Raw genomic sequence first — 456,530 nt, 5'->3', positions numbered from 1 at the left:
TCGTCGAGCTGGCCGCGATAGACCGGCATGCGCGAATGCCCGTGCTCGGAAAAGGTCGCGACGACCTCGTCCCAGGTGGCATCCGCCGACATGGCAATGATCTCACCGCGCGGCACCGCGACATCATCGGCATCATGTTCCGAGAAATGGAGCAGGTTGCGCAGCATCTGCCGCTCGACACCGGAGAGATCGCCCTTGGCGGTATCCGCGGTGTCTTCGGAGCCGTTTTCGCCTTCGTGCTCGTCGATTGCCTCTTCGAGCTGTGCGCGTAGGGACCGCTCGCCACCTTCGGCGTCGAACAATTTGCGGATGGCGGGCCACAGCCCGCTGCTACTCTCCGCGTCTCCGGCGGGGGGGGAAGAATTGGCCATGGGCCGGGTCGTAAACTCCTAAAATTCAGCGGTCCCCATATGGGTCCGCTATACCCAGTTTTGCAAGCGCGTCGATCTCTAGTGTTTCCATCGCCGCCGCCTGCTCGTCGGAATCGACATGGTCATGACCTGCAAGATGCAGGAATCCGTGAATGAGCAGATGCGTCGTATGATCCGCAAGGCTCATGCTCTTCTCCAACGCCTCTCGCTCGCAAGTTTCGAATGCGAGAGCGATATCGCCGAGCATTTCGGGCGGACCGTCCTCGCCCAGTTCGAGCAATTCCCCCCGTTCGAGCATGGGGAAGGAAAGGACGTTGGTCGGCTTGTCCTTGCCGCGCCATTCCTTGTTGAGCTCGTGCACCTGTTCGTCGGACGTGAACAAGACGCTCGTGGTCAGGCGGTCATGGGCCAGCGCCGGCTCGACAGCCGCTATGGCTTCATGGGCCCGCTCGCACAGCGCTTCCCAGTCCGGATCGTCCGGCCAGCCGTCGATTTCAATGTCGAGGTCCACTTACGCAGTCGGCCCTTCGTAGGCCTCCACGATGCGGCCGACGATCGGGTGGCGGACGACGTCTGCGGCTGTGAAGCGGATGGTGCCGAAGCCTTCGACGCCTTCCAGCTTGCCCACCGCATCGGCAAGACCGCTCATGCCGTCGCCGCCGGGAATGTCGACCTGCCGCGGGTCACCGCACACCACCATCCGGCTGTTCTGGCCGAAGCGGGTGAGGAACATCTTCATCTGCTCGCGCGTGGTGTTCTGCGCTTCGTCGAGGATGATGAAGCTGTCCGCCAGCGTACGGCCGCGCATGAAGGCGATAGGCGCGATCTCGATCTCGCCCGAAGCCAGTCGCCGCTCGACCTGTTCGGGCGGCATGCAGTCGTAGAGCGCGTCGTAAAGCGGGCGCAAATAGGGATCGACCTTGTCCTTCATGTCGCCCGGCAGGAAGCCCAGCTTCTCGCCCGCCTCCACCGCAGGTCGCGACAGGATCAGGCGCTGGACGCTGCCACTGATGAGCTGCGCCACGGCCTGTGCCACAGCGAGATAGGTCTTGCCGGTCCCTGCAGGGCCAAGCGCGAAGATGATGTCGTCCCGCACGAGGCTGCGCATATAGGTCGCCTGCATGGCGCTGCGCGGCACAATGGTCTTGCGGCGCGTGCGGATCATGATCGGCGGGCCGTCGGGCTTGCCGTCCATGATGCCGTCGAGCGTTGGCTCGTTCGACATGGCGATCAGCGATTCGATAGCGCCCTGGTCGAGATCCTGCCCCATGGCGAGGCGGTCATACATCTCGTTGAGAACGTCGCGCGCGCGGGCCACGCTGTCCTCTGGCCCCTCGATATGGATGGAATTGCCGCGAGCCGAAATGAACACGCCCAGCCGGTTTTCCACCTGCACGAGATTGGCATCGAACTGTCCGAAAAGCGCGCCAAGCAGGCTCTGGTTTTCGAATTCGAGATCGAGTTGCGCGCGGCGCACTTCGCGCTGCGGTGCGGGCGGTTTGGTCAAGACCGGATCGGCCTGCCGTGCTGGTTTGCGAGCCATCTGCTCCTTTCGCATTAGCTTTCGAGTCGGAAGGTTACTCTTCAACGCGTATCGCGCAAGAAGGGGGCCATGTGATGGCGGTGGAAAGTAACCGGCTTGTCATGCGAAGGGGCTGCGATCACACTCCCGCATCGTTTCGCAGTACCGGGAGAATGCAGATGCTTCGTGTTGCCCTCGCCGCCTCCACGTTGGTTGCCCTTGCAGGATGTTCCTCCGGGACCGAACCCGACGATGCAGCAGAGACCTCCACTCCCGAGACCCAAGCGAGCGAAGCGGCTGCCCCCTCCGGCGAAGACGACATAAGGCACTTCCTGTTGCAGGAGTACCCGGAGGCCGGGGCCATGCGCTACGCGCTGGCATGGAGCGACCTTGACGGCGACGGTGCCGACGAGGCGATCGTTTATCTCGCCGCTCCCTACTTCTGCGGCACGGGCGGATGCCCGACGCTCGTGCTCGCCCCTGCCGGACCGATGTGGCGCAAGGTCGGCGATGTCAGCGTCTCGCGCACGCCGGTGACTGTGATGGAGAGCGAGACGAATGGCTGGAAGGACATTACGGTCGCAGTGTCCGGCGGCGGCGGGCCTTCGGGCAACGCACTGCTGAAGTTCGATGGAGAGGCCTATCCGTCCAATCCCACGGTCGCTCCGGCGGAGATGACAACGGACACCGGAACCGTGGTGATCGCCGAAACGCCCGAATTCATCGACCTCGAGCCAGTGGACACCCCGGAAGGCTGATCAGGCCGCGACAGTCTCGCGCAAACTTCCGGCGAGCGAGTTGGGGCCCGCTTCGACCAGTTCGGCCTGCACCAGATCGCCGATGGCCGCATCGCCTTCGAACCAGACGCTCTGGAGCCACGGCGATTTACCGAGCCACTGGCCCGCGTGCTTGCCCTTGCGTTCGACGAGGACTTCGCAGGTTTTGCCCACGCTTGCCTCGTTGAAGGCCAGCTGGTCGCGGTTGAGCGCGGCTTGGAGACGCTGGAGGCGTTCGTCCATGATTTCTTTCGACACCTGCCCGTCCATCGTGGCGGCGGGAGTGCCGGGGCGTGGGCTATACTTGAAGCTGAAGGCCTGCGCGTATTGGACCTCGTCCACCAGCGCGAGGGTTTCTGCAAACTCGGCCTCGGTCTCGCCGGGGAAGCCGACGATGAAGTCGCCCGACAGCGCGAGGTCGGGCCGCGCGGCGCGGAAGCGCTCGAGCAGCTTGAGATAGCTTTCCGCCGTGTGGCTGCGGTTCATGGCCTTGAGCACGCGGTCGCTGCCCGCCTGCACCGGCAGGTGGAGGAAGGGCATGAGCTTGTCGATCTCGCCATGGGCGGCGATCAGATCATCGTCCATATCGGCGGGGTGGCTGGTGGTGTAGCGAATGCGCGCGAGGCCATCGACCTTGGCAAGGTCGCGGATGAGGCCCGCGAGTCCGACAGCGTGGCCCTTCTCATCCTCGCCCGACCAAGCGCTGACATTCTGGCCGAGCAGCGTGATTTCCTTCGCGCCCGCATCGACCAGTTTCTTCGCTTCGACCACCAAGTCGCTGTACGGACGGCTGATTTCCGCACCGCGCGTATAGGGCACCACGCAATAGGTGCAGAACTTGTCGCATCCTTCCTGCACAGTGAGGAAGCTTGCCGGATTGGTGCGGCGACGTTCGGGCAGCGCGGCGAACTTGGCGATGGCCGGCATGTCGGTGTCGGTCGCGCGCTCGCCCTTCACGGCCTTGTCCAGCATCTCGGGTAAGCGATGATAGGCCTGCGGGCCGACGACCATGCTGACCGCCGGAGAGCGCTTCATGATCTCCTCGCCCTCGGCCTGTGCGACACAGCCCGCGACCGCGATCAGCGGCGTCTTGCCCGCCGCGCGGCCAGCCTTGGTAAGGCGGCCGATGTCGGAATAGACCTTCTCCGCCGCCTTCTCGCGGATGTGGCAGGTGTTGAGCACGACGAGGTCAGCTTCCTCGCCTTCGGGAGCGGGCACGATGCCCTGCTCGCCCAGCATCTCGGCCATGCGCTCGCCGTCATAGACATTCATCTGGCAGCCGAAGCTCTTGACCCTGTAGGTCTTGGGGGAAGTGGTCGTTTTCATGGGAGGAGGCGCTTTAGCGGGGATGTAAAAGCGATTCAATCACCGGATGGCGTCGCAGTGGGCCGAACCACACGTTCAAGAACGCACCCCACTCCCCAGGTAATGAAGAATGGCCAAACGAAGATAAGGCCTGTCCAGAACCATGGCCAATCGTCTTCCTCTGGCCAACCATAGCTCAAGAACCATCCGAAATAGAGCGCAATAGGCACAGAGACGAGGAACAGCGCTCTTCGCCAGCGAGGGCTCGGAAAAAACCGGAAAGCCAAATAAGAAGCGGCGGCCCCTAGAGGAACCGCCGCTATAAGCATCAGGATTGCGATCCCGCTCATTTAGAGCCTTACGACACAGTCGCCTTCACGATCTTGCCCGGGTTTGCCGGCGGCTCGCCCTTGGGCAGCGCGTCGATGTGCTCCATGCCGCTCTCGACCTGGCCCCAGACGGTGTATTGGCCGTCGAGGAATTCGGCGTCGTCGAAGCAAATAAAGAACTGGCTGTTCGCGCTGTCGGGTACCTGGGTGCGGGCCATCGAGCAGGTGCCGCGGGTGTGCGGTTCGCTGTTGAATTCGGCCTTGAGGTCGGGCTTGTCGCTGCCGCCCATGCCGGTGCCGGTCGGATCGCCGCCCTGCGCCATGAAGCCGGGGATCACGCGGTGGAAGACCACGCCATCGTAGAAGCCTTCACCGGCCAGCGTCGTGATACGTTCGACGTGGCCCGGTGCGAGATCGGGGCGCAGCTTGATCACCACGTCCTTGTTGTCGCCATCGCCGGTGTCGAGCGTGAAGGTCAGTTTGTCGGCCATTGTGAGGATTCTCCTGTAATTCGATTGGCGCCTACATAGGGATTGTGGCCGCAGTGTCACCACCTCACTGCCACCATCCGCTTGCTTTATGTGCCTTACTGCCTAGAGCTTTCGCGCCATGGCGCAGGACGATCGCTCCCTCGAAGACGATGTGATGCTGGCGGAAACGCCGGACGAAGGCGGCCGCCCGGACGACCGCATCGACGACGAGCGCATGGACGAGGAGAACACGCTCAAGCGCGAGTTCGTCCGCTCTGTCGAGGACGCCCTCGAAGCAGGCGATACCGGCGAGGTCTACGACCTTGTCGAGCCGCTCCATCCTGCCGACGTCGCCGACCTTCTCGAGCTGTTCGAGAAGGACGAGCGCCACCAGCTTGCCACGGCCATCACTGACCTGATGACCAGTGAAGTCGTTGCCGAACTCAACGACTACGTGCGCGAAGAGATGATGGAGGCGCTGCCCGCCGATGCGGTGGCGGAGATTGCCGAGCAGCTCGAGACGGACGATGCCGTCCAGCTGATCGAAGACCTGGACGAAGATGACCAGAAGGCCATCCTCGCCGAACTCGACCCTGAAGACCGCACCGCGATCGAGACGGCTCTCTCCTATCCGGAGGAGACCGCCGGGCGCCTGATGAGCCGCGATTTCGTGGCTGTACCCGAACATATCACTGTCGGCGACCTGATCGACTTCCTGCGCGACGAGCGCGAACTGCCGGGGGACTTTTTCGAAGTCTTCGTAGTCGACCAGCGCATGCATCCGGTCGGCACCTGCCAGCTCTCGTGGATCCTGCGCACACCGCGTGGCGTCCAGCTGGGCGACGTGATGAAGCGCGACCAGACGCTGATTCCGGCAGAGCTCGACCAGGAAGAGGTCGCGCTGATGTTCCAGAAATACGGCCTGATCAGCGCCGCCGTGATCGACGATGACGGCAGGCTGGTCGGCCAGATGACGGTCGACGACATCGTCCACATCATCGCCGAAGAGGCGGGCGAGGACGCCCTGCTGATGTCGGGTGCCGGCGAAGGCGACATCAACGAACCGATCCGCGAAGCTTACTCCAGCCGCGTGCGCTGGCTGGTGGCGAACCTCGGAACGGCGCTGGTTGCATCGCTTATCATCGCGCTGTTCGGCTCGGCGATCGAGAAACTGGTCGCGCTCGCCGTGCTCATGCCGATCGTCGCCAGTATCGGCGGCAATGCGGGCACGCAGACCATGGCGGTGACCGTGCGCGCTATCGCCATGAACCAGTTGACCAGTTCGAACACACGGCGCATCCTGGGCAAGGAATTGCGCGTGGCCTTCCTCAACGGCGTCACTATCGCCGTGCTGGTCGGGGCGGCGACGGCGTTGATCTTCACACCGCTGCTCGGCCTCGTCATCGCGCTGGCCATGGTAATCAACGTTGTGACCGCGGGCCTTGCGGGCGTGCTGGTTCCGGTAGCTTTCGACCGGCTCGACCAGGACCCTGCAGTAGCCTCCAGCGTCTTCGTGACCATGATCACCGATTCGATGGGCTTCTTCGCCTTCCTCGGCCTTGCCGTGGCGATGCAGGTCGTCTGAAGGGGTTGAGGACCCCGACCGATTGCCTAGATTAAACGCCCATGCCGCTTCACCTGACCAAGATCGCCTTCGGCGCGCAGAGCTTTGCCGATATCAAGAGCTGGTATGCGCAGCGACGCAGCCCTAACCTGACCACGCGCTATCGCCCGACCAAGTGGGAACAGTGCATCGGCGGCTCGCTGTACTGGATCCACCAGCACAGCATCGTTGCGCGCAGTGAAATCCTCGGCTTCAGCGAGACTTCTACGGGCCGCTGGTCGATCGACCTCAAGCCCGAACTCATCCGCGTCCACCCCCGCCCCAAGCGCGCCCACCAGGGCTGGCGCTACCTCAAGGGCGAACCACCGCGCGACCTTGAAGAGGGTGAGGATATCGGCGACGTATTGCCGGGCAAGCTCGCCGGAAAACTGGAGCGGCTGGGACTGATCTGAATCGGGCGGAACCCAAAGCCAAAAACCTGAATTCAAACACAAATGACAACTATGACATTTTGGTCATAGTTTCTAATTCTCGTTAACTGTTAAGTTATTGGGAAGAAAACATTTTTTTGTAAAAAATTGCTTCTAGGCGGATGCCCGAAATCAACTGTGTTGTCCAATCAACGAACACAGACGGGGTCATGGCAGACCGCGCCCTTGCGGCCTCGCAGCTCAACAAGGGAATTGCACAGAGCCGCTACCACGCTTCGCGCCACGCAGTGACCGCCGATCCCGCATCCATCGACGCGGCATTCGCGGCGCTCGAGACGGCCAAGGGAAGGCTCGAGGCGGCGATCGAAAGCGAAACCAACGAAAGCACCTCGCGCGAACGCATCGAATGGCTGCGAGGCCAGGTCGATGCATTCGAGCCGGAGCTAAGGGCCTTGAACCAGTCCGTCGACACCTAAGGACCCACTGAGGCAGCGATGACGCTGTCGGCTGGCATCGACCTGAGCGGTAGCATGTTGTCCGAACAGGTGAGCGAGATCGAAGAGGAACTGACCGCAGCATCGCGAGCGGCGCAGGGCGAGCTGGCCGATCTCAAGCTTTGGATCGTGATCGCGTCGCTTGCGCTGATCGCGGCCTGCATTGCAATCATCCTGCTCGCCGCCCGCGCAATGGCCCGGCAGGTCTCATCCTCACTCGGCAGGATCACCACCGCGATGACCGCCGTGGCCGCAGGCGACAACTCGATCGCGATCCCGGGCGTGAGGCGCGAAGACGAGATCGGCGAAATGGCACGCGCGCTCGTCGTCTTCCGTGAGAGTGCGGAAGCCCTGGCCGACCTCCAGCGGCAGGCTCACGAAGACCACCAGGAGGTCCTGCGTCGTCTCGCCACGAAGTTCGAAGGCGGCATGGGAGAAGTGGTGACCAATGTCGCGGCGGCTTCCGGCCAGCTTGAAGTGACCGCAAGCGGCATGGCCAGCGCTGCGAGTCAGTCGATCGGCTTCGTCGACGATGTTTCGCTCAAGATGGGCGAGACCTCGGTCGGCGTAACCTCGGCTGCGGCTGCGACCGATCAGTTCGCCATGTCGATCAGAGAGATCGGCAAGCAAGCTGGACAGTCTGCGAGCCTTGCGCAGGACGCCCGCGCTTCCGCCGAGCGCCGATGAAATGATGGGCAAGCTCTCAAGCGCCGCCGATGAGGTGGGCGCAGTCGTCGAATTGATCGCCTCGATTGCGGATCGCACCAACCTGCTCGCCCTCAATGCCTCGATCGAGGCTGCCCGCGGCGGCGAGGCCGGCCGCGGGTTCGCGGTCGTCGCGAGCGAGGTCAAGGAACTCGCCTGCCAGACCCGCGAAGCGACCGTGGACATCGCAAGCAAGATCGCCACCATGCAGAGCTCGACCCGCGGAAGTGCCGACGCATTGCTCGCGATCGGCCAGCACATTCGCGAGGTAGAAGTCACGGCCACCGCCATCGCGCAGGCCGTGGACGAGCAATCGCTCTCCAGCCAGGAACTGGCCCGCAACCTCGATCTCGCGGCATCGGGTGTGTACGACATCACCTCCAGCATCGAACAGATCCGCGAGATGGCTCGCAATACTGGCAATTCAGCCGAACAGCTGCTCGAATCGGCGACCGGCCTGAAGGGCGAGGCGAAGAGCCTCGACGGAAGGGCAAAGGAATTCGTCAGAGCGATCATGGCAGCGTAATTCGTGCCGCCGGGTGCAGCGGGGATGATGGTCCGGTCACCGGCCCAACTCCTTGCCGCCCCCCGCTTGGCGCCTTCCCGCCATTCGTGTAGATTGCCACGCAAGGGCCGCTGACCGTCCTGAGGCTACAAAGGCCTCGCGGCAGGAGAGACAGCGTGGCGAAAGTGAAGAGCCCGATCAAGGCAACTGCACTGGCGGCAGCTAGCTTGGCAATGGCCCTACCCGGTATAGCATCAGGCCAAAGCGGTTCCGGCTCCGGACCACATTACCACCTCATCCAATTGTCGGTCGAAAGCTCCAAGGTCTCGCGCGAACGCTTCCGCGAGGAGACACGGGCCATCCGCGATTGCGGCGATGCCCGCGATGTGGCCGAGGCGCTGGGCGCGGACATCAAGAAGAACCGCTGGGTTCCTGCATGGAAGATACCAAAGCGGGTCAGGACCGTGCTGAAGGACGTGAAAACCGGCCACGCGACCGAGGTATTCAGCAATGAGCCGGGCGTAATGCGCGTGCTGGTTATCTGCCACCGTTATTAGCCGCTTGCCCGAACGGGCCATACACGCGACGAATCGCGGATCGTTTTCAGCCGCTTGGCCGTTGATAGGGCAAAGGAGATATTCTCATGCCGGAACGCCAGTCCATGCACCCCGATAACGACCTGATCGACGAACTCACCGAATACCATACGCCCTCGCAGCAAAGCTCGTCGGGCGGCGAAGTGAACCGCCAGGTCGGCTCGCGCGGTGAACTCAATCGCGCCTTCGATCCCGACAACCGAGAGCCCGAAGTGGGTTCTGACAACCCCGCGCAGGACGCGATGAAGGGTCCCAAGACGCGCCAGGCGATGCAGGATAATCGCTCGAGCTAATCTCGCGCCAAGATTCACAGCGAGTGACGCCCCGCCAGCTCATGCCGGTGGGGCGTTTCTGTTGGGACCCAAGCAGGCAGCTTACTTACTCGGCAGCCGCAACGGAGAACCGCTGGAAGAAACCGCTTTCCTTCGCATTCGGAATTTCCGCCGTTATCCCGTAGTCGCCCGGCTCCAGCGTAAGCTTGAAATAGCCGGTGGTGCCTTCCGGCATGTCGTGAATTCCGCCCACGAACCGAGCGGGTGCCGGGGTCTGCTGGCCATCGATAGGGAAGAAATCGGGCCATCTTGCCGCCGCATCGACATCGGTGCCTTCATCGATGCGGAAGACATGGGCATCGTGGCCGACGAAATTGTTGTAGAGTTGCTGCTCTGCAAAATTCACGCGCACCGAGTTTTCGCCGGGGACGAAGGCGCCCTGTGAAATCTCGTAGCCACTGTTCGAGAGCGTCAGCGTCACATTCGCATCGGGCTCGGGCATTCCGCCGTCTTCGGCCACTACCGTGAGCGGGAACACCATGCCGAATTCGCCCGGCTCGGGATTGTAATTATGCTGGACGCCGTTGGTCTTCACATAGCATTCGACGATGTAGTTGCCCGGCTCGAGAAACATGGTCGCTTCGCCGGTAACACCATCCGACATCATGCCGGGGCCGCCAAGCCATGTGAGGTCGCCAACCCATGCCGGCATGGTCGCTGCGATCGCGGCTGCCTTCTCCGTGTCACCGGCGATTGCGGCTGTCAGGCTTTGCTGGATCGGCACGACGACCTGTTCGTCCACCATCTCGGCAGTGATCCCGTCGGGCAATCGATATATGAGCGCGTGGTGCGTCATCCCGCCCTTGTTGATGACGCGAATGGTCGTCCAGCCGGACTTGATCGTATCGGGACCGACAAAGGTAAGGCCCTGCACCTCGAGCTCGAGCACGTTCTCCCGAGGACTATCCACTTGGAGTGTCTCCGGAGAACACCCGGCTAGGGAAAGAGCGAGTACGGCTCCAATTGCGAAATGCTTCATCCTGGTTCCCCTGCATTCTCGACCGCAACAGCTAGAAGAGCAGGAGAACCACGATCTTGCAAATTTGGCTCAGTTCAGGCTCGGGACCAGCTCCCGAACGAAACCACGCCGGACGCAATGAAGCGCCCCAAGACTCGGCAGGCAAAGCTGGACAGTCGCTCGAGCAAACATCTTCCGTAACAACGAGCGACGCCCCGCCGGTTCATGCCGGTGGGGCATTGTTACGTGCCATGCCCCATGCCGATGACCGGCGGCTCGGATTGCGTACCCGGGCGCGTGCCCGATAGCCTGAAGCCAGTACCAAGATTGCCATCGTGACAATCGAGACCGCCCTTGATGCAGGTGTCGAGGATCGCCTGTAGTGCTTCGGGGTGCCAGGCGTTGAACCAGTCACCATGCAACGACATGCCCCCGGGCGTCGCCGTACTTACGTCGTAGCTGTCCGAGGCCATGCGCCAGCCGCGGCTGGTCTCGGTCGCCGGATCGTAAACATCGGGAAGTACGCCCCATGCGTAGTGGAAGCTTACCCGGATAATCGGGACCGGATGGGTCGATGGGCAGACCGTCAGCGCGCCCGTCTCGATCGGGTATGCCAGATGGCTATTGTGATCGGCGGAATCGAGATCGGTTCCGTTCCAGCAACTGGGGAAGAAAATATCCATCCGCAGCCTGTCGGGCGCTGCGCATTCGGGGATCGAGGTGCTCCACTGCGGATTGGTCGCTTCATCGGAAAACCACGATTGGCAGTGCCAGCGAACGATGGACGTGTCCTGCTCCATTCCCGGCTGTCCCATATGGTTGCCGGCAATCATCTTCAGCCCGAGCGGAATGGGCTGGATCGAGCTCAGGTCGGACACGCCAGCGGAATAATAGAAGACCTCGTGCGCGACATCGTCATTCCCGACGACGGCAGGCACCACTTTCCACGCAGGTTCTCCATCGCTGTCCACCAGCCTGCTGCCGGTGCCCGGATCGTATGAGGGAGCGAGCAACGCGGGGATCCAATAGGCAGAGCGGTTCAGGGTATTGCCCTGGCAGCTCGATTCTCCACTGGTGAACAGACTTTCGATCGTGCTGTTCTCGTCCAGCAGGGTGTTGCCATAAAACCGGTGCAGATGCGCCGCTCCGTCCTGTCCGGGAAAGACGATGGGATCGTCATAGTCCGAATGGGCGAAGTCACAGTTGATCCGCAGGATGCCCTTCCAGCTGTTGGGCGCCACCGGTGCTGGATTTACCGTTGTACGGGTGATCTCGGGGTGGAGCGATGCGTCTGCGCTATCGCCGAAGATGCTGCTCACCGTCCAGGATGCGTTGGCGGATGGGCCGGCATTGCCCGCACTGTCATAGGCGGTGACACTGAGGGTGTGCGCTCCTGTCTCGAGTGGAAAGGCAAGGTAGGGACTTTCGCAAGCCTCAGCCGTAGACCCATCGAGGCTGCACTCGTAACGCGCAGCGCCGCTAGCCGAGAAATCGAAAGCCGCGAAGGCTTCCTTGGTCACGGCCTCAGGCTGCGATGAAAAGCTCGTGCCAGGACCGGAAACTGGCGTCGGTGTCGGCGTGCCGCCTCCCGTCGTGGGCGGGGGTGAACCACTATCTCCCCCACCGCAAGCCGACAGAGCAAGCGCAAGCGCCAAGGTACGATATCCCGTTAGGTGGGCAGATTTCGAATATTGCATTTCGACCCCATTGAATGTGACTCCACGACCGTTGGCAGCGGCCGGTAAAGGTCACGTTATGGGAGCGAGGCAAATGCGTCAGGCCTCGATTTGCATCGATTTGTAACGCGGCGATACAGTGATTAAAACACTGTTGAAGCGGTTCTTTTCCGCCCTTCGCTTCAAGCAGCCGCAGTCTTTTCCGCTACCCGCCTGAGCGCGTTCACATAGGCTTCTGGCGGCTGCGCGCCGGGGATCATGAAGCGTCCCTCGACGATCATCGCGGGCACGCCCGTGATGTTCATTTCCATCGCGGCGCGTTCCTCGACGCGGGTCTTGCGGGCGAGTTCTTCGTCGTCGAGCGCGGCGGCGGCGGCAGCGCGGTCGAGCCCGACCTCTTCAGCCACGTCGAGCAGGACGTCGCGTTCGCCGATGCGGCGGCGCTGGTTGAAATGGGCCTTAAAGAGCGCGAGTTTGAGCTCGGTCTGCTTCTCGGCACCATGCTCCTCCAGCGCCCAGGTCAGCAGCCTGTGCGCGGCGAAGGTGTTCCACATCATGGCATCGGGCGCGGGATCTGTATCACCCTCGTAATCGAGGCTGACACCAGCGGCTTCCGCAGCCTGCCGCATCTGGCCCCGGACCTGCTTCGACTGCTCGATAGTACGGCCGTATTTGCGCGCGATGTGCGCGGTGCGCTCCTCGCCTTCCTCGGGCATCTCGGGATTGAGTTCGAAGGCATGCCAGCGGATATCCGCGTCGAGCTCGCCGTCGAGCTGGCCCAGCGCCTGCTTGAGGTTGCCCCAGCCGACAAGGCACCAGGGGCACATGACATCGGACCAGATGTCGATCGTGAGTTTGCGCGGCCCACTCATTTCTCAAATACCTTCATTTGTGGATCCACCAATGCATCAGGTGATGCGCTATAGCATGGGTCGGCGGCGCCCTGAACGGCCCCTCGCCCGCCAGCGAAGCTTTCACCTCGTCGCGCGTGTACCAGTTGATCTCCGCCATTTCGGTTTCATCGATGGTGAGCGCATCATCGTCGGTGTAGCTGTGGCAGCCGATCATCAGCTGGCTGGGGAACGGCCAGGGCTGGCTGGCAATGTAGGACACGTCGCGCACCTTCACGCCGCTTTCCTCCAGCACTTCGCGCGCGACGCCTTCCTCGATGCTTTCGCCCGGCTCGACGAAACCCGCCAGCGCCGAGAATGCGCCTTCCGGCCATCCGAGACCGCGGCCCAGCATCAGCTTGCCATCATATTCGACCAGCATGATCGTGACCGGATCGGTGCGCGGGAAATGGCTCGCGCCGCATACTGTACAATCGCGCTGCCAGCCCCCCTTCGCGAGCCTGGTATCGCCGCCGCACTGCGCGCAGAACCGGTGGCGCGCGTGCCAGTCCACGATACTGCGCGCACCGCCATAAAGCGCAAGGTCATCCGGCTGGAGCGTGGCCATCAGCGACCACAGCTGCGGATTTGCCATGCGCGGGCTGGCGTCACCCTTGGGCGGAACGGCGGCAAAGCAGGCCTTGCCGTCATCGAGCCCGAGGAACACCAGCTCGGCATCCTCGTCCGCATCGGCAAGCGTGCCCCAGGCCAGCCGCCCCTCGTAGTCGAGCGACGGCATCAGTCCGTCCAGCGCGAGCAACCGCGCCTTCCAATTCGTGTAGCCCGCCAGTCGTTCAGGGTCTGCGCGGACGTGGTCGGCGCGGTCCAGTCTCGATCCGGTGAATGCCAGCATCAGGCAGCGGCTTTCGCAGCCATCAGGTCGGTGGCGAGAGCCTCGATGAATTGCTGCCTGATCGGATATTTCTCGGGCGGCATGTACTGGGTGTAGAGGCCGGTGCGCATGTTCATGCGGAAGTCGGCGGCAGCCAGCGTGCCTGCCGCACCGCCCCAGCCGTAGCTGCCGTTGCTCGAACGGCCGCCTGCGCCGAAGCCTTCGCCTTCGATCCACGAACCGGTGGTGTCGACGCCCGCAGGCAGGATGTTGGATACGCCCGTGCGCACCGTGTCGCTTTCCATGACCTGCACTCCGTCGATCTGGCCGTAGCCGAGGAGCATCTGCAGGAAGCGATCATAGTCGCGCGGGCTGGAGACGAGCCCGCCGCCGCCTGCAGGGAAGCTGGGCTTGTCGAGGAAGACGGAGCTCGGTCCCGGATCGATCGGGATCGGCATATCGCCGAGGAAGCCGTAATTCGTGGTCATACGCGACCGTTCGCTCTCGGGGACCGTGAAATAGGTGCTGGTCATGCCGCACGGTTCGAAGATGCGCGAGGTCAGGAATTCCTCGAAGCTCTGGCCCGAAGCGACTTCGATCACGCGCCCGAGCAGGTCGAGGCTGGCCGAGTAAATCCACTTCGTGCCCGGCTGCGCCACCAGCGGCAGCGTCGCCAACCGGTCCGCGAAGACTTCGAGCGAGGGCGCGGCATCGACTTCGGGAAGGCCCGGGATCGGCATGCGGCTGACCCTGCCGCCGACAAGGCCGTTCTCGGCAAAGGCAGCCAGCAGCGGGCCCTTGGCATCGATGATGTAGCTGAGACCGGACGTGTGCGTCAGGAGCTGTCGGATCGTGATCTGCGTTTCGGCCGGAACGGTATCGTCAAGCGCACCGTCGGGCGTCTTGAGGACCTGCATATCCGAGAACGCCGGAAGGATTTCGGCAAGCGGCGTATCGAGGCCGAAGTGGCCGTCCTCGACGCACATCATCGTCGCCATGCCGGTAATCGGCTTGGTCATCGAATAGATGCGGTAGAGCGAATCTTCGCCGACATTGGCATCGCTGCCGAAGGCAAGCTTACCGCCGCCGACGGTGTGCGCCATGTCCTCCTGCCCGCGGCCGAGGTAGACGAGCAGGTTCGCAACCTTGCGCTGCGACACGTAATTGTCCGCCAGCTTGGCGACTTCGGGAAACGCGTGCCCGACATCATGCGCCATGAGCGCCGATGCGCCGGGGACACCTGCCGCAACCGCACCGACCGAAAGCCAGGCACCGGAACGAAACAGCGAACGACGGGAAAGTTGCGGTGCGTCGAATTCACGAAAGGCCATCGGGTATCGTCTCCAAATTTGTTTGCGCGCCTTGATGCGGACGCGAAGCTGAACGGTCAATTGCGAATTGAAACGCTTGCAATCTCACGCTGTGCTACTCATATAAGACACATGCTGAATCTACTCTCTATCCTGTTCGGGATCGTATCGCTCGTCATCGTCATTCCGGCGACCATTCCGTTGCTCGGCTGGGCCAACTGGTTCGCGCTGCCGCTGATCGTTATCGGCATCGTGATCGGCCAGATGTCGTCCAGCAATGGCGGACGCAATTTCTGCCTCGTGGTGCTGCTGATTGCCGCAATCCGCCTGAGCATCGGCGGCGGGATTATCTAAGCCAGAACCAGCCGCGCGGCTTTCGCGAACAAGGTCGGGAGGCCAGCTTCATCGAGCTGGTCTACCGGCCACCATTCGCCCTGGCCCTGCGGCTCTTCACGCGTCGACTGGCATTCCACCGACATTTCCAGCGCGAAATGCGTGAAGGTGTGGCGCACCACGCCTGCACCTTGCCATTCCCCGTCCAGTGGCGGCTCACCCGACCCGTCGCCACCGGCGGACCAGCCATCGTCGGGCAAGGCGCGCATTCCGCCCAGCATTCCCTTCCCTTCGCGGCGGACGAGCCAGACGGCCTCGTCGCGTTCGATCCACCATGCCTTGCCCTGACGTAAGGGCTTGGCCTTCTTCGGCGCCTTGACCGGCAATTGCGCAGGATCGCCCTCTGCCCTGCCCCGGCAAGCAGCCTGAAGGGGACACAGAAGGCATTTGGGGTCGCGTGAGGTGCAGATCGTCGCGCCGAGGTCCATCATCGCTTGCGCAAAGTCGCCGGCACGGCTGTCGGGCGTGATTTCTTCGGCACAGGCGCGAATGGCCTTGCGCGATCCGGGCAGGGGCTCGCGGATGGCGAACAGGCGCGAAACGACGCGTTCGACATTGGCATCGACCACCACCGCCCGCCGGCCAAAGGCAATCGCGGCCACTGCAGCCGCCGTATAGGCGCCCAAGCCAGGCAGTTCGCGCAAGGCCTCTTCCGTATCGGGAAAGCCGCCCTGTCCTGCCACTGCCCGCGCCGCCTTCACGAGGTTTCGGGCGCGCGAATAATATCCCAGCCCCGCCCATGCAGCCATGACGTCTTCCTCTGGCGATGCAGCAAGGTCTTCGACCGTCGGCCAGCGGGTCGTGAACGCTTCGAAATAGGGCTTCACCGCAGCAACCGTGGTCTGCTGAAGCATGACTTCCGACAGCCACACCCGATAGGGATCGGGCGCCGGTTCACCCGGCCGCGCCCGCCACGGCAAGTTGCGGGCATGCGCATCATACCATTCAAGGAGATGTTCGGAGACTATGGCGGCCACGCGAAGCCTATGGCATGAGCGCAACCGAAATGGGAAGCGACAAGCCAACAACTCAGAAAGGTCCGGGGAAGAAATCCACGGCCTCAGCTAGCGCAGCGGCAGGCCGGAAAAAGGCTGCCAAGCCTTACGAGCGCCCACGTGGCGGCGCGGCCAAGCCGATTTCGGATCTCATGCCGCAGATCGGACGCCCTGCATTCCGCCGCTTCGGCTTCGTGCAAAGTTCGATCGTCAGCCGCTGGCCCGAGATCGTCGGTGAGACCCACGCACGCGTCTGCACGCCGGAAATGATCCGCTTCCCCCCGGGCGAGAAGTCGGAAGGCATTCTCGAACTGGTCGTCCTTCCCGCCCATGCGCCGCTGATCCAGCAGGTCCTCCCGGAAATCATCGAGCGCGTGAACCGCTTTTTCGGCTACAAGGCCGTGGCGCGGATCAAGCTGCGGCAAGGCGCGGTTAAGCCTCCGCAAGACAGGAACAGGGCGAAGGCTCCGCCTTCGCTCAAGCCGATCCCGATGGAACTGGGTGACAGCCTGCGCGACATCGGGGACCCCGAACTGCGCACCGTGCTTGAATCGCTGGCGCGCAGCTTTGGCAGTGACGAAGACAGGAAAGACTGAAAGTGGTTGCACTCTCCCGACTGACCCTCCCCCTCCTCGGCGCAGCGGCATCGCTGCTCGCCGTGACCGCCACCGCGCAAAGCAGTGAGCTTCCGTCCTCCCAGCCGAAGGGCAATTGGGCCGCACAAATCGCCGAGACGGATGGCGGTCATGTGATCGGCAATCCCGAGGCCGAAGCGCCCTTAGTGGAATACATGAGCTACACCTGCTCGCACTGCGCGCATTTCGCGCAGACCGGCGAAGGCGCGATCAAGCTGCTTTACGTCCCGACGGGCAAGGTTTCCTACGAAGTCCGTCACCTGATCCGCGACCAGGTCGATCTTACCGCGGCCCTTGCCGTGCGCTGCGGTGCGCCGGACAAGTTCTTCGCCAATCACGAAGCGATGATCTTCAAGTTCGACGAATGGATGGGAACAGCCGACAGGGCGACGCCGGCCCAGAAGGCACGCTGGAATTTCGGCACTTTCCCGTCTCGCGCACAAGCGATCGCGAGCGACCTCGGTTTCTACGAGATCATGGAACGCCGCGGCTATTCTCGCGCCGAACTCGATAGGTGCCTTACCGATTACGACGAGGCCAGGGCTATCGTGGACCGCAGCAACGCCGATGCCGACCGGCTGGGACTTCGTGGCACGCCCACCTTTCTGATGGGCGAAACCCGGCTCGATGCGCATAACTGGGACACGCTCCAGCCGGTACTCGATTCGCTTTTCGAATAGGCATAGAGCGGTCTCCTGGGCGGATTTACGGGGGATAGCCCTGTGGACACGACCCGGGCCGCGCTTCACCTTGCCGCATGCGTGGCATAGTCTTTCCAGTCCACGACAGAGGATTATCGATGACCAAGACCCTTCGTTTCGCCCTTGCCGCTCCGCTGGCGCTCGCACTGGCAGCGTGCGGTGGAAACGCGGAAGAGACCACAGGCGCTATCGAGGGCGATGCCATCGCCGCCATCCCTGCTCCGGAAGGACAGAGCTGGCTCGAAACCGCGAGCAAGTCCGATGACGGCGGTTTCGTGATCGGCAATCCCGATGCCCCGCTCAAGCTCGTCGAATTCGCCAGCCACACCTGCGGTGCCTGCGCCTACTTCGCGACCACCGGCTCGCACGAACTGCAGAACGACTATGTCGAAACCGGCGTGGTCAGCTACGAAATCCGCCCGCTCCTGCGCGATCCTCTCGATGTGACCATTTCGACGCTGGTCCAGTGCGGATCGCCTGAGAGCTTCCATGCCCTTTCGGACCAGGCCTGGGCTTCGCTCGAACAGTTCGGCCAGAACCTCGAGGTGAACGATGCGCGCTATCGTGCCGCCATGGAAGCACCGTATGAAGAACGCTTCCTCGGCCTAGCACAGGCGGCAGGCCTGATCGATTTCTTCGCGGCTCGCGGCCTTTCTGCCGACCAAGCGCGGACTTGCTTGTCCGATAGCGAGAATATTACGCGGATCGCTGAAGTTTCGCGGGACGCTGCCAACGAACTCAACGTGACGGGCACCCCCACCTTCTTCCTCAACGGCCGTCGCCTGCAGGAAAATCAGTGGCAGGCCCTCGAACCGATCTTGCAGAGAGCCGGCGCGCGGTAAGCCGGCGCCAAGAGGGGGACGATAAGACGATGCTCATCAAACAGCTCAGACTGAGCGGTTTCAAGAGCTTCGTCGAGCCGTCCACTCTGCGCATCGAACCCGGGCTGACCGGTGTGGTCGGCCCCAACGGGTGCGGCAAATCCAACCTCCTTGAGGCAATCCGCTGGGTGATGGGCGAAAACTCGCCCAAATCCATGCGCTCAGGCGGGATGGAAGACGTAATCTTCGCCGGAACGGCCACTCGCCCGCCGCGCGATTTTGCCGAAGTCGTGCTCTCCGCGCAGGACGACAATGGCGAAGACCTCGAAGTGGTCCGCCGGATCGAGCGCGGAGCCGGCAGCGCCTATCGCGTGAACGGCAGCGACGTGCGCGCCAAGGATGTCGCGCTGACCTTCGCCGATGCGGCGACCGGCGCGCATAGCCCGGCCCTCGTCAGCCAGGGCAAGATCGCGCAGGTCATCGCGGCCAAGCCGGTCGAACGGCGCATGATGCTGGAAGAAGCTGCGGGTATCGCAGGCCTTCACGTCCGGCGCCGCGATGCGGAAAGCAAACTTCGCTCGACCGAGAAGAACCTCGAACGGCTCGAAGATCTGATGGCGGGTCTCGACAGCCAGATCGCCTCGCTGCGCCGACAGGCCAAGCAGGCAGAGCGGTATCGCAAGCTGTCGGACGAGATAAAGACCGCAGAGGCGCGGCTCGTCTTCGCCCGCTGGCGCGATGCTGCCGCAGCGGCCGAGGAAGCGAAGAAAGCCGCCGCAGATGCGGATGCCCGCGTGGCCGAGGCGCAGAAGGCTGCCAACGAAGCGCAGAAGGCGCAGCGCGAGGCTGCCGAAAAGCTCTCCGAAGCGCGCGAGGAACAGGCCGACCGGCGCGATGATGCCAGCGCGCATGGTCACCGCATGGCTGCGCTCACCAGCCAGCTGGAAGCCGCCGAACAGCGTCTCGCCGATCTTGAACGGCAGAAGGTCCGCCTCGAAGAAGATCGCGGCGATGCAGACCGCATGACCAAGGACGCCGCCGAAGCTTTGGCGCGACTGGAGAAGGATCTGGCCGCGAGCGAGAAGACGCTTGCCGCCGACGAGGAACGCCGCCCGAAGCTGGTCGCGCAGAGCGAAGACGCCGAGCGTGCGAGCCGCACTGCCGAACTCGCGCTAGCCAAGGCCACGGCTGACAATGCCGGTGTCGAGGCCGAATGGCGCGTGGTCGAAGCCGAAGTCCAGCAGGCGAAGGCGAGGCTTGAGCGGGTAGAGGCCGAAGGGCGCAGGATTGCCGGCCAGCGCGAAGCTCTCGCCGCAGAAGACCTGGATGCAGCGGTAGAAGAGGCCCGCAAGGCCGCTCAGGCCGCAACCTCGCAGATTGAGGCCAAGCGATCCGCGATCGAGGAAATGCAGGCGCGCAAGGCCGAGCTGCAGTCGGCCCGCGACGAGGCGGCAAGCGCCTATTCCGCCGCCAAGGCAGAGCTTTCGGGCGTGAGCCGCGAATATGACGCGCTCAAACGCGACCGCGAGGCCCGCGAACGTGCTGCTGCGAAACGCTCGGGACGCCAGCAGGCGCTAGACAGTGTGCGCGCAGAAAAGGGATATGAACGCGCCGTCGCCGCTGCATTGGGCCGGGATGGCAGGGCGCTGCTCGGCGCGCCGGAAGATGGCAGCGATGGTCGCTACTGGACCGGAGCCGATGCCCCGAAGCCGGTTGCCAACAGCCTCGCCGACCACCTCGCGCAATGCCCCGAAGAACTGCGCGCGCGCCTGAGCCTCGTCCACGTGGCCGAGAAGGACGACGGGCGCACCCTTGCGCCGGGCGAGAACCTCGTCACCCTGGACGGGCGGCTGCGGCGCTGGGACGGTCTCGTCGTGCATGGCGAAGGCGCTGCCGAAGCAGCCCGCCTCGAGGCGGAGAACCGTTTCGTCGAGCTCGACGCGCTGGTCCCCGAATTGCAGGCATCGGTCGACACGGCCGAGAAGACGCAGCAGCAGGCAAGCGAGGCCCTGTCCCAGCTCCAGCGCGATCTGGTCGCCGCCGAACGCGAGCTTGCCGGAGCATCCGATACCGAACGTCAGGCCCTGCGCGCGCTCGACCAGGCGGAGGCACAGCGCGAGCGGGTAACCGCACGGCTCGCCGAATTGCAGGAAGCCGAAAACGATCACGCCGATGTGGTCGGACAGGCCAAGGCCGATGTCGCTGCCGCTCAAGGCAAGCGCGATGCCCTGCCCGATCCCGAGGCGGGCCGCGCATCGCTGGAGGCCGCTCGCGCGAAGAACGAGGCCGCCCGCTCGACCCTGCAGGCCCGCGCTGCCGAGCTGGCTGCGCATGACCAGTCGCTCGCCGTGGCCCGCGAACGCACGGCCGCACAGCGCAGCGACATGGCCAACTGGCAGGCCCGTTCGGGCGAAGCGGCACGCCGTCTTTCCGAGATGGCAATGCGCTTCGAGGAGATCGAGGAACAGCGGGCAATCTACGCCGCCAAGCCCGAAGGCCTGATGAAGGAAATCGAGCAGGGCGACACCGTGCGGGAACGCCTCGGCGCGGAACTCGCCGAAGCCGAGAAGGCCGTCGCCGCAGCTGCCGAAGTCGCGCAAGCCGCCGACCGCGCTTTCAACGAGGCGAACGAGGCCCTCGCAAGTGCCCGCGAAAACCGCGCCGGCCTGTCCGAGCGCGCGGAGAACCAGGACGGCCGCCGGATCGAGATGGCCCGCATCTCGGGCGAGCGTTTCCAGTCCCCTCCCCCGCTGCTGCCCGCGAAATTCGAATTCGAGGAAGACAGCGTCAAGGCCGCCGAGGCCGAGACCGAGGAAATGGACCGCCTCACTGCCAGCCGCGAGCGGATCGGGCCGGTCAATCTTGTCGCTGCCGAAGAGCTCGAGAAGATGGAATCCGAGCACGGCACCAATGCTGCCGAGCAGGAAGAACTGCGCGAAGCGGTCAACCGCCTGCGCGGCTCGATCGGCAACCTCAACCGCGAAGGGCGCGAGCGGCTTCGCGAGGCCTTCGAGAAGGTCAACGACCACTTCAAGACGCTGTTCTCGCGCCTGTTCGAAGGCGGCGAGGCGCACCTTGCGCTGATCGACAGCGACGATCCACTGGAAGCCGGTCTTGAGATCTTCGCCCAGCCGCCGGGCAAACGCCTCCAGTCGCTCACCCTGCTGTCGGGCGGCGAGCAGGCACTGACCGCCACCGCGCTGATCTTCGCGCTGTTCCTCACCAATCCCGCGCCGATCTGCGTGTTGGACGAAGTCGATGCGCCGCTCGACGATGCCAATATCGACCGTTTCTGTGACCTGCTCGAAGCGATGGTGAAGGAAACCGACACACGCTACCTTATCGTCACCCACAATGCCGTGACGATGAGCCGCATGCATCGCCTGTTCGGTGTGACCATGATCGAAAAGGGCGTCAGCCGCCTCGTGAGCGTGGACCTCGGTGCCGCAGAAGAATTGCTGGCGGCAGAATAAGTGTCATCGCAGGACATCTACGATCCAGATTTCGTGCGCGACGTCTTCGATCGCTGCTCGGACCGTTACATCGCCTTCAGCAACGCCTGCTCCTTCGGCTTCACGCAGATCTGGCGGCGGCAATGCGTTGAGATGCTCGACCTCCCGCCAGAGGCGCGTCACGGATACGACCTGATGGCGGGTACCGGCGAGGTCTGGCCGCACCTCCTCTCGCACTCGCCACAGGTGGAATCGATTGTCGCAGTCGACATCTCGGCGGGCATGCATCGCCGCGCCATGGATCGCCTCCACACGATGCGCGCCCACAAGATCGAATTCCGCGAGGACGATGTCCTTGCAAGCGCCCTTCCCGATGAAAGCGCGGATTTCGTCGTGTCGACCTTCGGCTTGAAGACCTTCAATCCTGATCAGCACCGGCGCCTCGCGCAGCTCACCGCACGCGTCCTCAAGCCGGGTGGCCGCTTCGCTTTTATCGAGGCATCGGATCCCAAGGACTGGCCGCTGCGCCCGCTCTATCGCCTGCACCTCGACAGGGTACTTCCCATGGTTGAGCGCGTCCTGCTTCGCGGAGCCCACGATTTTGCGATGATCGGACAATATTCAGCCAATTTCGGCGATGCGCGCGAGTTTGCAGGGATGCTGGAGGATGCAGGCCTGAACTCGGGATTCCGCAAGTTCTTCTTCGGCTGCGCAACAGGCGTATGCGGCAGCAAACCGGCCAGTCGAGCAGACAGCGAGGTCACGACACCATGAACCAAGGCAAGCTGGCTTTTGCATGCGTCACTCTCGCAGCACTTTGCGCCCCGCCGGCCATGGCAGGCGACACCGGCCTTTCCGCGGTTGCGATATCGGACACAGAGCTGGCCAATCCCGCCCTGCCCGCGATCCTGCCGCTCAAAGAGCGGGCCGAGGTGGTCGACCGCATCCTCGCAGAGCGTCTCGACACAGTGATCCCCGCGATCATGCGCGAACAGGGCGTGGACATGTGGCTGCTGATGTCGCGCGAGTATTTCGAGGAGCCGGTGCTCGCCACCATGCTCGACGCACAAAGCTTCCATGCCCGCAGGCGGACGATCCTTATCTTTTTCGATCCGGGCGACGGCCAGCCGATCGAACGGCTGACCGTCAGCCGCTATGGCCTTGCCGACCTGTTCGAGCCGTCATGGGCACCCGAGGAAGAGCCCGACCAGTGGAAGGCCGTGGCCGACATAATCGCCGCGCGCGATCCGCAGAAGATCGCGATAAACTATTCCGATGCCACGCGTTTTGGCGACGGGATGACGCTGAGCCAGTACCGGGCCATGACAGAGGCCCTGCCGCAGCAATATGAGAATCGCATTGTCTCGGGAGAGGCGCTTTCGGTGCGCTGGCTCGAAAGCCGCACGCAAACCGAGCTCGACCTCTATCCCGGTATCGTGCGGATCGCGCATGCGCTGATTGCAGAAGCCTTTTCACGCAAGGTCATCACACCGGGCAAGACCACTACGGGCGAAGTGCGCTGGTGGTACCGCGAGAAGCTGGCCTCGCTCGGCATCGCCCCATGGTTCCATCCCTCGGTCGCGGTGCAGCGCGAGGGGACAAAAGGCATCATCTATGACGATACGGTGATCCAGCCGGGCGACCTGTTGTGGACCGATTTCGGGCTGACCTATTTGCGGCTCAATACCGATACGCAGCATCTCGCCTATGTGCTGAAACCCGGCGAGACGCTGGCACCAGAGGGTCTGCGCGAGGGGCTTAGGCGCACCAATCGCGTGGGCGATATCCTGACCGCGTCATTCCGTGCAGGAGACAGCGGCAACACGATCCTTGCCCGGGCGCGCGAGGCGGCGCTGTCCGAAGGCCTCGACCCCTCGATCTACAGCCACCCGATCGGATTTCACGGCCATGGCGCGGGGCCTGCCATCGGCTTCTGGGACAACCAGTCTCCCGACCCGCGCGGCAGCGGCGCGGTCAACGCCGGTACGACGTGGTCGATCGAGTTCACCAATTACTACGAGGTCCCCGAATGGGGCGGCCAGCGCGTCGATTTCCGTAGCGAGGAAGATGCCTGGTTCGACGGCGAAACAGCGCGCTATCTCGACGGGCGACAGACCGAACTGACGCTCATTCCGTCCGATTGAGGCTCAGACAGCCAGAGCGGCTTTCAAATCGTCCCGGATCGCCTTGAGCCGGGGGAGGATGTCGCCCGTATCAGCTGCAGCCATAGGAGCCTGCGCGGCTGCCTGCTGATCAGGCACTTCGCGCAGCGCCGCTTTCGCGCCCTTCAGCGTATATCCGTCGCGATTGACCAGCCGGTCGATCTTTTCGACCAGCGCAACATCTTCCGCGCGGTAATAGCGCCTGCCGCCACTGCGCTTGAGCGGTTTCAGCTGGGGGAATTGCTGTTCCCAATAGCGCAGCACATGCGTCTTGATGCCGGTTGCCGCGGCAACCTCGCCAATGGTGCGCAGGGCACCGGCTTCCTTGTGATCGCTAAACTCGGCCATGAGCGGTCTTAACCGCTAAACTCAGCCCTTTGCAATCCGCTCTTTCAACAGCTGGCTGGCGCGGAAGGTCATCACGCGGCGCGGCGTGATCGGCACTTCGACACCGGTCTTGGGATTGCGGCCGATACGTTCTTTCTTGTCGCGAAGGACGAAGCTGCCGAAGCCGGAAATCTTCACGTTTTCGCCGCGAGCGAGCGCGTCGCACATCTTGGCGAGAATATCTTCGACGAGATCGAGCGATTCCGCACGGCTGAGGCCCATCTTGCGGTTGATCGTTTCTGCTAGGTCTGCGCGGGTCAGCGTCCCCACGGAGCGCATCATATCCATTTACTGTCCTTCCCCAGACGCGACCCTGGGTTATTGCGAGATCAGCAACTTACTGGATTTTTGGGATTTCGGCAATGCGAAGAGCCGAAAAAAACATCATTTGTTACATTCGCGCGAGCGAAGCACCCCAGGTAAAGCCGCCACCCATCGCTTCGAACATGACGAGGTCGCCCTGCTTGATCCGGCCGTCCTTGCGCGCAACGTCGAAGGCGAGCGGAACCGATGCAGCCGAGGTATTGGCGTGCTGGTCGACTGTCACAACGATCTTGTCGGTGGACAGGCCGAGCTTTCGCGCCGTCGCATCGAGGATGCGCGCGTTCGCCTGATGCGGAACCACCCAGTCGACATCGCCCGATTCCACTCCTGCATCCTCAAGGACTTCCTTGAGGACATCGGCAAGATTCACGACCGCATGGCGGAAGACTTCGCGGCCCTTCATGCGCAGCTTGCCGACCTCGCCCGTGGTCGAGGGGCCGCCGTCGACGTAGAGCAGGTCCTTGTGCTCGCCATCGGCATGGAGTTTCGTGGCAAGGATGCCCGGTCCGTCATCGGCCGTATCGCGTACTTCGAGTACCACTGCGCCTGCACCGTCACCGAAAAGCACGCAGGTCGTGCGGTCTTCCCAGTCGAGGATGCGGCTGAAAGTCTCTGCGCCGATGACCAGCGCCTTCTTGGCCATGCCGGTCCGCAGCAGCGAGTCGGCAGTGCCGAGCGCGTAGAGAAAGCCCGAGCAGACGGCCTGCACATCGAAGGCAACACCGCCGCGGCAGCCAAGGTTCGCCTGAACCTGTGTGGCGGTCGCCGGGAAAGTATGATCGGGGGTGGCGGTCGCAAGGATGATCAGGCCGATCTCGCTCGCGTCAACGCCTGCATCTTCGAGCGCCTTGCGCGCAGCTTCGGTGGCGAGGCTGGAGGTGGTCTCACCCTCGGCAGCGATATAGCGCTGGCGGATGCCGGTACGCTCGACGATCCATTCGTCGGTCGTATCTACGCGCTTTGCCATCTCGGCATTGGTGACGCACTGTTCGGGAAGCGCGCTGCCGCTACCGGTGATGACTGCGCGGATCATTTGGCCGAAAGCTCTTCGGAACCCAGTGCGCCAAGATCCTTGGCGATGCGGTTGGTGATGTCGTCTTCGAGCAGGCGCGCGGCAACTTCGACCGCATTGGCCACGCCCTTGGCATTGGCGCTACCGTGGCTCTTCACCACCACGCCATTGAGGCCGAGGAAGACGGCGCCGTTGTGGTTGTTCGGGTCGAGATGGTGGCGCAGCAGCTCCGTCGCGGGGCGCGAGACGAGGAAGCCGACCTTCGACCGGATCGAGGAAGAAAAGGCGCGCTTCAGGAGGTCGGTCACGAAGCGTGCCGCACCTTCGATGGCCTTAAGGGCAATATTGCCGGAGAAACCGTCGCACACGACCACGTCGCATTCGCCGCGGTTGATCTTATCCGCTTCGACATAGCCTTCGAAATCCATCGCGAGGCCCGAGGCAGCACGAAGGCTGTCGGCGGCGGCCTGGATGTCTTCGGTGCCCTTGGTTTCCTCGGTCCCGATGTTCAGCAGGCGAACGCGCGGACGCTCGCGGCCGGTGACGATGCGGGAATAGGCAGCGCCCATGATGGCGAACTGCACGAGGTTGCGCGCATCGCATTCGCGGTTCGCGCCGAGGTCGAGCATGATCACGTCATTGTCGCCAAGCGTCGGCAACAGAGCGGCAAGTGCCGGACGGTCGAGGCCGGGCATGGTGCGCAGCGCGAGCTTGCTCATCGCCATCAGCGCGCCGGTATTACCCGCAGACACGGCTGCGCCCGCTTCGCCGCGCTTCACGGCGTCGACGGCAAGGCCCATGCTGGTGGTCTTGGCACGGCGGAGCGCCCGGCTGGGCTTCTCGTCGCCACCGACCACGTCTTCGCAGTGCAGGATTTCGCTGGCTTCCGCCATGCCGGGGTGATCTTCGAGCGCGGCCTTGATCCGCGTTTCGTCACCGACCAGCAGGAACTTGAATCGATCGTGGCGCCTACGCGCAAGCGCGGCGCCTTCGACCATTACACGAACGCCTTCGTCCCCGCCCATCGCGTCAATGGCGATACGCGGCAAACTCATGACGTCCTCCGAAACAAGTTAGGGTCTTAGAGACCTTCGGGGGCGAGTACTTCGCGCCCGTTGTAGTAGCCACAGTGCGGGCACAGGTTGTGCGGACGCTTCAGCTCGCCACAGTTCGAGCACTCGTGATGAGCTTCGACCTTGAGCGAATCATGCGCACGACGGTTGCCACGACGGTGGGGCGATACTTTTCTCTTGGGGACGGCCATCTCGGCACCTGTTCCTCAAACAATTTCAGTCAATTTCGGTGGCCGCCCTAGGGGACAGTCAGGCATCGCACAAGAGGCGCGATGGCTGGAAAATCCCGACCATGACGGTGAAGGCGCGCGCTATAGCGAATTTTCAGGGTGATGCAAGCGCAGTGGAGGATAATCCTCAAGCCGCGATTGCCGCCCTCCAGCCCAGACCCTAACCAGGAGCGCAAGGGCACGCAAAGGGAGAAATGGGAATGGGTATCGTCCTTCCGGTCACGCTGACCGCCGCTGCGGCTGCGGCAATCATCAATCTCTGGCTCTCGATCCGGGTCGGCCAGATGCGCATCAAGCACAAGGTATCCATCGGTGACGATGGCGCAGGCGGCCCGCTCACAGCACGCATGCGCGCGCAGCTCAACTTCGTCGAGAATACCGCCTTCGTATTGATCCTGATTGCCGCGATCGAGCTTTCGGGCCGCGGCAATCCGTGGCTAGCTTGGATCGCCGGCATCTACATGCTGGGACGCATCGCCCATGGATTCGGCATGGATGGCGGCACGCTCGCCAAGGGCCGCTCGGTCGGCGTCATCATCACCATGCTCACGCAGCTCGGCCTTGCCGCAGTGGCGGTCCTGATCCCGCTCGGCGTGATGTAAGACGCGCTCAGGCCAGCGCCGCGTCGCTGACGAAGGCGTTGGTCTTTCGCTCCTGCCCGAAGGTGCTGGTTGGCCCGTGACCGGGGATGAAGGTCACGTCGTCCCCAAGCGGCCAGAGCTTCTTCGTGATCGCGTCGATCAGGTCCTGGTGATTGCCCATCGGGAAATCGGTGCGCCCGATGCTCCCTTGGAACAGCACATCACCGACGACTGCGAACTTGCTCGGCCGGTGGAAGAAGACCACGTGGCCGGGCGTGTGGCCGGGGCAGTGGATGACCTCCAGCGTGAGTTCGCCCACAGTGACAGTGTCGCCATCCTCCAGCCAGCGGTCGGGCTCGAACACCTGCGAATTCATTCCGTAGCGCGCGCCATCTTCCTCGAGTCGCGCGATCCAGAACCGGTCGGCCTCGTGCGGGCCTTCGATCGGGAGACCGAGTTCCTTTGCAAGGACGCCCGCCTCTCCGCAGTGGTCCATGTGACCATGCGTGATGAGGATTTTTTCCAGCTCGACACCGGTCTGCTTCACTGCCGCCTTCAGCTTGTCGAGATCGCCACCGGGATCGATGAGCGCGCCCTTGTTGGTGGCCGTGCACCAGATCAGCGAACAATTCTGCTGGAGCGGCGTCACCGGCACGATGCCGGCCTTCATGGGCGGGGTCGCAGGAGTATCGGTCATGAAAGGCGAGATGGCCTGCACGCCCTGCGATTGCAAGCATGCACCCGCGCACCGCGCTTCCCGTTTGCCGCCCCTCCGGAAAAATGGCATTATTAGCGCGGTTTGAGGGCGATGGAGGAGAAAGCGCGATGAAGACAATCTTGACGGGAGCCGTCCTGCTGGCGTGCTCTACCAGCCTTTCAGCCGGCCAGGATCCCAAGGTGGACGTGGCCAAACGCTTTGCAGACGCAGTGAAAGGCGAAAGCGCATTCGTCGGTAGCGACTTCGTCCGCGCACCCTCTGTCGAAGAGCAGGAACAGCTCAAGTCGCTCTATGCGAATTGCAGCAACCGCTACCCGCGCCGCGTACTCGACCGGGAGAAGCCCGACACCATCGTCATCCTATGGAAATGCCCCGATGTCGACGGCGATGCGCCGCTCGCGATCTCGCTGGTTTTCGAACAGAACGATATTGCGCAGGTCAGGCTGCACAACACCGACCTCAGGACGCAGGGCGCGAGCTGACTCGGAACGGTCAGGCGCCATCCATTCTTGATCTACATCAATGCGGGGGTGCCTGCTTGTGCTATCCTCGCCCCATAGGAGGATGGATGTGAGGCACTTAAAGGCAATCGTTATTCTCGGCCTGTTCGCCAGTGGGTGCCAGGTCAACGGATCCTCGGTGGAAACGGCAGCGCCCGCCACAACCACTGTAGCTGCGAGCGCGGAGAAGGAGCCGCCGATATTGGTCACCGCGATCTGCGGCGATTGCCACGCGGTGAAGACCAACGAGATTTCGCCCAATCCGCAAGCTCCGGGCTTTGCCGACATCGCTAATTCGCCCGGCGTCACGCGCGAGACGCTGGTCGACTTCCTTTCGGACGCGCACAACTACCCGATGCAGATGGACGTCGATCTGGTCGAGGAAGATATCGAACTGATAGCCGATTACATGCTGACCCTGCAGGACGAGGATTACCACCGACTGCCCAGCTGAATCGTGTCGGCTGCGGAATTACCGCAGGCCCCCTCGTCGCTCAGCGGTCTTCGGCCTTCTCGAAATCCAGTCCGCATCCGTGGCAGATTTTCGGGGCAAAAACTGGTGGCGCTACTGGCGAATATCCAAGCGGCCGGCCGCAGCGCGGGCATTTCACGCTCATCCTTGCCCAGATCGACCAGGCGACCGCCAAAGCGGCCAGGATCAGGAAGATCGGGACATTCGCCTCTGTCCCCAGGCCGATAAGCCAGAGCAGGTACGGAAGAAGGAAGACAACGAAGAGGCACCCACCACAGGAGGCCAGGCTGCGCCGGTTATAGGTCTCACGAAAGTCCCCGGGATCATCTTCAATGGGCGTCACAACCTTCCACCCTTCCAAACGACCCTGCCGATAATCTCGACCTCGCCGCGCTCAAGTTCGATCGGGGCATAGGCATCGTTCGCGCTGATCAGCGCGATCCGGCCCGGTGCGCTGGTCTGGACCTGCTTCACGTGAAGTGCATCGCCGATGCGGACGACGTGGATGCCCTCGCCGCTGCGCTTGTTGCGGTCGACGAATATCTCGTCGCCGCTGCGCAATGTCGGCTCCATGCTGTCACCCTCGACGCGGATTGCGGTGAGGTCGGCTCCTTCGAGCCCCATCTCGCGTAGCCAGCGGCGGCTGAAACGGAAACTGTCGAGGGAAATTTCTTCCGCCGAAAAGGCACCCGGCCCCGCTGAGGCGTCCAGCGCGAGCCTTGGGACGGCCAGGAAATCCCCCGATTCGCGCGCGTGACGAAGATCGGGATCGGCACCGAGTTCGATTTCGTCGACGCCGAAGAATTCCGCCAGTCGTCGGCGGTCGGCCTCTTCCAGCTTGCGCGGGCTGCCCTTGCGAACGAACTGCTGTAAGTAACTGGAATTACGCCCCAACATCGAAGAAAGCGAAGCAAGGCTCGTGCGGCTTTTCTCGGTCAGCTCGACCAGCCTTGCGCGCTCCGGGGTCATGTCTGCCAAGCTATTGCTCCTTCATTGAAGCCCTTCCGGAACGCCGAATTTCGGTATCTGAAGAGGACCCATGCGAGAAAATTCCTATAGCATAGGATTTTTCCTAGACAAGTAGGATTTAGAGTGGAACGAATCAGGAACACGGCGAGCGATTCGCCAGTTGGAACCAGCCATGGGGAGCTTTGCAGATGCTGATCCGCTCAATCGAAAAATTCCTGCGCGCCTACGACATGCCGCCGACCAAGTTCGGCCGTCTTGCCGCACATGATCCGCGCTTCGTACTCGACCTGCGCATGGGCCGCGAACCGCGCAGCGGGACCGAGGCCCGTATTCGCGGCTTCATGATGGGCTTCGAGGCCGCCAGCGGCGCCCCTTCGCAGGAGCCGCTCAATGTCCAGTGAAAGCAAACCACCCCGCCCGCCGCACACCCGCCGCTCGGCCAGCGACCGCCTGCGTACCGCGCTGATGGTCCTTTGCCAGCATCAGGGTCAGGTCATCACCCATACTGAGAAATCCTGGGCGAGCATCACCTTTGCCGGGACGCGGCACAGCCTGTCGCTGCTCTTCGCAGGGGAGAAAGCCGTCGAGGCGGGAGAAAGCTTTGTCGCCTCCCTGCCCGAGCACGAGTTCGCAATCCCAGGCCAGCTGGTCGCAGATGCCGGTATCGTGGAGGTGGAACACCGCCTCTCGCCCAGCCCGCGCATGGTCGTGCAATGTGACCTTCTCCTGCTGGAGGACGCCTGATCAGTAACCCGCGGCGAGGTCCATCTGGGGCTGAACCGCTTCGCCCTTGTGCCAGCGCTCGAGATTTTCGACGAAACGGTCGGCCGAGCGCTGGAACATCTTGGTCTGCGCGCGGCCCGACAGGTGCATGGTGACCTGCGCATTGTCGAGGCTCCATAGCGGATGATCCTCGGGCAGCGGTTCGGGGTCGGTCACATCGAGCAGCGCAGCCTCGATGGTCTTGGCCTCCAGCGCGGCAACGAGATCGTCCTGCTTCACCACATCGCCGCGCGCAATATTCACCAGCACGGCGTTGGGGCGCATGGCGGCAAGTTCGATTTCGCCGATCATGTGGCGGGTTTCGTCGGTGGAGGGCACGGCGAGGATGACCCAGTCGAATTCGCCCAGCTTCTCGCGCCATTCGCCCGGGCGAAGCGCGCCCTCCCCGCCCGAGCGGCGCACCGGAATGACCTTCATGTCGAAGGCCTCGAGCCTTGTCTTGATAAGGCTGCCGATCGCGCCGAGGCCGAGCAGCAGCACGCGCTCGCCTGCCAGTTCGCGCTTGCCCGGACTGTCGAGCAGCCATTCCTGCCGGTCCTGAGCCCGCACGACCTCGCGGTATCCCTTCGCGTGGGCGAGCATCAGCATGACGACATATTCGGCGATAGTCAGCGCGTTGATGCCCACGCCATTGGTCACCGTGACTCCGCGCTCCTGCAGGACGTCGAGCGGCATGAAATCGAGACCGGCGTAGATCGAGTTGAGCCATTTGAGGTTCGTCGCGGCATGCGCGATTTCGACCATCGGCTCTTTTTCGTTGAGGTCGAACCAGCCGATCTCCGCCTCGGGAGCGAACTCCAGCGCCTGCTCCTTGGTCATGAACCATAGGGGCTCGACCCAGTCGGGCAGGCGCGGCTCCACCAGCGGGCGGATCAGGGCGGACATCACGGCTTTGGTCATGGGTGGGACTCTCCTCTTCGGATTAAGTCCCTAACCGCAACTCAGCCGAGCTTCCACTCCCAGCCGAGCGGATCGCCGTCCATCACCTCGACACCCTTGGCGGCAAGGGTCGCGCGGATGGCGTCGCTGGTGGCGAAATCCTTCTCGACCTTGGCTTCCTTGCGGCGGATGAGTTCGGCTTCGATCTCGGCTTCGGTGATCTCGGCTGCCTTGGGACGAATTCGCAGGTCTTTGCGGGTGAGGACCATTAGATCCAGTCCCAAGATCGAGTCGACCGCGGAAACAGCTTTCAGTCGGGCGATCGGACTGACATTTTTTTGGAGGAGGATTGCGTCGAGAGTTACGAGCGCAACAGCCGTGTTGAGATCATTCGATACCGTCGCATCAATTGCATCGATATTTGATACAGGCAGTTGCGAAATATCCTCGTCACCCTGAACTTGTTTCAGGGTCCATCCACCAAGTGGAAAGATGGATGCTGAAACAAGTTCAGGGTGACGGGATTTGAGGTTCTCAACCTGCATCACGATGCGCTTCAACCGCGTGAGCGCCGCCTCGAGTCCCTCCCAGCTAAACTCCAGTTCACTGCGGTAATGCGCCTGCAGGCACATCATGCGGTAGGCCAGCGGGTGGTATCCCTTGTCGATCAGCAGTTGCAGCCGCAGGAACTCGCCGGAGCTCTTCGACATCTTGCCGCTGCGCTCCACGAGGAAGTTGTTGTGCATCCAGATGCGCGCGCCGCTGTTCTCGGCCACGTCGAGGCCATTGGTGCAGCAATGCGCCTGGTTCTGCGCGATTTCATTCGGGTGGTGGATCTCGCGGTGGTCGATCCCGCCGGTGTGGATGTCGAAGGGGAAGCCGAGGAGCTTGCCGCCCATGACCGAGCACTCGAGATGCCAGCCGGGCGCGCCCTTGCCCCATGGCGAATCCCATTCCATCTGGCGCTTCTGGCCTGCGGGTGTTTTGCGCCAGATCGCGAAGTCGGCGGCGTTGCGCTTGCCCTCGACCGTCTCGATGCGGCCCTCGCCCTCTTCGGTAACGGCACGGGCAAGACGCCCGTAATCATCCACCGTCGAGACGTCGAAATAGAGGCCGCTGTCGAGTTCGTAGCAGTGCTTGTCCGCAATGCCCTTCGCGAACTCGATCATCTCGTCGATGTAGTCGGTGGCGACCGACCAATTGGCCGCCTCGGGCTTGCCCGCCTGCATGGGACCGCGGATGTTCAGCGCCTTTACGTCGGCCCAATAAGCCTCGGTATAGTGCTTCGCGATGTCCCAGATCGACTGCGCGCGCTCGGCAGCCATCTTCTCCATCTTGTCCTCACCCTCGTCCGCATCGTCGGTGAGGTGGCCCACATCGGTGATGTTGATGATGTGGGTAAGGTCGTAACCCTTCCAGCTCAGCGTCCGGCCCAGCACATCCGCGAAGACATAGGCGCGCATGTTGCCGATGTGGGGGTAATTGTAGACCGTCGGGCCGCAGGTATAGACGCGCGCCTCGCCCGGATGGACGGGGGTGAAGGTCTCGACCTCGCGTATGAGCGAGTTGAACAGCTGGAGCGGCGTTTCGGTCATGCGCAGGCCATTAGGTCGCGGGACGCTTACTGCCAACCCTCCCAGCGCACGGATTCTTCGAGCGGGGCGCGTTTGACATCGAACTGGTTCACCGGCGCATCCGCATCCCGGTAGCCGATTGCCATGCCGCAGAAAAAGATATGGTCATCGGGAATGTCGACCATCTCGCGCACTTGCGGGCTGTAGGCGGCCCAGGCTTCCTGCGCGCAAGAGTCGAGCCCTTCCTCGCGCAGCAACAGCATGATCGTCTGCAGCCACATGCCGATATCGCTCCACTGCGGCGGGCCCATGTATTTGGGCGTGTGGACCAGCATCAGCACGGGCGCCCCGAAGGCCCGGAAGTTGTTGGCGAACCACATGAGGCGCTTGGCCTTGTCCTCGCGCGTGATGCCGAGCGAGGCGTACATGTCCTCGCCCACTCCGAAACGGCGCTCCTCGTAAACGCCGTCGAGGTCCTTGGGATAGATATCGTATTCGGGCTTGAGCGCCGCGCGCCCCTTGGGAAATTCCAGCGCCACCCGGTCAAACAGCGCCTGCATCGGCTCGCCGGTGAGGATGACGGCATTCCACGGCTGGACATTGCCGCCCGAAGGCGAACGCTGCGCCTTTTCGAGCACGCGGGTGAGGGTGTCGCGGTCGACCGGCTGATCGGTGAAAGCGCGAACGGAGCGGCGGGACTGGACGGCTTTGGTGGGGGTCATCCGATAACTGACCAGATTGAAAGCCCAACTCCGAAGGCAAGCGACAGGTAGCCCAGACCGCGGATGGTCTGTTTGCTGAAGTCCAATTTCGGCGGATAAGCCTCCAATTCGCGACGCTCCTCGAAGTGCCTTTCGGGAGCGCCGGCATCCAGTTCAGCCAAGCGCGCGTTCCTATTGCTCAGTGATTCACGATACTGCCGTTCGGGTCGAAGTATCGCGCCTAGAGACGTGACAATCAAAACCAAACCCAAGGTAAATGTCAGCCAATCCATCTATCCCTCCACTTCGAACAATCCCGCAAGCTGCTCGATAATCGTGCCGCCGAGCTGTTCAACGTCCATGATCGTCACCGAACGCTTGTAATAGCGGGTCACGTCATGGCCGATGCCAATGGCGGCGAGCTGGACGGGGCTTTGCTTTTCGATCCACTCGATCACCTTGCGCAGGTGGCCTTCTAGATAGCCCGCCTGATTTACCGATAGCGTGCTGTCGTCGACCGGCGCGCCGTCGCTGATCACCAGCAGGATGCGGCGGTCTTCGGGTCGGGCGAGCAGGCGGGTGTGCGCCCAGAGCAGCGCCTCGCCGTCGATGTTTTCCTTCAGCAGCCCTTCGCGCATCATCAGGCCGAGATTGCGGCGCGCGCGGCGCCAAGGCTCGTCGGCCTTCTTGTAGATGATGTGGCGCAGATCGTTGAGGCGGCCCGGATCGGCAGGGCGACCATCGGCGAGCCATGCTTCGCGTGACTGCCCGCCCTTCCACGCGCGGGTGGTGAAGCCCAGGATTTCGGTCTTCACGCCGCAGCGTTCGAGCGTGCGCGCCATGATGTCTGCGCTGATCGCGGCGATGGAGATCGGCCGACCGCGCATCGAGCCCGAATTGTCGATCAACAGGGTGACGACCGTGTCCTTGAACTCGGTATCACGCTCCATCTTGTAGGACAGCGCATGGCCGGGGCTGACGACCACGCGGGTCAGGCGCGCGGCATCCAAAAGGCCTTCTTCCTGGTCGAAATCCCAGCTGCGGTTCTGCTGCGCCATGAGGCGGCGCTGGAGGCGGTTGGCGAGCCGCGTGACGATGCCCTGCAGGCCCGCCAGCTGGCTGTCGAGATAGGCGCGCAGACGGTCCAGTTCCTCGTGATCGCACAGCTCGGGAGCCTCGATCACCTCGTCGAACTTGTCGGTATAGGCCTTGTAGTTGAACTCTTCGGGCAGGTCGGTCCACGGGCGGTTCGGGCGGACGGGCTGCATGCCCTCGCCGTCCTCGTCCGAAGGATCGCCATCGGACATTTCCTGCTCGCCCTCGACGTCCTGTTCGGCATCGCCATCGGCCTCGCCGTCCACGACTTCGCCGCGCGCATCGCTTTCCTGCGGCTGGGCGTCGCCCTCGTCTTCCTCGTCGGAATCCTGATCCTCTTCGGGAGCCTCGCCTTCCTCGTCCTCGCCATCCTCGCGGCCCTCATCCTCGGGCGTGTCGGGCAGCGTGAGTTCGAGATGCCGCAGCATGTCGAGCGTCAGGTTCTGGAATGTGCGCTGGTCGTCGAGCGCGCCCGCCAACTCGTCCATGTCGGTGCCGATGCGCGACATGATCTCTTCGCGCACCATGTCGACGCCCGGCTTGGCGCGGTCGGGAATGGGTTCGCCGGTCAGCGCCTCGCGCAGCATGAGCGATAGCGCAGTGGGCAACGGCACGTCCTTGGCAGTCTCTGCCCGCCCGATCGGATCGGTGGCAGTGCGCAGTTCGACGGCTGCGTCGAGATTGCCCTTCATGCCCGAATAATTGTTCGAGCCGAGCGCCTCATACCGCGTGCGCTCGATCACATCATAGCACGCGCGGGCGATAGGTTCGGGCGGCGCGCCCTTGGCGTGCATGCCCTCGTTGTGATGGCGCAGCTTGAGCGCGAAACTGTCCGCAAAACCGCGTGCCTCAGCGGCCTGGTCCTGTGGCAAGGTGCGACCGGGCAGCGGAACGCGGAAGTTCTTGCCCGACTGGGTCGGACTATCCGCGCTCCACGCAACCTCGACCTCCGGCTCACGCGAGATGGCGCGAGCCGTGCCGGTCAGTGCCTGCTTGAATAGGTCGAGGGGGGTCTGGTCTGCCACGTAAGGCTATTTAGGTCGTCGGAATCGTCTGGCCAGTCTTTTCCCAGTCGGCGACGAAGCCTTCGATGCCCTTGTCGGTCAGGACATGCTTGAACAGGCCCTTGATGACGGCCGGCGGCATGGTGGCGACATCCGCACCGATCAGCGCGCTTTCGAGGACGTGCACGGGATTGCGGATGCTGGCGACGAGGATCTCGGTCGTGAAGCCGGGATAGTTGTCATAGACCTGCTTGATGTCGCGGATCAGGTCCATGCCGTTGAAGCCGTTGTCGTCGTGACGGCCCACGAAGGGCGAAACAAAGGTCGCACCGGCCTTCGCAGCCAGCAGCGCCTGGTTGGCCGAGAAGCACAGGGTGACATTCACCTGCGTGCCGTCCGAGGTCAGCTTCTTGCAGGTCTTGAGGCCGTCGATCGTCAGCGGGACCTTGATGCAGACGTTGTCCGCGATCTTCCGCAGGGTCTCGGCCTCTTTCATCATCGTCTCGTGATCGAGCGCGACGACTTCGGCGCTGACCGGGCCGTCGACGATATCGCAGATTTCCTTCGTCACTTCCATGAAGTCACGGCCCGACTTCGCGATCAGCGAGGGGTTGGTGGTGACGCCATCGAGCAGGCCGGTGTCGGCCATTTCCTTGATGTCGGCGATGTCTGCGGTGTCGACGAAGAACTTCATGTGTGCGGCTCCGGGGAAGCGTGTTGCGATTCCCCGAAGGCCTTAGCGATGTGGGTGCCTTGCGGCTAGAGCCGCGCGCCGGTTCCGAACACTCCGATGATCAGCGGATCGCGCGTGGCAGCGGGATCGGCGCGGATTGCGCTCTCCTCGACGCCGATTTCCCGCCAGATCGTGTCGTCGATGCGCGTCGAGACGCGGCTGGCGACCTGAGGGATATCGGTACCCGTCAATGCTGCCAGTGCCTGGCCGACCAGCGGGTCCTGCGCGAGACGCATGGCATCGCCGAGTTCGGGCACCATTGCCTCGATCAGAGAGCCGCCCATCGATCCGCGCAGGAACGCGGTTGCAGCCGTCGGGCCGCCATTCACCAGGTCGATGGCGTTCCGGATGCCGATGGTCCGCACGGCCTCGGTCACCAGCGGAGCGGCACGTTCGGCACCCTCGTAGGCGATGTCGCCGAATGCATCATAGAGCCGGTCCTTGAACAGCGGCGAGGTCAGGATGCTCGACAGCACGCCGCCGCGTGCACCCAGCAGTCCTTCGAGGCCGACGGTCGCGACCTGTTCGTCCCAGAAGCCGTCCGGCTGGAGCATGCGGGTAAAGGCACGTTCGCTCGACAGGAAGAGGATGCGCTGGATCGCATCGACCAGGCTGAAACCGGGTAGGCCCGTGCATCCGGGCAAAGCCAGCGCTGCGCCGCCAAGGCCGATGCCACCGAGAAATGCGCGGCGTCCGGTAGGTCTCACGAGAATATCGGTCATTACTTGTCTCCTCACAAAGTCCCACCCTTGTTTCGTATCGGTTGGACGGCCCATATGAGCCGCCAGATGAACCGCGTCCGTTGCCTCGTCCTCAATGCCGCTCTCGGCCCGCTCGACTACAAGGTGCCCGAAGGCATGACGGTCGAGCTCGGGCAGGTAGTCGAGTGCCCACTGGGTCCGCGCACGGTTGTCGGTATCGTCTGGGAAGCTGAACGGCTTCCGGGTACGGACGTTCCGGCAGAGAAATTGCGCGGCCTCAGGGGCTTGTATCCGATCCCGCCCCTGCCCGCGCCGCTGCGGCGGCTGATCGAGTGGACTGCCGACTATTATGTCGCCTCGCTCGCCAGCGTCGCGCGCATGGCGCTGTCTTCGGGCGGCGCGCTCAAGGGACCGGCCAGCATCACCGAATACCGCCTGACCGGCGGCATGCCCGAGCGCATGACCCCGCAGCGGCTGGCGGCGATGGAGGCTCTCGAAGGCGAGCAGGCAACGATCCGCGAGCTGGCTGGCATTGCAGGTGTGTCCGAGGGTGTGCTTCGCGGGTTGGTAAACCAGGGCGTACTCGAACCGGTCGAGGTCGATTGCGACCGACCTTACGAGGAGGCGCGACCCGATTTCGCGCAGATCGAGCTGAGCGACCAGCAGCGCGAAGCTGCGGAGACATTCTCGGCGGCGGTTCGAGAGAAGAAATTTGCGCCGTTCCTGCTCGATGGCGTGACCGGATCGGGCAAGACCGAGACCTATTTCGAACCCGTGGCAGAGGCGCTGCGCATGGGCCGGCAGGTCCTCGTCCTGCTGCCCGAAATCGCGCTGACCGAGAACTTCCTCCATCGGTTCGAGGAGCGCTTCGGAGTGCTGCCCGTCCTGTGGCACTCATCGCTCAAATCGACCGAGCGCCGCCGTGCATGGCGCGCCGTGGCAAGCGGAGATGCGCAGGTGGTTGTGGGCGCGCGGTCGGCGCTGTTCCTGCCCTTCGCCAAGCTTGGCCTCATAGTGGTCGACGAGGCGCACGAGACCAGCTTCAAGCAGGAAGACGGCGTGCGTTACAATGCGCGCGACGTCGCCGTGATGCGCGCGCATTTCGAAGGCTTCCCGATCATCCTCGCCAGTGCCACACCGGCGCTTGAGAGCCTGCAAATGGCCGAAAGCGGGATCTACGAGAAGGTCGACCTGCCCAGCCGCTTCGGCGGCGCGCAGTTGCCCGATATCGACACGATCGACCTCACGGAGGAAAAGCCACCGCACGGCATGTGGCTCGCGCAGCGGCTGGTGGACGGGATCGCTGAACGGCTTGAGCGCGGCGAGCAATCGCTCCTCTTCCTCAACCGCCGTGGCTATGCGCCGCTGACGCTGTGCCGCAATTGCGGCTTTCGCTACCAATGCCCCAATTGCAGCGCCTGGCTGGTCGAGCATCGCTTCACCCGCCGCCTCGCCTGCCACCATTGCGGGCACGAAGCGCCAAGCCCCGCTGCTTGCCAGGAATGCGGCGAGCCCGATTGCCTCGTCGCCTGCGGTCCGGGCGTCGAGCGGATCGCCGATGAAGTGGCTGAACGGCTGCCCGAAGCGCGCGTCTTCGTGGCAACTTCCGATACGCTCAATTCACCGGGGCGCGCGGCGGAGTTCATCGCTGCAGTCGAGGCAAAAGAAATCGACGTCATCGTGGGCACGCAGCTCGTCACCAAGGGCTTCCACTTCCCCGAACTGACGCTGGTCGGTGTGGTCGATGCGGATCTCGGTCTCGAAGGCGGCGACCTTCGAGCCGGCGAGCGCACCTATCAGCAGGTTGCGCAGGTCGCGGGGCGTGCCGGTCGCGGCTCGAAACCCGGCGAAGTGCTGATCCAGACGCGCCATCCCGAAGCCAGCGTGATCGCCGCACTCGCTGCCGGAGATCGCGACGCCTTCTATAGCGCCGAGACCGAGATGCGCCGCGATGCCGGTGCGCCGCCCTTCGGACGCTGGGCCTCGATCATCGTGTCGAGCGAAGACGAGTCCGAAGCGCGCGAAGCCGCGCGCCGTATCGGCGATACGCGCCCCGATGTACCCGACTGCATGATCCTCGGCCCTGCGCCCGCCCCAATGGCGCAATTGCGGGGGCGATATCGCTATCGCCTGCTGATGAATGCCCGGCGCAGCGTGCAACTGCAGGACGTGATCCGCCACTGGCTCGGCCGTGTGGACCATCCGCCTGGCGTGCGGGTAGCGGTGGACGTGGACCCGTACAGCTTCGTGTGAGGCACACTCGGACGGCTCGCGCATTAAGCGGCTATGTCCGGACCCGTTCTCGTCCCCATCCTCGGCGACCAGCTGACCCGTAATCTCGCCAGCCTGCGCGGAAGGACCAAGGACGACACGATCATCTTGATGATGGAGGTCTGGGACGAGGCGACCTACTCAAAACATCACAAGCAGAAGATCGTGCTGATCTTCTCGGCGATGCGCCATTTCGCAGAGGAACTGCGCGATGCGGGCTGGACGGTCGATTACGTGAAGCTGGACGCCGAGGGCAATTCGGGCAGCTTCACGGGCGAGGTCGCCCGCGCGATCGAGGAGCATTCCCCGCGGCTGGTCAGCGTAGTCGAAGCCGGCGAATGGCGCGTGCGCGAGGCGATGGACCAGTGGGCCGACAAGTTCGCCTGCGAGGTCGAAATCCTGCGCGACGATCGCTTCATCGCCACACAGGCCGAATTCGACGAGTGGGCGGAGGATCGCAAGGAGCTCCGCATGGAGTTCTTCTACCGCGAGATGCGCCGCAAGACAGGCCTTCTCATGGACGGCGACAAGCCGGAGGGTGGCGATTGGAACTACGACAGCGAGAACCGCAAACCGCCCAAGGAAGGCCTCTCTGCACCCGAGCGGCCGAAGTTCGAGCCGGACGACATGACGCAGGAGGTAATCGAACTGGTCGAGGATCGCTTCGGCGACCACTTCGGCTCGATCGAGAATTTCTGCTGGCCCGTCACCCGCGACGAAGCCGAAGAAGCCGCCGATGCATTCTTCGCCGAGCGGATCGAATGCTTCGGCCCCTACCAGGACGCGATGGTCGCGGGCGAGGATGACCTGTTCCATTCGATGCTCTCGACCAGCATCAACCTCGGCCTGCTCGACCCGCTCGAACTGTGCCAGCGCGCAGAGAAAGCCTACAGGGACGGCAATGCCCCGCTGAATTCGGTAGAAGGTTTCATCCGCCAGATCATCGGCTGGCGCGAATATGTGCGCGGTTTCTACTTTAACCAGATGCCGCACTTGCAAAAGGCCAACGCCCTCAACGCCCAGCGCGGCCTGCCCGAGTTCTACTGGACCGGCGAGACCGACATGGCCTGCCTTGCCGATTGCATCCGCTCGACCCGCGACAATGCCCATGCGCACCACATCCAGCGGCTGATGGTGCTGGGCAATTTCGCGCTGATCGCAGGCGTGAACCCGCGCGAAGTGCAGGACTGGTTCCTGGTGGTCTACGCCGATGCCTATGAATGGGTCGAACTGCCCAATGTCGCGGCGATGATCCTCTACGCCGACGGCGGCAAGCTCGCCTCCAAGCCCTATGCGGCCTCCGGCAATTACATAAACAAGATGAGCAATTACTGCTCGGGCTGCAAATACTCACCGAGCAAGAAGACCGGCGAAGGCGCCTGCCCCTTCAACCCGCTCTACTGGCACTTCATGGCCCGCCACCGCGAGCGTCTGGAGAAGAACCCGCGCATCGGGCGGATCTACGCGACCTGGGACCGGATGGGCGAAGAAAAGCAGGCGGAGTATCTCAAGAGCGCCGAGGCATTTCTAGCTACGCTCACGCCGGCGAGCTCTGAGTGGGCGCGACGTTAGGAAAATTTTTCCAGCTTTGCCTCATCAAGCTACTGATTCCTGACGGAGAATGCCCGGTGAGCGTGTTTACGAAGCCCATTTTGCGCGTCGGTGTCGGTTCCAGCGAGACATCATCGCGCATCAAGTTGGCAAGTCTCTCCGACCCAAGAGAAAAGCGGCTCGTCACTGTTCGTGCAGCGCTGCGCGCTTATCCCGGTGTCGGAGATATCGGAAACGGCGCTTGGGGTCTCGGCAGCGATACCGAGCTTCACATCCGCCTCCACAGCCTCAGGGCGATCTTCGTCAGCTGGGCCGAATTCCTGTATGACGGGATCCGGCAGGGTGCGAGGGAGGAAGCCTTTGATGACCTTGCGATACCGCTGGCCCGGCTCGACGAGGGACTGCACGATTTCTACAGCCGCAACATTATGGGCAGCGACGACGCTTGCAACTCTTGGCAGGAAGCAACCCATGCGGCGCGGCGTGCGGTGGCGCTGGTGGAGGCAATTCGGACGCTCGAATTTCGCACCCAACCCTTTCATGAAGATACCGCCTACAGGGATGTTCTCGACACGCTGAGCCTTCAAGGGCCGGCTGGCCATGACAACACGCTGAGGTGGCGCGCAGCCCAGCGATCCGCAATTTCAACCGATTGCGATCTTCTTGCGAGCCAATCGATGACGTTGCCCGATCTGGCGCTGGCGCCATTGTGGCCCAATTTCCGAATGGCTGCGCTGGAAACCAACCTGACCTTAAACGAGACCGCGCGCGATATCCGCCAACTAGGCTCGCGACTTGCGACTTGGCTTCGCGAACGCAAGGATGGGTGTCTGGTTTTAGGCATCGGACCAGAAGAAGCCGCTGAACGACTTTCGCGAACGGCAAACCTTCCGCGATCTTTCTGGACCGCCCGCGAACCCAAACACACGCTGTACGCCTTCGATTACTGCCTGCACGGTGCCCTCGACAATCCCCACTGGGGGAGCGAGACGTCCAATCGCCCAAGCTACCTGCCCGACTGACCGGGGCGGTTCATATCCTTCGAGGCATCACTCGCCCCGCTCGCGTCGCAACAGCTCCGCCTTGATCTCCGTACCATAGGCATAACCGCCCAGCCCGCCGTCTGCCGCGATCACGCGGTGGCAGGGAATGAGGACGGCAATATTGTTTGCGCCATTTGCTCCGCCCACTGCGCGGCTGGCCTTGGGATTGCCGAGCATCGCGGCCTGCTCGCCATAGCTGCGCGTCTCGCCTGCGGGGATCTGGCGTAGCGCTTCCCAGCAGCGCTGCTGGAATGCTGTGCCCTTCACGTCCAGCGGGATGTCGGCAGTCGTGGCCGAGTGCGGCGCTTCGACGGCGTCGGTCACCTTCTCGAACAGTTCGCGGAATTCCTCGCCACCTTCGACCAGTTCGGCCTTGGGGAAGCGGGCGCGCAGGTCTTCCTCACCCTCGTTGAAGCTGAGACAGCACACGCCCTTCTCGGTCGCCGCCACGAGCATGTCTCCGAGCGTCGTCTTGATCACGCTCCAATGGACCGTGCGGCCCTTGCCGCCATCCTTCCAGTCGCTCGCGCTCATGCCGCTGCCCTTCCTGTCCTCGTAAAAGCGCGATGGCGCACCGTAGCCGGCCTCGTAGATCGCATCCGTAACGCTGCTGCCCTCGCCCAGCGCCTGGTCCGCCCGCTCGCGGCGCAGCGCACGCTGGTAGGCAGCGGGCGACAGGCCGACCGCGCGAGTGAAGATGCGCTGGAAATGCGTCGGCGAATAATCGGTGAGCCGGCCCAGCCGCTCGAGCGAAATCGTCTCTTCCGCCTCCCGCAGGACCTTGAGCGCTGCCAGCACCGCCGCCTCTTCGCGGCTCTGCTGGTCGGGAGCGCAGCGCTTGCAGGCCCGCAGGCCCGCCGCTTCTGCAGCATCGCAATCCGAATAGAAGCGCACATTCTCGCGCTTGGGAGCGCGCGCCGGGCAGGACGGGCGACAATAGATGCCGGTCGAGTGCACACCGGTCACGAAGACGCCGTCGAACCGCCGGTCCTTGGCCAGCGCGATGCGCCAGCGGTCGTCGTCGGTCAGGGGTTTCGTTCCGGTCATCGGCCACATCCTTTCATTGCTCGCCGCGGTCTTGCAAGCACACTCCTTGCAAAAGGTGCGCACGCCGGCATCCCGAAGCTTGCGGTCAATGTCGCGCCTTGGCTAAAGGTCGAGCGAATGGGACGGTTTTTCACGATTTTTGCAGCGCTCATGGCGCTCCTCGCCCCTGCCATGGCGCAGGCCGAACCCGCCGATATCGACGCGGCGGCGCGCGGCGTCGTGCGGGTGGTGATCATCGGCAATGACGATGACGAGCTGTTCCCCGTCAGCCACGGCACCGGATTTGCGGTCAACAGCGACCTGATCGTGACGAATGCGCATGTCGTGCGCGATGCGATGGGCGATGACGACCTGCGCGTCGGCATCGTGCCTAGCGGCGGCGGACAGGCGGTCTATGGACGTATCGTATCGGTCAATGCGCGCAATGACCTGGCGCTGGTCAGGCTGACCGGAAACTTGCGCCTCCCGCCGCTTGCGATTTCGGGCCGCCCGATTGCCAGCAGCGGCGAAGTGACCAGCGTCGGCTATCCCATGAATGTCGACCGCGCGCAGGGACTCGACCTTGCCGATATCTTCCGCTCGATGCCGCCGGTGAAAAGCCGCGGGTTCGTTTCGGGCGAACGGCCCAGCCGCCAGTTCGACACGATCCTGCACACTGCACCGATCGCCCGCGGCAATTCGGGCGGACCGCTGCTCGACCCCTGCGGCCGTGTGGTCGGCGTGAACAGCTTCGGCGCGGACAATGAAGGCGGCGATGCCGAGTTCTTCTTCGCCGTCTCGAACCACGAGCTCCTGCCGTTCCTGCGTGCGAACGAGGTCGAGCCGATCATCAACGACACCGTCTGCCGCAGCCTTGCCGACCTTGACGAGGCAGAGCGCCAAAGGATCGAGCGCGAGCAGTTCGAGGCCCGCCAAAGCCTTGCCCAGCGCGCCGAGGAAACGCGTGAACGCCGCGAACGCGCGCTGCTGAAAGCACAGCTCAGCGTGGCCGAGGATCGCGAGGACCGGATGGCCCTCGCCTTCATCCTCATCATGATCGCATTCGGCCTCGCCATGTGGGCGTGGACCGAGCGCGAGAAGATCGCTCCCGAAGGGGAGGATGCCGAACTGCGCCACAAGAAGGTGAAGATCGCTTTCGGCATTGCGGGCTTTCTCGTCATAGTAGCGCTGATCGCCTTCCTGACCCGTCCGGGGCTCGACGAGGTCGACCGCCGGGTGGCGGCAGAGATGCAGTCCGGCGAGAATCCGGACAGCACCGATCCCGTTAATGCGAACAATGGCGGCGATGCGAATCTCGTGTGTCGCCTGCTGCCCGAGCGCAGCCGCTTCAGCGGTGCGAATCCGCCCGATATCGAATTCGACTGGACGACAAGCGGCTGCGTCAACGAACGCACGCAATATGGCTATGCCTCGGGTACATGGTCGCGCGTCTTCGTGCCCAATTCCGAAGATGCGGTTTCGGTGAACAGCTACGATCCCGATCGCATGGTCTTCCGTTCGGAACGCTACCTGCTTTCGCGCAGCGACATGAACGATGCTCGCGAGGCGCGCGGCAAATACACCGCGCCCACCTGCGGCGCGGACCGGGCAGCCAGCCAGCTGGGCGACTTGCAGGGCGAAGTGCTCGGCATGCTCCCGCAGCAGCCGAACGAGCGGCTGGTCTATCGCTGCGAGCCGCGGGAATAGCTCGTGGAGCAGGCGCTTGTTTTCGCTTCAATCGTGCTGGGCGTGGCAGTTGCTTTCGAACTCGGTCACCTGAACACCGTCCTTCGCTCCAAGATGGTGCGCTGGCATTGGGCACAGCCCGCCTTCGCCCTGTTCATCCTCCTGAGCATCATTGCCTATTGGTGGGCTGCTGCGGCCAACAGCGAAGGATCGATAAGCTTCGCGCAGTTCATGCCGGTCATGTTCCAGCTCGTCATGCTGGTCCTCCTTGCAGCAGTCGCCTTGCCCGACAGCATTCCCGAGGATGGCATCGACCTGGCCGAGTATTATCTCGAGAACCGGAAGTACCAGTGGTTGCTCGTCTCGCTATATTTCTGGTCGATCCACCTGGGCTATCTCGGACATGTCTTCACCACCTCCGACACAGCTTTCGACGTATTGCTGCGCGCAGGGCCAGACACCGTCTTCGGACTGCTCTTCATAGTGATGATCTTCGCCAAGCGCTGGTCGGTGATCGGCGCAGGCTTTGCGCTCATATCCCTGTCGCCCCTGATCTGGGCTGCGCGAAGCCTGGGCTAGGCCGCAAGCGCTTCCCCGCTCAGCGTGATGCGATGCATTTCGCGGGCATGGCCCTGATAATCGTTCATCGCATAGTGCCAGGTGGTGCGGTTGTCCCAGATCGCCACTGTGCCCGGTGCCCATTCGACGCGGCACTGATGCTCCGGCTTCATCGCATGGGCGAATAGCTCCTGCAGCAACGGCAGGCTTTCCTCTCGCGTCATGCCGACGAAATTGATCGTGAAACCGGGATTTACGTAAAGCAGCTTCTGCCCGGTGCGGGGATGACGGATGACGACCGGATGCGTCGCTCCGGTCTTCAGGTCCTGACCCCGCAGGGCAGTGCCCTGGTCGGTTTTCGCGTAAACGCCGTCGGGCGCATAGATATGGTCGGCGGTATGGAAGGCCTCCAGCCCTTCGAGGCGCTCTTTCATCTCGTCGGGCAGCGAATCGTAGGCCGCGCCCATATGCGCCCACAGCGTGTCACCGCCTGCAGGAGGCAGCGTTCGCGCGACAAGGATCGACCCCATGGCGGGGATCTGGTCATAGGAATGGTCGGTGTGCCAGCCACCACCGATATTGGTGGTCTGCTCCTCGGTCTTGCGGACCACGGCGATCTCGGGATGCTCGTCGGTGAGCGGGAAGTAATTGTTGATATCGATCCCGCCCCAGCGCTTGGCGAAGGCAATGTGATCGTCGGGCGAGAATTCCTGGTCGCGGAAGACGGCGACGCCGTGCCTATATATAAGGTCGCGGATCGCATCGAGCTGTGCGCCCCCGGCATCGGCAAGCGACACACCCCTCACCTCGACGCCGCAGTGGGCCGATAGCGGCGTAGTCTCCATTGCAGCTCTCCCCTCGCAACAGGTCCCTTTTCCAGACCATCCTACGCCTACAGGGCAAAGAGTCCATCTTTCGAGGCGTGACTCGGGTTGCCTTGCTTCACCCCCTTTGCTAGGCGCGCGCCAATCCTGCCGGAGCGACTCTGTTTCGCTCGCTACAAGGCAGGAAACGACAGACCTTTTTTCCGACCCTTAGAGGACGAGAGACGCGTGGATATTTCCGCCGGTATTCAGGCTAGCCTGGCAGGCCGTTATGCTTCGGCACTGTTCGATCTGGCCAGTGAGGCAGGGACCGTGACAGCGGTCGAATCGGACCTCGACAAGCTCGAGGCCGGCCTGGCCGAATCGCCCGAGCTCAAGATGCTCACCACCAACCCGCGCGTTTCGCGTGGCGAAGCCGAGAAAGCGCTCTGGGGCGTGGCAGCCATCATGGGCCTGTCCGAACTGACCCAGAACTTCCTCGGCACGCTGGCGCAGAACCGTCGGCTTGGCCAGCTTCCGGCCATCATCCGCGCCTTCCGCGCGATTGCCGCTGCGCAACGCGGCGAAGTATCCGCCGAAGTCACCAGCGCCCACGCGCTGACCGACGCGCAGCTCGCCGATCTCAAGGCGAAGCTGACGGCCCGCGAAGGCCGCACCGTCAAACTTTCCACGAAGGTCGACCCCGATTTGCTCGGCGGCCTCGTCGTCACCATCGGATCGAAGCGCATTGATGGCTCGATCCGCACCCGTCTCAATTCGCTCTCCCAGGCCATGAAGGCTTAAAGGAAAACACTCATGGATATCCGCGCCGCAGAAATCTCCAAGGTCATCAAGGACCAGATCGCCAATTTCGGTAGCGAAGCCGAAGTCAGCGAAGTCGGTTCCGTTCTCTCGGTGGGTGACGGCATCGCCCGCATCCACGGCCTCGACAAGGTCCAGGCCGGTGAGATGATCGAATTCGCCAACGGCACGCAGGGCATGGCCCTGAACCTCGAAGCCGACAACGTGGGTGCCGTTATCTTCGGCGCCGACACCGACATCGCCGAAGGCGACACGGTGAAGCGTACCGGCACCATCGTGGACGTTCCCGTCGGCAAGGGCCTGCTGGGCCGCGTGGTTGACGCTCTGGGCAACCCGATCGACGGCAAGGGCCCGATCGTTGCCGACAAGCGCATGCGCGTCGAAGTCAAGGCGCCGGGCATCATCCCGCGTGAATCGGTTAGCGAGCCGGTGCAGTCGGGCCTCAAGGCCATCGACGCCCTCGTTCCCGTCGGCCGCGGCCAGCGCGAACTGATCATCGGTGACCGCCAGACCGGTAAGTCGGCTGTCGCGATCGACACCTTCATCAACCAGAAGGACGCGCACCAGGGCGACGACGAGAAGAAGAAGCTCTACTGCATCTACGTCGCCGTCGGCCAGAAGCGCTCGACCGTCGCCCAGATCGTCAAGAGCCTCGAAGAAAACGGCGCGATGGAATACTCGATCGTCGTCGCCGCAACCGCTTCGGAGCCCGCTCCGCTGCAGTACCTCGCACCCTACACCGGCTGTGCGATGGGCGAATTCTTCCGCGACAACGGCATGCACGCCGTCATTGTTTACGACGACCTTTCGAAGCAGGCCGTTGCCTATCGTCAGATGTCGCTCCTGCTGCGTCGTCCTCCGGGCCGCGAAGCTTACCCGGGTGACGTTTTCTACCTCCACAGCCGCCTCCTCGAGCGCGCTGCAAAGATGAACGGCGACAATGGCGGCGGCTCGCTGACCGCACTGCCGATCATCGAAACGCAGGCAGGCGACGTGTCGGCCTACATTCCGACCAACGTGATCTCGATCACCGACGGCCAGATCTTCCTCGAAACCGACCTGTTCTACCAGGGTATCCGTCCGGCAATTAACGTCGGTCTTTCGGTTAGCCGTGTGGGCGGTGCCGCCCAGACCAAGGCGATGAAGAAGGTCTCGGGCTCGATGAAGCTCGACCTCGCACAGTATCGCGAAATGGCTGCCTTCGCGCAGTTCGGCTCGGACCTCGATGCCGCAACGCAGAAGCTGCTCAACCGCGGTGCGCGCCTGACCGAGCTGCTCAAGCAGCCGCAGTTCTCGCCGATGCCTTTCGAAGAGCAGACCGTGTCGATCTTCGCTGGCACCAACGGTTACCTCGACGATATCGCCGTGGACCGCGTGAACGACTACGAAGAACAGATGCTCAGCTACATGCGCGCAGAGCATGGCGATGTGCTCAAGGAAATCCGCACCAGCGGCAAGTTCGAAGACGACACCAAGAACAAGGTCGTCGACGCACTCAAGACCTTCGCCAAGCAGTTCGCCTGAGACCCACGAGCCTAACAGGGAGCCGTCATGGCCTCGCTTAAAGAACTCAAGGGCCGGATCAACTCGGTCAAGTCGACCCAGAAGATCACCAAGGCCAAGCAGATGGTCGCCGCGGCCAAGCTGCGCCGTGCGCAGGCTGCTGCCGAAGCCGCACGCCCCTATGCCGAAAGGCTGTCGGGCGTGATGGCATCGCTCGCCAGCAAGGTGAGCGGCGACAGCGCGCCCAAGTTGCTGCGCGGTACCGGATCGGACAAGCGCCACCTGCTGGTGGTCGTGAACACCGACAAGGGCCTGTGCGGCGGTCTCAACGCAAACATCGTCAAGGCTGCCAAGGCCAAGGCGCGCGAACTGATCGCCGAAGGCAAGGACGTCACCTTCTACCTCGTCGGCAAGAAGGGCCGCGCTCCGATCAAGCGCGACTATGCCGACAGGATCGAGAAGCACTTCGACACCTCGAACGTCCGCAACCCGGGCTTCGAAGAGGCCGAAGCGATCGCGGACGACCTAATCGAGCGCTTCGAGAAGGGCGAATTCGACGTTGCCCACCTCGTCTACCCGATCTTCAAGTCGGCCCTCGCGCAGGACCCGACCGTCGACCAGCTCATCCCCGTCCCCTCGCCCGAAGGCGAAGGAGACAGCGGTGATGCAGTCGTCGAATACGAACCGGGCGAAGAGGAAATCCTCGAGGAACTCCTGCCGCGCTACGTCAAGACGCAGCTGTTCGGTGCACTGCTCGAGCGTGAAGCGTCCGAGCAGGGCGCTTCGATGACCGCCATGGACAACGCCACGCGCAATGCCGGCGACCTCATCAACAAGCTGACGATCCAGTACAACCGCAGCCGCCAGGCCGCCATCACCACCGAGCTGATCGAAATCATCGCCGGTGCGGAAGCTCTGTAAAGGAAGCCCCGTGAAGAAACTCGCCCTCCTCCTTCCCGTCGCCCTGCTCGCCGCTTGCGGTGAAGAGCCCGCGCCCGAGCCGACCCCGACCGAGGTCGTTACGCCCGAGCCGGTGAACACGCTGCCCGCACCCGATCAGGCGCTGTTCAAGGAAACCTTCGCAGCGACCTGCGAAGGCGCAGAGCCGGTCAACGAAGCAGTCTGCCGCCGCGCGATGGGTGCTGACACCGTCGCCTGCGAATTCAGCCTCGGCGAAGACGAATACCTGCGTCACAAGGCCACCCTCGCCGTCAATGAAGCGAACGACGGCTGGATGCTCGCAGACGCTGAAGCCATTTGTGCCGAACACGGCGCCCACCACACAGAAAACTGAGCCAGTAGGATACCATCATCATGGCCACCGCACCCAAGCTTAACCAGAGCCCCAACGGCACCATCAGCCAGGTCATCGGCGCCGTCGTCGACGTCGCTTTCCCGGGCGAACTGCCGGCAATCCTGACCGCGCTCGAAACGAAGAACGACGACACCACGCTGGTCCTCGAAGTTGCGCAGCATCTTGGTGAGAACACCGTTCGCACCATCGCAATGGACGGCACCGACGGCCTCGTCCGTGGCCAGGAAGTCGTCAACACCGGCGCACAGATCTCGGTCCCCGTTGGTCCGAAGACCCTCGGCCGCATCATGAACGTCGTCGGCGCGCCGATCGACGAGCGCGGCCCGATCGGCGCCGAAACCACCAGCCCGATCCACGCTGAGGCACCGCTCTTTGTCGACCAGTCGACCGAAGCAGCCATCCTCGTCACCGGCATCAAGGTCATCGACCTTCTCGCACCTTACGCAAAGGGCGGTAAGATCGGCCTGTTCGGCGGCGCCGGCGTGGGCAAGACCGTTCTCATCCAGGAACTCATCAACAACATCGCGAAGGGCCACGGTGGTGTGTCCGTCTTCGCAGGTGTCGGTGAGCGTACCCGTGAAGGTAACGACCTTTACCACGAATTCCTCGACGCAGGCGTTATCGCCAAGAACGACGCTGGCGAAGCCATCAGCGAAGGTTCGAAGGTTGCTCTCGTCTTCGGTCAGATGAACGAGCCTCCGGGCGCACGTGCACGCGTCGCTCTCTCGGGCCTGACCATGGCGGAATACTTCCGCGACGTCGAAGGCCAGGACGTTCTGTTCTTCGTCGACAACATTTTCCGCTTCACGCAGGCGGGTTCGGAAGTGTCGGCACTGCTCGGCCGTATTCCTTCGGCAGTGGGCTACCAGCCGACCCTGTCGACCGACATGGGTAACCTGCAGGAACGCATCACCTCGACCACCAAGGGTTCGATTACCTCGGTCCAGGCCATCTACGTTCCCGCCGACGACCTTACCGACCCGGCACCGGCAACCTCGTTCGCCCACCTGGACGCAACGACCACCCTGTCGCGCGCCATCTCGGAGCTGGGCATCTACCCGGCCGTCGACCCGCTCGACTCGACCAGCCGCGTTCTCGAACCGCGCGTTGTCGGCCAGGAGCACTACGAAACGGCTCGCCGCGTTCAGGAAACGCTGCAGAAGTACAAGAGCCTGCAGGACATCATCGCCATCCTCGGCATGGACGAACTGTCGGAAGAAGATAAGCTGACCGTGGCCCGTGCCCGCAAGATCCAGCGCTTCCTCTCGCAGCCGTTCCACGTTGCAGAAGTCTTCACCAACATCCCGGGCGTCTTCGTCCAGCTGGAAGACACGGTGAAGTCGTTCAAGGCAGTCGTCGACGGCGAATACGATCACCTGCCGGAAAGCGCTTTCTACATGGTTGGCGGTATCGACCAGGCGGTCGAGAAGGCCAAGAAGATGGCGGAAGAAGACTAAGCATGGCCCTCCACTTCGAACTCGTCACGCCGGCCAAGCTGGTCCGCTCCGAGGAAGTCCACATGGTGGTCGTCCCCGGCACGGAAGGCGAATTCGGCGTGCTCGAAGGCCACGCGCCCTTCATGTCGACCATCCGCGACGGCGAAGTCCAGGTCTACAAGACCGAAGGCGGCGCGCCCGAGACCATCGAAGTCCGCGGCGGTTTCGCCGAGGTCGGCGATAAGGGTCTGACGGTCCTCGCGGAGCATGTCGAAAGCTGAGCCTTTCGGACAATCGCACAAGATTAAGGGCGGCCCTCGGGTCGCCCTTTTTCTTTGGTCCGTCGCCATACCCCGCTCGTCGAGCAGGACTGTCCTTTCCTTTCCCTATGAGCAGGTTAGAACCGACCCGCTTTATCTGCAGGAGAGGACTGTGAAACGTGTTTCGACGCTGGCATTGGCAGCGACCATGACGATTGCCACCCCCACTTCGCTCGCCGCCCAGAACGGCGTACCGGGCCCCGACGAAGATCCCTATATCTGGCTCGAGGAAGCCCGCAGCGACGAAGCGCTGGAATGGGTCCGCAACGAAAACAACCGCACCATGGCGCATATGGCGCAGGACCCGCGGTTCGACGAACTGACCGCCGAAGCGCTCGCCATTCTCGATGCCGAAGACCGCGTGCCCTATGTCTCGATCCGCAAGGACGGGCTCTACAACTTCTGGCAGGACAAGCAGAACCCCAAGGGTGTGCTGCGCCGGACCACGCTGGAAAGCTACCGGACCGACGAGCCCGAATGGGAAATCATCCTCGATGTCGACGCACTTGCCGAAGCCGAGGGCAAGGAATGGGTCTACAAGGGCAGCAGCTGCCTGCCGCCCGACCAGCGCATGTGCATGATCGCCCTGTCGGATGGCGGTGAAGACGCAACCATCCTGCGCGAATTCGACATGACGACCAAGCAGTTCGTCGAAGGCGGCTTCGTAATCGAGGAAAAGAGCCAGGGCGGCGTGAGCTGGGTCGACGAGAACACGCTGCTCGTGGGCCGCGACTTTGGCGAAGGCACGCTGACGGAAAGCGAATATCCCTTCACCACCCGTATGTGGACGCGCGGCACCGCGCTGGCAGACGCTCCGGAAATATTCCGCGGCGATGCCAAGGACGTGTCGGCAGGCGCCTATCTCCTGCGCACGCCCGACGGCGAGATCCAGGCCCGCATCGCCTATCGCGGCCTCTCCTTCCACGAACGCGCCTACTACCTGTGGAAGGATGACGAGTGGGTCCAGCTCGACCTGCCCAAGAAGGCCGGACCTTATGGCATTCTCGACGGGCACATGCTCTTCTCGACCGATGTCGACTGGGATACGCAGGGCCAGACCTTCCCCGCCGACTCGCTGATTGCGGTCGACCTGGAGGAGTGGAAAGCCGACCCGAACGGTGCGACCAAGACCCTCGTCTGGGCACCCCAAGAACGCCAGACCAAGCGTGGTGGCAACTCGACCGCCAACAGCGCCTATATGTCGATCCTCGACAATGTCGTGGGCAAGGTTCTGAAGATCGATTTCGAAGATGGCGAGTGGGTGAAGCGCGAAGTCGCCCTGCCCGACAATGCGACGCTCGGCGTCTCGACCGCGTCTTCGGAATCCGACGAGATCATGTTCACCTCGACCGATTTCCTCACCCCCAGCACGCTCTGGTACACGGACGGAAGCGGCGATCCCGAAGTGCTCAAGACTTCGCCCAGCTATTTCGATGCGTCGGGCATGGAAGTCGAGCAGTTCGAGGCGACCAGCAAGGACGGGGCGAAAATCCCCTACTTCCTCGTGAAGCCGAAGGGCATGGAAATGGACGGCACCACGCCGACGCTGCTCTATGGCTATGGCGGTTTCCAGGTCTCGCAGCTGCCCAGCTACCGCTCGCTGACCGGCAAGATGTGGCTCGAAAAGGGCGGCGCCTTCATCCTCGCCAACCTTCGCGGCGGCGGTGAGTTCGGCCCCGGCTGGCACCAGAGCGCTATTCGCGAGAACAAGCAGCGCACCTGGGACGATTTCATCGCCGTGGGGCAGGATGCGGTGAAGCGCGGGATCACCAATCCCGGCCAGCTCGGCATCCAGGGCGGCAGCCAAGGCGGCCTGCTGGTCGGCACGGCCTTTACGCAGGCTCCCGAAGCCTTCGATGCAGCAATCGTCGCGATCCCGCTGTTCGACATGCTGCGCTACCACCTGATCGGTCGCGGCGCTTCGTGGATCGGCGAATATGGCGATCCGCGCATTCCCGAGCAGCGTGCATGGATCGAGGGCTATTCGCCCTACCAGAAGATCGTCGAGGGCGTGGATTACCCCGCCCCCTTCCTCTGGGCCTCGACCGCCGATGACCGCACGCATCCGGCCCATGCCCGCAAGGCTGCGGCCAAGCTCAAGGAACTCGGCCAGGATTACTGGTATTTCGAGGACATGACCGGCGGCCACTCGGGCGGTGTCGACAATGAACAGCGCGCCAAGCTGCAGGCCTTGCAGATTTTCTACCTGATGCAGCGGCTGATGGACGACAACGAAGCGGAATAAACCTCGCTAGCGTCAGACATGAGAAAGGGGGCGGATCCAGCGAAGGAACCGCCCCCTTTTTGCGCGCCCGAACAGCTTATTCGACGGGAATCATGACCTCGTTGCGGCGCTTGACGGGAGGCACCATCGGCGCGTCATAGAATGCGTATTCGGGCGGACCGATCGGCGTCAGGTTGTTCTCGGCGATCCATTCGCGCAGGAAGCCTTCCATATCGGCCAGGTCGGCCGACGAACCGCTACCGTTGAACTGGACGCTCGCCATGCGGCGTGCAGGAATCTCGGTCAGCGTGATGTCCGCGGGCGGCTCGGGCAGCGTTTCCATCGTGTATTTCGCCGGCATCACGAACCGCGTGCGCCAGCTGCCGGTCTCGTCGCCCTCACCCACGGTAACGGGAGAGGTCATGGCGATTTTCTCGGGCGGGTCCTGCATGACAGGGCTGGTCATGGCAATCTTGTCGCCCGGCCGGTCCTGCGCGAAGATATAGGCCGCAAGTCGCTGGAATCCGGCACCAAGCGCGCGGCGCCGGTCACCGGTGTGCGTCACCTCGGCGACAATCATGGGCTCGTATTCGCGCAATTCGAATGCGCCTTCGCTCTCGATCGAGGTGTAAGCCGGTTTCTCGATGTCGCGGTACTGCGCATAGGCGACGCCTGCTCCCAGCGTCACCACGCCCGCGCCGAGCGCGATCCATTTGCCGATACCCATTTGCGAACTCCTCAAGCTGTCTTTGCCGATCAACAGTTACGCAGGAGAAAGGTTCACGGATGCACGCCGTTAGCGCCGCGTGGGAGCGTGGAAGTCGGGCGGTTTGTTCGCGATCCAGCGCAGGAATTTTGCAACCGCATCGTTTGCGATCAGTGTCTCGCGATCCTCACCGATCCGGGCCAGCTCGGCATTGGTGAAGTTGGCGTGGATCGCCTGGTGGCAGATCGGGTGGACGGGAACGGTGAACCGCCCCTTCTTCGATTTAGGCACCGGGTGATGACACTGCACCCGCGTGCCGACAGGCCGCTCGCAAAGCCAGCAAATTGTGCGGGCCTCGCTCAGCCCTTCTTCTCCGACGCCTTCTTCTTTTTCATGGTGTCGTGGAAGCGGTCGGCCCAGCCGGGCTTCACCAGCTGCTCGGCGCGAACCATGCGCAACTCGCCGGCGGCAACGTCGCGGCTGACGGCGCTTCCGGCGGCCACGATCGCATCGGCACCGATTTCGACCGGCGCGATCAGCGAGCTGTTGCTGCCGATGAAGGCGCGTTCGCCGATCTTGGTCTGATATTTGAAATAGCCGTCGTAATTGCAGGTGATCGTGCCTGCGCCGATGTTCGCCCCTGCACCGACGGTTGCATCGCCCAGATAGGTCAGGTGATTGGCCTTGGCGCCTTCGCCAAGGGTCGCCTTCTTCATCTCGACGAAGTTGCCGACCTTGCTGCCCTTTTCCATCACGGCGCCCGGACGAAGGCGGGCGTAGGGACCGACTTCGCAATCCTCGCCGACATGCGCGCCTTCAAGATGGCTGAACGCGCGGATGCGCGTGCCGCTTTCCACCTTCACGCCCGGCGCGAAGACGACGTTCGGCTCGACCGTCACATCGGGAGCGAGATCGGTGTCGTAGCTGAAGAAGACGGTCTCGGGCGCCTTGAGCGTAACGCCGTTCTCCAGCGCTTCCTCGCGCTTCAAATCCTGCCACTGGCGCTCTGCCGCGGCGAGCTCCTTGCGCGAGTTGATCCCGACCACCTCATGGGGACGGTCGGTGACCACGGCGGCGCAAGTCCTGCCATCCTTTACCGCGACATTGACGATGTCGGGCAGGTAATATTCGCCCTGCGCATTGTCGTTGTCGACGCGCTCGAGCAGGTCGAACAGGACCTCGGCGCGCGCAGCCATCAGGCCCGAATTGCACAGGCGGCAGGCGCGTTCGGCCTCGTTGGCGTCCTTGAACTCGACCATCTTCTCGATCGTCATGTCGCGATGCGTGATGACGCGGCCATATTGAAGCGCGTCATCCGGCTCGAAGCCCAGCACCACCACGGCAGGCGCATCGGCAGCGCGCAGGCGGGTGAGCATGTCGTTCATGGTCGAGCTCTTGATGAAGGGTGCATCGCCCAGCAGCATCACAACGTCGCCATCGAATCCGGCGAGCGCTTCCTTCGCCTGTGCCACCGCGTGGCCGGTGCCCAGCTGCGGTTCCTGCACTACGCACTCGGCGCGCTCGCCCAGCTGGCCGATGACCTGTTCGCGCTCGTCGCCGACGATCACGATGGTCCGCGCAGGCGAAAGCTCCTCCACCGAGGCCATCAGGTGCTCGATGATCGGGCGGCCCGCGATATTGTGGAGGACCTTGTGCAACCCGCTCTTGAGGCGGGTGCCCTTGCCGGCAGCAAGGATGACGGCGGCGAAATCTCGGCTTTTGCTCATGGAAAGGGGCCATGCCACCAATCGCTTGCAGTTTGAAGAACCATCCTGCACTCGGATGGCGATGACCGGCTTTCCCTTCGATATCGTCGCCTTCGACCTCGACGGCACCCTCCTCGAAACGCACCGCGACCTTGGTACGGCGGTGAACCATGCGCTGGATATCGGAGGCTTCGATCCCGTCCCGATCGACAGCGCGACCGACCTGATCGGTGGCGGCGCAAAGATCATGCTCAAGCAGGCGATCGACATGCAGGGCGGACTGGCGGACGATGAATTCCGCAAGCTCTACAAGGAGATGCTGGGCTATTATTCGCGCAACAACGCGGTCCACACGCGCCCCTATCCCCACGCGGTAGAGACGCTTGAAGCGCTGGGCGGACGCGGCGTGCGCATGGCGGTCGTCACGAACAAGTTCGAAAGCTTCGCCACCGATATCCTCCAGACACTCGGCCTGGCGAGCAGGTTCGAGATCATCATTGGCGGCGACAGCCTCGGCAAGGGGCCTGACGGCAAGCATCGCGCGAAACCGGCCCCGGACCCGATCTGGCACGCCCGCGAGGCCTGCGGCGGCGGGACCATCGCCTTTGTCGGCGACAGCAGTTACGATGTGAAAGCCGCGCGTGCGGCAGGCGTCCCGGTGATCGCGGCCGCCTATGGCTATTGCGATGCCCCTGCTGCGGAACTCGGCGCCGACGCAGCGATTGATTCGCTGGCAGCCCTGATCCCCGCGCTGGAGCGGCTTTAGCAGCCCTCCGCCTGCCCCTACGGCATCGCGGTTCGGCGCGCATACGGTTGCAACGGGCGGTGATAAATGCCAATCCGCGCCCTGAATTGACCTTTACGTAAACGACAAACAACCAAGCAGGAGCCCCCCATGACCATCGACTTCAAGGACAAGGTAGCCATCGTCACCGGCGCAGGCGGCGGTCTGGGCCGCGAATACGCGCTCGAACTCGCCCGCCGCGGCGCGAAGGTCGTCGTCAACGACCTCGGCGGCGCGCGCGACGGCACCGGCCACTCCGACATGGCCCTCCAGGTCGTCGAGGAAATCGAGAAGATGGGCGGCGAGGCGATGTCGAATGGCGGCAGCGTCACCGAATACGACCAGATGGAAAAGATGGTCGCCGATGCCAAGCAGAAGTGGGGCGGCGTGCACATCCTGCTCAACAACGCAGGCGTCCTGCGCGACAAGACCTTCGCCAAGATGAGCCCGGAAGATTTCGAGTTCGTCCTCAAGGTCCACCTGACCGGTTCGGCTTTCGTCACCAAGGCATGCTGGGAAACCTTCCGCGAGCAGGCCTATGGCCGCATCATGATGACCGCGTCCTCGACCGGCCTGTTCGGCAACTTCGGTCAGGCGAACTATGGCGCGGCCAAGCTGGGGCTTGCTGGCCTGACCAAGACGCTCGCGCTCGAAGGTGCAAAGTACAACATCAAGGTCAACACGCTCTCGCCTGTTGCAGGCACGCGCATGACCGAAGACCTCTTCCCTGAAGAAGCTTTCAAGCTGTTCGATCCGGTGAACGTGGTTCCGGCCGCGCTCTTCCTCGTCAGTGAAGACGCGCCGACCAACGCCATCGTCGGCGCTGGTGCCGGTGGCTATCACTCGGCATGGACCGTCATGAACGACGCCGTCTGGCTGCCCGATGGCGAGCGTACCGTCGAAGGCTTTGCTGCCAACTGGGACAAGATCAGCGAGTTCTCGAACCTCAAGGCCCCGCAGTCGGGCAGCGAGCAGTCGGGCGCGATCCTGACCGCAATGCAGAGGGTCACCGGAACCGGCCCGAGCAGCGCCCGCGGCTAATACCGACAACCCCGATTGCTAAAAGCTTCGCCGCATTGCAGTATGCGGCGGGGTTTTTCTTTGGGGGGTTGCCATGGATCTCGACAAGAACTTGCGCATGCTGCGCAAGACGTCGTTCGTTGTTACGATCTTGTCTTTCGTCGTCATAATCGCCGGCCTCGTCCAGCTCGGACTGGGCGGGATTGCGGTGAAGCAGGAATACGAACGGATCGCCGAAGTCGAGGCGATGATCGGCCAGCCCTCGAACTACTACGGATACCAACGTCAGTATCGCGAGCTGCAGGCAAGGTATAACCGCTCGAGCAGCGCCTTCTTCCTCGAGGGACGCTTCCTCCCCTCGGATGAAAGCCTGGAGCCAGATGCGCCCGGGGTGATCACCTTCTTTGTGCTTCTGGCATCGACCCTCGCCTTCCTCATCGCCGCGATGCTGTGGGTGTGGCGCGCACATGCCAATCTGCGCGATGTCGGGATCAAGGCGAAATACGGGCCGGGACGCGCTATCGCCTCCTATCTCATCCCGCTCGCAAACCTCATGCTTCCGTTCGAAGCCATGCGCGAACTCTACAATCGCAGCGAGGGAGAGGGAGACGATTTCGCCCATTCGACCGTAGAAAACGTCACCGCATGGTGGACATCGGTGATCGTCGGATTGCTGATCCTGAGCGCGATGATCGTGAAATTCGCGCTCGATGCGGCGACCAACCTCATCATCATGACGCCGATCTGGATGGAGTTTGTGATCCTGAGCTTTGCAATCGTCCTGCTGCTCGGCTCGGCCTATCTGTTTGCCAATCTGACGCGCAAGATCACGCAGGCGCAGATGGAAATCCTGCCGCAGATCGAGCCACGGGTGATCGAGGCAGAAGCGCCGTCGCGACCGACGGTCAACATCATCGGTCAAAGCTAGGCGTATTGACGTATTAATACAGTAGGCGTATGACCCGCTTATTCTTCAATGGGGAGAGATTGGCATGTATAGCCAGGAAGACCTGAATTCAGCCGTAGCGGCAGGCGTAATCAGCGCCGAAGCTGCGGATGCCCTGCGCGCGCACACTGCCGCGCAGCGCGATGCACTACCCGCCGATGCCGAGCATTTCCGGCTCATCACCGGCTTCAACGACATTTTCGTCTCGATCGGCGTGGTCATCATGCTCGTCGCGATGGGGGCAATCGGACAAGCACTTGCAGGCGCAATCTATCCCGTTCCCCAGTGGACGCCCGATGTGGGCGAAAACTGGTGGATGGAGACTCACACACAGCGCATGATGGCGGAAGGTGTCGCCCTGTCGCTCGCTGCGCTCTTCGTTGCCGGCACGGCATGGTTCCTCGCCGAGTTCTTCACTCGCAAGCGCCGTATGGCACTGCCCAGCATCATCCTCCTGCTCGCCTTCGTCGGCGGGGTCATGGCGACGCTTACCGGCGCGATCATGGGCTGGCTCATCCCCCAGGGTGACGAGCAGGAAGCTCTCGGCTTCTCATTGCTGGCAGTTTCCGCACTGATCACTGCAGGAGCTGCTTGGCTCCACTGGCGCCGCTTCATGGTGCCGATCACCATCGCGGCAGGCACCGGCGCGATCGCCGCAACCGCAGTACTGCTGCTGGTCGCGATTATCGGACCCAATGCCTCGAACATCGAGACCGTGATCCTCAGCCTCGTCTTCGTCGCCGGCCTGGTGATCTTCGCCTTCGCCATGCGCTGGGACATGAGCGACCCGCGCCGCGAGACGCGTCGCAGCGACGTGGCCTTCTGGCTGCACCTGCTCGCTGCCCCGATGATCGCACACCCGATCTTCGCGCTGCTGGGCGTGACCGATGGCGACAATATCGGTGCAGGCGCCGCAGTGGCCGTGCTTGCGGTCTACATCGCATTCGGCCTGATCGCGCTGGCGATCGACCGCCGTGCGCTGCTGGTATCGGCGCTTGCCTACGTGCTGATCGCGCTGGCCTACCTCTTCCGCGAATTCGGCGCGGTCGAGCTGACCTTCGCCCTGACCGCACTGGTCATCGGTTCCGCCCTGCTCTCGCTGAGCGCGCTGTGGACGCCGATCCGCGCCGCAGTGGTGAAGGGGCTGCCGGGTGAGATGCAGGCACGGCTTCCGGCCACCGCCTGACAGATCGCACTATGATAATCGGAGAAGGCTCGCACCGCGGTGCGGGCCTTTTCTTTTGGGCTCAGTCCTCGACAGCCTTCATGAGCCGCCGTTCGATAGGGGCAACCACGCCCGGCAGCTCGTGACCGCGCTTGAGGATCTGGCCGTGCTCTCCGAACAGGGTCCACATGCCCTGCTTTCCGCGTAGCGACGGACGCTTCTCGATCCGCGCCTGCGGGCGTTCTGCATGGCGCACGAAGGCCGCAAAGGTGGCCGCATCCTTGGTGAAATCCATCGCGTAGTCGCGCCATTGCCCGGCAGCGACCATGCGACCGTACACGTCGAGAATGCGGGTAAGTTCCTCGCGCGTGAAACCGATCTGGTCGGGCTTGCGTCCGGGAAAGGATACGACCTTCGCGCTGCCGAAATTCATCAGTCGTCGGTACCGCTTCGTTGGCTGGGTTCGGCGGCGGCGCGCAGTTCGGCGATCTCGTTACGCAGCGACTTCAATTCTCCTTCGAGCTTCTCGATGCAGTCGCGGCCGACCTCGCGCGCTTCCTCGCACGGATCGTCGCAGGGCGTGCCGTAGGGCATGAATTCCTTCATCCACTCTTCCGCCGGCACCAGCGTGCTGCGCGCCTTGAGGCCGATCATCGTCGCGCCTTCCGGCACCTCGTCGGTGACAACGGCATTTGCACCGATACGCGCACGCCTGCCGACCGTGATCGGACCGATGACCTGCGCGCCCGAACCGATGATCACATCGTCTTCGATCGTCGGGTGGCGCTTGCCGCCCTTGCCATTGGTCGGGTTGGTGCCGCCCAGCGTCACGCACTGGTAGATAGTGACGTTATTGCCGATCTCGGCGGTTTCGCCGATGACGGTGAAGCCGTGGTCGATGAAGAAATTGCGGCCGATCTTGGCGCCGGGATGGATATCGATCCCGGTCACCATGCGGCTCCAGTGGTTGATCAGGCGGGCAAGGAAGAACAGTTCGGCTTCGAACAGCCAGTGTGCGGCGCGGTGATAGGCCAGCGCCCAGACACCCGGATAAAGCAGCACTTCCCAGCGGCTGCGCGGTGCAGGATCGCGGGCCTTGATCGAGTCCAGATAGGCGATCAGCCGTTCCAACATGGCCTCAATCCTTCCATTTTAGTGCATTCAAAGCAAGCGGGCCTGCTCCGGCCCCTGAACCGCGTCGAGCGCATCGCGCCAGATCGACATGGTGGCAGGTACCTTTCGTTCAAGGCTGAGCCGGTCGATTTCCGCCACGATCCGCTCGATCGCGGCATAGCTACGCTCCATGCGGGGCACGAGATAGGCGGGCGCCCCTTCACCCAGCGCGAGCCCCCGCTGGGCAGCATGGCTCAGCATGAGCTGTGCCGCCGTATCGTCATCCAGAGGGGCGATTTCGAGCTGGAGAGCAGCTCCCATACGACTGCGCAGGTCGGGCAGTTCGATGTCCCAGCCTTTCGCATCGATCGTCAGCAAGAGCGGATAGCCGTCCTCGCGCGCGCGGTTCCAGGCGTGGAATATCTCGGTTTCGTCCTTGGTATCGGCATCGTCGATCGCCCCGCCCCCGGTGTGCGAGGCAAACCAGCGTGCGAAGAGCGATTTGCCCGAACGCGGCGGTGCCGCGAGGATCGCGGTCCCGAAGGGCCAGTCCTGCGATGCGGCCATCGCCTCTGCCACGGCCCGGTTGCTTTCGCCGATGATGATGCTGTCGGGCCCGTCGGAACCGGAATGCGTAAGCGGAAGCGCGATCTGGCTCATGCAGGCACCGTCTGCGCGATCAGCGGCTGATCAAGAGCGCCGTCGCTCCCTGCTGAACGGTGAAGCCCTGCCCGCGCAATGCCTCAGCGAGCTGGGCGATCGAGCCGGAATAGCTGACCGTCATGACCGAGGTCCCGCCGATCGCGGTGCTGCGCACACCGGTCGAGCGGACGCCGGGCGTGCCCCGGACGGCTGCAAGCACACTACCGAAGCTGGACGCGTCGGGTGTCTGGAACTGGACGGTGTAGAGCGCAACCGAGCCTTCGGGCGGCGGCGTATTGATCGGTGCGGCACTGATTGCTCCACCGCTGGCCTCGGTCGGCTGCGATGCGACCTGCGCCAATGCCTCGTCCTGTGCCTTGAGGCGCCGGCCCAGTTCGACAAGGCGAGCGATCTCGGGATTGAGGTCGCCCGTTTTCACGTTGAGCGTCGGATCGGGTTTGATCGTGCCATCGGCCAGCGCGACCTGGAAGACGGCGTCGAAACGACGGACGGCCTGTTCGAGCATTGCAGGCAACTGCTCGGGGCTTTCCGCGCGCATGGTGAAACTGTCGAGATATGCATTGTCCGGCCCGTGGCGCGCCGTGAAAGTGCCTTCGATCGGCCCGCCGGGATAGGAATAGCGCAGGCTGGCAATCGGGATGAGGACATCGGCGGCACCGAAGGAATCGAGGATGTCACGCCACCACACGCGGCTGCGGCGGTTTGTCTGGCCGTAAGTCAGCAGCAGCGATTCGCCGCCCGCACCGCTGGGGCGCACGTAATTCACGCTGCTCTGCCCGGCCTGGAATTCTGCCCATGCGCGCTGCCACGGATTGCGCTGCTCATAGATGAGCTGCGTCCCGCCCGACATGGTGACCGGCAGCAGCAGCATCGGGGCGCTGCGCCGCGACATGCCGTCGTCGCCGAGATAGGAATTGGCCTTCTGGCGATCGAAAATCACACCCAGCGTCGCGATGTAGCGCTTGGGGCCGAGCCGTTCGCGCTGAACCACGATTGCCGAGACCATGCCGTAGATCTGCGAATCGGAGAGATTCGGGCCGTCCAGCTTCTCCCACGCCTTGACCTGCGCTTCCTTCCAGGCCTTTTCGCGGGCTTCGACGCCGGTGTCGCCGCGCACGTCGACCTCGATGTCGCTGACCTGGATGTCGCGCGAAGCGGCCACTGCGGCGATGCCGCGCTGGCCGCCGACCTGTGCCTGCGCAAGCCAGCCGGCCCCGCCTGCCAGCGCGATGCCGGAAGCGATCAGGGCGTAACGGGCGCGCCGGGGAAGGGAAAAATATGTCCGCATGGGCTATTCAGGCGGGCCTTTTGCCCAATCGGTTCCGGAAATCCAAGCGCATTTGCTGGAAATTCCGGCCGGAATGCGCAAGGGGGCAAACATGAGCAGCGACACGCCTTCCTATACCTACGAACAGGCCGGAGTTTCGATCGACGCGGGCAATGCCCTCGTCAAAGCGATCGGACCGCTGGTAAAGTCCACCATGCGCCCCGGCGCCGACGGCGAAATCGGGGGCTTTGGCGGCTTCTTCGATCCCAAGGCAGCGGGCTACAAGGACCCGCTGCTGGTGGCGGGCAATGACGGCGTGGGCACGAAGCTCAAGCTCGCCATCGACACCGACCGGCACGACCATGTCGGCATCGACCTTGTCGCCATGTGCGTGAACGACCTGATCGTCCAGGGCGCGGAACCGCTGTTCTTCCTCGACTATTTCGCGACCGGAAAATTGGAGAACGGTGTTGCCGAACGCGTGATCGTGGGCATCGCCGAAGGCTGCAAGCAGGCAGGCTGCGCGCTGATCGGCGGCGAGACCGCGGAAATGCCCGGCATGTATGCCAGCGGCGACTACGACCTTGCAGGCTTCTGCGTCGGTGCAGTCGAACGCGGCGAACAGCTGACCGGAGAGCGCGTCGCTCCGGGCCATGTCCTGCTCGGCCTGGCCAGTTCGGGCGTGCATTCGAACGGCTTCTCGCTGGTACGGCGCTTGGCTGAAGACAAGGGCTGGAAGCTCGACCGCCCCGCGCTGTTCGATCAGGACCGCCTGCTGGTGGAGACGCTGCTCGAACCCACCCGCATCTATGTGAAGACGCTGCTGCCGCTCGTTCGCGACGGGCTGATCGACGCGATGGCGCATATTACCGGCGGCGGCTTGCTCGAGAATATCCCGCGTGTCCTTCCGCAGGGCGCGCATGCCGAAGTCGATGCCGACAGCTGGGAGCAGCCCGGGCTGATGGCCTTCCTGCAGGCGCAGGGCAATATCGAGCCGGGCGAAATGGCGCGCACATTCAATTGCGGTGTCGGCATGGTGCTCGCAGTCGAACCGTCCAAGGTCGAACTGGTGCGCAGCCGTCTGGAAGACGCCGGCGAGCAGGTCCTCGCGGTTGGCCAGATCGTCGAGGGCGACAAGGGCTGCACGGTCCGCGGTTCGCAGGGTACCTGGTCGGCCAGGGAAGACTGGGAGGCAGTGCACCTTGGCTAACAAGGCCAAAGTCGCGATTTTCATTTCCGGACGCGGCAGCAACATGGCCGCGTTGCTTTACGCCTCGTTCCTGCCCGGGGCCGCCTATGAAGTGGTGCTGGTGGCCGCCAACGATCCCGAAGCCGAAGGGCTGGCACTGGCGTCTGGCGAGGGCATTTCCACCTTCGCGCTTTCGCACAAGGGCATGCCGCGCGAACAGCATGACGAGGCGATGGAACAGGCCGCGCGCGATGCGGGGGCCGATTACATCGTTCTGGCCGGCTACATGCGGATCCTGACCGATGGGTTTGCGACGCGCTGGGAAGGCCGGATGCTCAACATCCACCCATCCCTGCTGCCGAAATATCCCGGGCTCGACACTCACCAGCGCGCCATCGATGCGGGCGACAGCCATGGCGGCGTATCGGTTCACCTGGTGACGCCGGAACTCGACGCCGGACAAGTCCTTGGCCAGATGAAAGTCTCGATCCGCGAGAGCGAAACCGCGGACACGCTGGCCGAACGCGTAAGATTTGCGGAGCATCAGCTCTATCCGCGCGTTGTCAGCGAGTATGTGGGCCGCGAAAACGATCCAGACTTCCTGCTCGGCAAGGTCCGGGAGCTTGCGCTCGCCCTGCCCCAGACGCATGAACGCGAGAGCCACGGCTCGCCCGGCTGGCGCGCCGGTAGCGAAAAATCGGGCAAGTATTTTGCCTATTTCAACGACCAGCATCATGGCACCGAGCACGTGGCCGTCCTCGTCAAGACGGGCAGCATGGACGAATTGCTCGACCTCGTCGAAGCGCAGCCGCAAGCCTATTTCAAACCCGCCTATTACGGTGCAAGCGGATGGATCGGCGTGATCCTCAACCGGCCGGGCCTCGATTGGGACCACGTTGCCGACTGGCTGGAACGCAGCTGGCGCAGCGTTGCACCCAAGAGCGCGGCCAAGCTGCACGATGCGGCGGACCAGTTCTGATGCGCCGCCTGACACCTTACATCTTCTTCCTGCTGGCGATCATCGCCTTTGCAATGATCGCTTTCGACAAGGATGACAGCTGGCAGACCGAGCAGGTCGACGCGCTCGACGCGGTGCTCATCACAGCCGGGGTACTCATCGGTGCGCATCTCCTGCGCAAGCTCGCCGAAGTGCTCTACGCGCGCTGGAAAACGCCGCGCGAATGAACCCTGCGCGCCCCCACCCATTCACCCGCTCGCGCTTTGCAAGCTGGCTGGACAGCCTGCTCGAGACGGTCTGGGAGAAAGGCTGGCAAGACAAGCCGGAATTCGATCCCGAATACCTCTGGAGCATCGGCAGTCGCGGCTATGAGAGCCAAGACGAGACATCCATCCGCGACGAGGAAGACGTTGCCGACTTCAGGCTGAGGCTCGAGGTGTTGTGCCGGTCGCTTCGCGAAGAGGCCCAGCTCAACGCGCTCGGTCACACGATGGCCTATGGGCAGATCACCTCCGCAATCCGCAAGCGCCATGCGCTCGGCAAGCTGTGGCGCGAGCAGCCTGAACTCGCCCAGACGGAAATCGCGCCGCCCATCGTCGTACTCGGCCAGATGCGAAGCGGGACAACCCGCGTCCAGCGCCTGCTCGCAGCCGACCCGCGCTTTTGCGGCACGCGTTTCTGCAACAGCCAGGACCCGATCCCGGCATCGCCCGATCTCAGGCCGGTAAAGGCCCGGGCAGCCCTTGCCATCGCGCATGCGGTCAATCCGTGGCTCGAAGCGATGCATCCCTTCGGCGCGACCCGAGCCGACGAGGAAATCGGCTGGCTTGCAGCCGCGCTGTCGCCCGCCGCTTTCGAAGCGCAATGGCGCATACCCTCGTTCGTCGCTTTCAGCGAGGCGCGCGATGCGGCGCCCATTTATCGCGAGTTCGCCCGTATCCTGCGCACCGATGCGGCGAGCATGGGCAACGCCGACCGGCCACGGGTGCTCAAATGCCCGCAATTCGCCGAAGACATGCCTGCCCTGACTGCCGCACTGCCCCAAGCCCGCGTGATCGCGTGCGAGCGCGACAGCGAAAGCGTGCTTGCCAGCAGCGTGTCGATGGTTGCGAGCCAGATGGCTTTCCAGAGCGATCTCGCCGATATCGCGGCCCTGGAAGCGGAATGGCGCCGAAAGATGGATTTGCGGGCCTGGCGGATCTCCGCTTTTTCGGCCAATCCCGGAGCCGTTGCGGCGACCGTGCATTTCGAGACGCTCAACGAGGATCCGATTGCAGCCCTGGCAGATGCCTATCGCGCGCTGGGGAAGGAGTTCGCCCCGCAGGCCCGCTCGGCCGCCGAGGACGAATTACAACGGGCGTCACGCGACAGCCACGGCCAGCACAGCCGCCAACTGGAAAATTTCGCATCCTGATTTCGGGAGGTGGCCCTCAGGCCGCAGCAGTCACCGCAAATTGTGGCAGGGTAAGCCGCTGCTGATCGCGCGTTACATCGACACGTGAAATGCGATTGCCATCGAATTCCACCTGCCAGAGCGCCTGACCGGCCACTTCTTCGAAGCGGCTTTCGAAGTGACCGCGAACGAGGACGCTACCGCGATGATTATGCATCTCGTCGACGACCAGCTTACGGTCAGGAAAGCGGCGGGATATCTCCGCCTCAAATTGGAGAAAATTGTCACGGCCGCGGATTTCGCGAAGATTAGCATCGCAAACCTTCACATCTTCGGTGAGGCAAGCTTTGGCCGCATCGAAATTGCGCGCGTTGAAGCTATCCACGCAGTCGCGAATGCACTGCTGGCGGGTCGCCTTTCGCGAGCTGAATCTGAAGACGCTCGAAAACATAATGGGCGCATCCTAACCCAGGATGCGCCCATCACCTAACCCATTAACCTGTCTGCCGAAAAGAACCGGTCAGCGGTAATTTGATTTCAATCAACCGACAATTTCGTTCTCGTCGAAGAAGAAATCGATCTCGATCTTTGCGTTCTCTTCGCTGTCCGAACCGTGGACCGAGTTTGCTTCGATCGATTCGGCATAGGTCTTGCGGATGGTGCCTTCGTCGGCATCGGCCGGGTTGGTGGCGCCCATCACGTCGCGGTTTGCCTTAACAGCGTCTTCGCCTTCGAGGACCTGCACGACGACCGGACCCGAGATCATGAAGTCGACCAGTTCACCGAAGAAGGGGCGTTCCTTGTGAACCGCGTAGAAGCCTTCGGCCTGTTCGCGGGTCATGTGGATGCGCTTCGAAGCGACGACGCGCAGGCCGGCGTCTTCGAGCATCTTGGTGACGGCGCCGGTCAGGTTGCGGCGGGTGGCATCGGGCTTGATGATCGAAAAGGTGCGGGTAACCGCCATGATAGTGTTCCTTGCGAATATCTTTGTAGGGGGAGAATGTTCTCGCGCGCGCCCCTAGCGCCGCGCGCGCGAAGGGGCAAGAATTAGTCGAAACCGCTCGCGATGCTCACCTGCCCTTCGGTCAGCGCGGAGACACGAGTCACCTGCAGGGCGAAACTGGAACGCCGTCCGCGGTTCTCGCCGCCCAGCGTGGTCGTGGCACCGGCCGAAACCTCCACTTCCGGCTCGATCCCTGCATCGCGCGCCTGCTGCCGGTAGAACTCGACCACTTTCTCTCGTTCGTCTGACGTGGTGAATTCGACCGTCACGAAAGCCCCGTCGCCCTGCTCGACACGGGTGGTGTTGGTTACGGACGCACCGGGATAGAGCGTGAAGGGTTCGGGCAGGCGGGCCTCGACCGTCTCGCCGGCCTGCATGGTCGTGGTCACGCCCGCTGCGTCGGTGTGGGTCGCCCGTACTTCGCCGCTTTGCGGATCGATATCGTAGGATCCGAGCGGCTCCTGCGCATCAGCGGCAGCTTCGTTTGCAGCTTCATCGTCCTGTTGCCCGCACGCCGGCAGGGCGAGGATCAGGGCGAGTGAAAATGGGAAAACCTTACGCATAGCCAACCGACGGGTGAAAGCGGCGCAAGTTCCTGAAAGTTCAGCGTCCCTCGCGCCAGCCGCCTTCGGGCGTCTGCTTGAAGATGCGGTTCTCGATATCGTCGCGCGCGGCAAGTTCGCGCCACAGGCCGCGCGCGGCCTCGGTAGCATCGGCATCGAACAGCAGCATGGCCCTGTCGAACCGGGTCGCCTCGTCGCGCCACTGGCCGTCGGCGAGGATGGCCATGCGCGCCTCGTTCGGGGCTGCGCAATCGGCAGAAATCAGGATCGGCTGGCGTGCAGCATGCGGCCCGTCGGCAGGACCATTGGCGAGGAAGCTGCCATTGCCATGCTGCCAAAGGGCCTCGGACAGATGCTCGCGAAGACCTTCATCCGCAGCGACCACCACCAGCCGCTCGCCTGCCTGCATTACTTTGCGGGCAAGCTTGACCACGGTGACGTCGACCGGATCGCTGCTGAGCTGGTAGAAATCGACGAGGATGGCTTGCCCCTTTCCCTACGGCCCTTCAGCCGGCTTCTTCGCCAGCCTGCTTGTTCCTGCGGCAGCGCTCGGAACAATAGCGCACATTATCCCAGTCGCGCGCCCATTTCTTGCGCCAGGCGAAGCTGAGGCCGCATGTCGCGCAGATCTTCGTGGGAAGGTCTGCCTTGCGCCTCATCTTCGCCATGACGCCGCTTTCGTTCAGCCCTCGGCCGTGTCTGCGATGAGACGGTCAATCAGGCGGACGCCGTAACCCGTGGCGCCTTTGCCCCAGGTGCGGCCCGGCTTGTCCGACCACGCCATGCCGGCGATGTCGATATGCGCCCAGGGCGTATCGTCCGCGATGAAGCGCTGGAGGAACTGCGCCGCGGTGATCGAACCTGCGCCCTTGCCGCCAATATTCTTCATGTCGGCGATGGGGCTGTCGATCAGCTTGTCGTAAGCCTTGCCCAGCGGCATGCGCCAGACCTTGTCGCCCACGGCTTCGCCAGCTTCGGACAACTCCTTGGACAGCTGGTCGTCGTTCGAGAAGAGACCGGCGTATTCATTGCCCAGCGAAATGATGATCGCACCAGTCAGGGTGGCAAAGTCGACCACGCGGCTCGGCTGGAATTCTTCCTGCGTCCAGTGCAGCGCATCGGCGAGCACGAGGCGACCTTCCGCGTCGGTGTTGAGGATTTCAATGGTCTGGCCGTTCATCGACTTGACCACGTCACCCGGGCGCTGGGCATTGCCATCGGGCATATTCTCGACGAGGCCCATGACGCCGACCACATTGGCCTTCGCCTTGCGCTTGACGAGAGCCAGCATGCCGCCGGCAACCGCGCCTGCGCCGCCCATGTCCCACTTCATGTCTTCCATGCCGGGTCCCGGCTTGATCGAAATGCCGCCGGTGTCGAAGGTGACGCCCTTGCCGACGAATGCGACGGGAGCTTCGCTGCCACCGCCATTCCAGCGGATGGCGAGAATGCGGCTTTCGCGCGTCGAGCCCTGGCCGACGCCGAGAAGCGAGCCCATGCCCATTTCTTCCATCTGCGCTTCGTCGAGCACGATGAGTTCAGCACCCGTATCCTCGAAACGCTCCATGCAGCGCGCTACGAAGCTTTCGGGATAGATTACATTGGCCGGTTCGGTGACCAGTTCGCGGGTGAATTCCACGCCCTCGGCCAAAGCGGCCGCATGGGCCCAGGCACCTTCGATGCCTTCGGGTGCACCCACGACGGTCACGCTTTCCAGCGTGATCTTCTGCTCGTCCTTCAGCTTGGTGCGATAGATGTCATAGCGCCAGTTGCGCAGGCGCAGGCCGAGCAGCACATGCGCTGCCTCGATCGCGGTCAGGTCGCTTTCCGACAGGTCCAGCACAAGTTGCTTGTCGCCGGTCGACTGGTACTTTCCTGCAAGCGCCGCGCCTGCCTTTTCCAGATTTGCGAGGCGCGCTTCGTCGTTCTTGTCACCTGCGCCAGCCAGCGCCAGCCGCGCCACACCGCCGTCCGTTTCGACGAAACCGTCGAAGGTCTGTCCCGCAGTGCCCTTGAAACGGGCTGCCTCGGCGCCTGCGCGCATTGCGGCATTGGTGGCAGCAGGAAGCTTGCCCTTGTCGACCACATGCGCAATGAGGCGCGCGCCTTGCGGACGGGATTGGCTAAACTGGATGTGCATGGATTCTCCCGAAATATTGTCTGGTCATGGCGGGCCTGTTGCAGCCGGCGCCGTAGGAAACGCGATTGCGATTAGGCGTGGCCGGTGCGATAGGCAAGCCATGGTCCCGAGCCGCGCCAACCGGATTGCAAATGCAACGCACCTTCTCGGGACGGGCGTGGCCGTGCTCGCGCTTGTCGCCGCCGCACCGCTGGCAGCGCAGGAAGGCGCGGCCACCGGAACCGGCACGGTAGAGGAGCCGGACGGCGAAAGCCCGAGCGACCTGCCAGCGCCGCCCGACGCTGTCGTTGTCGCCACTCAGGAAGACGTTCCTCCGCCCCTGCCCGAATTCAACGAGGCGGGCGAGCGGCAGATATCTTTTGCCGCCGATATCCTCAGCTACGATTCCGACGCGGACATCACCACCGCCGAAGGCAATGTGGTCCTGCGTTCGGGCGACCGGTCGCTGCGGGCCGACAGCGTAAGCTGGAGCCAGCGTACCGGCGTGATCGTCGCGAGCGGGAATGTCCGCTTCGTCGACGAGAACGGCAACCAGCTCTACTCCGAACGCGTCGAGCTCACCGACCAATTCGAAGCCGGCGCGATGGACGATTTGCTGCTGGCATTGCGCCAGGGCGGCAGGCTCGCAGCCAATCGCGGCGTACGCGAAAATGACGGCACCATCGCGCTCGAGCAGGCAGCGTACAGCGCCTGCGCGGTGACCGATCCCGAGGGCTGCGACAAGGAACCGAGCTGGCGTATCACGGCCGAGCGCGTCATCTACGATCCGACCGACAGCAAGGTTCGTTTCAAGGGCGCCTATCTCGAACTCTTCGGTGCCCGCATCCTGCCCCTACCGGGCCTTTCCGTGCGGACCGATGGCGGGGCGGTATCGGGCTTCCTCGTCCCGGACCTGCGGATTTCGGAAAGCAACGGCGTCGAGGTTTCGGGCAGCTATTATGTCCGTTTTGCCGACAACCGCGACCTGACCGTATCCGCCTATGCCTTCACCAAGGCGCCGCCGATGGTCTCGGCCCAGTGGCGTCACCTGACCGACAAGGGCGCATACCAGATCACCGGCTACGCAACGCATAGCCGCCGCTTCACCGACGCGACCCGTACCGACACATTCGACAGCGAGCCCCGCGGTTACCTGTTCGCCAACGGCAAGTTCCAGTTCACGCCCGAATGGAGCCTGACGAGCTCGATCCGGCTGGCCAGCGACCGCACCTTCCTGCGACGCTACGATATCAGCCGCGACGATCGCCTGCGGTCGATGGTCGATCTCGAACGGATCGACGAGAAATCCTACTTCTCGATGGCAGGATGGGCGACGCAGACGCTGCGGCTCGGCCAGGACCAGGACAATGTGCCGGTCGCCCTGCCCGTCATGGACTGGCGTTACCGGCTCGACGATCCGATTGCCGGCGGGAATGTCGAGTTGCAGCTCAACAGCCTCGCGATCATTCGCAAGGAAGGACAGGAAACCGAGCGCGCCTTCGCCAAGGCGCAATGGGACCTGAAGCGCATTACCGGCCTCGGACAAGTCGTCACCCTGACCGGCCTGCTGCGTGGCGACATCTACCATTCGGACGGCAACGAGTTCACCGAAACCGCCTCCTATCGCGGCAATCCGGGCTGGGAGACGCGCGGCGTGGCGCTTGGCGCGATCGATGTCGAATGGCCCTTTGTGGGCGAACTTTTCGGCGGCGAGCAGGTGTTCACGCCCCGTGTGCAATTGGTGGCGACTCCCGATATCAAGAACCTCGCCATCCCCAACGAGGATGCGCGCGCGATCGACCTGGAGGATTCGAACCTCTTCGCGCTCAACCGTTTCCCGGGATATGACCGAGTGGAAGACGGTGCGCGCGTCACCTACGGTTTCGACTGGAAGCTACGCCGCCCGGGCTGGGAACTGCTGACGACGCTGGGCCAGTCCTACAGGCTCGATTCGGACCGCGACATCTTTCCCGACGGGACCGGTTTGTCCGAGAAGGTCAGCGATTTCGTCGGGCGCACCCAGATCCGATACCGTGACTTTCTCAAGCTCACCCACCGCTACCGGCTCGACAAGGATAATTTCGCCGTCCGCCGCAACGAATTCGACGCGACCATCGGTTCCAGCCGCACCTATGCCGAGGTCGGCTACCTGCGCCTCAACCGCGACATCACCACCGTGGAAGACTTGCAGGACCGCGAGGAACTGCGCGCAGCGGTGCGCGTGGCCTTCGCCGACTACTGGTCCGCATTCGGGTCGGGCGTGTTCAACCTGACCGATCGCGAGGAAGACCCTACGCTTAGCAGTGATGGTTTCCAGCCGATCCGTACGCGCCTCGGTATTGCCTACCAGGACGACTGCCTCGAAATGGGCGCGACATGGCGACGCGACTATGTTTCGGCGGGGGACGCCCGGCGCGGCGACACCTTCCAGCTCTATTTGAGCCTGAAAAATCTCGGCTTCCGGTAAGAATTGCATCCACAAGCGCCTTGCGCGCGTGTTGGCAGCAGGGGACAAACGCGCTATCCGCGCATCGCTTATCAGCAACGGTTAAGCCGCAGCGCGGCAAGACCGGGGCATTCGGGCGCAACAGAACCGCGCCGCAAGGGAATTTTACAGCGTGAACGCACATTTGGTTTCGAAACTGGCCGGCATGGCAGCGGCAATCGGTATTCTTGCAAGCGCACCGGGCGCAGGCGCACAATCGGCCGTCGGCTCGCAGGATACGTTGAACCTGCCGACCGAGCTGACCATGCTCACCAATCCCGACCCCAATGTCCGCAGGGCAACGGCTGTCGTGAACGGCCACGTCATCACCGGCACCGATCTCGACCATCGCGTCGCGCTGCTCGTCGATGCTAACCAGAGCGAAATCTCGCCCGAGGAAATGCAGCGCGTGCGGGCGCAGGTCCTGCGCAATCTCATCGACGAGACGTTGCAGATCCAGGCTGCGGAAGCCGAAGAAATCGCGATCGATCCTGCAGAGGTCAACCAGACCTATGCGCGCCTCGCTGCACAGTCCAACCGCCGTCTCGAAGAGATGGACGCCTACCTGATCTCGATCGGCTCCTCGCCGGTTTCGCTCAAGCGCCAGATTCAGGGCGAGCTTGCATGGCAGCGCCTGCTGCGCCGCAAGGTTTCGATGTTCGTCAACGTCTCGGCCGAAGAAGTGAACGAGCTCATGGAGCGCCTCAACGCTTCCAAGGGCACCGATGAATACTGGGTCTGGGAAATCTTCCTGTCCTCCACCCCGCAGAATGCCGCGGCGGTCGAAGCGAATGCCCAGAAGATCGTCGAACAGCTTCGGCAGGGCGGCAGCTTCATCGCCTATGCGCGCCAGTTCTCCGAAGCCTCGACCGCAGCAGTGGGCGGCGACCTCGGCTGGATCCACCTGCCGCAGCTCAAGGACCCGCAGCTGGAGACGGTTGTCGGCCAGATGCAGCCCGGCCAGCTGGTGGGCCCGATCGCCATTTCGGGCGGTTACTGGATCGTGTTCCTGCGCGAAAAGCGCCAGGTTCTGACCGCCGACCCGCGCGATGCGACGCTCAGCCTCAAGCAGATCCAGGTCACCTTCGATCCGGCTGCCGATGCGACCGTCAACCAGGCGAAGCTCGATACCTTCATTGCGGGCGTCCAGAACATGCGCGGCTGCGGCAGCGCCGATGAAATTGCCGCGACGCTCGATGCCAATGTCGTCACCAACGACCAGATCAATGCACGCGCGCTTCCCGAACAGCTCCAGAACATGGTGCTGAACATGCAGGTCGGCGAAGTGACGCCGCCCTTCGGTTCGGTCCAGGAAGGCGTCCGAGTGCTGATGCTGTGCGGTCGTGACGATCCGCAGGTCGAATCCGGCCCGAACTTCGACGAGCTCATGGCCGAAATCGAAGACGAACGCGTCAACAAGGCTGCGCAGCGTTACCTGCGCGACCTGCGCAACGACGCATATATCGAGTACAATTGACCCCCGCCTCGCTCCCCCTCGCCGTTTCGCTGGGTGATCCGGCGGGGATAGGACCCGAAATCATTGCCGCCGCATGGTCGCGGCGCGAGAGTGATGCCATACCGCCGTTCTTCGTGACCGGCGGTGCGGGCGTCATCGGCACCGCTGCGCATTCATGCGGCATTCCCCTGCGGATCGAACGCATTTCGAGACCGGAACAGGCACCGCAGGCATTCCAGCGAGCACTCCCCGTGCTGGGCATGGCGGACCATTCCTACGATCCCGGAACGCTGCTCGAAGCAGGAGCCAAGCTGGCCCTCCATTCGCTCGAGACCGCGACGAAACTGGCGATTTCGGGCGAAGCATCCGGTCTGGTGACTGCTCCGATTTCCAAGGCCGAACTGGCCAATGTCGGTTTCAAGCAGCCCGGCCAGACCGAATTCCTTGCCGATGCCTGCGGGCGCGAGCGGCGCGATGCGGTGATGATGCTGGCAGGCCCCAGCCTTCGCGCAGTCCCGCTGACCATTCACCACGCGCTTGCCGATGTGCCGAACCTGCTGACCTCGGAACTGATCCGCCACCGCGCCCGCATCGTCGAGGCTGCGCTGCGCGATGATTTCGGCATCGACGCCCCTCGGCTCGCGGTTTGCGGGCTCAATCCACACGCCGGTGAAGACGGGCGGTTCGGGGACGAGGAAGAGCGGATCATCGCCCCGGCGATTGCGGAACTGCGCGCCGAGGGAATGGGAATTACGGGTCCTTACCCAGCCGACGCCCTGTTCACCCCGCGCGCCCGCAGCGGCTATGACGTGGCGCTCGCCATGTATCACGATCAGGCGCTTATTCCCTTGAAAGCACTGGACTTCGATGAGGGCGTCAACGTTACGCTCGGCCTTCCGATCGTGCGAACCAGCCCCGATCACGGGACGGCTTTCGACATCGCCGGCAAGGGGATCGCCGATCCCGGCGCGATGATCGCCGCGCTGCGCATGGCCGGCGAAATGGCCGCGAGGCGCGCCGCCCGTGACTGACCTGCCACCCTTGCGCGAAGTCATCGCGCGCCATGGCCTCAGCGCGTCGAAGGCGCTCGGGCAGAACTTCCTCTTCGACCAGCAATTGCTCGACCGGATCGCGGCCGTGCCCGGCGATCTTTCGGGCAAGAAGGTGCTCGAGATCGGGCCCGGCCCCGGCGGTCTTACCCGCGCATTGCTGCGCGCAGGCGCCGAAGTGACGGCGATCGAAATGGACACCCGCTGCCTGCCCGCCCTGTCGGAACTGGCGATGGCATTCCCCGACCGGCTCCGCGTGATCGAGGGCGATGCCCTGAAGCTCAACCATGATGCTGTCATGGGGGGCGAGCCATACGCCATCCTGTCGAACCTGCCCTACAATGTCGGCACCGCGCTTTTCACGCGCTGGATGGGCGGCGAAGAATGGCCTCCCTTGTGGACCTCGCTGACGCTGATGTTCCAGCAGGAGGTTGCGCAGCGGATTGTCGCGAAGCCCGGTAGCTCCGCTTACGGACGCCTCGCGGTCCTGGCCCAGTGGCGCGCAGAGGCCAAGATGGCGATGAAAGTCCATCGCAGCGCCTTCACCCCTCCCCCCAAGGTGATGAGCGCAATCGTGCATGTCGAACCTGCGGAAATGCCCGAAGGCGTATCGGCCCGGCTGCTTGAACGGCTGACCGAGGCCGCCTTCGGCCAGCGCCGCAAGATGCTGCGGCAGAGCCTCAAGGGCGTGGCAGGCGCTGTCGAAACGCTTGAAGAGATCGGGATCGACCCGCAGCGCAGGGCCGAAACGCTCGAAGTGGACGATTTCGTCCGGCTGGCACGCGCTCTGGGCTAGTCCTCGCGCAGGGCGAGCTTGCGCAGCAGCTGCGCCGAGATGTCCAGCGACTGCAATTGCGTGGCATAGCGGCTAAAGAGGTCAGGCTCGCCGGCCAGCGCATCGGCCAGCTCTTCCAATGCCGCAGCAGAACGCTCCATATCATCGGCGGTGATCTGCGAGCGATGATGCGGAGCGACCACCGGCTCTCGCTTGTCCTGCCTGTTCAGCTCGCGGGCAATGCGCTGGAACGCCTTGTCGACCGAGCTTTGCGGTTCGGCTTCGGGGAACCAGTGTTCGACTTCGGTGCGATCGGAAAACGAGATGCCCGCCTTGTTGCTGGCCCGCCAGATGATGCGTCCCCGCACGGCATTGGCCCCGCGCTGGAGATCGACGGCACGCCCCGTCTCGGGCAGGTCTTCGCCTTCGACCAGCGCGCCCATTGCCGAGACATTGCACAGTCGCACGACACGGCTCGCACCGTCCGTGTGCAAGGTCACGCGGACGAGCAAATCCACGCGATCCTCGCGGCGCTCCCGGATAGGAATTGCAGACACTGTGGCGACCTTCTCTTCGTTCTGGGAAGGCAGCCTATGCCCAAAGGCTTAGCAATTGCTTGCGGCGTGCACCCGCAGTTCTTCAGGCGGCAGCCTTCTTCTTCAGCCGCCACGCATGAAGCAGCGGCTCGGTATAACCGCTGGGCTGTTCGACCCCTTTGAAAATCAGGTCCTTGGCAGCGCTGAATGCAGGGCTGTCCTCGTTTGCCAGCAGGGGCTCGTAAGTCGGATCGCCGGCGTTCTGTTCGTCCACTTTTGCAGCCATACGGCGCAGCGAATCGATCACCTGTCCCTCGGAAATGACCCCGTGGAGCAGCCAGTTCGCAATATGCTGGCTGGAGATTCGCAAGGTGGCGCGGTCTTCCATCAGTCCCACATCGTTGATGTCGGGCACCTTGGAACAGCCCACGCCCTGGTCGATCCAGCGCACCACATAGCCGAGCAGGCCCTGGCAATTGTTGTCGAGCTCCTCGCCGATCTCGTTTTCGGACCAGTTTGTGCCCTCGGCAAGCGGAATGGTGAGCAAGTCTTCGAGGCCCGGCACCTCGCCCAGACCCTTCTGGATCTCGAAAACGTCCTCGCGGTGATAATGGATCGCGTGGAGCGTCGCAGCAGTCGGGCTCGGCACCCATGCCGTGTTCGCCCCAGCCCTTAGGTGACCGATCTTCTCGATCATCATTTGCCCCATCAGGTCGGGCGCAGCCCACATGCCCTTGCCGATCTGCGCGCGGCCGGACAGGCCATGCTTCAGCCCGATGCCGACATTTCGCGCCTCGTAAGCCTTCAGCCAGGCGGAGTTCTTCATTTCGCCTTTGCGCATCATGGGCCCGGCCTGAATCGAGGTGTGGATCTCGTCGCCCGTCCGGTCGAGGAAACCGGTGTTGATGAAGACGATCCGGTCCATAACCGCATGGATGCAGGCGGCAAGGTTGGCGGAAGTGCGCCGTTCCTCGTCCATCACGCCGACCTTGATCGTGTGGCGCGGCAGATCGAGCAGGTCCTCGACCACATCGAACAAATCATTGGTGAAGGCGCATTCCTCGGGCCCGTGCATCTTGGGCTTCACGATATAGATCGAACCCCGCCGCGAGTTGCCGTATTTGCCAAGCCCCGCGACATCCTGCGCCGAGATCGCGCTGGTCATCACCGCGTCGAGGATGCCCTCGGGAATTTCCTTGCCGTCCCAGCGCATCGCCGGGTTGGTCATCAGGTGGCCCACGTTGCGGACGAACATAAGGGAGCGACCGGGCAAGGCGAACTCGCCGCCTTCGGGCGACGTGTACATACGGTCAGGCGCCAGTTCGCGGGTGACCGTCTTGCCGCCCTTGTCGAAGCTTTCCGACAAGTCGCCGCGGATTACGCCCAGCCAATTGCGATAGGCGAGCAGCTTGTCCTCGGCATCGACCGCCGCGACCGAATCCTCGCAGTCGGCAATTGTCGTGAGCGCCGCCTCGAGATTGATGTCCGCGATATTGGCGGGATCGGTCTTGCCGACCGGGTGCTCCGGATCGAAGGCGACCTCGATGTGCAGGCCGTTGTGCTTGAAGAGGCAGGCCTTGTCGTTCCAGCCGACGCATTGCGCCGGATCAGCGAGCGGAATGCCTCTTTCCTTCACATCGGTGAGGTCGGCCCATTTCCTGCCATCGGCCAGTGGCACGGCCTCGTCCATGAAGCGCTTTGCCTCGGCGATGACCGCCGCGCCGCGATCCTCGTCATAACCACCCGGCCTGGCCGCAGGCGCATCGAGCGCATCGGTCCCGTAGAAGGCATCATAGAGGCTGCCCCAGCGCGCATTCGCCGCGTTCAACAGGAAGCGCGCGTTGAGGATCGGCACGACCAGCTGCGGGCCTGCCATGGTCGCGATCTCGGGATCGACCTTCTCGGTGCCGATAGTGAAATCGCCCGGCTCGGGGACGAGGTAGCCGATCTCTTCGAGAAAGGCGCGATAGGCGCCCGCATCATGCGGCTGACCCTTGCGTTCGATATGCCAGGCATCGATCTTCGCCTGCAGATCCTCACGCTTTTGGAGAAGTGCCGCGTTGCGAGGCGCGAATTCGCCCAGAAGGCTCGCGAACCCTGCCCAGAATGCCTCGCCATCGCGGCAAAGCGGCGCGAGAACTTCGGTTTCGACGAAAGTGGCCAGCGCCTGGTCAACCTCGATACCGGCGCGCGTCACGTAATTTGTCATGGAACTCCTCTGGGTAAGCGAATGGCTTGCGATGTGGACCCGGGGAGGAGTGGGTTTGCTATGCCCAGACCGGTTGACGATTGCAAGCGGCGGGGTGGACTTGATTGTCGGCATGTCTAAGGAAGTTGCCGATGAAACCGGATACGCCTGCGCAAGCCCTCCTCGACGCGATCGATGCAGATACGATGCTGCGCGAAGTGCAGGACTGGGCAGCGATCAATACCGGCACCGCCAATATCGACGGACTCAAGACAATGGCGAGTGTCCTTGCCGATGAATTCTCCGCCCTGCCCGGCGACGTCGAGCTGGTCGACCCGGCCACCGTGACGGCCATTTCGGCAGAGGGACGCGAATTCGAAAAGCCGCACGGCCAGCACATGGTCCTGCGCGTGCGCCCCGAGGCGGAGCGCCGCTTCGTGCTGACCGGCCATATGGATACGGTCTTCCCGGTGGATCATCCCTTCCAGGAGGTGAAGTGGCTCGATGACGAGGTCATCAATGGCCCCGGCACCGCGGACATGAAGGGCGGCCTCGACGTCATCCTCCACGCCCTCAAGCTGTTCGAGACTATCGAGGGTTCTGCCCGCGTCGGTTACGACGTGATGATCAATTCGGACGAGGAAACCGGCAGCCTCGCCAGCCGCGGCCTGATCGAGGAACTGGCGCGCGGCAAATATGCCGCCCTCACCTACGAACCTTCGGCCCTGCCCGACGGCACGCTTGCCCACGCACGCGGGGGGACGGGCAATTACTCGATCACCATCACCGGCCGTAGCGCCCATGCGGGCCGCAATCCGCACGAAGGCCGCAACGCGATCGTCGCAGCCAGCGATCTCGTGCTGCGGATCAAGGCGCTCGAGGCAGACGACATCACGGTGAACCCTGCCAAGATCGAAGGCGGGGCGGCCAACAATGTCGTGCCCGATCTTGCGATCCTGCGCTTCAACATCCGGCCCAAATCGACCGATGCGATGAACCGCTTCGACGGCGAACTCGATGCGATCCTCAAGATGATCGAGAGCGAACACGAAGTCGGCATCCACCGCCACGGCGGCGTCACCCGTCCGCCCAAGCCGGTCGACGACAAGGCCCAGCGCCTGTTCGACCTCGTCAAGGCATGCGGTGCAGAGCTCGGCCAGCAGATCGGCTGGAAATCGACCGGCGGCGTATGTGACGGCAACAACATCGCTGCTACCGGCGTCCCCGTGGTCGACACCATGGGCGTGCGCGGCGGCGCCATCCACTCACCCGACGAATTCATGATTGTCCCTTCGCTGCGGGAACGCGCCGCCTTGAGCGCGCTGGTCCTCACGAAGCTATCCACCGGAGACCATCTGTGACCTTCCGCCTGCGCGCTGCGCATATTTCCGATCTCGAACACCTTTACGAGATGGCCAAGCTGACCGGGGGCGGTTTCACGAACCTGCCGGCAGACAAGAATGCGCTGACCAAGAAGCTCGAACGCGCCGAGGCAGCTTTCTCGCGCACCGAAGACACGCTGGGCGATGATGTCTTCACGCTGGTGCTGGAGAATACCGAGACCGGCCAGGTCCGCGGCACCTGCCAGCTGTTCACCCAGGTCGGCCAGCAGTGGCCGTTCTATAGCTACCGCCTCAACACACTGACGCAACATAGCCAGGAACTTGACCGCACCGTGCGGGCCGAACTGCTCAGCCTCGTCACCGACCTTGAGGGGTCTTCGGAAGTCGGCGGACTCTTCCTCCACCCGGGTGAGCGCGCGGGCGGGCTCGGCCTGTTGCTGGCCCGTAGCCGTTATCTCTTCATCGCCATGCACCGCAGCCGCTTCGCCGACCGCATCCTCGCCGAACTGCGCGGCGTGATCGACGACCGCGGCGGTTCGCCCTTCTGGGACGGTGTCGCGGGTCGGTTCTTCGGCATGACCTTCCAGGAAGCGGACTATTTCAACGCAATCAACGGCAACCAGTTCATTGCCGACCTGATGCCCAAGCACCCGGTCTATGTCGCCATGCTCGACGATGAGGCCAAGAAGGTGATCGGCGTCCCGCACCCGACCGGACGCGCGGCAATGCGGATGCTGGAGAACGAAGGCTTTGCCGCCGAAGGCTATGTCGACATCTTCGACGGCGGCCCGACGATGACCGCGCGCACCGACCAGGTTAAAAGCGTCGCTGAAGCGCGTCCGGCAAGGATTTCCGCCATCGACCTCGATATCGGCGAGCGCGCGCTGATCGCCACGGGTACGCTGGATACATTCAAGTCCGCCTATGGCATGCGCGAATTCGGTGATGACGATACGGTGGCGATCGACGAGATCAGCGCGCAGGCGCTCGAAGTAGGCGTCGGCGATACCGTCTGGAGCGTGGCGCGATGAGTCTCGTCGAGATCAATTTCGACGGAATCGTCGGCCCCAGCCACAATTACGCCGGACTCAGCCTCGGCAATATCGCCAGCGCCAGCCACAAGGGCGACCTTTCCTATCCGCGTGCCGCCGCGCGTCAGGGTATCGCCAAGATGCGTTCGAACATGGCGCTCGGCCTTGCGCAGGGGTTCCTGCTGCCCCTCCCGCGCCCCAACGGCGATCTCATCCGCGGCCTTGCTATCGACGAGACCGCGCCGCGCCAGTTGCTTGCCGCTGCATGGTCGGCATCGAGCATGTGGACCGCCAATGCCGCCACCGTCAGCCCCGCCCCCGATACGGCCGACGGACGCTGCCACCTGACTCCTGCCAATCTCGTCACCATGCCGCACCGCGCGCAGGAATGGCAGGATACGCAGGCACAGCTCGCCATCGCTTTCGGCGACGAAGAGCACTTCACCATCCACGACGCCGTCCTCCCCGCTTTCGGTGACGAGGGCGCTGCAAACCACATGCGGTTCTGCGAAGGCCACGGCGCGCAGGGCGTGGAAGTCTTCGTGTGGGGCCGTCAGGGTGGCAAGTTCCCGGCGCGCCAGCATGAGCAGGCCAGTCGCGCCATCGCGCGCCTCCACGGCCTCGATCCGGCGAAGTGCGTGTTTATCGAACAGAACCCCGAAGCGATCGAGGCAGGCGCGTTCCACAACGACGTCGTTTCGGTGGCAAACGAGCGCGTGCTCTTCACCCACGAACGCGCCTTTGCCGACCAGCAGGGCGCCTACGAGGCGATCCGCGAGGCATTCCCCGCACTCGAAGTCGTCGAGGTGCCGGAAAGCGCGGTAAGCCTGGAAGAAGCGATCCGCACTTATCTGTTCAACGCCCAGCTCCTCACCCTGCCGGGCGGCGAGATGGCGCTGGTGGTGCCGAGCGAATGCCAGGAAAGCGCGAGCGTCTGGGCATATTGCGAGAGCATGCTCGCCAGCAACGGCCCGATCCGCAAGGTCATTCCGGTCGATGTGAAGCAGTCGATGGCCAATGGCGGAGGCCCTGCCTGCCTGCGCCTGCGCGTCGTCGCCGATCCCACAACCGTCGACCAGCGCTTCATGCTGGACGAGGCCAAGGCCGACCGGATCGAAGCGGTCGTTGCCCAGATGTGGCCCGAAACCATCGATCCCAGGGACCTCGGCAGCGAGGAATTGGCCGTCCGCGTGATCGAAGCACGCGAGGCTTTGCTGACTGTCCTATCCTTGGACACCCTCGCCTAAATCGGGTGCTTAAAAGTTAACCAACTCGACTCTTCGTCGAGGGTTTTTACACTCGTCCCTGGATTAACCACGCGACTCGGCAGGAACGTGTCACTGGCACGCTCATTGCAGTTGCAGAGGTTAAGAAAGGAGTTTGCGCCACCCATGTGGAAGAAGGTCAAAAGGCTGTTCGTGATCAAGACGCGCTTCGAAGCGTATCTGATCATCTACGCCCTTGCCCTTGGCGCAATGACTCGCGGCGCGAACTACACGCTCCAGTATCCCGGCTTCGGCGGATATCTCCTGATGGCCGCGACCGCAGGCGCAGTGTTCCTCGGCGGGGCGAAGATCCTCGATGCGATCCGGTACGAGCAGGAGGCCGCGAAGGCCGAAGAGGCCGAGGCTGGAGAAATCGACCGCTAACGTCAGGTAACGACCTGATTTTGGACGTTCAGCTGAGTGCGGTTGCTACGGCGCCAAAGACTGCCGCCAATCCTTCGAGCAAAACCCAAATTACGGCAATTACACCGTATGTGGCACCTAGGGCCCAGCGGGTAGTCGCTGCGGCGTAACCGGCAGCAAGACCAGCTCCGAGTGCGCAAAACCACAAGCTCGCGGTTCCAGCTTCCAAATAAATTGCCAGAAGAACAAAGGTCATCGCAAACGCTCCGGTCGAAGCTGCGGCAGCTGCGATTGCCCTCGTCTTGTATGTAGGATTATCGGCTAGGCCTGTAACCTTCGCATAGCGCTTACTGAGACGACCCATCACTGCTTTTAAGCAGGGTTCCTCGGATAGGACAATGTCCGTCTACCACCCAATCGTGGTCCGAAATGCGGAATATTCGAGAAGGTGGGGGTTTCTGTTGCTAGCTACCCCCGGAGCCCCGGAATCCGCTTCTGTTGCCCGGTGGGTCCAACCGCGCTTTAGCTTTGTAAGATCAGGGCGTTAGCCCGTCAGATTACGCTGCGAGAGCGAGTGCTTCGTTATCGTTGGCACTTGTGTGTTGTGAACAGTTTTACGGGTTACTCAGCCCGGGCGAAAACACTGTCTTTCAGCACACGTCGATCCTAGTTCGGCCCCGTCAAAAACCGCGGCATTACCGCGGGTTATGGTGGAGCCGCCGGGTACTGCCCCCGGGTCCGTTGTACCTATTACACAGCGCAATTTATCGCCATATCCGGTCGAAACCGGCAAGCTCCATATAGCGATCAATCGCTTAATGTGAAGTGTACCCCTCTACCGCTGGTAAGAGGGGCAATCCGTCAGCCCATCGGGCCCTTGTCGGGCGCGTAATCGGGACGCGCGGCGCGAAGTTCGTCGCGGATTTCCTTGAGCAGGTCGAGCTCGGTCGGACCGACCGGTGCCGCTTCCTCTTTCTTCTCCTCGAATTCCGCCATCACTTTCTTGGCGTACCGCACCAGCAGGAAGATGATGAAGGCCAGGATCACGAAATTGACGATCGCGGTGATGAAGGCGCCGTAGCCGATCATCGCAGCGCCCGCTTCCTTGAGCGCGGCATAGTCCGTCAGCGAGCCTTCATAGCCTTCGGGCGTGCTCAAGAGGACGAAATAATTCGAGAAATCGGCGCCGCCGAAGATCGTGCCCACGATCGGCATGATGATCTCGTCGGTCAGCGAGGAAACGATCACCCCGAAGGCACTGGCAATGATCACGGCGACCGCGAGGTCGATGACATTACCCTTGGCGATGAATTCCTTGAAATCTTTCAGCATCAGCAGTCCCTCCAGCAACCCGTTTGTCGGTGATGCATTACTGACATGACAAACCTGTGCCCTCAAGTGCGCCTCGCTTGAAAGCAACAGGCAAGCGTCCTATCTCGCTAAGACAGTTTTCAAGGGGAATGCCGACATGAACCGTATCATCGCCTTTCGCACCGCAATGCTGGGGGCTTTCGCCCTCGCCCTTTCCGCCTGCGGCATCAATTCGGTGCCCGCGGCAGAAGAAACCGCCAAGGCCCGCTGGGCCGATGTCGAGGCCCAGTTCCAGCGCCGTGCGAACCTGATCCCGAACCTCGAACAGATCGTCATGTCCTCTGCCGAACAGGAACGACAGACGCTGAACGAAGTGATCCAGGCGCGCGCTTCGGCAACACGTCCGGAGATCAAGCTTGATGGCGACGACCTGACCGATGCATCCAAGATGCAGGAATACCAGCAGGCGCAGAGCAATCTCGGTGGTGCGCTGAGCCGCCTGCTCGTCTCGGTCGAACGCTATCCCGAACTGCGCAGCCAGGAAAACTTCGGCCGTTTCATGACCCAGCTCGAAGGAACGGAAAACCGCATCGCGGTCGCCATCCGCGACTATAACGAAGCGGTCCGCGACTATAACACCCGCATTCGTACCTTCCCCGAAACGATCGGCGCCAACATCATCCACGGTGCAGAGCCGCTGGTGCCCTACGAAGCGGTGTCGGAAGGTGCGGAAGTGGCTCCCGAACTCGACATGCGTAGCGATGGCAACTGATCTGCGCGGGTAGCGCGTTCATGGATAGACTGAGACACCTCCTGGTGATCGTGGCGGTAGCGTTCGGCCTCGCCGTACCTGCCGCCGCCCAGCCGAGCTTTCCCGAGCGCGGGACCGCGCCGGTGCTCGACCAGGCGAATATCATCGACGATGCCACCGAGGCGGAGCTGACCCGCAAGCTCGACGAGTTCGAGGAGCGTAACCAGCGCCAATTCGTGATTGCGACAGTGGATAGCCTGCAGGGCTATGACATTGCCGAATACGGATACCAGCTGGGCCGCTATTGGCAGCTGGGCGATGCGGAAAACGATGATGGCATCATCCTGCTTGTGGCACCCAACGAGCGGCAGATGCGCGTGGAGGTCGGCTATGGGCTGGAGGGCATCATTCCCGACGGTCTCGCCTTCGAATATGTCGAAGGCATGAAGCCCTATTTCCGCGACGGCGATTTCTCCGGCGGCATCAGCTGGGGCGCGGATGAAATCATCAAGCAGCTCGAACTCCCTCCCGAAGAGGCCGCGCAGATCGCGCAGAATGCCGAGCGCACGACCGAAAAACGCGAAAGCTCGGGTGGCTTCCCGCTTGGCGGCATGATCTGGTTCGCCTTCATATTCTTCTTCTTCATCCTGCCGATCCTGCGCGGCGGCGGACGCCGGCGGCGTCGCTATCGCCGCGGCCCGTGGGGCGATACGGCTCGCGACATCATCCTTTGGGAAGCGGGCAAGGCAATCGCCCGCGGCTTCGACGATCGCGGCGGCGGCTGGGGCGGCGGAGGCGGTTTCGGCGGAGGCGGCTTCGGCGGTGGCGGAGGCTTTTCCGGCGGCGGCGGAAGTTTTGGGGGCGGCGGCGCCTCGGGGGGCTGGTAAATGGGATATCTGGACGAAAAGCAGCACCGGATCGTGACCGAAGCGGTCGCCGCTGCCGAACAGCAGACGAGCGGCGAGATCGTCACCGTGCTAGCCGACAGGTCGGACGGGTATACCGATGTCGCCCTGTGGTGGGCGCTCGGCATCAGCTTTACCGTGATGAGCCTGCTCGCCGCCTTCCCGCAGCCTGTCCTCGACTGGATCGATGGCCTCATGGGCGGATGGTCCAGCGAATGGACGCGCGGGCAGGTACTCACTCTCGTGCTGGGCGCCGGGCTCGGCGCGCTGCTGCTGGCGCTCGCCGTGCAGCTCTGGCAGCCGCTCAAGTTCCGCATGATCCCCTCGCCCGTTACCGCACAGCGCGTGCGCGATGCGGCGATCAGGCATTTCAAGGTCGGCGCGGAACGCCGCACCCACGGGCGCACCGGCGTACTGCTCTACCTTTCCATGCGCGAACACCGCGCCGAAATCGTCGCCGACGATGCCATCGCTACGCAGGTCCCGGCGGAAGTCTGGGGCGAGGCCATGGTCGACATGCTGGCCGAGGTTTCCAAGGGATGCGTAGCGGAAGGCCTCGCTGCGGGCGTGCGCGATGTCGGCATCGTCCTTGCCGAGCATTTCCCGCGCGATGCCGACGACCAGAACGAATTGCCCGACCGACTGATCGAGGTTTGATCCCATGAGTATTGCTGACCACGACGCGCCGGAGGAAATCGTCTGGCAGGGCAAGTTCGTCACAGCCAAGAAACGCGGGCGCTGGGAATATGTCTCGCGCAGCCGCGGCATTCGCGCTGCCGTCATCCTCGCGGTAGATGAGGAGGATCACGTCCTTCTCGTCGAACAATACCGGGTGCCGCTGGAGATCACCTGCCTCGAGCTGCCGGCAGGCCTGATCGGAGATGATGACGGCGCAGAGGACGAGGATCCACTTGCCGCCGCCGGCCGCGAGCTCGAGGAGGAAACGGGCTACCGCGCCTCCACTCTCGAGAACCTTGGCACCTTCTATTCCTCGCCCGGAATGGTCAGCGAAAGCTTCACCTTCGTACGCGCACGCGGTCTGACCAAGGTCGGCGAAGGCGGCGGGGTCGAAGGCGAAAACATCACCGTGCACCGCGTCGCGCGCTCGGACCTGACCGAATTTATCGCCGCCAAGCGCCAAGAAGGTTGCGGCATCGACGTGCGTATGCTCACGCTCCTGGGACAAGGATTTATCGAGGGAGAGTGACGATGGCAGCCAAGGCAAGCGGACGCTGCAAGGGTAAGCTGGCACTGGTTACGGGTGCGGCACAGGGACTGGGCGCGGCCCATGCCCGCAGGCTGGCCGAAGAAGGCGCCAAGGTCCTGTGTACCGATATCAACGGGGACGGCGCCGAGGCGACAGCTGCCCGCATCGTCGAGGAAATGGGTGCCGGTCACGCGGTCGGCGTCCAGCACGACGTGACCGATCCCGATGCATGGGAACGCGTGGTCGATGTCGCCGAAAGGGAATTGGGCGGTCTCAACGTGCTGGTCAACAATGCCGGGATCGGTGTCGGCGGCAATATCGAGACCTGCAAGTTCGAGGACTGGCAACGCTGCTTTTCGGTCAATGTCGATTCAATCTTCCACGGTTGCCAGAAAGCCCTGCCGCTGATGCGCGAACATGCGCCCGGCTCGATCATCAACATCTCGAGCATCGCCGGCCTGATCGCCAGCGACACGATGCCCGCCTATAATGCCAGCAAGGCCGCGGTGTGGATGCTGTCGAAATCGATCGCGCTGCACTGTGCGAAGAACCGCATGGATATCCGCTGCAACTCTGTACACCCGACCTTCGTCGATACGCCGATCCTCGACGGGACGGCGATCAATCACAATATCGACAAGGATGTGCTGATGGAAAAGCTTGCCCGTCAGATCCCGCTCAAGAAGGTCGGCGAACCGGACGATATCGCAAATGCGGTGGTTTATCTCGCCAGTGACGAGAGCAAGTTCATGACCGGTGCGGAGCTGAAGCTCGACGGCGGTATCTCGGCCATGTGAGGATTGGCGGGCTTCGCGCCTGCCAATGCGAGGTCCGACCCTTCTCGCCCGATCCCGGACCGTTTGTCCGGGATGTTGCGGAAGGATCGAACTCAGTCTGCGATCAGTCCGATCGCCAGGTAGATGAGGATGAAGCTGCCGAAGCCGAGCAGCGTACCCAGGACGAAGCCGACGCGAACCAGCGTGGTGTCGATCCCGAAGTAGCGGCCGATGCCGGAGCATACGCCCATCAGCTTGCCGTTGGTGCGGTCGAGCCGGAAAGTCTTGCTCGGGCTGACGGCATTGTCATCGCGGAATTTCAGGTTGGTCATGCCAGCACTCCATTGGGCGATGCGGGGACGATAGCGGCTGCGAAGAAAGCTGCCGAGAGGGTGAGCGAGAAGGCGGCTGCGAAAAGCTTGCTGCCATATTTTTCGAGGTCGAACATAGATCCTTTTCCTATAGTGTTATGAGTGGGTGCTGCAGGCTCAGGCGATGAGGCCGGCCGGGCTGGCGGGGACGATTGCCATTGCCATCATGATGGCCGAGGCAGCGAAGGCGAAGACCGATGCGAGGGCCTTGTTGTTGGAAGCGTCGAAAGCGAACATTTGTCTGTATCCCTGAATTATCTTGGCTGTTCACCGGACCATCCGGTGGACACCCCAAGCATTGCAACCCCCGTGCCAAAATCGAAAAACGTCGGAATTCAGCCATTCTTAACTGAATGGCGAGCCCGCCTTCCGTTAATGAAACCGAAAGGTTGGCGAAAATTCCCAACTTTTGGATTTCGCTTTCCGGTGGCGGGGAGCAGAGCCCCGCGCTAGGGCTTGCAGACCCCATGCTCGACCGCATTTCCCTCACCCGTTTCCGCAATCACGAGGTCACCGAACTGGCGGGCACCTCGCGGTTCAACCTGCTTGTGGGGGAGAACGGCGCGGGAAAGACCAATGTGCTCGAGGCGCTCTCGCTGCTGGCACCCGGGCGCGGACTGAGGCGGGCTGCGCTGGCCGATATGGTCCAGCATGATGCGGACACCGGCTTCGCCATCGGCGCGGACCTCAGGCAGGACGACGGCGAGGCGATCCGGCTCGGCACTTATACCGAAAGCGATCACCCGGCGCGCCGGCGCGTACGCATCAATGGCGCAGAAAACAGCGCGACTGCTCTGGGCGAATGGCTCGCGCTGACATGGCTGACCCCGGCAATGGACGGCCTCTTCACCGGCCCTGCTGCCGACCGGCGCAGGTTCATGGACCGCATGGCGCTGGCGCTCGATCCCGCGCATGCCGCCTATGCGTCACGCTATGAAGCCGCGCTGCGCGAGAGGAACCGCCTGCTGACAGACGACCGCGCGCCCGAAAGCGCCTGGCTCGACGCGATCGAGGCGCAGATGGTCGAGCATGGCGGAAAGCTGATCGCGGGACGCGCGATGCTGGTCGATACTCTGATGAGCCGCATCGCCCATATGCCGAGCGAGCCTTTCGCCCGCCCCGCCCTGACCTATGCGCCGGGAGGAACCGACAGTGCCGAAGCCTTGTCGCAGGCCTTGTTCGACGGGCGCGCGAGGGACCGGGCAGCGCAGCGCACCCTCTCGGGCCCGCACCGCGACGAGCTGGAAGTGGTTCACGCAGCCAAGCGCGTGCCTGCCGCCCAGAGCTCGACCGGTGAACAGAAGGCCATGCTGGTCGCCATCACGCTCGCTCACGCGGCGCTCGCGGCACAGGGGCGCGCCGGCGTCCTGCTGCTCGACGAGGTCGCCGCACATCTCGATCCGGTCCGCCGCGCTGCGCTGTTCGACCAGCTTGCGGCCAGCGGCGCACAGGTCTGGATGACGGGGACCGAGCTGCCCCCCTTCGACAGCATCTCTAGCGAAGCGGCAGTCTGGCGCGTGACGGGCGGAAGCGTCGAGCGGGTCTAGCCTGCGTCCGGCAGGGCCGCCTGCACATCGTCTACCGTATCGGCGACCAAAAGATCGATACCCTCTGCCGTGGGATGGATCCTGTCCGACTGGAACAGCTCGGGCGACTGGTAGATACTTTCCAGCCAGAAGGGCACCAGCTGCGCGCCATATTCGCGCGCGAGATCGCCATAGAGCGCGTCGAACTGCTGCTGGTATTCCGGCCCGTAGTTCGGCGGCGTGCGCATTCCCATCAGCAGGACCGGAATGTCACGGCTCTGCAATTCGGCCAGCATGCCTTCGAAATTCGAACGGGTAGCTGCGGGCTGGATACCGCGCAGCATGTCGTTGCCGCCCAGTTCCAGGATGAACAAGTCCGGCTTTACCGGCTGCTGGTCGAGAAGGAAGCCGATCCGCTCCAGCCCGCCGGAGCTGGTGTCGCCCGAAACGCCGGCATCAACCACGGTGGCATTGATGCCCGCCTGCCTGAGGGCACGCTGCAGCCGCTCGGGATAACCCTCGTGTTCTGCCAGATTATATCCGGCGAAAAGGCTGTCTCCGAAGGCGACAATGCGGCGCTCTTCGCCTTCGACGACGATCTCTTCCGGCGCCTCGCTGGCTGCCGCAGCTTCGGCCTGCGGCGGAGCTTCGTCGACCTCGCTGCCGCAAGCGGCCAGTGTCAGGGCGAAAAGAGGTATCGACAAACTACTAAGGCGCATCGGCGAGCTTCCTTGTGCGGCGGTGGTCCATCTGCCATCGCAGCCGCGTGACGACTTCTCAAGATGCGATTTGCGCGCGCGATCTGCGCCTCACCCTCGGCTCTACCGAAGCACCGGTGGAAATCCTGAAAGGGCTCGACCTCACCATCGGCAAGGGCGAGACCGTCGCCCTGCTCGGCCCGTCCGGATCGGGCAAGAGCTCGCTCATGGCGGTCCTGTCCGGGCTGGAGCGTGCCACTTCCGGTACGCTGAGCGTGGCCGGGGCCAATTTCGCCACGATGGACGAAGACGCCCTTGCCCGTGCGCGCAGGGGCCGGATCGGCATCGTGCTGCAGGCATTCCACCTCCTGCCGACCATGACCGCGCTCGAAAACGTTGCGACACCGATGGAACTGGCGGGCGAAACCGACGCGCAGGAACGGGCGAAGGCCGAACTGGAGGCCGTGGGCCTCGGCCACCGGCTCGACCATTATCCGCAGCAGCTTTCCGGCGGCGAACAGCAGCGCGTCGCAATTGCCCGCGCCATTGCGCCGCGTCCCGACCTGATCTTTGCCGACGAACCGACCGGCAACCTTGATGCCGCGACCGGTCACGAAATCGTCGAGCTGCTGTTCAACCGACGCGCAGAAACCGGCGCCACGCTGCTGGTCATCACCCACGATCCAGAGCTGGCCGACCATTGCGGGCGCGTGCTGACACTGGGTGACGGCAAGATCGCAAGCGACACTGCCAGCGCGACCGCCGCGGCATGAGCTGGGGCACCGCCTGGCGCATCGCGCGGCGCGACCTCAACGCGCGCTTCAAGGGGCTGCGCCTCCTCCTCGTATGCATTTTCCTCGGCACGGCGGCACTGGCTGCCATCGGCTCGCTGACAGCGGCGATCGAGCGTGAGCTTGCCGCCAACGGCCAGGCCTTCCTCGGCGGGGATGTGCAGATCGAGTTGTGGCAGCGCTCGCTGAACGAGGAAGAGCGCGGGGCGCTCGAGGAACTCGGCACGGTTTCGGCCGGCACGCGGATGCAGGCGATGGCGCGCAAGGATGATGTCGCCGCGCCCATCGAACTCAAGGCCGTCGACGCCGCCTACCCGCTCTACGGCACACTGATGCTGGAAGGCCGGGGCGAGGCCCCCGCCCCGAGCGGCAACGAGGCCTATATCGCCCCCGGCGCGGCCGACCGGCTGGACATCGGCACCGGAGACAGCATCGCCATCGGCACCGAAACGCTGACGGTCGCAGGGATCATCGAGGACGAGCCCGACCGGCTTGGCGAAGGCTTCCAGCTGGGCCCGACGATCATCGTTGCCGAAGACTTACCCGAACGTGCGGGCCTGCTTGCTCCGGGCGCAATGTACCAGAGCAAGACCCGCGTCGCGCTTTCCACACCGCGCAACCTCGAAGAGATCGAGGAAGACCTCGAGAACCGCTTCCCCGAAGCCGGTTTCGACATCGACACGGCGCAACGCGCAGCACCGGGCACCGACCGCTTCGTCGAACGGATGAGCGAATTCCTGACCCTCGTGGGTCTCGCAGCACTGGTCATTGCAGGCATCGGTATCGGCGGCGGCGTTTCGTCCTATCTCGATGCGCGGCGACAATCGGTGGCGACACTCAAGATCCTCGGTGCGACCTCCAAGGACATCGCGCGCATCTACGCGTTGCAGATATTCGCTGCAGCGGCGGTCGGCAGTATCGCCGGCCTCGCCGTCGGCGTCGCGGTCGTGCCGATCCTGGCGCAGGCGCTGGAAGGTCTCCTGCCTGTCAATGCGGGCTTCGTGCTCGATCCGGCGGCGCTGCTGCTCGCGGCAGCATATGGCCTGCTGGTCGCGCTCGTTTTCGCCGCGCCACCGCTGATGAGAGCGCGCAATTTCCCCGCCATGGCCCTGATGCGCGCGCGCGTCGCGCCGCTCGTCCGCGACAGGGCCGCCATCGGCGTGGTCCTGCTCGGGCTCTCCGCAATCGTGGGACTTGCGCTGATTACTTCGAGCCGCCCGATGCTGGCTGGGGGCTTCCTCGCCGGTGCCGCCGTCGTTTTCGGTCTGCTCGCGCTGCTCGGCTGGGCCATCCGCAAGACGGCGGCTTCGCTCCCCCGCCCGAAAAGCCCGATCGCACGCGCGGCGATTGCCAATATCCATCGGCCCGGTTCGAGCACGGGCGCGCTGGTGACCGCGCTCGGCTTCGGCCTTGCCGCCTTCGTGTTGCTTGCCGCCATCCAGAGTTCGATCGACGGCAATATCGAGAAGCGCGTTCCTGAACGCGCGCCCGACTATTTCGTGCTCGACGTCCCCCGCGACCGCGAGGGCGAGTTCCGCGATCTCGTGGCGGAAACCGATGCCGGTGCGCAGGTGACCACGGTCGCCGCACTTCGCGGGTCGGTTCTCGCATTCGGCCCCGAAGGCGAGCTGACCCGTACCGCCAGCCTGGAGGAAATCCCCGATGGCGCATGGGCGCTGCGGGGCGAACGCGGCCTGACCTATGCCGACACCCTTCCCGAGGGCGACGAGCTGGTCGACGGCGAATGGTGGGGACCCATGCATGAAGGCGAATACCTCGTCAGCGTGGAGGATGATTTCGCCTCCGCCGCCGGCCTAGAAGTGGGCGACAAGCTGGTCTTCGGCGTCCTTGGCGCAGAGATTGAGGCCCGCATCGCCAGCACGCGCACGATCGACTGGGAAAGCATGGGCTTCAACTACGTCTTCGTGCTCAGCCCCAATGCTCTGCGCGACACGCCGCACAACCTTGCTGCCACGATCGAACTGACGGAAGGCACGCCTACCGGCCCGCTCCTTCAGGCGCTCGTCCGCAATTTCCAGTCGACCTCGGTCATCGAGGTCGGTGGTGTGCTCCAGCAGGCGCGCACGATCATCGAGCAGGTCGGGCTGGCGACGCTCGCTGCGGCCAGCGTCGCGGTCCTTGCAGGACTTGCCGTGTTGCTTGGCGCGATTGCAGCCGCCCGCGCTTCTCGCACCTATGACACGGTGGTGCTGCGCGTCCTCGGCGCTGATCGCGGGCAGGTGCTCAAGATGCAGCTGGCGGAATACGCCCTTCTCGCGGGCTCGCTGGCTATCGTCGCGCTGGGCCTCGGCACGCTCACCGCTTGGCTGGTCGTGACGCAGCTGTTCGAGTTCGACTGGCTGCCCGACTGGATGGAAGTCTTCACCGTGCTCGGCCTCGGCCTGTTCGTGGTCCTTGCCTTCGCCATCGGCGGTTCGCTGCCGCTGCTACGCGCGAAGCCTGCACAGGCCCTGCGCGCGCTTTAGTCTCGCCTGACCGGAGCAGCGGGCAGCGGCACGTAATCGAACTCTCGATCCGGCTTTGGCGGCACTTCGACGCGGCCCTTGGGATCGGGTCCGAAGATCGTGTCGAAGGGCTGGCTGTCCTGAAGGAACCAGACCAGCAACCAGATCGTCCCGAGCCACGGGATGAAGATCACGAGATACCACCAGCCCGAGCGTCCGGTATCATGCAGGCGCCTGATCGACAGGGCGAGATGAGCCCAGCCGAAGAACAGGAACAGCGGCAGTCCGACCCACACCACCATCCTGTTCGCGCCTTCGCTGATCGGTGGAGCATCTTCTATCGGGGTTTCGCCCGGCACCCCTTCGGGCAGCGGAAACAGCGCGTCAGCGGCAAGGAAGAACGCCACCCAGAACGCAATCAGCGCCAGTGAGAAAATCCAGAATTCCCGGCGCCGCGAACGACCCTTGAAATCGGTCATCCGCTTGACTGGGCTGATTAGCCAGTTGGTCAAATCATGCGCTCCTGCTGCCGCACGTTCTTAAACGGTCGGCGGGCACAGAAAAGGGGGCCCGAAAGCCCCCTTCCCCGTTTTTCCGATCAGTTCGCTGTCGCGATCAGAATTTGAACTTGACCGCAGCGCCGTAGGTGCGCGGCTGGTTCGTGTAGCCCGAGATCGAGAAGGTCTGTGCGACCGAGTCGAAGATCGTCGTGATGTAGCGATCGTCGAGCAGGTTGCGGCCCCAGACCGAGACTTCGAGACCCATGTCGAAGGCATAGGTCAGGCTGGCCGAAAGTTCGTTCACTTCGCGGCGGAACGGACGGGCGGCAGCGAAGGCCGTTTCCTGGTTCACACCGTCGAAGAAGCCGGGAAGACCGTCTGCCACCTGCACCGGAGCTTCGTAGTAGAAGTTGGTGTTGAAGATCACGCGGTCGCCAGCGGAATTAACTTCCTTGTTGATCTGGCCGCCGATCGACATCGCGTACTGCGAGATCCCTGCAACCGGACGACCCGAAAGGTCACCGATCGAACTGTTGGGGAACTCGACATATTCGGGGTCGAGGTAGGTGAAGGCAGCGTTCAGGGTCAGCCAGTCGGTCGGGCGGACGTTGCCGTCGAACTCGATACCGAAGGTTTCCTGCAGACCTGCATTGGCCAGCGCGAAGCCGGTGCCGGTGAAGATGTTCGACTGGAAGCCGTCGATCTTTTGGCGGAAGATGGTCAGGTTACCCGCAGCGTAATCCCACTGGCCCTTGAGGCCCAGCTCGATCACTTCGGTTTCTTCCGGACCAGCGAAGCGCGAACCCGTGCTCAGGTTCACCGGCGCAATGCCGGCAGCCTGGATGGCCGCAAGGTCGCTCTGCAGAGGACGGCTGTCGCGCGACAGGTTGAAGCTGCTTGCCTTGAAGCCCGTCGCGTAGCTCGCATAGATGTTGAGCGTCGGCGAAATGTCGTAGGCGAGGCGCGCTGTCCAGCTCCAGTCGTCGTCGTTGGTCTTGCCGTCTTCGACCACGTTGGGAACGTTGAGGAAGGGCGGCAGGAACTGCAGCCCCTGCAGCGGAATGAACGGGTTGCCGCCGACATTGAGCGGGTTCGGATCGATCAGGGCCGCGTCGGGCGACAGCGTCGCGTTATAGGCGGCAATTGCCTGGAACTGCGCGAACAGGGCCGGGTTGGCACCTGCGAAAGCCGCGACCTGTGCGGGGTCCGCCGGGTTGACACCAGCGGTGCCGAGCAGGGTCGAGAAGATCGCCGTCTGGCCCGAGGAAATCAGGTCGATGCCCGAGAACACGTCCGTCGAGTTGACGTTGGTCGTGATTTCCTTGCTGTCGTCGGTGTAGTTTGCACCGAGCGTCAGGACGAGACCGTCGGTGACCTCGAAGTCGAGCTGGCCGAAGATCGAAAGTGCTTCGTTCTTGAGCGTGTAGGCTTCGATCAGGCCCTGTCCCGCAGCGAAGAACTGGCCCGTGTAGTCCTGGCCGTTCAGCGCGGAGAGCGTGCCCTCGATCGACTGCACCGCAAAATCGTTCGGCGGACTGGTGATCGGGCCGCCGATCAGGATGTTGGCATATTCGCGGAAGTCCTGGCCGAAGAGGATCTCGTTCGACTGGTCGATGCTCTCATCGAAGTAGTAACCGCCGAGCAGCACGCTGAGACGGTCGCCGATTTCACCCGAAATGCGGAGTTCCTGCGTGAAGGTGTCGATGCCGACATCGGCGAAGTTGCGGCCGATCAGGTCGGCGGTCGTGAAGTCCGAATCCTGGTCGGTGATCAGGTCGCTTTCGCGATAGGCAGTGATCGAGGTCAGGGTGAAGGCGCCCAGTTCGTAGTCGATCTGGCCCGAGATACCCTTGTTCTCGATGTCGTTCGAGGAATCGAAATTGGTGTAGACTTCGTCTTCGAAACGGTCGGCCGGGTCGTTGACCGCGCCGCCGAGGGCGAAGATTGCACCGGTCGCGGCGCTCTGCTGCAGGTTCACGACGCCGCAGCAATTTTCGTCGACCTTGTCGTAGTCTGCGATGAGGCGAACCGTGAGCGGGCCACCGGCATCGAACAGCAGCTGGCCACGACCGAACCAGCGGTCACGGTTGTTGACGTCGTTGCCCGTGCCCTGGTCTTCAAGGTAGCCGTCGCGCTTGTTGATGCCGCCGGCGAGGCTGAATGCGATCGAATCGCTGATCGGGCCGGTGACGAGACCCTTGCCGACGATCGAGTTGTAATTGCCGTAGGAAACTTCGGCGAGGCCGCCGAATTCGAATTCCGGTTCCTTGGTGACGATCGAGATCACGCCGGCGCTGGCGTTCTTGCCGAACAGGGTCGACTGCGGGCCGCGCAGGACTTCGATGCGCTGGACATCGGGAAGATCGGTGATCTGCGATGCGGTACGGCTGCGATAGACGCCGTCCACGAACACGCCGACCGACGGTTCGATACCGGCGTTATTGGCACCGTTGCCGAAGCCACGGATCAGGAAGTTGGTGTTGGCCGAGCTCTGCAGCTGGTTCACGCGAAGCGAGGGAACCTGCGTCTGTAGGTCCTTGAGGTCGCGGATCTGTGCGCGCTCGATGGTTTCGGCGGTGGTCACGCTGACGGCGACAGGAACTTCTTGGAGCGTCTTGGCACGCTTGGTCGCGGTGACGATGATGACATTGGGATCGGGGCTCTCGGCCTGCTCTTCAGCCGTATCGGCGACAGAGGCCTGAGCCTGGGCCTGAGCCTTGTCCTTGTCCTTGTCCTTGTCTTGGTCCTGTGCATAGGCAGCGGTGGGCAGCGCAAAGGCGGCGGCACCGGTCAGCAGGACAGCACGAAGGCTCGTATTCTTGAAATTCATGTAATGGCTTCCTCTCACAGAAACTTGCGTTGGGGTTGCTGCGCATTCCCCAAAATCACGCAGTGACGGTGAGTTATTCGCCAGCGGGCCGTCCAACAAGGGCGAAGCGGCATACCTATGCAAGACACCATGCAGTGTGCCTTTCGAGTCACACTCCGTGATGCTTGCCGCATTGCACCATTTCGGCTAGGGGCGCGCACGAATTGGCTGCGCCGGAATCACGCGCCGCTACGGCATCCTTACGAAAGCACATATTATGTCCCGCGACCTTCGCAACGTGGCGATCATCGCCCACGTCGACCATGGCAAGACCACCCTCGTCGACCAGCTCTTCCGCCAGTCCGGCACTTTCCGCGAGAATCAGCGCGTCGAAGAACGTGCGATGGATAGCAACGACCTCGAAAAAGAGCGTGGCATCACCATTCTCGCCAAGTGCACCAGCGTCGAAAAGGACGGCGTGCGCATCAACATCGTCGACACCCCGGGCCACGCCGACTTCGGCGCCGAGGTCGAGCGTATCCTGAGCATGGTCGACGGCGTCATCTTGCTGGTCGATTCCGCCGAAGGACCGATGCCGCAGACCAAGTTCGTCACCGGCAAGGCGCTGGGCCTTGGCCTGCGCCCGATCGTTGTCGTCAACAAGATCGACCGCAGCGACGCGCGTCCGCAAGAAGTGCTCGACGAAGTCTTCGATCTCTTCGCATCGCTCGACGCGACCGATGAACAGCTCGACTTCCCGTCGCTCTGGGCCTCGGGCCGCGATGGCTATGCCAGCGAAGACGAAAACGCACGTTCGGGCGACCTCGAACCGCTGTTCAAGCTGATCACCGAGCATGTCCCGGCCCCCGGCCTCGACACCGAAGCACCGTTCAGCTTCCTTGCTACCCTGCTCGACCGCGACAACTTCATGGGCCGCGTGCTCACCGGCCGCGTGCAGTCGGGCAAGATCAACCTCAACGATCCGATCCACGCTCTCGACGCTGATGGCAAGGTCATCGAAGTCGGCCGCGCAACCAAGCTGATGTCGTTCGACGGTCTCGACCGCGTACCGGTAGAAAGCGCTGTAGCAGGCGACATCATCGCGCTTGCAGGCCTTGAAAAGGCGACCGTTTCGAACACCCTCGCCGATCCGAGCGTGAAGACGCCGATCGAAGCGCAGCCGATCGATCCGCCGACGCTCGCCATGCAGTTCTCGGTCAACGACAGCCCGCTGGCCGGCCGCGAAGGCAGCAAGGTCACGAGCCGCATGATCCGCGACCGCCTCTATCGCGAAGCGGAAACCAACGTCGCCATCCGCATCACCGAAAGCTCCGACAAGGACAGCTTCGAGGTTGCAGGCCGCGGCGAACTCCAGCTGGGCGTGCTCATCGAAACGATGCGCCGCGAAGGCTTCGAGCTCGGCATCAGCCGCCCGCGCGTGCTGTTCCGTGAAGAAAACGGCCAGCGCATGGAGCCGTTCGAGACGGTCGTCATCGACGTCGACGACGAACACTCCGGCACGGTCGTAGAGAAGATGCAGCGCCGCAAGGCCGAGCTCACCGAAATGCGCCCCTCGGGCCAGGGCAAGACCCGCATCACTTTCTCCGCTCCGTCGCGCGGCCTGATCGGCTACCACGGCGAATTCCTGTCCGACACGCGCGGCACGGGCATCATGAACCGCCTGTTCGAGAAGTATGACACCTATCGCGGCCCCATCGAAGGCCGCCAGAACGGCGTCCTGATCTCGATGGTCCCGGGTGAAGCTGTCCCCTATGCGCTCAACGCACTGGAAGACCGCGGCGAGCTGTTCATCAGCGGCGGCGCGAAGATCTACGAAGGCATGATCATCGGCGAGAACGCCAAGCCCGACGATCTCGAAGTGAACCCGATGAAGTCGAAGCAGCTGACGAACTTCCGTTCGACCGGCAAGGACGACGCCATCCGCCTCACCCCGCCGCGCGTGATGACGCTGGAACAGGCCATCGCCTATATCGACGATGACGAGATGGTCGAAGTGACGCCGGAAAACATCCGCCTGCGCAAGGCCATCCTCGACCCGCACGAGCGCAAGCGCGCCAAGCGTGCCGCTCAGTCCTGAGGACTATTCCTCGGGGCAGCGCACCACACTGAACCGGTCGTTCTTGTCGTAGCGAAGGCGCATCGCGTCATCGCCTTCGCGCGCCATGTAGAACACGTAGACGGCAGGCGGCGCGTCGCCATATTGTTCGCTCAATGTGGCGGCCGCGTAATTGCCGTCGACGCGCACGCTCTGGACGATGCCGCGCGATTCGAAGAAGCCGACCTCGTCCGCGCCGATGCGATATTGCTGGTGGCCACGGATGGCGCAGGCTTCCGCGTTATCTGCCCATTTGCCGTGGAAGCGCGCAGGGATGGTGTCCTGCGTGGCAGCGTTGGCGACTGCCTGTTCTTCTTCGGAGTTCAAGGCGCTTTCGGGCTGCTGTGACGGCTCTTGAGCAGCGTCAGAAGGCGTGGCTGACGTCGGTTGTGCGTCAGGCTCTTCCAAAGATTCGTCCGCAGCTTGCGAGCAGGCTGAAAGGGCGAGAACGGAAGCGAGAAGGATAGCGTATCTGGTCACGTCATAACCTACGCCGACACAACCTCCACGTTCCGCTCATACTGCGAGATAGGTTTCGCCTAAAACCAGCGCGGCATAGAGAAGGGCACCGGCCAGGAACGGAAAGAAGAAGCTCTTGCGGTCTTCCGGAAGCTCTTCCTTGAGCACCAGCAGGACTATGCCGCCGCCGACGAAAGCGAAGAGGCAGCCGATAACCAGTTCAGGCAGCTCGACCAGGATGCCCAGCAACCAGCCGCCCAGCGTCGCTGCTGCAAGCACCCATCGCCCGCGCGCATCGTAGATCTCCGGATGGTCCGACCTTGTACCGAAATCAGCCGTCACGAAGTGCAGCATCATCGCCGCAAAATAGAGAGCCAGCCCTGCCGGGGTCGGATCCTCGCGGTGGTTCAGCAAGTAAGCGATGAGCAGGACCAGCAGCGCGCTCGCCCCGATATGTAGCCAGAAGACCGGGTGATGCGGGCGGTCTCGGCCCTCGGTCGCCATTCGCCGGTCCCGGGAAATCGCGAGCGAACGCTCCAGGCCATAGAACAAGGCAAGTCCCGCGAGCGCTAGCGCGTAGACCAGCTCTTCCGCCAAGGTTGCATCGAAGCCCGTAGCCTTTTCGAAGGTCTTGGAATGCGCAGCGAGTTCGGGAAGGATATGCAGGAACACGTAACCCACCGCGACACCACCGGCGAAGGACAGCCAGCGGCTTCGCGGATTGCGGTCGAGGAAGCGCAATTGTCCGACGAAAAGATGCACCGCGCAGAATGCGAAGGCCATTAGCAGGGTGATAAGCGTCATAGGCATTACGCCGCCAATACACGAACGCAGCAAAAGGGCAGCCCCCTCGCCTTGCATCGCTCCGGGCATCGCTCCGGGCTCACGGTAGCCAGCACCGGTTGCATTTGTTACCAGCCCGCCCATGCAGACTGGAACACTGATTTCGCTCGGCCTCTATTTCGTGGCCATGATCGCCATCGGCCTCTGGGCCTGGAAACGCTCGACCGATACCAGCGAGGGCTACCTCCTTGCCGGCCGGAACCTGCCACCGGCAGTGGCTGCACTTTCCGCCGGCGCCTCGGACATGAGCGGCTGGCTGCTGCTCGGCCTGCCCGGCGCGCTCTATGCAGCCGGTCTCGTAGAGGCATGGATTGGCATCGGCCTGTTCATTGGCGCCTTCGTCAACTGGGTCGTCGTCGCACCGCGCCTCAGGCAGCAGACCGAGGAGCGCGGCAACTCGCTGACAATTCCCGAATTCCTCGCCAATCGCTTTCCCGACAAGGCTGTCGCGCTGCGCGTCGTCTCGGCACTCATCGTGGTCGTGTTCTTCGCAGTCTATACTGCGGCCGGCCTCGTTGGTGGCGGATTGCTGTTCGAGACCAGCTTTGCCGGAATCCTGCCCGATTGGGGCATGAGCGATTACATGACGGGTATCTGGATCACCGCGCTGGTCGTCCTTGCATACACAATGGTCGGCGGCTTCCTTGCCGTGAGCCTCACGGACTTCGTGCAGGGCTGCATCATGGTCGTCGCGCTCGTCCTGATGCCGCTGGTCGTGATGTTCGGCGCAGGCGGTGAAGGCGGCGGTTCGCTCAGCGATGTGCCGGTCGAGGGCTTCCTGAGCCTGACCCAGGGCCTGACGCTGCTCGGCTTCATCAGTGCCGTTACCTGGGGCTTGGGCTATTTCGGCCAGCCGCACATCATCGTCCGCTTCATGGCCATCGATACGGTCGAGAAGGTCAAGACCGCGCGCAACATCGGCATGACATGGATGGGAGTCGCGCTGATCGGTTCGATCGGTATCGGCATTGCAGGCCGCGCCTATGTCGAGCGCAATGGCCTCGTAATCGACAATCCGGAGACGATCTTCATCGTCCTTGCCAACTTGCTCTTCCACCCGCTCATCACCGGTTTCCTTCTCGCCGCGCTGCTGGCGGCGATCATGTCGACTATCAGTTCGCAGCTGCTGGTCGCAGCCAGCTCGCTGACCGAGGATTTCTACAAGCTGTTCTTCCGTAAGGAAGCGAGCGAGCGCGAGAGCGTGAACATGGGCCGCATCTGCACGGCTCTGGTCGCGCTTGCCGCGATCGCGATTGCAAGCGATCCGGATAGCGAGGTCCTTGGCCTCGTTTCCCACGCATGGGCAGGCTTCGGCGCTGCCTTCGGGCCGCTGATCATCCTCTCGCTGACCTGGGACAAGATGACGGGTGCGGGGGCGGTCGCAGGCCTCGTGACGGGAGCAGGCACCGTCGCTGCATGGATTGCGCTCGGCTGGAACAGCCGGCTTCCTGGAATGGACGCGGGCCTGTATGAAATCGTCCCCGGCTTCATCGCGGCTTGGGTCGCAATCTGGCTGGTCAGCAAGGCGACGGCACCGGCAGGAGTGGCGCAGGAGGCATAGGCATGGCGAAGATTACCGGGCTCGGCGGCGTTTTCTATGTGGCGGAAGATCCCGCCGCCACGCGGGCCTGGTATCGTGACACGTTGGGTATCGACGGGGAATACGGCCCGCAGCTGAACTGGTCGGAGGAGACCGGTGACCAGCCCTATTCGCTGATCAGCCACTTCAAGGATGACGAGTACATCAAGCCCGGCAAGGGCGGCTTCATGATCAACCTGCGGGTCGACGATCTCGATGGGTTCGTCGCGCAGCTCAAGGCCAAAGGCGTGGACGTGCTCGGCAGCGTGGACGAGGGGTATGGCAAGTTTGCCTGGCTGCTCGACCCCAACGGCGTGAAGATCGAGCTGTGGCAGCAAATTGCCGCGCCCGAATAGGCTTTCCCACAAGATTGCCCCTAGCAAGTAGCGCGATATTCAGCAAATCGCTGGTAAGGTCCTGACCATGCGCGGTTCGATTGCCATTAGCTCCGTTATGGCCCTTGCTCTTGCCGGTTGCGTCGGCAGCCCGGAAGAACGGTCTTCGGCCACCACGCGTCCGGTCGAACGGGTGGCCGATCCTTCGTGGGAAAAGCCCGAAGCGCGCACCTGCCTTGCCGAACTGGGATCGAGCGGAGCCTCGTTCGCGCCCCTGCCCGACCGGTTTTACGGCGCAGGCTGCAGCACGGTGAACTCGGTCCAGCTCGACCGCGTCGGCGGGGACCTTGGCGAACTGCAGGTCACCAACCTTGGAGCGGTCGCCTGCCCGCTTGCCAATTCCTTTGCCGGTTGGGCCCGATATGGTGTGGACCGGGCAGCGCGGCAGATATTCGGCAGCCCTCTCGCCCGGATCGAGACCATGGGCAGCTATTCCTGCCGCAATGTTGCAGGAACCGGTCGCCTGTCCGCCCACTCGCGCGCGGAGGCCATCGATGTCGGCGCCTTCGTGCTGGAGGACGGGCGCAGGATCAGCGTGAAAGCAGGTTGGAATGCTTCGCGGGAAGAACGCGAGTTCCTAAGAGTCATCCATCGCAGCGCCTGCAAGCGCTTCGGCACGGTGCTCGGGCCGGATTACAACGCAGCTCACCACGACCACCTGCACCTTGAACTGGGGAGCGGCAGTTTCTGCAGATAGACAGGAAAGGTACTAGCCGGCTTTCAGCAGCTCGGTAGGCCCGAGCCGAGCTTCAAGCCTCAGACGTACGACTTCAGCCGCTCGGTGCGCTCCGAGCTTGCTCATCATGCTAGACCGGTGAACCTCGACCGTGCGCGGGCTGATCTCGAGTTCTTGGGCGATCTCCTTGTTGCTTTCACCAGCAACCACGAGTTCGAGAATTTCTCGTTCCCGCGGAGAGAGGCGTGCAAGGCAAACCCTTGCCTGAGCCATCCTGCGCATGGATTCGCCATAGGCTGCGGCCTCTTGTCGGATTTCCTCGACCATGCGGGTAAGGCGAGACGACTTGAGGGGTAGGCGCAGGAAATCGAGCGCGCCCTTCTTGATTGCGGCCACGACTTGTTTGGGATTTGGATCAGTCCCTGTTGCAACGACAGGTAACCAATACCCGTTCGCGTTCAGCTTTTCGATGACCGCGGCGACCGAACCAAATTCACAGCCATCCCTGGCCAGAACTATGCCCGTTGAAGGAGCGGCATGAACCAACTCATCCGCGTCCGCGTAGACTTCACAATGATAGCCATGGTCGAAACCAAACCTAGCCTGTTCGGCCCGAGAACGACTAGAACCGTCCACGATGTGAAGTTTTTCTTTGTGTTCCATATTGATTCGAATACACTACTCACAATAAATTCTCTAAGTAAAAATACTACGTACAAACACTTAGGTTCCGCATTATTGTCGTTTTTTTACAATCGAGAAGGACATGAGAGTATTCTATAGATTGGTCTCAAATCGAAATTTACTTATGACAATCTATTAGATTATTCTCACATACTCGTAGCAAGCGGCAGGCATTGATACGTCAACGGTGTCGATTTTGGTGCAAAGCAGCTCCGCCAACATTCACCTTCATGTCGTTATACTTGCCTCTATTCGGAGGCGCACGGCCTCGGCAGCGTGAGAAGCGCTAAGTTTGCTCATCATGTTGGCGCGGTGAATCTCGACCGTTCGCGGGCTGATGCACAGCTCGCGCGCGATCATCTTGTTGCTTCGCCCTTCGGCCAGCCAATCGAGCACCTCGCGCTCCCGTGGGGAGAGCGTGGCGATCCGGTTGCGGGCCTCCACGACCCTGCGCCGCGCGGCTGCATAGGCATCGGCCTCGTCACTGATACGCGCCACCATGGTCAGCAGGCGATCATCGCGGAGCGGCAGGCGAAGGTAGTCGAGCGCGCCGGCCTTGATCGCCTCGACTACCTTGCCCGGACGCGGATCGACCGAAGTTGCGACCACCGGGACCCAGGCGGATTTTTCCGAGAGCAGCGAAAGCACTTCGCGCGCGCTGCCCTCGGCATCGTCATCCCTTGCCAGCACGACGCCTCGCTGTGGGGGCGTGGCCATCAGTTCGGCGGCATCGGCATAGACTTCGCAATGGAGGCCGAGGTCGAAGCCTTTGCGGGCCTGTTCGGCCCTCGAGCGGCAGGAATTGTCGACGATATGAAGGACTTGTGTCTGTTCCATGGCCGGAACACTGGCACAATCAGCACGAATACCAATTCCGTACAAATACCGATCCGGCGCTATTTCAAATCATTACCGGGAACCGTCAGAAATATCGGGACTTTTTAGCATCCGAAACGGATTCGATCAGTCCTTCGGATGGTAGAAAGAATAGTCCGGCAACGAATGAAAGGCGTTCTTCAGCGCGTCGCCCCAACTCGACGAGATCGCCTGGAAATACGGGTCCTCATGAGTGATGCGGTGCTCATGGCTGGCCTCGTATGTATCGCGCTTGATCACCTGCAGGTCGAGCGGGAGGCCGACCGACAGATTTGCCTTCAGCGTGGAATCGAAACTGACCATTGTCAGCTTGGCAGCATCTTCGAGGCTCATCGCACTGTCGTAGCCGCGGATGATGATCGGACGACCGTACTTGGTCTCGCCGATCTGGAAAAAGGGGGTGTCGTGGCTCGCTTCGATGAAATTGCCTTCGGGGTAGACCATGAACAGGCGCGGCTCCATGCCCTTGATCTGGCCTGCCACGATGATCGAGGCGGTGAAGCGCCCCCTGCCCTTGGCACCATTGGCGTCCTGCCGACCGGAAATGATATCGCGCATCAGATTGCCGATTTCGGTAGCCACCTGGAACATCGTCGGTGTCTGGAGGAGGATGTTGTCACGCTCGTCCGGAGCTTTCGTGCGCTCTTCCAGCTGGCTGATGACGGCCTGCGTGGTGGCGAGGTTGCCCGCGGTCATCAGCGTGATGATGCGCTCTCCCGGAACCTGCCAGGTGAACATCTTGCGAAACACCGAGATATTGTCGACGCCCGAATTGGTCCGGGTATCGCTCATCAGGACCAGCCCGTCATCGAGCTTCATTCCCACACAATAAGTCATAATGATCTTTCGTTTACTGCTGCACTTGCTGCTGCTCTACCGAGACATCCACCTTGAGCACCTGCGAAGTGTTGCCGAAGCTGATTCCGTTCACCGGCGAGGCATCGCGGTAATCGCGTCCCGTTGCAACGCGGACATAGCGTTCATCGGGGCTGATCCCGTTGGAAATGTCGAAACCGACCCAGCCGAGCCCCTCGACGAAAGCTTCCGCCCAAGCATGGGTCGCTTCCTGGTCGATGCGGTCGTTCATCATCAGGTAGCCGGAAACATAACGTGCCGGGATATCGAGCGCGCGGGCGGCGCCGATGAAGATATGCGCGTGATCCTGGCATACGCCGCTCTTCGCAGCATAGCTTTCCTCTGCCGTGGTTCCTGGATCGGTGGTGCCGATTTCGTACGACACTTGGTCATGCGTCGCGCGCGACAGTTCGTGCAGCTGGTCGAGCCGCCCGCCATCAAAGCCTTTCAGCTCCTTGACCAGCGTTTTCATGCCGGGGCCGGGCTTCGTCAGCTTCGTCTGTGAAAGAAAGCTCCACAGGGGCAGGTGCCCCGCGTGGCGCCCGATCACTCCAGCATGGTCATGCGTATCGACCTTGCCGTGGCAGGTGATCGTGACCTCGGTCGCTTCGGGCTCCACCGCCACCAGAGTGGTCGTGTTGTGGTGCTGGTCTTCGTAGGTGAGTTCTTCGGCCGCATTCTCGTAGTCCATCGACCATTCGAGAATTTCCTGACCCTGCGTTTCCTTGGGAGTCAGGCGCAGCCTCTGCAGGGCATGCACCACGGGCGCATCGAAGTTGTAGCGGGTGGTATGGCGGATCGAGAGGCGCATTAGCTTAAGAACCTGTAATCGCTGGCGATGGCATTGCCGATCGCGGCATTGGAAGACATGAACTCGGTGAGGAATTCGTGCAGGCCCTGCTCGAAGATCTCCTCGATTGTCAGGTCGGTGATCTTCGTATCCGCTTCGCGCATCAGCGCATTGCATTCGCCTTCGGTACCGTGGAGCCGGGCCAGCGCCGCAAGGTTGCTGCGCAGTTCCGAATGGCAGAAGGCGAGACTGCGCGGGAAACGGTCATCGAGGATCAGGAACTCGCAAATACCGCGCGCATCGATGCGCCCCGCGTTGAGCCAACGATAGGCGCGGTCGCCCGAGACCGAGCGCAAGACCGTGTCCCACTGCCCCGTATCGAGGCTCGATCCGACATAGGAGAGCGACGGCAGGAGCAGGTAATACTTGATGTCGAGGATGCGGGCGATGGAATCGGCCCGCTCGATGAACATGCCGGCTTGTGCGAAGTGATAGCCCTCTTCGCGCAACATCGATCCGATCAGTGCGCCGCGGGCCATGGTCCCTGCACGCCGGATGGTCTTGACCGCATCGAGGACCTTGTTCTCGCCAACGGGCTTTGCCAGTTGTTCGTCGATTTCAAGCCAGTTCTCGTTGATCGCTTCCCACAATTCGCCGCTGATCGCATTGCGCGCCAGGCGGGCATTCTGCCGTACCGCGCTGAACATGCAGATGATGCTGGCGGGGTTATCCCTCTCGCGCAGCATGAAGTTCCATGCCTGCATGCCGGTGTAGCTGGAGTGCTTGGCCTCGTAACTCTGGCGCTGGCCGGACGTCTCGATGACCGAGCGCCATTCCTCCTCCGCCGTGACGAGGTCGCGGGTAAGTGCCATGCGCAGGCCCGCATCGAGCAGGCGCGCAGTGTTCTCTGCCCGCTCGAGGTAGCGGAACATCCAGAACAGTCCGTTTGCTGTGCGTCCGAGCATATCAGTCCTTCAGCACCCATGTATCCTTGGTCCCGCCACCCTGGCTCGAATTCACGACCAGCGAGCCTTTTTCCAAGGCGACACGCGTCAGCCCTCCGGGCGTGATGTCGATCTTGTCGGGCGAAACCAGCACGAATGGCCTCAGGTCCACGTGGCGCGGAGCGAGGCCTTTCTTGGTGAAGACCGGGCAGGTCGACAGCGATAGCGTCGGCTGCGCGATGTAATTTTCGGGGTTCTCGACGATCTTGTGGCGGAATTCCTCGATCTGCTTCTTGGTCGAAGCGGGACCCACAAGCATACCGTAACCGCCCGAGCCGTGAACCTCCTTCACGACCAGTTCGGCAAGGTTGTCGAGCACGTATTTGAGGCTGTCTTCTTCCGCGCAGCGCCATGTCTCGACATTGGGCAGCAGCGGTTTCTCGCCCGTATAGAATTCCACGATCTCGGGCATGAAGGAATAGATCGCCTTGTCGTCGCACACTCCGGTGCCCGGCGCATTGGCGATGGTGACGCCGCCCGCGCGGTACACGTCCATGATGCCGGGCACGCCCAGCACGCTGTCGGAGTTGAAGGTCAGCGGATCGAGGAAATCGTCGTCGACCCGGCGATAGATCACGTCGACCGCCTTGTATCCGCGGGTGGTGCGCATGGCGACGCGGCCATTCACGACGCGAAGGTCGCTGCCCTCGACCAGTTCGGCCCCCATCTGGTCGGCGAGGAATGCGTGTTCGAAATAGGCGGAGTTGAAGATGCCCGGCGTTAGCACGGCGACCACCGGCTTATCTCCGGCGCAATCGGGCGCGCAGGCGGCAAGGCTCTTGGCAAGACGGCGCGGATAGTCCGACACGCTCTCCACCTGGCAGCGCAGGAAGAGTTCGGGGAACATCGCCATCATCGTCTCGCGATTTTCGAGCATGTAGCTGACGCCCGATGGCGTACGGGCATTGTCTTCCAGGACGAAGAATTCGTCGGGACCGGTGCGGACAAGGTCGATCCCGACGATGTGGGTGTAGACCCCGCCCGGCGGCGTGAAGCCGACCATGTTCGGCAACCACGCCTCGTTATTGCGCAGCAGGCGTTCGGGAAGCCTGCCGGCTCGCACGATTTCCTGCCGGTGATAGAGATCGTGCATGAAGGCGTTGAGAGCCGACACGCGCTGTTCGATCCCGCGCGTCAGGCGGCGCCACTCGCGCGCATCAATGACGCGCGGCACCATGTCGAAGGGGATGAGGCGCTCTTCGGCCTCGTCCTCGCCGTAGACATTGAAGGTGATGCCCGTCTTGCGAAAATTGGTTTCTGCCTCGGAGTGCTTGCGACGCAGGAGCTTGGGGTCCTGCTCGTCGTACCATTTGCAATAGTTCGAATAGGCAGGTCGCACCGAGCCGTCCGGCTGGCGCATTTCGTCGAAAAATTCGGCGTTGCCGCTCATGTTCCCCCGAGATGGACTGGTCGCGCATGACGCGCGTCGGGCAGCAGGACGCCACCCGTCAGGGAACTAAAGGTTCAGGAGCGGTCCAGTTCCGAAAGAAGCGCGGACATTGCTTCATTGGAGAGCACAAAGCCCATGTGCGAGCAGCGCAGCGCGATCGTACGATCGCGCTCGCCTGCGCGGCCACAGGCGGAACGCGGGTGCACGATGCCGTCACGCGGGCTCCACATGGCTACTGTTTCCACCGGCGGTTTCTCGGCCACGACCGTGTCGATTTCCGGCTCGTCGACGCGATGGCCGGCAATGGCCTGGTAGGCACGCCAGCCATTGTTCGCCCGCGGGCTGCCCGAAAAGGGCGAACCCATGGTGACGACCTTTTCGATCTTGTCGGGATGACGCTTGGCCAGTTCGCGGGCCATCACGCCGCCGAGGCTCCAGCCGACCAGCACGATCTTCTGGCCACGCCTTTCGTATAGCTCTTCCAGCCGTTCCTCGACCTTGGCGAAGCGATCGGCAGTTGCGCCAAGATTGACGCCCATGCCCCAGCTTTTCGCGGTGTGGCCGGCCTTTTCCAGCTGGCGGGCAAGCCACCGCATGCGGACCGGATGCGCCCCGAAGCCCGGCAGCAGCATCACGCGGCGCGGATTGGCGGCGGGCGAAACCTCGACCGGCGAGAAGCGCCGCTTCACAGGCTCCAGCGGCCAGAGAAACTCGCGCAGCAGCAGGAGCGCCCGCGGGCCGCGCGCATCGTCTGGGCAAGGCTCTGCAGCCAGCGCAATGCGCCTGCTCCATTCCTGACGCGTTTCCAAGAAAGGTAGTGTTGCCATCGTCCCGCAATAATGCGCCGGGCCGATTGCGGGTTCCTGAATGTGAGGCGGTGCCCTTAGCTGGCACAGTCCCCGATACGCTCATGCGACGTGCGCACGGTCATCGTTCCCCGTCCCTGTCCGGCCATGTTGCCTTCCATCGTCATGGTCATTTCCGACGCGGTTTCGCTGCCGCTGCCGTCCATGGTCATGCGCATTTCGCCCATGCCGCCATCGGTGCATAGCATGACGGCATCGATATCATTGCCGTCCGCATCGAACTTCTCGAACGAGCAGTCCCCGCTTTGCGAGGTGCGCGCCATCTCCTCGAAGCCTTTCTCGGCGTCTTCGGGCGTCAGGCAGTATTCGAATGTGCGCTCCATCCTGCTGCTGAGCACTTGCTTGGCCTCAGGCGGCGCGCCGGGCGCTTCGAAATCGAGGAGTTCGACCGAGGCGCGGTACTGGCCGGGCTGCGGCTTGACCGCGCCGTTGGCTTCCATGCTCGCCTGCGCCTCCTCCATGCTGATCTTGCCGTCCCCGTCGGTGTCGGGATCGGGGCTGCCGCAAGCTGCAAGAGCCAGGGTGGCAACAAGGGCGGTAAAAGGCGCACGCATAGGAAATCTCCGGTTTTCTTCGTCCCCAAGGCTAGGCAAGCGGCTGGCCTGGCACAAGCCGTCATTGCACCCTCTTGTGGCGTACCCCATATGTGCGCGCATGGCTGAACTCGTAATTCGCAGAGGGCTGGAAGAGCCGGACACAACCGGTGAATTCGTCCCCCACAAGCCCGCGCGTCCTGAAAAGTCCATGGGCGGCCGGCCGTTCAAGCTCGTCAGCGACTATACGCCCAGCGGCGACCAGCCGACCGCGATCGCGGAACTTACTGCCTCGGCGCGCGAGGATGAACAGACGCAGGTCCTGCTTGGCGTCACCGGCTCGGGCAAGACCTTCACCATGGCCAAGGTGATCGAGGAACTGCAGCGCCCTGCCCTGATCCTCGCGCCAAACAAGATCCTCGCCGCGCAGCTTTATGGCGAGTTCAAGAGCTTCTTCCCGGAGAACGCGGTCGAGTATTTCGTCAGCTATTACGACTATTACCAGCCCGAAGCCTACGTGCCCCGGTCGGACACCTACATCGAGAAGGAAAGCTCGGTGAACGAGGCGATCGACCGGATGCGGCACTCGGCCACGCGCGCGCTGCTTGAGCGCGATGACGTGATCATCGTCGCATCGGTCTCCTGCCTCTACGGTATCGGCTCGGTCGAAACCTATTCGGCGATGATCTTCGACATCAAGAAGGACGAGACCGTCGACCAGCGCGAGTTGATCCGCAAGCTCGTCGCCCTGCAATACAAGCGCAACGACGCTGCCTTCGCGCGCGGCAATTTTCGCGTGCGCGGTGACAGTCTCGAAATCTTCCCCTCGCATTACGAGGACATGGCGTGGCGCATCAGCTTTTTCGGTGACGAGATCGAGGAAATCAGCGAATTCGATCCGCTGACCGGCAAGAAGGGCGCCAGCCTCGACAAGGTGCGGATCTACGCGAATTCGCACTACGTCACGCCCGGCCCGACGATGAAACAGGCTAGCGAGGCCATCAAGTTCGAGCTGCAGGAACGGCTCAAGGAACTGCACGAGGAAGGCAAGCTGCTGGAAGCGCAGCGGCTCGAGCAGCGCACCAATTTCGATCTCGAGATGATCGCCGCCACCGGCTCTTGTGCCGGGATCGAGAACTACAGCCGCTTCCTCACCGGCCGCCTCCCCGGCGAACCGCCGCCGACGCTGTTCGAATACCTGCCCGAAAACGCACTGCTGTTCGTCGACGAAAGTCACCAGACCGTGCCGCAGATCGGCGCGATGGCGAAGGGTGACCACCGGCGCAAGATCACGCTGGCCGAGTACGGGTTCCGCCTGCCCAGCTGCATCGACAACCGCCCGCTTCGCTTCAACGAATGGGACGCGATGCGCCCGCAGACCTTCTGCGTTTCGGCCACACCGGGCACGTGGGAGATGGAGCAGACCGGCGGCGTCTTTGCCGAACAGGTCATCCGGCCCACCGGCCTCATCGACCCGCCGGTCGAGATCAAGCCGGTCGAGGACCAGGTCCAGGACTGCATCGAAGAGTGCAAGAAGACCGCTGCCAAGGGCTATCGCACGCTTGTCACCACCCTGACCAAGCGCATGGCGGAAGACCTCACCGAGTTCATGCACGAGGCGGGCGTGAGGGTGCGCTACATGCACTCCGACGTGGAGACGCTGGAGCGTATCGAGCTGATCCGCGACCTGCGCCTCGGCGTCTACGACGTGCTGGTGGGCATCAACCTGCTGCGCGAAGGCCTCGACATTCCCGAATGCGGCCTCGTCTGCATCCTCGACGCGGACAAGGAAGGCTTCCTGCGCAGCGAGACCAGCCTCGTCCAGACCATCGGCCGCGCCGCGCGTAACGTCGAAGGCCGCGTGATCCTCTATGCCGACCGTGTCACCGGTTCGATGGAACGCGCGATGGCGGAAACCGACCGCCGCCGCGAGAAGCAGAAGGCCTATAACGAAGAACACGGCATCACGCCGAAGACGATCAAGCGCAACATCGCCGATATCGTTGCGCATACGGCAGCGCAGGACGGGGTCACCGTCGACACGGGCGATGACGAGCGCAACAACCTCGTCGGCCACAACCTTCGTGCCTATATCGAGGATCTCGAAAAACGCATGCGCGCCGCTGCTGCCGATCTCGAATTCGAGGAAGCAGGCCGCTTGCGCGACGAAATCCGACGCCTCGAGAATGACGAGCTTGGCCTTGGCGACGAGGAGAAGAAGGCTCCGCGCGTCGGCAGGAGCGATGCAGGCCGCCCGGGCACCCGAAAGACCCGCTACGGCAAGACGCGCTACAAACGGATGGGCGGCAAGCCGTAAGACTTCGACCAGCGCCCCCGCGCTCTCGACCAACGTAGGCTGAAGCCCTTCCCACCTCCCTGCGCGAGGTCCAAGCTCCTCCTTGCAATATGCAAGGGGAGAGAACCGTGAAACCGCACCTGATCCTGACCACGGCGCTGGCACTGTCGCTGGCCGCCTGTTCGCAACCGGCAGAAGAGAGCACTGCCCAAGTCGAGGCCGCGCAAACCGTCTCGGCCGATACGCTCGCGGCAGCTGTCGCCAACGAAGCTCGTCCCGAGCAAGCGCGCGCGCTCGACGAGAACCGCAAGCCCGCCGAAGTCCTGGCGTTTCTCGGCATTCAGGAAGGCGATGCGGCTGCCGACCTCATGTCGGGCGGCGGATACTGGGCGGAAATCCTCGCCAAGGCTGTCGGCGAGAATGGCAGTGTGACTGCGCTGGAACCCGACCAGTTCTTCGATGAGGAGGCGTGGACCGCATTGTCGCAACGTGAGCCCGGTATCGTTCTCGAACGCTATCCCTTCGAGGAATTCGCAACGGATGCCGAGCGCTTCGATTTCGCGATCATGAACCTGAATTATCACGACCTTTATTGGGAATCCGAGCAGTACAAGATGTCCCGCACCGATCCCGATGCATACCTTGCCAGCCTGTATAAAGCGATGAAACCCGGCGGCGTTGTGGGTGTGATCGATCATGCCGGCAATCCGGGCGATACCCGCAAGACCGTCGACGATTACCACCGGATCGACCCCGCAGTGGTCCGCGCCGATCTCGAACGGGCCGGCTTCGTCCTCGAGGCTGAAAGCGATATGCTCGCCAATCCCGAAGACGACCGCGAAACCAGCGTCTTCGCGCCGGAAATCCGTGGCAAGACCGATCGGTTCGTGATGAAATTCGTGAAGCCATCTGCGAAGGAATAAGGAATAGCGGCAGAGGGAGCGGACACTTTACCCGCTTCCTTTCCGCCGCCATAGCAGGGCCATGATCACCCGCCTGCTCGCCGCCGCTGCGGTTCTCGCCTTATCCGCCCCTCTCTCTGCGCAGGAGAAGCCCGGCGCTCCCCCGGCCGAACAGATCGAGCCGCAGGTCAAGTCGCGCAGCCTCACCGGCACTTTCGGCGGGCAGCGCATGTCCTATACTGCCACGGTCAGCGAGACGATCCTCGAGGGCGATGACGGCAAGCAGGAAGCGGTCATCGTCACCACGAGCTATGTGAAGAGCCCGCGCGATACCTCGCGCCCCGTTTTCTTCATCTACAACGGCGGGCCGGGTTCGGGTTCGGTCTGGCTGCAGATGGGCGCCTGGGGGCCGAAGAGGGTTGGCATCCCGTCCGATGCGCGCGACGATGGTGCGCCGCCCTACCCGATCCTCGAAAATCCCGAGAGCCTGCTCGACGTTGCCGATCTCGTGTTCATCGATCCGCCGGGCACCGGCTTCAGCTTCCTGACCAAGGGCACCGATCCGGAGAAATACTACGGATTGAGGCAGGACGCGCGCGCCGTGGCGCAGGTCATCAGGCGCTGGATCAACGACAATGGCCGCTGGAACAGCCCCAAATATCTCGGCGGCGAGAGCTACGGCACCACCCGCACGGCGATGGTGGTGGACGAGCTGGAAGGCGGGACCTTCAACGACGTCGCCCTGAACGGCCTGATCCTCGTCTCGACCATCCTCGATCTTGCCGGACGCGAGCCGACGCCGGGCAACGAAATGGCCTATATCGTCACGCTGCCGAACATGGCCGCAGCGGCCTATTATCACGGCAAGGTGCAGGCACCTTCGGTCGAGGCCATTGCCGAGGAAGCGCGCCAGTTCGCCATCGGACCCTTCGCGACTGCACTGCTGAAGGGACAGGATCTGCCCGACGCCGAACGCGCGGCGGTGCGCGCAGAACTCTCGCGCCTGACGGGCCTTTCGGAGGAATATCTCGACCAGGCGAACCTGCGGGTCACAAGCCAGCGTTTCTACAAGGAATTGCTGCGCGACCGAGGGCTGACCATCGGCCGCCTCGATGCGCGCTATACGGGCCGCGACTATGACAATGCAGGCGAGACGCCGGATAACGACCCCAGTTTCTACGGCATCGATGCAGGCTATACGGCGGCGGTGAACAGCTGGCTGCGCGATGGCCTCGGCTTCGAGACCGACCGTGAGTACCAGTCGATCGGTCGCGAGCCGGGTCAGTACTGGGACTGGTCGATGAACAATGGCCGGGGCCGTAATGCCTATCTCAATGTCGCCCCGCTGATCGGCAGGGCCATGCGCGAGAATTCGCAGCTGCGCCTGTTCAACGCGCAAGGTTGGTACGATTTCGCGACGCCGTTTTTCGGCGCGGAATATTCGCTCAATCGCTTCGGCATCCCGCAGGACCGGCTGACGTTCAAATATTACGACGCCGGCCACATGATGTATGTGCGTGACGAGGACCGGGTAAAACTCAGCAACGACCTGCGCGAATTCATCCGGGCGCGTTGACCGCGATGTGTGTGCTGGCATAGCTCGGCACCATGCTTCGCCTCACCGCGCTGTGTGCGCTTACCCTGCTGTCCGCCTGCAAGCCGCCCGCTTCGGACGACTATGTCTCGCGCACGCAGATCACCGACGAGAGGCGCGCACCTGCCACCCCCGTCGCCTCGCCCGATACGCAAGGTGCCGCATGGGTGCGCAGCGAACAGAGCGGGCGCCTGCTCTACGGCAAGCCCGGGGAAATGCCGCTCTTCTCGCTGGCATGCGAAGGAGAGGAACTGGTCTACCGGCGCTATGTCGCGGCAGACGAGGATGCGAAGGCAGTGCTGGCGCTGATCGGCAACGGCCACGTCGAACGCTTCTTTATCGACGCGCATGAGGAAGGCGATGCATGGCTGTGGCGCGGCTCGGTCCGTGCCGACGATCCGAGGCTGGAAGTGCTGACCGGCCCGCGCAGTATCGAGGCGACCATTCCGGGGGCAGGTTCGATGATCCTCAACGCCAGCCGCCAGCCGGCCGAGTTCATCACTCGCTGCGCGGGGACGATGCCTGCCCTGCCAGATCCCGAAGCATCGCCGGAGTAAGCACCTGCGGCAATTGCTGCGCGTCGCCGCCCGGCACGTACCACAGGTAAAGCGGCACGCCCGCCACGCCCTGTTTCGCAAGGAAGCTGGCAATCTCTTCGTCCCGGCGCGTCCAGTCGCCGCGCATCGTGATCACGCCTGCCCTTGCGAAGGCGTCGCGCGTCTCTTCGCGTTCGATGGCGACCTGTTCGTTCACCTTGCAGGTGATGCACCAGTCGGCGGTGAACCAGACGAAAACGGGCTTGCCGCTGGTGCGCGCTTCGGCAAGCGCGCTTTCGGAAAAGGCGAAGGGCTCGTGGATGCTCTGCGAAGGGGATAGCTCGGGAGCTTCCGGTTCCGGCACGATGGACAGCGCGAAGATGGACAGCGCCACGATCCCTGCAAAGAAGATCCGTTCGGCCCCCAGTCCCTTGGCCTGCCGCTGGCCCATCGATGCGAGCAGCGCGAGCATGAGGACACTCACGATCCCGATAATGGTCAGCCAGAAACCGTCGGCAATCCGCCACAAGAGCCATGCGAGCGCCAGGACGGTGAGCCCCATCGGGATCGCCATCCAGCGCCGGAAACGCTCCATCCAAGGACCCGGCTTGGGCAGTTTGCGCCGCCCAGCGGGGATGAAGCCGATGAGCAGGAAGGGGAGCGCCAGTCCCACGCCCAGCGCAGTGAAGATCGCGAACCCCTCTATCGGACGCAGCACCAGCGCCGCGCCCAGCGCCAGCGCCATGAAGGGGCCGGTGCATGGCGTAGCGACGAAGGCAGCGAGCAAGCCGGTCGCGAAGGAACCCCTTGCAGATGGCTTGCCGCCCGCGATCGCCATTCCGGGTACCTGGAACAGCCCGAGGAAGTTGGCGGTGATCGCAATCGCCAGCAGGAATAGCGCGGCCACGATGCGCGGCTCCTGAAGCTGGAAGGCCCAGCCCACCTGCTCGCCCGCCGAACGCAGCAGCAGGATCAGCGCGCCGAGGGCGGCACAGGCCAGCACCACGCCCGCGGTATAGGCCAGCGCATCGCGCCTTGCAGAAACCTCGTCACCGCCCGCCTTGGCGAGCGCGAGCGCCTTGAGGCTGAGGATCGGGAAAACGCAGGGCATGATGTTGAGTAGCAATCCTCCGACCAGCGAGGCTGCCAGCAATATCCAGAGCGGCGGAATATCGACCGGTCCACGGATGGGCTTCACGCCTTCCAGCGGTACGTCGCGCTGTTCGGCCTCGAAGCGAAGCCCCTGTCCGTCACCGAGCGAGAGGATGCCGCCGATCCGCTCTGGCAAGGCGGTGCCTTCCTGTCCGGCGAGCCGGCGAAGCGGGATTTCGGCGACCAGCAAATTGCCTTCGCGAACATAGGTCTGGACCGCGGCATATTGCGGGGCGAACCCGCCGATTTGCGTGTCTGCAAGGAACAGGTGCAGATCACCCAGTTCAAGATCAGCCGGAAGCGGTATGCCAATGCGCAGCCGGTCGCGCTGGATTTCGTATCCTGCAACACTGTCGAGCGGCGGGGCGATGGCTGCCCGCCATGCCCGAAAATCCCCGCCCTCGCTCAACGTAAGACGCGCATCCTGCGGTACGCAAAGCCTGTCGGTACAGGCGAGGTAGGAGACGAAGCCGGTGATCGGCGCGATATTTCCCACTGCCGCATCGGCGGGCACATCGACCGGCACGAGGACCGCATGCTCGCCCTCGTAGATGTGATTCATCAGTTCCGAGATCACGAGGGTTTGCGGCACGGGATACAGCGGCTCACCCGCCACCCATCCCTCGGGCAGGTCGAGGAGAAGCGCCATGCCTTGCCCTGCATCTCCAGGATTCGACCAGTAACCGTGCCATTCCCTGCTGCTGGGCGTAAACTCCAGCGCCAGCATCCAGGTTTCACCAGGGACTGGCGGTCCATCGCTGCGCAATTCGACCGCGATATTCTCATCACCGAAACGTGCTTCCTGCGCGCAGACGACGGCGGGAAATAGCAGCACCAGTGCCGCAACAAATGCAAGCCAGATGCCGCGCGCTGCGTCCAATGTCCTTGCCTCGGTCACACAGAGCGCATTAGGGACTGCCCCCATGACAGACAAGCGCGACTTGCTCATCCTCGGCGGCGGCCTCGTGGGAACCACACTTGCCCTCGCGGCGGCGAAAAAAGGCTTTTCGAGCCACCTCGTCGATCGGGCCGATCCGGCCGACCTGACGGCGGAAGGTTTCGATGGCCGCGCATCGGCCATTTCGACCGCAAGCTGGCGGCTATTCCGCAACATCGGCCTTGCCGAAGCGCTGGAGCCGCATGGCTGCCCGATCGAATCCATCGCCGTACTCGACCAGATGAAACCGGGCCGGATCGACTTTACGCCCGAAGTGCATGAAGGCACGCTTGGGCGCATGTTCGCCAACCGGCAGCTGCGCATCGCCCTGTTCGATGCAGCGAAGAACGAACCGCTGATCACGATGCACGCCCCGGTGGATGTCGTCAGCCGCCACCGCGATGCCTTTTCGGTCAGCGCAACGCTGGGCGACGGAACCGTGCTGGAAGCGGACCTCCTGGTCGGTGCCGAGGGTCGCGGCTCGCCCACCCGCGAGGAAGAAGGGCTGAAAATGGCCAGCTGGGACTATTCGCATCGCGCGATCATCACCGGCCTTGACCATTCGAAGCCGCACGAAGGCGTGGCTTGGGAAATCTTCTACGAGGACGGTCCCTTCGCGCTCCTGCCGCTGCTCGACGGCCCCGAAGGCCAGCACCGCAGCGCCCTTGTCTGGACCGTGGACGAGAAAGACGCCGCCGGCGTGCTCAAGCTCGGCGACCGCGCCTTCCTTGCCGAGGTCGAGAAGCGCATGGGCGATATTCTCGGCACGCTGTCGCTCAACAGTGGCCGCACTTCTTACCCGCTGAGCTTCCAGCACACAGCGCGGATCGTGGGCGAGCGCATGGCGCTGATCGGTGACAGTGCCCACGGCATGCACCCGATTGCCGGACAGGGCCTGAACCTCGGCCTGCGCGATGTCGGGGCGCTGGTGGAGGTGCTCGAAGAAGCCCGCCGCCTCGGCCTCGACCTTGCCGATGCGCAGGTCCTCGAACGTTACGAGAAGTGGCGCGCACTCGACTCCATCATGGTCATGGGCGCAACCGATACGCTTACCCGCATCTTCGGCGTGCCCGGCAAGACCGCCAGTGCGGTGCGCCGTTTCGGCATGGCAGGCGTGCAGCGTTCGGGCTGGCTGAAGAAGTTCTTCATGGACGAAGCGCGCGGCGTATCGGGCGATGTGCCCGAATTGATGAAGGCCTGAGCCGCCTCTTCGTTTTATTCGTCTACGGGGCTTGGCTGCGAAATACGGTTACCCGCACCATCGCGCAGGCGGCGCGGTTCAAGCACGGCTGCGGTTTCGATCAGGTCCAGCGCACGCTGCGTCGAGGCATAGCGTTCCGCATCGCGCAGCCATTGCTCAGCCTGCGAGGCGCCCGGCAGGTTGCGCACCTCGGCCACGGCATCGTCGGGCCGTCCGCTCAGCAGGAACAGGCGCGCCCGCTCGATCCGTTTTTCAGGCTGCGGCGAAGGCGCGCTTTCGCGTCGCACCGTGAACAGGGCGCCAAGTTCCTGTGTGAAGCGTTCGAACCCGCCGCGATCGTCACCCGATTGCAGCTGGGGCGCGAGTCCGTCGAGACGGGCGATGAGCTGGTCGAGTGTGACCGGTTCGCGCGAGAAGGTGATGATCGTGTTGACCGCATTGGGCAGCGCATCGCCGAAGCGCAGACGCAGCTGGTCAGACAAGTAGCCCAATTCCGCACCGCGATCGATGGCGCGGCGGATGGCGAATGCAATCAGCAGGCCTTCGGACCTTGCGGCATTGCCCGCGGCGGCCTGTGCCTGGAGGTCGAGCCGGGTCAGGCGCTGTTCGGCGGCGGCAAGGCGCTGGTCGATGCCGCCCTGCTGTTCGGCCACGCGCTCGACATCCTCGACCGAAACCTCGCTCGGGCTGGCGCTCGGGCTCGGTGTCGGACCGTCGTCGGCGGCTTCCGTCGTCAGCGCGGCCTGCGGCTGCTCGGTCTGCGCGTTACCGGTCTCATCCGCACCGGACGAGCGCCAGGTGAAGTAGCCTGCGACAGCTGCCCCGAGAACAAAAGAGGCCGCCGTGGCAAGCAGCATGGGCCGCATGCTGTTCGGCGAACGCCGATTGCTCGAAAAACTCTCCATTATACTCCGTTCCACGACCCCGCCGCGCCATTGTTTGAAGCGCGTTTCATCCGCTTAGCCTACTGGCACAATCGCTCCGCCAAGGCCAGTAGCTCGGCGTCGAGCGCCTGCGGGGCAATGTGTACACCTTCCCAGCCGTCACCTGCAATTTCCGCGATCCTCGGGCCCAGCGCTGCAATCGTGACCTTCGTCCGGTCGATTTCCAGCCGGTCGCATTCTTCGCGCAGGCGCCTTGCAGCCTCGCCCGAATGCATGAGGGCCACCCCGCCGTTGTTCCGCATTGCTCTGGCCACATCGTCCGCCAGTTCCAGATCCCGCATGCGATAGGTGACACGCGTTTCGATCGAAACGCCTTCAGGCGGATCCAGCTCGACCATTTTTTCGCCGGCCAGCCTGAGGAAGCGGATTTCGCGGCCCTTCACCTTATTGAGCAACGCCTGCAATCCGCCCTTGCCCGTCTGCGAAACGATGAAACCCTTTTCACGGGCGCCCTCGGCTGTGGCCTCGCCGACGGCATGGACCGGCAGGCGTTCGAGCTTTTCCAGATTGTGCCCGCCATGGCGAAACACGTTGCTGCTGCCCACGAGCAGGGCGTCGAAACCGCTTGGGTCGGGGCAATCCCACGCGACCGCCTCGACTTCGAAAAGGGGGCAACCGAGAACCGTCAGCCCGTATGCCTCGGCGGTTTCCATGGTGACGCGAAGCCCGGGCTCGGGCCGCAATATGAAGAGCAGGCGGCTCAAGCCTGTCCTCCGAAAAGGGCCGAGACATGCGTCGGAGCCTTATCGAGAAGCCGGGCGGCCAATTGCCGGGGCGCATCGAGATCACCAGGCTCGAACATCGCCTCGTCGCTGATGCGGATCGCGCCATCGGCGCTGTAGATGGTGGCGGTAAGGCGCAACTTGCCGCCTTCGCGGCGCGTCAGGGCAGCGATGGGACTGTGGCAGGTCCCGCCCAGCCCTTCCAATAGCGCGCGTTCTGCGAGAACTTCCTCATGGCTCGGCTTGTCGTCGATCGCCGCGAGCAGGTCGCACGTACGATCGTCGGCGGCGCGGCATTCGATGCCGATTGCTGCCTGCGCCGGTGCCGGCAACCATTCTTCCGGGTCGAGCCGCGTGCCCACGCCCGTTTCACCCAGCCGTTCGAGACCCGCTGCGGCGAGGAAGGTCGCATCGGCTTCCCCGGCCTGCAGCTTCGCCATGCGGGTGGCGACATTGCCGCGAATGCCGACAACTTCGAGGTCGGGGCGCGCATTGAGCAATTGCGCGGCACGGCGCGGGGCACTGGTCCCGACCCGTGCACCGCGAGGAATTGCCGCGATGGATGCGGCGCCCAGCAGCATATCGGCCTTGTCCGCACGCGGCAGGATGGCGCCAATGGCGAATTCGGCGGGGCGCAGCGTCTCAACATCTTTCATCGAATGGACGGCAGCGTCGATCCGGCCCTCGTCCAGCCAGTTATCGAGTTCGCGCGTCCACAGCGCCTTGCCGCCGATATCGGCAAGCGGGCGATCCTGTATCTTGTCGCCGCTGGCGATGACCGGGACCAGCTCGACCGCGCTTTCATCCCAGCCATGCGCTGCGCAAAGCCGCGAACGGGTCTCCACCGCCTGTGCCATGGCGAGCGGCGAACGACGGGTTCCGAGGCGAATTTGGGTGGTGGAGGTCATGGCGCGCGCTTGCCCTAGCGAGCGATACCGTTAAGGGGAAGCGCACAATGGTTCTGGTCCTCGGCATAGAAAGTTCCTGCGACGAAACGGCGGCCGCGCTGGTCGACGGCGAGCGGCGCATCGTGGCGCAGCGCATCGCCTCGCAGGACGAGGAACACGCGCCCTTCGGCGGCGTGGTGCCGGAGATCGCCGCTCGCGCCCATGCAGAGCGCCTAGCCCCGATGATCGAGGGCGTGCTGGCCGATGCAGGCGTAAAACTTGCCGATCTCGACGCGATTGCTGCCACGGCAGGTCCCGGCCTGATCGGCGGCGTCATGGTCGGCCTCGTCAGCGCCAAGGCGCTTGCGATGGCGAGCGGCGTCCCGCTGATCGCGGTCAACCACCTCGAAGGCCATGCATTGAGCCCGCGCCTTGCGGACGAGCACCTCGAATTTCCCTATGCCCTGCTGCTGGTATCGGGCGGGCATTGCCAGATCCTGCAGGTCGATGGCGTAGGCCAATACCGCCGCCTCGCGACCACGATCGACGATGCGCTGGGCGAAGCATTCGACAAGACAGCCAAGATCCTCGGACTCGGCTTTCCCGGCGGCCCCGCGGTCGAGCGGATCGCGAAGGAAGGCGACGCCAAGGTCGTACCGCTCCCCCGCCCCATGGTCGGAAGCGGCGAGCCGCATTTCTCCTTCGCCGGTTTGAAAAGCGCCGTCCTGCGCGCCCACGAAAGCGGGAAATACGAAGCGCCCGATATCGCCGCGAGTTTCCAGCAGGCAGCGATCGACTGCGTGGTCGACCGGTTGACCATCGCGCTCGCCGAAATGGACGCGGTGAAGACACTGGTCGTGGCAGGCGGCGTCGCGGCGAATGCCTCTGTCCGTGGCGCGCTGGAAGCCGTTGCCGATAAACGCGGCCTGCGGTTCACCGCGCCGCCACCAAAGCTGTGTACCGACAACGCCGCGATGATAGCATGGGCCGGCATCGAACGGCTCGGACTGGACGGGTTCGCGCCCGATCCGCTGGACATATCGGCTCGGCCCCGCTGGCCGCTCGACCCGCAAGCGGAGCCGGTGCGCGGAGCAGGAGTGAAGGCATGAGCGTAGGGGTCCTCGGTGCAGGCGCATGGGGCACCGCCCTTGCGCAGATGGTAGCCAGCGATGGCCACGATGTCCTGCTCTGGGCACGCGAGGCCGAGCTCGTCGAAGAGATCAACACGGCCCACACAAACACCCCCTTCCTGCCGAGCGCCACGCTGTCCGAAAATATCCGCGCCACGAGCGACCTTGCCGAAATGGCTGCGCTCGACGCGATGCTCGTCGTCACGCCCGCACAGCACATGGGCGCGATGCTGGAGGCCATGCCCTCGCACCCGCGCGATCTCATCCTGTGCTCCAAGGGGATCGAGGCAGGCACGGGCCGGCTAATGAACCATGTCGCACGCGATGCTGCGCGGAATAGCGATATCGCCGTGCTGTCCGGCCCGACCTTTGCGCATGAAGTGGCTGCCGGCCTCCCCGCAGCCGTTACGCTCGCCTGCGGTGGGGCAGAGGCGCAATGGGACCGCATCGCGCCGCTTGTCGCCCGCAGCAATTTCCGGCCCTATTACTCTGACGACGTGACCGGCGCGGAAATTGGCGGCGCGGTGAAGAATGTCCTCGCGATCGCCTGCGGCGTGGTCGAAGGCCTGCGCCTGGGCCAGAATGCCCGCGCCGCGCTGATCGCGCGCGGCTATGCGGAGATGATGCGCTTCGGCGAAGCACTGGGCGCCCGCCCGGAAACGCTGACCGGCCTGTGCGGCCTCGGCGATCTCGTGCTGACCTGTTCGTCTACCTCGAGCCGCAACTTCTCGCTCGGCAAGGCGCTGGGTGAAGGCCAGAGCGCGGCCAGCCTCATGTCTGACCGCAAGACCGTTGCCGAAGGCGCGCATACCGCACCTGTGCTGGTCGAACTCGCCGACAAGCACGGCGTGACCATGCCCATCGTCGGCGCGGTGAACGCGCTGCTTTCGGGTGCTGCACCGAAATCGGTGGTGGGCGATATCCTTGCGCGGCCGCTCAAAGCCGAACAGGAATCCGGCGATTGAGCCAGCCCGCTTCGCCAGCGCAGCCCGAACCAGCCAAGGGCGGTGACGACATGGCCACGCTCGCCAAGGGCGGGCGCACCAATACGCTCGGCTTTGTCGTGCGCCTGCTGGGCGGATTGCCATTCCTGTTCGTCGGCTATCGCCTCTACGGTGTAGAGGAAATGGGCCGCTTCGCCATCGCATTCGTGGTGGTGGAGATACTCGCACTGGTCTGCGCGCTCGGAGAAAAGCGCGGTCTTGCGCAGCGCCTCGCCGAAGGAGCCGAAGACGACGGACCCGAAGCTGCACGGCGCAAGGTCAACCTCGTCTTCGACGGGTTGCTTGCCTCGCTGGCGATTTCGCTGGTGGTGTGTGCCGTGCTCCTCGTTTTCCCGGTGATCATCTTTCCCAATGGCGTGAACAGCAATTGGGACATGTGGATGATCGCGGCGATCCCGGCCTTCGCGCTGACCGAAATCCTTCTCGCCGCGCAAGCCTATCGCTACGACATTGCGACGACGGTGCGTGCACGCGCCCTTGTCGAGCCGTGGACGAAATCGATCCTCGTGACAGCGTTGTTCTTCGTCCCCGGGGTGGGCGAAGGCGGTATCGCGCTTGCATTCCTCGGGGCGATCTATGCCGCATTGCTGACCGCAGCATGGTCCTTCTTCCGGACATACGGCAGGCCTGCCGGCTGGCGACCCCGCCCGCGCTATCTCGGCAAGATGAGCCTGCGGGCCCTGCCATTGGTCGGAGCCGACGTGATCGAACGCGGCACACGGCTGCTCGATGTGTGGTTGCTGGGCCAATCTACCTCGGCAGATACCGTCGGCATCTATTGGTTCGCCAAGGAAGTCGTCAGCCTTCCGCAGAAGCTGAAATCCAGTTTCGAGCCGATCCTGTCGCCGGTCATCACCAAGAACCTCAAGATCGGCAACATGACGGCTATCGCCTCGCAGGTACGCCAGGTGGGCTTCTGGATCATCGCGTTGCAGGCCGGTATTGCGCTGGCCCTGGCCATCCCGGGCGAGGCTGTCATGGGCCTTGGCGGCCCCGCTATCGTCGGTGGTACGGGCGCGCTCGCCCTGTTGCTGACGGCAGAGGTCGTCGCATCGATGGCCGTCGTGTCGGAAAGCGTGCTGGTCTATATTGCACGCAAACGGAACCTCGCGATCTCGGTCGGTATCATTACGCTGCAAGGCGCGCTGACGCTCGGCCTGATCGCGCTTGCCGGCCATCTCGGCATGGACGAAGGCTTCAAGGCGGCGGGCGCGGCACTCGCATTGCTGATTGCCCTTGGGACCTCCAGCCTGATCAAGGCGCTGCTCCTTAAACGGCTGCTCAAGGCGCCGGTGAGCAACTGGCGCTGGGCCCTCGTCTGGGCAACAGCACCGGCAGTGGTCGTCGGCTTTCTTGCGACCCTACTTCCGGAATGGGCGGAACTTGCTTTCGGCATTCCCGCAATCCTTGTCACATATGGCTATGTGATCTGGAAACGCGGTTTCGGACCGGAAGATCGGGTCCTTTTCAGCAAGAATGCGACCAAATCGGGCGATACCACGCCTTAATTCGCAAAATTCCTTAAATTACTGTCTTTTCAGAGTATTTCCGCGATCCACGGAATGATTGCGGCCGCATTCGCGCGCCCGAACTTGACTCTGGCCTCATTTTAGCCACATTTTGGACATGATGTTGCCCTTATTTATGAGATAACATTACATAGGAGTAGGGAATCATGGAGAGGAAGAATATGGACAATCGCACCCGTGCAGGAGGAGCCGCATTGTCGCTCCTCGCTACAAGTTCGCTAATTATCGCGATTGCTGGTTGTTCCCAAGACCAGTCGAGCGAAGAGGTCGAATCGATCGCGACCTACGAAATCGCTTCCCCTCCCCCGCCCGTTTCACCAGCACCCCCGGGAGTCGTCGCGGAAATGGCCTCTGTCGATATGGCCATGGCACCGCCGCCCGCGCGCTGGGCAGCGCCTCACATACCGGGTGATGCCTATCCGATGCCGCCGGAAGACCGCGAACGCTATGCGGGCGAGGAAGTCTCGCCGATCAAGCTGGTGGCGGCCGAGCCTGTCTCGACCTTCTCGGTCGATGTCGACACCGGCGCCTATGCCAATGCCCGAAGGTTCCTGACCATGGGCCAGCTCCCGCCGCGCGGCGCCGTGCGGACCGAGGAGATGATCAACTATTTCCGCTATGATTACGCCCTTCCGGAAGATCGCAGCAAGCCGTTCTCGGTGACGCTCGATGCAGCGGAAAGCCCGTGGAACCCGCAAGCCAAGCTGATCCGGGTGGGCCTGCGCGGATACGATTTGCCGCGCGACGAGCGACCGGCGGCGAACCTTGTGTTCCTCGTCGACGTGTCCGGTTCGATGAACAGCCCCGACAAGCTGCCGCTGGTCAAACGGGCACTGTCGGGCCTCGCTTCGGAAATGTCGGGCAAAGACAAGGTTTCAATCGTCGTCTACGCAGGTCGCACGGCAGTCGTGCTCGAACCGACGAGCAATTCTGCCAAGGTCCGTGCCGCCCTTTCGCGGCTCGAGGCGGGCGGATCGACCGCGGGGGCAGCGGGTCTCCAGCTTGCCTATGACATGGCGCGCCAGGGCTTCATCAAGGGCGGCGTCAACCGGGTGATCCTTGCCACCGACGGCGACTTCAATGTCGGCATGTCGGATACCGACCGGCTGATCGAGATGATCGAGAAGCAGCGCGACAGCGGCGTGACGCTGACTACGCTTGGCTTCGGTACGGGTAATTACAACGAGGCGATGATGGAGCAGATCGCCAATCACGGTAACGGCAATTACGCCTATATCGACAGCGCGCTGGAAGCGAAGAAAGTGCTGCACGAAGAAATGAGCAGCACGCTCTTCACCATCGCCAAGGACGTGAAGATCCAGGTCGAATTCAATCCGGCCACGGTTAGCCAGTATCGCCTCATCGGCTATGAAAACCGCGCCCTTCGGGAAGAGGACTTCAACAACGACGCGGTCGATGCGGGCGATATCGGTGCCGGGCACCAGGTCACCGCAATCTACGAGGTAATTCCGGCCGGCAACAAGGGCTGGATCTCGGATCGCCGCTATGGCGCAGAGGCCGGAAGCCCGGCTGCCAGCCGCGCGGACGAAGCGGCCTTCGTCCAGCTGCGTTACAAACTGCCCGACGGGTCGAAATCGAAGCTCATCCAGTATCGCCTGCCCGCAGCCGCGCTCCAGACGCGTCGCCAGCCGCAAGGTGATTTCGCCTTCGCCGCCGCAGTCGCAGCCTACGGCCAGAAGCTGCGCGGAGACGAATTGCTGAAAGGCTTCAGCTGGGAAGACGTCGTGAGCCTCGCCGGTCGCCAGCGCGACTATTACAGGCAGGAATTCGTCGAACTCGCCCGCACCGCAGAGGCACAAATGTAGCCCGCGTCCCCTGCCCTGCGCATCCACCCCTTGAACGCGGCGGATGCGCAGGTAGAAGGCGCGGGAGATGAAACAGCGCCCTTCCCTGACAATTGCGCTCGGTGCCGCCCTCGTGGCGGCGCTTGGCTATGTGGGCAGCCAGGCATCGGGCGCCGCCATGGCCGACCGGCTTGACGCGGCAGCCGGTCCCGCGCTGGCCGAAGCGGGCACGCCCACGGTCGAGGCCCGTTTCGCCAATCGCTTCGGCCACCCCTCGCGCCATCCCGTCCTGAGCGGCGGCGAAACGCTGGAGGATGAAGAACGCACGAAGGCGGCGCACGCCGTTGCCGCCCTGCCGGGTGTCGGCGGCGTCAGCTGGATCGACGGGTCCGTCAACGCGGAGAGCGACGAACCCGATTTCGAACCCCTGCATTGCCAGGAGGATGTCGACGGCCTGCTGCGCACGCGGACCATCCGCTTCGAGGAAGCGAGCACCGCGCTCGTGCCCGCCAGCCGCATCCTGCTCGACGAAGTTGCTGCAGCGCTGCGTCCCTGTCTCGGCTCGATCATTGCAATCACCGGCCACACCGACAGGTCGGGCAACGAGCAGGCCAATCTCGCGCTCAGCATGGACCGCGCGCGCACTGTCCGCGAAGCGCTTGTCCGCCGCGGGATCCCGCGCGACGGGCTGCGCGCACGGGGTGTCGGCTCCAGCGAGCCGGTCGAACGCCTGACGCCCGAAGATCCCGCCAACCGCCGCATCGAGTTTTCGGTCATCCGCAAGGAGCCGCTGACCCCGACGCCCGTCGATACACCGGGACCACGCTGACATGCCGATATGGTTCGAAGTCATCGCACTGATGCTGGTCGCCTACCTGATCGGCCTGACGATCGGCTGGGCCTTGTGGAGCCGCGCACCGGCACCGCCTGCCGATGAAGATTTTGTCCAAGAAGAAAGAGACGACACATGAGCGAATTGCTCGCCGAACACTGGATCCTGCTCGTCATTGCGCTGGTGATCGGGCTTATCGTTGCCTGGTTCCTGCTGCGCACCAATCGCCGCACCCGCGTGACCGGTGCGAGCAAGGACGTGCTCGATGAAGGTGCAGAACGCGCACAGCGCAACTCCGCGCTGGTCGATGCGCCCCCTGCCGCAGCGAAGGACCCCGAGCCCGTGGTCAAGGTGAGCGACGGCAATGGCGACGATCTCACCCGCATCAAGGGCGTCGGCCCCAAGCTCGCCGCATTGCTCGAAAGTCTCGGTGTCACTTCCTTTGCGCAGATCGCCGACTGGGACGATGCCGAAATCGACCGGATCGACGCCCAGCTCGGCCGCTTCGAAGGCCGCATCCGCCGCGACGACTGGGTCGGCCAGGCACGCCTGCTGGCAGACGGCAAGGACGCCGAATTTACAGGCAAGTACGGCGCCGGGGCCTGACCGTGGAACCTTCTCGCGTTTGACCCATTTGAAACAGTTGGGTCGAGCGAACGAGGAGAGGCTGCATGGAACCACAGCTACGCGTACTTGTCGCCGAAGATGAATTGATCGTTGGCTACGATCTTTGCGACACCGTTTCGGAAGCCGGCTATATCGTGGAAGGTCCGTTCGACGACCTGTCCAGCGCCATGCTTGCCTACCAGAAGACCAAACCGGATATCGCCATTCTCGATGTCCAGCTGGGTGACGGCATCGTCTACCCGCTGGCAGAGCAGATGATGGCCGAGAACGTGCCGGTGATCTTCCATTCCGGCCAGCTCACGCCTGAAGAAGTGGCGCACCGTTTCCCGCAGGCCCAGGCGCTCACCAAGCCCTGCCCTCCGGCGGAGGTGATCGAGTCCGTCCAGCGGGCCGCCGCCACCGCCTAGCGCTTTCGAATTTCTGGCTTTTTCGGGAACCGCGCCCCGCGCGGCTCCATTCCTTGCACATACCCCCCCCAAGGAAAGGAATTCCCATGTCGCTCCAGAAAATGATCGATGCCCACCCGCAGGTGGAAGACAAGACCGAAGACCTCGTTCTCGCCGCGCGGCACGCCATGCTGTGCTCGCTGTTCTGCACGAGCTGCGCCGATGCCTGCGTGGCCGAAGACATGGACATGGCCCAGTGCATCCGCAACTGCCTCGACTGTGCCGATGTCTGCGCCGCCACCGCCCGCCTCGCTGTCCGCCGCACGGCCCAGAATATCGATGTCCTGCGTGCCCAGATGGAAGCCTGCATCAAGGCCTGCGAGACCTGCGCCGAAGAATGCGAAAAGCACGACAACGACCACTGCACCTGGTGCGCCAAGATGTGCCGCGAATGTGCAGACGATTGCCGCAAGGCGCTGAGCCAAGTAAAATGAGGCGATCGGGCGGGAGAGTGGTATACTCTCCCGCCTGATGTCCAAGCTTCGCACCTTCCTCGCGCTCGACAGCGTCGACAAGATCGCCACCTTCGAGGCGATCGCCCTGGTGCTCTACGCAAAATTCCTGGTTGCCAGCGTTCCGCCGCGCAGGTGGCGTAACCGCTTCGGCGCCATTGCCACCCACAGCAGGGGCGAGAACGGCGACCTCGCTACCGTCCGCAGGGTCAGGCTGGCGATAGTGCGGGCGCTGAACAACGTCCCCGGCTCACCCAACTGCCTGCCGCGGGCGCTGACCGGACGGTGGATGCTGGAGCGACGCGGCATTGCCTCCAGCCTGTTCATCGGCACCCAGCGCGACGGCGCGGGCAAGCTGCAATTTCATGCCTGGCTGAAAGTCGGCGACGAGTGGGTCACGGGCATTTGCGAGGAGGCCGACTATACGCTCCTTTTGCCGGGCGATGCGGAGACCGCCTGACAGCCCCTTGCGCCTGCATCGGCTGTCTGCCATCGGCAAATTCAAGTTACAAAGGAGACCACATGGCTGGAATGGTGCCATTCGACTGGAACGATCCCTTCAACCTCGACGACCAGCTGACCGAGGAAGAGCGGATGATCCGCGACGCTGCGCATGCATTTGCGCAGGGCGAGCTCCAGCCGCGCGTGATCGAGGGCTTCTCCAAGGAACTCGATGCCCCCGAATTCTTCCCGATGATGGGCGAAGCCGGCCTGCTCGGCGCGACCGTTCCGGACGAATATGGCGGTGCAGGTGCCAGCTATGTCGCATACGGCCTGATCGCGCGCGAGATCGAGCGCGTCGATAGCGGCTACCGCTCGATGGCGTCGGTCCAGTCCAGCCTCGTGATGTACCCGATCCATGCCTATGGCTCGGAAGAGCAGAAGCGCAAATATCTGCCCGGCCTCGCCAGCGGCCAGCTTATCGGCTGCTTCGGCCTGACCGAGCCCGATGCAGGGTCCGATCCTGCCGGGATGAAGACCGTCGCGAAGAAGACCGATGGCGGATATGTCCTCAATGGCTCCAAGACTTGGATTTCCAATTCGCCCTTCGCCGATGTCTTCGTTGTCTGGGCGAAGAGCGAGGCGCATGGAGGCGGCATTCGCGGCTTCGTGCTCGAAAAGGGCATGAAGGGCCTTTCGGCTCCCAAGATCAAAGGCAAGATCTCGCTGCGTGCCAGCACCACCGGCATGATCGTCATGGACGAAGTCGAAGTGGGCGAAGACGCGCTGCTTCCCGAAGTCCAGGGCCTCAAGGGTCCCTTCGGCTGCCTCAACCGTGCGCGCTACGGCATCAGCTGGGGCGCGATGGGCGCGGCGGAATTCTGCATGCATGCTGCGCGCCAGTACGGTCTCGATCGTGAGCAATTCGGCGTTCCGCTTGCCTCCAAGCAGCTTTACCAGCTCAAGCTCGCCGACATGATGACCGAAATCTCGCTCGGCCTGCAGGGTTCGCTTCGCGTTGGCCGCCTGATGGACGAAGGCAAGTTCGCCCCCGACATGATCTCGATCGTGAAGCGCAACAATGTCGGCAAGGCGCTCGATATCGCCCGCAAGTCGCGCGACATGCACGGCGGCAACGGAATCTCGGAAGAATACCAGGTGATCCGTCACATGGTGAACCTCGAGACGGTGAACACCTACGAGGGCACGCATGACGTCCATGCGCTGATCCTCGGCCGCGCCATCACGGGGATCGCCGCGTTTTGATCAGGCTTCACGGATATTATCGCAGCTCGACCAGCTACCGCCTGCGCATCGCGCTGGAGCTGAAGGGGCTCGAGTACGAGTATGTCCCGGTAAACCTGCTCAAGAGCGAACAGAAGGGAGAGGCTTTCACGAGCCGCAACCCGTTCGGTTCGGTCCCTCTGCTCGAGGCTGGCGGCATGGACCGCGTGCAGTCGATGGCGCAGATCGAATGGCTGGACGAGGCCTATCCGGAAAACCCGCTTCTGCCGAAGGACATCGATGACCGCTATGTCGCGCGCGAACTGGCCTATGCCATCGCGACCGAACTGCACGCGCCGCTCAACCTGCCGGTGCTGAAGTATCTCGCGAACGAATACGGCAAGTCACAGGACGAGATCGGCGTCTGGTATCGCCACTGGCTCGCCCGGACGCTCGAGCCGCTGGAGGCTCGCCTCGCGCAGCTCGGCACAGGCGACTTCCTGTTCGACAAGCCCGGCTTCTTCGAAGTCTGCCTGCTCCCGCAGGTCTACAACGCCCGCAGGTTCGACTTCGATTTCAGCGACAAGCCCCATATCGAGCGGATCGAGGCGGCCTGCCTCGCGCTCCCCGAATTCCAGCGCGCCCATCCGAACGCGCAACCCGACAACCCAGAAAACCAATAAGAGAGAGGACCTCCCATGAAACTCGCCACGCTCAAGGACGGAACCCGCGACGGCAAGCTGGTGGTCGTCTCCAAGGACCTCACCCGCTATTGCGCCGCCGATAACATCGCACCCACCATGCAGGCCGCGCTCGACAATTGGGACGAGATCGCGCCCAAGCTCGAAGCGCTCTACACCGATGTCGAGCACCAGGCCGTGCCGTGCGAGCGCTTCCACGAACGCGAGGCGCACTCTCCTCTGCCGCGCGCCTACCAGTGGGCCGACGGCTCGGCCTATATCAACCACGTCGAGCTGGTGCGTAAGGCGCGCGGCGCCGAGGTGCCCGAAAGCTTCTACCACGATCCGCTGATGTACCAGGGCGGCAGCGACAACTTCCTCGCCCCGCGCGACGACATCCCCCTGAAGGACACCAAATGGGGCTGCGACATGGAAGGCGAGATCGCGGTCATCACCGACGACGTGCCGATGGGCGTGTCGAAGGAAGCCGCCGCCGACCACATCAAGCTGGTCATGCTGGTGAACGACGTGTCGCTGCGCGGCCTCATCCCGGGCGAACTGGCCAAGGGCTTCGGCTTCTTCCAGTCCAAACCCGCCAGCGCCTTCAGCCCCGTCGCGGTCACGCCCGACGAGCTGGGCGATGCGTGGAAGGGCAGCGTCATCCACCTGCCGCTGATGGTCGACTATAATGGCGAAGCATTCGGCCGTGCGAACGCAGGTGTCGATGCGACTTTCAGCCTTGCCGACCTTGTCGCCCATGCCGCCAAGACCCGCGATCTGGGAGCAGGCACGATCATCGGTTCGGGCACCGTGTCCAACCAGGGCCCCGATGGCGATCCGGGCAAGCCGGTTGCAAACGGCGGCCTCGGCTACAGCTGCATCGCCGAAATCCGCATGATCGAAACCATCGCCGAGGGCGAGGCCAAGACCCGCTTCATGGAACCGGGCGATACCGTACGCGTCGAGATGAAGGACGCCGAGGGCCACTCGATCTTCGGCGCCATCGAACAGAAGGTCGTCGAGGCCTGAGCATGCCCTCGCCCATTGCAGGAAAGCGGATTGGCCTGCTCTCCTCGTGGGTCTCGCGCCGCAATGGGGGCGTTTTCGAGGCGATCGTCGCGCAGGCCAGGATGCTGGACGCACTCGGCGCGCATCCCGTGATCCTCGGGCTGCGCGAAGAGGATGCGTCGCAGGATGCCTGGCGGTTCGGCGGGATCGAGGCGCATCTTGTCGATCCGTCGGGACCGGCGGCGTTCGGGTTTGCACCGGACCTGCCACAAGTGCTGGACGAGGCGCGGCTGGACCTGCTCCACCTGCACGGCATCTGGCAGTATCCGAGCCATGCCGCCGCAGACTGGACCAACGCCAGCGGCAAGCCGCTGGTCATCAGCCCGCACGGCATGCTGGACCCGTGGATCACGTCGCGCAACGCCTGGAAGAAGCACCTCGCGCGGGCGCTGTGGGAACGGCGGGCATGGCGCTCCGCCGCGGCCTTCCATGCACTCAGCGACGCCGAGGCGCATGACATCGCGCACGAGACGCATGGCGCGAAGATTGCCATCGTGCCCAATCCTGCTCCCGAACTGTCCACCCCCGACGATGAGCCTCGCGGCCCCGTGGTTCTCTACCTCGGCCGTATTCACGAAAAGAAGAACCTTCCTGCGCTCATCGCTGCGTGGATCGCCGCGCGGCCCGATTTGCCGGAAGGGGCCACGCTTACGGTCGCCGGATGGGGCGACGACGCAGGCATCGACATGCTCGAACATGCGATGCGCGATCATCGGGACGTCGGGATCGAATTCGTCGGAACCGCCTTCGGCTCGCAAAAGGCGGCCCTCCTCGACCTTGCCCGGTTCGTGATCCTGCCCAGCCTCAGCGAGGGGCTTCCGATGGCAATCCTCGAGGCATGGGCGGCAGGCGTACCGACCATCATGACCGAGCACTGCCACCTGCCACAGGGCTTCGCCTCCGGCGCTGCAATCAGGTGCGGGACACGACGCGAGGAAATCCGCACCGCGCTGGTCGAAGCGCTCGGCAAATCCGATAACGAGTGGCAGGGCATGTCGCGCGCTGCCCTTGACCTTGCCGGGGAACCGTTCAGCACCGGCACTATTTCGCAGCGCTGGGAAGATCTCTACGGAGTGTTGCTGGAAGACTGAGCGCCCACGCGCTCTATGCGAATATCGTCGAGGCGTACGCTGCCCTCGCCCGGCCTCAGCCAGATGCCCAGCACCTCGTCAGCGCAGCCCGACGAAGCAACGAGTTGGCCGCGGCCGAGCGAACCGCCAAGGCTGTCCGGCCTGCGGGTCGTGCCACAATCGAGCGATGCGAGAACCCTTCCCGGCCCGCTTCCCGAGACGCGCGCAAAGACGCGGTACTCGCCCGCTTCGAGCACCACCGGCTGGGAAAGCACAAGTCGCGTAACTCCCGCCCGGCTTTCCAGTTCGACCGCCTTGTTGCTATCCCCCGTCACCGCGATGCGCACATCCCCGCTGCCGTGGCGCCGCCAGCCGAAGGCGCTTGCACTGCCCAGCTCTTCGAATTGCGGGTCGGCAAGCCAGCCGCCCTTGCCATTGACGCGGCAATGCGCGCTCGCGAGTGCGCGCGCTTCGGCGAGGTAGTTGCGGTCCACCAGCTCTGTGACCATTGGCTCTACCCTTTCGCAGCCGAGCGCGAGATCGCCGGCGGCTTCGGCGAGGAAGCGGGCACGCGCGCGCAATACGTCGTCATCGGACCTGAAAGCTTCGAGATAGGCGGCGGACCAGACCGGATCGCCCGCCAGGCGCGATGCCAGCTGGCGGCGGCCCTCAGGCGTTCGTTCGAGCGAACCAAAGAAATAGTCGATCGAAGCCATGGCAGGATGCGCACGAAGCAGGATGTCGAGACGCCGCGCCGCTTCGGCATGATCATCGGAGGAGAGGGCCTCGTCGAAAAAGAAAGCCTGGACGAGAGGCTCACGCAAACCGAGACTGTCCGCGGCCTCAAACGCGCTTCGGCTCGCACCACGCTCGCCGGCAGCGAGCCTTGCAGCTCCAAGATATGCAGGCCCGCGGCCATCCAGCGGATCGGCGTCGATTGCCTGGACGGCATGCCGGGCCGCTCCGGTCCCTTCCCGAGATAAAGTCTGGGCGGCGCCTGCACGTGCGGCATTCGCCTGGAATGGTTGAGGGACGAGGCGAGCAGCGCCGGGCTGGTGCTCGCTATACCGGTCAAAGCCCGAGAAAAGGACCAGCGCACCGAAGCCCAGCGATGCCAGCGTCACCCACAGACGGGCCGCCGACCTGCTCATGCCTTCTTGCGTCCGCCGTCCTCGGCATAGGCGTAGTAATCGTAGCCGTAATAGGCGGAGTAACGGTTATCCGCCCGCGACGGATCGAATTTCGCAAGCACCGCGCCGAGAATATTGGGCTCCATCGCCCGCAGGCGGCGAAGCGCTGCCTTGAGCGCGCCGCTACGGCCGCGATCGGCCTCGATCACGAAGATCGTGCCATCGGCGATGGCCGAAAGCATGGGCGCATCAGCAAGGCCGAGCACGGGCGAACTGTCGACGATGACCACGTCATATTGCTCCGAATAGGTCTCGAGCAGCTGGGCCATTCGCGGCGAAGCGAGCAATTCGGAAGGCGATGGCGGGATCGGCCCAGCCGGGATCAGGTCGAACTGCGTTTCGCCATTATCGATCCGCAAGGTCGCGCTTCCAGCCGCGTCCTGCGACACCAGCAGGTCGGTAAGTCCGCGCTCGTTGGAGGCGCCAAACATCTTGTGAATCGCCGGACGCCTGAGATCGGCATCGATCAGCAGCGGAGCGACGCCGATGCGCGCAAAACCGTTAGCCAGCGCATAGCTGGTCGTGCTCTTGCCCTCGGACGATTGCGCGCTGGTGACGACCAGCACCTTCGGCAAACCGCGCGGTGTCGAATAGAGCAACGCGCCGCGCATCGAGTTGTAGGCTTCGGTAAGCGAGGATTTCGGATCGGCCAGCACCTCGACTGGCGTCCCGCCTTCTGCACGAGGCACCACACCGAGGAGCGACAGGCCGAGCTTGTCCTCGACATCCTCGGGCGTGTGAACAACGTCGTCGAGCTGGTCGCGCAGGAATATCGCAATGCCGGCGAGCGCCAGGCCCAGCAGGATCCCCAGCGCCAGGTTGCGGGTCAGGCTGGGCGAGGATTGCGCGCTGGGCACTTCGGCGCGGTCGATGATCGTGATGTTGCTCGACGCGATGCCGGCCGATGCATTCAGCTCGCGATAGCGTTGCAGCAGTCCGTCATAGATCGAACGGGCCGTATCGGCCTCGCGGGCGAGCACGTTGTAACGCACCGACTGGTCCTGTTCCGCCAGCGTCGCCCCGCGGGCACGATCGACCTGGTTTTCGAGCCGTTGTTCGGCGGCCTGGGCGGCACGGTACTCGGCGCGGATCGACTGGCGCACGTCATTGGCGGTCCGTTCGAGCTGTACGTTGACGCCAGCGATATCGCCCTCGAGCCGGGCAATGGCCGGGTGGTTCGGCAGATAGCGCTCGCGTGCAGCCTGCAGGTCGCTTTCCAGCTGTGCACGGCGCGTCATAAGTGACTGGACGGTCGGATGCGACAGGACCGGCTGTGAGGACAGGAGCGCGGTTTCACGTACTGCATCCCAGCGCGATTGGGCGGCAATCCTGTTTTCGCGCGCACGGATGGCCGCCTGGTTGTACTGCAAGAGGCTGGAGGAGGTCACCGAGCCTGCCGCGAGGTCAGGGCCGCTCGGCCCGACCGCGTCGCGCGTACGGATCAGTCCGGTCTCGCGCGCATAATCGTTGAGCGCCGCTTCCGATTCCTCGAGATTGCGGCGAGCCTCATCCAGCTGTTCGGCGACGAAATTGCGCGCATAGGAAGAGCTATCGAAGCGCCGCTGGAGGTTTTGCTGGATGAACTCCTCGGCAAAGGCATCCGCGATGCGTGCCGAAAGTTCCGGATCGGTGCTGGTGAAGGTGATCAACGCAATGCGGGTCGAGCGCCGCAGATCGATGTCGAGATTACCCTGCAGCAGCGCGATCGCCCACTTGCGGGTTTCGGCCTCGGATCCCGTCAGCGAGGTCGGCGCGATCTCCATGGAGGCGAAGAAGCGCGGGTCGTTGGCCAGGTCGAGCGCATCGACGACACGCTCTGCCAACGCACGGCTGCGCAGCACATCGAGCTGGGTATTGAGGAAACGCTCCGTATCCCAGTCGGACGGCGGGGCGATCTGGGTTTCGAAATCGGCTCCCAGGACCTCGTCGCTCTGGTCGTTGATCTGGACGGTGGAGCTTGCCGAATAGCGCGGCGTGTCGAGCATGGTGGCAACCAGCGCCAAACCCACGGTTGCCGCCACGATTGCGAGCGCCATCCAGAAATAGCGCCGGACCGCGGACAGCACGCTGCGGATGCTGGCGCTGATCGCGTTCTCGCCAGCGCCGGGATAGGCGAGCGGGTATCCGGGTGCGGTATGGGTCAGCTGGTCCATCAGTTGATCGGCCTGAAAATGCCGAAGATCGGGATGGTGCGAACCAAATCGAGATAGGCGCCGCGCACCGTCGAATAGCCGACCACCACCACGTCACCGGCCATCAGAGGGACATCGGGCGAACGACCGCCGCGAATATCCTGCAGGTCGAAGCGGCCCGCGCTGCGCTGGCCGCCGATGGTGCGGAAGATGATGACCTCGTCCAGCTTGGCCGTTTCGGTCGGGCTGCGCGCAAGGGCCAGCGCCGTCAGCAGCGTCTGGCCTTCGGAATAGGGGAATACGCCGGGCTGCTCGACCTCGCCTTCGATCGCGATGGTGCGCTGCTGGCCTTCGAGCACGACCACGTTCACGCGCGGATCGCGGACGAAATCGGCGGCGTAGGCCGCTTCCACCGTCCGTGCGAGCTCGCTTGAGCTTTGCCCTGCCGCGCGCACCTGTCCGATCAAGGGCAGGCTGACATTTCCAGCATTGTCGATCGCCAGTTCGTTCACCGACAATTCGGGTTCGCCGTAGACTTGCACGGCAATCTTGTCGCCCGGGGCAAGCGCATAGACCTGGGGAGCGGCTTCACCCGGATCGACGGCAACCGCATCATAACCGGCCTGCCCTGCCGGAACGACCGGATCGAGAGGCGGTTGGCATGCAGCAACAAGCCCCACTGCGCCCAGCGCCGCAACCTTCAGGATGTCTGCCGTTGTTCGGCTACGCATCATGTCTTGCTGTCCCGTCTTTCCCGACCCTTCGACCCGCCCGGAGACGGAGCAAGCAAACCTGCCGCAGTCGCTGCAAGACAGGCAATTGCCACGTTTCTGAGCGGATAGTCGACGACAGAGTGCAGCGCAACGATGGCGAGCGTGCCGATGGCAAAGAGCTGCGCATAGTGCTCCGAGGGCGACACGCGCCATGCCCGCCGGACGAGCGCGCCCAAAGTGATGGCCGCAATGGCAAGCAGGACAGGTGCAAGCAGCCCTGCTTCCAGTACGAATTCGAGATAATCGTTATGGGCCCGGTTGGGAAACGCAGGAACGAGGTGTTCGAGGCTTTCGTGCGGGAGGAAAGCCTTGGTGAAGCTGCCCAGCCCGCTACCGGCCCAACCGAAGCTCTCGATTGCGGCAAGCGTATCGGTCCACAGGGGAATGCGCGCATCCGACGTGGCATCGAAACGAGCGGCAACGCCTGCAAGGCGACCTCCTCCGCCGAGCAGGAACGGCAGGGAGAGCAAAGCCCCTGCCAGCAGACCGGCGCCGGCGATCAAAGCCTTGCTACGGCGCGATGCCTCCTCGCCGCGGATCATCACCCAGTGGACCACAAGCGCCACAAGAAGAAGCGCGATTCCGGCGCGCGATCCGGTCAGCAGGACTGCGACGAGGAACACGATCTGCGCGATAAGGATCATGGGTGAGATGCGCTTGCGGCGGCTTTCGTCTCGCTGGCTGGCAAACCACGCGCCCAGCGCAAGCGAAGCGATCAGCAGGACATCGGCTGCAGCATTGCGATTGGCATGAAACGCCGTCAGCCAGCCGCGGTGGCTCTTCTCGTAAAGGCGGAATGCATCGGGTCCGCCGACCAGCTGGAGGGCGCCGAGGAATGCTGAGCACAGACCCATCACGGCTATTACCAGCATGAGGAAATGCCGATCTCGGCGTGACAGGGTCGAAACCGCCCACATCGTCCCGACGGCAGGTACCAGCACCAGGAAGGCTGCCAGCGTCAGCGGCGGGCTGATCGAGAGTGGTCGCCAGCTGTCTTCGGCGCTGATCACTGCCAGAGATGCGATCTCAAGTTCGCGGCCGGGCAAGGCCTGCCAGATTGCCGGTGGCAGCGGGATCAGTTGCAGCAGGGGTAGCGCGAGGAAGGCCAGACCCAGATAGAGCAGCGGGCGCGATATGCGCGGCGCTTCGCCGCTGGCCCACCAGAGCCATGCCAGAAGAGCCGCCACAAACGCCAGCTGGACGAGCATTTCGGCAGCCGGACTGGGCGAACCGCCGCCGCCGAGCACCATTGCGCAGGCAATGAAGCCTGCTGCAATCCGGCCATGACGGCCGATGCCCATTTTGTCGCGCGATTGCAGCGTCCCGCTCCCCGAATGCGTGCCCTCCCGACCCTATACGGACCGGGAGGTCGTGCAAGCTACATCGAGCGGGCAATCACCATCTTCATGACCTCGTTCGACCCGCCGAAGATGCGCGTGATGCGGCTGTCGCGGTACATGCGCGCAATCGGATAGTCATTGATGTAACCAGCGCCGCCGTGGAACTGGAGGCACTTGTCGACCACTTCGCCCTGAAGTTCGGTGACCCAGTATTTCGCCATGCAGGCGGTATCGACGCTGAGTTCGCACTTCAGGTGCTTGGCAATACAATCGTTGACGAATACCCGCGCCGCTGTTGCCCGCGCCTTCAGGTCCGCCATCACGAATTGCGTGTTCTGGAAGTCCCAGATGGTCTGTCCGAATGCCTTGCGACTTTTGACATATTCCATCGTGGTCTCAAGCGCCTTCTCGATGCCGGTCATTGCACCCATGGCGATGATGAGGCGCTCCTGCGGGAGCTCTCCCATCAGCTGGTAGAAGCCCTTGCCTTCCTCGCCGCCCAGCACGTTCTCGGCCGGCACGAAGACGTCGTCGAAGAACAGTTCGGACGTATCCGCCGCGTCCATCCCGATCTTGTCGAGCTTCTTGCCGCGCTGGAAGCCTTCCGCGCCTTCGGTTTCGAGCAGCATGAGCGAAATGCCCTTCGCCCTCTCGTTCGGGTCGGTCTTGGCAACGACGATGATGAAATCGGCGGTCTGGCCGTTCGAGATGTAGGTCTTGGCCCCGTTGATGCGGTAGCCGTTGCCGTCCTTCAGCGCGGTGGTGGTGATGCTCTGGAGGTCGGAGCCGACACCCGGCTCGGTCATGGCGATCGCGCTGACCAGTTCGCCGGTGACGAGCTTGGGCAGGTACTTCTTCTTCTGCTCCTCGGTGCCGTGGCGCACGAGATAGGGCAGGATCACCGTGTTGTGCAGGCTGGCGGCGAAGCCTTCGACGCCGTGCTTCGCCTGCTGGTCGATGACGACCATCTCGTGGCGGAAGTCACCGCCGTGGCCGCCGTATTCCTCTGGAACGGAGGTGCCGAGCAGGCCCGCTTCACCCGCCTCGCGCCAGAAATCGCGCTCTACCTGGCCTTCTTCGCGCCATTTGAGGACGCGCTTTTCCGGTGCGTGCTGCTGGTAGAACTTGCCCACAGCATCGGCGAAGATCGAAATCTCCTCGTCGTCCATGAACTCCGGCTGGGGTACGTCGATGACGGGCATGTTACTTCCCCTTCCAGTTGGGAGCGCGTTTCTCGGCGAAAGCTGCGGCGCCCTCACGGGCGTCCTCGGAGACGAAGACCGGACCGATCAGCTGGGCCTGCTTGCTGTAGCGATCTTCCATCGCCCAGCCGCGCGATTCCTTCATGATCTGCTTCGAGACACGCACCGCGAGCGGGCCGTTGGCGGCGATGCTGGCAGCGAGCGCCTTGGCACCGTCGAGCGCCGAGCCGTCGGTCACGCGATTGATGAGGCCAATCTCGTAGGCGCGGTCTGCGCCGATGAAGTCGCCCGTCAGCGCCAGTTCCATGGCAACGCGTTCGGGGATCTGGTCGGGCAGCATCATGACACCGCCAGCGGCAGCGACGAGACCGCGCTTGGCTTCGGGAATGCCGAATTTCGCATCCTTGTGCGCGACCACGAGGTCGCAGGCGATCATCAGCTCGAGGCCGCCTGCAAGCGCATAGCCCTCTACAGCTGCGATGAGCGGCTTCTTGGGAGGAGCCTGCACCACGCCGCCGAAACCGCGGCCTTCGATGCTGGGCGATTCGCCGCGCAGGAAGCCTTTCAAATCCATGCCAGAACAGAAGGTGCCGCCCGCGCCGGTCAGGATGCCGACGCGCAAATCGTCGTCAGCGTCGAGGCGGTCCATCGCCGCCGCAATCCCCTCGGCAGCGGCCTTGTTCATCGCATTCTTGGCTTCGGGACGGTTGATCGTGACGATCAGCACACCGTCGTCGACTTCGGTCAGGACGTCATCCGTGGCTTGCTCTGACATGGGCTCTCTCTCCAATTGCAAAACGAAACTGTTCTTGCGCCCTTGCTGCGGGAGGTTTACGCAAACGTCAACCGGCAAAAGCCGCAAGATTCGATCAAACGAGAGAGGAACACGCCCATGTCCGAAGCCTATATCATCGATGCCGTCCGTACCCCGCGCGGGATCGGCAAGCAGGGCAAGGGCGCGCTGGCGGCAATGCACCCGCAGCATCTGGCTGCGACCTGTCTCAAGGCGATAAAGGACCGCAACAACCTCGACACTTCGACCGTGGACGACGTCATCTGGTCGGTCAGCACGCAGGACGGCATGCAGGCGGGCGATATGGGCCGCATGGCCGCGCTCGATGCGGGCTACGACATCACTTCTTCGGGCACGACGCTCGACCGCTTCTGTGGCGGCGGCATCACCTCGGTTGCCCTGGCTGCAGCACAGGTCATGAGCGGAATGGAAGATTGCGTGGTCGCAGGCGGTACCGAGATGATGAGCCTCACTGCACAAATGTCGAAGGACAAGATGCAAGCCGGGATCAGGCCACCCATGATGGGCAGCTATAACGAGCGCCTGCAGGCAAGCCATCCGCAGAGCCACCAGGGCGTGTGCGGCGATGCCATCGCCACGATGGAGGGCTTCACTCGCGAGGAGCTGGACGAGGTCGGATACCGCAGCCAGCAGCGCGCGGCGCAGGCGATCGAGGAGGGCCGCTTCGACAAATCGGTCGTCCCGGTCGTCGATGATGAGGGCAATGTGGTGCTCGACCACGAGGAATTCCCGCGTCCGCAGACGACAATGGAAGGCCTCGCCCAGCTGGAACCCGCTTTCACCAAGATCGCCAATGTCCCGCTCGACAAGAACGGCACGACCTTCGCCGGGCTGGTGAATGCGAAGTATCCCGATCTCGAAATCCAGCATTTCCACCATGCGGGCAACAGCTCTGGCGTGGTCGACGGAGCGGCAGCAGTCCTCGTGACGAGCAAGGATTATGCGCAGAAGCACAGCCTCAAACCGCGCGCACGCATCGTGGCGACAGCGAACATGGGCGATGACCCGACGCTGATGCTCAATGCGCCGGTCCCTGCCGCAAAGAAGGTGCTGGAAAAGGCCGGCCTGACCAAGGACGACATCGACCTTTACGAGATCAACGAAGCATTCGCCGTTGTCGCCGCCAAGTTCGTGCGCGACCTCGAACTCGACTGGGACAAGGTCAATGTAAACGGCGGCTCGATCGCGCTCGGCCACCCGATCGGCGCGACCGGTTCGATCCTGATCGGGACGATGGTTGATGAGCTGGAGCGCCAGAACAAGCGCTACGGCCTCGTCACCATGTGTGCCGCAGGCGGCATGGCCCCTGCCATCGTGATCGAGCGCGTCGACGATTTCGTCGACTGATCGCTTCAGGCAGTCAGGCGGCTTTTCCGGCCGCCTGATCGTCCTTCGCAAATCCCCAAGACACGTTCGCCCAGGCGCGTTCGTGGAAATAGTAGAGCACCATCTTCGTCACCACTTCGGTGACCGCAATGGCGCCCGCCGCCTTGGCGCTGCCGGTAAAGAACCAGCTTAGCGCGAAGGTGTCGAGACTGCCGAGAATGCGCCAGCTGACAGCCTTCGCGAAGCTGCGCGAATGGGCTTCGCGCCCGCGAAACAGGATCATGTGTCTGTTCTTACGCCTTACTTGAGCGGCAGGATTTGCTTGATGATGTAGTCCGCAGCTTCCTCGGGGCTCATCGCCACCGTGTTGACGCGGATTTCCGGCTCTTCGGGCTCTTCGTAGGGGCTGTCGATACCGGTGAAGTTCTTCAACTCACCCGCACGCGCCTTCTTGTAAAGGCCCTTCACGTCGCGCGCTTCCGCCACTTCGAGCGGAGTATCGACGTGAATCTCGATGAACTCGCCCTCGCCCATCATGTCGCGGACCAGCTGGCGGTCGGCGCGGAAAGGCGAGATGAAGGCCGTCAACACGATCAGGCCCGCGTCGGTCATCAGCTTGGCGACTTCGCCGATGCGGCGGATATTCTCGATCCGGTCGCTCTCGGTAAAGCCCAAGTCCTTGTTGAGACCGTGGCGGACATTGTCGCCATCGAGCAGGAAGGTGTGGCGGTTCATGATCGCCAGCTTCTTTTCCACCTCGTTGGCGATCGTCGACTTGCCCGAACCGGAAAGGCCGGTGAACCACAGTACTCGCGGCTTCTGGTTCTTCATCGCGGCGTGATCGTCGCGCGTGATGTCGGTGGCCTGCCAGTGCACGTTCTGCGCGCGGCGCAGGCTGAAGTTCAGCATGCCCGCACCGACCGTGTGGTTGCTGATCTTGTCGATCAGGATGAACCCGCCGAGCGCGCGGTTCTCCGTATAGGGATCGAACACGATCCGCCTGTCGGTGGTGATTTCGGCAACGCCGATCTGGTTGAGGTGGAGCGTCTTGGCAGCAAGATGCTCCATCGTGTTGACGTCGACCTCGTACTTCGGTTCGGCGACGGTCACGCTGACCATCTGCGAGCCGAGCTTCATCCAGTAGGCGCGGCCCACGACCAGCGGCTCCTCGTCCATCCAGACGATCGTGCTTTCGAACTGGTCGGCGACTTCGGGCGGACTGTCGGCTGCTGCCAGCACGTCTCCGCGCGAGCAGTCGATTTCGTCTTCGAGCGTGATGGTGACCGACTGGCCTGCAACGCCTTCCTCAAGGTTGCCATCCATCGTGACGACCGACTTGACCGTGCTGGTCTTGCCCGAAGGCAGCGAGCGCACCGTGTCGCCCGGCTTGACCGAACCGGTCGAGATGAGACCGGAGAAACCTCGGAAGTCGAGGTTGGGACGGTTTACCCACTGCACCGGCATGCGGAACGGGTGGGCAAGGTTCTCGTCCGAGCGGACCTCGACTGCCTCGAGATGTTCCATCAGCGTCGGGCCCGTGAACCACGGCGTATTTTCCGAACGCGAGGTGATATTGTCGCCCGCAAGGCCCGAGATCGGGATCGCGGTGAAGTTCTCGATGCCGATGCTCTCGGCGAAATGTTCGTAATCGGCGATGATCGCGTCATACTTTTCCTGGTCGTAGTCGATCAGGTCCATCTTGTTCACGGCGAGCACGAGGTTCTTGATGCCGAGCTGGTGGCACAGGAAGCTGTGGCGCTTGGTCTGGACCAGCACGCCCTTGCGCGCATCGATCAGGATGCAGGCGAGATCGGCGGTCGAGGCGCCGGTCACCATATTGCGCGTATACTGTTCGTGTCCCGGGCAGTCGGCGACGATGAACTTGCGGTTCTCGGTCGAGAAAAAGCGATAGGCGACGTCGATCGTGATGCCTTGCTCGCGCTCGGCTGCAAGCCCGTCGACCAGCAGCGCGAAGTCGATTTCCTGACCCTGCGTACCGACCTTCTTGCTGTCGTTGCTCAGCGCTTCGAGCTGGTCCTCGAAGATCATCTTGGAATCGTAAAGGAGGCGGCCGATCAGGGTCGACTTGCCGTCATCCACGCTGCCGCAGGTGATGAAGCGCAGCATGGTCTTGTGCTGGTGCTTCTCGAGGTAGGCGTCGATGTCCTCGGCGATGAGGGCGTCGGTCTTGTAGATAGGATCGGTCATCAGAAGTAGCCCTCCTGCTTCTTCTTCTCCATCGAAGCGTCACCGGAATCCTTGTCGATCACGCGGCCCTGGCGTTCGGACGTGGTGGTCAGCAGCATTTCCTGGATGATCTCGGGCAGCGTTGCCGCCTCGCTCTCAACCGCACCGGTCAGCGGAAAGCAGCCCAGCGTGCGGAAACGGATCGAGCGTTCGGTGATCTCGGGACGCTTGCCCATGACCTTTTCGAGGCGCTCGATATCGTCGGCCATGAACAGGCCGCCTTCATATTCGAAAGTCGGGCGCTTGGCGGAATAGTAGAGCGGGACGATCTCGATATTCTCGAGGTGGATGTACTGCCAGATGTCGAGCTCGGTCCAGTTCGACAGAGGGAAGACGCGGATGCTCTCGCCCTTCTTCTTCTTGGCGTTGTAGAGGTTCCAGAGCTCGGGACGCTGGCTCTTCGGGTCCCAGCCGTGGCTGGCCGTGCGGAACGAGAAGATGCGCTCTTTCGCGCGGCTCTTTTCCTCGTCGCGGCGCGCGCCGCCGAAGGCTGCGTCGAAACCGTATTTGTCGAGCGCCTGCTTCAATCCTTGCGTCTTCCACATGTCGGTGTGGAGCGGACCGTGGTCGAAGGGGTTGATCCCCATTTCCTGCGCTTCGGGGTTCTGGTGGACGAGCAGTTCCATGCCTGCTTCTTCCGCGCTGCGTTCCCGCAGTTCGTACATGTCCTTGAACTTCCACGTGGTATCGACGTGGAGCAGCGGGAACGGCGGCGGCGAAGGATAGAAGGCCTTCTTCGCCAGGTGCAGCATGACGGCGCTGTCCTTGCCGATGGAGTAGAGCATCACGGGCTTTTCGGCCTCGGACACCACTTCGCGCATGATGTGGATGCTTTCGGCCTCAAGCCGCTGCAAATGTGTGAGGGACATTAGGGTCTCTTTACGGGTTCTAGTCTGGCGTGCCGGAGAGGCGACCTTGTGGCGCGCACTTCGATCACCGGCAAGCAGCGAAAGGTCGCCAGCCCGATAGGAGAAGTTGGCATGCAGCACAATGGCGCAGGCGGAGTACCCCCGCGCCTCTTGTGCCCCTGCAATCGTATGGTCGGCGTTACTGCGCGGTGCTGCTCAGCAGGCGGTAGCCCCAGGCCGGAAGCTCGACGCTGTCGCCGCTTTCGATGGTCACTGCACTGCCATCGGCGAAATCGGTATAGGCACCCACCGGCAAGTCATCGGAAAATGTCGCCTTCAGGGGCCGGTCGCTCATGTTGAACAGGCCGAGCACCTTGTTGCCGTCCTTCTGCCTCACCCATGCGAAGAGCTGTTCGGGGGCAGAGCTTTCGACCTTGTGCATCACTGCGCCCCACTGCCCGTTTTCGAGCGCGGGATTGGCCTTGCGGAAGGCGATCAGGCGGACGAGCAGATCGCCGTACTCGCAATTCTCACCCTGCTGCCAGTCGATCGGGTCGCGCTCGAAGAACTCGAGCCGCTTGGCGTTGCAGGCTTCCATGCCGTTATGGATCAGCGGCAGGCCCTCGCCGGTGAAGGAAAGCGCAGTCATCGCATCGAGCGCTGCGCCGTAATTTTCCTCCATCGTGCCTTCCCACGCATTGCTGTCGTGGTTTTCGATATAGGTCATGCGCATCGCTTCGCGTGGCCAGAGGCTCTCGTTCTCGGCATAATAGCCGTAGAAGCTGGTGGCGTTGCCCTTGCCCTGTGCGACGTTTTTGGTCGTGTTGTGCCAATCCCATGCATAAGTCGCGTCGAAAGCTGCGTGGTGGAAGCCGCTCTGCTGGACTTCACCCAGCAGGAAGACAGGCTTGATCGCCTCGAGCCGTGCGCGCGCCGTTTCCCAGAAATCTAGCGGAACATAACCCGCCACATCCGCGCGGTAGCCATCCACATCAAATTCGCGGACCCAGTATTCCATCGCTCCGCCGACATGCTCGCGCACGCCCTCTTTCGACCAGTCGAGATCGATGATGTCGGACCAGTCCCACCAGGGCGTGGGGCGGAAATCGCCCTTCCAGTCCTTTTCGTACCAGTCGGGATGATCCTTCGCGAGCGCATTGTCCCATGCCGTGTGATTGGCGACGAGGTCGAGGATCACCTTGAAGCCCTGGCGGTGCGCCGCATCGACGAAGGCGCGAAATTCCTCCTCGGTCCCGAACTCAGGGTTCACGCCGTAATAGTCCTGCACCGAATAGGGGCTGCCAAGCGTGCCCTTGCGGTTTTCCTCCCCGATCGGGTGGATCGGCATCAGCCAGAGAATGTCGACGCCCAGTTCCTTGAGACGCGGCAATTCTTCCTGCGCAGCCTTGAAAGTGCCTTCCTCGGTGAAATGGCGGGTGTTGATCTGGTAAAGCACGGCATCGCGCGACCATCCGGGATGTTCGAGCGTAACCTTGCTGTCCGAAGCCCAACCGGTTTCCTGCGGTTCGTCGGCAGTGCCGCTCATGGCATAGGCCCCACCTGCAAGTGCGAGGGCGGCAGTGGCGGCGATCAGCTTATGCATGGGTATTCTCATGCGGAATGGCTGCCTTCACGCGCAGCATGGAAAGCGCGGCGATCAACCATGCGGCTGCGGCGAACAGCATCGTCCAGATGGGCTCGCCCGGGAACAACCAGAGCATGATCTGCCCCATCACCGTCGCCACCAGCAGCTGCGGGACGACGATGAAAACATTGAACAGGCCCATGTAGATGCCGAGCTTCGCCTGCGGCAAGTTCGAGGCGAGGATCGCGTAGGGCATGGCAAGGATGCTGGCCCAGGCTATGCCGATGCCGACCTCTGCCAAGAGCAACGTGTTTGCATCGCGCACGAAGAAGAACATCAGGAAGCCGAGCGCACCCAGCGTCAGGCAGATCGAGTGAGTCATCACCTGCCCGACCTTGCGGCTAAGCACCGGCAGGAGGGCCAGCGCGGCGATAGCGGCCACGCCGTTGTAGACGGTGAAGAGCACGTTCACCCAGTTTGCGCCCTCGTTATAGGCGGCGCTCGCGGTATCGCTGCTGCCGAAGACATATTGGGTGACTACCGGCGTAGTGTTGATCCACATGATGAAGAGTGCGGACCAGCTGAAGAACTGAACCAGTGCGAGGCGCTTCATGACGTCGGGCATGCCAGCGAAATCACCGACGATGCTGGAAAGCATGTTGGCCGCCTGCCCCTTCTTCGCCATCGAGATCGCGATAGCGCTGAGCAGGCCATAGACAGCGAGCAGCGCGCCGAGCAGCAGCATTTCCTTCTGAAGGTCGAGGGACTGCACAAGCAGTACGACCACGAGACCGGCAGCCATCCAGACGGCACTGGAAATATAGGTCTTGGCCGCAAGCGCACGGATCGGCTGGCCCGTGTCGGTCTCAGCCTGCTCGCCGAATGCGGCCATTTCTTCAGGCGAGAACTCCTTGGTGGTCACGATGGTCCACATGACCGCCGCAAACAGCGCGAAGGCGCCGAACCAGAAGCTGTATTTGACCGTATCGGGAATACCGCCATCCACAGCGACATTCGCGACGCCCATCTGCTCGAGGAAATAAGGGAAGATCGATCCCACGACCGCGCCCGCACCGATAAAGGCAGTCTGCACGGCATATCCAGCGCTGTGCTGGTCGGTCCGGAGCATATCGCCAACAAAGGCGCGGAATGGCTCCATCGAAACGTTCAGCGAGGCATCGAGCACCCAGAGCATGGCTGCCGCGAAGAGCAGCGGCGCGCCGAATGCAGGACTAAGCGGCATTACGAACAGCGCCAGGGCAGCGAATATTGCGCCGGTCAGGAAGTACGGGCGCCGGCGACCGAGCCTGTTCCACGTCTTGTCCGACAGGTGGCCGATAATCGGCTGGACGATGAGCCCGGTGAGCGGTGCGGCGACCCACAAGGCGGGCAAGTCGTCCATGCTCGCGCCCAGCGTCTGGAAAACGCGGCTCATATTGGCGTTCTGCAGCGCAAAGCCGATCTGGATGCCGAAAAAGCCGAAACTGATGTTCCACAGTCCGGCCCAACCCTGGCGGGGCTTCTCGCGCAAAGTCGCGTCCATAGTGCTTATCCTCGTCCCGGCCGGGTCTTCATGCCCGGTCCCTCAATCTGGCGAAGCTGGCACGAAGGGGCCTGCGAGGCCACTACGTATACGAATACGCTTACGGGGTGACGCTGCTTCCGCGAACGATCAGCTTGCCGGGCAGCTTGCGGGGCGGCAGGTCGCGACCCTCGATCTGGGCCAGCAGCGCCTCGACCAGCACCTGCCCTGCCCGCTTGATATCCTGCATGACGGTGGTGAGCGGAGGCGTGGTCATGCTGGCTGCGGGAATATCGTCAAAGCCAACGATGGCGACATCTTCCGGCACGCTGCGACCCGCTTCGGCAAGCGCGCGCATGGCGCCGATCGCGATCAGGTCGCTGGCAGCGAAGATCGCGTCGAATTCCTTCCCGCTCTCGAGCAGTGAGCGTGCGGCGGAAAAACCCTCTTCCTCGGTTGTCAGGGCATCGAACTGGAGCCCTTCGTCCGCCTCGATCCCGGCGTCGGCAAGAGCCGACACCATGCCGCGATAGCGCCCGTTGAACTCGGGATAATGTTCGTCGGCATGGCCGAGAAAGGCGATCTTGCGACGCCCCTGCTCGACAAGATGCTCGCCGGCGAGCCGCCCAGCCTGCACATTGTCGGTGCCGACCGTCACCCCGCTGCTGTCGCTCGATACCGATCCCCAGCGCGCGACATGGGTGCCCTGCCGCGAAAGCTGGTCCATCCGCTCGCGATATTGCGTGTAGTCGCCATAGCCCAGCAGGATCAGGCCGTCGGCGCGGTGGCTGTCCTGGTATCTCACGTGCCAATCGTCTTCCATCCGCTGGAAGGAAATGAGCAGGTCGAGCCCTTCGTCCGCCGTAGCCTTGGTTATTGAACCCAGCATCGCGAGGAAGAAGGGGTTGATCATGCTCTCGTCGGGAGTCGGATCCTCGAAGAAAAGCAGTGCGATCGTGTTCGAGCGCTGCGAGCGCAGGGAGGATGCGTTCTTGTCGACGGTGTAATTGAGATCGCGCGCGATTTGCTTGATCTTTTCACGCGTTTTTTCGCTGACAGACCGGTCGCCGCGCAGCGCACGGCTCACCGTGGGCTGCGAAACGCCCGCAGCATAGGCGATGTCGAAACTCGTGGGCCGACCGGTCGGCTTGCGTCCCATGCTTCCTCCCCAGGCAACGCCTCTTCCGCGCTGCCGGTCCGACCCTAGAAAGGGTTTGGCAATGGCGCAAATATTCAGCGCGTTATTCCCCGCTGAAAGGCACAAAACCGCGCGCTTCGCAGGAATTTCAAATTGTGAACGTTCACTGTTGTTTTTGTGCACCAAGCCGCTCCGCCACGCAGCTTGCGTATACGTATGCCGTCTATGCGTATGACAATCCCAAGACATACTTGAAGGCGCAGAGCACCCGGCGACAAGTCCGGACTCGCAAGAGGATTTTCCGGCCCGGGACTGCCGCTACACGGCGAAATTGGGGCCTTTGGGGAGAGGATTACATAATGGCATTCCGCAAGCATCTTACCGGCGTAAGTGCGTCGGCCGTGGCCCTGGCATTGGCTGGCGGCCTTCCGACTGTGGCTTCGGCGCAGACCACCCAGCCCGCGACTCCGGACATACTCGAAGAAGGCCAGCCCGTGGCCGAAGAGGAAGAGGACAACTCGGTTATCGTGGTCAGCGGTTTCCGTGAATCGCTGGCAACCGCAGTCGCCGAAAAGCGCGGCAGCGACCAGATCCTTGAATCGGTCACCGCTGAAGACATCGGCAAGCTGCCCGACGATTCGATCGGTGAATCGATTGCCCGCCTGCCCGGTGTGACGTCGCAGCGCCTCAACGGTCGCGCCAATGTCATCGCCATCCGCGGCCTTGGCCCCGATTTCTCGCAGACGCTGCTCAACGGCCGCGAACAGACCTCGACCGGCGACAACCGCGCTGTCGAATTCGACCAGTATCCGTCGGAAGTCGTGAACCAGGTCGTCGTCTACAAGAGCCCGACGGCCAGCCTGGTCGGGCAGGGCCTCGTCGGTACGATCGACGTGCGTACGATCCGTCCGCTCGAAGCAAGCGAAAGCATTCTCGCGATCGGCGCCAAGGGTAGCTACGCCGACCTTGGTGCGCTGAACGCCGGTTCGAAGGAATTCGGCTATCGCGTCAACGCGACCTTCGTGGACCAGTTCGCCGATGACACTGTCGGCCTCGCGCTTTCGGCTGCCTATACGGACGAGCCCTACCAGCTGCAGGAATTCAATGCCTGGGGCTATGCGGGCAATGGTGAACCTGGCAGCCCCATCGTCATCGGCGGCAACAAGAGCTTCGTCACCTCGACCCAGCTCAAGCGCTTCGGTGTGAACGGCACGTTCCAGTGGGAAGCCAATCCCAACCTGATGGTCACGCTCGACGGCTTCTATTCGAACTTCGACGATGACCAGTCCAAGCGCGGCATCGAGCTTCCGCTCGGCTTTGGCGCATTCGGCACGACCTTCGATCCTTCGACTGCAACGGTCGTCGATGGCCCGTTCGGTGGCTTCGCCGAAGCCGGCACCTTCGAGAACGTCGAAGGCGTCGTACGCAACGACGTGTTCCAGCGCCAGGCAGACCTCTATTCGGGCGGCCTCAACCTCGATTACCAGGGCGATGATGGCTGGAGCGCTTTCCTCGACTTCGGATACTCGCGTACCGATCGTGAAGAACTGAGCATCGAAAGCTATTCGGGCACCGGTTACGGCGCCGGTGTCGGCGCAACCGATACCATCGGCTTCATCTCGAACACGCAGGGCACCAGCTTCAGCCCGACGCTCGATTATTCCGACCCGGACCTGATCGTCCTGACCGACCCGCTCGGATGGGGTGGTAGCCGTGTTCAGGCCGGTTACTACAACAACCGCATCATCGAAGACGAGCTGTTCCAGTATCGCCTCGGCGTCGGCAAGGAGATCGACAGCTTCATCTCCGGCGTCAATTTCGGCCTCGCCTACACCGACCGCTCCAAGAGCCTTACGCCGGACGAGTTTTTCGTTTCGCCCGCTGGCGGCGCGACCGAAGTCGCAATTCCTTCGGGAGCCCTGCTTCGTTCGACCGACCTCGGCTATCTCGGCCTCGGCCCGATCGTCAGCTACGACGTGCGTGAGTTGATCGCCGACGGTACGCTGGTGCTCGATCCCAACACCTCGAACGACATCCCGGCCAAGGCTTATGGCATCACCGAAAAGCTGATGACCGCCTACCTCCAGTTCGACATCCAGCAGGATATCGGCGGTGGCGAAATCACCGGCAACTTCGGCGTGCAGGCCATCAACACCGAGCAGAATTCGACCGGGGTTGCTTTCACCGATGTCGACGGTGACGGAAACCAGGACCGCGTCGACCTGTCGCTGGGCGACAATTACTGGGACGTCCTCCCAAGCGCCAACCTCTCGCTCCGTCTGGACAGCGGCTGGGTGTTCCGTCTGGCTGCCAGCCGCCAGATCCAGCGCCCGCAGCTGGACGATCTTCGCGTTGCGATCAGCTACGGCATCAATAACAACCAGGCTGACAGCCCGACCGGGCTTGTGCCCTTCATCAGCGGCGGCGGCGGTAACCCGCTCCTGCGTCCGTATCGTGCGAATGCAGTCGACTTCAACATCGAGAAGTACTTCGCCGGCGGTGCAGGTGTCGTGGCAGCGCAGGTCTTCTACAAGGATCTCGTGAGCTACATCGACGGATCGCGCGTCGTCTTCGACTATGCTGCCTTCCCGGTTCCGGCTGGCCAGACGCCCGCCACGACGATCGGCTTCCTCGATTCCGAAGTGAATACCGGCGGCGGCGACTTCTACGGCGCCGAGCTTTCGGCAACGATCCCCTTCGACGCTTTCACCGAAGCGCTGGACGGCTTCGGTGTGACCGGCGGTGTCGGCTACACCAAGACCAAGATCGAGAACGCCAATGGCGATATCGACCAGATCCCGGGCTATTCGAAGTGGGTTGCCAACGGCACGCTCTACTACGACCTGAACGGCTTCAGCGCCCGTGGTAGTGTCCGCTATCGTTCGGAATTCCTTGCCGACTTCACCGGCTTCGGTGGTTCGCCCACCCGTCGCCTTGCCCGTGACGAGACCATCGTCGATGCGCAGATCGGCTATGAATTCCAGCCGGGCAGCGCACTCGAAGGCCTGTCGGTCTATGTGCAGGGACAGAACCTCACGAACGCGCCGTTCGTATCGCAGTTCAACGTTCCCGAACCGCGCGCGGTCATCGACTACCAGGAATACGGTCGTCGCTTCCTCGCAGGCTTCACCTACAAGTTCTAAGTTCCTCCCGGCCGGGCGTTCGCGAGATCGCCCGGCCACCCTTGGAACCCCTGAACTTGCAGCTAAACCGGACCGCTCCTGACGCGGTGAGGTGACCATTGTGAGCGAGCAGAAACCCTTCCGAATAGCCATTGCAGGCGGTGGAACCGCAGGATGGATGGCAGCCGCCCTGCTCGCACGCTTTGCTCCGGCTCATTTCGAAATCGAACTGGTCGAGAGCGAAACCATCGGCACCGTGGGTGTCGGTGAAGCGACCATCCCCCAGATCCGCCATTTCAACCAGGCGCTTGGCATCGACGAGGGCGAGTTCCTCCGCGAGACCAAGGGCAGCTTCAAGCTGGGCATCGCCTTCGATGGCTGGATGGGTGACGGACATACATACATGCATGCCTTCGGCCAGGTCGGCCGCGCTGCAGGAGTGCTGCCCTTCCACCAGCACTGGCTCAGAGCAAAGAAGCTCGGCCACGCACGAACGCTCGATCATTATTCGCTCAACGAGATCGCGGCCCGCGCCCTGCGCATGCCCGGACCGGGCGGCCCAGAACTTCCCTATGCCTATCACTTCGATGCGGGTCTCTATGCGGCCTATCTGCGCCGCATGGCCGAGGGACGCGGCGTTACCCGGACCGAGGGCCTGATCCAAAGCGTCGAGCGCGATTCCGAGAGTGGTGACATTGCCGCATTGGCACTCGACGGCGAGCGCCGCATCGAAGCCGATTTCTTCATCGATTGCACCGGTTTCCGTGCCCTGCTGATCGAAGGCGCGATGGAAGCGGGATTCGAAGACTGGTCGGATGTCCTGCCCTGTGACCGCGCGGTTGCCGTGCCCTGCAGCGGCGGCGGCGATTTCACGCCCTATACCCGTTCGATCGCCCGCGAGGCTGGCTGGCAGTGGCGCATCCCGCTCCAGCACCGGATCGGCAATGGCTACGTTTTTTCCAGCGCGCATCTGTCCGAGGACGAAGCAACCATTACGCTGCTCGCCAATCTCGATGGTGATGCTGATGGAAGCCCGCGCGTCCTCACCTTCACCACCGGCAAGCGCCGCCGCCAATGGGTCGGCAACTGCCTCGCACTGGGCCTTGCCGCAGGCTTCATGGAGCCGCTGGAATCGACCAGCATCCATCTCGTACAGAGCGCGCTCGCGCGGCTGCTGAACCTGCTGAGCGAAGGCCGCCCCGCCCCTGCGCTGGTCGACCATTTCAACGCGCAAGCAGACTTCGAGTGGACGCGTATCCGCGATTTCCTTGTGCTGCATTACTGGGCTAATGGCCGTGAGGGACAGCCTTTCTGGAACGCCATGCGCGCGCTCGAATTGCCCGGCACATTGACCGACAAGCTGGAGCAATGGCGCGCGAACGGACACATCCACCGTGAGCACGAAGAGCTGTTCACCGAAGTGGCGTGGTTCCAGGTGCTCGCGGGACAGGGCGTCGAGACCCAAGGCTACAACCCGCTCGCCGATGCCCTGCCGCAAAACGAGCTGGTCGGCCTGCTCGCCAATACAGAAGAACAGATGGTTCGCGCCGCGAACGCCATGCCGCTGCACGTCGAAGTGCTCGGGAAGCTGGTGTCGCAGGTGCGCGCGAAGGAGAGTGTCGCATGAAATTCCGTACTGCTCTACCCCTGCTGGCCCTTGCGACCGCAGCCTGCGCCCACGCGCAAACGCCCGCGCCCGAAGAGACTGCTGGCGAGACCTCCTTCCGCGATCGCGCGCCTTCGGAGGAGATCGTCTATTTCGTACTTCCCGACCGCTTCGAGAATGGCGACACGTCGAACGACCTCGGCGAATTTACCGGCGGCCCGCTCGATCACGGCTTCGATCCGACCCACAAGGGCTTCTTCCACGGCGGCGACCTTGCCGGCCTGACCCAGCGCCTCGACTATCTCGAAGGCCTTGGCATCACGGCGATCTGGTTTGCACCGATCTTCCAGAACAAGCCGGTGCAAGGCGGTCCGGGGCAGGAATCCGCAGGCTATCACGGATATTGGGTCACCGATTTCACCCGCCCCGACAGCCACTTCGGCAGCCGCGAGGAATTCAAGGCGTTCGTCGATGCCGCCCATGCGCGCGGGATGAAAGTCTATATGGACATCATCACAAACCACACCGCCGACGTGATCCGCTACGCTGAGGGCGATGCAACCGAATACGCCTATCGCAGCCTGGCCGACTTCCCTTATTCGCGCCGTGGCGGGCTGGATGGCCAGCCGATCAACGAAGGCTTTTCGGGACACGAAGATTCGAGCGAGGAAAACTTCTCCCGTCTCGTCGATCCGTCCTACGCGTACACGCCTTACATCCCGGAGGCGGAGCGCGACGTGAAAGTGCCTTCGTGGCTCAACGATCCCATCTATTATCACAATCGCGGCGATACGACTTTTGCGGGCGAAAGCAGCCGGCAGGGCGATTTCGTGGGCCTGGACGATCTGTTCACAGAGCACCCAAGGGTGCGGCAGGGCATGATCGACATCTATTGCGGTTGGGTGCAGGACGCCGGCATCGACGGCTTTCGCATCGATACCGCTCGCCATGTCGATCCAGGTTTCTGGCAAACCTTCGTTCCCGCTCTGGAAAAATGCTCCGAAGAGGCGGGTATTCCCAACTTCCACATGTTCGGCGAAGTCGCTTCGGAAATTCCGACGGCTGGCTATTTCGCCGAGTACACCCGCCGCGACAAATTGCCCGCCGTACTGGATTTCGCCTTTGCCGCAGCCATGCGCGAAGTCCTTGGCCGAGGCGAAGGAACGCATGTCCTGAGCACGCTTTTCGAAGGTGACGTCCTCTACGAAGGCGGCGAAGATACCGCGCTTACCCTGCCCACCTTCCTCGGCAATCACGACATGGGGCGCTTCTCTACGCTTGTTAAGTCGGACATGCCCGAGATCACGCAGGACGAGTTGCTCGCCCGGGTGAAGCTGGGCCATGCCATGATGCTGACCCTGCGCGGTTCGCCGGTGATTTATTACGGCGACGAACAGGGCTTCGTCGGCGACGGCAACGATCAGGCCGCGCGCGAGGACATGTTCCCCAGCCTCACCGATAGCTACAACGACAACCTCCTGATCGGCACCGATGCTACGACGGCGGAAGAAAATTTCGACACCGGCCATCCGCTCTACGAACTGATCGCCGAATTCGCACACCTGCGCCGCAGCCACCCGGCCCTTGCCCGCGGGCGGCAGCAGGTCCGGCATTACGGGCAGGAAGCGGGTATCTTCGCCGCCAGCCGCTTCGACCCCGAGGACGGGCGCGAGTACCTGCTGGTTTTCAACACGAGCGACGAGCCCCAAAGCGCCAATGTGACCTTGGGCTACGATGCGCGTGCCTTCGAAACGCTGGCCGGTTCCTGCCCCAGCGCGCCGACCGCGCCCGGAAGCGCCGCCTTCTCCCTCCCTGCGTTCGGCTGGGCCGTGTGCCGCGTGTCGGAGCGCGAGGAATGAGCCCTACCGACACATCCGGCCCGCTGCCCTGGTGGAAGGGCGCGACGATCTACCAGATCTATCCGCGCAGCTTCCGCGATTCCAACGGAGACGGGATCGGCGACCTTCCGGGCATCACCGAGAAGCTGCCGCATGTGGCGGACCTCGGGATAGACGCCATCTGGATCAGTCCCTTCTTCAAGTCGCCGATGAAGGACTTCGGCTACGATGTCTCCGACTATTGCGAAGTCGATCCGATCTTCGGCGACCTGTCGGACTTCGACGATCTCGTCGCCCGCGCGCACGAACTGGGCCTCAAGGTCCTGATCGACCAGGTCTATTCGCACACCTCCGACGAACACCCCTGGTTCGAGGAAAGCCGCTCGAGCAGGGAAAACCCCAAGGCCGACTGGTTTGTCTGGGCAGATGCGAAACCCGACGGCTCGCCACCGTCGAACTGGCAATCGGTGTTTGGCGGTCCCGCGTGGACGTGGGATGCGCGCCGCGGCCAGTATTACATGCACAACTTTCTCAATTCGCAGCCGCAGATGAACCTCCACAACCCGAAAGTGCAGGATGCTGTGCTGGGCGTGATGCGGTTCTGGCTGGAGCGGGGTGTCGACGGCTTCCGCATCGATGCGCTCAATTTCGCCATGCATGATCCGGAGCTGCGCGATAACCCGCCTGCCCCGGCTAGCGACAAGCAGCGCACGCGGCCCTTCGATTTCCAGGTCAAGAAGTTCAACCAGGGCCATGCGGACATTCCCGCCTTCATCGAGCGTATCCGCGCGCTGACCGATGAATACGACGACATCTTCACCGTCGCCGAAGTCGGCGGCGATGACGCCATGCGCGAGATGCGCCTGTTCACCGCCGGCGAAGACCACCTCAATTCGGCCTACAGCTTCAACTTCCTCTACGCCGAGGCGCTCACCGCGCAGCTAGTCTGCGCTTCGCTCGCCGAATGGCCCGACGAATTGGACATCGGATGGCCGAGCTGGGCTTTCGAGAACCACGATGCCCCGCGGGCCCTAAGCCGCTGGTGCGAGCCCGACGACCGCGAGGATTTCGCCCGCCTCAAGACGCTGCTGCTGGTCAGCCTGCGCGGAAACGCGATCTTCTATTACGGCGAGGAACTGGGCCTGACGCAGGTCGATATTCCCTTCGACCAGCTCCACGATCCCGAAGCCATCGCCAACTGGCCGCTGACGCTCAGCCGTGACGGTGCTCGCACCCCGATGCCGTGGGACCAGTCTGGATGCGCAGGTTTCGGCAGCAAGGAACCGTGGCTACCGGTGGGCGATGACAACCGCTCGCGCCCGGTCGAACTGCAGCTGCGAGACAAGGATTCGCTCCTGTCCTTCACACGTTCGGCAATCTCGCTACGCAAGGACAATCCGGCGCTTCGCCACGGCGCGGTCACAACTTGCCGGCACGACGGCGACCTGCTCGTCCTGACCCGCGAGGCCGGAGGCCAGCGCGTCGAGTGCCGCTTCAATCTCGGCAAGGAAACTCTGGCGACAGAGCATTGCCAAGGCGAAGTGCTGATGGCTATCAATGGCGCGAGCCAAAGCGAATTGCCGGCTTTTGCGGCAATCATAACGGAGATTTCCGAATGAACCGCCTTGCTCTGCTTCTTGGTGCTGCCCTCCTCCCGCTGTCCGCCGCGCAGGCGGAAACGGTGGCCTCGCCCGACGGCCGCATAAAGGTGACGCTCGATGCCGATGGCGAAGGCATCCCCTATTACGAAGTCACCCGCGACGGCGTGCCGATCATCGCCAAGTCGAACATCGGCTTCAATTTCACCGATGCCGACCCGATGCGCCGCAATTTCGAAGTCGTGGCCTTCCGCGAACAGGCGCACAGCAGAACCTGGGAACAGCCCTGGGGTGAACAGCAGTGGGTGATCGACAGCCATAACGAGCTGGCCCTCACTTTCCGCCAGAAGGACGAGGCTGCCCGCGAAATTACCGTTCGCCTGCGCGTCTTCGACGACGGGATCGGTTTCCGCACCGAGTTTCCCGACAATCCGCAGCAGCGTTTCTACAACATCGCCGACGAGTTGACCGAGTTCAACATCGCCAGCGACGGTACCGCGTGGTCGATCCCGGCAGGCGACTGGAACCGCTACGAATATCTCTATGAAAAGACGCCGATCAGCGCGCTGTCGACGGTCCACACGCCGGTCACCATGGTGTTGCAGAACGGCACGCACCTTTCTTTCCATGAAGCGGCGCTGGTCGATTATTCGGGCATGTGGCTGAAGCGGATCAATGGCACGCGGCTGCGTGCGCAGCTGGCCCCAAGCCCGCGCGGCGCCAAGGTGGTGCGCGAAGGTGCCTTCACCACACCGTGGCGCACGATTCAGATCAGCTCGAACCCCAAGGGGCTGTTCGAGAGCGACCTCATCCTCAACCTGAACGAGCCCAACAAGCTGGGCGATGTCAGCTGGTTCACCCCACACAAATACATCGGCATCTGGTGGGGAATGCATCTCGATAAAGAGAGCTGGGCGAGCGGCGAGAAGCACGGCGCCACCACCGAAAACGCGAAGAAATACATCGATTTCGCCGCAGAACACGGTTTTCGCGGCGTCCTGATCGAAGGCTGGAACAAGGGCTGGGACGGCAATTGGTTCGGCAATGGCCGCGAGTTCAGCTTCACCGAAGCCTATCCCGATTTCGATATCGCCGAAGTGGCCCGCTACGCCGAGGAAAAGGGCGTCAAGATCATCGGCCACCACGAAACCGGCGGCAACATCAAGGTCTACGAGGAACAGCTCGAAGATGCGATGGCCTTCTACCAGGACCTTGGCATCGACGCGGTGAAGAGCGGATATGTTGCCGACGCGGGCGGTGTGATCGCACCTGCGGGCGAAGGCGGCTGGGGCGAGACTTTCGTCTGGCACGACGGGCAGGAAATGGTCCGCCACCACCTCAAGGTCGTGAAAGAAGCGGCCGAGCACCAGATCGCGATGAACCCGCACGAGCCGATCAAGGATACCGGCCTCAGGCGCACCTATCCCAATTGGGTCAGCCGCGAGGGCGCCCGCGGTGCGGAATACGATGCCTGGGCGGAACCCAAGAACGATCCGGGCCACGTTCCCGAACTCATCTTCACGCGCCTGCTTGCTGGCCCGATGGACTATACGCCGGGTGTCTTCTCGCTCGAGGGACGCGGTGCGACCGCGCCCGACCTGCCGAGCACGCTCGCGCGACAGCTCGCGTTCTATGTGACGATCTATTCGCCGATCCAGATGGTCGCAGACCTGCCCGAAAACCTGGTCAAATATCCGCGCGCGCTCGACTTCGTGAAGCGCGTGCCGGCCGACTGGGCGGAAAGCATGCTGGTCGACGGGGCAGTGGGCGAATTCGCCGTCATTGCCCGCCGCGATCGCAATACGCTGAACTGGTACGTGGGTGCCGTCACCGACGAGGCGGAGCGCAATGTCAGCGTTCCGCTGTCCTTCCTCGATCCGGGCAAGAGCTATGCGGCCACAATCTGGCGTGACGGCGCGACTGCCGACGGCCAGGGCGAAGACCGCCATGCCATGGAAGTCGAAACCCGCAGCGTGACATCGGACCAGACGCTCGACCTGCGCATTGCACCTGCCGGCGGTTTCGCGATCGAATTCGTGCCGCAGGGGTGAGCGAGCGAGCCCCGCCCCATGTCGTCGTCCTGGGTGGCGGAAGCGCCGGGTGGATTACTGCCTGCCTGCTGCACAAGGAATGGGGCCATCGCGGCGGAAAGGTAACGGTCGTCGAAAGCCCGGCGATCGGTATCATCGGCGTCGGCGAAGGTTCGACACCCCAGCTCAAGGCGTTCTTCGATCACCTCGGCATCGAGGAGAGCGATTGGATGGCGGCCTGCGATGCGACATACAAGCTTGGCATCCGGTTTTCCGGGTGGAGCGAGGTCGAAGGTTACGAGAGCTATTTCCATCCCTTCCCCGGTCCGATCGACCTGCATAGCGAACCCGGTTTCGCGCATAATTGTGCGCTGCGCCGGCGCGGGATCGATGTGCCAGCCCATCCCGACGACTGGTTCCTCGCGAGCACCTTGGCCGATGCCTGCAAGGCGCCGCAGCCGAGCGATACATTCCCCTTCGGTCCGAGCTACGGCTATCATTTCGACGCGCACAAGCTGGGCGGTTTCCTGCGCGAATGGGCGACGGCGCGCGGGGTCGAACATCGTCCGGTGAAGGTCGATGATGTCGAACTGAATGGCGACGGAGATATCGCTGCCCTGCTGTGCGAAGGCGGCGAGCGGATCGAGGGGGATTTCTTCGTCGACTGTTCCGGCTTCGCATCGGTGCTCGCGCAGCAGAAGCTCGGCGCCAAATTCCTTTCCTTCGGCGATAACCTGTTCAACGACCGCGCCGTAGTCATGCCGACACCGCATCGCGCGACGCCGCGCCCGCAGACCGATGCCATCGCCATGAAGGCAGGCTGGCGCTGGTCGATCCCGCTGACCACGCGGGTCGGCAACGGTTACGTCTATTCCTCGCGCCATATCTCCGACGAGGAAGCCGAGGCGGAACTGCGCGAGGCCGTAGGCACCGTGGGAGACGATACCGAGGCGCGGTTCCTGAGCATGAAGGTGGGCCGCGTCGAGACCAGCTGGACCCGCAACTGCCTCGCCGCAGGGCTGTCTCAAGGCTTCATCGAACCGCTCGAGGCGACCGCACTGCATATCGTGATCTACACCGCACTCGATTTCGCCAAGGCTTACGAGAGCGGCGGTTTCAGCGCGCAGCACCGCGACATTTTCAACAAGCGCATCGCCTCACGCTACGACGGGATCCGCGACTACATCGTGGCGCATTACCGGATGAACCGGCGCTCAGACACCGACTATTGGCGCGAGAACGCGGCAAACGATGTCCTTCCCGATGGCTTGAAGGCCATGATGACGGGCTGGTTCACGCACAAGGACATGGCCGAGACCAATCGCGCCACGAATGGCGAGAACCCGGCCTATTCGCCGATGAGCTGGCTGTGCCTTTTCGCAGGTTACGGCGCTTTCCCTCCGCGCGAGAAGCTCCAGCCCCTCCCCGCAGGTATCCAGGCGGCCGATGTCGATGCGACCCGCGCCATGCTGACAGCCTGCGCCGGCAATTTCCCGGATTACGCGCCCATCTGACACGCGAAGGGCGGCCGGATCGCTCCAGCCGCCCTCGTTAGCCTTGATACGGATCAGCTCTGCGGATCGGGCGTGTCGTCTGTCGCCTGCTGGCCCTGGACCACCTCACCCGACTGGAAGATCGGACCCTCGGTAGGCAGAGCCACGACAGGGTTACCATCGGCATCCACTTCGTCGGTTGCGACCACTACCGGAGTCTGTTCGGTCGCGGGCGGGATATCGACGGGCGCCTGCGGCTCGCCAGCGGCGCTTACGGGTGCCGTGGCGGGCATGGTGCCGACCAGGGTTTCCCCGGGTGCGACCTCGACCGAAGGATCGAGCGGGTTGGTATAGCCCTGCACCGTCGTCGAGACGGTGGGCGGCCCGTATTGGGAGTCCCACGCGCTCAGGTCGATCCGGTACTTTTCGTAGGCACGAAAGAAATCCTCGAACACAGCCTCGATACGGGGCAGAGCGGTCGCTGCGAAGACTTCAAGGTCGCCGGGTGCGACACCGACCACTTCGGCAGCGATAGCATTTGAAACATCGCAGAACTGCTTCTTCGCAGGCGGGAGCGCGAAGTAGTTGTAGACCTGCGTCATGTAGGAATCCTGCACGTCGCGAAAAGTCGCACCGTAGCGCTGGCGGAATTCGGCCTGCAACGCGCGATTGGTCGCCGACAGCTCGCGTGCATGGATGCGCAGCTTGGCGGAATAATTATCCACCAGCGATGCATATTCGGGCCCTTGGCAATTGAGTGCTGCGACGTTCAGCGCGCTGCGCAGGTTCCAGGTGGTCTGTGCAGGCGTGAGGTTCGCATTCACCGTCTGGCGCACACCGGAAGCGGCAACCATCGGGATCGTCATGCTGGAGGTCGCACCGCTCGGCGGTGTCGGACGCGGCGGAATGACTACGGCCGGAGGCGGCGGAGGCGGCGGCGGAGGTGGCGGCGGGGGCGGCGGAGGCGGAGCACAGGCTGCGAGTGCAGCTAAAGCCGCGGCGATTGCCGCGACGCGGATAGATTGAGTGGCATTTCGGCTCACGGTGCGCTGACCCTCCTGGAGCGATATCAATTCATCTTCTCCCATCACGCATTGACGGGGGATGAAGCTGACCGAACCCTAGCGCCTTGTGGAGGCAAAGAAAATGCCCGAGGCGAAACTTCCGCCCCGGGCACGTTCAAGCGACTCTTAGCTGCGTCAGGCGGTTGCGATTACTCGCGGCTGCCGAGGAACTGTAGCAGGAAGAGGAACAGGTTGATGAAGTCGAGATAGAGGCTCAGCGCGCCCATCACGACAGCCTTGCCCGCGAACTCGGTGCCGCGGAGATAGGCATACTCTTCCTTCAGTCGCTGCGTATCGTAGGCCGTGAAGCCTGCGAAGATCAGCACGCCGAGGATGTTGATGACCAGACCCATCGCGCCCGACTGGAACACGAAAGCATTCAGCAGCATGGCGACGATGATGCCGATCAGGCCCATCATCAGGAAGCTGCCCCAGCCCGACAGGTTCTTCTTGGTCGTGTAACCGAACAGGCTCAGGCCTGCGAAAGCGGCGGCTGCCGAGAAGAACGCGGCGGCGACCGATTCACCGGTGTAGACCGCGAAGATCGTCGAAAGCGACAGGCCCATCAGGACCGCAAAGCCCCAGAACATCGCCTGGAGCGTGGTCTTGCTGAAGCGCTGAATCCCGCCGAACGACAGGACGAGGATGAAGGCGAGCGGTGCCAGCTTGATCACCCATCCGAGGCCGGTCACCTGCAGCGAACGACCGTAGGGCGTCTGCACGATGGTGAAGGCCGCGTCGAACAGAGCGGTGTTCACGAAAAGCAGCGAGACGATGCCCGTAAGCAGCACGCCCGAAGCCATCATGTTGTAGATCGAAAGCATGTGCTGGCGCAGGCCAGCATCGAAGGTGGTGCCACGCGCAACGGCGTCGCCCGCACGCGGCACGGACGTAGCGTGCTGGCTGCGGTCGGTGTCGTTCCAATCGGCCATTTACAATTCTCCCTAGCGCAGGGAGCGGTCGCGACCCTGCTTCTGCTGACAATATCGTGTTTTACACCGGTAATTTCAAGCGAAACCGGAACGCATGTGGCTAACGCGGTTTAACCGTCTTCTTCGGCGGATTTGCGTGCTTCCCGGCCCATCTCAAGGCCGCGATCGCGTGCCGCAGCAAGGCATGCGGTCATCAATTGGCGCAAGGCTGCATTCTCGTCGAGCACATCCAGCCCTTTCTGGGTCATCCCGCCCGGGCTCGCGACACGGCGCGCCAGTTCGTGCGGGGAATGCTCGGAAGCCGCTGCCAGGGCCGATGCGCCCTCCACCATCTGGACGGCCAGCCGCTGTGCCTGGTCGCGCTGGAGGCCAAGATCGCTCGCAGCCTCGGAAAGCGCATCGATGAATCGGTAGACAAAGCCCGGACCCGATCCTGCCAGCGCGGTCACCAGCTCGAACTGGCTTTCGTCGGCTAGCCATTCCGCGCTGCCCAGCTGGCGCGCCAGCTCGGTCACCGCCGTGCGATCGGCCTCGGTCAATCCGCGCTCCACAAGAGCATTAGGGGACTTTCCCAGAGCGACGGCGAGGTTCGGCATGAACCGCACCCAGCCCCGCGCCGTGGGCAGTCGTTCTTCCAGCGTCGCCAGTTCGGCGCCCGCGAGGATCGACAGGACGATCGCTCCGCGCGTCACCTCGGCCATTTCCGGCGCGATATCGGCGAGCATATGGGGCTTGAAGCCCAACACCACCACATCGAAAGCCGTGTCGGGGACCTCGGTTACAAGGGTCACACCCTCGGCGACCAGCTTGGGTCGCGGGTTGTATGCGGTGATGCGCGCAGGATCCATGCCGGCACGCAGCCAGCCCTCGACCATCGCCCCGGCCATGGTGCCGTAACCGTAAACCAGAATATTCATGGAAGGCGCTTGTAGAGCGACGGCGGCGGGCTTCAAGCCTCGCCAGCGGCGTCCACCATGGCCGCTTTGAGCGCCTCGCGCGGTTCCTTGTCGCCCCACAGGACGAACTGGAATGCCGGATAGAAGCGATCGCATTCCTCGACCGCGATCTCGACCAGAGATTGCGCCTGGTCGAGGCTCAGCAAACCGTCATTCCCGAGCAGGGTACCATTGCGGTAGAGCAGGACATTGCCATTGGACCAGATATCGAAATGGCCGAGCCACATCTGCTCGTTCGCCAGCGCCACCAGCTCCTGCGCGGCAGCCTTTTTCTCTGTCGCAATGCGGATGTCGGGCAGGCAGAGCAGCTGCAGGACACGATCCTCGCCGCGCCAGATCGCGCGCAGCTGGTACTTGGCCCAGCTGCCCTGGATCTCGCCGCTGATTTCTTCCGCACTCGCCTCGCAAGGCCAGCCGCGTGCCTCGAACAGCGCGACAAGCATTTCAAGCGGGGCAGCGTCGTCCTCGGTTTCGAATCTGGCTTCCACGGCGCGCATCAGGTGAGGTTTCTCAGGCTCATGGAAACCATGTGCCGAAGCGGCGGGCCGATTGGCAATCGGTCCGGGCAAGGCTCTTGGGGAGAACGAAAGCGGCTTGTGCAAACCCTGTGCACAAGACCCGATTTACGGATAGGCGCGAAAATCAGTCGAGTTCGACGATCCGCTCGCCATCCTCGCTGGAGAAGGTGAAGGTATCGATTCCGCGCTCTTTCAGCCGGTTGACCATCTCGCGCGCCTCTTCGCGGCTCTCGAAGGGGCCAGCCAGCAGGCGGTTGGCCTCGCCCCAGGGGACGGTGAACGGACCGATGCCGTCGAGCGCTCCCTGCGCGCTGCGCGCGATGCGGCGCCAGTCGAAGCCGAGCGCATCGAGATCGCGGCCGGTAGCCACCTGTACCCAGTGGCGGGCCGGATGGCGTTCGACCGCTGGTGCAGGTCGTGCGCCTTCGAGCGGGAAGATCTCCTCACCGGTGGCGCTCGTGAACGGGAAACTGTCGATCCCGTTGGCCTTGAGGCGACTGACCACCTCGCGTGCCTCTGCAGCGCTATCATAGGGCCCGGCGAGGAGGCGATTGGCTTCGCCCCAAGGGGCCGTGAAGCCGCTCTTGCCCGCAAGTTCGCCGTCGGCGTTACGGGTTATGCGCCGCCAGTCGAAGCCGAGGGCGTTGATGTCCCGGCCCGTCGCAACCTGCACCCAGTATCGTGAGGGGTGAGCTGGAGGCGGCGGCGCGGCAGGCCTTGCCTCGACCTCGCGCGGCACCTCGATTGCGGTGATATCGACCGCACCGCTGCGCGGAGACGCAGAAACGCTGTCTCCGAGATCGAAGCTGCTGAATGCGTCTTCCACGCTCTGCGCTGGTGGGGGCGGAGGTGGAGGCGGTGGTGGTGGTGGCGGCGGCGGAGCGAGTGTCGGCGCAGGCGCAGGTGCGGGCACTGCCGCAGGCGCTGGCGTCGGGGCCTGTTCTTCGCGCTCCACACGCCGTGTCCGCGGCCTTGTGCGCTCGAGCGGGTCCGAAGCGGTAAGCGAGGACCTCGAACGAGGAGGGAGCTCTCCCTGCCGTTCCTGTGCTGCCCTGACGCGGCCAAGCGCGGGCCCGGCAGGCGCGAGTGACGCATCCGCCGTGCGCGCGGCCGGCGCAGAAGAGGTCGCATAGGCGGCGATCGAGGCATCGTCGCGCCCGATCGCGGCAGTGCGCGGGAACACGCCGAGCGATCCTGCAGCCGCCTGCTGGGCGGGCGTGAGGCGCGGCATGTAGCGCAGGTATGGCGCGACCCTCGCCGCCATTTGCTGCGGCATCATGTCGTCGGCAATGGTGACGGCAGCCTCGGTATCGCCAAGGATCGCGAGACCGAAGGCGCGCGTCCTGAAGGCGGCGTTGTCCCCTTCCTGCAGCAAGGGCAGCAGCGTCGCCTCGAAGCCTTCGCGGTTGCCCGAGATTGCCTGGCTCAGCGCAAGGTAACGGCGCGTTTCGGAATTGTCGTCTTGTGCGAGCGCAACGCGGTAGAGCTCCTGCGCGCTCGCGGCATCGCCAACGAGGTCGAAGGCCAGCGCGCGATCGGCTGCCATGGTCGCAACCGGAATGCCGCCTTGTTCTGCCATCGCGAAGAGGCGCAGGGCCTCCACCGGGCGCCGCGATCGCGTGTAGGCGCGCGCAAGCCCAAGGGACACGCGGGCATTGGTTGGCGCGAGATCTTCCGCACGACCGAAGAAACCGATCGCCGCGGGAATATCGCCGAGCAGGAGGGCGGCATCGCCCGCATCGATCAGGGCCTCGATATCGCCCGAATTGCGCGCAAGGCGCTGGAGCGCATCACCCAGCTCCTGCGAGCCGGGTGCCGGTAGCGCCTGAACGACTTCCTGTGAGAGGGCTGGTGAGGCACCGGCGACAAGCGCCAGCAGCGCAACACCCGTAGCCCAGCGTCTGCCTTGTTTTATTGCCATATCGCTCGACCAACGCACCAGCAGGCACGAAGGTTCAGGCTAACCTACTGGTTGTTCTGACGTCCGAGGAAACGCGGGATGTTCAGCGCGCCGCTGCCATCCTCGTCGTCGTCATCCTCGTCTTCTTCGGACGTGCTCGATCCGCGCGACAGGTTGGCCATACGCTCGAACAGCGTGCTGCCTTGTGCCGCACCGCCCGGGGCACCGCCAGCCGGCGCGCCACCGGCACCGCCTGCCGTTGCACCAGCACCAGCACCAGCTGCACCGGCACCGGCACCAGCTGCACCTGCCGCACCGGCAAAGCCGCTACCGGCGTCACCGCCCGCCGCAGGGCCGCGTGCAGGCTTGGTCGCAAGCGGGCTTTCGCCTTCTGCCACCTGGTCCGCGCCGAGCTGCAGTTCATCGCCTGCGGCTTCGTCGACCGGTTCGGAAAGGTCGAGCGGCGGCGGGCCGCCGTCACTATCGTCGGTCCAGCCTTCCTGCTCGGCCGCTTCGCCGAAGCCGCTATCGTCTGCAGGCGGAGGGACCGCGCCGTCGTCCTCGTAATTGTCGAAACGCTCGGTTTCCTCGCTGCGCATGCCGGCCAGCGGATCGACGATACCGTCGACATCGTCGCTGTCATCGCCGAAGTCGTCGGCTCCGGCGGGCGAAAGACCTTCTTCGCGGAAGGGCGGTTCGTCATCGAAGGAATCTTCAACGGCCGCTTCAACCGGCTCGGGCTGCGGTTCGTAAGTCTGTACGGGTTCCGGCTCGGGATCGGCGGAAAGGCCTTCGCTCAGTTCAAACGGCTCTTCTTCACCGGCATCTTCCTGGAGGTCGAGGACCGGACGCTGCGGTGCGCGCTGCGGAGCCATGGAGAAATTGCGCGTCGGCTTTACTGCGGACGAGCCGTCCTGCTCGATACCGGTCGCAACGACCGAGACGCGGATCTTGCCATCAAGCTCGGGATTGAATGCCGAACCCCAGATGATGTTGGCGTCTTCGTCGACCAGTTCACGGATGTGGTTGGCCGCTTCGTCGACTTCGAGAAGCTTCATGTCTTCGCCGCCGATGATCGAGATGATCACGCCCTTGGCGCCGGCCATGCTGACACCGTCGAGCAGCGGGTTCGCGATAGCGCGTTCGGCTGCTTCGAGAGCGCGGTTGTCACCCTCGCCTTCGCCCGTGCCCATCATCGCCTTGCCCATTTCGCTCATCACGCTGCGCACGTCGGCGAAGTCGAGGTTGATGAGGCCCGGCATGACCATGAGGTCGGTGATCGAACGCACGCCCTGCTGCAGGACTTCGTCGGCCAGCGCAAAGGCTTCCTTGAAGGTGGTGTCCGACTTGGCGACGAGGAACAGGTTCTGGTTCGGAATGACGATCAGCGTGTCGACGTGCTTCTGCAGCTCGTCGATACCCGATTCAGCGGCACGCATGCGGCGCGTGCCTTCGAACAGGAACGGCTTGGTCACGACACCGACGGTCAGCACGCCCTTCTTGCGCGCGGCTTCCGCGATCACGGGTGCAGCGCCAGTGCCCGTGCCGCCGCCCATGCCGGCAGCGATGAAGCACATGTTCACGCCGTCGAGCGCGTCTTCGATGTCTTCGAAGGTTTCTTCGGCCGCAGCCTTGCCCACTTCGGGGCGGGCACCGGCACCCAGACCGCCGGTGATGTCGGGGCCGAGTTGGATGCGCTTTTCAGCTGGACTGCTTGCGAGAGCCTGCGCATCGGTGTTGGCGACGATGAAATCCACGCCTTCGATTTCGGAGTCCATCATGTTGGCGATGGCGTTTCCGCCCGCACCGCCGACGCCCACAACCATGATCTTGGGGCGCATGTCGTCGCTTGAGGCGGGTCCGATGTTGATGCTCATTTACTGGTCCCTTTGGGAATAGAATTCGGCCGAAGCCTGTCACTTCGCCTTGTGGCACAAAGCGATTCTCGCATGCAAAGGTTAAATGCCTTTATCCACAATGCCCAAGCCTGCTTTTCGGCAGGTTCTCGCCGATATCAGAAATACTCGCGAACCGCCTGCACGACCCTGTTAACCAGCCCGAGCCCCGAATACCGCCGCGTGGGCTGGTAACTCGGTCCGACCGAGCGGATATCTACCGGATCTTCAACGGCATAAAGGCACAGGCCAGCCAGCGTCGCAAAACCGGGCGTCGCATGGGCTTCGGGCAGGCCGCGCAAAGCGGGCGGCTTGCCGATGCGGACCGGGAGGCCAAGCGCCCCTTGCATGAATTCGGCGATTCCGTGCAATTCCGCGCCGCCACCGGTCAGGACGACCTGGCCACCGTTCGCACCGGAAAAGCCCATCGCCTTCAAGCCCTTGCCGATCTCGCTGGTCATAGTCCCCAGACGGTCTGTGACGATCGAGACCAGTTCGGCGCGGGGAATACGGTTCTGTTCGTCCGCGCCGCGGGCAAGCTGGCCGCCCGGCTCGTCGCCCGGCGCGTTGACCGGGATCATTTCGCGGTGGTCGCTGGGCGTGGCAATGGCTGAACCCGCGACACACTTCAGCCGCTCGGCCTGACCGCGGCGAATGCCGAGCGAGGAAGCGATGGCATCGGTGATATCGTTCGATCCGACGGGGATCGACCTCAGGCCTAGCAGCATTCCGCCCGCATGGACCGAGACATTGGTGACCTGCGCGCCGATCTCGACCAGTGCGACACCCAGATCGCGCTCTTCGTAGGACAGGCAGGCATGCGCTGCGGCAAGCGGGCTCGCGACGACACCTTCGACGTCGAGATGCGCGCTCTGGACCGCTTCGATAAGGTTCCGGACCGGCGCACCTTCGGCCAGCGTGACATGGATATCGACGCCGAGCGCCTCTGCATGGAGACCGGTCGGGTCGGCAATGCCGTGCGCGCCATCGAGCGTGTAGTGAGCAGGCTGCGCATGCAGGACCATGCGGCCATCGGGCTGGATATGGTCGCGCGCGGCAAACAGCAGGTGTTCGACATCGTCTTCATCGATCCTGCGCCCGCCGATAGCGATCTCGACGCTGGAGATCTTGCTGGTCAGGCCGGCACCCGCACAGGCAATCCAGACGCCGTTGACGCTGGTGTTGGCATTGGCTTCCGCCAGCTCGATCGCGCTGCGGATCGCGTGTGTCGCAGCGCGCATGTCGGTGACATAGCCACGCTTGATACCCTCGGCCCGGCGGTGCGAGGAGCCGAGGACGATCATCTCCTCGTCTTCAGCCTGCCCCATGATCATCGCGGATATACGGAACGAGCCGATATTCACCGCAGCAAAGACGCGGGTGACGCGCGGGAGCGGGGCGCTTGAGGGAGTAGCCATTATTCAGCCTCCGCCTGTGCGCTCATGCCCTGCGGACAAGGTCCGTCGGCGCAGCGAAGATAGGCGCGGTCGGGCACACGCATGTCGATGGCGATCGCCTTGCCACCGATCAACCGGTTGCGCCCGTCCATCTCGGCAAACTTGACCAGCGCTGCAGGTCCCTTGTCGCCTTCGGGCAGGGCAAGCAGCTGGTCGGACTTGAAGGTGAGGTTCCAGCGCCTGTTGCCGACCCATTCCGCCCCGGCGATCTGCGGCCTGAGAGCAGGTGCGGCATCGAGCAGGCGGTTCAGTTCCGCAACCTGCTTCTGCGCGCCGGGGCCGGAGATAAGCAGCATTCCCTGCGCTTGTTCGCTCGAGACCGGTTCGAGCTCATGTCCGGTCGCATCGACAAGGATCAGCCGGTCGGGCTTGCGAACCACGGCATGCGGTTCACGCTCGACGATATCGATGCGCAGGAGATCGGGCAGCTGCCGCGAAACCCGCGCATCCTTGACCCACGAAAGTTCCAGCAGGCGATCGCGGATTTCGTCGACTTCGACCAGCGGCATAGGGCGATCCTGTTCGCCGAGCACGCGTTCGTAGACGGCCTGCCGGTTCAGCCGTTCCACTCCGGTAATGCGGACCCTATCGACTTCGAAACCCGCACGGCTCGCTGATTTTGCAATCTCCGTGCGCGCCATGTCCGGAACGCCTGCATAGCTTGCGACCGTCCAGGCAATGCCGAGACCGGCGGCGACGATCAGGAACAGGAAGAACTTGTGCCACTGCTCTTCGGTGAACGGCAATGCGGCCATCGCGCGGTCGAGCAGGCCGGAAGTATGCTTCTTGGCCGCCCGCGCTTTCTGAGTACGGCTGCGCGCCGCGGCAGAGCGCCGCACGCCTGTCGGTTTGCGCTTGACCTTAGCCATCGCGCCCCGCGTCCCGTTTCCTGGCTGCATGGTCGCGCAACGCGGCCGCGATGACCGTCTCGACCAGCTCTGCATATTCGATACCGGCGTGCTTGGCCTGTTCGGGTACGAGGCTGAGCGGCGTCATGCCCGGCTGCGTGTTGGTCTCGAGCACGAAAAGGCCGTCCTCGCCCTGCTCCTCGTCCCAGCGGAAATCGGTCCGACTGGTGCCCTTGCACCCCAGAAGCTTGTGCGCCTTCAAGGCGATCTCGAGGCAAAGGTCGCGGATGTGTTCCGGGATATCGGCAGGACAGATATGGTCGGTCATGCCGTCGGTATATTTGGCGTCGAAATCGTAGAAGCCGCTCTTGGGCTTGAGTTCGGTCACGGCAAGCGCGCGCGGGCCGTCCTCGAAATCGACGACTGCCGACGTCATTTCGCGGCCCTTGATGTAAGGCTCGGCGAGCAATTCGTCGAAATCCTGCCACGGGCCCTTGGCATCACGCGCAATCGGATTGCCGTAATTGCCTTCGTCGGTGACGATGGCGACGCCCACCGAGCTTCCCTCGTTGACGGGCTTCAGGACATAGGGTCGCGGCAACGGATCGCGCTCGAACACATCCACGCTCTTCACGATGCGCCCGCCGGGCATGGGGATGCCATGCGGGACCAGCGCCTGCTTGGTCAGCTGCTTGTCGATCGCGATGACCGATGTGGCGAGGCCCGAATGCGTATAGGGTACGCCCATCAGGTCGAGCATGCCCTGCACGCTGCCATCTTCGCCCGGCACGCCGTGGAGCGCATTGAAAACGACATCTGGCGCCGCCTCGGCAATGCGGGCCGCCACTGAACGGTCCATGTCGATCCGCGTTACCTTGTGGCCGCGGCCTTCAAGCGCCTTTGCAACGCCCTCGCCCGACATCAGGCTTACGGGCCGCTCATTGGCCCAGCCACCCATCAGGACGGCGACATGCAGTTTGGGAAGATCGGTCATGCTGTGTTCCTACGGCCGCCCCACGCGCTGGATTTCCCATTCGAGCTCGATGCCCGAATTCTCGTAGACGCGGCGCTTAACTTCCTCGCCCAGCCCTTCGATGTCGGCACTGGTCGCATTATCGACATTGAGCAGGAAGTTGGTGTGCTTCTCGCTCACCTGGGCCCCGCCCATCTTCAGGCCGCGGCAACCAGCAGCATCGACCAGCTGCCAGGCTTTCTCGCCCGGCGGATTCTTGAAGGTCGAGCCGCCTGTCTTGGTGCGCAGCGGCTGCGAATTCTCGCGTGCCTCGGCGATCTCGTCCATCTTCGCGCCGATGACTTCGGGGTCGCCCGGCTCACCCTTGAAACGGGCGGACACGACCACGGCGCCTTCGGGCAGCGCAGAATGGCGGTAGGAATACTGGAGGTCCGATGCCGGCAGCGTATGGCACTCGCCATTGGGCATGATCAGGGTGCAATCCACCAGCACGTCCGCGACTTCGGTGCCGTAGGCCCCGCCGTTCATGCGGACGAAGCCGCCGACCGTGCCGGGAATGCCGCGCATGAATTCGAGTCCTGCGACACCGGCGTCGCGCGCCGCGCTGGCAACGAGGATACCATGCGCACCTCCGCCGCATTCGACGATGCAGTTTTCAGCGTCGATCGAGACGTCGGCAAATGGCTTGCCGAGCTTGATCACGACGCCGGGCACACCGCCGTCACGCACGATCATGTTGGAGCCGAGACCCAGCGCCATGACCGGCAGGTCACCGTCGAGGCGGCCGAGGAATTCTTCGAGGTCGGCACGATCTTCGGGTTCGAACAGCCAGTCCGCCTTGCCGCCGGTCTTGAACCAGACGAGCTTTGCCAGCGGTGCCTGCGGCGTCAGCTTGCCGCGCAGCCCTGCGGTGTCGATCGGCGCTTCGATACCGCCTTCGACGGCGCAATCGGGCGCCATGCCGTTATCCCAGTTCCAGACGTCGTCGGGCTGATCCATTACGAAGCGCGTTCCTTCTCGATGGCATCCGCAAGGCCGGCCGCCCACTTCGTGATATCGCCTGCGCCGAGGCAGACTATTAGGTCGCCTTCCTCGATATCGCCTGCCAGCTTGGCCGCGAGATCTTCGCAGCTTTCGACCGTGGCTGCCGAGCGGTGACCGCGCGACTTGAGGCCGGCGACGAGGCTTTCGGAGCTCACCCCCTCGATCGGGTCTTCGCCCGCGGCATAGACCGGGGTGACATAGACCTGATCGGCCTCGTTGAAGGCGCTCTGGAAGTCGTCCATCAGGTCGTTGAGGCGGGTGTAGCGATGCGGCTGCATCACGGCGATGACACGGTTCTGCGTCGCCTCGCGCGCTGCGGCGAGCACGGCGCGGATTTCGACCGGGTGGTGACCGTAATCGTCGATGACCGTCGCGCCTGCCACGCTGCCGACATTGGTGAACCGGCGGCGCACACCGCTGAAGCTGCCGAAACCGTTGCAGATAACCTCGTCCGGACAGCCCATTTCGATAGCGACCGCAATCGCGGCGAGCGCGTTCTGGACGTTGTGCCGGCCGGGCATCGGCAGCGTCACATTCTCGATCCGGCGGTCTTCCTCGCCGCGCTGGCGCACAATAACGTCGAAGCGGTTCCCGCCTTCATGCGGCTGCACGTTTACGCCGCAGATATCGGCCTGCAGGTTGAAGCCATAGGTTATCACGCGGCGGTCGCGGACCTTGCCGATCACCGCCTGCACCTCGGGATGATCGATGCACAGGATCGCCGCGCCATAGAACGGAACGTTATGGATGAACTCGACGAAGGCATCCTTCACCCCATCGAAATCGCCATAATGATCGAGGTGCTCTGGATCGATATTGGTGACGACCGCAATCGTCCCGTCGAGCCGCAGGAAGCTGCCGTCGCTCTCGTCCGCTTCCACCACCATCCAGTCGCTGTCGCCGAGGCGGGCATTGGAGCCGTACTGTTCGATGATGCCGCCATTGATGACGGTGGGATCGACATCGCCGCTGTCGAGCAGCGCCGCGATCATGCTTGTGGTCGTCGTCTTGCCGTGTGTTCCGGCCACCGCGATGGTCGACTTCAAGCGCATGAGCTCGGCGAGCATCTCCGCGCGCCGGACCACGGGAATACGGTTTTCCAGCGCATGGGCGACTTCGGGATTGGTCCGCTTGACCGCGGTGGAGGTCACGACGACTGCCGCGCCTTCGACGTTCTCTTTCTCGTGGCCGATCTTGACCGAGATGCCCTGCCCACGCAGTCTCTCCACGGTCGGGCTTTCGTTGAGATCGCTGCCCTGCACCGTGTAGCCGAGGTTGTTCATGACCTCCGCAATGCCGGACATGCCGATCCCGCCGATGCCGACGAAGTGAATTGTGCCGATATCTGTCGGAACGCCTCTCATTCCATGCGCTCCCTTTTCGCACCCTGGCCCGCGACCTGCCCCTGAGTGGCGCCGCGAGCATTGTTTCCACCGACACGGATCACGTCCATCATGTCTGCCCCGCCGAAGCTTTCGACGAGATCGGCAAGGTCTTCGACCGCCTTGGGACGACCGCAGTTCCACGCAGCATAGGCCGCATTGGCAAGTCCTTGCGGGTTATCCGCCAGCGCACGGATCTGCTTGGCGAGTTCCTTGCCTTCGAACTTCTCCTGACGGATCATCCGCGCGCCGCCAGCTTTCACCATCTCGCGCGTATTGGCGGCCTGGTGGTCGTCGGTCGCGATGGGCAGCGGGATGAGGATAGCCGGCCGACCCACGGCGGTCAGTTCCGCGATTGTCGAGGCGCCGGCGCGGCCAATGAACAGGTGCGCATCGGCGAGCCGTTCGGCCATGTTCTCGAAATAGGTCGCCAGCTCTGCGGGAATACCGTGATTGCTGTAGCGTTCACGCACCGCATCGAGGTCTTCGGGGCGGCACTGCTGCGTCACCTGCAAGCGCTGGCGGATCGCGGGCGGGAGCATGGCAAGCCCGTCGGGCACGACTTCGGAAAGCACGCGCGCACCCTGACTGCCGCCGGTGACGAGAACACGCAGCAACCCGTCTTCGTCATAGGCGGGGAAAGGCTCGTCGCGCAGCGAAAGCACTTCGTGGCGAACGGGATTGCCGACCAGATAGGTCTTGCCCCGATGTCCCGGCTTCAGGCGTTGGACATCGGGATAGGCGGTGGCGATCGCCTGCACGCGGCCAGCCAAAAGGCGGTTCACGCGGCCCAGCACGGCGTTCTGTTCATGGACGACTGTCGGGATGCCGGCCGAAGTGCTCGCGAGGATCGCGGGCAGCGAGGGATAGCCGCCAAATCCGACCACCGCGCTCGGCTGGAAGCTGTCGAACAGGCGCAGCGCCATCTTGCGACCTTCGAGCACGGCCTTCGTGCCCTTGATCCACTGCAACGGGTTCTTGCCGAAGCGGCCAGCAGGAATGACGTGCGCGGGCATGAAGTCGGGCTTGCCCGGGATCGCCTCACCGCGTTCATCGGTGATCAGCGCGACGTGATGCCCGCGCCGGTCGAGTTCCGCCGCAAGCGCGAAAGCGGGAAGCAAATGCCCCCCGGTGCCGCCTGCGGCCAGTACATAATGACGGGAGGAGCGGGTCACTGGTGAATCTCGCGCGAGTTGCGCGCCTTGTTGGTATTCATGGTGTCCCCCTGCCTGAAGCCCAGCAGGTCGCCAAGTCCCCTTGTGGTGGTTTTGAGGTAGGGATTGCGCCGCGTGATCGCGATCAGCAGGCCGACGGTCATGCAGATGGCGATGGTCGACGAACCGCCATAGCTCACCAGCGGCAAGGTCATGCCCTTGGAGGGGAACAGCTGCAGGTTGACGAGGATATTGATGAAGGCCTGCCCGCCGAACAGCGCGACGAGGCCCGTCCCGGCGAGGAGGGCGAAGAGATCTTCCTCGTCCACCAGCCGCATCAGCACACGCACGACGATCGCAAGGTATAGGGCAACGATTACGCCGCAGACGATCAGTCCGAATTCCTCGCCGATGACGGAGAAGATGTAGTCGGTGTGCGCTTCGGGCAGGCTCATCTTGCGAATGCCGAGGCCATAGCCAGCGCCCGTCCAGCCGCCGGCGACCAGTGTCCGGCTGGCAAGGTCGACCTGGTCGAAAGCCGTGCCGCCGCCGAAGAAGGCATCGATACGGTGCCGCGCATTGTCATAGAGGAAATAGGTCGCGGTCAGCGCGACAGTAACGCCGCCGACGACTGCCCCGAGCTTCTTCACCTCTACACCGGAGAGGATCACCATAACGAACCATACGCCTGCGAACAGGATCGTCTCGCCAAGGTTGGGCTGCAGCATCAGCAGGGCGGCGATGAGTGCGAGAAGGCCGGTGCCGACGGCAAGGACGGGCAGATTGGGATCGCGCATCCGCCACGACAATATCCACGCAAGCGTAATCGCGAAGGCAGGCTTGAGGAATTCCGACGGCTGGAACTGCATGCCCAGACTGATCCAGCGCCGCGCGCCGTTGATCTCCACCCCGATGAACGGGACGAGGAACAACAACCCGATCATGCCTGCTGCCAGCAAAACGCCGAACCGGCGCGCATTCTCCCGCGACAGCAGCGAAGCTCCGAACATGACGCCCAATGCGATGACCTGCCAGATCAGGTGCCGCCAGAAGAAGTACAGCGGGTCGAGCGTTTCGGCAGAGGTCGAAAGGCGGTTCGCACTTGCCGGACTCGCGGCAGCGACTGCGATCGTGCCCAGTGTCATCAGGATGAGGATCAGCGACAGCAAGACGCGGTCGATCTCGCGCCACCAGATTTTCAGCTGGCTCCAGCGCGACAGCTTTCCGCCCGGAATATGGGCGGGCTTGCGCTTGGCGCCGGGGACGAAGGGCTGCATGGCGGTCACTTCAGGCCCTCCACCAGCTCGCGGAAGTGGTCACCGCGCTTTTCGAAGTCCTGGTACTGGTCGAAACTGGCGCAGGCAGGCGAGAGCAGGACGGTATCGCCCGCCTCGGCCTTTGCTGCAGCGGAGGCCACTGCGCGGTCGAGCGTTTCGCACTGCTCCAGCGGCACGCGGCCCTCAAGCTGCGCAGCGAAGTCCGGCCCGGCCTTGCCGACGGTGTAGGCGGCTTTGACGTGGCCGAGTTCGGCCTCGCACTCGCCCAGCCCCGGCTCCTTGGCGAGTCCGCCGAGGATCCAGTGAATATTCTCGAATGCCGCCAGCGCGGGCGCGGAGGCTGCCGTGTTGGTGCCCTTGCTGTCGTTTACGTAGGCGACGCCGGAGATGTCTGCGACCCGCTCCATGCGGTGGGGGAGGCCACCGTAAGTGCGAAGACCCTCCTCGATCTGCTCGACCGATAGCCCCAACCAGGCACAGGCAGACATTGCCGCTCCAGCATTCTCGGCATTGTGCGGCCCCGAAAGCGACGGCCAATCCGCCTGCGCCTCTGTGTCGGCAGCCATGATGCCGTTGAAACCAGCCTTGCCCGAATGGATCACGCCGGAAGCGAATGCCGGCCAGTTCACGAGCGCGTAGCTCTCCTGCCCTTGCATATCGAGCAGGCGATTCTTGCTCGCCGCATATTTCGCGAAATCCCCATCATACCGGTCCAGGTGATCCGGCGTGATGTTCAGCAGCACCGCCACATCGCAGTCGAGCGAATAGGTCAGATCGATCTGGTAGCTCGACAGCTCCAGCACATAGACCCCGCCTTCCGGCAGCGGCTCCTGCTCCAAAATCGGCAGGCCGATGTTGCCGCCCATGGTGGTGGGCACGCCTGCGGTCTTGAAGATGTGGTGGACCAGCGCGGTGGTGGTCGACTTGCCGTTGGTGCCGGTAATGCCGACGACCTTGTGCGGGGGCAGGTCCGCCCTTGCCTGCGCGAAGAGTTCGATATCGCCGATCACCGGCACGCCGAAGCTATCGGCATGCGGCTTGATCGGGTGGGTGTTGAGCGGGACGCCGGGGCTGACCACCACGCCTGCATAGCCGGTGAGGTCCGCCTCCAGCGGATCGCCGATGGCGCAGCGCCCGCTATAGGGCTCGCGCGCCTCGGCACGGTCGTCCCACACCAGCACGTCGGCACCGGCAGCCAGCAGCGCCTCGACCGTCGCCCGGCCGGACCGCGCGAGGCCGAGCACCGCGTATTTCTTGTCCTTCCAGGCGGGCGAGGTGATCATCTGAGCTTGAGCGTTGCCAGTCCCAGAAGTGCGAGCACGATGGCGACGATCCAGAACCGGATCACGACCTTGCTCTCGGACCAGCCGAGCTGCTCGAAATGGTGGTGGATGGGGGCCATGCGGAAAACCCGCTTGCCCGTGCGCTTGAACCAGAAGACCTGGATGATGACCGAGAGCGCCTCGAACACGAAGAGCCCGCCGACGATGGCCAGGACGACCTCGTGATGCGTCGCCACGGCAATTGCGCCCAGTGCGCCGCCAAGGGCCAGCGAACCCGTGTCACCCATGAAAACGGCAGCGGGCGGCGCGTTGAACCACAGGAAGGCAAGCCCCGCCCCCATGATCGCTGCGCACAGGATCGCCAGCTCGCCAGCGCCCGGCACATACGGGATGCCGAGATATTCGGAATAGTCCACGCGGCCCACGAGATAGGCGATGACCGCAAAGGTACCCGCCGCGATGATCACCGGCATGGTGGCAAGGCCATCGAGCCCATCGGTCAGGTTCACCGCATTGCCTGCACCCACGATCACGAAGGCGGCAAATACGAAATAGAGCGGCCCCAGCTCGATGCCGAAGTCGTTGACGAAGGGGACATAGAGGAAGGTATTGATCTGGCTGACGATCAGGTAGCTCGCCACGCCCGCCACGAGGAATTCGAAGAGCAGGCGTACCCTGCCCGAAACGCCTTTGTGGCTGGCCTTGGTGACCTTGTCGTAATCATCGAGAAAACCGATCAGGCCGAAACCGCCGGTCACCGCAAGGCATGCCCAGACGAAGGGATTGGACAAGTCCATCCACAGCAGCATCGACAGCGTCAGGCTGATGAGGATCATCAAGCCGCCCATTGTCGGGGTCCCGACCTTGGCGAGATGCGTCTGCGGGCCGTCTTCGCGGATCGGCTGGCCCTTGCCCTGCCGCACGCGAAGCATGTCGATGAAGCGCGGCCCGATCAGCAGGCCGATCAGCAACGCCGTGAGCAGCGTCGCTCCTGCGCGCGCCGTCTGGTAGCGCACGAGGTTGAAGAGACCTTCGAAGTTGAAATACTCTGCGAGGAGGTACAGCATCGGGGCGCAGCGGCTCCTAGGTAAAGTGGTCCACGAGCTTGCCGAGGCCGACCGAATTGGAACCTTTGACGAGCACGGCGTCGCCGGCGACGATACCGAATTCCTCGATCAGCTCGATAGCCTCGTCGGCCGAATTGCAATGCTCCCACTCGAGCGGCTTGCCAAGCGAGTTGAAGGCCGGTTTCCCCAGTTCACGGGCGAGCGAGCGCATCTCGTCGCCCACCAGCAACGCATAGTCGACATCGGCCGCGATAAGGGGTTCGGAAAGCTGTCCGTGGAACTTGTCGGCGAAGTCGCCCAGCTCCTTCATCGAACCCAGTACGGCGATACGGCGGGTCGATGGCGTCTGGCCCAGCTGCGCAAGCGTTGCGCGCATGCTGGCAGGGTTGGCGTTGTAGCTTTCGTCGATCAGCAGGGCCTTGCCGCCCGGCACGTCGATGCCGTGGCGCGCGCCGCGACCCTTCAGGCCGCCCATTTCGGCCAGCGCGAGGCCCGCTGCTGCAAGATCGCCCCGGGCAGCACGTACTGTCGCCATGACGGCGAGCGAATTGGTGACCCAGTGGTCGCCCGGCTCGGCGACGGTGTAACACAAGCGCCCTTCGGGAAATTCGCAAGTGACGAGGCTGCCGCCATTGGCGCTGGGAATTGCGTCGAGGAGGCGCATGTCCGCATGGCGCGCGCGGCCGAAGCTCACGACCTTTGCGCCGAGCCTTTCGGCGGCGTTGCGAAGCTGCTCGTAATATTCGCTGTCGGCCGGGATGACGGCGGTGCCGCCCGGTTCTAGACCGGCGAAAATTTCCGCCTTGGCGTCGGCAATAGCCTCCATCGAGCCAAGGTTTTCGATATGCGCGGGCGCGATGGTCGTGATGACAGCGACATGCGGGCGGACCTGCGTGGTCAGGCCTTCGATCTCGCCGGCATGGTTCATGCCCATTTCGAAAATGCCGAAACGGCTACGAGCCGGCATGCGCGCAAGGCTGAGCGGTACGCCGACGTGGTTATTGTAGCTGCGCGTCGAGCGATGGGCAGCGCCGCGGCTGGCGCGTTCGAGCGCCGCGAAGATCGCTTCCTTGACGCCCGTCTTGCCGACCGAACCCGTTACCCCGATGATCGTGGCGTCGGTGCGGGCACGCGATGCTGCGGCGAGCTTGCGCAGCGCCTCGGTGGTGTCGTCGACGAGGATGTGCGGGTAATCGACCGGTCGATCGACGATTGCGGCACTCGCACCGTTTTCGAATGCCTTGTCGAGGAAGCGGTGGCCGTCCATCGCTTCGCCCTTGAGCGCCACGAAGAGATCACCGTTCACGACATCGCGGCTGTCCATTTCCACGCCGGAGACCTGGAAATCGCCGCTGGCCGCTCCCCCGACCGCCTCGGCAATGCTTTGTGCGCCCCAAAGGGTGAGCGGCAGGCGGTCGCGCGGATCGGCAGGCCATTCGAGATAGGCAGGATGGCGCAGTATGGCGGCGCTCATGCATCACCTCGGGCAATTTGCGCCGCGCATTCGCGTGCGACTTCCACGTCGTCGAAGGGGTGCACCCGCATGTTCTCTCCCGATCCGATGATCTGACCCGTTTCATGGCCCTTGCCAGCGACGAGGACGATGTCGTCCCTGCCCGCTTCGGCAATGGCTGCATGGATTGCTTCGCGACGGCCCGCTACCTCGCGCGCATCGCCCGCGCCTTCAAGCACCTGGCGACGGATTTCCGCAGCATCTTCGCCGCGGGGGTTGTCGTCCGTGACAATGACGAGATCGCTGGCCTTGGCAGCAGCCTCGCCCATCGGCGCGCGCTTGCCGTGGTCACGGTCGCCGCCAGCCCCGAATACGGTGATGAGGCGGCCGGTTACGTGGGGTCGCAGTGCTGCGATAGCTGCCTCGATTGCATCGGGCGTGTGGGCATAATCGACGTAGACCGGCGCACCGCTGGGCGCGATGACCGCACGCTCGAGACGGCCGCGAACCGGCTGGAGCCGTGCTACCGCATCCCAGACGCGGCTCGCGTCAATACCCGATGCAAGAGCCAGCCCGGCCGAAACAAGCGCATTCGAAACCTGGTAGGCACCGATCAGGGGCAGGTTGATGGTGCGTTCTGTCCCCGCGTGCTCGACCGTCAGCGACTGGCCGAGCTGCGTCGGCTCGCGGCGGGTCAGGCGAATATCCTCGCCCTGCTCGCCCACGGTCATGATCTTGAGGCCGCGCTTTTGTGCGTGGTCGACAACGCGGGCATTCCACCCACTGTCCCCTGCACCCATCCAGACGACCGCCGTCGCATCGTCCGAGACCACCTCGTCGAAGAGGCGCATCTTGGCCGCGAAATAGTCTTCCATGTCAGCATGGTAGTCGAGGTGGTCGCGGCTGAAATTGGTGAAGCCTGCCGCTTCAACGGGAATGCCCTCGTTGCGGTATTGCGACAGCCCGTGGCTGGAGGCTTCGTATGCGACATGGGTCACGCCTTCGCGCGCAAGGCCGCTCATGTTCGACAGGAAGGTGACGATATCGGGGGTGGTGAGCCCGGTGGACACGCTTTCGTCAGGTGTTGTGACGCCGAGCGTCCCGATGCTCGCTGCACGCTCGCCCGACATGCGCCAGATCTGGCGGGTCATCTCGACGCAGGAGGTCTTCCCATTGGTACCGGTGACGGCGACGATGTGGTCGGGCACGGGCGTAAAGAACTGCGCGGCGAGGTCGGCAAACGTCTTGCGCGGCGTGTCGCTCGCGATGTGGATCGCGCCTTCGACTTTCGCCTCTGCGCGCGCGACGACGGCCACGGCGCCTGCTTCGATGGCGGCGGGAATGAAGTCCTCGCCATTGACCTGAGTGCCCTGGAAGGCGCCGAACACGGTGCCGGGCGCAACCTTGCGATTGTCGATGGCAAAGCCGGTGACATTGGTATCGCCGCTACCGGGACATTCCATGCCGGCCTGCACGCAGAGCTTACTCAGCTTCATCCTGCGCCTCCGGGATCAGGGGAGTGATTGCGGAAATATCGATATCTCGCTTGTCGTCGGGGCGCACGCCGATCAGCGGGCCGATGCGCGGGACCAGGCGGCCGACGATCGGCGCCGCGTTCCATGCCGCGGTGCGCTGGTAGGAGCTTGCAAGGGTTCCGCGCGGTTCGTCGAGCATCGCGATCACAACGTAGCGCGGGCGGTCCATCGGGAAGGCCGCGGCAAAGGTCGAAACCAGTGCGGTCTTACGATAGCCTGCCTTGCCCCCCGGCTTTTCCGCCGATCCGGTCTTGCCGCCCACGCGGTAGCCCGGAGCATCGGCATTGCGGCCAGTGCCATAGACCGCGATGGCGCGCATCATCTGGCGCATGCGGCTGGACGTCGATGCCTTGAACACGCGGCGACCCTTGGGCGCTTCGCCCGGACCCAGCTTCTTGAGCGTTGCCGGACGGTAGACACCGCCATTGACCATCGCAGCATAGGCGCTGGCGAGGTGCAGCGGGGTAACCGCAATCGAGTGGCCGAAGCCGACCGTCATATTGGTGAGACGCGGCCATTTGTCGCCCGGCCAGAGGGGGAAGCCGCGGGCAGGAATTTCGATTTCCGGGCGAGCGTTCATACCCAGATCTATCATGTAGCGGCGCAGTCGTTCCGCACCCAGTTCGTCGGCGATCCGCGCGCTTGTCGTGTTGGATGAATGGATCAGCGTTTCGACGGCATTGAGGGTGGGGCCCATCTCGTGACTGTCACGGATCGTGAAACGCCCGACCGTAACCGGCGAAGCGTCGAAACGGCGACCGAGATCACGCAGCATGCCGCTGTCGATTGCGGCGGCCACGGTCAGCGGCTTGAAGGTCGAACCAAGCTCGTAAACCTGGTTGGTCACCCGGTTGAACATGAGCTTCTGGCCTTCCTCGTCGATCTTGTTTGGATCGAATTCGGGAAGGCTGGCAAGCGCGATGACTTCGCCGGTGTCGACATCGAGCACGATGCCCGCAGCGCCCTGTGCGCGGGTCAGCTTCATGCCGCGGCGCAGTTCGTCCTCGAGCGCGCCCTGGACACGCACGTCGATCGACAGCGCCACCGGCGTGCCGCGCGTCAGGGGATCGGACAGGTGCTTGTCGAAGACCTGTTCCATGCCGACGCGGCCCTTGCCGTCGGCACCGACATAGCCGAGCACGTGCGCCGCCATGGCTCCCTGCGGATAGTGGCGGTCTTCTTCGGTCGGCATTTCGAGCGCAAGTTCGCCCAATTCATGGACGCGGTTCGCTTCTTCGGGAAGCAGGCGCTTGCGGATATAGCCGGACTTGCCGCTGGCAAGCTGCGCAGCGACCTTCTTTTCATCGAGGTCGGGGAAGATTTCGGCAAGCTTTGCGGCCACGTCCTCGGGCTTTCCGACCAGCGGTGCCTCGTCCTCGCCCATCGCTTTGGGGTTGAACCAGAGCGCATAGGCCGGGAAGGCACGCGCCATGGGCACGCCGTTACGGTCGACGATCTGGCCGCGCGAGGGAAGCAGCGCATCTTCGAGCGAGGTCGCGCGGGCGCCCTCGCCACCGATACCGAGATAGGTGATGCGCGACAGCGCAAGCAGCGCCACGAAGGCGAAGGCCGCGGCAATCCAGAGAACGCGCCAGCGCGCCAAGTCGAGCGATTGCTGGCGTACCGTCACGAGCTGCACCCGCCCGCTCGCCATCGCCATGCTCACCGCTCCCGGGCCACCATGGAGAGCGGAAAATGCGTTCACTGCGCGACCTCCGCTGCGGCGACAGAGACGCTGGCAGGCTGGCCGAGCCGCTGGGCAAGGCTGGAAGCAATCCGGCGCGACGGATCGGCTGCCCGCGATTTCACCATGCGGACCGGCTCGGCTTCATCATTGCCCAGCCAGTCCTCGAACAGGCCTTCTTCTTCGATGGGGCCGCTATCGGCCATTGCGACACGAATGGGCTGTGGAGCACCGATGCCGCGCGGCGTTCCGAGCGCGGCAAGCTGGCGTTCCTGTTCGAGGTACTGGTCGGCGCGCGGTGCGGAATAGCCGAACTCGACCCGGTTCCAGTCAGCAAGCTGGTGCTGGTTGGCGCGGGTCTGGAATTCGGTTTCCAGCATCTGCTTGGACAGTTCGGCGGCAATGATCTTGCGTTCGACGATGCGCACGTCGCTCTTCACCGCGTTGACCTTGAAAGTCAGCGCGAGGAAACCAGCGACGCAGACTGCAAGCAGGGCAAGCCAGCCGATCTGGCGGAGGCGCGAGGTATGGGTCATCATGCCGCCTCCCTTGCAGGTGTCGCAGTGCGGACCGCGTGGCGAAGCACCGAGGAACGGGCACGCGGATTACGCGCAATTTCCGCCTCGCCCGGCTTGATCGCCTTGGAAACTCCCGAAAAGACCGGATCGACCTGCGCCACCAAAGGGACATGACGCGAGGCGCTCGGGGTTGAGGATGCCTCGCGCAGGAAGCGCTTGACGATCCGGTCTTCGAGGCTGTGGAAGCTGACCACCGCAAGGCGGCCCCCTTCGCGCAGCAGGTGTTCGGCAGCCGACAGCCCCTGGGACAGTTCGTCGAGCTCGCCGTTCACGTGAATTCTGATGGCCTGGAATGTGCGCGTGGCCGGGTCCTTCTTGTCGGTCGGCTTGTACCCCAGCGCCTTGCGCACGACGCGCGCCAGTTCGCCTGTCGTCGCCAGCGGGCGCGCGGCGACGATCGCGCGCGCAACGCGGCGAGACTGACGCTCTTCGCCATACTGGTAGATCACGTCGGCAATCGTGCCTTCCTCGGCGGTGTTGAGGAAATCGGCAGCGCTTTCACCTTCTTGGCTCATGCGCATGTCGAGCGGGCCGTCCGACGAGAAGGCGAAGCCGCGTTCGGCCTGGTCCAGCTGCATCGACGACACGCCGATATCCATCACGACGCCGTCCACGCTTTCGACCCCCGCATCACGCATGACCTCCAGCATTTCGGAGAAGCGGTGCGGGTGGAGGATCAGGCGGGGCGGATTTTCCTCCGTCTTCCGCCAGGTGCGACCCGAGGCAATAGCGTCGGGATCCCGGTCGAAGGCATGCACAGTCGCGCCGCGCTCTAGCAGCGCGCGGGTGTAGCCGCCCGCGCCGAATGTCGCGTCGATCAGCACGTCGCCCGGCTGCGGGTCGAGCGCCTCGATCACCTCGTCGAGGAGGACGGGGATGTGGGGTGCTTCGCTCATTTGCCCTTCGCCTTCGCTTCGGCGAGGAAGCTTTCGCAGGCAGCCTTGGCGCTTGCCCAGTCGTCGCCCATTTCGGCCAGCTGCGCAGGGTTCCACAGGGTGAAGAAGCGGCCACCGCCCTGGAAGTAGAGGCCATCCTCGATCCTGCCGAGCTGGCGCAGGTGTTCGGGCATGACGAAACGGCCACTGTCGTCGAAGGGCATTTCGACGAAGCCGAAAAGCTGGCTGGCACGGGTATCGCGGTCGAAATCGCGCCCGACCTTGTAGGCGAGTTCTTCCTCGCGATCGAGCTGGGCGTCGAGTTCGGTCTTGCGGCTGAGGCCGAAGCCGGTGAGGCAGTTCCAGGTGGGGTGCTTCATCAGGCAGAGCACGCGGCCATCGGAGCTTTCCTTGACGGCCTTGCGGAACAGCGGCGGAAGCACAAAGCGGCCCTTATCGCCTGCAGGCGAATAGGCTTGACCGCTGTACCCTCCGAATTGCACTGCCCTGTCCCCAGCTGGCGTTTATCGTTCTCCTCACCAGACAAGCCTCCCCCGTCCGCAAAAGCACGAGCTTCCGCGGCTCGCATCGCCGATGGCGGTGCGCGCAAAGACAATGGCATGTCCGATGTCTGGATGATTTATCGCGGGAAGCGCGGGGATGGAAGGGAAAATTGCGGGATTTTACGGGAATTGTCCGCAAATCATTGTTTTAACTCGTGAAATATACTTCAATGATCTGTGGATTGGTTACCGAATAGCTAACGCAACCCTCGGAAAACTACCGGGAATCGGGCGCCATCCCGCACAATCCCCGTGCGAGTCCCGCAAAATCCCCGACCGAGTCCCGGGGAATGCGATCAGGTCATTCGGAAAGTACTTCCCCGACCAGCGCGTCCAGCACTTCGCGCCTTTGCGGACTGTCGAAATGATCGTCGACCAGCGCCGCGTCCGCGACCAGCGTCACCTGGCCCGTGCCCCGCTTGCATCGCGCAACGAGTCCGCCGTCGCTCAGCGTGCAGTCCGCCTGCGCATCCTTCCCGGCAAGCGCGAACGCGCCAGCCAGATCCACGGGGATCTCGCCGTCGCCGAAGCCGACGAGGCGTTCGCCCGCGGGCTGGCCATCGTCGAAGCGCAGTTCGAGACCCCATCGCGCAAACAGCGGCGACATCACGACCATGTCGTGCGGTCGGCGAGGATCGCCAAGCGCGTAGTCGCTGTGCTGGGTAAGAAGGGGATCGGCGAAGACCAGCGCGCGCCCGCCTTCGCGCAGCCAGCTGTCGAAGGCTACATTCTCCGACGGCGCCAGTGGTCGCGGCTGCGCAAGGACGACATGGCCCAGGCCTTCGAGCGCCTCCGCTTCAAGCGTATCGAGCGGAACGAGAGTAGCGCGCTGCTCGAGAACCGGGCGCACCCAGCCCGGCTCGCTCGCGCCGCTCAACATCGCGCCGATCTCCGCTCCCTCGCCCCAGTAGATCGGGAGCGTGGTGAACAGGCCGAGGTTCACGGTTTCGGCGGTTTCCTGACCCGTCGCACCCGGCTCGACCTGGCTGTCCGCAGAGGTTCCTCCGCATGCAGCAAGGCACAGGGCCAGTAGCGGGACGAGCGCCTTACTCAGGCGGCGTGGCTGCATCGGAGGAACCCTGTTCCGGCACGACTGCAGGCGATTGCGTCGGTGTAGGCGTCGGTTGTGCAGGCAAGTCGGGGACCACGCCCGCTTCCACGAGCGGATCGTTCTGGACCGGCGCGGCACTGGGTTCGGTCGTGGGCGCTGCGGCAGGAACCGACGAGGCATCCACTTCGCGGGTCCGGTCCTGGATGAGGCTGGCAAGGCCGACCAGCAGGATCATGAGCACGACGCCGCCCACACCCACCTGCAGGCGCTGCATGGCCTGCGCGCGCGTACCGCCGAGCGGCACTTCGGAAAATTCCGTCACGCGCGGCTTGTCGCGGGTAAGGTCGAATGAACGTGGCATGCCGGGAATCTTGGGCATTGCCGGAGCGCTCGTCAATCGCTGTCTTTGAGCCAGTCGAAGACCGGCAGGTTCTTCGAGCGGAGCCAGTCAGCATTGTAGAGCGTCGACAGGTAACGGAAGCCGGTATCGCACAGTATTGTGACGACGCGCGGGTTCTCGCGCCCTTCGGCGACCAGTTGCTTGCCCAGTTCGACCGCGCCGGCGACGTTGATGCCGCTCGACAGGCCGAGGCAAAGCCCCTCTTCGCGCAGCAATCGTGCGACCCAGCCGAGGCCTTCCTCGTCCGAGATACGGAACTGCGTATCGATCGGCGCGCCCTCGAGATTGCCGGTAATGCGGCCCTGTCCGATGCCTTCTGCGACCGAAGAGCCCTCGCCCTTCAGCTCGCCATTGGCGTAATAATTGTAGAGCGCTGCCCCATGCGGATCGGTCAGCGCGATCACGACATTCTCGTCGAATTCCTTGAGGCCCATGCCGACACCGGCAATGGTGCCACCCGTACCGGCCGCGCAGGTAAAGCCGTCGATCCGGCCTTCGGTCTGCTCCCAGATTTCCTTAGCCGTGCCTTCGATATGCGCCTTGCGGTTGGCGGTGTTATCGAACTGGCCCGCCCAGATCGCGCCCTCGGTCTCCTCCGCCATGCGGCGCGAGACGTGCTGGAAATGGTTGGGATCGGCATATTTGGTCGGCGGAACCGTTACCAGTTCCGCGCCGAGGGCACGCAGGGTCGCCATTTTCTCGCTCGACTGGTTGTCGGGCATGACGATGATCGTCTTGTAGCCGAGCGCATTGGCGACCAGGGCGATACCGATGCCGGTATTGCCCGCGGTGCCTTCCACCACGCAGCCGCCTTCTTTCAGCTCACCGCGCGCCTCTGCATCGCGGATGATATAGAGCGCGGCGCGGTCCTTCACCGAGGCGCCGGGGTTGGCAAATTCGCACTTGCCGTAAATGTCGCAGCCGGCCTCCTTGCTGGGGCCTTCGAGCCGCACCAGCGGAGTATTGCCGATAAGGTCGAGCGTACGCTCGTGAACGGGAATTTGTGTCATGCTGGCCGAGGTAGGCGCGGGTGCCGCCTCACGCAAACAAGATCAATCTTCTGGCGCGATAGTAACCTTGAGGCCGTCGAGATCCGCGGTGAAGGGGATCTGGCACGACAGGCGCGAAGTTTCGACGCGGTGATCGCTGCTTTCCAGCAGGTCGTCCTCGTCTTCGCTCATTTCCGGAAGCTTGCCGGTGAACTCGCTATCGACATGCACGTGGCAGGTCGCGCAGCTGCAGCAACCGCCGCACAGCGCCAGCAATTCGTCGAAACCGTTGTCGCGAATGGCTTCCATCACGGTGAGGCCGTCTTCGACCTGGATTTCGGAAGTTTCGCCTTCACGTGTGGTGACGATCAGCTTGGGCATCGATGCATTCCTGTGTTGCGTCGCCCGCCACGCGGGCCGTATGCGAAGGGCTGCTATTCAAAGCGAAGCGGGAAGGCAAGCTCTACTCATGGGTCTCACGACTGCGCAGATACGCGAACATCTCGATGCCGTGGCGGCGGAAGACCGCGTGGTGGCAGGCGCGATCGAACGCGTCGGCTACCCCGAAGAACGCATCCGCCCGACCGGCTATCGCACCTTGCTGCGCACCATCGTGGGCCAGCAGGTGAGCGTGGCGGCCGCTGCTTCTGTCTGGAACAAGCTGGAAGCCGAACTGGGCGAGGACATGCATGCGCATGAATTGCTCGCGCGCGATTTCGACACGCTGCGCGCCTGCGGACTGTCGCGGCAGAAACAGGGCTATGCCCGCAGCTTGTGCGAGCTGGTGGCGGGCGGCGAGCTGGATCTCGAAAGCCTGCCCGAAGATGACGAGGAAGCCATCGCGCAGCTCACGCGGATCAAGGGGATCGGCCGCTGGTCGGCGGAAATCTACCTGCTGTTCGCAGAAGGCCGGCAGGATATCTGGCCTGCGGGCGACCTCGCCGTGCAGGCAGCATGCGGCAAACTGCTCGACCTGCCGGAAAGGCCGAGCGAAAAGGATACTCGGGCGCTGGCGGAAAAGTGGAAGCCCTATCGCGGGGCCATGGCCATCTTCACCTGGCATGCCTATGCCGACCCTGCGCTCTGAATTGGGAGAGAATTGGTGAGCACACGCAAGGCTATCTTCATCACCGGCGGTGCCTCGGGCATCGGCCGGGCAATCGCGCTCTATTTCGGCCAGCGTGACTGGTTCGTCGGGCTGGGCGATGTCGACACTTTCGGCATGGAAGTGACGATGGACATGATCGGCCACGGCTTCGTGTTCCAGCACAAGTTCGACGTGCGCGACCGCGCCGCTTGGGACGAAGCGCTGGAAAGCTTCTCCACCGCCACCGGCGGCAGGATCGACGTGCTCGCCAACAATGCGGGCATCCCTCTCGGCGGCGCGCTGGAAGAGAACAGCGTCGAGGAAATCGAGCGCTGCCTCGATATCAATTTGAAGGGCGTGCTGTTCGGCGCGCAGGCCGCCTACCCCTACCTCAAGAAGACTGCTCCCGGGTCATGCTTGCTGAACACGGCCAGTGCAGCGGGCGTCTATGGCACACCTGGCGCCAGCGTCTATTCGGCAACCAAGTTTGGCGTGCGGGCGATCACCGAAAGCCTCGATGGCGAGTGGGCGGAAGACGGCATCAAGGTCCGCTCGATCATGCCCAGCTTCATCGACACGCCGCTGCTCGACCACAATCCCAACGCCAAGAGCAACGAGGACATCCGCAGCCGCGTGACGGAGGCCGGCCTCGAGATCACGCCGGTCGAGGAAGTTGCCAAGGCTGCATGGGATGCGGTGCATGGCGAGAAGCTGCATACGCTCGTCGGCAAGACCGCGAGGCAACTTGCCTTCGGTGCGCGCTGGATGCCGGGCCGTGTCCGCAAGCAAACTCGCGAATCCGCTCGCCCGCTCGGGAAATAGAGCCTAGACCAGCTTGTCGATCTTCTTGGCCATGTTGACGTCGCGCAGCGACAGCCCGCCGGCGTCATGCGTTGTCAGCGTGATCTCGACCTTGTTGTAGACGTTGAACCATTCGGGATGGTGGTCGCGTTTCTCCGCGATGATCGCAATGCGGGTCATGAAGGCGAAGGCTTCGGCGAAATCGGCGAATTCGAACGTGCGCTCGATCGCCTTGCCTTCACGCGAGAGCGACCATTCGGGCAGTGCGCGCATCCAGGTATCGCGTTCCTCTGCGGTCAGTTCCTCTACAGGCATGCTTCGCGACTCCTCTCTTGCTTGTGGCACGAGAGCCTTTTGCCTAACGCTGCCCGCCATGCAAGCGCAGCTCATCGCAAACGACATTGCCTGCCGACGCGGCGACCGGCTGCTTTTCAAGGGGCTGACGCTTGCCTGCGAGGCAGGCGATGCCGTCCATGTCGCGGGGGCAAACGGTGTGGGCAAGTCCAGCCTGCTGCGGATACTTGCCGGATTGCTGCGTCCTTTTGCGGGCAAGGTCGAGGCATCGGGAGCGATCGGGCTCGTCGACGAGCGGCTGGCGCTCGATCCGAACCAGCCGCTGGGAAAGGCCCTCGGCTTCTGGGAGCAGCTCGACAGCGCGGACCGGCCGGGCCGCGTCCACGACCTGCTCCAGGTCGAGGCATTGCTGGACGTGCCTGTGCGGTTTCTCTCCACCGGCCAGAAGAAGCGCGCCGCGCTGGCCCGCCTGATCAATAGCTGTTGCCCGATCTGGTTGCTGGACGAGCCCCTCAACGGGCTCGACACAGAGGCACAAGGGACTGTCGAAAGGCTGGTAGCCGAGCATTGTGCGAGCGGCGGCATTGCCGTGGTCGCCTCGCACCAGCAGATATTCCTGCCCGGTGCCCGGACCGTGTCGATCGGGGACTTCGTCTGATGCGTGTTCTCCTGACCCTGCTGCGCCGCGATCTCGGCCTGTTGACGCCCGGTGGCAGCGGCGGGAGCGGAGTCTTGCCGCTGCTATTCTTCCTCGCCGTGGCGATGCTCTATCCCTTCGCCGTCGGACCGGACGCAGCGCTGCTCGCGCGGACCGGAGGCGGCGTGATCTGGGTGGCGGCTTTGCTGGCAGCTATCCTGCCGCTCGAACGTCTCGTGACCGGCGATCTCGAAGCGGGCGTCTTCGACCAGCTCCATCTGCGCGGCGTATCAGAAGAACTTGCGATGGTGGTGCGGCTGATCGCGCACTGGCTGGCCTTCGCGCCGCTACTCCTTGTCGCGACGCTGCCCGCCGCCGCCCTGCTCGGACTGTCTGGCGAGACTACGCATACCGTCCTGCTAGGCCTCCTTGCGGGCACCCCCGGACTCGCGGCGGTCGGTCTCGCAGTCGGCGCGCTCACGGCTTCCCTGCGTGGGGGAGCGGCGCTGGCCGGTCTGATGGTGATCCCCTTGGCCGTCCCCATCCTGATATTCGGCGCAGGCGCCTTGTCGCGGCCGGACAGCAGCGGAATACTCCTGACTGCCGCAATCAGCCTTGCCCTGTGCGCCCTCGCCCCGCTTGCTGCCGCAGCCGCGCTCAGGGCGGCAAGGGAAAGCTGACCTGCGTATTACTGACACAATAGCCCTTTTGGGAAAGTGACAGCTGCGATCTATTTGAGTATTAGACGCGAACAGGCACCGCTACGGGGGCAACGGTGGAAGACGACGAAGATTTTGTAGACCTCTACGCAATGCTGCAGGTCGATCCGTTCTGCGAACGCTCGATCGTGGAAAAGGCCTATCGTCATTTCGCGCAGCTTTATCATCCGGATCATTCGGACACGGCGGACGTCGACAAGTTCCAAGAAGTCACGCGCGCCTACAAGGTCCTCAAGGACGCCCGCAAACGCGCCGATTACGACCGTGCCTATGCTGCCGAGAAGGGTATCGATCCCGCCAAGCCGCAGCCGCGCGACGATATTGTCATCGACGGTTCGACCGCGGTCGAGGATGCAGAAATCCATGAAAAGCTGCTGCTGGCACTATACAAGCGCCGCCGCGAGAAGGCGGGCCAGCCGGGGGTGATGCCCTACCACATCCAGAACGACCTCGACTGTTCGGACGAGAGTTTCGACTTCCACATCTGGTACCTGAAGTCGAAGGGCTTCATCGAAATCACGCAGGAAAGCGAGCTCGCGATCACCATCGAAGGCGTCGACCACGTCATCTCGAGCAGCCGCGCCGAGGCCAAGGAAAAGCTGTTCCTTGAGCAGTCGACGCGGGACGAACCCGAATAGACGCTTAGTAGGGCGGCTGGTGCAAGCCCTTGGGGCTGGTGGTGAAGATTTCCACGCCGTCTTCGGTAATACCGATCGAATGTTCGAACTGCGCCGAGAGCGACTTGTCGCGCGTCACCGCAGTCCAGCCGTCGCGCAGCATTTTCGCATGCGGGCGGCCGAGATTGATCATCGGTTCGATGGTGAAGAACATGCCCGGCTTCAGCAGCGGGCCGGTGCCCTTGCGGCCGGTGTGGATCACCTCCGGTGCATCGTGGAACAGGCGGCCGAGGCCGTGGCCGCAGAATTCCTGCACCACGCCATAGCGGTGCGACTTTGCATGCGCTTCGATCACCGCACCGATATCGCCGAGACGCGCACCCGGCTGGCTGGCGGCCTCGATGCCGAGCATGAGGCATTCGTAGGTCACGTCGACCAGCTTGCGGGCCTTGAGCGCAGGCTCACCGGCAAAATACATGCGGCTCGTATCGCCGTGCCAGCCGTCGACAAGCGGGGTCACGTCGATATTGACAATATCGCCGTCCTTCAGGGCCTTCTCGCCCGGAATACCGTGGCAGATGACATGATTGATCGAGGTGCAGCAGCTGTGCGCATAGCCGCGATAGCCCATCGTTGCCGGAACGGCGCCCGCATCGAGCATCATGCCGCGAACCTTGTCGTCGATCTCGCCGGTGGTCACACCCGGCGCGACGAAACCGGTGAGCTCGTCGAGGATCTCTGCTGCAAGGCGTCCAGCCTTGCGCATGCCCTCGAAACCTTCCGGCCCGTGGAGCTTGATGGTTCCGTCTCGATAGACGGTCTGTTCGCTGTCGATTACCTGATATTCGGTCATGCGCGTCCATGTAGCGATGCTGCGCGCGAATTGCGAGAGCGTCAGCGTTTCACCCTGAAAGCGCTGGCATATTCCGGCTTCACGGCATCGATTACCGAAGCGGTGACCGGGAAATTGAGCTCGTAGTCGCCCTCGGCATAGGGGCCTGCAACATAGGGCCCGAAATAGACGCCGATCCGGTCGAACGTCTGGCCATTCGAAGAACCGATCAGGACGCTCGCTTCGTCGAGCCCGGGGCAATCGTTGAACAGATCGCCCGAAGCGCGATCGATCTTGATACCGCGCTTCGCTTCGCGTGCACGGTCGAGCGCGTTGCACAGCCTCGCGCCAAGAGCGTTCTCCAGGGCGACGGGCGATGTGAACAGGTCGATCCCCGCGACGCTGGTCCCTGCCTGTTTGTCCCAGACGAGCGACTGCTTGGTGTAATTGCCATGGGCGCCGCCGGTATATTCATAGATGTCTGCCGAAAGACTCAGCCAGTCGGGGAGGTCGGCCACGACTTGCCATTCCTTTTCATACCCGCGCGCCTTGCAGCTCACGCAGTCGCCTGGAAAGTCGACCAGCGACTGCTCCCACTCCTTCTTTTGCGAAGCGAGCGCTGCGTCGCGTTCCTTTTCGAACTGTGCCGCGAGGGCAGGCTGCGCATTGACCGCCGCGGGCCAGCTATAGGCGAATTCGCGCGTGCCGCCGCTGCGTTTCTCATCATCGTCTAAAGTGACTGCGTCGGGCGACGGCTCGGGCGGGGTCGGTGGGGCGGGCGGAGTCTCGGCCACCGGTGGATCGACCGCGCCTTCGTCTGCCTGTTCGGAACATCCTGCGCTCGACAGGGCGAGCGAAATCAGGAACAGGGGCGCACGCATCGAATTACCTTCGCAAGACCTACTTCGTATTCAAGGGACATATCATGGCCGACAAAGCCGACCTAATCCAAGCGGACCGTGGACAGGAGGCTATCCCCATCCATCTGGTGAACAAGGACGGGTTTCCCGACTGGGTGAAATCGCTTTCCGCCGGACAGCGCGCATCGCTGGCAGGACAGAAGTTCGACGGAAGCGGATACCAGGTTGCGATCGTACCCGATGGCGATGGCTGGTTTGCCGTCGGCGGCGTCGCCAATCCCGACGAGCTTTCCAGCTGGTGCATGGCGAAGCTCGCCGAAGCGCTTCCCGAGGGCACTTATCGCCGCGCCAGCGGTGAACCCGGCCCAGCCCTCCATGGCTGGCAGACCGCGCAATACTCCTTCGAACGCTACAAGAAGCCGACCAACCCTACCGGTCCGCGCATCTTGCTGACCAAGGAAGCGGGCAAGATCGACAATGCGATCGCCGAAGCGAAGGCGGTTTGCCTTGTCCGCGATCTCGTGAATACCCCTGCAGAGGACATGGGTCCGGCGGCGCTGGAAAAACAGTGCGAGAAGCTGGCCAAGGACCACGGCGGCAAGCTGTCGGTCGTTCGCGGCGATACGCTGGAGCAGGATTATCCGATGGTCCACGCGGTCGGCCGTGCGGCTGCCCGCAGTCACGCACCGCGCCTGATGCACCTGACCTGGGGCAAGGAAAGCGATCCGGTGATCGCCGTGGTCGGCAAGGGCGTGTGCTTCGATAGCGGCGGGCTCGATGTGAAGAGCTCCACGGGCATGCTCCTGATGAAAAAGGACATGGGCGGCGCTGCCCATGCGATCGCGCTTGCGGGGCTCATCATGGGTGCCAAACTGCCGGTGCGGTTGCACCTGTTAGTGCCAGCCGTCGAGAACGCGATTTCCGGCAACTCATTCCGTCCCGGCGACGTGCTCAATTCGCGCAAGGGACTGACCGTCGAGATCGGCAACACCGATGCCGAAGGCCGCCTCATCCTTGGCGATGCCTTGACCCGCGCTTCGGAAGAGAACCCGGAATTCATCATCGATTTCGCCACCCTGACAGGTGCAGCCCGCGTGGCGCTCGGTCCGGATTACCCTGCCCTGATGACCCGGCGTGACGAGACTGCGGACGCCCTGATCGCTGCCGGTCGCGCGGTCGATGACGAACCGTGGCGCCTGCCCCTGCCCGAAGGCTATGCCGAGTGGCTGGCATCGGACATTGCCGACACCAACAACGCGCATGGCAACTCGTTCGCAGGGGCGAGCGTCGCCGGCCTGTTCCTCGACAAATTCGTGGGCGAAGGGATCGACTGGGCGCATTTCGACACCTTCGCATGGCGACCCTCTGCCAAGCCGGGCCGGCCCAAGGGTGGTGACGCCTACGGCCTGCGCGCTTCGTGGCACATGCTCCAAAAGCGTTTCAAAGCGGCATAGTCCGTTTCTCGCGCTTGCCCCGGACACCTGCCGGGGTTAAGCGCCCGCATCTGCAACAGGGATTTCAGCGTGAGCGAAGCTGCGAATTACGAATTGCCAACGGGTATCGTCGGACTGAAGGGTCCGATCGTGAAGCCTGCGCCCGGCACGCTGCCGCTGCGCGGCGACCTTGCGCATATCGCACTGGCAGATTCCTTCCTCGCCGCCCACTATGTCATCCCCAAGGTCCGCCAGATCGGCGACCGCGCTGCCACACTCAAGATCGGCATGCGCGACGATGCAGATGACGGCGTGACCCTCGATGCGGGCTCTCCTGTCGAACTGCTCGACCAGGCGGGCGACTGGGCCTGGATCACCTGCGGACCCGAAGGTCCGAGCGGATATGTGCGCGCGAGCACTCTTGCCAGCGACAGTGACGCATAAGGTCTTCATCGACGGCGCGGCCGGCACGACCGGCCTTGAAATCGCCGAGCGCCTCGAGGGGCGCAGCGAATTCTCGCTCATCACGCTGGACGATGCCCGCCGCAAGGACACCGGGGCACGGCGCGAGGCGCTGAACGAAGCCGACGTCGCCATCCTCTGCCTGCCCGATGATGCCGCGCGCGAAGCGGTCGAGCTGATCGATCCGGCTGGTGGCACACGGGTAATCGATGCCTCCAGCGCCCATCGCACCGCCGAGGGCTGGTGTTACGGCTTCCCCGAACTGGTCGGTGCAGCGCGCGTCTCCGATGCCCGTCGCGTCAGCAACCCGGGGTGCTATCCCACCGGTTTTCTCGGCCTTATTGCGCCGCTCGTACGCGAAGGCCTGTTGCCCGCCGACTGGCCCTATACGGTCAATGCGGTCAGCGGATATTCCGGCGGCGGCAAGGCGCTGATCGAGCGCTTCGAGGCCGAGGGTGCGCCCGCCTTCCGTGCCTATGGCTATGACCTTGCGCACAAGCACCTTCCCGAAATGAAGGAACACGCCGGGCTAGAACACCCGGTCCTCTTCGCACCTTCGGTCGTGCCTGCCTATCGCGGGATGATCGTCGAGGTGCCGCTCCATCTCGGCGCCATGGAGAGCGACCCGCATGCCGACGCGCTGCGCGATTGCCTCGCGGAATTCTACCGCGACGCGCCGGTCGTGACCGTGCACGAAAAGCAGGTCGTGGGCGAAATGCTCTTGGAGACCGATAGCGAGCCTAGCGACGGCCTCGAGCTGTTCATTTTCGGCAATGAAGGCGGTTGGAATGCGCGCCTCGTGGCAAGGCTCGACAACCTCGGCAAGGGTGCCAGCGGCGCTGCCGTGCAGAACCTCAACCTGCTGTGCGGCCTGCCCGAAACTGCAGGTCTCAAACTGCCCTCTGCCTAATTTTTAGGCAGCCCGCGTCCAGCCTTTGAGCAGGTCCCGGCAAGCCCGCTCTGCCAAATCCCCGAATTCCGCCATTCGTGCACTTGGCACGTTTCTTGGAACGTCGCGCGCAAGAACACATTAGGCCAGTGTGCGGACTCTTTCCCGCACGGCTCAGACGGGACCGGTGGACACGTGAAAAAGATCGAAGCGATCATCAAGCCCTTCAAGCTCGACGAGGTGAAGGAGGCGCTGCACGAGATCGGCGTATCCGGCATCACCGTCACCGAAGCCAAGGGCTTCGGCCGCCAGAAAGGCCATACCGAACTCTATCGCGGCGCCGAATATGTCGTCGACTTCCTGCCCAAGGTAAAGCTCGAGGTCATCGTGCCCAGCGATATCGCGGAACGGACCGTCGAAGCGATCGCTTCTGCCGCCCAGACCGGGCGCATCGGCGACGGCAAGATCTTCGTCAGCGCGATCGAGAGCGCCCTGCGCATCCGCACCGGCGAAAAAGACGAAGACGCGATCTAATCAATCCCTGCCCGTCACGCGGCGGGCGCAATACGAACAATCCCAACGGAGACAATCAACATGGCAAGTGCGAAAGACGTCCTGAAGCGTATCGAGGACGAAGGCATCGAGTGGGTCGATCTCAGGTTCACGGACCCCAAGGGCAAGTGGCAGCACCTGACCATGGTTGCAGGCGCGCTTGACGAAGACCAGCTCGAAGACGGCCTGATGTTCGACGGTTCGTCGATCGCCGGCTGGAAGGTCATCAATGAAAGCGACATGATCCTGCGCCCCGACCTCGACCGTGTCTATGTCGATCCGTTCAGCGCCGAACCCATGCTGATCCTGTTCTGCGACATCGTCGAGCCGTCGACCGGCGAACTCTATTCGCGTGACCCGCGTTCGACCGCCAAGCGCGCCGAAAGCTTCGTGAAGAGCACCGGCCTCGGCGACACGATCTATGTCGGCATGGAAGCCGAATTCTTCATGTTCGACGATGTTCGCTTCGAAGACGGCTATGCCGGATCGGGCTATGCCATCGACGACATCGAACTGCCGACCAACACCGGCAAGGAATACGAGAGCGGCAACCTTGCCCACCGTCCCCGCGCCAAGGGCGGCTACTTCCCCGTGGCCCCGGTCGACAGCGCCGTCGACATCCGCGGCGAGATGGTTTCGACCATGCTCGAAATGGGCCTCCCCTGCGACAAGCACCACCACGAAGTGGCCGCCGCCCAGCACGAGCTTGGCGTTACCTTCGGCACGCTGGTCGAAACCGCCGACAACCTGCAGATCTACAAGTATGTCGTTCACCAGGTCGCCCATATCTACGGCAAGACGGCAACCTTCATGCCCAAGCCGATCAAGGACGATAACGGCAGCGGCATGCACACCCACATGTCCATCTGGGACGACGGCAAGCCGACCTTCGCCGGCAACCAGTATGGCGGCCTGAGCGAAAACTGCCTCTACTACATCGGCGGCGTCATCAAGCACGCCAAGGCCCTGAACGCCTTCACCAACCCGACCACCAACAGCTACAAGCGCCTGGTGCCGGGCTTCGAAGCGCCGGTGCTGCTCGCCTACTCGGCGCGCAACCGCTCGGCAGCCTGCCGTATCCCTTACGGTGCGGGCGACAAGGCAAAGCGCGTCGAATTCCGCTTCCCCGATGCGATGGCCAACCCCTACCTCGCCTATGCCGCGCTGCTGATGGCCGGTCTCGACGGGATCCAGAACAAGATCCACCCGGGCGAAGCCATGGACAAGAACCTCTACGACCTGCCCCCGGCAGAACTCGCGGACGTTCCGACCGTGTGCGGCAGCTTGCGCGAAGCGCTCGAGGCACTCGAAGCCGACCACGAGTTCCTGCTCAAGGGCGACGTCTTCACCAAGGACCAGATCGACGCTTATGCCGAACTGAAGTGGGAAGAAGTCCTGCGCGTCGAAACGACGCCCTGCCCGGTCGAATTCGACATGTATTACAGCTCCTAAGAGCAAGCTGGAGACACCTCTCCTGCACGCAGGAGGGGCCAGATAGAGGGGCGTCCGGAGCGATCCGGGCGCCCCTTCTCCATTCCAGCAGGTTGCCCCTCTCCCGCCCTACACGCTTTTTTAGGGTGCTGGAGATAGTCGTGAGTCCTCGGATCCTCCGGCAACACGGGAAAGACATGAATTTCTGGCGCAAGGATATCACCGAAAAGGTCGCTGAAACGCGTGCGGACGTGATTATCCAGAAAAAGAAACGCAAACAGGACCCGCAGGCTTCCGGCCTCGGAGCCGTCGCCATCCCGCGCCGGGGCAAGCGCAGCATCCACCAGCGCAATGAAGATCGTCACTATCTCGAAGGCACGAAAGCAAAGGCCCTGATCGACGGTGACGAACACGAGGTGAAGGTGATCAACCTGTCCTCCAACGGCGTCATGATCGGGTATGAAGGCAATGCGCCCATCGGGACCACCGTTCGCCTTGCGATCGACGAATGCGCACCGATCACGACAGCTGTACGCTGGGGGCGGAGGGGCCGCGTCGGCCTCGAATTCATCGCGGAAACCGTGATCATCGCAGAAGCCGGCGTGCAGGACTTCATCGTCAAGACGATTGCGCGCGAACGGGCGATGGAAAGCTATAATGCCAAGCCGCTGATCGGCGCCGAACAGCGCGGCATCCAGAAGCGCCACCCATTGGTTTTCATCGGCAAGCTTCGCTGGAAGGACCGCGACGCGACAGCCCGGCTGCGCAATATCTCCAAGCACGGTGCCATGGTCGCCATCACGCAGGCCAACAATTTGACGAGCGGAGACGAGGTCCGCCTGTCGCTTGCCGCATCGGGCGAAATCGCTGCAACCATCCGCTGGATCGCAGGCCAGCACTACGGCCTTGAGTTCGCCGAAGAATTCGACGTGTCCCTACTCGCGCACGAGCTATGCGCAGAACTTGCGCCGCCTGACGATGCCCGCGTACTTCGCGCTTCGGCGCGTCAAGACAGCTATGTCGACGAGGATAGCGACAGCCTGGTCGTCCGCATGGGCAAGGTCGAGAAGCCGCACGAGCCGCCCGAAATGCACTACGAGCGCCTGACGCTCGACGAAGTTTACGCCACGCTCTATCCACATGGCCGGCCCGGCACGGAGAAGAGTGACGCGGGAGAGGGTGCAGGCACCCAAGGCTGATCCTGCTCCCCGGCCAAGATCGTTTTCCTACGCGATATCCTTGTGCCTATTTGCCGCACCTCGTCCCCTAGCAAGAGGTGCAATCCATGAATCGCAAATCCCTGTTCGATACCGTCCGCGGCATGCTCGGGCGTGGTTTCCGGCAGTCCGAAGTGGATCGCCTGGATGCCGCGATCGAGGCTTCGCTCGAATTGCCCTGGGATGGTGTTCCAGCCGTTCCATCCTGCGGGGTCTCAGAGGCTGGCCTCCAACTGATCAAGACCTTCGAAGGCTGCGCGAAAATGCGCCGCGATGGCATGGTGGAAGCCTATCCCGATCCCGGAACCGGCGGCGACCCGTGGACGATCGGCTGGGGCGCGACTGGTGCGGACATCTCTGAAGGCACCGTCTGGACACAGGCACAATGCGATGCGCGCCTCGACGCGGACATTGCGCGTCATGCAGCTGAAGTGCGCGAGGCTATCGGAGATGCTCCGACGACGCAGGGGCAGTTCGATGCGCTTGTGAGCTTCCACTACAACACCGGCGCAATCGCCCGTGCGACGCTCACCCGCCGACATGTTGCAGGCGACCACGAGGCGGCTGCTCGGGAGTTCGCCAAGTGGAAACATGCCGGTGGCCGCGTGCTGAAGGGTCTGGTTCGTCGTCGACGTGCGGAAGTGGCCCTCTATCGCGGCTGAACAGCCCCCAAGCTTGACGATCGCCCGGAAATGGCCGGAACCCGATGCCTTTTCTCCCCGTTGGGGAAGACAAAGGAGTATTGAAATGCGTCTAATCATGGCTGGAGCGGCGGCTATCGCGCTCGCCGCAAGCGGGGCTTACGCCCAGGGAAATGGCAAGGGTAATGGTCAGGGCAATTCAGGCAACAAGCCCGCTGCCGCCCAAGGCCAGAAGGGCAATGGTAATGGCAACGGGAATGGCAATGCCCGTGCAGATCGTGGCCCCGACCGGAGCGACAAACGGCAGGACCGGCAGGTAGAGCGGCGTGTCGAACGGCGCGAGAACTCGGCCGAGCGCCGGGGCAATGGCCAGGCCCGTCAGGCCGAGCGCCGCGGGAACGGACAGGGTCGCGATAATGCCGCCGATCGTCGCGATGTGCGCGTGACCTATGATGACCGTGACGATCGCCGCGTGATGCGCGGTGATCGCGATTACGGCTGGCTTACAGAAGATCGCTCGCGCGGTCTCATCCAGGGCTGCCCTCCGGGCCTCGCGAAGAAGCGCAACGGATGCAATCCTCCGGGACAGGTCCGCGATCAGTATGAGCGGAGCCTCTTCGGTTCGGCCTATCGCCCGAGCCTTTTCGGCCTGAACAATTACGGCCGCGGAGACTATTACTACAATGACGGGTATCTTGTTCGCTACGGCGATCGGGGCGATGTATCCGGCTGGATCCCCCTGCTCGGCGGCGCACTTGGTATCGGCAATGTCTGGCCGAGCGGATATCGCAGCTACGAAGTGCCGGATTATTATGTCGACTATTATAATCTCGGCGGTCCCGATCGCTATCGCTACGCCGATAACGTGATCTACCGGGTCGATCCCGAAGATGCTGCGATCACCTCGGTGGCAGCGCTTATCACGGGTAACGAAATCACCGTCGGCCAGCCCATGCCGCGCGGTTACGACGTCTACAACGTCCCCTATGCATACAGGGACCGCTACTACGACAGCCCGGATCGCATGTACCGCTATTCGGACGGATATGTGTACCAGATCGACCCCGAAACGCGCCTCGTCGCCGCGGCGATCGACCTGCTCATCTAATCTGGAGAAACAAGATGAAGACCAACTTCACGAAGCCCTTCGTGCTGGCCGGTGCAATTGCCGGGCTGGCCATGCTCCCGGCGTGCAGCAGCGGCGAAACCACCGATAGCGTCGGGGAGACGCAGGACTACACCACGCGGACGCTGGCGGCCGCCCTTGGCGACCTGCCCGAAATGGCGAGTTTCAGTGGCGCCATCTCCAGCGCGCAGCTCAATTCGATCTTCGATGGCCCGGCCAGCTACACGGTGCTGGCACCAAGTGACGAGGCTTTCAACGCGCTGGGCGAAAAAGGCCAGTCCTTGATGACCGAAGAGCAGCGCCCGGTCCTTGCCGGCGTGCTACGCGAACACATCCTGCCCGGCCACCTGACGCCCGAAGACATCACGGCTGCCATCGAAAGCCAGGGCGGCGGGGTGACGATGACCACGTTCGGTGGCGGTGACCTTACCTTTTCGATGGATGGCGAGACGGTCGTTGCGACCAACCCCTCGGGCGAGGTTGCGCGCTTCAACGGAGCGGCCACACAGGCCGCCAATGGCGTGATCATCCCTGTCGACGCCGTCATGATCCCCGGCGACGCAGGCTAACGCCATCAATAGTCGCGGCTGACTTCCACCACCACACTCTCGCGACCGATGGTCGAGACGCTTCCCAGCAGCGATAGCCAGCTGGTGATGCGGAACTCGACCTCGGTCGCGCTGTAACCGCGGCCATCGGTGATGATTTCCACGTAAAAGCGGCGGCCGAAATTCTTGCCCAGCGCAACGCCCGTCCCGCGTTCGAGCGCGGGATCGGCCGAAACGATGCGCAGCCGGTCAAGGCCGATCGCGCTGCGAAGCTGGTTGATCGGATCCATCCCGCCACCGCCACGAAGGCTTGCCAGCGCTGCGCCAAGCTGGAGCGCATCGGTTGCAGAGAGCGTGGTGATCGATCCGCCGAACAGCAGCCGCGCGAGGATTTCCTCCTCAGGCAGGGCAGGATCGGAACTGAAGGTCACTTCGGGCTGCTGCGCACTTCCGGTTACGGTCACGATCACGTCGACCCCGTCCCTTTCGGTCTCCGCACGGATGTCGAGCCGCGGATCGATCGGGACGTTTGCGTCGAAATCGATCTCGCCGCGCGTGAGTTCGAACCGCGTGCCCGCGAAGGTGTAGTCGCCACGGACAACTTCCGCGCTGCCGCCGATGCGCGGGTCGTCGGTCGTCCCGCGCAGGATGATGTCGGCGCCCCATTCGCTGTCGAGGCCCATGCCATCGACGTCGATCCGGCTGCGGCCCTTGGCGTCGATCAGGTAACGCCACGGCCTGCCCGGGGCCACGCGTGCAGCACGGTCTGCGGGCGCATTGATCTCGCGCGTGGGAATGACGGGCAGGCGCATGTCTTCGGCAGCAGATCCCAGCGACCAGCTTGCCCGATCGATCGTCACGCGGCCTGCGATCGTGCCGCCAAGCCCATTGGAGACGATCCTTAGTGGCCCGGTGATCGTCGCGCTGAGACCATTGGCCTGGAGCAGCTGCGCATTCTTCGCGCTGGCCCTCAGATCGAGCGTCGGCCCGCGGATCTCGACCAGCCTGCCTTGCACTCGCTCACCAAGGCCCTCGAGATCGACGATCCCGCTGCCCGTTACCGTGCCGCCATTATCGGTCGTCCCGGCAAAGCGGGTGAGCTGGAGCCGCGAACCGGCAAACTTGCCGCGCACGCTGACACCCTGGATGTCGGTGCCCGACAAAGCACTTCGCACGCGCAGGTCATCGCTGGCGACGGTGCCACGCACTTGCGGCGAAGCGAGCGTCCCGCTGGCATTGGCGGCCAAGGCGACCTGCCCCGTGAGGTCGAAGGCCTCGATCGCGGCAAGGCGCCACAGGCTCTCGGCCGCGCCCTGATAGCGCAATTGACCGTCGAGGCGACCTGCGCGGAGCCGCTGCGTAAGATCGCCCGAGGCAGGCATGCCGGTGATCACGGCCTGCACCCGGCCCCGCCGGATATCCTCATTGGCGAGTACCGCGCGCGCTTCCAGGCTCGTTTCCGTCAGTTCGGCCAGTAGCGAGAGGTCGACAGGCTTGGAGGAGAGAACCAGGCCGGAGCGTGTGAGGTCATCGACCTTCACACGCGCGGTGCCGGTCGGCAGCCCGCCGCGGGGGCTACGGAAGGCGACTATGCCCGACATGGTTCCGCCGAGGCCGAGGTCTTCTACCGCAACATCGACAAGCGAGAGCGGCATGCTGGCAAGCTTGAGCTCCAGCGCAGCCTCATCGGGCGCATACATGCCCGAAGCAATCGCTGCGCCATCGCCAAAGTTGAGCTGGGTGGGAGCCAGCTTCCATCCGCCGCCGTCGAGCGCGGTCAGGACAGCGCGCCTCGGCATGGATATCTGGCGACCAGAGAACTGGCCCTGCGCTGCCACGGCAATCCGCTCGGGCCGGAATTGCGCATTCAGGTCCAGCGCGAAGCGGTTGCCGCGCCTTCCGGCGATACTCGCATCGACACTACCGACGCCGTTTTCGACCTCTCCCCTTGCCGCAAGCCGCCCGATGAACACCGTGCCATACTGGATGCCCTGCGCGCTGGCCGTGCCCGAGAAACTCGTCGAACCATCGCCGATGAGCCCCTCCGCATCGATTTGCGCACGGCCGATCGTCAGGGGTGTATCGCCGCCGAAACTCGCATTGCGGGCTGACAGGTCGAGGCCGATGCCCTGCCTGCCCTGCCTTGGCGCAAGGGCGATGGTCCCATTCAATCCGCCGCCTGCAAGCGCGAGATCGCCGCGCGCGCCGCCGTCGACCAATGTCAGGTCGCCGGAAATGTCGGTATTGGAGACCTCGAGACGCTGGATATCGATGCGCGTGGGTCCGTCTTGCGGTGCCAACAGCGCGAGGACGCCGTCGAACGGGCCGAGGACGGAATCGCCCGCAGTATCGATGGAGAAGCCCTCTTCGCTCGGCGCAATCGCGACACGAACGTTTTCGAGCCCGGTGAAAGGCTTTGCAAACACCAGTTCGGCAGTGGGCGCGCCGTCTTCGATCTGGCCTTCGACGGTGAAGTCGCCATATTGCGTGTGAGTGCCCCGACCGGCCAGAGTCGTGGTGCTGTCGGCAATGGCACCATCCAGCGCCATGGTGAGCTTTTCCGACGACACTGTCATATCGTCGAAGTCGATCGCTGCCCCATTGCTGGTTGCAATTCCCCCGCGCACGCGGATCGCGGGACCGGCAAGATTGGCCAGCGTGTCGTTGCTGACCGGCGAGACGCGCGCGTCCAGCTGTGCACCAATCCTCCAGCCCGAGGGCAGGACATCCAGGTCGACCAGCGCCGTGCCGCCCGCAACACCCACATTGTCGAGAGCTATGCCGTTCGCGCGAACCGGTCCGCGCAGCTGGTAGCGACCCGCATCGAGATTGCCGCGCAAGGCCAAATTGGCTGCGAGGCCGCGGAAGGAGAGGCGAATATCGTCGCCGGTCAGCTGGCTTCCGGACAGCATCAGCCGACCGCGTCCATCGCCATTGACAAGACGCGCGTCGGCCAGCGCATTGCCGGTTCGAACCCGCGATACCGAAAGCGCGAGCGGCAAGCGCCAGGTCGAGCCATCGTAGGAGAGCGTCCCGCGCTGGCGCAGGTCGTCCAGTTCGGCAGTTCCGGCCTGAAGCCTTGCCACGCGCAGGTCGTGAATGATCGCGAGGTCGCTGAACGGACCGTTGAGGGTTGCATCGAGACGCGCGTTCTCGAGCCGTAAATTCTCGCCGAAGATCGCCGGATCGGTAAGGCGAGCCACGACTTCAAAGTCGTCGACCCTGTTCTCGGCAAGATCGACGAGCCCCTCGCCTTCGAAGCGGATACCGCTCCCAACCACGACTGTCCGTCCGTCGAACGCCCGGTTGTCGATCTCCACGCGCGAGGAGATCGCGACGTCCTCGCCTACGGCATTGGCGATCGTGCCACTGAGGAAATCGCTCGGATCGACTTTGCCAACCGCTCCGAACGTGCCGCCCTGGTTTGTGATACGGAGTGCGGCGATCCGCTCGTCTCCGGCCCGCACGAGCAAGCCGCCACGCCACTGCGACCACGTGCCCTCGCCTGCAAGGTCCGCCCGATAGCCGCGCGGAAGCCCCAGCATTCCGACCAGCACGCCATCGTCGGCAGCACGCACCTGCGCGGCAAGATCGAAGCGGTCGCCATCAGGTTCTGCATCGAGCAGCAGCGCCAGGCTGTCGTTTGCACCCAGCGCAGCGTTCCCGTCGACGAAGAGACGCCGGTCCTCGACTTGCACTTCGGCGAGCAGGTCGACCTGTTCGGTTCCACCGCCGGTGATGGCCGGAGCAAGCGTCAGGGCATCGATTTCCAGCCGGTCGAGCGAAATGTCGAAGCCCGGCAGGATCGGGCCCTCGGTCTCGCTCGGCAGGAATTCCGGTAGTCTGGCCAGTGTCGCCCGGCGTGCTACGAAACTGTCGATATCGAGGCGATTGTTGAGCCATGCGCGCGGGTTCCAGTCCACCTCGGCGCGCGGGATCGTCAGGAAAACGCCCTTGGGATCCGAAAGGGCGACGTCGTGAAGCACCGCCTCGCCATAGATATTGCCCTCGATCCGCCCGATGCGGATGTTGAGCCCGTTCGGAAAGGTCTGGCGGGCGATGCGATCGGCAAGGAAACGCTCGCCGATAGGCGTGTTGAGAAGCGCGAGCGCTCCGAGGATCACGAGCAGCAAGGCGCCGACAATGCCGAGCACCCATTTGCCCAACCGGCGCTTGCGGAACCGGCGCGGCTGCACCTCTGTGTCCTCAGTTGCAGCCATCAGAATGCCTGTCCCAGCGAAACATAGACTGCCACCGGCGCATCTTCGGGATCCGGATTGAGCGGGAAACCGACGTCGAGGCGCAGCGGGCCGAAGCCGGTGTCATAGCGCAGGCCCACGCCGGCGCCGTATTTCACGAAACGGAAATCGGGTGTTTCCTCGATCGACACCGCGCCGAGATCGAAGAACGGGACGACCGATACTGCGCCGTCAAAAAAGCCCGTACCGATGCGCGCTTCCACCGAGGCTTCCACGAGATTGCGTCCGCCAGTGGGCTCGCCGAAGTCGTTCTTGGGACCGATCGCCTGATAGCCGTAACCGCGGACAGAACCGCCTCCGCCAGCATAGAGCCTGCGCGACGGCGGGATCGCAAAGATCGGCGCGCCGACGATGCTCGCATAGCGAAAGCGTCCGGCTGCGACGATATTTGAACCGACCGACTGGTAATAGGAGGCGTCGGCCTGGTTCGCGAGGTAATAGTACTGATCGCCCTCAGTGCGCGAGGTCGTGGGAGAAACGAAGCCCGCCACCCTGAACCCTTGCGTGGGATCGAGCAGCGAGTCGGTCGTATCGATCTGTGCGCGGCCGGACAGGGCCGCAACGAGATAGGTCTGGCGCGGCCTCGGCACGCCTCCGATCACGCGATTGCGTTCGTCCGAGGCAAGGACCGTCGCCCCTAGCGACCAGCTGAAGGGTTTTTGGAACAGGAGCGTCGAGAGCCGCTCGTAGGTGCCGGTCAGGGCGACGGTGTTGGCATCATAGGCGACGGTGTCCTGCGCCGAGGCATAGGCGTCGAGTGTGAGAACCTTGTCGCGGCCGCCGAAATTGTTCTTGCGGAAGGTGACACCGCCCAGCTGCTCCTGCGTACCGAGGATTGCGCGCAGCCTGAGCGAGCCCTCGGGCGGGAAGAGGTTGCGATGCTCCCAGCTTGCCTGGAGGCGGAAGCCCTCTTCCGAACCGTAACCGATCGCACCGGCGATGGTGCGCAGCTTGGCCCGCTCCAGATCGACGTCCATCTCGACGACGCCGGGCTGATCGCCTTGCGGCGGGGTAACCTCGCGCGGGGTGACGCTGACCGAGGAAACGAGACCCGTGGCGGTCACGGCACGGCGAAGGTCCAGCGAGAGGCTGCGCTGATAGACGTCGCCTTCCTGGAAACGCGCGATGGAGCCCAGGTGCCGGCCCGAAAGGAACTTCGGATCGCTGCTGACGACACCGCCGAACACATACTTGCCGCCCGGTTCGACATCTAGTATAAGATCGCCTTCCTCGCGTTCGTGATCGATCAGGAGCTGGGGCTCGTCGATCTTGGCGAATGCATAACCGGTCTCGCCCAGCTTGCGATCTAGCGAGAATTGCTCCTGCACGATCGTATCGCTTTGCAAATAGTCGCCCGAATATATTCCGAAGGAAGCGCGCAATTCCTCATAATCGGGCGCAGCGTCGAGATTGCCGAGATTGATCGTCCCGTAGCGATAGCGGTTGCCCGGAATGACATCGAAGCGCACCGTCGGTGTCTCGGTGGCGACGTCCTCTCCGGGCTGGAGCGCGCCGATAGAGCGGATGATCTGCCCGTCGTAATATCCGTAGACACGCAGGAGATCGCCGAGGAGCTCCTCGTCCTCCCGCGCGCGAGCGGCGAGCTGGGCGACGCTCGCATCCTCGTTTTCCAACCCTTCGATCGTCGAAAGGGCGGAAAACCGTTCGACGAAATCACCGCGTTCGGAGAACGGCGGTTCGCTTTGCGGAAAGCCAAGCACCAAATTGTCGGCGAGCCGTTCGGTTTCGGCCTGCTCGATATCGACCTGCGCACGGCCAAGATCGAGATCGGCGAACTCGATATCCCCTTCCGGTTCGAGCGGCTCTACGCCGTCGATCTCGATGTCCTCGGGCCAGGGAAGCGAAAATCCCTGCGGGCTCTCGATCGGCGTGTCGGGTTCGGGGACTGCGTCTCCCACGGTATCGTCCTGCGCGTCCGTACCCTGCGAAGCCCAGTCCTCGGCATTGTCGACCGCACTATCGGGAATGAGATCTCCGAGCGTCTCGGGCGCATCGCGATCCTGCGCAGCAGCAGGCATCCCTGCCAGCGACAGCGCGGCGAGGATTGAAGTCAGCGAATATCTGAAGCGGTCAGTCGGCGAGTTTGTATTCCAGCTGGTTGCCGTCCTTTGCCGGCAGGGCGGTCCCTTCGGCATCGCGGCGCTTTCCGGTTGCGGCGCCGATAAGGCGCTTCTGTTCGTCTTCGGGCATACGCTCCCATCCGCCGCGGGTGAGCCGCTCGATCGGACGATAGCGGACCTTGTACTGCATGCGGTCCGACCCTTCGACCCAATAGCCGAGGTAGACGTAAGGCAGCCCATTATCCGCAGCACGGCGGATGTGGTCGAGGATGATGAAATTCCCAAGCCCGGCGCGATCCTCAATATCAGGGTCGAAGAAGCTGTAGATCATCGACAGCCCGTCACCCTGTACGTCCGTGAGGCATGCTCCGACCAGTCGACCCGGTTCGCAGCCGACTCCCGGCTCCCGATATTCAACGACATAGCTGGATACCGGCGTATGTTCCACCATATCCGCGAAATCGGATTCGTCCATCTCCGCCATGCCGCCACCGGGATGACGTGCCGCAAGGTAACGACGAAGCAGCTCGTACTGCTCCTCGGTCGCCCACGGGCGGCATTCGGACACGACGAGATCGCTGTTCGACTTGATCGTGCGCTTCTGGCTGGAAGAGGGCTTGAACTCGCCGGCCACGACACGGACCGAAACGCAAGCCTGGCAATCGAGGCAGGAGGGGCGATAGGCGACGGTCTGGCTGCGGCGGAAGCCGATGCGGCCAAGCGCTTCGTTAAGCTCGTCGGCACTCTCGCCGCGCAGTTCGGTGAAAACCTTCCGCTCGCTGCGGCCCGGCAGGTACGGACACGGCGCGGGGCTGGTCACGAAAAACCGGGGGAAGCGAATGGGTGCCGTCACGGCTTGCGGGTCCTCTCGTTGCTACGAAGCTCAATTCGTTAACAACTCCTTTATGCATGACCTGTCCCTGCGTTTAAAGACCATTAACCACGAAAAACGGGCGACCCTGACGAGTCGCCCGTTTTGCAGGGGCTTAGCGGTTAAGATTCCTCAAGCGAGCTCGGCCAGCTCGACGCTGTAACCCTTGGCTTCCATCGCCTTGACGAGCCTGTCGATCTGCGCACCGTCGCGCGCTTCGCACTCGATTTCGGTGATCAGGCCCTTCGCCGGAAGCGTGGTGAAGATGCGCTGATGGTAGATTTCGATGATGTTGACGTTGTGCTCGTTGAATTCGCGCATGACCTTGTAGAGCGCGCCGGGGCGATCCTGCAGAGTGATGCGCAAGCGCGCCAGGCGGCCCGAACGGGCGAGGTCGCGCACGAGGACATTTGCCAAAAGGCGCGTATCGATATTGCCGCCGCAAAGCACGAGGCCCACGGTCTTGCCTGCGAACTTTTCGGGATAGGAAAGGACCGCGGCCAGCCCGGCAGCACCGGCCCCCTCGACCACGGTCTTCTCGATTTGGAGCAGCAGCGAAACCGCGCGCTCAAGCCTGGGTTCTTCGACCAGCAGGATTTCATCGACGAGCTGGCCGATGATCTGCCGCGTGAATGCGCCCGGTTCCTTCACCGCGATGCCTTCGGCCAGCGAATCCCCGCCGCATGGAAGGTCCTCGCCGGTGATGGCCGAATACATCGAGGGGTAGAGGGCAGCCTGCACGCCGACCATCTCGATGTCGGGCTTGAGCGCCTTGGCGACGGTCGCCATGCCGCTCATCAACCCGCCGCCACCTATCGGTACGACGAGGCAGTCGAAATCGTCCTTGAGCTCGAGCATTTCGAGCGCGACCGTCCCCTGCCCTGCGGCAACCTGCGGATCGTCGAAAGGATGGACGAAGGTGAGCCCGCGCTCGGCCTCGAGCTCGCGTGCATAGGCATAGGCTTCGTCGAAGGTCTCGCCGTGAAGCACGACATTACCGCCGACGCTTTCGGTCTGCATGACCTTCACGCTTGGCGTGGTCGAGGGCATGACGATGGTGACCGGCACGCCAAGGCGGCGGCCATGATAGGACAGGCCCTGCGAATGGTTGCCGGCCGATGCGGCGATCACGCCCTTGTTGCGCTGCTCCTCGGTCAGCTGGAGCAGGGCATTGAGCGCGCCGCGTTCCTTGTAGGCGGCAGTGAACTGCAGGTTCTCGAACTTGAGCCAGATGTCGGCGCCGGTAATCTCCGAAAGCGTGATCGAGTGCATCATCGGCGTCTTGACCACTGCGCCTTCGATGCGCCGCGCAGCCGTGCGCACATCGTCGAGTGTCAAAAGGTCGGTCGCGCTCTGCTCGGCGCGAAGGGATGCTGCTTCGGTCATGTTCCCGGCCCTAGGCCGCACGCGCCCCCTTCGCAATCGCCGAAAGGGTTTGCTCAGCCCAAGCTATGCCTTATCGCTTGCCCCAACCGATAGTCAGGGGTCACCAGATGAAACTCAAGTTCGCCGCCGCATTCCTCGCCAGCGCCATTGCCATGCCCGCCCATGCCGATGTCCTCATCGACAATGTCACCGGCATCACGATGGATGCAGACGGCAAGGTCAAACGCTTCGAAGCGCTGGTGATCGATGACGACGGCAAGATCGCGCAGGTCATCGAGCGCGGTCAGGAACGGCCCCGCACCGATTATCGCGAGGACGGCGAAGGCCGCGTCATGATTCCCGGGATCATCGATGCCCATGCCCATGTCATGGGTGTCGGCTTCGGCGCGCTGACGCTCGATCTGTCGGACACCAATTCGCTCGAGGAAGCGCTCGACAAGATCCGCACCTTCGCCGCCGAGAACGAGGCCCGCCCGTGGATCCTCGGTCGCGGCTGGAACCAGGAGAAATGGGGCCTCGGTCGCTTCCCGACGGCAGAGGAACTCGACAGCGCCGTGTCCGACCGTCCGGTCTACCTCGCCCGCGTCGACGGCCATGCAGGCTGGGCCAACAGCCTCGCCATGCGCGCAGCCGGCATCACCGCCGATACGAAGTCGCCGAGCGGCGGGCGGATCGAGAAGCTGGCCGATGGGAAAACTCCCTCGGGCATTTTCGTCGACGCGGCAGAGCAGCTGATGAACGCGGCCGTCCCTGCCCCGCGCCCGATCGAACGCGACCTCGCCTTCATCGAAGCGCAGAAGGTCCTGCACAGCTTCGGCATCACTGCCGTGGCCGACATGGGCACGACGATTGAGGACTGGCAGGCCTTCCGCCGGGCTGGCGACAACGGCTCGCTCACCCTGCGCATCATGTCCTATGCTGCCGGGCCCGACCAGATGACATTGATCTCGGGCGCACGTCCCTCGCTGTGGCTCTATGACGACAAGCTGCGGATGAACGGGGTGAAGCTCTATCTCGACGGCGCCCTGGGCAGCCGCGGGGCCTGGCTCAAGCAGCCCTATTCGGACGATCCGCACAACAACGGCCTGCCGCTCATGGCACCGGCACAGCTGCGCAACGTACTCGTGCGCGCCGCACAGGGCGGGTTCCAGCCCGCTGTCCACGCGATCGGCACCGCGGCCAATGCCGAGGCCCTCGCCGCGATCGGCGAGATCGCGGAAAGCTTCGACGGCGATCGCCGCTGGCGGATCGAGCATGTCCAGATCGTCGACCCGGCAGACCTGCCCAAGCTCGCAGAGCACGGCATTATCTCAAGCATGCAACCGGTCCACCAGACCAGCGACATGTTCATGGCCGAAGCCCGGCTTGGCGAAGATCGCCTGGAAGGCGCCTATGCGTGGAACACGATCCTCGAAATGGGCGGACGTCTCGCGTTCGGCTCCGACACTCCCGTGGAATCGCCCGATCCCTTCGCTGGTTTTGCGGCAGCCATCACCCGCAGCAATGCGGCAGGCGAGCCCTTTGGCGGCTGGCGGGCAACCGAACGGGTCACTCGCGAACAGGCACTTTCGGGCTTTACCGCCGACGCCGCCTATGCAGGTTTCGCGGAAGGGCGTTTCGGCAGGCTGCTGCCCGGAGAACGGGCCGACTTCGTCCTCGTCGATGTCGATCCGCTACTGGCAACGCCTGAGGAAATCCGCGGCACGAAGGTGCTCGAAACCTGGGTGGGCGGACAGAAAGTCTACGACGCCGACTGATCTACTTCGGGCTCGTCCCTTTCGGCGGGCGCCTCCTTGGCGCTGCGCTTGTCGAAGATGCGCATGAGTATCAGCGAGCCTTCGAACAACAGGAGCAGTGGCACGGCCAGCAGGAGCTGCGAGCCCGGGTCGGGCGGCGTGATGATCGCTGCCAGCGCGACGACGAGCACGATCACGTAGCGGCGCGCACCCACCAGCTGGTCGCGCGTCACGATACCCGCGCGGTGCAACAGCAGGAGCAGCACCGGCAGCAGGAAGCTCATCCCGAAAGCGAGGATGAACTGCATGACGAGGCCGAGATACTCGTTCGCCGTCGGCAGCGCCTGGATTTCGACGCCGCCTGCAGACCCCTCGAAGCCGAGGAACCACTCGAAGGCGGTCGGCATGACGATGTAATAGGCAAGGCTCGCGCCGGCGAGAAACAGGAAGGGTGTGGCAAAAAGGAAAGGCAGGAACGCCTTCTTTTCCTTCGCATAAAGGCCGGGGGCAACGAAGGCCCAGAGCTGGTTCGCGATATAGGGAAACGAGATACAGAAGCCCGCGAACAGCGCCACTTTCAGCTCGACGAAGAACACCTCGTAGAGCTTGGTGAAGATCAGCTGGCCCTGCCCCTCGGGAAAGGCCTTCTTGAGCGGCTGGATCAGGAAGCCGAGGATCTGGTCGGCGAAATAGAGGCAGACGCCGAAGGCCAGCACCAGCGCGGCAACGCAGCGCACCAGCCGCGTGCGCAATTCGATCAGGTGGTCGAGCAGCGGCGCCTGCGTCTCGTCGATGTCCTTGACCTCGAACGCCATGTCAGCCGTCCTTTTCCGGATTACCGAAGGGCAGCCCCGGTTCGTCGGCGGACTTCTCGCCGCCGTGTTCGGGGGCCTTTTTCGGCGCGGCCCGCTTTATCGCGGCCTCGGCGGCGGCATCGGGATCCGCGGTTTCGCCGGCAGAAGCAAGAGGCTCCATCTCGGGCGGCAGGAGGTTTTCCGGCGCGCCCCCGTCCGGTTCGTTACCGGTCGGGTATTTCGCCATGATTTCCTTGTTCTTCTGCGACCACTTCTCTTCCATGTCCTCGATCTCGGCCTGGCGGACCATTTCATCGAGGCCGGAACGGAAATGCGAGGACATCCGGCGCAGCTTGCCGATCCAGCGACCGGCGGTACGCATGGCTTTTGGCATGTCCTTGGGGCCGATCACGAGGATCGCCACAATGACGATCACCAGCAATTCGGCCGCGCCGATGTCGAACATGGATCAGCGGCTCTCTGTCGGGCTTACTTCGGGTCGGACGTGGTCTTGACCTGATCTTCCGTCAGGCCTTCGCCCGCAGGCTTCGCATCGTGCGAGATCTGCTTCGCGGGCTCGGAGTCTTCCTCGTTCATGCCCTTCTTGAAGCTTTTGATTCCCTTACCGAAATCACCCATCATTTCGGAAATGCGACCACGACCGAACAGGACGAGGATCACGAGGGCGATAATGATGAGCTGCCAGGGGCCGAGCGACATTGTGAATACCTTTTAAGCGTGAGCTGTTGGATACAATATAGGGACGTGGCAGCGCGAAAGCCAGTCAGGCCGCATCGGAGGCTTCGTCGGCCTCAAGATCGTCCTTTGATGCCTCTTGCGTATCGTCCGTGCCCATCAGGTCCTCATAGGCGTCTTCGACCGGATCGAGCAGGCCTGTGGCGCGCAATTCCGCGATTCCCGGCAGGTCGCGGCGGCTTGTGAGGCCGAAGTGGTCGAGGAATTCCGGCGTCGTCGCATAGATGGTTGGGCGCCCCGGCACCTCGCGCCGTCCGGCGATCTTCACCCAGCCCGCTTCCATGAGGACGTCGAGCGTCCCGCCGCTTGTCTGCACGCCGCGGATCGATTCGATTTCCGCGCGGCTGACCGGTTCGTGATAGGCGATGATCGCAAGGACTTCGGTGGCCGCACGGCTCAGGCGGCGGACCTGTTCGCGCTCCTTGCGCAGCAGGTGTGCGAGATCAGGCGCAGTCTCGAAATGCCAGCGCTTGCCCCGCTCGACGAGATGCACGCCGCGCTTTTCATAGGTTTCGGCGAGCGTTTTCAGCGCCTCGCGCACTTCCGCTTTCTCCGCGTCGCCAAGAAAGCCTGCGAGCGCGTCCACGCTCATCGGTTCTTCCGCTGCGAAGAGCGCGGCTTCTACGGCGCGTTCCAGTTCGGTCACGCGACCCGCCTCAGTCGCATCGGTCCGAAGACTTCTTCCTGCGCAATCTCCGCCTTGCCCATGCGCGCCAGTTCGAGCGCAGCGACGAAGCTGGAGGCGAGCGCCGACTTGCGCAGGCGCGGTTCGGCATGCGGCGGCAGGAAATCGCGCAATTCCATCCACTCCAGCGTCACGCCGAGCATGTTCGATACGCGATCGAGCGCTGATTCGAGCGTCATGACCGGTCGTTCGCGGACCATGTGGACCGCCGGCGCAGTGCGAGCCTTCACTCGGCCGTAGGCCTCGATCAGGGCGAACTGGTCGCATTCCCACTGCGTCTTGCGGACGATGGCGAGGCCTTCGGGCGATCCGCGCAGGAACACGTCGCGCCCGATCCGGTCCCCGCCCATGAGGCGGCCAGCGGCCTCACGCATCGCGCCGAGCCGCTGGAGGCGCAGTTGCAGCTTGAGTGCGAGCTCTTCGGGGCTGGGATCTTCCTGCTCTTCCTTGGGCAGGAGCATGGCCGATTTCAGATAGGCGAGCCACGCCGCCATCACGAGGTAATCGGCGGCCAGTTCCAGCTTCAGCGCCTCGGCCTGCTCGATATATTCGAGATATTGTTCAACCAGCGCGAGGATCGAAATCTCGCGCAGGTCGACCTTCTGGCGCCGCGCGAGGTCGAGCAGGAGGTCGAGCGGCCCTTCCCAGCCATCGAGCTCCAGGTAGAGGGCATCCGTGTCCGCCGTCGCTTCGGCGGCGATGCCGTCCCAGTCTTCGCTGCCCTGCTGGGGCGTGTCGGCAAACAGCATCCCTTCGGTCATGCCGCTTCCTCCGCAATCGCGAGCAGCGCGTCGCGCTTGGCGAGGAGCTCTGCAGGATCGCAATCCTGGGCCGTCGCGCCCATGGCAGCATGGACCCGCTCGAGCCGGGCAGTCGTCGCCTCGGACATCGTCGGAAAGCGGTTCGCGATTTCCTGCTGGTCGTCCATTTTCGCCCAGCAATTCAAAATGATGTCGCAACCCGCCGCAAGCGCCTTCGCGCCGCGATCGGGAATCGTGCCCTCGAGCGCCTGCATGTCGATATCGTCGGTCAGCAGCAGGCCGTCGAAGCCGATCTTGCCGCGGATGACATTCTCGATGACGGTCCTCGAAAGCGTCGCCGGATTGTCCGCATCCCAAGCGTCGAAGACGAGGTGCGCGCTCATGCCGAGCGGGTGCGAGGACAAGGTGCGGAAGGGTTCGATATCGACTTCGAGCTCCTCCTCGCTCGCGCTGACGCGGGGCAGTTCCTTGTGGCTGTCTACCGTGGCGCGTCCATGCCCCGGCATGTGCTTGAGGCAACCGACCACGCCGCCGCGCGCCATCCCGTCGAGCACCGCACGGCCCAGCGCCGCCACCTGCATCGGCTCGCTACCGAGTGCCCTGTCACCGATCACATCGTCGGTCTCGGGCCGCCTGACATCGAACGGCGCATGATAGTCCACGCTGACGCCGACGAGGGCCAGTTCATGGGCCATCGCCTCGGCATTGATCCGCGCCGCCTCGATCGCGGAGGCAGGGGCAATTTCGTAGAGCTTGGCGAAGGCCTCGCCAGCCGGATATTTCGGCCATTCGGGCGGCTTCATCCGCGACACGCGGCCACCTTCCTGGTCGATCGAGACAATCAGCTGATCGCGCCCGTGAATCGAGCGCAAATCATCGGTCAGCGCGCGCATCTGGTCGCGCGTTTCGCAATTGCGTCCGAACAGGATGTAGCCCGCGGGATCGGCCTCCTTGAAGAAGGCGCGTTCGTCGGCCGTGAGTGCAAGGCCGGAAATGCCGAAAATGGCGGGCGTCATAGAGGGAAACTGCTGCTTTTCGCGCGCAATGCCAAGCTCGGCGGAGTCGGCAGGTGTGGAAATTAAGGCAGTCCGAGTCCGCCAGGCGCCCTTATTTGACGAAACAGGCCAATCCGTCGCTCTTGAGACGGTCACACAACGCCTTTGCCGCCGTGCGATCACCGGGCATCGCCTGGAGACGATAGACAGTGCCGATATCGACCTGGGCCTCGACCACGCGGTGACGCACGCCGTTGAGCGCCTCGGTCTGGCGCATCAGGCGACCCCATGCCTCGTTGGCCGCAGTTCGCGTCGGGAATGCGCCAACCTGCACGGCAACGCCGCTCGGCGCAGCAGGGCGCGGACCTTCGTTGAGCGTGCTCGCGAGCGAAGGTCCTGCCACTTCGGTTTCGGGTGCCGGTTCGGGTGCGGGGGGCGTGTCGGCCAGCTTGCCTTCGCGCGTTTGTCCCTCTCCAACGGCATAGCTGGTGTCGCCGGTGCCGGGGAACGTCTTGCCGCCCGCATCCTCGGGCTTGGTTTTGTAGGGTTCGTCGGGCGCTTCGATCAGGCTGCCGTCTGCGATCGGCTCGCCGCTGTTCGATCCCAGCAGGAACCATGCACCAGCAACCAGCGCGCCGACCAGCAGGAGCGAAAGCCCGCCGAGCATGAGCAGTCGCGAGGTAGCGAAACCGCCGCCCTCGTCGTCCTCTTCATCCGCCTCGAGCCAGGGCAGGCGATCTTCGGACTCGATCAGTTCGAGATCCTCGGCCTCGTCCCAGTTGTCGCTCGTCTCGTAGGGCGAATGCGCCATGCGTTACATCTCCTCGACCGCCTCAACACCCAATATGCCGAGACCGTTGCGGATCACCTGGCCGACCTGTGCCGCGACGAACAGCCTTGCGGCGGTAAGCTCGGCGTCGCCTTCCTGGATAATCCGCTTTGCCGGATCATCATTACCCGCATTCCAGAAGCTGTGGAAGGCGGCGGCGAGATCGCCGAGGAAAAAGGCAATGCGGTGCGGTTCACGGGCCTTTGCAGCAGCTTCGACCACACGCGGGAATTGCGCCGCTTCGCGAACGAGCGCCAGTTCGTCCGCACCGAGGCGATCGAGATGTGCATCGCTCGGTTCGACACCCGCCTTGCGCAGTGTCGAACGAATTCGCGCATGGGCATATTGGAGGTAGAAGACCGGATTGTCCTTCGAAGCTTCCACCACCTTGGCGAAGTCGAATTCCATCTGCGCTTCGGGCTTGCGGGTCAGCATGGTAAAGCGGACGACGTCCTTGCCCACTTCCTTCACCACGTCGGCGAGCGTGACGAAAGTGCCCGCGCGCTTGGACATCTTCACCGGCTCGCCGTCGCGCATCAGATTGACCATCTGCACCAGCTTCACGTCGAACGGCACGTCGCGGCCAGCGCCCTTGGTGAGCGCGGCGACGGCGGCCTTGATCCGCTTGACCGTACCGGCGTGGTCAGCGCCCCAGATGTCGATCAGCGCATCGGCGCTTTCGGCCTTCTGGAAGTGATAGGCGAGGTCGGCGCCGAAATAGGTCCAGGCGCCGTTCGATTTCTTGATTGGGCGATCCTGGTCATCGCCGAATTCGGTCGAGCGGAACAGCGGCAGTTCGACCGGCTCCCAGTCTTCGGGCGGGGCCTTGCCCTTGGGCGCTTCTAGCACGCCATCGTAGACGAAGCCATGTTCGCGCAGCCACGCCTCGGCCTCTTCGGGCTTGCCGGCAGCCTGAAGCTTGGCTTCGGAAGAAAAAAGGTCGTGATGGATGCCGAGCAGCGAGAGGTCTTCGCGGATCATGTCCATCATCGCGGCGACCGAGCGTTCGCGGAACAGCTCGAGCCAATCGCTCTCGGGCGCGTCCTTGTAGGCCGGGCCGAATTCCTGCGCGAGGCGTTCGCCCACCGGCTTCAGATATTCGCCCGGATAAAGGCCCTCGGGGATTTCTATCTCTTCACCGAGTGCTTCGCGGTAACGAAGGTGTGCGGAACGGGCGAGAACGTCCACCTGGCCGCCCGCATCGTTGACGTAGTATTCGCGCGTGACCTTGTGGCCCGAAAATTCGAGCAAGCCGGCCAGCGCATCGCCGACCACCGCGCCGCGGCAATGGCCCATGTGCATCGGGCCGGTCGGATTGGCCGAAACATATTCGACATTGACCGTCTGCCCGCCGCCCAGTTCGGAACGACCGTAATCGTCGCCAAGCGCGGCGATCGCTTCAAGTTCGCGCACCCACGCCGTGTCCGACAAGCGGAGGTTGATAAAGCCGGGGCCTGCAATGCTCGCCTCGGTGATATCGGGCTCGCGCTTCAGGTGCTCGACGATCAGTTCGGCGAGGCTGCGCGGATTGGTCTTCGCCTGCTTGGCGAGGACCATCGCGGCATTGGTCGCAAGGTCGCCATGCGAGGGATCGCGCGGCGGCTCTACGGTTACGCCCGAACGGTTGGTCTCGGGAGGAAGGTGGCCTTCCATCTCGAGGGCATTGAGAACCGCGTCGATTTTCGCCGCAAAACCGGCGTGAAGAGTCTGGATGTCAGCCATGCCCGCGCGCCTAGACGAATGGCGCAAAATGGCAAGGTGTCAGAGCATCAAAGCCCGATTAGCGGGTGGCGTTGTAGCGCAGCTGGTCCTCGGTCAGCTGGAAGCCGACGAGCAGTTCGAAGGTCGCACGCTGGACGGCGGCGCGGACTTCGGGATCGGCCAGCGGATCGAGCGCGGCATCGGGATCCCCGGGCTTGCGCTTGCGGGTGATACGCTCGACCACATCGGCAGGGAGCGTTGCTTGCGCGCGGTTGACGAAAGCTCCGGCCTTGCCGCTCGCCTGCGCGCGTTCCTGGCCATCGGCGAAGGTCAGGGTGACGGTGCCGACGCGCTTGGTCACGACTGCGCTACCACCGCGAAGAACAGTGGTGAAATAGGGGAGCTGTACCGTGCGGGAACCGCGAACATCGGTGCGGCGCGCGACCACATCGAAGCTGGCTTCCGAATAGACGCGCTCGCCTTCCTCGTTGCAGGTCGAGGTGAGGTTGGTCATCGCCGCGGTCACATCGAGGTCTGCCAGTGTCTCCGTTGCGCCGCGGAACAGCGTGACATCGCCGGTATAGTCGGGAATGCCGACTGCCGGACAGGCAGTACGCACCGCCGTAATACCAACCGCATTGCCCTGCACCACGAGCTCGCCATCGGTCTTGCAACCGGCCAGTGCGAGACCCATTCCAAGGGCAGTAAGGAGGCGAAAGCGATTGGTCATGTCGGCGACATTCCTCATGTGTTCGTATTCAACTGCCCTTCGGGGCGACGCGTGCCCTAGCTTGGCGCGATGCAAAGCGCTAGAGGGGCGAGCATGAACGCCCCCTTTCCGTCCACGACACAGAATCCCTCCACCTCCGATCCGCGGGTGCCACTGCAGCTGCTGATCGCGGCTCCGCGGGGCTTTTGCGCCGGCGTCGACCGCGCGATCGAAATCGTCGAACGCGCGCTCGAGAAATATGGTGCACCGGTCTACGTGCGCCACGAAATCGTCCACAACCGCTATGTGGTGGACAGCCTGAAGGCCAAGGGCGCGATCTTCGTCGAGGAACTGGACGAAGTACCCGACGACGTGCCGGTGGTCTTTTCCGCGCACGGTGTGCCCAAATCGGTCCCGGCAGAGGCCGACCGCCGCAAGCTGCTTTATGTCGATGCCACCTGCCCGCTGGTGAGCAAGGTTCACCGCCAGGCGGAACGGCAGATCGAAAAGGGTCAGCACATCCTCTTCATCGGGCACGAAGGCCATCCGGAAGTGATCGGCACCATGGGCCAGGTCCCCGAAGGCCGGATCACCCTGGTGGAAACGGTAGAAGACGTCGCGACCCTGCCCTTCTCGCAGGAAGACGACCTTTCCTATCTCACCCAGACGACGCTCTCGGTCGATGACACGGCCGATATCATCGAGGCGCTGGAAGCACGCTATCCGCAGATCGTCGCGCCCAAGGCCGAAGACATTTGTTACGCCACCAGCAACCGTCAGGCCGCGGTCAAGATCATCGCGCCCAAGTGCGATCTCGTCCTCGTGATCGGTGCGCCGAATTCCTCGAACTCGCTGCGCCTCGTTGAAGTCGCTGAGCGGCTGGGTACCGATGCACGGCTGATCCAGCGCGCCGACGAGATCGAACCCGAATGGCTCGAGGGCGTCGGGACAATGGGTCTCACTGCGGGCGCTTCCGCCCCGGAAAAGCTGGTACGCGAAGTCGTCGACCGCCTGTCGGAATGGCGCCTGGTCCAAGAAGAACCCATCGCTGCGGCCGAAGAGAACATGGTCTTCAAATTGCCGCGCCAGCTTACCGACTAGGTGGCGGTCTACACCCATCTCGGTGCCGAGGCGCTTGCGCGCCTCATCGGCGAATATGCCCTTGGCGAACTCATATCCGCCAAGGGCATTGCCGAGGGTGTCTCCAATTCCAACTGGCTGGTCGAGACGACGAAGGGCCGGTTCATCCTGACCATGTACGAGCGTCGCATCGATACGGCGCAGCTTCCCTTTTTCCTCGGCCTGCTCGACCATCTCGCGGCGAAAGGATGCGCCGTCCCTGCGACGATCCATGACCGCAGCGGCGCGGCATTCCGGCATGTCGACGGCAAGGCGGTCGCGCTTATCGAATTCCTGCCCGGCGTTTCACCGAGCGTTCCGACCGCCGAGCAGGCCCGTTCCGCAGGAGCGGCGATCGCGCGGGTCCATCTCGCAGCAAAGGACTTCGACGGGAATCGGACCAACGATCTCGCGCCTGCCGACACACTTGCGATCCTCGAAAAATGCGGCGCGGAAAAGCTGGCGACGATCGATCCGGAACTGCCTGCGATCCTGCCCCTGGCGAGCGATCTTGTCGCACATTGGCCGCAGGACCTGCCCGGCTCGATTATTCACTCCGACCTGTTTCCCGACAATGTCCTGATGCTCGGCGGCGAGGTGTCGGGCATGATCGACTTCTATTTCGCCTGCAACGACGCGATGGCCTACGACCTTGCGGTGACCCATGCTGCGTGGTGCTTCCCCGAAGGCACCTATGACGCCGCGCTCGGGCATGCGCTGGTCGCTGGCTACGAATCGATACGCAGCCTCGAGAAGACAGAACGCGATGCCCTCCCCCTGCTGGCCAGGGGTGCCTGCCTGCGGTTCATTGCCAGCCGCGCGGAGGACTGGCTCGACACGCCACCCGATGCGCAGGTCCTGCGCAAGGATCCCATGGAGTTCGTCCGGCGCTGGCAATTTTACGACGATGCGGGCCGTGAAGCGTTTGAATAAGGCGGCATAGGCGCTAGGGCGGCTGGCATGAAGCGGGTCGAACTGTTCACCGACGGAGCATGCAAGGGCAATCCCGGGCCGGGTGGCTGGGGCGCATTGCTGCGCATGGGGCCTCACGAAAAGGAAATGTCCGGCGCCGAGGCCAAGACGACCAACAACCGCATGGAGATGACGGCGGCGATCCGCGGATTGTCAGCCCTGATCGAGCCGTGCGAAGTCGATATCTACACCGACAGCAAGTACCTGATCGACGGGATCACCAAATGGGTGCACGGCTGGAAGAAGCGCGGCTGGGTCAATGCGAGCAAGAAGCCGGTCATGAATGCCGACCTGTGGCATGATTTGATCGAGCTTACAGCCCGTCACAAGGTCGAATGGCACTGGGTGAAGGGTCATTCGGGCCACCCGGAAAACGATCGGGTGGATGCCCTCGCCAGCGACGCCGCCGAAGCGATCGCCGCTGGCGGGACTTAGAATTACGTATTGTCGACGGTTTCCGCGCCGGGTCCGTTCTTCTGGATCGAGGCGATGGCGTTCTTCGCGCTATCCTTCGAGCTGTAGCCTTCGGTCGAGAACATCACTTCCGAATTGTACTTGAAGCGCACGCGATACTCGCCTGCCTTGTCTTTGTAGATTTCGAAATGGTGACCCATCGTTATTCCTCTCGTCTGCGGTTGGGTTGGTGGATTCGGGCGTCACATTAACAAATGATGCGCGCTTGGCTAGGCGAAGCGCGAAGGATCGTAGATCGCGGCATCAAGCTGTGCGGTCATGTGATCTCTCGGGCGCCCCAACAGGAGCTGGCCAGCAAGCCTTGCTGCCGCTGGCGAGGTCTGAATGCCGTAGCCGCCCTGCCCGGCAAACCACGCGAAGCCTTCGACTTGCGGATCCCAGCCATAGACCGGGCAGCGGTCCGGCGCGAAGCTGCGCAGCCCTGCCCAGCGACGTTCCACTCCGGTGATTTTCCAGTCGACAACCTGCTGCAGACGATCGATTGCAGTGGCGACGTCCAGTTCCTCGGGCGCAGCATCACAGGGTTCGCTCGGCACCTCGTCATGCGGGCTCAGCCACAGGCGCCCCGCTTCGGGCTTGAAATAGAAGCGTCCCGAAATGTCGAGCACGAGAGGCTGATCCGGCAACGGAGCCGGATCGGTACGCAGTTGCACCACGGTCCGGCGGAGAGGCCCGATCCCGACCGGTTTTGCTCCGGCCATCTCGGCGAGCCCATCCGCCCATGCGCCCGCTGCATTCACAAGTGTTTCGGCAGTAATTTCGTCACCGATTTCGGTGCGGATCGTCCACAATCCACTTGCGCGTGTGGCTGACACCACTCTCGAACGGCACTTCAGGATCACCCCGGCCTTGCGTGCACGCGACAGGTAATGGGCGTGTAGACCGGCCACGTCGATATCGGCGCAGGCAGGCTCCCAAATGGCGCCTGTCCATTCTTCCTTCAGTCCGGAAAGCCGTGCCTCCAGCCGGTCGCGGCCCAGCCTCTCGATTGTCGCACCGGTATCGGCGAACCTGTCCATGAAGGCATCGAGTGCGCCCGCATCTTCCTGGCGGCCGATGTAGAGGGCGCCGCGCTTCGTGAGGAAGCCGTTCTCCCGAAGATATGGCCCTGATGCGAGGGTTAGCGGGACAATCTCCGGTCCGCCGTAACACTCTTCCCAGAAGGCGGCGGAACGGCCGGTGGAATGATAGCCCGGCTGGTCTTCTGCTTCGAGGACGCAGACGCTGGCCCCGCCCTCTGCCAGTTCGGCGGCGAGGCTGGCTCCGGCAATACCGGCTCCGACAATGGCGAAATCGAAACCTGTCACGTCGCGGCTGGAGCTACCTTGTCGAGGAATGCGGAAATGCCGTCCATCGCCCGGCCGCGCACGGCATCGACTTCGCGCAGGACCTCGTGATGGGCCTCGGGTCCGAATTCGATCAACTCGCCCCTCGGGAATCGCCCGGCTGCACGCACGGCAGCCTTGTGATCGACCAGCTTGTCGATCGATGTCGACACGATGAGCACGGGGACCTGCACCTTTTCCATCGCGCCCGGCTTTTCGAGTTCGCGCGTGGAAGCATAGGCACTTTCGACCCAGCCCCAGCTCCCTGGCCCCATAGCAAGCTCGGGCCGGTTCTCGCGCCACCACAATTCGTCGGCGTAGCGATCATCGTCATGCGTCAGGAGGTCGCGGCGGCGTGCTGGCATCTCGCCCGGCTTCTCGCTCCACTTCCAGGCGGGGCGCTTGGGAGAACCGATACGCGTCATGACGCGCGCGACGGAATGCAGGACCGCCAGCGGGAGCGGCGGGCCGGCCATCCCCAGCATCGGAGCCGACAGGACCACCGCATCAGGCTGGATCGCCCCGTCGACAAGAGCACGCGCGACGATGTGACCACCCATCGAATGGGCGACCAGCACGTGCGGGCCAGGTGTTTCCTTTACCCAGCTGTCCCAGAAATGCTTGAGATCGGCGACCCAGACGGAGAAATCTTCCACGTGTCCGGTAAGCCGGTCATCCCCCAGCCGCCCGGACCCGGCCTGCCCGCGCCAGTCGGCAGCGGTCACGCGCCATCCGGCCCGGTGCCATTCTTCAAGGCTTTCGAGATACTTCTCGTAGAAGTCACCCCGCCCCGGAAGGAACAGCAAGGACCCCCTCGTTACGCGCGAGGGCATCTGCCAGTCGATCCGGCGCAGTTCGTGGCCGTCCTGTGCTGTCCAGCAACTCTCGGTCGCATTGGCGGGAATAGCCCGGCGATCGATCGGCTTTTCTAGCGTTTCGGTGATGGCAGCCTCCGTTGCACCGCGTGTCATGGTTACTCTTTAGTAAGCATGTTTGTGTAGCCCGATACCGAAGCACATTTCGGAAAGCGGGTCATGGACCAAGAAATTTTCACCTACGTTCTGCTCGGCGCCTTGGCAATCGCGCTGCTGGTCGCCGCATTCACCGACCTCAAGAGCCGCACGATCGGCAACAAGCTGAACATTGCCATCGCTGCGGGCGCCCCGCTGTTCTGGTGGGCCAGCGGCCTGTCGCTGTGGCCGGGTGTTGCGATCCAGCTTGGCATCGCAGCCATTACCTTTGCCGTATGCTGCGCATTCTTCGCGATCCGCCAGATGGGCGGCGGCGATGTGAAACTGCTGACCGCGCTTGCCCTGTGGTTCCCGCCGACGAATTTCCTCGGGCTCGTCCTCATCATGGCCATGGTCGGCTGGGTGCTGACGCTGGCCATGGGCATCTGGGGCGTTGCCCGTTCCAACGTGCTGGGCGGCAAGCCCGTGCGCGATACCTTTATACTGGTGGCCTGCACGCTGATCGCCGGCAACTTCGCCAGCGCCGTGCTCGGCGGGCCGAAGCTGGCAATCCCGTCCAGCGTCGTCCAGTCGCTCGGCACCAGCGAGACGGGCACCATTGCCATCGCGCTGATCCCGATTGCCCTGCTCGCAATCGCGACGCTCGTCTCGATCCGAATCATCCGCCGTCACAAGCACCAGCCGCGTGTTCCCTATGGCCTGGCCATATCGGTCGCGGGCCTCTGGATGCTCGGCGGCAGCTTTCTTGCGGGAATTTCTGCAACTGCCGCGGGCTGACAACCCGATTTTAACCAATCGCCACTTACAGATGGAAACCATAGCTGCCCGCATCCGATTCTGCGCGGGCCAACGAGGGGGCTGAATAGCCATGGATAGGAAGAAGCTTGTTCTGCTGGTAGGTGCACTGGTCATTGCGATCGGTACCGCGCTTGTAGCCCGCAGCATGATCGCCGGAGCCGCGGCTCCGCAGGCAGAGGCCGCAGCGGTTGTCGAACCGCAGGGCCCGAAGGTTCTCGTCGCGCAGCGTGCGCTGCCGACTGGTACCATCATCACCGCAGATGCCATCGGCTATCAGCTGTGGCCGGAAGAGCTCGTCCAGGACGCCTACTTCCTCGATGGTGAAGCCGATGTCTCCAAACTGATCGGTACGGTTGTCCGCCATGCAGTTACTGCAGGCGAACCGGTTACCCAGGGTTCGCTGGTGAGCCCCGGCGACCGCGGCTTCCTTGCTGCAGCCCTCACGCCCGGCATGCGCGCCATCACGGTGCCCGTCGATGCGAAAAGCGGCGTTGCCGGCTTCGTCTTCCCGGGTGACCGCGTCGACATGGTTCTGACGCAGACCGTCCAGGGTGAAGAAGGTGCTCCGCTGAAAACGTCGGAAACCATCCTTCGTAACCTTCGCATCCTCGCAACCGACCAGGCGACCACGCAGGTCACCGTCGACGGCAAGACCCAGGTCCGCCCGTTCCGCACGGTGACGATCGAAGTCACGCCGACGATCGCCGAGAAGGTGGCCGTTGCGCAGACCATCGGTACGCTCAGCCTCGCTCTGCGCTCGCTGGCCGATAGCGAACACGAACTCGAACGCGCCATCGCATCGGGCGATCTCGTGATCCCCGACGACGCGTCGCCGGAAGAAGAAGAACGCCTGTTGCGTGAAGTCGTAGCGCGTCCCGACGATGCCAAGGGCACCTATGTGACCGGCGGCGACGTCTCGCGCTTCCAGCGCAGCTCGATGCCCGCCCAGCAGCGCCAGCGTGGCGGTGGTGGCGGCGGTGACGGTGCAGCAGCACCGGTCCGCCAGGGTCCGAGTGTCATCGTTACTCGCGGCAAGGTGCAGGAACGCGTCACCGTGGGCCGTGCAGGTGCACTCAACTCCTCGGTTGCCTCGGGAACTCGCAACGCCGGAAGCACTGTTCCGGTCGCGCTGAGCACCGTCCGTTAATCCGATGATCAAGTCAGGAAGCCATTCAGGGGGCCATTCCATGAAACGTCGTCTTACCGCAAAACTGCTGCTTGCCGGACTGGCGCTCGCGCCGCTGGCAGCCGCTCCGACCAGTGTGGCTACGGCCCAGGCGGTCGTCAGCCCGACCACGGACATCGTCCTTTCGATCGGTCGCGGCGAACTCGTCAACGTACCCGGCACCATGGCCGATGTGTTCATCTCGAACGATCAGGTCGCCGACGTACAGATCAAGTCGCAGCGCCAGCTGTACCTGTTCGGCAAGTCCGGCGGTGAGACCACGGTCTACGCCAGCAACGCCGCAGGTGACATCATCTGGGCAGCCAACGTCCGCGTCGGCTCGAACATCGGCAGCATCGACCAGATGCTCGCCCTTGCGATGCCCGAAGCGAAGATCAACGTCGCCACGATGGGCACCAATACGGTGCTCCTGACCGGCACGGTCGCCGCTCCGGAAGACGCAGCGGACGCCCAGGCACTGGTCGAAGCCTATGTCGGTGAAGGCACCAACGTCATCAGCCGCCTGCGCATGGCGACGCCGCTGCAGGTCAACCTGCAGGTGCGTATCGCCGAAGTCAGCCGCAGCGTTGTGCGCGCCATTGGCGTGAACCTCGCCTCGGTCGATACAACGAGCGGCTTCAAGGTCGGTGTCGGCCAGGGTTCGGGTTCGTGGATCCCGCAGTATACCCCGGGTTCGCCTGTCGGTCTCGGCGTCGGCCTGACCGAAGGTCCCGAGGGCAGCACGGTTATCCCGGGCAGCCAGCAGGGTTCGACCATCGGCATCGAGGGCAACCTGCTTGGCCTCGACATCGCATCGGCGCTCGATCTTGCGGAAACGCAGGGCCTCGTGACCACGCTGTCGCAGCCGAACCTGACCGCCCTTTCGGGCGAAACGGCAGAATTCCTCGCCGGTGGCGAATTCCCGATCCCGCTCAGCCAGGGTCTGGGTAACATCTCGATCGAGTACAAGAACTACGGTGTGAGCCTTGCCTACACGCCGACGGTTCTGGCCAACGGCCGTATCTCGATCCGCGTTCGTCCCGAAGTGTCGGAACTGTCGAGCCAGGGCTCGATCACGCTGAACGGCTTCCAGGTGCCCGCTCTGGTCACCCGCCGCGCAGAAACGACCGTGGAACTCGGCTCCGGCCAGAGCTTCATGATCGCCGGCCTGCTGTCGAACAACTCGCAGAACTCGATCGAGAAGGCTCCGGGCCTCGGCGATGTGCCGCTCCTCGGCAATCTCTTCCGTTCGACTAACTACCGCAAGGGTGAAACCGAGCTGGTAATCGTGGTGACGCCGTATCTGGTGAAGCCGGTCAATGCGAACGACATTCGCCTGCCCACGGACGGCTATCTCAAGCCGACCGAGTTCCAGCGTCTGATCGAACTGCGCGAAGCCGATGGCGTTTCGGGCGCAAGCCGCCCGATGCCCTCGGCAAACGGCAGCGGTGCCGCACCGCAGCTGTCGCAGGGCACGCAGGCCGAAGGCGAACAGGTCGCCGCACAGGCAGACACCCGCCGTAACGAGAAGACCGCGGCTGCCAAGCCCGGCTTCAGCTTCGAATAAGGGAGACGAGAACAATGCGTATCAACATCACTCGCAAGCTCGCAGCTCCGCTGGCAGCCTCGCTCGCACTCACCCTGGGTGCCTGCGGCGGCGTCAACATGGACAACCGCACGCTCTACAGCGTCAAGCAGCCGGTCGTGGAACGCTCGAACTTCACGCTCGACGTCAGCACCAATGCAGACGGCCTGCCCGTTTCCGAACAGCAGCGGCTCGCCGGCTGGTTCGAAAGCATGGACCTGCGCTACGGCGACCGTGTCTCGATCGACGATGGCAACAACAGCCTCGCCGTGCGTGACGACATCGCCGCACTTGCAGCGCGCCACGGCATCCTTCTGGCTGAAGGTGCCCCGGTGACCGTGGGCAACGCCCAGCCGGGCCAGGCACGCGTCGTCATCACCCGTTCGAGCGCTTCGGTCCCGGGCTGCCCCGACTGGTCGCACACGGCCGAAGCCAACGACAAGAACTCGACCAATCCCAACTACGGTTGCGCCACTTACAGCAACCTGGCCGCGATGGTCGCCAATCCGGAAGACCTCGTCCAGGGCCAGCAGGGCACCGGCGAGACGGTCGTGACCACTTCCACCAAGGCAATCCAGTCCTACCGCGACCAGGCACCGACCGGCGCGGGCGGCCTGCCTGAAACCAATAGCCAAGGAGGCAACTGAGCCATGAGCGCTTTTTCGAAACCCGGCATGCCCGGCAATCGCGATCCGTTTGCAGCCTATATCTGCGACGAAACGGCGCTGGACGTCCTGCGTCCGGTCGTGATCGAACTCGGCTGGCAGCCGGAAAAGTGCAACAAGGGCGGCCTGCGCAACGCAGTGCAGTCCCTGTCGGTCTCTGCCAGCCCGAACATCCTGATGGTAGACCTGTCGGAAAGCGGCGATCCGCTTAACGACATCAACGCCCTCGCCGAGGTTTGCGAACCCGGTACGGTCGTGATCGCCATCGGCCAGGTGAACGACGTGCGCCTTTATCGCGACCTGCTCGCGAGCGGCATCCACGACTACCTCCTGAAGCCGCTGTCGGCCTCGGTCCTGCGCGACTCGCTCAATGCGGCGCAGGCCGTCTTCAGTGCGCCTCGCGGTGGTGAGAGCGAGCAGGTCAAGCGTCACATCTCGACTGCCATCGTTGGCACCCGCGGCGGTGTCGGTGCCTCCACGCTGGCGACCTCGCTGGCATGGTACTACAGCGCCGAAAAGAAGATGCCGACCGCACTGCTCGATCTCGACGTGCACTTCGGTACCGGTGCGCTCACGCTCGATCTCGAGCCGGGCCGCGGCCTGACCGACGCGATCGACAACCCGAGCCGCATCGACGGCCTGTTCATCGAACGCGCCATGATCCGTGCGAACGACAACCTCGCCATCCTTTCGGCCGAGGCTCCGATCAACTCGCCGCTGATGACCGACGGCGCGGCCTTCCTGCAGCTGCAGGAAGAATTCCGCCACGCCTTCGAGATGACTCTGATCGACCTGCCGCGTAACATGCTGATCAACTTCCCCCACTTGCTCAACGACGTGAACGTCGTGACGCTGGTGACGGAAATGACGCTTGCCTCGGCACGCGACACGATCCGCACGCTGTCCTGGCTCAAGACCAATGCCGCACACGCCACCCCGGTGGTCGTTGCCAACAAGGTCCAGCCCGGCGCTGCAGAAATCAGCAAGGGCGATTTCGAGGCTTCGATCGAACGCAAGATCGATATCTCGATCCCCTACGACCAGAAGGGTGCTGCCACGGCTGCCAAGCTCGGCAAGACTTTCCTCGACGCGAACGCATCGGGCAAGGCCACTGCGGGCATGAAGCAGCTCGCCAGCCGCATCATCGGCCTCGGCGACGAGGACAGCGAAGAGGCAGCGGAAGCTGCCGGCAAGAAATCGCTGCTCGGCGGCTTCGACCTCAAAGGTCTGGTGTCGAAGAAAGACAAGGCAGCAGCCGAAGTCGGATAATTTTGTTTCCGGAGCGCTTCGGGCACCTGCCCTTCGCGCTCCGGGACCAACGAACGAACTATGACGGACGGGACGGAGTAGACAGATGAATTTGATCCAGCTCGTACTGGTTGCGGTTGGCATTCTTGCGCTGCTCGTCCTGGGCTATGTCGCATTTGCCGGCCCCAATGCTGCCAAGACCGGCCAGCGTCGCCTGCAGCAGGTACGCTTCCGCCATTCGGAAAGCACCGATGCGAAGGTCGAATCGCAGCTGAAGAAGGCCATCGCGGCCCGCAAGCCCAAGCGTCACAAGACCGCGGGTTCGGATTCGCGCGTCGAAGCCCTCGCCATGCGTCTCGACCGTACCGGCAAGGGCTGGACGATCAGCCAGTACGCCTACGTCTCGCTCGGCATCGGCCTCGTCGTGGCAGTGATCATGTTCCTGCGCACGAGCTCGCTTCCGCTGTCCTTTGCGATCGGCATCTTTGCCGGCGCCGGCATTCCGCACTTCATCGTCGGTCGCGCTATCAAAAAGCGCACCAACGACTTCAACGTGAAGTTCCCCGACGCCATCGAACTGCTTGTTCGCGGTCTCCGCTCGGGCCTTCCGGTGACCGAAACGCTTTCGGTCGTCGCGCAGGAAGTCGATGGCCCGGTCGGCCAAGAATTCAAGGGCATCGTCGAACGCATCAAGATCGGTCGCACGATGGAAGAATCGCTCGAGGAAACGGCCAATCGCCTTGGCATCCCCGAGTTCAACTTCTTCTGCATCACGCTCGCTATCCAGCGCGAAACCGGTGGTAACCTCGCCGAAACGCTGTCCAACCTGTCGGACGTGCTGCGCAAGCGTGCCCAGATGAAGCTCAAGATCCGCGCGATGAGCTCGGAATCGAAGGCCTCGGCCTACATCGTCGGCGCCCTGCCCTTCATCGTCTTCACCATGATCTGGTGGATCAACCCGGACTATGTCGGCAGCTTCTTCGTCGACGAGCGCCTGATCGTCACCGGCCTTGGCGGCCTCGTGTGGATGAGCATCGGCGCCTTCATCATGGCCAAGATGGTCAGCTTCGAAATCTAAGGACCCGAGGGACAAGTCATCATGGAAAGCGGTAACGGACCCACACTCCTCGGCTTCGACGTCATTGTCGTCGGCTCCATCCTGATGGGCGTGGCAGCTCTCGCGGTTCTCTTCGCGATCTACACTGCCGTCACCATCAAGGACCCGATGGCCAAGCGTGTGAAAGCGCTGGAAGGCCGTCGCGAAGAGCTGAAAGCCGGCCTCGTCACCTCGGGCTCGAAGAAGCGCCAGAGCCTGGTGCGCAAGACCGACACCTCCGACAAGGTGCGCGACGCCCTCGGCAACATGAAGGTCCTGCAGGACAGCCAGGTCGAGGAAATGCAGCAGAAGCTGGCATGGGCCGGTTTCCGCAACAAGGAAGTCGCAGTCGTCCTGATCGGCCTACGCATGGTGCTTCCGGTTATTTTCGGCCTCATCGCCGGCGTGCTGCTCTATGTCGTCGAGATCTTCCCCGATTGGGAATTCAAGCGCGTCGCTGCTCTCTCGGCTGCCGTTTTCTTCGGCTACAAGGGCCCGGAAATCTACCTGAGCAACATCGCAAGCAAGCGCACCGATGCTATCCGCAAGGGCCTGCCCGACGCGCTCGACCTTCTGGTCATCTGCGCCGAAGCCGGTCTGACGGTCGACGCCGCGTTCAACCGCGTGGCAAAGGAACTGGGCCGTGCCTATCCGGAACTGGGTGACGAATTCACCCTGACCGCAATCGAGCTGTCCTTCCTCAACGAACGCAAGAAAGCCTTCGACAATCTCGCCTATCGCGTGAACCTCGAAGCGGTGAAGGGCGTGGTCACCACCATGGTCCAGACCGAACGCTACGGTACTCCGCTGGCATCCGCGCTGCGTGTGCTCTCGGCCGAATTCCGTAACGAGCGCATGATGCGCGCCGAAGAAAAGGCAGCCCGTCTGCCGGCGATCATGACCGTGCCGCTGATCCTGTTCATCCTGCCGGTGCTGTTCATCGTCATTCTCGGCCCTGCGGCCTGCGACATCTCGGACTCCTTCATGACCCAGTAGGGTCGGCGAAGAAGCAACCGAATAGCGAACCAGGAAAGCCTGGCCGGCTTACTCAGTCGGCCAGGCTTTCTGCGTCGAAGTCCCCGGCATTTTCGCGCAGGCGCGCCAGCATGTCGCGAAACGCGTCCTGCTCCTCGGTGCTGAGTACAGAGAACATCTCCGCCTCGATCTTGAGTGCCAGCGGCATGATGCCGGCATGGACCGCCCTGCCCTCTACCGTCAGTTCGAGCAGGTGGGAACGGCCGTCTTTCGTATTGGGCGTGCGCGCAGCAAGGCCGCGGCTCTCCAGCGTCTTGCAGGCACGGTTGACCGGCACCTTGTCCATCAGCGTCATCTGCGACAGCTCGCGCTGAGTCAGCGGGCCGCTGTCGCCGAGGACGGCCATGATACGCCACTCGGTCGTCTTCAACGCGAACCGCCTGCGATACTGCTCCGCAATCCGTGTCGAAATCGCATTGGAGGCGATCGACAGCTGGTAGGGCAGGAAATCGGCGAGGCGCTTGGCGGGCTTGCGTGACGACATGACGCCTAGCTGTAACCTTCCCTCCGCTATTGGCAAGGTTTCAGCTGTGACTATCACATGTGCAACTATTCGTATTCAGGCTCGTCCCACCACGGGTAGAAGTCGGGCATGTTCTCGCCCACCGTGTCCGGATAGGCAGGCGGACGCTTCTCGAGGAAGCTCGCGATCCCCTCCTTCGCATCATTGCTGCGGCTGAGGCGATAGATCGCGCGGCTGTCGATACGGTGCGCATCCATCGGGTGTCCGCCCGCGCCGATCCGCCAGAGCATCGCCCGCGTCATGGTAACCGAAACGGCAGAGGTATTGTCCGCGATCTCGCGCGCTATACCCACCGCTGCGTCCATCAGTTCGCCCTGCGGATGGACCGATCGCACGAGGCCGCGATCCTTCGCTTCGGCTGCATCGAAGATCCGGCCGGTCATGCACCACTCGAGCGCAGTCTGCATGCCGACCAGCTTGGGCAGGAACCAGCTGCTCGCAGCCTCGGGCGTAATCCCGCGCCGCGCAAAGACGAAGCCGAAGCGCGCATTGTCGCTGCACAGCCGGATATCGAAGGGCAGCTGCATGGTCGCGCCAACCCCCACGGCAACGCCGTTGCAGGCGCCGATCAGCGGCTTCTTCGAATTGAACAGACGCAGCGTCAGCCTTCCCCCGCCATCGCGTACGCGCGCATCGGAAAGGTCGTCCACCGGATCGGGATCGGAAAAGACATGGCCGCCGCCCTCCGGCGTAAGGTCTGCGCCGGCGCAGAATGCCCGCTCACCCTCGCCGGTCACGATCACCGCGCGCACGCTGTCGTCGGCATCGGTGACGTCCATCGCATCGATGAATTCCTGCATCATCACCCGCGTGAAGGCGTTCATCTTCTCTGGCCGGTGCAGCGTCACGGTGGCGATGCCATCGGCGATATCGAGCTTGATTTGCGTGAATTGGGTCATGGTGGCGTCTCTCTCCAGCTGTCCGGCAAGATGGAACACATGGAACACGGTCCTGACAAGTAAATCAGTACCGGCAGGCGGCTTTCGCCAAGGGCGGCACGAAAAAGCGGGCTGCAGGATTTCGGCATCCTTCCACCACAAAACCTTCGGCAAAGAGCAGGAAATCGGGGCTCCCGCCCGGTTCCCGCCTGCAACAAAAATAGTTTCCGGAACGCCTGAGCGTGAGGGTCCGTTTCAAACGCGACCCCCTATTCATTCCAAGGTGCCCCATGCCGCAGATCACAACCAACAATCCCGCGACCCGCGAGACCATCGAAACCTACGACCTGATGTCGAAGGAAGAGGCCTTCGCCAGGATCGACGCCGCTCACCAAGCCTATCTCGATTGGCGCACCCGCAGTCACGAAGACCGCGCCGACGTCCTGCGCAAGATCGCAAAGGTCCTGCGCGACAATACCGATCGCATCAGCGACCTCATGACCCGCGAAACGGGCAAACTGCTCAAGGACGGCAAGACCGAGGTCGAGATCTGCGCCCGCATCTTCGAATACAGCGCCGACAACGGCCCGTCCGAGCTCGCAGACGAGGAGCGCAAGCATTCGGGCGGCAAGAAGCGCGGCATCGTCACCTATTCGCCGATCGGCGTGATCTATTCGATCCAGCCGTGGAATTTCCCGCTCTACCAGCCGGTGCGCGTGCTGGCCGCCAACGCGATGGCAGGTAACGCCTGTGTCCTGAAGCACGCCTCGATCTGCACCGGCAGCGGCCTGCTGCTGCGCGACCTGTGCCTCGAGGCCGGATTGCCAGAAGGATTGTTCGACGTGGTCCTGGTCGATCACGATTTGTCGGACGAGATCATCACCCATGACAAGATCCGCGCGGTCACCATGACCGGCAGCGATGGCGCTGGCCGCCATATCGGCAAGACTGCAGCCGAAGCGTTGAAGAAGACCGTGCTCGAGTTGGGATCGAACGATGCCTATCTCGTGCTCGAAGATGCCGACATCGACCTCGCGGTGAAGACCTGCGTCGCCGGCCGCCTCTACAACAATGGCGAAACCTGCGTTTCTGCAAAGCGCTTCGTCGTCACGGACGCCGTTTACGACCAGTTCGTCGAAGGCTTCGTCGAACGGATGAAGTCCACCAAGATGGGCGATCCAAAGGACGAGGGCACGCAGCTGGGGCCCGTTTCCAGCAAGGAACAATTCGATACGCTGGTCGAACAGGTCGGCAAGAGCCTCGAGGGTGGCTGCACGCTGCTGTGCGGCGGCGACCCGGAAGAGGATCCCGACGGCTGGTACTATCCCGCCACCGTGCTTGCCGACTGCAAGCCGGGCACACCGGCCTATGACGACGAATTGTTTGGCCCGGTCGCCTCTATCATCCGCGCCAAGGACGACGAAGACGCCATGCGCATCGCCAATGACAGCCGGTATGGCCTTGGCGGCGGCATCTTCACCAAGGATGAGGACAAGGCAATCCGGCTGGCCCGCGACCATTTCGATACGGGCATGATCCGCATCAATTCCTTCGGCGCGGCAGACCCGAACATGCCCTTCGGCGGGGTCAAGGACAGCGGATACGGCCGCGAACACGGCGGCTTCGGCATGAAGGAATTCGTCAACACCAAGGCGATTTTCCTGCCCTCGTAAACAGACCAGAAAACACGGAGCAGACCCATGAAAGTTCTTGTAGCCGGAGCCACCGGCAATACCGGCCAACGCCTTGTCCAGGAATTGTGCGATCGTGGCCACCACCCAATCGCGCTCGTTCGAGACAGTTCCGACACCAGCGGCTTGCCCAAAGGGGCCGAGCAGCGTGTTAGCGACCTCACCGACCTTGCGGATGACGTGACGGCGGATTGCGATGCCGTGGTGTTCGCGGCCGGCTCGGGCGGAGGCACCAGCGCGGAGATGACCGACAAGGTCGATCGCGACGGGGCCATCGATCTCATCGACAAGGCAGAAAAGAGCGGCGTGCGCAGGTTCGTCATGCTGAGTTCGGTCGGTACGCAAAATCCCGATCCCGACAGCGATCTCGCCCATTATCTGCAAGCCAAGCACGACGCTGACGAACATCTCAAGGCCAGCGACCTCGAATATGCCATCCTGCGCCCGGTATCGCTGACCGACGACGGGCCGACCGGCTCGGTCATCCTCGGCGAAGATGTCGATCCCAAGGGCAAGGCAGCGCGCGGCGATGTCGCGGTTATCCTCGCCGATGCGGTCGAGCAGGACGAATGGGCAGGCGCTGTCAGGCTGATGCAGACCGCCTACTAACCACCCATCTTACATACGCAAAGCGCCGCCCGTTCCTTGAGCGAACGGGCGGCGCTTTCACGTTTGGAGCAGGATCGCTTAGCGCGGCGCCATGCGGATCGCGCCGTCGAGACGGACGTCTTCGCCGTTGAAGTAGCCGCACTCGATCATGGTCATGGCGAGCATGGCGTACTCTTCCGGATTGCCCAGGCGCTTGGGGAACGGGACCGAAGCGGCCAGCGCGTCCTTCACCTGCGGCGGGGCAGCGTTCATCAGCGGGGTGTTGAAGATGCCCGGGAGGATGGTGTTCACGCGGATGCCTTCCTGCATGAGGTCGCGTGCGATGGGCAGGGTCATGCCGATCACGCCGCCCTTCGATGCCGAGTATGCCGCCTGGCCGATCTGGCCGTCTTCACCGGCAACCGATGCCGTGTTCACGATCGCGCCGCGGTCGCCGTCTTCGGAAAGCGGGTCGAGCGTCATCATGCCGGCTGCCGACTTGGCGATGCAGCGGAAAGTGCCGATCAGGTTCACCTGGATGACGAATTCGAACGCCTGCAGCGGGAAATGGCTTATCTCGCCGGTCTGCTTGTCGCGCTTGGCGGTCTTGATGGCATTGCCGATCCCTGCGCAGTTGACGAGGATACGCTCCTGGCCGTGCGCCTCGCGTGCCTTGGCGAAACCGGCGTCGACGTCTTCGTCGCTCATCACATTGACCTTGCAGAAGATGCCGCCGATGTCCTTGGCGACGGCTTCGCCCTTCTCTTCGTTCATGTCGAAGATGGCGACCTTCGCGCCCTTGGCCGCAATAGCGCGGGCGGTTGCTTCACCAAGGCCCGATGCACCGCCGGTGACGACTGCGGGGGTATTGCTGCTGACTTCCATGGGGGTAATCCTCTCGTGATTTTAGAAACTTAAAGCGCCTCAACGCCGATAAACGTGAATACGCTTACAGCGATTCAACGATGGTAACGTTGGCGACACCGCCGCCTTCGCACATCGTCTGGAGGCCGTATTTCTTGCCGCGCGCCTTCAGCGCGTGGACCAGCGTGGCCATGAGCTTGGTGCCCGATGCACCCAAGGGATGGCCGAGCGCAATAGCGCCGCCGTTGACGTTGAGCTTTTCCGGATCGGCACCGGTGTGCTTGAGCCATGCGAGCGGCACGGGTGCGAAGGCTTCGTTGACTTCGAACAGGTCGATATCCGAGATTTTCATGCCGGCACGCTCCAGCGCGCGGTCGGTGGCGAAGAGCGGTTCTTCCAGCATGATCACCGGATCGCCCGCGGTGACCGTCAGGTTATGGATGCGCGCCATCGGGGTGAGCCCGTATTCCTTCAACGCCTTCTCGCTCACGACCAGCACCGCACTCGACCCGTCGCAAATCTGGCTGCTGGTGGCGGCCGTGATGGTGCCTTCAGGACTAAGCAGCTTCACGCCGGCGATGCTTTCCAGCGTGGCGTCGAAGCGGATGCCCTCATCCACCGTGTGCATTTCGGTGCCTTCGGGCGTCTCGATTTCCACCGGCACGATCTCGGCTTCGAAGGCACCCGACTTGGTCGCCTCGATGGCCTTCTGGTGGCTCGACAGGGCGAAGCGGTCGAGATCGTCCTTGGTGAAGCCGTGCTTCTTGACGATCATCTCGGCGCCCATGAACTGGCTCCACTGGATGCCGGGGTATTTCTCTTCGAGGCCCGGCGACTTGTAGTTACCGAGGCCTTCTTTCATGTGGAACATCGCGGTCGAGCCCATCGGCACGCGCGTCATGCTTTCCACACCGCTGGCGATCACCACGTCCTGCGTCCCGCTCATCACGGCCTGCGCCGCGAACTGGATCGCCTGCTGCGAGGAACCGCACTGGCGGTCGATGGTGACGGCGGGCACGCCCTCGCCGAGGTGCTTGGAAGCGAGCACGGCATTGCGGCCGACCTGCATGGCCTGTTCGCCGCCCTGGCTGACACAGCCCATGACGACATCGTCGATCACCTTGGCTGCAAGGCCCGAGCGCTCCATCACCGCGTCGAGCGATTTCGCAGCGAGATCGACGGGATGCACACCGGCAAGGCGCCCTCCCCTGCGTCCGCCAGCGGTCCTTACGGCTTCGACGATATAGGCTTCGGGCATGGGGGAGAATCCTCTTTCCGTTTCGATTTGCGACTGGCCTATGGGCGGTTTCCGTTTACGTCAAGTGCAGCTTACAGGGACTCGCGGGCAGCCGTGCTTGCGAGCAGCCGGAGCGCGTCGTAAGGCTGCGTCCATGGCCGCAAAGAAGCTCTTCGAAATCAATCCCGACCTCGACCGCAAGGCTCTGGCAGCGCGCTTTGCCGAGCGCGGGCGCGTACAGGTGCGCGACGTGCTGACTGAAGAAACCGCGCGCGAGATCCAGATGATCCTCGCGCGCGCCACCAAATGGGGCATGGCGGTGCAGGCAGGCGACGGTCCGGGGATCGAGCCGCAGAGCTTCCGGCAGGAGGAAATCCAGGCACCGGGCGGCGCGGAGAAGGTCAATGCCGCCGCGATGGCCGCACACCAGGCCTCCGCCCGCGGCGATTATGCCTTCCGCTTCGCCCAATATCCGATCCTCACCGCGGTGCAGGAAGGCTGGGAGCCGGGCGGCCCGCACGAACTGCTGCTCGAATATATCAACGCGCCCGAATTCCTCGACCTTGCGCGCGACATCACTGCCACGCCAACGTTGACCAAGGCGGACGGGCAGGCATCGCTCTATGCGCCGAACCACTATCTCGGACGGCATATCGACAGCCATGTCGCTGAAGGGTGGCGCTATGCCTATGTCCTCAACTTCGCGCCGGACGACTGGCATCCCGACTGGGGCGGCTACCTCAACTTCCTCGACGAGGATGGCGACATCGTCGAAGGCTTCCGCCCGCGCTTCAACGCGCTGAACCTGTTCGCCGTGCCGACCAGCCACATGGTTTCCTACGTCCCACCCTTCGCACCCATGGGACGCACTGCGATCGTGGGCTGGTTGCGCGACAAGTGACGACCGCGCCGCAGGACTGGCACGCCCGCGCGATCGCGGCAGAGAGGTTGGGAGATCGACCACGCGGCCTCCAGTTGCTGGCCGAAGCGCTTGCCGAGCATCCCGACCATGCCGGCCTTCACAACACTGCCGGATCGATGGCGCTTCGGGGCGGTGAACCTGTCGCCGCCGAAACGAGCTTTGGGCGGGCGCTGGCAATCGAGCCGGACAATCTCGAATACGTGCTCAACCGCACCATCGCGCTCGGACAGCTGGGCCGCCACGAAGAAGCGCTGGCGCTGCTGGCAGAGAATGAAACCGCAGGTGCAATGCAACCGCGCTACTGGTCGGTACGCGGGAATACCTCGCGCATGGCGGGCGATCTGGCGGCGGCGCGCGAGAGCTACGACAAGTGCCTCGCGCTCGACCCGCGCCATGCCAAGGCGCTTCACGGCCGTGCCCGCGTCGCGCTGGCGCGCGGCGAAAGGCAGGCGCCGCAATTCTTCGATGCTGCCCTCGCGGTGGTGAACACCGAGGCCGATCTCTGGCTGGGCAAGGCGCAGGCGCTCGACGTGGCCGGAGAGGCAGCGCAGGCACGCGGCATTGCAGAGCAACTTGTCTCGCAGGCCCCGCAATGGCTCGATGCGCTGCACCTCCTCGCGCAATTGAGGCTGGCACTAGGTGAAAGCGATTTCACCGCACCCTATCGCGAGGCGGCGCAGAGACTGCCTCAAGACCCGTCGATCCCCATGGCGCACGCCCAGACGCTGGCGGGGCTCGACTATTTCGAACAGGCCGCAGTGGTCGCCGCAGATGCCCGCCGCCGTTTCCCCGAGGATCACAGCTTTGCGCTGCTCGAGGCGATCCATGCCGGTGAGGCGGGACAGGCGGAGCGCGCAGAAGCGATCTTCGCTGAGTTGCCGTTGCAGGGCAGCACGCGCAGCCTCCACGAGGCCCGTCACCGCATCAGGCTGGGCGAACTGGACCGGGCTCAGTCGCTACTGGACGAGGCCGTCCGCGATCCGTCGCTGGAGCATTCGGCCTTCGCCCTCCTCGGCCTCGTCTGGCGGCTCAGGGACGATCCGCGCGCCGAGTGGCTGCATGGCCAGGCGGAACTGGTCCAGCTGCGCGAATTGCGCGATGCCGACAACATCCTCCCGCAGGCGATCGAACGGCTCCACGAGCTGCATGACGGATCGCCCCTCCCCCTCGGCCAGTCGCTGCGCGGTGGCACCCAGACGCGGCACATCCTGTTCCAGCGGCATGAAGAGATATTCGCGCGGCTCCACGCGGCGATCCTGGCGACGCTGGAAGACTATCGTGCGTGCCTGCCGCAATCCGATGTCGGTCACCCGCTGCTGAGGCGTCGCGACGATCCGTGGAAACTACAGGGATCGTGGTCGGTACGCCTGCGCGGCGGAGGCGATTATCACACCTCGCATATCCATCCCGAAGGCATGCTGAGCTCAGCGCTCTACCTGATCGTGCCGGAGGATGCGCAAGGTGAAGAACGGCAAGGCTGGCTCGAAGTGGGCCGGCCTCCGCCCGATCTCCGCCTGGACCTCGAACCGATCCGCACGATCCAGCCAATCGAAGCGCATCTCGCGCTGTTCCCGAGCACGCTCTATCACGGCACAACCCCGTTCGGGGATGGGCTGCGAATGACGGTGGCGTTCGACGTCGTGCCTGCGATATAGCGCGCGGCCATGAGCGGGAAGCCACAAGACGAGAAAGCCTGGGGCGAATTCTGGGCGCGCAATGCACGCAAGGGCGGCGGCGGTTGCATGCCGCAGCGCTGGGCCGCGATCGAGCAGGCACAGCAGGCCGCGTGGAAAGGCTTCATTGAGCGGGTACCGGGCACACCCCGCGTACTCGACCTTGCCACAGGCGATGGCCGCGTGCTCGCATGGCTGATGCACATGCGCCCGGGTATCGAGGCGACCGGCACCGACCTCGCCCCGCAGCTGCCTCCCCCGCCTCCCGGTGCGAAGGTGATGGCCGGTGTGGCTATGGAAGAGCTGCCCTTCGATGACGCAAGCTTCGATGCGATCACCAGCCAGTTCGGCTTCGAATATGGCGATACCTCACGCAGCGCGATGGAAGTCGCGCGCGTGCTTGCCAAGGACGGCCGCGTCGGACTGATGGTCCATCGCGGCGACGGCCCGATCCTTGAACACAACGCGGTTCGCCGCGAGCAGATCGGCTGGGTGCTGTCGGAAAAGGACCTCTTCACGCATGTCCGCAATGCACTGGCCAGTGACGATGCCGATGGCGCACTTGCGCTTGCGACGGAAGTGACCCGCGAAGGCAGCGAGCGCTGGGGGCAGACATCTCCCGGCTGGGAAATTCCGGAGGCCGTGCGCCGCACGCTGATCTACGGCGCGCGTGGTTCGCGCCAGCAATTGCTCGGCACGCTCGACCAGATCGAGCATCAGGCAGGCAACGAGATCGGCCGTATCGATTCCCTCGGTCGCGCTTGTGCGGCGGCGGATGATCGCGACATGCTGATGGCCCATTTCCGCGATGCCGGGCTGGCGCTGATCGATACGACAGAGGTGTGCGAGCCTTCGGGCCGCGCCTTTGCGGACTTCCTCACGCTCGAATGGGCCTGAGTTCCACCCCACATCAAATTAGCAGCGCGCACTGGACGACCCGTCACGGCGAATACCGTGCCGCGTCCACTGCGCTGACCCGAGGCAAAGAAAAAGGGCGGCGGACCGAAGTCCGCCGCCCCTCTTGTGCGAGACGTCTCGCGGCTGAGCTTAGAACTTAAGCAGAGCCGAGACGAAGAAGTCGCGACCAAGCACATCGTAGGTGCTCGGGTAGGTGTTGGCCTGCTCCTGGTTGTCACCAAGCAGCGTGCCGTTGTTCACCGACGAGACTTCGATGCCGTTGAAGGTCGGCGTCTGCGGCAGCGTGTCGAAGATGTTGTTCACACCAACGGTCACGGTGACGTTCTCAGTTGCCTCAGCCGAGAAGGTGAGGTCGAGAAGGTCGTATGCCGGGATACGCTCCGAGCCGTTGAAGGCAGCGTAATCGACGCTATCATCATCGTCGTCGACAGCCGACAGGTGACGCCAGCGGATCGAGGTGGTCAGCGGGCCATCGATGAACGATGCACGTGCAGTCCACTTGAACGACGGGGTCGGTTCACCGCAGGTGATGCCGAACTGGCCAGCACATTCAACGATGTCCGCACCAGCGAACGGCTCGAAGAACGAGCTTTCAGTCCAGGTACCGAGGAACGACAGGTTGAAGTCCTGTTCGCCCGTGTCGGTCATCAGCGAGAACGGAATGGTCGTGCTGTAGGTTGCCTGAAGGTCGACACCCGAGACGCCCAGCGTTGCCACGTTCTGACCACCGAGGACCGGCGGGTTTGCAGTGGTGATTGCGCCTGCAGCGTTACGGATCGAACCGTTGCCGAAGAACGCGCCACAAGCTGCAGCATTCGGATCCTGAACCTGGTTGAAGCACAGGTCGAACGAATTCTGCAGCGAGATCGTGGTGATCGCGTTTGCAATCTCGATGTCGAAGTAGTCGGCAGTGATCGCAAGGCCGGGCAGGAAGCTCGGCTGGAGAACAATACCAGCAGTCCAGCTATCGCCGGTTTCTTCTTCGAGGTTCGGGTTACCACCGAACAGTGCAGGGATCTGCGCGTTCAGCTGGATAGCCGGGTTACCGAGGTTGGCGACCGGAACACCGTTGGCGACACAGATGTTGCCAAGTGCGCTGCCGGCGGTTGCTGCTGCGGTACCGCAGGGGTCGGTTGCGCCCGGGAAGCCGATCGACTGACCGCCGAAGAGCTCACCCACGTTCGGGGCACGAACTGCACGCTGGTACTGACCACGGAGCGTAACGTCCGGGATCGGCGAGAACTCGACACCACCTGCGTAGGTCCAGACACCGCCAACGTTCTCGAGCGAGTAGTCCGAATAACGGGCTGCACCGGTGAACTCGAGGCGAGCCGAACCGAATTCGATCGGCACGTTAAGCTCGGCGAACAGTTCCTTGACGTTGTACGAACCTTCGGTCGGGTTACCGGCGTTGAAGCCGATCACGTCGCCCGAAGCCAGTGCGGTGTCAGGAATGAACTGCGAAGCAACGCCGCGGTATTCAGCACCGACTGCGAATGCAACCGGCTCCGAGTCAGCACCGATGGCGAAATCGCCGAAGGTACCCGAAACGGTGGCAACAGCGTTTTCGAGGGTCGAGACGTCGCCGTTCTGTGCACGGATCGAGATCTGGTCGACCATAGCAGGCGTCAGCGTGCCGAGACCGAAGATGTTGATCGGGTCTGCGGTGCCGTCGAGGCCAGCCTGGAAGGCCGAACGCGAGATGTTACCATCCTGGATGTTGGCGTTACGCGTACGGGCATACATGTAGTACGCGTCATACGAGAGGTAATCGCCGATCGGGCCGCTGATGCCGCCGAGGACGCGGAATGCGTTACGCTCGTCGAGCGAGTTACGGGCACCGGTTTCGATCGTACGACGCTGCAGGAACAGCGTGATGTTGTCCGGGTCGCCGTCGGTTTCGGTCGCGTTCAGCTGCTGGAGCTGTGCGAAGTCACCGGCGTCGAGGAACGGCTGGATCGTGTCGAGGTTGACAGTGAACGAGCCGGTAACCGGCGTAGCTGCCAGTTCCTGTGCAACGCGGTTATTCACGAATGCGACTTCGGTGTAGAACGTGTGACCGCCACCGATGTCGTAGTCAGCGTAACCGCCGATCAGGTAACGTTCCTGCGGGATCTGCAGGTAGTTGACCGGAGCGTAGTTGTAGGTGTCGCCCGTACGCGTACGGAAGTCGCCTGCAACGTCGTCGAAGACGACTGCGTTGTTGGCAGCGAAGTCCGTGCCGGTGCGGTCGCCGTCACCGAAGTAACGGATAACGCCGTTCGGCAGGGTCGACGAACCGAACTGCTGCTGCGGAGCGCCGAAGCTTTCACCGCCGAGTGCGAAGTTCGAGAACGCACGGTCGCCCTGGAAGATCGAATCGCGGTTGAAGTACTCGGCGAAGACGGTGGCGCTACCGCGGCCGTCGTCGAACGAGGTACCGATTGCACCGTGGACTTCGTAGCGAGCACCGTCACCGCGTTCGGTGATCGAGTACTGGCCGCCCATTTCGATGCCGTCGACCTGACGCAGGTTGAAGTTCACGACGCCAGCAAGTGCGTCCGAACCGTAAACAGCCGATGCACCACCGGTCACAACGTCGACCGAGTCGAGCAGGAACGAGGGGATCGTGTTAAGGTCGACAACCTGCGAGGTATCGTAGAACATCCAGCGACGGTCGTTCACGAGGACGAGGGTACGAGCCGAGCCGAGACCGCGAAGGTTCAGCGTTGCGGTACCGGTGCCCGGGTTGTTCGAGTTCGAAGTGAAGCCCGGGACAACCTGCGGGAGCGTGTTGACCACGTTCTCGACGTTGACGGTACCCGAGAGCTTGAACTCTTCGTCCTGGATGACTGCGATCGGTGCAGCGGTTTCGACGTTACGACGCGCAATACGCGAGCCGGTGACAACGATCGGTGCAACTTCTTCAGCCTGCACGCCCGGCTGGGTGGCCGGTTCGTTATCCTGGTCGTCGGCCTGCGCCAGAGCGGGCGAAGCAATCATGGCACCTGCCATGATCGTGCCCGTCAGGAGCGAAGCCTTGGTGAAACGATAAGACATTAGTTTCCCCTCAATTTCGGGCACCACACAAACGGTACCCCTAGAAAAGACTGGATTCAGACATGTGTCCGAATGTGGCGCATCTAGGCCGATGGGGAGGCGGGGAGCAATCGCAGACACAAATGATGTAGACGGAATATTGCCGGTGTGACATTCCGGTTACAGTTGAAACATCCTCCGGAAAGGGCGAGCAAAGCCGCCAGAAACCTGCCCGATAAGCCTTCTGGCAGACAGTGTGCACAAGAGGACCAAGCGAGTATGCGATCATGACCACGCTTCGAAAGAATGTTGCCGCCAGCGGTATTATCTTGCTCCTCGCAGCGCCCGCTTCGCTCGCGCTTGCGCAGGATACCGACGGGAACGAACAGCTTGCGGCGCTGAAAAATTGCCAGTCGATCGAAGCGCCGGAAGAGCGTCTTGCGTGCTATGATCGCGAGGTTGCGGCCGTGGTCAGTGCGAGCGACTCCGGCGAGATCCAGGTCGTCGACAAGGAAGACATCCGCGAAACCCGTCGCGGCCTGTTTGGCTTTTCGCTGCCCAAGACCGGCATTTTCGGAGGCAGGGACGAGGAAAACGACGATGCGATGACCTCGCAGATTACCGCAGTTCGTCAGGTGGGGCGCGAGGGCTACCAGATCACCATTTCCGAAGGCAGCGTCTGGCTGGTCAACGACCCGCCCCGCCGGTTCAAGCCCAAGGTCGGCGACGAGGTCGAGCTGGAACAGGCAGCGATGGGTTCGTTCTGGGTCCGCCTCAACGGCCAGAATGGCGTGAAGGGCCGGCGAGTTCGCTAAGGCGCCCGCCTACACCTTTCCATCACCGCAACGAAAAAGCCCGGCGGTTTCCCGCCGGGCTTTCTGTTTGCCGGGTCGAGAGCCTTAGAGGCCGCCCGGTCCGCAATCGTTGGCCAGGAAGTCCAGCATCTTGGTGTAGAACTGTTCCTGGTGCTCGTACATGAGCGTGCTGTAGAAGTGGTCCGCACCGGTCAGAGTGAGGAATTGGGCATCGGTCTTGCCCGCCTTCTTCATCGCCTTCTGATAGTCTTCGAAGTTGAAGTAGAGCACGCGGGCGTCGACGTCGCCATGGACCATCAGCACGGGCACATTGACCTTCGACACTTCGTTGATCGGGTTGATACCGATCATGCCGCGGCGCTGTGCCCAATCGTCGATCGCCTTCGGGGTCCACGGGTTGCTACGCAGCTTGTAGACCTTTTCCGGATCCGCAACGGCTGCACCGGCGATGACGCACTGGTACATGTTGGGTTCGCGAGAAGCGGCCACGAGAGCGGCATAACCGCCATAGGACCAGCCGAACATTGCGACGCGATCCGGATCGACCAGGCCCTGGTCGATGAGGTACTGCGCGCCATCGTCCTTGTCGTCCTGCATGGCGAGGCCGTGCTGGCCATAGGCGCTGTCGAACAGTTCCTGGCCCCAGCCCACCGACATGCGATACTGCGGCTGCAGGACCATGTAGCCGGCATTGGCGAGGAGCTGGCCCCATTCGTCATAGCTGATGACTTCGTTCACGTGCGGGCCGCCGTGCGGCAGGACCACCAGCGGGAACGGACCTTCACCCTTCGGCTTGGTGACGTAACCCGAGATCGTCTTGCCGTCGCGAGCCGGATAACGGATGAATTCGACATCCGAGAGATCTTCCGGCTTGAGCAGCGGGTTGCGGCTGCCGAGCTTGCTCATGCGGCCGTCCTTGACCAGCCAGAACGAACCCGGGTCGCGCGGACCGCGGTTCTGGACGATCATGATGTTGCCATCGAGCGAACGGCTCGAAATGCTGACTTCGTGCGCATGCGGGATCTGGGCTTCAAGTGCTTCGTAAAGCGCCTTTTCCTGCTCGTCGAACCAGATGCGGTTGCGCTTGTCCCAGGGATAGCGGGCTGCGACCAGGGTGTCGTCACCCGGGATCGAGCTCGTCTGGATCCACATGATATCGGCCTGGTCGGTACCGGCAAGCTTCTCGCCATACTGCCCGGTCTCGAAGTTGAACTCCCAAAGGGCAGCCTTGTCTTCACCGCGGTTGTCGATGACGTAACCGATGTTGGGATCGTCGGCCTTGAAGCCGCGCAGCCCCATGAAGCCCGAAAGAACGCGATAGAGGTTCTCGTGCTTGTCCTGGTCGTAACGTGCGAACTCGGTCCACGAGCTATCACCCGGCTTGCGGTAATACGTCACTTCTTCCTTGGTCGCGCGGTCGTAACCGGAAGTCCAACGCGGATTGCCTTCGCTGTCGAAGACCGCGGACGGATACTTCTCGCTACCCTTCAGGACGAGCTGCTTGCCACCCGTCTTGAGGTTGAGCTTGGAATACTCCCGCGGACGGAAAGCCGAAAACGGATCGACTTCGATCGCGCTGCCGACTTCACGGCCGGTTCCAATCAGGATGTGATCGGGATCGTTGGGCAGCAGCGATGCGATGCTGAAGACGCCTTCGACGCGGCGGAACTTCTTCGCCTTCACGTCGAAGATGAATGATGCGTAATCGTAGGTGCCTTCTTCAGGACCATTCACCCTGCTGCGGTTCTGCTGCCAGGCGGTACCGAAGATGTAATCGTCGCCCACCCACTGTGCACCGATGATCTCCATCGGGTCGGCGGCGATGCGGTACGGCTTCTTGCCGAGATCATCGGTGTCGTAGAGTTCCATGAGGTAGTCGCCCTCACGGCTCTCGTTCTTGATGACGAGGATGCTCTTCCCGCTGGGCGAAACCTGGACCTGCGTCATGGTGTCACGAAGAGCCCAGACTTCGATGGGAACGGTAGGCTGGCCGGTGGTCTGTGCAGTGGAAGGCGCGACCCCCAGTGCAACGGTGCAGGCAGCTGCTGCAAGAAATACTGATCTGAACTTCTTCATTTTCGAACTCTCACAAGACGCGTCCCGGAGGACGGATGAACCCCTTGAATGAAATAGGCGGCCCCGCGACTAATCGCGAGGCCGCCCAAACTTAGTACCCTGTTCTGAATGAAATCAGAACTGGATATTGATGCGGGCGAAGAATTCGCGCCCGTTATAGTCGTAGCCTGCGCCAAGCACCGTGTTCGAGATATCGGTGATACCCGAAGCGAAGGGGCTGACCTGCGGCGGAGCGGTGTCGAAGACGTTGCTCACACCGACCAGGAGGTCCCAGGTGTCGGCACGGTAGCGGATCGACGTAGTGTGCAGGAACTGCTCGTCGGCGTAGCCGATCGGGCGACAGTACACACCGTCACCGACGACGACACCGTCCGGAACGCCGTTCGCGTCACGCGAACCGCCACCGAGGCAGGTGCTGCCCGTCTGACCGATGAAGTTGCCATCCGGGTCGTAACCGAAGACGTCGGAGAACGGGTCGATGTTGTCCGGATCCTGGTCGAAGCCACCGATGTAGCGGGTGTTCCAGGTGAAACGCCACTTGTCGATGTCTGCCGTGAACGTGGCACGACCGGTCCATTTCTGGAGACCCACTTCGCCGTCATCGCGGTCGCTGATGAAGTTACCGGTGGTGTCGTCGATGAACAGCGTGCTGCGCTCGATCAGGTGGTTCGCACGAACGTTAAGACCAAGGTCTACGAGCGTTCCGAACGCCTGGACTTCCTTGGCCAGACGACCGTTGAAGTCGAGACCGCGGACGCTTTCTTCGTTCAGGTTGATGAAGCCAGCGAACACGTCGGAGATCAGCTGCGAGCCGGTCGTCGATGCCGTGATACGGTCACAGAAGGCCGAACGTTGCGGATCTTCACGCGTGTAGCAGTCCGAGACGATAAACCCGACCGAAGGAGCGATGATCGAGTCCTTCACCTTGATGTCGTAGTAGTTCGTGCTCAGGGCGAAGTCCCAGCCGTCACCGAAGGTTTCTTCGAAAGCGAAACCGGCAGTCAGCGAGCGCGACGTTTCCGGATCGATGTCGAGTGCACCGCCGCGGGTACTTTCCACGCTGGCCACTTGGATCGGCGAAAGCGACTGACCCGTGGTCGGATCGATCTGCAAACCGACCGTGAACGGGTCACGACCTTCACGGATACAGTTGTCGAGGATGCGCTGGTCACGCGTTTCGTTCGTCGGATCGTAGGTACCGGTTGCAACGTCGAATGCCTGGTCAGGCACGGCGCACGGGTCGGTGACCGAGGTGAAGCCCGACTGCGAACCGAGGAAGTTCTCACGCAGGTTCGGCGCACGGAACGAAGTACCGTAGCTGAACTTGAGCAGCAGGGGCTCGATCGGACGCCAGCCGGCCTTGATCGAGTAGGTGTAGTTGGTGCCGTAGAATTCCTCGTCGGTGATACGGCCCGAGAGGTTCAGGTTCAGTTCCCGGACCCAGGGCTTGCCAGCCTGCAGAGGAATGTCGATTTCACCGAACGCTTCCTTGATTTCCTTCGAACCGGTGGCGCCGCTGTCGGCGAAGAAGCCGAAGAACAGGCCGTTCGAAGCCACATCGCTAGCGATCGAGTTGATCTCGTCGCGGCGATACTCGACACCGAACACACCGCCGACCGGGCCGGCCGGGAGGGTGAAGAGGTCACCGGTGACAAACGCGTTCAGGACGATCTGTTCATAGGTGGTGTCGAACGAACGGTTACCGAAGACGTAGTCACGCTCGGCCTGCGTTGCGAAATCGCCCTGGGCGGAGCCCAGCACGCTGTCGGCGAACAGGTTGACCGCGACACAGCCGTCGAGAAGGTCAGGCATGGCGAGATCGGGGTTGGCGAGCGCCGATGCATCACACGGATCGATCGCCGGCAGACCGCCGGTGACCTGTGCGATGAACGAGTTACCGATGGTCACACCCGAGTTGTAGTCGTCGGCAATGCCGTCGCCGTTGTTGTCGACCACGCCGTCGCCGTCGAAGTCCATCGTCGGGTCGATACCCAGAGCGAAGGCAAGCTTGTCTTCGCGGATACCGCGAACGTTCGACTTACCGTCTGCGTACGAGTAGACGCCCGAAACTTCGAAGCTCCAGCTCGGCGAGATGAAGGGCAGGTCGCCACGAACACCGAACACGCCGCGATACTGCTCTTGCGTGACATCGGTGTTGTTACGGTCGCCTTCGATGGCGAAGACCGGACGGACCGAGATCGGACCGAAGCCGGTCAGACCCGAACCGGGCAGCGAACCTTCGGTGTCGGAACGACAGTCAACGCCGCTAACATCCGTGTTACAGGGGTTGAACGCGTTGTTATCCGGCACATACGGGAAGATCTGCGCGAAGAACTCGTTCTCGCCACGGATTTCCGCACGGGTGTACATCGCTTCGAAGAACGGAGTGATGTTCGCTTCGCCCGGGAAGGTGTACTCACCGTATGCGAGGACGTTGTAGCGCTTCTGCTGGCTCAGGAACGTTTGCTCGGGGTTCGCACCGTTGAGGTTGTAGTCGTTCAGGAAATCGATGTCGCGAACGCCGTCACCATTGGCATCCACCGGACCACCGAAGAACGATTCCGAGTAGCCCGGGATACCCGAGTTACCGGTCTGGCCACCGAAGTAGGTGTTGTCGTCACGGTAGATCGAACCGACGTTGGTGAACGGAATGATGATACGGTTGTTGAAGCCGTCCTGGATACATTCGCTCGTCGAGGTGGTGACGGTGCCGCCCGAGTCGGCAAGCGCGTTGGCCTGCTGGTCGATCGTCAGGCGACGGACTTCACCGGTGTTGGTGATATCGAGGTTGGTCGTACAACCACGGAAGAAGTCACGGTCGCTCAGGCGGATGCTGTCACGGAAATCGTATTCCGCGCCGATGCCGAAGAAGCCGCGGTCGGTGTTGAAGCCCCAGGCTGCGCCGACCGTGTAGTCGTCGCCGCCACCTTGGGGATTGATGTTTCCGAATGCGGTCAGCTCGAGACCGTCGAAGTCCTTGCGGAGGATGACGTTACCCACACCGGCAACAGCGTCCGAACCGTAAACAGACGATGCACCGTCGAGGAGCAGGTCGTAGCGGTCGATCAGCGTGCTGGGCAGCAGGTTGAGCGAAGGAGCGGTCGGTGCGCCTTCCACACCGGCCGGTGCGAGACGACGGCCGTTGATGAGGAGCAGCGTACGGTCTGCGCCGAGGCCGCGAAGGTCGAGAGTGGTCGAACCCGGGCCGTTGTCGAGCACGAAGCCCTGGAAGGTTGCGTCGATCTGGACGCCGGCGGCGCTTTCCGAGCGCTGCAGGATCGAGGTCGGATCGAACAGACCAGCTTCCTGCTCGCTTTCGGTCGTCAGGACCTGCAGCGGCGAGATGCTGGAGTAGGTGTCGCGCTTGAGACGCGAGCCGGTGACGACGATGGCGCCAGCGCTCTGCGAGCCATCGGCACCCGTGCTCGTTACGTCGACAACGTCCTGGCTGCCGGCGTCATTGTTCGAAACGCCGTCTACACCGTCCTTGACGACGCATTTGCCGTCGACTTCTTCCTGGCCCTTGGGGCAGTCAGCGTCGCTGGACTGCGCAAAAGCCTGGCCACCCGAAATGAGCGCCAAGGCGGACGCCGAGAAGGCGAGACCCTTGATCGTGTTGAATTGAATTTTTCGCATTGAATACTCCAGTCGCGACAACCGGAACTGCGCTTTCCATCCACCCGGACTCGCAATGCGACGCTCCCCTAGTGGCGCCTGAATCCATTGCGTTGAATTATTCCGGGAAGACGGACCCCCAGTCCCAACTGCACCGGTTTCTGCGTTAACCGTAGGTACAAGTCAAAGCGCCAGCGGCGGTTTTGGGGGAATTGTTGCCCAAATCACACAACTTTCGCAGCCCCCTACGGCCTACGGGAAAAGCCTGCGTAAGAATCTATTATCCAGCCGCGATATTGGGCTTATTATATTTCACGCGTGATCGCGGCGGCATTCCGGCATTCGAATGCGATATGCGAATCGCCTGTCTTGTCGCGGCCTTATGACAGGGCGCGCGAAGTGCCTTCGCGCGCCCCTGGAGTGCAATCAGGACACCTTCATTTCGAGCGCGCCGTCGCCCTCGTCGATCCGCACGGTCGACCCGTCGGGGACATTGCCCGCAAGGATCATGTCGGCGAGCGGGTCCTGCACGTAGCGCTGGACCGCGCGCTTGAGTGGACGCGCGCCATAGACCGGATCGTAGCCTACCCGGCCGAGCCACTTCTTCGCCCCGTCGGTGAGGTCGAGAACGATCTTGCGATCCTTGAGCAGCTTCTGGACCCGCGCGACCTGGATATCGACGATCGGGGCCATGTGCTCCTGGGCGAGGCGGTGGAACAGGATGATCTCGTCCAGCCGGTTCAGGAACTCGGGTCGGAAATGTCCGCGCACCACGTCCATGACCTGTGGCTCGACATCCTCGACCTTCTGGTCGTCGGTCATGCTCGCAAGATACTGGCTGCCGAGGTTCGAGGTGAGAATGATCAGCGTATTGCTGAAATCGACCACGCGGCCCTGCCCGTCGGTCAGGCGGCCGTCATCGAGCACTTGCAGCAGCACGTTGAAGACATCGGTGTGTGCCTTCTCGACTTCGTCGAACAGCACGACCTGGTACGGCCTGCGGCGAACGGCTTCGGTCAGCACGCCGCCTTCTTCATAGCCGACGTAACCCGGAGGCGCGCCGATGAGGCGGGCGACCGCATGCTTTTCCATGAACTCGCTCATGTCGATGCGGACCATGGCGGTGTCGTCATCGAACAGGAAGCCGGCAAGCGCCTTGGTCAGTTCCGTCTTGCCAACGCCCGTGGGGCCGAGGAACAGGAAGCTGCCGAGCGGACGCCCGGGGTCCTGCAGGCCCGCACGCGCGCGGCGCACGGCCTTCGACACGGCATCGATCGCCTGCGACTGGCCGATCACCCGCTTGGACAGGATATTCTCCATGTCGAGCAGTTTCTCCCGCTCGCCCTCCATCATCTTGTCGACCGGGATACCCGTCCAGCGGCTGACGACGCCGGCGATATCGTCTTCGGTGACTTCTTCCTTGAGTAGCGCGTTTTCGGTGTGACCTGAGGCTTCCTCGAGCTTCTTCTCAAGCTCGGGAATCTTGCCGTACTGCAGCTCGCCTGCCTTCTGGAGGTCACCGGCGCGCTGCGCCTGCTCCAGTTCGATCCGCGCATGATCGAGCTCTTCCTTGATCCGGCCTTCGGCATGGATCTTGTCACGCTCGTTCTGCCAGCGCGTGGTGAGTTCGGAGGACTGCTGCTCGAGCTCGCTCAATTCCTTGCGAAGCGATTCCAGGCGGTCCTTGGAAGCCTGGTCGGTTTCCTTTTGCAGCGCCTGCTCCTCGATCCGCAGCTGGATGATGCGGCGGTCGAGGCCCTCGATTTCCTCAGGCTTGCTTTCCACTTCCATGCGGATACGCGAAGCCGCCTCATCCATAAGGTCGATCGCCTTGTCGGGCAGGAAGCGGTTCTGGATGTAGCGGTTCGACAGCTGCGCCGCGGCGACGATCGCACCATCGGTGATGCGAACGCCGTGGTGCAGCTCGTACTTGTCCTTGATGCCGCGCAGGATGGAGATCGTGTCCTCGACGCTGGGCTCGTCGATATAGACGGGCTGGAAGCGCCGCTGCAGCGCGGGGTCCTTCTCGACATACTTCTGGTACTCGTCGAGCGTGGTCGCGCCGATGCAGTGAAGCTCGCCGCGGCTGAGCGCAGGCTTCAGGAGGTTGCCCGCATCCATGCTGCCTTCCGAGGCGCCGGCGCCGATCAGCGTGTGCATCTCGTCGATGAACAGGATGATCTGGCCTTCAGCGCCCTTCACTTCGTCGAGCACGGCCTTGAGACGCTCCTCGAACTCGCCGCGATATTTCGCGCCAGCAATCAGCGCGCCCATGTCGAGCGACATGAGCGTGCGACCCTTGAGGCTGTCGGGCACATCGCCATTGGCGATGCGCAGTGCGAGGCCTTCTGCAATCGCGGTCTTGCCGGTGCCGGGCTCACCGATGAGGGCGGGATTGTTCTTGGTGCGTCGGGCGAGGATCTGGACCGTGCGCCGGATTTCCTCGTCGCGGCCGATCACTGGATCGAGCTTGCCGTCGCGCGCCGCCTGCGTGAGGTCGCGCGCGTACTTCTTCATCGCATCGTAGCTTTCTTCCGCGCCTGCACTGTCTGCGGTGCGGCCGCCGGTCACTTCCTGGATAGCTTCCTCGAGCGACTTGGCATCCACGCCAGCCGCCTTGAGCGCCTTGCCCGCGTCATTATCAGCGAGCGTCAGCGCCTGGAGGATGCGCTGCACGGGCACGAAGCTGTCGCCCGCCTTTTCGGCAAGCTGTTCTGCCTGGTCCAGCGCTCGCACGGCATCATTGTCGAGGCCCGGCGTCTGCTGCGCGCCGCCGCCCGACACTGCCGGAATCTTGCCCAGCGCCGTGTCGACTTCGGTGATCGCCACTCCGGCATTGCCGCCCGCGCGCTGGATCAGCTGCGCGGCCATGCCTTGCTCGTCATCGAGCAGCGCCTTCAGCAGGTGCGAAGACGTGATGCGCTGGTGGTTCATGCGGATTGCGACCGTCTGCGCGGCCTGCAGGAAGCCCTTGGCGCGGTCGGTGAACTTTTCGAGATTCATCGAGAATATCCCATCAAATTACCGCCTGCATATGGTGTGGCGCTTATGCAACACAAGACCCCGCCTGAAATTTTAGAGAGGTGTGTTAGTCGCATATAGGGGTGCCCTGCCGATTGGCGAGAGGCAAGGGCAAAATTATTCGGCCGGCAGCCCTTCGAGGCCCGGCACCATCACCGTCCTCCCGCCACCGAAATCCTCGCGCACGACGATGAAGCCCTGTCGCTCGAGATGATCGAGCAGGCGGCGGATACGCCCCGGAGAACTTGTCCCATAGGCGCGCGCCAGCTCGTTCTCGTCGACCTGCGTTTCGCCAGCATGCGCCGCCTTGGCGATGACGAGGAACGGGCCGAGCAGGTCCTCGTCGACGGCACTGGCGAGCTGCATGATGCGCGCCGTCATTTCTTCGCCAAGATCGCCCAGCCCTGCGCCGGCAATCGCGAACCTGCGGCGGAAGGCATGCATGTCTGGCATCGGGCCGATCAGGCGCTCTCGGCGGCAGGTGGTGAGGAAAGTCTGGTACTGCGCGCTGGCCGACTGGAAAGCGATGCCTTCCTGCGCGGCGAGTTCGCCGATGATTTCCTCGATCCGCATCATCACCGCTGACGGCTCCACCGCTTCGGCGGGTGATTCGACCTGGCGCTCCTCTGCGTGAGCGATGTTGTCGGCGATCTCGTCCATCGAAGGTGCGGGAGGCGGAGCCGGCGGCGGTGCGGGTGTCGCGACATCGCTCGCCAGATCACGGGTGAGCAGGTCCGCCATGTCTTCGGGCGCAGTATCGGGAAGCGCCATCAAGCCTTCGCTGCGCGCCTGGTGCCCGGTCTTCACCGGACCGATCTTGCAGGCGATCGGAAGACGCGTGATCGCAGGACCCAGCGCGAGGAAGTGTCCGCGCTCCAGCTCGCGGATACGTTCTGCCTGACGCCGCTCCATGCCGAGCAAGTCGGCTGCGCGGACCATGTCGATATCGAGGAATGTGCGCCCCATGAGGAAGTTCGAGGCTTCCGCCGCGACGTTCTTGGCGAGCTTCGCGAGGCGCTGCGTGGCGACGACGCCTGCAAGCCCGCGCTTGCGGCCGCGACACATGAGGTTGGTCATCGCCGAGAGCGTCATGCGCCGCGTATCCTCGGCCATCTCGCCGGCAGCGGCAGGCGCGAACATCTGCGCCTCGTCGACCACCACGAGCGCCGGATACCAATGCTCGCGCGGCGCATCGAACAGGGCGGTCAGGAACTGCGCGGCGCAGCGGATCTGCTGTTCGACCTCCAGCCCGTCGAGGTCTAGCACGACGCTGGCACGGTGTTCGCGGATGCGGCGGGCGAGCGCTTCGATCTCGCCCGGCGAATATGCAGAACCGTCGATGACCACATGGCCAAACTCTTCCGCCAGGGAAGGGAAGTCGCCTTCAGGGTCGATCACCACCTGCTGGACCATGCCAGCGCTTTCTTCGAGCAGCCTTCGCAGCAGGTGCGACTTGCCGCTTCCCGAATTGCCCTGGACGAGCAGACGGGTGGCGAGGAGTTCCTCGATGTCGAATTCGACCGGCTTGCCGGACGTTTCGTGGCCGATGGTGATCTGCGCTGTCACGAAAACTTGGCTAGCGGGCCGAATCCGTAATGTGGAAGGGCGCTAACCATTGTTTTGCCCAGCATGATCGCTGCGCTGCCGATTGCGACTCCCGCTCAGCATCGCTAGGCAGGTTTCAAGAGAGGACTGATATTCTATGTCGAAATGGTTCGGGCGGATCGGTTTCGCCCTGGTCGCACTCGCCCTCGTGGCTTTCGTTGCACTGGCAAGTTGGGAGCCTTTCTGGGCCAAGCGCGACGATATAACGCGCAGCACGGAAAGCTATTCGGCTGAAATCATCCGCGATGATTACGGCGTGCCGCATATCTATGGCGAGCGCGATCGCGACGTCGCCTACGGCGTTGCCATCGCCCATGCAGAGGACGATTTCGCCACCTTGCAGGACGTAATCGCCATGGCCCGCGGGCGCTATGGCGCGATCGCGGGCGAGGACGGAGCGGCGATCGACTATGTCTATCATTTGCTCGATGCGCGCGGCACGGCGGAGCGGCACTATCCGCAGCTGCCCGAGGATACGCGCGCCCTGTTCGAAGCCTATGCCACCGGTCTCAACGACTATGCGCAGCAGAACCCCGACGAGCTCAAACTGGCGAACCTCTTCCCGGTCGACGGACGCGATGTCGCGGCAGGCTTTGCGCTGCGCCAGCCCTTCTTCTTCGGCCTCAATGGCGTGATCCAGCCGCTGGTCGAGGGCAGCGACCTGCGTCCCGAACAGGGTCCCGACATCCCCGGATTCCCGCGCCCCGACGCACCGCCGCCTCCGGCGCTGGAAGACAACGCCCCCACCCCGCCCGCCCTGCCCGAGCGCGGGAAACAGGCGCGCGCCCTGCCGCTCCACATGGGCGAGGACGGCGCGCTTTCAGGTTCCAACGCCTTTGCGGTCCGTCCGGAAAAGTCCGGCGGCCCGACCACCCTTATCTCCAACAGCCACCAGCCGCTGCGCGGCGGCGTCGCCTGGTACGAGCTGGTGGTCGAGAGCGATGAAGGCTGGCACTATGCCGGGGCGAACTTCCCCGGATCGCCCTTCCCCTTCCTTGGCCACAACCGGAACCTCGGCTGGACCAATACGGTCAACACGCCCGACATGGTCGATGTCTACGAACTCGAAATGGACGAGAGCGGAACCCGCTACCGTTTCGGCGGCGAATGGCGCGAGCTCGAGAGCAAGAGCGTCATGCTTCCGGTCCGCATCGGCCCCGTCACCCTGCCTATTTCGCGCGACGTCCTGCGCAGCGTCCATGGCCCTGTCATCAAGAACGACAATGGCTATTTCGCTTTCCGTTACGGCGGGATCGACAATCTCGGCCAGCTCGATGCCTATTACCGGCTCAACAAGGCCGAAACGCTTGAAGAATGGGAAGGCATTCTTGCCCGGATGGACATTCCCTCCACCAACTTCATCTACGCCGATGCTCTCGGCAATATTGCCTATGTCTACAACGCCGCCATTCCCGACCGGCCGGAAGGACCGAACTGGCGCGGCGTGCTCGACGGGACGGATCCCGAACTCGTCTGGGAGGGAGCGGTCGATTACGAGGAATTGCCCCGCCTCGTGAACCCTGCCTCGGGCTGGCTCTACAACGCCAACAACACGCCCTTCACCGCGGCCGGTGACGGCAGTGACCTGTCCGCGCAAGACTTTGCGCCGGAACTGGGCGTCGAACTGAAACAGACCAACCGGTCGCGGCGCGCATTCAAGCTGCTGAGTGAGAGCGAGCTCCTCGATCGCGAGGCGCTCAGGCGAATCAAATACGACACCGGCTATGCCCGCGAAGGCTATATCGCGCGGCTGTGGGACGATCTCGAGGCGCTCGACCTGTCGGACAACGCCGAGCTAGCAGAGGCTCGTGACATGCTGCTGGGCTGGGACTTCAATGCCGACAGCCAGGATCGCGCCGACGCGCTCGCCCTGCTGATGATCCGCGAGTTCATGTCCTCGTCCTACCAGAACAAGGAATGGCCGGACGTGCGTGAAGAGCTGGAGGCCCATGTCGCGCACCTGCAGACCCATTTCGGCCGGATCGATCCGCCGATGAGCGACCTGCTGCGCCTGCGGCAGGGCGACATCGACCTGCCTCTCGACGGCGGATCGGATACGCTGCGCGCCTCCACGCTCTGGGACGTGAACGAGGACGGCCGCCTTGCCGTGCGCCACGGCGACAGTTTCATCCAGTGGGTGGAATGGATGCCTGGCGAACGCGTCACTTCGCAGTCGATCCAGCCCTATGGCGCTGCGACGACCCGTCCCGATTCACCGCATTACGCAGACCAGATGGAGCTGTTCGTCCAGCACCGCTTGAAACCGGTCTACTTCTGGCGCGAGGATGTCCTCGCCAATGCCGTCAGCCGGAAAAGGGTGACGCACAATCCGTAATTGCCTAAGCAGCCTGTCTATTCTTCTGGGGAGAGCCACATGAAGCGCCTAATTTCGACCAGTATTATCGCCCTCGCCGTATCGGCGTGTTCCTCCTATTCGTCCGAGCCTGTATCCAGCGCCTCGGTCGCGACGGAGCAGGTTGCAGAGACCGAGAGCCTGACCACGCTGGTCGACCAGGTCGCCATCCCCTACGAAAAGTTCACGCTTGCCAACGGCCTCGATGTGATCGTCCACGAAGACCGCAAGGCCCCGATCGTCGGCGTCGCCGTATGGTACAATGTGGGCTCCAAGGACGAGCCCGAAGGCAAGACCGGCTTTGCCCATTTGTTCGAACACCTCATGTTCAACGGCTCGGAAAACGCGCCGAACGACTATTTCCAGTACCTGCAGGAAATGGGCGCGACCGATTACAACGGCACGACCAATTTCGACCGCACCAATTACTTCCAGACAGTGCCGCGCCCTGCGCTTGAACGTGCGCTGTGGCTGGAAAGCGACCGCATGGGCTACCTGCTCGGCGCGGTGACGCAGGAGAAGCTCGATAACCAGCGCGGTGTCGTGCAGAACGAAAAGCGCCAGGGCGACAACCAGCCTGGCGGCCTCGTCTTCTATGAAATCCTCGAAAACATGTTCCCCGAAGGCCACCCCTACGGCCACTCGGTGATCGGTTCGATGGCCGACCTCGACAGCGCATCCATGGACGATGTGCAGAGCTGGTTCCGCGACAAGTACGGCCCCAACAATGCCACAGTCGTGCTGGCAGGCGACATCTCCGCCGCAGAAGCCAAGCCGCTGATGGAAAAGTGGTTCGGTCCGATCGCTCGCGGTCCGGTGAACAATCCCGCACAAGCGGCAGTTCCGACCCTCTCCGAAGACAAGCGCAGCGTCATGCGCGACAATGTCGCGGCGACAACGATCACCAAATACTGGCCGGTGCCCGGCATCACCAGCGAGGAACTGACCGCGCTGAACGTCGGTGCGAGCATCTTCGGTGGCCTCGCATCGAGCCGTCTCGATGAGGTCCTGGTCCGTGACGAACAGCTGGCTGTCGGCGTAGGCGCCGGCAATTACGACTTCCAGCGCGTCGGCATCCTCAGCGTCAGTGCAACGCTCAAGCCGGGTGTGGAACTCGCCACTCTGGAAGCCCGCCTCGACGAGCTGATCGCCGAATATATCGCTGAGGGCCCGACGGCTGACGAAGTCCGCCGTGCTGCCACAAGCGATCTTGCCGGCACCATTCGCGGCCTCGAACAGGTCGGCGGCTTTGGCGGCAAGGCGGTGACGCTGGCTCGCGGCGAAGTGCTCGCCGGCGATCCGGGCTTCTACAAGAGCCAGTTCGACACGCTCGCCACGCTGACGCCGGAAGAGGTCAAGAGCGCGATGCAGCGCTGGATGACGCGTCCGGCCTTCACCCTCATCCTCGAACCGGGCGAGCGTGACGACAGCTACGAAGAAGCGGCTTCGGTCGCGGCCGATGACGAGAACGCCAGCGAGCGCAACCGCGACGCGGAAGAGCTGACCGTCACCACCGTGCGCCCCGCGCCGCCGATCGACACGATCGCCTCCCTCGACTTCCCCGATGTCGAGCGTGCCACGCTCAACAACGGCATGAAGGTGACCTACGCCCAGCGCGACGCGGTCCCGGCGACCTATGTCACCATGTCGTTCAATGCCGGCAGCGCAGCCGACCCGGTCGGAATGCGCGGTCTGGAAGATCTGACGATGAACCTCTTCGACGAGGGCACCGCCGATATGACCAGCCAGGAAATCGCCGAAGAGCGTGAACGCCTGGGCCTGACCATCTCGACCGGCGGCGGCAGCGACCGTTCGACCTTCACCCTGTCGGCGCTGTCTTCCAACCTCACGCCGTCGCTCGAACTGATGAGCGACATCATCCGCAACCCGGCATTCAACGAAGCCGATCTCGAACGTGTGCGCACGCAGACGATCACCGGCATACGCCAGCAGATGAAGTCGCCCAACGGCATCGCCTTCCGCGCGATGCCTGCCGAGATCTTCGGCGAGGCCAATCCCTATGGCGGGGCGAGCACGGTCGAAAGCGTCAGCGCGATCACCCGCGCCGACCTCAGCGCCTTCAAGGATCGCTGGATCCGTCCGGACAATGGCGAGGTTTTCGTCGTCTCGGACAAGCCGCTGGCCGAAGTCGTCGCTTCGCTCAACGCGGTGTTCGGTGACTGGAATGCACCGGCTGCAGCGAAAGGCACCAAGACCTTCGCGGCGACCGGACAGGCCACGCAGGGCAACCGCATCATCCTCTACAACCGCCCGAACTCGCCGCAGAGCTACATCGTGGGCGCACAGCTCACGCCGCTCGATGCACGCGACGAGAACTACATTGACTTCACCAATGCGAACAATTCGCTGGGCGGCAACTTCCTCGCGCGTCTCAACATGAACCTGCGCGAGACCAAGGGCTGGAGCTACGGCTATCGCGGTGGTGCGCAGACCTTCGAGAACGCAGTGGTCTACTTCACCGCCGGCGGCGTCCAGGCCGACCGTACGGGTGACAGCCTCGCCGAAGTGCGCCGGGAAATCTCCGAATTCCTGAGCACCCGCGGCGTGACCGATGAAGAGCTGGCCCGCAACGTCGCCTCGGAAGTCGGCGAATTGCCCGGCCGTTTCGAAACTTCGGGCTCGGTGCTTGGCGCCCTGCAGAACAACGCGCTCTACGGCCGTCCCGACGACTATTACGAAACGCTGGTCGAGAAGTACCAGGGCCAGACCACGGCCGGCCTCGACGCTGCGGCCCGCGCCGCACTGAACGAGGACAATTTCATCTGGCTGGTGGTCGGCGATGCCGAACAGGTCATGGAACAGCTCGAACCGCTCGGCCTGCCGATCGAGGTTCGCGAACTTCCCGCCGACGAGTAAGCACGGCGTAACCGGGAATAATCGAGGGGCGGGAACACAGAGCGGTTCTCGCCCCTTTTTTACCCATGGGCTTTGCAGTTGAACCTAACTGACACACGTGTAAACAAGCCCGCAGAGTTTGCGCGGTCCACTCAGCTGAGCGACCGCATCAAAAGGAGAATACGCATGTCCGTAGCAGGAACCTATGACACCGTCGTCAAGAGCCCGATGGGCGACCAGAAGGGCACTTTCACTGTCGTTCCGGGTGACGATGGCAACACTTTCACCGGCTCGATGGCCGGCGGCATGGGTTCGATGGACGTCAAGGACGGCAAGATCAACGGCGACGAGCTGACCTGGGCGATGGACATGACCGTGCCGATGCCGATGACGCTCAACTGCAAGGCTACCGTCAATGGCGACCAGCTGACGGGCACCGTCAATGCCGGCGCATTCGGCGACATGGCGCTGACCGGCGAACGCCAGGGCTAAGCCGCCTCACAGCACACAGGAAGGGCCGCCGGAGGAATGCTCCGGCGGCCCTTTTCTTTTGCGTGCCCGTCCCGGCCGGTCACCTCGCCACCCCATTTTCGCCATTTTTCGCCTTAATACATGTCGCATAACGATTTTTCGGGTCGACTCGCATTCTGGCAGCAGCGTCATCCTGACGGTGGCGCAAAGGAGGAAGCATGACCGAAATTTCGAAGATCGTAGTCGCGAGTGTCGCCCTGGGTTCGATGATTGCCGTTCCGGCGATGGCGGAAAAAGCCCGTGAACTCACATTCATCAACGGATCGCTTGGCCGCGATGCCGAATACCAGCTGCGCGATCGCGGCTTCACCCACGTTTCCACGCACAAGCAGTCAAACGGCTATGTCTACAGCTACTGGTGGGATTCCGCGGACGACGATTGCGTCAATGTCGAGGTGTACGATGGCCGGGTGATGACCATCAACGATGCCAGCGACCAGGATTGCGGACATCACAAGGGTTCAGATGCCGCAGCAGCCGTCGGTGTCGTCGCTGGCGCCGCCATCCTCGGCGCGATCCTCGGCCATAAGTCGCATCACCACGAGGACGGCAAGCATTACGACGATCGCGACACGGATCGGCAGTTCGAGCGCGGCCATACCGACGGTCTCTACCACCACCCCTTCCACAACCCGGACAAATCGCAGGCCTATGTCGATGGCTACCATGCCGGTGTGGACGAGCGCAGGGCCAATGCCGAGCATCACTACGGCCGCGGCGGACACGCGCAGGTAGCGCGGTTCAAGGACCTCAAGGATGCACGGGCAGCAGGCGGCATGAGCGAGCTGGAACGCCGCGGCTTCCGCCAGGTCGACAACTTCACCAGTGGTAACACCCGCTACTCGATCCAGTGGCGCGCGCAGTCGAACCAGTGCGTCCAGGTGACGATTGCCGATGGCCGTTTCTACGACCTGCGCGACATCGGTCGCCATCCCAAGTGCCGCTGAACGCAGGAGGTGCCAGCATGAAGTTCAAACTTATTGTGGCGGGCGCTTCGGCGCTCGCCCTTGCCGCTTGCGGTGGCGGGGAAACCGAACCCGAGGCGCCCGCGACCGGCGAGATGGTCGCCATCCCGGACACCCTCGCTCCTTTCGGTGAAGGCTATCCCGATGCAGGCGATCCTTGTCGCAATCTCGGCGAAAGCGCCGCGACCTCCAATTATCTCGACGACAGCGCGGTGCTCGTCGGCTGCCCCGACCAGGCCTCTGCCGAAGCGGTGGGCGGCACGATTGTCGACACCGCAGAGGGCGTGCGCCTCGTCAGCATCCCGATGGGCGATGCCAACGCAGGCATGGGAGAAAACGGTTCGGCACAGCCAGCCTATGGCGAAGGCGATGCCAAGGTCCCGGGCACCGATTACAACGCCACCACGATGTTGAAATGCGGGTTCGACGACGGACCGCCCACACAGACCTGCGACGCGGGGGTCAAGCGCAACTGGGGCGAGGACGGTACGCATCTGGTCGAGGTGACCAAGCCCGACGGTCGCAAGCGCGCGATCTTCTTCAACGGCACCACTCCCTATGGCGCTGACAGCGCGCAGGCGGACGGCTCTGCTGGATGGGAGCTGACCTCGACGCGCGACGGCGACGAGGTGACCGTCAGGTTCGGCCCGGAAACCTACGTAGTCTTCGATGCGCTGATTACGGGGGGGTGAAACACAAAGGGCCGCCGATTTTCACCGGCGGCCCTTCATGTTTTCCGAAGAAGTGGCTTAGTCGACCACGTCCATTTCCTCGATCAGGCCTTGCGCGCCGTCGACCTTGTCCATCACCCACAGCATGTAGCGGGTGTCGACATGGATCGTGCGCGTGGTGCGCGGATCGAAGTCCCAGTCCGAATTGACGCTTTCGAACGTCCCGTCGAACAGCAGGCCGACCAATTCGGCGCGCGCGTTGAGCGTTGCCGAGCCGCTGTTGCCACCAGTGCTGTCGAGGTCGGACAGGAAGTTCACCGGCACCGAGCCGACTTCAGGCGAGTAGTATTTGCCGTAATCTTTCTCGCGAATTTCCTGGAGCTCGCGCTCGGGAGCGTTGAACGGATATTCGCCCGTGTCCTTCTCGAGGATGCCTTCGAGCGTGGTGAACGGCAGATATTCTATGCCATCCTCGGGCGAACCGCCGCGTACGGTGCCGTAGGTCACGCGCAGGGTGGAGTTCGCATCGGGATAGGTCTGGAGGCCCTGGCTGCGCTGCCACTGGGTGATCGCTTCCATATAGGCCGGGCGGAGCGCCTGTGCGCGACCGGCGCGTTCTTCGCCTTCTGCCTCGAGGCCGCGCTCATAATCGTAGAGTGCGACGGCAAGCTGCATGAAGGGATCGTCGAGCGCTTCGAGCTCGGCCGGGGTTGCTTCCATCAGCGCGAGGCGTGTGTCGACATCGCCCAGCGTGGTGCCGGCGTAATAAGCGTCGAGCTTGGCCGAGAGCGCGGCTTCGTCGAGCTCGTCGGTAAGGCCGAGCGCCTCGTCGAACACGGCGACACGGTTAGCTGCAGGCTCGTCCATGTAGGTGTCGAGGAACAGCAGCCACTGCGCCTTGTCGACCGAAGCATCGTAGCGACGGTCGATCGCCTGCATGCCCTGGCGGAAGAAGGTCATGTCGCGTTCCTGGAAGCCCGGATCGCGCAGCGCGTTGTCCTTTTGGCGCTCATGCGCAAGGCGGTAGAGGCGCTGCGCGGTCGAGAGCAGCGTCGGACGGGTCGCGAAATTGTACCAGAAAGCCTGGCGGGCTGCGGTGGCGCTTTCTTCCGACAGCGCCTGGAGGCCGGCAATCGCCTCGCCATAAGCGGCGCGGCTCTCGTCGGCAGCGATCCAGGCGGCGAGCGCTTCTTCACGTTCTGCACGGCGCTCGACGAGGCCGACCCGGCGTGCGCCTTCGAGCTGGCCGCGGGTGTTCTTCTCGAAATTGTTGAGACTGGCCAGCAGCGATTCGTACTTCACGCGCGCGTCCGAACCTTCGGGTGCAGCTTCCTCGATCGTGTCGATCCAGTCGTTCACCAGCGTGACATAGGTCGGGTAGGACCAGCTGAAAGTGTTCTCCACCTCGGCCAGCGTCGCGTAGCGCGAGGTCGAACCCGGATAGCCTGCGGCCATCACGAAATCACCTTCCTTCAGGCCCGATGCGCTTACCTTGAGGTGGTGTTCGGGCTGGTAGGGGACGTTGTCTTCCGAATAGTCGGCAGCCGACCCGTCGGGAGCGACATAGGCGCGGTAGAAGGCGAAGTCGCCGGTGTGGCGCGGCCACATCCAGTTGTCGATGTCGCCGCCGTATTTGCCGATGCTGTCGGCAGGCGCGTAGACGATGCGCACGTCGCGGATCTCGAGACGCTCGATCAGCTTGTACTGCGCGCCGCCATAGAAGCTGGCGACCTGGCAGCGATAGCCGGCCTTCTCTTCGCATTCGGCGGTGATATCCTTGCGGCGCTGCTCGATCGCGTCATAGCGCTCGGTCGGGCTCATCGTGTCGATGCCGTCGCGCACGCGGTCGGTCACGTCCGACAAGGCAGTCGTCACGTAGATGCGCGAGCCGGGAGCCGCGGGCAGTTCCTCGGTGAAGGTCTTCGCGAGAAAGCCGTTCTCGAGATAGTTGTTCTCGGCGGTCGAGTTGAACTGGACCGAGCCGCGCGCGCAATGGTGGTTGGTGACCACGAGGCCGACTTCCGAAACGAAGCTGGCCGAGCAGCCGCCCAGCGAGACGATAGCGCCCATCGGGAAGCCGGTCAGGTCGGACAGCGCTTCGGCATCGATTTCGAGGCCGGTCGCGCGAAGGTCTTCGGCGATTTCGGGCAGCTGGTCGGGCGTGAACATCCCTTCCTTGGCGGCAATAGGTGCAGAAGCGGCGCACGCCAGAAGGGCGGCGACAGTGGCGGTTTTACGCATGGAAAGTGAGTCCCCTAGATTTAGCGCGCGACCCCTCGCGCGGGATGCTTCACTTCCTAGGAAGAATGGTCGAAAGCCGCAAGCAAGGCGGCCTGCCGTTCGTCGAACAGTCGGTAGCGCCCGTCAAACGGGCATGGCGCAACGAAAAAGGCACCGCGAGCCTTGCGCCCGCGGTGCCTTGTGTCTGGCTCGAGTGCCGGAGACCTTAGTCTTCGGTCTGCGCCGTAGCTTCCGTTCCGGTAGCGGCCGCGGCCTCTTCCAGGGCAGCTTCCGCTTCGTCGATAGCTTCGGCGGCTTCGGCGACAGCCTCCATCGCTTCCTCGACAGCTTCGGCTTCCGCTTCCATCGCGGCCAGTTCTTCACGCGCCTTCACGTCGATAATGCGGTCACGCTCGTAAGCGAGCACACCATCGACCGGCGGGTGACGACCGATAAGGATGCCGAAGAAGTTGTTCATCTTTCCCGCAGCGCGCAGATCGGCCTGGACGACATCGTAGTCCGCGAGGCTGGCGAAGTTCGAATATTCAACCGGCTTCGGTTCGCGACCGGTGGGCTCGTAACCCACGGTTGCTGCCTGTACGTCCTCGTCGCTCGCCCATTCCTGCGCGAGGAAAGTGCCAAGGTCGGTAATCTCACCACCCTCGACCTCGAACTTGACCGTACCCATGCAGTAGCAGGTACCCAGGGTCTGGCCGTTGGGCATGTAGAAGATCGGACCGTAATAGGTGTAGGTGCCCGGCTCGACCTCGATCATGTAGGAATAGCTCTTCTCGCCGTCCTTGTTCTTAGAGAACACGTATTGCGGTCCGAAAGATACCAGCATGCGGCGCTCGATATCGCCGATGCTGAAGGTCTCTCGCGTGACGACTTCAGGCGCTTCGGGGCGCGGCGAGCGCTTGGTGCGCTGGTTTTCCCACATCGCCAGCTGTTTTTCGTAACGCGCCTGGCGGCTGAGATAACGCTTTTCCGCCTTCTCGAACTTCTCTTCCCACTCTTCGGTATATTCCGCGATGTCATCTGCATCGGGAGTTTTGACGAAGAGGCCGTTCCCGCGATTTGGAAGCGTGAGAAGGATGTAGCCCTTGTCGGCCGCGATCGATTCCTTGCCTTTGAGGAGGTTCTTTTCCTCGATGGCGTCATATTCGACTTCCTGCGCGATGGCAGGAGCAGCGACTGCGAGTGCTGCGCCCGTGGCAACAGCGGCGATTGCCTTGCGGATCATTTTCATGGTTCGACCCTCCCCTGCTCGGGCTTGGGACCGGATGCGACGCGCGCCTGCATCAGCAGCTTGTTCTCGCGCTCGGTCGCTTCGGTCTTGCCGTTGCCTTCTTCGAAATTGAATTTCTGCCACAGGTCCTTTTCGAGGCCGTAGCGGTCATAGCCCTTGTAGAACATGCAGTTGCGCATGTTCAGGCGGCGCTGCTTACGACGTTCGCCAGAGCCGAAGATGGCATCGGCCATCAGCCCGCCGATCGCACCGCCAATGCCGCCTGCAAGCACTCCGTACTGCAGCATGTTCGATGCCATGTCGCCTGCGGTCGGACCGGCGTAGAAGCTGATCCCGCTCGACAGCGCATCACATTCGGTGATGTCGTAGTAGGCCGTCGCGAAATCGGTGTCTTCGCGGTGGAAGTAGAAATACTTCTCGAAATCGTCGACCTTGGCTTCTGCCATGTCGAATTCGAGCACCGGCATCGGCACGGCTTCGATTTCTGCTTCGGTGAATTCCCGCTGAGGCAGCGGTTCGTCGACATATTGCGCCTGCGCAGCCACGGAAAGCGGCAAGGCAAGCAAAGCTAGACGGGCAAGACCCATTAGCGACCCCCAATACTGATGTTGAACTTACGATCCGGGCGTAGACTTAAACGAACCGCCCGGATCGTCAACTTTATTAGGGCCGCCAAACAGGCAGTTATTAACCGTCCAGCTTCGCTTTCAGGATCTGGTTTACCACCGCGGGATTGGCCTTCCCCTGCATCGCCTTCATCGTCTGGCCGACGAAGAAGCCGAACAGCTTGTCCTTGCCGCCGCGGTACTCTTCCACCTTGTCGGAATTATTGGCGATGATTTCGTCGATCGCAGCCTCAATGGCGCCGGTATCGCTGACCTGCTTGAGGCCCTTTTCATCCGCGATCTTTTCCGGTTCGCCGCCTTCCTTGAGGACGATTTCGTAGATTTCCTTGGCCTGGCCGCCCGAAATCTCGCCCTTGTCCTGCATCGCGAGGATGCTGGCCTGCGCCTCGGCGGTGGCATTGGCCATGTTCGCTTCGTCACCCAGCGATTTCACCACGCCCGGTGCGACCGAGAGCGCCCAGTTGGCGACCTGCGTTGCGACCTTCGCCTCGGGCTTGCCGATCTTGGCGGCGGTTGCAGCGAGCAGCGTTTCGAAGCGGCCGAAGGTCTCGACCTCGGCGGTCAGCTCGCGGGCATTGTACGGCGTCAGGCCCAGCTCGTTTTCATACCGGGCGCGCTTGGCGTCGGGGAGTTCGGGAAGCGAGGCGCGGCAATCCTCGAGGAAGCTGTCTTCCAGTTCGAGCGGCAGCAGGTCCGGATCGGGGAAGTAGCGATAGTCATGCGCGTCTTCCTTCGAACGCATGGTGCGCGTGGTACCGGTGCCCGGATCGAACAGGCGCGTTTCCTGATCCACCGTGCCGCCGTTTTCCAGCACGTCGACCTGGCGGTTCGCCTCATATTCGATGACCTGCATCACGAAGCGGACCGAGTTCACGTTCTTGGTCTCGGTACGCGTGCCGAATTCCTCGCCCGGACGGCGCACACTGACGTTCACGTCGGCGCGCATCGAACCTTCTTCCATGTTCCCGTCGCACGATCCGACATAACGCAGGATCGAGCGCAGCTTGCGCACATAGGCGCCCGCTTCGGCGGGGCTGCGCATATCGGGCATGGAGACGATTTCCATCAGCGCGATGCCGACGCGATTGAGGTCGACATAGGACATGGTCGGGTGCTGGTCGTGCATCAGTTTGCCCGCGTCCTGTTCGACGTGGATGCGCTCGATACCGATGATTTTGTCTTCCGGAATGCCGGCCTTCTCGTCGGCCTCGATGTGAAGCTGCCCCTCGCCCACGATGGGGTGGTAAAGCTGGCTGATCTGGTAGCCCTGCGGAAGGTCGGCGTAGAAGTAGTTCTTGCGGTCGAACCGGCTCCACTTGTTGATCTGAGCCTCGATCGCCATGCCGGTGCGCACCGCCTGACGGATGCACTCGCGGTTGGGAACGGGCAGCATCCCGGGCATCGCTGCGTCAACGAGGCTGACCTGCGTATTCGGCTCTGCACCGAATGCGGTCGAAGCGCCGCTGAACAGCTTGGCGTTGGAAGTGACCTGCGCATGGACTTCGAGGCCGATCACGACCTCCCATTCGCCGGTTGCGCCCTGGATGCGGTAAGTACTCATGTCGTCTGCTCCTCGCGGCGGATGTAGACCAGGTTCTCGCCCCTGATCAGCAGGTCGAAATTGCGCCTGCCCATTTCCGCCTGGAAATTCCTGCTCGTGCCCCGGTCGGGGAAAATGTGATCGTGCGGCTCGATATAGACCAGCGCGGCGCGGTCAAGCCAGCCGGTATTCGCAGCAAAAAGATCGTCCTCGAAACCCTCGATATCGACCTTCACCGCGAAGAGTTCGCCGCCTTCGACCATGGCGACGCAATCGTCGACGGTGACCACGCGGCAGCCGCTGTCGGCGCGCCTGGTGGTTACCGCATAGGCCTCGACCTCGCTGTCGACAGAGACGAAACCGGCTTCGCCGCCGATCGCCGCCTCCACGATCTCGATACGCTCGCGGCTGGCGCAGTTCGTCCGCGCCATGGCGACATTCGCCGCATCGGGCTCGACGGCCACGATGCGCGCTTCGGGCCACTCGCGCGCGAACCAGAGCGCCGCGGCCCCGATATTTGCTCCGGCATCGACGATCACCGGCACCTTGCCGCGCGAACGGATCGCCGCCTCATGGCGTTTCAGCCGTGCGACCTGTTCGTGCTGCGGGATGACATATTGCTCATCGCGCCAGACCTGCCGGACGACTTCGAGATCGCTCGTCCCACGGCGCACGCGGATTGTCTCGCCATCCCCCAGAGGCAGGATGGAACCGACTGCCGCGCGCGCAGTGAACAGCGGACCGCCGCGAAGGAGGTCCTTGGCGGCGTCGAGAGCGCCGCCTTTCAAGCTCACCACCATTTCTCCGGCTGCGCTTCGAACCCGGCGCGCTGCTGGATCGCGAGGCCGGCGTTGAGCACACCCTGCTCATCAAACGGCTTGCCGACCAGCTGGAGGCCGAGCGGCAGGCCGTCCGAATTGGTCATGGCAGGCACGCTCATGGCGGGAAGACCTGCAAGCGATGCGGGAACGGCGAAGACGTCGTTCAGATACATCGTCAGCGGGTCTTCGTTGAGCGAACCCAGCGGGAAGCTGGCCGTCGGCGTCGTAGGCGCAAGGATGACGTCGCACTGCTCGAAAGCCTTCTCGAAGTCCTGCGCGACCAGCGTGCGAATCTTCTGCGCCTGCGTGTAATAGGCGTCGTAGAAACCGGCGCTGAGAACATAGGTACCGATCAGCACCCGGCGCTTCACCTCGTCGCCAAAACCGGCGGCGCGCGTGGCGGCGTACATTTCCTGCAACCCGGCCCCATCGGGCAGGTCGCGCAGGCCGTACCGCACGCCGTCATAGCGAGCGAGATTGGACGAGGCTTCTGCCGGAGCGATGATGTAATAGGCGGGCAGCGCGTATTTCGTGTGCGGCAGGGAGACGTCGACGATTTCCGCGCCAGCATCGCGCAGCATAGCCTTGCCCTGCTCCCAGCTGTCGAGGATCGCCTGGTCGGTGCCGTCCATGCGGTATTCCTTCGGGATACCGATTTTCTTGCCCTTCAGGTCTGCCGACAGGGCCGCTTCCCAATTGGGCACGTCCATCTGCAGGCTGGTCGCATCCTTGGGATCGAACCCGGCCATGGCTTCGAGCATGATCGCGCAGTCTTCGACGCTGCGCGCCATCGGGCCTGCCTGATCGAGGCTGCTGGCGAAGGCGACGACGCCCCAGCGGCTGCAACGGCCATAGGTAGGCTTGATGCCGCAAATGCCGGTAAAGGCCGCGGGCTGGCGGATCGAACCGCCGGTGTCGGTGCCGGTCGCGGCCGGCGCGATGCGCGCGGCGACTGCGGAGGAGGAACCGCCCGACGAACCACCCGGGCTCATCGCGGCGTTGGTGCCGTCCTTCTTCCACGGCGAAGAGACATTGCCGAAATAGCTGGTCTCGTTGGACGAACCCATCGCGAACTGGTCGAGATTGAGTTTGCCCAGCATGCCCGCGCCTGCATCCCACAGCTTCTGCGAGACGGTGCTTTCATACTCGGGCTTGAAGCCTTCGAGGATGTGGCTGGCAGCGGTGGTCTGCACGCCCTTGGTGGCGAAGAGGTCCTTCATGCCGATGGGCACGCCGCCCATCTTGCCGAGGCCCTCACCCTTCGCGCGCTTGGCATCGACCGCGTCGGCGGCGGCGAGCGCATGGTCGGGCGTCGTGACGATGAAGGCGTTGAGTTCGGCAGCGGCGGCAACGGCAGCGTTGAAGCTTTCCGCCACTTCGCGCGCGGTGAAATCGCCGCCAGCCACGCCGTCGCGGATGTCCTTTACGCCCAAGTTGGTGAAGTCGGTCATTATTCGATCACCTTGGGCACGCCGAAGAAGCCGTGTTCGGCAACCGGTGCATTGGCGAGGACATCGTCGCGGCGGCCGCCCGAGGTTTCGGGGATCGCGTCGACCACGTCGTCGCGCAGGCGCAGCGTGTTCGGGATGACCGCAGTCATCGGCTCGACGCCCGAGGTATCGACCTCGCCGAGCTGTTCGACCCAGTCGAGGATGTTGTTGAGTTCGGGGACCATGCGATCCAGCTCCTCGTCGCCCATCTTGATGCGGGCGAGCGAGGCGATCTTGGCCACTTCTTCGCGTGTGACTGACATGGGCAGCGCGTTAGCCGCGCGTGCCCATGTCTTCAAGCGCGGAAACGCCTATTGAGGTGCTTCTTCACCCCCGGGAGCGCCCGGTCCACCCGGACCTGCCCCCATCATCGACTGAAGGGCGGCTGCACGCGCCTGGAAATCTTCCTTGCTCATGAAATCGACGACCTCGACTTCGAACGTGAGCGCGGCGTTGGGCGGGATCGGCGAACCGGGAGGCGGCTCTGCGCCATAGGCCATGTCGCTGGGAATGGTCAGCTCGTACTTTCCGCCCTTCTGCATCTGCGAAAGACCCTCGACGAAGCCGGGAATGATCGCGCCTTCTTCCAGGAGGAGCGGGTTGCCTTCGGGGAATATCCCCGGCGGAATCGGGAGCGGCTGCGAACGGTCAAACTCGGTGCCGTCGGCCAGCCTGCCGACATACTGCACGAAAACGACGTCGCCGAGCTGCGGATTGGGGCCGGTACCTTCAGTGATCGTGTCGACGCTCAGGCCCTTGGGTGCGGCTGCCCATGCGAGGCCAGCGCCCAGCAGGATGGCGACGATGACGCCCAGCCAGAGCTTGGCGAGCGAGCCCTTCTTGAGGGGCTGGAGCGGTACGCGGGTGATTTCGGTCATGAAAATTCGTCCTGATACGCAAAGGGCGCGGATTTCTCCGCGCCCTCATGGCTTAGCTTAGTGCAGCAATCAACGGCTTACTTGATGCCGTCGCGCTCCATGCGCTTGCGCTCGAGCTTGCGTGCACGGCGAACGGCAGCAGCCTTTTCACGGGCGCGCTTTTCGCTGGGCTTTTCGTAATGACGACGCAGCTTCATTTCGCGATACACGCCTTCACGCTGCAGCTTCTTCTTGAGCGCGCGGAGGGCCTGGTCGACATTGTTATCGCGAACCATGATCTGCATAAACTTCAATACCTCGACTTTACGGGCCAGAGCCCGCGTCAGTAGCGGGGTATGCCTCCTTGAATAGGGTGTCGCTTAATCAACGAAAAGCGCGCCGAATCCGTTCCGGACCGGCTCGAATGGCGCGCACATACGGATTCGCGATGAAAAAGGCAAGCGTGCTCTATCGCCTTTCATAGCGGGCCATGAGCGGCTAGGGGCTGGGACGATGTCCACCCTGTCCCCCCTCGTCGCAACCGTGCACGTCGCCCTTGGCGGCGCGGCGGGCGCTGCGCTGCGTTACCAGATTGGGCGCGCCATGACCAATTGGCTCGGCGCCCCCATCGTGACCGCCTTTCCTTTCGCCACCCTCGCCGTCAATGCGTTGGGCAGCCTGCTGATGGGCCTGCTTGCCGGCTGGCTTGCGCGGCACGGGGGCGAAAACAGCGAACAGTTGCGCGTCCTGCTGGGTGTCGGCCTGCTCGGCGGATTCACCACCTTCTCCGCCTTCAGCCTCGAAATGGTACTGATGATCGAGCGTGGCCAGTATCTGTTTGCCTCGCTCTATGCGATTTTGTCATTCGCGCTCGGGATCAGCGGGCTGATGGTCGGACTGGCCGTAATGAGGATTGCGGGATGAAACCCTCCGGCGAAGTACGCAATTTCACCGTGGAAGCGGATGACGACGGCATCCGGCTGGATCGCTGGTTCAAGCGCCACCTCCCGCAGATCGGCTTCGGCACGGTCAGCAAGTGGGCGCGCACGGGACAGATCCGCGTCGATGGCAGCCGCGCCAAGCCCGACGATCGCCTGCAGGAAGGCCAGCAGATCCGCGTACCGCCGGGCGGAGATGCGCCGCACAAGAAGCCCAAGGAGCGGCGCGAGCTGACCAAGGCCGAGCTCGAGCAGGCCGAGGCGATGCTCATCATGCAGACCAAGAGCGCGCTGGTAATCAACAAGCCGCCGGGTCTTGCGACGCAGGGTGGAACCAACACCTTCAACCATGTCGACGGCTTGCTCGATGCCTATATGGAAGAGGGCGACGAACAGCGTCCGCGCCTCGTCCACCGGCTCGACAAGGATACCTCGGGCGTTCTCCTCGTGGCGCGCACTCCGGGCAGCGCAGCGTATTTTTCCAAGCGGTTTTCCGGACGCAGCGCCAAGAAGATCTATTGGGCGCTGGTAGTCGGCGTGCCCGACATCAAGCAGGGCGTGATCGAGGCACCGCTCGCCAAGCAGCCCGGATCGGGCGGCGAGAAAATGCATGTCGACCATGAAGGCGGCGCACCAGCCAAGACCAAGTACCGTGTCGTCGAAACGGCGGGCAAGAAGGTCGCGTGGCTCGAACTCCAGCCGATGACGGGTCGCACCCACCAGCTGCGCGTCCATTGCGCGGCGATGGGCCATCCGATCGTGGGCGACGGCAAGTATGGCGGTAAGGAAGCCTTCCTGACCGGCTCGGTCAGCCGCAAGATGCACCTGCACGCGCGACGCCTGATCATAGACAGCCCCGATGGCGGCAAGCTCGATGTGACGGCAGACCTGCCCGAACATTTCGCTGCCAGCATGGACCAGATCGGCTTCGACGAGAACGCCAGCGACGCGATGCCCATGCGAGACGATCCCCCGCCCGCAACGCGCGAAGAAAAGAAGCAGAAGGCGCGCCAGCACGCGAAGAACTACCGCAAGGCGCAGCGCGGACCGCGCCGCGCGCGCGGCGGTACGGGTGGCAAGCCCAAGGGCAAGAAGAAGTGAACCGCCTCGTCGTATTCGATTGCGACGGAACACTCGTCGACGGGCAGGCGGCCATTTGCGACACGATGGATGAAGCCTTCGCCGCCGCCAAGCTGGGCCCGCCCGATCGCAACGAGGTGCGCCGGATGGTCGGGCTAAGCCTGCCGCAGGCACTCGGTATCCTCGCCCCCGATGCCAGCGAGAGCCAGCGCGAGATTGCGCTCGAAGCCTACAAGGCCGGCTATCGCAGCCGCCGCGAGACGGGCATCCTCGAAGAACCGCTGTACGAAGGCATGGCCGCGCTGATCGAACGGCTCGATGCGGCCGGATGGCTTCTCGGCGTTGCTACCGGCAAGAGCGACCGGGGTCTGCACGCCTGTCTCGACACGCATGGCATCAAGCACCGCTTCGTCACGCTCCAGACCGCCGACCGTCATCCGAGCAAGCCGCATCCTGCCATGCTCGAACAGGCACTGGCCGAGGCCGGTGTCGAAGCGAGCCAGGCGGTGATGATCGGTGATACAAGCTTCGACATGGACATGGCGCGCGCAGCTAACGTGCGGGCCATCGGCGTCGCCTGGGGCTATCACGAACCGCGCGAACTGATCGCGGCGGGCGCTGTCGGCGTGGCTGAAACAATGGAACAACTGGAGGAATTGATAGGTGGCTGAACCCGATCCCGCGGCGCGCAAGTTCTGGATCCTTCAGGCAGCCCGTTTCGGGGCCGTGCTGATGGTTTTCATCGGCGCCCTGATCATCGGCAAGATCCTCGATCTGCCCGAAGTGGTGGGGTATATCCTGCTCGTCATTGGCGCTGTGGAGTTTTTCCTCGTGCCCCGGATCCTGATGCGCAACTGGCAAAAGAATGGGCAATGAAGCGTTTCTACAAGGAAGTTACGACCGCTAGCACCGAACTGGGCTGGACGGTTTCCCTCGATGGCCGCCCGATCAAGACGCAGGGCGGACAGCCGCAGGTCGTGCCAAGCGAAGACCTAGCCGAAATGCTCGCGGCCGAATGGCGTGAACAGGGCGAGGAAATCGACCCGAGCGCTTTCCGCTATCGCGACATGACCGATTATGCGCTCGACGTGATCGCGCGCGACAAGGATGCCGTGGTCGAAAAGCTGCTTGGTTATGCAGAGACCGACACGCTTTGCTACCGCGCCAACCCGGAAGAGGCGCTCTACCGCCGCCAGCAGGAAGTGTGGGAGCCGATCGTCGCGGGAATGGAAGCGCGCGAAGGCGTGGCGTTGCACCGGATCAGCGGCATCCTGCACCGTCCGCAGACCGAGGAAACGCTCGCCAAGCTGCGCAGCCGGCTGGAAGCGCTCGACGCCTTCACGCTGACAGCGCTCGAACAGACGACCTCGCTCGCAGCCTCGCTCTGTATCGGGCTCGAGGCTCTGGAAGACGGTGCCGACGGCGAAGCACTATGGGATGCAGCCAACCTCGAAGAGGACTGGCAAGCGGACCTGTGGGGGCGCGATGAAGAGGCCGAGGAACGCCGTGCAAAGCGCAAGGGCGATTTCCTTGCGGCCATCCGGTTCGCAAGGGCAGCCTAACGTCGGCAGGGCGCCGAATATAGTGGTTCTACTCCCGAAGCCGGAGTTCCGCCTGCTTGCGTTCGCTCATAACAACCATGCAGTTAAGCGGCCCATACCTGCTCTCCAGCTTCGGATCGATGATCAAGCCCATCCAGTCCGGTGAGGTTTCGCCGGCAATAGCGATTTGCTGTTCGGGAGTTGCGGGGCCCAGTCGCGCGCCCTTCACCCCGCATTCGCGAGCTTCCTTCAAATATAGCTCGAGAACGTCACGAGGTCCGACCCCGTACACGATGGGATCGTCGTTCTCGTCGATTTTCACGCCGTAATTGTTTGCCGGCAGGTCGCAACCATCGCGTTTTTCCTTGAGGTCAACCGAAGGCGTCACGCTCGTGGCGGCTGCCCAAGCTGCATCGCGCACCTCGTCAGGCGAGCTTTTCGATGGCCACCAGCCTGGCGCCAGCCTCACCACTGTCATGTCGCCGGAGCGCCCTCGACAATCGATGGCCCAGCCGTGTTCGGAAACGATATCCTCGATCAATGCGATCTGTGGGGGCATGCCGGTTGCCAGCATACTATCGTCGGTATGCTCCCATTTCGACCACACGAGATCGTAGGCGAGGAGCGCGAGGCCCAGCGCACAAATAATCCAGAAGACGTTCTTCAATGCAGCGATCCAGAATGCAGCGTCGCTCGAAAGCGAAACAAGTCAGACCTCGGAGGCGATATCTACCCCACCCACTCCGCGACCTGTCCGGCCACGTCGTTTGCGGCTCGGTTGAGCGCAGGTCCCACGCTGCCGACATCGGCGGCCACGCCCGGCACGATTGCCTCGAAGCGTCGCGTTTCGACTGCGCTCCCCTCGCCCGGACGGACGGCGTCGAACACAACGACCACGCTGCCACTGCGCGCGTCATAGCCGAACTCGCGGAGGGTGCCGGTCAGGCGATTGGTGGCGAGCGCGCCCGGATCGTCGCCATCGACCACCACGCGGTTCGAACGGGTGCGGATCGTTTCGGCGATCAGGCGGCGGAACAGGCGCGCGGGCCTTTCAACCCACACCGCGTCCTTGAGATAGGCGATTTCCGTGTCGGAGACCTGCACCGGCACACGCGTCACGTTGAGCGCCGCCGGAGCCTGGAATTCGACCAGCGAAATGGCCGTGTCCGCCGTGCTCGACCCGCCGGTGCCGGCCGGTGCGGTTGCGGTCGCCGTCAGCGTCAGCAGGCTTTCGGGCGGTTCGCTGCCGAAGGACAGGCATCCGCCCAGCAGCAATGCAGGGGCAAGGACGGCGAGTTTGAAATGCGTGGTCATCGCGGCTTGGCCCCTTCTCACGGCTCGTAATCGGGCAGTGGCTGCCCTTCGAGAAGAGCGCCAGCGCCCCTCTCGTCGATCTTTTCGGTCACATCGCGCAGCGCCTTGCTGGTCGCGCGCAAATCACGCAGCGTCGCCTCGGCCGCCGGAAGCGTGCTTTCGGTGAGTTGCTTCGTGGCAGGTCGCGCTTCGGCGAGAACGCCCTGCAATTCTTCCGAAGCATCGCCGGCCTGCTTCAGCGTGGTGCGAAGCTGGTCGGCCAGCTGCGCGCCTTCCTGGTTGAGCAGGCGGTCGGTCGAAGCCGTGACTTTCTCGAACTCGTCCAGCGCCTCCGATGCTTCGCGCAGGGTCACCTGCAGTTCGGCCATGGTCCGTTCGAACTGCGGCGCGGCCTGCGCGAGGTCGGCGGTCATGCGGTTGGTGTTGGCGAGAATGCCGGCAATCTCGCCCTGGTTTTCCTCATCCAGCAATTGGGTCAAACGCTCGGTCAGCGTGGCGAGCCGTTCGAGCAGCAGCGGCGCGTTGGAGAGCAGTGCATTGAGACCGCCGTCCTTGGGAGGAATAATCGGCACGCCCTCGGTGCAGGCTGTCGTTTCGCAGGAAATCGGCGGAGCTCCGCTACGCGCGCCGTCGAGAAGGATGGTCGAAACGCCGGTGAAGCTGCCCTGGATGGTTGCCGTCGTGCCGACGAGGATGGGCACTTCTTCCTTCACGCTAATGCGAACGCGAACGAATTCGGGGTCCTTGTCCCACAGCGCGATCTGGCTGACCTGCCCCACGGGAACACCGGCAAAGGCCACCTGGCTGCCATTGGCGAGGCCCGACACGCTTTCCTTGAAGAAGATGTCGTATTCCTTCTGCGCGCCTTCGCCCCAGCGCGCGATCCACACGATGAACAGCGCCAGCGCCGCCAGCACTGCGAGCGTAACAGCCCCCACCCAAACGTAATTTGCCCGCGTTTCCATTCGCTAAGCCTTATCCTTGCCCGCAGGCGGTTTGTCCAACGCTTTGACCGCATGCTGAGCGATCGGCAGGTCCATGTGCTTCCTGAGTTCGTCGAGCGCCTGCGCCGTCAGCGCCGCCCGGCCACGTGGACCGTTGAAATATTCCTGTATCCAGGGGTGGTCGAGCTCCATCAGCTTGGGAACCGTATCGACCGCGATGATCTTCCTGTCGGCGATCACCGCCACCCGGTCGCAAATCTCGTGCAGCGTATCGAGGTCATGGGTGATCAGGAACACGGTGAGGCCGAGCGTTTCTTTCAGTTCGCGCGTCAGCCGGTCGAATGCTGCCGCACCGATCGGGTCGAGGCCCGCCGTCGGCTCGTCGAGGAAGAGGAGTTCGGGATCGAGCGCCAGCGCGCGGGCAAGGCCTGCGCGCTTTTTCATGCCGCCCGAAAGCTCGCTCGGATACTTGCGCACCGCCTCTTCAGGCAGTCCCGACAGGAGCACCTTGTAGCGCGCAATCTCCTTGCGCAGCGTTTCGTGAATTTCCGGGTAGAACTGTTTCAGCGGCACTTCGACATTCTCGCCCACGGTAAGCGTCGAGAACAGCGCGCCGCCCTGGAACAGCACACCCCACCGGTCGCGCACGCCGATCTCCTCGTCGGGCTGTGCCTGGATGATCGACTTGTCGAACACCCTGATATCGCCCTCGTTCGGTCTCTGCAGGCCGATGATCGAGCGCATGAGGACAGATTTGCCGCTGCCCGAACCGCCGACAACGCCGAGAATCTCGCCGCGCCTGACCTTGAGGTCGAGGTTTTCGTGCACGGTGATCGGACCAAACCGGTTGGTCAGCCCTTCGACCACGATAGGGTATTCGCCCTTGTAGCGCTCGTGCTTGTGGGTTTGCTTTGCCGCGCTCATCAGCCCCACCCCAGCTCGGTAAAGAAAACCGCGAAGAAGGCGTCGAGCACGATCACGGCAAAGATTGCCGAGACCACCGCCATCGTGGTCCGCGTACCGACCTCTTCCGAATTACCGTGCACCTGCAGCCCGTGATAGCAACCGGCAAGGCCGATGATCAGTCCGAAGACGGGCGCCTTGATGAGGCCGACCCAAAGGTCATAAGTCGGCACGACTTCCTGGATCCGCGCGAGGAAGGTCCAGAAGGGGATGCCCAGCATAACGTCGCCGATCACCGCGCCGCCGATGATCGCCATGCACGAAGCGTAGAAGCCGAGCAGGGGCATCATCAGCACGGCAGCCATGATCCGCGGAATGACCAGCGCTTCCATCGGCGCAATGCCGATCGTGCGCATCGCATCGACTTCCTCAGTCAGCTTCATCGTGCCGAGCTGCGCGGCAAAGGCGCTGCCCGAACGGCCGGCGACCATGATCGCGGTCATCAGCACGCCGAGTTCGCGCAGGGTGATGCGCCCGACGAGGTTGATCGTCAGCGTCTCCGCGCCGAACTGCGCGAGTTGTACCGCACCCTGCTGGGCGATGACGATGCCAATGAGGAAGCTCATCAGGCCGATGATCGGCAATGCGGAAACGCCGACCAGTTCGGCTTGTCTCACCAGCGCGACCATGCGGAAACGGCGCGGATTGCGGATCAGCGACCAGGCGGCGGTCAGCAGGGCACCCAGAAAGCTCAGGACGCCGTAAGTACCCGTCCGCAGGTTGAAGACTTTCTCCCCCAATGATTCGGGTACGCGGCTCCAGATCGGCAGGCGCGGTGCGGAAAGATCGTCTTCGGCATCGATATTCTCGAGCGCGCCGAGCAGCCGCTGCGCACGCTCGCCCGCTCCAGAAACCTCGGCACCGAGGCGCGAGGCGACCTCGCGGGCAAGCCATGCACCGACGGTATCGATCTCGGAAACATCCGAGATATCGACGCTGACGATATCTCCTTCGATAACGCGCAGGTCCTCATCGATCGGGCCGATCGTCGACACGAGGTAAGGTCCGGTGAGCTTCAGCACCGTGCCCCCATCGCCCTCTTGCAGTTCGTATTCCGCGAAACCTGTCATGCGGCTCGCGGTATGCGGGGAAACGCTTCGCTAAACAAGCACGTATCGTTTCCCCTCCCCTACGGCGTTGCATCGCACAAAATGGGCTGGCAAAGGCCCTGATATGACCACCGAGCTTTCAAAGACCTTCGACCCCGCCGATATCGAGCAGCGCTGGTACGCGCATTGGGAAGAAAACGGCCTGTTCCGCCCCGAGCGGCCCGATGCCGAGCCCTTCACCATCGTGAACCCGCCGCCCAATGTCACGGGCTCGCTCCACATCGGCCACGCGCTCGACAACACGCTGCAGGACGTGGTGATCCGCTACGAACGCCTGCGCGGCAAGGATGCGCTGTGGGTGGTCGGCACCGACCACGCCGGCATCGCCACGCAGATGGTGGTCGAACGCCAGATGGAAGCGAAGCAGGACAAGCGCACGAATTACTCGCGCGAGGATTTCGTGGACAAGGTGTGGGAATGGAAAGAGGAAAGCGGCGGCACGATCACGCGCCAGCTGCGCCGCCTCGGCTGCTCGATGGACTGGAGCCGCGAGCAGTTCACGATGGACGAGCATTTCTCGAACGCCGTGCTCAAGACCTTTGTCGACCTTTACAACGACGGCCTGATCTACCGCGACAAGCGGCTGGTGAACTGGGACCCGAAGCTGAAGACCGCGATCTCGGACCTCGAGGTCGAGACTACGGACGTGAAGGGCTCGTTCTGGCACTTCAAATATCCGCTGGAAGACGGCGTAACGACGTCGGAGGGCAAGGATCACCTCGTCGTCGCCACGACGCGGCCCGAAACCATGCTCGCCGACATGGCGGTGGCGGTTCACCCCGATGACGAGCGCTTCAAGTCGGTTGTCGGCAAGCATATCGTTCTGCCGATCACCGGTCGCCGCGTGCCCATCGTGGCCGACGAGCATGCCGATCCCGAACTCGGTTCGGGCTGCGTGAAGATCACGCCGGGTCACGACTTCAACGATTTCGACGTGGGCAAGCGCGCAGGCTTCAAGCCGGCCGACATGCTCAACATGCTCGATGGCGAGGCCAACGTCTGCCAGACCGCCGACGGGCTGGTACCGGACGAATTCATCGGCCTCCACCGCTTCAAGCGTGACGGTGTCGATGGCGCGCGTGAGCTGGTCGTGGCGCGCATGAAGGTGCAGGGCTATCTCATCCCGCACATCGCCAAGACCAAGAAGGGCGAAGAACAGGAACTCGACGCCGAACCGCGCACCATCGCGACGCCCTTCGGCGACCGCGGCGGCGTGGTGATCGAACCGTGGCTGACCGACCAGTGGTATGTCGATGCCGAAAAGCTCGCCAAGGCCCCGATCGAAGCGGTCAAGGACGGCACGATCGAGATCGTCCCGAAGAGCTGGGAGAAGACCTTCTTCAACTGGATGGAAAACATCCAGCCCTGGTGCGTCAGCCGCCAGCTCTGGTGGGGTCACCGGATCCCGGCATGGTATGACGCCGAGGGCAAGGCCTATGTGGCCATGACCGAGGAAGAGGCGCAGGCGCAGGCCGGTGACGGCGTTGCCCTCGCCCGCGACGAGGACGTGCTCGACACGTGGTTCTCGTCGGCGCTCTGGCCCTTCGCCACGCTCGGCTGGCCGGACAAGACCGACCTGCTTGAAAAGCACTATCCCAACGACCTGCTGATCTCGGGCTTCGACATCCTGTTCTTCTGGGATGCGCGCATGATGATGCAGGGCATTCACCTCACCGGAAAGGCGCCCTGGCCGCGACTTTACCTCCACGGGCTGGTGCGCGCCGCCGACGGAGCGAAGATGTCCAAGTCGAAGGGCAATGTGGTCGACCCGCTCGGCCTTATCGACCAGTATGGCGCCGATGCGCTGCGCTTCTTTATGTCGGCAATGGAAAGCCAGGGCCGCGACATCAAGATGGATGAGCGCCGCGTCGAGGGCTATCGCAACTTCGCGACCAAGCTCTGGAACGCCACGCGTTTCTGCCAGTCGAACGGCATCGGCGCGAGCACCAGCATCGCGGCCCCCACCGCCACGCAGGCGGTCAACAAGTGGATCATCGGCGAGGTCGTCGAGACCAAGAATGCGCTCGAGCAGGCGATGGCCGACCTGCGCTTCGACGCCGCCGCGAACACGATCTATCACTTCGTGTGGGACCGTTTCTGCGACTGGTACATCGAGCTCATCAAGGGCAATTTCGACGAGGAAACCAAGGCGGTTGCCGGCTGGGCGCTCGACCAGATCCTTGTCATGCTCCACCCCTTCATGCCCTTCATCACCGAAGAGTTGTGGTCGAAACAGGGCGACCGTGCCGACTATCCGCTGATCACCGCAAAGTGGCCCGATCCGCAGGCTGAGCCAAGCTGGGAAGCCTCAGAAGAGATCGAGTGGGTGATTGGCTTCATCAAGGAACTGCGGTCTGCTCGTGCAGAATTGGATGTCCCCGCAAGTGCCAAGACCGAAATCTTAGTGATGAACGACATCTACTTTGACGGCCTGAAGGTTCAGCAAGGTGAGCGTTATGATCTAATTGATCGCTTCCGCACACACGGGCCGGCTATCGCACGGATGACTCGCTCTGATGTCGTTCAGATCATAATGACAGGCACAGCCTTTGAATTAGCAACAGGCAAGGTTCTCGACCGAACAGAGTATTCTTCTGACAAGAAGAAGGGGTTCACCATGGTTGTCGGGACAGCGACGTATCACATACCCCTTGAGGGTGTAATCGACTTTGGCGCTGCTCGATCAAGGCTTGAAAAGTCATTGGAGGCATCGATCAAGGAAGCAAAGTCGCTCGAGGGCCGCCTCGGCAATGCCAACTTCGTCGAACGCGCCAAGCCCGAGGCGGTCGAGAAGGCCCGTGCCGACCACGCGCACCACACGGCGGAGATCGAACGCTTGAAGGCCGCGCTCACGCGCCTAGGTTAGGCGCATGAAGCTCGATCACATGGTGGTGCTGGTTCGCTCATTGGAGACGAGCTTGCCCTGGTACGCAGCCTTGCTGGACCTGATCGGGTTCACCAAGACGCGCGATCATGTGTGGACGAGCGACGATGGCCTCAGCATCGACCTCAAGCAGGCCAAGGCAAGCACTTCGGATTACGAGCGATATGCGCCCGGCCTCAACCACCTCGGCTTTACCGCGCCCGACATGGCTGCGCTCGACGCGGTGCGCGACGGCATGGCAGCCGCCGGTTTCGAAGTCCCGGAGAAGCAGGAATTCGAAGGCGAGACAGCGACATTCTTCCGCGACCCGGAAGGCATGCGCGTCGAAGTGACGGTGTACAACTGACATGGCACTCGTACTCGCCACCGATGACGACGGCGGGCCGGAGATCTTCGCCTCCGTGCAGGGTGAAGGCCCGAGCGTCGGCATGCCGGTTGCCTTCATGCGGCTATCGCGCTGCAACCTCGCCTGTGTGTGGTGCGACACGGCTTACACGTGGCATTTCGAGGGCGACAACCGCCCGCACCGCGATGGCGTGACTTTCGAGCGCAAGGCCAACCAGGTCACGCTGGACGAGGAAGAGGTCGCCGCGCACATTATGCAGCTAGGGCAGGACCGGCTGGTGATCACCGGGGGCGAGCCCCTGCTGCAGGCGCCTGCGCTGGCCAAACTGCTCGACTTGCTGCCTGATATCTCGGTCGAGATCGAAACCAACGGCACGACCAAGGCGCCCCCGCGCCTCGATGTCCGCATCGACCAGTTCAACGTCAGCCCCAAGCTCGCCCACAGCGGTAATCCGGCCGACCTCGCGCTGCTCCCCGAACGGCTCGACGCCTATGCCACCGACCCGCGTGCATTTTTTAAGTTCGTAATTGCCGAACCCTCTGACGTCGACGAGGTCCTCGAGCTGCACGATCGCTACCGCTTCAAGCCCGGCCACGTCTTCCTCATGCCCGAAGGAACAGACAGCCAGACGCTGCGGACACGCGAGAAATGGCTAGCAGACCTATGCCTGAAGCACGGCTTCCGCATGAGCGACCGGCTGCATATCCATTTGTTTGGCGACACAAGAGGGACGTAGCCCCCTTGTGACCCTCAGACGCCGGGCGCCGCACCTCCGTGCGGCTTGGCTTCGCCGCAGTAGCGGCGGCGCGCAGTCGCGTTTTGACTGCCGTGACCAAGGACCGGGCCGAGGAAGGCCCGGCAAGGCCGACCGGCCGCCCGCAGCGGGTGCGGCTTGCCGCACGTATAGCGAGGACGAACCCGCTGAGGCGGGTTCAAAGAACAAAAGTCAGCCTTGGCTACGCCAGCGCTGCACGGTGCGCTGGACGATGTCTTCCTCGCCGCCGGGGTTGTTCCACATTTCGACGAAGCTCGGGTCTTCCGAAGCCGGACGCTTGACCTCTTCGAGATTGTCGAAGCTCACGCGGATCGGAATAGCGACACCCTCGCCGCAGATGATGCACTCGCGGTTGCGCAGCGCCGGGATCGCGTCGAGGAAACCGCGTGCGCCTTCGGGCATGGCTGCGCGGACGAAGTCCTGGTCCCGGTCGTTGTTCAGACGCATCGAGATGATCGTACCACACTGCGACAGCACGCCTTCTGCAAGGTCGGACGGGCGCTGCGTGATGAGGCCAAGCGAGATACCGTATTTACGGCCTTCCTTGGCGATACGCGAAAGGATGGTGCCCACCGAGTTGCCGTCGGCATTCTTCTCGTTCGGGACGTAGCGGTGCGCCTCCTCGCAAACCAGCAGGATCGGCGTACATTTTTCCTCGCGGCCCCAGATCGCGAAGTCGAAGACGAGGCGGCTCAGCACGGCCACCACGGTCGAGGTCACGTCCGAAGGCACGCCGGAAACGTCGATGATCGAAATCGGCTTGCCGTTCGAGGGCATGCGGAAAATCTTCGAAATGAAGTCGGCCATGGAATCGGCCACCAGCATCCCTGAGAACATGAACTGGTAGCGCGGGTCGGCCTTCAGCTCGTCGAGCTTGTTCTTGATGCGCATGTAAGGCGCGGAATTGGTCGCCTTGTCGAGCTTGCCCATCTGGTCCTGGATCTCGTTGGAGAGGTCCGAAAGCAAGTAGGGGATCGGCGAATCGACGGTGATCTTGCCCATGGTCTGCGCAAGCTTGCTCTTGCTGCGCGCCTTCAAGAGACACTTGGCGAGAATGTCGGCATCGACCTGCCGCTCGTTGCCATTGCTGGTGAGAAGGACCTCGCAGTGCTCCTCGAAGTTCATGATCCAGTAGGGCATCTGCAGGTTCGAAACGTCGAGGATGACGCCCGTCTGGCGGAAGGCTGCCGAATATTCGCCGTGAGGGTCGATCATCACGATGTGACCTTCGGGCGCTGCCTCGCAAATGCGGTGCAGGATCAGCGCGGCACTGGTCGACTTACCGGTACCGGTCGAACCCAGCAGCGCGAAGTGCTTGCCGAGCATGGCGTCTACATAGAGGCCGGCACGAATGTCCTTGGTCGGATAGACCTTGCCGATCGTGACCGCGCTGCGGCCATCGCTCGCATAGACCTGCTTGAGATCGGCGGTGGAGGCGGGATAGACCATCGCGCCCGGGACCGGGTAGCGGGTCACACCGCGGCGGAAACCGTGCAGCTTGCCGGTGAGCTTTTCCTCGATCCCTTCACCGAGGAAGTCGATGTTGGCGAGGATGCTGCCGGCCTTGCGGTCCTGTTTCTGGTTGCGGACGCTGGCGAGCAGCCAGCTGTTGCCGATGCGAATCTTGATCTGCGAACCGACCTGTCCGGCCATGGCGATGGCGGGGTCGGGGTCTTCGCCGCATTCGGTCAGGCGCTGGAGATCGATCGCGATCATCGATCCCGAACCTGCGATTTCCAGCACGACACCGATGGGCTGGAGCGCATTGTCGCTGAGAGGCTGCTCGTCCTCGGGCTCTTCCGGCTCGGGTTCAGGAGCTGCCTTGGGTGCGAGATCCGAAGGGCGCGGCGGCGCTTCGCCAAGTTTGGCGGCCGGAGCAGTAGCAGGAGCAGGCGAGGTTTCGACCGGGGCTTCGGCCTGCGGCTGCGGCTGCGGCATCACGGGCGCCGCGGCCTCGACGGGCTGCTGCTGGGCAGCTTTGGGTTCCGGGGCCTGTTCGCCATGCGGCTGGTGGACATAACCCGAGCGTGACTGGGCCGCCGCCGGTCCCTGCTCGCTATCGGCCGAGCGGCGGATGCGGTCGCGCAGGCTGTTGCTGCGACGCTGCGGCTGTTCCGCCTCCATCTGGCGCTGCGGATCGTAGGAACCGAAATTTCCGTTGCCCATATCGTTCATTAGTCTGCCCTGGCCCTCGTTTGGCGCACATGCGCCTTCGACCAGCGTGATGGCGGAAAACGGTTAAAATCGCGTCAACGATGGTGCGCGAGCGGCCGTTATCAGAGGCGGGCGAAAAGTCGGCCCGCGCCCCAGCCCATCAGGACGGAAAGCATGACCGCAACGAAGCCGTAGAGGAGGCCGTACTGGTTCGCGCTCAGCTCGACGAAGCGTTCGAACCCGACCTTGCGCACCTCGACTTCCGACACGGCAGACGCGATGACGCGGCCGCGGGTGACTGCGAATGTCTCCGCCGAATAGGTGCCGGTCGTCACATTCGACGGCAGCGAGATGCGCGCCTGGTAAAGCACGCCTTCGCTGATCTGCACGCCGCCGAAATCTTCCTTGTAGAGCCCCTGCCGGCGCTTCAGGTCGACGAGCCCGAGGGAGAAGCGCTGCTGTTCCTCGGGGTTGATGCTGCCACTTGGGGACAGCTGGATATAGCCGGTCCCGAATTCGTAGATCGCGGCGGTCTTGGCATCGACGATATCGTCGATCGGTCGCGAGGAGGCGACCGCGAAATAGCTGGGTACGGAGCGGAAATCATTGCTTTCCGCATTGACCCAGACCCCTGCGAACCGTTCCTTCTCGCGCAGGCGGATCGGTTCGGACGGGCCCTTGAGAACCACCACGATGTCATAGTCCTGCCCTGCCCTGCCCGCCGGGTCGAGCACGGCGCCGAACAGGAGCAGTTCGGTGCCTGTGAAGCCCTGTCGGACCTGCACGTCGTGCTGCGAAACCTCCGGCACGAGGACCGGATCGCGCTGGCCGCTGAGCATCAGCGCGGCGAACAGGAGCAGCAGCGCCCTCACAGCGGATAGATCGTGTAGATTTCATCGGGCTGGTAGAACAGTCCGAGGAACATGCGGAAGGCGATCAGCAGCACGATGCTGGCTAGGACCAGACGGAGGACCTCCGGCTTCGCCTTGACCGCAAGCTGTGAACCGAACTGCGCACCGGTAACCGACCCGATCAGGAGCAGCGCAACGAGGACAATGTCGACCGCGCGCGTCGTCAGCGAATGCATGACCGTGGTGGCGATGGTGACGAACAGGATGTTGAACAGGCTGGTGCCGACGACGACATTGGCGCTCATCCCGAGGATGTAGAGCATGGCCGGCACGAGGATAAAGCCGCCGCCCACACCCATGAGCATGGTCAGGATTCCCACGGCGACGCCGACGATCAGCGGCGCGAGCGGGGAAATATACAGGCCCGAGCCGTAGAACCGCCAGCGCCACGGCAGGTTCGCAACCAGCGGGTGATGCCGCCTGCGCGCCGCCTGTTTCGTGCCGCTCGACTTGCGCAGCAATTGCCATGATTCGCGCGCCATCAATATGCCGATCGACCCGAGCAGCACGACATAGAGCGCATTGATGACCACATCGATCTGGCCGATCGCGCGGAAGAAACGGAACAGCAGCGCGCCGATGCCTGCACCGATGATACCGCCGCCAACCATGACGGCGCCCATGCGGTAATCGACCCCCTTGCGCTTGCCATGCGCAAGAACACCCGAGACACTCGCACCGGTGACCTGCGTCGAAGCGGATGCGGCCGCGACGGTCGGCGGAATGCCGTAGAAGATCAGCAGCGGCGTGGTCAGGAACCCGCCGCCGACGCCGAACAGGCCCGACAGGACGCCGGTCAGCGCACCGAGGGCAACGATCCAGAGACCGTTTACCGAGAGGTTCGCGATGGGCAGGTAGACGTCCATGGGGACCGCCCTATCGCAGGGCGACCTTCTATGAAAGCCGAACGATTGTCCGACCCTGCACAACTGCGTTTTTGGAGTGTTGCGGAGACCTTAATCCTGCGAAGCGGACATCCACAGCATGTCGTGACCGGCGGCGACCGAGCTGTCGATGAAACGGCTGTGCTCGTGTGCGCCGGGGACAGGCTCGAGGCCCTCGACAAGTGTGTCAGGGTCGGTGACAGTTTCTGCCTTGGACGCCTCGACCGGGACTGAAACCAACTGTCGTGGTGCGGGCGTCGCTGCCTCGGGTAGCGTCGGAGTTGCCGGCATCTGCCAGGCGATCGCGCGCACGGTCACCCATATCAACGCCACGGTCACAAGGAAGATAAGCGGCCGGCCCCGTGCCGGTTTTGCCTGTGCGCTCATGCCGACTTCTCCTCAGCAAATATCCGGGCCGGATGGGCCCTGTGCTCGGTCTTGTCCCAGACCACCGGCGCGCCTCTCAAGGTACGGATGTAGCCGGCAAGCGCGCGCCTGCCGCTCATGATGGAAATGACGTTGGAGACCACGACGCGTGGGATCGCCCGAAGTCCTTCTGCAAACCCGTATTCGCGAGCCGTGAAGACGGCGCGCAGCCCGGTCCGCCAGACAAGACCGGCGAAGGTCAGCATCAGCAGCCCCTCCAGCGCCGGCGACAAATCTACGGGCTGCACAAGTCCGGCCCTTGATGCGAAGGCGGAGACCGTCCCGGAGACCAGCAGCGCGTAGCCGATGAAAAGCAGCAAGGCGACAAGCGGTCCGCGCCGGTCGCGGAAGGTCATCCAGCGCTGGAGGGCGTTGCCCTCCCAGCCGAGCCGGTCCCAACCCTGCAGCGCGATACCATGCGTCCAGCGGGTCTTCTGGCGCACTGCGGTTACCAGTCGGTCCGGGAAATAGGCGCGCGTGGCGATCAGTCGGCCGTCGTCGGTTCGCAGCCTGAGGAAACGGCTCGAACCGCCCGCCGCGTTTACGCGTATTCCCAGTTCGTAATCCTCTGTCAGCGCGCCTTGCGCGAAAGGCTGGCCCCCAGCTTCTGCGGCAAGCTTGGCCAGCATCTGGCGACCGATTGCACAGCCGACACCTGCGCCCGGGATCGCGCAGCCCAGTGCATCGCGAACGACCATGTGCTTGGCATGCGCTTCGGCGAATTCGTCGGAATAGTGGCTCGCGATCCAGCGCGAATCGGACGGCGGCAAGGCCATGACTGGCAGCTGCACGAAATCCGCATTCCAGATCGCGTGGTCGAGAATGGGGAGCGCCGCTGGATCGACCATGTCCTCGGCATCGTGCAGCACGACCATGTGCGCTTTCGTGCCCGAACGTGCCTCGTCCTGTGCGAGTGCTTCGTGAAGCCGGTTGAGGCAATGCGCCTTGCAGGTCGGGCCGTCCTCGCCGACCACGACGAGCCGGACCCGGTCATCCCCGCGCGCAGCGGCCACGACCGAGGCAATCGTTTCGGCATCGTTGCGATAGCAGCCGACGTAGATGCGCAGGTCTTCCTGCGGCCATGCAGCCAGTGCATGCACGAGGGTGGAGCCGATAACGGCGTCTTCGCGCCAGGCCGGGATGAAGACCGCGGCCATTCCTCTCAGCATGTTTTTCGCAAGCGCCTCTTCCGGCACCCTTTGTGTCCGTGCCCTCCCGGTCAGCCGGCACCACAGATAGGCGATATCGATCGCCAGTTCGTCAGCCAGGCCGATCGCGAAGAAGACGGCTGCGAACAGCAGCAGCTCGGTCTGGACGAGCGCCAAGACCTCCAAAAGCGTTATCTGCGAGATGATTGCGACCCCTTTTTCCCCTGCCCAATCTCTATCGCGCAGAATCCGCCCTTGCAACGGGGCATCTATTGAGAAAAAGAGCCTCTCGACATGAGTGAACGTCCTTCAGCATTCCGCATCGTATTCGCCCCCGTCCGCGCGCTGTTCGTCAGCGACGCTTCGGCAGGCATCCTGCTCATCCTCGTCGCGATTGCCGCGATGCTGGCAGCCAACTCTCCGTTTGCAGACGAATATCATCACCTCTTCCACGGCGAGATGTTCGACGCTTCCGTGTTCAAGCTGAACACGATGCATTTGTGGATCAACGACGGGTTGATGGCGATCTTCTTCTTCGTCGTCGGGCTCGAAGTGAAGCGCGAATGGATCGAGGGGCAGCTTTCGACTGCGCAGCAGCGGCGCATGCCGGTCCTGGCCGCAGCGGCGGGCATGGCAATCCCCGCGCTCGTATATCTCTTCTTCGTCAATGCCGAAGGCGCTGGCGAACTGACGCGCGGCTGGGCGATCCCGGCGGCGACGGACATTGCCTTTGCGATGGGTGTGCTCGGCCTGCTCGGCAGCCGCGTACCCGCGTCGCTGCGCCTATTCCTGCTGACCGTCGCCATCGTCGACGATATCGGTGCAGTCATGGTGATCGCGCTGTTCTATACCGCCAAGATCAAGATGACCTGGCTGATCGGGGCCGCGCTCGTCACCGCGGCCATGTTCGCGATGAACAAGATGAAGGTGAAGGCCTACTGGCCCTTCATCCTCGCTGCGATCGTGCTGTGGTTCCTGGTGCTGAATTCGGGCGTGCACGCGACCATCGCGGGCGTTGTCGCGGCGCTGACCATTCCCATGATCGGCAAGGACGACGAGACCATGGTCGAGATCATGGAGCACAATCTCGCTCCGTGGAGCGCCTATCTGATCGTGCCGGTCTTCGGCTTCGCCAATGCTGGTGTGCATCTTGGCGACCTGGGCGTGGCAGGCATATTGGCGCCGCTTCCGCTGGCGATTGCAGCAGGCCTCTTCCTCGGCAAGCAGGTGGGTATCTTCTCGGCCATCTGGGTGGCCGACCGCTTGGGCTTCGCGCCGCGACCCGACCAGGCGAGCTGGCCCGAAATCTGGGGCGTGTCGATCCTGTGCGGCATCGGCTTCACCATGTCGCTGTTCATCAGCGGCCTGGCGTTCGCCGGCAACGCATTGCTGGTCGAGGAAGCCAAGATCGGCATTCTCATGGGCTCGCTGATTTCGGCCGTGGTCGGCTTCACCATCCTCCGGATGACCACAGATCATCCGGACGATGCCAAGAACCCCTACGTCGAGGAATAGGCTCCTGGCTGCATTACCGGCGGCTTACCAGCTGCCGGTATTTTCCATGCTCGCCCAGGGTTCCACCGGGTCGAGATAGCCGTCCTGCAGCAATTCGATGGAGATGCCGTCCGGCGTGCGCACGAAGGCCATGTGGCCGTCACGCGGCGGGCGGTTGATGGTGTGCCCCGCATCCACCAGGCGCTGGCAGGTGTCGTAGATATTCTCCACCCGATAGGCGAGGTGGCCGAAATTGCGGCCGCCCGAATATTCTTCCGGCGCGCTGCCGTCTTCCGGGGGCCAGTTGTAGGTCAGTTCCACCTCGGCCACGCCTTCCTGTCCCGGTGCGGCAAGGAAGATCAGCGTGAAGCGGCCCTTCTCGTTGTCGAAGCGGCGGACTTCCTCGACGCCGATCAGCTTGAAGAAGGCGACGGTGGCTTCCGGATCGGAAACGCGGATCATGCTGTGGAGATATTTGGCCATACCGGCCATCTAGGCGCGCACCACGCAAAGGAAAAGGGGCACGCCCGAAAGCGCGCCCCCAACCATCGCCAGCGAATTCTCAGAAACTGGCGGTGATCGTCCCGACAAGCGCGTCATCGGTAAAACCGTCGATAGAAGGACCTTCGACGCCGACATAGGCAACCCCGACTTCCACAATACCGGACGAAACGCTCGCGCCGATGGACCAGTCGAGTCCGCTGTCGTCCGCGTCACCTGCCAGAAGCGGCGGAGCGAGAACGCCGTCGGTGTAACCGAGGTGGCCGCTCAGCGAGATCGGAGTGTTCGGCAGGCTGAAGCCCACGTCGGTGTAGAGGTAGAGGTTGTCGTCACCGCCGAGCGAATCCTGCTCGAAGGCATAGGCCGCACCGACCGTGGCTTCAGCCGGGCCGAGGTTGAAACCGACCGAAGCATAGGGCTCCCAGTAATCGGTATCGAGGCCGAGCTCCTCGGTCGGATAGGCGTAGTAGAGCAGGCCGACATCGACCGTGACGCCTTCGGCCACATCGCCGGACCAGCCGCCGTAAATGTCGAATTCCATCTCGCCATAGGCATCGCCACCCTCGATCGAGGAGGCCCAGACGCCGACGTAGAATCCACTTTCATGGCCGACGTCGAGACCGCCCTGGATTGCGGGATCGCCGCCCGAGAGCGACACGCCGCGGAAACGGTAATCGGTCGTCAGCGCGACATTGGCGGAAACGGTATAGGCACTGTCTTCGGTGGTTTCCTCCGCCTCGTCGGCGGATTGCGCCATCGCTGGTGCAGCGACGCCGAGGGAGAGTGCGGTAATCGAAGCGGCGAGAGTGCCGCGAAAGGACGTGAGCATTTCGAACTCCTTAAAGGTTCGGTTTGGTGCTTCGTCCCACCTGCGTTTTCGCCGGGCCTTGGATTTATTGGGAAAGGATCCTCAGGCGAAATCGAAATGATCGTGCATCACTGTCGGGAGTCGCGCAAGATGTCCGGTAAAACTTTTCGCTACTGCAACATATAGCGTGGCTATTGTGCAACTGCGAAACACTGCTGCCCGTCCGGCAAAGCTTGTAGGCTCCGAGCCGGACCACTAAGTGGTCTCCACCCCAAGTGACCCCGCACATAGCAAGCATGCTCGAAACCATCCGCAAACTCTTCGGCAAGGCGCCGCCCGCACGACGCATCGCGCGCGTGCCCGATGGCGAACGCTGGTATGTCATCGGCGACATCCATGGCTGCCGCGACCTGCTCGAGAAGCTCAAGGATGCGATCGAGCAGGACGATGCCGCCGCAGCGGCTGCCGATACGACGGTGGTGTTCCTCGGCGATCTCGTCGATCGCGGCCCCGATAGCGCCGGTGTCATCAAACTGGCCCGCAAGTGGGGCAAGAAGCGCAAGGTGCGCTACCTTGCCGGAAACCACGAGGAGATGTTCCTCCAGGGCTTCGACAACGACGAGATCCTGCGCCACTTCCTCAAGCATGGCGGACGCGAGACGGTGCTCAGCTACGGGCTGAAGCGCAAGGAATACAACAAGCTCAAGGTCGCCGAAGTCCAGAAGGTGATGCGCAAGATCGTCCCGCAGGAAGATCGCGAGTTCCTGGCCTCCTTCGAGGAAATCATCCTCGTCGGCGACTATGCCCTCGTCCATGCCGGGGTAAATCCGGCGTTCCCCGTCGATGCGCAGCAACGCAAGGACATGCTGTGGATCCGCGAGCGGTTCCTGCGCCACGAAGAACCCCTCACCCATGTCATCATTCACGGCCATACGATCTTCGAGAATGTCGAGGACCGCGAACATCGTATCGGAATAGACACCGGGGCATTCCGAACGGGGCGCTTGACCGCAATGGTGCTGGAAGGCGATAGGCGCCGCATCATTCAGGCCGTCGCTAGCGAAGATGGCGAAATCTCTATCGAAAAGGTGGATGCGTAGATGAAGATCGCAATGGTTGGTTCGGGCTATGTGGGCCTCGTTTCGGGGGCTTGCTTCGCCGATTTCGGTCACGACGTCGTATGTATCGACAAGGACCAGTCCAAGATCGATCGCCTGCATGACGGGATCATGCCGATCTACGAACCGGGACTTGCCGAGCTGGTTGGCAGCAACGTCAAGGCCGGCCGCCTGACCTTCACCACCAGCCTTGCCGAAGGGATCAAGAGCGCGGACGCGATCTTCATCGCGGTCGGCACGCCCAGCCGCCGCGGCGACGGCCATGCCGACCTCTCCTTCGTCTATGCCGTGGCCAGGGAAATCGGCGAACATCTCGCAAATGACGCGGTTGTCGTGACCAAGTCGACCGTACCGGTCGGCACCGGCGACGAGGTCGAGCGCATCCTCAAGGACAGCGGCACGAGCCACAAGTTCTCGGTTGTCTCCAACCCCGAATTCCTGCGCGAAGGCGCCGCCATCGGCGACTTCAAGCGCCCCGACCGCATCGTGATCGGTGCCGAGGACGATTTCGGCCGCGAGACCATGCGCGCTGTCTACCGCCCGCTGTTCCTCAATGAATCTCCGATCCTGTTCACCGGTCGCCGCACCAGCGAGCTGATCAAATACGCCGCCAACGCTTTCCTCGCCACCAAGATCACCTTCATCAACGAGATGGCGGACCTGTGTGAAAAGGTAGGCGCGGACGTGCAGGACGTCAGCCGCGGCATCGGCATGGACAACCGCATCGGTTCGAAATTCCTCCATGCAGGGCCCGGTTATGGCGGATCGTGCTTCCCCAAGGACACGCTCGCGCTGCTCAAGACGGCAGAGGATTACGACAGCCCGACGCGCATCGTGGAAGCGGTGGTCAAAGTCAACGACACGCGCAAGCGCGCCATGGGCCGCAAGGTGCTCGATGCGCTGGGCGGTGCAGACAATGCGCGCGGCAAGAAAGTCGCTCTGCTCGGCCTGACCTTCAAGCCCAATACGGACGACATGCGTGACAGCCCCGCTATCGCGGTGGCGCAGACGCTGACCGATGCAGGCGTGACTGTCGAAGCATACGACCCCGAAGGCATGGAACTGGCCAGGCCGCTGATGCCTGAGGTTACCATGGTCGAGGATCCCTATGCCGCGATCAAGGATGCCGACGTGATCGCCATCGTGACCGAGTGGGACGCTTTCCGTGCGCTCGACCTCGACCGCGTGAAGGACCTCGCCAAGGCGCCCGTCCTCGTCGACCTGCGCAATATCTATCGTCCGGACGAAGTCCGCGCGGCCGGCTTCGAATATACGAGCATCGGGCGCGGCTGAACGCCGCCCCGCTCAGCCGAACCAGTGGTAACGGTTGGCGCGCGGCTTCAGGCCGAGCACGACAGCTGCAACCACGAGCACGCCCGAGACGAGGCAGGCCAGCGCGATCGCGCCGCTTTCCTGTCCGCCGCGGAAATAGATCGCCAGTAGCGCCCAGCAGAACACGAGCGCGTACCACGGGTTGCCGCGGCTGCGCGCGACGGCGATCGCCGCGATGACACCGCCGATCGCCACGATGATCGAGGTGATCATCGGATACCGGAACTCGCCGCCGATGCCGTAATAGGCGAGCGTCGCGGAAATATTCACGATGCTGGCGGCCGTCAGCCACGCCGCAAGCGCGCTGAAAGTGACCGCCACGATGATTCGCTCGGAACGGCTCATGGGGCGTTCGAAGGCCACGATCCTGCGGACGATCACCAGCAGTGCGACCAGCGAGGTAAGGATGATGATCGCCGAGATCACTGTGAGGTTCTCGAACTGCGTATAGGTTGCCCAGATACCCTGCATCGAGAGCGCTACCACCGACGGCCAGCCGATCTGGTCGAGCAGGACGTTGTCGCGCTGCCCCGGCAAGGCCTGCCAGATGGCATATACCGCGGAACCGAAGAACAGTGGTCCCCAGATCGCAAAGGCCCATCCCGAAGGCGTGATCAGCGTGCGCACGCTGTCCGAACGATCACCGATCGGCTCGCCGAAGCCGAGCTGCGGCAGGAAGGTGGCGCCGATCTGGACGACGACGGCGAGGATGATGGCGATGCGCTGCAGGGCGCTGCGATGCGTGAGAGTGCTCATGACCGGCCCAATCGACAGAGAGGCCACATGTTCCGGATGATAATGCCAGGGGGCCTGTAAGCCGGGTTCTGTCCCGCACGCGATATGCTTGCACATCAGCCGTGCGGCGGCAGCCATTCGTCTAGGTCCTGGATTGCTCCAGGACTCCAGCAGCCAACCCGGGCGGTCGATACGAAACGCATCTGCCTTTCGGCGCGCCGCCCCTATTTGGCCTTGCTCCGGGTGGGGTTTGCCATGCGGGCCGCGTTACCGAAGCCCCGGTGCGCTCTTACCGCACCCTTTCACCCTTGCCTGATCCCTTGCGGGCCATCGGCGGTATGCTCTCTGTGGCACTTTCCCTGAGGTTGCCCTCGGCGGGCGTTACCCGCCACCCTTGTTTCGTGGAGCCCGGACTTTCCTCGCATAAGCGCGGCTGCCCGGCCCCCTGGCAGCGATGCGAATAGTTGCAGGCTGGCTCAAAGCCAAGGACAATCAGTTTTGCGAACTTGCCTTCACGGCTTCGAGAGAGGGATAGGCGACCGAATAGGAACCTGGAATCGTGTCGCCATCCTTCAATCGGGCGGGCAGGAAACGGGCTTGTGCGAGCAGACGACCGCAGGTCCTGCGGTCAAGATCTGCATCGCCGCTCGGCCACAGCATGCCGCATCCAACCGGGGCGCCTTGCTCGTCGATCGTCAAAAGAAACAGTGCGCTTCCGGTCTCGGTAGCTTCAATATCGGTAACAAAGGCCTCGTCGAACACCTTATTGCGCCACTCCGATTCATCGATCGGAGAGGGGGGCGCGAAATGCATCGGCTTGGCGCCCTCGGGAAGGAGGTAGCGGATCGACTGAGTAGAAGTCGACGCGATCGGATTGCCGTTCTTGTCTAGCGCCGGATTGAACCGGGCATGGATCATCATCGCGCGGCATCCGGCTGCGTCAAGCGACGTCGAACCGCTCGACGTCGTCACCTCACACGCGCTGACCCTGCCCGTAACGTCGATTGTGATCCGCATGGTAACGGTACCTTGTTCGCCGTTCCTCAGCGCCAGGCTCGGATAGTCTTGCTGAACCTTGGGGCCCCAGTCGGCGACCGCAATAGGTGTCGCGGCGCGCGACCGGTCTTCTTCCTGCGCGGTGGCACCGCTGGCGACCAGTGAGGATACGATAATTGGCATCAGGGCTGCGACCCTCATTGAATTCTCCTTAGCGTGTTCTACCCCGGTCGCGGTCCAGCAGCAGCTGGAACAGGATCGCGCGCACCTGTCCGTCGATCATGCCGTCGATCTTTTCCGGACGCCAGCGGCGCTGGAAGGCTTCCACCGCCTTGTGACCGTCTGAAATGTCGTAACCGAAGCGTTCGAGCGCGAGGTAGAAGCTTGCATCATTGTCGAACGGGTCGCCGCGCTCGAGCTTCTCCGGGCGCGGGAGGCACAGGCCGTATTCGGCCAACCGATCCCACGGGAAAAGTTCGCCCGGATCGATCTTGCGCTGCGGCGCGACGTCGGAATGCCCGACCACATTGGCGCGCGGAATGTCGTATTGCTTGACCATGCGCGCCACCAGCGGGACGAGCGCCTCGAACTGGGCTTCCGAAAAGTCGCGGTAGCCGTGGAGGTGGCCCGGGTGGTCGAGTTCGATCCCGATACTGGCCGAGTTCACATCCTTATGGCCGCGCCAATAGGCGACGCCCGCGTGCCAGGCGCGCTTGTCTTCAGGCACCAGCCTCGTGACCGTGCCATCTTCGGCGATCAAGTAGTGGGCACTGACCTTCGCCTCGCCATCGCACATCCGCTTTAGCGCTTTTTCGGCGCCGAGCATCTCGGTGTAATGGATGACGACCATGCTGATCGGCAGGCTGCGGTCGTCGAAATTGGGCGACAGCCGTTCTGCGTGAACCAGCTCGCTGCCGCTCACCCGATCAGGCCTTCTGCTTCGGGCAGGACCGCGCCGAGCACAAGTGTCTCGTCGGTCCTGGCATATTGCAGCCCGCCGCCGGCCTGTTCGGCCAGCAAGGCGATCATATGCGCTGCCGCCGTGCGGCTGGAGAGTTCGGAGCTGGGCAAGCTGCCGTCGAGCGCCTTGCCAATGCTCTCGTCGAAGCCGATTTTCGTGCCGGTAGCGCGCACCACGATCTCGCAGTTCTTGCCTCTTACTTCGGCCCCGATGTCGAGCGAACCGCCGCGCACCAGCGCGTCGATCGCGATCTGCGCGAAGTTGAGCAGGACCTTGACCGCGGGCTTGGCGAGATTGGCCGTCTCGATCGCCCAATTTACCTCGATCTTGTCCTTGTCCGCCACCAGCGCATCGATCAGCGCCTTGGGCTCTTCCACGTCCACGCGGTCGCCGAAGCCACCGGCAGCGCCGAACGCGAGACGGAAGAACTTCAGCTTGTTGGTGGAGGTCTTCGAGCTCTGTTCGAGCAGCTCGATCACGCTCTTGCGCATTTCGGGATCGGTTTCCATCGCCAGCAACTCGAGCCCGTTGCTGAGCGCGCCGACCGGGCTGAGCATGTCATGGCACAGGCGCGAGCAAAGCATTGCCGCGAGGTCGATCGATTCACTGTCTTTCATTAAAAATCCCGTAGATACGCTTTAGGCGCAGCCTTCTAGCTGTCCTGAACTTCATAGGGAAGCGCAGTAAAACCGCCAGCCCCGCTGCGGAAAAAGCGCACTTCACCTGCCGCGATTATTGCCCAGACTGCCTCGTCGCCCGCGACAAGCTCCAGATCGGTGGCCGATGGCTGTGCCCGTCCGTTCGGATGCGAGTGGTAATAGCCGATCACCTGCGGCCCGTCCTGACGCGCCGCGCGATGCGCATCGACGAGCGCCTGCGGGTCGATTTCGAAGTGCGTTTCGGGCGCGCGATGCACATTATCCGCGACCGCTATCGCGGCAATGCGATCCCCCTCGCCCAGCAGGATACCGCAGCATTCGCGCGGGTGCGCACTGCGCGCTTCTGCCAGCAGCCGGTCGACAACTTCGCTTGAGACTTGGAGCGCCATCGCGCATGGCCCTAGCATGTCCACGCCCGATGTCCTCACCGGAACGCTCGAAAATGCCGGACGCCTCGACAAGGCGCTGGCGGAGGCAAGCGGGCTGTCGCGCGAACGGGTCAAGGGGCTGATCGCGCAAGGGGCCGTCGAAATCGGCGGGAAACCGGCAAAATCCGGCTCCGCCAAGCTCTCGGGCGGCGAGAGTTACCGCATCGCGCTGCCCCCGCCCGAACCGCTCGAGGCCGAACCGCAGGACATCCCGCTCGATATCGTGTTCGAGGACGATCACCTGCTGGTGGTCAACAAGCCGGCGGGCATGGTCGTCCATCCCGCAGCCGGTAATCCGGACGGGACGCTGGTCAATGCGCTACTGCACCATTGTGCGGGCAGGCTCTCGGGCATCAACGGTGTTGCGCGGCCGGGTATCGTGCACCGGATCGACAAGGATACGTCGGGCCTGCTGGTGGTCGCCAAGAGCGATGCTGCACATGAAGGACTGGCGAAACAGTTCGCCGACCATTCGATAACGCGGCGCTATCTCGCCGTTTGCGCAGGCCATCCCAATCCGCCGTCGGGCACGGTTTCGGGCCGGATCGGAAGGTCGGACAAGGACCGCAGGAAATTGGCCGTGCTGCCCGACGAGAGCACGCGCGGAAAGCACGCCGTCACGCATTACGAGACCGAGAAGCGCCTCGATCATGCATCGCTGATCGAATGCCGGCTCGAAACCGGGCGCACGCACCAGGTACGCGTTCACTGTGCATCCATCGGCCATGCGCTATTGGGAGATCCGGTTTACGGTCGCACTCCGAAGGCCCTTCGCCCGGTCCTGGAGGCACTGGATTTCAGGCGTCAGGCGCTTCACGCGGCACGACTCGGATTCATACATCCTATCAGCGGCGAAAGCCTGGATTTCTGCGCCGAATTGCCCGCCGACATGCGGGAACTGATCGACGAAACCGCACGTTGATATCGACGAAAGTCAGTGCAAGTTAAGGCGGCTTGCGCTATATGTAACCGCGTGGCCCGAAAGAACGGATGCCCATCAGGGGTCCGGCGAAAGAGGTCGACGCAAGAAAGGTCAGGGTTAAAGTGAGCAGTACCAGAAGTTTGAGCGTACCGGCGCTCGGCGGTGAGCAGAGCCTCAATCGCTATCTCTCCGAAATCAAGAAATATCCCGTGCTGACGCAGGAGCAGGAATACATGCTCGCCAAGCGTTACGAAGAGCACGAAGACAGCGAAGCTGCAGCGCAGCTCGTTACCTCGCACCTGCGTCTCGTGGCGAAGATCGCCATGGGCTATCGCGGCTACGGCCTGCCCGTTTCGGACCTCATTTCCGAAGGCAATGTCGGCCTGATGCAGGGCGTGAAGAAATTCGAAGCCGATCGCGGCTTCCGCCTCGCCACCTATGCCATGTGGTGGATCAAGGCATCGATCCAGGAATATATCCTTCGTTCGTGGTCCCTCGTGAAGATGGGCACGACCGCCGCGCAGAAGAAGCTGTTCTTCAACCTGCGCCGCATGAAGAAGAACCTCGATGCCTATGAAGACACCGATCTGCATCCGGACGATGTGAACGAGATCGCAACCACCCTCGGCGTGCCCGAGCAGGAAGTGGTCAACATGAACCGCCGGATGATGATGGGCGGTGACGGTTCGCTCAACGTGCCGATGCGCAATGGCGAAGAAGGTTCGGGCGAATGGATGGACTGGCTGACGGACGATCGTCCGCTGCAGGACGAAACCGTCGCCGATGCCGAGGAAAAGGAAGTGCGCCACGACATGCTGCTCGAGGCGATGGACGCCTTGAACGAGCGTGAACAGCACATCCTCACCGAACGCCGCCTGACGGAAAACCCGCAGACGCTCGAAGAATTGAGCCAGGTCTACAACGTCAGCCGCGAACGCATCCGCCAGATCGAGGTGCGGGCCTTTGAAAAGCTGCAGAAGGCGATGAAGGCAATTGCTGGCGAAAGGCTGCTGCCCGGCGTCGCGTAAACGCCGACAACCAGAGATAAAGCGGCGCGGGAGGATGGACCTTCCGCGCCGCTTTTGCGTAAGGACCACTCGATGCTGCGCCGCGTGACACTTTTCCTGTTCAAGTTCGCTATCGGGTTCATCGCCCTCAGCTTCGTGTTGGTGGCGCTATTCAAGTTCGTGCCCGTTCCCGTCACTGCGACCATGGTGATGGACGGCAATGGCATCACCAAGGACTGGGAGCCGCTGTCGGACATCGACCGCAATCTCGTGCGCGCGGTGATCGCAGCGGAGGACGGCAAATTCTGCAGCCATGACGGGTTCGATGCCGAAGCGATTGCGAAAGCCATGGCCAGCAATGCCAAGGGCGGCCGGATCCGTGGCGGTTCCACGATCAGCCAGCAGACCGCCAAGAATGTCTTCCTGTGGCAGGGCGGCGGCTATTTCCGCAAGGGCCTGGAGGCCTGGTTCACCTTCCTGATCGAGAATGTCTGGGGCAAGCGGCGGATCATGGAAGTCTATCTCAATGTCGCGGAGACCGGCATCGGGACCTATGGCGCCGAAGCCGGCGCACAGCGCTATTACCAGAAGAGCGCCAACTCGCTGACGAGGCTGGAGGCTGCCAAGATGGCCGCCGCCCTCCCGCTGCCCAAGGAACGTTCGGTGACCAATCCAAAAGGCTGGTTGCGCGGTCACGGACGCACGATCGAAGCGCGGATCGGCGTTGTCGCCCGCGACGGTCTCGACACCTGCGTTTACGAATAGGCGAAGAGCCCCAATCCAAAAGCTGTGCAGTTTCACGGGCTTAATGCTTGCACTCGTCGTGTAATACTATAACATCAAAGGCTTGTTATTCCGTATCATATTGTTTTTACGTGATTTTCCTTGATTGAACGGAGCGCAACGCGCACATCGCTCTGGCGGCTTTGGAAGAGGGGAGAGCCAGATTGGGACTGGGTCACAGCCACGACCACGCTGACGATCATGGCCACGGCCATGCCGGGCACAGCCATGCCCCGGCCGACTTCGGCCAGGCCTTCCTGATCGGCATCATCCTCAACACCGGCTTCGTCATCGTCGAGGCGGCCTATGGCTGGATCTCGGGCTCGATGGCGCTGATCGCCGATGCGGGGCACAATCTTTCCGATGTCCTCGCCCTGCTGCTCGCATGGGGAGCCAGCATTGCGGCGAAGAAGCCGCCGACCGAGCGTTTTACCTATGGTTACAAGAGCTCTACCATCCTTGCCGCGCTCGCCAATGCAGGGCTGCTGCTGGTCGCCATCGGCGCGATCGCATTCGAGACCATCCACCGCATGGCAGACCCAGCGCCGGTCGAAGGCATGACCATGGTCATCGTCGCGGGCATCGGTATTCTGATCAATACCGGCACCGCCCTGCTCTTCCTTCGCGGGCGCAAGCACGACATCAATATCCGCGGCGCATTCCTGCACATGGCGGCCGACGCGCTGGTCAGCGTGGGCGTGGTCCTTGCCGGCATCGCGATCCTGATGACGGACGCACTCTGGATCGATCCGCTGGTCAGCATCCTGATCGTCGCGGTGATCGCCTGGGGAACCTGGGGCCTGCTCAAGGATAGCGTAGCCATGAGCCTGCTCGGCGTGCCCAAGGGTATTTCGGAAAGCGCGGTGCGCGGATATCTCGCAGGCCTGGAAGGGGTGAAGGAAATCCACGACCTCCATATCTGGCCGATGTCGACGACCGAAACCGCGCTCACCGCGCATCTGGTGATGCCCGGCCCGCATCCGGGCGACGGCTTCCTCCGCGAGATTTCGACAGAGCTGAAGCATCATCACCGGATCAACCACGCCACCATCCAGATCGAACAATCGCGCGTGCATAGCGACACGGGTTGCTGATGAAGCGCGCCACCAGCGAAGCCCGTGAAAGGCTGAAGTCGGCCATGGCCCGGCTCGCAGGTGGCGACCGTGCGGCGCTGGAAGAGATCTATCGCGCGACCTCGACGAAACTTTTTGGAATCTGCCTCCGTATCTTGAAGGATAGAAAGGAAGCAGAGGACGCCTTGCAGGACGTCTACCTCACACTCTGGCGCCGCGCCGATCGCTACGACCCCGAACGGGCGAGCCCGATCAGCTGGCTGGCCACCTTCGCGCGCAACCGCGCGATAGACCGCCTGCGCGTCGGCAAGGTGCGTGGCGGCAGCGTGCCCGAAGAAGAAGCCGCGCCCATCAGCGATCCTGCACCGCTTGCAGAAGACATGCTGATCGATGCAGAGCGTGACGAACGTGTCCACACCTGCCTCGAGAAGCTCGACGACAAATCGCGTGACGCGATCCGCACGGCGTTTTTCGACGGTTCCACCTATGCCGAGATCGCCGAGAACACCGGTACGCCGCTCGGCACGATCAAGAGCTGGGTGCGCCGCGGGTTGATGAAACTGAAGACATGTCTGGAGGTCGGACGATGACAGACGATCCGCATCCCGACACCGTGATGGCGGCCGAATATGTGCTCGGCCTGCTCGAAGGCGAAGACCTGCTGGCTGCGCGCGCACGCGAGGCCTCCGACGCTACCTTCGCAGCCGATGTCGCCTTGTGGCAGGACCGCCTTGCCGCTTTGCTCGACGAGATTGCCCCGCAGACCCCGCGTGAAGAAGTCTGGCAGCGCATCGCTTCCGAACTCGATGGCGCGTCGGACAGTGCAGAGGTTATTTCACTCAACGCGCGCATCAAGCGCTGGAAGATGGCGACGGGACTTGCCGCGGCAGCAGCCGTCGCAGCCATATCGCTGCTGGTCCTGTCACCTTCGCAAACGCCCGCACCGGTTGTCGGCCCGGACACTATCGAAGCCGCACCGCTCGCCGCCTCGATCCCCATCGGCGACACCGCGTTGCGCCTGGCGGTCACTTACCTGCCCGAGCGCGAGGAGCTATTCGTTTCGGCCAGCGGCCTGACCGCCGATGGCGTCCACGATCACGAATTGTGGCTCGATCCGCAGGACGACAGCCCGCTTATGTCGCTCGGCGTGATCGCCCCGGGCGAAGAGCGCCGCGTCGCCCTCTCGCCCGAAGTCGCGGCCAAGATGGCCGACGGCTCTCCACTGCTTCTCACGCGTGAGCCGTTGGGCGGAAAACCGCCCGAAGCAGCCGCCGGACCGGTCGTCGCACAAGGGCGCCTGCAGAAAATCTGAAAATCTTTGCATCCGGCCTGCGATGGCCTGCGTAACTCCCTGCACAAGTTGGACGGGACTTGTGAACACAAGGAGTTACACAATGTCGTTTTCCAATCCGCTCAAGGCCGCCGCGGTCGCTTCCGTCCTCGCTATGGGCAGCTTCGCACTGGCCACCGCCACCCCGGCTGTTGCCGATCATCACAAGTCGAAGCCGGCGCAGGCGCAGAAGAACATCGTCGAGACCGCAGTCGGCACCGGCGTGCACGAAACGCTGGTCGCAGCGGTCCGGGCCGCCGATCTCGTCGACACGCTGTCCTCGCCCGGACCGTTCACGGTCTTCGCGCCGACCGACGACGCATTCGCAGCGCTGCCCGCTGGCACCGTCGACACGCTGCTCCTGCCGGAAAACAAGCACGACCTGCAGGACATCCTGAAATACCACGTCGTTGCCGGCCGCGTGCCTGCAGCCAAGCTGTCCGCAGCGATCCAGCAGAACGGTGGCAGCTACACCTTTGAGACCGTCGCCGGCGAGGAACTGACCGCCAGCTTCTCGGGCGACAACAACATCGTGATCACCGACGGTGTGAACCGCACCAGCACGGTGACCATGGCCGACGTGAAGACCACCAACGGTGTGATCCACGTCACGAACGGCGTCTTCCTTCCCGGATAACGTCTCCTTCCCCTCCCCGTCGCTCCGGTCACCAACATCCGTAGAGCGGCGGTCCTGGCCCCGCCCGACCCACCCCATCGGTCAGGCGGGGTCTTTTTTGTCGTCCCGAACGAAAAGCGCCGCGAAGTCGGTGGACTGCGCGGCGCTTGGATAACTCTGCGAGGAAGGCTGATTAAGCGGCTTCTTCCTTCGGACCGTGGACCTGGATCGGGTCCTTCTTGCCTTCGACCACATCGGCATCGATCACGATTTCCGTGACGCCGTCCATGTCGGGCAGGTCGAACATCGTGTCGAGCAGGATGCCTTCGACGATCGAACGCAGGCCGCGGGCACCCGTCTTGCGGGCGATGGCCTTCTCGGCGATCTTCTTGAGCGCGTCCGGCTTGAAGGTCAGCTCCACGTTTTCCAGCTCGAACAGTTTTGCGTACTGCTTGCACAGTGCGTTCTTCGGTTCGGTCAGAATTGTGATCAGCGCGTCCGTGTCGAGATCGCGCAGCGTGGCGATAACCGGCAGACGACCGACGAATTCGGGGATCAGGCCGAACTTGAGCAAATCTTCCGGTTCGCCCTTTTCGAGCAGCTCGCCGATGCGGCGCTTATCCGGGTCGGCGACATGCGCGCCGAAGCCGATCGAACGCTTCTGAAGGCGGTCGGCAATGATCTTTTCCAGACCCGCGAATGCGCCGCCACAGATGAACAGGATGTTCGTGGTGTCGACTTGCAGGAATTCCTGCTGCGGATGCTTGCGGCCACCCTGCGGCGGGACGGAAGCGGTGGTGCCTTCCATCAGCTTGAGCAGCGCCTGCTGCACGCCTTCGCCCGACACGTCGCGCGTGATCGAGGGGTTTTCGGCCTTGCGGGTGATCTTGTCGATTTCGTCGATGTAGACGATCCCGTGCTGCGCCTTCTCGACATTGTAGTCGGAAGCCTGCAGCAGCTTGAGGATGATGTTCTCCACGTCTTCGCCAACGTAACCGGCTTCGGTCAGCGTGGTAGCGTCGGCCATGGTAAAGGGCACGTCGAAGGTGCGCGCGAGCGTCTGCGCGAGCAGCGTCTTGCCGCAGCCGGTCGGGCCGACGAGCAGAATGTTCGACTTGGCGAGTTCGACGTCGCCAGCCTTGCCGCCGTGCTTGAGGCGCTTGTAGTGGTTGTGCACCGCAACCGAGAGGACGCGCTTGGCGCGATCCTGGCCGATCACATAGTCATTCAGCGTTTCGAAGATTTCCGCAGGGGTCGGCACATCGCCGTCCTTGCGGCCCGAGATACCGGCCTTCGTTTCTTCGCGAATGATGTCGTTGCACAGTTCCACGCATTCGTCGCAGATGAACACGGTCGGGCCAGCAATAAGCTTGCGCACTTCGTGCTGCGATTTCCCGCAAAAGCTGCAGTACAGCGTGGACTTATTATCGGTTCCGCTCAACTTGGTCATTTCCTGCTCTGCCCCCGCCAGCCCTTGAATACAGGGATTCGCCGACTCTAGGCCGGTGCGGGATTCGGTCAATATGTACCTACCAGCAACCCCTTGCCATAAGCTGAAGGCGCAGGGTTGCCGAATTCCTAGGACATTAATGCAACAGTCCCGTCATGGGACGCTGATTTGACTGGATTATTCGGGCGCGCCGCCCGAACCCTTGTCTTCGTCCTTGGTCGGTTCGTCGTCGCCTTCGGTTTCCGGACGCGCTTCGAAGACCTTGTCCACGAGGCCGAACTTCATCGCTTCTTCCGCTTCGAGGAAGGTGTCGCGGTCCATCGCCTTTTCGATCTCATCGAGGCTCTTGCCGGTGTACTGGACGTAAAGGTCGTTCATGCGCTTGCGGATACGAAGGATCTCGCGCGCCTGGATTTCGATGTCCGACGCCATGCCGCGGGCACCGCCCGAGGGCTGGTGGACCATGATGCGGGCGTTCGGGAGCGCGATGCGCATGCCCGGCTCGCCGGCGGCCAGCAGGAAGCTGCCCATCGAGGCGGCCTGGCCGATGCAGACGGTCGAAACGCGCGGCTTGATGTACTGCATGGTGTCGTGGATCGCCATGCCGGCGGTCACCACGCCGCCGGGCGAGTTGATGTACATGCTGATCGGCTTGGAGGGGTTTTCGCTCTCGAGGAACAGCAGCTGGGCCACGATCAGCGAAGCCATGTTGTCTTCCACCTGGCCGGTGACGAAGACGATGCGTTCGCGCAGCAGGCGGCTGAAAATATCGAACGCGCGTTCGCCGCGGCTCGACTGCTCGACCACCGTCGGAACAAGCGCCCCGGTGAGGGGATCGCGGTCAAACTGGCCCTGGCTGCCGTGTGCGTCGCTTCCGAACAGGTCGATCATGAAAATCCTTCCGTAAAAATATCGTGCGCCTATGTCGCGATAGGCGGCGCGATGTTCAAGGGGGTTAAGCATCACTTTGCCCAAGGATGCGGAACACATGCTGTCGGCGGCTGTTATCGCAGCGAAGCCGGACTGCCATTCATCGGTTCCGGATCGGCATCTGTCGAACCGGTCTTCACATCCTGCACGGCAAGCACGAGGGCGAAGCTCAAGAGGACTCGCAAACCATCGCTACAAGCCCTGCCAGACTGCTGCTTCTCGCAGCCCCCGTCGTTTCGTGCGCTGCGCTCGCGCTGGCTGCGCCCGTGCACGCGCATGCAGCGGATGATACCGACGGCCAGATATCGGGCAATGTGAGGACCGATGAAGAGGGCAATGAAAAGCTCTCGGCCACGATGGATGGCCGCACATTCGAGCCCTCCTATTTCGAGCAGTTCGCCCCGCGCAACGCGCTGGACATGGTCGACCGCCTGCCCGGTTTCCAGATTTCCGGAGGCGGTGGCGGCGGTGGTCGCGGTTTCGGCCAGGCCGATGAGAACGTCCTCGTCAACGGTTCGCGCCTGACCTCCAAGTCCGACAGCGTCCGCGACCAGTTGCGCCGCATCCCTGCAAGCAAGGTCGTGCGGATCGAATTGCTCGACGGGACCGCGCTCGACATTCCCGGCCTGGTCGGGCTGGTGGCGAATGTCGTGGTGCGCTCGGGCGGCTTGACGGGGCAGTTCTTATGGGAAGGCGCGGTGCGCACGACCGAGGTCGATCCCGAATGGTACGGCGGCGAGATCTCCATCTCGGGTACCAGCGGCGCGCTCGGCTACACTTTCGCGCTCGAGAACAACAACAACCGCTTCGGCGCGACCGGGCCCACCATCTTCCGCGATGCCAGCGGCGCACAGATCCTGCGCGAAGACACGGTCTTTGTCGGCGCATTCGACGTACCGCGCGTGAGCGGCGCGCTTAGCTACGATTTCGGCGGCGGCACAACCGCCAATCTCAACGGCTATTTCGCCCGCAGCTTTTTCGACCGCGTGCGCAATGAAACGCGCACCTTTGCCGATGGCACGGTGGTCGACCGCTTCAATGCGCGCGACGGCGGCTCTCCCGAATACGAGATTTCCGGCGATTTCAGCTTCCCGCTCGGCCCCGGCCAGCTGAAGCTGATCGGGCTGGAGGCATGGGACGAGGAAGTCTCTTCTTCCACCCTGATCGACACGCCGCGCGATGGGACGCCGGCGACCGGTAGCCGCTTCGCGGTGGGCGGCGGCGATGGCGAGCGGATCGGCCGTTTCGAATACAACTGGCCGATGCTCGGCGGCGAATTCCAGCTGGCGGGCGAAGCCGCCTTCAATCGCCTCGAACGGATCAGCAGCCTGTTCGAGCTCGATGCGAACGGCGAATTCGTCGAGATCCCCTTCCCCGAAGGAACCGGCGGCGTGACCGAGGATCGCTACGAGGCGATCCTGAGCTACAGCCGCCAGCTGACTTCCAGCCTGGCGCTTCAGGCTTCCGTTGGCGGCGAATATTCCAAGATCCGGCAGACCGGATCGGCAGCCAATTCGCGCAGCTTCCGGCGCCCCAAGGGTTCCGCCTCGCTTGCATGGCAGCCGGAGGATGGGCTCGACATCTCGCTCGCGCTCGAGCGCCGTGTCGGCCAGCTCGACTTCGAGGACTTCCTCGCCAGCGTGACGCTGGAACAGGACAATGAGAACGCGGGCAATAACGAGCTGGTCCCCTCGCAGACCTGGGAAGTCACACTCGAGGTCGCCAAGACGCTGGGCGAATGGGGATCGACCACCTTCGTGGCCGAGCAGCGCTGGATCGAAGACTATACCGATCTCGTCCCGCTTGCAGGCGGCGGCGAGGCGCGCGGCAATATCGACGAGGCCCGCCGGACCGAGCTCGAATGGACTACGACCCTGCGCCTTGCCCAGCTGGGCTGGAAGGGTGCGCAGCTCGACCTGCGACTGGAATATGAGGAAGGCGAGGTGCTCGACCCGCTGACGGGTGCGCTGCGCGACTTCTCCGGCCGTGCGGACCGCGAGCTGGAGATCGACCTGCGCCACGATGTGCCCGGCACCGATTTCGCATGGGGCGCCAGCCTGAATTACAATCGCATTCGCCCCAGATTCCGCTTTTCGGAGGTCTCGCGCGACTACGAAGGCCCGGTCTTCGCCGACCTGTTCATCGAGCACAAGGACGTGTTCGGCCTGACCGTGAACCTCACCGCTGCCAATTTACTCGGCGGGCGCAGGTATTTCGACCGCACTGTCTTCGACGGACCGCGAAGCGACGGCCTGATCCTGTTCAGCGAAGAGCAGGATGAGCGGCTGGGTCCGATCTTCCGGTTCAGCGTCGCGGGCAGTTTCTAGGGCGCGCTTGCAATTCACCGGGGCGCTGTCACTGTGCCGCGGTGGAATTCGACCCGCGCATCTTGATGTTCGTCATTTTCGGGCTCGGCCTGATGCTGGCAGTGCCGCTGGAAAAGTGGCTGGCGCGGTTCTGGCTGTCGCTGCCCATCGTCTATGTCGCGGCCGGATATGCGCTTTATTCGCTGCCGTTCGACCTGCCCCATATCAACCCGACCTTCGACGGCTTCGACGCGCTTGCCCTTGAATACATCACGGAGTTCATCGTCATCGCCTCGCTGATGGCGGCGGGTATTGCGATCGACCGGCCTGTCAGCTGGAAGAACTGGCGACAGATCTGGCCGCTGCTGGTGATCGCCATGCCGCTCACCATAGCAGCCGTCGCCTTTCTGGGCTGGTGGGCGCTCGGGCTACCCGTTGCCAGCGCGCTGCTGCTGGGTGCGGCGATGGCGCCGACCGATCCGGTCCTTGCGCGGAGCGTGCAGGTCGGGCCTCCGGGCGAGAACGAGCGGCACGACGTGCGCTTTTCGCTGACGGTCGAGGCGGGCCTGAACGATGGGCTCGCCTTCCCCTTCACCTACCTCGCCATCGCTGCGGTCGGCATGACCTCGCTCGGTGCGTGGACGCTCGAATGGGTGGCCCTCGATCTCGTGTGGCGGATCGCGGCAGGCGTGGCTGTCGGCTGGGCGGTCGGCCGAGCGGGCGCATGGTATGTCTTCGAACGCGAGGCCGATGCGGCGGTCAAGGATATCGAAGAGGATAGCGAGACCCAGCCGAAATACAGCACCAGCGAGGGGCTGATCGTGCTCGGCACGCTGCTGCTGGGCTACGGGCTGGCAGAACTGGTGGAGGGTTACGGTTTCCTCGCGGTGTTCGTGGGCGCTGTGACCGCACGCCAGCGCGAGAACCGCAGCCGCTATCACAAACTCAGCCACCATTTCATCGACCAGATCGAGCAGATCGTGCTGGTCGCCGTCCTCTTCGGCTTCGGCGCCATGCTGGCAAGCGGCGTGCTCGATGCGCTGACCTGGCCGGCCGCGCTGGTCGGGATTGCGCTGGTTTTCGTGATCCGCCCGGTCGCAGGGCTGATGTCGGAGGCGCTCAGCGACCTGCCGACCATCGGCAAGCTCGCGGTCGCTTTCCTCGGCGTGCGCGGGATGGGGTCGATCTACTACCTCGCCTACGGCCAGAACCACGCGGCATTCGAGGGGCTGGACGTGCTCTGGGCTACCGCGAGCTTCACGATCCTGCTTTCGATTGTGTGCCACGGCATTATCGCCGGCCCCTTCATCGCCTATGTCGAAAAGCGCCGCGCGCATATCCATGACGGGCAGGAAGAGGAAATGGACTGCCTCGCACCGGACGAAAGCCGGTTGGCCGTCGAGCCTCACGCCAAGCCGGAATAGCAAAAGGGCGGCAGGATCGCTCCCGCCGCCCTTTCGATATTCGGTCTAGCCAGCCGGAAGCTTACTTCTTGGCAGCAGCCTTCTTGGCCGGGGCCTTCTTCTTGGCCGGAGCCTTCTTGGCTGCGGGCTTCTTCTCGCCCTCGTCCTTCTTGGCAGCGGCCTTCTTTGCCGGAGCCTTCTTGGCGGGGGCCTTCTTTGCAGCAGGCTTCTTCTCGTCCTTCTTGTCGTCGGACTTCTTGGCAGCCGCCTTCTTGGCCGGAGCCTTCTTCGCAGCAGCCTTCTTCTTGGCCGGCTTCTTGGCTTCTTCGCCTTCGTCCGCTTCGATTGCGGCTTCGAGTTCCTCGCGCGTCACTTCGCGGTCGGTGATCTCGGCCTTGTCGAACAGGAAGTCGACGACCTTGTCTTCATAGAGCGGTGCGCGAAGCTGTGCAGCAGCCATCGGCTCCTGCTGGATGTACTGCATGAACCGCTCACGGTCTTCCGGGCGATACTGCTGTGCAGCCTGCTGGATCAGCATGCTCATTTCGTTCGGGGTGACCTGGACGTTGTTGGCCTGGCCGATTTCCGACAGCAGCAGGCCAAGGCGCACGCGGCGTTCGGCGATGTTGCGGTAGTCGTCCTTCTCGGCGTCCATTTCCTTGAGCATCTCTTCGGGGTTTTCCGAACGAGCGGCTTCCTGCTGGAGCTGGGCCCAGATCTGGTCGAATTCGGCATCGACCATGCTCTGCGGCACGGCGAAGTCGTGGCCGGCAGCCAGTTGGTCGAGCAGCGAACGCTTCATCTGCGTGCGGGTGAGGCCGGCAGTTTCCTGCTCGAGCTGGCCGCGCAGCAGTTCCTTGAGCTTGTCGATACCGTCGAGGCCGAAGTTCTTGGCAAAATCGTCGTCGAGCTTGGTTTCGCCTTCGACCTTCACCTGCTTCACGGTGACGTCGAATTCCGCCTTCTTACCGGCGAGGTGGGTCGCCTGGTAATCTTCGGGGAAGGTCACTTCGATGGTCTTGGTGTCGCCGGTCTTCACGCCGGTCAGCTGGTCTTCGAAGCCGGGGATGAACATGCCCGAGCCAAGCACGAGGGCTGCGTCTTCGGCCTTGCCGCCTTCGAATTCCTCGCCGTCGACACGGCCGACGAAATCGATGATCAGCTGGTCGCCTTCGGCTGCCTTCTTGGTCTTGGCGGCGTCCTTGTAGCTCTTGTTGTTCTCGGCAAGCTTGCCGATCGCGTCCATGACTTCCTCGTCGGAAACCGGAACGGTCAGGCGCTCGATCTTGAGATCGTCGGTGCTCGGCGCTTCGACTTCGGGAAGCACTTCGAGTTCGACGGTGAGGGTGGCGTCCTTGCCTTCCTCGTAGCCTTCGCCCAGCTCGACCTTCGGCTGCATCGCCGGCTTGAGCTTGTTGTCGGCCATGGTCTTGTCGACCGATTCGCGAATCATGTCGTTCACGGCCTGGGCGTGCATCTGCTCGCCATGCATCTTGCGGATCAGGTTCGCGGGGACCTTGCCGGGGCGGAAGCCAGGCATCTTCACCTGCGGGGCGACCTTCTTCACCTCGCCATCGACGCGGGCTTCGATTTCCTTGGCCGGGATGGTGATGGCATAGGCCCGCTTGAGGCCTTCGTTGGCGGTTTCTTTGATCTGCATGGGTGTAGAACTCGTAAGTTTGTACTGTCTGTCTGTGCGAGAGTTTGCGATGAGCGGAACTGGTGCGGGCGAAGGGACTCGAACCCCCACATCTTTCGATACTGGTACCTAAAACCAGCGCGTCTACCAATTCCGCCACGCCCGCAAACTTGAAAGCGAAGCCCTGCGCTAACGAGGGTTCGCCGCGCATATAGGCGCGTGCCTCTAGTCGGATGCGACCAAAAGGGCAAGCGCGGCGAGGGTTCAAGGAACAGTGTTATGCGTCCAATCGTTTTCCACGCGAAAGGACTACTCCGATGAGCGACTACGAAACCCCCAAGATCCCTCCGGCAACGCCGCCCGTCATCGCGCCCGATGTCTCCCCCAAAACCGCCGCCGAAATGGAAGCCGATGGCGAAACCGAGGGCGATGTCCTTGCCGACCGTTCGGCGCCGGATGAAATCGACATCGAGACGGAGCGCGCCTTGCGCCCCGCAATGGAAGGCGGGCGCGACGGTGAAGGCGAACTGGCAGCCGATACCGCAACCATGCTTCCGCCCGACTGAGGAGAGACAACCATGGCTACCCAGCCCGATCCGGACATCATCAATCCCGGTGCGCCGCCGGAAATGCCGCCCGGCACCCAGCCGAACGAGGCACCGATGGAAGAACCGCCTTCGATCGACCCGACGCCGCCCGATTTCGACGAGCCCGGCCCCTCGCCGCTCGAAACGCCGCTGCCGCCCGATTGATCTTGCCGCGCCGCCCCGCGCGCATTACAGGCGCGCGCCATGACCGAAGAAACCAAAGCCCAGACCCCGCCCCTGCACCTCTCGGTGAACCCGAAGAGCAAGCATTTCGACGTCGACGTGCTCCAGCGCGGCGTGGGCATCCGGTTCAAGGGCCGTACCCGCACCGATATCGAGGAATACAATATTTCCGAAGGCTGGGTACGCGTGCAGGCCGGCAAGACCATGGACCGCCACGGCAACCCGCTGACGCTGAAGCTCAACGGCCCGGTCGAGGCTTGGTTCGAAGACATGGGCGACGAACCGCCTGTTGCGAAGGCCGACTGATCCGGCTTTCCCGTTTTCTTCCGCCCGTGCCAATGCGGGCGGCTTGAGAGCTTTCCGGTCCCGCAAGCCGCGTATTTCCGCTCTCAGGGCACGAAATGCGCGCGGCGGGACTTTTCCGTTCAGGACCGTGTTCCAAGCGTTCCGCCCCGCAGGACCACCCCAGCAAACTTGCATAAGCCGCGATTTGCGCCCACCTGCCCGCAAGGCACCATCATGACAGCAATCGAAAAACCCACCGTCATCATCATCGGCCGGCCCAATGTCGGCAAGTCGACGCTGTTCAACCGGCTCGTCGGCAAGAAGCTCGCGCTGGTCGACGACCAGCCGGGCGTCACGCGTGACCGGCGTATGGGCGATGCCGAGATTGCGGGCCTGGAATTCACCATCGTCGACACCGCCGGCTGGGAAGACGAGGATCCCGACAGTCTTCCGGGCCGCATGCGCAAGCAGACCGAAGTCAGCCTCGAAGGCGCCGATGCCGCGCTGTTCGTGGTCGATGCGCGCGCCGGCCTCACCCCGCTGGACGAGGAAATCGGCCGGTGGCTGCGCGGGCAGGACGTGCCGGTCGTACTCGTGTGCAACAAGGCGGAGGGCAAGGCTGCCGAACCGGGGATCCTCGAAAGCTACAGCCTCGGCCTTGGCGAGCCGCTCGGCATTTCCGCCGAACATGGCGAAGGCATCGCCGACCTCTTCACCGGCCTGTGGCCGATCATCGGTGCGAAGGCAGAGGCGGCGGAAGCCGCAGCAGAGCTCGAAGCTGAGATGGATGACGAAGACCTTTCCGGTCCGCTTAAGCTCGCCATCGTCGGCCGCCCCAATGCGGGCAAGTCCACGCTCATCAACCGCCTGCTCGGCGAGGATCGCCTGCTGACCGGCCCCGAAGCCGGGATCACGCGCGATTCGATTGCGGTCGATTACGAATGGCACGATCCCAAGACGAACGAGACGCGCGAGATCAGGCTGATCGACACGGCCGGCATGCGCAAGCGCGCCAAGGTCACCGAAAAGCTGGAAAAGCTCTCGGTCGCCGATGCCCGCCGTGCGATCGATTTTGCCGAAGTCGTCATCCTCCTGCTCGATGCCACCAAGGGACTCGAGCACCAGGACCTCAAGATCGCCGCCCATGCGCTGGAAGAAGGTCGCGCGCTGATGGTCGCGATCAACAAGTGGGACATCGCGGAGAATGCCTCCTCGCTGTTCAACGGCATTCGCGAGGCGCTCAACGAAGGGCTTTCGCAGGTTCGCGGCGTTCCGCTGTTCGCCGTGTCGGCGAAGACCGGCAAGGGCCTCGACACCATGCTGTCGGCCGCCTTCGAAATCCGCGAGGCATGGAGCCGCCGCGTGCCGACCGCTGCATTGAACCGCTGGTTCGACGACGCGCTGGCCGCCAATCCACCGCCTGCACCGGGCGGTCGCCGGATCAAGCTGCGCTACATCACGCAGGCGAGCGTGCGCCCGCCGCGCTTCGTGGTCTTCGGCACGCGCCTCGACGATCTGCCCAAGAGCTACGAGCGGTATCTCGTCAACGGCATCCGCGCAAAGCTCGGCTTCGATGCCGTGCCGGTGCGCGTCGTGCTGAAGAGCCCCAAGAACCCCTACGATTCGAACCGCGGAGGTGGCGGCAAATTCAGCGGCGGTGAAGGCCGTGACTGACGCGCTCCTGCTGATCCCGGGGATCGAGCTGCTCGAACGCACCAGCTCCTCGATCCGCGTGCAGAACGTGGTCCAGCTGTCGATGGCCCCGGCTTTCCTGCTCGCAGGCATCGGCGCGGTCATGAATGTCATGACCAACCGGCTCATCTGGGTCGCCAACAAGATCGAGAAGATCCTCAAGGTCGGCGGCGACGATGAAACCAACGACCTGCTGGTCGAAATCCCCGCGCTCGAAAAGCGGCGTATCCATGCCCAGCGAGCTGTGATGCTGAGTACGGCATCGGCTTTCACGATCAGCATCGTCATCATGCTGCTGTTCGTAAGCGCCTTCGTGAAGGCCCCGCTCGGCACCTTCGTCGCGCTCACATGGCTCATCACCATGGGCCTGCTGATGGCCGGCCTAGCATCCTTCCTGCTCGAGACACGGGTGGCAGCACGGCGCAATCGCGAACGAATGGCAGAGCGCACCTACGGCCCGTGAATCTGGCCGAATCGGCGGGTCGGTGCTAATCTCGCCGCACAACAGAACAGAACAGTATCCACTTTCATGGGTCGCGGACGGAGACCGACCATGAAAACCCCCATCACCTTGGGCATTGCCCTCGCCGCTCCCCTCGCGCTGTCAGGCCCGATGAGTTCGCCCACGTCTGCCGCGCTGAGCGAGGCCCAGCTCGCGGCACTCGACCCCACCCTGCCCGGCCGCAACGCCTGCAGGGGCTTCTTCACAGGAGCCGCTGCGCTAGACCGGCGGCTCGAGCTGGCAAGGTCCTTCGGTGCAAGCCAGCTTGCGACTGCGGCCACCATCGGCCTGATCGGAAACACCGGGCGCTACGACATTCCGGTCACCGGGCTAACGGGCGAAGCGCGCAGCTATTTCGACCAAGGCATCGCGCTGACTTACGGCTTCAACCACAAGGCCGCGATCCGCTCATTCCGCGAAGCTGCCCGTCTCGCACCCGACTGCGCCATGTGCTGGTGGGGCGTGGCGCTTGCCAATGGTCCGAACATCAACGCCGGGATGGACGACGCCGCGAACCGCGATGCGCTGGCAGCGCTCGAACGCGCGACCGAACTCGCCGCGAATGCAAGCGAGACCGAGCGGGCGATCATCGCTGCGCAAAAACAACGCTATTCGCTTAATGCAGATCGTGCCGCGCTCGACGCGCAATATGCGGATGCGATGGCAGCGCTGGCCGATGCCAATGCCAGCAACGACGACCTCCAGATTCTCGCAGCAGAAGCGGCGATGAACACGACGCCGTGGAACTACTGGACGGAAGGCAAGGAAGCGCAGCCACGCATCGGCAAGGCGGTCGAACGCATAGAGACCGTTCTCGCGCGCAATCCGCAGCATCCGCAGGCTTCGCACCTGCTCATCCACCTGCTCGAAAACGGACCCGATCCCAAGCGGGCGGAAGCGGCCGCGGACGAGCTCAATCGCAGCGGACCGCGCGCGCTGGGCCATCTCGTCCACATGCCCGCGCATATTTACTACCGGATCGGACGCTACGGGGATTCGATCGAGGCGAATATCGCCGCCGCGCGCGCCGATGAGGCCTATCTCGCCAGCGCACCCGAGGACGCGCTTTATCGTTACGGCTACTATCCGCATAACGTCCATTTCCTGCTGACCAGCGCGCAGATGGTCGGAAACATGCAGGCGGTGGCGAGCGAGACCGCACGGCTGGAAGGGATCCTCGATGCCGATATCGCGCGCCAGCTAGCCTGGGTGCAGGCGATCCATGCCGCGCCGCATTTCGCGCTCGCCCAGACGGGTTCGCCGCAGGCAATCCTAGCCCTGACCAGCGAGAAGTCCGACCTCGCCTATGTGGACGCGATGCGGCTCTATGCGCGGGCCGTCGGCCATGCACTGGCGGGTGACGAAGCTTCGGCCGAGGACGTGATCGGCCAGATCGACGCGATGATCGACGCACCCGAGGTGCAGGCCATGACCGAGCAGGGCTTCCCCGCTCCCGATATCGTCAAGCTGGCGGGCCTTGCCGCGCGCGGGCGACTGGCGCTGGCAAGCGGCGATGCGGCAGCGGCAGTGCGCTATTTCGAGCTGGCCGAGAGTATCGAGGCGACCATCCCCTATTCCGAGCCGCCCTTCTGGTATTACCCCGTCGCGCAATCGCGCGGCGCGGCGCTCTACAAGATGGGTCGTCACGAAGACGCCGTCGCCGCCTTCCGCAAGGCCTTGTTCCTGGCCCCGAACAATGGCTGGGCGCTCTATGGCCTGTCGAAAGCGCAGGCTGCGGCAGGCAACCGGCTGGAGGCCCGCGCAGCCAAGGCCAAGCTCGACGAGATCTGGCAGGGCGAGACCGACTGGCTCTCGATGGACCGGCTTTAGAGAATTCGGTTCGCCGTTAAATAGCGCCCGAACAGGGGCAGGAGGTTCCTGCGGCGAGACCGTAGGTGGGCGGTTGCGTCCTGTTCATTCGACCTGCGCATCAATGCGCCCCAGCAAGACAGGAGAACGCCATGACGCGCATTCACGTGTCGATTGAAGAACGGCGCTCGAGCAGTGGCGGCCCCATGATTGTCGAGGCACTGGACGTGCCCACTGCCCTCGCCATTGCGGACATCAACATGCACGAGGGGTGTGCGGAGCTGTGGGAGGGCGAGCGCCGGCTTGGCCGGCTGACGAAGCACGGCGGCGATCATGCAAGCTTCTGGGCGCTGGGGCCGAACTAGCCCTCGTCGCCCTCGCCGGCAGCCTTGGAATTGAGCTGCACGTAATTCTGCAGCCCCATGCGTTCGATCATGTCGAACTGTGTTTCGAGGAAGTCGACATGCTCTTCCTCGCTTTCCAGGATGCGCTCGAAGATTTCGCGGGTGGTGTAGTCGCGGACTTCCTCGCAATGGGAAATCGCGTCTTTGAGTAGCGGGATCGCTTCCATCTCGACTGCGAGATCGGCCTTGAGAATTTCCTCCACCGTCTCGCCCACCTTGAGCTTGTGGATGGCCTGGAAGTTGGGAAGGCCGCCGAGGAAGAGGATCCGCTCTGCCAGCACGTCGGCATGCTTCATCTCGTCGATCGATTCGTGACGTTCGTATTCGGCAAGCTTGGTCACGCCCCAATCGGCGAGGACACGGTAGTGCAGCCAGTACTGGTTGATCGCGGTCAGCTCGTTGGTGAGTGCCTTGTTGAGAAACTCGATGACCTTGGGATCGCCCTTCATGGCTCACTTCTCCGCTTGGATATTGCTTGCGAAGCTATGCGCGCTCCATGCGGCGGAAAGAAGGCCGGACAGCGAGAAAATGGCGGAATTCCGCCAGTTGAGAGCGATTTTCAGTAGCGGAAACTAGGCTGCGACAGTGGTCGGTTCGAAGGCCAATTCGCGCTCTTCGAAGATGATCGCATCGGCTTCGTCGAGGCAGGTCCCGCAAGCCGGGCGCTTGCCCAGGGCAGCGTAGCAAGCCTCTGCATCGCCCGGACAACGGCGCGCCACGTTGCGCAGCTCGCTTTCCCGAATGGCATTGCAGATGCAGGTGTACATGCGCCGTAGAATCCTTTGCGATTGATCCGCAAAAGCAGGTATAATGCGACTTATTCGCAATAGCAAGCAATCAGCGGCGGAGCTGGAACACCCTGCCGTAGGTCAGGCAGCGCCACAGCCACTCGAGCGGGCCGTATCGATAATGCTCCAGCCAGAGGCGCGACCAAAGGAGCATTACGATCCAGGCCAGGGCCACGACACCGTAGAGCGAGGTCCGTGACAGCTCGCCGAACAGGTCCAGGCCCCAGTTGCCGAAGACGAACAGCATCACGATCGAAGCGCCAAGGTAGTTGGTGAAAGCCGTCCTGCCCGCAGCCTTGATGCTTTGCCCGATCCGCCCGCTTGCCTGCGGCGCGTAGCTGACCAGCAGCCCCAGCATGCCGAGCATCATGACGAGGCGCGGCAGGGGCGCCCACCCGGTTGATGCGGCGAGACCCTCATAATAGCCGATACCGCCTTCGAGAGTGTCGAGGGCAATCCAGAGCAGCGCCGCGCCACCGACGAGAAAGCCTGTCCACGAGGCTGCAAGCAGCCTGCGGCCATTCATCCTGCCCTCGAACAGGCCGAAACGATAAAGCGCCATGCCGATCGCCATCAGTGGCAGGGCCTCCATCGCCCCGTCGAGCAGGCTGGCGAACGGCTCGGTGGCGTGCACCTCGAAAGTATGCGCCACGAAATCGAGATAGGTGCCATGCTGCCGGATCGCTGTTTCGACCTGCGCATCGTAGAGCCCGTATTCGGCTGCCTCCATGAAAGCGCCCCCCATGCCCTCGAGCGTTCCGTCATTTGCAATGGCACGCATGGTGATGAAGTTCACCAGCGCAAAGAACATCGCGCCTGTCAGGTAGCCGATCACGCCAAACGCCAGCTGCAACTTGGCCGACAGGCCCGAAAGCGCGATCACGCCGAAGCCGCACACTGCGTAGAGGAACAGGATGTCTCCCGCCCAGATGAAGTAGTAATGGATGAGGCCGAAGCAGCCGAGCCAGAACAACCGCCGCGCCTGTAAGCCCAGGGTGCGTCCGCTTTCCCAGCTCTTTTCGAGGAAGAGGTACAGCCCCGCCCCGAATAACAGGCTGAAGAGCCCGCGCATCTTTCCGTCGATCAGGACGAATTGTCCGACCCACAGCTGCATATCCAGATCGGTCGGCGTCAGCGTGAAGGCACCCGGGAAGAAAGCGGCCTCGAACGGCTGCCCCATGGCGATGATATTCGCCACGAGGATGCCCAGAACCGCGACCCCGCGCACGAAGTCGAGGCTTTCGATCCGTTCGCCACTTTCGGCGATAGGCTGGATCATGTCGGGTGTCGTGTCGCTCACGAGCGGGCTGTGTCCTGCATCATCCCCCTCACCCATAGCGGTATCGACGAATCAGGGAAGGTGGCTGGATCACCGGGTCACAAGACAATCATGTCCTCTGCGCTTCAGCGCGGCGCAGGCGGCATTCGCCTCCGAACGGCTTGCATAGCCGCCCGCCTGCAAGATCGTGAGCCGCCCTGCCGGCTTCTCGATCCGCTCGCGCCCCTCGATCTCGGGGAGCGCGGCGACACTGTTCCACATGCGTCCGACATTCCCCGGCACGCCGAAGGCGCCGAGTTGAACCTTCCACTGACCCGCCGTCCTGTCGGTAGCTGCGGTACGGGTAGGTGTCGCAACCGCAGGCGGAGCCGTGGCGGGTGCGGGAGATGCGGTGCGCGCAGGGACTTGCACTTGCCGGGTCGGGTCGGCCGCGGCACCAGAAGCAATGGCCATGAGGGCGATGTCGCGCTTTGGGGCGAGCTCGCTCTCGCCGATCTGCTCTGCCAGCATCAGCGCCTCGCGCTTCTGTTCGGCGGAAAGATAAGGATCCATGCGACCGAGCGCGCGGGTGGCTTGCGTAAGGCCTCCGACATCGGCGAGCGACGCAAGGGCATAGGCAAGCGGCCAGTCCTTTTCAGCCACGTCGCCATTGAAATGCGCGAGCGAGAGAAAATACCGCGCCGCCGTATTCCCGCGCCTCGCGGCCGTGCGCAAATAGGGGAGCGCCTCTGCCTCGGCTCCACGCTGGAACAGCAGGATACCATAAAGATCGGCCGCATCCTCGTGCCCCGATGCGGCTGCGGCGGCATAATATTCCTCGGCGCGGGTGAGGTCCTGCGACACGCCCCGGCCATACCGATAGGCCTGCGCGAGGTTGAATTGGGCATTCGCATCGCCTTGCGCGGCGGGCGCCTGCCATTCGCGGACCGCGGCACTATAATCGCCAGCATTCCAGGCGATCACGCCGGATCGTGTGTCCGCAAGCGCGGGCCCTGCGCATACCACCGCGATTGCCGCAGAGCCCAATGCCACCAAATATTTACCCGCCATCATCATAAGTCTGCCCCGATCCAAGTGGGAGCGGGACCCGTCCCGCCTCGCTCCACGGAATAGCAGGCCGTGCGTTAACATCTCGCAGCCACCCGGGCGATGCGGAATGTTTAACAGGATTAACCTTAAATTAGGGGTAGTCTGCGATCCCCTCAATTCGAGACCGCCGCACACCAGCGGCATAATGATTGTTACAGGCGCTATAGGGGGACCTAGCCTTGCGTGTACTGGCTTTGGCATCGCAGAAGGGCGGATCGGGTAAAACCACGCTCTCCGGACATCTGGCCGTTCAGGCCCAGCGAGCGGGCGCTGGCCCGGTCGTCCTGATCGACATCGACCCGCAGGGGTCGCTTGCCGACTGGTGGAACGAACGTGAAGCGGAATTGCCCGCCTTCGCCCAGACCACCGTCGCACGGCTCGCAGCCGACCTGGCGATTCTCCGCCAGCAGGGCTTTAAGCTTGCCGTCATCGATACGCCGCCGGCGATCACCATGGCGATCCAGTCGGTGATCTCGGTTGCCGAGCTGATCGTGGTTCCGACTCGTCCCAGCCCGCACGATCTTCGTGCCGTTGGCGCAACGGTCGACCTGTGCGAACGCGCCGGCAAGCCGCTGATCTTCGTGGTCAACGCTGCAACGCCCAAGGCCAAGATCACTTCGGAAGCAGCCGTCGCGCTCTCGCAGCACGGCACCGTTGCCCCGATCACCCTCCACCATCGCACCGATTTCGCTGCCTCGATGATCGACGGCCGCACGGTGATGGAAGTCGACCCGGAAAGCCGTTCGGCGGCAGAGGTCACCGCTCTCTGGAAGTATATTTCGGATCGGCTCGAAAAGCAGTTCCGCCGCACCGTCTTCTCTGCGCCGAATCAGCAGGCGCAGCAGCCCGGTGCATATCGCCCCGCCGGCGGCTTCGGTCGCCGGGTGGCCCAGTAAGAGCAACTAAGGAAAGGCGGAGGCCAGCCGGATGTCAGACGCCAATTTCGCATCTCTTTCCTCGACCCTGCTTGCACGCAAGGGCGGCGCGAAGCCTGCCATGCGTCCGCAGTCCGCGGCCCTCGGCCCGGTCGACGGCGTAGCGGCAGCTGCCAATCTCGAGGACCTGGGGTGGAACGACATGGGTGAAGATGCCCCGTCGCCTGCCTACCCCGAAGCCGCAAGCGTTGCAGGCGAAGCGCGCCGCATCATGCCCAAGGCGCCCTCGCTGTCCGAATCGAGCCTGATCCAGGCCGGTCCGGTCGAGCAGGTCGAAGAGACCGATTTCGCACAGGACAATGACGAGCAGCCTTCCGAGGGTGCCGATATCGTCCCGATCAACGCACGCCATGGTGAAGAATCGCCGTCTGCGAACCAGGTGCGCGAATCGATCGACAAGATCACCAGCCGGCTCGCCAGCCGGGACGAAGGCGACGCCGCCGAACCGGAACAGAAGACGGGAGTCCGTTTCGATGCTTCGGCGATTGCTGCGCCCAAGAAGAACAAGACAAAGCCCGCCACGCGTAGCAGCGCGGCGAGCAAGGGGAAGCGCGCGGCCTTCACGCTGCGTCTCGACCCGGAACGTCACCTGATGCTGCGTCTTGCCTGCACCGTTCGCGGCAGCAGCGCGCAGCAGCTGGTGACCGATGCTCTTGACGGCCTTTTGGCCGAAATGCCGGAAATCGCCAGCCTTGCTGCCCAGGTGCAGCAGCGCTCACATTGAATTTGAAGGACGTGGGATCGCCTTTTGAGGGGTAAAGTAATGACCAACAGGAACACCTTGATCCGGCTTGCCGTCACCACGGCACTTGCATCGACCGCCCTCGCCGGCTGCACGGGCAAGGTCGCGCCCACTGCCGCGCATTCTGCCGCCAAGGCCGAAACCGCGCTGAAGAAGGGCAAGGGCGACAAGGCGGTCGACCACGCGGAAGCCGCAGTCCTTGCCAGCCCGCGCGATGCCTACACCCGCACCCTTCTGGGCAATGCCTATCTGGAAGCCGGTCGCTTTGCGTCGGCAGCCCAGGCATTCTCGGACGCGATCGAGCTCGGCGACACCTCGCCGCGTACGGTCATCAGCCTCTCGCTCGCACAGACCGGCATGGGCGACCGTCCTGCCGCGATCTACACGCTCGAGCGTCATGAAGCTGTGATCGATCCGGCCGACTACGGCCTTGCCATCGCACTCGCCGGCCAGCCGCAGCGCGGCGTGCATGTCCTGTCGAACGCCCTTCGCGGCGGCCAGAACACGCCCAAGGTTCGCCAGAACCTCGCCTATGCCTATGCAATGAGCGGCCAGTGGCGCGAAGCGCGCATCATGGTTGCCGAAGACGTTCCGGCCGACAAGGTTGGCGATCGCATGGCCGAATGGGGCGCAATCGCGCGTCCCGAACAGTATCGCACCCGCATCGCGAGCCTGCTGGACGTCGAGATCCAGAACGATCCGGGCCTCCCGACGATGCTTGCGCTCAACAACAACCCCAGTGTCGACATGCTCGCTTCGGAAAACGTCGAACAGGCGGACAGCGGTTTCGCATTCGCAGCCGAACTTCCCGCAGCCGTACCGGCTGAGGAAGTCGAGAGCTTCGACGTCGATGCCGAGGCAACTTTCGCCGGTGCAGCGCCTGCTGCTCCGGCCGCAGACGAGCCGCGTTTCGTTCCGGCCAAGCCGGCTGCGGACAAGCCGGTCGTGGTTGCGTCCCTTGATAGTGAAGATGAGGTTTCCAAGCCGATCGCGAAACCCGCTGCAGCTTCGAAGCCGGCACCTGCCGCAAAGCCTGCGCCGCGCCTCGCTGTCGCCAAGGGTGACTACAACATCCAGCTCGGTTCCTACTTCACGATGGAAGACGCGCTGGCTGGCTGGGACAAGTTCCAGGCCATGTATCCCGAACTGGCCGATGCAGAGCGCACCATCAGCCGCGCACGCGTCAACGGCCGCCTCTACTTCCGCGTAGCCGCCACCGGATACGCCAAGGACACGGCGCGCTCCATGTGCTCCAGCGTCAAGGGCAAGGGCGGCGGCTGCATCGCCTACGCCCAGGACAACCCGCTGCCGGGCGCACTTCTCGATAACGGTGCCGTAAGGGTCGCAGCGCGCTAAGCGCGAACCAGAAATACCACCGAGCCTTGCCCCTTCCGGTTCCGACCGGGAGGGGCTTTTCTTATTCGCGAGGGGTCACAGCGCGACTTCGACGCCGCCCTTCCACAGCTTGAGCACGCTGCCCTGCGTCGGCTGGCCATCGAAAGGCGTGTTGCCCGCGCTGGCTTCCATCTTCGCGCTCTGGATGACCCAAGGCTTGTCGGCATCGATCAGCGCGATGTCGGCTTCGAGCCCTGCCTTCAGCTCACCGGCTTCGACACCCAGCAGGCGCGCAGGATTGCGGCTGACGAGGTCGAAGGCGCGCGGCAGGTCGATCACCTCATCGCGCACGAGCGAGAGCGTCATGGCCAGCAGCGTCTCTGCCCCTGCCATGCCCGGTTCGGCATCGGCGAACGGCAGTCGCTTGTCTTCCGGCCCGCGCGGATCGTGCCCGCTCGCGATGACATCGATCGTACCATCGGCGATCGCTTCGCGCACAGCCTGTCGGTCGTCCTCGCTACGCAGCGGCGGAGAGAGGCGCGCAAAGGTGCGGAATTCTGCGGTCGCAAGGTCGGACAACATGAAATGGGCCGGCGTAACGCCCGCAGTGATCTGCTGGCCTGAGGCCTTGGCCTTGCGAACGAGTTCGAGGCCGGCACGTGTCGTCACCTGCCGGAAATGAATCCGCGCACCCGCCATCCCGGCAAGCGCCAGGTCGCGCGCAATGGCGATGGCCTCTGCCTCAGCCGGTGCGCTCGGCAGGCCCCTGCGCGTGGCATATTCGCCTGCCGTGGCAACAGCTTCGCCCACGAGAGCCGCATCTTCGGCATGGGTCACGACGGGCATGTCGAGCATGGCGGCATATTGCAGCAGCCGCAGCATGACGCCGCTATCGGCAATCCATTGGCGTCCGGTAGAGACGCCCCTCGCCCCGGCATCGCGCATCAGCGCGATCTCTGCGATTTCGCGCCCTTCCAGACCGCGGGTCGCCGCGGCCAGAGGGTGAACCCAGAAATCGGGCTTCCCGCTCTTGGAAATATACGAAACGCGGCTCGGCAGATCGAGCATCGGCGACTGGTCGGGCATCAAGGCGGCACGGGTAATCCCGCCGAAATGGAAGGCGGGCTTGTCGACGGCGAAGACGCCCAGATCGACGAGACCGGGCGCGACCAGCTTGCCGCGTGCATCGAGGCTTTCACCCTCGCTTGCAGCGGCATAGCCGACCGCGGCGATCTTGCCATCCTCGAGGCGCAGCGAGCCTTCCTGCACGCCATCGGGCGTTACGATGCGGGCGTTCGTGATGGTGATGGGGTTGGGTTGTTTCATGCGACGTCTCCCCATCCCTCGACCCCGCGTGCACGGCGCGTGAGCACGTCGAGGCAGGCCATGCGGATCGCCACGCCCATCTCGACCTGCCGGGTGATGATCGAACGGTCGATCATGTCGGCGACCTCGCTATCGATCTCCACACCCCGGTTCATCGGTCCCGGGTGCATGACCAGCGTATCCGATTTCGCCTTTTCGAGGCGCGCTTTCGTGAGGCCATAGAGGTGGTGATACTCGCGCGCCGAGGGAATGAACTGGCCGCTCATCCGCTCGGTCTGGAGACGCAGCATCATCGCCACGTCCGCCCCGTGAAGCGCGGCGTCGAAATCATGGAAGACCTCGGCTCCCATGCCCTCGATCCCGCTCGGCATGAGCGCGGGCGGTGCGCAGAGGCGTACCGTCGCACCGAGCGCCTGGAGGCACAGCAGGTTGGAACGCGCCACGCGGCTGTGCAGGATATCGCCGCAGATCACGATGACGAGGCCGGTGAAATCGTCGGCCGTCTCGCCGCGGTCGCGCAGGGCGTGGCGCAGCGCCAGCGCGTCGAGCAGCGCCTGTGTCGGGTGCTCGTGCTGGCCGTCGCCCGCATTGAGGACCGGGCAATCGACCTTGTCCGCAATCAGCCCGGTCGCCCCGCTCGATCCGTGGCGGATCACGATGGCATCGGCACGCATGGCATTGAGCGTAATGGCCGTGTCGATCAGCGTCTCGCCCTTCTTCACGCTCGACTGCGCGGCGTGCATATTGACCACGTCGGCGCCCAGCCGCTTGCCTGCAATCTCGAAGCTCAGCAGCGTGCGCGTCGAGTTTTCGAAGAAGGCATTGATGATCGTCAGGCCGGCCAACGCATCGCTGTGCTTGGTGCGCTGCCGGTTGAGGGCGACCCATTGTTCCGCCTCGTCCAGCAGGAACAGGATTTCGTGCCGCTCCAGCTGGCCGATGCCGAGCAGGTCGCGATGCGGAAAGGCCAGCGCACCCGCAGGATAGCGGGCCGCGTGGGGCGATGTGTCCGAACTTGTCATTAAAGCCACGCCCTTAGTCGAGTGGTTTCGCACCCTCAAGCATATTCCTGTGGCACATTGCCCTCCCCTTCCCTACGTCAGAGGGCAAGAACGAAGGCAAAGGACGAGATTTCATGGGTTTTGCAGGCAAGGTCTGGCGCTTGCTGGTCGGCATCAAGGACGGCCTCGTGCTCCTCTTCATGCTGCTGTTCTTCTGGGCCCTATTCGCGGTCCTCACCGCACGCCCCAGCCCGGCACAGGTTCGCGAAGGCGCTCTCCTGCTCGATCTCGATGGCGTTGTCGTCGAAGAGCGCACGCCGATCGACCCGATCGCGGCTCTCCTTTCCCAGTCGGCGCCCGTTGGCGAATACCAGGCGCGCGATCTCGTCCGCGCAATCGACAAGGCAGCAGAAGACGACCGGATTACCGCCGTCGTGCTCGACCTCGACGGTTTCCTCGGTGCAGGCCAGGTCCACCTGCAGGATATCGGCGAAGCGCTCGACCGGGTGCGTGCGGCTCAAAAGCCCGTGCTCACCTATGCGACCGCCTATGCCGATGACGGGGTGTTCCTCGCCGCGCATGCCAGCGAGGTCTGGCTCAATCCGCTCGGCGGCGCGGTCGTCGCCGGTCCCGGAGGCAATCGCCTCTATTATGCGGGCCTGCTCGACAAGCTGAAGATCAACGCCCGCGTCTACAAGGTCGGCACCTACAAGAGCGCGGTCGAACCCTACACCCAGACCGGCATGTCCGAACCCGCGCGTGAGAATGCGAATGCGCTCTATGGCGCGCTGTGGGAAGAGTGGCAGGCCAATGTGAAAGCAGCCCGTCCCGCAATCGATCTGGATCTCGTGACCAAGACCCCGGCCGAATGGGTCGAGGCCGCCAATGGCGATCTTGCAGCAGCCTCGCTAAGCGCTGGGCTGGTCGACAAGCTCGGCAGCCGCGTAGACTTCGGCAAGCGCGTGGCTGAACTGGTCGGCGAAGACGATTGGAGCGACCTGCCCGGCGCCTATCCCTCGACCCCGCTCGATGCCTGGCTCGAAGCCAATCCGTGGGACAGGAGCGGCAAGGCAATCGGCGTCGTCACCATCGCCGGCGAGATCGTCGACGGCGAGGCAGGCCCGGGTACGGCAGGCGGTACGCGCATCGCCGACCTCCTCGACGAAGCGCTTGATCGCGACTTTGCAGGGCTGGTGGTCCGCGTCGATTCCCCGGGCGGTTCGGTGCTCGCTTCGGAAGAAATCCGCGACGCGATCCTGCGCCACAAGGAACGCGATATTCCTGTCGCCGTATCGATGGCCAATGTCGCTGCGAGCGGCGGTTACTGGGTCTCCACCCCTGCGGACAGGATTTTTGCAGAGCCCGATACGATCACCGGCTCGATCGGCATCTTTGCCGTGCTCCCGACGTTCGAGGAAGCAGCGGCCAGCATCGGTGTGAACGCCGATGGCGTGCGGACTAGCCCCCTCTCGGGCCAGCCCGACCTGATCGGCGGCTTCACGCCCGATGTAGACCGGATCCTGCAGGCTTCCATCGAAAACGGGTATACCGACTTCATCACCCGCGTCGCCGAAGCGCGCGGCATGACGACCGAGCAGGTCGATGCCGTCGGCCAGGGCCGCGTGTGGGACGGCGGCACTGCTCGCCAGCTTCGTCTTGTCGACGAGTACGGCGGCGTGGACGAAGCGCTGGCGTGGGTTGCCGGCCAGGCGGATCTTGCAGCCGGGGAATGGCACGCTTCCTATCTGGGCGATCAGGCCAGCACCGCCGACACGATCCTGCGCCAGCTGCTCATGGGCGAGGAAGAAACGGGCAGCCGCGACGTCTTTGCCATGCTTGCCGAAGGCGAAAGCGCGCGTGCAGGCATGATCGTGAACGATGCGCAGCGACTGCTGACGACGCGCGGCGCGCAGGCCTATTGCCTCGCCTGCCCGGCCCCGGCTTCGGCGAGGGCACAGGGGGCACGCACGGTCGATGGCTTCTTCGCGCGCCTGGCGGCATTTTTCGCCGACTGAGGTGCTTGCAACCTTGCGATTCGCAGCGTAAAGGCCCGCCCCTGCCCGGCGCTCTGGCGCCGCATTCGGGCGGGCGCGTAGCTCAGTGGTAGAGCACACCCTTCACACGGGTGGGGTCGCAAGTTCAATCCTTGCCGCGCCCACCATTTCCCACCCCATACCGGATCGCCAGGACGCTCTCCTCGTCCGCGTGGAGGCCGTTCGCGGCCGTTGGCATTTGCAACGCAACGCCCTTGCGCAAAAAGCGGCCGTTCGTGTGGAACGATTTCGAGGCTCCGCGCGTTCGGACCGCACGAATTGGGAATAAACCGGGGAAGCATTCGAGAATGGCCGATGTGATGATCGTCGATGACGAGGCACTTGTGCTTTTCGATCTCGTAATGACAGTGGAAGATCTCGGTTACGGGGTGCATTCGGAATCCACCACCATCGAAGATGCCATTTCCGCCATCGAGTCTGGTTCTCCTCCCGATGTTGCGCTGCTCGATATCGACGTTGGTGGCAGTCCGGTGTGGCCGCTCGCGCGCAAGATCGTGGAGCATGGCAGGCCGGTGGTTTTCGTCAGCGCGAACCTGAACCACGAGGAATTGCGCGAGGAATTCGCCTCGTGTGGCCGCATCGACAAACCCGCATCCCCCGACGAAATAGCCGCCGCGATCGCGGGCGCTCTCAACTAGGACTACTGCAATAGCCTCACTGGGATGAGGTAGGGTAGACGAGTGTCCGCCGGTATCCCTCGTCGGTCGCTTCGCCTGTGGCCTTGCCATGTAGCTGGCGCGCCGCGGTTTCGATGAGGCGCGTTCCGAAACCTGCGACATCGTCGCCTTCCGAAGCTGGCCCTTTCTCGATCCACTGAATTGAGATTTCGCCGTCATCGACAGTCCAATCGATGTCGATCGATCCATACTCGCTCGACAGGGCTCCATATTTGGCCGAGTTCGTCGCCCATTCGTGGAAGATGAGCGCCAGCGAAGTCACCTGCTCGTCGCCGACCTCCACGATGCTGGAGGGCATCGAGATTTTCTGTCCACCTCGGCTCGGCTCGAGTACCGTTTCGACCAGGTCCTTCAGTTCCACTTCGCCCGGCCGCCCTTCGGGCCGGGGCGTGGTGAGCGCATGCGAGCGCCCGAGCGCATGGATACGGTCGCGAAGTGCGGTCGCGAATTCCTTCACATCGTCCGCGCCGCGCGACGAAATGCTGACCATCGCCGAGATGACCGAGAACAGGTTCTTCACCCGGTGGTTCATCTCGCGGATCATGAGATCCCGCTGGGCCAGGATCGCGCGCTCCGGCGTGATGTCGAAAGTCACCCCGATGAACTTGCGTTCGCCAGCGATTTCGATCGGCTTGCCAAGCCCGTGCAGCCAGCGGAATTCGCCATCGGCTAGCGGGAGACGGAAAGTCTCGTCGAAAATCTCGCCGCCGTCGATCGCAATACGCAGGGCACGGTTGATACGGCTGCGGTCGTCCTCCGACAGCAGATCGAGGATCGGCTCCATCGAATCGCCGGGGTCGTCATCCGAAAGATTGAGGAGCTGGCGCTCCGTCCCGTCTAGGACCGTACGATCGGTCTTGGGCTCGTATTCCCAGATGCCGATTTTCGCGACCTCGAGAGCCAGCCTCAGACGTTCGCGTTCCTCGCGCAGATCGCGCTCAAGCGACAGCGCCTGGGTGACATCCGTGAAGACAAGTGTCGCACCTTCGACCTCCCCATCTAGCAGGCGATAAGGGATGACGCGCAGGATAAGCTCTGCATCGAGCTCCTTCGAATGTAGGCTAATTTCGCGTTGCCTGCCCGAGCTGGCAGCCTCGCGCGCGAGATTGACGAACTCGGTGGAAGCCAGCCGGTGCGGCAATTCACCAAGCTGCTGGCCGATATAGCTCTTGTCGATGGGGAAAAGATCGAGCGCTTCGTCGGTATAGCTGCGCAGACGGAGATCGGGGTCGACAACGAGCACCGCGAGCTGAGTGCTGTCGAAGAAGTTCTTGAGATCGGAGTTGGCAACAGTGAGCTGGTCGACCTTGTTTTTGAGCTCGTCGTTGACGGTGGTGAGCTCCTCGTTGGTCGACTGGAGCTCCTCGTTCATCGACATCATTTCTTCGTTGGAGCTCTTCAGCTCCTCATTCGTGGTCTCGAGTTCCTCGACGGTCGAACGGAGGCGATGCCGCGTTGCCTGCAGCTCCTCTTCGAGAAACTGCCGCTGCCCGTCTTCCAGATCGAATTCGTCGAAATCATCGACTTCCGAAAGCTGCAGCGCACCGGTCTCCTGGATGACCAGCAGGAAACCGGAAGACTGGACCTCCTCACAAACGATGCGGGCCTCGATAGTCCCGAAGTCGGTACGTATCTGGATGTTCTTGGCAGCCGCTCGCCGTCCGGTTTCCTTGACCTTGCGGATAAGCGGCGAAATGACTTCACGCAGTCCGGGCCGCGCAAGCGTCGGGACATGCACGTTCCGCTCGATGCGATCGGGAAATTCTAGGTAGCGTCCTGCCGACCCCCAACGTTCGAGCAGCATGCCTTCATGGTCGACGAGGAGGCTCACGGGCGAGTAGCGATCCGCGAGAATCTTGAGCGCCTGAAGTTCGTTCGGACGGTTGTTGCGCGGCGCGCCTTCTTCGGGATTTCTCGTCCGCAACTTTGAAGTGCGGGCCATCTCACCTGGAAGGCGGAGCGTGTAATTGCCCTTCACGTTCTTCTTGCGGAATATCCGCGTGCTCTGTTCCGCTGTCTCGAAAAGATCGTCGTGTCGTCCGATCGTTTCAGACGAGCCGAGAAACAGGTAGCCGTCCTCGGCAAGGGCGAAATGGAATAACGGCAAGGTCAGCTTCTGCAGGTCTTCGTTGAAATAGATCAACAAATTGCGGCAGCTGATAAGACTGATCTTGGAGTAGGGCGGATCGCGAACAACGTTGTGTTCGCTGAAGCGAACCATGTCCCTGATGCGCGGCGAAATCGAAAAGCGGTCTGTGCCGCCGAAGACGTATTTTTCCTGATAGCGGTTGGGGATGTCATTCAAGGATGACAGCGAATAGGTCGCCGATCGGGCGATCGAAAGCATGCCCTCGTCGATATCGGTGGCGAATATCTGGACATAGGGACGCTTGCCCTGCCGCTCGCTGGAATCGGCGAACATCATGGCAATGGAGTAGGCTTCCTCACCGCTCGAACAACCGGGCACCCAGACGCGGATATCCTCTCCATCCCTCGCCTGTGCCACGAGGCTGTCGATCACCGTTTCTTGCAATACCTCGAAATGCTTGGGATCGCGGAAGAACTGCGTGACGTTGATCAGGAGATCTCGCAGCAGGGCGCGGCACTCGCTCTCGTTTTCCCGCAGATGGTCGACGTATTCCTTGCCCTCGTCGATGCCCAGAACCTGCATGCGGCGCGCCACCCGGCGATTAAGGGTGCTACGCTTGTATCCGCTGAAATCGTGGCCGACGCGGTCGCGCAAGATCTCGCACAGCTCGATCACGTGGTCTGCGATTCGGCCGTCGTCGGTTTCAGCAGCTTCGGCCAGATGTCCGCGCTCGAAGAAGTCGGCGAGGTATTTGAGTATCTCGCTAGGGGGGCATTTGATGTCGACCAGCCCCGTGCCGATGGCCGCTGCGGGCATTCCATCATAGGCCGCGGTTTCCGGCTCCTGTACGACGCAGATGCCGCCACGCTCCTTGATGAGCCTGAGTCCCCTGCTGCCGTCGGCTCCTGTACCCGACAGTATGACGCAGGCGGCATTGTTGTCGCGGTCTCGCGCCAGGCTTTCGAAGAAGTCGTCGATCGGGCGACGCATCCCGCGCGGATCTGTGAATTCCGTAAGTTTCAGGACACCGTCCTCCACGGCCAGGCCATGGCCGGGCGGGATAACGTAGATATGGTTGGGCTCGATCTTCTCGCCGCCCTCAGCCTGCTTCACCTCCATCGGGGTATAGCGCTCGATAAGCTGGGCCATCAGCGATTCGTGCGTCGGGTCGAGATGCTGGACCACCACGAAGGCCATCCGAAGCTCTTCGCTGTATCCGCTGAACATCGACCGCAGGGCTTCGAGGCCACCCGCCGAAGCCCCGACACCGATTATCGGAAAAGTAGTCTTGCCAGCATTCTCTTCGGCCACAGCTACGCCCGCCCTTATTCAATGGCTAAGGATCGATCCTCGCCTGTGCTATGATCGCATGGCTCGAAGCGAGCGCCTCGAGGCTGGTTACAAGACTCCAATTCGTTTTTTCAGTCAATAGTTTGAGGTTGATCAAATCTTCGTGCAAGGCGCGGTCATAGATCTCGCTGTCGTTAGCGTTGGCCCTGCTGATATCGAATTGCGATCCCAGGATCAGCGCCGTGCGCCCGTCCCGCTGCAGTTTCGACATGTAGAGCAAATTCAGGAACGGCGTCCCGTCCTTGCGCACATTGGGCACGACGAAGCGGGAGTGATCCTTTTCCTCCTCATGCAGGAAGGCCCGCATTCTCTCGCGTACCGGGCCGGCTCCGCCCTCGGGCTGGAGAAACCTGCAGTTCCTCCCCAAGCATTCCGAAGCCGAATAACCGGACAGCTCGGCGAAGCGCGCATTAATCCCGATCAGCGGGCAATCGTCCCGCGTGTAATCGGCCAGGGAAAGCGATATCTTGCTGTCCCTGAACAGGTCGCTCATCCCGCCAAGCGGGTCCTCGATCGAGAAGTGCGCGCTCATCTGATCGAACTAGTCCCAATCATTCAGCGCGGCAAGTTTGCCGCATGCGTCCCATATGGAAAGGGCCGCCCAAGCGGACGGCCCTTCAGTCCTGTTTGGCAGCCTCGTTATGCTGCCTTGCGCGCCCTGGCCTTGCTTGCCGGCTCGCTTGCGGTCGTCGTACCGCCCTGCTCGGAACTCTTCTTCTCGAACACCTTCTTCGCGACATAACCGCCTGCGCCAAGCGCAAGCATTGCGGGCAAGCTCATGCGGCGAAGCACCGATGCCGCGACCACGCCGAGCGCGGCGCCGCCGGCACCGCCGAGGCCACTGGTCTGCTTGGCGAGTTTGTCGCCCACGAATGCTCCGATTACCTTACCGATCATATGAAATCTCCTTTGCCCTAACAACGGCCAGGAGCTTCATCCGTTCCGTGATCGGCTACCGCGCGACACCCTTGGCGAGCATCGCATTCGCAGCACGGGCGACACCCTCGCTGTCGGGATCGCCCTCCTCGCGCCAGATGGCATAACGAAGGCCGAGGAAGACGTTCATTCCCATCAGTGCCCAGGCCTCGATCTCGCCGAGACCGTGGCGCAATTCGCCCTTTGCGCCTCCCGTCTCGAGACGCTCGCGAATGCGTGCAGCCACGGTTTCATAATGGTCGCGATAACTTTGCGGATCGACGAATTCCGCCTCGTCGATGATCCGGTAGACTTCCTTATGTTCGCCCGCGAACTCGAGGAAGGCCTGCAACGCTGCACGCTCGATTTCGAGCGGCTGCATGTCAGGCACGATCGCCTCGCGCGCGGCAACCTTTACCGCCTCGCTCATGTCCTGGACCAGCGCGCGGAAGATCGCGTCCTTGCTGTCGAAATAGGTGTAGAAACTTCCCAGGGCCACGCCGGCCCGCCGCGTTATCGAACTGATCGATGCCTCGTGGAAGCCGTGATCGCCGAACTCGCCAGCCGCCGCATCGAGCAACTTGCGCAGCGTCTTGCGTCCCCGTTCGGTACGCGGTGCCTTAGCGGCAGCAGGCGGCTGTGCAGCGATAACCGTTCCCCTCTCTCGGCCTTGGCTAATCGATCACGGTGGCTAATTGCAAGTTCAAACTTGAAAGGTGGTTCAGTTTTCAATATTGGGGGTGGCGAGAGATAATCCGGGAGGGAAAATCACATGCAATTCGAACGACGCCACCTGTCCGCCATCCTGCTGGCAGGCACCGCCACCCTGGCATTCGCCACTCCGGCTGCCGCGCAATCGGAAGATGTCACCGAGACGGATACGACCGTGGTCGAGACGGACGAAAGTGACGTTATCGTCGTGACCGCGCGGCGCAGGGAAGAACGCCTCGTCGACGTTCCGATCGCCGTTACCGCGATCAGCGGTGAAGAGCTGGCCCAGCGTGGCGCGCTCGATATCACCGACATCGCCCAGTCGGTGCCGAACGTGACGCTCGAAGCGAGCCGCGCGACCAATTCGACCCTGTCGGCCTTCATCCGCGGCATCGGCCAGCAGGACCCGGTATCGGGCTTCGAACAGGGCGTCGGCATCTATCTCGACGACGTCTACCTCAACCGTCCGCAAGCGGCGGTGCTTGACATCTACGACGTCGAGCGGATCGAAGTCCTGCGCGGTCCGCAGGGTACGCTCTACGGCCGCAACACGATCGGCGGCGCAGTCAAATATGTGACGAAGCGCCTGCCCCTCGAGACCGCGATCAGCGCCCGCGCCACCTACGGCACCTATGACCAGGCCGAAGGCGTGATCACCGCATCGACACCGCTGGGCGATCAGGCGCGTATCGGCGGTTCGCTGGCTCGCCTTTCGCGAGGCGGTTTCGGTGACAACCTCACCACGGGTCTCGAAAACTACAACAAGGACATCTGGGCCGGCCGCCTGAGCCTTGAAGTCGGCGGCTATGACGAGCCCGGCTTCATCCGTATCCAGGGCGACTACACCCGCGACAAGAGCAATCCGCGCGGCGGCCACCGCCTCATCCCCGGCCTTTCGTCGGGCGCCCCGGTGCTCGACAACGTCTACGACACGCGCGGCGCCCTGAACGATCCGGAACAGGACGTCGAAAGCTATGGCGTCTCGATGCATGCCGAACTGGAACTGGGTGAAGCCCTTACGCTGCGCTCGATCTCGGCATGGCGCAAGGATGACAGCTATACGCCGATCGATTTCGACGCGCTTCCCGCCGTCGATCTCGACGTGCCCGGTGCCTATCTCAACGAACAGCTGAGCCAGGAAGTGCAGCTGCTGTGGGACGATGGCGGCGCGCTGACGGGCCTCGTCGGCTTCTATTACCTCGATGCCAAGGCCGACACGCTGTTCGACGTTCGCATCTTCACGACCTTCCCCGGCCTGACCGCTTTCACGCGGGCCGATGTCGACACCCAGACCTATGCCGTCTTCGGTGACTTCACCTTCGACCTGACCGAACAGTTCAGCCTGTCGGTGGGCGGTCGCTACACCTGGGACGAGCGTAGCGCGGACATCCTGCGCCAGAACTACCTCGGCGGCGGTTCGCCGATCTTCGGCGGCGCGGGCGTGCCCTTCGGCGCCCCCAGCACCGATTTCAACGGCAGCCGCGAGTTCAAGAAGTTCACCCCGCGCGCTTCGATCAGCTACATGCCGACGCCGGACCACAACATCTACGCAAGCTATTCCAAGGGCTTCAAGGGTGGCGGTTTCGACCCGCGCGGTGTCGGTGCGAACGCTCCGGCAGCCATTCCGGGCGCGCCGACCGATGCCGAGGTTGCATCGTTCCTGAGCTTCGCACCCGAAGAGGTCGACAGCTACGAAGTCGGCTACAAAGGCGACCTGGGTCTGCTGAGCATCGCGGCTGCGGCCTTCTATGCCGATTACACCGATGTGCAGATCCCGGGTTCGGTAGCCTGCACGGTGGCCGGACTGCCCACCTTCTGCGGTGTCGTGTCCAATGCGGGTAAGGCGACCTTCAAGGGGCTGGAGCTGGAAGCACGCACCAACTTGAGCGGCGGGTTCAACCTGTCCGGTTCGCTCGGCTATATCGACGCGGACTACGACGAATACATCACGAATATCGGCAATACGCCTACCGATGTCGCCGACTTCCGCGTGGTGCAGAACACACCCGAATTCACCGGCAGCATCACCGCCAGCTACGAAACCATGCTCGGCGAAGGCGATCTCTATTTCGGCACGACCTTCTCCTACCGGAGCAAGACGAGCCAGTTCGAGATCCCCAACCCCTATCTCGACCAGGACGGTTACGGCCTGCTCGATGCCAGCGCGGTCTACACCGCGCCTTCGGGCAACTGGAGCCTCGGCATCTACGGCAAGAACCTGCTCGACAAGGAATACAAGACGAGCGGCTACACCTTCGTCGCGACCGATCCGGTGACCGGCGAGATCGTCAACGGGGCCAATGGCTTCCCGATCCCGACGCTTGGCCCCGAAGGCACGCTGACCGCCTTCTACGGCAATCCGCGTCAGGTCTTCGCGACGGTGACCTTCAACTACTGAGGCTGGCCTCATCCAAGACTAGGGCGGCAAGCGGTACACCCGCTTCGCCGCCCTTTTTCTTGACTGGAAAAGCGCCCGCACAATCGGCATAGCGCGGCCCATGCACGATATCGCTTTCATCAGAGCCAATCCCGAAGCCTTCGATGCCGCTATGACGCGGCGCGGCGGCGAGCCCGTTGCCGACCAGATCGTGGCACTCGACGCCAAGAAGCGCGAGGCGCAGACCCGCGTCCAGGAAGCGCAGAGCCGCCGCAACGAGGCCTCCAAGGCGATCGGACAGGCCATGGGCCAGGGCGACAAGGACAAGGCCGAGGCGCTCAAGGCGGAAGTCGCCGAGATCAAGGCGAGCATGCCCCAGTGGGAAGAGGCCGAAACCGCTGCCGCTGCGCAGCTCAACGACCTGCTCGCCCGCCTGCCCAACATTCCGGCAGACGATGTACCCGATGGTGCGGACGAGGAGGACAATGTCGAAGTGGCCGTGTGGGGCGAAAAGCGCGACTTCGCCTTCGAGCCCAAGGAACACGCCGATATCGGCCTGGCGCTGGGGATGGATTTCGAAACCGGCGCGGCGCTGTCGGGTGCGCGCTTCACTTTCCTGCGCGGCGACATGGCGCGCCTACACCGCGCCCTCGCCCAGTTCATGCTCGACCAGCAGACCCGCGAAAACGGCTATACCGAATGCAATCCGCCGGTGCTGGTGAACGACAATGCCATGTACGGCACAGACAAGCTGCCGAAGTTCGCCGAGGACAGCTTCCAGACCACCGATGGCCGCTGGCTGATCCCGACATCGGAAGTCCCACTGACCGCGTCGGTTGCAGGGCAGATCATCGACGAACCCACTCAGCCCATCCGTCTCACCGCGCACACGCTCTGCTTCCGCAGCGAGGCAGGCTCGGCAGGACGCGACACGCGCGGCTTCATCCGCCAGCACCAGTTCGAAAAGGTCGAACTCGTCAGCATCTGCCGCCCGGAGGACAGCGAGGCAGAGCACGAGCGCATGACCGGCTGTGCCGAGAGTATCCTGCAGGCACTGGACCTGCCCTATCGCAAGGTGCTGCTATGCGTCGGCGACATGGGCTTCGGCGCGCGCAAGACCTACGATCTCGAGGTCTGGCTGCCCGGACAGGGTGCCTATCGCGAGATTTCCTCCTGCTCGAACACCGGCGAATTCCAGGCTCGCCGCATGAACACCCGCTACAAGCCCGAAGGCGAGAAGAAGACGCGCTTCGTCCACACGCTCAACGGCTCCGGGCTCGCGGTAGGCCGTACGCTCGTGGCGGTGATGGAGAATTATCAGGAAGAAGACGGCAGCGTGACCGTGCCCGATGTCCTCGCCCCCTATATGGGCGGCGTAACCAGGCTGGAGCCGCAAACGTGAAAATCCTCCTGACCAATGACGACGGCATCCTTGCCCCCGGCCTCGAGGTGCTGGAGGCGATCGCGCGGCAGTTCTCGGACGACATCTGGATCTGCGCGCCCGACGAGGAACAGTCGGGCATGGGTCATGCGCTCACGCTCACCAAGCCGGTTCGCCTGAGGAAGCATGGCGAGCGCCGCTACTCGGTCACCGGCACGCCGACGGATTCGGTCACCATGGGCCTGAGGCAAGTGATGGACGGCGCGCCCGACCTTATCCTGTCGGGCGTCAATCGCGGCGCCAACCTCGGCGACGACATCACCTATTCGGGCACCGTTTCCGCCGCCATCGAGGGAGCGCTGGCGGGTATCCGCTCCATCGCGATGAGCCAGGTAATCGGCCGCGACGATGCGGGCCACGACATGTCCTTCGCCGCTGCCGAAGCGTGGGGAGCAAAGGTCCTCGGCCCGCTGCTCGAAACGCCGCTGCCCGACCGCACGCTGGTCAATGTCAACTTCCCGCCACGTGCGCCGGACGAGGTAAAGGGCATCCGCGCCGTGGCACAGGGCTTCCACGACTATTCACGCGGCACGGTGGTCGAGGGCCGCGACCCGAGGGGGTTCAAATATTACTGGTTCGGCCTGCAGGCGATCGAGCACACGCCCGATCACGGCACCGATCTCGAAGCGATTGCAGACGGTTACGTTTCGGTCACTCCGCTGCAGCTCGACCTTACCCACCATGCGTCGCTACAGGCGCTCGGCGAGCGTTACAGCGATTGAAGGTGCTTGACCGCACAGGCGCCCTCGCCCAACTGAGGGGCGAATGAGCGAGAAAAAGCAACTCGACCAGATTACTGCGGGTGGCGGGAGTGGACGCGTATATCGCGGGCCGCGTTTCCAGCCGCTGCGTCGCGCGACAAAGATTCCCGTCTGGGGGGACCTCGGCATTCGTCTCGGGGCCGCGCTCTTCCTCATCAGTATCGTCGTGATGATCCACTGGTGGGACCGCGAAGGGCTGGTCGACAACCTCGATGGCGAGGTCAGCTTCCTCGACGTGATTTACTTCACGATGATTTCCATCACCACCACCGGCTTCGGCGATATTGCGCCGATTTCGGACCGCGCTCGCCTGGTGGAAGCCGTCATCGTCACGCCCATTCGCTTCGCCGTGTTCTTCATCTTCGTCGGCACGGCGTATAATTTCATCATCAAACGCAGCTGGGAAAAATTCCGCATGGCCCGCATCCAGGAAAAGCTATCCAACCACATCGTGGTGCTCGGTTACGGGGTTTCGGGTTCCGAAGCGGTGGCCGAGCTCATCGAGCGCGGCACCGACCCCAGCTGCATCGTGGTCATCGACCCCAGCGAGGAGCGTTTGCTGGCCGCCGAATCGCTCGGCTGCAATGTCATGGCCGCGGATGCCACGCGCGACGAGACACTGAAGGCGGTGCGGATTGGCGAAGCGCAGAACGTGCTGATTTCGGCAGGCCGCGACGACACGACCATCCTGATTACCCTGACTGTCCGCGCGCTCGCGCCCAATGTCCCGATCAGCGTCGTCGTGCGCGCGGACGACAACGAATCCCTCGCCAGGCAGGCGGGTGCGAACAATGTCATCAACCCGGTACGCTTTACCGGCCTGCTGCTGGCAGGCAGCGCGAAGGGCGAACATATCGCCGATTATCTCGCCGATCTCGCCAGCGTTTCGGGCCGCGTGCAGCTGGTCGAACGCGAGGTAACCAAGGACGAATGCGGCTGTGCGATCAGCGACCTGCACAGCGGCGGTCGGGGCCTGCGCATCTATCGCGGCGGCCGCGCGATCGGTTTCTGGGAAGAAGAATGCCAGAACCTGCAGAAGGGCGACATCATCGTGGAGATCGTCGCTACGCCCAATGGAGAGACCAAGGGCGACGGGCACGAGAACCGCTCCACCTAAGACGCGTTCCCGTGCCGCTTGGCACCAGCTACGGTTAGGGCCCTGCCGGTCCGACGAAATCGGTTTCGGGCGGCAGGCCCTTGCCTGCGTTGTTCCACTCGCGGTTCATGTCCTCGAGGGAAGCGACATAGGCGATCCATTCTTCCTGCGGCATGCAGATGCGCTGGAAGCGAACGCGGCTGCCAAGCTGCTTCTGCCGCACGCAAATACGCGCGTCCTTGTTCTCGTCCGAAAGCTTCAGCTTGGCGGCACGATGCGCGTCCTTGGCGTAGACATACTGCGGTTCATCGTCACCTTCGTCATCGCCGGCAAATGCGGGAACGGCCAGGAACGACACGGCAAGCGCCGCAGAAAAACCAAGTTTAAGCATCGCAGGTCTCCTTGTTTCAGGAACTTGCCAAGGCTGCCATAGAGGTGCCTGCCGGTCAAACTGGCCGAGCGGGCAAGGACGGCAGCTATTTGATCAGTTCGCCCTTGGCAGCATTGTTCCACTCGTCATCCATCGCATCGAGCGACACGAGATAGGCCTTCCATTCATGCTGCTGCATGCAGATGCGGTTGAAACGGACGCGGCTGCCGAGCTGTTTCTGGCGCACGCAGATCCGGGCATCCTTGTTCTCTTCCGACAGCTTCATCGATGCAGCCTGGTGCGCGTCCTTGGCGCGCAGCATCTGGGGCTTCTCGTCGTCGCCTGCGGAGGCAGGGGTCGCCGCCAGAACCAATCCGACAGCTGCGCAATAAAATGCTTTCGACATATTTCTTCCCCTTTGGCTGAAACTTGCCGAAAACTCTAAGCACTCTAGTCCAGCCAGGTCAAATCAGCGCGGCCACTGATCACAATTCACGCAAGAAACGCATGAACCAGTCCCATGGCGATATAGAAAAACAGCCAGTAGCCGCCGTCGATCCAGTAAAGCGGCTTCTTGGCATCCTGGAAAAGATAGTTCGTCCAGAGCGCAGGAAGAATGAAACCCACAGCGACGCCGACTGCGGTCAGCACCTTGACCATTACCGAGAGGTCGACGGCGTAGCTCGCGAAGGTATGCGCCAAGGTCCAGCTTGCCAGCAGTGCCAGCAGGAAGGTCAGGCCGTAAGTCTTGAGCGGGTTGACGCCCTTCAGGTCGTCCTCGGTCTTGCCGACGGCCACCATCCAGCTCTTGCCCATGACCGGCCCGTACCAGATGCCGCCCACGACAAAGCCCGCCAGCGCTGCCAGGACAACGGCCAGCCAGTTTACGTCCAGAAGATCCATCTCATCTCTCCCTCCCAGAACCGACCCACGCTTGTGCTAGCGCAAATGCGCGAAGGCGTGTAGGGGCGCGCGCAAATCCACGGACATTGGCATGAATACCACCACCACCCCGATCCCCGACCAGAAGAAGGTCGGCATGGTTTCCCTCGGCTGCCCCAAGGCGCTGGTCGATAGCGAGCGCATCCTCACGCGCCTACGCGCCGACGGCTATGCGATGAGCCCCGATTATGCCGGCGCCGACGTGGTGCTGGTCAACACCTGCGGCTTCCTCGACAGCGCAAAGGAAGAAAGCCTTGCCGCCATCGGCGAGGCCATTTCGGAGAACGGCCGCGTCATCGTGACGGGATGCATGGGCGACGAGGCCGAAGCTATCCGCGCGGCACATCCGCAAGTGCTCGCAGTGACCGGTGCGCACCAGTACGAACAGGTCGTCGAGGCAGTCCACGAACATGCCCCGCCCAGCCAGGGCCCCTATATCGACCTTATCCCGCAGCCCGACGTGAAGCTGACGCCGCGTCACTACAGCTACCTGAAGATTTCCGAAGGCTGCAATCACTCCTGCGCCTTCTGCATCATCCCCGACCTACGAGGAAAACTTGCCAGCCGCCGGATCGATGCGGTGCTGCGCGAAGCGGAAAAGCTGGTTGCGGCGGGCACCAGGGAACTGCTCGTCATCAGCCAGGACACGAGCGCCTATGGCGTAGACACGCGCCACGAGAGCCGGATGTGGAAGGGCCACGAGGTCCGCGCCCACATGACCGATCTCGCCCGCGAACTGGGCCAGCTGGACATCGGTAACGGGACCCCGCCGTGGGTGCGGCTGCACTATGTCTACCCCTACCCGCATGTCGATGCGGTCATCCCGCTCATGGCCGAGGGGCTGCTGACGCCTTATCTCGACATTCCCTTCCAGCACGCCAGCCCCAAGGTCTTGCGCGCGATGAAGCGTCCCGCCAACGAGGCCAAGGTCCTCGACCGGCTCAAGGGCTGGCGCGAGATCTGCCCCGAGATTGCGGTCCGCTCCAGCTTCGTCGTCGGTTTCCCCGGAGAGACCGAGGAAGACTTCCAGTACCTGCTCGACTGGCTCGAGGAAGCGCAGCTCGACCGTGTCGGGGCGTTCCGCTTCGAACCCGTCGAGGGCGCTCAGGCCAATGCCCTGCCCGATCACGTGCCCGAGGCCGTGAAGGAAGAACGCTACGCGCGCATCATGGAAGTGACAGCGCGGATCAGCGCGGAGAAACTCGCTGCCAAGGTCGGCATGACCATGCCGGTCATCATCGATGAGGTGGGTGAGCCGGACGAGGACGGCGATATTGGCGCAACCGGCCGCAGCCAGGCCGACGCACCGGAGATCGACGGCGCGGTCTATTTGCGCAACGTACCCGAAACCCTTGCCGCTGGTGAAATCGTTTCGGTCAAGGTCGAGGACGCGGACGAACACGACCTTTTCGGTGTCATCGCCTGAAGCGCATAGCCCACACGGACAGGTTAACCCTGTTGAAGCACGCCGTAGGGTTTCATCCAGCCGACTGAATCCAAACGGTTAATCGCGCGCCGGATTTCGTCGCTGCGGGGAAAACGGCGCGAGCCGTTAATACAATATCCTACCCCGCCTTTAACCATTGTGAGGCCAGCTTTCGGGCGCATCCCGTGAAAAAAACGCGGCCGCGTCAAAACATTCTTAAACTTAATGAGCGCATAAGCGCCTCGGATGAACGACCGAAGCGCCTTTGTAGAAGGCCCCGGCCCAAGCGAAACGCCGACTTCCGGCATTTCGAAGGGCTTGCTGGGACGCCTGCGCCACCTGCTCTATGCAGGTGCGGTTTCGCTCGCCTTGCTGTTTTTCGTGGCCCTCGAACCCCTCGATCAGTTCAGCTGGCTGTTCCAGTCGAAGCTCGCGAACCACTCCCCGTCGGGGGAAATCGTCTTCATCGGCGCACCCGGAGATATGGAAGATCCTGCGCTGGATCACCGGCGCATCGAACTGGCCGAAACGCTCCGCGACTTGGAACGCCAGGGCGTAGGCAAGATCTATATCGATGTTGTATTCGACCAAGCCTCGACCAAAGAAAGCGATCAGGAGCTGGCGGAGGCGATCGCTGCTCTCGGTCCGCGCGTGGCGCTCGTCGATCTCGTAGAGCGGTCTACCACCCTCGGCCTGAGGACGCGGCGTACCACCGATGCGATCGGCGGAAACAGTGCCCGGGTTGTCACGCGCAGGGCGACAAACTGGCTCGGCTTCGCGTGGACCGATGAATACGGGCATACAGTCGACGGCAAGCGATATCCCTCGCTTTCGGCATCTCTTGCCGGCATTGATGATGCGCGCCCCGGCGAGTTCCAGATCGATTACACCATCCCTTCGGAAGATATTGCTGGGTTCGAGCTCGCCGGGTTCGCGGAAAATGGAGCGAACCTCAATCTTGCCGGCCGCACGGTCATTATTGGTGAAGGTGAAAGCGTTGCCGATACCCTGATCAAGGTCCCGGGCAATTACGGCGTACCGCCAAGTTACGTCAGTATCTATGCCGCCGAGACTCTCTGGGCCGGCCGGACCGGCTTTGTCGGCGGGCTGCGTGCGCTGACAATCTTCGCCCTCCTGCTGGGCGCGATGATCATCGCAGTTCGCAAACGCAAGCGCCGACAGATCGGCTATGCTGCACTTGTCCTGTGTATCCCGGCAGCTCTCTACCTCGGCAGCCACATCGGCGTTCGGATGGAGCTGTCCTACTGCCTCGCGCTTATCGCGGTCTACGGCCTGTTCCGCTCGCGTGCCCAGCTCAAGGACCGGCTCGCGCTGGTCGACAACGAGACCGGCCTGCCGCGCCTGCGCGCGCTCGAGGTCAGCGCGCTCAAGAACAATCTGACGCACGGCCACATCGTCGTGGCCCGCATTCATGGATACGAACACGTCCTCAAGACGCTCGCGCGCGAGGACCGCTCGCAATATATCCTCAAGCTTGTCGATCGGCTGCGGGCTTCCGACAGCGAATTGGCGATCTTCTACGAAGGCCACCATCTGGCCTGGCACACCAAGGAAGACGATACCGAGGCGCTGGTAGATCATCTGGAAGGCCTGCGTGCAATCTTTGCCGCGCCCATCAGTGTTGCGGGTTCGTCGGTCGACGTCGGCATCAGCTTCGGCGTGGCCCGCCTCGACGGCGATCCTTCGACCCGCCTGGCCGCCGCGCTCGCCGCAGCAGAGGAAAGTTCCGAAGCCCTCAACCCGATCAAGATCGCGGAAACCGGATCGCATTTCGACCAGCTGTGGGACATCTCGCTTCGCGCACGCATCGACGAAGCGATGGAGGCTGGCGAGATCTACTGTGTCTACCAGCCCAAGATCGATACCATGCACAACACCATGACCGGGGTGGAGGCGCTGGTGCGCTGGCATGATCCGGCACGTGGCTTCATTCCGCCGATGCATTTCATCGCCCAGTGCGAGAAAGCCGGACGCATGGAGCACCTGACCCGATATGTGCTGCAAAGCGCCTGCAGCGCGGCAAGGCTCATGCATTTCCGCGGCCGCACGGTATCGATGTCGGTCAACATGTCCGCGACACTGCTCGGCGACATGCGGATCGTCGGGATCGTACGCAACGCATTGCAGGCCTCGGGCTTCGATCCGCGCTTCCTGATTCTGGAAGTAACCGAAACCTCGCGCATCGGCGATCTTGCGACGGCCTCCACCATCCTCAATGAATTGAAGGCCCTTGGCGTCCGCATTTCGATGGATGATTTCGGCACCGGTGCGGCCAATTACGAGACCTTCTTCGAACTGCCGTTCGACGAACTGAAAATCGACCGACTATTCGTTTCGAACCTGGCCAAAAGCCAAAAAGCAAAGGCGATTGCGGCAAGTGTCGTGGCAATGGGTAAAGAAGCGCGAATCACTATCGTCGCAGAGGGTGCCGAAGACACGGAAACCCTGAAAATCCTTAACGAAATCGGCTGCCACTACGTTCAGGGCTATGTTCTGTCGCGACCGTTATCTCTGACTAACCTATTGAAATTCAACGCTTCCGATAAGGATGATGCGCTTGAAGCATAGTTAACACTTTACAAACAGTTATGGTTAATGAAAAAAGGCTCCTGGAAATCAACAGGAGGCCTACATGTTCAATATCTGGGAATGGCTGATGGGCAAGTAAGCCCAATCGAGCTTATATCATACGAGAGGGTCCCTTCGCGGGGCCCTTTTTCGTTTCCGGGCTGAGGTTTTTCTCCCAGCCTGCTGCCCGCCGAAACTTTAGGCTGTCTGCGACGTTTGTGGACCATGCCTATCGGGATTGAAACGCGCTTCACCTTCCACCTACCGCGCCCTACCGACGTGTTGCTGCAGTTCGAAGCTGCGACGATACCCGAGCAGGCGATCCTGTCATCGAAGACGCACCTTTCGGATTCCCAGCATTGCGCGCGCGTGCCGGCACAGGACGATATCGGCGAGCGCATCTGGATCCGCGCGGAAGGCGATTTCGAGGTCGCATACGAGGCCGAGGTCGAGCCCCAGCGGCAGCTGCCCGACCTCGCCAGCTTGAAGCGCCTGCCTCCGCATGAAATGCCCGGCGAAGCCGTGGAATACCTCTTCGACAGTCGCTACTGCCCGGCAGACCGCTTCCAAACCTTTGTCGAGGATGAATTCGGCGGTACCGATGGCGGGGCGCGCATTGCCGCCATCCGTGACTGGATCCGGCAGAACTACCAATATGTGCCCGGCGCTTCCGGTTCGCACACCACTGCCCTAGACACCTTCATCGAACGCCGCGGCATTTGCCGCGATTATGCGCATACGCTCGTGACGCTGGCCCGCGCGAGCACGATCCCCGCCCGCTATGTCGCCTGTTATGCTCCCGGCGTCGACCCGCCCGACTTCCACGCGGTCGCCGAGGTCTTCCTCAACGACCCCGAAACACCCGGCGGCGGTACCTGGCAACTGGTCGATGCAACCGGCATGGCCGACCCTGCCCAGACCGCGAAGATCGGCGTCGGTCGCGATGCGGCAGACGTGAGCTTCCTGACCAGCTTCGGGGCAAACGACTTCAAGTCGAGTTCGGTCAGGGTGCGAACTCTCGACAAGTGAATAGGAATGCGACGCTATGGCGCATGATGCGGGGCACTGATAGGCCAAGCATCAAAGGGAGAGCTACGCCGATGAAGGCACCATGCAAGAGCTGACATTCACCGCCGACCGCCTGCTCCTGTTCGGAGCCACCGGCGACCTTTCGCAGCGCATGCTCCTGCCGTCGCTTTGCGCGCTTCACGCGGACAACCTGCTCGATCCGAACCTTCGCATCGTCGCGACCGCGCGTTCCGAGATGAGCACGAAGGAATTTCGCGATTTCGCGCGCAAAGCGCTGGAGAAATACCTTCCGAAGAACCGCCGCGGTCCGATGGCCGATTTCCTCAACCGGCTGAGCTACGTTCCGGTCGATGCGACGACGCCCGAAGGCTATGACGAGCTGGCCAGGGAAGTCGGCGAATACAACGGCCTCGCCATCTTCCTGTCGACTGCGCCGAGCCTGTTCGAACCGACAATCGCCGGCCTTGAACGTGTCGGCCTGACCAGGGGCAATGCCCGCATCGCGCTTGAAAAGCCGCTCGGCACCGATCTCGGCTCGAGCTGCGAGATCAACGATGCGGTGGCCAAGGCCTTTACCGAAGACCGCATTTTCCGGATCGACCATTACCTAGGCAAGGAGACGGTGCAGAACCTCCTGGCGCTGCGCTTTGCCAATATCCTGCTCGAGCCGGTCTGGAACTCCAACTATATCGAGCATGTGCAGATCAGCGTGGCCGAGACGGTCGGGCTTGAATCGCGTGTTGCCTATTACGACGACAGCGGCGCGCTGCGCGACATGGTGCAGAACCACATTCTCCAGCTGCTCGCACTGGTCGCGATGGAACCGCCGACAAGCTTCGACGCCACGGCGGTGCGCGACGAGAAGGTCAAGGTCCTACGCGCCCTTCGCCCGATCAAGGCGAACGAGGTCGTGACCGGCCAGTACCGCGCTGGTGCCGTCGATGGGAAAAGCGTGCCCGGCTATGACGAGGAGCTGGGCAAGGACAGCGACACCGAGACCTATGTCGCGGTGAAAGCCCATGTCGACAACTGGCGCTGGCGGGGCGTGCCCTTCTACCTGCGCCACGGCAAGCGCATGCCGCGCCGCGTGACCGAAATCGTCGTGCAGTTCCGCTGCATCCCGCATTCGATCTTCGAGGGCCGCGGGGCGAAGACCGAACCCAACCGGCTGGTGATCGAGATCCAGCCGAAGGAAAACATCCAGCTTTCCATGATGGCCAAGGTGCCGGGCCTCGGCAGCGACGGGCTGCGCCTGCGCCCGGTCCCGCTCGACATCGCCATGCCCGATGCCTTTTCCGACGTGGTGCGCCGTATCGCCTACGAGCGCCTGCTACTGGACCTCATCCACGGCGACCAGACGCTATTCGTCCGCCGCGACGAGGTGGAGGCGCAATGGGACTGGATCGACCACATCCGCGCCCTGTGGGCCGAAAACGAAATCAAGCCCAAGACCTATGCAGCCGGTACTTGGGGGCCGAGCGCGGCAGTAGCGCTGGCCGAACGCGACGGGGTTACCTGGCACGATGACTAAGCCGCTGAAAGACACGATCCACCGGGTCACGCAGCGCGTGATCGAAAACTCGCGCAAGTCGCGCGGGGACTATCTCGAGTTGATGGACCGCGAGGGCGACAAGCAGATCAACCGCCACTCGCTCTCCTGCTCCAATCTCGCCCACGCCTTCGCGGGGGCAGAGGAAGACCAGGATGCGATCAAGGCGGCCCGCGGGCCCAACCTGGGCATCGTGACCGCCTATAACGACATGCTTTCGGCCCACCAGCCGTACTATCGCTATCCCGAGCGGATGAAGATCTGGGCGCGCGAAGTGGGCGCCACGGTCCAGGTCGCAGGCGGCACACCGGCCATGTGCGACGGGGTGACGCAGGGTGAGGCCGGCATGGAACTGTCGCTTTTCAGCCGCGACACCATCGCCTTGTCCACGATCGTCGCGCTCAGCCACGCCATGTATGATGGCGTTGCGCTGCTGGGCATTTGCGACAAGATCGTCCCGGGCCTGCTTATGGGCGCGCTGCGCTTCGGGCACCTCCCGGCCGTATTCGTGCCCTCGGGTCCGATGGGAACCGGCATTTCGAACAAGGAAAAGCAGCGCACCCGCCAGCTATACGCCGAAGGCAAGGTCGGGCGCGACGAATTGCTCGCGAGCGAAATGGGCAGCTACCATTCGCCCGGCACCTGCACATTCTACGGCACCGCCAATTCGAACCAGATGATGATGGAGATGATGGGTCTCCACATTCCGGGCGCGGCCTTCGTCCCGCCAGGTGCGAAACTGCGGCAGGAAATGAGCCGCAAGGCCACGCACCGCCTGGCCGAACTCCGCAAGGACGGCGACGACTTCCGCCCGCTGGGCCGCGTCGTCGACGAAAAGGCGATCATCAACGCGGCGATCGGCCTGCTTGCCACCGGCGGGTCGACCAACCACGCGATCCACATTCCCGCCATGGCCCGCGCAGCAGGCATCAAATTCGACTGGACCGACTTGTCGGAACTGTCGTCGGCGGTTCCCTTGGTCGCACGCGTCTATCCCAACGGATCGGGCGACGTGAACCACTTCCACGATGCCGGCGGCATGGGATATGTCATCGGCACGCTGCTCGACGAAGGGCTTGCCCATGCGGATATCCTGACCGTCGCGGAAGGCGGCTTCGAGGCCTATTCACGCGAACCCGGCATGGATGGTGACGAACTGGTCTGGCGCGATCCGGGTCCGAGCGGCGATACCGAGATGCTTCGCCCAGCCTCCGATCCCTTCCAGGCCGATGGCGGCATGCGCCTCGTCGAGGGCAATCTCGGTCGAGCCTGTTTCAAGTCCTCCGCGGTCGAGCGCGAACGCTGGACGATCGAGGCTCCGTGCCGGATCTTCGAAGACCAGCCGAGCGTGAACGAGGCCTTCAAGAAGGGTGAACTCGACCGCGATGTCGTCGTGGTCGTCCGCTATCAGGGGCCCCGCGCCAATGGCATGCCCGAGCTGCACAAGCTCACCCCTGCCCTCGGCGTCCTGCAGGACCGCGGCTACCGCGTGGCGCTCGTCACCGACGGGCGCATGTCCGGCGCGAGCGGCAAGGTGCCCGCTGCCATCCATTGCACTCCCGAAGCGCTGGGCGGCGGACCGCTGTCCAAGCTGCGTGACGGCGATATCGTGAAGGTCTGCGCCGAAACCGGTACGCTATCGACCGACGCCGACCTCGATAGCCGCGATGCCGCGCCCGAGCCGCAGACCGAGACCGGAATGGGCCGCGAATACTTCGCCATGTTCAGGCATGGCGCCGACGGCGCCGAACAGGGCGCGTCCTCGATGCTGGCAATTGCGGGGCTGTAAGATGGAACTGGTAAGCGTAGATATCGGCGGAACCCATGCCCGTTTCGCCATCGCGACGATCGCCGATGACGGCTCGATCAGCCTCACCGAACCCGAAACGATCCACACCAAGGATCACGCCAGCTTCCAGACCGCATGGGAGGATTATCGCGACCGTATGGGCGGTTCGCTCCCGCCGCGCGTCTCGATGGCCATCGCAGGCCCCGTGGGCGGCGACGTCATCCGTTTCACCAACAATCCCTGGATCATCCGTCCGGCGCTGGTGCAGGAAAAGCTGGGCGTAGAAAACTATTGCATCGTCAATGACTTCGAAGCCGTGGCACATGCGGTTGCGCGTGTCGGCGAAGACCAGTTCATCCACCTCACCGGTCCGGACAAGCCGCTCGCACCCACGGGAAGGCTGAGCGTGCTCGGCCCGGGCACGGGGCTCGGCGTCGCGCATCTCTATCGCGAGCCCGACGGCACCTACCGCGTCTCGGCGACCGAGGGCGGCCATATCGATTTCGCCCCGCTCGACCAGATCGACGACGCGATCCTCGCCCGCCTTCGCAAGCGCCATAACCGCGTTTCGGTGGAGCGAGTGGTGGCGGGCCCCGCTATCTCGGACATCTACCAAACGCTCGCCGCGATGGAGGGCAAGCCCGTCGCCGAGGAAGACGATATCGCGATCTGGACGCGCGGACAGGATGGCAGCGACAGCCTGGCTGCCGCAGCGGTCGACCGTTTCTGCATGTCGCTGGGCAGCGTCGCCGGAGATATCGCGCTGGCCCAGGGCGGTTTCGGCGGCGTCGTGATCGCTGGCGGTCTCGGCTACCGCATTCGCGAGACCCTGCTCAAATCGGGCTTTGCCGAAAGGTTCAAGGCCAAGGGGCGCTTTCAGGAGCTGATGGCCTCGATCCCCGTCAAACTCATCATCCATCCGCAGCCGGGCCTGTTCGGCGCCGCTGCCGCTTTCGCAAGAGAACACACATGACCGCTATCGCCGACATCATGCAGACCGCGCCGGTCATTCCGGTGATCGTGGTCGACGAGGTGGAGCATGCCGTCCCCCTCGCCCGTGCACTGGTCGCAGGCGGCTTGCGCGTTCTCGAAGTGACCTTGCGGACGCCCGCGGCGCTCGACGCAATCCGCGCGATGAAGCAGGTCGACGGGGCGATCGTCGGTGCGGGTACGGTCACCAACCAGCAGGAACTGGCCGCCGCAATCGATGCGGGCAGCGAATTCATCGTGTCGCCTGGCCTGACCGAACCACTCGGCAAGGCAGCGATCCGCGAGGGCATCCCCTTCCTGCCCGGCATCGCCAATGCCGGCGACATCATGCGCGGGCTCGACCTGGGGCTCACCCACTTCAAGTTCTTCCCGGCGATGGCTGCTGGCGGACTTCCCGCCCTCAAAGCCCTTGCTGCGCCCTTCGGCCAGTGCCGTTTCTGCCCGACCGGCGGGATTACGCTCGAGAATGCACCGGAGTGGCTCGCCTTCGATCCCGTACTGTGTGTCGGTGGAAGCTGGGTCGCGCCGCGCGGTGCAGTCGACGAGGCAGCAGTCGAAAAGGTAGCCCGCGAAGCTGCCGCGCTGGGCGGCTAGCCGGTCCGCCGCGGATTTTCGGGCGCGAAAGTCCACACGGGTTCTTCGCTATCTGCACACGACGATGCGTGAATACCGCCGATGTTGATCGGTTCGCCATCCATGAGCGCTTCCGCCATTCGCACCGCATCGCTGCGTGAGATACTGCGTCCGAATTCGTCGAAGATCAGGACGATAATCTCGCCCCAGACGGAAGGGCGGTAAACGGCAGATCGCGCCAGCGGGCGATATAGGTAACGTTCGCCATCGAGCTTGCCCGCGAGTTCAAGATCCTCTGCTGCAAGGCCTAGAATGTCGTCTTCCATATCGGCAAGGACCTTGGCGGACCGTGCGATTCCTTCAAGCTGCAGCCAGTCTGCCTTCGCCAGAGCCTGACGCATGCGCACGCGGTCGTATGCGGGGTCCTCGTTCGAAGGGTCGGTGACTGCCGTGAAGTCGCTTGCCGCAACAATGGCGGCGAGTTCCTCGCGGCTCCAGTCCAGCAATGGCCTCAGCACGACGCTCTCACCATGCGGCGCAAGTCCGGCAGCACGCACGCCGGCGAGGCCGGACAACCCACTGCCCCGATTGAGCCGCATGAGCAGCGTTTCGACCTGGTCGTCCCTGTGATGTGCCGTGCAGATGGTGTCTATCCCGCGATCCGTGGCCCAACCGGAAAGCGCGGCGTAGCGAGCCTCGCGGGCCCGACTCTGGGTATTGCCCTCGGCAAGCTGCACCGCGAGCGTTGCGTGAGGCACATCCAGCTGCGCACAGATGGAAGCGCAATGTGCAGCCTCTGCAGCGCTTTCCTCCCTCAAGCCGTGATCGACGGTTGCCGCCTCTACCCGCCCGGGAAAAGCAGCAGCAGCCAGCACGAGAAGGGCAAGGCTGTCGGGACCACCCGACAGGGCAATCCCGAGCTTCGCCTCTGGCTCATCGTCATCGAGCCACAGGGCAGAAAGATCGGCCCGGAACCGCTCCAACAGTTCCGGGTCGATGCCCATCTTAGTTGCAGGTGACCTTGCTGCGGGCAGTTGCATACTGACCCTGCAGGCGACCCGTCGCGAGCGCCGGATAGGTCTCGCCGAATTCGGAAAGCGCGATGCAGGCACGCTGCGTGTCCTTGAGCGCGATCATCGATTCCGCGAGGAACAGCAGGCTGTCACCGGCGCGAGCCGCGTTCTTGTCGGCCTGGTAGTTGCGCAGGAACCAGGGCGCGGCATCGCCCGGCTTGCCATCGTCGAGATAGGCGCGGCCAAGCAGGTTGCGGCCGTAGGTCGCACGCGAATGGTCGGGGTAACGCTCAACGAAGAGCGTCAGCTGCTGCTGCGCTTCGGGGAAGAAGCCGGCCTCCCAGAGGCGGAAGCCATAGGAATATTCATCGTCACCCGCATCGTCGGTCTGCGGCTTGGTGATCTGCTGGACGGCAGCGACACGGGCAGGATCGGGGCGCTCTGCTGCAGGAGTGGTTGCAGCAGGCGTCGATGCGGCCGGAGTTGTCGCAGCGGGCGCAGGCGGAGGTGCATTTGCCGCTTCGAGCGCTTCGATCCGCTCTTCGAGCAGGCGCATGGCATTGCCGCCGACCTCATATTGCGCGGTCAGTCGCTGCAGCTGGGATTCCAGTGCATCGAGACGGGTCAGGATGTCGGTCACCGCAGTGGTCGAGGGAGCAGCGGTGGTCGCCGGCTGCGTTGTCGCAGGCGCGCTGATCTCTGGCTCGAAATAGCGGCCGTCCGCGCCGGGGAAGACCTTGCGCTGCAGGGCGCGGACTTCGGATTCCAGCTTGCGGATACGGGCTTCGGAATTGTCCTGCGCGGCGACGGGCATGGAAGTCGCGGCGAGAGCCAGGGCGATGCCGCCGAGGCCGAGCGCGCGTGCACTGCGTGCGATCATGGTTCGGGATGCTCCTTTGAAGGGCTTCGTTATTGCGGAATCTGCCGTACCCCCGCGATCCTGTCGAGGGGATGAAGGCTGCTTATCCGCCGTGGATCAGGTGGAGGTGTCGTTTGCGTCGGCGGCCGGAGCCGGATCGGCTGCGGGACGGCTATCGCGCGCCAGCAATGCTTCGGCAGTTACCGGCACATCGCGCACGACGGTATCTTCCTCGGTCAGCTTGGGCACCGGCTGCCCGCCGACCGTGATTGCCAGCGCATAGGGGCGACCGGTCCAGATCTGCGGACCATCCGCATCGGCGGGTATGGTGTAACTGTCGCCCGCCGCCATTTGCGCTTCATAGAGGCGCGTACCGCTGGCGTCGTAGAACTTCACCCAGGTTCCATCCATCTCGCTGGTGAAGACGACCGGCCCGCCGGTCGGCTGGGCCGGAGCCGTAGCCTCGGCTTGCTGCTCGGCCGCCTCTTCCCCGGCGACCTGTTCCGCCGGGTCTTCGAGCGGTGCCGGCCCCAGGCCGGGCGCGAAGTAGCTGGAGTAAAAGGCGTAGACACCGCCCAGCAAGAGGATTGCGGCGAAGACGGCAAACCAGGCAAGCCCGCGTCCCGGGACGCGTGCCGGATCGCCCGGTTCGAACTTCGCCGGCTTTTCGGCAGGAATGCCGTCGGCCTCCGCCAGTTCGGCGCGGACCTGGTCGAGAATCTCGTTCTCGTCGAGCCCCAGGGTGCGCGCATAGGTGCGGCTGAAACCGATCGCATATGTACGCGACGGGAGCGCCGAGAACTGTCCGGCCTCGATCGTAGAGAGGTGTCGCTGGGGAATACGGGTGTCGGCGGCGACCTGCTCGATCGACAGCCCCTTGGCCTCGCGCGTTTCGCGCAAGCGCTCACCCGCGCGTTGCACGCGCGTTTCCTCGATTTCGACGGCGTCGTCTTCTTCCATGCGATTCCCGAATGTTTGACCCTACGCGGGTGTTCCCGTCCCTGGCTGGACGCGAAAAGAGGGGTTGCGGCAATTCCTGTCAAGTGCAGTGCATGGGTGCGGCGGACAGCAAGCGGACGAAGCGCACCGCAGGAGCGACTAAATCACTCGATTTCAATGTCGTTGCTCAAAGCCCACTCGGTAAGCGCCGCGCGCATGTCGGCAGGAGGCGAAATCAACCACCGCTGCATCTGGCTGGTCAGGTCCGGCAGGTAGACCTTGCGCACCAGTTCCTTGATCGGCCCGACCGCGGCCGGGGTGATCGACAAACGAGTGAAGCCGAGCCCCAGCAGGGCAAGTGCCTCGAGCCTGCGTCCACCCATCTCGCCGCATACCCCGATGCGCACATTGCTGCCGACCATATTGGCGGAAACACGGGCGAGGAACCGCAGGATCGAGGGACTCAACCAGTCATAGCGCGCAGCCAGCTTCGGATTGGCGCGGTCTGCGGCGAACAGGAACTGCGTGAGATCGTTCGTCCCGATCGAAATGAACGAGAGGCGGGGCAGAAGCTGGTCGAGCACTTCGGCAAGCGATGGCACTTCCAGCATGCAGCCATATTCGATCGCTTCGGGCAGGACCTTGCGGCGTTCGCGCAGGAAGTCGAGCTGCTCTTCGAAGATCGCCTTGGCGGCATCGAATTCCCACGGCTCGGAGACCATCGGGAACATGACCGAAAGCTGCCTGCCCGAGGCTGCTTCGAGCAGCGCACGGGCCTGCGCCTTCAGGAGGCCCTCCCGCTCGAGCGAGAGGCGCAGGGCTCGCCAGCCCATGGCCGGGTTCTCATCCCGTTCGGCAGTAGCGTTGTCGAGGTAAGGCACAGCCTTGTCGCCGCCGATATCGACGGTGCGGAAAATGACCGGCTTGCCGTCTGCCGCGTCCAGCACGTCGCGGTAGAGACGCATCTGGCGCTCGCGCGCTGGCAGGGTGGAGGACACGAGGAACTGGAACTCGGTCCGGAAGAGGCCGATCCCGTCCGCGCCGGTCAGCTGCAATGCGCTGACATCGTCGCGCAGGCCCGCGTTGATCATGACCGTTATGCGCGTGCCGTCGCGCGTGAACGGCTCGACCTCGCGCAATTCCGCATAGGCTGCCGCACGTTCGCGGCTCTTGGTGAAGCGCGCATCGAAGGCCTCCAGCAATTGCTGCGAAGGCCGCAATGTGACGACGCCCTTGTCGGCATCGACCAGCACCTCGTCGCCTTGCGAGACCCGCGACCGCACGCGTGCGACACGGCCCAGCACCGGCACGCCCATCGCCCGTGCCACGATCACGACATGGGCGGTGAGGGAGCCTTCCTCGAGAACGACGCCCTTGAGGCGTCGGCGGTCGTATTCGAGCAGTTCCGCCGGTCCAAGATTGCGCGCGAACAGGATGGTGTCCCGCCTCAGGCCCTGCGTCGCCGCAGTGCCGAGTTGCCCCGATACGATCCTGAGCAGGCGGTTCGAAAGGTCCTCCAGATCGTGCATCCGGTCGGCGAGCAGGGGATCGTCGATCTCGCGCATGCGCATGCGGGTGCGCTGCTGGACGCGCTCGATCGCTGCTTCGGCGGTCAGACCGCTGTCGATCGCCTCGTTGATGCGGCGGCTCCAGCCTTCGTCATAGGCGAACATCTTGTAGGTCTCGAGAATATCGACATGCTCGCCGCCCTTACCGAATTCCGGTTCGCGGCCCATCGCATCGATCTGGTCGCGCATCTTGTCGAAGGCCCGGTAGACGCGCTGGCGTTCGGCCTCGATGTCCTCGGCCACGACCTGGTCGATCTCGACCCGCGGCTGGTGGAAAACCGCCCGCCCGGCGGCCAGTCCCTTCACCAGCGTCAGACCTTCAAACACCTCGCATTCGGTCGGCACCTCGTCGAGGTCGATCGTATCTTGGTCGTCGACGAGCTCCTTGTGCGCGATCAGTTCGGACAGGACCATTGCGGTGGTCTGGAGCGCCTCGATCTCGACGTCTTCATACCGGCGCGGCTCGACATGCTGGACGCACAGCACGCCAACGGCCCGCTCGCGGTAGACGATCGGAACGCCGGCGAAGGAATGGAATTTTTCTTCGCCCGTCTCGGGACGATAGAGGAAGTCCGGATGGGCCTTGGCCTCGGCCAGGTTGAGCGTTTCGATGTTCTTCGCGATCATCCCGGTCAGCCCCTCGCCCACGCCCATGCGCGTGACATGGACGGCTTCGGGGTTGAGGCCGCGGGTCGCGAACAGCTCGAGCTCGCCCTCGCGCAGGAGGTAGATCGAACAGACCTCGCTCGTCAGGCTATCGGCGATGATCTCGACCACACGGTCGAGCTTGTGCTGGGCATGATGGCGGCCAGCCATGACCTCATGCAGTTGCGTGAGAATCTGGCGGGCGGATGCAGCTGCTGACATGACCAGCGGCTATAGCAAAAATGCGAGGGTGTGGAAGCGGGGCGAAGAGAGGAAATCCTTCTCGCCCCGCAATCTAAGAGGGCCCGCCCTAGTGGGCGGCGATCTCTTCCTTGAGCTTGAGCTTTTGCTTCTTGAGCTGCTGGATCATCGAAATGTCGGGCGACGGCCGTGCCTGTTCATCATGCAGGCGGGCTTCCAGTCCTGCGTGCTTGGCCTTGAGTGCGGCGACATGGGATGATTGCATCGATGCGTCTCCTTCAGAGTGTGACGACCCCAAAGCGACTCGTGCCATGCGGAACGAGCCGCAGACCGACTATCAAATCACAGCTTTGCGAATTTACAAAGCCCCTCTCACAGGCCATGCGATAAAGCGAGATTCAAGGACGACGACGGTGAACGAACAGGAATTGCGCAAGCGACTAGAATCGCTGAGGAGCGAGCATCGCGATCTCGACGCCGCGATTGCTGCGCTTACCCATGCGGGCGATGACGGTGGCTTCGTCGACCAGCTCCAGATCGCCCGGCTGAAGAAGCGCAAGCTGCAGTTGAAGGACCGCATTTCGGCGATCGAGGACAATCTCATTCCCGACATCATCGCCTGATTGGCGCACACCGCACTCGTCCCGGATCGGGACGCGGGTCAAACCGGCAGTGGGCGGCGCGGATCGATAATGGTAACACGATGTTCACCATGGACATGGACCGTACGATTCACGAGCAGGTCGTCGAAGACCTCTATGCCGAAGCCCTGGCGCTTGCCGACGAGGCACGCGCCGTTTTCGATCTTCGCGACGAAGCAAGCCACGGCAATTCTCCCAACGAGGTGCGCATCGCCCTGTCGGTCGAAGGACTGCGCACCACGACCCGCGTCATGCATGTGCTCGCCTGGCTGCTCAACCAGCGCGCCTATCACTCGGGTGAACTCAGCAAGTCGCAGCTTCGCCGCCATGGCACGCTCGGCGAAGAGCGTCCGTCCGATCCCGCGAACATGGCATTGCTCGAACCGGCCACGCGCATGTTGATCCGCGAGACCGAACGCCTGCACGCCCGCATTGCCCGGCTCGACGAGGAAATGCGCGCCGGTGATGAAGCCGAGAGCGATCCCGTCAGCGCGATGCAAGGCCGTATCGCGCAGGCTTTCCGCGTCGCCTGATCAGGCTACCGAAAGCGCGCGGGCATAGCGCGCAAGGCGGTCCTTCCTGACTTCCGCAGACATCGAAGGCGTAAACGTCCGCGTTGCACCGCGCATGGCGCTGGCCGCGTTTCCGAGATCGGGATAGAGCCCCGCTCCGACGCTTGCGCATATCGCGGCTCCGAGCGCCGTGGTCTCCACGAAATCGGGTCGTTCGACCGGAAGGTCGAGGATGTCGGCAAGGTCCTGCGCCATCCAGTCGTTCGCGCTCATCCCGCCGTCGATCTTGAGGCTCGTCCAGGGCGCGCCGTCGGCTGCGAATGCCGATGCAAGGTCATGCGTCTGGTGCGCCATTGCTTCCAGCGCCGCGCGGGCGATCTGCGCTCTTCCGCTGGCAAAGCTGAGGCCCGAAATCACGCCGCGCGCATCCGGCTTCCAATGCGGCGCGCCCAACCCGGCAAGGGCGGGCACGATTACGACCTCGCCGCTGTCCTCGATCGACCGGGCGAGATCTTCTGTTTCCGACGCACTGCCGATCAGGCCCAACTGGTCGCGCAAGTACTGGACGAGGCTGCCTGCCACGAAGCAGGCGCCCTCGATGGCATAGGTTCTGGTTCCGCCTTCCTGGTGCAGGACGGTACCGAGCAGCCGGTTTTCCGAACGCGGCAGGTCGGTGCCTTTGTTGGTCAGCACGAATGCGCCCGTACCGTAAGTCGCCTTGGTCTCGCCGAAAGACAGGCAGCCCTGCCCGATGGTGGCCGATTGCTGGTCGCCGACGAGGCCGCAGATCGGGACTTCGCTGCCCAGCCATTGCGCATCGCATGACGCAAGCTTGCCGTGAGTATCCACGACCCGCGGCAAGGCCGCCTTCGGCACGCCGAAAAGTTCGCACAGCTGTTCATCGAACTGATCGCCATCCAGCGCGAGCAGCAGGGTACGGCTGGCATTGCTCGCATCGGAAATATGCTCGCCGCCCGAAAGCTTGAAGACCAGCCAGCTTTCGACGGTTCCGAATGCCAGCCCTCCGTCTTGCGCAGCGGCGCCGACCGCATCGTCATTGTCGAGCATCCAGCGCATCTTCGTGCCCGAAAAATAGGGATCGAGCAGCAGGCCGGTCCGTTCCTGCACAGTAGCCTCGTGCCCGGCCTCTTTCAGCTCGGCACAGAAACCGGCCGTGCGCCGGTCCTGCCAGACGATGGCCCGTGCAAGCGGTTCGCCGGAATTGCGATCCCACGCAACGACCGTTTCGCGCTGGTTGGTGATGCCGATCGCCGCAATCGAGGACGCATCGTCTCCCACCACTTCGCGCATGCAGGACAAGGTCTTGTCCCAGATCTCGCTCGCATCGTGTTCCACCCAGCCGGGTTTCGGATAATGCTGCGTCAGCTCTTCCTGCGCGACGCGCTCCATGCGCCCCTCGCGGCTGAAAAGCATGGCTCTCGTCGAAGTCGTCCCCGCGTCGAGGACCAGAATTTTCTCTCCCATGCGTCCCTCCCTATCGACAAGCCGCGCCATCCGCTACAGGCTTGAGGCATGGCAGGAATTCCCCCCAAGCCCTGGCCCACGGGCGAAGCGATGCAGCTTGAGCCGCTGGTGCGCCGCGTGCTCGCTCCCAATCCCTCGCCCTACACCTATACGGGCACGCAGAGTTACATCGTCGGCCTGGGCGATGGCTGCGCGGTGATCGATCCGGGGCCGGACGAAAAGGCGCACCTGCTCGCGCTCGATGCCGCCATCGGCGAAGAGCATGTCTGCGCGATCATGTGCACGCATACCCACCGCGACCATTCGCCCGCTGCGAAGACACTCGCCGCGCGCACCGGTGCGCCCATCGTCGGTTGCGCACCGCTGGTCCTCGACGACAGCGGTCCTCGCGCCGATGCGAGTTTCGACCGCACCTACGAGCCTGACCGCGTGCTGGAAGACGGCGAGGCCATGACCGGTCCGGGCTGGACCCTGCGCGCCGTTGCAACGCCCGGCCATGTCTCCAATCACCTGTGTTTCGCGCTGGAGGAAAGCGGGGCGGTCTTCACCGGCGACCATGTCATGGGCTGGTCGACCAGCGTGGTCGTCCCGCCCGATGGCGATATGGCCGACTACATGGCCAGCCTCGAGAAACTCTATTCCCGCGAGCAGGACACGGTCTATTACCCCGCCCATGGCGAGGCGATAACCAAGCCGCGCCAGCTGGTTCGCGGCGTGATCGGCCACCGCCGCCAGCGCGAAAACCAGATCCTGCGCCACCTGCGCGAAGGCCCGCATGAAGCGGCCGACTTCGTGCCCAAGATGTACAAGGGTCTCGACGAGAAACTGCACGGTGCGGCGAAGATGTCGGTGACCGCCCACCTGATCGATCTCGAACGCCGCGGCCTTGCCGGTCGTGACGGCGATGTGTGGAAAGCCGCCTGACGCTTCTCCACATGTCGGCGATTGACTGCGCGCGGAAGCGGTAATAGCCAAAAAAGAAAACGTGAAAACGGTCGCTCGTTCTTGGGGGAGTTACGAGTATGGCTACTGCAGCCGCATCACCAGATAGCGCAATTCGCGGAAACACGCGTTTCTTCACGATCATGGCATTCGTCATGTCGTTCATCATCGTCGCCGGATTTTCGGTGAATCTGGCGATGGGGCGTTCGAGTTTCGACGTGCCGCTGGCCTACCACATCCATGGCGTGATCTTCATGAGCTGGCTGGGCATTTACTGCGGCCAGCACCTTACCGCATCCAGCGGCAACTGGTCGCTCCACGCGAAGTTCGGCAAACTCGCCTATCTGTGGGTTCCGCTGATGGTGATTTTCGGCACGGTCATCATGGTCGTGGTCGCACGCCGCACGGGCGGACCGTTCTTCTTCCACGTCAGCGAGTTCCTGTGGAGCAATACCGCGCTCGTCTGGCTGTTCGGTGGCCTGACCTTCTGGGCGCTGCGCCGCCGCCGTTATACCGGCTGGCACCGCAGGCTAATGCTGTGCGGCATGGCGATCCTGACCGGCCCCGGGCTTGGCCGCCTGCTGCCGCTGCCGCTGATGATCCCCAATGCCTGGCTCATCACGACGCTGTGCACGATGATCTTCCCCGTCATCGGCATGATCGCGGACAAGCGCAGCCAGGGCCGCGTCCACCCGGCCTATTGGTGGGGTCTCGGCCTCTATATCGCGGTCTTCGCGATTTCGGTCGCCATCTCTCACACCTCATTCGGCATGGGCATTACCGAGCAGTTGATCGCGGGCACGCCGGGGGCAGAGCGTCCGATGGAGGCCTTCCTGCCGCCCGGCTTCACCATGTAAACCGGGAGCGGCAAGGAACCCCCTCGCCAGCCGGCTCGTTCCGTCTATAAGCGCCTCAAAGCAATTCAGACGGGACACGAAACATGACCGCCGAAACCAGCCTTCCGACAGGCGAAGACCTGCTCGCCGAGATCGCTCGCCTCCGTAAAGAGAAGAACGCGATCATCCTCGCGCATTATTACCAGAGCCCGCAGATCCAAGATCTTGCGGACTTTGTCGGCGACAGCCTCGAACTGTCGCGCAAGGCGGCGGAAACCGATGCCGATGTCATCGCCTTCTGCGGCGTGAAGTTCATGGCCGACACGGCCAAGATCCTCAGCCCTGAAAAGATCGTCGTCCTGCCGGACATGGACGCCGGGTGCAGCCTCGAAGACAGCTGTCCGCCCGAAAAATTCAAGGCTTTCCGCGAAAAGCATCCCGATCACATCGCGCTGACCTACATCAATTGCTCGACCGAGGTGAAAGCCTTGAGCGACATCATCGTCACCTCGTCCAGCGCCGAGACGATCATCAGCCAGATCCCCGAAGACCAGAAAATCATCTTCGGCCCCGACCGTCACCTCGGCAGCTATATGAGCCGCAAGTTCAACCGCGATATGCTGTTGTGGCCGGGCGTGTGCATCGTCCACGAAGCTTTCAGCGAAACCGAACTCCTGAAGCTCAAGGCGCAGCATCCCGATGCCCCCGTCGCGGCGCATCCCGAATGCCCGCCGACCATCGTCGAACATGCCGATTATGTCGGTTCGACCAGCGGCATCCTCCAGTTCGCGCAGACCTTCGAAGGCGATACGCTGATCGTCGCGACCGAGCCGCACATCATCCACCAGATGGAAAAGGCGCTGCCCGAAAAGACCTTCATCGGCGCGCCCGGTGCAGACGGCAACTGCAGCTGCAACATCTGCCCCTACATGGCGCTCAACACGCTGGAGAAGCTCTACAAGTGCCTCGACACGCTGGAGCCGCGCATCGAGATCGAAGAAGGCCTGCGCCTGCAGGCAAAGCAGAGCCTCGACCGCATGCTCGAAATGGCCAGCGGCACCATCGGCAAGGGTGATCTGGGTCGGGTTTAATGCGCCGCCTCACCGCATTTCTGCTGCTGTTTGTATTCGCAGCTCCACTCGCTGCCAAACAGGACCGCAACTATGAAATCGGTCAGGTGTGGGCGTTCGAAACTGCACCGGTCGACGACGGAGCCCTGATCAAGATTCAAGAGATCGAATTTATCGGTCCGGATGACGCGCCGATGGAAGTGTTTCACATCTCCATGATCGGCGTGAACTATTCCCCCGTTCCGGGCAACGACGTGGTCCAGCATCTCCCCGTGTCACGGGAAACTCTCGACATGAGCGTCACGTCGCTCGTATCGAGTGACCGAGATTTTCCGGACCATGGCGAAGGGGTCGCAATGTGGCGCGAGGCGAATGGCGGCGTGTTTACGATCTCGCTAGCCGAGATCGCGGAGGTACTCAGGGAGAGCTATGCGCAAATGTAGCAAGAGCATGCCCAGGACCAGAGGCACTCGTCGGACTAGGCAACCCTTTGGCCGGAAGCGCGTTTAGGCCTTCATGACAGCGGAATTGCGATTTTTCTGGGCGCGCCTGAACGCCAATTACTGGTTCTATCCGGCGCTTTTCTCGCTCCTTGCGGCGGTGCTTGCACTGGTCATGGTGTGGCTCGACCGTTCGGGCTTTGCAGAATTCCTGAACGATGTTGAATGGATCGTCCCGTCGCGTCCCAAAGGGGCGGCGGACATGCTTACGGTGATGGCCGGCAGCATGATCGGCGTTGCCTCGACGGTCTTCTCCATCACCATTGCCGCGGTTGCCTATGCCAGCGGAAATTACGGCCCGCGCCTCCTGACCAATTTCATGGAGGACCGCGGCAACCAGATCAGTCTCGCCACCTTCATCGGCAGCTTCGTCTATGCGCTGATCGTGCTGCGCGCAGTGCGTGCGGAGGACGAGACTCCCGCGACCAGCGGAGATGCCGTCGCCACCGCGCTACCCGGTTTCACTCCGCAGCTATCGCTGCTGGTTGCCTATGTGCTGTTGGCGTTCTGCGTGGCGGTGCTCGTCTTCTTCCTCAATCACATCCCGTCATCCATCCGCATCAACAAGGTGCTCGAGGGGATCGGCCGCCGCCTGCTCGATGCCATTCGCGAGACATATCCGGTCGAGGACGAGTTTTCCGACGCGATCGAACCCAAGGGCGGCAAGCCGCTGACAGCGTGGAATACCGGCTATGTCCAGCTGATCGACTTCGAAGATCTCGAGAAAGTGGCGCGCGATCGCGGCTGCACTTTCTCCCTCAAGGTCCGTACGGGTGACTTCGTCCACCGCGATATGCCCTTCTTGGAGGTCGATGGTTGCGAGCCTGAGGATGTCGAGAAGGAAGTGCGCGACTGCTTCACCCTCGGATCGACGCGCACGCCCGAGCAGGACCCCCATTTCCTGCTCGACGAGCTGGTGGAAATCGGGCTGCGGGCGCTTTCGCCCGGGATCAACGATCCTTTCACCGCGATCACCGCCCTGCACTGGCTCGGCGCGTCGACTTCGGAAATCGGAAGGCGCGATCTGCGCAAGGACATCTGCGGCGAAGACGCGGAAGACTGCCCGGTCATTCCGCTTCCCGACAATTTCGATCACTATGTGAAGCGCGGTTTCGGTGCGATCCGGAGCGCAGTCGCCACCTCGCCGGTCGCCTCGGAAGTCATGCTCGATACGCTCGCCAAGGCCGCGGGACCGATCAAGGACGAGCGCAGGCAGAAGGTCATCAAGGACGAAGCAGAAAGGCTTGCCGCGCAGGCCCGCCTGAGCCTGAAAGGGCCCGATCTCGAGCAGTTCGAGGTGCACCACGCCGAATTCAACCGGGAATTCTGGTAGTCAGCCTCCCGGCCGCGGCTGCACTCTGGGAGGGCTGCTGCGGGCAAGGAGCAGGGCGGTGCCGACCAGCACCATCCCGAGAATGTCGAGCGGCACCAGCAGCTCCCCGAAAACGACCCACCCGATCGTCGCAGCCACCGCCGGCTGGGTCAGCAGCGCCATGCCGATGATCAGCGGCGGGAAGTGGCGTAGCGAATAGACCAGCAGGCCCTGTCCGATGACCTGGCTGCTCAGGGCGAGCAGCAGCACCGGCGTCCAGCCCGCCTCGCCCGGCCACACCGGCTCGCCTGCGAGCACGGCCATGCCGAGCAGCAGGGGCGATGCTGCGAGGCTGACCAGCAGCAGGACGCTCCACTGGCCCAGCACCGCGCGGGCGCGCTGGGCAGGCAGGAGGTAGAATGCATAGCAGACGCCGGCGAACAGGCAGAAGAGATCGCCGATGAAGGTGGCGGTCGAGATCTCCAGGCTGCGCCCGAGCAGGATGGCCGCTCCGACCAATGCAGCCAGCACCCCGCCCCCTTCACGCCAGGATGGTGCACGGCGCAGCGCGATCAGGCCCCAGACCATCAGGATCACGCTGCCTGAATTGCCGAAGAGCACTGCATTGCCCAGCCGGGTCTGTTCGATCCCGATGTGCCAGCTGGCAAGGTCGAGCGAGAAGAACACGCCTGCCGCCATAACCAGCAGCGCGAGCCGCCAGTCGAGATTGCCGGGCGACCTCCCGCGCCATGCCAGGAAGGCGATCAGCGGTATGGGCAGGAACAGCCGCCAGAACGCGACAGACACCGGTCCCGTATCGGCAAGGCGCACCAGCCACGGCCCCAGCGCCAGCGCGACATTGCCGGCAATCAGCGCGGCAAAGTGCCATGCACCGGCATGAAAACCATTCTTGCCTGCCTCTGCGCTTGTCTCTCCCATGACCGCCCCCTAGCTCTTGTCGCACACAAGGACATCCAAAAAGGACTTCGCCGCAATGCACGAAAAACTGTTCGATCCGCTCAAGTTTGGCGCCATCGAGGCGAAGAACCGCATCTTCATGGCCCCGCTGACCCGTGGTCGTTCGACGCAGCCCGGCTCGATCCCGAACGAGATGATGGCGACCTATTACCGCCAGCGAGCAGGTGCGGGTCTCATCATTTCCGAAGCCACCGGCATCAGCGTCGAAGGCCTCGGCTGGCCCGCAGCACCGGGTATCTGGAGCGACGAACAGGTCGAAGGCTGGAAGCTGGTCACCGATGCCGTTCACGAGGAAGGCGGCCAGATCGTTCTGCAGATGTGGCACATGGGACGCCTCGTCCATCCCGACTTCCTTGGCGGCAACCCGCCGGTTTCGGCCAGCGCGACCAAGGCGCCCGGCCATGCGCACACCTTCGAGGGCCGCAAGGATTACGAGCAGTCACGCGCGCTTTCGAAGGACGAGATCACCCGCGTCGTGGCCGATTACCGCCATGCTGCCGAGAATGCGAAAAAGGCCGGTTTCGACGGCGTCCAGCTGCACGGCGCGAATGGCTACCTCGTCGACCAGTTCCTGCGTGACAGCACCAACCTGCGCGAAGATGAATATGGCGGCAGCCCCGAGAACCGTACCCGCTTCCTGCGCGAAGTGCTTACCGCGCTGGTCGATGTGTGGGGCGCAGGCCGCGTCGGCGTGCGCCTGTCCCCCAATGGCGAAACGCAGGGCTGCGATGATAGCGATCCGCCCGCGACCTTTGGTGCCGCCGCCAAGGTGGTCGAAGAACTCGGCCTTGCATTCCTCGAACTGCGCGAACCCGGTCCGGAGGGCACTTTCGGGGCAACCGAAGTGCCCAAGCAGAGCCCGCTGATCCGCCAGCTCTATTCGGGCACACTCGTCCTCAACAGCGACTACACGCCCGAACAGGCGGTGGCCGATATCGAGGCCGGACGCTGCGATGCGGTGAGCTGGGGCCGTGATTTCATCTCGAACCCCGATCTGCCCGACCGGTTTCGTATCGGTGCTCAGCTGCAACCCAATGTAAACGTTCCGCAAAGCTGGTACCTGCCGGGTCCCGAAGGGTACATCGATTACCCGATGCTAACCAAGACGAGCGATATTGCTGCCGGGTGATTCGCGCGAAAGGCGCTGTCGGACACCCGCAGGGAGATCTGTTCGCATGCGCTCGTGGTTGCTTGCACCAGCCGACAAGGAGAAGGCCCTCACGCAGGCCTCGACGGCTGGTGCCCATGTGGTCGTTGTCGACCTGTCGCGGGCGGCTCCCGAAGAGCGCAAGCAGCAGACCCGTCTGGCTGCCCGCGACTTCCTGATGTCGCACCGCGAACAGCTCGTCGCTGCACGCAAGTTCGCCCGCTGGGTCCGCGTTGGGCCGATGGTCGGGATGGAGTGGCGGCAGGACCTTGCCGCCGCCCTCGAAGGGGGACCCGAAGGGATCGTCCTGGCCGAATGCCACGGTCCCGAACAGGTCAAGGAACTGGCAGCCGCTCTCTACGAAATCGAAGGCCGCGTGGGCCTGAAGACGGGTTCCACGCGGATCGTGCCCGAAGTCGGCGGATCGGCCGCATCGGCGCTGCGTCTGCACCATTTCGCGGACGAATTGCACGCACGCGTCTCCGGCCTGCTGTGGGATTCTGCCGCCCTGGCCCGTTCGCTGGGCGCGCGCAGGATGCGCGGCCCCGGCGGCCTCTGGACCGACGCGCTGGCCCATGTCCGCGCGCAGGTCCTGCTGGCAGCCCATGCAAGGGGCCTCGATGCGCTCGAAGCGCCATTCCGCAACTTGCGTGAGCCCGAGGGCATGAAACGCGCGGCCCAAGCTGCCGCAGCAGACGGTTTTTCAGGAATGCTCGCAATCAGCGATACCCAAGTGGCCGACATCAATACGGCGTTCCGCCCCAGTCAGGAGGAAATCGCGGAAGCGCGAGAACTGGTCGGGTTGTTTGCGCTCAATCCCGATGCCGAACGCATTGCTTTCAGAGGGCGCTATGTCGGGCAGGCCGAACTGGCCAAGGCGAAAGCGCTCACCGGGTAAGGCTGAGCTTTACTCCGAAGCCTCGGCTTCCGGTTCTGGCTCTGGGGCCGGTTCGGGTTCGGCTTCGGGTTCAGGCTGCGGATCCGGTTGCATGGCCGGCTCGCTGCTCGAACTCTCGTCATCCACGCCGCCGGCATTGCTGTCTTGCCCCGCTCGCGGAGGCGATTGCGATTGCACCGCGTCGAGCGGGAGCATGGCATCGCTGATGGTTCCTCCCAGCACTTCGCCGCGGGCGGTACTGTCGGAATTGCGCTCGTCAACCTCGGCGGCGTCCTGTCCGCAGGAAGCCAGCACCAGCGATACGGCCAGAACACTCACGAGACGCTTCATGGCAATGCGCAACCCTTCTTATCCAGCGCGTCGAGGAAATCGCCCGCGCGGTTCTTCAATGCCTCATCGAATTCCTCCGGCGCAAGGGCGATCCCGAGCTTTTCGAGACTGGTGACACCGAATTCCTCGATCCCGCAGGGTACGATACCGGCGAAATGGGACAGGTCGGGCGACAGGTTCACCGAGAAACCGTGCATCGTCACCCAGCGCCGCACGCGCACGCCGATCGCGCCGATCTTCGCCTCGCGCCCGTCCACGTCGCGCGTCCAGATGCCGATCCGTCCCTCGCTCCGCCAGCATTCGACCCCGATGTCGCCCAGCGTGGCGATCACCCAGCCCTCCAGCGAGTGCACGAAGCAGCGCACGTCGCGGCCGCGCTCCTTGAGGTCCAGCATCGCGTAGCCGATGCGCTGGCCCGGCCCGTGATAGGTGTAGCGGCCCCCGCGACCGGCCTCGACCACCTCGAAGCGCGGATCGAGCAGTTCGGCGCCATCGGCGCTGGTGCCCGCGGTGTAGACCGGCGGGTGCTCGAGCAACCAGATCAGCTCGCGCTCGCCATCTTCCGAAATCGCCCGGTTGCGCTCATCCATCGCGGACAACGCTTCGCGATAGGGCACTTGCCCTACCTCAGCGCGCCATTCGATATTTTCGGGGAGTTGCCGGGTCATCGGAGATTGCGTGGCGATAGAAGCTGCGCTTATCAAGGGGGCAGAAGGGAAAGCGGCATGAAATTCGATCTCGACACAGCATGGAAAGACACTTCGCGACTGCTGCGCGACAATTTCGGCTTGCTAGCGGTAATCGCCGGGGTCTTCTTCTTCATTCCCTATGCTGCGATCATGATCGGGATTCCGGGCATGGCGGAGATCGGCCAGATGCAAGGCGATCCCGGCTCGGAAGCCATGGAGGCTGCGATACTGGATCTCTATGGCAGCTATTGGTGGGTGTTCCTGCTGATGGCCATCGTCCAGGGCATCGGTATGCTCGCGCTGCTGGCCCTGTTGCGACATCGCGACCGGCCGACTGTGGGCGATGCAATCAAGACCGGCGTCTCCGCCTTCCTGGCCTATTTCGGTGCCCAGATACTGCAGACCCTCGCACTGATTGGTGTTGCCTTTGTTCTGGTCGGCGTTCCTATTGCTGCCGGGCTTGGTGCAATCGCTTTCCTGACCGCTATCCTGGCCATCGTGGCAGTCGCTTATATCGCCACGAAATTTTCGCTCGCCTCGCCAGTCATCGCGATCGACGGAGAGCGCAATCCCATAAATGCGCTTTCACGCTCGTGGCGGCTGACCAAAGGTAACAGCGTGCGGCTGTTTTTTTTCTATCTGCTGATCCTCGTGGCATTCATCATTGTCTCGGCGGTGTTTTCACTTGTCGTGACACTGATCTTCGCTTTTGGCGGGCCTGATGTGATGCTCTTCGGGACCTCGATCGTGTCATCGGCGGTGAATGCGTTCTTCATCATGCTGATGGCTTGCATCTTGGCCGCAGTGCACATGCAGATGACCCGACTGAAGAACACCGGCGGTGTGGAGCCGGAAGCCTAGTCCCTCGGTTCCTTCCAGCCCCAGAACAGCTGGCACGGCAGGATATTGAGCGCTTCGAAGCCGCTCTCGATCCGTTCGAAATTGCGCGCCATGTAGTCGCGCGCCTTGGCCGAGAACTGGTAGACGAGGAATGCGCCGCCTGGGCGGATCACGCGGTAGGTCGCATCGGCAATCGCCGGGCCCACACCCTCGGGCAGGGTCGAGAACGGCAGGCCTGACAGGACATAGTCCGCATGCTCGTGACCATGCGCCCTGACGATTTCCTCCACATCGGCGGCAGAGCCGTGGACCGCCGAGAAGCGGCTGTCGCGGAAATGCTTCGTGAGATAGTCGATATAGAGGGGATTGGTGTCGATCACGATCAGCTGGCCGTCGCGCGGCAGCCGGTCGAGGACTTCCTGGCAGAAGGTCCCGACACCGGGGCCGTATTCGACGAAGACCTTGCACTCGTCCCACTTCACGCGGCCCAGCATCTTGCGGATGGTGAAGCGCGAGGACGGAATGATCGAGCCGACCATGCGCGGCTCTTCCAGGAAGCCCCTGAAGAAGACACCCCACTGCCCGAACAGCCGGGCGGCCTTCTGCTTCAAACTGCGGCGTTCGATGGCGCCAATACCGTTCTGACCGGTCAAACTTCTTCCCTCGTGCGACCCAAGATAGGCCTGCAGGTCTGACAGCCCCACCCGCCCATTGCAAGCATGCGCGCGCAGGACTAGCGCATGCATCATGTCGGAGCGTGATCCAGCAGTCCTGACCGAAGCGCCGCCTGCGGCGTCGCGCAAGGCGATCCCGCGCGGGCGCATGGCGCTGCTGTTCGCGGTGATGCTGACCACGGCAGCCGGCAATACGGCGATGCAGTCGGTCATGCCCTCGATCGGCACCGCGCTGGAAATCGACGATGTGTGGATCAGCCTCGCCTACAGCTGGTCGGCATTGCTGTGGGTGATCTGCGCACCGCTATGGGCCGAGCGATCAGACCGTCGCGGACGCAAGGCCATGATGGCGCTTGGCATGATCGGTTTCATCTCGTCGATGGCGCTTTGCGGCCTCGCGCTATGGCTGGGCCTCGTCGGAGTTCTTGGCGGGACGGCTGCCCTGATCGCCTTCGCCATCGCCCGCAGCCTATATGGCGGGTTCGGAAGCGCTGCCCCGCCCGCCGTGCAGGCCTATGTCGCCAGCCGTACGCCGCGCTCGGAACGCACGCAGGCGCTTTCGCTGATCGCATCGAGCTTCGGGCTTGGCACCGTCATCGGTCCTGCGCTCGCGCCGCTGATGGTCCTGCCCTTTGTCGGGCTGACCGGCCCCTTCATCATCTTCGCACTCATCGGCCTCGCGACCCTGATTACGCTGCGCCTCAGGCTGCCCAATGACGAGCCGCAGTTTGCCGCGCGCGGACAGACCTATGATGCACCGTATGCGGGTGGAGCGACATCTTCCCACGAACGGGAGGAAAAGGAAGAGGACGAGGACGAAGAAGCGGTCGAACCGCACAAGCTGCGCTGGTTCGAACCGCGCCTGCGGCCATGGGTGACTGTCGGCCTCCTGGGCGGGCATGCACAGGCCATGGTGCTCGGCATCATCGGCTTTCTCGTGCTGGACCGGCTGGGCCTTCGCGCGACACCCGCCGAAGGCACCGGCCCGATCGGCCTCGTCCTGATGTGCGGTGCGATTGCCACCCTGCTCGCGCAATGGGGACTGATCCCGAGGCTCGATCTCGGTCCGAGGGCGGCGACCCTGTCGGGCATCGTGATCGCCGCAGCGGGCGTGCTTTATCTCGGCGTTGCGGACGACCTGCACGCAATCGCGCTCGCCTATGCCATCGCCTCGCTCGGGTTCGGACTGTTCCGCCCCGGAAGCACGGCGGGCACCTCCCTGGCGGTAACCCGCGCAGAGCAGGGGCAAGCCTCGGGCATTACCGCTTCGGTGGCCGGGGCAAGCTTCATCTACGCCCCGGCGCTTGGTGTCTGGCTATACAACCATTCCGACTGGCTCGGTTTCGGTCTCATCGTGGCGCTGTGCGCCGCCGTGTTCGTTTACGGCTGGCTTGCCTTGCAGGCGGATAAGAAGCTGACCCGCGACAAGCGTTAGAGGATTTCCAGTACCGTATCCTGAGGACGGCAAAGGCGAACGCCCTTGTCGGTTTCCACCAGCGGACGCTCGATCAGGATAGGATCGGCCACCATGGCCTCGAGCACGGTCTGCGCATCGGCATCGGGCAAGCCGCGCTCGGCCGCGTCGGTACCGCGGATACGGAGGCCTTCGTTCGGGGTGAGGCCCGCATCCTTGTAAAGCTGTGCAAGCTTGTCCGCAGTCGGCGGATCCTTGAGATATTCGATCACCTCCACGTCGACCTTCGACAGGTTCTCGAGAATGGCGAGCGTCTTGCGAGACGTGCCGCACTTCGGGTTGTGCCAGATGGTGGCCTTCATTCGGTATCTCCTTCGCGCCAGCGTCTAATCGGCTGTTGCGATGAGTGAAAGCGGCTCTTGCGATTTTTTCACCCCGGAAAGCCCGATTGGGGGTTGCTATTGCGAATAGGTCTCAATAGCAGGGGGTCATTAATTGATAATCATTCTCAATAAGAAAGATTCGTATGAGGTCCCTCGCCACTCTCGCAATCCTGCTTTCGGGAACTGCCCTCGCGGCCCCCGCAGCGGCTTCCACGCTCGCTGCCGATGCGCAGCCGGAGCGCGACTACTTGCCCACCGATATCGTGGTGACCGGCGAACGCGCAGACGGCTATGACAATGAAGACGGCTCGACGGCGACGAAGACCCCGACCCCGCTGATCGATGTCCCCCAGGCCGTCAGCTTCATCACCGAAGACCAGCTTGAAGACCAGTCGATCCGCCAGCTCAATGACGCACTGCGCTACATTCCGGGCGTCAGCATGGAATCGGGCGAAGGCCACCGCGACGAAGTCTTCATTCGCGGCCAGGAAACCACGGCCGACTTCTATATCGACGGCCTGCGCGACGATGCGCAGTACTATCGCTCGCTCTATAACATCGAGCGTGTCGAAGTGCTCAAGGGTGCCAATGCGCTGATCTTCGGCCGCGGTGCCGGCGGCGGCGCCATAAACCGTGTCGCCAAGCGCGCAGACCTGTCCAACGCATTTGTCGGCGGCGAAGCTTCGGTCGACAATTTCGGCGCATTCGCGCTGCTCGCCGATGTGAACCAGCCGGTCACCGACGATCTCGCCCTGCGCCTCAACGCGACTTACGAGGAATTCAACAACGACCGCGATTTCTACGATGGTCGCTTCATCGGTATCTCGCCCACGCTGACCGCAGCGCTCGGCCCCGACACCACGCTGATCGCCAGCTACACCTATGACAATGACGAGCGCGTAACCGACCGCGGCGTGCCCTCGCTCGATGGCGGCCCGCTGACCGGGTATGACAGCACCTTCTTCGGCGACCGCGATTTCAATTACTCCGAAGCAGAAGTGCATATCGGCCGCGTTCGGCTGGAGCACGATTTCAACGGCGGACTTTCGGCCAATGCCAGCCTCCAGTTCGCCGATTACGACAAGGCGTACCAGAACATCGTTCCGGGCGGCACCGACGGCACGACCGTTTCGCTGGGCGGCTATCGGGATACGACCGAGCGCACCAACTGGATCGGCCAGGCCAATGCGATCTGGGAGGCCGAAAGCGGCGATCTGGAATCGACCTTCCTTTTCGGTGTCGAAGCCAGCAGTCAGGACACGCAGAACGCGCGCCAGACGGTCAGCTTCGACACGACCAACGAAACCGCCCTCGATGACGTAATCTTCGTCCCGGCGTTCTCGCTCAATCCGACGTCGCGTTCGCGTGACAGCCAGCTCAAGACCCTGTCCTTCTACGCTCAGGAACAGCTGCAGATAGGCGAGTATATCGAGCTGGTCGGCGGCCTGCGCTGGGATCGCTTCGACCTCGAAACGCTCGACCTAATCGGCGGCGTTGCGGGTGACCGGGTGGACGAGCAGTTCAGCCCGCGTGCCGGCCTGATCGTGAAGCCCACCCCCGACCTCTCGATCTACGCCAGCTATGCGGAAAGCTTCCTCCCGCAGGCGGGCGACCAGTTCCTGGTCCTCTCGCCCGACCGCAGCCAGTTCGAGCCGGAGAAGTTCACCAATTACGAGATCGGCGCCAAGTGGGCACCGCTCGACAAGGTGCTCGTGACCGCAGCCATCTTCCGCCTCGAGCGGACCAACATCCGCGCAGTCGATCCGACCGATACGACGCTGACCGTGCTTGCCGGCGAAAGCCGTGCGGAAGGCTTTGAAATCGGAGCGGTGGGCGAAGTCGCAGATTTCTGGAAGGCCAATCTCGGCTACACCTATCTCGACGGCGAGCTCCTCAACGACAACGCGTTCGGCACCGCCGGACAGCGCCTGCAGCAGCTGCCCGAGCATTCGATCAGCGCCTGGAACCGCTTCGACCTGTCGGAACAGCTGGGCTTCGGCCTGGGTGTCATCCACCAGTCGCAGCAGTTCGCCAGCTTCTCCAACGATGTCGTCCTGCCGAGCTACTGGCGCGTCGATGCAGCCGCCTATTACACGGTCAGCGAAAAGCTCAGCCTGCAGCTCAATATCGAAAACCTGCTCGACGAGGACTATTACCCAAGCGCGCATGGCGACAACAACATCCAGCCCGGCGATCCTTTCACCGCCCGCATCGGAGTGCGCTTCGAGATCTGATCCGCATAGCGGACCCGAAAAACGAAACGGCGGCCCGGAAGGGTCGCCGTTTTGCGTTAGGGGCTAGTCGCGTTCGGGCGTTTGTTCGGGAGCACTCAGTGCCGGGACGTCCTGGGCGGCATCCTCGGCGCTGATTCCCGGTGCGGGCGCTGCGCTGATACGTTCCTGTCGCCGCGCGACACGGCCCGCACGCTGGATCGCCCGCACCAGCCGCGGATAGACACCGCAGCGGCAGATATTGGGGATCGCTGCCTTGATTTCCGCTTCGCTTGCGCCCGGATTGCGGTCGATCAATGCGGCAGCCGCCATGACGAAGCCGGGCGTGCAAAAGCCGCACTGGATCGCCTGTTCTGCAACCATGGCCTGCTGGACCGGGTGCGTCCGGTCGCCCGACAGCCCCTCGATGGTGGTGATGAAGCGCCCTTCGGCCTCGGCAATCGTGACGAGGCAGCTACGCAGCGGTTCGCCGTCGATGTGTACGATGCACGAGCCGCAATCGCCCTCGCCGCAGCCGAACTTGGTGCCGGTAAGGTTGGCAGCATCGCGCAGCGCCCACAGCAGGGGTGTTTCCGGGTCCATCAGGAATTCGATGGGACGTTCGTTGACCGTCATGCGCGACATGGCGGCGCTTTCGCTTCGAATGGCGGGAATGTCGAGTGGTCTTACGACTTCCAGCTGTCGTCGATCTTCGAGATCCGGCGCTTCCACGCCTCGAAATCGAACACGCCTGCCCCGCCCTGTGTCTGCATCACCGCGAGGTCGCGCTGGTGGGTGTCGACCACCTCCTGCTTCACGATGTTGGGCTCGCCCTGGCTGAGCGTAGCAATCTGGATCTCGCAGGCGCGCTGGAGGGCCCACATCTTCACGAACATGCCGGGAATGGTCTTGTCCATCACGACCGGGCCATGATTGCGAAGCATGAGGATCGAATGGTTGCCGAGGTTCTCGACGAGCCGGTCGCCTTCGTCGGGCCTGACGGTGACGCCTTCGAAATCATGATAGCCGATCTGGCCCTGGAAATTGCAGGCGTAGAAATTGGTCGGGACCAGCCCGTCCTTGTGGCTGCACACCGCCATGGTGGCCGTGGTGTGCACATGGCAGATCGCGGTTGCCCGCTCACCCAGATGCTTGTGGAAATGCGCGTGCTGGGTGAAGCCGGCCTTGTTCACCATATATTGCGACTGGCCGACATTGTTGCCCTCGACATCGATCTTCACGAGGTTCGATGCGGTCACCTCGTCATAGAGCAGGCCGAACGGGTTGATGAGGAAAGTGTCTTTCTCGCCCGGCACAGCCACGGAGATGTGGTTGTAGATGCTTTCGCCCCAGCCAAGGTGTTCGAAGATGCGATAGCATGCGGCCAGGTCCTGGCGGACTTTCCACTCTTCTTCGCTGCATTCGAACTTTGGTTCGCTTTGGGGCTTCATCTGCGTTGCCATGGCGGTCTCTCCTTGGGTCTCTATTTGAAACCTCTATCGCACGAGCGCCCCCTGTGCGGCAAGAAGCACGAAGCAACATGGCGCTTTCCAAGAGCAGCTTGCCCCGCTAGCGCCGCTTTTGCATGAGCGAGACGGCCAAACTGACCAAGGGCAGCATCCGCGGCCATCTCGTCACCCAGACTTTGCCCATGATCATCGGGGTCGCCGCCATCATGTCGGTCGGCCTGATCGACGCGTATTTCATCGGCCAGCTGGGTTCGGCCGAACTGGCCGCAGTCAGCTTCATCTTTCCGATCACGATTGCGCTCTCGAGCCTCGGCGTCGGCGTTATGGTCGGCATCAATTCGGTGATTGCCCGCGCACTTGGCGAGGGCGACGAGGAACGTGCCGAACGCCGTGCGAATTTCGGTGTCGTCTTCGCCCTGACGACCGGCATCGTGCTGGGGCTTGCCCTCTACCTCCTGCTCGACCCATTGTTCCGCCTGATGCAGGCGAGCGACGCGCTGTTGCCGCTGATCCGCGACTACATGCAGCCCTATTCGCTCGGCATGCCCGTACTGCTTACACAGATGGGCCTGCAGGGCGTTTTGCGCGGACAGGGGGAAGCGCGTTACGTGTCCCTGATCTCGATCACCTATTCGGTGCTCAACTGGATCCTCGACCCGATCCTGATCACCGGCGCGTTCGGGTTCGGCGGCTTCGGTATCGCGGGCGCTGCCTATGCGACGATTGCCGGGTTCCTGGTCGCGATCCTTGTCGCCCTCTTCTTCATTCGCCGCACGAGCATCGCCATCCACCCGACCCGGATCCGCGAATGCGATCTCGCCGCGTCGAGCAAGGCCATCATCGGTGTTGCAGGGCCTGCCGCCTTCTCCAACGCGATCAATCCCATCGGTCTTTCGGTCCTTACCGCCCTGCTTGCCAGCCAGGGCGAAGACGCTGTCGCGGGTTTCGGCGCAGCGGGCCGCCTGCAAAGCTTCGCGGTCGTACCCCTGCTCGCCCTTTCCGGGTCGATCGGCGCGATCGTTGGGCAGAACTGGGGGGCGAACCGTGCCGACCGCTCGCGCCTGGCGATGTACTGGGCTGGCCTGTTCTGCGTGGGATACGGCATCATCACCGCACTCATCCTGTTCCTGTTCGGTGACTGGTTCGCCGACTTCTTCACCGACGATGAAGCGGTCATCGCGCAATTCTCGCGCTACCTCGAAATTTCGGTCTGGGGCTATGCGGGATTCGGCCTCCTGATCACGGCCAATGGCGCGCTCAACGCAGTCGATCGCGCATCCTTGGCCCTCGCCCAGAGCGCGGCGCGTGTCTTCCTCGTCATGCTGCCGTTCGGCTGGCTGTTGCGCAGCGCCTGGGGCGAAGATGCGATCTATGGCGCCGAACTGGTCGCCAACCTTGCCGGCGGGGTATTGGCGGCGCTGGTCGTATGGTGGGTCCTCAAGAATGGCCCGCAGGGCGCCGGGTCAGGCCAAACGAAACGTTAACCATCTTAGCCCATAGCGGACCCTAACGAGAACTGGGGGTCCAAGACCGATGGATGAACTGCTGGCCGACTTTGTCGCCGAAACCCGTGAAATGCTGGAGCAATCCGGCAGCGAACTGGTCGCATGGGAAGCCGATCCGTCCGACAAGGCGAGAATCGATACCATCTTCCGCTTCGTCCACACGGTGAAGGGCAATTGCGGCTTTTTCGACTTCCCCCGTCTCGAAAAGCTGAGCCACGCCGCAGAAGACGCGCTGGCGGAATGCCGCGCCGGTCGCCGCGAACCCGACAGCGCCCTGGTGACCGCAGTGCTCGCCATCATCGACCGCATCTCGGAAATGACCGACGCGATCGAAGCGGGCGAGGATCTGGGCGAAGGTGGTGACGAAGCGCTGATTGCCGCGCTCAACCCCGACGGTGAAGTCGAAGTCCAGAGCGATATCGAAATTTCCGTTCTCGAGACGAAGTCCGCCGAAGCGTCCAGGACCGACGATGGCGGCGAGACCCAGAAAGCCGCACCGCGCCAGGGCGTTCAGCGATCGATCCGCCTTCCCGTCGACCTTCTCGACGAGGTCATGAAAGGCGTTTCCGACATGGTGCTGGCGCGCAACGACCTTGCCCGCCGCCTGCGCGAAGCCGGCGAACAGCCGACCATCGACGGCCCCTTCGAGCGCCTTTCGGCCATTCTCGCCGATGTTCGCACCTCGATCACCCGCATGCGCATGCAGCGCCTCGAGCATCTCTTCTCCTCGCTTCCCCGCCTCGTCCGTGACCTCTCGAACGAGCTGGGCAAGCAGGTCATGGTCGACTTCGAAGGCAGCGAGGTCGAGCTCGACCGCGAGATGATCGAAATGGTCCGCGACCCGCTGACCCACATCATCCGCAATGCCATCGATCACGGTGTCGAAACACCCGCGCAGCGCCTCAAGAACGGCAAGCGCGAAATCGGCATGCTGAAGTTCGCAGCCCGCCAGTCGGGCAACCAGATCAGCCTCGTCATCACCGATGACGGCGGCGGCATCAACGTCGAGAAGGTTGCTGCAAAGGCGCTCGCCAACGGCCTGTATTCGCGGTCCGAACTCGACGCGATGTCCGAAGGCCAGAAGCAGAATCTCATCTTCGAACCCGGCCTGTCGACTGCCGATGCGGTCAGTTCGGTTTCGGGCCGCGGCGTCGGCATGGACGTGGTGCGATCCAATATCGAGCGCGTCGGCGGTTCGATCGAAGTTACCAGTAAGCCGGGCGAAGGCACGAGCTTCCACCTGAAGCTGCCGCTGACCCTGTCGATCATTGCCGCCCTGACGGTCGGCTCGGGCGACCAGCGCTATGCAATCCCGCGCAGCTATGTCGAGGAAATCGTCTTCGGCAATTCGAGCCATGTGGAATTCGCCCAGGCCGGCGACCGCCGCCTCGTCACCTTCCGCGACAAACGCGTCCCCTGCCTCTCGCTTGGCGAAGTGCTCGGCAGCGAGACCAACGACAATTGCGAATGGGGAACCAAGACGCTCATCCTCGTTCGCCTTGCGAGCGACGATGTCTTCGCCCTCGCCGTAGACCGCGTGTTCGATCACGAGGATGTGGTGGTGAAGCCGATCGCACCGGCGATCATGGAAACGCGCCTCTATGCAGGCACGACGCTGCTCGACGACGGGCGTCCGATGATGCTGATCGACCTGCCGAGCATTGCGCAGATGCGCGGCATGGCGGGCGGCGTTCGCGCCAAGGCGGCTCCGGTCGAGCGCGAGAAGGAAGTCGAAGCGAAGAAGGCCGTTCCGGTCATGCTCTTCGCAGGTCTCGACGGGCGCCACCGCGCGGTTCGCCTCGAACTTGTCCGCCGCATCGATACGATCTCGCGCGACGCCATCGATATCGAGGGCGACCGCGCCCAGGCGATCATCGACGGCGAAATCCTCACGCTGGCAGGGCACGATACGGGCGAGCTGCCCGAAGAGCGCTGCCGCCTGCTGCGCCTGTCCGACGGCGAGAACGAGCTGGTCTATGCCGTTCGCGAGGTCCTCGACGCAGCCGATGTCACCGACGATGTCGTGCCCAGCGAAGCCGACCGCAACATCGAGGGCGTCACGCTGATCGGCGGCAAGCCGATCCCGCTGCTCGACGGTCATGCGGTCTTCTCGCGCTACAAGGCGGCACGCAAGGTCGATCACACGCTGACCTGCCGTATACCTTCGGACAGCGAATGGGCCCGTACCATTCTCGAACCGCTGGTCTCCGCTGCAGGCTACCGCATCGCAACCGATGATGACGAGGTCGAGGCCGATCTCGACATCGCGCTGGCCGAAGATAACGATGGGGCCAGGGGCATCGCCCGCGAAACCATCCGCCTTCGTCCGGACCCCGAAGATTCGGGCGACGACACCATCTACCGCTACGACCGCGACGGCCTGCTCGCAGCGCTCAAGCGTATCCGCACCGGGAGGGCGGCATGAACGAATTGCTTCTGATGTGCACGATTGCCGGACGCCGGGCGGCGATCCCTGCAGTCGCTGTCCAGTCGGTCATCGAGGTGGAGAACATCACCCCGATCCCCGGCACGCCCGATTTCATCTGCGGCCTGACCGCATTGCGCAGCCAGGCGCTGACCGTGATCGACAGCTCGCTTGCGCTGGGTATCGACCAGCCTTGCGTCTCGCGCGACCAGCGCGCCGCCGTGGTGGAAGTCGAAGGTCATCTCTACGCGATCATGGTCGACGAAGCACATGACGTGGGCGAAGCCCGCAGCGAACCGGTCGCCGTGCCGGGCGGTTTCGGCGATGGCTGGCAGCGCGCCGCTAGGGGCATGGTGGAGACCGACGGTGGTCCCGCACTCCTCGTGGATATTCCGCAACTCGTATCGGGGCCGATAGCGGCCGCAGCTTAAGCGAAAAGTTACCGCCTGCCGTTATGACGGTCTGGCAAGTGAAGGGATCGTTTCAATGAAAACCTGTCTTATCGTCGATGATTCGCGCGTTATCCGTAAGGTTTCGCGTCATATTCTCGAAACTCTCGGCTTCTCGGTCGATGAAGCTGAAAACGGCCAGGAAGGCCTCAACAAGTGCATGGAAAACATGCCCGACGTCGTGCTGCTCGACTGGAACATGCCTGTCATGACCGGCATCGAATTCATCACCCAGCTGCGCCAGCGCGATGGCGGCGACAAGCCGAAGGTCGTCTTCTGCACCACCGAAAATGACGTTGCGCACATCCGCGAAGCGATCAGCGCCGGTGCCGACGAATACGTCATGAAGCCCTTTGACCACGAAACGCTGCAGATCAAGCTCCAGCTCGTCGGCATGGCCTGAACCGGAGGGTCAGAGCCGTGGTGACCGCGCTCCGCTCAGACAGATCAGAGGCGTCACAACGCAAGCCCGCTCCGGGTACCGTACGCGTCATGCTGGTCGACGATTCGTTGACCGTGCGCACGGTGTTCACGCGCATGCTGCAGCGTGCGGGCGGCATGGATATTGTCGCCAGTGCCAGCACTGCGGAAGCGGGGCTGAACAAACTGCGCGAACATCGCGTGGACGTGATGCTGCTCGACCTCGAAATGCCCGGAATGGGCGGCCTCGAGGCGCTGCCGAAAATCCAGCAGCAATCGCCCGAAACCAAGGTCCTGGTGATTTCCTCGCTGACGGCGGAAGGGGCCGAGCACACGGTCGAGGCGCTGCGCATGGGCGCTGCGGACACCATGCTCAAGCCGCGCCCCGGCGGTTTCAATGACGATTATCGCGACCAGCTGATCGGGAAGATCCGCGCGCTGGCGGGCCTTGCCCCGCATGAACTGCCCAAGCGCAGTGCGCCCGAACCCGCCAAGCGCCGCGCCGGCAAGCGCCCGCAGGTCGTCGCTATCGGTGCATCGACCGGTGGCATCCACGCGCTCAACCTCTTCCTGCGTCAGGTCCCGAAGAATTTCGACCTGCCGATACTCATTACGCAGCACCTGCCTGCCAGCTTCATCCCGGTCTTTGCCAAGCAGATGGAAATGGCATCGGGGCGTGAAGCGGTGCTCGCGGATGAAGGCGTCGAGATTCGCCGCGGCCAGATCGTCATTGCGCCCGGAAACGGCCACATGGTGGTACGCAAGACCGCAGGCCGTTACCTCACCGGCCTGGCCTACAATCCCGTGAAGAGCGGCTGCACCCCATCGGTCGATCCGATGTTCGAGACACTGGCAGAAGCCTACGATGGCCACGTCGCCGGCGTCCTCCTGTCGGGCATGGGCCGCGACGGAACCGACGGGGCCGATGCGATCATCGATGCAGGCGGCTCGGTCTACGCACAGAACGCGGATAGCTGCGCCGTCTGGGGCATGCCACGCGACATCACCGAACGCGGTCTGGCGACTGCCGTTCTTCCTCCCGCAGAGCTTGCGGACAAAGTCCTTTCCAGCGTGGGAGCTGATGCATGGCGATAGAAGACGCCTCTCACAAGATTATTGCCGACCTGCTCGAATCGCGGACCGGACAGACCCTGAGCGAGAGCCGCCGTTGGCGCATCTCGACCGCGCTTTCGGGCCTGTTCCGCGAGTTCGGCATCCAGAATGTCGACCAGCTCGCCTGCATGCTGGAACGTCCCGGCGAGCACCAGCTTGCGACCCGCGTGGTCGAGGCAATGCTCAATAACGAGACCTACTTCTTCCGCGATCACGCCTATTTCGCGACGCTCGCGAATACGGTGCTGCCCGAACTCCAGCGCAAGCGCGCGGACAGCAAGCGGATCTCGATCTGGTCGGCAGGCTGTTCGACCGGGCAGGAAGTGCTCAGCCTTGCGATGACGCTCGCCGAGCAGCCGGGCCGTTGGCAGGACTGGAAAATCGACATCCTCGGCACCGACGTATCGGGCAAGGCGATCGCCCAGGCGCGCACGGGGACCTATTCGCAGTTCGAGATCCAGCGCGGCATTTCCGTGGCGCAAATGCTGAATTTCTTCACCGAAACGAAACAGGGCTGGAAGGTCGCCGACAAGGTGCTCGACATGACCCGCTTCGAGCAGCAGAACATTCTCGATTTCCCGCCGATGCCGGGCCGTTTCGACCTCGTGCTGTGCCGCAACGTCCTGCTCTATTTCGACCCGGACACCCGCCGCCGGGCATTCGACCGGCTCGCAAGCGCGACAGCGTCCGATGGCATGCTGATGCTCGGAGCGGGCGAGACCGTGGTTGGCCAGACCGACAAGTTCGAACCGGCATCCTGCGGCTCGGCGATGTACTCGCCCAAGACCGTCAGCGGTGTCTCATCCATACTATCCAGTACGACCTCGAAGGTCGCCTGAGAACCCGGGGCATGCAATCCGAACGAGGCGCTGAGCCGCAGCGCGCCTTGTCTTTCAAGGTAAAATTTCGGTTTACCGTTCTTTAGCGAATGCCCGTTAGCGATTGGAAGCCCGGCACGACTGTCGGCTGCCGAGGAGGTATTGTGCGAGTTCAGTCCGACAAGACACAGCGCGGGACGCAGTTCGCCATTTTTGCGCCCCTCGCCGCGCTGGCCGGGATCGTGCTTGCGACCGCCATCCTCGGCGTGGTCGGACCGCAAACCGGCACGGTTTCTCTCACTGCTGTTCTTGGCGGCGGTCTCGTCGCCTTTTTCGCGAGCATCGTCGCATTCTCGCTCATGGGGATCCGCCATCTTCGCGCACTCGACAGGCTTTCGAACAACGACGCGCTGACCGGCCTGCCCAATCGCCGGGCGCTGCACCGCGACCTGCAAATCGAATTTTCCAAGGAGCAGGAGACCGCTCTGGCATTGGTCGATGTCGACGGCTTCAAGGTCGTCAACGATCACTATGGCCACATCCTCGGCGATGCGGCCATCAAGCAAATAGCCGCGATCATCGCGGATATCTGCGGAGAAGAGGCGCGAGTTTACCGGCTGAATGGCGATGAGTTCGCCGTTCTCATGTCTGGCCAGCTTGCCGGCACCCTGCTGGAGGGCCAGTCACGCCGGGTCATCGAGCGCATGTCCAAGACCATCAAGGTCGAGGACCGCCGCCTGACACTGGGAGCCAGCATCGGGCTTGCGCGCAGTATCCCTGGACAGGAAATCGATTCCTCCGAGCTTCTTCGCCGGTCGGATGTGGCGATGTATGCATCCAAGCGCGGCGGCAAGATGCGCTGCACCTGGTTCAACGAAGCCTTCGATCGCAGCCGCGAACAGCTCAAGGAACTGGAAGATGACCTTCGCGCCGCGCTCGCGCTGGGGCAATTCCATCTGCATTACCAGCCGCTGCTCGACAGCCAGAGCCAGCGTATCACGGCGGTCGAGGCCCTGCTTCGCTGGGACCGCCCGGACGGCAAGGACATCGGACCGAGCGCCTTCATCCCGGTGGCCGAGGAATCGGGTCTGATCAATCCGATCGGTCTTTGGGTGCTGCGGCAAGCCTGTTGCGATGCCGGGCAGTGGGAAGGTGTCACGCTGTCGGTGAACATTTCCGCCGCCCAGCTGCGCAATCCGGAATTTCCGATCCAGCTGGGTCATATCCTCGAGGAAACGGGTTTCGAACCCGAACGGCTCGAGCTGGAAATCACCGAGACCTGCCTCGTGCTCGACCCCGTCGTCGCCGAGCGCAGCCTCGCACTTATTCGCGGCTTCGGCGTTCGCATCGCGCTTGATGATTTCGGCACGGGATATGCTTCGATCGGTTTCCTGCGACAGTTCCGCTTCGAAAAGCTGAAGATCGACCGCAGCCTCGTGGCACAGGCCAGCGAGGACGAGGGCAGCCGCGCAATGATGCTGTCCAGCATCACCGTCGCGCGGGCGATGAAAATGGATGTGACCGCAGAAGGCGTGGAGACCGAAGAACAGGCCGCGATGGTCCGCTCGGCAGGCTGCGACCAGATGCAGGGCTGGCTCTATTTCAAGGCCATGCCCGCCGACGAAATCACCAGACAACTCGCAAAGAGCAATGACGGCGCGAAAGAAGGCGGCCGTCCGGATAAGGGAAGCAAAGTAGCATGAATGCGCCGACCGGGGCCGCCAGCGAACTGATGGCGAACGCCGTACTCCTGCAGGACCATGACGCGGAATTCGAAGCCGAGCCCCGGTTCGATCCTTCCGAAGGAGCGCATCGCGAGGGCGTGCTCGGCTTCTTTGCGGACATGTCCCTCGGGTCGAAGCTGCGTTCGCTCTCGCTCGCCAATATCGGCGCGGTCGTCCTGATCCTGTTTTCCGTCCTCGTGGGTGGCTGGCTGGCGCTCGATCTTCGTTCGGAACGCATGGAGCTTTCGGATGCAATCGCTTCTGCAAGCGAACTGAAGGTGAATGCGACCACCGCGGTCGTCGAGGTCCAGCATTATGCACTGAGCGGAAACCGCGAAGCGCTCGAAAATGGCCGGACGGCAGCCAAGGATGCCCGTCGCAACCTCAATGATCTCGAAGCAATTGCGGGCACTCACCTGCCCCAGCATCTCGACACGATCGAAGCGCTTCGCGGGCAGCTCACCACATTCGAAGGCGATATCGAGCGATCGCGTGCAGCCACCGATGGCGAGCAGTTGCGTGATATTTCGCTGGCTGCCGTGGCTGACGGAAATGCCTTCAATGACGCGAGCACCGAACTGCGCTCCGACCTGATCGCCTACGCCGCCGAACACGACGCCTATTCGCGCACCGTCATCGGTTGGCTCTTTGTCGCCTTCTTCGTGGCGGCTGGCGCAGGGATCGGCCTGATCCTTGTCACAACCAGGATCATCGCACGCGACGTGACCCGGACGGTCGGCCGCCTGACCGACGTTTCGCAGCAGCTGGCCGAAGGCGACAAGCATGTCCACATCCCCGCCCTCCAACGCAAGGACGAGCTGGGCGACCTGGCCCGTTCGCTGGACGTGTTCCGCGAAGCTGCCTTCCGGATCGAGGAACTGGCCAGCGAACAGAACGCCATGCGCAGTGAGCGCAAGGCCGAACTCCAGCGCCTTGCCGTGACTTTCGAAGCGACTGTCGGCGAAGTGGTGAACGGCGTTGCCGCTGCCTCATCGCAGCTCAACACCACCGCCTCGAGCATGGCGTCGACTGCGGAACAGGCGACCCAGCAGAGCGGCGCTGTAAGCCAGTCGATGGAAACGGCTTCGGGCGGCGTGACCGCAGCGGCAGCCGCATCGGACGAATTCGCCATGTCGATCGGCGAGATCAGCCGCCAGGCCTCGCATTCGGCGGAACTTGCCCGCAAGGCCGCGGACGATGCCGAAGGCGCGGACGAGACGATCTCCACCCTCGCCGCTTCGGCGGAACAGGTCGGCCAGATCGTCGAACTGATCCAGTCGATCGCCCAGCGCACCAACCTGCTCGCACTCAACGCCAGCATCGAAGCCGCGCGCGGCGGCGAAGCAGGTCGTGGCTTTGCGGTCGTGGCCAGCGAAGTGAAAGAACTGGCCGCACAGACCAGCCGTGCGACCGAAGAAGTCGCCGACCAGATCCGCAACATGCAGAATTCCACCGGCGCCAGCGTCAACGCGCTGCGTTCGATCGGTGACCAGATCAAGCAGCTCGAAACGACTGCCATCTCGATCGCCAGCGCAGTCGACCAGCAATCGGTCGCGGGCCAGGACCTTGCACGCAGCATCGACCTTGCCGCGCGTTCGACCGACGAAGTGTCTTCGAACATCGTCCAGGTGCGCGAAGCAAGCCTCGCCACCGGAGCTGCCGCATCGCAGGTCCTGGGCAGCGCCGACGCGCTCGAGGCGCAGGCTTCGATCTTGCGCAACCAGGTCGATCAGTTCTTGCAGCAAGTAAGGGCCGCATAGCAAACTGTTAACTATAGGCGGCTATGACAGGAAGACTGGTTTGGGGAGCCGCCTGAAATGAATGCTCAAAGCAATATTCTGGCTGAAGAATTGAGCCGCGAAATCGCGGCAGTGGAAACTGGCAGCACGGCTGAAGGTGCCGAACTCAAAGGTATTTCCGCCTGGTTCATGGCCAAGTCGCTACCGGAAAAAGCGAAGATCACTTCGATTTTCACGCTTGGCGGTGTGATCACCGTTTCGATTGCCGGCCTGGTCGGCATTTCCTACGCCGAATATGCCGGCGCGGCGCGCACGGTTATCCTCCTCGTCGCGATACTCTCGCTGCTTGGCGGCTATTTCAGCCTGCGGTTCCTGCTGAACAATGTGATTGCGCCCTTCCAGCATGTTGCGGGAGAAATGCGGCGCCTTTCGCAGGGGGCACGCGATATCGAGATAGGTGACACTTCGCGCGTCGATGAAATCGGCGATCTCGCCCGCTCGCTGCTGGTCTTCGCCAAGTCCGGAACCAAGCTCGACGAACTCTTCGCCGGTCGCAAGGAGGCCTCCGAAAAGCGCAAGCAGGAACTGCTGGCATTCGCCCAAGGCTTCGAGAACACGATCGGTGAAATCGCCGGAAGCGTCGCAAGCGCTTCAAGCCAGCTCAATTCGACCGCCTCGGGCATGGCAGCCGCTGCCGAGCAGTCTGCTTCGCAGGCCAGCGACGTCTCGGGCGCCATGGAAAAGGCCTCGGGCGGCGTGACCGCAGCCGCAGCCGCGTCGGACGAATTCGCCATGTCGATTGGCGAGATCAGCCGCCAGGCCTCGCATTCGGCGGAACTCGCCCGCAAGGCCGCTGACGATGCCGAAGGCGCGGACGAGACGATCTCCACCCTCGCCGCTTCGGCGGAACAGGTGGGTCAGATCGTCGAACTGATCCAGTCGATTGCCCAGCGCACCAACCTGCTCGCACTCAACGCCAGCATCGAAGCAGCACGCGGCGGCGAAGCGGGCCGCGGCTTTGCCGTGGTGGCGAGCGAAGTGAAGGAACTGGCGGCACAGACCAGCCGTGCGACCGAAGAAGTCGCCGACCAGATCCGCAACATGCAGAATTCCACCGGTGCCAGCGTCAACGCGCTGCGTTCGATCGGTGACCAGATCAAGCAGCTCGAAACGACTGCCATCTCGATTGCCAGCGCGGTCGACCAGCAGTCGGTCGCGGGTCAGGACCTTGCGCGCAGCATCGACCTGGCCGCCCGCGGCACCGACGAAGTTGCCAGCCATATCGGCCAGATGAAGGAAGCCAGCATCTCTGCCGGCGCCGCTGCCAGCCAGGTCCTGGCATCGTCGAGCGAGCTCGAGCAGCAGGCCGGGATCATGCGCTCGGAATGCGATAAGCTCATCGCCCGCATCCGCGCAACGTGACGCGCATCTAGAAATACCCCAAGGAAAAGGGCGGCCCGGGATGACCGGGCCGCCCTTTCGCTTTTCAGCGGGGTCGCTTTCACTCCCACCAGTAGGGCAGGCGCTCCTCGTCTCCGGTCTCGACCTCGTTCATGGTCCTGGCGTCGTAGAGACGGCCCCCCAGCATCACCTGCGCGATATCGTCCGAGTTCCGGATGTTCTCGGCCGGGTCGGCGGTAAGGATGACCAGATCGGCCAGCTTGCCGACCTCGAGGCTCCCGATATCGCGGCCCATGCCGAGTGACTTTGCCGGCTCGATAGTGCCCGCACGCAGCGCCTCGACCGGCGACATGCCGCCGCGCACGAAGCTCCAAAGCTCCCAATGCGCCGCCACACCTGGCTGCTGCCCATGCGCACCGATGCTGACCTTCACGCCGCGATCGGCGAGCTTCTTGGCTTCGCGAGCCGAATTGTCGTCGACGAAGGCCCAGTCGGGTGCCTTGGTCCGGCGTGCAGTCGATGCGAGCAGCATCTTGGGCGGCGTGTGGACCAGCAGCGGGTTGTCGAACACATCCGTCGCCTGGCGCCAGTAGGGATCGCCCGCAAGGCCGCCATAGGTCACCGTCAGCGTCGGCGTGTAGTTCGTGTCGGAGCCTGCAAACATTTGCAGCACATCCTCGTACATCACGTCGACCGGGATATTGTGCTCCACGGTCGAATTGCCGTCGGCGATCAGGTTCATATCCATGCCGAACAGCGAACCGCCCTCGGCCACGACCAGCATGTTCTCGTCACGCGCGGCGGCCACGACCTGCTGGCGTTGCTCACGCCGGGGCTGGTTGTAGTTCTTCACGCTGATACCGCCCTGCGCCTTGATCCGGCGCACGTGGGCAAGAGCATCCTCGTAGCTGTCGATCCGCGCGTAGACGCTGGGCGCCTTGGCGCCGTAGATGATCTCGCCCGTCGAGAATGTGCGCGGAGCGAGCAATGTGCCCGCCTGCTGGCGCTCGGCAGCGGCAAAGATCATGCTGGCGGAGGACGAAGGATCGTGGATCGTCGTCGTGCCCATGGCGAGGGCCTGGACCTGCGACCAGTTCTGCTGCGGGACCAGGTCGCCCGTGCCTTGCGCGCCATGCGCATGGGCATCGACGAGCCCGGGCATGATCACGCGGCCACCTGCATCGATAACGGTCGCGCCGCTCGGCACCTGCACACTCGATGCCGGACCGATCGCGGCAATGCGGTCGCCTTCGATGATGATCGTGCCGTTCTCTATGGTGCCGGCACCCTCGCCCGCCATCGTATGGATGCGCGCGCCGGTGATCGCTACCGTGCCGGTCGCCTTGTCGGCCGCGATCGTGCGGGCCAGCGAGGTTCCCGTGTCGGGAGGCGTGAACTTCGGAGCTTCATCACCCGGTGCATTGGGCGTCAGCGCGCCGGTGCTGGCGCGATAGAGCACAGGCCCCATCGACCAGTGAAGCGTCGACCCATTGTCGGCCCAGCCGATATAGTCCGCACCGCCCTTGCTGACCTTGGTCACCGGAAGCGAGCTTGCCGTTTCACCAACGGTCACGGTCTGGCCGCCGGGAAGCAGCGGCATGGCGAAGACCTCGTAGTTCTGGCGGAAGGCGACGTAGTCCCCGCGCGGTGAAACGCGGAAATCATTGGCCAGATCGCCCTGCGCATGGACGCGGCGTTTCTCGCCATCGAGATCGGCCGAGATCAGCTGGAGATTGCCTCCTGCCCGAGCGAGCAGGAAGACGCGGTCGTCATCGGCGCCGAATTGCGGGGTGGCCGTGTCGCGTGCCACCAGGCGCGGCGTGCCGCCGCTGGCGGAAACCGCGTAGACGCCCTGGCTTTCTGAAAAATCGGGTGAGGTCAGGTAGCCGCCGCCACGCTTTTCGAAAACGATCGTATCGCCATCGGGCGAGAACTGCGGCACCGCATAGTGGCCGCGCTGGCGCGTCACGACGCGTTCGCCGCGACCGCGCGGATCGACCGTCACGATGTTGCCGAGACCGGCATCGGTCCAGCGTACGAAGGCAATGCGGTCGCCGTCGCGCGACCATGTCGGCCAGAGTTCGAGGCTGTCACCGCCGCCCGAAGTCAGGCGACGCGGCTCGGCACTGCTGCCGACCGGCTTGGTGTAGAGCTTGCCGAGACTTTCGAAAACCACGGTGCGCCCGTCGGGCGAAACGCTGGCGAAACGCGGGATCTTGGCAGTGAAGCTGTCGGGCGCGACATCGATCACCGGATGCGGCGCTTCAGCGACCATGCGCGTATCGGTGATGCGGAAGGGGATGTCCTGCGCACCAGAACCATCGGCTGCAACCCGGCGCAGCTTGCCGCCCGCCCAGACGACCATGCTCTGGCTGTCGGGCATCCAGTTCATCATCGGATAGACGCCATAGACCGCCCAGGTCTCCTGCAGGTCGAGATCGAGCGCGCCATAGATCATGCGCTCCTGCCCGCTGGACAGGTCCTTTACCCAAAGCTGGGACTGGTCCTTGTCGCGGCGAACGAAGGCGATGCTCTTGCCGTCGGGCGAAGGCGTCGGGCGGACCGCGCCGCCATAACCACCGACCGCCGTCGTCACCTCGCCGGTGTCGATATCGTAGCGCTCGATGTTGAAGATGCCGGCGTTGGAATCCTGCGCATATTCGAAGATCGGGCCGGAAGTGACGTTGCGCGTATAATAGATCGCATTGCCATCGGGCGCATAGATCGGTTCGCCCAGTTCCTTCTGCACGGCGTCGCTGGCGCGCTTGACGAGCTGGACGCCGCCACCGCCCGAAACATGGTAGAGCCAGATTTCGCCGGTACCGGCGCTGCGCTGCGTGGTGAAATGCTTCTTGGCGACGATGTAGCGTCCGTCGGGCGACCAGCTGGGCTGGTTGAGCAGGCGGAAGGTTTCCTTGGTGACCTGCTGCTTGTTCGAGCCGTCGACATTCATCAGCCAGATATTGTCGCCGCCCCCACGGTCGGAGATGAAAGCGATACGGGTGCCATCGGGCGAAAAGCGCGGCTGGATTTCCCATGCGAGGCCCTCGGCGATGCGCGTAGGCGTGCCGCCGGAAATCGGCATGGTGTAGATGTCGCCCAGCATCGAGAATGCGAGCATGCGGCCATCGGGAGAGACGTCCACGTCCATCCACGTGCCCTCGTCGGTGTCGATCGCGACTTCGCGCAGGACCGACCCGCGCGGGGCGGTGACGTCCCAGCCCTCGTCCTTCTTCTCCGATCCGGGAATGGGGACAGTCGCTGCCGCGGCATCGACTTCCTCGCCGCTGCCTTCGGGCGGAAGTTCGTCCTGCGAGGCATCGACCTCCTGCTCCTCGACCGGGTTAGGGCTCGGTTCGGGCTCCTGGTTTTGTGCGTGGGCCGAGCCTGCGCACAATACGAGCGCGAGGGCGGAAGCGATGCTGGTCTTCATGAAAGTCTCTCCCCAATGAGATGTGGGGGAGGCTTAGACGCGGCGGGTGGCGATTGGCAAACCGCCAATCGACGAAAGGCTTCAGCGAGCGCTCGAACGCTCTACCAGCCGGACAGGAACGCGCCTTTCGGCCTGCTCCTCGCCGGCGGCAAGTGCAGTCTCCACCAGCAAGCGACCGGCTTCGGCAAAATCCGGCTCGACCGTTGTGAGGGGCGGATTGCTGAATTCGCCCGATCCCAGTCCGTCGAAACCGACGACGCCGACCTTGCCCGGCACATCGACGCCGCGCGTTGCGAATTCTTCCAGCGCACCGAGAGCCATGGCGTCGCAGGCGAAGAAAAGGCCGTCGAAGTCGGCGCCCGACTCGACCAGCTGGGCGGCCGCATTGCGGCCTTGCGAAACGCGGTCTTCGCCATCCGAAACGATCGGATCGCGGACTTCGAGACCAGCCGCAGCAATGGCTTCCTGATAGCCTTCGAAACGTTCGCGGAATTGTTTCTGCGACGAGTTGGTGTCGCCGACGAAGACGATGTCCTTCGCACCGCTGGCGATCAGGCGCTCGACTGCAATCCGCCCGCCATCGCGATTGTCCGAGCGCACCCAGACCGCATCGTCGAAGGGCGAGCCCCAGAAGGCGATTGCCCTGCTCGACCGGGCGACATCGCGGAAATAGTCCCATGCAGGGCCATTGGTCGCAGTGCCGATCACGACGACCCCGTCCGCCTGTCGGCGCCCGACGTAATGGCCGAAAAGTTCGTCTTCCTTCGCCTGGAAGGACACGAGCGCTTCATAGCCCCGTTCTGCAGCGGCCGCGCAGGTGCTGCCGAGCAGGCTGTAATAGAAGGGGTTGATCGCAGCCGGACCCTGCCCCTCGCGCCCGATGACGACGATGGCGATGGTGCCGGTCTCGCCCTTGCGCAGTCCCGCTGCGCGCATGTTGACGTGGTAGCCGAGCTCCGCTGCAGCCTGCTCGACGCGACGGCGGGTTGCCTCGGTGATCGTTTCCGATCCCGACAGCGCGCGACTGACCGTCGACTGGCTTACTCCGGCACGTTCGGCGACATCGATGGAAGTAACCCTGTGCGGGCGCTCGTTCGCGTCTTTTGTCATATTCGCTGCAATCTCCCCGCCCGCCCCTAACCCAAGCCAAACAAGATTGCGAGAGGCCTTGCGCACCGCGGTTCCGCATGAAAAAAGACGGGTTCAATTCGAAGGTGGGGATCAATGGAAAACCGTCGTAGCGAACGGCATGAGGTCAAGGTCGCCGGAGCCTGGCGCCAGCGCAACAATTACGCGCGCGAGATCTGGATCAAGGACATCTCGAAGACCGGCTGCCAGTTTTACGACCGCTTCTCGATCCTGGAGGTCGGCAAGGAAATTTCGGTCAAGGTCGGCAAGATCGGCCCGCTCCCGGCGATGGTCCGCTGGCGCGATGGGCATACGGTAGGTGTGTCTTTCGACTACAAGCTGCATGACGGCGTGCTCGATCACATCGTGAAATTCATGTCCGAAAAGGGCGATGAAGAATAACCTCGCTGTCTGACAGGCCATGAGCGGCACCACAGTATCACAGGGCGATCGGGATCTGGGATCGAAGGTCCCCGTCCGCTTCGTGCACAATGACAGGTTCGGCGCGCGAGAAGCGATCGCGTCGGAGATTTTCGAGGCCCTGCTCCTGCAGCGTCCGGACATCATGAGCTCATTTGCCGAAAACGGCGACCTGTGCTGGACGGTGCAGACATGGTGCCGGCTGCGCGATGCCGGATTCGGCGGAATTGAAATCGCAACAGAGCCCGCCGAAGGCCGCATCAACATCGCCAAGGCCAAGACACTCAGCCGGTCCGGACCGGGTAAGGGGCTGTTCCAGGTCTCGATCCAGGCCGACTACCCGCGCGTCCTTTGGGCGCAGTTCCACATCCAGCAAAATGCCGATCTCCTGTGCGACGACGCCGCACTGCAGTATCTCTGGCCGCAGGCAGGCATCATTCCGCGCGATCCGGCCCGCGAAGGCGTGAAGCGGGTCGGCTTCCTTGGTAATGTCGACGGAAATCTCGCCGCCAGCGAAGACGAATGGCGAGGCCTGATGGCACAGCGGGGGATCGAATTCGTCGCTCGCCCGGCCGAGCGGTGGCACGACTTTTCAGATATCGACGTTGCCGTCGGCTTGCGCAGCTTCGGCAATTCGCGCCATTCGCGAAAGCCTGCCAACAAGATGATCAACGCCTGGATTGCCGGCGTACCTTTCGTTGGCGGCGCGGATTCTGCCTTTGCGCAGGTCGGCACCGCGGGCATCGACCATTTGCTTGCCACCAACCGGCAGGAATTGCTGATGCAGGTCGAAAGGCTGCGGAGTGACGCGTTTCTCTATCAATCGATCGTAAGCGCCGGGCACCAGAAGGCCGAAGCCTTCGCGACCGACAGGCTGGTCGAGCAATGGGTCAGCCTGCTCGAAGGGCCGATTTCCGCGCGCTACAATCAATGGGCCGCGCACCCGCGCCGCGAACGCACTCGCACTCTCGCATACGGCGCCGCGCAATCGACCGTAGAGGCGGCCAAGGTCGTCGGCAGGAAACTTTTGGGCCGTGGATATGAAGAGTGAGTGATCGTCGCCGCATCCTGCGCGGGGTTGCCGCAAATCTCGCTTCGATCGCCACCCGCATTCTCGTCCAGTTCGCAACGCTGCCGATCTTCTTCGCCAGCTGGAGCGCGGAGCGGGTCGGGACGTGGCTGATCGTATTCTCGGTCCCCGCGTACATTGCCCTTGTCGGGACGGGCTTCGCAGGCGCCGGCGGCGCAGCCGCACTGACCGCCGCCCGCAGCGGCGACATGCCGCGTGCACGCAGCGACTTTAGCACCTCGTGGTCGATCGGAGGGGTAGCGACCGCCATGCTGGCCCTGTTTTTTGCTGGCACCGCCATGTTTGCCGCACCGGCCTTCATCGATCCCGGCGATGGGGTTGCGATCATGGATGTCGCGGCAGCCGCGGCATGGCTCGGGCTCTATATCTTCGCGACCAGCCAGATGGCGGTGTTCGATATCCCGTTTCGCGTGGCCGGGCGCTATCCAGATCATATCTTCCTCTACAATGCCGCCAGCCTGGTCGAGATCGTGGTGATTGCCGCCGCCGTCACCTTTTCGGACAGCCTGGCCACGCTTGCCATGTGCCTAGCGCTCACCCGATGCATTGCGGCCGCCGTCATCTATTTTGCCGCGCGGAAAGCCAGCCCCGAATTGTTCGCCGGCCCGCGCAAGCCGGCGCGCGAAAGCCTTGCCGAGATCTGGAAACCTTCGCTCGCCTTCATGCTGATGCCGCTGGTCTTCGGCATCAATTTGCAAGGCTATGTGCTCGTGGTCGGAGCAGGTTTCGGCGCTGTCGTGCTCGCAGGCTTCGTCGCCACACGAACGCTGACGCGACTGCTCGACCTGTTCACCAACATGTCCTTCGCGATGCAATATTACGAGAGCGGCTATCTGGAGGGCGACCGGCGAGACCTGCAGCGCCGCTTGCTGGCGACCATGACCCTTGTATCGCTTGTCGTCTCCGTGCTGTTCGGGGCCGCCCTGCTGGCCGCAGGTGCGTGGCTGCAAAATCTCTACACACTGGGCCAGACGGCCTTCAACCCTGCCGTTGCCGTGATCCTGGTCGTGGCCGCTACCTTGCGCGCCTTGTCGGCTGCCCCCGTCGCCGTGCTCGCAGCAGACAATCGGCATGCGCGCCTGATCGGCATCTACCTGACCGGCTCCGTTGCCGCCCTGATATTGGGGATCGCGCTGATGGCCGTGGACGTGCCTCTCCATATCCTCGTCCTTCCGCTCATCCTTGCCGAGGCCAGCCAGCTCATCCCGGCTCTCACGAGGGCGCTCAGGACACTGGAGTGGAGCTTTCCCGATTACTGCGCGCAGGTCATCTCGCGTGAACGGGCAGAGGATGTTCGTAATCTGATCGGCCTGCTCAAGGCAAAGCCATGACGGGCCTGTTTTCTCGCCACTCCTGGCGCTAGAAGCTTCGCCAGTGTACGATTTCCTGCTCCTCGCCTCTGTCATCGTCTTCATGGCGACAGTGATCGCCTATCTGCGCCACCCGGCGGCGGCGCTGGCACATCCGGCCAGCTTCTACCTCGTCTTCCACGGCTTCATCTTCGTTTTCCGGCCGCTGGTCGCACGCTGGTACGATTTCGACTTCGTCTATCGCCTGTACGATTTCCAGCCGTCGATGTCCGACAAGATCACGGTCATCCTTGGCGCGAACCTCGGCATGCTGGTTTTCATCGCGCTGACCCTCGGCATCGGCTCAAGAGCGCCCGACGCACAACCGCGCGAGGCTTACGACCGGATACGCGCGGTGGTGTTCAAGCCGTTCCTCGCCGCGATAGCGCTGCTCACTCCGATCGCCGCCTATTCGCAGATCGGCAACTGGGTCCTGCGAGTGAACAATTTCGAGACCATGGTACGCGATGCAGCAACCGGGAACATGGTCAACATCCAGGGCAATGGCTGGTTCACCGACGCCGCGCTGATGATGGCGCCAATGGCCGTCATGACGGTCTGGCTGTCGCGCTACCGCTGGTGGGGATGGGCCTATTTCGCCGGCTTCGCATTCCTCCAGGCAGGCACGGGAACACGCCACGCGATCATCTATGCGACCGCTGCCGTCGCCATCTGCTGGCTGCTGGAGAAAGGCCGCAAGTGGTTCGACTGGCGCGCGGTTGCACTCGCGCTGGTCGCAGCCGTCGCCTTCAACCAGATCGTGATCGACCGCGGCGGCGCGGTCCGCTCGATCGTGGCCGAGGACCTCGGTGATGGATATATCGACGAACAGACGCTCGATCCGCTCGAACACATGGACTTCGCCAGCCTCGAGTACTTCGAATACCTTGTTTATGCGGTTCCCCAGCGCACCGGCACTTACGATTATTTCGCCCATGTCCTGCAGGTTTTCACCGAGCCTGTCCCGCGTGCGATCTGGGAAGACAAGCCCGTCGGGTCGCCCATCCAGCACTTCTCGCTGTGGGATTATGGTCGCCCGATCGGCATGACCGCCTCCATGCCGGGGATCGGCTGGATGAGCCTCGGCTATCCGGGCATCGTGATCCAGGCTTCGATCTTCGCGATCATCTTCGGAGGGATTTACCGATTTCTGCTGATGCGAAGGGGTGGTCCGCTCGCAAGGCTGGCTTATGCGCTGGCCATTGCGATGACCGTGCTGGGCTTTCGCGACGGCACCTTGCTGACCCTCCTGCGGACCCTGCCCTTCTATTTCGGGCCGTTCCTGCTCGCCTTGGTTTTCATGCGAATCTCGCGGCCGACCGGCATTCGGGATGCGCTGCTCCAACAGGAAGCCAACACGCCCCGCTTCCTCGAACAGACCCCTGCCGAAAGGCGCCGCGCGCTCGCCGCAAAGGCCCCCTGAGACAGCCGATAGGTTGCACCGCGCAACTTACACTTTCCCTCGCCGCGCGCTTGGGGTAGTCTGGTGCTCATGGGAGAGAGACCAACGAGCAACCGCGCCACCGATTTCGATGTGCTGATCGTGGGTGCCGGCATTTCCGGCATCGGCATGGCAGCGCACATGCGGGAGAAGGCGCCCGATCACAGTTTCGCGATCGTCGAACGGCGCGAAAACCTTGGCGGCACTTGGGACCTGTTCCGATACCCCGGTATCCGCTCGGACAGCGACATGCACACGCTGGGCTTCGATTTCGAGCCATGGAAGCACGAGAAATCGATCGCCGACGGGCCGTCCATCCTCGAATATCTCGACCGCATCGTCGATGAGCGCGATATCCGCCGCCACATCCGCTTCGGCCACAAGGTCATTTCGGCCGACTGGCGCGGGGCAGACGCGCGCTGGCACGTCACTCTCGAAACCGACGATGGCGAGCGTAAGATGCTCACCGCCAACTGGCTCTATCTCGGCTCGGGCTATTACGATTACGATGAACCCTATGACCCGGGCTTCGACTTCGGCGACTTCAGCGGACAGGTGATCCACCCGCAGTTCTGGCCCAAGGACCTCGACTATGCCGGCAAGAATGTCGTCGTGATCGGCTCGGGCGCGACGGCCGTCACGATCGTCCCCTCGATGGCGGACAAGGCGGCCCAGGTCACCATGCTCCAGCGCACGCCGACATGGATGTTCTCGCGTCCGGCGAAGGACGGGCTGGCAAACTTCCTGCGCAAGATCCTGCCCGAAAAGCTCGCCTATCGCATCACCCGCTTCAAGAACATCAAGCTGCAGGACATCGGCTTCAAGCGGGCGCGCAACAAGCCCGAGAAGGTCAAGCAGTTCCTGCACAAGAAGATCAACAAGATCATGGGCGAGGACTTCGACCTCACCCCCTTCACCCCGCCCTATGACCCCTGGGACCAGCGCCTGTGCCTTGTGCCCGACGATGACCTGTTCGAGGCGATCAAGAGCGGCAAGGCCGAGGTCGTGACCGGCCACATCAAGGCGTTCGAAAAGGGCGGCGTGCGTCTCACCGACGACACTTTCCTGCCAGCCGATATCGTCGTCACCGCGACCGGGCTCAAGCTGGCCGTGGCGGGCAAGATCCAGCTTTCGCAGGAAGGCCAGCCGGTCGATCTGGCCGATCGCTTCTATTACAAGGGCTGCATGTTCTCGAACCTGCCCAACCTCGCGGTGGTGTTCGGTTATCTCAACGCCAGCTGGACGCTGCGCGCCGACATCAATTCGGACTACGTCTGCCGCGTGCTGAACGAGATGAAGGCAAAGGATGCGGATGTCGCCGTCCCCGTCCTGCCCGAGAACCACAGCCTGGAGGAAGACGACATTTTCGACTTCTCGTCCGGCTATATCCAGCGATCCAAGCACATCATGCCCAAGAACGCGGTCAATTATCCGTGGCGGCTCAACCAGGAATATGTGCTCGATCGCAAGCGGATGAGCACAGACCCGGTCGATGACGGCATCCTGTCGCTGCGCCGCAAGGGTGCCAATGCCCGCGGGGCGGAAGAAGAACTCGAAGCAGCAGAGTAGCTTTCCGCTGCCAGCCGCATTACGAGTTCGGGCATGACTGATCGCATCTATACTGCGGGCCTCGTCGTCATCGGCGACGAGATCCTCTCGGGCCGCACTCACGACAAGAACATCGCGCAGGTCGCCAGCTGGCTTCAGGTCCAGGGCATTCGCCTGTCCGAGGTGCGCGTGGTGCCCGATGTGATCGAGCGGATCGTCGAAGCGGTCAATGCGCTGCGCGAAGCCTACGACTACCTTTTCACCACCGGCGGGATCGGTCCGACGCATGACGACATCACCGTCGATGCCGTGTCGCAGGCGCTCGGCGTGCCGGTTATCATCCATCCCGAGGCGCGCGCGATCCTCGAGAAATACTATGCCGACAAGGGTGGCCTTACCGAAGGGCGGCTGCGCATGGCGCGCGTTCCCGATGGCGCGGAACTGATCCCCAATCGCATGTCGGGCGCGCCGGGAATCCGGATCGGCAATATCCACCTGATGGCAGGCGTGCCGCACATCACCGCGGGAATGCTCGATGCGCTTACCGGCAGCCTCGAAGGCGGCGCTCCGCTGATTTCCGAAACCGTGGGCGGTTTCATTCCCGAAAGCGAGGTTTCCATCCTGCTTCGCGATGTCGAAAACGCCTACGAGAATTGCCAGATCGGCAGCTATCCCTTCTTCCGCGACGGGCGCGTGGGGTCTAACTTCGTCGTGCGCTCCACCGACCGGGCCGAACTCGACAAGTGCCTGAAGACATTGTGCGAAGGCCTGACGGAAGCGGGCTTCGATTTTACCCACGGCGGAATCTGACCGCAGCTTGCGCTGGACGCGAAGCGCGCTAGCCTTGCCGCACCATGCTCTGGATCCTGGTCCTCGGCCTCATGGCTGCCTGCGCTGCGCTGTTCCAGCGCCTCTACAAGGCCGAGCTGCGCCTTGAAGAACTGGAACTGCGCCAATCGGATACCGATGCCCGCCTGATGGACCTCGCGCTGCGCGGCGTGAAGCCGCCAGCCGATACAGAGGTGGCTGTCGCAGAGCCGCCCCTGCCCGACGAAGTGGAGGAGGAGCGGGAGTTCGCGGTCGCAGCCGAACCGGCGACGCCGACAGTCACGCTCTCGACCCGCTCCGCAGAGCCGGAAGGGGAAGTGGTTGCCACCCGCGAGGCTGCATTCGAGCAGGAGGACGAAAAAGTCGTCGAACCCACGGATTTTGCGGCCCGCAGTTTCGATTTGGAGGAGATCTTCGGCCACCGCCTCCCGATCTGGGTCGGCGGGATCACGCTGGCAGTCGGCGGCATCTTGGGCGTTCTCTACTCGATCGAGGAAGGGCTCCTGACCCCGCCTGTTCGCGTGGCACTCGCCTTCCTGTTCGGCCTCGTCCTGCTCGCCGGCGCGGAGGTAGCCTATCGCTTCCGGGAGCGCGTGGGTGACGACCGAGTGCGACAGGCGCTATCGGGTGCCGGCCTTTCGACGCTTTATGCGGGCTTCTACCTCGCCGGGACGCAATACGGGCTGATCGGGCAGAGCTTCGCTTTCCTCGGCCTTGCCGCGGTCACCGCACTGGCGATCTTCGTGTCATTCCGCTTCGGCTTGCCCAGCGCGATCCTCGGCCTGATCGGTGGCTTCATGGCCCCGCTGCTGGTCGGCGGTGACGAAGCGAACCTGCCGCTGCTCTCGCTCTACCTCGCGCTGATCACGAGCGGGCTGACCTATACCGGCAACCGGCAGGGACGCCCTTGGCTGGGACTTGCCGCCCTCGTCGCGGGTCTCGGATGGGGCTTCCTGCTGCTGATGGATGGCGGGATGAGTTCTGCGGACATCGCGGCAGTCGGCGTCTATGCAATCGTTCTCGGCGCGATCCTGCCGACCATGCTGGTGTCCAAGGTCCATGAGAACCCGGCGCGACTGATCTCGGCGGCAGTGGCGAGCATCCAGCTGGCGATCCTCGTGGAATCGGCCGGCTTCGGGCTGCTGGCCTGGGGGCTCTACCTCCTTCTCGGCGCCGCGCTTGCCTTCTTTGCCTGGGAGCGGCCCGAGATGCGGGTCGGCAATGTCATGGCGGGGATCATCGCCGTGATCCTGCTCTCGCTGTGGCCCGACTTCGGCACTTTCGAGTTCTCGCTCATCGCAGCTGCCATCGTCATGCTGTTTGCAGGCGTGCCGCTCCTCCACCTGCATCGCGACCGCGAAAGCCTCGTCGAACCGGCCATGGCCGCGGGCATCCCGCTGGCCGTCGGCATTGTCCTGTTGAGCCAGTTCGGCAGCCTCGCGACCGACGCACTCCAATGGCCCGAGGCACTGGGCCTCATCGCGCTCGCCGGCATCCCGCTCTACGCCGCCCGGCTGCTTTGGAGCGAGACGCGCCCGTTCGAGACCGTCGCGGCACTCGCATCGGGGGCAATCCTCCTGTTCCTTGCCGCGCTGTGCATCCTTCCCGACTGGATGACGTCACTTGCCGCAGCGGCAATCACGCTCGGCCTTATCGCCGTGATGCGCCCCCGCCTCGATGCCAGCCATGCCTATGGCGCGCTCGCCATTCTTTTCGCTGTCGTCACGGCCATCAGCCTCGTGCCGAGCGATGGAGGCTGGAGAGAGATGGAGCGTCTCTTCACCGGTAGCGGCGTCCCGGATTTCATCTCGGCATTGCGCTGGATTGCAGCTGCAGCGGTCTTCGCCGCGCTGGCGATTGTCGACCTGGCCGAAAAGCGGCGCCACGCGGCGGAGTTCTTCGCCGCGCTGCTTGGCTTTGCGACCTTCGCTCAACTCCTCCCGCCGATTGCCCTCGTCTGGCTGGCGCTGGCCTCGATCCTCGCGCTGCGCTGGCGCCTGCCGACGCGCGAGACGGCGATGGTGGCGCTGACGATCTGCATCGCGCTCTGGGCGCTCGATCCGTTGTTCTTCTGGCTGGAGCATGGGCTCGAAGCCTTCGCCGGCAACCCGATGATGCTCTCCGACCTGCCGAGCGTGCGCGAAGCTGCCGGTTTCCTCCTGCCGCTCGCCATTGCGATCGGCGCGATCCCCAGCGTGGTACGCCTGGCGGGCGACCGCACCCTGGCCCTGTTGCCAGCAGCCGTCCTCCTCGTGGTCATTACGCTGCATGTGTTCTTCAAGCAGGTCTTCGCTATCGACAGCATGACCGACTTCCGCGATCTCGGCCTCGCCGAGCGGACGGCCTGGCAGGCACTGTTGCTCGGCGCGGCCTGGCTCGCAGCGCGAGGCGTTGCCGGAATAGGGCCGAACATCCGGGCAGCGACTGTCCTGGGCAGCCTGGCGCTCATACACTTCGCATGGTTCGCCCTGTTGCTGCATAACCCGCTGTATGACGCACAGGCCGTAGGTCCTGCACCGCTGGCCAATCTGGCCCTGCTTTCTGGTGCCATCGGAATTGGGGCGCTGGTATCGCTGCGCATCTGGATACCGCGCTTTCGGGTGGCCTTCGACGGGGCGATCATGGTTGTCGCCCTGCTGACGGCGCTTACCCTGCTGCGGCAGGTCTTTGCCGGTTCGATCCTGCCACCCGAACCGATGACGCAGGCGGAGGACCTGCTCCGCTCGCTCGTAGGGATCGTGATGGCGATCGTGTTCCTGCTGATCGGCAGCCGCCGTGAAGAAAGGACATGGCGCGTGGGTTCGCTGGTCCTGATGACCGCGATGGTGATCAAGGTATTCGCCTTCGATACAGCCGGCCTCGAAGGACTGATCCGCATCGCCAGCTTCGTGGCACTGGGCGCCAGCCTGATCGGGATCGGCTGGTTCTATTCGCGGCAATTGAAAGCCACGCCTGCCGCACAATGAGAAAGGGCCGGAGGTTTCCCCCCGGCCCTTTTCATGCCCTACCGAAGTAGGAAAGCGTCTCCGCGCTCAAGTAGCGCGAAGCGCGGTAGCGCAGATATTAAGCGCCTTCGACTTCGCCGAGATCGACCTTGAGGCCGGGGCCCATCGTCGAGGTCAGCGTGACCTTGCGGACATACTTGCCCTTGGCGCCCGACGGCTTCGCCTTGACGATCGCGTCGGTCAGGGCCTTGAAGTTGGTCTTCAGGTCTTCGTCCTTGAACGACAGCTTGCCGATGCCGGAGTGGATGATGCCCTGCTTCTCGACGCGGAATTCGACCTGGCCGCCCTTGGCGTCCTTAACAGCCTGTTCCACATTCGGCGTGACGGTGCCGAGCTTCGGGTTCGGCATCAGGCCCTTGGGGCCGAGAACCTTACCGAGACGACCGACGACACCCATCATGTCCGGGGTCGCGATCACGCGGTCGTAGTCGAGGTTGCCGTTCTGCATGTCTTCCATGAGATCTTCGGCACCGACCTTGTCTGCACCGGCAGCAAGAGCCTTCTCGGCATTGTCGCCCTTGGCGAACACGGCGACGCGCACGTCCTTGCCGGTGCCGCTCGGGAGCGAGACCATGCCGCGGACCATCTGGTCGGCGTGGCGCGGATCGACGCCGAGGTTCATGGCGACTTCGACGGTTTCGTCGAACTTCGACTTGTGCTCGCGCAGCGTGGCGAGTGCTTCGTCCACGGTGTAGAGCTTTTCGCTGTCGAGCTTGGCGACAACCTGCTGCTTTTTGGTCTGCTTGGCCATGTTCTTAGCCCTCCACCACTTCGAGGCCCATCGAACGCGCGGAGCCTTCGATGATCTTCATTGCCTGGTCGATATCGTTCGCGTTGAGGTCAGCCATCTTGGCTTCCGCGATTTCCTTGACGGCGCTCTTCTTGATGGTGCCGGCCGAAACCTTGCCCGGCTCCTTCGAGCCCGACTTAAGCTTGGCGGCCTTCTTCAGGTAGAACGAAGCAGGCGGGGTCTTGGTGGTGAAGCTGAACGAACGGTCCGCGTACACCGTGATCACGGTCGGGATCGGAGCGTTCTTTTCGAGGTCCTGCGTGGCGGCGTTGAACGCCTTGCAGAATTCCATGATGTTCACGCCGCGCTGACCCAGAGCCGGGCCGATGGGGGGCGAGGGGTTTGCAGTGCCCGCGGGCACCTGCAGCTTGATGTAGCCTTCGATCTTCTTGGCCATCACTGGCCTCCTTTCACACTGTCGGCTGCCTCTTTCGAGAGAGCCTCATGTTGAGCGGTCGAGCGGCTTGCCGTGAGGCATTCCTCCCGCGTGGAATCCCGAACTGTCGCTTGGGAAGGCGCGCACATAGCGATTCTGCGCGCAAATGCAAGCGTCGGAGTGCCCTGTAGCACGCAGCTTGGAAAGGGCCACGAGCGGTTCCTTCGGGATAAATCACATGGAACACGGTCTTGGCTTAAAAACCGCTCCGGCGAGCGTTGTCCCGGCATGCTGGGACAAGCGGCTTCGCTTGGCGCGGCCAAAGTCAATCGCATGCGATACGAAAGTCCTCGCGCGCAGGAAATCGGGCTTTACCCCATTTGATGGTTAAAACGGGCCTATCTTTCCGGTCTCAAAGCTTTAATACATTGTCGTTAGGCAAGTATTTGACTGCAACAGGGGGACGCAAACATGTTTCGCATCGCCATCCAGGTGAAAGAACTCATTTCCAGCAATGTGACGAGCGCGCTCGACGGCGCGTCGAACCCGGCCAAGATGCTGGCCCGGCTCCAGGCTGAAATTGAAGAGGCCCTGATCGGGCTGTCGGGCGAAATGTCGAAGGCCCGCCGCCAGAAGGATCGGCTCGAAGCAGAGCTGACGCAGGCGGAACTGCGCGAAGCCGACTGGGGCGACAAGGCCAGGATCGCGATGGACAACGGCCGCGAAGATCTCGCCCGCCAGGCGCTGATCGCCCGCGAAGATTGCCGCGGCGGCATCGATCGCCTGAAGCAGGACATCGACAAGCTGGGCGCAGACATGGCTGAAATGGAAGCGGCCGAGCGCGAACTGGAAACCAAGCGCGAAGAGGTGAAACAGCGCCTCTCCGACCAGCGCGCCTCCGACGGCAATGCCAGCGGACGGGCATCGGGCGGTGGCTACGCAAGCCGGACCGAACGCCGGATGGACCATATCGAAACCCTCGAGAAGCGCACCGCCTTCGCGACCGAGGACAGCGCCGCCTGCCGCGGCAATGCGAGCGTCGAACGCGAAATCGAGGAAATGCGCCGCGAACGTACGGTCGAGGAAGAACTCGCCGCCATGCGCTCGGGCAGTTCGGCCAAGGCAACGAAGGCGCCCGCAAAGAAGGGCGGAAAACGCGCCAAGGCATCGTGATCGTAAAGCCATGAGTTGATAGGGCGGTGCCGGGGGGCGCCGCCCTTTTCCTTTGCGAGCGCATTTTGGGGGCAAGTTCATGACGTCCAGCGATCTGAAGAATACCGAAGAACAGGTCCCGTCGACCGGCGGCGCAAGACAGCTTGGCTGGGGACGCTTCACGCTCCAGTTCCTCACTGTCGTGATCGCCTATTTCATGGCTGGCATCCCCGCGATCGCCATCTGGGGCGAGACCTCTACCGGCGCTGCCGTGTCGGTAGCGACAAGCATGGCGGGCGGGCTGTTCGTATCGTGGCTGTGGTTGCGGGCCGATGGGGCGCTAGGCGAGGCATGGAACCTGCGCACACCGCAAAGCTGGCCAAAAACCCTTCTCTGGGCGGTGATCGCCACGATCGCGATCGTTATCTGGTTCACCGTCGGCGCGATGCTGGTCGAGGCAGCAGGCTTCGGTCTGCCCGACGTCGAGCAGGTGATCGGCTGGGCGACGGAGAGCCACTTCGCGTTCCTGATGTGGATTGTACTGGTGGCGCTATTCGCAGCAGGCCTCGGCGAGGAGCTGCTTTGGCGCGGCTTCCTGATGGACCGCCTGTTCCGCCTGCCGGGACTGGCCGGGAAGATGTGGCCGGTAATCCTGATCCAGGCCGCGCTATTCGGCCTCCCCCATCTATACCAGGGCTTTGGCGGCGTGATCATCACCGGGGTGGTGGGTATCGGCTTCGGCTGGCTGCGGATTCGCTTCGGTGGCAATCTTTGGGCCTGTGTGCTGGCGCATATGGCCGTCGACGTCCTGATGCTCAGCCTGGCCTATTCCGAGAAGCTGGGCCTGATTGCCGCCTAGAGCGCCTCTCGCCTGACATCGCCCGGTCGCTTTCCGAAGCGGTCGCGAAACCGGCGGTTGAAATAGGACAGGTCTCCAAAGCCCACCGAATAGGCGATTTCGCTAATCGAACTGGCTGCATGATCGGGGCTGCCCAGCAACCGATAGGCCTGCAAAAGACGTCGCTCCCGCACTTTGCGCGTAAAGCTGGTCCCGTGCTCGGCGAACAGTGACTGTATCGCTCGTCGGCCGAGCGCAAACTGCACACAGCATTGCTGGATCGACAGGGACGGATCGAGATGATTGCGATCGATCCATTCGCAAATCGCGGCATAGCGCGCCGCCTTCTGGCCTCGCTCGGCAGCCATGGCGTGACCGTCTGCACTCGCCCCGAGCGCCAGGATTACGAGATCGTTGATCTGGTGCGCGACCATGCCCGCCCCCTCGGGGCCCGACTGGCGGGCGTATTTCAGCGCTGGGTCGAGGTATTGGCGCAGTAGCCGGAAGGCGGGATCGTTCGCCGCGATCGTGCGACCCAGTACATCGTCCCTTTCCAGCATCGGCAGGACGCTCTTGCGCGAGAGCTTGATCGTCGTGGGATAAGCCACGGCGTCGTTGCGACCCTGCATGCGGTCCGCGCAAGAGGTGAGAACCGCCTCGCCGCTCTCCAGTTCGCGCAGTTGCGACAAGTGGTCCAGTTCGAAGTTGCCCGGCGTCTCGACCCAGCACAGGGCGACGTCGTCATCGCCAAGCGATCCGTCCGCCAATGTCCTTGCTCGATGCGGCGAGTAGCTGCCCCGGGTGATCGAAACCCCGGGCAGGAGGTCTATTTCGGCGGAGATTGCAGGACGTGCGTCATAGGCGTCGAATTCGACGTTCAGCCATCCCCGGCCAAACACTTCACGAATGGCGACATGGCGATCCGGCTCGTCGACATCTGCCAGCCTTACGCCGAAATGCTGCGGAATTTGTGTCGAGCCCTGCAACCAAGCCACCTCCTTTCGGAAGTTGTGCAAATAAAGCGTCGCGCGGAGTCGCAATAGGACAAGTCCGGCACACTCTTGTCCAAGCAATTCCCAGTGAAGAGTGAAAGCCTCGCATCCTCTTATCAACGGAGGATATGGGAATGAGCATCAAAGTGAAGAAGACAATGGGCTTTCTGGCGATCTTCGCCGTGGCCGGCGGTGCCTCGGCGGCAATAGTCGCCAGCAGTTTCGGGCCGTGGAGCGCGCCCGAGAATGCCGAAGAATACTCCGGCAATGACGGCTCACCCAACAGCCCTCAGGGTGACGGCTGCCCGATCCTCGATCCGATGAGCAACGATCTCTACATCGCTTCCACGCGCCCGGGCGGGTTCGGCGGCCTCGATATCTGGATCGCCCCCTGGGAAGGGGACGGTTGGGGCGAACCTGTCAATGCCGGCTCCAACATAAACTCGGTTGCCGATGAATTCTGCCCCACGCCCACGCGCGGCAACCGCCTCTATTTCGTTAGCAAGAAAGACGAACCCAATGGCGACATCTATGTGGCCCGGCGCAGCCCGAATGGCGGCTTCGGAAGTGCGCAAAGACTTGCCGGGCCGATCAACAGTCCGGCGCAGGAATGGAGCCCGACCATTGTGGAAGGGGCCGGGGGGCGTCCGGTAATCTACTTCTCGAGTACGCGCGACGGTGGCCAGGACATCTATGTCGCGGACAACCAGGGGCAGGTGTCGAAGGTGGAATCGCTGAGCACGGAATATAGCGACGCGCGTCCGAACCTGAGCCGCGACGGGCTGGAAATCGTCTTCGATTCCGATCGTCCGGGCGGCAAGGGCGCGAGCGATATCTGGACTGCGACCCGCGCCACTATCAACGATGACTGGAACGAGCCGCAGCCGATCGAACAGGTCAATTCGGATGCCGGGGAATCGCGCGCATCGATTTCCTGGGACGGATCGATGCTTGTGTTCGGCTCGAACCGCGCCGGTGGTGAGGGGAGTTCGGACGTCTATGTTTCCGAGCGATCCAAGGGCAGCGCCTTCAGGGTCATCCGCTTCCCCCGTTCATCGGACTAGGACAAGAGCTTGTCCCAACGAAAAAAGGGCGCCTCGCGGATCGCGGGGCGCCCCTTTTTCGTGGGTTCGGAAGACCGGTCTTACTTGACCAGCTCGACCTGTTCGAATTCGAGTTCGACCGGCGTTGCGCGGCCGAAGATCGAGACCGAAACCTTGACCTTCTGCTTGTCGAAATCGAGTTCCTCGACGAGGCCGTTGAAGCTGGCGAAGGGACCGTCGAGTACCTTGACCTGGTCGCCGATTTCGTAATCGACCGAAACCTGCTTCTTCGGAGCCGACTTGGCTTCTTCCACACCGCCGAAATAGCGTGCGGCTTCCTTTTCGGAGATGGCCTGCGGCTTGTTGTTGTTGCCGAGGAAGCCGGTGACCTTGGGCGTGTTCTTCACAAGGTGGTACACGTCGTCGGTCATGTTGAGCTTGGCGAGGACGTAGCCCGGCATGAACTTGCGTTCGACCTGGACCTTCTTGCCGCGCTTGACCTCGGTCACGGTCTCGGTCGGGACCTGAACTTCTTCGACGCCTTCGGACAGGCCCAGACGCTCGGCCTCGGCGATGATCGAATCGCGGACCTTGTTTTCGAAGCCCGAATAGGCGTGGATGATGTACCAGCGTGCCATAGTGTTCTCGTTACCCCTGGAAAATCAGGCCAGCGTCATCAGCCAGCCGACCACGACGTTGAAAAGCGAATCGACGCCGAGGAAGAAGAGCGAGAGGATCGTCATCATGATGAAGACGAAGATCGAGATGCGGATCGTTTCCTGGCGGGTCGGCCAGACGACCTTGCGTCCTTCGGTCTGGACCTGACGGACGAATTCGGCGGGCGACGTCTTGTTCGCCTTGGCTGCCTTGGGTGTCTTGTCGGGCGTTTCGGCCATGATCTGCTCGTGCTCTCGCGTTGAAACTTATGTCTCTTCCGGGATGGGGGTTTCGCCGCCCCGATACAAGTTCGGGAGGGGCTTTTCCTTCATCGATGTCGGAAGACGCAGAGGCATTTAGGCGGCACGCGCCCAAAAGGCAAGCGGTGGAGAGCGGCGTTTTTGCGCCTTTCCAAGCTGGCGCGACGTGGCTAGCTTGCGCGCTTTACCAAATACGGGACGTTTGAGGGGAATATAAGAATGGCAACCAGCCAACCGGCCACGCTGGACGAACGTCTGCTTGGCCCCGTTACCAATGTGGCGGATTTCATCTGGGGCGGGACATGGGATGGTGCAGCCGTCATTCCCTTCCCGCCATTGGCAATTATCCTTCTGGGCGCCGGCCTGTGGTTCATGATCGGCCTAAGGGCCTATCCGATCACCAACCTTGGTGCAGCGGTGAAGGGCCTGTTCGCCGGCCGCAAGAGCAAGGGGGCAGGTGAAATCTCGCCGTTCGCGGCCTTGTCGACCGCGCTTTCCGGACAGGTCGGCACCGGTAACCTCGCAGGTGTGGCGACCGCAATCGCGCTGGGCGGTCCGGGCGCCATCTTCTGGATGTGGATCACGGCCTTGTTCGGCATGGCGCTGGCCTTCGCCGAGGGCGCGCTGGCTATCCGCTATCGCGAAACGACCAGCGAAGGCACCTATCGCGGCGGCCCGATGAGCTACATCATGATGGGCCTTGGTCCCAAGTGGACCTGGCTCGCCATTTTCTTCTGTATCGGCACGCTGATCAGCGGTCTTGTCACCGGCAACGCCATCCAGGCAAACGCCGTGGCAGACGGCCTCAACGAACTGTTCGGGATCGAGGAATGGCTTGGCGGACTGATCGTCGCGATCCTTGTCTTCATCGTCATCATCGGCGGGATCAAGTCGATCGGCAATGTGGCCGAGAAGGTCGTACCCTTCATGGCGGCGACCTACATCGTCATGGCGATCATCGCGATCCTGCTGAACATCCAGGACATCCCCGAAACCTTCAGCCGTATCTTCGGCGGCGCGTTCAACGCGCAGTCGGCCAGCGGCGGCTTCGTGGGTGCAGCGGTCATCCTCGCCATCCGGGCCGGTGTGGCTCGCGGCCTGTTCTCCAACGAAGCGGGCCAGGGTTCGACCCCGATCGCCCACGCCGTTGCACAGACCGACGATCCGCAGTTCCAGGGCCGCATGGCCATGCTTGGCACATTCATCGACACCATCGTGATCTGCACCATGACGGCGCTGGTAATCCTGACGGTTGAAGGTGACTTCACCCATGCCGGCAGTGCCGTGAAGCATGCATGGCAGGCGGACCTCGATGGCTTTGCCGTGACCAGCGGTGCGTTCGCCGCCGCCTTCCCGTTCGAGATCGGGGCGATCCCGCTGGGAACGCTGGTGGCATCGGTGGCGCTGCTCCTGTTCGTGTTCACCACGCTGCTGACGTGGAGCTATTACGGCGAACGCGCGATCACCTTCATCTACGACCGTATTCCGGGTTCGAACCTGAAGGGCGAGAAGGTGCTGCATATGGCATGGCGCGTCCTGTGGTGCGTGGGTATCTTCGTTGGCGCGAGCCGGGAAAGCGATTTGATCTGGCGCATGGGCGACATCGCCAATGCCGTGATGGTCGTGCCCAACCTGCTGGCGCTGGTCCTGCTTTCGGGAGTGGTGTTCGCACTCGCCCGGGGCGACAAGACCGCAGGCAAGAACTACACCGCCGATACGCCGGAGGAACCGGAGGAGTACTGACCTCCTCCGCCTCCAGCGACGGACAAAGATAAGGGGCCGGGAGTCGATACGACTTCCGGCCCCTGCCCTTTTACGACTGAACCCTCAGCTTACCGCCGGCCGAAGAGACGAGCCAGGAAACCTGGTTCCTCCATCGGGATGATCTTGCCGTGGGCCTTAAAACGCAGCGAGGCGTCGCTATAGGCCTTGGGCTTGATCCACCCGTCGGGGCGGCTGCTGCGGAAGGACATGCTAGACATGGTATACCTCCATGAACTCATTCCCTCCGTCCTGACCGGTAAAACCACCTATGCGGCGAATAGGTTCCCCAATCGCCGCGATTGCGCAGCTAACGTCCCGATTTGAAACAGTTTCGCGCAGGCGCAGGGATGCTGTCGCCCGCGACGTGGACGGATTCTGGCAGGAAAAACCGGCTTTTCGAGGCGAGGCGGTAGTCCCGCTCGCCGGGAGCGAGCCTCAGGCGCCGCCCCCTGCAATCCAGCGATCGATCTTGGCTTCGAGCACCGGCAGCGGGAGGCCGCCGGTATCGAGAACCTGCGTGTGGAAGGCCTTGATGTCGAAATCGTCGCCCAGCGCTTCTTCGGCCTTTGCGCGCAGTTCCTGGATCTTCAGCGCGCCGACCTTGTAGGCGAGTGCCTGGCTGGGAATGGCGATATAGCGTTCGACCTCGGCCACGACCTCTGTGCGGGTCATGCCGCTGTTTTCCAGCATGAAGTCGATCGCCTGCTCGCGGGTCCAGCCCTTGGCGTGGAGGCCCGTGTCGACCACGAGGCGCATGGCGCGCAGCTGTTCGTCCTGCAGCGTGCCATAGCGGTTCCACGGGTCCTCGAAGAAGCCCATCTCGTAACCCAGCGTCTCCGAATAGAGCGCCCAGCCCTCGACGAAGGCCGTGGTGCCGCCGAAGCGCATGAACGCAGGCAGGTCGGTGTTTTCCTGCGCGAGGCTGATCTGGAAGTGATGCCCCGGTGCGCCTTCATGAAGGTAGAGCGTGACATTGCCGGTCGTCAGGCGGCTCGGCAGGTCATAGGCGTTGAAATAGAAGGTGCCCGGGCGCGAGCCGTCGGGCGCCCCGCTCTGGTAGGACCCGCCGGCGGAGAACTGCTCGCGATAGGGTTCGTAAGGCTTGATCACGAGCTCGCTCTTGGGAACGAGCGAGAAGTAGTCGCCGATCTTGTCGTCGACCGCTTTCCCGATGTCGTAATAGGTCTGCGTCAGCGCTTCGCGGCTTGCAGGCTTGAACTGCGGATCGGTGCGGACGTAGTCGAAGAACTCGTTGAGCGTACCTTCGAAGCCGACCTCGGCCTTGATGTCCTCGAGCCCCTCCTTGATGCGCGCCACCTCGGACAGGCCGAGGTTGTGCAGGTAGTCGGGTTCGAGCGGCAGCGTGGTCGTATTCTCGATCAGCTGGCGGTACAGCGCCTCGCCGCCCTTCATCTGCGCAAGGCCGACGCTTTCGCGGGCCTTTGCGTAATAATCGTCGCGCAGGAAATCGCGCAGGCGGGCATGGGCTGCGTAAATCTCGGAGATCGAGGCACGATATGCGCCTGTCAGGCGTGACTGGTCGGCTTCGCTGAAGTCGTCCGGGAAATTGGTCACCGGCATCCAGAAAGGCGATTCCTCGATATCGAGCGCAAGCTGCGTATCGAGCTGGGTGATGACATTGCCGATCGTCAGCTGGGTTTCCAGCACGCCGCTTTCCATGCCTTCCCGGAAGCGGGCAATCGAACGATCCGTCAGCTCGACGTAGTTCGCGTGGCGCTTGAGGTTGTTCTCGTAATCCTCGACCGTCTTGAACGGCGCTGCGCTCTGCCCGCTGGCGAAGTCGGGATAGAAAGTGTGGAAGCCGGAGAAATGGTTCACCGGGCGCACATCGGTAACCGCGAGGATTTGCGGCGTCAGCGCCTTCAGCGTCTGGCTCTGGTTGTACTCGAACACGTCATAGGCAAGCTGGTCGGTCGGCGAGAGCGCGGCGCGGTTGATTTCCTTCAGCTTGGCAAGGTTGAGCTCGGCATCGGCGCGCGAGAGATCGTTGTACTCGTCGGTGAGGAAATCGCCGATCCGGTCCGCATAGCGCATGTCACCGCGGAACAGCGCGCCGATGGGGTTGAGTTTCAGATTGCGCTCGTCGGCATCCTCGAACAGCGCGAACAGGGCGTCGTGGGCAGACTGGTCGTCGGCATCGGGAATTTCCATCGTCCCGCTGAGTTCGTACTCCCCGGTCTGCGTCACGGTTACTTCCTCGCCTGGCGTCGAAGCACACGCGGCAAGCGAAAGTGCGGACACACCAAGCAGCGCACCGGTCACGATTTTCATTTCTGGAACCCCTGTTAACTATTGCGAGCCTTGTAGGCGCGTCGCCGGAAATTGGAAATCTTCCCCGATTGCTGCGGTATCCGCTTCGACGAACGGCGCGATTGCGACCTGTCCCGGTTGCCAACATGGGCCCGCTCATCCATGCTTTTACGCTGCTGGAGAGAGAACGCATGAAGACAGCCCTCGCCCTCGCGGCTTTTGCCCTCGCCCTTCCGGCCGGTGCCATCGCGCAGGACGCCGGCGAGACGGAGGAAGAGGGTACGCCTCCCCCGCCGATCATCGTTATTGCCGATCCCGACGAGAAACCGCGCCGCGTCGCGCTGGGGTCGCGCGTGCCGAGGACCGCGCATTTCGCCAACAGCGGCATCGCCTCCAATGTCGGCACTCCCGGCCTCACCCCGCAATCGGGCATGACGCCGCACACGCACAAGTTCATCATGCGCAAGCGCAAGGGCTGCGAATCCGAAGACCCTTTGCTCAGCAAGACGGTGGTCTGCATCCTCGCCTCGGGCGACGACCTGGCCGCTGAAGGCGATCTGGCGGGCGCCATCGATCACTATCGCCACGTCGCCTATACCGAGAGCTATTCGGCGCGCGAGCGGCACGTCGGCAGTGAAAAGCTGTTTGCCCTTGCGCAACATGCCGATGATGCCGGTTTGCGCGAAGAAGGCCTGCTCGCGCTGCTTTCGACCGGCGAGCTTGCGCCTGCGAGGGCACAGGAAGCGCGCCGGTCGCTGGTCGCGCTGGCACTCGCCAAAGGTGACGACCGCTCGGCGATGAAGCGGCTCGAAGAGGTTGTCTTGAACGACGCAGAGGATGCGCGCAGCCTCGCCAATCTCGCCGCGATCCAGGAACGCAACGGCATGGCCGCCGCGCGCGAGACCATTCGCCGCGCCATCGCGGTGCAGGAAGCGAAGGGCTATTCGGTCCCGAGAAGCTGGCGGCAACTGGCCGCAGGCGAATAGCGCCTCAGTCGAGACAAATCCGCTCGCCGCGCCGCGCGACATTGAAGCCGCGCGCCTCGACCTCGCGGCTTTCGGCGCTATCCGGATCGCGCAGCGGATTGGTGTGATTGTAATGGATGAAGTGCACCTTCGATCGCATGTCAGCCGGATAATGCTGCAGCAGGTCCATCGTCTCAGTGACGCGCGGGTGCGGAATTTCGCTCATGTCGCGTCCGGGAAGCTCGTTGTCGTCCCAGAAGGTTGCGTCGACGAAGATATGATCCGCCCCGGCGAGCATGGTGGCCAGCACCGGTCCGTCTGGCCCGCTCCATTCGTCCCAGCTGTCGATGTCGGAAAGATAGAGGGCGCCGCCGCCATCTTCCGGCATGATGTAATATCCGACCGCTTCTGATAATTCGTCCCGATGCGGCACCGGCAAGGCAACCACCACGAGGTCGGGCGCTAGCGACACGGCCTGGAGACCCTTCCCGTCGCCCAGCGCCACCAGTTCAATCTGCCCAAGCTCGACCAGCTGGCTCCATGGGCCATTCTCGCGCAGGAATTTGGCCATACGCGGCATGGCATAGACCGGCACACCATTTGCGCTCGCGGCTTCGCGCCCGAGATAGGCGAGACCGAGGTAGTGTCCGATATGCGCATGAGTCAGGAAGATACCGTCGAGGCCCAGACCCTCGGCGGGCTGCTCGATGCGGTCGAGCGCCGCCAATTGGCCGGTGATCTGTGGATACGCATCGAAGAGATAGCGCGCACCCGCCTTGCGGTCGATCAGCGCGAGCGAACTCGCTAGCAATTGCGGGCCATCGTCCTGCGCATTGCCGATCTGCGGCGTGCCGGCATCCTGCCCCGCGCCAAGGACGACCAGCTCGCGCTGGCATATCCGGGGTTCTTCGGCGCCCAACGGACCGCCTGCAAGCAAGGCAAGCGTGCAGGCGGCAAGACTGGCGCGGATCACTCGATCACGCGCCCGCGCACCATGACCCAGTCGACATCCTCGAGCACGGTCACGTCTTCGAGCGGATTGCCTTCGACCGCAATGATATCGGCCGAATAGCCCGGCGCGATACGGCCGATCTCGCCCTCCATGCCGAGGATTTGCGCAGCGCCCGTGGTGGCGCTGGCAAGCGCGTCGCGGTCGCTCATCCCGTTGGCCTTGAGCAGGGCGAACTCCCCTGCATTCTCGCCATGCGGGAAGACGCCGGCATCGGTGCCGAAAGCGACGTTCACGTTCCAGCGGCGGGCGCGCTCGACGATGGTGCCCGCATATTCGCTGACCGCGCGGATCTTGTCCTCCACAACCGGCGTGTAGAAGCCTGTGCCAAGGTTGTCCTTGATACCTTCGAACGCCATCAGCGTGGGCACCAGCGTGGTGCCGTTTTCACGCATGGCCTTCGCAGCCGCCTCGTCGAGATAGGTGCCGTGTTCGATGGTGTGCACGCCTGCACGCGCTGCGGCCTCGATCCCGCGCGCGCCATGGGCATGGGCGGCAACCTTGAGGCCGAGCGATTCCGCGGTGGTGACGATGGAGCGCATCTCGGCATCGGTGAAGTGCGCCTCAAGGCCGCGACCCTGCTGGCTGAGCACACCGCCGGTGGCCGTGATCTTGATCAGGTCCGCGCCGTATTTCGACGCTTCGCGCACCCGCTCCGCACATTCGACCGGCCCGGTGCAGGAGAAGGAGGTGCCAAGCGAATCGTTCACTTCGCGGCGGAAGCCGTTGATGTCGCCATGCCCGCCGACGATCGCGATGGTCCGGCCGCTGGTGACCACGCGCGGCCCCGGCAGCATGCCCTGCTCGGTCGCGCGGCCAAGCATCTGCATCACCTGGTCGGTGCGCGAACCGACGTCGCGGACGGTCGTGAAACCGGCCTTGGCGGTGATATGCGCATTCTTGGCAGCGACGAGCACGCTCCATTCGGGCGGCGTTGTGGCTGCGCGCCAGAATTCGCCGCTGGGGTCGCCCGACAAATGCGTGTGCAGGTCGATCAGGCCGGGGACGAGCGTCTTGCCCTCGAGATGGATCATCTCCGCACCGTCGGGAACGCCCTGCCAGCCATCCTCGACACTGACGATGCGTCCGTCGGTCACCGTAACCGTCACGCGCCCCTTCACCGGCTCGCTTGCATCGGTGACGATACCGTCGGCGTGGATGATCGTGGTCTGCGCCAGAACCGGCGCGGCAGTCGCCATCAGTCCGGCTGCAATCCCTGCAAGCAATGTACGCATCGAGTCTCTCCCCTGTGTCTCTCGCGGGAGGTGATGCCCGCTCGGCCCGGCCATGCCAAGCCCCCGGTTTGCCATGCGCCGCTGCATCGCTATGAATGCGCCCGACCAACAGGAGAGGATCGCAAATGCTATTTCGCACCACCGCCGTCGCCGCCAGCCTGCTCGCGGGCGTCTCGCTCGCAGCAACCGCACAGGCACGGCCGATGACGCCCGAAGACGTTGCCAAGCTGGAAAGCGTCGGCACCATCGCCGTCTCGCCCGACGGCACCCGCGTAGCCTATACCACCGCCAGCCTGCCCGACATCACCGACGGCGAGGAAAACGGCAGCACCACGCAGCAGCTCAAGATGGCCTATGCGCCCGGCAATGCGCGCGACTTCCTGCCCGACGACATGGCCGTTTCGGGCATCGCCTTTTCGCCCGACGGCCGCATGGTCACCTTCATGTGGTCCGATGGCGAGGAAGACCGCGCCGTCTGGGGTATCCCGGTTGACGGCGGCGCGCAGCGCAAGCTCGCAGCGGTCGACGGTGCCGCTGTGCGCTCCTACGCGTGGAGCCCCGACGGATCGCGCATCTGGATGCTCGCCTCGGCAGAGAAGGACGAGGCGCGCGACAAGGAATCGAAGGCCGGCTTCAACGCCATCGTCTATGAGGAAGAGGCCCGCCTCAACCGCCTGTTCTCCGCCAATGTCGGCGGCGAGGTCGATGGCGAGCCGGTGGCCGTGACCATTCCCGGCTATGTCAGCGCCTTCAAGATCGCCCCGGGCGGCAAGACCGCCGTGGTCGACAGCGCCCCGACCCCGCAGATCGACGACGCATATACGTCTAAGCGCGCCCACGTGATCGACCTCGCCAGCGGCAAGGTGCTGCGCGTGGTCGAAACGCCGGGCAAGCTGGGTGACATCGAAGTCTCGCCCGACGGCAAGCAGCTTTCGATGATCGCAGGCGTCGACATGAATGATCCCGCCGCCACCACGCTGCACCTCGTCGACGTGGCCACGGGCAACTACCGCGCGCTCAATGCAGGCGCGCCGGAAGCCGCGGTCGATGCCGAGTGGCTCGCCGATGGCCGTCTTGCTCTAGTGGTCCACAAGGGCGCCCAGAGCGCACTGCGCATCTACAATGCCGATGGCACCGTGGCCGAAGAGCATGACGGAGGCGATCTCATTCTCTCCACCGTCGAGGCTGGCGGCAATACGCTCGCGGTCGAGGCCAGCAGCCCGAAGCACCCGACCGAACTGTTCGTGTGGCAGGACGGCAGCTTCAACCGCTGGACGCAGCACAACAGCTGGCTGTCGGAAATCGACTTCGGCAAGCAGCGCACCTTCCGCTACACCGCGCGCGACGGACAGGAAGTCGAAGGCGTACTGATCGAGCCGGTCGGCGGAGCCCCGCGCGGCGGCGCACCGCTGATCCTCAACGTGCATGGCGGCCCCGAAGCGCATGACAGCAATGGCTGGCAGACCGCCTATTCCAAGCCCGGACAGGTCGCTGCCGGACAGGGCTATGCCGTGTTCCTGCCCAACTATCGCGGCTCGACCGGTTACGGCACCGCTTTCTCCAAGCAGCACACGGGCAATTACACCGATCCGGAATTCACCGACCTGGTCGATGCCAAGCGTGCGCTGGTGGCCGAAGGCATCGCCGATGCGGACCGCGTTGGCGTAACCGGTGGTTCCTATGGCGGCTATGCGACCGCGTGGAGTTCCACCGCGCTGAGCGACGAATTCGTTGCAGGCGTCATGTTCGTCGGCATTTCGAACCAGATTTCGAAATTCGGCACGACCGACATTCCCTACGAGATGTACAATGTCCACTCGGGCAAGTGGCCGTGGGACGACTGGCAGGCGATGCTCGAAGTCTCGCCGATCTACCATGTCGACAAGGCCAACACCCCGCTGCTGATCATGCACGGTGCCGAGGACACGCGCGTCGCGCCGAGCCAGAGCTACGAGCTCTATCGCTCGATGAAGGTGCGCAAGCCCGATGTGCCGGTGCGCCTCGTGCTCTACCCGGGTGAAGGCCATGGCAACCAGAAGGCGGCCGCGCGCTACGACTACAACCTGCGCATGATGCGCTGGTTCGACACCTACCTGAAGACGGGCGACCGCGATGCGCCGCTGCCCGACACGCGCCCCGACCTGCCCGAAGGCACGACCGGCGCGACTGCAAAAGAAGACTGAAGGGATTAAATCTTAATCCAGTCCAGCTATAACCCGCCTTCCGGACCATTTCGGGAGGCGGGTTTCTTGCGGGCTTTATTGGGCTTTCTGGTCGGTTGCGTCATGCTGGCTGCCGGACTGCGCATGTTCCCCGACCTGGAGGACATGCCGACCGCCATGGCGGTGATCTTCGTCATCTTCGGCGTGGTGACCATCCTTGCATCGATATCCCACGCAAAGCTGCGGTTCGACCGCCGCCGCGCCTATTCCGGGGGGCGCGAACGGACCGGCACCGTGCGCTATTTCAAGCCTCTCGGCGAAGACGATGCGACTGCTCACCTGCTGTTCGCCAACAACCATTCCGAATGGATCCTGTCGGTCGACCTCGGCAGCATCCGCAAGGTGGAGGGCGACCTTGAAACAGGTGTCCCTGCGCGCGCCTACCTCGGAAATAACGACTGGATCTATGGCCTCGACATCGGCCCGGTGAAGGCTTTGCCCATTTCCTCTGGCGTTCCTTACGAGGGCAAGCTGCGCGAACGCGTAGCTTGGGCCGAGAAGAAAAAGGCCGAATGGGCCGTGCGTCGCGCCAAGGACTAAGCGATCAGCCCATGGCCTGCCATTCGCGGATGAATTCGAACGGGTAGACCAGCATGATCACGTTGAGCGTCAGGTTGTCGCGCACCACCAGCGCCGCGACGATCTCCATGATGATCGCCAGTGCAATCGTGACTTTCACCGGCAGTTTGAGAGCGAGATAGAAGCCGAAGCTCATCCAGCCGATATCGGCCAGAGAGTTGATGATGCTGTCGCCCGAATACCCCCAGTTGACCGTCACCGATCGATAGCGGTCGATGACCAAGGGAGTGTTCTCGACGATTTCCCAGGCCGCCTCGATCGCGACGGCAAGCGTAAAGCTCCACTTGCCCGCTGACTTGCCGCCCAGCCCCCACTTCGTGAACAGCAGCCAGCCGAGCGCATAGAAGATCATCCCGTGGATGATGTGGCTCGGCGTGTACCAGTCCGACAGGTGCTGGCTGTTGCCCGAGGCGTTGATGTCACCGTACCACAGGCTGACATAGCCGCATGTGCAGATCGGCGGGCGATCCATTGCGAACAGGATCGCCAGCGTGACGAGCGTAATGACTAGCGCGGCAATAACGGCCTTGCGATGCGGGGAGAGCGGATTTGCAGTCATGCGGGCGAGACTGCGCAGCTCTGCGCCAAGCCCGCAAGATGCCTCCGAATTCTATCCGCTAGAAAGTGTATCCCACGCCAAGGGCCACGAAATACTGGTCGTCGTCGCCGCGAATCGAAGTAAACGGCGTGTCGGCCGCATCACCCACCAGTTTCGACCATCCGCCGATGCCGACCAGCGACAGACCGCCATCGGTCACATCGCCACTGAGGTCATGCGCGAGCAGCAGGTTGACGCCGTAGCTCTGCATGCCGCCCTCGGCCTGGAAGCCGGGCAGGACGTCGGGATCGGGCAGCAGCGTGTTGATGGTCGGCACTGAGTAGTAATAATCGGCGAAATTGTCGTCCACGAAGGTGGTGCTGAGCGATAGCGAAGCAGCCGTCGCGCGGCTGAGCGGTGTGAAATAGGTGACGCTCGGGCTGATCGTCATGCCATCGTGCGCTCCGGCCACGTCCCATGTCGCATCGAGGTTGAAGCTCAGGCTGTCGAAGGGGTTGAGCAGCTTGGGGAACTTGACGCCGACGCTTCCGCCGATCTCGAAGGCGCGGTCGAGTTCGCCATAAGCGGCCACGATATCGTCGTTGATGTCGTCGACATCCGTGCGGTCGCTGCGCAGGCGGAACATCGGACCTGCCGAGAACGCCATCCCCTCGTCGGGATCGGGCACGAGATCGAGCGCAAGACCCGCGGGCCGCGGATTGATGCCGATTCCCCCGAGCGAACCCTGCACGATCGGCAGGATATTGGTGTTATAATCGTCGCTGCCCGAATAGCTGGGATTGTAACCGACACCGACGCCTACGCTCAGGTAATCGCCGTCGAACACGGTTTCAGGCGGTCCAGCAGATGCCGGCGGTTCCGCCTCGACTTCTTGCGCCATGGCGGGCGCGGCGAAAGCAATTGCGGCAACAGCCACGGGCAGGAAGCGATTCATTCTGGATTTCCCTCTGTTATTGCGTGCAAACGACTTGGTCGCCCGCGCGTTCCACAAGAGGCAAGCACACGATTGCGCCATGCCTCCTTCCGCCGTAGAACTAAGCCTATGAAACAGCTTTTGATTGCAGCCGCATCGCTCGGCCTGGCCTTCGCCCTTCCCGTATCAACCCTCGCGCAAGATAATGCCGCCAGCCAGCCGGCCCAGCCGACAGCCTATGCCGACTTGGTCGCGGCAATGCAGGACGGGATCGACCAGGAAATGGTCATCGACAACCAGCTGGCCGTGGTCCGCTCGCTCTGGCAGGCGGATCCGAACATGGTCGCCGCTGAAGCCGCATACCCCGGCCTGTTCGATGCAATGATCGACGCGGGCCGCCCGATTATCACGCGCCATAGCCAGGAAATCCAGGATGAATACCGTCCGCGCTACGTGGCAGCGCTTGCCGAAGCCCTGACCGAGCAGGAGGCTGCAAGGATTGCCGAATTTTATCGCTCGCCGCTTGGCGCGAAAATGCTCGGCGGACTGAGCCGTACGATGGACGGTCGGGCCATGATCGAGGGCGGAATTGCCAATGGCGAGATCGACATGAGGGACTTCGACACGGATATCAGGAAGAGCGCCGGCCAGATCGTCGGTGCGCTCAGTGCCCAGGAGCAGGCCGAACTGGTTAGGCTCTTCACCACCGACCCCGCCCTCATGAAGATGAACGGCCTGCAGGCCATCGTCCTGCCGATCCGCGCCGAGATGGAAAAAGCGGCAATGGCTCCCGCGCGCCAAAAGGAAATAGAGGCCGCCATCGAGACCGCCGCCGAGCGGCATATCGCGGGAGGCTGAGGCGCGGCAGGACGGCGCGATGCCCGATATTGCCATCATCGGCGGGGGCCTTGCCGGAGGCCTCACCGCGCTCGCCATTACCCGTGCGGCACCGCAGCTGTCAGTCCGCCTTTTTGAAGCCGGTGACAGCTTTGGCGGCAATCACCGCTGGAGCTGGTTCGAAGGGGATCTCGACCCACGGGAAACTGCGCTGCTCGACCCGTTCCACAAGACGCAATGGAGCGGCGGCAACGAGGTACGCTTTCCCGCCCACGAGCGGCGCCTCGAAGGCAATTACCGCTCGCTCGACAGTCGCGATTTCGATGCAGCCCTGCGCCGCTTGCTCCCGCAGGAAGCGATCCGGACCGGATCGCGCGTCGTCGGTCTCGACGGTCAGGGCGTGACGCTGGAGAGCGGCGAACGCATCGCCGCAAAGGCAGTGATCGACTGCCGCGACGCTGTTCCCAGCGAACACCTGGAAGGCGGCTGGCAGGTCTTCCTCGGCCAGCATCTTCGAACCGCCGAGCCTCATGGCATCGACAGGCCGGTCATCATGGACGCGGCAGTCGACCAGCCGGGCGCCTATCGCTTCGTCTACCTGCTCCCGCTCGGTGCCGACGAGATTTTCGTCGAGGACACCTATTACGCGGACAGTCCGGTGCTCGACGCCCCCGAGCTGCGCGAGAGGATCGCCGTATATTGCGCGGAAAAGGGCTGGCGGACCGAAACCCTTCACGAAGAAACCGGCGTCCTGCCGGTGATAACGGGCGGCGATTTTTCGGCCTATCGCGCATCGCTGGCAAGTCCGGGCGTTGCACTGGCCGGTGCGCGGGGCGGCTTCGTCCACCCGCTGACCAGCTACACCCTTCCGATCGCCGCAGAAAACGCGCTGGCGATTGCCGGTGCTTGCGCCAAAGACCTCTCCAGTCTGCCCGATTTCGTGGAGGAGCGCGCCTACGCGCACTGGAAACGCACAGCCTATTACCGCCTGCTGGGAAAAATGCTGTTCGAAGCGGCGAAACCTGCGGAACGATACAGGGTGTTCGAACGCTTCTACCGTCTGCCCGAACCACTCATTTCACGCTTTTATGCCGCCCGCTCCACTCCGCTCGACAAATTGCGCATCCTTACCGGAAAGCCGCCCGTACCTGTCGGTCGAGCAATCAAGGCGCTGCTTGGCAAGGGCGCGCCCCTCGTCCAAGGATAATCCATGAACGCCGAAATCATGTCCTCTCCCATTGCCGCTTCGGGCGACGGCCCGATCATTCCCGAGCCTACGGGCAAGACGGCCTGCGTCATCGGATCGGGCTTTGGCGGGCTTGCGCTTGCGATCCGCCTGCAATCGGCCGGCATCGCCACCACAGTGATCGAAGCGCGCGCAAAGCCGGGTGGCCGTGCTTATTACTGGGAAAAGGACGGACACACCTTCGATGCCGGGCCGACCGTGATCACCGATCCGGATTGCCTGCGCGAACTATGGGCGCTGACCGGTCACGACATGGCGGACGACATCGAGATCATGCCGGTCATGCCCTTCTATCGGCTGAACTGGCCCGACGGCACGAATTTCGACTATTCGAACGACGAAGAACAACTCTTCCGCGAGATCGCCGAGCTCAATCCTGCGGACGTCGCAGGCTACCAGCGCTTCCTCGACTATGCCGCGGGCGTCTACGAGGAAGGCTATGTGAAGCTGGGCCATGTCCCCTTCCTCGACTTCAAGTCGATGATGAAGGCGGCACCCGCGCTGGCAAAGAAACAGGCATGGCGCAGCGTCTATTCGATGGTGTCGAGCTACGTCGAAAACGAGAAGCTGCGCGAGGCGCTGAGCTTCCACACCCTGCTGGTCGGGGGCAACCCGATGAAGACGAGCAGCATCTACGCGCTGATCCACAAGCTGGAGAAGGACGGCGGCGTCTGGTGGGCAAAGGGCGGCACCAATCGGCTGATTGCCGCCATGGTGAAGCATTTCGAACGAATCGGCGGCACCTTCCGCCTGCATGACCCGGTCGTGCAGGTCCACACGCTCGGCAACAAGGCCAGCGAGGTGGAAACCCATTCGGGCTTCAGGCAGCGCTTCGACGCGGTCGCCAGCAATGCCGACATCATGCACAGCTACAAGGACCTCCTGGCCGGGACCAAGCGCGGCGAAAGCTATGCCAAGTCGCTGTCGCGCAAGAAGTTCTCGCCCAGCCTCTTCGTGGTCCACTTCGGTGTCGAAGGGACCTGGCCGGGCATCCCGCATCACATGATCCTGTTCGGCCCGCGCTATAAGGGCCTGCTCGAGGACATCTACGACCACGGCGTCCTGCCGCAGGATTTTTCGATCTACCTGCACCACCCCAGCGTGACCGATCCCAGCGTGGCACCCGAAGGCATGAGCACCTTCTACGCGCTGGTGCCGGTGGCCCATATGGGCAAGCTTTCGGTCGACTGGGAGCAGATGGGCCCGGTGCTGGAAAAGCGCATCCTCGACGAGATCGAACGCCGCCTGATCCCCGGCCTGCATGGCCGGATCAGGACCAAGTTCCACTATGCCCCGCGCGACTTCGCGCATGATCTCAACGCCTACAAGGGCAGCGCCTTCAGTCTCGAACCCCTGCTCACGCAGAGCGCGTTCTTCCGCGGGCATAACCGCGACGACGTGATCGACAATTTCTACCTTGTCGGTGCAGGGACGCATCCGGGCGCCGGGATTCCCGGCGTGGTCGGCAGCGCAAAGGCGACTGCCGGATTGATGGTAGAGGATTTGATCGAAGAATGAAGCGACTTGCGGTTTATTGCGGTTCGGCATCCCCCGAGGACCCGCGTTATCTCGAACTCGCACGCGAAGTCGGTGCCGGCCTTGCGGAACGCGGCATCGGTGTCGTCTACGGTGGTGGCCGTCTGGGGCTGATGGGCGCGGTCGCGTCCGGCGCGCTCGATGCGGGCGGCGAGGTGATCGGCATCATCCCCGAAGCGCTGGCCAACAGCGAGGTCTCGAACCACGACTGCACCGAACTGCACACGGTTTCGGGCATGCATGAGCGCAAGCAGAAGTTCACCGACCTGTCGGACGGGTTTGTCACCATTCCCGGCGGTGTCGGCACGATGGACGAATTGTGGGAAGCGGTCAGCTGGGCCCAGCTCGGCTATCACGACAACCCTGTCGGCCTGCTCAACGCCTTCGGTTTCTACGACCACCTGATCGCCTTCAACCGCCATATGGCCGAGGTCGGCTTTGTCCGGCCCGCGCACCAAGGGATCATCATTGCCGAAGAGACGTTAAGTGCGTTGCTGGAGAAAATGGAAAGCTACCAGCCGCATACTCCGATCTTCAAGATGAAGGCATCCGACCTCTGAACAAGCCCCGCCCCCTCACCACGCAGAACATGAGGCCGACCGTTCCCAGGGCGGGCGGCGGCCGCGAACGGCGTGCATTGGTGGAAAAGGCGCATGAATCGATCGAAGTCGGTTCGCACAGCTTTGCGGCCGCCTCTAGGCTGTTCGACAAGGCCACGCGCGAGCGCGCCTGGCTGCTCTATGCCTGGTGCCGCCGCTGCGACGATATCGCCGACAACCAGGACAAGGGCGGCCCGCTGGGCGACCAGGGCACGCCTAAGGAAGCCGAAGACCGGATCCAGGCGATCCGCGTGCTCACCCGCCGCGCGCTCGAGGAACAGCCAACCGCCGACTTCGCCTTTGATGCCTTCGGCCTGGTGGCCGACGAATGCGGCCTGACCTACGAGATGGCGAACGACGTCATCGGTGGTTTCGCGCTCGACGCGACCGGGTTCAGTCCGAAGAACGAGCGCGACATGCTGCGCTATTGCTACCACGTCGCGGGCGCGGTCGGGATCATGATGGCGCACATCATGGGCGTGCATCCCGATGACGGCGAAACGCTCGACCGGGCGAACGATCTCGGCCTCGCATTCCAGATTGCCAATGTCTCGCGCGATATCGTGGAAGATGCCGCTGCCAATCGTGTCTACCTGCCCGCCGAATGGCTGGCAGAGGTCGGTCTTGCCCCCGGCGAGCATGCCAAGCCGGAAAACCGCTTCATCCTAGCAAGCCTGATGCCGCGCATGATCGCGCTGATGGAAAAGCACGAGGCCGCAGCAAGGCTGGGTGCGAAACGCCTGCGCTTCCGCCATCGCTGGGCCGTGCTCTCGGCCGCCAATATCTACGGCGCGATCGGGCGCAAGGTATTGACCCGTGGCCAGCTGGCCTGGGACAGCCGAACCCGGGTGAGCGGTCCGGAAAAGGCATGGCACATGACCACCGCTCTCTTCCAGGCGATCTGGAACCGGCCTGCGGGCCCGCAGGAACCGATCATCTGGTCGCGCCACGATTTCCGGCCAGTAGCCGGTTGGTAGCTTGATGCGGCACGCCGCTACGGCTAGCGCGCATTCGTATGATTTCGAAACTCCTCATCGCCAATCGCGGCGAAATCGCCTGCCGTATCATCCGCACCGCCCGCGAGATGGGTATCGCCACCGTGGCGGTCTATTCCGATGCCGATGCCAAGGCGCTGCATGTGCGTTCAGCCGACGAGGCAGTGCATATCGGCCCCTCGCCCGCCGCCGAGAGCTATCTCGTGGGCGAGAAGATTATCGCCGCGGCCAGGCAGACCGGCGCAGAGGCGATCCATCCCGGCTACGGCTTCCTGTCCGAGAACGCAGGCTTTGCGCAGTCGGTGATTGATGCGGGACTGATCTGGGTCGGCCCCAAGCCCTCGAGCATCGATGCGATGGGCCTCAAGGACGCCGCGAAGAGGCTGATGCGCGACGCTGGTGTGCCGGTCACTCCGGGCTACGAGGGCGAAGACCAGTCGGCCAGCCGCCTCAAGCAGGAAGCCGACGCCATCGGCTATCCCGTGCTGATCAAGGCTGTCGCGGGCGGCGGCGGCAAGGGGATGCGCAAGGTCGACAATGCGGAAGACTTCGAAGCGAGCCTCGAAAGCTGCCGGCGCGAAGCCAAGGCCAGCTTCTCCAATGACGAGGTGCTGCTCGAAAAGTGGATCACCTCGCCTCGCCATATCGAAGTGCAGGTGTTCGGCGACAGCCACGGCAATGTCGTCCACCTGTTCGAACGCGACTGTTCGCTCCAGCGCCGCCATCAGAAGGTGATCGAGGAAGCTCCTGCGCCGGGCATGGACGAGGCCACCCGCGAGGAAATCTGCGCCGCCGCCGTGCGCGCCGCCAAGGCGGTCGATTACGAAGGTGCAGGCACCATCGAGTTCATCGCCGACGCCAGCGAAGGCCTGCGCGCCGACCGCATCTTCTTCATGGAAATGAATACGCGGCTTCAGGTCGAACACCCGGTGACCGAGGAGATCACCGGTGTCGATCTCGTCGAGTGGCAGCTGCGCGTGGCAAGCGGTGAGCCGATCCCGCTTAAGCAGGACGATCTCTTCATCGACGGCCATTCGATCGAGGCGCGCCTCTATGCAGAAGACCCCGCAGGTGGCTTCCTGCCCTCGACCGGCAGGCTCGACCATTTCGACCTCGGTGTCGAGGGCCGGATCGAGACCGGCGTCGAGGAAGGCGACATGATATCGCCCTTCTACGACCCGATGGTCGCAAAGCTCGTCGTTTGGGGAGAGACCCGTGCCGAGGCCATCGACCAGCTCGCCGAGATCGCCGAAAACGTCGAAATCTGGCCGGTGAAAACCAACGCGGCCTTCATCGCGAATTGTCTGCGCGACGAGGATTTCGAGGACGCCAATCTCGACACCGGCTTCATCGAAGCGAAGATCGACACGCTGGTGTCGGCAGACGAGGCCGATAACGATATCTGGCAGACCGCTGCAGATTTCATCGCTCTTGCCGAGACCGAAGAGCACGAGGACCTCCCGATCGGCCTGCGCCTCAACGCGCCGGGCGTTCTCAACGCAACGCTCACCCACAAGGGCGAGACACGCACGGTCAGAGCAGCTCGCTCGCATGTCGACAGCCTCGCCACCGGTTTCGTCGATCCCGAGCGTGCAGTGGTCTTCGCGGACGGGCAGAGTTTCGTCTTCGAACGCCAGTCCCGCGGCTCGGGCGCCGCTGCGGCGGGCGACGGCGCCATTCTCGCCCCCATGCCGGGCAAGGTCATCGCGGTCGATGTGGCAGAGGGCGATGCGGTCACCGCAGGCCAGCGCCTCATGGTACTCGAGGCGATGAAGATGGAGCACGCGCTCACCGCACCCTTCGACGGGACCGTGACCGAGCTATCGGCCAGCGAAGGCGGGCAGGTGCAGGTCGAGGCGGTGCTGGCGGTTGTCGAGCCCAAAGAAGAATAGGGCTTCCCTTTCCGCCGGTTGCTTGCAAGCGTGCCTTTTCGAGGAGTGAGGGCACGAATGAGCTGGGAAAACGAACTCGAGGAATTGCGCCGCCGCGAGGCAATGGCCGAAAAGATGGGCGGGCCGGACAAGCTCGCGCGCCAGCACGGACGCGGCAAGATGGATGCCCGCGCGCGACTCGCGGCGCTGGTCGACGACGGCTCGTTCCGCGAGATCGGCAAGATCGCCGGCAAGGGCCATTATGACGAGGACGGCAATCTCACCGGTGTCCTTCCCGCCCCCTTCCTCTTCGGCAAGGCGCTGATCAATGGCCGCCCCGTGGTGGCCACGGCGGACGATTTCACCATTCGCGGCGGCGCGGCCGATGCGGGGATTTCCCGCAAGATGGTGCAGGCCGAGAAGATGGCGCACGAGCTCAAGCTCCCGCTCATCCGCATGATCGACGGCACAGGTGGCGGCGGCTCGGTGAAGACACTCGAACAGATCGGCGCGACATACATTCCCGCCGTGCCCGGCTGGTCCGACGTGGTGAAGAATCTTGACACGGTGCCGGTCGTGGCGCTCGCGCTTGGACCCACCGCTGGTCTCGGCGCAGCGCGCACCGTTGCCAGCCATTATTCGATCATGGTGAAGGGCCTTAGCCAGATCTTCGCTGCCGGTCCCGCTGTGGTCGATGGGCTGGGCGAAAGTTACAAGGGTTCGACTGACCACAGCCAAGCCAAGGAAGACCTCGGCGGCAGCGGCATCCACACGCGCAACGGCGTGGTCGATGACGAGGTCGGCAGCGAGGCAGAAGCCTTCGCCCGGGCGCGCCACTTCCTGTCTTTCATGCCCGAACATGTCGGCCAGCTTGCCCGCCGTTCGAATTGCACCGACCCGGTCCATCGCCGCGAGGAAGAACTGCTCAGCCTGGTCCCGCGCGAGGACAAGCAGGTCTATTCGATGCGCCGATGCATGGAGATGGTGTTCGACCAGGGCACGGTGTTCGAGATCGGCCGCATGTGGGGCCGCGCCTGCATCACCGCCCTCGCCCGGCTGGACGGATGGCCGGTCATGGTGCTTGCCAGCGACCCGTCCTATCTCGGCGGGAGCTGGGAGGCGAAGACATCGGAAAAGGTCGAACGCTTCGTAAAGCTCGCCGACCAGTTCCGCCTGCCCATCGTGCACCTCGTCGACAACCCCGGCTTCATGATCGGACGCGAGGCGGAGATGGCGGGCACGATCCGCTACGGCGTGCAGGCGATGAATGCGATCTACAAGGCCAGCGTCCCGCTCGCCTCCATCGTGCTACGCCGCGCTTATGGCATTGCCGGCAGCGCGATGAGCAATGCCGAGACTTTCCAGTACCGCTATTGCTGGCCCTCGGGCGACTGGGGTTCGCTCCCCATCGCGGGCGGTCTGGAAGTGGCTTACAAGTCCGAGCTTGAAGCCGCAGAGAACCCCGCTGCAGAACTCGCTGCCATTCGCGAACGGCTGGACAAGGTCACCTCGCCCTTCCGAAGTGCCGAACGCTTCAATGTCGAGGACATCATCGACCCGCGCGACACGCGGCCGCTGCTGTGCGAATTCGCCGGGCTTGCATGGAGGCGGCTGGAGAGCGAGGCCTAGTTGTCGTCCATCTTCTCGCCGAACAGCTCGCCGCGTTCGGAGAAGAGCACGAAGACGAGGCTCAGCACCGCCGTGCACAGAAGCGCCAGCGCCAAGGGGCGCGCCGTACCGTCATACATATAGCCGATAAAAGCGCCCAGCGCCGCGCCGCTGGTCATGCGCAGGAAGCCCTGCGCGCTGGAGGCTGCACCCGCGATATGCCGGAAGGGCTGGAGCGCGATGCTGCCGAAGTTCGCACCGATAAAGCCGAGCAGGCTCATGTTTGCCGCCATAAGCGGGACGAAGGTCCACAGCGTTTCGTTCGGGTCGTTGGCGAACCACAGCTGCAGGGCGGCCACGAAGATGAAAGCGAAAAGCGCCGCATGGCTCACCTTGCGGGCACCGAAGCGCTCCACGATGCGGCTGTTCGACCAGTTCGCGATTGCCATGCAGCCGGCACAGATCGCGAAGATCAGCGGAAACTTGTCGCCTGCGCCGAAAGCCTCGCCGATGAGCTGCTGCGAGGAATTGATGAAGCCGAACAGCCCGCCGAATACCAGCGCACTGCCGAGCGTATAGCCGATGGTCTCGCGCAGGGTCACAGCGCTCTTCATGTTGCGCGTGATGGTCGGCAGGTGGATCTCCTGCACGTCTTCCTCGTGCAGCGTTTCGGGCAGGCGGAAATAGACCCAGGCAGTCATCGCGCAGCCGAGCACGGCCATCGCCGCGAAAATCCAGCGCCAGTCGTTGAATGCCACCAAAACCGCCTGGCCGATGCTGGGCGCGACGGCTGGAACGAGCAGGAAGATCACGAAAATGAGGCTCATCATGCGCGCCATCTTGTCGCCTCCGACACGGTCGCGAATGATCGCTGGCGGAAGGGCAATGATGCCCGCTGCGAAAAATCCCTGCGCTGCCCGCAAGGCGACCAGCATATCGTAGGTCGTCGCCAGCGCGCAGGCGATCGAAAGGCCGATGTAGAATGCCAGCGCGGTAAACAGCACGGGCCGCCGACCATAGCGGTCGGCAAAGGCGCCGGGCACCAGCGTCCCGAAGCCTGCGGCCAACAGGTATGCGCCGACCACGAACTGGCGGTCATTACCAGCCGCGCCGAGATCGGTCGCGAGTGCGTCGAGGGCAGGCAGGATGGCATCGATGCCGAAAGCGTTGCACGCCATCAGCAGCGCCATCATCCAGATCAGCTCGCGCTCGCCGATCGCCGCGCGCCGGGCGCGGTCGGGAAGCGGGCGTTCGCCACCGGCAAGTTGATCGTTTCGCATCTGCACAAAATGGCGGGTGAACCACAAGGTTCCGATTTGCAACCCGCATCGCTATCTAGCGCAGCATGAGCGAGACAGACGACAGCGATGAAGGCGAGGCCGATGGCCTGCGCAAGATCATCCATGTCGACATGGACGCCTTTTTCGCCAGCGTGGAGCAGCGCGACAATCCGGACCTGCGCGGAAAACCGGTCGCCGTAGGCGGCTCGAGCGGGCGCGGGGTGGTCGCGGCGGCAAGCTATGAAGCGCGCAAGTTCGGCGTGCGCAGCGCGATGCCCAGCGTCACGGCCAAGCGCAAATGCCCCGATCTCATTTTCGTGAAGAGCCGCTTCGATGCCTATCGCGAAGTCAGCCAGCAAATCCGCGCGATCTTCCGGCACCACACCGACCTCGTCGAACCGCTCAGCTTGGACGAGGCCTATCTCGATGTGACCGAAGACAAGCTCGGCATCGGCAGCGCGACCCGCATTGCGGAGCTGATCCGGCAAGAAATCAAGGCGAAGACCAAGCTGACGGCGAGCGCCGGGGTAAGCTACAACAAGTTTCTCGCCAAGCTGGCAAGCGACCAGAACAAGCCGGACGGGATGTGCGTGATCCGTCCGGGCCAAGGTGCGGATTTCGTCCAGTCGCTGCCGGTCAGGCGCTTCCACGGCGTCGGCCCGAAAGCCGAGGAGAAGATGGGCAGGCTGGGAATTGCCACCGGCGCTGACCTTGCCGCCAAGGACATCGAGTGGTTGCGGGCGCATTTCGGCAGCTTCGCCGACTATCTCTATCGCGCTGCACGCGGGATCGACTTGAGGCCAGTCCGGTCGAGCCGTATCCGCAAGTCGGTTGGCGGAGAGCGCACCTTCAGCCGGGACCTGTCGTCGGGCAGCGAACTGCGCGAGACACTCGAAGACATCATCGAAATCGTCTGGGGCTACATCGAGCGTGCCGAAGCCAAGGGCCGCACGGTGACGCTGAAGATGAAATATACCGACTTCCAGATTTTCAGCCGGGCGAAGACGCTCGACCAGCCGATCGCGAGCAAGGACGAATTTGCCGAGGTCTCGCGGGTGCTGCTTGAAGAGGTTCTGCCCCTGCCCATGCCAATCAGGCTCATGGGCCTCACATTATCGAAGCTGGAACGCGATGGAGAGGAGCCCCCCAAGCGGCCCGATGCGCAATTGAGCCTGCTCTAGCTCTTGCGCGCCTGCCACATCTTTAGCCGCAGCCGCGTTGTCGGGGCGAGCGGTTCGGGAAGAGAGTGGGTCGGGAACATCCGGGCTTCGAGGATCTCGCGCCCGTCGGCCTTGGGCATGTCTTCGATCACACCTTCGAACAGATGCGCCTTGTGGGTGGCACCGGACAGCTCTTCTTCGACCAGGCCGACCAGCTTGAGCCCCATGATCTCGCAGCCGGTTTCTTCCATCAGCTCGCGCCTGGCCGCGTCTTCCGGGCTCTCTCCGGACTTGATGCCGCCCCCCGGGAAGTACCAGCCTTCCGGCCCGTAGCTGTGCCTCACCACGAGGATCTGCCCCTCGATGTCGCGGCCGATCACGCTCACGCCATCACGCGCCGTACCTGTCGTACGGCGCATCCGCTGCTGCAGCTTGTATCCGATCTTGAGGGCGAGCCGGTGAAGCGGCGCAGGTATCAGGTGAAGCATGTGACAGGCTGTTTAGCGCCTGCCAGCAGCCGGGCAACCGGCAAATCGCTTTTACCCGCAAGGGCTTGGTCGAACACGGTCCGCTTGTCCGAACCGCGGATCACGAAGAGGATCTGGTCGCTCGCGAGGAGCGAGGGCAGCGTCAGGCTGATCCGGTCGAAGGGCGCTTCGGGCGGGAGCGGATCGGGCGTGAGACGCAGGATGCTGCGCGGTTCGTCCAGCTTGGGATCAGTATTGGGGAAGAGCGAGGCGATGTGCCCGTCGGCCCCCATGCCGAGCCATGCGAGGTCGAAATGCGGGACCTGCTCCATAATCGTGAGGGTCACGACTTCGGCGCCTGCCGGTTCGAACAGCTTGCGCAGCTTGCCGGTGTTCGATGCCTCGTGATCCTCGGGCACGATGCGGTCGTCGCCCGGCCACACCACCAGCCGCGACCAGTCGAGATCGCGTGTCAGGAGCTGCTCGATGATGGGGAAGGGCGTCGAGCCACCCGGCACGGTGATGGTCACCGGGCCTTCGGTTGCGGCGAATGCTTCGCCAAGCCGCTGCGCGAGCCAGTCGGCGATGTCGCCGTCGGTCGCATTCTCGATGATCGTTGCGTCTGCCATGGCACCACCAGATACACGAAACCCGCCGGGGTTTAAGAGGCCCGGCGGGTCTGAATTGCTATTCGCTTGAATTACTTGGCTGTCTGGTTGAGGAACCAGATGCGTTCCTCGCACTGGTCGATCCAGTCGTCGACGATGCCGCTGGTGGCGTTGTCGCCCACGGATTCGGCTTCTTCCTTCACCGATCCCAGACGGTCGTGGAGCTTCTTGTTGTCGTCGCGCAGTTCGGCAACCATCGCATCGGCGGTGATGGTGACATCGTCCTGGTCCTCGATCTTGGTCTCGCTATGGATCGTTCCGATCGAGGTCAGCGTATATTCGTCATTCTTGCGAACGCGTTCACCGATCGCATCGACTGTGCCGATCAGCTGTGCAGCCTGCTCGTCGAACAGCAGGTGAAGGTCGCGGAAGCGCGGGCCTGCGACATGCCAGTGAAAGTTCTTGGTCTTGAAATAGAGCGCCATCGTGTCCGCCAGCGCGCCGTTCAGCGCCGTAACGAGACCAGATTTCGCATTGTTGCCGAGTTCGGCCATTGTCAATTTCCCTTCTTGAATTCGTTCACCCTACCAACGGCAGGGAGGCGAGAGAGTTTCGCGAAGGGTTTCGAGCGCTGTAATCGCGTTAGTCGATCAAGGTCCGGACCTTGTTCGCCTAATGCGATTAATTATCAATCGCGTCAGCCGTACCAAGGGCCGGTGATCGCGAAGGTCCGCGTCGGCGAATAGGCGTTGACGAAGAACCACTTTCCATCGGGCGAGAAGCACCCGCCCGCCAGTTCCGTCTGCATCGTCAGGCGACCGAAGACATGTGGTTCGCCCTTGGGCGTGATCAGGATCAGGCGGTTGTCGACGACATCGGTATACTGGTCCTCGCACACGATCAGGTGTCCGTTCGGCGCGACCACCAGATTGTCGCCGTAATTGAACTGCTCCTTGCTCCCGCTCTCGAAGAACAGTTCGACCTCGTCGGCCTTGCGGTTGCGTCCCGGGACGAGCTTGAAGATCTGGCCGAGCTTCATTGCCCCGCCGCTGGTCGAGCAGATGTAAAGTTCGTCCAGTCCCATGTGGATACCTTCGCCGCGCGCGATGATCGCCGCGCCCTGCGCCGCGGCGCGCGTGCGCAGATCGTCCTTCGGTGCCTCGACGTCGTCGAGCGGAAACCACTCGACGGTGTAGCGCTTGCCAACCGGCATCGCCTCTTCCGACCAGTTCCGCGTATCCGCGAGGTCGACGATGCGCATGGCCTGCAACTGCCCGCCCTGCGCAAGATCGCCGGGCACTTTGGGCGCGAAACGGTAGAGGACGGAGTCGGGCCGGTCTTCGGTGAGGTACACCAGCCCGGTCTCCGGATCGACACAGGCCGCTTCGTGATTGAAGCGCCCCATCGCCTTGAGCGGCTCTGGATTGATCTGCTTGCCGGCATCGGCAGGAACTTCGAAAATCCAGCCATGATGCTTTGTCAGCTTGTCTGGCGCGATCTGGTCATCGGTGGTAACAAATTCCTCGCAGGTCAGCCAGCTGCCCCATGGCGTCACGCCGCCCGCGCAATTGCGCATGGTCCCTGCGAGCGAACGGTATTCGCGCTTCTTGCGCAGCGTTTTCGCATCGAGCACGATCGTGGTGGTGCCGCCGGGCAGCACGGCCTGGCCGGCGACCTTGTCGAAGCCAGTTTCGAGAAATTCAGAGCCGCCGTCACCGGGCATCAGCTCGTGGTTGCGCACAAGGGCAATTTCCCTGCGCGACAGCGGGATGCAGCCCATGCCGTCGGCAGCGTCGGGCACAGGCTCGCCGTCGTCCATTTCAAGGCCGAAAGCCGAAATCAGGCGATAGGAGAAGCCCTCCGGCAAATTGAGCATGCCGTTGGGATCGGGCACGAGCTCGCCATAACCGGTGAATGGCAGCGGCGTCGAACCTACACGCGTCTGGCAACCCGACAGCGACAGCGCGGCAAATGCGCTTGCCGTTGCGGATAGGAACTGGCGGCGGTGCAGGTCGGCGGTCATCACTTAACTCCTTGGCGTGTCAGCCTGCCTCATGCGATAGCAATGTGGAAGCAAAATGACACCTTGGGAGAGACTTGATGAAACTGACCGAAGGCATGGCAGCGGTGGTAACCGGGGGGGCGAGCGGCCTCGGCAAGGCGAGCGCAAAGGCACTGGCCGATCTCGGCCTAAAGGTGACGATCTTCGATATCGACGAGGAAGGCGGCCGCGCCCATGCCGAAGCAATCGGCGGGATATTCGCCAAGGTGGACATTACCGATGAGCAATCGGTCGTCGAAGGGTTCGACCGTGCCCGCGATGCCCATGGCCAGGAGCGCGTCACCGTCCATTGCGCAATGACCAGCCGGCGCGGCAAGACTTTGGGCTGGGACAAGGAAAAGGGCGGCTACAAGCGCTTGTCGACCGAAGACTATGCCTATGGCGCGCAAGGCATCCTCGTTTCGTCCTATCGCGTCGCCAGCCATTCCGCACTCGGCATGGCGAACAGCGAACCGCTGAACAACGATGGTGAACGCGGATGCATCACCCTGACGGCGAGCGTCGCCGCGCAGGACGGCCAGATCGGGCAGGTCATTTACGGCAGCTGCAAGGCAGGCGTGAACGGCCTCGTGCTGCCGATGGCGCGCGACCTCATGGACCTCGGCATCCGGGTGAATTCGGTGATGCCCGGCATCTTCGCGACGCCGCTGATGCTGGGAATGAAGGACCGCAATCCGCAGATGTGGGACCAGCTCAATGCCAGCGTGCCCTTCCCCAAACGCCTCGGCGAACCGGAGGAATTTGCCTCGCTGATCTGCGAGATCGCGCGCAATTCCTATATCAATGCGCACCAGTTCCGGCTGGACGGCGCGATCCGGATGCCGCCCAGGTAACCCGGCAAACTCCTGACCGGCTGTTCAGATACACCAGTCGATCTGTTCGCCCTTGGGCGCATTCCCGTCATAGCGCTCGCGCCCGTGGATCATGCGATCGGCCAGCTGGCGTACCGCGCGGCTTCCGGTGGTCTTGCACAAGAAGGGAAAAATGCCGTGCACGAGGCAGGCGAAGCCGGCTGCGATCAGGCTGACGCCGAAACTGCCCGCAGTCACGAGATGCTGAAAATAGCTCTCGCCCACCGAATGCGGGTGATCGGTAAAGATGCTCATCGCTGATTCCCTCTTCGCAGATGCGGCTTTCGGGTAGCGCAAAGCCCAGCGGCGTTCAATTCGCGGGCAGGCCGGCAAGCGCTGGAGCGGTGAAGGGAAGCCAATAGGCAAAGTAAGCAATTGAACTGATTTTATTTTCCATAGCCGGAGAAATAAAAGGCCCCCATTCTGGCCCCCACTTGCCCGCGCTTCTGTGGAAAAACCCGGGATTGAGAGGGACAATTGCGTCACAATTAGCCTGCTAGCTATCGGTTGTCACCGGTAAGATTGGCAACTCGAATGTGAGTAGAGTGCAGCTTTAAGAGATAACTGGCACAAGAATTCAATGGATCGCAAACCACTCGCTCGTCGATCAAAATTTATCGTCTAATTGCAATACTTTAAGAGAATCTGAGTTGTCTGCGGCTCAGCGCAAACCCGCTCTACTCGTAGACGGGTTGATTCCGCCCAAAACGTTATTCTGGAGAAATATCAATGATTTAGTTCCCGAATTCGCGGGGTACGGTGTGCTCGTCAGATTTCCATTTGCGCGGTTTACCCACCATTTGCTGAAACCTCGGTTCAGTCATTCCGGAAAACATCTGACGTGAAAGAGCCGCGCGGCGATTGAGCGCTCAAGGTGGCAGCTTTGCGCCCCAATTGTCGCCGTTCACAGGTTGTGCGCTATTGCCCGAAAGCGGTCGCGCGCCAATCAGACTAGAACCAGGCACGCAGCCCAACAACGGCTTTTAGCCCATCGGGGTCTTCTCCGTTCGCGCGGGCAATATTGGCGGTCTCGCCGACCTTGGCCTCGTATTCGATCCCGACATAGGGCGCGAATTCCGGCACGATTTCGTAGCGCAGGCGCAGCCCCGGCTCGACCTTGCTGACACCTGCGCCGATTCCTCGCTCTGGAATGTCTTGGGCGGAGAATTCGGCCTCGATGCGGGGCTGGAGGATCAGGCGTTGGGTGATCTTCTGATCGTATTCGGCCTCGACCCGCGCGGTCAGGTCGCCCCGGTCGGACAGGAACAGCGCGCCGTCCACATGGAACATATACGGCGCGAGCCCTTGGACCCCGACGACGAGATGCGTGCGGCTATCGGGTTCGGGATCGAACCGCACCCCGGCCTGTAAATCGAAGAACGGCCCGATAGCGCGGCTGTAGAGTGCTTGGAACTCGGCGTCTTCGAGCCCACCGCCAAATTCCCCTTCGCCTTCGGTCTTGAGGACGAAGCGGTTGATATCCCCGCCATACCAACCTTGTGCGTCCCACAGGTAGCCATCTTCGCCACCATCGGTTGCAATGCGCGTTTCGAGGCGCTCCACAAGGATCATGCCGGTGGTCATGCCGCCGTTCTCGCGGGCGAGCTGCTGGCGCGACGGCTCCATCGCACCACTCCCCCAGATGGCATCTGCAGCATGGCGAGGCCCGTCGAACGCTCGCGCAGGGATGGCCTCTTCGGGTGCTGCACCGGGCACGGACTTGTCGGTCATCCCTCCGTGCGAGCCATGATCCATGCCCGCCATGCCGCCGGCCGTGGGCTTGTCTTCCTCTTGGCGATCCTTCGGGGGGCATTGCTCCGGCGGAAGATGGCCCATCGCACAATGGTCCATTTCCGGTTCACGCGCGGGTTGCGGCTCGTCCTTTGGCGGACATTTCTCGGGCGGCATATGGCCCATGGCGCAATGATCCATCTCCGGCCGCGCGCCAGGCTTTTCGCCATGTGCCGAATGATCCTGCGCGGCGAGCGGAGCGGCGGCGAGCATCGACCCGGCCAGTAGTGCGGCGCGGATCATGCGCCGTCTCCTTCGGGGAACGGCCGCACCGTCACTACCTGCATCATGCCCGCATGCATGTGGTAGAGCAGGTGACAGTGGAAGGCCCAGTCGCCAGGCTCGTTCGCGGTGAGATCGAAGGTCGCGGTGCCGCCCGGCTGCACAATCACCGTATGCTTTAGCGGCTGGTGCATATGGTCCGCGCCATTGACCAGCTCGAAGAAATGACCATGCAGATGGATCGGGTGAGCCATCATGGTCTGGTTGACCAGTTTGACGCGCACCCGCTCGTCATAACCGAAGCGGATCGGATCGTCGGTGACGGCAGTGAACTTCTTGCCGTCGAAGCTCCACATATACCGTTCCATGTTGCCGGTGAGGTGGATTTCCATCTCGCGCTCGACCATCCGGTGCGGGTTCATCCGCTTGGCCTTGAGGTCGGTGTAGCGCAGCACGCGGTGACCGACCTTGTCGAGGCCGAGACCCGGGAAATCCATCCGGTCCATCGGCATCGGCGCGATCATGTCCACGCCGGGGCCGATCTCGACATCATCCGGCACGAGCGACTTGTCCCGCATCGAGTGGTCCATGCCACCCATGCCTTCCATCCCGCCCATGCCGGAATGGTCCATCATGCCCATATCGGCCATAGTCAGCGTCGGGATCTCGCGGAGCGGCGGCGGGGTGGCGCGGTGGCCCTTGTGGCTCGTGAGGCTGGCAACACCCATGCCGCTCCGATCCATCGCCTCGGCGACGATGGCGTAGCTGCCATCGGGCGGCGTGACGATCACATCGTAAGTCTCCGCGACGCCGATCTGGAACTCGTCCACCTGCACCTCGTCCACGTCCTGCCCGTCGGCCTGGATCACCGTCATCGGCACGCCGGGGATGCGCACGTTGAAGAAGGTCATCGCCGACCCGTTGATGACGCGAAGGCGGACTCGCTCGCCCGCGGCAAACGCGAGTTGCAGGTCGTCCTGCGGACCGTGACCATTGATGAGGAAGGTATAGGTGCTGCCCGTCACATCGGAGATGTCGCGCGGGTTCATCCGCATCTTGCCCCACATGCGGCGCATCTCGCCCGACATATCGCCCTCGGTCGCGGTCTGCATCTGGCGCTGGAAATAGTGCTCACCGACCTTCAGCTTCCGCATAATCTCGTGCGGATGCATCGGGGTGAACTCCGACAGCAGCACCACGTAATCGCGGTCGTAGCGCGGGTCCGGCTCCGCGCTTTCGACGATGATCGGGCCGTAATGCCCCGCCTGCTCCTGCAAGCCGGAGTGTGAGTGCCACCAGTAAGTTCCGCTCTGGCGGATCGGGAATTCGTAGGTGAACCGCTCGCCGGGGCGGATGCCGGGGAAACTGACGCCGGGCACCCCGTCAAACTGGAACGGCACCAGCAGGCCATGCCAGTGGATCGAGCTGTCCTCGTCGAGATCGTTGGTTACGTGCAGGCGCGCGGTCTGCCCTTCGCGCAGGCGGACCAGCGGGCCCGGCACGGTGCCGTTTACCGCGACGGCGTGGCCCGAGCGACCGCCGGTCGTGAAGTGATGGTTGCCGATGGCAAGCTCGATGTCCTTGCCCGACACCTCGCCGAAACCGTTCTTCGCATGGGTAAGCGATTGTCCTTTCGCCCAAGCCGGCATGGGAAGCGCGCTGGCGGCGGCGAGCGCGGCGGTGCTGCGGATCAGATTTCGGCGGGAGAATGAGACCATGGGGCAAGCTTCCGATTGAACTTCTGTGGGAGGCTGTATATACCCCCGCAGGGTATTTCAATCGGACTTTGAACCATGGCAGACGCGAAGACCGCGAAGATCAATAGGCTCAACCGGATCGAGGGGCAGGTGCGCGGTGTGGCGCAGATGATCGAGGACGATCGCTACTGTATCGACATCCTCCACCAGATTCAGGCGATCCGCTCGGCACTCGGCAAGGTCGAGACGCAGGTGCTGAAGGACCACGCCGCCTGTTGCGTGGCTGAAGCCATCGCCAGCGGTGACGAGGCCGAACAGCGCGAGAAGTTCGAGGAGCTTGTGACGCTGTTCGAGAAGGCGAAGCGGTAGAAGCCGCGAAGCCGCATCGCCGGTCCCGACGCCAACCCCAGATCAACACCCTTATTCCATTGAGGAGACTGCGATGATTTCCCTGCTCCGTTCGGCCATTGCTCGCCGCACCTTGGCCGGCTCGCTCATTTTGGGCACAGCGCTGACGGCCTGCGCTGCACAAGCGGCCATCTTCACCATGTATCGCGACGCGAATTGCGGTTGCTGCCTCGCATGGGCGGAGCATGTCGAAGGCAGCGACGGGCACGATGTGAATGCGGTTGATCATCCCGACATGGCGTCGGTGAAGGCCAAGAACGGCGTGCCGGGCGAACTGCAATCGTGCCACACCGCGATTGTCGAGGGCTACGTGATCGAAGGTCACGTGCCTGTCGCCGATATCGAGCGCCTGCTCGCCGAACGTCCGGCAGGCGTGAAGGGCCTCGCGGTCGCTGGGATGCCGATGGGCTCGCCGGGAATGGAGCACGGCAACCACCGCCAGGCGTTCCAGGTCATCGCCTTCGGCCCCCAGGGTCGCAGCGTCTGGGCTAGCTACCCCGCGAGCCATCGATGAGCACGACGAAAGCCACCGTCTATCGCATGGTCATGCCCGACCATCTGTGTCCCTACGGTCTGAAGACCGTGGACCTGCTGAAACGCGAAGGGTTCGAGGTCGAGGATCATCACCTGACCACGCGCGAGGAAACCGACGCCTTCAAGGAGGAGCACGGCGTCGAGACCACGCCGCAGACCTTTATCGATGGCAAGCGGATCGGCGGCTACGACGACCTTCGCGGACACTTCGGTAAGTCGCGCAGCCAGCCCAAAGAGGGCGAGACGAGCTACCAGCCGGTCATCGCGATCTTCGGCGTTGCCTTCCTGCTCGGCCTCGCGATCAGCTGGTATGTCTTCGATACCGTCTTCACGGTTCAGGCGATCGAGTGGTTCGTCAGCCTGTCGATGGCCTTGCTGGCCATCCAGAAGTTGCAGGACGTGCGCAGCTTCTCGACGATGTTCCTAAACTACGACCTGCTCGCACGACGCTGGGTCCCCTACGGCTTCGTCTATCCGTTTGGCGAGGGGCTCGCCGGGGTCCTGATGGTCGCGCACACCCTGCCTATTATCTCGGTGCCGGTATCGCTGTTCATCGGCACGGTCGGCGCGGTCAGCGTGTTCAAGGCCGTCTACATCGACAAGCGCGAACTGAAATGCGCCTGCGTGGGCGGCAACAGCAACGTGCCGCTGGGCTTCGTCTCGCTGACCGAGAACCTGTTCATGATCGGCATGGGCCTGTGGATGGGTGCCAAGGCGCTCGGTTGGATCGCGATCTGATCAGCGCGAGGAGTCGAGCTCCTCGCGCAACTCGGGCGTCACTTCGCGACCGGTCGCGGCCTCGGCTTCGGATTGCAGCTTCGGGGTAAGAACGGCAGTGCGTGCCGGCAGGGGCGTTCCGTCGCCCATTTCTCCGTTGGCCTCGATGTCTTCCAGAAGCATCTCCATCTGCGCGATCTCTTTCACTTGAGCCTCGATGATCGCGTCGGCCAGCTCGCGCACCCGCGGATCGCTGATGTTCGCGCGACGGCTGGTAAGCACCGCGATCGAATGGTGCGGGATCATGGCCTTCATGTAGGCTTGGTCGTCCACCGTCGCCTGGCTGCGAGCGAGAAACAGGAACAGCACAAAGCCGATCACCGCGCCGACCATCACCAGCACCTTCGTCAGGAACGTGCGATACATTCCCCACATGAAGCCGAGCATGATGACGATCATGGCCATGCCCATCATCAGCGCCATCCACATGCGGGTCTGGCTGAACCAGATGTGCCCGGCCTCGTAGACGTTGGAATATTTGAGCACGAACATCGTGACGATCGACGTCGCGATCATCGCCGCGAACGTGGGCCATTTGCTCTGGTGAGTTTGATCGGTTGAGATCGAGTTTTCGTTTGCCATTTGCGCCTCCTCTATCGGAACCTACACCCCCCGGGGGTATGTGGTTCCGAGAAAGGCCGCCGCGCTGCGTCTGGTTCGTGCGCGCAATGTCCGGTCTTAAAGAATCTCCCGCACAAAACCGGACTGGCCGCTAACGGCCCAGAAACAGCCTCAAACGCCACCTTGGCTCAGTATCCATCGGCACGAAATGGCTTTGTCCCATCGGCATCTTTTCAAGCTTCTCCTGGATCATTCACCGTAGGTGGAAACAGGAGCACACCGTACGCAGCGGTAGCTGCATGGAATGGCAAAAAAGCGCGAAGAGACAGAGACCTTAATTGTCCAAAAGGGCGAGCAATCAGGTGGTAGCCAAGGCACAGGAGTATCCCGCCGCAGGCAGTCCTATCGCCTCAGATTGACAGGCCATGTTGCCCGGCGAAAGTCGCTTCCAGTCGGCATCACATGGGATACAGAGCTTCCCGGTTTCGGACTTCGGAAGCGCAAGTCGGGACACTTAACCTGGATCGTGAAGCACAGGCCGCGAGGCGTGCAGCGAATGGTGACGCTGGGAAGCGCGGGAGTGGCGGCAGGAGCGCTGGGCGCACCCGCCGCGCGCGCTGCCGCGCGCAGATTGCTCATAAAGGCAACGCTTGCCGATCTTCCTACCGTTCCGGAGAAGCTGAAAGCTCCACTCTTCGCAGAGTACGCTGAGGAGTTCTGGCTCGACTATTCGCCGCATTGGAAGCCTTCGACGCGCGATGCATCGCGGGCCTATATCGACAAGCGGCTGATCCCAAGGTTTGGAACACTCTCTGTCGATGCGATTGAAAGGGCTGACATCAATCGCTGGCGAGACAGCATGGCTGATGTAGGAGGAGCCTTCAATCGCAGCATCCCGGTCATGTCGGTGATGATGCAATATGCTGAGAAGCTTGGATACCGCGAAAAGAACACCAACCCCTGTCGCGGGGTCTCTCGCTTCAAGCGGGACTTGCCGGAACGATATCTATCAGCCGATGAATATCGAAGGCTCGGCAAGGTGTTAGGAGAACACGATGGCGCAAATGAGTTCGTGGTCCCAGCTCTGCTCATGCTGATCTATACAGGCGCGCGGGTATCAGAGATTGCGACATTGCGCTGGCGCTACGTCCAGTTGCCACGCCTCGCATTGCCTGACAGCAAGACCGGACCGAAGACGATCTACCTCAACCCGCAGGCAATCGTTGTGCTGGATGGGCTGCAACGGCGCGGAGACGATCAACTCGTCTTCCCGGCAATGTATTGCGAGGTGCCGATCAACCTGGGCCAGCATTGGGAGAAGATCAGGCGCAAGGCAGCTTTGCCCGATGTGCGCCTGCACGACTTGCGGCACAGCTTCGCGTCGGTCGCCATCGCCAAAGGCATACCGCTTGCGACCATTGGCAAGCTGCTCGGTCATGCGCTTCCCGAAACAACGGCGCGGTACGCGCACCTCGCTGACGAGGTGATTTCGGAAAGCGCCGACCGCATCTGTTCTAGCCTCGCAAACTCAATGGGGATGACCGCATGACTAGCTATGATCTCAAGCGCATCCTCGCCGAAGAGCTCGCGCGCGTCGTGCCAGGTGATGCAGGTAAGCGCCGCACGAGGTTCGATTACGTCCTTCCCGGCTTTGGCGAGCGTATCCATCTGTCCGGCAGGAAGAGCTACGTCTTGCAGCGCACAATGGGCGGAAAGCAGAGGCTCATTACAATCGGCGATGCGGCCATTCTGACCGAGCGGATTGCCAAGGATGTTGCACGCCGCCTCATCCTGAGGGTCGAATTGGGCCAGAATCCGGCGGACAAGAAGCAACGCGGTAAGAAGACGCCGACCTATGCTTCCTTTCTTCGGCACTATTGGGAGGTCGCTGCTCCGACCTGGAAGCCATCCACTCTTGAGATACATGACATCTACCGGCGAACGCACTTGGAACATGCATTCGCCGGAAAGTTCATCGACGAGATCGGCCATGCTGATGCCGTGCGCTGGCATGCAATGCTGACGCGTTCCGCAGGTCCGGGCGCGGCCAACCGCGCTATGGAAATCCTGAAAGCCATGTTCGCAAAGGCAGAAGCATGGGGCTATCTCCCCGAGCACTCTAATCCCTTTCGTGGCGTGAAGCGCAACAAGGGGCGGAAGATTGAGCGCTTTTTGAGCCAAGCCGAAATGGCCTGTCTCGGAGACGCGCTTGCGCGCCATCGCGCTGCCAAGCCGAACGAAGTGGCCGTGATTTCTCTCCTCGCTTTGACAGGATGTCGGCGTGGCGAAATTCTCGATCTTACGTGGGGCGAGGTTCAAGGCCGTAAGCTCAAGCTGACGGACTCGAAGACGGGACCACGTGTGGTTTGGCTTGGTAAGGAGGCGAGGGCAGTCATTGATCGCTTGCCGCGCAGAAGGAGCCATGAGCGCGTCTTCCAGTTCGATGTGCTGCCCGTCTCTGCAATCGAATGGTTCTGGCGCATGCTGAGGGTCGAAGCGGGCATCGAGGACGTGAGATTGCACGATCTGCGGCACAACTATGCGAGCCTTGCCGTTCGATCATCCGAAACGCTGCCGATGATTGGGCGCTTGCTGGGCCACAGCAACTCTTCGACTACTGCACGTTACGCTCACTTGGATGACGGGCACCTACTTTTGATGTCAGACCTGATCGGAAGTGAGATTGGCGGGAAGATTGCTTTCCAACCTCAATCTCGACAATGACAGGTTCTCAAGAGCAACCGTGCGAGCAGCGACCGTGTGGATAACCTCCAATGCAAGGAATCTGGCTGCTGAGTCGAATCACGCAATATGCTTTAGTCACCAAGGGGATGCTGAGCGCATCTATTGCTGAAATAGAAAGACTAGAAACAGTATATGAATGCGGTTGAGATTGAAGAAGCCATATCAGAGCTAGCGGAACAGCCTTTTGACAAGGCTGAATTCCCCTTCCAATTCCTTGCCGCATTCGGAAATAAAGCCACCACAATCAAACGCCTTCGCTCTGGCGCATCCAATAGCTCCGACCTTGAAGGCGGGGTGCTACAGCGAAACAACATTCACATCGCGACATGTACACCTGGCGAAGTGGACGCAACACTTCAGGCGTTACGGCATAGCCCCCAAACTGCGAGCGCCCGCGCCAAGTTCATTCTAGCAACCGACGGCGAGACGCTCCAGGCCGAAGAGGTTGGAAGCGACGAAGCGCCTATCGCATGCGAATATGCGGACTTCCCTGACCACTTTGGTTTCCTGCTCCCGCTCGCTGGCATCACGACGGTCAAGCAAATCCGTGAGAGCTCGTTCGACATCAAGGCCACAGGGCGGCTCAATCGTCTCTATGTCGAGCTCTTAAAAGACAATCCCGATTGGGACACGGATGAGCGCCGCCCCGACATGAACCATTTCATGGCGCGTCTCATCTTTTGCTTCTTTGCCGAAGACACAGACATCTTCCACGGCGAAGACCTCTTCACGCGCACCATCGAGCAAATGAGTGAGCGGGACTCGTCCAACACACATGAGGTGATTAGCGAGATTTTTCGCGCGATGGATTGCAAGCTCACTGAGCGAGACGCCAACGAGACGCCACGTTACGCAAACCAGTTTCCGTATGTGAACGGCGAGCTGTTTTCGGGCAGCACGGAAGTTCCGACATTCAGCAGGATTGCTCGGTCTTACCTCATTAACATCGGCAATCTCGATTGGAAGAAGATCAACCCCGACATCTTTGGCAGCATGATACAGGCCGTCGCCGACGACGAAGAGCGCGGCGCGCTGGGTATGCACTACACGAGCGTCCCCAATATCCTGAAGGTGCTCAATCCCCTCTTTCTCGACGACCTGCGTGAGAAGCTAGAAGAGGCTGGAGACAGCCCTATCAAGTTGCTGAATCTCAGAAAGCGAATGTCAAAAATCAGGGTGTTTGACCCTGCCTGCGGCTCAGGCAATTTTCTTGTCATTGCTTACAAAGAGATGCGTGCGATTGAGGCGGAAATTAATCAGCGCCGCGACGAGGAAGATAGGCGCTCCGATATACCTCTCACAAACTTTCGCGGGATTGAGCTAAGAGATTTTCCAGCCGAGGTGGCCCGCCTCGCCCTGATAATAGCCGAATATCAATGTGATGTTCTGTATCGGGGGCAAAAAGAAGCCTTAGCCGAGTTTCTTCCGTTGGATGCCGAAAATTGGATCACAAGTGGCAATGCCTTGCATCTTGATTGGCTGAGCATCTGCCCACCCACAAGCACTGTGGTAAAACATCACGCCGATGATCTCTTTCATTCTCCATTGGATCAAGCTCAAATTGATTTTGAGAATGAAGGTGGAGAGACGTATCTTTGCGGGAATCCCCCTTATATTGGGACGAAATACCAAACTAAGACCCACAAAGAAGAAATCTCTAAAGTCTTTTCGGGTGAAAAGATTAAATTCGGGAATGTCGATTACATAGGCTGTTGGTTTTTGAAAGCGGCTAAGGTCGTGAAGCAGTATGCCTCAGGATCGTTCGCGTTCGTAAGCACCAATAGCCTCTTTCAAGGCGAACAAGCCGAGATTATTCTTCATATTCTACAGAAATATGGCGTCGACATATCGTGGGCTCATCCTAGCTTTCCATGGTCGAATAATGCCGCAAAGAATGCAGGTGTCATTTGTTCGATTGTCGGATTCACTCTTACATCCGAGGGAGCCGAAAAGTTTGTCTTTGAAGATGGAGTGAGGCGTAAGGTTGGCAATGTGGGGCCGTATCTCGTTCCAATGCCAAACGTGGTAGTGCGAAAAAGCTCAACGCCGATGTTTGGCCTGAACGCGATGAGCTATGGAAGCATGTCCAACGACAACGGCCTGTTCGGCATCTCTTCCGAACAATATCGCCAACTCGTTGCTGACGATCCCGCCAACCAGGACCTGATAAAGAGAGCAGTTGGTGGAGCGGAGTTCATTCGAGGAATTGTCCGCAGAAGTGTCTATGTTTCGGATGCCGCTTCCTTGTCGGCGAGTCAGAAAGACACTTTCAGAGGAGTGTTCGAGGGGGTGCGCGCCTACCGTGCAGCCAGCAACAGAGAGGCCACCCGAAAGCTAAGCAAAGTGCCAATGCTCTTTGCAGAGAGGAGGCACGTCCAAAAGCGGAAGCTATTTGTGCCCCAAGTTCTATCAGAGCGTCGGGAATACGTAACGGCAGGGATTTTGGGCCCGGACGATTTGGTAATCGCTCCTCACATGCAAGTTATAGAAGGGGAGCTTTTCGAATTCTCAATTCTCTCCAGCAAGATGCATCACGTATGGGTGGCTACCGTATGTGGTCGGCTGAAGAGCGATATCCGTTACTCTAATTCTCTGGGCTGGAATACATTTCCGATCCCCCAATTGACCCAAAAAAACCGTGATGACCTGAGTCGCCGAGCTGAGGAAATTTTGCTCGCACGGGAGGCCCATTTCCCAGCGTCAATCGCCGAGATTTATGATCCTGAAAATATGCCAGTCGAACTGCGCGAGGCGCACGAAAAGAACGACGAAACTTTAGAAAGAATATATATTGGAAGGCGTTTCCAAAACAATAGCGAGAGACTTGAGAAATTGATTGAGCAATATGCGAGAAAAAACAAAAGAAAGAAATCTTTAAATGAAAACTGAAGCGCCGAGAGATAGGTTTACTGAAAGTGATACGATTGTGGTCCCTGCTCACCCCAAGGGTTTTCATGATGTGTTTCTTGAGGAACGGCGCTGGCCAAATCTCAAAATAGATAAGCGCAGGCTGGACTCGTTGAAATACATAGCTGTCTATCAAACAGGCCCCGTTTCAGCGATCACCCACTATGGGCGCATAAAGAGCTTCAAGTCTGGAGAGAAAAACGGGCGCTACGATGTTCATTTGTCTGGTGCGCCCAAAGAGCTTCGGCACGTTCCCTACACAATCGCAGACATATGCGCGCTTCAAGGCCCCAGATACACTTCGTTAAAACGCATTCAAGCCGCCGACCATTTGTCCAGCGCATTTCCAACATAACATTTTGAGAGAGAGGTAATTGATGAATTCGCCGTCCCATGTTCCTTCCGTATCTGTTTCCTACGCCCAGACTGGTGCTTCGACCAAGTCGAACGAGCTGGGCATGAGGGCGATGCAGGAGCGGGCATACGAAAAGCGCGGTGAGCAATATCTTCTCATCAAATCTCCGCCTGCGTCGGGTAAGAGCCGCGCGCTCATGTTCATTGCGCTCGACAAGTTGCGCAATCAGGACTTGGCACAGGCCATTATCACCGTCCCTGAAAAATCCATCGGATCGAGCTTTGCCGACGAACCACTCAGTAAGTTCGGCTTCTGGGCAGATTGGGAGGTCGAGCCCCAATGGAATCTCTGCAACGCGCCTGGCACGGAAGGCAGCAAAGCTGATTCAGTCGGAGCGTTCTTGAAGAGCGATGCGCGCGTCCTGGTCTGCCCGCATGCGACATTCCGCAACGCCGTCGAGAAGTTCGGCGTCGAAGCATTCGACAATCGCTTGATTGCGGTGGACGAGTTTCACCACGTCTCAGCCAACCCCGATAACAAGCTTGGCGCACAGCTCGCCGAGCTAATCGAGCGCGACAAGGTTCACGTTGTTGCGATGACAGGCTCTTACTTCCGTGGCGATGCCGAGGCGGTCCTCGCTCCGCAGGACGAAGCCAAGTTCGATAGTGTTACCTATACCTATTATGAGCAGCTCAACGGCTACAAATGGCTGAAGACACTCGACATCGGTTATTTCTTCTACTCAGGCTCCTATGCCGACGACATTTTGAAGGTTCTCGACCCCGACGAGAAAACCATCATTCATATCCCGAGCGTCAATTCTCGCGAGAGCACGAAGGATAAGCACCGCGAAGTTGAACACATCATCGACGAGCTTGGCGAGTGGAAGGGGACCGACCCTAAGACAGGCTTCCAACTCGTCCATACCTCAGACGGCAAGGTTCTGAAGATTGCTGACCTTGTCGATGACAGCGATCAAGGCCAGCGGTCCAAAGTGCTCGCGGCGCTCAAAGACCCCGCGCAGAAAAACAATCGCGATAACGTCGATATCATCATCGCTCTCGGCATGGCGAAGGAAGGCTTCGACTGGATTTGGTGCGAGCATGCTTTGACGGTTGGATATCGCGCTAGCTTGACCGAAATTGTTCAAATCATTGGGCGAGCAACGCGCGATGCTGAAGGAAAGACCCGCGCCCGCTTCACAAATTTGATCGCTGAGCCCGACGCTTCGGAAGAGGCAGTGACGGAAGCCGTCAATGATACCCTGAAAGCCATCGCTGCCAGCCTTTTGATGGAGCAGGTTCTCGCCCCACGCTTCGAGTTTAAGCCGAAGAAACCCACCAACGTCGCCACCGACGGGTTCGACTATGGGGAGGGCGGCTATGATCCTGATGCCTGCAACGTCGGTTTCAACGAGGAGCGCGGAACATTCCAAATCGAGATAAAGGGACTTGCCGAGCCAAAGTCGGAAGAGGCCGAGCGCATTTGCCGAGAAGACCTCAACGAGGTCATCACCGCTTTCGTCCAGGACAAATCCTCAATTGAACGCGGTCTCTTCGATGAGGAGCTTGTGCCCGAGGAGCTCACTCAGGTTCGCATGGGCAAGATTATAAAGGACAAGTTTCCCGAACTCGATGACGAGGACCAGGAAGCCGTTCGCCAACACGCCATCGCAGCGCTCAATCTTACTCAGAAGGCCAAGGAGATCGCCGTCGGGGGTGATAACGAGGAGAAAGGCAACACGGCTCTGATTGATGGCGTCCGCAAATACGCGATGGACGTGCGAGAACTCGACATCGACCTTATCGACCGCATCAATCCTTTCGGAGAAGCATACGCCATTCTCGCTAAGACCATGAGCGAGGAGAGCCTGAAGCAGGTTGCCTCAATCATCTCTGGCAAGCGCGTCAATTTGACACCTGAAGAGGCTCGCGACCTTGCCAAACGCGCACTGAAATTCAAGCAGGAACGCGGTCGCTTGCCCTCCATCACCTCAGCAGATGCTTGGGAAAAGAGAATGGCAGAAGGTGTGGCCTTCCTTGCGCGCATGAAAGCCGAGGCAGCCAATGGCTAATTTCACTCAGGAAGATGACGCTCTACTCGAAGAGCTAGGCGTTGAGGTAGAAGCCAAAAAGGTTGTCAGTCGCACACCGCGCGAAGAGCGCACCATTGCGGGCTTTGAGGAAATTCAGCGCTTCGTCGAAGAGCATGGCAAGCGCCCACGCCACGGCGAAGACAATGATATTTTCGAACGCCTGTATGCCGTCAGATTAGAGCGCATCCGAGACCAAGACGAGTGCCGTAATCTTGTCGAGCCGATGGACCATCAAGGCTTGCTCGCCACCACCATTGAGCAGCCAGTCGAGGTTGACGAACTCGACGATGATGCACTTCTCGCTGAGCTAGGCGCGGAAGCTGAAACGGCTGACATCACTGAGCTGCGTCATGTCCGTTCCAGCGCCGAAAAGCGCGCGGCCGAAGAGATTGCCAATCGTGACAAATGCGAGGACTTTGAGAAATTCGAGCCCCTCTTCGAAAAGGTTCAAAGGGAAATCAAAGACGGCACTCGCCAAACCCGCCCTTTCGTCAAAGACGCGGGCTTCCTGAAGGCCGACATCAAACAGGGTGAGTTCTTCATTCTAGGTGGACAGACCGTTTACGTCGCCGAGGTTGGAGAGACCATCAAAGCGCCTAACGGTGAAACAGACGCTCGCCTTCGCGTAATCTATTCCAACGGCACCGAAAGCAATCTGTTGCTTCGCTCACTTCAAAGGGCGCTCTATAAAGACGAGGCAGGAAGGCGGATAAGCGAACCCGCCGCCGGCCCTCTCTTCACCGACAATGAAGACGAAGATGACCAGGCAAGCGGCACGATCTATGTGCTGCGCAGTAAGTCCAATCATCCGACCGTTGCCGCTCATCGCGAGGTGCTTCACAAAATCGGGGTAACGAGCGGGAAGGTCGAGCGGCGGATCGCGAATGCCAAGATTGACCCGACCTTCCTCATGGCGGAGGTGGAAATCGTCGCCACCTACGAGCTGTTCAACATCAATCGAACCAAGCTCGAAAACATCATACATCGCGTTTTCGGCCCTGCGAAACTCGACATCGAAATCATGGACCGGTTCGGTAAACCGGTCGTACCTAAGGAGTGGTTCCTAGTTCCGCGGTTCGTCATCGACGAGGCGGTAGAGCGTATAAAGGATGGCACAATTAGCTCTCTAAAATACGATCCCAACTCAGCGAGTTTGATCGAAAGAGAGTTCAGATCGTGACCTGCAGGTACAAACTCTTATCACCGGACTCGGCAGGAGAGAGCGCCGACCTGCTCGCAGGTAAGAACTCGGAAGATGGACTGCGCCGAATTCAGGCTTTGTTGGCTGACTGGCTCCGTATGGAGAATGTAGTAGTCCTGACAGCCGCTGGCTGCTCGGTCGGCGCAGGTGGGCGATTGATGGCGGGGCCTGCTGCCAACAACCTTGAGTGTCTAGTGCTCGATGCTGTCGAAGAATGCCCCCTCTCAGATGACGCCAAAGCGATCATCGCATGGAAAAAGGCGAACGGTTTCGGCGCTGGCGGCTTTGAAGATTGGCTCAGCTACCTCTTTAATGCCTCAGGTCTCACACAATCGAACGATTCACCGGTCGCGTCTGTGACCTGGAAAAGAGGCGCAAGCATGAGCGTAGAGGGGGAAGCCCAAGAAGACGTCTCCCTTGTGCTGAGCGAAGATGATGAACGAACGCTCTGTCGCTACATCGAAAAGGCAATATATGCGGAGTGCGCACTTGAAATTGACCCTGCGGAGCTCACGGCCGAATGCAAAGGTAGCTCGTCCGGACACATTCCGTTTCTTGCGAAGCTCATAGCTCGAGACACGAACCTCGGCCGCACTCACCTATTCACACTCAATTACGATACGTTGTTTGAGCAAGCGCTTGAAGAACTTGGCATTCAATATTTCGACGGCTTCTCTGGCAAAACGACCGCTCGCTTTGACCCTGCCGTGTATGGGCTGGATATTTATTATCCTGGTGACGTTGCGGAAGGCAGGGTCCGTCGCTTCGACAAATTTCTCCAGTATTATAAGCTCCACGGCTCCCTGCATTGGTTCGTAGATCATGATGGAACCTATCGGGCGCGCCACAGGGATTTGTCTTTTGCTCGAGCATATCGCGGTAGTGATGTTGCCGAAAAGGCCGTCCAGCTCCAGTCCGATGAGTTCAAGCAGATTGGTTCCTTTGGCATTCTGCCCACGTCCCAGAAATTCACTCAAACTCTGGGCATGCCGTTCTCGCATCTTTTTCGGCTTTTCCAAGCGAGGCTGAATCAGCCGCAAACATTTTTGCTCGTGCTTGGATATGGTTTCGGCGATGATCACGTCACCCGCATCATCGAAACGGCCTTGATGAACCCATCTCTCGTGATGCTCGTTGTTGAGCCGAATCCTGATAGCAAGATCGTCGAACGGATTGCCGCATACCAGAGCTTAGGCCAACGTGCATTCGTGCTCACGGAGCGGCTTGATCCTGAGACTTATTGCTCCTTCGAAATCGCTACGTTTGCCGATTTCGCGCAAAACGTCATGCCAGACGTCAAGTGGCTGGAAGACTTTAAGCGCCTGCGCCAATTCGAAGAACAAATCCGTAAGACCGAAGAGAAAGGGTCAGACCAGGCGGCAGGTGAAATATAATGGAGCAGCCGCGCGTCATAGGCCATGTGGTGTCCGTCAATGGCTTCCGCCTGAAGGTAGAGCTTTCGACCGAAGCCAAGTCCTCATCGCGCGCGACCCCCGACGGCGTGCAAAGAGCTGTCGCCATCAATTCCTTCTTGACCTTCGATCTCGGAGCAGGGGCTCTCGCAATCGGTATTCTCAGCGATCTTGAGGCCCGTGAAGCGTATGATCCGACCACTGATGATGAGCTGTCTTTGGAGCTAACCAAGCCCAGACGCATAGCGTCAGTTCAATTGCTAGGGACTGTAAAGCAGGCCGCGAAAGGCAATTGGAAATTCGATACAGGCATCACCATTCTGCCGACACTTGATACCCCTGCTGAGGTCGCCAACCCAGATATTCTCACGGGAATTTTTGGTCGCCCTCCGTTGCGAAATAGGCCGAGAGGCTGGGGTGAAGGAGATTTCGATTTTCCTTTAGAGATCGGCCATCAAACGGGCGACGAAAACACAAAAATCAGCGCTTCGTTCAACGACCTCTTTTCAAGGCCACTCGCTGTCGTCGGCAACACGGGGTCCGGCAAATCTTACACGGTCGCCAGCCTCATTCGCGGCGTCTTGGAGCACGAAAAGATGCAATCCGAGGATGGCTTTGATCCTCACATCTTTATTCTGGACATCAACGGAGAGTACGCGAACGCGTTTCTTAGTCCCGAGCAAGCAGAATATCAGCGAGAGCCAAACAGGCTCTACCTCAATGGAGAGGAGTTCTGCTTGCCTGCGTGGCTCATGAACGGCGAAGAAATCTGTGACTGGCTGCAAGCTTCGGAAGCAACCCAAGAGCCTGTTCTCAAAGACTGGTGGGCGATCGCCAAAGCCTCTTCGGTAGGAGCCGGAACTTATGACCCGCTACAAGTAGCTATTTCAAAGATCGACAATGCAGTCGGGTGGCTCGACGACCCTCGACAGCCAGCCTCGGGAACTTTCGAAATCTATGTGAGCCATGCAGAGCAGTATGCCACAGACGTAGACTGGGACGCTTTTCGAAACCTCATCACTTGGTCTCCAAGCAACACGGACCAATGGCGTAAAATTGCCAACGACAAAGCTGTTAGAGACCGCCTCGGAGAAATCCGAACTGAACTATTGTCCAAAACATCGCAGCGCCAGAATGAGGGAGTGAATTTCGCGAGATCCGCGGACGCCCCGCGCTTTGTCGGTGTCCAGGAGTTTCGCGATCCGAACCTTGTGGATCGGTCTACCGACCAGGAAGGTAGTAAGAGGCTGGATCAGTATCTTCTGACGCTCAAGCTTCGCATGCGAACGCGTCTTGATGACCGGAGATGGCAGTCGTTCTTCAGCTTTGAAGAGCAAGGTATCAACTCGTTTCAAGCGTGGATGGATAAGCTGGGCATCGGTCGCAAATCACCGTCCCGCGTTTCAGTCCTTGATATGTCGATGCTCGCCTCGGAAGTCCTTCCCTTCGCTTGCGCCTTACTCGGTCGCATTTTTTTGGAGACCCGAGAATTGCTAAAGCCAGACATTCGGAGCCGTTACCCGTGGCTGCTCATACTCGAAGAGGCCCACAACTACGTCAGACCGCCACGCACTTTAGAGGAACGTAGTCAGAGCCTTTCTCGCCGTGCGTTTGAGCGGGTCGCAAAGGAAGGCCGCAAGTTTGGTCTATCGCTGATCGTCGCCAGTCAAAGGCCGAGTGAAATCAGTCAGACAATCATAAGTCAGTGCGCCAACTTCTTCTCGCATCGCCTCCAAAACCCCGACGACATTGATCATTTCCGCCGCATAATTCCCAAGCAAGCGCAGCGCCTGCTCGACCAGGTGACAGTTCTGGCTGCGGGTGAAGCGATAGTTTTCGGCAGTGCCCTTCATGTGCCGGTGCGGGTGCAAATGAGGATGCCTGCAAGAGAGCCCTGGAGTGCGACAGCAGCACCATTTGTTGATTGGGCGAAGGGCGACATCTTTCCTCTCAAAGATGTCATGTCTGACTGGGGATTGGATTCGAAAAAAGGAGAAGGCGAAGAGGAGGTACCTGCGGCAATCGGTGAGGCTGCGGAAGCTCCAATGATCTAGATGATGACATCCCCTTCTAGGACGAACCTATGCATCCTAGACCGAGACAAAGTGAACTTCTGGAAGGGGACTTGCTCACGGTTGTCCCATTTTGATGGTCGCGCAACCGGCGCGTCAAGGACGGCAGGGTCCCACCATTTTGTCTCCTCTTCGCTGCGCTCCGGTCCGACAAAATCGTTACCCCTACCGCCGCTGCGCGGTCGCCCGCGAGGGCGATCCCTGACCCGCCGGCCGCACGCCCATCCGTCCTGCTCCTGCCGTCAACGGCAGACATCAGGAGGATATTATGGCTTCAATTGCTCAGCACAATTCGAACTCGGATCGCTACTTTGCCGCATTGGCTGTTGCAGAGCGTCGGGCGCTACACAGCTTCTTCGATCAGCACATCGTTGCGGACCGAGAACTCGGATACTTCGCCTTGGACGAGGGCGACTACAACGCACTTCCGGCACACCTTGCAGCGCGCGTAGTTCATACCGTCCAAGGGGCAATGTCAGACGAATTCTGACCATAGGATCAGGGGAGGGGCCGGTGACGGTTCCTGCCCTTCTTTCGTGTTCGCAGTGAAAGCGGTTGACCTTCCGCTCAGCGACCGAGCTGATTCTCGCTTGTTGATTGATCGGCGCCAGTCTGTGCAATTGTTCTATCCAGAAAGGCGGCGCGAGGCTGTGCACATCAATTCGACTGACGAGCATGTCGATAGCCTCTTCCCGACACATGCGAACAGTGGTCGAGAGCCAATACTCTGCAAACGGCGCGCATAAGTCGCCTCATGAAGAGCGTCCCTTCAGCTGGCCATTTGTCACCAAACTAAGGCCAGTTGGTAGCCCAGAGCCGATTCCGCTTAGAATCTCGCTCTGTCCCATGAAAGCCAACCTGCTCCCGCTCCAAAAATAAGGTCGAAAATTCAGTGTATTGAACGGTTGCTCCAAGTTGCCGGAAACGCCCGCGCACTTTGGAACTTGACAGCACACCCTACCCCGCGATTTCGGGAGATAAGTTCATGTTTTTATGATGCAATATCGTTTTGGGCGGAATCAACTCGCCTACGAGTTGAGCGGGTTTCCGCCGAGCCGCAAGCAACTCACGTTGCGATAAGCAACGGTAATTATGAGAGATTTCGCCGAGTTCTCGCGGGTCGCAGAAAAGTTGCGATTTCTGGCGCGATCCGTCAGCGTTTTGCTGCCTTGATTGGCACCACTTCGGCACCTTGGCGGAGCTGGTCAAGGTAGTCGCTCCACCAATTCATCATCTTCACACGCTCTTTCCAGTGGGCACCGCGATGGTACGCTGCGCGGACCTTATCGCTGTCTCCGTGCGCTAGTGCGCGCTCGATTGCATCAGGGTTCCACTTGCCGCTCTCGTTCAGCAACGTTGAGGCCATCGCGCGAAAGCCATGGGCGGTCATTTCGTCGGTTGTGTAACCGAGGCGGCGCAGTCCAGCGTTGATCGTGTTATCGCTCATGGGACGCCTGCGGGTTCGGACTGACGGGAAGACATAGCCGTCGGGCCCCGTCAATCGGTAGGCCTCTTCCAGGATCGCAATGGCTTGACGTGAGAGCGGGACAAGGTGATCCTTGCGCATCTTCGTCTTGCTCGCCGGGATGGTCCACAAAGCGCCATCGAAGTCGATTTCACTCCACTCGGCGTGGCGGAGCTCACCCGGCCTTACGAACACATGCGGAGCAAGCTGCATTGCCAGTTTGGTGATAGGTTGACCTTCGTACCCATCGATAGCCCTGAGTAGTTCACCGGCCCCTGCTGGATCGAGCACCGCTCCATAGTGCGTCACGGTTGGGTTCATCAGCGCACCTCTCAAGTCGCGTGTCGGATCGGACTTGAGGCGCGCTGTAGCGACCGCATAGCGGAACACCGATCCTGCCAGTTGCAAGGTTCGCTTTGCGCTTTCCAGCTTGCCCTTGCTTTCGATCCGGCGAACGGCTGTCAGGATGTCGGCAGGCTCAATATCGGCGATGGGCAGATTGCCAATCGAACTGTTAAGGACAGACAAGAGGTATTCGCAGCGCTTAGCCGTTGCGGGTGCCCAGGCCCTTGACCCATCCTGCTTGCGCTTCTCGCAGAACTCAGCGGCAATTGAGGCAAAGGTATTTGCGGCACCAAGCTTCTTACGCGCCTTCTCACGCTGTTTCTCGCGCGAGGGGTCCTTTCCCTGCGCCAGCGTCTCGCGCGCGGCATCGCGCCTTCTACGGGCCTCAGCCAGCCCAATTTCCGGGTAGGTTCCGAGCCCCAGTTTCTTCTCGCGTCCGTCAACGCGGTACTTCATCCGCCACAATCTGCCGCCACTTGGTTGAACCAAAAGGAAGAGCCCTAACGAATCGCCCAGTTTGTAAGCTTTCGCCTTAGGTCTAGCCTTGCGAACTGCAACGTCTGTTAGTGCCATATTTTCAGACCTTTACCCGGTACGTGGCCCCCAATCTGGGGGCCACTCGAATTGACGGAAACCTGCATGGCCCCCAATGTGGCCCCCAAATCAGCGAGATTTAGCGAGACCAACCGGGCAAATGCAGGACAACCGAACCGCGAAACCCCTCGGATTTCCAAGGGTTTTATAGCGTTTTCGGGATGTCTTGGGAAGGTGGCGCTGGAGCGGGTGAAGGGAATCGAACCCTCGTCGTCAGCTTGGGAAGCTGCTGCTCTACCATTGAGCTACACCCGCGAGCGGTGCGCCATGTGCCGTCTCGCCGACCGGCGGTCAATGGCGCGCTTGTCCTGCGAGCATTCCACGCCCGATGACCTGCGCCTGGATTTCCCCCGCACCTTCGAAGATGTTGAGGATGCGCGCATCGCACAGCACCCGGCTGATCTGGTATTCGAGTGCGTAGCCGTTGCCGCCGTGGATCTGCAGGGCGTTGTCCGCATTGCTCCACGCGACGCGCGCGGCAAGCAGCTTCGCCATCCCCGCCTCGATGTCGCAGCGCTCGCCCTTGTCCTTGTGACGCGCCGCAGAATAGGTGAGCTCGCGCGCCAGAACCGTCTCGGTCGCCATGAGCGCCAGCTTGTCGGCGACACGCGGGAATGCGAGCAGGGGCTTGCCGAACTGCTTGCGCTCCAGCGCATAAGACAGGCCGAGGTCGAAGGCATTCCATGCCACGCCGATTGCGCGGGCAGCGGTCTGGATGCGCGCACCTTCGAAGGTGCGCATCAATTGCTTGAAGCCCTGCCCCTCGGCGCCGCCGAGCAGGCCATCGGCTGCAACCGTGAAGCCATCGAAGCCGAGCGCATATTCTTTCATGCCGCGATAGCCCAGCACCTCGATCTCGCTTCCGTCGATCCCGTCATCCGGGAACGGGATTGCATCGGTGCCGCGGGTCTTCTCGGCGAGGAAAATCGACAGGCCGGAATAGCCCGGGCTGTCCGGGTCCGAGCGGCAGAGGACGGTCATCAGGTCCGCTCGCGCGGCATGCGTGATCCACGTCTTCGCGCCGTCGATCGTCCAGCTGCCATCGTCCTGTTTCCTCGCGCGGGTGCGAACGGAGGCGAGATCGGAACCGGTGTCCGGCTCGGTGAAAACAGCAGTCGGCAGGATCGAACCATTGGCCAGTTTGGGCAGGTACTTCGCCTTTTGCTCCGGCGTACCGTTCTCGCCGATCAGCTCGCCCGCGATTTCCGAGCGCGTGCCGAGCGAGCCTGCACAGATCCAGCCGCGCGAGAGCTCTTCCGAAACGAGGCACATCGCGGTCTTGCCAAGGCCGAGGCCGCCATATTCCTCGGCGATGCAGACGCCGAAGACGCCCAGCTCGGCCATTTCATCGACCACTTCGATCGGGATAAGCTCGTCCGCGAGGTGCCATTCGTGCGCCTTGGGTGCGATGCGATCGGCGGTGAACGCGCGGAACTGCGCGCGGATCATGTCGAGCGTCTCGTCATCGAACGCCTCGTCGGGACGCGCTCCTTCGGCGAGCATTGCGGCAAGCCGCGCACGGTTCGTCGCCGTATTGCCATTCTCGAGAAAAGGCTTCGCAGCAGCGGAATGCGCAAGCTTTTGCGCCGCATCGCCCACCGAGAGCTCCGCAGGACGGACATATTCGTTCTGGCTCATCGCGAGTGCCGAAGTCAGCTGGTGGAGGTATTCGCCAAAACCGATCTTGAGGACGAGTTCCTCGACCTCGCCGAACCGTCCTGCCCGCTGCGAACGCGCTGCCCAATCGGCAACCGCCTCGAGCGCTGCGACACTGGTGCCGATCCAGGCAAATCCGTGAAGACGGCGCTGGTGCTGTTCGACAAGGTCCGCTTGCGGCTTGCCGTCGGGGGCAACAAGCTGCGCACTCGCCGCTCGAACCGCATCCAGGTAATC

428 protein-coding genes, 3 tRNA genes, 2 other RNA genes and 1 pseudogene (2 of these 434 running past the window's edge) are annotated in these 456,530 nt (G+C 62.9%); 222 read left to right on the top strand and 212 right to left on the bottom strand.

Annotated features, from left to right (window positions below):
• The 3 genes in view from K3136_RS13110 to K3136_RS13100 are tightly spaced (at most 25 nt apart) and all read right to left on the bottom strand, a layout consistent with a single transcriptional unit that may run on beyond the window.
• Positions 1–371, bottom strand: partial view of a hemolysin family protein gene (locus K3136_RS13110; RefSeq protein WP_221430737.1) — the 5' end (the start) only. Its footprint begins 547 nt before the window's first position; the window shows 371 of its 918 coding nt (coding positions 1–371); its start codon is at positions 369–371; its stop codon lies off the left edge, out of view.
• Positions 372–396: 25 nt separating this feature from the next.
• The gene (gene ybeY / locus K3136_RS13105; protein WP_221430736.1) at positions 397–882 is read right to left on the bottom strand and encodes an rRNA maturation RNase YbeY; all 486 of its coding nucleotides are present in this window, start codon (positions 880–882) and stop codon (positions 397–399) included.
• On the bottom strand, positions 883–1,914 hold the full coding sequence (locus tag K3136_RS13100; protein WP_221430735.1) for a PhoH family protein: 1,032 nt from the start codon (positions 1,912–1,914) through the stop codon (positions 883–885).
• A gap of 158 nt (positions 1,915–2,072) precedes the next feature.
• Between K3136_RS13100 and K3136_RS13095 the strand changes: the two genes are divergently transcribed.
• Entirely contained in the window at positions 2,073–2,651 is a 579-nt protein-coding gene (locus K3136_RS13095; RefSeq protein WP_221430734.1) for a hypothetical protein, read from the top strand.
• Here K3136_RS13095 and miaB read toward each other — a convergent pair whose 3' ends face one another.
• The gene (miaB, locus tag K3136_RS13090; RefSeq protein WP_221430733.1) at positions 2,652–3,995 is read right to left on the bottom strand and encodes a tRNA (N6-isopentenyl adenosine(37)-C2)-methylthiotransferase MiaB; all 1,344 of its coding nucleotides are present in this window, start codon (positions 3,993–3,995) and stop codon (positions 2,652–2,654) included. It abuts the gene before it with no gap.
• A 337-nt stretch (positions 3,996–4,332) separates the two neighbouring features.
• Positions 4,333–4,794, bottom strand: coding sequence for a peptidylprolyl isomerase (locus K3136_RS13085; RefSeq protein WP_221430732.1), 462 nt, complete (start codon positions 4,792–4,794; stop codon positions 4,333–4,335).
• Between the two features lie 118 nt (positions 4,795–4,912).
• Here K3136_RS13085 and mgtE point away from each other — a divergent pair, with 118 nt between their 5' ends.
• The 7 genes and pseudogenes from mgtE (at position 4,913) to K3136_RS13050 (ending at position 9,361) form a co-directional block, all read left to right on the top strand.
• Positions 4,913–6,358, top strand: coding sequence for a magnesium transporter (gene mgtE, locus K3136_RS13080; protein WP_221430731.1), 1,446 nt, complete (start codon positions 4,913–4,915; stop codon positions 6,356–6,358).
• Between the two features lie 41 nt (positions 6,359–6,399).
• Positions 6,400–6,789: a DUF1489 family protein gene (locus K3136_RS13075; RefSeq protein ID WP_221430730.1), complete on the top strand. Its 390-nt coding sequence runs from the start codon at positions 6,400–6,402 to the stop codon at positions 6,787–6,789.
• Between the two features lie 188 nt (positions 6,790–6,977).
• A complete protein-coding gene (locus K3136_RS13070; protein WP_221430729.1) occupies positions 6,978–7,244 on the top strand; it encodes a hypothetical protein in 267 nt (88 codons plus the stop codon).
• An 18-nt stretch (positions 7,245–7,262) separates the two neighbouring features.
• Positions 7,263–7,949 carry a HAMP domain-containing protein gene (locus K3136_RS13065; RefSeq protein ID WP_221430728.1) on the top strand — a complete coding sequence of 229 codons (687 nt, stop codon included), beginning with the start codon at positions 7,263–7,265 and terminating at the stop codon, positions 7,947–7,949.
• Positions 7,950–8,001: 52 nt separating this feature from the next.
• Positions 8,002–8,493: pseudogene (locus tag K3136_RS13060) on the top strand (methyl-accepting chemotaxis protein); the annotation flags it as partial.
• A gap of 155 nt (positions 8,494–8,648) precedes the next feature.
• A complete protein-coding gene (locus K3136_RS13055; protein ID WP_221430727.1) occupies positions 8,649–9,029 on the top strand; it encodes a hypothetical protein in 381 nt (126 codons plus the stop codon).
• 86 nt (positions 9,030–9,115) lie between these two features.
• Positions 9,116–9,361, top strand: a complete 246-nt coding sequence (locus K3136_RS13050; RefSeq protein WP_221430726.1) for a hypothetical protein — start codon at positions 9,116–9,118, stop codon at positions 9,359–9,361.
• 85 nt (positions 9,362–9,446) lie between these two features.
• On the opposite strand, the gene K3136_RS13045 is transcribed toward K3136_RS13050, so the two are convergent.
• The 5 genes from K3136_RS13045 to K3136_RS13025 all read right to left on the bottom strand — a co-directional run bounded on the left by K3136_RS13045 (position 9,447) and on the right by K3136_RS13025 (position 15,087).
• The gene (locus K3136_RS13045) at positions 9,447–10,310 is read right to left on the bottom strand and encodes a hypothetical protein (protein WP_221430725.1); all 864 of its coding nucleotides are present in this window, start codon (positions 10,308–10,310) and stop codon (positions 9,447–9,449) included.
• Positions 10,311–10,600: 290 nt separating this feature from the next.
• The gene (locus K3136_RS13040; protein ID WP_221430724.1) at positions 10,601–11,878 is read right to left on the bottom strand and encodes a DUF1996 domain-containing protein; all 1,278 of its coding nucleotides are present in this window, start codon (positions 11,876–11,878) and stop codon (positions 10,601–10,603) included.
• A 338-nt stretch (positions 11,879–12,216) separates the two neighbouring features.
• Positions 12,217–12,906, bottom strand: coding sequence for a DsbA family oxidoreductase (locus K3136_RS13035; protein ID WP_221430723.1), 690 nt, complete (start codon positions 12,904–12,906; stop codon positions 12,217–12,219).
• Positions 12,907–12,919: 13 nt separating this feature from the next.
• Positions 12,920–13,777, bottom strand: a complete 858-nt coding sequence (nudC, locus tag K3136_RS13030) for an NAD(+) diphosphatase (protein WP_221430722.1) — start codon at positions 13,775–13,777, stop codon at positions 12,920–12,922.
• A complete protein-coding gene (locus K3136_RS13025; RefSeq protein ID WP_221430721.1) occupies positions 13,777–15,087 on the bottom strand; it encodes a serine hydrolase domain-containing protein in 1,311 nt (436 codons plus the stop codon). The genes nudC and K3136_RS13025 overlap by 1 nt, the downstream gene beginning before the upstream one ends.
• A 111-nt stretch (positions 15,088–15,198) precedes the next feature.
• Between K3136_RS13025 and K3136_RS13020 the strand changes: the two genes are divergently transcribed.
• Positions 15,199–15,420 (top strand): hypothetical protein, encoded by a 222-nt coding sequence (locus K3136_RS13020; RefSeq protein ID WP_221430720.1) that lies wholly within the window; start codon positions 15,199–15,201, stop codon positions 15,418–15,420.
• Here K3136_RS13020 and mutY read toward each other — a convergent pair.
• On the bottom strand, positions 15,417–16,436 hold the full coding sequence (mutY, locus tag K3136_RS13015; RefSeq protein ID WP_221430719.1) for an A/G-specific adenine glycosylase: 1,020 nt from the start codon (positions 16,434–16,436) through the stop codon (positions 15,417–15,419). The genes K3136_RS13020 and mutY overlap by 4 nt on opposite strands.
• 14 nt (positions 16,437–16,450) lie before the next feature.
• On the opposite strand from mutY, the gene K3136_RS13010 reads away from it, so the two are divergent.
• From K3136_RS13010 to K3136_RS12985, 6 genes are all read left to right on the top strand, one after another.
• Positions 16,451–17,050, top strand: a complete 600-nt coding sequence (locus K3136_RS13010; RefSeq protein WP_221430718.1) for a DUF721 domain-containing protein — start codon at positions 16,451–16,453, stop codon at positions 17,048–17,050.
• A gap of 2 nt (positions 17,051–17,052) precedes the next feature.
• On the top strand, positions 17,053–17,769 hold the full coding sequence (locus K3136_RS13005; protein ID WP_221430717.1) for a thioredoxin domain-containing protein: 717 nt from the start codon (positions 17,053–17,055) through the stop codon (positions 17,767–17,769).
• Between the two features lie 119 nt (positions 17,770–17,888).
• Positions 17,889–18,632: a thioredoxin domain-containing protein gene (locus K3136_RS13000; RefSeq protein WP_221430716.1), complete on the top strand. Its 744-nt coding sequence runs from the start codon at positions 17,889–17,891 to the stop codon at positions 18,630–18,632.
• A 29-nt stretch (positions 18,633–18,661) separates the two neighbouring features.
• On the top strand, positions 18,662–22,084 hold the full coding sequence (locus K3136_RS12995; protein ID WP_221430715.1) for an AAA family ATPase: 3,423 nt from the start codon (positions 18,662–18,664) through the stop codon (positions 22,082–22,084).
• Positions 22,085–22,837 (top strand): class I SAM-dependent methyltransferase, encoded by a 753-nt coding sequence (locus K3136_RS12990; RefSeq protein ID WP_221430714.1) that lies wholly within the window; start codon positions 22,085–22,087, stop codon positions 22,835–22,837.
• A gap of 59 nt (positions 22,838–22,896) precedes the next feature.
• Complete coding sequence (locus tag K3136_RS12985) at positions 22,897–24,207, top strand: M24 family metallopeptidase (RefSeq protein WP_247711364.1); 1,311 nt, start codon at positions 22,897–22,899, stop codon at positions 24,205–24,207.
• 3 nt (positions 24,208–24,210) lie between these two features.
• Here the strand turns inward: K3136_RS12985 and K3136_RS12980 are convergent, their stop codons facing one another.
• The 5 genes from K3136_RS12980 to rpmF all read right to left on the bottom strand — a co-directional run bounded on the left by K3136_RS12980 (position 24,211) and on the right by rpmF (position 27,212).
• Positions 24,211–24,573: a MerR family transcriptional regulator gene (locus tag K3136_RS12980; RefSeq protein WP_221430712.1), complete on the bottom strand. Its 363-nt coding sequence runs from the start codon at positions 24,571–24,573 to the stop codon at positions 24,211–24,213.
• 21 nt (positions 24,574–24,594) lie between these two features.
• Positions 24,595–24,894, bottom strand: a complete 300-nt coding sequence (locus K3136_RS12975) for an integration host factor subunit alpha (RefSeq protein WP_221432332.1) — start codon at positions 24,892–24,894, stop codon at positions 24,595–24,597.
• Between the two features lie 109 nt (positions 24,895–25,003).
• On the bottom strand, positions 25,004–25,969 hold the full coding sequence (locus tag K3136_RS12970) for a beta-ketoacyl-ACP synthase III (RefSeq protein ID WP_221430711.1): 966 nt from the start codon (positions 25,967–25,969) through the stop codon (positions 25,004–25,006).
• Complete coding sequence (plsX, locus tag K3136_RS12965) at positions 25,966–27,003, bottom strand: phosphate acyltransferase PlsX (protein ID WP_221430710.1); 1,038 nt, start codon at positions 27,001–27,003, stop codon at positions 25,966–25,968. Before plsX ends, K3136_RS12970 begins: the two co-directional genes overlap by 4 nt.
• A 26-nt stretch (positions 27,004–27,029) precedes the next feature.
• A complete protein-coding gene (rpmF, locus tag K3136_RS12960) occupies positions 27,030–27,212 on the bottom strand; it encodes a 50S ribosomal protein L32 (protein WP_040965823.1) in 183 nt (60 codons plus the stop codon).
• Positions 27,213–27,451: 239 nt separating this feature from the next.
• Here rpmF and K3136_RS12955 point away from each other — a divergent pair, with 239 nt between their 5' ends.
• Positions 27,452–27,853 carry an MAPEG family protein gene (locus K3136_RS12955; protein WP_221430709.1) on the top strand — a complete coding sequence of 134 codons (402 nt, stop codon included), beginning with the start codon at positions 27,452–27,454 and terminating at the stop codon, positions 27,851–27,853.
• Positions 27,854–27,860: 7 nt separating this feature from the next.
• Here the strand turns inward: K3136_RS12955 and K3136_RS12950 are convergent, their stop codons facing one another.
• A complete protein-coding gene (locus K3136_RS12950) occupies positions 27,861–28,529 on the bottom strand; it encodes an MBL fold metallo-hydrolase (protein WP_282098674.1) in 669 nt (222 codons plus the stop codon).
• Between the two features lie 128 nt (positions 28,530–28,657).
• Between K3136_RS12950 and K3136_RS12945 the strand changes: the two genes are divergently transcribed.
• A complete protein-coding gene (locus K3136_RS12945) occupies positions 28,658–29,032 on the top strand; it encodes a hypothetical protein (protein WP_221430708.1) in 375 nt (124 codons plus the stop codon).
• 88 nt (positions 29,033–29,120) lie between these two features.
• Positions 29,121–29,504: a hypothetical protein gene (locus K3136_RS12940; RefSeq protein WP_221430707.1), complete on the top strand. Its 384-nt coding sequence runs from the start codon at positions 29,121–29,123 to the stop codon at positions 29,502–29,504.
• Between the two features lie 40 nt (positions 29,505–29,544).
• Here the strand turns inward: K3136_RS12940 and K3136_RS12935 are convergent, their stop codons facing one another.
• A complete protein-coding gene (locus K3136_RS12935) occupies positions 29,545–29,865 on the bottom strand; it encodes a hypothetical protein (protein ID WP_221430706.1) in 321 nt (106 codons plus the stop codon).
• A complete protein-coding gene (locus K3136_RS12930) occupies positions 29,862–30,491 on the bottom strand; it encodes a S24 family peptidase (protein ID WP_221432330.1) in 630 nt (209 codons plus the stop codon). The genes K3136_RS12935 and K3136_RS12930 overlap by 4 nt, the downstream gene beginning before the upstream one ends.
• A gap of 188 nt (positions 30,492–30,679) precedes the next feature.
• On the opposite strand from K3136_RS12930, the gene K3136_RS12925 reads away from it, so the two are divergent.
• Positions 30,680–30,892 carry a hypothetical protein gene (locus K3136_RS12925; protein ID WP_221430705.1) on the top strand — a complete coding sequence of 71 codons (213 nt, stop codon included), beginning with the start codon at positions 30,680–30,682 and terminating at the stop codon, positions 30,890–30,892.
• Entirely contained in the window at positions 30,882–31,235 is a 354-nt protein-coding gene (locus tag K3136_RS12920; RefSeq protein WP_247711363.1) for a hypothetical protein, read from the top strand. Before K3136_RS12925 ends, K3136_RS12920 begins: the two co-directional genes overlap by 11 nt.
• Here the strand turns inward: K3136_RS12920 and K3136_RS12915 are convergent, their stop codons facing one another.
• From K3136_RS12915 to K3136_RS12885, 7 genes are all read right to left on the bottom strand, one after another.
• Positions 31,236–32,174, bottom strand: coding sequence for a D-2-hydroxyacid dehydrogenase (locus K3136_RS12915; RefSeq protein WP_221430704.1), 939 nt, complete (start codon positions 32,172–32,174; stop codon positions 31,236–31,238).
• 41 nt (positions 32,175–32,215) lie between these two features.
• Complete coding sequence (cysS, locus tag K3136_RS12910) at positions 32,216–33,748, bottom strand: cysteine--tRNA ligase (protein WP_221430703.1); 1,533 nt, start codon at positions 33,746–33,748, stop codon at positions 32,216–32,218.
• 26 nt (positions 33,749–33,774) lie between these two features.
• Positions 33,775–34,449, bottom strand: coding sequence for a nitroreductase (locus K3136_RS12905; protein ID WP_221430702.1), 675 nt, complete (start codon positions 34,447–34,449; stop codon positions 33,775–33,777).
• Positions 34,446–34,721 carry a hypothetical protein gene (locus K3136_RS12900; protein ID WP_221430701.1) on the bottom strand — a complete coding sequence of 92 codons (276 nt, stop codon included), beginning with the start codon at positions 34,719–34,721 and terminating at the stop codon, positions 34,446–34,448. The genes K3136_RS12905 and K3136_RS12900 overlap by 4 nt, the downstream gene beginning before the upstream one ends.
• Positions 34,722–36,548, bottom strand: coding sequence for a cobaltochelatase subunit CobT (cobT, locus tag K3136_RS12895; RefSeq protein WP_221430700.1), 1,827 nt, complete (start codon positions 36,546–36,548; stop codon positions 34,722–34,724).
• A gap of 10 nt (positions 36,549–36,558) precedes the next feature.
• Complete coding sequence (fsa, locus tag K3136_RS12890) at positions 36,559–37,221, bottom strand: fructose-6-phosphate aldolase (RefSeq protein WP_221430699.1); 663 nt, start codon at positions 37,219–37,221, stop codon at positions 36,559–36,561.
• A 65-nt stretch (positions 37,222–37,286) separates the two neighbouring features.
• Complete coding sequence (locus K3136_RS12885; RefSeq protein ID WP_221430698.1) at positions 37,287–37,982, bottom strand: DUF4197 domain-containing protein; 696 nt, start codon at positions 37,980–37,982, stop codon at positions 37,287–37,289.
• Positions 37,983–38,048: 66 nt separating this feature from the next.
• On the opposite strand from K3136_RS12885, the gene K3136_RS12880 reads away from it, so the two are divergent.
• Genes K3136_RS12880 through K3136_RS12870 form a run of 3 tightly spaced genes read left to right on the top strand, consistent with a single transcriptional unit; the run spans position 38,049 to position 42,805 of the window.
• Entirely contained in the window at positions 38,049–40,214 is a 2,166-nt protein-coding gene (locus K3136_RS12880; protein WP_221430697.1) for a primosomal protein N', read from the top strand.
• A gap of 33 nt (positions 40,215–40,247) precedes the next feature.
• On the top strand, positions 40,248–41,804 hold the full coding sequence (locus K3136_RS12875) for a cryptochrome/photolyase family protein (protein WP_221430696.1): 1,557 nt from the start codon (positions 40,248–40,250) through the stop codon (positions 41,802–41,804).
• A gap of 56 nt (positions 41,805–41,860) precedes the next feature.
• The gene (locus tag K3136_RS12870) at positions 41,861–42,805 is read left to right on the top strand and encodes a hypothetical protein (protein WP_221430695.1); all 945 of its coding nucleotides are present in this window, start codon (positions 41,861–41,863) and stop codon (positions 42,803–42,805) included.
• Positions 42,806–42,832: 27 nt separating this feature from the next.
• On the opposite strand, the gene K3136_RS12865 is transcribed toward K3136_RS12870, so the two are convergent.
• Positions 42,833–43,873: a bifunctional transcriptional activator/DNA repair enzyme AdaA gene (locus K3136_RS12865; RefSeq protein WP_221430694.1), complete on the bottom strand. Its 1,041-nt coding sequence runs from the start codon at positions 43,871–43,873 to the stop codon at positions 42,833–42,835.
• A gap of 117 nt (positions 43,874–43,990) precedes the next feature.
• Here K3136_RS12865 and K3136_RS12860 point away from each other — a divergent pair, with 117 nt between their 5' ends.
• Together K3136_RS12860 and K3136_RS12855 are read left to right on the top strand one after the other, a co-directional pair.
• Positions 43,991–45,559, top strand: a complete 1,569-nt coding sequence (locus K3136_RS12860) for a S1 family peptidase (protein ID WP_247711362.1) — start codon at positions 43,991–43,993, stop codon at positions 45,557–45,559.
• A gap of 42 nt (positions 45,560–45,601) precedes the next feature.
• Positions 45,602–46,117, top strand: coding sequence for a hypothetical protein (locus K3136_RS12855; RefSeq protein WP_247711361.1), 516 nt, complete (start codon positions 45,602–45,604; stop codon positions 46,115–46,117).
• Here K3136_RS12855 and K3136_RS12850 read toward each other — a convergent pair.
• Positions 46,114–46,941, bottom strand: coding sequence for a TauD/TfdA dioxygenase family protein (locus K3136_RS12850; protein WP_221430692.1), 828 nt, complete (start codon positions 46,939–46,941; stop codon positions 46,114–46,116). The genes K3136_RS12855 and K3136_RS12850 overlap by 4 nt on opposite strands.
• 207 nt (positions 46,942–47,148) lie before the next feature.
• Between K3136_RS12850 and K3136_RS12845 the strand changes: the two genes are divergently transcribed.
• From K3136_RS12845 to K3136_RS12815, 7 genes are all read left to right on the top strand, one after another.
• Positions 47,149–47,703: a F0F1 ATP synthase subunit delta gene (locus tag K3136_RS12845; RefSeq protein WP_221430691.1), complete on the top strand. Its 555-nt coding sequence runs from the start codon at positions 47,149–47,151 to the stop codon at positions 47,701–47,703.
• A 12-nt stretch (positions 47,704–47,715) separates the two neighbouring features.
• Positions 47,716–49,245: a F0F1 ATP synthase subunit alpha gene (gene atpA / locus K3136_RS12840; RefSeq protein ID WP_221430690.1), complete on the top strand. Its 1,530-nt coding sequence runs from the start codon at positions 47,716–47,718 to the stop codon at positions 49,243–49,245.
• A gap of 27 nt (positions 49,246–49,272) precedes the next feature.
• Entirely contained in the window at positions 49,273–50,145 is an 873-nt protein-coding gene (locus K3136_RS12835; RefSeq protein WP_221430689.1) for a F0F1 ATP synthase subunit gamma, read from the top strand.
• Between the two features lie 10 nt (positions 50,146–50,155).
• Positions 50,156–50,518 (top strand): hypothetical protein, encoded by a 363-nt coding sequence (locus K3136_RS12830; protein ID WP_221430688.1) that lies wholly within the window; start codon positions 50,156–50,158, stop codon positions 50,516–50,518.
• A gap of 20 nt (positions 50,519–50,538) precedes the next feature.
• Positions 50,539–51,996: a F0F1 ATP synthase subunit beta gene (atpD, locus tag K3136_RS12825; protein ID WP_221430687.1), complete on the top strand. Its 1,458-nt coding sequence runs from the start codon at positions 50,539–50,541 to the stop codon at positions 51,994–51,996.
• A 2-nt stretch (positions 51,997–51,998) separates the two neighbouring features.
• Positions 51,999–52,256: an ATP synthase F1 subunit epsilon gene (locus K3136_RS12820; protein WP_221430686.1), complete on the top strand. Its 258-nt coding sequence runs from the start codon at positions 51,999–52,001 to the stop codon at positions 52,254–52,256.
• A gap of 151 nt (positions 52,257–52,407) precedes the next feature.
• Positions 52,408–54,540 carry a prolyl oligopeptidase family serine peptidase gene (locus K3136_RS12815; RefSeq protein WP_345725177.1) on the top strand — a complete coding sequence of 711 codons (2,133 nt, stop codon included), beginning with the start codon at positions 52,408–52,410 and terminating at the stop codon, positions 54,538–54,540.
• Between the two features lie 76 nt (positions 54,541–54,616).
• Here the strand turns inward: K3136_RS12815 and K3136_RS12810 are convergent, their stop codons facing one another.
• The 3 genes from K3136_RS12810 to glmU form a co-directional block, all read right to left on the bottom strand.
• Positions 54,617–55,246, bottom strand: a complete 630-nt coding sequence (locus K3136_RS12810) for an SOUL family heme-binding protein (RefSeq protein ID WP_221430685.1) — start codon at positions 55,244–55,246, stop codon at positions 54,617–54,619.
• A gap of 69 nt (positions 55,247–55,315) precedes the next feature.
• Positions 55,316–55,588, bottom strand: a complete 273-nt coding sequence (locus K3136_RS12805) for an HNH endonuclease (RefSeq protein WP_247711489.1) — start codon at positions 55,586–55,588, stop codon at positions 55,316–55,318.
• A complete protein-coding gene (glmU, locus tag K3136_RS12800; RefSeq protein WP_221430684.1) occupies positions 55,585–56,952 on the bottom strand; it encodes a bifunctional UDP-N-acetylglucosamine diphosphorylase/glucosamine-1-phosphate N-acetyltransferase GlmU in 1,368 nt (455 codons plus the stop codon). The genes K3136_RS12805 and glmU overlap by 4 nt, the downstream gene beginning before the upstream one ends.
• A 61-nt stretch (positions 56,953–57,013) precedes the next feature.
• On the opposite strand from glmU, the gene K3136_RS12795 reads away from it, so the two are divergent.
• The 4 genes from K3136_RS12795 to K3136_RS12780 all read left to right on the top strand — a co-directional run bounded on the left by K3136_RS12795 (position 57,014) and on the right by K3136_RS12780 (position 60,867).
• A complete protein-coding gene (locus K3136_RS12795; RefSeq protein WP_221430683.1) occupies positions 57,014–57,697 on the top strand; it encodes an HAD family hydrolase in 684 nt (227 codons plus the stop codon).
• 129 nt (positions 57,698–57,826) lie between these two features.
• On the top strand, positions 57,827–58,756 hold the full coding sequence (locus K3136_RS12790) for an SDR family NAD(P)-dependent oxidoreductase (RefSeq protein ID WP_221430682.1): 930 nt from the start codon (positions 57,827–57,829) through the stop codon (positions 58,754–58,756).
• 73 nt (positions 58,757–58,829) lie between these two features.
• Positions 58,830–59,663: a DUF4328 domain-containing protein gene (locus K3136_RS12785; RefSeq protein ID WP_221430681.1), complete on the top strand. Its 834-nt coding sequence runs from the start codon at positions 58,830–58,832 to the stop codon at positions 59,661–59,663.
• A 64-nt stretch (positions 59,664–59,727) separates the two neighbouring features.
• Positions 59,728–60,867: a hypothetical protein gene (locus K3136_RS12780; protein WP_221430680.1), complete on the top strand. Its 1,140-nt coding sequence runs from the start codon at positions 59,728–59,730 to the stop codon at positions 60,865–60,867.
• A gap of 61 nt (positions 60,868–60,928) precedes the next feature.
• Here K3136_RS12780 and K3136_RS12775 read toward each other — a convergent pair whose 3' ends face one another.
• From K3136_RS12775 to K3136_RS12760, 4 genes are read right to left on the bottom strand one after another with little or no spacing between them, the layout of a single operon-like run.
• A complete protein-coding gene (locus K3136_RS12775; protein ID WP_221430679.1) occupies positions 60,929–61,279 on the bottom strand; it encodes a DUF2794 domain-containing protein in 351 nt (116 codons plus the stop codon).
• Positions 61,279–61,980, bottom strand: coding sequence for a serine O-acetyltransferase EpsC (gene epsC / locus K3136_RS12770; protein ID WP_221430678.1), 702 nt, complete (start codon positions 61,978–61,980; stop codon positions 61,279–61,281). The genes K3136_RS12775 and epsC overlap by 1 nt, the downstream gene beginning before the upstream one ends.
• Before the next feature lie 27 nt (positions 61,981–62,007).
• Positions 62,008–62,619 (bottom strand): HdaA/DnaA family protein, encoded by a 612-nt coding sequence (locus tag K3136_RS12765; protein WP_221430677.1) that lies wholly within the window; start codon positions 62,617–62,619, stop codon positions 62,008–62,010.
• Between the two features lie 19 nt (positions 62,620–62,638).
• A complete protein-coding gene (locus tag K3136_RS12760) occupies positions 62,639–63,910 on the bottom strand; it encodes a heavy-metal-associated domain-containing protein (protein WP_221430676.1) in 1,272 nt (423 codons plus the stop codon).
• 91 nt (positions 63,911–64,001) lie between these two features.
• Here K3136_RS12760 and purM point away from each other — a divergent pair, with 91 nt between their 5' ends.
• From purM to K3136_RS12740, 4 genes are read left to right on the top strand one after another with little or no spacing between them, the layout of a single operon-like run.
• Positions 64,002–65,099: a phosphoribosylformylglycinamidine cyclo-ligase gene (gene purM, locus K3136_RS12755; protein WP_221430675.1), complete on the top strand. Its 1,098-nt coding sequence runs from the start codon at positions 64,002–64,004 to the stop codon at positions 65,097–65,099.
• On the top strand, positions 65,092–66,057 hold the full coding sequence (gene purN, locus K3136_RS12750; RefSeq protein WP_221430674.1) for a phosphoribosylglycinamide formyltransferase: 966 nt from the start codon (positions 65,092–65,094) through the stop codon (positions 66,055–66,057). Before purM ends, purN begins: the two co-directional genes overlap by 8 nt.
• On the top strand, positions 66,057–66,263 hold the full coding sequence (locus K3136_RS12745) for a hypothetical protein (protein WP_221430673.1): 207 nt from the start codon (positions 66,057–66,059) through the stop codon (positions 66,261–66,263). Before purN ends, K3136_RS12745 begins: the two co-directional genes overlap by 1 nt.
• The gene (locus K3136_RS12740) at positions 66,260–67,450 is read left to right on the top strand and encodes a sulfotransferase family protein (RefSeq protein ID WP_221430672.1); all 1,191 of its coding nucleotides are present in this window, start codon (positions 66,260–66,262) and stop codon (positions 67,448–67,450) included. The genes K3136_RS12745 and K3136_RS12740 overlap by 4 nt, the downstream gene beginning before the upstream one ends.
• Positions 67,451–67,466: 16 nt before the next feature.
• On the opposite strand, the gene K3136_RS12735 is transcribed toward K3136_RS12740, so the two are convergent.
• The 6 genes from K3136_RS12735 to K3136_RS12710 all read right to left on the bottom strand — a co-directional run bounded on the left by K3136_RS12735 (position 67,467) and on the right by K3136_RS12710 (position 71,135).
• A complete protein-coding gene (locus K3136_RS12735) occupies positions 67,467–67,880 on the bottom strand; it encodes a nuclear transport factor 2 family protein (protein ID WP_221430671.1) in 414 nt (137 codons plus the stop codon).
• 90 nt (positions 67,881–67,970) lie between these two features.
• Positions 67,971–68,393 carry a nucleoside-diphosphate kinase gene (ndk, locus tag K3136_RS12730; protein WP_221430670.1) on the bottom strand — a complete coding sequence of 141 codons (423 nt, stop codon included), beginning with the start codon at positions 68,391–68,393 and terminating at the stop codon, positions 67,971–67,973.
• Between the two features lie 83 nt (positions 68,394–68,476).
• The gene (locus K3136_RS12725) at positions 68,477–68,995 is read right to left on the bottom strand and encodes a hypothetical protein (RefSeq protein WP_221430669.1); all 519 of its coding nucleotides are present in this window, start codon (positions 68,993–68,995) and stop codon (positions 68,477–68,479) included.
• Between the two features lie 40 nt (positions 68,996–69,035).
• Positions 69,036–69,476 carry a DNA polymerase III subunit chi gene (locus K3136_RS12720; RefSeq protein WP_221432325.1) on the bottom strand — a complete coding sequence of 147 codons (441 nt, stop codon included), beginning with the start codon at positions 69,474–69,476 and terminating at the stop codon, positions 69,036–69,038.
• Positions 69,477–69,501: 25 nt separating this feature from the next.
• On the bottom strand, positions 69,502–69,663 hold the full coding sequence (locus K3136_RS12715) for a DUF2256 domain-containing protein (RefSeq protein ID WP_221430668.1): 162 nt from the start codon (positions 69,661–69,663) through the stop codon (positions 69,502–69,504).
• A gap of 14 nt (positions 69,664–69,677) precedes the next feature.
• Positions 69,678–71,135: a leucyl aminopeptidase gene (locus K3136_RS12710; RefSeq protein WP_221430667.1), complete on the bottom strand. Its 1,458-nt coding sequence runs from the start codon at positions 71,133–71,135 to the stop codon at positions 69,678–69,680.
• Positions 71,136–71,235: 100 nt separating this feature from the next.
• Between K3136_RS12710 and K3136_RS12705 the strand changes: the two genes are divergently transcribed.
• The 4 genes from K3136_RS12705 to rsmA all read left to right on the top strand — a co-directional run bounded on the left by K3136_RS12705 (position 71,236) and on the right by rsmA (position 76,900).
• Entirely contained in the window at positions 71,236–73,581 is a 2,346-nt protein-coding gene (locus K3136_RS12705) for an LPS-assembly protein LptD (RefSeq protein ID WP_221430666.1), read from the top strand.
• Positions 73,582–73,732: 151 nt separating this feature from the next.
• Positions 73,733–75,076: a peptidylprolyl isomerase gene (locus K3136_RS12700; RefSeq protein WP_247711359.1), complete on the top strand. Its 1,344-nt coding sequence runs from the start codon at positions 73,733–73,735 to the stop codon at positions 75,074–75,076.
• Entirely contained in the window at positions 75,073–76,086 is a 1,014-nt protein-coding gene (gene pdxA / locus K3136_RS12695) for a 4-hydroxythreonine-4-phosphate dehydrogenase PdxA (RefSeq protein ID WP_221430665.1), read from the top strand. Before K3136_RS12700 ends, pdxA begins: the two co-directional genes overlap by 4 nt.
• Positions 76,079–76,900, top strand: a complete 822-nt coding sequence (rsmA, locus tag K3136_RS12690; protein WP_221430664.1) for a 16S rRNA (adenine(1518)-N(6)/adenine(1519)-N(6))-dimethyltransferase RsmA — start codon at positions 76,079–76,081, stop codon at positions 76,898–76,900. The genes pdxA and rsmA overlap by 8 nt, the downstream gene beginning before the upstream one ends.
• Here the strand turns inward: rsmA and K3136_RS12685 are convergent.
• Both K3136_RS12685 and K3136_RS12680 read right to left on the bottom strand, forming a co-directional pair.
• Positions 76,897–77,436 (bottom strand): PilZ domain-containing protein, encoded by a 540-nt coding sequence (locus tag K3136_RS12685; protein ID WP_221430663.1) that lies wholly within the window; start codon positions 77,434–77,436, stop codon positions 76,897–76,899. The two genes, rsmA and K3136_RS12685, sit on opposite strands and share 4 nt — an antisense overlap.
• A gap of 82 nt (positions 77,437–77,518) precedes the next feature.
• Positions 77,519–79,624 carry a malate synthase G gene (locus tag K3136_RS12680; protein WP_221430662.1) on the bottom strand — a complete coding sequence of 702 codons (2,106 nt, stop codon included), beginning with the start codon at positions 79,622–79,624 and terminating at the stop codon, positions 77,519–77,521.
• A gap of 131 nt (positions 79,625–79,755) precedes the next feature.
• On the opposite strand from K3136_RS12680, the gene K3136_RS12675 reads away from it, so the two are divergent.
• The 4 genes from K3136_RS12675 (at position 79,756) to K3136_RS12660 (ending at position 83,626) form a co-directional block, all read left to right on the top strand.
• Positions 79,756–80,964, top strand: coding sequence for a hydrolase (locus K3136_RS12675; protein WP_221430661.1), 1,209 nt, complete (start codon positions 79,756–79,758; stop codon positions 80,962–80,964).
• On the top strand, positions 80,961–81,977 hold the full coding sequence (locus K3136_RS12670) for an arginine N-succinyltransferase (RefSeq protein ID WP_221430660.1): 1,017 nt from the start codon (positions 80,961–80,963) through the stop codon (positions 81,975–81,977). The genes K3136_RS12675 and K3136_RS12670 overlap by 4 nt, the downstream gene beginning before the upstream one ends.
• Positions 81,974–83,224: an N-succinylarginine dihydrolase gene (locus K3136_RS12665; RefSeq protein ID WP_221430659.1), complete on the top strand. Its 1,251-nt coding sequence runs from the start codon at positions 81,974–81,976 to the stop codon at positions 83,222–83,224. The genes K3136_RS12670 and K3136_RS12665 overlap by 4 nt, the downstream gene beginning before the upstream one ends.
• Before the next feature lie 144 nt (positions 83,225–83,368).
• Positions 83,369–83,626, top strand: a complete 258-nt coding sequence (locus K3136_RS12660) for a hypothetical protein (RefSeq protein ID WP_221430658.1) — start codon at positions 83,369–83,371, stop codon at positions 83,624–83,626.
• Between the two features lie 463 nt (positions 83,627–84,089).
• On the opposite strand, the gene ssrA is transcribed toward K3136_RS12660, so the two are convergent.
• Together ssrA and mscL are read right to left on the bottom strand one after the other, a co-directional pair.
• Positions 84,090–84,434: a transfer-messenger RNA gene (gene ssrA / locus K3136_RS12655) on the bottom strand.
• Between the two features lie 32 nt (positions 84,435–84,466).
• Entirely contained in the window at positions 84,467–84,937 is a 471-nt protein-coding gene (gene mscL, locus K3136_RS12650; RefSeq protein WP_221430657.1) for a large conductance mechanosensitive channel protein MscL, read from the bottom strand.
• Between the two features lie 136 nt (positions 84,938–85,073).
• On the opposite strand from mscL, the gene K3136_RS12645 reads away from it, so the two are divergent.
• Genes K3136_RS12645 through K3136_RS12625 form a run of 5 tightly spaced genes read left to right on the top strand, consistent with a single transcriptional unit; the run spans position 85,074 to position 88,576 of the window.
• The gene (locus K3136_RS12645; protein WP_221430656.1) at positions 85,074–85,688 is read left to right on the top strand and encodes a LemA family protein; all 615 of its coding nucleotides are present in this window, start codon (positions 85,074–85,076) and stop codon (positions 85,686–85,688) included.
• A gap of 20 nt (positions 85,689–85,708) precedes the next feature.
• Complete coding sequence (locus K3136_RS12640; RefSeq protein WP_221430655.1) at positions 85,709–86,554, top strand: TPM domain-containing protein; 846 nt, start codon at positions 85,709–85,711, stop codon at positions 86,552–86,554.
• Positions 86,555–87,229, top strand: coding sequence for a TPM domain-containing protein (locus tag K3136_RS12635; RefSeq protein WP_221430654.1), 675 nt, complete (start codon positions 86,555–86,557; stop codon positions 87,227–87,229).
• Between the two features lie 4 nt (positions 87,230–87,233).
• Positions 87,234–87,779, top strand: a complete 546-nt coding sequence (locus K3136_RS12630) for an NUDIX hydrolase (protein ID WP_221430653.1) — start codon at positions 87,234–87,236, stop codon at positions 87,777–87,779.
• A 2-nt stretch (positions 87,780–87,781) separates the two neighbouring features.
• On the top strand, positions 87,782–88,576 hold the full coding sequence (locus K3136_RS12625) for an SDR family oxidoreductase (RefSeq protein WP_221430652.1): 795 nt from the start codon (positions 87,782–87,784) through the stop codon (positions 88,574–88,576).
• Between the two features lie 92 nt (positions 88,577–88,668).
• On the opposite strand, the gene K3136_RS12620 is transcribed toward K3136_RS12625, so the two are convergent.
• The 3 genes from K3136_RS12620 to K3136_RS12610 are packed head-to-tail and all read right to left on the bottom strand — an operon-like array spanning position 88,669 to position 89,163.
• Positions 88,669–88,887, bottom strand: coding sequence for a PspC domain-containing protein (locus K3136_RS12620; protein ID WP_221430651.1), 219 nt, complete (start codon positions 88,885–88,887; stop codon positions 88,669–88,671).
• The gene (locus tag K3136_RS12615; RefSeq protein WP_221430650.1) at positions 88,884–89,003 is read right to left on the bottom strand and encodes a recombination protein F; all 120 of its coding nucleotides are present in this window, start codon (positions 89,001–89,003) and stop codon (positions 88,884–88,886) included. The genes K3136_RS12620 and K3136_RS12615 overlap by 4 nt, the downstream gene beginning before the upstream one ends.
• 40 nt (positions 89,004–89,043) lie before the next feature.
• Positions 89,044–89,163 (bottom strand): recombination protein F, encoded by a 120-nt coding sequence (locus tag K3136_RS12610; protein WP_221430649.1) that lies wholly within the window; start codon positions 89,161–89,163, stop codon positions 89,044–89,046.
• Positions 89,164–89,393: 230 nt separating this feature from the next.
• Between K3136_RS12610 and recF the strand changes: the two genes are divergently transcribed.
• On the top strand, positions 89,394–90,473 hold the full coding sequence (gene recF, locus K3136_RS12605; RefSeq protein ID WP_221430648.1) for a DNA replication/repair protein RecF: 1,080 nt from the start codon (positions 89,394–89,396) through the stop codon (positions 90,471–90,473).
• Here the strand turns inward: recF and K3136_RS12600 are convergent.
• On the bottom strand, positions 90,470–91,156 hold the full coding sequence (locus K3136_RS12600) for an arylesterase (RefSeq protein ID WP_247711358.1): 687 nt from the start codon (positions 91,154–91,156) through the stop codon (positions 90,470–90,472). The genes recF and K3136_RS12600 overlap by 4 nt on opposite strands.
• Positions 91,157–91,218: 62 nt before the next feature.
• Here K3136_RS12600 and K3136_RS12595 point away from each other — a divergent pair, with 62 nt between their 5' ends.
• Both K3136_RS12595 and K3136_RS12590 read left to right on the top strand, forming a co-directional pair.
• Positions 91,219–91,923: an ABC transporter ATP-binding protein gene (locus K3136_RS12595; RefSeq protein WP_221430646.1), complete on the top strand. Its 705-nt coding sequence runs from the start codon at positions 91,219–91,221 to the stop codon at positions 91,921–91,923.
• Entirely contained in the window at positions 91,920–94,427 is a 2,508-nt protein-coding gene (locus K3136_RS12590) for an ABC transporter permease (RefSeq protein ID WP_221430645.1), read from the top strand. Before K3136_RS12595 ends, K3136_RS12590 begins: the two co-directional genes overlap by 4 nt.
• Here K3136_RS12590 and K3136_RS12585 read toward each other — a convergent pair.
• Positions 94,424–94,885, bottom strand: a complete 462-nt coding sequence (locus tag K3136_RS12585; RefSeq protein WP_221430644.1) for a DUF805 domain-containing protein — start codon at positions 94,883–94,885, stop codon at positions 94,424–94,426. The genes K3136_RS12590 and K3136_RS12585 overlap by 4 nt on opposite strands.
• Positions 94,886–95,021: 136 nt before the next feature.
• Positions 95,022–97,736, bottom strand: coding sequence for a TonB-dependent receptor (locus K3136_RS12580; protein ID WP_221430643.1), 2,715 nt, complete (start codon positions 97,734–97,736; stop codon positions 95,022–95,024).
• 256 nt (positions 97,737–97,992) lie between these two features.
• Here K3136_RS12580 and typA point away from each other — a divergent pair, with 256 nt between their 5' ends.
• Complete coding sequence (typA, locus tag K3136_RS12575) at positions 97,993–99,813, top strand: translational GTPase TypA (protein WP_221430642.1); 1,821 nt, start codon at positions 97,993–97,995, stop codon at positions 99,811–99,813.
• Positions 99,814–99,816: 3 nt separating this feature from the next.
• On the opposite strand, the gene K3136_RS12570 is transcribed toward typA, so the two are convergent.
• The gene (locus K3136_RS12570) at positions 99,817–100,158 is read right to left on the bottom strand and encodes a hypothetical protein (RefSeq protein WP_221430641.1); all 342 of its coding nucleotides are present in this window, start codon (positions 100,156–100,158) and stop codon (positions 99,817–99,819) included.
• 189 nt (positions 100,159–100,347) lie between these two features.
• Positions 100,348–101,094 carry a hypothetical protein gene (locus tag K3136_RS12565; protein WP_247711357.1) on the bottom strand — a complete coding sequence of 249 codons (747 nt, stop codon included), beginning with the start codon at positions 101,092–101,094 and terminating at the stop codon, positions 100,348–100,350.
• 121 nt (positions 101,095–101,215) lie between these two features.
• Between K3136_RS12565 and putP the strand changes: the two genes are divergently transcribed.
• From putP to K3136_RS12550, 3 genes are all read left to right on the top strand, one after another.
• Positions 101,216–102,694 carry a sodium/proline symporter PutP gene (gene putP, locus K3136_RS12560; RefSeq protein WP_221430639.1) on the top strand — a complete coding sequence of 493 codons (1,479 nt, stop codon included), beginning with the start codon at positions 101,216–101,218 and terminating at the stop codon, positions 102,692–102,694.
• A 2-nt stretch (positions 102,695–102,696) separates the two neighbouring features.
• Positions 102,697–103,068, top strand: a complete 372-nt coding sequence (locus K3136_RS12555) for a VOC family protein (RefSeq protein ID WP_221430638.1) — start codon at positions 102,697–102,699, stop codon at positions 103,066–103,068.
• A gap of 97 nt (positions 103,069–103,165) precedes the next feature.
• A complete protein-coding gene (locus K3136_RS12550; protein WP_247711356.1) occupies positions 103,166–103,804 on the top strand; it encodes an extensin family protein in 639 nt (212 codons plus the stop codon).
• 12 nt (positions 103,805–103,816) lie between these two features.
• On the opposite strand, the gene K3136_RS12545 is transcribed toward K3136_RS12550, so the two are convergent.
• The 8 genes from K3136_RS12545 to K3136_RS12510 form a co-directional block, all read right to left on the bottom strand.
• Positions 103,817–104,446, bottom strand: a complete 630-nt coding sequence (locus K3136_RS12545) for a response regulator transcription factor (protein WP_221430636.1) — start codon at positions 104,444–104,446, stop codon at positions 103,817–103,819.
• Positions 104,447–104,695: 249 nt separating this feature from the next.
• A complete protein-coding gene (locus K3136_RS12540; RefSeq protein ID WP_221430635.1) occupies positions 104,696–105,304 on the bottom strand; it encodes a response regulator transcription factor in 609 nt (202 codons plus the stop codon).
• Positions 105,305–105,430: 126 nt separating this feature from the next.
• A complete protein-coding gene (locus K3136_RS12535) occupies positions 105,431–106,180 on the bottom strand; it encodes a proteasome-type protease (protein WP_221430634.1) in 750 nt (249 codons plus the stop codon).
• 13 nt (positions 106,181–106,193) lie between these two features.
• Positions 106,194–107,009, bottom strand: coding sequence for a transglutaminase family protein (locus K3136_RS12530; RefSeq protein ID WP_221430633.1), 816 nt, complete (start codon positions 107,007–107,009; stop codon positions 106,194–106,196).
• Positions 107,009–107,953 (bottom strand): alpha-E domain-containing protein, encoded by a 945-nt coding sequence (locus tag K3136_RS12525; protein ID WP_221430632.1) that lies wholly within the window; start codon positions 107,951–107,953, stop codon positions 107,009–107,011. Before K3136_RS12525 ends, K3136_RS12530 begins: the two co-directional genes overlap by 1 nt.
• Before the next feature lies 1 nt (position 107,954).
• Entirely contained in the window at positions 107,955–109,382 is a 1,428-nt protein-coding gene (locus tag K3136_RS12520; protein ID WP_221430631.1) for a circularly permuted type 2 ATP-grasp protein, read from the bottom strand.
• Between the two features lie 74 nt (positions 109,383–109,456).
• Positions 109,457–110,191: an esterase/lipase family protein gene (locus tag K3136_RS12515; protein WP_345725176.1), complete on the bottom strand. Its 735-nt coding sequence runs from the start codon at positions 110,189–110,191 to the stop codon at positions 109,457–109,459.
• Positions 110,192–110,265: 74 nt separating this feature from the next.
• Positions 110,266–110,802, bottom strand: coding sequence for a DUF3617 domain-containing protein (locus tag K3136_RS12510; RefSeq protein WP_221430629.1), 537 nt, complete (start codon positions 110,800–110,802; stop codon positions 110,266–110,268).
• Between the two features lie 100 nt (positions 110,803–110,902).
• Here K3136_RS12510 and uvrB point away from each other — a divergent pair, with 100 nt between their 5' ends.
• The 4 genes from uvrB (at position 110,903) to K3136_RS12490 (ending at position 116,130) form a co-directional block, all read left to right on the top strand.
• Positions 110,903–113,098, top strand: a complete 2,196-nt coding sequence (uvrB, locus tag K3136_RS12505; protein WP_221430628.1) for an excinuclease ABC subunit UvrB — start codon at positions 110,903–110,905, stop codon at positions 113,096–113,098.
• Between the two features lie 107 nt (positions 113,099–113,205).
• Positions 113,206–114,000 carry a class I SAM-dependent methyltransferase gene (locus K3136_RS12500; RefSeq protein ID WP_247711355.1) on the top strand — a complete coding sequence of 265 codons (795 nt, stop codon included), beginning with the start codon at positions 113,206–113,208 and terminating at the stop codon, positions 113,998–114,000.
• A 61-nt stretch (positions 114,001–114,061) separates the two neighbouring features.
• Complete coding sequence (locus tag K3136_RS12495) at positions 114,062–115,555, top strand: S10 family peptidase (RefSeq protein WP_221430626.1); 1,494 nt, start codon at positions 114,062–114,064, stop codon at positions 115,553–115,555.
• 32 nt (positions 115,556–115,587) lie between these two features.
• Positions 115,588–116,130 carry a hypothetical protein gene (locus tag K3136_RS12490; RefSeq protein WP_221430625.1) on the top strand — a complete coding sequence of 181 codons (543 nt, stop codon included), beginning with the start codon at positions 115,588–115,590 and terminating at the stop codon, positions 116,128–116,130.
• On the opposite strand, the gene K3136_RS12485 is transcribed toward K3136_RS12490, so the two are convergent.
• Positions 116,072–118,159 carry a protein-disulfide reductase DsbD family protein gene (locus tag K3136_RS12485; protein ID WP_247711354.1) on the bottom strand — a complete coding sequence of 696 codons (2,088 nt, stop codon included), beginning with the start codon at positions 118,157–118,159 and terminating at the stop codon, positions 116,072–116,074. The two genes, K3136_RS12490 and K3136_RS12485, sit on opposite strands and share 59 nt — an antisense overlap.
• A 25-nt stretch (positions 118,160–118,184) precedes the next feature.
• On the opposite strand from K3136_RS12485, the gene K3136_RS12480 reads away from it, so the two are divergent.
• Positions 118,185–119,399, top strand: a complete 1,215-nt coding sequence (locus tag K3136_RS12480) for an FAD-dependent monooxygenase (protein WP_221430624.1) — start codon at positions 118,185–118,187, stop codon at positions 119,397–119,399.
• A gap of 14 nt (positions 119,400–119,413) precedes the next feature.
• Here K3136_RS12480 and K3136_RS12475 read toward each other — a convergent pair whose 3' ends face one another.
• The 3 genes from K3136_RS12475 to hemC all read right to left on the bottom strand — a co-directional run bounded on the left by K3136_RS12475 (position 119,414) and on the right by hemC (position 121,973).
• Positions 119,414–120,256: a hypothetical protein gene (locus K3136_RS12475; RefSeq protein WP_345725175.1), complete on the bottom strand. Its 843-nt coding sequence runs from the start codon at positions 120,254–120,256 to the stop codon at positions 119,414–119,416.
• 107 nt (positions 120,257–120,363) lie between these two features.
• Positions 120,364–121,047: a uroporphyrinogen-III synthase gene (locus K3136_RS12470; RefSeq protein ID WP_221430622.1), complete on the bottom strand. Its 684-nt coding sequence runs from the start codon at positions 121,045–121,047 to the stop codon at positions 120,364–120,366.
• Positions 121,044–121,973 (bottom strand): hydroxymethylbilane synthase, encoded by a 930-nt coding sequence (gene hemC / locus K3136_RS12465; protein WP_221430621.1) that lies wholly within the window; start codon positions 121,971–121,973, stop codon positions 121,044–121,046. The genes K3136_RS12470 and hemC overlap by 4 nt, the downstream gene beginning before the upstream one ends.
• A gap of 47 nt (positions 121,974–122,020) precedes the next feature.
• On the opposite strand from hemC, the gene tsaD reads away from it, so the two are divergent.
• From tsaD to K3136_RS12395, 14 genes are all read left to right on the top strand, one after another.
• Positions 122,021–123,061 (top strand): tRNA (adenosine(37)-N6)-threonylcarbamoyltransferase complex transferase subunit TsaD, encoded by a 1,041-nt coding sequence (tsaD, locus tag K3136_RS12460; RefSeq protein ID WP_221430620.1) that lies wholly within the window; start codon positions 122,021–122,023, stop codon positions 123,059–123,061.
• Positions 123,058–124,047, top strand: a complete 990-nt coding sequence (locus K3136_RS12455) for an NAD(P)H-dependent glycerol-3-phosphate dehydrogenase (protein ID WP_221430619.1) — start codon at positions 123,058–123,060, stop codon at positions 124,045–124,047. Before tsaD ends, K3136_RS12455 begins: the two co-directional genes overlap by 4 nt.
• A 50-nt stretch (positions 124,048–124,097) precedes the next feature.
• Complete coding sequence (locus tag K3136_RS12450) at positions 124,098–125,594, top strand: lipopolysaccharide biosynthesis protein (RefSeq protein WP_221432322.1); 1,497 nt, start codon at positions 124,098–124,100, stop codon at positions 125,592–125,594.
• Positions 125,595–125,761: 167 nt separating this feature from the next.
• The gene (locus K3136_RS12445; protein WP_247711352.1) at positions 125,762–127,441 is read left to right on the top strand and encodes a vWA domain-containing protein; all 1,680 of its coding nucleotides are present in this window, start codon (positions 125,762–125,764) and stop codon (positions 127,439–127,441) included.
• Positions 127,442–127,508: 67 nt separating this feature from the next.
• Complete coding sequence (locus K3136_RS12440) at positions 127,509–128,249, top strand: OmpA family protein (RefSeq protein ID WP_221430618.1); 741 nt, start codon at positions 127,509–127,511, stop codon at positions 128,247–128,249.
• 1 nt (position 128,250) lies between these two features.
• Positions 128,251–128,391, top strand: coding sequence for a hypothetical protein (locus K3136_RS12435; RefSeq protein WP_221430617.1), 141 nt, complete (start codon positions 128,251–128,253; stop codon positions 128,389–128,391).
• Positions 128,388–128,858, top strand: a complete 471-nt coding sequence (locus tag K3136_RS12430) for a hypothetical protein (RefSeq protein ID WP_221430616.1) — start codon at positions 128,388–128,390, stop codon at positions 128,856–128,858. The genes K3136_RS12435 and K3136_RS12430 overlap by 4 nt, the downstream gene beginning before the upstream one ends.
• A gap of 65 nt (positions 128,859–128,923) precedes the next feature.
• Complete coding sequence (locus tag K3136_RS12425) at positions 128,924–129,286, top strand: response regulator (RefSeq protein WP_221430615.1); 363 nt, start codon at positions 128,924–128,926, stop codon at positions 129,284–129,286.
• A gap of 86 nt (positions 129,287–129,372) precedes the next feature.
• A complete protein-coding gene (locus K3136_RS12420; RefSeq protein WP_221430614.1) occupies positions 129,373–129,759 on the top strand; it encodes a four-helix bundle copper-binding protein in 387 nt (128 codons plus the stop codon).
• A gap of 37 nt (positions 129,760–129,796) precedes the next feature.
• On the top strand, positions 129,797–130,237 hold the full coding sequence (locus tag K3136_RS12415) for a lasso peptide biosynthesis B2 protein (RefSeq protein ID WP_221430613.1): 441 nt from the start codon (positions 129,797–129,799) through the stop codon (positions 130,235–130,237).
• A gap of 71 nt (positions 130,238–130,308) precedes the next feature.
• Positions 130,309–131,484: an acyl-CoA dehydrogenase gene (locus K3136_RS12410; protein ID WP_221432320.1), complete on the top strand. Its 1,176-nt coding sequence runs from the start codon at positions 130,309–130,311 to the stop codon at positions 131,482–131,484.
• On the top strand, positions 131,484–132,125 hold the full coding sequence (gene maiA / locus K3136_RS12405) for a maleylacetoacetate isomerase (protein ID WP_221432319.1): 642 nt from the start codon (positions 131,484–131,486) through the stop codon (positions 132,123–132,125). The genes K3136_RS12410 and maiA overlap by 1 nt, the downstream gene beginning before the upstream one ends.
• Before the next feature lie 15 nt (positions 132,126–132,140).
• The gene (locus K3136_RS12400; RefSeq protein ID WP_221430612.1) at positions 132,141–133,151 is read left to right on the top strand and encodes a fumarylacetoacetate hydrolase family protein; all 1,011 of its coding nucleotides are present in this window, start codon (positions 132,141–132,143) and stop codon (positions 133,149–133,151) included.
• Between the two features lie 2 nt (positions 133,152–133,153).
• On the top strand, positions 133,154–134,281 hold the full coding sequence (locus K3136_RS12395) for a glycosyltransferase (RefSeq protein ID WP_221430611.1): 1,128 nt from the start codon (positions 133,154–133,156) through the stop codon (positions 134,279–134,281).
• Here K3136_RS12395 and K3136_RS12390 read toward each other — a convergent pair.
• The 6 genes from K3136_RS12390 to K3136_RS12365 form a co-directional block, all read right to left on the bottom strand.
• The gene (locus K3136_RS12390; RefSeq protein ID WP_221430610.1) at positions 134,257–135,411 is read right to left on the bottom strand and encodes a hypothetical protein; all 1,155 of its coding nucleotides are present in this window, start codon (positions 135,409–135,411) and stop codon (positions 134,257–134,259) included. The two genes, K3136_RS12395 and K3136_RS12390, sit on opposite strands and share 25 nt — an antisense overlap.
• Entirely contained in the window at positions 135,408–137,603 is a 2,196-nt protein-coding gene (locus K3136_RS12385; protein WP_221430609.1) for a GumC family protein, read from the bottom strand. Before K3136_RS12385 ends, K3136_RS12390 begins: the two co-directional genes overlap by 4 nt.
• Positions 137,603–138,316, bottom strand: a complete 714-nt coding sequence (locus tag K3136_RS12380) for a polysaccharide biosynthesis/export family protein (protein ID WP_221430608.1) — start codon at positions 138,314–138,316, stop codon at positions 137,603–137,605. The genes K3136_RS12385 and K3136_RS12380 overlap by 1 nt, the downstream gene beginning before the upstream one ends.
• Positions 138,313–139,656, bottom strand: a complete 1,344-nt coding sequence (locus tag K3136_RS12375) for an O-antigen ligase family protein (RefSeq protein ID WP_221430607.1) — start codon at positions 139,654–139,656, stop codon at positions 138,313–138,315. The genes K3136_RS12380 and K3136_RS12375 overlap by 4 nt, the downstream gene beginning before the upstream one ends.
• Positions 139,657–139,733: 77 nt before the next feature.
• Positions 139,734–140,897, bottom strand: coding sequence for an acyl-CoA dehydrogenase family protein (locus tag K3136_RS12370; protein ID WP_221430606.1), 1,164 nt, complete (start codon positions 140,895–140,897; stop codon positions 139,734–139,736).
• A gap of 1 nt (position 140,898) precedes the next feature.
• On the bottom strand, positions 140,899–141,672 hold the full coding sequence (locus tag K3136_RS12365) for a crotonase/enoyl-CoA hydratase family protein (protein ID WP_221430605.1): 774 nt from the start codon (positions 141,670–141,672) through the stop codon (positions 140,899–140,901).
• A 117-nt stretch (positions 141,673–141,789) separates the two neighbouring features.
• Between K3136_RS12365 and K3136_RS12360 the strand changes: the two genes are divergently transcribed.
• The gene (locus K3136_RS12360) at positions 141,790–143,058 is read left to right on the top strand and encodes an acetyl-CoA C-acetyltransferase (RefSeq protein ID WP_221430604.1); all 1,269 of its coding nucleotides are present in this window, start codon (positions 141,790–141,792) and stop codon (positions 143,056–143,058) included.
• 13 nt (positions 143,059–143,071) lie between these two features.
• Here K3136_RS12360 and K3136_RS12355 read toward each other — a convergent pair whose 3' ends face one another.
• From K3136_RS12355 to K3136_RS12330, 6 genes are all read right to left on the bottom strand, one after another.
• A complete protein-coding gene (locus K3136_RS12355; RefSeq protein WP_221430603.1) occupies positions 143,072–143,320 on the bottom strand; it encodes a DUF2061 domain-containing protein in 249 nt (82 codons plus the stop codon).
• Positions 143,321–143,337: 17 nt separating this feature from the next.
• Positions 143,338–145,245 (bottom strand): sulfate adenylyltransferase subunit CysN, encoded by a 1,908-nt coding sequence (gene cysN / locus K3136_RS12350; RefSeq protein WP_221430602.1) that lies wholly within the window; start codon positions 145,243–145,245, stop codon positions 143,338–143,340.
• A complete protein-coding gene (gene cysD, locus K3136_RS12345; protein ID WP_282099950.1) occupies positions 145,245–146,273 on the bottom strand; it encodes a sulfate adenylyltransferase subunit CysD in 1,029 nt (342 codons plus the stop codon). Before cysD ends, cysN begins: the two co-directional genes overlap by 1 nt.
• Before the next feature lie 58 nt (positions 146,274–146,331).
• Positions 146,332–147,735, bottom strand: a complete 1,404-nt coding sequence (locus tag K3136_RS12340; protein WP_221430600.1) for an alpha-amylase family glycosyl hydrolase — start codon at positions 147,733–147,735, stop codon at positions 146,332–146,334.
• The gene (locus K3136_RS12335) at positions 147,728–149,260 is read right to left on the bottom strand and encodes an MFS transporter (RefSeq protein ID WP_221430599.1); all 1,533 of its coding nucleotides are present in this window, start codon (positions 149,258–149,260) and stop codon (positions 147,728–147,730) included. Before K3136_RS12335 ends, K3136_RS12340 begins: the two co-directional genes overlap by 8 nt.
• Before the next feature lie 100 nt (positions 149,261–149,360).
• Positions 149,361–150,398, bottom strand: a complete 1,038-nt coding sequence (locus K3136_RS12330) for a LacI family DNA-binding transcriptional regulator (RefSeq protein ID WP_221430598.1) — start codon at positions 150,396–150,398, stop codon at positions 149,361–149,363.
• Between the two features lie 338 nt (positions 150,399–150,736).
• Here K3136_RS12330 and K3136_RS12325 point away from each other — a divergent pair, with 338 nt between their 5' ends.
• The 6 genes from K3136_RS12325 (at position 150,737) to K3136_RS12300 (ending at position 162,085) form a co-directional block, all read left to right on the top strand.
• On the top strand, positions 150,737–153,520 hold the full coding sequence (locus K3136_RS12325; protein ID WP_221430597.1) for a TonB-dependent receptor: 2,784 nt from the start codon (positions 150,737–150,739) through the stop codon (positions 153,518–153,520).
• 97 nt (positions 153,521–153,617) lie between these two features.
• Entirely contained in the window at positions 153,618–155,126 is a 1,509-nt protein-coding gene (locus K3136_RS12320) for a tryptophan halogenase family protein (protein WP_282100072.1), read from the top strand.
• A complete protein-coding gene (locus tag K3136_RS12315; protein ID WP_221430596.1) occupies positions 155,123–156,964 on the top strand; it encodes an alpha-amylase family glycosyl hydrolase in 1,842 nt (613 codons plus the stop codon). Before K3136_RS12320 ends, K3136_RS12315 begins: the two co-directional genes overlap by 4 nt.
• Complete coding sequence (locus tag K3136_RS12310) at positions 156,961–158,562, top strand: alpha-amylase family glycosyl hydrolase (RefSeq protein ID WP_221430595.1); 1,602 nt, start codon at positions 156,961–156,963, stop codon at positions 158,560–158,562. The genes K3136_RS12315 and K3136_RS12310 overlap by 4 nt, the downstream gene beginning before the upstream one ends.
• Positions 158,559–160,592, top strand: a complete 2,034-nt coding sequence (locus K3136_RS12305) for a glycoside hydrolase family 97 protein (RefSeq protein ID WP_221430594.1) — start codon at positions 158,559–158,561, stop codon at positions 160,590–160,592. Before K3136_RS12310 ends, K3136_RS12305 begins: the two co-directional genes overlap by 4 nt.
• A complete protein-coding gene (locus K3136_RS12300) occupies positions 160,589–162,085 on the top strand; it encodes a tryptophan halogenase family protein (protein WP_221430593.1) in 1,497 nt (498 codons plus the stop codon). Before K3136_RS12305 ends, K3136_RS12300 begins: the two co-directional genes overlap by 4 nt.
• Before the next feature lie 53 nt (positions 162,086–162,138).
• Here K3136_RS12300 and K3136_RS12295 read toward each other — a convergent pair whose 3' ends face one another.
• The 25 genes from K3136_RS12295 to K3136_RS12175 all read right to left on the bottom strand — a co-directional run bounded on the left by K3136_RS12295 (position 162,139) and on the right by K3136_RS12175 (position 189,323).
• Positions 162,139–162,930 carry a hypothetical protein gene (locus tag K3136_RS12295; protein ID WP_221430592.1) on the bottom strand — a complete coding sequence of 264 codons (792 nt, stop codon included), beginning with the start codon at positions 162,928–162,930 and terminating at the stop codon, positions 162,139–162,141.
• 347 nt (positions 162,931–163,277) lie between these two features.
• Positions 163,278–164,060, bottom strand: a complete 783-nt coding sequence (locus tag K3136_RS12290) for a Bax inhibitor-1/YccA family protein (protein ID WP_221430591.1) — start codon at positions 164,058–164,060, stop codon at positions 163,278–163,280.
• A 110-nt stretch (positions 164,061–164,170) separates the two neighbouring features.
• The gene (locus tag K3136_RS12285; protein WP_221430590.1) at positions 164,171–164,977 is read right to left on the bottom strand and encodes a pyrroline-5-carboxylate reductase family protein; all 807 of its coding nucleotides are present in this window, start codon (positions 164,975–164,977) and stop codon (positions 164,171–164,173) included.
• Positions 164,978–165,009: 32 nt separating this feature from the next.
• A complete protein-coding gene (locus K3136_RS12280) occupies positions 165,010–165,513 on the bottom strand; it encodes a type III secretion system chaperone family protein (protein ID WP_221432317.1) in 504 nt (167 codons plus the stop codon).
• A 145-nt stretch (positions 165,514–165,658) separates the two neighbouring features.
• Positions 165,659–167,455, bottom strand: coding sequence for an SPOR domain-containing protein (locus K3136_RS12275; protein WP_221430589.1), 1,797 nt, complete (start codon positions 167,453–167,455; stop codon positions 165,659–165,661).
• Positions 167,456–167,499: 44 nt separating this feature from the next.
• Positions 167,500–169,311: a cell division protein FtsZ gene (gene ftsZ, locus K3136_RS12270; RefSeq protein WP_221430588.1), complete on the bottom strand. Its 1,812-nt coding sequence runs from the start codon at positions 169,309–169,311 to the stop codon at positions 167,500–167,502.
• A gap of 137 nt (positions 169,312–169,448) precedes the next feature.
• Positions 169,449–170,747: a cell division protein FtsA gene (gene ftsA / locus K3136_RS12265; protein WP_221430587.1), complete on the bottom strand. Its 1,299-nt coding sequence runs from the start codon at positions 170,745–170,747 to the stop codon at positions 169,449–169,451.
• On the bottom strand, positions 170,747–171,655 hold the full coding sequence (locus K3136_RS12260; protein ID WP_221430586.1) for a cell division protein FtsQ/DivIB: 909 nt from the start codon (positions 171,653–171,655) through the stop codon (positions 170,747–170,749). The genes ftsA and K3136_RS12260 overlap by 1 nt, the downstream gene beginning before the upstream one ends.
• Positions 171,648–172,628 carry a D-alanine--D-alanine ligase gene (locus K3136_RS12255; RefSeq protein ID WP_221430585.1) on the bottom strand — a complete coding sequence of 327 codons (981 nt, stop codon included), beginning with the start codon at positions 172,626–172,628 and terminating at the stop codon, positions 171,648–171,650. Before K3136_RS12255 ends, K3136_RS12260 begins: the two co-directional genes overlap by 8 nt.
• A 9-nt stretch (positions 172,629–172,637) precedes the next feature.
• Positions 172,638–173,567, bottom strand: coding sequence for a UDP-N-acetylmuramate dehydrogenase (murB, locus tag K3136_RS12250; RefSeq protein ID WP_247711488.1), 930 nt, complete (start codon positions 173,565–173,567; stop codon positions 172,638–172,640).
• Positions 173,568–173,605: 38 nt separating this feature from the next.
• Complete coding sequence (murC, locus tag K3136_RS12245) at positions 173,606–175,015, bottom strand: UDP-N-acetylmuramate--L-alanine ligase (RefSeq protein ID WP_221430583.1); 1,410 nt, start codon at positions 175,013–175,015, stop codon at positions 173,606–173,608.
• Positions 175,012–176,208, bottom strand: coding sequence for an undecaprenyldiphospho-muramoylpentapeptide beta-N-acetylglucosaminyltransferase (gene murG / locus K3136_RS12240; RefSeq protein WP_221430582.1), 1,197 nt, complete (start codon positions 176,206–176,208; stop codon positions 175,012–175,014). Before murG ends, murC begins: the two co-directional genes overlap by 4 nt.
• Positions 176,205–177,464 (bottom strand): FtsW/RodA/SpoVE family cell cycle protein, encoded by a 1,260-nt coding sequence (locus K3136_RS12235; RefSeq protein ID WP_221432316.1) that lies wholly within the window; start codon positions 177,462–177,464, stop codon positions 176,205–176,207. Before K3136_RS12235 ends, murG begins: the two co-directional genes overlap by 4 nt.
• A 5-nt stretch (positions 177,465–177,469) precedes the next feature.
• On the bottom strand, positions 177,470–178,747 hold the full coding sequence (gene murD / locus K3136_RS12230) for a UDP-N-acetylmuramoyl-L-alanine--D-glutamate ligase (RefSeq protein ID WP_221430581.1): 1,278 nt from the start codon (positions 178,745–178,747) through the stop codon (positions 177,470–177,472).
• Positions 178,744–179,814, bottom strand: coding sequence for a phospho-N-acetylmuramoyl-pentapeptide-transferase (gene mraY, locus K3136_RS12225; protein ID WP_221430580.1), 1,071 nt, complete (start codon positions 179,812–179,814; stop codon positions 178,744–178,746). The genes murD and mraY overlap by 4 nt, the downstream gene beginning before the upstream one ends.
• Before the next feature lie 16 nt (positions 179,815–179,830).
• Positions 179,831–181,288, bottom strand: a complete 1,458-nt coding sequence (locus K3136_RS12220; protein ID WP_221430579.1) for a UDP-N-acetylmuramoyl-tripeptide--D-alanyl-D-alanine ligase — start codon at positions 181,286–181,288, stop codon at positions 179,831–179,833.
• On the bottom strand, positions 181,285–182,763 hold the full coding sequence (locus K3136_RS12215; RefSeq protein ID WP_221430578.1) for a UDP-N-acetylmuramoyl-L-alanyl-D-glutamate--2,6-diaminopimelate ligase: 1,479 nt from the start codon (positions 182,761–182,763) through the stop codon (positions 181,285–181,287). The genes K3136_RS12220 and K3136_RS12215 overlap by 4 nt, the downstream gene beginning before the upstream one ends.
• Positions 182,750–184,462 carry a peptidoglycan D,D-transpeptidase FtsI family protein gene (locus tag K3136_RS12210; RefSeq protein WP_221432315.1) on the bottom strand — a complete coding sequence of 571 codons (1,713 nt, stop codon included), beginning with the start codon at positions 184,460–184,462 and terminating at the stop codon, positions 182,750–182,752. Before K3136_RS12210 ends, K3136_RS12215 begins: the two co-directional genes overlap by 14 nt.
• 41 nt (positions 184,463–184,503) lie before the next feature.
• Positions 184,504–185,025, bottom strand: a complete 522-nt coding sequence (locus tag K3136_RS12205; RefSeq protein ID WP_221430577.1) for a hypothetical protein — start codon at positions 185,023–185,025, stop codon at positions 184,504–184,506.
• The gene (rsmH, locus tag K3136_RS12200; protein ID WP_221430576.1) at positions 185,022–185,960 is read right to left on the bottom strand and encodes a 16S rRNA (cytosine(1402)-N(4))-methyltransferase RsmH; all 939 of its coding nucleotides are present in this window, start codon (positions 185,958–185,960) and stop codon (positions 185,022–185,024) included. The genes K3136_RS12205 and rsmH overlap by 4 nt, the downstream gene beginning before the upstream one ends.
• Positions 185,957–186,442, bottom strand: coding sequence for a division/cell wall cluster transcriptional repressor MraZ (locus tag K3136_RS12195; protein WP_221430575.1), 486 nt, complete (start codon positions 186,440–186,442; stop codon positions 185,957–185,959). Before K3136_RS12195 ends, rsmH begins: the two co-directional genes overlap by 4 nt.
• 361 nt (positions 186,443–186,803) lie before the next feature.
• The gene (locus tag K3136_RS12190) at positions 186,804–187,571 is read right to left on the bottom strand and encodes a GldG family protein (protein ID WP_247711351.1); all 768 of its coding nucleotides are present in this window, start codon (positions 187,569–187,571) and stop codon (positions 186,804–186,806) included.
• A complete protein-coding gene (locus K3136_RS12185) occupies positions 187,549–187,914 on the bottom strand; it encodes a hypothetical protein (protein WP_221430574.1) in 366 nt (121 codons plus the stop codon). The genes K3136_RS12190 and K3136_RS12185 overlap by 23 nt, the downstream gene beginning before the upstream one ends.
• Positions 187,915–187,946: 32 nt before the next feature.
• Positions 187,947–188,963 (bottom strand): cysteine synthase A, encoded by a 1,017-nt coding sequence (locus K3136_RS12180; protein ID WP_221430573.1) that lies wholly within the window; start codon positions 188,961–188,963, stop codon positions 187,947–187,949.
• 42 nt (positions 188,964–189,005) lie between these two features.
• On the bottom strand, positions 189,006–189,323 hold the full coding sequence (locus tag K3136_RS12175) for a 2Fe-2S iron-sulfur cluster-binding protein (RefSeq protein WP_221430572.1): 318 nt from the start codon (positions 189,321–189,323) through the stop codon (positions 189,006–189,008).
• Between the two features lie 88 nt (positions 189,324–189,411).
• Here K3136_RS12175 and K3136_RS12170 point away from each other — a divergent pair, with 88 nt between their 5' ends.
• Complete coding sequence (locus K3136_RS12170; RefSeq protein ID WP_221430571.1) at positions 189,412–190,029, top strand: DNA-3-methyladenine glycosylase family protein; 618 nt, start codon at positions 189,412–189,414, stop codon at positions 190,027–190,029.
• A 15-nt stretch (positions 190,030–190,044) separates the two neighbouring features.
• Entirely contained in the window at positions 190,045–190,851 is an 807-nt protein-coding gene (locus K3136_RS12165) for an SDR family oxidoreductase (RefSeq protein ID WP_221430570.1), read from the top strand.
• Positions 190,852–190,854: 3 nt separating this feature from the next.
• Here K3136_RS12165 and K3136_RS12160 read toward each other — a convergent pair whose 3' ends face one another.
• Complete coding sequence (locus K3136_RS12160) at positions 190,855–191,145, bottom strand: 4a-hydroxytetrahydrobiopterin dehydratase (RefSeq protein ID WP_221430569.1); 291 nt, start codon at positions 191,143–191,145, stop codon at positions 190,855–190,857.
• A gap of 58 nt (positions 191,146–191,203) precedes the next feature.
• On the opposite strand from K3136_RS12160, the gene ccmA reads away from it, so the two are divergent.
• The 3 genes from ccmA to K3136_RS12145 all read left to right on the top strand — a co-directional run bounded on the left by ccmA (position 191,204) and on the right by K3136_RS12145 (position 193,118).
• Entirely contained in the window at positions 191,204–191,782 is a 579-nt protein-coding gene (ccmA, locus tag K3136_RS12155) for a heme ABC exporter ATP-binding protein CcmA (protein ID WP_221430568.1), read from the top strand.
• Positions 191,782–192,441 carry a heme exporter protein CcmB gene (locus K3136_RS12150; RefSeq protein ID WP_221430567.1) on the top strand — a complete coding sequence of 220 codons (660 nt, stop codon included), beginning with the start codon at positions 191,782–191,784 and terminating at the stop codon, positions 192,439–192,441. Before ccmA ends, K3136_RS12150 begins: the two co-directional genes overlap by 1 nt.
• Before the next feature lie 95 nt (positions 192,442–192,536).
• Positions 192,537–193,118 (top strand): DnaJ domain-containing protein, encoded by a 582-nt coding sequence (locus tag K3136_RS12145; RefSeq protein WP_221430566.1) that lies wholly within the window; start codon positions 192,537–192,539, stop codon positions 193,116–193,118.
• Positions 193,119–193,122: 4 nt separating this feature from the next.
• Here K3136_RS12145 and map read toward each other — a convergent pair whose 3' ends face one another.
• Together map and K3136_RS12135 are read right to left on the bottom strand one after the other, a co-directional pair.
• Positions 193,123–193,950: a type I methionyl aminopeptidase gene (gene map, locus K3136_RS12140; RefSeq protein WP_221430565.1), complete on the bottom strand. Its 828-nt coding sequence runs from the start codon at positions 193,948–193,950 to the stop codon at positions 193,123–193,125.
• A gap of 41 nt (positions 193,951–193,991) precedes the next feature.
• Positions 193,992–194,810: a DUF3298 and DUF4163 domain-containing protein gene (locus tag K3136_RS12135; RefSeq protein WP_221430564.1), complete on the bottom strand. Its 819-nt coding sequence runs from the start codon at positions 194,808–194,810 to the stop codon at positions 193,992–193,994.
• A 44-nt stretch (positions 194,811–194,854) separates the two neighbouring features.
• Between K3136_RS12135 and K3136_RS12130 the strand changes: the two genes are divergently transcribed.
• The 9 genes from K3136_RS12130 (at position 194,855) to K3136_RS12090 (ending at position 203,109) form a co-directional block, all read left to right on the top strand.
• Positions 194,855–196,243 carry a leucyl aminopeptidase family protein gene (locus tag K3136_RS12130; RefSeq protein WP_221430563.1) on the top strand — a complete coding sequence of 463 codons (1,389 nt, stop codon included), beginning with the start codon at positions 194,855–194,857 and terminating at the stop codon, positions 196,241–196,243.
• A gap of 69 nt (positions 196,244–196,312) precedes the next feature.
• The gene (locus K3136_RS12125) at positions 196,313–196,666 is read left to right on the top strand and encodes an SH3 domain-containing protein (RefSeq protein ID WP_221430562.1); all 354 of its coding nucleotides are present in this window, start codon (positions 196,313–196,315) and stop codon (positions 196,664–196,666) included.
• Complete coding sequence (gene argC, locus K3136_RS12120) at positions 196,656–197,594, top strand: N-acetyl-gamma-glutamyl-phosphate reductase (protein WP_221430561.1); 939 nt, start codon at positions 196,656–196,658, stop codon at positions 197,592–197,594. The genes K3136_RS12125 and argC overlap by 11 nt, the downstream gene beginning before the upstream one ends.
• 174 nt (positions 197,595–197,768) lie before the next feature.
• Positions 197,769–198,107: a P-II family nitrogen regulator gene (locus K3136_RS12115; RefSeq protein ID WP_221430560.1), complete on the top strand. Its 339-nt coding sequence runs from the start codon at positions 197,769–197,771 to the stop codon at positions 198,105–198,107.
• A gap of 60 nt (positions 198,108–198,167) precedes the next feature.
• The gene (gene glnA, locus K3136_RS12110) at positions 198,168–199,577 is read left to right on the top strand and encodes a type I glutamate--ammonia ligase (protein WP_221430559.1); all 1,410 of its coding nucleotides are present in this window, start codon (positions 198,168–198,170) and stop codon (positions 199,575–199,577) included.
• A 176-nt stretch (positions 199,578–199,753) separates the two neighbouring features.
• Positions 199,754–200,755: a PilZ domain-containing protein gene (locus tag K3136_RS12105; protein ID WP_221430558.1), complete on the top strand. Its 1,002-nt coding sequence runs from the start codon at positions 199,754–199,756 to the stop codon at positions 200,753–200,755.
• An 86-nt stretch (positions 200,756–200,841) separates the two neighbouring features.
• Positions 200,842–201,435, top strand: coding sequence for a lysozyme (locus K3136_RS12100; protein WP_221430557.1), 594 nt, complete (start codon positions 200,842–200,844; stop codon positions 201,433–201,435).
• 85 nt (positions 201,436–201,520) lie between these two features.
• Positions 201,521–202,522: a hypothetical protein gene (locus tag K3136_RS12095; protein WP_221430556.1), complete on the top strand. Its 1,002-nt coding sequence runs from the start codon at positions 201,521–201,523 to the stop codon at positions 202,520–202,522.
• Positions 202,523–202,536: 14 nt separating this feature from the next.
• A complete protein-coding gene (locus K3136_RS12090; protein WP_221430555.1) occupies positions 202,537–203,109 on the top strand; it encodes a fasciclin domain-containing protein in 573 nt (190 codons plus the stop codon).
• A gap of 5 nt (positions 203,110–203,114) precedes the next feature.
• On the opposite strand, the gene K3136_RS12085 is transcribed toward K3136_RS12090, so the two are convergent.
• The 4 genes from K3136_RS12085 to K3136_RS12070 all read right to left on the bottom strand — a co-directional run bounded on the left by K3136_RS12085 (position 203,115) and on the right by K3136_RS12070 (position 211,685).
• On the bottom strand, positions 203,115–207,308 hold the full coding sequence (locus K3136_RS12085) for a translocation/assembly module TamB domain-containing protein (RefSeq protein WP_221430554.1): 4,194 nt from the start codon (positions 207,306–207,308) through the stop codon (positions 203,115–203,117).
• A complete protein-coding gene (locus tag K3136_RS12080) occupies positions 207,308–209,386 on the bottom strand; it encodes an autotransporter assembly complex protein TamA (protein ID WP_247711350.1) in 2,079 nt (692 codons plus the stop codon). The genes K3136_RS12085 and K3136_RS12080 overlap by 1 nt, the downstream gene beginning before the upstream one ends.
• A gap of 52 nt (positions 209,387–209,438) precedes the next feature.
• Positions 209,439–210,281 (bottom strand): arginyltransferase, encoded by an 843-nt coding sequence (locus tag K3136_RS12075; protein ID WP_221430553.1) that lies wholly within the window; start codon positions 210,279–210,281, stop codon positions 209,439–209,441.
• A 150-nt stretch (positions 210,282–210,431) separates the two neighbouring features.
• Positions 210,432–211,685, bottom strand: coding sequence for a threonine ammonia-lyase (locus tag K3136_RS12070; protein ID WP_221430552.1), 1,254 nt, complete (start codon positions 211,683–211,685; stop codon positions 210,432–210,434).
• Positions 211,686–211,792: 107 nt separating this feature from the next.
• Between K3136_RS12070 and K3136_RS12065 the strand changes: the two genes are divergently transcribed.
• Positions 211,793–213,442 (top strand): amidohydrolase, encoded by a 1,650-nt coding sequence (locus K3136_RS12065; RefSeq protein WP_221430551.1) that lies wholly within the window; start codon positions 211,793–211,795, stop codon positions 213,440–213,442.
• On the opposite strand, the gene tatC is transcribed toward K3136_RS12065, so the two are convergent.
• The 9 genes from tatC to K3136_RS12020 form a co-directional block, all read right to left on the bottom strand.
• Positions 213,427–214,236: a twin-arginine translocase subunit TatC gene (gene tatC, locus K3136_RS12060; protein ID WP_221430550.1), complete on the bottom strand. Its 810-nt coding sequence runs from the start codon at positions 214,234–214,236 to the stop codon at positions 213,427–213,429. The two genes, K3136_RS12065 and tatC, sit on opposite strands and share 16 nt — an antisense overlap.
• Position 214,237: 1 nt before the next feature.
• A complete protein-coding gene (gene tatB, locus K3136_RS12055) occupies positions 214,238–214,681 on the bottom strand; it encodes a Sec-independent protein translocase protein TatB (protein WP_221430549.1) in 444 nt (147 codons plus the stop codon).
• 23 nt (positions 214,682–214,704) lie between these two features.
• Positions 214,705–214,935, bottom strand: coding sequence for a twin-arginine translocase TatA/TatE family subunit (gene tatA / locus K3136_RS12050; RefSeq protein WP_221430548.1), 231 nt, complete (start codon positions 214,933–214,935; stop codon positions 214,705–214,707).
• Between the two features lie 64 nt (positions 214,936–214,999).
• On the bottom strand, positions 215,000–215,563 hold the full coding sequence (gene scpB / locus K3136_RS12045; protein ID WP_247711487.1) for an SMC-Scp complex subunit ScpB: 564 nt from the start codon (positions 215,561–215,563) through the stop codon (positions 215,000–215,002).
• A gap of 50 nt (positions 215,564–215,613) precedes the next feature.
• On the bottom strand, positions 215,614–216,417 hold the full coding sequence (locus K3136_RS12040) for a segregation and condensation protein A (protein ID WP_221430546.1): 804 nt from the start codon (positions 216,415–216,417) through the stop codon (positions 215,614–215,616).
• Complete coding sequence (gene nagZ / locus K3136_RS12035; protein WP_221430545.1) at positions 216,414–217,433, bottom strand: beta-N-acetylhexosaminidase; 1,020 nt, start codon at positions 217,431–217,433, stop codon at positions 216,414–216,416. The genes K3136_RS12040 and nagZ overlap by 4 nt, the downstream gene beginning before the upstream one ends.
• 91 nt (positions 217,434–217,524) lie before the next feature.
• Positions 217,525–218,223: an SPOR domain-containing protein gene (locus tag K3136_RS12030; RefSeq protein WP_221430544.1), complete on the bottom strand. Its 699-nt coding sequence runs from the start codon at positions 218,221–218,223 to the stop codon at positions 217,525–217,527.
• Between the two features lie 3 nt (positions 218,224–218,226).
• The gene (gene argS / locus K3136_RS12025; protein ID WP_221430543.1) at positions 218,227–219,963 is read right to left on the bottom strand and encodes an arginine--tRNA ligase; all 1,737 of its coding nucleotides are present in this window, start codon (positions 219,961–219,963) and stop codon (positions 218,227–218,229) included.
• A gap of 58 nt (positions 219,964–220,021) precedes the next feature.
• Positions 220,022–220,672 (bottom strand): hypothetical protein, encoded by a 651-nt coding sequence (locus tag K3136_RS12020; RefSeq protein WP_221430542.1) that lies wholly within the window; start codon positions 220,670–220,672, stop codon positions 220,022–220,024.
• A gap of 93 nt (positions 220,673–220,765) precedes the next feature.
• On the opposite strand from K3136_RS12020, the gene ispH reads away from it, so the two are divergent.
• The 3 genes from ispH to rnhA are packed head-to-tail and all read left to right on the top strand — an operon-like array spanning position 220,766 to position 223,177.
• Positions 220,766–221,752, top strand: coding sequence for a 4-hydroxy-3-methylbut-2-enyl diphosphate reductase (gene ispH, locus K3136_RS12015; protein WP_221430541.1), 987 nt, complete (start codon positions 220,766–220,768; stop codon positions 221,750–221,752).
• Positions 221,753–222,703 (top strand): homoserine kinase, encoded by a 951-nt coding sequence (gene thrB, locus K3136_RS12010; protein WP_221430540.1) that lies wholly within the window; start codon positions 221,753–221,755, stop codon positions 222,701–222,703. It abuts the gene before it with no gap.
• A 27-nt stretch (positions 222,704–222,730) separates the two neighbouring features.
• The gene (rnhA, locus tag K3136_RS12005) at positions 222,731–223,177 is read left to right on the top strand and encodes a ribonuclease HI (RefSeq protein WP_221430539.1); all 447 of its coding nucleotides are present in this window, start codon (positions 222,731–222,733) and stop codon (positions 223,175–223,177) included.
• Positions 223,178–223,179: 2 nt separating this feature from the next.
• Here the strand turns inward: rnhA and K3136_RS12000 are convergent, their stop codons facing one another.
• From K3136_RS12000 to K3136_RS11990, 3 genes are all read right to left on the bottom strand, one after another.
• Complete coding sequence (locus K3136_RS12000; protein WP_221430538.1) at positions 223,180–223,356, bottom strand: YegP family protein; 177 nt, start codon at positions 223,354–223,356, stop codon at positions 223,180–223,182.
• A gap of 69 nt (positions 223,357–223,425) precedes the next feature.
• On the bottom strand, positions 223,426–224,523 hold the full coding sequence (locus tag K3136_RS11995; RefSeq protein ID WP_221430537.1) for an NAD(P)/FAD-dependent oxidoreductase: 1,098 nt from the start codon (positions 224,521–224,523) through the stop codon (positions 223,426–223,428).
• A complete protein-coding gene (locus K3136_RS11990; protein ID WP_221430536.1) occupies positions 224,520–225,512 on the bottom strand; it encodes an alpha/beta fold hydrolase in 993 nt (330 codons plus the stop codon). The genes K3136_RS11995 and K3136_RS11990 overlap by 4 nt, the downstream gene beginning before the upstream one ends.
• 63 nt (positions 225,513–225,575) lie before the next feature.
• On the opposite strand from K3136_RS11990, the gene K3136_RS11985 reads away from it, so the two are divergent.
• The 7 genes from K3136_RS11985 to K3136_RS11955 all read left to right on the top strand — a co-directional run bounded on the left by K3136_RS11985 (position 225,576) and on the right by K3136_RS11955 (position 233,065).
• Entirely contained in the window at positions 225,576–226,289 is a 714-nt protein-coding gene (locus tag K3136_RS11985; protein ID WP_221430535.1) for an A24 family peptidase, read from the top strand.
• A 91-nt stretch (positions 226,290–226,380) separates the two neighbouring features.
• Positions 226,381–227,457, top strand: coding sequence for a Flp pilus assembly protein CpaB (gene cpaB / locus K3136_RS11980; protein WP_221430534.1), 1,077 nt, complete (start codon positions 226,381–226,383; stop codon positions 227,455–227,457).
• Between the two features lie 40 nt (positions 227,458–227,497).
• Complete coding sequence (locus K3136_RS11975; protein ID WP_221430533.1) at positions 227,498–229,042, top strand: type II and III secretion system protein family protein; 1,545 nt, start codon at positions 227,498–227,500, stop codon at positions 229,040–229,042.
• 14 nt (positions 229,043–229,056) lie between these two features.
• Positions 229,057–229,707 carry a CpaD family pilus assembly protein gene (locus tag K3136_RS11970; RefSeq protein WP_221430532.1) on the top strand — a complete coding sequence of 217 codons (651 nt, stop codon included), beginning with the start codon at positions 229,057–229,059 and terminating at the stop codon, positions 229,705–229,707.
• Positions 229,708–229,710: 3 nt separating this feature from the next.
• Positions 229,711–230,994, top strand: a complete 1,284-nt coding sequence (locus K3136_RS11965) for a pilus assembly protein CpaE (RefSeq protein ID WP_221430531.1) — start codon at positions 229,711–229,713, stop codon at positions 230,992–230,994.
• A gap of 85 nt (positions 230,995–231,079) precedes the next feature.
• Positions 231,080–232,051 (top strand): type II secretion system F family protein, encoded by a 972-nt coding sequence (locus tag K3136_RS11960; protein WP_221430530.1) that lies wholly within the window; start codon positions 231,080–231,082, stop codon positions 232,049–232,051.
• Between the two features lie 21 nt (positions 232,052–232,072).
• Positions 232,073–233,065 carry a type II secretion system F family protein gene (locus tag K3136_RS11955; protein ID WP_425594355.1) on the top strand — a complete coding sequence of 331 codons (993 nt, stop codon included), beginning with the start codon at positions 232,073–232,075 and terminating at the stop codon, positions 233,063–233,065.
• A 52-nt stretch (positions 233,066–233,117) separates the two neighbouring features.
• On the opposite strand, the gene K3136_RS11950 is transcribed toward K3136_RS11955, so the two are convergent.
• Together K3136_RS11950 and K3136_RS11945 are read right to left on the bottom strand one after the other, a co-directional pair.
• Positions 233,118–233,588, bottom strand: a complete 471-nt coding sequence (locus K3136_RS11950) for a MarR family winged helix-turn-helix transcriptional regulator (RefSeq protein WP_221430529.1) — start codon at positions 233,586–233,588, stop codon at positions 233,118–233,120.
• 65 nt (positions 233,589–233,653) lie between these two features.
• Entirely contained in the window at positions 233,654–234,526 is an 873-nt protein-coding gene (locus K3136_RS11945) for a crotonase/enoyl-CoA hydratase family protein (protein WP_221430528.1), read from the bottom strand.
• 269 nt (positions 234,527–234,795) lie between these two features.
• Between K3136_RS11945 and K3136_RS11940 the strand changes: the two genes are divergently transcribed.
• On the top strand, positions 234,796–236,178 hold the full coding sequence (locus K3136_RS11940; protein ID WP_221430527.1) for an NAD-dependent succinate-semialdehyde dehydrogenase: 1,383 nt from the start codon (positions 234,796–234,798) through the stop codon (positions 236,176–236,178).
• Positions 236,179–236,205: 27 nt separating this feature from the next.
• Positions 236,206–236,805: an SDR family oxidoreductase gene (locus tag K3136_RS11935; RefSeq protein ID WP_221430526.1), complete on the top strand. Its 600-nt coding sequence runs from the start codon at positions 236,206–236,208 to the stop codon at positions 236,803–236,805.
• A 78-nt stretch (positions 236,806–236,883) separates the two neighbouring features.
• Here the strand turns inward: K3136_RS11935 and K3136_RS11930 are convergent, their stop codons facing one another.
• Positions 236,884–237,669 (bottom strand): SDR family NAD(P)-dependent oxidoreductase, encoded by a 786-nt coding sequence (locus K3136_RS11930; RefSeq protein WP_221430525.1) that lies wholly within the window; start codon positions 237,667–237,669, stop codon positions 236,884–236,886.
• 64 nt (positions 237,670–237,733) lie between these two features.
• On the bottom strand, positions 237,734–238,906 hold the full coding sequence (locus tag K3136_RS11925) for an acetyl-CoA C-acetyltransferase (protein WP_221430524.1): 1,173 nt from the start codon (positions 238,904–238,906) through the stop codon (positions 237,734–237,736).
• Between the two features lie 133 nt (positions 238,907–239,039).
• On the opposite strand from K3136_RS11925, the gene K3136_RS11920 reads away from it, so the two are divergent.
• The 3 genes from K3136_RS11920 to K3136_RS11910 are packed head-to-tail and all read left to right on the top strand — an operon-like array spanning position 239,040 to position 242,377.
• The gene (locus K3136_RS11920; RefSeq protein WP_221430523.1) at positions 239,040–239,786 is read left to right on the top strand and encodes a 2OG-Fe(II) oxygenase; all 747 of its coding nucleotides are present in this window, start codon (positions 239,040–239,042) and stop codon (positions 239,784–239,786) included.
• Entirely contained in the window at positions 239,783–241,462 is a 1,680-nt protein-coding gene (locus K3136_RS11915; protein ID WP_221430522.1) for a putative 2OG-Fe(II) oxygenase, read from the top strand. Before K3136_RS11920 ends, K3136_RS11915 begins: the two co-directional genes overlap by 4 nt.
• A gap of 9 nt (positions 241,463–241,471) precedes the next feature.
• Positions 241,472–242,377: a class I SAM-dependent methyltransferase gene (locus K3136_RS11910; RefSeq protein WP_221430521.1), complete on the top strand. Its 906-nt coding sequence runs from the start codon at positions 241,472–241,474 to the stop codon at positions 242,375–242,377.
• Between the two features lie 150 nt (positions 242,378–242,527).
• On the opposite strand, the gene K3136_RS11905 is transcribed toward K3136_RS11910, so the two are convergent.
• Positions 242,528–245,437, bottom strand: coding sequence for a TonB-dependent receptor domain-containing protein (locus K3136_RS11905; protein WP_221430520.1), 2,910 nt, complete (start codon positions 245,435–245,437; stop codon positions 242,528–242,530).
• Between the two features lie 266 nt (positions 245,438–245,703).
• Here K3136_RS11905 and K3136_RS11900 point away from each other — a divergent pair, with 266 nt between their 5' ends.
• A complete protein-coding gene (locus tag K3136_RS11900) occupies positions 245,704–246,231 on the top strand; it encodes a type VI secretion protein (protein WP_221430519.1) in 528 nt (175 codons plus the stop codon).
• An 84-nt stretch (positions 246,232–246,315) separates the two neighbouring features.
• On the opposite strand, the gene K3136_RS11895 is transcribed toward K3136_RS11900, so the two are convergent.
• The 4 genes from K3136_RS11895 to K3136_RS11880 form a co-directional block, all read right to left on the bottom strand.
• A complete protein-coding gene (locus tag K3136_RS11895) occupies positions 246,316–248,307 on the bottom strand; it encodes an alpha/beta hydrolase family protein (RefSeq protein ID WP_221430518.1) in 1,992 nt (663 codons plus the stop codon).
• A gap of 114 nt (positions 248,308–248,421) precedes the next feature.
• Positions 248,422–251,943: a TonB-dependent receptor domain-containing protein gene (locus K3136_RS11890; RefSeq protein WP_221430517.1), complete on the bottom strand. Its 3,522-nt coding sequence runs from the start codon at positions 251,941–251,943 to the stop codon at positions 248,422–248,424.
• A 405-nt stretch (positions 251,944–252,348) separates the two neighbouring features.
• The gene (gene clpB, locus K3136_RS11885) at positions 252,349–254,925 is read right to left on the bottom strand and encodes an ATP-dependent chaperone ClpB (protein ID WP_221430516.1); all 2,577 of its coding nucleotides are present in this window, start codon (positions 254,923–254,925) and stop codon (positions 252,349–252,351) included.
• Positions 254,926–255,060: 135 nt separating this feature from the next.
• Positions 255,061–256,509, bottom strand: coding sequence for an ATP-binding protein (locus K3136_RS11880; protein ID WP_221430515.1), 1,449 nt, complete (start codon positions 256,507–256,509; stop codon positions 255,061–255,063).
• A gap of 136 nt (positions 256,510–256,645) precedes the next feature.
• Between K3136_RS11880 and K3136_RS11875 the strand changes: the two genes are divergently transcribed.
• The 5 genes from K3136_RS11875 to K3136_RS11855 all read left to right on the top strand — a co-directional run bounded on the left by K3136_RS11875 (position 256,646) and on the right by K3136_RS11855 (position 263,945).
• Positions 256,646–258,883 (top strand): penicillin acylase family protein, encoded by a 2,238-nt coding sequence (locus K3136_RS11875; protein WP_221430514.1) that lies wholly within the window; start codon positions 256,646–256,648, stop codon positions 258,881–258,883.
• A 39-nt stretch (positions 258,884–258,922) separates the two neighbouring features.
• The gene (locus K3136_RS11870; RefSeq protein WP_221430513.1) at positions 258,923–261,778 is read left to right on the top strand and encodes a M16 family metallopeptidase; all 2,856 of its coding nucleotides are present in this window, start codon (positions 258,923–258,925) and stop codon (positions 261,776–261,778) included.
• Positions 261,779–261,943: 165 nt separating this feature from the next.
• Positions 261,944–262,249, top strand: coding sequence for a hypothetical protein (locus K3136_RS11865; RefSeq protein WP_221429168.1), 306 nt, complete (start codon positions 261,944–261,946; stop codon positions 262,247–262,249).
• 197 nt (positions 262,250–262,446) lie between these two features.
• Complete coding sequence (locus K3136_RS11860) at positions 262,447–263,235, top strand: hypothetical protein (protein WP_221430512.1); 789 nt, start codon at positions 262,447–262,449, stop codon at positions 263,233–263,235.
• 17 nt (positions 263,236–263,252) lie between these two features.
• Positions 263,253–263,945, top strand: a complete 693-nt coding sequence (locus K3136_RS11855) for a hypothetical protein (RefSeq protein WP_221430511.1) — start codon at positions 263,253–263,255, stop codon at positions 263,943–263,945.
• Between the two features lie 57 nt (positions 263,946–264,002).
• Here K3136_RS11855 and K3136_RS11850 read toward each other — a convergent pair whose 3' ends face one another.
• The 9 genes from K3136_RS11850 to rpsU form a co-directional block, all read right to left on the bottom strand.
• Positions 264,003–266,165, bottom strand: a complete 2,163-nt coding sequence (locus tag K3136_RS11850; RefSeq protein WP_221430510.1) for a S46 family peptidase — start codon at positions 266,163–266,165, stop codon at positions 264,003–264,005.
• 205 nt (positions 266,166–266,370) lie between these two features.
• Positions 266,371–267,393, bottom strand: coding sequence for a hypothetical protein (locus K3136_RS11845; RefSeq protein ID WP_221430509.1), 1,023 nt, complete (start codon positions 267,391–267,393; stop codon positions 266,371–266,373).
• On the bottom strand, positions 267,390–267,938 hold the full coding sequence (locus K3136_RS11840) for a hypothetical protein (RefSeq protein WP_221430508.1): 549 nt from the start codon (positions 267,936–267,938) through the stop codon (positions 267,390–267,392). Before K3136_RS11840 ends, K3136_RS11845 begins: the two co-directional genes overlap by 4 nt.
• A 142-nt stretch (positions 267,939–268,080) precedes the next feature.
• The gene (gatB, locus tag K3136_RS11835; protein ID WP_221430507.1) at positions 268,081–269,580 is read right to left on the bottom strand and encodes an Asp-tRNA(Asn)/Glu-tRNA(Gln) amidotransferase subunit GatB; all 1,500 of its coding nucleotides are present in this window, start codon (positions 269,578–269,580) and stop codon (positions 268,081–268,083) included.
• The gene (locus tag K3136_RS11830) at positions 269,577–270,353 is read right to left on the bottom strand and encodes an FkbM family methyltransferase (protein WP_221430506.1); all 777 of its coding nucleotides are present in this window, start codon (positions 270,351–270,353) and stop codon (positions 269,577–269,579) included. Before K3136_RS11830 ends, gatB begins: the two co-directional genes overlap by 4 nt.
• A complete protein-coding gene (gene gatA / locus K3136_RS11825; RefSeq protein ID WP_221430505.1) occupies positions 270,350–271,831 on the bottom strand; it encodes an Asp-tRNA(Asn)/Glu-tRNA(Gln) amidotransferase subunit GatA in 1,482 nt (493 codons plus the stop codon). The genes K3136_RS11830 and gatA overlap by 4 nt, the downstream gene beginning before the upstream one ends.
• Positions 271,831–272,133 carry an Asp-tRNA(Asn)/Glu-tRNA(Gln) amidotransferase subunit GatC gene (gene gatC, locus K3136_RS11820; protein ID WP_221430504.1) on the bottom strand — a complete coding sequence of 101 codons (303 nt, stop codon included), beginning with the start codon at positions 272,131–272,133 and terminating at the stop codon, positions 271,831–271,833. The genes gatA and gatC overlap by 1 nt, the downstream gene beginning before the upstream one ends.
• Positions 272,134–272,181: 48 nt before the next feature.
• Complete coding sequence (locus K3136_RS11815; RefSeq protein ID WP_221430503.1) at positions 272,182–272,748, bottom strand: FKBP-type peptidyl-prolyl cis-trans isomerase; 567 nt, start codon at positions 272,746–272,748, stop codon at positions 272,182–272,184.
• 77 nt (positions 272,749–272,825) lie between these two features.
• Positions 272,826–273,032, bottom strand: a complete 207-nt coding sequence (rpsU, locus tag K3136_RS11810) for a 30S ribosomal protein S21 (protein WP_006834591.1) — start codon at positions 273,030–273,032, stop codon at positions 272,826–272,828.
• A 208-nt stretch (positions 273,033–273,240) separates the two neighbouring features.
• On the opposite strand from rpsU, the gene crcB reads away from it, so the two are divergent.
• The 5 genes from crcB to K3136_RS11785 are packed head-to-tail and all read left to right on the top strand — an operon-like array spanning position 273,241 to position 276,307.
• Positions 273,241–273,651: a fluoride efflux transporter CrcB gene (gene crcB, locus K3136_RS11805; protein ID WP_221430502.1), complete on the top strand. Its 411-nt coding sequence runs from the start codon at positions 273,241–273,243 to the stop codon at positions 273,649–273,651.
• Positions 273,648–274,766: an RluA family pseudouridine synthase gene (locus K3136_RS11800; protein WP_221430501.1), complete on the top strand. Its 1,119-nt coding sequence runs from the start codon at positions 273,648–273,650 to the stop codon at positions 274,764–274,766. Before crcB ends, K3136_RS11800 begins: the two co-directional genes overlap by 4 nt.
• Complete coding sequence (locus K3136_RS11795) at positions 274,763–275,416, top strand: HAD-IA family hydrolase (protein WP_221430500.1); 654 nt, start codon at positions 274,763–274,765, stop codon at positions 275,414–275,416. The genes K3136_RS11800 and K3136_RS11795 overlap by 4 nt, the downstream gene beginning before the upstream one ends.
• Positions 275,409–275,621, top strand: coding sequence for a hypothetical protein (locus K3136_RS11790; RefSeq protein WP_221430499.1), 213 nt, complete (start codon positions 275,409–275,411; stop codon positions 275,619–275,621). The genes K3136_RS11795 and K3136_RS11790 overlap by 8 nt, the downstream gene beginning before the upstream one ends.
• Positions 275,618–276,307, top strand: a complete 690-nt coding sequence (locus K3136_RS11785; protein ID WP_221430498.1) for an ATP12 family chaperone protein — start codon at positions 275,618–275,620, stop codon at positions 276,305–276,307. The genes K3136_RS11790 and K3136_RS11785 overlap by 4 nt, the downstream gene beginning before the upstream one ends.
• Before the next feature lie 28 nt (positions 276,308–276,335).
• On the opposite strand, the gene K3136_RS11780 is transcribed toward K3136_RS11785, so the two are convergent.
• The 5 genes from K3136_RS11780 to K3136_RS11760 form a co-directional block, all read right to left on the bottom strand.
• Positions 276,336–276,953 carry a hypothetical protein gene (locus tag K3136_RS11780; RefSeq protein ID WP_221430497.1) on the bottom strand — a complete coding sequence of 206 codons (618 nt, stop codon included), beginning with the start codon at positions 276,951–276,953 and terminating at the stop codon, positions 276,336–276,338.
• A gap of 62 nt (positions 276,954–277,015) precedes the next feature.
• Entirely contained in the window at positions 277,016–277,600 is a 585-nt protein-coding gene (locus K3136_RS11775) for an ABC-type transport auxiliary lipoprotein family protein (protein ID WP_221430496.1), read from the bottom strand.
• Positions 277,601–277,617: 17 nt separating this feature from the next.
• Complete coding sequence (locus K3136_RS11770) at positions 277,618–278,565, bottom strand: MlaD family protein (RefSeq protein ID WP_221430495.1); 948 nt, start codon at positions 278,563–278,565, stop codon at positions 277,618–277,620.
• A gap of 3 nt (positions 278,566–278,568) precedes the next feature.
• Positions 278,569–279,468, bottom strand: coding sequence for an ABC transporter ATP-binding protein (locus tag K3136_RS11765; protein WP_221430494.1), 900 nt, complete (start codon positions 279,466–279,468; stop codon positions 278,569–278,571).
• Complete coding sequence (locus K3136_RS11760; RefSeq protein WP_221430493.1) at positions 279,468–280,577, bottom strand: MlaE family ABC transporter permease; 1,110 nt, start codon at positions 280,575–280,577, stop codon at positions 279,468–279,470. Before K3136_RS11760 ends, K3136_RS11765 begins: the two co-directional genes overlap by 1 nt.
• 103 nt (positions 280,578–280,680) lie before the next feature.
• Between K3136_RS11760 and K3136_RS11755 the strand changes: the two genes are divergently transcribed.
• The 3 genes from K3136_RS11755 to K3136_RS11745 are packed head-to-tail and all read left to right on the top strand — an operon-like array spanning position 280,681 to position 284,582.
• Complete coding sequence (locus K3136_RS11755; RefSeq protein ID WP_221430492.1) at positions 280,681–283,482, top strand: valine--tRNA ligase; 2,802 nt, start codon at positions 280,681–280,683, stop codon at positions 283,480–283,482.
• A 4-nt stretch (positions 283,483–283,486) separates the two neighbouring features.
• Positions 283,487–283,846 (top strand): VOC family protein, encoded by a 360-nt coding sequence (locus K3136_RS11750; protein WP_221430491.1) that lies wholly within the window; start codon positions 283,487–283,489, stop codon positions 283,844–283,846.
• 1 nt (position 283,847) lies between these two features.
• On the top strand, positions 283,848–284,582 hold the full coding sequence (locus K3136_RS11745; protein ID WP_221430490.1) for a 7-carboxy-7-deazaguanine synthase QueE: 735 nt from the start codon (positions 283,848–283,850) through the stop codon (positions 284,580–284,582).
• Between the two features lie 210 nt (positions 284,583–284,792).
• On the opposite strand, the gene K3136_RS11740 is transcribed toward K3136_RS11745, so the two are convergent.
• From K3136_RS11740 to K3136_RS11720, 5 genes are all read right to left on the bottom strand, one after another.
• Complete coding sequence (locus K3136_RS11740; protein ID WP_247711349.1) at positions 284,793–286,796, bottom strand: ATP-binding protein; 2,004 nt, start codon at positions 286,794–286,796, stop codon at positions 284,793–284,795.
• Positions 286,797–286,897: 101 nt separating this feature from the next.
• Positions 286,898–287,614, bottom strand: coding sequence for a TIGR02186 family protein (locus tag K3136_RS11735; RefSeq protein ID WP_221432310.1), 717 nt, complete (start codon positions 287,612–287,614; stop codon positions 286,898–286,900).
• Positions 287,615–287,643: 29 nt separating this feature from the next.
• Positions 287,644–288,552: a sulfite exporter TauE/SafE family protein gene (locus K3136_RS11730; protein WP_221430489.1), complete on the bottom strand. Its 909-nt coding sequence runs from the start codon at positions 288,550–288,552 to the stop codon at positions 287,644–287,646.
• A gap of 90 nt (positions 288,553–288,642) precedes the next feature.
• Positions 288,643–288,957 (bottom strand): hypothetical protein, encoded by a 315-nt coding sequence (locus K3136_RS11725; protein ID WP_221430488.1) that lies wholly within the window; start codon positions 288,955–288,957, stop codon positions 288,643–288,645.
• Positions 288,954–290,321 carry a glycosyl transferase family protein gene (locus tag K3136_RS11720; RefSeq protein ID WP_247711347.1) on the bottom strand — a complete coding sequence of 456 codons (1,368 nt, stop codon included), beginning with the start codon at positions 290,319–290,321 and terminating at the stop codon, positions 288,954–288,956. Before K3136_RS11720 ends, K3136_RS11725 begins: the two co-directional genes overlap by 4 nt.
• A gap of 117 nt (positions 290,322–290,438) precedes the next feature.
• Here K3136_RS11720 and nhaA point away from each other — a divergent pair, with 117 nt between their 5' ends.
• Entirely contained in the window at positions 290,439–291,659 is a 1,221-nt protein-coding gene (gene nhaA / locus K3136_RS11715) for a Na+/H+ antiporter NhaA (protein WP_221430486.1), read from the top strand.
• 24 nt (positions 291,660–291,683) lie between these two features.
• Here the strand turns inward: nhaA and K3136_RS11710 are convergent, their stop codons facing one another.
• Together K3136_RS11710 and K3136_RS11705 are read right to left on the bottom strand one after the other, a co-directional pair.
• Entirely contained in the window at positions 291,684–292,121 is a 438-nt protein-coding gene (locus tag K3136_RS11710; protein ID WP_221432309.1) for a VOC family protein, read from the bottom strand.
• A gap of 79 nt (positions 292,122–292,200) precedes the next feature.
• Positions 292,201–292,968, bottom strand: coding sequence for a TorF family putative porin (locus K3136_RS11705; protein ID WP_221430485.1), 768 nt, complete (start codon positions 292,966–292,968; stop codon positions 292,201–292,203).
• A 275-nt stretch (positions 292,969–293,243) separates the two neighbouring features.
• Between K3136_RS11705 and K3136_RS11700 the strand changes: the two genes are divergently transcribed.
• Both K3136_RS11700 and K3136_RS11695 read left to right on the top strand, forming a co-directional pair.
• Complete coding sequence (locus tag K3136_RS11700; RefSeq protein ID WP_221430484.1) at positions 293,244–294,047, top strand: metallophosphoesterase family protein; 804 nt, start codon at positions 293,244–293,246, stop codon at positions 294,045–294,047.
• Entirely contained in the window at positions 294,048–295,358 is a 1,311-nt protein-coding gene (locus K3136_RS11695; protein WP_221430483.1) for a UDP-glucose dehydrogenase family protein, read from the top strand.
• Between the two features lie 12 nt (positions 295,359–295,370).
• On the opposite strand, the gene K3136_RS11690 is transcribed toward K3136_RS11695, so the two are convergent.
• From K3136_RS11690 to K3136_RS11665, 6 genes are all read right to left on the bottom strand, one after another.
• Positions 295,371–296,153: a hypothetical protein gene (locus tag K3136_RS11690; RefSeq protein WP_221430482.1), complete on the bottom strand. Its 783-nt coding sequence runs from the start codon at positions 296,151–296,153 to the stop codon at positions 295,371–295,373.
• 41 nt (positions 296,154–296,194) lie between these two features.
• Positions 296,195–296,581, bottom strand: an RNA gene (gene rnpB, locus K3136_RS11685) — RNase P RNA component class A.
• A gap of 43 nt (positions 296,582–296,624) precedes the next feature.
• On the bottom strand, positions 296,625–297,329 hold the full coding sequence (locus K3136_RS11680) for an energy transducer TonB (protein WP_221430481.1): 705 nt from the start codon (positions 297,327–297,329) through the stop codon (positions 296,625–296,627).
• Between the two features lie 10 nt (positions 297,330–297,339).
• On the bottom strand, positions 297,340–297,978 hold the full coding sequence (locus K3136_RS11675; protein ID WP_221432308.1) for an N-acetylmuramoyl-L-alanine amidase: 639 nt from the start codon (positions 297,976–297,978) through the stop codon (positions 297,340–297,342).
• 68 nt (positions 297,979–298,046) lie between these two features.
• Positions 298,047–298,706, bottom strand: a complete 660-nt coding sequence (locus K3136_RS11670; RefSeq protein WP_221430480.1) for a histidine phosphotransferase family protein — start codon at positions 298,704–298,706, stop codon at positions 298,047–298,049.
• 35 nt (positions 298,707–298,741) lie between these two features.
• Positions 298,742–299,137 carry a M67 family metallopeptidase gene (locus tag K3136_RS11665; RefSeq protein WP_221430479.1) on the bottom strand — a complete coding sequence of 132 codons (396 nt, stop codon included), beginning with the start codon at positions 299,135–299,137 and terminating at the stop codon, positions 298,742–298,744.
• A gap of 16 nt (positions 299,138–299,153) precedes the next feature.
• Here K3136_RS11665 and K3136_RS11660 point away from each other — a divergent pair, with 16 nt between their 5' ends.
• From K3136_RS11660 to K3136_RS11630, 7 genes are all read left to right on the top strand, one after another.
• Entirely contained in the window at positions 299,154–300,098 is a 945-nt protein-coding gene (locus K3136_RS11660; protein WP_221430478.1) for an RluA family pseudouridine synthase, read from the top strand.
• Between the two features lie 122 nt (positions 300,099–300,220).
• Positions 300,221–301,126: an RNA polymerase sigma factor RpoH gene (gene rpoH / locus K3136_RS11655; protein WP_221430477.1), complete on the top strand. Its 906-nt coding sequence runs from the start codon at positions 300,221–300,223 to the stop codon at positions 301,124–301,126.
• Between the two features lie 72 nt (positions 301,127–301,198).
• A complete protein-coding gene (gene mtgA, locus K3136_RS11650; RefSeq protein ID WP_221430476.1) occupies positions 301,199–301,870 on the top strand; it encodes a monofunctional biosynthetic peptidoglycan transglycosylase in 672 nt (223 codons plus the stop codon).
• 182 nt (positions 301,871–302,052) lie between these two features.
• The gene (locus tag K3136_RS11645) at positions 302,053–302,982 is read left to right on the top strand and encodes a cation diffusion facilitator family transporter (RefSeq protein WP_221430475.1); all 930 of its coding nucleotides are present in this window, start codon (positions 302,053–302,055) and stop codon (positions 302,980–302,982) included.
• Entirely contained in the window at positions 302,982–303,551 is a 570-nt protein-coding gene (locus K3136_RS11640; protein WP_221430474.1) for a sigma-70 family RNA polymerase sigma factor, read from the top strand. Before K3136_RS11645 ends, K3136_RS11640 begins: the two co-directional genes overlap by 1 nt.
• A complete protein-coding gene (locus K3136_RS11635) occupies positions 303,548–304,273 on the top strand; it encodes an anti-sigma factor (protein ID WP_221430473.1) in 726 nt (241 codons plus the stop codon). The genes K3136_RS11640 and K3136_RS11635 overlap by 4 nt, the downstream gene beginning before the upstream one ends.
• Positions 304,274–304,355: 82 nt before the next feature.
• Positions 304,356–304,928 carry a fasciclin domain-containing protein gene (locus tag K3136_RS11630; protein WP_221430472.1) on the top strand — a complete coding sequence of 191 codons (573 nt, stop codon included), beginning with the start codon at positions 304,356–304,358 and terminating at the stop codon, positions 304,926–304,928.
• Positions 304,929–305,100: 172 nt separating this feature from the next.
• On the opposite strand, the gene clpX is transcribed toward K3136_RS11630, so the two are convergent.
• Positions 305,101–306,357 carry an ATP-dependent Clp protease ATP-binding subunit ClpX gene (gene clpX / locus K3136_RS11625; protein ID WP_221430471.1) on the bottom strand — a complete coding sequence of 419 codons (1,257 nt, stop codon included), beginning with the start codon at positions 306,355–306,357 and terminating at the stop codon, positions 305,101–305,103.
• A 177-nt stretch (positions 306,358–306,534) separates the two neighbouring features.
• Positions 306,535–307,248, bottom strand: a complete 714-nt coding sequence (clpP, locus tag K3136_RS11620) for an ATP-dependent Clp endopeptidase proteolytic subunit ClpP (RefSeq protein WP_221430470.1) — start codon at positions 307,246–307,248, stop codon at positions 306,535–306,537.
• 305 nt (positions 307,249–307,553) lie between these two features.
• Between clpP and K3136_RS11615 the strand changes: the two genes are divergently transcribed.
• Both K3136_RS11615 and K3136_RS11610 read left to right on the top strand, forming a co-directional pair.
• Positions 307,554–309,614, top strand: coding sequence for a TonB-dependent receptor plug domain-containing protein (locus K3136_RS11615; RefSeq protein ID WP_247711346.1), 2,061 nt, complete (start codon positions 307,554–307,556; stop codon positions 309,612–309,614).
• Between the two features lie 41 nt (positions 309,615–309,655).
• On the top strand, positions 309,656–311,017 hold the full coding sequence (locus K3136_RS11610; RefSeq protein ID WP_247711345.1) for a cation:proton antiporter: 1,362 nt from the start codon (positions 309,656–309,658) through the stop codon (positions 311,015–311,017).
• A 61-nt stretch (positions 311,018–311,078) separates the two neighbouring features.
• Here K3136_RS11610 and tig read toward each other — a convergent pair whose 3' ends face one another.
• Together tig and K3136_RS11600 are read right to left on the bottom strand one after the other, a co-directional pair.
• Positions 311,079–312,656: a trigger factor gene (gene tig, locus K3136_RS11605; protein WP_221430468.1), complete on the bottom strand. Its 1,578-nt coding sequence runs from the start codon at positions 312,654–312,656 to the stop codon at positions 311,079–311,081.
• 60 nt (positions 312,657–312,716) lie between these two features.
• A tRNA-Leu gene (locus K3136_RS11600) sits at positions 312,717–312,801 on the bottom strand.
• A gap of 151 nt (positions 312,802–312,952) precedes the next feature.
• On the opposite strand from K3136_RS11600, the gene K3136_RS11595 reads away from it, so the two are divergent.
• From K3136_RS11595 to K3136_RS11565, 7 genes are all read left to right on the top strand, one after another.
• Positions 312,953–313,201, top strand: coding sequence for a hypothetical protein (locus K3136_RS11595; RefSeq protein WP_221430467.1), 249 nt, complete (start codon positions 312,953–312,955; stop codon positions 313,199–313,201).
• A gap of 12 nt (positions 313,202–313,213) precedes the next feature.
• On the top strand, positions 313,214–313,387 hold the full coding sequence (locus tag K3136_RS11590; protein ID WP_221430466.1) for a hypothetical protein: 174 nt from the start codon (positions 313,214–313,216) through the stop codon (positions 313,385–313,387).
• Positions 313,388–313,426: 39 nt separating this feature from the next.
• The gene (locus K3136_RS11585; protein WP_221430465.1) at positions 313,427–313,711 is read left to right on the top strand and encodes a DUF3297 family protein; all 285 of its coding nucleotides are present in this window, start codon (positions 313,427–313,429) and stop codon (positions 313,709–313,711) included.
• A gap of 213 nt (positions 313,712–313,924) precedes the next feature.
• Positions 313,925–315,364 carry a ribosome biogenesis GTPase Der gene (der, locus tag K3136_RS11580; protein WP_221430464.1) on the top strand — a complete coding sequence of 480 codons (1,440 nt, stop codon included), beginning with the start codon at positions 313,925–313,927 and terminating at the stop codon, positions 315,362–315,364.
• Positions 315,357–315,845 carry a DUF2721 domain-containing protein gene (locus K3136_RS11575; protein WP_221430463.1) on the top strand — a complete coding sequence of 163 codons (489 nt, stop codon included), beginning with the start codon at positions 315,357–315,359 and terminating at the stop codon, positions 315,843–315,845. The genes der and K3136_RS11575 overlap by 8 nt, the downstream gene beginning before the upstream one ends.
• Before the next feature lie 90 nt (positions 315,846–315,935).
• Positions 315,936–317,714, top strand: coding sequence for a tetratricopeptide repeat protein (locus tag K3136_RS11570; protein WP_221430462.1), 1,779 nt, complete (start codon positions 315,936–315,938; stop codon positions 317,712–317,714).
• Between the two features lie 131 nt (positions 317,715–317,845).
• The gene (locus K3136_RS11565) at positions 317,846–318,058 is read left to right on the top strand and encodes a hypothetical protein (RefSeq protein ID WP_221430461.1); all 213 of its coding nucleotides are present in this window, start codon (positions 317,846–317,848) and stop codon (positions 318,056–318,058) included.
• Here the strand turns inward: K3136_RS11565 and bfr are convergent.
• From bfr to K3136_RS11545, 4 genes are all read right to left on the bottom strand, one after another.
• Positions 318,055–318,546 carry a bacterioferritin gene (bfr, locus tag K3136_RS11560; RefSeq protein WP_221430460.1) on the bottom strand — a complete coding sequence of 164 codons (492 nt, stop codon included), beginning with the start codon at positions 318,544–318,546 and terminating at the stop codon, positions 318,055–318,057. The two genes, K3136_RS11565 and bfr, sit on opposite strands and share 4 nt — an antisense overlap.
• A 123-nt stretch (positions 318,547–318,669) precedes the next feature.
• Complete coding sequence (locus tag K3136_RS11555) at positions 318,670–318,864, bottom strand: (2Fe-2S)-binding protein (RefSeq protein ID WP_221430459.1); 195 nt, start codon at positions 318,862–318,864, stop codon at positions 318,670–318,672.
• A gap of 70 nt (positions 318,865–318,934) precedes the next feature.
• Entirely contained in the window at positions 318,935–320,185 is a 1,251-nt protein-coding gene (locus K3136_RS11550) for a DUF418 domain-containing protein (protein ID WP_247711344.1), read from the bottom strand.
• Between the two features lie 69 nt (positions 320,186–320,254).
• A complete protein-coding gene (locus K3136_RS11545; protein ID WP_247711343.1) occupies positions 320,255–321,127 on the bottom strand; it encodes an SPOR domain-containing protein in 873 nt (290 codons plus the stop codon).
• A gap of 305 nt (positions 321,128–321,432) precedes the next feature.
• On the opposite strand from K3136_RS11545, the gene K3136_RS11540 reads away from it, so the two are divergent.
• The 3 genes from K3136_RS11540 to K3136_RS11530 are packed head-to-tail and all read left to right on the top strand — an operon-like array spanning position 321,433 to position 324,286.
• Entirely contained in the window at positions 321,433–322,149 is a 717-nt protein-coding gene (locus K3136_RS11540) for a ParA family protein (protein WP_221430457.1), read from the top strand.
• A gap of 31 nt (positions 322,150–322,180) precedes the next feature.
• On the top strand, positions 322,181–322,912 hold the full coding sequence (locus K3136_RS11535) for a hypothetical protein (protein ID WP_221432348.1): 732 nt from the start codon (positions 322,181–322,183) through the stop codon (positions 322,910–322,912).
• A 39-nt stretch (positions 322,913–322,951) separates the two neighbouring features.
• The gene (locus K3136_RS11530) at positions 322,952–324,286 is read left to right on the top strand and encodes a tetratricopeptide repeat protein (RefSeq protein WP_221430456.1); all 1,335 of its coding nucleotides are present in this window, start codon (positions 322,952–322,954) and stop codon (positions 324,284–324,286) included.
• A gap of 75 nt (positions 324,287–324,361) precedes the next feature.
• Here K3136_RS11530 and K3136_RS11525 read toward each other — a convergent pair whose 3' ends face one another.
• Together K3136_RS11525 and K3136_RS11520 are read right to left on the bottom strand one after the other, a co-directional pair.
• Positions 324,362–325,591 carry a dihydroorotase gene (locus K3136_RS11525; RefSeq protein WP_221430455.1) on the bottom strand — a complete coding sequence of 410 codons (1,230 nt, stop codon included), beginning with the start codon at positions 325,589–325,591 and terminating at the stop codon, positions 324,362–324,364.
• Positions 325,588–326,613: an aspartate carbamoyltransferase catalytic subunit gene (locus tag K3136_RS11520; protein ID WP_221430454.1), complete on the bottom strand. Its 1,026-nt coding sequence runs from the start codon at positions 326,611–326,613 to the stop codon at positions 325,588–325,590. The genes K3136_RS11525 and K3136_RS11520 overlap by 4 nt, the downstream gene beginning before the upstream one ends.
• Positions 326,614–326,726: 113 nt before the next feature.
• Here K3136_RS11520 and sppA point away from each other — a divergent pair, with 113 nt between their 5' ends.
• The 3 genes from sppA (at position 326,727) to K3136_RS11505 (ending at position 329,284) form a co-directional block, all read left to right on the top strand.
• Complete coding sequence (sppA, locus tag K3136_RS11515; RefSeq protein WP_221430453.1) at positions 326,727–328,607, top strand: signal peptide peptidase SppA; 1,881 nt, start codon at positions 326,727–326,729, stop codon at positions 328,605–328,607.
• 71 nt (positions 328,608–328,678) lie between these two features.
• A tRNA-Val gene (locus tag K3136_RS11510) sits at positions 328,679–328,753 on the top strand.
• A 180-nt stretch (positions 328,754–328,933) separates the two neighbouring features.
• On the top strand, positions 328,934–329,284 hold the full coding sequence (locus tag K3136_RS11505; RefSeq protein ID WP_221430452.1) for a response regulator: 351 nt from the start codon (positions 328,934–328,936) through the stop codon (positions 329,282–329,284).
• A gap of 16 nt (positions 329,285–329,300) precedes the next feature.
• On the opposite strand, the gene K3136_RS11500 is transcribed toward K3136_RS11505, so the two are convergent.
• The 4 genes from K3136_RS11500 to K3136_RS11485 form a co-directional block, all read right to left on the bottom strand.
• Positions 329,301–332,723: a chemotaxis protein CheB gene (locus K3136_RS11500; protein ID WP_221430451.1), complete on the bottom strand. Its 3,423-nt coding sequence runs from the start codon at positions 332,721–332,723 to the stop codon at positions 329,301–329,303.
• 25 nt (positions 332,724–332,748) lie between these two features.
• Positions 332,749–333,255, bottom strand: a complete 507-nt coding sequence (locus K3136_RS11495; RefSeq protein WP_221430450.1) for a PAS domain-containing protein — start codon at positions 333,253–333,255, stop codon at positions 332,749–332,751.
• Between the two features lie 146 nt (positions 333,256–333,401).
• Positions 333,402–333,659 carry a hypothetical protein gene (locus K3136_RS11490; protein ID WP_221430449.1) on the bottom strand — a complete coding sequence of 86 codons (258 nt, stop codon included), beginning with the start codon at positions 333,657–333,659 and terminating at the stop codon, positions 333,402–333,404.
• Positions 333,660–333,714: 55 nt separating this feature from the next.
• Positions 333,715–334,257: a TetR/AcrR family transcriptional regulator gene (locus K3136_RS11485; RefSeq protein ID WP_247711342.1), complete on the bottom strand. Its 543-nt coding sequence runs from the start codon at positions 334,255–334,257 to the stop codon at positions 333,715–333,717.
• 192 nt (positions 334,258–334,449) lie between these two features.
• Between K3136_RS11485 and K3136_RS11480 the strand changes: the two genes are divergently transcribed.
• From K3136_RS11480 to K3136_RS11465, 4 genes are all read left to right on the top strand, one after another.
• Positions 334,450–336,786 carry a TonB-dependent receptor gene (locus K3136_RS11480; RefSeq protein WP_221430448.1) on the top strand — a complete coding sequence of 779 codons (2,337 nt, stop codon included), beginning with the start codon at positions 334,450–334,452 and terminating at the stop codon, positions 336,784–336,786.
• Positions 336,787–336,886: 100 nt separating this feature from the next.
• On the top strand, positions 336,887–338,167 hold the full coding sequence (serS, locus tag K3136_RS11475) for a serine--tRNA ligase (protein WP_221430447.1): 1,281 nt from the start codon (positions 336,887–336,889) through the stop codon (positions 338,165–338,167).
• On the top strand, positions 338,164–338,928 hold the full coding sequence (surE, locus tag K3136_RS11470) for a 5'/3'-nucleotidase SurE (RefSeq protein ID WP_221430446.1): 765 nt from the start codon (positions 338,164–338,166) through the stop codon (positions 338,926–338,928). The genes serS and surE overlap by 4 nt, the downstream gene beginning before the upstream one ends.
• A gap of 43 nt (positions 338,929–338,971) precedes the next feature.
• Positions 338,972–340,084: a potassium channel family protein gene (locus K3136_RS11465; RefSeq protein WP_221430445.1), complete on the top strand. Its 1,113-nt coding sequence runs from the start codon at positions 338,972–338,974 to the stop codon at positions 340,082–340,084.
• A gap of 34 nt (positions 340,085–340,118) precedes the next feature.
• Here K3136_RS11465 and K3136_RS11460 read toward each other — a convergent pair whose 3' ends face one another.
• The 3 genes from K3136_RS11460 to K3136_RS11450 form a co-directional block, all read right to left on the bottom strand.
• Positions 340,119–340,454: a hypothetical protein gene (locus tag K3136_RS11460; protein WP_221430444.1), complete on the bottom strand. Its 336-nt coding sequence runs from the start codon at positions 340,452–340,454 to the stop codon at positions 340,119–340,121.
• A gap of 85 nt (positions 340,455–340,539) precedes the next feature.
• On the bottom strand, positions 340,540–340,839 hold the full coding sequence (locus K3136_RS11455; RefSeq protein WP_221430443.1) for a hypothetical protein: 300 nt from the start codon (positions 340,837–340,839) through the stop codon (positions 340,540–340,542).
• 86 nt (positions 340,840–340,925) lie between these two features.
• On the bottom strand, positions 340,926–341,336 hold the full coding sequence (locus tag K3136_RS11450) for a DUF1761 domain-containing protein (protein WP_221430442.1): 411 nt from the start codon (positions 341,334–341,336) through the stop codon (positions 340,926–340,928).
• Between the two features lie 91 nt (positions 341,337–341,427).
• Between K3136_RS11450 and rimO the strand changes: the two genes are divergently transcribed.
• From rimO to eda, 7 genes are all read left to right on the top strand, one after another.
• Positions 341,428–342,801: a 30S ribosomal protein S12 methylthiotransferase RimO gene (gene rimO / locus K3136_RS11445; protein WP_221430441.1), complete on the top strand. Its 1,374-nt coding sequence runs from the start codon at positions 341,428–341,430 to the stop codon at positions 342,799–342,801.
• A gap of 246 nt (positions 342,802–343,047) precedes the next feature.
• Complete coding sequence (locus tag K3136_RS11440; RefSeq protein WP_221430440.1) at positions 343,048–345,390, top strand: GGDEF domain-containing phosphodiesterase; 2,343 nt, start codon at positions 343,048–343,050, stop codon at positions 345,388–345,390.
• Positions 345,391–345,615: 225 nt separating this feature from the next.
• Complete coding sequence (locus K3136_RS11435; RefSeq protein ID WP_221430439.1) at positions 345,616–346,419, top strand: transglutaminase-like domain-containing protein; 804 nt, start codon at positions 345,616–345,618, stop codon at positions 346,417–346,419.
• Positions 346,420–346,501: 82 nt separating this feature from the next.
• The gene (gene zwf, locus K3136_RS11430) at positions 346,502–347,950 is read left to right on the top strand and encodes a glucose-6-phosphate dehydrogenase (protein WP_221430438.1); all 1,449 of its coding nucleotides are present in this window, start codon (positions 346,502–346,504) and stop codon (positions 347,948–347,950) included.
• A complete protein-coding gene (edd, locus tag K3136_RS11425) occupies positions 347,943–349,757 on the top strand; it encodes a phosphogluconate dehydratase (protein WP_221430437.1) in 1,815 nt (604 codons plus the stop codon). The genes zwf and edd overlap by 8 nt, the downstream gene beginning before the upstream one ends.
• A 1-nt stretch (position 349,758) precedes the next feature.
• Complete coding sequence (gene glk / locus K3136_RS11420) at positions 349,759–350,730, top strand: glucokinase (protein WP_221430436.1); 972 nt, start codon at positions 349,759–349,761, stop codon at positions 350,728–350,730.
• Positions 350,727–351,341 (top strand): bifunctional 4-hydroxy-2-oxoglutarate aldolase/2-dehydro-3-deoxy-phosphogluconate aldolase, encoded by a 615-nt coding sequence (eda, locus tag K3136_RS11415; RefSeq protein ID WP_221430435.1) that lies wholly within the window; start codon positions 350,727–350,729, stop codon positions 351,339–351,341. The genes glk and eda overlap by 4 nt, the downstream gene beginning before the upstream one ends.
• On the opposite strand, the gene tilS is transcribed toward eda, so the two are convergent.
• The 5 genes from tilS to K3136_RS11390 all read right to left on the bottom strand — a co-directional run bounded on the left by tilS (position 351,338) and on the right by K3136_RS11390 (position 356,810).
• Positions 351,338–352,324 carry a tRNA lysidine(34) synthetase TilS gene (gene tilS / locus K3136_RS11410; RefSeq protein ID WP_221430434.1) on the bottom strand — a complete coding sequence of 329 codons (987 nt, stop codon included), beginning with the start codon at positions 352,322–352,324 and terminating at the stop codon, positions 351,338–351,340. The genes eda and tilS overlap by 4 nt on opposite strands.
• Before the next feature lies 1 nt (position 352,325).
• Positions 352,326–353,213: a tetratricopeptide repeat protein gene (locus tag K3136_RS11405; protein WP_221430433.1), complete on the bottom strand. Its 888-nt coding sequence runs from the start codon at positions 353,211–353,213 to the stop codon at positions 352,326–352,328.
• Positions 353,214–353,309: 96 nt separating this feature from the next.
• Complete coding sequence (locus K3136_RS11400; protein WP_221430432.1) at positions 353,310–354,152, bottom strand: helix-turn-helix domain-containing protein; 843 nt, start codon at positions 354,150–354,152, stop codon at positions 353,310–353,312.
• A 143-nt stretch (positions 354,153–354,295) separates the two neighbouring features.
• Entirely contained in the window at positions 354,296–356,566 is a 2,271-nt protein-coding gene (gene ptsP / locus K3136_RS11395) for a phosphoenolpyruvate--protein phosphotransferase (protein ID WP_221430431.1), read from the bottom strand.
• An 88-nt stretch (positions 356,567–356,654) separates the two neighbouring features.
• Entirely contained in the window at positions 356,655–356,810 is a 156-nt protein-coding gene (locus K3136_RS11390) for a DUF465 domain-containing protein (protein ID WP_221430430.1), read from the bottom strand.
• 148 nt (positions 356,811–356,958) lie between these two features.
• On the opposite strand from K3136_RS11390, the gene K3136_RS11385 reads away from it, so the two are divergent.
• Complete coding sequence (locus K3136_RS11385) at positions 356,959–357,168, top strand: YdcH family protein (RefSeq protein WP_221430429.1); 210 nt, start codon at positions 356,959–356,961, stop codon at positions 357,166–357,168.
• 80 nt (positions 357,169–357,248) lie between these two features.
• The gene (locus tag K3136_RS11380; protein WP_247711341.1) at positions 357,249–357,719 is read left to right on the top strand and encodes a DUF1465 family protein; all 471 of its coding nucleotides are present in this window, start codon (positions 357,249–357,251) and stop codon (positions 357,717–357,719) included.
• On the opposite strand, the gene K3136_RS11375 is transcribed toward K3136_RS11380, so the two are convergent.
• Entirely contained in the window at positions 357,720–359,183 is a 1,464-nt protein-coding gene (locus K3136_RS11375; RefSeq protein WP_221430428.1) for a glycerol kinase, read from the bottom strand.
• Positions 359,184–359,231: 48 nt separating this feature from the next.
• Between K3136_RS11375 and K3136_RS11370 the strand changes: the two genes are divergently transcribed.
• From K3136_RS11370 to K3136_RS11350, 5 genes are all read left to right on the top strand, one after another.
• Positions 359,232–360,107, top strand: a complete 876-nt coding sequence (locus K3136_RS11370; protein WP_221430427.1) for an MBL fold metallo-hydrolase — start codon at positions 359,232–359,234, stop codon at positions 360,105–360,107.
• A 98-nt stretch (positions 360,108–360,205) separates the two neighbouring features.
• Positions 360,206–360,982 (top strand): hypothetical protein, encoded by a 777-nt coding sequence (locus tag K3136_RS11365; RefSeq protein WP_221430426.1) that lies wholly within the window; start codon positions 360,206–360,208, stop codon positions 360,980–360,982.
• Between the two features lie 83 nt (positions 360,983–361,065).
• Positions 361,066–362,052, top strand: a complete 987-nt coding sequence (gene nadA, locus K3136_RS11360; protein ID WP_221430425.1) for a quinolinate synthase NadA — start codon at positions 361,066–361,068, stop codon at positions 362,050–362,052.
• Positions 362,052–362,474: a hypothetical protein gene (locus K3136_RS11355; RefSeq protein WP_221430424.1), complete on the top strand. Its 423-nt coding sequence runs from the start codon at positions 362,052–362,054 to the stop codon at positions 362,472–362,474. Before nadA ends, K3136_RS11355 begins: the two co-directional genes overlap by 1 nt.
• A 73-nt stretch (positions 362,475–362,547) precedes the next feature.
• The gene (locus tag K3136_RS11350) at positions 362,548–363,864 is read left to right on the top strand and encodes a DUF2254 domain-containing protein (RefSeq protein WP_221430423.1); all 1,317 of its coding nucleotides are present in this window, start codon (positions 362,548–362,550) and stop codon (positions 363,862–363,864) included.
• Here the strand turns inward: K3136_RS11350 and K3136_RS11345 are convergent, their stop codons facing one another.
• Positions 363,865–364,782 carry a DMT family transporter gene (locus K3136_RS11345; RefSeq protein WP_221430422.1) on the bottom strand — a complete coding sequence of 306 codons (918 nt, stop codon included), beginning with the start codon at positions 364,780–364,782 and terminating at the stop codon, positions 363,865–363,867.
• Positions 364,783–364,837: 55 nt separating this feature from the next.
• Between K3136_RS11345 and K3136_RS11340 the strand changes: the two genes are divergently transcribed.
• A complete protein-coding gene (locus tag K3136_RS11340; protein WP_221430421.1) occupies positions 364,838–365,950 on the top strand; it encodes an alkene reductase in 1,113 nt (370 codons plus the stop codon).
• Between the two features lie 46 nt (positions 365,951–365,996).
• Positions 365,997–366,866 carry an HpcH/HpaI aldolase/citrate lyase family protein gene (locus tag K3136_RS11335; protein ID WP_221430420.1) on the top strand — a complete coding sequence of 290 codons (870 nt, stop codon included), beginning with the start codon at positions 365,997–365,999 and terminating at the stop codon, positions 366,864–366,866.
• Positions 366,867–366,875: 9 nt separating this feature from the next.
• On the opposite strand, the gene K3136_RS11330 is transcribed toward K3136_RS11335, so the two are convergent.
• A complete protein-coding gene (locus K3136_RS11330; protein WP_221430419.1) occupies positions 366,876–367,196 on the bottom strand; it encodes a hypothetical protein in 321 nt (106 codons plus the stop codon).
• Positions 367,193–367,864 (bottom strand): lipoyl(octanoyl) transferase LipB, encoded by a 672-nt coding sequence (gene lipB, locus K3136_RS11325; RefSeq protein WP_221430418.1) that lies wholly within the window; start codon positions 367,862–367,864, stop codon positions 367,193–367,195. Before lipB ends, K3136_RS11330 begins: the two co-directional genes overlap by 4 nt.
• A gap of 57 nt (positions 367,865–367,921) precedes the next feature.
• Between lipB and K3136_RS11320 the strand changes: the two genes are divergently transcribed.
• Positions 367,922–368,746, top strand: coding sequence for a DUF7847 domain-containing protein (locus tag K3136_RS11320; protein WP_221430417.1), 825 nt, complete (start codon positions 367,922–367,924; stop codon positions 368,744–368,746).
• Here the strand turns inward: K3136_RS11320 and K3136_RS11315 are convergent.
• Positions 368,743–369,378, bottom strand: coding sequence for a class I SAM-dependent methyltransferase (locus tag K3136_RS11315; protein WP_247711340.1), 636 nt, complete (start codon positions 369,376–369,378; stop codon positions 368,743–368,745). The genes K3136_RS11320 and K3136_RS11315 overlap by 4 nt on opposite strands.
• Before the next feature lie 94 nt (positions 369,379–369,472).
• Between K3136_RS11315 and K3136_RS11310 the strand changes: the two genes are divergently transcribed.
• Positions 369,473–370,834 (top strand): MFS transporter, encoded by a 1,362-nt coding sequence (locus K3136_RS11310; RefSeq protein ID WP_221430416.1) that lies wholly within the window; start codon positions 369,473–369,475, stop codon positions 370,832–370,834.
• Here the strand turns inward: K3136_RS11310 and arsC are convergent.
• Positions 370,831–371,175, bottom strand: a complete 345-nt coding sequence (gene arsC, locus K3136_RS11305; protein WP_221430415.1) for an arsenate reductase (glutaredoxin) — start codon at positions 371,173–371,175, stop codon at positions 370,831–370,833. The genes K3136_RS11310 and arsC overlap by 4 nt on opposite strands.
• Before the next feature lie 164 nt (positions 371,176–371,339).
• Here arsC and K3136_RS11300 point away from each other — a divergent pair, with 164 nt between their 5' ends.
• Positions 371,340–373,430, top strand: coding sequence for a TonB-dependent receptor (locus K3136_RS11300; RefSeq protein WP_221430414.1), 2,091 nt, complete (start codon positions 371,340–371,342; stop codon positions 373,428–373,430).
• A gap of 63 nt (positions 373,431–373,493) precedes the next feature.
• Here the strand turns inward: K3136_RS11300 and K3136_RS11295 are convergent, their stop codons facing one another.
• Positions 373,494–374,051 (bottom strand): (2Fe-2S)-binding protein, encoded by a 558-nt coding sequence (locus tag K3136_RS11295; RefSeq protein WP_221430413.1) that lies wholly within the window; start codon positions 374,049–374,051, stop codon positions 373,494–373,496.
• A gap of 41 nt (positions 374,052–374,092) precedes the next feature.
• Positions 374,093–374,869: a class II aldolase/adducin family protein gene (locus tag K3136_RS11290; RefSeq protein ID WP_221430412.1), complete on the bottom strand. Its 777-nt coding sequence runs from the start codon at positions 374,867–374,869 to the stop codon at positions 374,093–374,095.
• 122 nt (positions 374,870–374,991) lie between these two features.
• Here K3136_RS11290 and K3136_RS11285 point away from each other — a divergent pair, with 122 nt between their 5' ends.
• The 9 genes from K3136_RS11285 to K3136_RS11245 all read left to right on the top strand — a co-directional run bounded on the left by K3136_RS11285 (position 374,992) and on the right by K3136_RS11245 (position 386,490).
• Positions 374,992–376,359, top strand: coding sequence for an MATE family efflux transporter (locus tag K3136_RS11285; RefSeq protein WP_221430411.1), 1,368 nt, complete (start codon positions 374,992–374,994; stop codon positions 376,357–376,359).
• Positions 376,360–376,408: 49 nt separating this feature from the next.
• Entirely contained in the window at positions 376,409–378,805 is a 2,397-nt protein-coding gene (locus tag K3136_RS11280) for a chemotaxis protein CheA (RefSeq protein ID WP_221430410.1), read from the top strand.
• On the top strand, positions 378,802–379,236 hold the full coding sequence (locus K3136_RS11275) for a chemotaxis protein CheW (RefSeq protein ID WP_221430409.1): 435 nt from the start codon (positions 378,802–378,804) through the stop codon (positions 379,234–379,236). Before K3136_RS11280 ends, K3136_RS11275 begins: the two co-directional genes overlap by 4 nt.
• Positions 379,237–379,291: 55 nt before the next feature.
• Positions 379,292–379,657 carry a response regulator gene (locus K3136_RS11270; RefSeq protein ID WP_221430408.1) on the top strand — a complete coding sequence of 122 codons (366 nt, stop codon included), beginning with the start codon at positions 379,292–379,294 and terminating at the stop codon, positions 379,655–379,657.
• 89 nt (positions 379,658–379,746) lie between these two features.
• Positions 379,747–380,769: a chemotaxis-specific protein-glutamate methyltransferase CheB gene (gene cheB / locus K3136_RS11265; protein ID WP_221430407.1), complete on the top strand. Its 1,023-nt coding sequence runs from the start codon at positions 379,747–379,749 to the stop codon at positions 380,767–380,769.
• Positions 380,760–381,626 (top strand): CheR family methyltransferase, encoded by an 867-nt coding sequence (locus K3136_RS11260; RefSeq protein WP_221430406.1) that lies wholly within the window; start codon positions 380,760–380,762, stop codon positions 381,624–381,626. The genes cheB and K3136_RS11260 overlap by 10 nt, the downstream gene beginning before the upstream one ends.
• Before the next feature lie 143 nt (positions 381,627–381,769).
• Positions 381,770–383,308, top strand: a complete 1,539-nt coding sequence (locus K3136_RS11255) for a putative bifunctional diguanylate cyclase/phosphodiesterase (protein ID WP_247711339.1) — start codon at positions 381,770–381,772, stop codon at positions 383,306–383,308.
• On the top strand, positions 383,305–385,089 hold the full coding sequence (locus tag K3136_RS11250; protein ID WP_247711338.1) for a methyl-accepting chemotaxis protein: 1,785 nt from the start codon (positions 383,305–383,307) through the stop codon (positions 385,087–385,089). The genes K3136_RS11255 and K3136_RS11250 overlap by 4 nt, the downstream gene beginning before the upstream one ends.
• A gap of 57 nt (positions 385,090–385,146) precedes the next feature.
• Complete coding sequence (locus tag K3136_RS11245; RefSeq protein ID WP_221430404.1) at positions 385,147–386,490, top strand: methyl-accepting chemotaxis protein; 1,344 nt, start codon at positions 385,147–385,149, stop codon at positions 386,488–386,490.
• Between the two features lie 79 nt (positions 386,491–386,569).
• On the opposite strand, the gene K3136_RS11240 is transcribed toward K3136_RS11245, so the two are convergent.
• Both K3136_RS11240 and K3136_RS11235 read right to left on the bottom strand, forming a co-directional pair.
• Complete coding sequence (locus tag K3136_RS11240) at positions 386,570–389,902, bottom strand: amidohydrolase family protein (protein WP_221430403.1); 3,333 nt, start codon at positions 389,900–389,902, stop codon at positions 386,570–386,572.
• Positions 389,903–389,983: 81 nt separating this feature from the next.
• Positions 389,984–391,012: a LacI family DNA-binding transcriptional regulator gene (locus K3136_RS11235; protein WP_221430402.1), complete on the bottom strand. Its 1,029-nt coding sequence runs from the start codon at positions 391,010–391,012 to the stop codon at positions 389,984–389,986.
• A 114-nt stretch (positions 391,013–391,126) separates the two neighbouring features.
• Between K3136_RS11235 and K3136_RS11230 the strand changes: the two genes are divergently transcribed.
• From K3136_RS11230 to K3136_RS11200, 7 genes are all read left to right on the top strand, one after another.
• Positions 391,127–391,432, top strand: coding sequence for a PilZ domain-containing protein (locus tag K3136_RS11230; protein WP_221430401.1), 306 nt, complete (start codon positions 391,127–391,129; stop codon positions 391,430–391,432).
• Between the two features lie 19 nt (positions 391,433–391,451).
• Complete coding sequence (locus tag K3136_RS11225) at positions 391,452–392,501, top strand: hypothetical protein (protein WP_221430400.1); 1,050 nt, start codon at positions 391,452–391,454, stop codon at positions 392,499–392,501.
• The gene (locus tag K3136_RS11220) at positions 392,498–393,871 is read left to right on the top strand and encodes a polysaccharide biosynthesis protein (RefSeq protein ID WP_221430399.1); all 1,374 of its coding nucleotides are present in this window, start codon (positions 392,498–392,500) and stop codon (positions 393,869–393,871) included. Before K3136_RS11225 ends, K3136_RS11220 begins: the two co-directional genes overlap by 4 nt.
• 43 nt (positions 393,872–393,914) lie before the next feature.
• Positions 393,915–395,312 carry a hypothetical protein gene (locus tag K3136_RS11215; RefSeq protein WP_221430398.1) on the top strand — a complete coding sequence of 466 codons (1,398 nt, stop codon included), beginning with the start codon at positions 393,915–393,917 and terminating at the stop codon, positions 395,310–395,312.
• 69 nt (positions 395,313–395,381) lie between these two features.
• The gene (locus K3136_RS11210; RefSeq protein WP_221430397.1) at positions 395,382–396,899 is read left to right on the top strand and encodes a flavin-containing monooxygenase; all 1,518 of its coding nucleotides are present in this window, start codon (positions 395,382–395,384) and stop codon (positions 396,897–396,899) included.
• Between the two features lie 33 nt (positions 396,900–396,932).
• On the top strand, positions 396,933–397,688 hold the full coding sequence (locus K3136_RS11205; RefSeq protein WP_221430396.1) for a competence/damage-inducible protein A: 756 nt from the start codon (positions 396,933–396,935) through the stop codon (positions 397,686–397,688).
• A gap of 44 nt (positions 397,689–397,732) precedes the next feature.
• On the top strand, positions 397,733–400,672 hold the full coding sequence (locus K3136_RS11200) for a DUF2339 domain-containing protein (RefSeq protein ID WP_221430395.1): 2,940 nt from the start codon (positions 397,733–397,735) through the stop codon (positions 400,670–400,672).
• Between the two features lie 97 nt (positions 400,673–400,769).
• Here the strand turns inward: K3136_RS11200 and rplA are convergent, their stop codons facing one another.
• Both rplA and rplK read right to left on the bottom strand, forming a co-directional pair.
• Positions 400,770–401,462 carry a 50S ribosomal protein L1 gene (gene rplA / locus K3136_RS11195; RefSeq protein ID WP_221430394.1) on the bottom strand — a complete coding sequence of 231 codons (693 nt, stop codon included), beginning with the start codon at positions 401,460–401,462 and terminating at the stop codon, positions 400,770–400,772.
• Between the two features lie 4 nt (positions 401,463–401,466).
• Entirely contained in the window at positions 401,467–401,898 is a 432-nt protein-coding gene (rplK, locus tag K3136_RS11190) for a 50S ribosomal protein L11 (RefSeq protein ID WP_221430393.1), read from the bottom strand.
• A gap of 450 nt (positions 401,899–402,348) precedes the next feature.
• Between rplK and K3136_RS11185 the strand changes: the two genes are divergently transcribed.
• A complete protein-coding gene (locus K3136_RS11185) occupies positions 402,349–403,050 on the top strand; it encodes a PspA/IM30 family protein (protein ID WP_221430392.1) in 702 nt (233 codons plus the stop codon).
• 79 nt (positions 403,051–403,129) lie between these two features.
• Positions 403,130–403,888: a CPBP family intramembrane glutamic endopeptidase gene (locus K3136_RS11180; protein ID WP_221430391.1), complete on the top strand. Its 759-nt coding sequence runs from the start codon at positions 403,130–403,132 to the stop codon at positions 403,886–403,888.
• Here the strand turns inward: K3136_RS11180 and K3136_RS11175 are convergent.
• Positions 403,885–404,853, bottom strand: coding sequence for a helix-turn-helix transcriptional regulator (locus tag K3136_RS11175; RefSeq protein ID WP_221430390.1), 969 nt, complete (start codon positions 404,851–404,853; stop codon positions 403,885–403,887). The genes K3136_RS11180 and K3136_RS11175 overlap by 4 nt on opposite strands.
• Before the next feature lie 140 nt (positions 404,854–404,993).
• Between K3136_RS11175 and K3136_RS11170 the strand changes: the two genes are divergently transcribed.
• On the top strand, positions 404,994–405,923 hold the full coding sequence (locus tag K3136_RS11170; RefSeq protein ID WP_221430389.1) for a TolB family protein: 930 nt from the start codon (positions 404,994–404,996) through the stop codon (positions 405,921–405,923).
• A gap of 80 nt (positions 405,924–406,003) precedes the next feature.
• Here K3136_RS11170 and nusG read toward each other — a convergent pair whose 3' ends face one another.
• Together nusG and secE are read right to left on the bottom strand one after the other, a co-directional pair.
• Positions 406,004–406,540 carry a transcription termination/antitermination protein NusG gene (gene nusG / locus K3136_RS11165; RefSeq protein ID WP_221430388.1) on the bottom strand — a complete coding sequence of 179 codons (537 nt, stop codon included), beginning with the start codon at positions 406,538–406,540 and terminating at the stop codon, positions 406,004–406,006.
• 24 nt (positions 406,541–406,564) lie between these two features.
• Positions 406,565–406,798, bottom strand: a complete 234-nt coding sequence (secE, locus tag K3136_RS11160; protein ID WP_221430387.1) for a preprotein translocase subunit SecE — start codon at positions 406,796–406,798, stop codon at positions 406,565–406,567.
• Positions 406,799–407,038: 240 nt separating this feature from the next.
• Here secE and K3136_RS11155 point away from each other — a divergent pair, with 240 nt between their 5' ends.
• Positions 407,039–408,562, top strand: coding sequence for an alanine/glycine:cation symporter family protein (locus K3136_RS11155; RefSeq protein WP_221430386.1), 1,524 nt, complete (start codon positions 407,039–407,041; stop codon positions 408,560–408,562).
• An 89-nt stretch (positions 408,563–408,651) separates the two neighbouring features.
• On the opposite strand, the gene K3136_RS11150 is transcribed toward K3136_RS11155, so the two are convergent.
• Both K3136_RS11150 and K3136_RS11145 read right to left on the bottom strand, forming a co-directional pair.
• A complete protein-coding gene (locus K3136_RS11150) occupies positions 408,652–408,801 on the bottom strand; it encodes a hypothetical protein (RefSeq protein WP_221430385.1) in 150 nt (49 codons plus the stop codon).
• A gap of 217 nt (positions 408,802–409,018) precedes the next feature.
• Entirely contained in the window at positions 409,019–410,875 is a 1,857-nt protein-coding gene (locus K3136_RS11145) for a DUF885 domain-containing protein (RefSeq protein WP_221430384.1), read from the bottom strand.
• A gap of 170 nt (positions 410,876–411,045) precedes the next feature.
• On the opposite strand from K3136_RS11145, the gene K3136_RS11140 reads away from it, so the two are divergent.
• A complete protein-coding gene (locus tag K3136_RS11140; protein WP_221430383.1) occupies positions 411,046–411,840 on the top strand; it encodes a tetratricopeptide repeat protein in 795 nt (264 codons plus the stop codon).
• A 4-nt stretch (positions 411,841–411,844) separates the two neighbouring features.
• Here K3136_RS11140 and K3136_RS11135 read toward each other — a convergent pair whose 3' ends face one another.
• A complete protein-coding gene (locus K3136_RS11135) occupies positions 411,845–412,792 on the bottom strand; it encodes an MBL fold metallo-hydrolase (protein ID WP_247711337.1) in 948 nt (315 codons plus the stop codon).
• Positions 412,789–414,063, bottom strand: coding sequence for a metal-dependent hydrolase family protein (locus K3136_RS11130; RefSeq protein ID WP_221430382.1), 1,275 nt, complete (start codon positions 414,061–414,063; stop codon positions 412,789–412,791). The genes K3136_RS11135 and K3136_RS11130 overlap by 4 nt, the downstream gene beginning before the upstream one ends.
• A 125-nt stretch (positions 414,064–414,188) precedes the next feature.
• Here K3136_RS11130 and K3136_RS11125 point away from each other — a divergent pair, with 125 nt between their 5' ends.
• Together K3136_RS11125 and K3136_RS11120 are read left to right on the top strand one after the other, a co-directional pair.
• Positions 414,189–416,246, top strand: a complete 2,058-nt coding sequence (locus tag K3136_RS11125) for a S9 family peptidase (RefSeq protein ID WP_221430381.1) — start codon at positions 414,189–414,191, stop codon at positions 416,244–416,246.
• Between the two features lie 102 nt (positions 416,247–416,348).
• Positions 416,349–416,825: a hypothetical protein gene (locus tag K3136_RS11120; RefSeq protein ID WP_221430380.1), complete on the top strand. Its 477-nt coding sequence runs from the start codon at positions 416,349–416,351 to the stop codon at positions 416,823–416,825.
• A 4-nt stretch (positions 416,826–416,829) separates the two neighbouring features.
• Here K3136_RS11120 and K3136_RS11115 read toward each other — a convergent pair whose 3' ends face one another.
• Together K3136_RS11115 and K3136_RS11110 are read right to left on the bottom strand one after the other, a co-directional pair.
• A complete protein-coding gene (locus K3136_RS11115) occupies positions 416,830–417,423 on the bottom strand; it encodes a DUF2585 family protein (RefSeq protein WP_221430379.1) in 594 nt (197 codons plus the stop codon).
• Positions 417,424–417,481: 58 nt separating this feature from the next.
• Positions 417,482–418,357, bottom strand: coding sequence for a MipA/OmpV family protein (locus K3136_RS11110; protein ID WP_221430378.1), 876 nt, complete (start codon positions 418,355–418,357; stop codon positions 417,482–417,484).
• A 108-nt stretch (positions 418,358–418,465) separates the two neighbouring features.
• Between K3136_RS11110 and K3136_RS11105 the strand changes: the two genes are divergently transcribed.
• From K3136_RS11105 to K3136_RS11075, 7 genes are read left to right on the top strand one after another with little or no spacing between them, the layout of a single operon-like run.
• Positions 418,466–419,194 (top strand): DUF2059 domain-containing protein, encoded by a 729-nt coding sequence (locus K3136_RS11105; RefSeq protein WP_221430377.1) that lies wholly within the window; start codon positions 418,466–418,468, stop codon positions 419,192–419,194.
• Between the two features lie 19 nt (positions 419,195–419,213).
• Positions 419,214–420,380, top strand: coding sequence for a lycopene beta-cyclase CrtY (gene crtY, locus K3136_RS11100; RefSeq protein ID WP_221430376.1), 1,167 nt, complete (start codon positions 419,214–419,216; stop codon positions 420,378–420,380).
• Between the two features lie 18 nt (positions 420,381–420,398).
• Complete coding sequence (locus K3136_RS11095; RefSeq protein WP_247711486.1) at positions 420,399–421,937, top strand: phytoene desaturase; 1,539 nt, start codon at positions 420,399–420,401, stop codon at positions 421,935–421,937.
• Entirely contained in the window at positions 421,934–422,515 is a 582-nt protein-coding gene (locus tag K3136_RS11090) for an LOG family protein (RefSeq protein ID WP_221430375.1), read from the top strand. The genes K3136_RS11095 and K3136_RS11090 overlap by 4 nt, the downstream gene beginning before the upstream one ends.
• A gap of 29 nt (positions 422,516–422,544) precedes the next feature.
• Entirely contained in the window at positions 422,545–423,531 is a 987-nt protein-coding gene (locus K3136_RS11085) for a phytoene/squalene synthase family protein (protein WP_247711336.1), read from the top strand.
• Positions 423,532–423,569: 38 nt separating this feature from the next.
• The gene (locus tag K3136_RS11080; protein ID WP_221430374.1) at positions 423,570–425,441 is read left to right on the top strand and encodes an acetyl/propionyl/methylcrotonyl-CoA carboxylase subunit alpha; all 1,872 of its coding nucleotides are present in this window, start codon (positions 423,570–423,572) and stop codon (positions 425,439–425,441) included.
• A gap of 57 nt (positions 425,442–425,498) precedes the next feature.
• Positions 425,499–427,049, top strand: a complete 1,551-nt coding sequence (locus K3136_RS11075; RefSeq protein WP_221430373.1) for an acyl-CoA carboxylase subunit beta — start codon at positions 425,499–425,501, stop codon at positions 427,047–427,049.
• Here K3136_RS11075 and K3136_RS11070 read toward each other — a convergent pair.
• Positions 427,046–428,308, bottom strand: coding sequence for a multidrug effflux MFS transporter (locus K3136_RS11070; RefSeq protein WP_221432298.1), 1,263 nt, complete (start codon positions 428,306–428,308; stop codon positions 427,046–427,048). The two genes, K3136_RS11075 and K3136_RS11070, sit on opposite strands and share 4 nt — an antisense overlap.
• Before the next feature lie 65 nt (positions 428,309–428,373).
• Between K3136_RS11070 and dinB the strand changes: the two genes are divergently transcribed.
• Positions 428,374–429,489 (top strand): DNA polymerase IV, encoded by a 1,116-nt coding sequence (gene dinB, locus K3136_RS11065; protein ID WP_221430372.1) that lies wholly within the window; start codon positions 428,374–428,376, stop codon positions 429,487–429,489.
• Here dinB and K3136_RS11060 read toward each other — a convergent pair.
• The 4 genes from K3136_RS11060 to K3136_RS11045 form a co-directional block, all read right to left on the bottom strand.
• Complete coding sequence (locus K3136_RS11060) at positions 429,486–429,956, bottom strand: NUDIX domain-containing protein (protein WP_221430371.1); 471 nt, start codon at positions 429,954–429,956, stop codon at positions 429,486–429,488. The two genes, dinB and K3136_RS11060, sit on opposite strands and share 4 nt — an antisense overlap.
• Positions 429,944–430,564 carry a 6-phosphogluconolactonase gene (locus tag K3136_RS11055; RefSeq protein ID WP_221430370.1) on the bottom strand — a complete coding sequence of 207 codons (621 nt, stop codon included), beginning with the start codon at positions 430,562–430,564 and terminating at the stop codon, positions 429,944–429,946. The genes K3136_RS11060 and K3136_RS11055 overlap by 13 nt, the downstream gene beginning before the upstream one ends.
• A 71-nt stretch (positions 430,565–430,635) precedes the next feature.
• Positions 430,636–431,097, bottom strand: coding sequence for a Dps family protein (locus tag K3136_RS11050; RefSeq protein ID WP_221430369.1), 462 nt, complete (start codon positions 431,095–431,097; stop codon positions 430,636–430,638).
• A 143-nt stretch (positions 431,098–431,240) separates the two neighbouring features.
• Entirely contained in the window at positions 431,241–432,566 is a 1,326-nt protein-coding gene (locus tag K3136_RS11045; RefSeq protein WP_221430368.1) for an alkaline phosphatase PhoX, read from the bottom strand.
• Positions 432,567–432,643: 77 nt separating this feature from the next.
• Between K3136_RS11045 and K3136_RS11040 the strand changes: the two genes are divergently transcribed.
• The gene (locus K3136_RS11040) at positions 432,644–433,438 is read left to right on the top strand and encodes an SDR family oxidoreductase (protein WP_221430367.1); all 795 of its coding nucleotides are present in this window, start codon (positions 432,644–432,646) and stop codon (positions 433,436–433,438) included.
• A 24-nt stretch (positions 433,439–433,462) separates the two neighbouring features.
• Here K3136_RS11040 and K3136_RS11035 read toward each other — a convergent pair whose 3' ends face one another.
• The 3 genes from K3136_RS11035 to K3136_RS11025 all read right to left on the bottom strand — a co-directional run bounded on the left by K3136_RS11035 (position 433,463) and on the right by K3136_RS11025 (position 437,187).
• On the bottom strand, positions 433,463–433,711 hold the full coding sequence (locus K3136_RS11035) for a DUF6356 family protein (protein ID WP_221430366.1): 249 nt from the start codon (positions 433,709–433,711) through the stop codon (positions 433,463–433,465).
• 696 nt (positions 433,712–434,407) lie between these two features.
• Positions 434,408–435,490: a copper resistance protein B gene (locus K3136_RS11030; RefSeq protein ID WP_221430365.1), complete on the bottom strand. Its 1,083-nt coding sequence runs from the start codon at positions 435,488–435,490 to the stop codon at positions 434,408–434,410.
• Complete coding sequence (locus K3136_RS11025) at positions 435,487–437,187, bottom strand: copper resistance system multicopper oxidase (RefSeq protein ID WP_221430364.1); 1,701 nt, start codon at positions 437,185–437,187, stop codon at positions 435,487–435,489. Before K3136_RS11025 ends, K3136_RS11030 begins: the two co-directional genes overlap by 4 nt.
• Before the next feature lie 75 nt (positions 437,188–437,262).
• Here K3136_RS11025 and K3136_RS11020 point away from each other — a divergent pair, with 75 nt between their 5' ends.
• The 3 genes from K3136_RS11020 (at position 437,263) to K3136_RS11010 (ending at position 438,846) form a co-directional block, all read left to right on the top strand.
• Positions 437,263–437,535 (top strand): metal-sensitive transcriptional regulator, encoded by a 273-nt coding sequence (locus tag K3136_RS11020; protein ID WP_221430363.1) that lies wholly within the window; start codon positions 437,263–437,265, stop codon positions 437,533–437,535.
• A gap of 73 nt (positions 437,536–437,608) precedes the next feature.
• Positions 437,609–438,088 carry a DUF411 domain-containing protein gene (locus K3136_RS11015; protein WP_221430362.1) on the top strand — a complete coding sequence of 160 codons (480 nt, stop codon included), beginning with the start codon at positions 437,609–437,611 and terminating at the stop codon, positions 438,086–438,088.
• A complete protein-coding gene (locus K3136_RS11010; RefSeq protein ID WP_221430361.1) occupies positions 438,085–438,846 on the top strand; it encodes a glutaredoxin family protein in 762 nt (253 codons plus the stop codon). The genes K3136_RS11015 and K3136_RS11010 overlap by 4 nt, the downstream gene beginning before the upstream one ends.
• Here K3136_RS11010 and K3136_RS11005 read toward each other — a convergent pair whose 3' ends face one another.
• Positions 438,847–439,467 carry a DUF305 domain-containing protein gene (locus K3136_RS11005; protein WP_221430360.1) on the bottom strand — a complete coding sequence of 207 codons (621 nt, stop codon included), beginning with the start codon at positions 439,465–439,467 and terminating at the stop codon, positions 438,847–438,849.
• A 535-nt stretch (positions 439,468–440,002) separates the two neighbouring features.
• Between K3136_RS11005 and K3136_RS11000 the strand changes: the two genes are divergently transcribed.
• From K3136_RS11000 to K3136_RS10960, 9 genes are all read left to right on the top strand, one after another.
• Positions 440,003–440,995, top strand: coding sequence for a tyrosine-type recombinase/integrase (locus K3136_RS11000; protein ID WP_221430359.1), 993 nt, complete (start codon positions 440,003–440,005; stop codon positions 440,993–440,995).
• On the top strand, positions 440,992–442,170 hold the full coding sequence (locus K3136_RS10995; protein ID WP_221430358.1) for a tyrosine-type recombinase/integrase: 1,179 nt from the start codon (positions 440,992–440,994) through the stop codon (positions 442,168–442,170). Before K3136_RS11000 ends, K3136_RS10995 begins: the two co-directional genes overlap by 4 nt.
• A gap of 153 nt (positions 442,171–442,323) precedes the next feature.
• Positions 442,324–445,080, top strand: coding sequence for a class I SAM-dependent DNA methyltransferase (locus K3136_RS10990; protein ID WP_221430357.1), 2,757 nt, complete (start codon positions 442,324–442,326; stop codon positions 445,078–445,080).
• Positions 445,070–445,453 carry a hypothetical protein gene (locus K3136_RS10985; RefSeq protein WP_221430356.1) on the top strand — a complete coding sequence of 128 codons (384 nt, stop codon included), beginning with the start codon at positions 445,070–445,072 and terminating at the stop codon, positions 445,451–445,453. Before K3136_RS10990 ends, K3136_RS10985 begins: the two co-directional genes overlap by 11 nt.
• A gap of 22 nt (positions 445,454–445,475) precedes the next feature.
• Complete coding sequence (locus tag K3136_RS10980) at positions 445,476–447,527, top strand: DEAD/DEAH box helicase (RefSeq protein WP_221430355.1); 2,052 nt, start codon at positions 445,476–445,478, stop codon at positions 447,525–447,527.
• Positions 447,520–448,728 carry a GIY-YIG nuclease family protein gene (locus K3136_RS10975; RefSeq protein ID WP_221430354.1) on the top strand — a complete coding sequence of 403 codons (1,209 nt, stop codon included), beginning with the start codon at positions 447,520–447,522 and terminating at the stop codon, positions 448,726–448,728. The genes K3136_RS10980 and K3136_RS10975 overlap by 8 nt, the downstream gene beginning before the upstream one ends.
• Entirely contained in the window at positions 448,725–450,143 is a 1,419-nt protein-coding gene (locus K3136_RS10970; RefSeq protein WP_221430353.1) for an SIR2 family protein, read from the top strand. The genes K3136_RS10975 and K3136_RS10970 overlap by 4 nt, the downstream gene beginning before the upstream one ends.
• Complete coding sequence (locus K3136_RS10965) at positions 450,143–452,215, top strand: ATP-binding protein (protein ID WP_221430352.1); 2,073 nt, start codon at positions 450,143–450,145, stop codon at positions 452,213–452,215. Before K3136_RS10970 ends, K3136_RS10965 begins: the two co-directional genes overlap by 1 nt.
• 286 nt (positions 452,216–452,501) lie before the next feature.
• Complete coding sequence (locus K3136_RS10960; protein WP_221430351.1) at positions 452,502–452,723, top strand: hypothetical protein; 222 nt, start codon at positions 452,502–452,504, stop codon at positions 452,721–452,723.
• 663 nt (positions 452,724–453,386) lie between these two features.
• Here K3136_RS10960 and K3136_RS10955 read toward each other — a convergent pair.
• The 3 genes from K3136_RS10955 to K3136_RS10945 all read right to left on the bottom strand — a co-directional run.
• Positions 453,387–454,616 carry a tyrosine-type recombinase/integrase gene (locus K3136_RS10955; RefSeq protein WP_221430350.1) on the bottom strand — a complete coding sequence of 410 codons (1,230 nt, stop codon included), beginning with the start codon at positions 454,614–454,616 and terminating at the stop codon, positions 453,387–453,389.
• Positions 454,617–454,818: 202 nt separating this feature from the next.
• Positions 454,819–454,892, bottom strand: a tRNA-Gly gene (locus K3136_RS10950).
• Between the two features lie 36 nt (positions 454,893–454,928).
• Positions 454,929–456,530, bottom strand: partial view of an acyl-CoA dehydrogenase family protein gene (locus K3136_RS10945; RefSeq protein ID WP_221430349.1) — the 3' portion only. 48 nt of this gene lie beyond the right edge of the window; 1,602 of the gene's 1,650 nt are visible here — the last part of the coding sequence; its start codon lies beyond the right edge, outside the window — the gene reads right to left on this strand; its stop codon occupies positions 454,929–454,931.

This window comes from Qipengyuania gelatinilytica, from assembly GCF_019711315.1.
Taxonomy (GTDB): domain Bacteria; phylum Pseudomonadota; class Alphaproteobacteria; order Sphingomonadales; family Sphingomonadaceae; genus Qipengyuania; species Qipengyuania gelatinilytica.
This window is presented reverse-complemented; position numbering and strand designations above follow the sequence as displayed.

Excerpts from the sequence above, each read along its gene's own strand:
- eda (WP_221430435.1), top strand. The coding sequence starts at position 350,727 with ATGACCGCTATCGCCGACATCATGCAGACCGCGCCGGTCATTCCGGTG.
- K3136_RS12275 (WP_221430589.1), bottom strand. The coding sequence starts at position 167,455 with ATGGCAATAAAACAAGGCAGACGCTGGGCTACGGGTGTTGCGCTGCTG.
- K3136_RS11005 (WP_221430360.1), bottom strand. The coding sequence starts at position 439,467 with ATGGCAAACGAAAACTCGATCTCAACCGATCAAACTCACCAGAGCAAA.
- dinB (WP_221430372.1), top strand. The coding sequence starts at position 428,374 with ATGAGCGAGACAGACGACAGCGATGAAGGCGAGGCCGATGGCCTGCGC.
- K3136_RS11390 (WP_221430430.1), bottom strand. The coding sequence starts at position 356,810 with ATGCAATCATCCCATGTCGCCGCACTCAAGGCCAAGCACGCAGGACTG.
- K3136_RS10960 (WP_221430351.1), top strand. The coding sequence starts at position 452,502 with ATGGCTTCAATTGCTCAGCACAATTCGAACTCGGATCGCTACTTTGCC.
- K3136_RS11040 (WP_221430367.1), top strand. The coding sequence starts at position 432,644 with ATGAAACTGACCGAAGGCATGGCAGCGGTGGTAACCGGGGGGGCGAGC.
- K3136_RS11755 (WP_221430492.1), top strand. The coding sequence starts at position 280,681 with ATGACCACCGAGCTTTCAAAGACCTTCGACCCCGCCGATATCGAGCAG.
- K3136_RS12395 (WP_221430611.1), top strand. The coding sequence starts at position 133,154 with ATGCCCTCGCCCATTGCAGGAAAGCGGATTGGCCTGCTCTCCTCGTGG.
- gatA (WP_221430505.1), bottom strand. The coding sequence starts at position 271,831 with ATGACCGACTTCACCAACTTGGGCGTAAAGGACATCCGCGACGGCGTG.
- K3136_RS12715 (WP_221430668.1), bottom strand. The coding sequence starts at position 69,663 with ATGGCGAAGATGAGGCGCAAGGCAGACCTTCCCACGAAGATCTGCGCG.
- K3136_RS11140 (WP_221430383.1), top strand. The coding sequence starts at position 411,046 with ATGAAGACAGCCCTCGCCCTCGCGGCTTTTGCCCTCGCCCTTCCGGCC.
- K3136_RS12430 (WP_221430616.1), top strand. The coding sequence starts at position 128,388 with ATGAGCGAATTGCTCGCCGAACACTGGATCCTGCTCGTCATTGCGCTG.
- rplK (WP_221430393.1), bottom strand. The coding sequence starts at position 401,898 with ATGGCCAAGAAGATCGAAGGCTACATCAAGCTGCAGGTGCCCGCGGGC.
- K3136_RS12310 (WP_221430595.1), top strand. The coding sequence starts at position 156,961 with ATGAGCCCTACCGACACATCCGGCCCGCTGCCCTGGTGGAAGGGCGCG.
- purM (WP_221430675.1), top strand. The coding sequence starts at position 64,002 with ATGAGCAGCGACACGCCTTCCTATACCTACGAACAGGCCGGAGTTTCG.
- K3136_RS11320 (WP_221430417.1), top strand. The coding sequence starts at position 367,922 with ATGAAATTCGATCTCGACACAGCATGGAAAGACACTTCGCGACTGCTG.
- murC (WP_221430583.1), bottom strand. The coding sequence starts at position 175,015 with ATGAGAGGCGTTCCGACAGATATCGGCACAATTCACTTCGTCGGCATC.
- K3136_RS11925 (WP_221430524.1), bottom strand. The coding sequence starts at position 238,906 with ATGCCCGAAGCCTATATCGTCGAAGCCGTAAGGACCGCTGGCGGACGC.
- K3136_RS12675 (WP_221430661.1), top strand. The coding sequence starts at position 79,756 with ATGAAACCGGATACGCCTGCGCAAGCCCTCCTCGACGCGATCGATGCA.
- K3136_RS11530 (WP_221430456.1), top strand. The coding sequence starts at position 322,952 with ATGACCAACAGGAACACCTTGATCCGGCTTGCCGTCACCACGGCACTT.
- epsC (WP_221430678.1), bottom strand. The coding sequence starts at position 61,980 with ATGTTGGAACGGCTGATCGCCTATCTGGACTCGATCAAGGCCCGCGAT.
- K3136_RS12390 (WP_221430610.1), bottom strand. The coding sequence starts at position 135,411 with ATGAGCAGGTCGGCGGCCCGTCTGTGGGTGACGCTGGCATCGCTGGGC.
- K3136_RS11205 (WP_221430396.1), top strand. The coding sequence starts at position 396,933 with ATGACTGATCGCATCTATACTGCGGGCCTCGTCGTCATCGGCGACGAG.
- K3136_RS11640 (WP_221430474.1), top strand. The coding sequence starts at position 302,982 with ATGAAGCGCGCCACCAGCGAAGCCCGTGAAAGGCTGAAGTCGGCCATG.
- K3136_RS11850 (WP_221430510.1), bottom strand. The coding sequence starts at position 266,165 with ATGCGTAAAACCGCCACTGTCGCCGCCCTTCTGGCGTGCGCCGCTTCT.
- rplA (WP_221430394.1), bottom strand. The coding sequence starts at position 401,462 with ATGGCCAAGCAGACCAAAAAGCAGCAGGTTGTCGCCAAGCTCGACAGC.
- K3136_RS10980 (WP_221430355.1), top strand. The coding sequence starts at position 445,476 with ATGAATTCGCCGTCCCATGTTCCTTCCGTATCTGTTTCCTACGCCCAG.
- K3136_RS11460 (WP_221430444.1), bottom strand. The coding sequence starts at position 340,454 with ATGCTTAAACTTGGTTTTTCTGCGGCGCTTGCCGTGTCGTTCCTGGCC.
- K3136_RS11900 (WP_221430519.1), top strand. The coding sequence starts at position 245,704 with ATGACCACGCTTCGAAAGAATGTTGCCGCCAGCGGTATTATCTTGCTC.
- K3136_RS11950 (WP_221430529.1), bottom strand. The coding sequence starts at position 233,588 with ATGTCGTCACGCAAGCCCGCCAAGCGCCTCGCCGATTTCCTGCCCTAC.
- K3136_RS12380 (WP_221430608.1), bottom strand. The coding sequence starts at position 138,316 with ATGATGCGTAGCCGAACAACGGCAGACATCCTGAAGGTTGCGGCGCTG.
- K3136_RS12975 (WP_221432332.1), bottom strand. The coding sequence starts at position 24,894 with ATGATGCGCTCCGTGGGGACGCTGACCCGCGCAGACCTAGCAGAAACG.
- K3136_RS11750 (WP_221430491.1), top strand. The coding sequence starts at position 283,487 with ATGAAGCTCGATCACATGGTGGTGCTGGTTCGCTCATTGGAGACGAGC.
- typA (WP_221430642.1), top strand. The coding sequence starts at position 97,993 with ATGTCCCGCGACCTTCGCAACGTGGCGATCATCGCCCACGTCGACCAT.
- cysN (WP_221430602.1), bottom strand. The coding sequence starts at position 145,245 with ATGACCGATCCTATCTACAAGACCGACGCCCTCATCGCCGAGGACATC.
- K3136_RS12000 (WP_221430538.1), bottom strand. The coding sequence starts at position 223,356 with ATGGGTCACCATTTCGAAATCTACAAAGACAAGGCAGGCGAGTATCGC.
- K3136_RS12090 (WP_221430555.1), top strand. The coding sequence starts at position 202,537 with ATGAAGACCAACTTCACGAAGCCCTTCGTGCTGGCCGGTGCAATTGCC.
- K3136_RS12375 (WP_221430607.1), bottom strand. The coding sequence starts at position 139,656 with ATGGGCATCGGCCGTCATGGCCGGATTGCAGCAGGCTTCATTGCCTGC.
- ftsA (WP_221430587.1), bottom strand. The coding sequence starts at position 170,747 with ATGGCTACTCCCTCAAGCGCCCCGCTCCCGCGCGTCACCCGCGTCTTT.
- K3136_RS11785 (WP_221430498.1), top strand. The coding sequence starts at position 275,618 with ATGAAGCGTTTCTACAAGGAAGTTACGACCGCTAGCACCGAACTGGGC.
- K3136_RS12580 (WP_221430643.1), bottom strand. The coding sequence starts at position 97,736 with ATGAATTTCAAGAATACGAGCCTTCGTGCTGTCCTGCTGACCGGTGCC.
- K3136_RS11275 (WP_221430409.1), top strand. The coding sequence starts at position 378,802 with ATGAACGAATTGCTTCTGATGTGCACGATTGCCGGACGCCGGGCGGCG.
- K3136_RS11955 (WP_425594355.1), top strand. The coding sequence starts at position 232,073 with ATGGAAAGCGGTAACGGACCCACACTCCTCGGCTTCGACGTCATTGTC.
- K3136_RS12865 (WP_221430694.1), bottom strand. The coding sequence starts at position 43,873 with ATGACCGGAACGAAACCCCTGACCGACGACGACCGCTGGCGCATCGCG.
- K3136_RS11450 (WP_221430442.1), bottom strand. The coding sequence starts at position 341,336 with ATGGATCTTCTGGACGTAAACTGGCTGGCCGTTGTCCTGGCAGCGCTG.
- mgtE (WP_221430731.1), top strand. The coding sequence starts at position 4,913 with ATGGCGCAGGACGATCGCTCCCTCGAAGACGATGTGATGCTGGCGGAA.
- clpB (WP_221430516.1), bottom strand. The coding sequence starts at position 254,925 with ATGAATCTCGAAAAGTTCACCGACCGCGCCAAGGGCTTCCTGCAGGCC.
- K3136_RS12925 (WP_221430705.1), top strand. The coding sequence starts at position 30,680 with ATGCTGATCCGCTCAATCGAAAAATTCCTGCGCGCCTACGACATGCCG.
- K3136_RS11250 (WP_247711338.1), top strand. The coding sequence starts at position 383,305 with ATGAATGCGCCGACCGGGGCCGCCAGCGAACTGATGGCGAACGCCGTA.
- K3136_RS12180 (WP_221430573.1), bottom strand. The coding sequence starts at position 188,963 with ATGACACAAATTCCCGTTCACGAGCGTACGCTCGACCTTATCGGCAAT.
- K3136_RS12185 (WP_221430574.1), bottom strand. The coding sequence starts at position 187,914 with ATGCCACGTTCATTCGACCTTACCCGCGACAAGCCGCGCGTGACGGAA.
- K3136_RS11725 (WP_221430488.1), bottom strand. The coding sequence starts at position 288,957 with ATGAGCGCACAGGCAAAACCGGCACGGGGCCGGCCGCTTATCTTCCTT.
- der (WP_221430464.1), top strand. The coding sequence starts at position 313,925 with ATGACAGCAATCGAAAAACCCACCGTCATCATCATCGGCCGGCCCAAT.
- K3136_RS12370 (WP_221430606.1), bottom strand. The coding sequence starts at position 140,897 with ATGCCCGTCATCGACGTACCCCAGCCGGAGTTCATGGACGACGAGGAG.
- K3136_RS12950 (WP_282098674.1), bottom strand. The coding sequence starts at position 28,529 with ATGACCGATACTCCTGCGACCCCGCCCATGAAGGCCGGCATCGTGCCG.
- K3136_RS13085 (WP_221430732.1), bottom strand. The coding sequence starts at position 4,794 with ATGGCCGACAAACTGACCTTCACGCTCGACACCGGCGATGGCGACAAC.
- argS (WP_221430543.1), bottom strand. The coding sequence starts at position 219,963 with ATGGCTGACATCCAGACTCTTCACGCCGGTTTTGCGGCGAAAATCGAC.
- K3136_RS11870 (WP_221430513.1), top strand. The coding sequence starts at position 258,923 with ATGAAGCGCCTAATTTCGACCAGTATTATCGCCCTCGCCGTATCGGCG.
- K3136_RS11330 (WP_221430419.1), bottom strand. The coding sequence starts at position 367,196 with ATGAAGCGTCTCGTGAGTGTTCTGGCCGTATCGCTGGTGCTGGCTTCC.
- K3136_RS11495 (WP_221430450.1), bottom strand. The coding sequence starts at position 333,255 with ATGAGCGACCTGTTCAGGGACAGCAAGATATCGCTTTCCCTGGCCGAT.
- ndk (WP_221430670.1), bottom strand. The coding sequence starts at position 68,393 with ATGGCGGTTACCCGCACCTTTTCGATCATCAAGCCCGATGCCACCCGC.
- K3136_RS11895 (WP_221430518.1), bottom strand. The coding sequence starts at position 248,307 with ATGAAGAAGTTCAGATCAGTATTTCTTGCAGCAGCTGCCTGCACCGTT.
- K3136_RS12085 (WP_221430554.1), bottom strand. The coding sequence starts at position 207,308 with ATGGCTGCAACTGAGGACACAGAGGTGCAGCCGCGCCGGTTCCGCAAG.
- K3136_RS11660 (WP_221430478.1), top strand. The coding sequence starts at position 299,154 with ATGTCCACGCCCGATGTCCTCACCGGAACGCTCGAAAATGCCGGACGC.
- K3136_RS12590 (WP_221430645.1), top strand. The coding sequence starts at position 91,920 with ATGAGCTGGGGCACCGCCTGGCGCATCGCGCGGCGCGACCTCAACGCG.
- K3136_RS12780 (WP_221430680.1), top strand. The coding sequence starts at position 59,728 with ATGTATAGCCAGGAAGACCTGAATTCAGCCGTAGCGGCAGGCGTAATC.
- K3136_RS12565 (WP_247711357.1), bottom strand. The coding sequence starts at position 101,094 with ATGACGCTTATCACCCTGCTAATGGCCTTCGCATTCTGCGCGGTGCAT.
- arsC (WP_221430415.1), bottom strand. The coding sequence starts at position 371,175 with ATGAAGGCCACCATCTGGCACAACCCGAAGTGCGGCACGTCTCGCAAG.
- K3136_RS12450 (WP_221432322.1), top strand. The coding sequence starts at position 124,098 with ATGGCCACGCTCGCCAAGGGCGGGCGCACCAATACGCTCGGCTTTGTC.
- K3136_RS12530 (WP_221430633.1), bottom strand. The coding sequence starts at position 107,009 with ATGCGCCTCTCGATCCGCCATACCACCCGCTACAACTTCGATGCGCCC.
- K3136_RS12835 (WP_221430689.1), top strand. The coding sequence starts at position 49,273 with ATGGCCTCGCTTAAAGAACTCAAGGGCCGGATCAACTCGGTCAAGTCG.
- K3136_RS11285 (WP_221430411.1), top strand. The coding sequence starts at position 374,992 with ATGAGCGAGACGGCCAAACTGACCAAGGGCAGCATCCGCGGCCATCTC.
- K3136_RS10985 (WP_221430356.1), top strand. The coding sequence starts at position 445,070 with ATGAAAACTGAAGCGCCGAGAGATAGGTTTACTGAAAGTGATACGATT.
- K3136_RS12150 (WP_221430567.1), top strand. The coding sequence starts at position 191,782 with ATGCGTGTTCTCCTGACCCTGCTGCGCCGCGATCTCGGCCTGTTGACG.
- K3136_RS12760 (WP_221430676.1), bottom strand. The coding sequence starts at position 63,910 with ATGCGGACATATTTTTCCCTTCCCCGGCGCGCCCGTTACGCCCTGATC.
- K3136_RS12220 (WP_221430579.1), bottom strand. The coding sequence starts at position 181,288 with ATGAGCGCCGCCATACTGCGCCATCCTGCCTATCTCGAATGGCCTGCC.
- K3136_RS11185 (WP_221430392.1), top strand. The coding sequence starts at position 402,349 with ATGTTTCGCATCGCCATCCAGGTGAAAGAACTCATTTCCAGCAATGTG.
- K3136_RS11405 (WP_221430433.1), bottom strand. The coding sequence starts at position 353,213 with ATGATCGCACGCAGTGCACGCGCGCTCGGCCTCGGCGGCATCGCCCTG.
- K3136_RS13075 (WP_221430730.1), top strand. The coding sequence starts at position 6,400 with ATGCCGCTTCACCTGACCAAGATCGCCTTCGGCGCGCAGAGCTTTGCC.
- K3136_RS11290 (WP_221430412.1), bottom strand. The coding sequence starts at position 374,869 with ATGGCAACGCAGATGAAGCCCCAAAGCGAACCAAAGTTCGAATGCAGC.
- K3136_RS12490 (WP_221430625.1), top strand. The coding sequence starts at position 115,588 with ATGCTTCGCCTCACCGCGCTGTGTGCGCTTACCCTGCTGTCCGCCTGC.
- K3136_RS11020 (WP_221430363.1), top strand. The coding sequence starts at position 437,263 with ATGGCAGACGCGAAGACCGCGAAGATCAATAGGCTCAACCGGATCGAG.
- K3136_RS11365 (WP_221430426.1), top strand. The coding sequence starts at position 360,206 with ATGGCTACTGCAGCCGCATCACCAGATAGCGCAATTCGCGGAAACACG.
- K3136_RS12280 (WP_221432317.1), bottom strand. The coding sequence starts at position 165,513 with ATGCGCGCCGTGGAAGCCAGATTCGAAACCGAGGACGACGCTGCCCCG.
- K3136_RS12785 (WP_221430681.1), top strand. The coding sequence starts at position 58,830 with ATGGATCTCGACAAGAACTTGCGCATGCTGCGCAAGACGTCGTTCGTT.
- K3136_RS11520 (WP_221430454.1), bottom strand. The coding sequence starts at position 326,613 with ATGACAAGTTCGGACACATCGCCCCACGCGGCCCGCTATCCTGCGGGT.
- K3136_RS11705 (WP_221430485.1), bottom strand. The coding sequence starts at position 292,968 with ATGCTCACGTCCTTTCGCGGCACTCTCGCCGCTTCGATTACCGCACTC.
- K3136_RS11945 (WP_221430528.1), bottom strand. The coding sequence starts at position 234,526 with ATGACCCAATTCACGCAAATCAAGCTCGATATCGCCGATGGCATCGCC.
- K3136_RS10975 (WP_221430354.1), top strand. The coding sequence starts at position 447,520 with ATGGCTAATTTCACTCAGGAAGATGACGCTCTACTCGAAGAGCTAGGC.
- K3136_RS12980 (WP_221430712.1), bottom strand. The coding sequence starts at position 24,573 with ATGGCCGAGTTTAGCGATCACAAGGAAGCCGGTGCCCTGCGCACCATT.
- K3136_RS11245 (WP_221430404.1), top strand. The coding sequence starts at position 385,147 with ATGAATGCTCAAAGCAATATTCTGGCTGAAGAATTGAGCCGCGAAATC.
- K3136_RS11090 (WP_221430375.1), top strand. The coding sequence starts at position 421,934 with ATGAAGCGACTTGCGGTTTATTGCGGTTCGGCATCCCCCGAGGACCCG.
- K3136_RS12160 (WP_221430569.1), bottom strand. The coding sequence starts at position 191,145 with ATGCCTGTAGAGGAACTGACCGCAGAGGAACGCGATACCTGGATGCGC.
- K3136_RS12400 (WP_221430612.1), top strand. The coding sequence starts at position 132,141 with ATGAAACTCGCCACGCTCAAGGACGGAACCCGCGACGGCAAGCTGGTG.
- K3136_RS11990 (WP_221430536.1), bottom strand. The coding sequence starts at position 225,512 with ATGACACGCGGTGCAACGGAGGCTGCCATCACCGAAACGCTAGAAAAG.
- K3136_RS11070 (WP_221432298.1), bottom strand. The coding sequence starts at position 428,308 with ATGCGAAACGATCAACTTGCCGGTGGCGAACGCCCGCTTCCCGACCGC.
- K3136_RS11970 (WP_221430532.1), top strand. The coding sequence starts at position 229,057 with ATGCGTATCAACATCACTCGCAAGCTCGCAGCTCCGCTGGCAGCCTCG.
- K3136_RS12480 (WP_221430624.1), top strand. The coding sequence starts at position 118,185 with ATGACAGACAAGCGCGACTTGCTCATCCTCGGCGGCGGCCTCGTGGGA.
- K3136_RS11630 (WP_221430472.1), top strand. The coding sequence starts at position 304,356 with ATGTCGTTTTCCAATCCGCTCAAGGCCGCCGCGGTCGCTTCCGTCCTC.
- glk (WP_221430436.1), top strand. The coding sequence starts at position 349,759 with ATGGAACTGGTAAGCGTAGATATCGGCGGAACCCATGCCCGTTTCGCC.
- K3136_RS12810 (WP_221430685.1), bottom strand. The coding sequence starts at position 55,246 with ATGGGTATCGGCAAATGGATCGCGCTCGGCGCGGGCGTGGTGACGCTG.
- K3136_RS11555 (WP_221430459.1), bottom strand. The coding sequence starts at position 318,864 with ATGTACACCTGCATCTGCAATGCCATTCGGGAAAGCGAGCTGCGCAAC.
- K3136_RS11680 (WP_221430481.1), bottom strand. The coding sequence starts at position 297,329 with ATGAGGGTCGCAGCCCTGATGCCAATTATCGTATCCTCACTGGTCGCC.
- K3136_RS11585 (WP_221430465.1), top strand. The coding sequence starts at position 313,427 with ATGACCGAAGAAACCAAAGCCCAGACCCCGCCCCTGCACCTCTCGGTG.
- K3136_RS12475 (WP_345725175.1), bottom strand. The coding sequence starts at position 120,256 with ATGCTGCTTGCCACGGCGGCCTCTTTTGTTCTCGGGGCAGCTGTCGCA.
- K3136_RS11845 (WP_221430509.1), bottom strand. The coding sequence starts at position 267,393 with ATGAAAATGATCCGCAAGGCAATCGCCGCTGTTGCCACGGGCGCAGCA.
- K3136_RS12365 (WP_221430605.1), bottom strand. The coding sequence starts at position 141,672 with ATGTCAGAGCAAGCCACGGATGACGTCCTGACCGAAGTCGACGACGGT.
- K3136_RS11535 (WP_221432348.1), top strand. The coding sequence starts at position 322,181 with ATGTCAGACGCCAATTTCGCATCTCTTTCCTCGACCCTGCTTGCACGC.
- nadA (WP_221430425.1), top strand. The coding sequence starts at position 361,066 with ATGACCGCCGAAACCAGCCTTCCGACAGGCGAAGACCTGCTCGCCGAG.
- K3136_RS12905 (WP_221430702.1), bottom strand. The coding sequence starts at position 34,449 with ATGACCCCCACCAAAGCCGTCCAGTCCCGCCGCTCCGTTCGCGCTTTC.
- crcB (WP_221430502.1), top strand. The coding sequence starts at position 273,241 with ATGTCCACCCTGTCCCCCCTCGTCGCAACCGTGCACGTCGCCCTTGGC.
- K3136_RS12295 (WP_221430592.1), bottom strand. The coding sequence starts at position 162,930 with ATGACGATCCCGATGGTTGCCGCTTCCGGTGTGCGCCAGACGGTGAAT.
- scpB (WP_247711487.1), bottom strand. The coding sequence starts at position 215,563 with ATGAGCGTGGACGCGCTCGCAGGCTTTCTTGGCGACGCGGAGAAAGCG.
- K3136_RS11665 (WP_221430479.1), bottom strand. The coding sequence starts at position 299,137 with ATGGCGCTCCAAGTCTCAAGCGAAGTTGTCGACCGGCTGCTGGCAGAA.
- K3136_RS12520 (WP_221430631.1), bottom strand. The coding sequence starts at position 109,382 with ATGAGCGGCAACGCCGAATTTTTCGACGAAATGCGCCAGCCGGACGGC.
- K3136_RS10990 (WP_221430357.1), top strand. The coding sequence starts at position 442,324 with ATGAATGCGGTTGAGATTGAAGAAGCCATATCAGAGCTAGCGGAACAG.
- K3136_RS12635 (WP_221430654.1), top strand. The coding sequence starts at position 86,555 with ATGGGATATCTGGACGAAAAGCAGCACCGGATCGTGACCGAAGCGGTC.
- K3136_RS11335 (WP_221430420.1), top strand. The coding sequence starts at position 365,997 with ATGCGCTCGTGGTTGCTTGCACCAGCCGACAAGGAGAAGGCCCTCACG.
- K3136_RS12215 (WP_221430578.1), bottom strand. The coding sequence starts at position 182,763 with ATGAAGCTGAGTAAGCTCTGCGTGCAGGCCGGCATGGAATGTCCCGGT.
- tatA (WP_221430548.1), bottom strand. The coding sequence starts at position 214,935 with ATGTCGCTCGGCCCCTGGCAGCTCATCATTATCGCCCTCGTGATCCTC.
- nusG (WP_221430388.1), bottom strand. The coding sequence starts at position 406,540 with ATGGCACGCTGGTACATCATCCACGCCTATTCGGGCTTCGAAAACAAG.
- K3136_RS12920 (WP_247711363.1), top strand. The coding sequence starts at position 30,882 with ATGTCCAGTGAAAGCAAACCACCCCGCCCGCCGCACACCCGCCGCTCG.
- sppA (WP_221430453.1), top strand. The coding sequence starts at position 326,727 with ATGGGTTTTGCAGGCAAGGTCTGGCGCTTGCTGGTCGGCATCAAGGAC.
- K3136_RS12850 (WP_221430692.1), bottom strand. The coding sequence starts at position 46,941 with ATGGAGACTACGCCGCTATCGGCCCACTGCGGCGTCGAGGTGAGGGGT.
- tig (WP_221430468.1), bottom strand. The coding sequence starts at position 312,656 with ATGCAGATCAAAGAAACCGCCAACGAAGGCCTCAAGCGGGCCTATGCC.
- K3136_RS12285 (WP_221430590.1), bottom strand. The coding sequence starts at position 164,977 with ATGAATATTCTGGTTTACGGTTACGGCACCATGGCCGGGGCGATGGTC.
- K3136_RS12305 (WP_221430594.1), top strand. The coding sequence starts at position 158,559 with ATGAACCGCCTTGCTCTGCTTCTTGGTGCTGCCCTCCTCCCGCTGTCC.
- K3136_RS12095 (WP_221430556.1), top strand. The coding sequence starts at position 201,521 with ATGCGTCTAATCATGGCTGGAGCGGCGGCTATCGCGCTCGCCGCAAGC.
- K3136_RS11675 (WP_221432308.1), bottom strand. The coding sequence starts at position 297,978 with ATGGTCGTCATCCATTACACCGAGATGCTCGGCGCCGAAAAAGCGCTA.
- rnhA (WP_221430539.1), top strand. The coding sequence starts at position 222,731 with ATGAAGCGGGTCGAACTGTTCACCGACGGAGCATGCAAGGGCAATCCC.
- K3136_RS11905 (WP_221430520.1), bottom strand. The coding sequence starts at position 245,437 with ATGTCTTATCGTTTCACCAAGGCTTCGCTCCTGACGGGCACGATCATG.
- zwf (WP_221430438.1), top strand. The coding sequence starts at position 346,502 with ATGCAAGAGCTGACATTCACCGCCGACCGCCTGCTCCTGTTCGGAGCC.
- K3136_RS12170 (WP_221430571.1), top strand. The coding sequence starts at position 189,412 with ATGGGTCTCACGACTGCGCAGATACGCGAACATCTCGATGCCGTGGCG.
- bfr (WP_221430460.1), bottom strand. The coding sequence starts at position 318,546 with ATGAAGGGCGATCCCAAGGTCATCGAGTTTCTCAACAAGGCACTCACC.
- K3136_RS11940 (WP_221430527.1), top strand. The coding sequence starts at position 234,796 with ATGCCGCAGATCACAACCAACAATCCCGCGACCCGCGAGACCATCGAA.
- K3136_RS11230 (WP_221430401.1), top strand. The coding sequence starts at position 391,127 with ATGGAAAACCGTCGTAGCGAACGGCATGAGGTCAAGGTCGCCGGAGCC.
- K3136_RS11965 (WP_221430531.1), top strand. The coding sequence starts at position 229,711 with ATGAGCGCTTTTTCGAAACCCGGCATGCCCGGCAATCGCGATCCGTTT.
- K3136_RS12260 (WP_221430586.1), bottom strand. The coding sequence starts at position 171,655 with ATGGCTAAGGTCAAGCGCAAACCGACAGGCGTGCGGCGCTCTGCCGCG.
- nagZ (WP_221430545.1), bottom strand. The coding sequence starts at position 217,433 with ATGACGCCCGCCATTTTCGGCATTTCCGGCCTTGCACTCACGGCCGAC.
- K3136_RS13065 (WP_221430728.1), top strand. The coding sequence starts at position 7,263 with ATGACGCTGTCGGCTGGCATCGACCTGAGCGGTAGCATGTTGTCCGAA.
- K3136_RS11860 (WP_221430512.1), top strand. The coding sequence starts at position 262,447 with ATGACCGAAATTTCGAAGATCGTAGTCGCGAGTGTCGCCCTGGGTTCG.
- K3136_RS11210 (WP_221430397.1), top strand. The coding sequence starts at position 395,382 with ATGGGAGAGAGACCAACGAGCAACCGCGCCACCGATTTCGATGTGCTG.
- cysS (WP_221430703.1), bottom strand. The coding sequence starts at position 33,748 with ATGACCGAAACGCCGCTCCAGCTGTTCAACTCGCTCATACGCGAGGTC.
- K3136_RS12555 (WP_221430638.1), top strand. The coding sequence starts at position 102,697 with ATGGCGAAGATTACCGGGCTCGGCGGCGTTTTCTATGTGGCGGAAGAT.
- K3136_RS11930 (WP_221430525.1), bottom strand. The coding sequence starts at position 237,669 with ATGGAAGTCAGCAGCAATACCCCCGCAGTCGTCACCGGCGGTGCATCG.
- K3136_RS11025 (WP_221430364.1), bottom strand. The coding sequence starts at position 437,187 with ATGGTCTCATTCTCCCGCCGAAATCTGATCCGCAGCACCGCCGCGCTC.
- ccmA (WP_221430568.1), top strand. The coding sequence starts at position 191,204 with ATGCAAGCGCAGCTCATCGCAAACGACATTGCCTGCCGACGCGGCGAC.
- K3136_RS11300 (WP_221430414.1), top strand. The coding sequence starts at position 371,340 with ATGAGGTCCCTCGCCACTCTCGCAATCCTGCTTTCGGGAACTGCCCTC.
- K3136_RS12420 (WP_221430614.1), top strand. The coding sequence starts at position 129,373 with ATGTCGCTCCAGAAAATGATCGATGCCCACCCGCAGGTGGAAGACAAG.
- mtgA (WP_221430476.1), top strand. The coding sequence starts at position 301,199 with ATGCTGCGCCGCGTGACACTTTTCCTGTTCAAGTTCGCTATCGGGTTC.
- K3136_RS11075 (WP_221430373.1), top strand. The coding sequence starts at position 425,499 with ATGAGCTGGGAAAACGAACTCGAGGAATTGCGCCGCCGCGAGGCAATG.
- K3136_RS11355 (WP_221430424.1), top strand. The coding sequence starts at position 362,052 with ATGCGCCGCCTCACCGCATTTCTGCTGCTGTTTGTATTCGCAGCTCCA.
- K3136_RS11270 (WP_221430408.1), top strand. The coding sequence starts at position 379,292 with ATGAAAACCTGTCTTATCGTCGATGATTCGCGCGTTATCCGTAAGGTT.
- K3136_RS12440 (WP_221430618.1), top strand. The coding sequence starts at position 127,509 with ATGAAACAGCGCCCTTCCCTGACAATTGCGCTCGGTGCCGCCCTCGTG.
- atpD (WP_221430687.1), top strand. The coding sequence starts at position 50,539 with ATGGCCACCGCACCCAAGCTTAACCAGAGCCCCAACGGCACCATCAGC.
- K3136_RS12340 (WP_221430600.1), bottom strand. The coding sequence starts at position 147,735 with ATGCATAAGCTGATCGCCGCCACTGCCGCCCTCGCACTTGCAGGTGGG.
- ptsP (WP_221430431.1), bottom strand. The coding sequence starts at position 356,566 with ATGTCAGCAGCTGCATCCGCCCGCCAGATTCTCACGCAACTGCATGAG.
- K3136_RS13020 (WP_221430720.1), top strand. The coding sequence starts at position 15,199 with ATGCTGAATCTACTCTCTATCCTGTTCGGGATCGTATCGCTCGTCATC.
- rsmH (WP_221430576.1), bottom strand. The coding sequence starts at position 185,960 with ATGAGCGAAGCACCCCACATCCCCGTCCTCCTCGACGAGGTGATCGAG.
- K3136_RS11110 (WP_221430378.1), bottom strand. The coding sequence starts at position 418,357 with ATGAATCGCTTCCTGCCCGTGGCTGTTGCCGCAATTGCTTTCGCCGCG.
- K3136_RS11670 (WP_221430480.1), bottom strand. The coding sequence starts at position 298,706 with ATGAAAGACAGTGAATCGATCGACCTCGCGGCAATGCTTTGCTCGCGC.
- K3136_RS12105 (WP_221430558.1), top strand. The coding sequence starts at position 199,754 with ATGAATTTCTGGCGCAAGGATATCACCGAAAAGGTCGCTGAAACGCGT.
- K3136_RS11525 (WP_221430455.1), bottom strand. The coding sequence starts at position 325,591 with ATGAAACAACCCAACCCCATCACCATCACGAACGCCCGCATCGTAACG.
- recF (WP_221430648.1), top strand. The coding sequence starts at position 89,394 with ATGCTCGACCGCATTTCCCTCACCCGTTTCCGCAATCACGAGGTCACC.
- K3136_RS11340 (WP_221430421.1), top strand. The coding sequence starts at position 364,838 with ATGCACGAAAAACTGTTCGATCCGCTCAAGTTTGGCGCCATCGAGGCG.
- K3136_RS11935 (WP_221430526.1), top strand. The coding sequence starts at position 236,206 with ATGAAAGTTCTTGTAGCCGGAGCCACCGGCAATACCGGCCAACGCCTT.
- K3136_RS11960 (WP_221430530.1), top strand. The coding sequence starts at position 231,080 with ATGAATTTGATCCAGCTCGTACTGGTTGCGGTTGGCATTCTTGCGCTG.
- K3136_RS11235 (WP_221430402.1), bottom strand. The coding sequence starts at position 391,012 with ATGACAAAAGACGCGAACGAGCGCCCGCACAGGGTTACTTCCATCGAT.
- K3136_RS12995 (WP_221430715.1), top strand. The coding sequence starts at position 18,662 with ATGCTCATCAAACAGCTCAGACTGAGCGGTTTCAAGAGCTTCGTCGAG.
- K3136_RS12080 (WP_247711350.1), bottom strand. The coding sequence starts at position 209,386 with ATGCCTGCTGCTGCGCAGGATCGCGATGCGCCCGAGACGCTCGGAGAT.
- K3136_RS11260 (WP_221430406.1), top strand. The coding sequence starts at position 380,760 with ATGGCGATAGAAGACGCCTCTCACAAGATTATTGCCGACCTGCTCGAA.
- K3136_RS11350 (WP_221430423.1), top strand. The coding sequence starts at position 362,548 with ATGACAGCGGAATTGCGATTTTTCTGGGCGCGCCTGAACGCCAATTAC.
- K3136_RS11565 (WP_221430461.1), top strand. The coding sequence starts at position 317,846 with ATGACGCGCATTCACGTGTCGATTGAAGAACGGCGCTCGAGCAGTGGC.
- K3136_RS11170 (WP_221430389.1), top strand. The coding sequence starts at position 404,994 with ATGAGCATCAAAGTGAAGAAGACAATGGGCTTTCTGGCGATCTTCGCC.
- K3136_RS11015 (WP_221430362.1), top strand. The coding sequence starts at position 437,609 with ATGATTTCCCTGCTCCGTTCGGCCATTGCTCGCCGCACCTTGGCCGGC.
- glnA (WP_221430559.1), top strand. The coding sequence starts at position 198,168 with ATGGCAAGTGCGAAAGACGTCCTGAAGCGTATCGAGGACGAAGGCATC.
- K3136_RS12325 (WP_221430597.1), top strand. The coding sequence starts at position 150,737 with ATGGCATTCCGCAAGCATCTTACCGGCGTAAGTGCGTCGGCCGTGGCC.
- putP (WP_221430639.1), top strand. The coding sequence starts at position 101,216 with ATGCAGACTGGAACACTGATTTCGCTCGGCCTCTATTTCGTGGCCATG.
- K3136_RS11295 (WP_221430413.1), bottom strand. The coding sequence starts at position 374,051 with ATGTCGCGCATGACGGTCAACGAACGTCCCATCGAATTCCTGATGGAC.
- plsX (WP_221430710.1), bottom strand. The coding sequence starts at position 27,003 with ATGAGTTTGCCGCGTATCGCCATTGACGCGATGGGCGGGGACGAAGGC.
- serS (WP_221430447.1), top strand. The coding sequence starts at position 336,887 with ATGCACGATATCGCTTTCATCAGAGCCAATCCCGAAGCCTTCGATGCC.
- tatC (WP_221430550.1), bottom strand. The coding sequence starts at position 214,236 with ATGGCGTTCGAGGTCAAGGACATCGACGAGACGCAGGCGCCGCTGCTC.
- K3136_RS12545 (WP_221430636.1), bottom strand. The coding sequence starts at position 104,446 with ATGGAACACAAAGAAAAACTTCACATCGTGGACGGTTCTAGTCGTTCT.
- rpsU (WP_006834591.1), bottom strand. The coding sequence starts at position 273,032 with ATGCAGATCATGGTTCGCGATAACAATGTCGACCAGGCCCTCCGCGCG.
- K3136_RS13050 (WP_221430726.1), top strand. The coding sequence starts at position 9,116 with ATGCCGGAACGCCAGTCCATGCACCCCGATAACGACCTGATCGACGAA.
- mraY (WP_221430580.1), bottom strand. The coding sequence starts at position 179,814 with ATGCTGTACCTCCTCGCAGAGTATTTCAACTTCGAAGGTCTCTTCAAC.
- K3136_RS13100 (WP_221430735.1), bottom strand. The coding sequence starts at position 1,914 with ATGGCTCGCAAACCAGCACGGCAGGCCGATCCGGTCTTGACCAAACCG.
- K3136_RS12030 (WP_221430544.1), bottom strand. The coding sequence starts at position 218,223 with ATGGCGCATTCGCCCTACGAGACGAGCGACAACTGGGACGAGGCCGAG.
- K3136_RS12385 (WP_221430609.1), bottom strand. The coding sequence starts at position 137,603 with ATGGACCAGCTGACCCATACCGCACCCGGATACCCGCTCGCCTATCCC.
- K3136_RS11000 (WP_221430359.1), top strand. The coding sequence starts at position 440,003 with ATGGTGACGCTGGGAAGCGCGGGAGTGGCGGCAGGAGCGCTGGGCGCA.
- K3136_RS12040 (WP_221430546.1), bottom strand. The coding sequence starts at position 216,417 with ATGACCGAAGGGATGCTGTTTGCCGACACGCCCCAGCAGGGCAGCGAA.
- K3136_RS12705 (WP_221430666.1), top strand. The coding sequence starts at position 71,236 with ATGGTCCCGAGCCGCGCCAACCGGATTGCAAATGCAACGCACCTTCTC.
- K3136_RS11145 (WP_221430384.1), bottom strand. The coding sequence starts at position 410,875 with ATGAAAATCGTGACCGGTGCGCTGCTTGGTGTGTCCGCACTTTCGCTT.
- K3136_RS12210 (WP_221432315.1), bottom strand. The coding sequence starts at position 184,462 with ATGGCGATGGCGAGCGGGCGGGTGCAGCTCGTGACGGTACGCCAGCAA.
- K3136_RS11800 (WP_221430501.1), top strand. The coding sequence starts at position 273,648 with ATGAAACCCTCCGGCGAAGTACGCAATTTCACCGTGGAAGCGGATGAC.
- K3136_RS11765 (WP_221430494.1), bottom strand. The coding sequence starts at position 279,468 with ATGAGCGCGGCAAAGCAAACCCACAAGCACGAGCGCTACAAGGGCGAA.
- K3136_RS11080 (WP_221430374.1), top strand. The coding sequence starts at position 423,570 with ATGATTTCGAAACTCCTCATCGCCAATCGCGGCGAAATCGCCTGCCGT.
- K3136_RS13000 (WP_221430716.1), top strand. The coding sequence starts at position 17,889 with ATGACCAAGACCCTTCGTTTCGCCCTTGCCGCTCCGCTGGCGCTCGCA.
- K3136_RS11910 (WP_221430521.1), top strand. The coding sequence starts at position 241,472 with ATGAGCGGGAAGCCACAAGACGAGAAAGCCTGGGGCGAATTCTGGGCG.
- K3136_RS11465 (WP_221430445.1), top strand. The coding sequence starts at position 338,972 with ATGAGCGAGAAAAAGCAACTCGACCAGATTACTGCGGGTGGCGGGAGT.
- K3136_RS11700 (WP_221430484.1), top strand. The coding sequence starts at position 293,244 with ATGCTCGAAACCATCCGCAAACTCTTCGGCAAGGCGCCGCCCGCACGA.
- K3136_RS12915 (WP_221430704.1), bottom strand. The coding sequence starts at position 32,174 with ATGACCAAAGCCGTGATGTCCGCCCTGATCCGCCCGCTGGTGGAGCCG.
- K3136_RS11050 (WP_221430369.1), bottom strand. The coding sequence starts at position 431,097 with ATGGCCGAACTCGGCAACAATGCGAAATCTGGTCTCGTTACGGCGCTG.
- K3136_RS12880 (WP_221430697.1), top strand. The coding sequence starts at position 38,049 with ATGAACCGCGTCCGTTGCCTCGTCCTCAATGCCGCTCTCGGCCCGCTC.
- edd (WP_221430437.1), top strand. The coding sequence starts at position 347,943 with ATGACTAAGCCGCTGAAAGACACGATCCACCGGGTCACGCAGCGCGTG.
- K3136_RS10965 (WP_221430352.1), top strand. The coding sequence starts at position 450,143 with ATGGAGCAGCCGCGCGTCATAGGCCATGTGGTGTCCGTCAATGGCTTC.
- K3136_RS12795 (WP_221430683.1), top strand. The coding sequence starts at position 57,014 with ATGACCGGCTTTCCCTTCGATATCGTCGCCTTCGACCTCGACGGCACC.
- K3136_RS11775 (WP_221430496.1), bottom strand. The coding sequence starts at position 277,600 with ATGACCACGCATTTCAAACTCGCCGTCCTTGCCCCTGCATTGCTGCTG.
- K3136_RS12540 (WP_221430635.1), bottom strand. The coding sequence starts at position 105,304 with ATGGAACAGACACAAGTCCTTCATATCGTCGACAATTCCTGCCGCTCG.
- K3136_RS11440 (WP_221430440.1), top strand. The coding sequence starts at position 343,048 with ATGAACGACCGAAGCGCCTTTGTAGAAGGCCCCGGCCCAAGCGAAACG.
- K3136_RS12775 (WP_221430679.1), bottom strand. The coding sequence starts at position 61,279 with ATGAATTTCGGCAGCGCGAAGGTCGTATCCTTTCCCGGACGCAAGCCC.
- K3136_RS11035 (WP_221430366.1), bottom strand. The coding sequence starts at position 433,711 with ATGAGCATCTTTACCGATCACCCGCATTCGGTGGGCGAGAGCTATTTT.
- K3136_RS12175 (WP_221430572.1), bottom strand. The coding sequence starts at position 189,323 with ATGCCCAAGCTGATCGTCACCACACGTGAAGGCGAAACTTCCGAAATC.
- K3136_RS12190 (WP_247711351.1), bottom strand. The coding sequence starts at position 187,571 with ATGCAGCCACGCCGCCTGAGTAAGGCGCTCGTCCCGCTACTGGCCCTG.
- K3136_RS11490 (WP_221430449.1), bottom strand. The coding sequence starts at position 333,659 with ATGATCGGTAAGGTAATCGGAGCATTCGTGGGCGACAAACTCGCCAAG.
- K3136_RS12985 (WP_247711364.1), top strand. The coding sequence starts at position 22,897 with ATGGCAGGCGACACCGGCCTTTCCGCGGTTGCGATATCGGACACAGAG.
- K3136_RS11570 (WP_221430462.1), top strand. The coding sequence starts at position 315,936 with ATGAAAACCCCCATCACCTTGGGCATTGCCCTCGCCGCTCCCCTCGCG.
- K3136_RS11030 (WP_221430365.1), bottom strand. The coding sequence starts at position 435,490 with ATGATCCGCGCCGCACTACTGGCCGGGTCGATGCTCGCCGCCGCTCCG.
- clpP (WP_221430470.1), bottom strand. The coding sequence starts at position 307,248 with ATGATCGACCTGTTCGGAAGCGACGCACACGGCAGCCAGGGCCAGTTT.
- glmU (WP_221430684.1), bottom strand. The coding sequence starts at position 56,952 with ATGAGCAAAAGCCGAGATTTCGCCGCCGTCATCCTTGCTGCCGGCAAG.
- miaB (WP_221430733.1), bottom strand. The coding sequence starts at position 3,995 with ATGAAAACGACCACTTCCCCCAAGACCTACAGGGTCAAGAGCTTCGGC.
- K3136_RS12900 (WP_221430701.1), bottom strand. The coding sequence starts at position 34,721 with ATGGATTGGCTGACATTTACCTTGGGTTTGGTTTTGATTGTCACGTCT.
- K3136_RS12135 (WP_221430564.1), bottom strand. The coding sequence starts at position 194,810 with ATGCGTGCGCCCCTGTTCCTGATTTCGCTCGCCCTGTCGAGCGCAGGA.
- K3136_RS12665 (WP_221430659.1), top strand. The coding sequence starts at position 81,974 with ATGAGTCTCGTCGAGATCAATTTCGACGGAATCGTCGGCCCCAGCCAC.
- K3136_RS12445 (WP_247711352.1), top strand. The coding sequence starts at position 125,762 with ATGGAGAGGAAGAATATGGACAATCGCACCCGTGCAGGAGGAGCCGCA.
- K3136_RS12625 (WP_221430652.1), top strand. The coding sequence starts at position 87,782 with ATGGCAGCCAAGGCAAGCGGACGCTGCAAGGGTAAGCTGGCACTGGTT.
- K3136_RS11760 (WP_221430493.1), bottom strand. The coding sequence starts at position 280,577 with ATGACAGGTTTCGCGGAATACGAACTGCAAGAGGGCGATGGGGGCACG.
- K3136_RS11595 (WP_221430467.1), top strand. The coding sequence starts at position 312,953 with ATGAGCGACTACGAAACCCCCAAGATCCCTCCGGCAACGCCGCCCGTC.
- K3136_RS11225 (WP_221430400.1), top strand. The coding sequence starts at position 391,452 with ATGAGCGGCACCACAGTATCACAGGGCGATCGGGATCTGGGATCGAAG.
- K3136_RS12065 (WP_221430551.1), top strand. The coding sequence starts at position 211,793 with ATGAAACTCAAGTTCGCCGCCGCATTCCTCGCCAGCGCCATTGCCATG.
- K3136_RS12495 (WP_221430626.1), top strand. The coding sequence starts at position 114,062 with ATGATCACCCGCCTGCTCGCCGCCGCTGCGGTTCTCGCCTTATCCGCC.
- K3136_RS12415 (WP_221430613.1), top strand. The coding sequence starts at position 129,797 with ATGTCCAAGCTTCGCACCTTCCTCGCGCTCGACAGCGTCGACAAGATC.
- K3136_RS12410 (WP_221432320.1), top strand. The coding sequence starts at position 130,309 with ATGGTGCCATTCGACTGGAACGATCCCTTCAACCTCGACGACCAGCTG.
- K3136_RS12955 (WP_221430709.1), top strand. The coding sequence starts at position 27,452 with ATGGGTATCGTCCTTCCGGTCACGCTGACCGCCGCTGCGGCTGCGGCA.
- tilS (WP_221430434.1), bottom strand. The coding sequence starts at position 352,324 with ATGGGCATCGACCCGGAACTGTTGGAGCGGTTCCGGGCCGATCTTTCT.
- tatB (WP_221430549.1), bottom strand. The coding sequence starts at position 214,681 with ATGTTCGACATCGGCGCGGCCGAATTGCTGGTGATCGTCATTGTGGCG.
- K3136_RS12660 (WP_221430658.1), top strand. The coding sequence starts at position 83,369 with ATGTGGAAGAAGGTCAAAAGGCTGTTCGTGATCAAGACGCGCTTCGAA.
- K3136_RS11855 (WP_221430511.1), top strand. The coding sequence starts at position 263,253 with ATGAAGTTCAAACTTATTGTGGCGGGCGCTTCGGCGCTCGCCCTTGCC.
- K3136_RS11125 (WP_221430381.1), top strand. The coding sequence starts at position 414,189 with ATGCTATTTCGCACCACCGCCGTCGCCGCCAGCCTGCTCGCGGGCGTC.
- fsa (WP_221430699.1), bottom strand. The coding sequence starts at position 37,221 with ATGAAGTTCTTCGTCGACACCGCAGACATCGCCGACATCAAGGAAATG.
- K3136_RS11975 (WP_221430533.1), top strand. The coding sequence starts at position 227,498 with ATGAAACGTCGTCTTACCGCAAAACTGCTGCTTGCCGGACTGGCGCTC.
- uvrB (WP_221430628.1), top strand. The coding sequence starts at position 110,903 with ATGGCTGAACTCGTAATTCGCAGAGGGCTGGAAGAGCCGGACACAACC.
- K3136_RS11370 (WP_221430427.1), top strand. The coding sequence starts at position 359,232 with ATGGCAGGAATTCCCCCCAAGCCCTGGCCCACGGGCGAAGCGATGCAG.
- murD (WP_221430581.1), bottom strand. The coding sequence starts at position 178,747 with ATGATCACCTCGCCCGCCTGGAAGGACAAGAAATACGCGGTGCTCGGC.
- K3136_RS12680 (WP_221430662.1), bottom strand. The coding sequence starts at position 79,624 with ATGACAAATTACGTGACGCGCGCCGGTATCGAGGTTGACCAGGCGCTG.
- K3136_RS12885 (WP_221430698.1), bottom strand. The coding sequence starts at position 37,982 with ATGACCGATATTCTCGTGAGACCTACCGGACGCCGCGCATTTCTCGGT.
- ftsZ (WP_221430588.1), bottom strand. The coding sequence starts at position 169,311 with ATGAGCATCAACATCGGACCCGCCTCAAGCGACGACATGCGCCCCAAG.
- K3136_RS12455 (WP_221430619.1), top strand. The coding sequence starts at position 123,058 with ATGAGCGTAGGGGTCCTCGGTGCAGGCGCATGGGGCACCGCCCTTGCG.
- K3136_RS12790 (WP_221430682.1), top strand. The coding sequence starts at position 57,827 with ATGACCATCGACTTCAAGGACAAGGTAGCCATCGTCACCGGCGCAGGC.
- gatC (WP_221430504.1), bottom strand. The coding sequence starts at position 272,133 with ATGTCAGTCACACGCGAAGAAGTGGCCAAGATCGCCTCGCTCGCCCGC.
- K3136_RS11635 (WP_221430473.1), top strand. The coding sequence starts at position 303,548 with ATGACAGACGATCCGCATCCCGACACCGTGATGGCGGCCGAATATGTG.
- crtY (WP_221430376.1), top strand. The coding sequence starts at position 419,214 with ATGCCCGATATTGCCATCATCGGCGGGGGCCTTGCCGGAGGCCTCACC.
- K3136_RS12235 (WP_221432316.1), bottom strand. The coding sequence starts at position 177,464 with ATGCAGCCCTTCGTCCCCGGCGCCAAGCGCAAGCCCGCCCATATTCCG.
- K3136_RS11735 (WP_221432310.1), bottom strand. The coding sequence starts at position 287,614 with ATGCTCAGCGGCCAGCGCGATCCGGTCCTCGTGCCGGAGGTTTCGCAG.
- K3136_RS11055 (WP_221430370.1), bottom strand. The coding sequence starts at position 430,564 with ATGGCAGACGCAACGATCATCGAGAATGCGACCGACGGCGACATCGCC.
- K3136_RS11730 (WP_221430489.1), bottom strand. The coding sequence starts at position 288,552 with ATGGACGTCTACCTGCCCATCGCGAACCTCTCGGTAAACGGTCTCTGG.
- K3136_RS11920 (WP_221430523.1), top strand. The coding sequence starts at position 239,040 with ATGGCCGCAAAGAAGCTCTTCGAAATCAATCCCGACCTCGACCGCAAG.
- K3136_RS11150 (WP_221430385.1), bottom strand. The coding sequence starts at position 408,801 with ATGTCTAGCATGTCCTTCCGCAGCAGCCGCCCCGACGGGTGGATCAAG.
- K3136_RS11280 (WP_221430410.1), top strand. The coding sequence starts at position 376,409 with ATGGATGAACTGCTGGCCGACTTTGTCGCCGAAACCCGTGAAATGCTG.
- K3136_RS11095 (WP_247711486.1), top strand. The coding sequence starts at position 420,399 with ATGTCCTCTCCCATTGCCGCTTCGGGCGACGGCCCGATCATTCCCGAG.
- K3136_RS11060 (WP_221430371.1), bottom strand. The coding sequence starts at position 429,956 with ATGCTTCACCTGATACCTGCGCCGCTTCACCGGCTCGCCCTCAAGATC.
- K3136_RS12315 (WP_221430596.1), top strand. The coding sequence starts at position 155,123 with ATGAAATTCCGTACTGCTCTACCCCTGCTGGCCCTTGCGACCGCAGCC.
- K3136_RS12550 (WP_247711356.1), top strand. The coding sequence starts at position 103,166 with ATGGCCCTTGCTCTTGCCGGTTGCGTCGGCAGCCCGGAAGAACGGTCT.
- K3136_RS12765 (WP_221430677.1), bottom strand. The coding sequence starts at position 62,619 with ATGAGCCAGATCGCGCTTCCGCTTACGCATTCCGGTTCCGACGGGCCC.
- K3136_RS11130 (WP_221430382.1), bottom strand. The coding sequence starts at position 414,063 with ATGCGTACATTGCTTGCAGGGATTGCAGCCGGACTGATGGCGACTGCC.
- K3136_RS12860 (WP_247711362.1), top strand. The coding sequence starts at position 43,991 with ATGGGACGGTTTTTCACGATTTTTGCAGCGCTCATGGCGCTCCTCGCC.
- K3136_RS12290 (WP_221430591.1), bottom strand. The coding sequence starts at position 164,060 with ATGGCCGATTGGAACGACACCGACCGCAGCCAGCACGCTACGTCCGTG.
- K3136_RS10955 (WP_221430350.1), bottom strand. The coding sequence starts at position 454,616 with ATGGCACTAACAGACGTTGCAGTTCGCAAGGCTAGACCTAAGGCGAAA.
- K3136_RS11770 (WP_221430495.1), bottom strand. The coding sequence starts at position 278,565 with ATGGAAACGCGGGCAAATTACGTTTGGGTGGGGGCTGTTACGCTCGCA.
- K3136_RS11590 (WP_221430466.1), top strand. The coding sequence starts at position 313,214 with ATGGCTACCCAGCCCGATCCGGACATCATCAATCCCGGTGCGCCGCCG.
- K3136_RS13095 (WP_221430734.1), top strand. The coding sequence starts at position 2,073 with ATGCTTCGTGTTGCCCTCGCCGCCTCCACGTTGGTTGCCCTTGCAGGA.
- K3136_RS12435 (WP_221430617.1), top strand. The coding sequence starts at position 128,251 with ATGCCGATATGGTTCGAAGTCATCGCACTGATGCTGGTCGCCTACCTG.
- K3136_RS12100 (WP_221430557.1), top strand. The coding sequence starts at position 200,842 with ATGAATCGCAAATCCCTGTTCGATACCGTCCGCGGCATGCTCGGGCGT.
- lipB (WP_221430418.1), bottom strand. The coding sequence starts at position 367,864 with ATGACCCGGCAACTCCCCGAAAATATCGAATGGCGCGCTGAGGTAGGG.
- K3136_RS12330 (WP_221430598.1), bottom strand. The coding sequence starts at position 150,398 with ATGGGACGCAAGCCGACCGGTCGGCCCACGAGTTTCGACATCGCCTAT.
- K3136_RS13025 (WP_221430721.1), bottom strand. The coding sequence starts at position 15,087 with ATGGCCTTTCGTGAATTCGACGCACCGCAACTTTCCCGTCGTTCGCTG.
- K3136_RS12525 (WP_221430632.1), bottom strand. The coding sequence starts at position 107,953 with ATGCTCGGACGCACAGCAAACGGACTGTTCTGGATGTTCCGCTACCTC.
- K3136_RS11695 (WP_221430483.1), top strand. The coding sequence starts at position 294,048 with ATGAAGATCGCAATGGTTGGTTCGGGCTATGTGGGCCTCGTTTCGGGG.
- K3136_RS12585 (WP_221430644.1), bottom strand. The coding sequence starts at position 94,885 with ATGACCGATTTCAAGGGTCGTTCGCGGCGCCGGGAATTCTGGATTTTC.
- K3136_RS13070 (WP_221430729.1), top strand. The coding sequence starts at position 6,978 with ATGGCAGACCGCGCCCTTGCGGCCTCGCAGCTCAACAAGGGAATTGCA.
- K3136_RS12970 (WP_221430711.1), bottom strand. The coding sequence starts at position 25,969 with ATGATCCGCGCAGTCATCACCGGTAGCGGCAGCGCGCTTCCCGAACAG.
- K3136_RS11690 (WP_221430482.1), bottom strand. The coding sequence starts at position 296,153 with ATGAGCACTCTCACGCATCGCAGCGCCCTGCAGCGCATCGCCATCATC.
- K3136_RS11310 (WP_221430416.1), top strand. The coding sequence starts at position 369,473 with ATGTCGGAGCGTGATCCAGCAGTCCTGACCGAAGCGCCGCCTGCGGCG.
- cpaB (WP_221430534.1), top strand. The coding sequence starts at position 226,381 with ATGGATAGGAAGAAGCTTGTTCTGCTGGTAGGTGCACTGGTCATTGCG.
- ispH (WP_221430541.1), top strand. The coding sequence starts at position 220,766 with ATGAACGCCCCCTTTCCGTCCACGACACAGAATCCCTCCACCTCCGAT.
- K3136_RS11890 (WP_221430517.1), bottom strand. The coding sequence starts at position 251,943 with ATGCGAAAAATTCAATTCAACACGATCAAGGGTCTCGCCTTCTCGGCG.
- K3136_RS12130 (WP_221430563.1), top strand. The coding sequence starts at position 194,855 with ATGGCCGACAAAGCCGACCTAATCCAAGCGGACCGTGGACAGGAGGCT.
- murB (WP_247711488.1), bottom strand. The coding sequence starts at position 173,567 with ATGGCGCCCGATTGCGCCGTCGAAGGCGGTATCGAAGCGCCGATCGAC.
- K3136_RS11180 (WP_221430391.1), top strand. The coding sequence starts at position 403,130 with ATGACGTCCAGCGATCTGAAGAATACCGAAGAACAGGTCCCGTCGACC.
- mscL (WP_221430657.1), bottom strand. The coding sequence starts at position 84,937 with ATGCTGAAAGATTTCAAGGAATTCATCGCCAAGGGTAATGTCATCGAC.
- K3136_RS11105 (WP_221430377.1), top strand. The coding sequence starts at position 418,466 with ATGAAACAGCTTTTGATTGCAGCCGCATCGCTCGGCCTGGCCTTCGCC.
- secE (WP_221430387.1), bottom strand. The coding sequence starts at position 406,798 with ATGGCCGAAACGCCCGACAAGACACCCAAGGCAGCCAAGGCGAACAAG.
- K3136_RS12745 (WP_221430673.1), top strand. The coding sequence starts at position 66,057 with ATGCGCCGCCTGACACCTTACATCTTCTTCCTGCTGGCGATCATCGCC.
- K3136_RS12510 (WP_221430629.1), bottom strand. The coding sequence starts at position 110,802 with ATGCGTGCGCCTTTTACCGCCCTTGTTGCCACCCTGGCTCTTGCAGCT.
- K3136_RS13010 (WP_221430718.1), top strand. The coding sequence starts at position 16,451 with ATGAGCGCAACCGAAATGGGAAGCGACAAGCCAACAACTCAGAAAGGT.
- K3136_RS12425 (WP_221430615.1), top strand. The coding sequence starts at position 128,924 with ATGGAACCACAGCTACGCGTACTTGTCGCCGAAGATGAATTGATCGTT.
- K3136_RS12255 (WP_221430585.1), bottom strand. The coding sequence starts at position 172,628 with ATGACCGATCTTCCCAAACTGCATGTCGCCGTCCTGATGGGTGGCTGG.
- K3136_RS12875 (WP_221430696.1), top strand. The coding sequence starts at position 40,248 with ATGTCCGGACCCGTTCTCGTCCCCATCCTCGGCGACCAGCTGACCCGT.
- K3136_RS11745 (WP_221430490.1), top strand. The coding sequence starts at position 283,848 with ATGGCACTCGTACTCGCCACCGATGACGACGGCGGGCCGGAGATCTTC.
- gatB (WP_221430507.1), bottom strand. The coding sequence starts at position 269,580 with ATGAGTACTTACCGCATCCAGGGCGCAACCGGCGAATGGGAGGTCGTG.
- map (WP_221430565.1), bottom strand. The coding sequence starts at position 193,950 with ATGACCGAATATCAGGTAATCGACAGCGAACAGACCGTCTATCGAGAC.
- K3136_RS11740 (WP_247711349.1), bottom strand. The coding sequence starts at position 286,796 with ATGAACGATATGGGCAACGGAAATTTCGGTTCCTACGATCCGCAGCGC.
- K3136_RS11865 (WP_221429168.1), top strand. The coding sequence starts at position 261,944 with ATGTCCGTAGCAGGAACCTATGACACCGTCGTCAAGAGCCCGATGGGC.
- K3136_RS11710 (WP_221432309.1), bottom strand. The coding sequence starts at position 292,121 with ATGGCCAAATATCTCCACAGCATGATCCGCGTTTCCGATCCGGAAGCC.
- K3136_RS11455 (WP_221430443.1), bottom strand. The coding sequence starts at position 340,839 with ATGTCGAAAGCATTTTATTGCGCAGCTGTCGGATTGGTTCTGGCGGCG.
- K3136_RS12640 (WP_221430655.1), top strand. The coding sequence starts at position 85,709 with ATGGATAGACTGAGACACCTCCTGGTGATCGTGGCGGTAGCGTTCGGC.
- K3136_RS12360 (WP_221430604.1), top strand. The coding sequence starts at position 141,790 with ATGTCCGAAGCCTATATCATCGATGCCGTCCGTACCCCGCGCGGGATC.
- K3136_RS12620 (WP_221430651.1), bottom strand. The coding sequence starts at position 88,887 with ATGACCAACCTGAAATTCCGCGATGACAATGCCGTCAGCCCGAGCAAG.
- K3136_RS12740 (WP_221430672.1), top strand. The coding sequence starts at position 66,260 with ATGAACCCTGCGCGCCCCCACCCATTCACCCGCTCGCGCTTTGCAAGC.
- K3136_RS12725 (WP_221430669.1), bottom strand. The coding sequence starts at position 68,995 with ATGCGTAAGGTTTTCCCATTTTCACTCGCCCTGATCCTCGCCCTGCCG.
- K3136_RS11200 (WP_221430395.1), top strand. The coding sequence starts at position 397,733 with ATGCTCTGGATCCTGGTCCTCGGCCTCATGGCTGCCTGCGCTGCGCTG.
- K3136_RS13035 (WP_221430723.1), bottom strand. The coding sequence starts at position 12,906 with ATGAGTGGGCCGCGCAAACTCACGATCGACATCTGGTCCGATGTCATG.
- K3136_RS11115 (WP_221430379.1), bottom strand. The coding sequence starts at position 417,423 with ATGACTGCAAATCCGCTCTCCCCGCATCGCAAGGCCGTTATTGCCGCG.
- cheB (WP_221430407.1), top strand. The coding sequence starts at position 379,747 with ATGCTGGTCGACGATTCGTTGACCGTGCGCACGGTGTTCACGCGCATG.
- K3136_RS11155 (WP_221430386.1), top strand. The coding sequence starts at position 407,039 with ATGGCAACCAGCCAACCGGCCACGCTGGACGAACGTCTGCTTGGCCCC.
- K3136_RS12535 (WP_221430634.1), bottom strand. The coding sequence starts at position 106,180 with ATGACTTATTGTGTGGGAATGAAGCTCGATGACGGGCTGGTCCTGATG.
- K3136_RS11085 (WP_247711336.1), top strand. The coding sequence starts at position 422,545 with ATGAGGCCGACCGTTCCCAGGGCGGGCGGCGGCCGCGAACGGCGTGCA.
- K3136_RS11480 (WP_221430448.1), top strand. The coding sequence starts at position 334,450 with ATGCAATTCGAACGACGCCACCTGTCCGCCATCCTGCTGGCAGGCACC.
- K3136_RS12710 (WP_221430667.1), bottom strand. The coding sequence starts at position 71,135 with ATGCACATCCAGTTTAGCCAATCCCGTCCGCAAGGCGCGCGCCTCATT.
- K3136_RS11240 (WP_221430403.1), bottom strand. The coding sequence starts at position 389,902 with ATGAAGACCAGCATCGCTTCCGCCCTCGCGCTCGTATTGTGCGCAGGC.
- K3136_RS11815 (WP_221430503.1), bottom strand. The coding sequence starts at position 272,748 with ATGACCGAAATCACCCGCGTACCGCTCCAGCCCCTCAAGAAGGGCTCG.
- hemC (WP_221430621.1), bottom strand. The coding sequence starts at position 121,973 with ATGACCTCCACCACCCAAATTCGCCTCGGAACCCGTCGTTCGCCGCTC.
- K3136_RS12930 (WP_221432330.1), bottom strand. The coding sequence starts at position 30,491 with ATGACCCCGGAGCGCGCAAGGCTGGTCGAGCTGACCGAGAAAAGCCGC.
- K3136_RS11010 (WP_221430361.1), top strand. The coding sequence starts at position 438,085 with ATGAGCACGACGAAAGCCACCGTCTATCGCATGGTCATGCCCGACCAT.
- K3136_RS11875 (WP_221430514.1), top strand. The coding sequence starts at position 256,646 with ATGTCGAAATGGTTCGGGCGGATCGGTTTCGCCCTGGTCGCACTCGCC.
- K3136_RS11400 (WP_221430432.1), bottom strand. The coding sequence starts at position 354,152 with ATGGAAGAAGACGACGCCGTCGAAATCGAGGAAACGCGCGTGCAACGC.
- K3136_RS12070 (WP_221430552.1), bottom strand. The coding sequence starts at position 211,685 with ATGACCGAAGCAGCATCCCTTCGCGCCGAGCAGAGCGCGACCGACCTT.
- K3136_RS11985 (WP_221430535.1), top strand. The coding sequence starts at position 225,576 with ATGGACCAAGAAATTTTCACCTACGTTCTGCTCGGCGCCTTGGCAATC.
- K3136_RS11375 (WP_221430428.1), bottom strand. The coding sequence starts at position 359,183 with ATGGGAGAGAAAATTCTGGTCCTCGACGCGGGGACGACTTCGACGAGA.
- nhaA (WP_221430486.1), top strand. The coding sequence starts at position 290,439 with ATGAGTGAACGTCCTTCAGCATTCCGCATCGTATTCGCCCCCGTCCGC.
- K3136_RS12645 (WP_221430656.1), top strand. The coding sequence starts at position 85,074 with ATGAACCGTATCATCGCCTTTCGCACCGCAATGCTGGGGGCTTTCGCC.
- K3136_RS12735 (WP_221430671.1), bottom strand. The coding sequence starts at position 67,880 with ATGTTTTCGAGCGTCTTCAGATTCAGCTCGCGAAAGGCGACCCGCCAG.
- K3136_RS12355 (WP_221430603.1), bottom strand. The coding sequence starts at position 143,320 with ATGATCCTGTTTCGCGGGCGCGAAGCCCATTCGCGCAGCTTCGCGAAG.
- K3136_RS12020 (WP_221430542.1), bottom strand. The coding sequence starts at position 220,672 with ATGACCAATCGCTTTCGCCTCCTTACTGCCCTTGGAATGGGTCTCGCA.
- K3136_RS12820 (WP_221430686.1), top strand. The coding sequence starts at position 51,999 with ATGGCCCTCCACTTCGAACTCGTCACGCCGGCCAAGCTGGTCCGCTCC.
- K3136_RS12610 (WP_221430649.1), bottom strand. The coding sequence starts at position 89,163 with ATGTTCGCTTTCGACGCTTCCAACAACAAGGCCCTCGCATCGGTCTTC.
- K3136_RS11045 (WP_221430368.1), bottom strand. The coding sequence starts at position 432,566 with ATGACCGCCGACCTGCACCGCCGCCAGTTCCTATCCGCAACGGCAAGC.
- K3136_RS11120 (WP_221430380.1), top strand. The coding sequence starts at position 416,349 with ATGCTGGCTGCCGGACTGCGCATGTTCCCCGACCTGGAGGACATGCCG.
- K3136_RS11505 (WP_221430452.1), top strand. The coding sequence starts at position 328,934 with ATGGCCGATGTGATGATCGTCGATGACGAGGCACTTGTGCTTTTCGAT.
- K3136_RS10995 (WP_221430358.1), top strand. The coding sequence starts at position 440,992 with ATGACTAGCTATGATCTCAAGCGCATCCTCGCCGAAGAGCTCGCGCGC.
- atpA (WP_221430690.1), top strand. The coding sequence starts at position 47,716 with ATGGATATCCGCGCCGCAGAAATCTCCAAGGTCATCAAGGACCAGATC.
- K3136_RS12615 (WP_221430650.1), bottom strand. The coding sequence starts at position 89,003 with ATGTTCGACCTCGAAAAATATGGCAGCAAGCTTTTCGCAGCCGCCTTC.
- K3136_RS12630 (WP_221430653.1), top strand. The coding sequence starts at position 87,234 with ATGAGTATTGCTGACCACGACGCGCCGGAGGAAATCGTCTGGCAGGGC.
- K3136_RS11380 (WP_247711341.1), top strand. The coding sequence starts at position 357,249 with ATGTTCACCATGGACATGGACCGTACGATTCACGAGCAGGTCGTCGAA.
- nudC (WP_221430722.1), bottom strand. The coding sequence starts at position 13,777 with ATGCTGGCATTCACCGGATCGAGACTGGACCGCGCCGACCACGTCCGC.
- rpmF (WP_040965823.1), bottom strand. The coding sequence starts at position 27,212 with ATGGCCGTCCCCAAGAGAAAAGTATCGCCCCACCGTCGTGGCAACCGT.
- clpX (WP_221430471.1), bottom strand. The coding sequence starts at position 306,357 with ATGACCAAGTTGAGCGGAACCGATAATAAGTCCACGCTGTACTGCAGC.
- K3136_RS12335 (WP_221430599.1), bottom strand. The coding sequence starts at position 149,260 with ATGGACGCGACTTTGCGCGAGAAGCCCCGCCAGGGTTGGGCCGGACTG.
- K3136_RS11435 (WP_221430439.1), top strand. The coding sequence starts at position 345,616 with ATGCCTATCGGGATTGAAACGCGCTTCACCTTCCACCTACCGCGCCCT.
- tsaD (WP_221430620.1), top strand. The coding sequence starts at position 122,021 with ATGGTTCTGGTCCTCGGCATAGAAAGTTCCTGCGACGAAACGGCGGCC.
- rimO (WP_221430441.1), top strand. The coding sequence starts at position 341,428 with ATGAATACCACCACCACCCCGATCCCCGACCAGAAGAAGGTCGGCATG.
- K3136_RS12205 (WP_221430577.1), bottom strand. The coding sequence starts at position 185,025 with ATGATGACCCATACCTCGCGCCTCCGCCAGATCGGCTGGCTTGCCCTG.
- K3136_RS11345 (WP_221430422.1), bottom strand. The coding sequence starts at position 364,782 with ATGGGAGAGACAAGCGCAGAGGCAGGCAAGAATGGTTTTCATGCCGGT.
- K3136_RS12945 (WP_221430708.1), top strand. The coding sequence starts at position 28,658 with ATGAAGACAATCTTGACGGGAGCCGTCCTGCTGGCGTGCTCTACCAGC.